The organism is Streptomyces durmitorensis (assembly GCF_023498005.1).
GTDB classification, from domain to species: Bacteria; Actinomycetota; Actinomycetes; order Streptomycetales; family Streptomycetaceae; genus Streptomyces; species Streptomyces durmitorensis.
The window spans coordinates 5,863,379-6,324,751 of sequence record NZ_CP097289.1 but is presented as its reverse complement, the minus strand read 5'-3'; the positions used below and the strand labels follow the sequence as shown (position 1 = coordinate 6,324,751).

Sequence of the window (461,373 nt, the reverse complement as noted above, 5' to 3'; positions counted from 1 at the left end):
CCGCGAGGACAACGGCCTGCTCGATCCGCTGCCGGTGCGCTACTTCGCCTTCGTAGGCGATCTGGTCCAGGGCGACATGGGCATCAGCGTGCTCACCCGCTCACCGGTGGTGGACCAGGTCACCACCGCGCTTCCCCTGACCATGCAGCTGACCTTCATGGGGCTCGGCATCGCGGTCGTCATCTCAGTTCTGCTCGGTGTGACCGCCGCGATCTACCGCGACCGGCTCCCCGACCAGCTCATCCGCGTCATCTCGCTGACCGGTGTGGCGGCGCCCGGCTTCTGGCTGGCACTGCTCATGATCCAGTACCTGGCGGTGGAGGCGGGCTGGTTCCCGACCGGCGGATACGTCAACCCCGCCGACTCCTTCACCGGCTGGCTCAAGTCGATGACGCTCCCCGCCCTCGCGCTCTCCCTGCCGGTGGCCGCCGGGCTCACCCGCATCATCCGCACGGCGGTGGTCGAGGAGCTCGACAAGGACTACGTACGGACGGCGATCGGCAGCGGCCTGCCACCGGTCGTGGTCGTCGGCCGCAACGTCCTGCGCAACGCCCTCATCAACCCGCTGACCGTGCTCGGCCTGCGCGTCGGCTATCTGCTGGGCGGCGCGGTCGTCATCGAGACGATCTTCTCGCTGCCCGGCATGGGCAAGCTGATGATCGACGCCGTGAAGAACGGCGACCCGGCCGTCGTGCAGGGGGTCGTCATCACGACGGCCGTCGGGTTCGTGGTCGTGAACCTGGTCCTCGACATCCTCCATCTGCTGGTCAATCCGCGCCTGAGGGGGACCGCCTGATGATCACGTCGCGCAAGGCTCTGACCGAGCGGCTCTCGCGGCCCGGGATCCGCCTGCGCTCGCTGCGCAGGCTGCCGGTCCTCTCCCGGATCGCGGTGGGCGTCGTCGGCGTGGTCGTCCTCGTGGCGCTCTTCGCGCCGCTGATCGCCCCGCACGACCCGCTCGACCAGCAGCCGCAGGTCGACGGCACGGGTCACCCCTCGGCCGACCACTGGATGGGGCAGGACAGCCTCGGCAGGGACATCCTCAGCAGGCTCATGTACGGGGCTCGCTGGTCGCTCGCGATCGGGCTCGGGGCCACACTGCTCGCCCTGATCGTCGGCGCGGTGCTCGGCGCGATCGCGGCGACCTCGCGCAAGGCGGTCGACGAGACCCTGATGCGGTGCCTGGACGTCGTCATGGCGTTCCCCGGGATCGCGCTCGCGGCGGTGCTCGTGGCGGTCTTCGGAGGCGGCATCCTCGTACTGATCTGCGCGATCGCGTTCCTGTTCACACCGCCGATCGCTCGGGTCGTGCGCGCGAACGTGATGGATCAGTACGGCGAGGACTATGTCGTCGCCGAACGCATCGTCGGCGCCCGCACCCCGCACATCCTCATCAAGCACGTGGCCATCAACTGCGCCGCGCCCATCCTGGTGTTCTGCACGGTGCAGGTCGCCGAGGCCATCGTCTTCGAGGCCTCGCTGTCCTTCATCGGCGCGGGCGTGCGGCCCCCGGACCCGTCCTGGGGCAGCGTCATCGCCGACGGCAAGAACATGGTGCTGCTCGGCGGCTGGTGGGCGACGGTCTTCCCCGGCCTCCTGATGCTGATCACGGTCCTGGCCCTGAACATCCTCTCCGAGGGCGTCTCCGACGCGTGGGCGGCGCCCGCGACGCGCGACGTGCCGGGCGCGGCCCGCAAGGAGGACGCCCTCGAAGCCCCCGAGCCGGGCAGCGGCAAGGTCCTTGAGCTGCCGGGCCTGACGGAGGCGGCCCAGCGCCTGCGCTCACGCGCACGCCCCCTGCCGGAGGGCGATCCGGTCCTGACCGTCTCCGATCTCGCGATCGGATTCGACGCGCGCCACGGCGGCGTGGACATCGTCGACGGCATCAGCTTCCACGTACGGCCCGGTGAAGTGCTCGGCCTGGTCGGCGAGTCGGGCTGCGGCAAGTCGCTCACCGCGCTGACCGTGATGGGCCTGGAGCCGAAGGGCGCCCGGGTCAGCGGCCAAGTCACCTTCAACGGCGAGCAGTTGCTCGGCATGCCGATGCGCACCCGCAGGCGGCTGCTCGGCCACGACATGGCGATGATCTACCAGGACGCGCTGTCGTCCCTGAACCCCGCGATGACGGTCCGCTCCCAGCTCAAACAGGTCGTACGAAGAGGTGGGCGCCGCACGGCGGTCGAGCTCCTCGAACTGGTCGGCCTCGACCCGGACCGCACCCTGCGCAGCTATCCGCACGAACTCTCCGGCGGCCAGCGCCAGCGCGTCCTGATCGCGATGGCGCTCTCCCGCGACCCGAAGCTGATCGTGGCGGACGAACCGACGACGGCCCTGGACGTGACGGTGCAGGCCCAGGTGATCCAGCTCCTTCTGCGCCTGCGCGAGGAGCTGGGCTTCGCCCTGATCCTCGTCTCACACGATCTGGCCCTGGTCGCGGACGTCACCGACCGGGTGGTGGTGATGTACGGCGGCCAGATCGTCGAGACGGGCGTGACGGCGGACCTCGTCGAGGCACCGTCGCACCACTACACCCGCGGCCTGCTCGGCTCGGTGCTCTCGCTCGAATCGGCGGCGGAACGCCTGACCCAGATCAAGGGCGTCGTGCCCTCGCCCGCCGACTTCCCCGCGGGCTGCCGGTTCGCGGACCGGTGCCCCCTGGCGAGCGAGGTGTGCCGCACGACGGCGCCCGAACTCGTGGGCGGGGCACGGCATTCCATCGCCTGCCACCACCCGGCGGGCCGTCCGCCGCAGGTACCGCAGCCCAGGGGAAGCGAGGCCCTCAAGTGACCGCCGAAGACCTGATCACCCTCTCCGACGCGCACGTCGTGCACCGCGCTCGCTCGGGCGGACTGTTCTCGCGTGATCGCGTGTACGCCCTGACCGGCGCCGACCTGACCATCGCGCCCGGCGAGACGGTGGGCGTCGTGGGCGAGTCGGGGTGCGGCAAGTCGACGCTCGCGAAGGTCCTCGTGGGGGTGCAGCCGCCCACGGCGGGCACGGTGTCGTTCCGCGGCCGGGACCTGTGGACGATGAAACCCGCCGAGCGACGGGCCGCGATCGGCAGGAACACCGCCATGATCTTCCAGGACCCGTCGACCGCCCTGAACCGCAGGCTGACGGTGCGGCAGATCCTCAGGGACCCACTGGACGTACACAGGATGGGGACGACCACCCAACGCGACGCCCGCGTACGTAAGTTGATGTCCCTGGCCGGCCTCCCCACGGTCCTGGCGGACGGTCTTCCCGGACAGCTCTCCGGCGGGCAGCGGCAGCGCGTGGCGATCGCCCGTGCGCTGGCGCTGGAACCGGAGCTCGTGGTGGCGGACGAGCCGACGAGCGCCCTGGACGTCTCCGTGCGCGCCCAGATCCTCAACCTCCTCCTGGACCTGAAGGAACGCCTCGGCCTCGCCCTGGTCTTCGTCTCGCACGACATCCAGACGGTGCGGCGGATGAGCGACCGGGTCATCACGATGTATCTGGGCAGAATCGTGGAGGAGTCGCCGGCACAGGAGATCCTGGACCGAGCCCGCCACCCGTACACACGGGCCCTGTTCTCGGCGACGCCCGGCCTTCTGGACCCCATCGACCCGATCCCGCTCGTCGGCCCGGTGCCGTCGGCCACGCGCCCGCCGAGCGGATGCCCGTTCCGCACGCGGTGCTGGAAGGCGGACGACGCCTGCGCCTCCACCATGCCGGACTTCGCGTCGACGGAGGGGTCCGGGCACCGCTACCGCTGCCACCACCCCGTACGGGACGGCCAGTCCACGCACGAGCTAGTGATCCAGTCCGCCGCCACGGACGCGAGCCCCAGGGAGACTCCATGACCATGCCCACCCCGCTGACCGGTGTCGTTCCGCCCGTCTGCACGCCTCTGACACCGGACCACGAGGTGGACACGTCGTCGCTGACGAGACTGATCGACCATCTGGTCGAGGGGGGCGTGGACGGCCTCTTCGTCCTCGGCTCGTCGTCGGAGGCGGCGTATCTGACGGATGCGCAGCGGAGGGTCGTGATCGAGACGGTGGCGGGGCATGTCGGGGGCCAACTCCCGGTCCTCGCAGGGGCGATCGACATGGCGACGCCAAGGGTCCTGGACCACGTCCGTTCGGTGACGGAGGCGGGGGCGGACGGGGTGGTCGTGACGGCCCCCTTCTACACGCGCACGCATCCGGCGGAGGTGGCACGCCACTTCCGCCTGGTGGCGGGCAGGTCGCCGGTGCCGGTCTTCGCGTACGACCTCCCGGTGGCCGTCCACTCCAAGCTGGACGCGGAGCTGGTCCTGGAACTGGCGTCGGAGGGGGTGCTTGCCGGGTTGAAGGACTCCAGCGGGGAGGAGGGGAACTTCCGGGAGGTGGTGCTCGGGGCGCGGGGCCGGGCGGATGTGTCCGGCTTCAGTGTCCTGACGGGCTCGGAGACGACGGTGGACGCGGCGCTTGCGATGGGGGCGGACGGGGTGGTGCCGGGGCTCGGGAACGTGGACCCGGAGGGGTATGCGCGGCTCTACCGCTACTGCCGGGAGGGGGACTGGGTGCGGGCGCGGGTGGAGCAGGAGCGGTTGTGCGGGCTCTTCGGGATGGTGCGGGTGGGGGATGCGGGGCGGATGGGGGGCAGCTCTTCGGCGCTGGGCGCCTTTAAGGCGGCGCTGTATCTGCGGGGGGTGATTTCCTGTCCGGTTACTGCGGAGCCGCAGGTTCCGTTGTCTTCCGGAGAGGTTGAGCGGGTGGGGAAGTTTTTGGCGGGGGCTGGGTTGTTGTAACGGTCTTTCTAGTCCCCAACCCCGCCCCTTCCCGAAAACCCGCTCTGGCGCGGGGGCCTTGCGTGCCGTCATCACCGGCTTCGCCGAGTTCGTCCTCAAACGCCGGACGGGCTGAGATTCTCCGCCGGTCCGGGGAAATCTTTCAGCCGTCCGGCGTTTGAGGACCGGGGGTCTGGGGGCGGAGCCCCCTGCGCGGCGAAGCCGCCAATAGATGCAGCCGGGAAGGGGTGGGATTGGGGAAAGCCCCGCAGGGTACGCCCTACGCCGACCCCTCCACCCCCGGCCGAACCAACCCCGACTCATACGCCACAATCACCAGCTGCGCCCGGTCCCGAACCCCCAACTTCCCCATGATCCGGCTGACATGAGTCTTCGCGGTCAGCGGACTCAGCCCCAACGCCTCCGCGATCTCCGAGTTGTTCAGCCCCCGCGCCACCAACGCGAGCACCTGACACTCCCGCTCGCTCAACTGCCCTGCCAGCGCCTCCGGCAAGGCGACCTCGGCCGGCGCCCGCAGAACCCTGGCAATCAACCGCGAAGTCGGGCCCGGCGAAAGCAGGGACTCCCCCGCCGCCACCGTACGGATCGCCTCCAGCAACTCCCCCGGCTTCGTGTCCTTGACCAAGAACCCGGACGCCCCGGCCCGCAACGCCTCCACGACATGCTCATCCGTGTCGTACGTCGTCAGCATCAACACCTTCACCCCGGCCAGATCCTCGTCCTCCGCGAGCAGCCGCGTCGCCTCGATCCCGTCCAGATCCGGCATCCGGATGTCCATCACGATCAGGTCAGCCCGCTCCGACCTGGCCAGGTCGACCGCCGCACGCCCCGTCCCGGCCTGCCCCACCACCTCCATGTCCGGCGCGGACTCGACCAGCATCGCGAACGCCGCCCGTACCAGCGTCTGATCGTCGGCGAGCAGCACACGAATCGTCATCCAAGCCCTCCCAGGCCGACAGGAACCAGCGGCAGCACGGCCGACACCCCGAATCCCCCGCCCTCGCGAGGCCCCGCCTCCAACGTGCCGCCCACGCTCCGGGCCCGCTCCCGCATCCCCACCAGGCCGAAGCCAGGAGTGTGCGAGGGGTCGTCGGCGACCCGGCCGTCCCCGTCGTCCGTGACCGTCACCCGCAGCGCCGCGTCCGCCGTGCGGATCTCCACCCGGATGGTGAGCCCCGGACCGCCGTGCCGCACCGCGTTCGTCAGCGCCTCCTGCACGATCCGGTAGGCCGCCGCGCCCACGGCGGGCGGCGCATCGGCCTCCGCCACCGCAAGATCGACCTCGGCCCCAGACGTCCGCGCCGCCTGCGCCAGATCCGCGAGGCCGTCAAGACCCGGCAGCGGGCCCCGCGACTCCTCGGAGGACCCAGCCCTCAACACCTCCAGCGTGGCCCGGAGTTCACCCCGTGCCGAACGGCAGGTGTCCGCGATGTCGTCGAGCGCCTTCGCCACCGCCGCCCGGTCCAGCCGCTCCGGGTCGGCGGCGAGGACATGCGCCGCCACGGACGTCTGGACGCCGACCAGAGTGATGCTGTGCGCGAGCAGGTCGTGCAGGTCGCGGGCGACCCGCAGCCTCTCCTCGGCGACCCGCCGCCGCGCCTCCTCCTCGCGCGTACGCTCCGCCCGCTCGGCACGCTCCAGTACGGAGGTGACGTACTGGCGGTGGATGCGCACGTACACGCCGAGCAGCAGTACCGACACGATCCAGCCCGAGATCCTGAGCACCTCGCCCACCTGGTGCGGTTCCACGCTCGCGTTGACGGTCAGCGTGATGCCCACGACGAGGAGGCCGGTGATCAGGGCGCGGCGCGGGCGCCCGGAGGCGGCCACCGTGTAGAGCGCGACCATGCCGACCGGGACGGCGGCCATGTGTGTGTAGTCGACGGCGTGGTACGGAGCTATGAAGGCGATCACCCCGAGCAGGGCAAGCAGCGGACGGCCGCGTCGCCACGCCAGCGGCACGTGCGCGCACAGGAGCAGGGTCCACCCGAGGAGATCGGGCCGCACCCCGTCCTCGACGAACACGGCGAGAGCGGCGGACAGCACCGCGAGCGCCGCCGCGAACAGCGCGTCGGTGCGCAGCGCACGCCGAGTGCCGGGCACGGCCCCCGTGAAGGCGAGCACGCCACGCGGCGCCGGCGCCCTCCCCTGGAACTGCGGTATGTCCCCCACAGCTGCATCCTCCCGTACGAGGGCGCCCCTCCGGCAGGGAAGGGGCGCCCCGATGCGGTCAACGGTCAAGGGGCGGGGACCCGTTGGGGCTCGGGGTCGAGGGCCGGGCCCGCGGACTGCACGGGACGCGACAGGCTCCCCGGCCACCACACCTTCCGGCCGAGCGCCACGCTCGCACTCGTCACCAGATACGTCCGCACCAGGAACGTGTCGAGCAGCACCCCGACCGCGATCACGAAGCCCAGCTCGACCAGCTGCACCAGCGGCATGTTGGTGAGCACGGCGAACGTCGCCGCGAGCACGAGGCCCGCCGACGCGATGACGCCGCCCGTCGTCCGCAGCGCGGTCAGCGCGGCGGCCCCCGGCTCGGCACCGGCGAGGGACTCCTCCCGCATGCGGTGCATCAGGAAGATGCCGTAGTCGACGCCCAGCGCGACGAGGAACACGAAGGAGAGCAGCCCCAGCCCCGGGTCCGTGCCCTCGAAGCCGAACAGCGGCTCGAAGACCAGGCCCGCGATGCCGAGCGAGGCCCCCCACACCGCGACCACGGCGACAAGGAGCAGCAACGGCGCGACGAGGGAGCGCAGCAGGGCCACCAGGATCAGCAGCACCGCCGCGAGGACCAGCGGCACGATGATCAGGCGGTCACGGTCGTTCGTGTCCTTCAGGTCGAGCTGCTGGGCGCTGGAGCCGCCTACGTACGAGCCGTCGAGGTCGGCCCGCAGCGCCTTGATCGTCTCCGTCTCGCCCGCCGACTCGGGCGCGGCCGTCGCGATGACGGAGATCTCCGTCCAGCCCTTGGCCGTACGTCCCTTCTCCGCGCTGTCCACGCCCTTCGTGCCCTTGATGTCGGCGAGGGCCGCGGTGGCGCGGTCCTCGGGCGTCATCACGGTGATGGGCTGGGTGCCGCGCTCGGGGTAGGCCTTGGCGAGGGTCTCCATCGCGGTGACGGAGTCGGGCGTCTTGGTGAAGGAGTCCTCCTGCTTCAGCGCGCCCGGCAGGTTCAGCGCCCCCAGGGCGAGCGCGCCGAGCAGCACGGCGCCGCCCGCGAGTACGGTGAGGGGCCTGCGCCCCGCGGAGCTGCCCATCATGGAGAAGAGGCTGCGCCGCTGCTTGGGCTCGCTGCCGAAGGCCGGTACGAGCGGCCAGAACACGCGCCGTCCGAGCAGGACGAGGAGCGCGGGCAGCAGCGTCAGCATCGCGAGGAGCGCGCACAGCACGCCGACCGCGCCCAGCGGGCCCATGCCCCGGCTGCTGTTGAGGTCGGCGGCGAGCAGGCAGAAGAGCCCGGCCGCGACCGTCCCCGACGAGGCGAGCACGGCAGGGCCGCATCCCTTCAGGGCGGCGACCATCGCGTCGTAGGGGCGCTCGATCCTGCGCAGTTCCTCGCGGTAGCGGGAGACGATGAGCAGCGCGTAGTCCGTTCCCGCGCCGAACACGAGGATCGTCATCACGCCGCTGCTCTGGCCGGTGACGGACGTCCCGAAGCCTTCGTGCAGTCCGTAGGCGACGCCCATCGCCAGGTAGTCCGCGATGCCCGCGACGGCGAGCGGCACGAGCCACAGGAACGGGCTGCGGTAGATGAGGATCAGGAGCAGCGCGACCACTCCGGCGGTGGTGTAGAGCAGGGGTCCGCCGAGGGAGTCGTAGACCTTGCCCGCGTCGGTGTCGAGCGCCCCCGAGCCGCCCACGTCGACGTTCAACCCGCCTTCGCTGTGGGCGACTTCGCGTACGTCGTCGACGAGCGCGTCCCTGAGCTTCTCGTCCTGGCCCGGCTCGGTGCTCGCCACGGGGTACATGAGCGTGGTGCCGTCCTTGGACGGTACGGCGTGCGGGGCGGCCGTCAGCTCGTGGGCCTGGCCGATCTCGGCGACCTGGGCGGCGGCCGCCTCGCGGTCGGCGGCGGTCAGGCCTCCGTCACGGTGGTAGACGAGCACCAGCTCGGTGGCCTCGCCGCCGGGCAACTGCGCCTGGATCTTGGCCACTTCGGTGGAGTCGGCGCTGGCGGGGAGGTAGTCGACGACTTGGTCCTGCTGGGCGTCGGCCAGTTTCGACGCGAAGGGCCCGGCGAGCGCCATGACGGCTATCCACAGCCCGAGGAACACCCAGGGCACGGCTCGTCGCCGTCGTGCGGTGGTCTGTTCGGCCCGCATGACGGGCCTCCTTCCGGCAGGTTGGCAGGTTCAGTGCCAACCCTTCCGGAGGGTGCCGCGCGATCCGTCGGGCGCGAGGGCGAGTTGGGGCGTACGGCGCAGGGAGGCGGAGGGGCGGCACTACTCCCGCGGGAGTACGGGCCCGGCCCGCCAGGAAACCGGCGGAGCTCAGAAGTGCGTCGTCCGCGCCGCCACCATCAGCCGTGTCACCTCGTCCGCGCCGATGGTCAGCGCGCCGCCCGCCGTGGCGAGCACCTCGCGCTCGGCGGGGGTGTACGGGCCGTCGGCGAGTGCGATGCGCGCGCCCTGAATAAGGAGCGCCTCACGCCCGGCGGGGGCGAGGTGCGGGGCCAACGGGCCGAGCGCCTCGTGGAGTTCTATGGCCAGTCCGGGCCCGCAGTCGGGCACGGTCGCGCGGCCGGTGTCGGCGGCGAGCGCCTCGACGAGCGCGACGAGCTGTTCCTCGCAGCAGTCGTCGTACCCCGCGCCGCGCAGTGCGCCGACGGCCGCGTCGAGCGTCGTGCGCGACGAGGTGCCGCCCGCGGCGAGGATCGCGAGGACGACGGTGTGCACGGCGTCGCGGACCATGGCCGACAGGCGTGTGGTGGTGGGGTGGTCGAGGACGTCCGTGCCGAAGTGGTCGCCGCAGGCGGCGCACTCGACGACGGGGCCCGCGGTGCCGCGCGGCAGGACCGGGACGCCGAGCAGGACGAAGCGGCGACGGCCGGTGCGGCGCTGGTAGTTGCGGTCACCGCCGCAGCCCGGACAGAAGAACTCGCCGTCACCGACGGTGGTCCAGGCCGTATGCACGCCGATCACGCGCCTGCGCAGGACCCGCCCGCGTGAAACGGGCGTGGCGAAGATGCGGGAGTCCCGGCCGTTTCGTCCCCGATCTGGCAGCACCACGCACCTCCGTAACGCCCCGGCAACATTGCCGCGTTGGGCGTGATGTTAGCCACATTGTTGATGTGGCGTCAGCACCCTGCACGAGAGATGGCCGGTAGACGACCTGGACACGGCCCCACGCAAAAGCGCCGAACGGGCCCATTCGAGCCCGTCCGGCGCTTGCGCGGTGCGTTGAGGAGGCGTGCGGCGCTGGTCAGCGAGCCGCGCGGTTCACCGCGGAAACGGCGGCCTTCAGGGAGGCGCGTGTCGTATTCGCGTCGATGCCGATACCCCACAGGACCTTGTCGCCGATCGCGCACTCGATGTACGACGCGGCCTGCGCGGAGGCTCCCTCGCTCATCGTGTGCTCCTGGTAGTCCAGGAGGCGTACGTCGATGCCGATGCCCTGCAATGCGTGGAAGAAGGCCGAGATCGGGCCGTTGCCGGTGCCGGTCAGGACCGTGTCCTCGCCGTCGACGGTCGCCTCGACGGTCAGCGTGTCCGTGCCGTCCTTGTCCGTGGTGGTCTGGCCGTTCTTGACCTGGATGCGGCCCCACGGGTTGGCGGGGTTGGGCAGGTACTCGTCCTGGAAGATGCCCCAGATCGCGTCCGGCGTGACCTCGCCGCCCTCGGTGTCGGTCTTCGTCTGGATGATCTTGGAGAACTCGACCTGCATGCGGCGCGGCAGGTCCAGCTTGTGGTCGTTCTGCAGGACGTAGGCGATGCCGCCCTTGCCGGACTGCGAGTTGACGCGGATCACGGCCTCGTACGAACGGCCGACGTCCTTGGGGTCGATGGGCAGGTACGGGACGGCCCACTCGATGTCGTCGACCGTCTTGCCCTGCTGCTCGGCCCGGACGCCCATCGCCTCGAAGCCCTTCTTGATGGCGTCCTGGTGGGAGCCGGAGAAGGCGGTGTAGACGAGGTCACCTGCGTACGGGTGGCGCGGGTGGACCTCCATCTGGTTGCAGTACTCGGCGGTGCGGCGGATCTCATCGATGTCGGAGAAGTCGATCTGCGGGTCGACGCCCTGCGAGAAGAGGTTCATGCCCAGCGTGACCAGGTCGACGTTGCCGGTGCGCTCGCCCTGCCCGAACAGGCAGCCCTCGATGCGGTCGGCGCCGGCCATGATGGCCAGTTCGGCGGCGGCGACGGCGGTGCCGCGGTCGTTGTGCGGGTGGACGGACAGGCAGACGTGCTCGCGGCGGGTCAGGTTGCGGGACATCCACTCGAAGCGGTCCGCGTGGGTGGAGGGCGTCGAACGCTCCACCGTGGCGGGCAGGTTGAGGATGATCTCGCGGCCCTCCGCGGGCTGCCACACGTCACAGACGGCCTCGCAGACCTCCAGGGCGAAGTCCAGCTCGGTGTCCGTGAAGATCTCGGGGCTGTACTGGTAGCCGAAGACCGTCTCGGGGCCCAGCAGTTTCTCGGCGTACTCCATGACCAGGCGCGTGCCGTCGACGGCGATCTGCTTGACCGCGTCCTTCGAGCCACGGAAGACGACCTCGCGCCAGACGGGCGCGGTCGCGTTGTACAGGTGGACGGTGGCGCGCTTGGCGCCGACCAGCGACTCGACGGTGCGGGCGATCAGCTCTTCGCGGGCCTGCGTCAGGACGGAGATCGTGACGTCGTCCGGGATCGCGCCGTCCTCGATGATCGACCGTACGAAGTCGAAGTCGGTCTGGCCCGACGAGGGGAAGCCGACCTCGATCTCCTTGTAGCCCATGCGGACCAGCAGGTCGAACATCTCGCGCTTACGGGCGGGGGACATCGGGTCGATCAGCGCTTGGTTGCCGTCACGCAGGTCCGTGGAGAGCCAGCGGGGAGCGACCGTGATCCGGTTGTCGGGCCACGTGCGGTCGGGGATGTCGACCTGCTCGTACTGCCCGTACTTGTGGATCGGCATGGACGTGGCGCGCTGCAGATTCGGCTTGATGGCCATGATGCGGGGGCTCCTCGGGAGTGTCCTTAAGGACGGCCGACGGTCGCTTCGCGAGCAACACCGAACTCCGCGGGGAGGGGGTCGGCCTCGACTACAGGCCCTCGCCGCGGCAGCTAAGGAGAAGCAGCCCGTAACGCATGATGCTCCGCAGCCTAGCCGAGCCGCGCTGTGTGCGCGGGTGCGTATCAGTATGCGGGATCGCTGTCAGGTTACGGGTAAGAGGTGATCAATACCTCTATTTCACTAATCATGGTTGCAGGTAGTGACAGCGGCATGACCCAGTGCCACATTGCCGCCATGGCCACCAATCCAGGCTTCGAGCCTGTCTTCTGCACCATCATTCCGCCCCACCTGCTCGACACTCTGGCCCAGAGTGACGACGCCGCGCTCGCGGGTCCCGCCCGCCGCACCCTGGAACGGGACTCCATCGAGCGCACCCACCGCCGCCTGACCACGGTCATCGGCGCCCCCTCCGTCACGCCCCCCAAGGAAGCGGCGGACGGCAAGCCCCACCGCACGATCTACGACGCCAAGCGCAAGACCGAGCTGCCGGGCCGCAAGGTCCGCGGCGAGGGCGAGAAGCCCGGCAAGGACGCGACCGTCAACCGCGCGTACGCGGGACTCGGCGCGACCTTCGAGCTGTTCCACAAGACGTACGCGCGCAACTCCATCGACGGCAGCGGCCTGCCGCTGAACGCGACCGTCCACTACGGCGAGGACTACGGAAACGCCTTCTGGAACGGCGAGCAGATGGTGTTCGGCGACGGTGACGGCGAGATCTTCCTCGACTTCACCATCCCCGTGGACGTCATCGGCCACGAGCTCACCCACGGTGTCGTGCAGTACACGGCGAACCTCACGTACTTCGGCCAGCCGGGCGCCCTGAACGAGTCGATGGCGGACGTCTTCGGCTCGATGATCAAGCAGTACACACTCGGCCAGACCTCCGCCGACGCCGACTGGCTGATCGGCGCGGGCCTGCTCGCCCCGCGCGTCACCGGCAAGGCACTGCGCTCCATGAAGGAGCCCGGCTCGGCGTACGACGACGACGTGCTCGGCAAGGACCCGCAGCCCGCCGACATGGACCACTACGTCCGCACGGGCCGCGACAACGGCGGCGTCCACATCAACTCCGGCATCCCCAACCGCGCCTTCTACTTGGTCTCCGACGCGCTCGGCGGGCACTCCTGGGAGCGGGCGGGACAGATCTGGTACGCCGTCCTGACCGGCGGCGAGCTCGCGCAGGACGCGTCCTTCCAGGACTTCGCAAGGCTGACGGTCGCCGCCGCGCGCGAGAAGTACGGCGACGGCGACGAGCTCAAGGCCGTCATCGACGCCTGGTCCACGGTCAAGGTCCCGGCCACCGACTGACGGATGCGCTACCGACCGCCCACCCAGTGGAGTAGACAGGACCCATGCGTATCCAGGTGAAGCGCACGGGAGGATTCGCGGGCATCGAGCGGCACGCCGAGGTCGACACCTCGGGTCTGCCCGATGCCCACGAGTGGCAGGCCCTGGCCGATGAGGCCATGGCCGAGGGCCGGGGCACACCGCCCATAGGGGTGCCGGACGGCTTCAACTACCAGCTCACCGTCGACGGGCACACGGTGTACTGCTCGGATCCACGCCTGACCGATCCGCAGCGGAAGCTCATCACGCGTGTGCTCAAGGAGGGCGCGTAAGAAGGGCCGCGAGAAGGGCTCGTGAGAAGGGCTCGTAAAACTTGAGCGGTGTTCACCTTTTCTGAGGCACGCCCATTGACTTCGGTACTCGGGCGTACGGAAGATCGCGCCCATGGCAGCGAGCGATGCGCGCGAACCACTACCTCAGTTCCCCCGCGACTTCCTGTGGGGGGTGTCCACATCGGCTCACCAGATCGAGGGCGCCGTCGACGAGCGCGGCCCCTCGGTCTGGGACGCGTTCACCGCGGTGCCGGGCCGGGTGAAGGACGGCACCACGGCCGCCGTGGCCTGCGACCACTACCACCGCTACCGCGAAGACGTCGCGCTCATCCGGGAGTTGGGGGTGGGGGCGTACCGCTTCTCGGTGTCGTGGCCGCGCGTGCTGCCGGGCGGGGCGGGCGAGGTGAGCGCCGCGGGCCTGGACTTCTACGACCGCCTGGTCGACGAGCTGTGCGCGGCAGGGGTCAGCCCCGTCCCCACGCTCTTCCACTGGGACACCCCGCTCGCACTCGCCGACGAGGGCGGCTGGCTGCGTCGTGACACGGCCGAGCGGTTCGCCGAGTACGCGGCCGTGGTGGCGGGGCGCATCGGCGACCGCGCCAAGAAGTGGATCACCCTCAACGAACCCGCAGAGCACACCCTCCTCGGCCACGCGCTCGGCCAGCACGCCCCCGGCGAGCAGCTCATGTTCGACGCGCTGCCGGTGGCGCACCACCAGCTCCTCGCGCACGGTCTCGCCGTACGGGCGCTGCGCGCGGCCGGTGCCACGGACATCGGCATCGCCAACTCGCACGGCCCCACCTGGCCGGCGTCCGCCTCGCCCGAGGACACGGAGGCGGCGGACTTCTACGACGTACTCCTCAACCGCCTGTTCGCGGACCCGCTGATCCTGGGCCGATACCCCGAAGGCATCGCGGAGTTGATGCCGGCCGACGACATCGATGCGGACCTGAAGGTCATCGCGGAGCCGGTCGACTGGTACGGGATCAACTTCTACCAGCCGACGAAAGTGGGCGCGCCGCTCCCGGCGGCGACGGCGGCACCGACGGAATTCTCCGGGCTCACGCTGCCGCCCGAACTCCCCTTCACGCCAAGGGAGATCGAGGGCCGTCCGGTGACGGACTTCGGCTGGCCGGTGGTCCCGGAGTCGCTCACCGAGCTCCTGACCGGCTTCCGCGACCGGTACGGCGACCGGCTTCCGCCGCTGGTGATCACTGAGAACGGCTGCTCGTACGAGGGAATCGACGACCAGCGGCGGATCGACTACCTCGACGGCCATCTCCGGGCGCTGCACCGGGCGTTGGAGGAGGGCGTGGACGTGCGCGGCTACTTCGTCTGGTCCCTGATGGACAACTTCGAGTGGGCGGAGGGCTACCGGCAGCGCTTCGGTCTCGTGCACGTCGACTTCGAGGACACGGCCACGCTGGAGCGCACCCCGAAGGCGTCGTACGCGTGGCTGCGTGCGGCCCTGCGGGCGCAGCGCGCATGACCGCCACCGCCCTGCGGGAGCCGGTCGAGCGGGTCGGCCGGGGCTGGACGACCTCCCTCTCGGTCGCCAACGGCGCGATCTGGGTGGGCTGGTACGGCCCGCTGCAGATCCTGCTCGCCGTGCAGGCCGAGGACCTGGCCCCGGCCGGTACGTCGAAGGAGACGGTCCTCGCGTGGGTCACGGGGGTCGGCGCGGTCGTGTCGCTGGCCGCGAACCCGCTCTTCGGAGCGCTCTCGGACCGCACGACGGCCCGCTGGGGCAGGCGCACCCCGTGGATCGTGGCGGGCACGGCGGGCGGCGCCGCCTCGCTCATGCTGCTCTCGGCGGCGGGCTCCGTGTGGTGGATGGCGGCGGGCTGGTGCCTGGTCCAGCTCACCCTGAACGCGGCGTTCGCCGCGGTCACGGCGGCCGTCCCCGACCGGGTGCCGCGGCTCCAGCGCGGCTCGGTGGGCGGCTGGCTCGGGGCGGCGCAGCTGCTCGGCGTGGTCGTCGGGACGGGCCTCGCGACGGTGACGGGCGGGACGGTCGCGGGGTACGCGGCGTGTGCGGTGTTCACGGTGGCGGGCGTGCTGCCCTATGTCGTACGCCATCGGGACCTGCGCCTCGACGCCGCCGACCGGCCGCCGTTCGTGTGGCGGTCGTTCGCGGGCTCCTTCTGGCTGAGCCCGCGCCGCTACCCGGACCTGGCCTGGGCGTGGCTGACCCGCTTCCTGATCAACGTCAGCAACTCGGTGGTGCTGCTCTACCTTCTGTACTTCCTGCGGGACCGCCTGCACCGCTCCGACCCCGAAGGGGGCGTCCTGATCCTGACGGCCGTGAACGGCGTGACGATGCTCGCCACGGTCGTGGTGGGCGGCGCCTGGTCGGACCGGGTCGGGCGCCGCAAGCCGTTCGTGATCTGGGCGGGGACGCTGATGGCGGTGGCCACGGGCCTGCTCGCCCTGTGGCAGACCTGGCCGGGTGCGATCGTCGCGGCGGCGTTGCTCGGCGTCGGCTTCGGGGTCTTCACGTCGGTGGACTTCGCCCTGATGACGGACGTACTGCCGAAGGCGATGGACCGCGGCAAGGACCTGGGCGTCATCAACATCGCCAACTCCCTGCCCCAGGTGGCGGCCCCCGCCATCGCTGCCCCGATCGTGACGTATCTGGGGGGCTATCGGGTGCTGTATCTGGTGGCGGCGGTGATCGGTCTTGCGGGGGCGGTGCTGGTGACGCGGATCAGGGGCGTCGAGTGAGACAGATTGAGCCCGTCGTGGGGGTACCCCCTGCTCCTTAAGAGCTTGGGGGAGATTGAGGACGAACTCGGCGGAGCCGGTGATTTACCGAGCCCCGTACACCCCGCTCAAAAGCCCAGCTTGCGCAACTGCTTGGGATCGCGCTGCCAGTCCTTGGCGACCTTCACGTGCAGGTCCAGGCTGTATCAATGTGCGGCTACCGCCGCGCGGCCGACGTACACACTGCTCGCACGCCGACAACCACGCCAACCCCAGCACCCACAACGGGCCCAGCCCCTCAGAAACCCAGCTTGCGCAACTGCTTCGGGTCGCGCTGCCAATCCTTGGCAACCTTCACGTGCAGGTCCAGGCTGTATCAATCTGCGGCTACCGCCGCGCGGCCGCCATACACACTGCTCGCACGCCGACAACCACGCCAACCCCAGCACCCACAACGGGCCCAGCCCTCAGAAACCCAGCTTGCGCAACTGCTTCGGGTCGCGCTGCCAGTCCTTGGCTACCTTCACGTGCAGGTCCAGGAAGACCGGCGTCCCCAGGAGCGCCTCGATCTGCTGGCGGGACTTGATCCCGACCTCCTTGAGCCGCTTGCCCTTCGGGCCGATGATGATGCCCTTCTGGCTGGGGCGCTCGATGTAGACGTTCGCGTGGATGTCGAGCATCGGCTTGTCCGCGGGCCGGTCCTCGCGCGGCAGCATCTCCTCCACCACGACGGCGATCGAGTGCGGCAGCTCGTCCCGTACGCCCTCCAGGGCCGCCTCGCGGATCAGCTCGGCGACCATGACCTGCTCGGGCTCGTCCGTGAGGTCGCCCTCGGGGTAGAGCGGCGGGCTCTTCGGGAGCATCGGGACGATCAGGTCGGCGAGCAGCTGGACCTGCTTGTCGCCGACCGCCGACACCGGCACGATCTGCGCCCACTCGAAGCCGAGCTCCTTGCCGAGCTGGTCGATGGCGATGAGCTGCTCGGCGAGCGTCTTGCTGTCGACGAGGTCGGTCTTCGTGACGACCGCGATCTTCGGCGTCTTCTTGATCGTGGCCAGTTCCTTGGCGATGAACCGGTCACCGGGGCCGAGCTTCTCGTTCGCGGGCAGGCAGAACCCGATGACGTCGACCTCGGCCCACGTCGTACGGACGACGTCGTTGAGCCGCTCGCCGAGCAGCGTGCGCGGCTTGTGGAGCCCGGGGGTGTCCACCAGGATCAGCTGGGCGTCCGGCCGGTGCACGATGCCGCGCACCGTGTGCCGCGTGGTCTGCGGCTGGTTGGCCGTGATCGCCACCTTCTGGCCGACCAGAGCATTCGTGAGGGTGGACTTGCCCGCGTTGGGGCGGCCCACGAAGCAGGCGAAGCCGGCGCGGTGGGGTGCCTCGGACGGCTCGGATGACTCGGTACGAACGCTCATGGCGCCCATTCTCCCTGATCGACGGAGGGCCGCAGCACGCCGAGGCGCCGATTCCCCGCCGGTGAGCCCCCGGAAACTCATCGGCAACACGAAACACGGCGGAAACGCTCGGGTGTCCGTTCCGAAACCCGGGGCGGTGACGCTCTCCCTCTGCCCCCACCCGGAGGAGAGATTCCCCGTGCAGACCGTGTACGCGTCGTACCCGCCGCACTCGCTCACGAACACCCTGGCCGCGGCCCAGGGCCCCGACACCGGTGACACCGCCTGGCTGCTCGCGGCCACCGCCCTGGTCCTGCTGATGACACCGGGCCTCGCGCTCTTCTACGGCGGCATGGTCCGCACGAAGAGCGTCCTCAACATGCTCCTCATGAGTTTCGTGTCGATCGCCCTGGTCACCGTGGTGTGGCTGCTCGCCGGCTACTCGCTCGCGTTCGGCGACGACACGTTCGCCGGACTGATCGGCGGCCTCGACCACCTGGGCATGGCGGGCATCGGCCCGAGCACGCTCACGGGCACGGTCCCGACCCTCCTCTTCACCACTTTCCAGCTGACCTTCGCGATCCTCACCACGGCGCTGATCAGCGGCGCGATCGCGGACCGGACGAAGTTCGCGGCGTGGCTCGTCTTCGTGCCGCTGTGGGCGCTGCTCGTATACGTTCCCGTGGCGCACTGGGTCTGGGGCCCGGACGGCTGGATCTCCTCGTCCCTCGGCGCCCTGGACTTCGCGGGCGGCCTGGTCGTCGAGATCGCCTCCGGTGCGTCCGGCCTCGCGCTCGTCCTGGTCATCGGCCCGCGCATCGGCTTCAAGAAGGACGCGATGCGCCCGCACAACCTGCCGATGGTCCTGATGGGCGCGGGTCTGCTCTGGTTCGGCTGGCTCGGCTTCAACGGCGGCTCGGCCCTCGGCGCGAACGGCCTCGCGGCGGCCTCCCTCCTGAACACGCTGCTCGCCGGGTGCACGGGCCTGCTCGGCTGGCTCTTCGTGGAGCAGCAGCGCGACGGCCACCCCACCACCTTCGGCGCGGCATCGGGCGCGGTGGCGGGCCTGGTGGCGATCACTCCCGCGTGCGGGGTCGTCGGGGTGCTCGGCGCCGCGGTGGTCGGTCTCGCGGCGGGCGTCGTCTGCTCGTACGCCGTGGCCTGGAAGTTCCGCTTCGACTACGACGACTCGCTGGACGTCGTGGGCGTCCACCTGGTCGGCGGCGTGGTCGGCACGCTCCTGATCGGCCTGTTCGCGACGGCCACGATGACGGACGGCGCGGAGGGCCTCTTCTACGGTGGCGGGCTCGCCCAGCTGGGCAAGCAGACGGTGGCGGTGCTGGTCGTGGCGGCGTACACGTTCGCCGTGACGTACGGCATCGGCAAGGCGATCGACAAGCTGATGGGCTTCCGCGCGTCCGCCGACGACGAGATGACGGGCCTCGACCAGACGCACCACGCGGAGACGGCCTACGATCACGGCGTCCTGGTCGGCCCGATGAAGGGGAGCCACGTCGCATGAAGCTCATTACCGCGGTCATCAAGCCGTTCCGCCTCGACGAGGTGAAGACGGCGCTCCAGGAACTGGGCGTACAGGGCCTGACCGTCACCGAGGCGAGCGGCTACGGACGCCAGCGGGGGCACACGGAGGTGTACCGGGGCGCGGAGTACCAGGTGGACCTGGTGCCGAAGGTGCGGATCGAGGTCGTCGTCGACGATGCGGACGCCGACCCGGCGATCGACGCGATCGTCCGCGCGGCGGCCACGGGAAAGATCGGCGACGGGAAGGTGTGGGCGGTCCCGGTGGAGACGGTGGTGCGGGTGCGGACGGGGGAACGGGGCCCGGACGCGGTGTGACTGGCGCGGGGGCCTTGGTTGCCGTCAATCACCGGCTTCGCCGAGTTCGTCCTCAATCGCCGGACGGGCTGGATTTCCAGCCCGTCCGGCGATTGAGGACATCTTGTACGGGGTCTGGGGCGGAGCCCCAGCCAGGCCCCCGCGCCGAGCGGGTTTTCGGGAAGGGGCGGGGTTGGGGAAAGGTCAGTTCGCTTGAACCTGCGCCCGAATCTCCCCATCGGTCCCCGCAAGGAAAACCGGCGTCCCGGCCCCGCCAAGGTCCGCCACAGCGGAAAGGTCCTCCGCGGGAAGCGCCTCCGCGGAGGAGACAACCGCAGCCGCTTCAAGCGACTCCGCCCCGGACGCGACGGCCATCGCCACGGCGGTACGCAGGGCGGAAAGCTTCAGGGAGTCGAGGGAAACGGTCCCGGCGACATAGGTCCGCCCCGTCTCGTCCCGCACAGCGGCCCCCTCGGCCACCCCGTTCCGCGCCCGCGCCGAACGAGCCAGCGTCACGATCTTCCGGTCCTCAGCATCAAGCGCGCCAAGCGCAGCACTCTCGGTCATAAACCGAGCATACGGAGCCGAAACCGCCGCACGGCCACCGGGTACATCGACCCCGCCAGCGGACCGGCCGACGGCTCAGGGCCGGTCGAGCCGAAGCCGCACAGCCTTCGGGAGACCGGCCACCACCAGGTCGTACGAGTCCTCGATCAGCTCCCGGACCATCGTGTCCGGGAGCTTCGCGTCCACCGTCACGGTGTTCCAGTGCCGCTTGTTCATGTGCCACCCCGGCACGATCTCCGGGTGCGCGGCCCGCAGCTGGACCGCCATGTCCGGATCGCACTTCAGGTTCACGGACAGCGGCGCCGCGTCCATCGAGCTCAGCGCGAACATCTTCCCCGCGACCTTGAACACCGAGAACTCGGGCCCGAACGGAAACTCCTCCGCCGCGTCGTTGAACGACAGGCAGAACGTACGCAGTTCCTGCGGGGTCACCCCGAAGTCCCCTCCCCCTCGTCCTTGGACACGACCGGCTCCACGAGCACCGTCACGATCTTGTTCCGCCGCCCTGCGGCGGACTCCGCGGTCAGCCGCAGCTCGCGCCCGTCCGGCAGCGGCACGAGGGCCGAAGCCCCGGCGATCGGCACCCGGCCGAGCGCCTTGGCCAGCAGGCCGCCGACCGTCTCGACGTCCTCGTCGTCGAACTCGTCGAGCCCGAAGAGCTCGCCGAGGTCTCCGATGTCCAGGCGCGCGGTGACGCGGTAGCAGCCGTCCGCGAGCTCCTCGACGGGCGGCAGTTCTCGGTCGTACTCGTCGGTGATCTCGCCGACGATCTCTTCCAGGATGTCCTCGATGGTGACGATCCCGGCCGTACCGCCGTACTCGTCGATGACGACGGCGACGTGGTTGCGCTCCTGCTGCATCTCGCGCAGCAGGTCGCCCGCGTTCTTCGTGTCGGGCACGAACGTCGCCGGGCGCATGGCCGTCGACACCAGGTCCGACTCGCTGTCGCGGTTGATGTGCGTCTTGCGGGCGAGGTCCTTGAGATAGACCATGCCGACGACGTCGTCCTCGCTCTCGCCCGTCACCGGGATGCGCGAGAAGCCGGACCGCAGCGCGAGGGTGAGCGCCTGCCGGATGGTCTTGAAACGCTCGATGGCGACCAAGTCCGTCCGGGGCACCATGACTTCGCGTACGAGGGTGTCGCCGAGCTCGAAGACGGAGTGCACCATGCGGCGCTCGTCGTCCTCGATGAGGGATTCCTTCTCGGCGAGGTCGACCATCGCCCGCAGCTCGGCCTCGGAGGCGAACGGGCCGCGCCTGAAGCCCTTGCCGGGCGTGAGCGCGTTGCCGATGAGGATCAGGAGCGGCGGGATCGGGCCCATGATGCGGGCCAGCGGCAGCAGGACGTACGCCGCGGCCGTCGCCGTGTTGAGCGGGTGCTGGCGGCCGATGGTGCGGGGCGAGACGCCCACGGCCACGTACGACACGAGGACCATCACCGCGATGGCGACGGCGAGCGCCTCCCAGGTCTCGGCGAATTCGTTCAGGCAGGCGTACGTCACCAGGGACGCCGCGGCCATCTCGCACGCGACGCGCACGAGCAGCGCCACGTTGAGATAGCGGGTGGGGTCGGCGGCGACCTGCGCGAGCTTCGCGCTGCCGCGCCGCCCGGAGCGGACCGCCTCCTCCGCACGGAAGCTGGAGGTGCGGGCGATGCCCGCCTCGGCGCAGGCCGCGAGCCAGGCGACGACGACCAGGGCGACGGCACCCGCGATCAGCTGGAAGCTCATGGCGCTACGAGACGGTGGGCGCCGGAGACGGCCCGGTCAGGCCGTTCTCGGCGCGCCAGCCGTCGACGATGGCCGCCTGGAGGCCGAACATCTCGGCCTTCTCGTCCGGCTCCTCGTGGTCGTACCCGAGCAGGTGAAGGACTCCATGGACGGTGAGCAGCTGGAGCTCCTCGTCCATGGAGTGCTCCGTCTCCGCTTCCTTGCCCTGCTTGAGCGCGACCTCGGGGCAGAGCACGATGTCGCCGAGGAGACCCTGCGGGGTCTCCTCCTCGTCCTTGGCGGGCGGGCGCAGCTCGTCCATCGGGAAGGACATGACGTCCGTCGGTCCCGGCAGGTCCATCCACTGGATGTGCAGCTGCTCCATGGCGTCGGCGTCCAGCACGATCACCGAGAGCTCGGAGAGCGGGTGGATGCGCATCCGCGCGAGGGCGTAGCGGGCGATGTCGAGGATCGCCTGCTCGTCGACCTCGGTTCCGGATTCGTTGTTGACGTCGATCGACATGGTGCGGCTTCCGCTACTTCCCGTTTTTCTTGTTCTGCTGACTGTCGTCGTACTTCTCGTACGCGTCGACGATACGGCCGACCAGCTTGTGCCGTACGACATCGCTGGACGTGAGCCGCGAGAAGTGCACGTCGTCGATGCCCTCCAGGATGTCCTGGACCTGGCGCAGACCCGACTTGGTGCCGTTCGGCAGGTCGACCTGCGTGACGTCGCCCGTGATCACGATCTTCGACTCGAAGCCGAGGCGGGTGAGGAACATCTTCATCTGCTCGACGCTGGTGTTCTGCGCCTCGTCCAGGATGATGAACGCGTCGTTCAGCGTGCGGCCTCGCATGTACGCGAGCGGGGCGACCTCGATGGTCCCCGCGGCCATCAGACGCGGGATCGAGTCCGGGTCGAGCATGTCGTGCAGCGCGTCGTACAACGGCCGCAGGTACGGGTCGATCTTTTCGTAGAGCGTGCCCGGCAGGAAGCCGAGCCGCTCGCCGGCCTCGACGGCGGGGCGGGTCAGGATGATGCGGTTGACCTGCTTGGCCTGGAGCGCCTGCACGGCCTTGGCCATGGCGAGGTACGTCTTGCCGGTGCCCGCCGGGCCGATGCCGAAGACGATGGTGTTCTTGTCGATGGCGTCGACGTAACGCTTCTGGTTGAGCGTCTTGGGGCGGATCGTGCGGCCCCGGGACGAGAGGATGTTCTGCGTGAGGACCTCGGCCGGGGTCTCCGGTCCGTCGCCCTCTCCTGCCTCGTCCGCCCTGAGCATGGCGATCGAGCGTTCCACGGCGTCCTCCGTCATCGGCTGACCGGTGCGGAGCACCAGCATCATCTGGTCGAACAGGCGCTGGATGAGGGTGACTTCATGGGCGTCACCGACAGCGCTGATCTCATTGCCCCGGACATGGATGTCGGCCGCCGGGAAGGCCTTCTCGATCACGCGCAACAGGGCGTCTCCGGAGCCGAGCACCGTCACCATCGGATGGTTCGCCGGAACGGTGAAGTGGGCTCGGGCCTGACCCTGGGCAGGGGTATGAGCTGTGGGTGTCTGAGTCATGGGCCGGCGCTGAAGGCCTGCTCATCCTCCTCATGCGGGGCTTGGTGGCCGCTCGACAGCCTTGCACTGCCAAGAGTACGACGCACCACCGACACTGCCGTAGGGCTTTTCCACTCCGGTCACGTACGGCTGTGCGAACTCCGGCGCCTGGCTACGCCGACCTGAACCCGATCGTGGGCACCGCACGCCGCAGCGGCCACGGACGCGTGGCCTCCGGAAGCAGGCCCTCCAGGAACCCGTAGCGCCGCAGCGCGACGGGATCCTGGTCGTCGACCTCCCGCACGGTCCGCCACCACGTGGCGACCTCCGCCCAGCCCGGCGCCGACAGGGACCCGCCGAACTCCTGCACCGAGAGCGCCGCCGTGAGCCCCGCGAAGGCGAGCCGGTCCGCCAGGGGCCAGCCGGCCAGGGTTCCGGTCACGAAGCCCGCCACGAACACATCACCGGCCCCCGTGGGATCGAGCGCCTCGACCGCGATGGCCGGAACCTCGGCGGTCTCGCCGGTCCTCCCGTCCACCGCGTACGCCCCTTCCGCACCCAGCGTCACCACGGCGAGCGGAACGTGCTCGGTCAGCGCCCGCGCGGCGGCCCGGGGGCACTCGGTCCGCGTGTACCGCATGGCCTCCTCCGCGTTCGGCAGGAACGCCTCGCAGTGCTCCAGGTCGGCGAGGCCCGCCAGATCCCACCGCCCGGTGTCGTCCCAGCCCACGTCGGCGAAGATCCGGGTGCCCGTGCGCGCGGCCTCGGCGATCCACGGCGCGCGGGTGCCGGGCGTCAGGGAGGCGACGGCGGCCCGCGCGCGGGGCGGGCACGTCGGGGCGCCGCCGTCCGGGGACGCGGCGTCGGGCGGCGGCTCGTGCCCGTGGCTGACCATGGTCCGCTCGCCCTCGTACGCCATGGAGACGGTCACCGGGGAGTGCCAGCCGGGCACCGTGCGCGACGTCGCGAGGTCGATGTTCTCGCCCTGTTCGAGCGCGTCCCAGCAGTACTCCCCGTAGTGGTCGTCCCCGAACGCCGCCGCGAGCGAGGTGCGCAGGCCGAGCCGGGCGAGCGCGGTCGCCATGTTGGCGACGCCACCGGGGCTCGACCCCATCCCGCGCGCCCAGGACTCCGTGCCGCGTACGGGCGCCGAGTCGAGTCCGGTGAAGATGATGTCGAGGAAGACCGTGCCGGTGAGGAAGACGTCGCAGGGCGGATCGCCTGCTCTGCGGGCTCCCTTGAGCGGGTCGATGCTGGGTTTGAGGGGTACGACCATGCAGGGACCGTAACGGACGGACGCCGGACGGGCTGGTTTCAGCCCGTCCGGCGTTTGGCCGAAGAGGCTGCTAGCCCCCGAGCTCCGCCTCCATGAGATCGGCCGCCCGAGCCGTGCCGCCCTCGGCGCGCGCCTCGGCCTTGAGGCGCGCGGCCCGAGCCGCGACGTCGGGATCGGACGTCAGCTCCAGGAGAGCGGAACGCAGCGTGTCGGCGGTCGCGTCGGCGGTGTCGATCCGCCGGGCCACCCCCAGCTCCACGAGCCGGTCCGCGTTCATCGGCTGCTCGGCCCCCTGGGGCACCGCGATCATCGGCACACCGGTGAAGAGGCCTTCACTGCTGCTGCCCATGCCCGCGTGCGTGACGAACGCGTCGGCCTGCTCCAGGATCGCCAACTGGGGTACCCACGAGCGCACTTCCACGTTCCCCGGCACCTCACCGAGCTCCGCGGGATCCACGTGCTTGCCGATCTGCAGCACCACGTGCCACCCCGCGAGCCCGCCGAACGCGGCCACGCAGGTGCGGTAGAACGCGGGCTGCTGGGTGTACGAGGAGCCCAGCGACACCAGCAGCACCTTCTCGGCACCCTCGGGCCGCTGCCAACTCCCCTGCGCCGACCGGTCCCCGAAGCAGGGCCCCACGAAGTCGACCCGCTTCGGATCGACCCGGTCGGCGGAGATCTGCATGGCCCGGGGGATCATCGCGACGGCGCGGTCGGGGGTCCCCGAGAAGGCGCTGACGTCCAGGGTCGTGGCCCCGGTCCCCGCGAGCCACTCCCCGAACCGCGCCTCAAGCTCGGCGGCCCCGGGCAGCTGCTGAAGGTGCGCCCCGACCTCCTCCTGATAGCCCTCCCAGGCCACGAAGGTGGGCGACAGCTGCATGAAAGGACGCCCCTGCTCCTCGGCCAGCGCACGGGCGACGTACGCGCCGATGTCGTACAGATACAGATCGGCGGGGTCGTCGCCGTAGAACGAGCGCAATTGCGGAAGCACCGCCATCGCGTCGTCGAGGAAGAGAGCGCTCGCGGCGATCGGGTCCTCCGGCCAGATGTTGTCCTTGAAGGGCAACCGCGAGGTGCAGGGGACGAGTTCGGCGCCGGTGGGCTCGATCAGCTCGCGGGTCGCCGGGTCGTTCGCGTACGTCACCCGGTGCCCGCGCGCCACCAGTTCGCGGATGATCTCCAGGCTGGGCAGCACATGGCTGACCATCGGGACACCGACCATGGCGATGTGGGCACGGCGACGGGGCGTTCGACGATTCATGGATGAGATTCCTTCGCGTGATTCAGCTTTCTACGGACGAGGACACGACGGCCCGGCGCCTGCCGCTGATCAGCGGGGCGCGCGGGCCTGTCAGGTCGGTGTCAGCCGTAGAGCTGAATGAAGGAGTCCATGGGCGGACCGTAGCCCGCCCCCGACGATCAGTCGAACGAATATTCCGCGACCTCGGCGATGTACCGCGCCCGAAGCGCCTCGTCCTCGGGGCTCCCGTCGAGGAAGGACGCCTCGAACGAGTTCCGCGCGAGCTCGCGCAGCCGCTCCTGGTCGAGACCCAGCGCCTCCCGCACCGCGTGGAAGGTGTCGTCGACGTATCCGCCGAAGTACGCCGGGTCGTCGGAGTTGACCGTGCACAGCAGCCCGGCGTCCATCATCCGCGCCAGGGGGTGCTCCTCGAGTACGTCGATGGCGCGCAGCCGCACGTTGGAGAGCGGGCAGAGCGTGAGCGGCGTCCGCTCCCGCACGAGCCGCTCCACGAGCTCCGGGTCCTCCATGCAGCGCAGCCCGTGGTCGATGCGCTCGACGCCCAGGACGTCCAGGGCCTCCGTGATGTACGCGGGCGGCCCCTCCTCGCCCGCGTGGGCGACGCGGCGCAGACCGAGCGCGGCCGCCGCCTCGTACACCTCGCGGAACTTGGCGGGCGGATGCCCGACCTCGGCGGAGTCGAGCCCGACGCCCACGATCCGGTGGAGATGGGGCCTGGCGGCCTCCAAGGTCTCCAGGGCCGACTCGGCGGACTGGTCCCTCAGGAAGCACATGATGAGCCGGGTCGAGATCCCGTGCCGCTCCTCGCTCCGCTCCAGCGCGCGCCCGAGCCCTTCGATCACGGTGCCGATGCCGACGCCGCGCACCATGTGCGCCTGCGGGTCGAAGAAGATCTCGGCGTGCCGCACGCCCTGCTGGGCGGCCCGCGCCAGATAGGCGTCGGCAAGCTCCTCGAAGTCTTCCTCGGTGAGCAGAACGGCCATCAACCCGTAGTACAGGTCAAGAAAGGACTGCAGATCGTCGAAGAGATAGGCCTTGCGCAGCGCTTCGGTGTCCGCGTACGGGAGGGTGATGCCGTTGCGGGCGGCGAGGGCGAAGGCCAGCTCGGGTTCGAGCGTCCCCTCGATGTGGAGATGGAGTTCGGCTTTGGGAAGGGGCATGGGGGCGGCTCACTCAGGTGGTTCGTTTGGGCAGAGGTACACGCAACAGGTCTTGCGCGACGGTGAGTTCACCGTCGAATCCCGCGTCCCGGGCCTGCTGCTCGAATGCGCCGGGGTCGGGGTAGCGCTGGCTGAAATGGGTGAGTACGAGATGCCGTACGCCGCGGTCCACGGCAACGCGGGCGGCCTGACCGGCAGTCAGGTGCCCGTGATCCAGCGCCAATTGCTCGTCCTGATCGAGAAAGGTGGACTCGATGACGAGCATGTCGCAGCCGTCGGCGAGGGCGTGGACGCCGTCGCACAGCCGGGTGTCCATCACGAAGGCGAACCGCTGACCGCGCCGCACCACGCTCACGTCGTCGAGCGTGACGCCCCGCAGTTCACCCTCCCGCTGGAGGCGGCCCACGTCGGGCCCTGCGATGCCGTGCTCGGCGAGCAGCTCCGGGAGTATCCGCCGCCCGTCGGGCTCGGTGACGCGATAGCCGAAGGACTCGACGGGGTGCGAGAGCTTGGCGGCGTCAAGCGTGAACGAGGGAGTGACGGCCAACGGCCCATCCTCCACCACGGGTTCCTCGACGAGCGAGACGGTCTCCCTGTAGGCGGTGGCATACCGCAGCCGGTCGAGGAAGTGCTGCCCGGAGCGGGGGAAGTGCACGGTCACGTCGTGCGGGACCCGGTCCAGGTTGATGCGCTGGATGACACCCGGGAGCCCGAGCGAGTGATCACCGTGAAAGTGGGTGACACAGATGCGGTGCAGGTCGTGCGCGGCGACCCCGGCACGCAGCATCTGCCGCTGCGTGCCCTCGCCGGGGTCGAAGAGGATGCCCTGCCCGTCCCAGAGCAGGACGTAACCGTTGTGGTTGCGGTGCCGGGTGGGGACCTGGCTGGCGGTGCCGAGAACCACCAATTCACGTACGGACAAGGCGAGTCATCCCGGAGGCCACTGCAGGCCGCGTCCGCCGAGGACGTGGGCGTGCGCGTGGAAGACGGTCTGGCCCGCGCCGGAGCCGGTGTTGAAGACGACGCGATAACTCTCCGCCTTCTCCTCGGCGGCGACCTCGCCGGCCTCGCGGAGGACGTCGGCGGCGATGGCCGGTTCGGCGGCGGCGAGGGAGGCGGCGTCCGGGTAGTGCGCCTTGGGGATGACCAGGACGTGGGTGGGGGCCTGCGGGTTGATGTCCCGGAAGGCCACGGTCGTGTCCGTCTCCCTGACCAGGGTCGCGGGCACGTCCCCCGCGACGATTTTGCAGAACAGGCAGTCGGCCTGCGGTTCTCCCGCCATGAGGCGCCTCCGGTCGTCGCGGTTTTCCTGTGCCCCCGCATGCTATCCGGGCTGCGCCCCAGCCTGGCCCCTCCCCTCAGCCCCCGGCGGCGCCGACGCTCCGAACGAACCTCTCCCACCCACCCACCCGATCACCCCGCATCCACCCCTGAACGAACAAGTTTTCCCACCCACCCACCCGATTGCCCCGCGGTGACAGGGGTGGGTGGGTTGTCCGTACAGCGGGTGCAGGGTGGGTGGGGAACGCGTACAGCCGCGCGCGGTTGGGGCGGGGGGTGGGGACCCTCAGCCGCGGGTGGGTCGGCGGGGGTGCGGTGCACCCCACGTACCTGCAGTCGGCAGCGCACGCGAGGGGACGTGCCGGTATGTCCGCCCGGAGCACGGTTCCCTGCGCTCCAGCAGCGCAGCAGCCCCGCGGCCACCGGACGATAGCGAGGACGGACATACCGGCACGGCCCCGACGCCCCCACCCGGCAACTCCGCATCCGCACCCCCCACCCAACCCCAGCATGCGCCGCAGGCCTCCCACACCCACCCCACCAACGGCGAAGACGAACACACCGGCACGGCCCCGACGCCCCCACCCGGCAACTCCGCATCCGCCAACCCCAGCATGCGCCGCAGGCCTCCCCCACCCACCCCACCAACGGCGAAGACGAACACACCGGCACGGGCCCCGCACCCACAGACGGACCAGCCCCGCAGCAAGCGCCCCGCACCCACCCCGCCCTCACAGCCCCGGCAACTCTGGCGCCCTCCTCGGCGGCGTAGCCTCCAGGGACGTCAGCGCCAGGCGGATCGCCTCGTCCAGCTGCGGGTCCCGCCCCGCCGCGTAGTCCTCCGGCGTCGTCACCACCTCCACGTCCGGGTCGACCCCGTAGTTCTCGACGCCCCAGCCGTACCCCTCCAGCCAGAACGCGTACTTCGGCTGCGTCACCAGCGTCCCGTCCACCAACCGGTACCGGCTGTCGATCCCGATCACCCCGCCCCACGTCCGCGTCCCCACCACGGGCCCGATCCCGAGCGCCTTGATCGCCGCGTTCACGATGTCCCCGTCGGAACCCGAGAACTCGTTGGCGACGGCGACCACAGGACCCCGCGGCGCGTCCGCCGGATAGCTGTACGGCTGCGAACCCCGCGGCAGGTCCCAGCCCACGATCTTCCGGGCCAGCTTCTCCACCACCAGCTGGGACGTGTGTCCGCCCCTGTTCTCGCGGACATCCACCACCAGACCGTCCCGCGCCACCTCCACCCGCAGGTCCCGGTGGATCTGCGCCCAGCCGGGAGCCTGCATGTCCGGCACGTGGAGGTATCCGAGCCGCCCGCCCGACCGCTCGTGGACGTACGCACGCCGGTCCACGACCCAGGCGTGGTACCGCAACGGCTCCTCGTCGTCGACGGGGATCACCACCGCGTGCCGCGGATCGCCCCCGCCCGCGGGCGACACCGTCAGCTCCACCGGCTTCCCCGCCGTACCCACGAGGAGCGGCCCCGGACCCGCCACCGGATCCACCGGCCGCCCCGCGACGGCGAGCAACGCGTCCCCGGCCCGCACCGCCACCCCCGGCGCGGCGAGCGGCGACCTGGCGGCGGGGTCCGACGTCTCGGAGGGGAGGATCCGGTCGATCCGCCACGCCCCGTCCGCGCCCCGCGAGACATCCGCCCCGAGCAGCCCCTGCCGCACCGCCGAACTCCCCCAGGCCCCGCCGCCCATGACGTACGCGTGCGACGTACCGAGCTCCCCGGCGACCTCCCACAGCAGGTCCACGAGGTCGTCGTGGGTGGCCACCCGGCCGAGGACCGGGCGGTAGCGGTCGAGCACGCCGTCCCAGTCGACGCCGCCCAGGTCGGGCCGCCAGAAGTTGTCCCGCATGAGGCGTCCGGCCTCGTCGTACATCTGCCGCCACTCCGCAGCCGGATCGACCGTCTGCCTGACCCGCGTGAGGTCGACGGTGATGTTCGATTCGGATTTCTCGTCGCCGGAGGCCCGCCGGTCGCTCGGCACGACCTTCAGCTTCCCGTCGGACCACAGCAGCACCCGCTTGCCGTCCCCGCTGACGGCGAAGTGGTCGGCGTCCGAGGCCAGTTCCTCGATGCGCTGCTGGACGAGGTCGTACCGCTCCAGCTCGGTCTGCGGGTCAGGGTCCGACGGGGTGGCGCGGGACGCGCCAAGGACACCCCGCACGGGGTGGCGCAGCCACAGGACGCCGTCCTTGGCGGCCCGCAGCGTCGAGTAGCGGGCGGCCTCGACCGGGAACGGCACGATGCGGTCCGCGAGCCCGTCGAGGTCGATGCGGGTGACGGGCGAGCCCTCGCTGTCCGGGGTCTCGTCCTTGTCGGGGGCCTCGAAGGGCCGCCCGTGCCGCTGCGGCCCGAAGGGCGAGGGCGTCGTGGCGGCCAGCGTGATCAGATGCGGCCGCGATCCGCCGACGAAGGCCAGGTCGAAGACGTGCTCGTCGTAGACGGGGTCGAAGGCCCGCGCGGACAGGAACGCCAGATGCTTGCCGTCAAGGGTGAACGCGGGCGCATAGTCACGGAACCGCAGCGGAGTCGCCTCGGACACCGAGAGGTCGGCCGTGTTCGCCAGCTTCAGCTGCCGCAGCGGACTCGGCCCCGGATGCGACCACGCGAGCCAGGCCGAGTCGGGCGAGAAGACGAGCCCACTGGCGTCCCCGTGCTCCCCGCGGTCGACCTCCCGCACCTCCCCGCTCTCCCGCTCCACGAGGAGCACCCGCCCGTCGTGCGAGGCGACGGCGGCCTTGCTGCCGTCGGGTGCGATGGCGAGGGCGAGCACCCGCCCCAGCTGCCCGACGGCGATCCTGCGCGGCGTCGCCCCGGGCGCGAGCCCCGTGGCCGGCGCGAACTGGAGCGCGTCGTCGCCCTCCGCGTCCGTCACCCAGACCACGTGTTCCTCGCCGTCGACGCGGAACGTCCGCGGCAGCCGTGCGCGCACCCCGTGCTCGGCGGCGAGCGCGCGGGCCGGCCCCTCCCGGTGGGTCACCCAGTGCACCCCGCCGCGCACGGAGACGGCGCTGCCACGGCCCGTGTGATCGGGAGCGGCGGCACCGAACCAGCGCGCCGCGGTCACCGGGAACGGCTGGAGGTCGGTGCGCTGACCGCCGAGGCGGACGTCGACGCGGCGCGGCTCGGCGTCCAACAGGTCGTCAAGGAACAAGAGTTCACCCGCGGACGCGTAGACGACGCGCGTGCCGTCGGTCGCGGCGTGCCGGGCGTAGAAGCCGTCGACTCCCGTGTGCCTGCGCAGATCCGAGCCATCCGGCAGCGAGGAGTAGACGGCCCCGACGCCTTCGTGGTCGGAGAGGAAGGCGATGCGCTCCCCCACCCACAGCGGATATTCGATGTTCCCGTCGAGCTCTTCATGGACCCGCACGAAGCGGGGCTCGCCGCCCTCCTCGTCCGGACCACCCGCGCCGTCCCCGCTCCGGATCCAGAGCTTGCCCGCCGTGCCGCCTCGGTACCGCTTCCACCAGGCGGCCTCGCGCCCCATCGGCGCGGAGAGCAGCAGGACCTGGCCGTCCTGCGGGCCGTGCGCGACATCGCCCACGATGCCGTACGGCAGGGTCTCCGCGGGCCCGCCGTCCAGCGGAACGGCCCGCGCCCAGCTGCGGCGCAGCGAGGCCTGGCCTGCCGTGCTGACCGCGAGGACCTGCCCGTCCGGGGTCCAGCCCCGCACCGAGGTGCGTGAACTGCCCCAGTACGTCAGGCGCTTGGAGGAACCGCCGTCGACCGGCGCGACATGCACCTCGGGGGCGCCGTCACGCGTGGACGTCCAGGCGACGGCTCTCCCGTCCGGAGAGATACGGGGATGGTTCACCGGCATGTTGTCGGCGCTGACGCGCCATGCCCGGCCGCCGTCGAGAGGTGCGACCCAGACGTCGTCCTCAGCGGTGAAGGCGACCAACTCGCCGCGCAGATGCGGAAACCGAAGATACGCAGGGTGCCCAGTCAGTGTCACAGAGCCAGCCTAAGCAGCCACGGCGGAGCCGGTCAGCGTTTTGGATCACTTGCCCTTGAAGCACGAGCACGTCGGATCGGGCGCCTGCGGTGGCGGATCGGCCGTGACGGTCACCGTGGCCGTAGCTCCGGGCGGCTGCTCCGGCGGCTGGGTCGGCTTGTCACCGTCGTGGTCGTCACCGCCGTTGCCTCCGCCGTTGCCGCTCCCGTCGTCACCGCCGGAGCAGTCACCGAGCACGTCCACCCGGAACCACTCCTTGCCGTCGACCTTGGCGGTCAGGTTCCCGCGTACGCAGTGTCCGTCGACGACCGACCACACCGTCCCCTTGACGGTGATGTTGCTGGTGTCGTCGGCCCCCTTCCCGTTCCTGGCCTGCCCCTGGCAATCCACGGTGGCGACGGTTTCGGGCGTCGGGTCGCCGCTGGACGGGGTGACCTTGTCCTTGAAGCGGGCGGTGCAGCTGATCCACAGCACGTCGAGGTGCTGCCGCTCCAGCTCCTTAGTCGCCATCTCGTCGGTGGTGATCGCGATGGCCGCGGTGTTCATGTCCCCGTCGACCGGATCGCACGCGGCGACCCCGATCACCGCCGCCCCCGCGAACCCGACGGCGTACAGCACCCGTCCGCGTCGGCCACGTACGTCCCCTGCACGATCACGTAAGCGCCTCAATGCCCCCATAGGCGGCAGAGTGCCACTGCGAGCCGCCTGACGATAGTCCCCTTTGCGTCCACTCCGGCCGGACCGGTCCGCCCGGCCGTCGACGCGGCAGCGGCCCTAGCCGCGCAGCAGCAGCCACTCCTGCAACTCCACCAAGTTCCCCTCCGGGTCCTTGAGATGGGCCACCCGCATGCGGTCCGTCAGCGGCGCGGGCCCCTGGGCGATGGTCCCGCCGCGCTCGACGATCTTCCCGCAGTACGCGTCGAGGTCGTCGACCCGCAGCACCACGAGCGAGCGGTGCCCGGTCGCCGGCTCCTCCAGCTCGCCGAGGAGCCGCGCCATCATCGAGCGGCCCTGGAGCGCGATCCCCGCGGAGCCGGTCGCGGGGCTGAATTTCTCGTACGGCCCGTCCACCGCCCCCGACTGCGGCTTGAGGCCGAGGATGTCGGCGTAGAAGTGGTAGCAGGCGCTGAAGTCCGATACGAGCAGCCGTACTTGGGCCAGTTCCACGGCATCCCCCTTGCTCGGCGCGGGGGTTCAGGACCAGCGGCCCGTGCGTCCCAGGAGCAGTGCGGCTGCCGCCGTCCCCGCGGTCGACGTACGCAACACGCTACGCCCCAGGCGGTACGGCTTGGCTCCCGCGTCGGCGAACGCCGCGAGCTCGTCCGGGGACACGCCGCCCTCGGGGCCGACGACCAGGACGATGTGCCCGGCGGCCGGGAGCTCCGCGGTGGCCAGCGGTTCGCTGCCCTCCTCGTGCAGGACCGCGGCGAAGTCGGCCGCGGCGAGCAGCGCGGCCACCTGCTTGGTCGACGCGGCCTCCGCGACCTCGGGGAAGCGCACCCTGCGGGACTGCTTGCCCGCCTCGCGCGCCGTGGCGCGCCACTTGCCGAGCGCCTTGAGCCCGCGCTCGCCCTTCCACTGCGTGATGCAGCGCGAAGCGGACCAGGGCACGATCGCGTCGACGCCGGTCTCCGTCATGGTCTCGACGGCGAGTTCACCGCGGTCGCCCTTGGGCAGCGCCTGCACGACGGTGATCCGGGGCTCCTGCGCCGCCTCTTCCGCCACGGAGTCCATCCGCAGGATCAGCCGGTCCTTGCCCTCGGTGTCCAGGACGACGCACTCGGCCCAGCGCCCGGCGCCGTCGGTCAGGACGACGTCCTCACCGGCGTGCAGCCGCTTCACGGAGACGGCGTGACGCCCTTCGGGACCATCGAGTACGTAGCGTCCGTCGCCGCCCGCGGCAGTCTTCTCGAAGGTCTCGAAGGTCTCGACGACGAAGACGGGCGCGGTCACGCCTGGCTCCCGGGCTCGGTCCCCTGCTGCCCTTCGGCCGCCAACGCGGCCTTCGCCTCGGCCAGTTCGGCCGCCAGGACCTCCACGAGCTGCCCGGCCTCGAGCTCCCGCGCCATGCGGTGTCCCTGCCCGGCCCACAGCGCCATGCCCTGCGCGTCACCGGCCTTGGCAGCGGCCTTGCGCAGGCCGCTGGTGAGGTGGTGGATCTGGGGGTAGGCGGCGGGGGCGTAGGGACCGTGCTCGCGCATGAAGCGGTTGACCAGGCCCCGCGCGGGGCGGCCGGAGAAGGCGCGGGTCAGTTCGGTGCGGGTGAACAGCGGATTGGTCATGGCCTGCTTGTGCAGGACGTTCGCGCCGGACTCCGGACAGACCAGGAAGGCCGTGCCGAGCTGCGCGGCGTCGGCGCCCGCGGCGAGTACCGCGGCGATCTGCGAGCCGCGCATCAGGCCGCCGGCCGCGACGATCGGGATCTGCACGGTGTCGCGCACCTGCGCGATGAGCGAGAGCAGGCCGAGCCCGGCGCCGTCCGTCTCGGGGTTGTCGCGGTGCGTGCCCTGGTGACCGCCTGCCTCGATGCCCTGCACGCACACGGCGTCGGCGCCGGACCACTGGGCGGTCTGCGCCTCTTCGGGCGTGGTGACGGTCGCGACGGTGATCGTGCCGACCCGCGCGAAGGCGTCGAAGACGTCGCGGGTGGGGCACCCGAAGGTGAACGACACCAGCGGCACCGGGTCCTCGACGAGGATCGCGAGCTTGGCGTCGTAGTTGTCGTCGCGGCCACTGTCCGGATCGCCGAGCTGCGTCTCGTACCAGGCGGCCTCACCGGCGAGCTGGTTGCGGTAGACGTCGACGGCGGCGGCATCGGCGTACTCGGGCTGCGGCATGAAGAGATTCACGCCGAACGGTCGGCTCGTGAGCCCCCGCAACTGTTTGATCTCCTGGTACATCCCGTCGGCGGTTTTGTACCCGGCGGCGAGATATCCGAGCCCCCCGGCCTCAGAAACGGCCGCGGCGAGCTGGGGGCACGAAGCGCCGCCCGCCATGGGGGCCTGCACGATCGGGAGGCGGCAAAGATCGGTCAGTGCGGAGGACATAACCGCATCGTGCCACGACCTTTGCGACCGACCGAATCGCGCCCCACGAGGGCCCCGTAAGGGGCGCGGGGAACGGCGCGAGCAACCAGAGACAGCCCGCGGACGAAGACGGCAAAGTGCCCCCGGCAGCGCGTATCCGCTGCCGGGGGCACCAAGCCACTGCTCAAGGCGCTACCGCCCGTTGAACGCATCCTTGAGGCGCGAGAACAGACCCTGCTGCCCCGGCTGGAACTGCCCCGTGGGCCGCTCCTCGCCGCGCAGCTGCGCCAGCTCCCGCAGGACCCGCTCCTGCTCCGCGTCCAGCTTGCTCGGCGTGAGGACCTCGACGTGCACGATGAGGTCGCCTCGCCCGCCGCCCCGCAGGTGCGTGATGCCCCTGCCGTGCAGCGGCACCGACTGTCCCGACTGCGTGCCGGGCCGGATGTCGACCTCCTCCAGGCCGTCCAGCGTCTCAAGGGGCACCTTGGTGCCCAGCGCCGCGGCCGTCATCGGGATGGTGACCGTGCAGTGCAGATCGTCCCCGCGCCGCTGGAACACGGCGTGCGGCAGCTCGTGGATCTCCACGTACAGGTCGCCGGCGGGGCCGCCGCCGGGGCCGACCTCGCCCTCGCCCGCGAGCTGGATCCGCGTGCCGTTGTCGACACCGGCGGGGATCTTCACGGTGAGCGTCCGCCGCGACCGGATGCGGCCGTCGCCGGCGCACTCGGGGCACGGGGTGGGCACGACCGTGCCGAAGCCCTGGCACTGCGGGCACGGCCGGGAGGTCATGACCTGGCCGAGGAAGGACCGCGTGACCTGCGACACCTCGCCGCGACCGCGGCACATGTCACACGTTTGAGCGGATGTCCCCGGGGCGGCACCTTCACCGCTGCAGGTCGTACAGACGACCGCCGTGTCGACCTGGATGTCCTTGGTGGTCCCGAAGGCCGCCTCGTCCAGGTCGATCTCGAGCCGGATCATGGCGTCCTGGCCACGGCGCGTGCGCGACCGGGGGCCACGCTGCGACGCCGTCCCGAAGAACGCGTCCATGATGTCCGAGAAGTTGCCGAAGCCACCGGCCCCGAAACCGCCCGCACCGCCGCCGCCCGCCTGGGACAGCGGGTCGCCGCCGAGGTCGTAGACCTGCTTCTTCTGCGGGTCGGACAACACCTCGTACGCGGCGTTGATCTCCTTGAAGCGCTCCTGAGTCTTCGGGTCCGGATTCACGTCCGGGTGAAGCTCACGGGCCAGCCTTCGGAAGGCCTTCTTGATTTCGTCCTGGGAAGCGTCGCGGCGCACGCCTAGTACGGCGTAGTAGTCCGTGGCCACTTACGACTCCGCCAGGATCTGTCCGACGTAACGTGCCACTGCGCGTACTGCTCCCATCGTTCCCGGATAGTCCATGCGGGTCGGGCCGACCACGCCGAGTTTGGCTACTGCCTCGCTGCCCGAACCGTAGCCGACGGAGACCACGGACGTGGAGCTGAGTCCCTCATGGGCGTTCTCGTGACCGATCCGTACGGTCATGCCCGAATCTGTGGCCTCGCCAAGCAACTTGAGCAGGACGACCTGCTCCTCAAGAGCCTCCAGGACGGGCCTGATGGTGAGGGGAAAGTCATGTCCGAAGCGGGTGAGATTGGCCGTTCCGCCGATCATCAGCCGCTCTTCGGTCTCCTCGACGAGGGTTTCGAGGAGGGTGGAGAGCACCGTCGCCACCGTGCCCCGGTCCTCCGCGTCGAAGGACTCCGTCATGTCCTGCACCAGCTGCGGCACGTCCGCGAAGCGGCGGCCCGCGACCCGGCTGTTGAGCCGCGCCCGCAGGTCCGCCAGCGAGGTCTCGCCGAACGGGGCGGGGCAGTCGATCATGCGCTGCTCGACCCGGCCCGTGTCCGTGATCAGGACGAGCATCAGGCGGGCCGGAGCAAGGGAGAGCAGCTCCACGTGCCGCACCGTCGACCGCGTGAGGGACGGATACTGCACGACCGCGACCTGCCGGGTCAGCTGCGCGAGCAGCCGCACCGTGCGCGCCACGACGTCGTCGAGGTCCACGGCGCCGTCGAGGAAGTTCTGGATGGCCCTGCGCTCCGGCGCCGCCATCGGCTTGACGCCCGCGAGCCGGTCGACGAAGAGGCGGTACCCCTTGTCCGTCGGGATGCGCCCCGCACTCGTATGAGGCTGGGCGATGAACCCTTCCTCCTCCAGTGCCGCCATGTCGTTGCGGACCGTGGCCGGTGAGACCCCGAGGCTGTGCCGCTCGGTGAGCGCCTTGGAGCCGACGGGCTCCTCGGTGCCGACATAGTCGTGGACGATGGCGCGCAGCACCTCGAGCCTGCGTTCATTGAGCATCCGCGCACACCTCCACCTTTTGCTTCACCTTTTGCCCTGAATCCTGCCTGCCCTGATGTCTCGCCTGGCACTCACCTGGGGCGAGTGCCAGCCTTCACCGGGCCCAGTGTACGGCCGCGAGGTACGACCCCGGCAAGGGCCGGACCACCTGTGTCGGTCCGAGGGGTGGGGCAGCGGCTGCCAAGCCGCCCGTGCGGGGCTAGCGTCGGCGTATGGACGTGGCACTGGCTTGGGACGAGGCGGGGTGGGAGCGGCTCGCGCCGCATGTGGGGCGGCGGCGGCTGCCGGTGTGGGACTGCACGGCGGGCCTCGTCGTCGGCGGCGATTCGGCGCTGATGATCGAGGCGGGGGCGACCCTGCGCGAGGGGGCCCAGCTGCGCACCCAGGCGCGCGGCATCCTCGGCGGTGCCCGCCGGGTCACCCACCTCGCCCTGACGCACCCGCACTTCGACCACGTCCTGGGCGCCGCGGCGTTCGCGGGCGTGGAGGTGTACGGCGCGGTCGGCATCGACACGCTCCTCACGAAGGGCCGCGACGAGCTGCGCGCATCGGCCGTCCGGCACGGGGTCGCCGCGGACGCCGCGGCGGAGGCCGCCGACCTGCTCGTCCGCCCGCACCACCTGGTGTGCGGGGAGTGGACGCTCGACCTGGGCGGCGGGGTGCAGGTCCTGCTCGCCAACGTCGGTCCCGGCCACTCGGGCCACGACCTGGCGGTCCTGGTCCCCGGCACGGACGGCTCTCCGGAGATCGTGTTCTGCGGCGACCTGGTCGAGGAGTCGGACGAACCGCAGGCGGGGGCGGACGCGGTCCCGAAGCGCTGGCCGGCGGCGCTCGACCGGCTCCTCTCCCTGGGCGGGGAGGACGCGTTGTACGTGCCGGGGCACGGAGCGGTGGTCGACGCGGCATTTGTCCGTGCGCAACGCGCCACACTGGCGGCCCGCTTCGGCGTGTCGTAGCCGGTCGTACGCCGTTTCTCCTATCGTCGTGCGAATGCGCCAGTACTCCGCAGACCTCACCCCGCCGTGGAAGAAGCCGAAGTCCGTGCCGGAGGTCGCCGCGGAGGCCGACCTCGTGGTGGAGGAGCTCGGCACCGGCTTCTGCGGGGCGGTGATCCGCTGCGAGAAGACGGCGGAGGGTCCGACGGTGACCCTGGAGGACCGCTTCGGCAAGCACCGCGTCTTCCCGATGACTCCCGGGGGCTTCGCCCTGGAGGGCCGGACGGTCACACTGGTCCGCCCGTCGGCAGCGTCTCCTCTTGTACGTCCCACACGAACCGCCTCTGGTTCGGTGGCCGTGCCGGGGGCGCGGGCCCGGGTCGCCCGTGCGGGGCGGATCTACGTCGAGGGGCGGCACGACGCGGAGCTCGTCGAGCGGGTGTGGGGCGACGACCTGCGGATCGAGGGCGTGGTCGTCGAGTATCTGGAGGGCATCGACGACCTCCCGGCGATCGTCGCTGACTTCTCCCCCGGCCCCGACGCGCGGCTCGGCGTCCTGGTGGACCACTTGGTGCCCGGCTCCAAGGAGTCGAGGATCGCGGCGCAGGTGAGTTCGCCGTCGGCGCTGGTGGTGGGGCACCCCTACATCGACGTGTGGGAGGCGGTGAAGCCGTCGTCGGTGGGCATCGAGGCGTGGCCCCGCGTCCCACGGGGCCAGGACTGGAAGACGGGCGTCTGCGAGGCGCTGGGCTGGCCCCTGAACACGGGCGCCGCGTGGCAACGGATCCTGGGCTCGGTGCGGAGCTACCGGGATCTTGAGCCGGCGCTGCTGGGCCGCGTGGAGGAACTGATCGACTTCGTCACGGCACCCGAGTCCTAGCCCGCCGTAACTGGCCGTGGGCCCTGATCCCGTGCTACACCGCCGCTGCGCGGCGGATCTTTCCCGCCCACCCACCCGATTGCCCCGCGGTTGCTCGTCGCCCGTCCGGCGCGCCCGAGTCCTAGACCGCCCACCCGATTGCCCCGCGGCTGCCCACCCAGGCCTGCCGGGGATATCCAGCCCGTCCGGCGATTGAGGACGAACTCGGCGGAGCCGGTGATGACGGTGCGCCCGAGCCCGGCGAAGCCGGAAGTTTCGGGAAGGGGCGGGGTTGGGGAAAGTCCCGCAGGGCCCGCCCGAACCTCAGTCCACCAGGTCCCGCACGACCGCATCCGCCAGCAACCGCCCCCGCAGTGTCAACACCGCTCGCCCCTCCTCGTAGGGCCCACCCTCAAGCAGCCCCTCCTCCAACGCCCGGCGCGAAGCCGCGAGCCCCGCGGGCCGGAGCAAGCTCAACGGACACCCCTCAAGCAGCCGCAGCTCAAGCAGGATCCGCTCCACCCGCCGATCCTCCGCGGCCAGCACCTCCCGCCCGGCCCCAGGCGAGCGCCCAGCACCCAGCGCCCCCGCGTACGCCCCGGGATGCTTGACGTTCCACCACCGCACGCCCCCCACATGGCTGTGGGCCCCCGGCCCGGCCCCCCACCAGTCGGCCCCCCGCCAGTACAGCTCGTTGTGCAGGCACCGCCCGGCCTCGGACGTGGCCCAGTTGGACACCTCGTACCAGGAGAATCCCGCCCCCCCGAGCACCTCGTCCGCGATCAGATACCGGTCCGCGTGCACGTCGTCGTCCGTCATCGGCACCTCGCCGCGCCGGATCCGCCGCGCCAGCTGCGTGCCCTCCTCGACGATCAGCGCGTAGGCGCTGACGTGGTCGGGCCCGGCGCCGATCGCCGCGTCCAGGGTGGCCCGCCAGTCGTCGTCGCTCTCGCCCGGCGTGCCGTAGATGAGGTCCAGGTTGACGTGGTCGAAGCCCGCGGCCCGCGCCTCCGCGACGCACGCCTCGGGCCGCCCGGGTGTGTGCGTACGGTCGAGCACCTTCAGTACGTGCTGCTTGGCGCTCTGCATCCCGAAGGAGACGCGGTTGAAGCCCCCGGCCCGCAGCTCGCTCAGGTACGCCGGATCGACGGAGTCGGGGTTCGCCTCGGTGGTGATCTCGGCGTCGTCCGCGAGCCCGAACTCCTCCCGCACGGCCCCCAGCATGCGGACGAGGTCGGCAGCGGCGAGGAGCGTCGGCGTACCGCCGCCGACGAAGACGGTCCGGACCGGGCGCGGGTCGTCGCCCAGGGTCTTGCGCGCGAGCCGCACCTCGTCGATCAGGGTGTCCGCGTAGTTGTCGCGTGAGGCGAGAACGCCGCCGGAGCCGCGCAGCTCGGTCGCGGTGTACGTGTTGAAGTCGCAGTAGCCGCAGCGCGTGGCGCAGTACGGGACGTGGAGGTAGAAGCCGAGCGGACGCGTCCCCGCACCCGCGAGGGCGGACGCGGGCAGGGCCCCGTCCTCGGGCATGGGCTCACCATCGGGCAGTGCGGAAGGCATACCTTCGATTGTCCCGCACCGCGGAGGAACCCGACGCCGCGCACGAGACCCCTACTGCGCCTGCAGCACGAGCACCGCCAGATCGTCGTCCGGCGGCCTCTCCGAGAACGCGTGCACCATCCTCTTGATCCGTTCCGCCACCAGGTTCGCGTCAAGACCCGCACAGCTCGCGAGCGCCGTCGCCAGACCGTCGCCGTCGTCGAACATGTTCCGTCCGGCACGGCGCTCCGTCACCCCGTCCGTGACGCAGAGCAGGGTGTCACCCGTCCGAAGCTCGAAGGTCTCGCTCGTGTACGTCGCGTAGTCGACGACCCCGAGCAGCAGCTGGGGCGTGGCCGCCGCCTTGACCGTCCCGTCCGGGGAGAGCAGCAGCGGCAGGGGGTGTCCGGCGCTCGCCACCGTGCAGCGGACGCCGCCGTCGTCCATGGGCACCAGCTCTCCGTAGAGGAGGGAGAGGAAGCGGGAGGTGGCGCCGTCGGGCGGCAGGCCCTGGCCGCCCGCAACCGCGACCACCGCCGCTGCCGCGTCCGCCGCCTCCGTCGCGTCGTCCAGGAGGAGCTGGTTGAGGCGGTCGAGGACTTCCGCGACCTCGTACCCCTCGCGGGCGAGCAGCCGCAGCCACGGCCGGGCGAGGCCGATCACGACGGCCGCCTCGACCCCCTTGCCCTGGACGTCGCCGAGCGCGAAGCACCAGCGGCCCTTGCCCGCCTGGAACACGTCGTAGAAGTCGCCGCCGGGGCCGCCCTTGTCCCGCGGCTCGTACACGACACCGCTGTTCATTCCGGGGATCTCCGCGACGGAGCTCGGCAGGAGGCCGCGCTGGAGGACCTGGCTGATGGTGGCCTGCCGCTGATAGCGCCGCGCCGTGCTGATGGCGAGCGCGACGCGGCGGCTGAAGTCCTCGATGAGGCCGGTGACTTCGTCAGCGAAGCGCATCATCCCGGCCCGCCCGATGACGAGCGTGCCCAGTGCGCGGCCGCCCGCCATGAGGCGGTAGGCCAGGGCCGTGCCCGTCGCCTCGCCTGCCGGACCCTCGCCGGGCCACGGCACGGGGACGGCACCGGAGCCGACCGCCTCGGGCAGCAGGGGCGGGTCCTTCTCCAGGCTGCGGCGCAGTTCCTCTATCCGCTGCTCGCTGGTGTGCCAGACACGGGCGAGCCGGGTTCCCGGGGCTCCACTCGCGGCGCCGCGCGGCGCGACCTCCGGTTCGTCGTCGAGCCACACCGCGCACCAGTCCGCGAGCCGCGGTACGAGCAACTGCCCGGCGAGGGCGGCCACCAGGTCCTCGTCGAACTGTCCGGCGAGCAGGTCGGAGGCCTCGGCGAGGAAGGTGAGCGCGCCGCGGTTGACCCACTCCGTGTCGTGCGTGATCCGCTTGGGCAGCGGCGCGAGGATCTCGCTGGCGCGCAGCCCTCGGTGCATCGCCTGTTCGCTCGCGTACGACTCGATCTCCTGGACGGCCTGCACGCCGCCGACGGGGAGGCGGGCCCAGACGGCCTTGGTGCCGGTGCGGTAGGTGATGCCCCAGGAGTCGGAGAGGGTCGCGACGAGTTGCAGGCCCCTGCCGTACTCGGGTGTGCCGGGCGGCTGGGGCGCGGGCTCGCTGCGGACCGCGCGGGCGGGGTGGTGGTCGGAGACCTCGATGACGAGGGTGTCGCAGCTCTCCCCCAGGCCCGCCTCGTCGAGCCTGCACAGCAGTTCCACCGTCGTGCCCGCGTGCACGACGGCGTTCGTGACGAGTTCGCTGACCAGCAGCACGGCGTCGTCCGCCAGACGGTCGGTGATGCCCGCCGCGGCGGGCACCTCGAGCTCGGCCCAGTCGGCGAGCGCCGCGCGCACAAACCTTCGTGCGGCAGCGGGCGCCATCGGGTTCCCGGGCAGCGATGTGCACACCACCGCCGGCGGGCCGGGCTGGTGCCCCGGCTGGGCGGACGCACGGAAAGTGGTCTCCCGTTGCATCGGAATGGACCCCACGTTTCGGCTCCTGAGCAGTTCGGTCGAATACGCCTCAGGCGACACGAACAGAGTGACAGACTGGCCACGCCCATAAGCACCGAGTTACTGAAGTGGGCCGTTATGAGTGAGAACAGTGCTATGCCCGCGCTCGGTCACGGTCGGATTCCGGCCCCGAAACGAGCTCCGATACCCGCGTCGCCGTCCGGACCTGCTCCGGACACGACGCCTGAGATCACCCCGGAGACCGTTCCGGAAGCAATCTCCGACCTGCGCCCGCTCCTGTCCGCCATGCGGGCCGCGCGGGACGGGGACTTCACGAAGGTCCCGGTGACCGGCCACGGCATGACTGCCGAGCTGCACTCGGTGTTCAACGAAATGCTGGACCGCTCCCTGCACTTCGACGGCGAACTCGCCCGCGTACGACGGGAGATCATCCGGCACGGCCATCTCAACGAACGGTTCTCGGCGAGCCCGGGGCACGGCAGCTGGGCCACGCGCGTCCACGACGTCAACTCCCTGCTCGACTCCCTGGTCGCCCCCGCGGCCAACGCCACCCGCGTCCTGAACGCCGTCGCGGGCGGCGACCTCACCCAGCGCGTGGACCTGCACGACGGCACCCGCGAGCTGCGGGGCGACCTGCGGCGCCTGGGCCGCGCGGTGAACACGATGGTCGACCAGCTCTCGCTCTTCACGGGCGAGGTCACCCGCGTCGCCCGTGAGGTCGGCACGGAGGGGCGGCTCGGCGGTCGCGCCAAGGTGCGTGGGCTTTCGGGCAGTTGGCGTGACGTGACGGAGGCCGTGAACACGATGGCCGCCCGGCTCACCGCCCAGGTGCGCGACATCGCCCTGGTGACGACGGCGGTGGCGCAGGGCGACCTGACACGGACGGTCACGGTCGAGGCGACGGGCGAGCTGCTCGAACTGAAGCTGACCGTCAACACGATGGTCGAACAGCTCTCCGCGTTCGCCGCCGAGGTGACGCGTGTGGCCCGCGAGGTGGGCACCGAGGGCCAGTTGGGCGGCCGGGCGCAGGCACGGGGCGTGTCGGGGGTCTGGAAGGACCTCACGGACAACGTCAACTTCATGGCGTCGAACCTCACCTCTCAGGTGCGGAACATCGCTCAGGTCACCACGGCCGTCGCCAACGGCGATCTGAGCCAGAAGATCACCGTCGACGCCCGGGGCGAGATCCTGGAGCTGAAGTCGACGGTGAACACGATGGTGGACCAGCTCTCCGCCTTCGCGGACGAGGTCACCCGCGTGGCCCGCGAGGTCGGCACGGAGGGCAATCTGGGCGGCCGGGCTCAGGTGCGCGGTGTGTCCGGCGTATGGAAGGACCTCACCGACAACGTCAACTTCATGGCGGACAACCTCACCTCACAGGTGCGCAACATCGCCCTCGTGTCGACGGCCGTCGCCCAGGGCGACCTCGGCAAGAAGATCACCGTCGAGGCGAAGGGCGAGATCCTCGAACTGAAGTCGACCATCAACACGATGGTGGACCAGCTCTCCGCCTTCGCGGACGAGGTCACCCGCGTGGCCCGCGAGGTCGGCACGGAAGGCAACCTGGGCGGTCAGGCGCAGGTGCGCGGCGTGTCCGGCGTATGGAAGGACCTCACCGACAACGTCAACTTCATGGCCCTGAACCTCACCTCACAGGTGCGGAACATCGCCCAGGTCACCACGGCCGTCGCCAACGGCGACCTGTCGAAGATGATCACGGTGACGGCGCGCGGCGAGATCCTGGAGCTGAAGGACACCGTCAACACGATGGTGGAGCAGCTGCGCGCCTTCGCGGACGAGGTGACCCGCGTGGCCCGCGAGGTGGGCACGGACGGCCGGCTCGGCGGCCGGGCCCAGGTGCTCGGTGTGTCGGGCGTCTGGAAGGACCTCACCGACAACGTCAACTACATGGCCGACAACCTCACAGGCCAGGTCCGCAACATCGCGCAGGTCGCGACGGCGGTGGCCCAGGGCGACCTCTCCAAGAAGATCGACGTGGACGCGCGCGGCGAGATCCTGGAGCTGAAGACCACCATCAACACCATGGTGGACACGCTGTCCTCCTTCTCGTCCGAGGTCACCCGCGTGGCCCGCGAGGTCGGCTCCGAGGGCCAACTGGGCGGCCAGGCAAGGGTCGAGGGCGTCTACGGCACGTGGAAGCGCCTGACGACGAACGTGAACGAGCTCGCCCTGAACCTCACCACGCAGGTCCGCGCGATCGCGGAGGTCGCGTCGGCCGTGGCGCAGGGCGACATGACCCGGTCCATCACCGTCGAGACCCGCGGCGAGGTCTCCGAGCTCAAGAACAACATCAACGTCATGGTCTCCAACCTCCGCGAGACCACCCGCGCGAAGGACTGGCTGGAGTCGAACCTCGCTCGTCTGGCGGGTCTGATGCAGGGCCACCGTGACCTGATGGAGGTCGCCGACCTGATCCTGCGCGAGCTGACCCCGCTGGTGAACGCCCAGTACGGCGCCTTCTTCCTGGCCGACCCGGAGGCCGGGGACGCCACGACGCTACAGACGCCCCCGGTCAAGGGGCTCGCCTTCATCGCCGGGTACGGCTCCGCGCAGGGCTCGGTCGTCGACACGGGCGCGATGCCCGCGCACGGCCTGGTGCGGCAGGCGGCCCTGGAGAAGAAGCGGATCCTCGTCGACGAAGTGCCGCCCGACTACATCAAGATCACCTCGGGCCTCGGGGACGCCGCACCGGCCAGCCTGGTGATCATCCCCATCCTCTTCGAGGACAAGCTGCTCGGCGTGATCGAGCTGGCCACGTTCTCCCGCTTCTCGGACGTGCACCTGGCGTTCTTCGACCAGTTCGTCAGCACCATCGGCGTCGCGATCAACACCATCATCGCCAACTCCCGTACGGAATCACTGCTCAGCGAGTCCCAGCGGCTCGCCACCCAGCTCCAGGACCGCTCGGACGAACTCCAGCTCCAGCAGGCGGAGTTGCAGCGCTCGAACGCCGAACTGGAGGAGAAGGCGGCCCTCCTCGCCACCTCCTCGCAGTACAAGTCGGAGTTCCTCGCGAACATGTCGCACGAGCTGCGCACGCCGCTGAACTCCCTGCTCATCCTCGCCCGGCTGCTCTCCGACAACCCCGACAGCCATCTCTCCGACCAGGAAGTGCAGTTCGCGACCACGATCCACCGCTCGGGCTCCGACCTCCTCCAGCTCATCAACGACATCCTCGACCTGTCGAAGATCGAGGCGGGCCGGATGGACGTACGCCCCAAGAAGCTCCCCCTGATCAAGGTCCTCGACTACGTCCACGCGACGTTCCGCCCGCTCACCCTCGACCGCGGGCTCGCCTTCGAGGTGTCGGTCGGCGAGGACGTGCCGCGCGAGATGTTCTCGGACGAGCAGCGGCTCCAGCAGATCCTGCGCAACCTCCTGTCGAACGCGGTCAAGTTCACCGCGAGCGGCGGCGTCGAGCTGCGCGTGAGCCGCGTCAAGAAGACCGGCGACCGGCTGCACGACGGCGGCGACCGGCTCTGTTTCGCCGTCAAGGACACGGGCATCGGCATCCCCGCCGACCAGCTCCCCGCCATCTTCGAGGCGTTCCAGCAGGCTGACGGCACCACCAACCGCAAGTACGGCGGCACCGGCCTCGGCCTCTCCATCAGCCGCGAGATCGCCGGTCTCCTCGGCGGCCGCATCACCGCGCAGAGCACCCCGGGCCAGGGCTCCACCTTCACGCTCTACGTCCCCGTGGTGCACCCCGGACACGGCCCGGCCGCCGCCGCGTACGCGGCGACCAGGTCACTCACGACCCCGGAGCCGCACGACGACCGGGTCGCCATGAACCCGCACACCTTCCACGAACAGAACGACAGCTGGCCCACCCCCACCAAGCTGGAGGAGTACAGGGAGGGCCCGGCCGGCCGCATACTGCGCGGGCGCCGCGTCCTGATCGTCGACGACGACATCCGCAACGTCTTCGCGCTCACTCACGTCCTGAGCCGTGTCGGCATGCCCGTCCTGTACGCGGAGAACGGCCGCGAAGGAATCGAGACCCTGGAGCGCAACCCCGACACCGACCTGATCCTGATGGACATCATGATGCCGGAGATGGACGGCTACGAAACCATCACCGCGATCCGCCGAACCCCTCGCTGGACAGGCCTTCCCATCATCGCGCTGACGGCCAAGGCGATGCCCGGCGACCGCGAGAAGGCCATCGAGCAGGGTGCCAGCGACTACGTACCCAAGCCTGTGGACGTGGACCAGCTGCTCTCGGTCGCCTGCGCGCTCCTGGCCCCAGAAGGCGACGGCGCGACCGAGCCGGACACGCCCACCACAGCAGAGAAACCCGTTGCAGCGGAACCGGCGGAGGCTCCCGGGGAGCCCGCCGCTCCGCCGACGACCGAGTGAGGCATGGTCACCATGAGCACCGAGGTCATGACCGACAACCGCGCGAGCATCCTCCTTGTCGATGACATGGAGGACAATCTGATGGCGCTGGAAGCCGTCCTGGGGTCACTCAACGAACCACTGGTACGCGCCCGTTCGGGCGAGGAGGCGATGAAGGCACTTCTGCGGCAACGATTCGCCGTGATCCTCCTGGACGTGCGCATGCCGGGGATGGACGGCTTCGAGACCGCGTCGAACATCAAGCGACTCGACCAGACCAAAGACGTGCCCATCATCTTCCTGACGGGCACCGACAACGACGCGGGCTACGCCTTCCGGGGCTATGCGACGGGCGCCGCGGACTATCTCACCAAGCCGTTCGACCCGTGGGTGCTGCGCGCCAAGGTCACCGTCTTCCTTGAACTGCACCGAAAGAACCAGCAGTTGGAGAAGATCCTGGCGCGCGAGCAGCAGCAGTTCGACGAACTGGCGGCCCGCCTCTCGGCGATCGAGGCGCACATGGCCGCCAGCAGCCTGAACGACGTACTCGAACTGCGCCACCACGTGACGCACATGGAGGAGCTGGTGAAGGAGATGCGGCGCGGGCGGGGCGCCTGACGTGTTACGTCCGACACCCCGCCCGCACAAGGAAGCGAAGGCTCAGGCCTCGCGCGATCCCGCGTACATCTCGTCGATCAGGTGCTGGTACTCGCGCTCGACGACCGGGCGCTTCAGCTTGAGGCTGGGCGTCAGTTCGCCGTGCTCGATGTCCAGGTCGCGGGGCAGCAGCTTGAACTTCTTGACGGTCTGCCAGCGCTGGAGACCTTCGTTGAGCTGCTTCACATACCCGTCGATGAGCTCGACGGTCGCCGGGGCCGCGACCACGTCGGCGTAGCTCTTGCCCTCCAGGCCGTTGTCCTTGGCCCAGGCCAGGATCGCCGGCTCGTCGAGCGCGATCAGGGCGGCGCAGAAGTTCCGGTCGGCGCCGTGCACCAGGATGTTGGAGACGTACGGGCAGACGGCCTTGAACTGGCCCTCGACCTCGGCGGGCGCGATGTACTTGCCGCCGGAGGTCTTGATCAGGTCCTTCTTGCGGTCGGTGATCCGCAGATAGCCGTCAGCGGACAGCTCGCCGATGTCGCCGGTGTGGAACCAGCCGTCGGACTCCAGGACCTCGGCGGTCTTCTCCGGAAGGCCGTGGTAGCCCTCCATGATGCCGGGGCCGCGCAGCAGGATCTCGCCGTCGTCGGCGATGCGGACCTCGGTGCCGGGCAGCGGCTTGCCGACGGTGCCGGTGCGGTAGGCCTCGCCGGGGTTGACGAAGGAAGCCGCCGAGGACTCCGTCAGGCCGTAGCCCTCCAGGATGTGGATGCCCGCTCCGGCGAAGAAGTAGCCGATGTCGGGCGCGAGCGCGGCCGAGCCGGAGACGGCGGCGCGCAGCCGGCCGCCGAAGGCCTCCCGCAGCTTGGAGTAGACGAGCGCGTCGGCGACCTTGTGCTTGGCGCCGAGCCCGAAGGGCACCGAGGCGGAGCCGGTCCTGCGGAAGTTGTCCTGGCTGACCTTCGCGTACTCGCGGGCGACCTCGGCCGCCCACAGGAAGATCTTGTACTTGGCACCGCCGCCCGCGCGTGCCTTGGCCGCGACCCCGTTGTAGACCTTCTCGAAGATGCGCGGCACGGCGGCCATGTACGTCGGCTGCACCACCGGCAGGTTCTCGATGATCTTGTCGACGCGGCCGTCGACCGCGGTGACGTGCCCGAGCTCGATCTGCCCCGAGGTCAGCACCTTGCCGAAGACGTGGGCGAGCGGCAGCCACAGGTACTGCACGTCGTCCGGGCCGAGCAGACCGGTCGACGCGATGGCCTTGGCCATGTACGACCAGTTGTCCTGCGGCAGGCGCACGCCCTTGGGCTTACCCGTGGTGCCCGAGGTGTAGATGATCGTGGCGAGCTGATCCTTGGTGATCGCCGCGATGCGCTCCTTGACCGCCTCCGGGTTCTTCTCCAGATGGGCGGCGCCGCGTGCCTCCAGGTCGGCGAGGGTGAGCACCCAGCCTTCGGGGTCGCCCTCCGCAGGGCCCGCGCCCTCGGTGTCGATCACCACGACATGCCGGAGCTCGGGCAGCTCGGCGCGCTTCTCGCGCGCCTTGGCGAGCTGCTCGGCGTTCTCGGCGATCAGGACCCGGCTGTCGGAGTCGGCCAGGATGTAGGTGGACTCCTCGGCGTTGGTCTGCGGATACACCGTGGTGGTGGCCGCGCCCGCGCAGAGGATGCCGAGGTCGGCGAGGATCCACTCGACGCGCGTGGACGAGGCGAGCGCCACGCGGTCCTCGGGGGCGAGGCCGAGCTCGATGAGGCCCGCGGCGATGGCGTAGACACGCTCGGCGGCCTGCCCCCAGCTCAGCGACTTCCACTCGTCGGGCCCTTCACCCGAGGCGGCTGGCACGGGATAGCGGTAGGCCTCGGCGTCGGGCGTGGCCGCCACGCGTTCCAGGAAGAGGTGCGCCACGGACGGCGGACGGTTCTCGATCAAGGTCTGTGTGTCGCTCACGACATCCTCCGGACCCGCGACATGCGGCGACTGGCTGGCGGCTGCTGGGCTTGTTGAACTTGCGAGGGTCTTGTTTAACTTGCGAGTAACCTACGAGCAGTGATCAGAGTAGAGCGCCGAGGCCCGGTGCGTAAGGGGCTTCTGCCTGTCACTTCATACAAGAACGGGTCCGCCGCGCAAGAGCGCGACGGACCCGCTGAGATGCCTGTGTGACGCCCGTGTCGGACGGGACGGCGGCTGAGGCGTGGGCTACTTCTTGGCCTTGCCCGGACCGCTGTCGTCACTGGAGAGCACCGCGATGAAGGCTTCCTGCGGCACCTCGACGGAGCCGACCATCTTCATGCGCTTCTTGCCCTCCTTCTGCTTCTCGAGCAGCTTGCGCTTACGCGAGATGTCACCGCCGTAGCACTTGGCGAGGACGTCCTTGCGGATGGCGCGGATGGTCTCGCGGGAGATGACCCGGGATCCGATGGCCGCCTGGACAGGGATCTCGAAGGCCTGGCGCGGGATGAGCTCCCGCAGCTTGGCCACGAGTCGCACGCCGTACGCGTACGCGGCGTCCTTGTGGGTGACGGCGGAGAACGCGTCGACCCGGTCGCCGTGCAGCAGGATGTCGACCTTCACGAGATCGGCGGCCTGCTCTCCGGTGGGCTCGTAGTCCAGGGACGCGTAACCACGGGTCTTGGACTTCAGCTGGTCGAAGAAGTCGAAGACGATCTCGGCGAGGGGGAGGGTGTAGCGGATCTCCACCCGGTCCTCGGAGAGGTAGTCCATGCCGAGGAGGGTGCCGCGGCGGGTCTGGCAGAGCTCCATGATCGCGCCGATGAACTCGCTGGGCGCGAGGAGCGTGGCACGTACGACGGGCTCGAAGACCTTGTCGATCTTGCCCTCGGGGAACTCGCTCGGGTTCGTGACCGTGTGCTCGGTGCCGTCCTCCATGTCCACGCGGTAGACCACGTTCGGAGCGGTGGCGATGAGGTCGAGCCCGAACTCGCGCTCAAGTCGCTCACGGATCACGTCGAGGTGCAGCAGACCGAGGAAGCCCACGCGGAAACCGAAGCCGAGAGCGGCCGACGTCTCCGGCTCGTAGACCAGCGCGGCGTCGTTGAGCTGCAGCTTGTCGAGGGCCTCGCGCAGGTCCGGGTACTCCGAGCCGTCCAGCGGATACAGACCCGAGAACACCATCGGCTTCGGGTCCTTGTAGCCGCCGAGGGCCTCGGTCGCGCCCTTGTGCAGGGAGGTGATCGTGTCACCGACCTTGGACTGACGGACGTCCTTCACGCCGGTGATGATGTAGCCCACCTCGCCGACGCCGATGCCGTCTGCCGGGGTCATCTCGGGGGACGACACCCCGATCTCAAGCAGCTCGTGCGTGGCACCGGTGGACATCATCCGGATCCGCTCACGCTTGTTGAGCTGACCGTCGACGACACGGACGTACGTCACGACGCCCCGGTAGGAGTCGTACACCGAGTCGAAGATCATCGCGCGGGCGGGCGCGTCCGCGACGCCGACCGGCGGCGGGACCTCGGCGACGACCTTGTCGAGCAGCGCCTCGACGCCCATGCCGGTCTTCGCGGAGACCTTCAGGACGTCGGCCGGGTCGCAGCCGATGAGGTTGGCGAGCTCCTCGGAGAACTTCTCCGGCTGGGCGGCCGGCAGGTCGATCTTGTTGAGGACCGGGACGATCTTGAGGTCGTTCTCCATCGCCAGGTAGAGGTTGGCGAGAGTCTGCGCCTCGATGCCCTGCGCGGCGTCGACGAGGAGGACCGTGCCCTCACAGGCCGCGAGAGAGCGGGACACCTCGTACGTGAAGTCCACGTGCCCCGGGGTGTCGATCATGTTGAGGATGTGGGTCTTGCTCTGCTCGGGGCCCTCCGTGGGGGCCCAGGGCAGACGCACCGCCTGGGACTTGATCGTGATGCCGCGCTCGCGCTCGATGTCCATGCGGTCGAGGTACTGAGCACGCATCTGCCGCTGCTCGACCACACCGGTCAGCTGGAGCATGCGGTCGGCGAGCGTGGACTTGCCGTGGTCGATGTGCGCGATGATGCAGAAATTACGGATCAGAGCCGGGTCGGTACGGCTCGGCTCGGGCACATTTTTAGGGGTCGCGGGCACGCAGGGTCCTGTCTCTTGAGGCGCCTGTCGCCTCGGGTCGGATCTATACGTAGGTTCCATGGTCCCACGGGTGGGGCACTGGACCCGGTCTGGGCCGGTCCGAGCGGGGATCGGCCCCATGAGGGCGGGGAGCACCGCCCGGATTGGGCCGGTCGGAGGGCTGCTGGTAATCTGGGCAGCTGTGTCTCCTGACCCTCTCGGTCCCTCGCGGTTCTGATGGCCCTGAGGCACGTGTCAAAGAAATTCATCTGCAGTACCTCTGCAGTACCTGAACCTGAAAAGGCTCTTTCGTGGCGAACATCAAGTCCCAGATCAAGCGGATCAAGACCAACGAGAAGGCGCGTCAGCGCAACAAGGCGGTCAAGTCTTCCCTGAAGACCGCGATCCGCAAGGCCCGCGAGGCCGTTGCCGCTGGTGACTCCCAGAAGGCCATCGAGGCGACGCGTGAGGCTTCGCGTCAGCTCGACAAGGCTGTCTCCAAGGGTGTCATCCACAAGAACCAGGCCGCCAACAAGAAGTCGGCGCTTGCTTCGAAGGTCGCGACCCTCCAGGGCTGAAACCCTTGCCCCGGCTCGCCGGGGCGCTGATCAATCCTCCCGCGAGGGTAATTCGAGCCCTCTACCTCGAATCGCGGACAGACCACGCAGTACGCCACGCTGCGACAATGCCCCCGGCCCACTCCGGGGGCATTGCTGTGTCCGGGGGCGCCCCGTTAGGGGCGCGGGGCTGCCGGGGAGGAGTGCCCCTTTAGGGGCGCGGGGAACTGCGCGACCAGCCAGGGACTACCCGCGGATTGAGAACCGGCAGGCGTTGGCTCCGCGCAGTCTCAGCGACGCGACCTCGCCGCGCGGGCGACGGCGACCACGGCCTTCTCCAGGGCGTACTCGGGATCATCGCCCCCGCCCTTGACGCCCGCGTCAGCCTCCGCACAGGCCCGCAGAGCCACCGCCACCCCGTCGGGAGACCACCCCCGCATCTGCTGCCGGACCCGGTCGATCTTCCAGGGCGGCATGCCCAGCTCACGGGCGAGGTCAGCGGGCCGCCCGCCCCGCGCGGAGGAGAGCTTGCCGATGGCCCGCACGGCCTGGGCAAGGGCGCTGGTGATCAGGACGGGGGCGACGCCGGTCGACAGGGACCAGCGCAACGCTTCGAGCGCCTCGGCGGCCCGCCCCTCCACGGCTCGGTCGGCCACGGTGAAGCTGGAGGCCTCGGCACGGCCCGTGTAATAGCGGCCGACGACCGCCTCGTCGATCGTGCCCTCGACGTCCGCCACCAGCTGGGACACCGCCGAGGCGAGCTCCCGCAGATCGCTGCCGATCGAGTCGACCAGGGCCTGGCACGCCTCGGGCGTGGCCGAACGGCCCAGGGTGCGGAACTCGCTCCGCACGAACGACAGCCGGTCCGCGGCCTTGGTCATCTTCGGGCAGGCGACCTCACGGGCCCCCGCCTTGCGGGCGGCGTCGAGCAGACCCTTGCCCTTGGCCCCGCCCGCGTGCAGCAGGACAAGGGTGATCTCCTCGGCCGGCGACCCGAGATACGCCTTCACGTCCTTGATCGTGTCGGCCGACAGATCCTGCGCGTTGCGGACGATCACGACCTTGCGCTCGGCGAAGAGCGAGGGGCTTGTCAGCTCGGCGAGCGTGCCGGGCTGCAGCTGATCGGACGTGAGGTCGCGCACGTCCGTGTCCGAGTCGGCTGCACGGGCGGCCGCGACCACCTGCTGCACGGCGCGGTCGAGGAGGAGGTCCTCCTGGCCCACGGCGAGCGTGAGAGGAGCGAGCGGGTCGGCGGTATCTGTCTTCCTGGCCATCGCGGTCAAGCATCCCACGCGGCACTGACAGCCCGTCCCGTACGGCCGGGCCGGTTCCCGAGCGGCTCGCCGCGTACCGGAGAATGGGCAGGTGACCGACGTACGACATGTCCTGGTGCTGCCCGACCGCGATGCCGCGGAGGAAGTGGCCGAAGAACTCCCCGACCGTTTCGGCGTGCGCGAGCAGCCTCAACTCGTCCGTGACGCGCTGGCGGGCGAGGACGACGCCGAGGACGCCCAGTGGCTGGTCGTGGTCGAGGACCCCGATCGACGCCTCGACCGCACGGCGCTGGACGACCTGGCAGCGGAGCACGAGGGCTGGCTCGAGGCTCCCTAGGCGGGGCCGGTGGGCGTGGTGAGGTCTGGTGGGTCAGCTCTTGGGCAGGACCTGGATGTCGAGGTCGATCGTGATGCTGGGTCCGACGGCCGCGATGCCGCGGGCCAGCATCGTCTGCCAGTTGATCGTGAAGTCGTCGCGGTGCAGCTCGGTGGAGGCGCGGCATGCGACGCGGGTCTCGCCCTCAAGGCCCTGGCCCACCCCGAGATACTCCGTCTCCAGCGTGACCGTGCGCGTCACGCCGTGCAGCGTCAGACCGCCCGTGATCGCCCAGCGGCTGCCGCCCTTGTGCACGAAGCGGTCGCTGTAGAACTCCATCGTCGGGAAACGCCCCACGTCGAGGAAGTCGCCGGACCTCAGGTGGTCGTCGCGCATCTGCACCGCGGTGTCGATGGAGGCGGCGTCGATGACGACATGCATCGCGGAGTCCTCCATCCGCTCCCCCAGCCGTATGGCACCTGCGAAGCTGTTGAACCGGCCGTGAATCCGGGCAAGACCGATGTGCCGCGCGGTGAAGGCGACCGAGGAGTGCAGGGGGTCGATCTCCCAGTCACCCGGCTCCGGCAGCGCCGGGGGCGGGGCGATCTGGAGCATGACGTCACCGAGCGAGGCGTGCGCGCTCTCCCCGACCGTGGCGTTCGCCCGGTACGGAGTGAACCCTTCCGCCGAGACCGCCAGGCGGTAATCCCCGGCCGGAACCGTCGCGACGAACGAACCGAACGGATCAAGGCCCCCACCGACGACCTTGCGCCCCATGGCATCGCTGACCGCGAACTCCGCGTGCCGCACGGGCTCATTGACCGGGTCGAGCACCCGGCAGCTGAGCACTCCCGCACTGGGCGGAACCGCCACGGCGGACAAGGGCCCCCCGGCCCGACCGGCCCGCCCCGCCCTGACGGCCGGCCCGCCACGGCCTGCCCCGCCCGCTCTTCCTGCCCCACCGGCTCGATTCGTCCGACCGGCTCGGTTCGTACGGTCTCCCAGCCAACGGCCGAACATCTGCGACACACCCCCGCGCACCTTGACAACTCCTGTCCCGAAGAGGCATTCGATCACCGTTGCGGCATTCGATGCAACACGAACCCACTTCGCTGGAATGCGGCGCTAGCACTTGAAGTGTCACGAGTAGCCCCAATTAATCACCGCCGGGGGCGAGGGAGGGAAGAGAAGGGGGAGCAGGAGGGGGAGCAGGAGGAGAGATCAGAGATCTGAGAGGGGCTTGTACGAGCCCGCTCGCTAGGGCGGCCGCGTGGCCACCTCCAGGACCGGAGCCGCCCCGTCCGCCGACCCGGCCGCCGATCCGCCGCTCGGCCCGCCTGTCGGTCCGCCTGTCGGTCCGATGACCGCGATCGAGCCGTCCGTGTCCGTCCGGAACACCTCCGCTCCCCCGGCCCGCAGCGCCGCGACCGTACGGGGTGCCGGGTGTCCGTACGAGTTGTCTCTTCCCGCACTGATGAGGGCAAGGCGCGGCGCGGTCCGCCGCAGGAGCCCGGGGTCCTGATAGGCCGAGCCGTGATGGGCGACCTTGAGGACGTCCACGGGTGGCAGCGCCGCCACGGCCGGTGTGCGCAACAGGGCTCGCTGGGCGGGCGGTTCGAGATCGCCGAGCAGGAGCAGGGTCACTCCCCGGGCGCGTGCGAGCAGGGTGACGCTGGCGTCGTTCGGACCATCGGGGGCCGGCATCCGGCCCGAGCCCTCCGCCGTCGGCCACAGCACCTGCCAGTCAAGGGCGCCACCACCCGCACGGCGCCGCTCCCCCGCCACGGCTCGGCTCACCGGAATCCGGTGGGCGGCCGCCTGTTCGCGTACGAACCGCGCCTGCGCGGGGGGATCTTGATACCCCGTCGTCTGGATCGCCCCGACCGAACGCCCCCGCAGCACACCCGGCAGCCCCGCCACATGATCGGCGTGGAAGTGGGTCAGCAGCACGAGCGGTACCCGGGTCACGCCGAGCGAGCGCAGACAGCGGTCCACGAGCACCGGGTCGGGCCCCGCGTCGACGACCACTCCCGCCCCGTCCCCCGCGGCGAGCACGGTGGCATCCCCCTGGCCCACATCACACATCGCGAACCGCCAGCCGGCCGGCGGCCAACCGGCGATCACCCTGGTGAGGGGCGGGGGCTGCACGATCGCCAGGAGGAGCAGCAGGGCACAGGCCGCGCTGAGCCAGGGGTGCCTGAGGAGCTTGCGGCCGACCAGGACCACGCCGACCGTGGCGAGGGCGAGCAGCAGACCGCCACGCCAGCCGCCGGGCCAGTCGACGCCACTGCCGGGCAGCGCCGCACCCGTGCGGGCGATGTCCGCGATCCATGAAGTGGGCCAGCTCGCGCACCAGGCAAGGCACTTGGCGACCGGCATCACCAACGGCGCCGTCGCCAGCGTGGCGAAGCCGAGCACCGTGGCGGGCACGACGGCCACCTCCGCGAGGAGGTTGCAGGGCACCGCCACCAGGCTCACCCGTGCCGCGATGACGGCGACGACGGGCGCGCACACCGCCTGCGCGGCAGCCGCGGCGGCCAGCGCCTCGGCCAGGCGCGGGGGAACCCGGCGTCTTTGAAAGGCGGCGCTCCATCTGGGCGCGAGGGTCAGAAGGGCGCCGGTGGCGAGCACAGAGAGCAGAAACCCAGGACTGCGGGCCAGCCATGGGTCGTACAGGACGAGCAGCAGTACGGCGGCGGCCAGGGCCGGGATCAGCGAACGGCGCCGTCCGGTGCCGATGGCGAGCAGCGCGATCAGTCCGCAGGCCGCGGCCCGCAGCACGCTCGGGTCCGGTCGGCAGACGATGACGAAGCCGAGGGTGAGAGCACCCCCGATCAGCGCGGTCGCCCGCAGCGGAATCCCCAACCGTGGCGCGAGACCGCGCCGTTCGGCACGCTGGGCAAGGCCGGGCGGGCCGATGAGCAGGGCGAGGACGATGGTGAGATTGGCGCCGCTGACGGCGAGGAGGTGCGTCAGATCGGTCGCCCTGAATGCCTCCTCCAGCTCGGGCGGCACGCGGGAGGTGTCCCCGACCACAAGGCCGGGCAACAGGGCCCTGGCATCGGGCGGCAACCCGTCCGTGGCCTCCCGCAACCCGCCCCGCAACCGTCCCGCCAGGCGCTGCGGCCCTGACGGCGTCTCGATCACCCGCGGCGCCTGCCCTCCTTCCACTCGGAGCACCGCCGCTACGCGGTCGCTCTCCGGCAAGGGAGGCGCGAGGGCTGTCCGGACGCGAAGCCTGGTCGAGGGCAGGAGCGCGAGCCAGCGCGCCCTGGACCAGGGGCCTGCGGAATCCTCGCCGCCTGCCCCGCCCTCACGTCCGCGCCCGCCGTCGGCCCTCTCCCCCTCCTCCCCCTCCCCGGCGAAGACCAGGACCGGGGTGCGGGTCACGGAGGTCTTGCCGTCCGCCGGCGTGACACGGATGATCTCCGCTTCCAGCATGACGGAGGGTGGCACGGCATGGGCTCCCGTGACGCGGGGCCGGGTGAGCCGGGGGTCGGAGGTGACCTCCAACTCGATCTCCGCTTCGGCATAGTGACGAGCCAGGGCAGGGACCGGCCCTCGGTACAGGTCGGCCCCGTGCAGCGCCGCGGAGCCTGCGCCCGCCGCGGCGCAGAGGAGAACGGCTGCCACCGAGACCCGGCGCCAGGGCTGCCGCCAGCCCGGCACCTGAGCCCCCTCAGACGCATCCTGCCGCGCTCCACCAGCAGCGTCAGCCCGCACTGTACGTACCGGGTGCGCCCGCACCGTCCACGTCACCAACATGACAGCTGCCACCACGACACAGACGACCACGGCTGCGATCACCCACCGGGGCGGGGCATCCAGCGCCAGGGCCGCCGTCCCCCAGGCCGCGAGGGCGGGCGGCACAAGGCGCAGGTCCAGTGGGCCTTCCTGGCAGGGATGGGCGTCACCGAGCCGACGCCCGGACGGGGCGCGAACGGCGGCGTCGGGTGGGCCCGTTGAGGCTCCGGACACCACGGCCGTCTGCCTCCGCGATCTCATGGCCGCACCAGATTCTGCAGGTCTGCATAGCGCCTGTCGCCGATTCCATTGACCTCGCGCAGCTCATCCACCGAGCGGAAGCCGCCGTGTTCCGTGCGGTAGTCGATGATGTGCTGGGCCAGCACGGGGCCCACACCCGGCAGTTCGTCGAGCTGCTCGGCAGTGGCCGTGTTGAGGCCGACCGGGGCGGCAGGACTCGCTCCCGTCGGCCCTGCGGCCGCCCCGGCACCAGGCGTCGCCGGAGCCGATGGAGCAGATACAGCCGCCGGTGCGCCGACCACCACCTGTTCGCCGTCGATGAGCAGGCGGGCACGGTTGAGGCCGTCCGTGTCCGCGCCGGGGCGAACCCCGCCCGCGGCCTTCAGCGCGTCGGCGACCCGGGAACCCGCGGGCAGCCGCAGGATTCCGGGGCTGCGGACCTTCCCACTGACGTCCACGACGACCCCACCGCCACTGGCACCGGGCGCACCGCCCGCGCCGACCGCCGGTCGGCCGCCACCCTCGGGAGGAGGCGGGGCTCCGGGGGACGGAGACGGCTCCGCGCCCCGATCGGGTGCCGCCCCGACCACGTCCGGCGCCCGCACCGGCTGCGTCCGCCCTGCCCAGAAGTGCTGGGCGGCGAACACCGCGGCAAGGACGAGAACCACCCCGAGCGCGACCAGGCTCCGCCACTCAAGACCACACCGCAGCTGCAGCCACAACGGCAACCGCTCCCGCACAGCAAGCCCCACCCGCCCCCGCAGGGGCGCCCCCAACGCACCTCCGTCCGCTCCGTCTGCGGACGCCCCCGACTGCGGGGACTGCGCTTGAGGCAGGGGCTGGGGCTGGGGCCGCGCTGAGGTCTGCGTCCGGGGCTGGTGCTGGGCTCGAATCTGGGGCTGGGGCTGGGGCTGGACCTGTGCCTGCGCCCGCGCTTGAGGCTGAGCGTGGGCTCGGGTCTGGGGCTGGGCCTGGGCGGCTTGGGGCCAAGCCTGCGCCGGGGGCCGAGGGCGCGACTGAGCCCGAGGCTGCAACACGGCCTGAGTTCCCAGCCCGGCCTGCGGCTGCGGCTGCGGCACTGGAACGGTGCTCGCCTCCGACACCGACCGAGGTCCCAGCCCCGACCCCACCCCGGACTGCCGCACAACCCACGGTTGCCGCACGGCCTGCGACTGCGGCTGCGGCTGCGGCTGCGGCTGCGGCTGCGGCTGCGGCACTGGAACGGCCCTCGCCTCCGACACCGACCGAGGTCCCAGCCCCGACCCCACCCCGGACTGCCGCACAACCCGCGGTTGCCGCACGGCCTGCGGCTGCGAAGCGACAAGGGGCTTCGGCTCCAGCCCTGGAACGGCAGGCGGCTCCGGCTCCGGCTCCGGCTCCGACGCTGGAGCAACCTCCGCCCGCGACACCGGCGTAGACCCCAGCCCAGACCCCCGCATGGCCTGCGGCTGTGGCTGCGGCCCCAGCCCGGCCCGCCGCCGCACAGCCTCCGATTGCCCCACGGCCTCCGACTGTCGCGAAACCGACCAAGGTGGCTGCGCATTCTGCTGTTCCTCCTGCCACAGCGCCTCCAGCACAGCTTGCGCACGCCCCACGGCCTCCGGCTGCCCCACGCCCTCCGGCGGCGGCGCTCCCGACCTCAACCCGCTCTCGCCACCCGCCCGTTCAGGCTCGGCGAACAGTGTCTCCGCGCGCTGCCGCAACGCCTGCGCCCTGGCCCGCGCCTCCGCCGAAGCGTGTCCGCGCCGGAGCGCCCGCCTGCGGGCATGGCCGTATCGCTCACGACCGTCAGAAGCAGGGCCGCCGACAGCGCGGCCGGCAGAAACGCGAGAGCCGGAGGGAGTGCCTGAGCGAGTGCCAGAAGCACGGCCATCGGACCCGGGGCCTCGTCCAGGTCCACTCGTCGCGGCAGGGGTCCGTGAAAGTGATCGAAGTTCCATGCCGACGACGCTAGAGACCTCGGCCGAACTATGTTGATCTTGGTCAATTCCCGTGGATTACCCAGCAGTTGTGGATAACTCCGTCACCCAAAAGCTCACCGCGCACGACCCACCGCGCACCCTTCACCACGCCCCCCACACCCCACGCCCCTCGCCCCTCGCCCCTCACCAGGGCGAAACCACAGCCCCCAACAACCCCGGCCCCGTATGCGCCCCGATCACCGCACCGACCTCGCTGACATGCAGCTCCGCAAGGCCCGGCACCCTGTCCCTGAGCCGGTCCGCCAGGGTCGATGCGCGTTCCGGCGCCGCCAGGTGATGCACCGCGATGTCGACGCGGTTGCTCCCGGCTCGCTCGATCACGATCTCCTCGAGCCTCGCGATCGCCTTGGACGCCGTCCGCACCTTCTCCAGCATCTCGATCCGCCCGCCGTCCAGCTGGAGCAGCGGCTTCACCGCAAGCGCCGAGCCCAACAGCGCCTGCGCGGCGCCGATGCGGCCACCCCGGCGCAGATAGTCCAGCGTGTCGACGTAGAAGTACGCGGACGTGTTCGCGGCCCGCTTCTCCGCCGCGGTCACCGCCTCGTCCACCGAACCGCCGGACTCGGCGGCCTCCGCCGCCGCGAGCGCGCAGAAGCCGAGGGCCATCGCGACCATTCCGGTGTCCACCACCCGCACCGGCACCGGCGCGTCCTTCGCCGCGAGGACGGCTGCGTCGTACGTGCCCGAGAACTCGGCGGACAGATGCAGCGAGACGATGGCCGTCGCGCCCGACTCCGCGACCTTGCGATAGGTCTCCGCGAAGAGTTCCGGACTCGGCCGCGAGGTGGTCACGGAGCGCCGCTTCTGCAGCGCCAGGGCCAGGGAGCGCGCGGAGATCTCCGTGCCCTCTTCGAGCGCCTGGTCACCGAGGACCACGGTCAGGGGTACCGACGTGATGCCGTGCCGCTCCATCGTCCGCTGCGGCAGATAGGCCGTTGAATCCGTGACGATCGCGACATGACGGGACATGCGGTGGAGATTACCTGCCTGGGCCCGACGACGGCAGCCCGACCCCATGCGGGTCAGTCTGCCAGCCGTGCTCCCGGCCGTGCCAGGTCACCCGCCCGCTCACGTCGTGCTCTCGGGCCTGGCCTGCTTCTCCCAGGGGTACGAGGGCCGCGGCGTCGGCGGCGTGATGGCGGGCCGCTCCGGCTCGTCCGCCGACGCGGACGGCTTCGGCCGCTCCGGCCTCCCCGGCTGCTCGGACGGCTCTGTCCACGTCTGTTCCGCACCCTTGCCCGCGTCCGCCGCCGGCTCGGGCTCGGGCCACGCGGCGGGTGTCTGCGTGGGCGCAGGCTCCTTCGTCCAGTGCCGCAGCGCGCCCGCCTCCAGGTCGATCTGCGTGCTCAGCGAGTCCAGGTCGTCGTCCGCGAACCGGTGGGCGCGGTCGCGCGCGGACCACCGCAGCGAGTCCGCCGACTTGGTGATCTGCTCCGTCCGCTCCCGCAGCGCGGGGAGCCGCTGGGCGAGGGCCGCCTTGTCCGGGTCCCGCTCGAGGCGCCGCAGCTCGTCGTCCAGCTCGTGGCCGTGTGCGCTGAGCCGCTCGAAGAGCCCCAGGGACTCCTTCAGGGAGGCGTCCTCGGCCACGCCCGCCTGGAGGGCGTCCTGGGTGGCCCGCATCGACGTGCGCAACCTGATGCGCAGCTGGGCCAGTTCGGCGGCCGTGCCCACCTGCGCGAAGCTCCTCGCGCGCAGCGTCGTGTCCTCGACCGACCGGCGTGCCTGCGAGATCGTGCGGTCCACGCCGCGCTTGGCGGCACCGATCGCCTTCACCGTCATGTACGCACCAAAGATCACGAACAGCAACACGAGCAGCGCCACGATCACGCCCACGGCTTCCATGACGCTCCCCTCAGGTCCTGCGGCGGGTTCCGCACCGACTCTTCAACGGTAAACGCAAAGGGCAGGCGGAGGGTTCCAGCGGAACCCCCAACCTGCCCGTAGGGGACTACCCTCATGCCCCCTCGCGCGACTCTTTCGCGGTCAGGCCGGGACGATGTTCACCAGCTTCGGCGCCCGCACGATGACCTTGCGGATCCCGGCACCGTCCAGCGCGGCCAGCACCCTCTCGTCACCCAGGGCCACCTTCTCCAGCTCCTCGTCCGAGATCGACGGGGAGACCTCCAGGCGCGCCCTGACCTTGCCCTTGATCTGCACGACGCAGGTCACGGTCTCGTCCACCACGTACGCCGGGTCGGCCACGGGGAAGTCCTGGTGGACGACCGAGTCGCCGTGGCCCAGCTTGCGCCACAGCTCCTCGCCGACGTGCGGGGCCAGCGGAGCGATCAGCAGCACCAGGCGCTCGGCGACCGAGCGCGGCAGTGTGCCGCCCTCCTTGGTCAGGTAGTTGTTCAGCTCGGTGATCTTGGCGATGGCGGTGTTGAACCGCATGCCGTCCAGGTCCTGGCGCACGCCGTCGATCGCCTTGTGCAGGGCGCGCAGCGTGCCCTCGGCAATGTCGGACTCCGCGACGTCAGCGACCGTGACCTCACCCGTCGACTCGTCGACGATCAGACGCCACATGCGCTGCAGCAGGCGGTACTGGCCGACGACCGCGCGCGTGTCCCACGGGCGCGAGACGTCCAGCGGGCCCATCGCCATCTCGTACAGGCGCAGGGTGTCCGCGCCGTACTCCTCGCAGATCTCGTCCGGAGTGACCGCGTTCTTCAGGGACTTGCCCATCTTGCCCAGCTCGCGCTTGACCGGCTCGCCCTCGAAGAAGTACTGGCCGTCGCGCTCCTCGACCTCGGTGGCCTGCACCGGGAAGCCACGGCTGTCGCGGTACACGTAGGCCTGGATCATGCCCTGGTTGAACAGCTTGTGGAACGGCTCGGCGGACGAGATGTGCCCCAGGTCGAACAGCATCTTCGACCAGAAGCGGGCGTACAGCAGGTGCAGCACCGCGTGCTCGGCGCCGCCCACGTACAGGTCGACGCCGCCCGTCGGCTGACCCTCGCGCGGACCCATCCAGTACTGCTCGACGGCCGGGTCGACCAGCTTCTGGTCGTTGTGCGGGTCCAGGTAGCGCAGCTCGTACCAGCAGGAACCGGCCCAGTTGGGCATGGTGTTGGTCTCGCGGCGGTACTTCTTGGGTCCGTCGCCCAGGTCCAGGGTGACGTTGACCCAGTCCTCGTTGCGGGACAGCGGCGTCTCCGGAGAGGTGTCCGCGTCGTCCGGGTCGAAGGTGCGCGGGGAGTAGTCGTCGACCTCCGGCAGCTCCAGGGGCAGCATCGACTCGGGCAGCGAGTGGGCGATGCCGTCCTCGTCGTAGACGATCGGGAAGGGCTCGCCCCAGTAGCGCTGGCGGCTGAACAGCCAGTCGCGCAGGCGGAAGTTGACGGTGCCCTCGCCGATGCCCTTGCGGGCCATCCACTCCGTGATGCGCGCCTTGGCGTCGACGACGCCCAGGCCGTCCAGGGAGATGCCCTCTCCGGAGGAGTTGACCAGCTTCGCGTCGTACGAACCGAACGCGTCGTCCCACGTGGAGGCGTCGGTCCCGCGGTCGTCGGAGGGCTCGACCACGCACCGCATGGGCAGCTCGAAGGCGCGCGCGAAGGCGAAGTCACGGCTGTCGTGCGCCGGGACGGCCATGATCGCGCCGGTGCCGTAGCCCATCAGTACGTAGTCGGCGATGAAGACCGGGACCTGCTCGCCGCTGACCGGGTTGGTGGCGTAGACACCGGTGAAGACACCGGTCTTCTCCTTGGCGTCGGCCTGGCGCTCCACGTCGGACTTGGAGGCGGCGAACGCGCGGTACTTGGCGACGGCCTCGGCCGGCGTCGCGTGCCCGCCGGTCCACACGTCGTGGGTGCCCTCGGGCCAGGCGGCCGGGGTCATCTTGTCGACCAGCTCGTGCTCGGGCGCCAGGACCATGTAGGTCGCGCCGAACAGGGTGTCCTGACGGGTGGTGAAGACGGTGATGGCCTCGTCGCCGGAGCCGACCGGGAAGTCGACGCGGGCGCCTTCGGAGCGGCCGATCCAGTTGCGCTGCTGCAGCTTGATGGCCTCGGGCCAGTCCAGGCCGTCCAGGTCGTCCAGCAGGCGGTCCGCGTACGCCGTGATGCGCATGTTCCACTGGCGCAGCTTGGCCTTGAAGACGGGGAAGTTGCCGCGCTCGGAGCGGCCGTCGGCCGTGACCTCCTCGTTCGCCAGGACGGTGCCCAGGCCGGGACACCAGTTGACGGGGGCGTCGGAGGCGTACGCCAGGCGGTACTCGCTCAGCAGGTCGGCGCGCTCCTGGGTGGTCAGCTGGTGCCACGCGCGCGTGGAGTTCGGTACGGCACGCTCACCGCTCTCGAACTGGGCGACCAGGGCGGCGATCGGACGCGCCTTCTGCGCGTCCTCGTCGTACCAGGAGTTGAAGATCTGGACGAAGATCCACTGGGTCCACTTGTAGTAGTCCGGGTCGATCGTCGCGAAGGAGCGGCGCTTGTCGTGGCCCAGGCCCAGACCGCGCAGCTGCGACTTCATGTTCTCGATGTTGGCCTCGGTGGAGACCCGGGGGTGCGTGCCCGTCTGTACGGCGTACTGCTCGGCGGGCAGGCCGAAGGCGTCGAAGCCCAGGGTGTGCAGGACGTTGTGGCCCGTCATGCGCTGGAAGCGCGCGTAGACGTCCGTGGCGATGTACCCCAGGGGGTGGCCGACGTGCAGGCCCGCGCCGGAGGGGTACGGGAACATGTCCATGATGAACTGCTTGGGCTTGGCGACCAGCGCGGCCTGCGCCTCCCCGTCCGCGGCCAGGTCACCGCTCGGGTTCGGCGCCTCGTACGTGCCGTTCGCGTCCCAGAAGTCCTGCCAGCGTGCCTCGATGTCGGCGGCCAGGGCGGCCGTGTAGCGGTGCGGTGCGGCCACCTCGGAGGCGGCAGCAGAATTCGTCTCGCTCATGATCCTCAAAGCTCCATCGATCGTCTCTGCCTGCGGAAATGACCGTCCCGGCCAAATGAAAAATCCCCTCACACAGGAGGGGACGCCGCGCCGATGCCGACCGCGATTTTCCGGCGGTCGGGACTGATCAGCGCGGCCCGCTAAGCAGAAGGCGTACGGCACGCATGGCGTCAGGGTACCGCAGCGCTCATGCGGCTCGCGACGAGGTTCCACCGCGCCGCCCCGTGCCGCTCCGCGCTCCGCCGGAGGCTCGGAACCCGACCTTTGGCCAAGGGTTACTCCGCGTACCGACCGCTATCGGGGCAACACCAAGATCGCATCGCGTTTAGATAACAACGCAATAACTCAAACCTCGTACTCACTGGTATGCGGCCACTTAGCATGCGGCGATCGAGCCATTTCGGAGTCGCCCCCATGAACCCTCTGAATCCGCATCGCAAGAGCCGCACCAACCGCGCCAACCGCCAGAGCCGTTCGTTCGCAGCCTTCCCCGAACCGAGCAGAACCACGCGCGGAGTCCTGACAACCGCCGCGCTGCTGCTGATACCCCTGCTCGTCGTCCTCGGGAGCGACGCGTTCCGCGCCGCCCTCGACTTCACCACCGGCGTCCTGTCCCTGGTCTCCCTGACCGCCGCCGTCGTCTGGGGCCTGGTCGCTTCGGACCGGCTCTTCCTGCACTCCCGCCAGCGACTGCTCGCCCAGGCCGTGCACCGGGCCACAGCCGTCGCGTCCATCGGCTTCCTTCTGCTGCACGTCAGCGTCAAACTCGCGCTCGACCACGTGTCGCCGGTCGGGGCCCTGATCCCCTTCGGGCTCGGCTTCTCCGGCAGCGACGGGCTCATCGGCCTCGGCTCGCTCGCCGGGCTCCTCATGGTGGTCACAGGCGTCACCGGGGCCCTGCGCAGCGCCTTCGCGTCCCCGGTCCAGGTCGCGTCGCGCTGGCGCGCGCTGCACATGCTCGCCTACCCCGCCTGGTGTTCGGCCCTGATCCACGGCCTGTACGCGGGACGCGAGCCCAAGCCATGGGTGATCGCCCTGTACTGCCTCTGCCTGGTCGCCGTCGCGGGTGCGGTCGCGTTGCGCGCGGCCCCGCTCCCGATCAAGCGGAAGGCGGCCGCCCGGATCCTGGCCCTGCTCGAACCGGAGGGCAGGGCCCGCAACCGGGAGCCCGTCCGCCGGGACACCGCCGAGTCCCCGCTCCCCGGCACGGCCGCCGCTCCTGGCCGCGCCCCCGAAGCCGCCTCCGACCCGCCCCCGGTGGTGGGCATCGCCGCGGCCTACCGCGTCCTCGCCTCCACCAACCAGCCCACGGAGGTCGTGCCGAGCACCGACCCCCCGCCGCCCCGCTGGCCGGCCCCGTCCCCGCCTCCCCCGGCCGAGGCCCCGCACATCCCGTACGACCCGCCGTACGACACCCACTCCACGGCGTACGGCTTCGAGGACACCTCCTACCGCTCCCACGACACCGCGTACGACCCGCCGCCGTACGACCCCCCGTACGACGCGGCCCACGACCCTCCGTACGAGGCGCCGTACCAAGCCCCGTACGACAGCGGCCCCGCCACCGAACCGCTGCCCAACACCTTCCAGGCGCCGAGCTCGGGCGAGCCCTGGAACGCCGCCACCGGAGGCAACAAGTGAACGCGTCGCTGCCCGACGTCCCCGAAGTCCGCGTCGTCGGGCTTCCGCTCCTGACCTCGGGCTTCGACCTGGTCGAGCGCCTGGACCTGGCGATGCACCTGAAGGTGCACGGCCCGCTCGAACCCATCGCGGGCGAGTCCCTCGCCGGCCTCTCCGAGGCCATCTCGCTGCGCGGCAGGGGCGGCGCGGGCTTCCCCTTCGCCAAGAAGCTGCGCGCGGTCGCCGACGCGGCGATACGCCGGGGTGTGCGCCCCGTGGTCGTCGTCAACGGCAGCGAGGACGAACCCGCCTGCCGCAAGGACACCGTCCTGATCAACCGCGCACCGCACCTCATTCTCGACGGCGCTCTCCTTGCCGCCGAGGCCCTGGGGGCCCGCACCCTCGTCGTGGGCGTGACCCGGGACTCCACCGAGTCCTCGATGCTCGCGGCGCTCGCCGAGCGCGGCCTGACCAACCGGCGCGGATCGAGCATCCGCGCGCGCGTGCAGCGCAATCCGGTGCGCATGGTGACCGGCGAGTCATCGGCCCTGGTGCGCTCGGCGGACGGCGGCCCTCCGATGCCGCCGGGCCGCAAGGTGCGCACGTCCGACTCCGGAGTGGGCGGAGCGCCCACGCTGCTGTCCAACGCGGAGACCTTCGCCCAGCTCGCGGTCGCCGCCCGGATCGGCGCCGACCGCTACTGCCGCACCGGCCTGCGGGAGGAGCCCGGCACGGTGCTGCTCACCGTCTCCGGAGCCGTCGCCCGGCCCATGGTGGTCGAGGTCCCCACCGGAGTGCCCCTGCGGTACGTCCTGCAGCTGGCCGGTGCGCCGCCGCTCCCCCAGGGCGTCCTGACAGGCGGCTATCACGGCAAGTGGCTCGACGCGATCACCGCTCATGACGCGGTCGTCTCACGCGCCTCCCTGGAGGCCTGCGGCGGCGCGCTCGGCGCGGGCGCGATCCTGCCGATCGGCCCCGGCACCTGCCCGCTGGGGGAGGCGCTGCACGTGGCGAACTGGCTGGCCTCCGAGAGCGCGGGACAGTGCGGCCCCTGCTATCTGGGCCTTCCGGCGGCGGCCCGCGGTCTCGCCGACGTCCTGGACGGCGGTGGCCCCACAGCCCTGGAGGCGCTGCGCGAGGTGACACGGGCCGTGAAGCGGCGCGGCGCCTGCAAGCACCCCGACGGCACGGCGGCCTTCATCGAGTCCACGATCACGGCGTTCACGGACGACCTCGCCGCGCACGTCCTGGGCGGCGGCTGCGGCCGCCCCGTGGAGGGCGTCCTGCCGCTCCAGCAGGAGGTCTCGCAGGCCGAGGCCCCCAGTGGCCGCAGGCTTGCCGTCGACTGGACGCTCTGCCAGGGCCACGGGCTGTGCGCGGACATCATCCCCGAGCTGATCCAGCTGGGCCCCGACGGCTTCCCCGGCGTCGCGGAGGCGTCCGTACCGCGGTACTCCGAAGCGCGCGCCACACGTGCCGTACGCCGCTGCCCCGCGCTCGCGCTGCGCATCGAGGAGGACCCGTCCGCACCCTCACCGCGCACGGCGCTGCCGCTCGCGCTCCCGCCGGGCCGCGGCCGGGGCCGCAGGGCGCTCGGCAGCGGACGGTCATGACCCGCCGACCGACCGACTAGGAGACACACGAAAGCGGGCCACCCGATCCGAGTGGCCCGCTCTCATCTTCTGTGGAGCTAAGGAGAATTGAACTCCTGACCTCCTGCATGCCATGCAGGCGCTCTACCAACTGAGCTATAGCCCCTTGCCTGTCCGCCCGGTTCCGCCGGCGGCTCCGCCAACATTACACGCTCCTCCCCGTGCTCCACCAAATCGTTTCCGGTCTGTACGGATACGGCCGGTACTGTCAGCCTTCGTGACCGTGATCGCGCTTGTCGGCGCCCGCCGCCGCGTGCCCCTCGCCGCCGGGGCGTGCCTGCTCTCCTTCACGGCCTTCTGGCTCGCGCAGCGCGCCGCGGACGTCTCGATGATCGACCTGATGGTCTACCGCGCCGAGGGCGAGACCGTGCGCGCGGGCGGCGACCTCTACGCGCTGCGCACCACCGAGGCCCATCTGCCCACCACCTACCCGCCGTTCGCCGCCCTGCTGTTCACGCCGCTGACGCTCCTGGACACGGCGGACATGCGCACGCTGGCGACGCTGGGGAACCTGCTCCTCCTGGTGGCCTTCACGCACCTCGCCCTCCGCCTCGTCGGGCCCGTACCGACCGCCCGGGGCGTCGGCCACGCGCGCGTGGAGACCGCCCTGTGGGTCTCGGCCCTCGCGGTCTGGGCCGAGCCGGTGTGGACGACGCTTCGGTACGGCCAGATCAATCTGCTGCTCGCCGTCCTGGTCCTGTGGGACCTGTCACGGCGGCCCGGCCACCGCTGGGCGGGCCTGGGCATCGGCGTCGCGGCGGCGATCAAGCTCACGCCCGCGCTCTTCGCGGTGTTCCTGCTGCTCACCGGCGCCGCCGAGGCCGTACGGCGCGGGCCCTGGCGCGCGCCGACGCGGCACGCGTGCGTGGCGGCCGTCTCGTTCGCCGGCGCGACACTGCTCGCGGCCGCCGTGCTGCCCTACGACTCCCGGCGCTTCTGGACCCGCATGGTCTTCGAGGCGGGCCGGGTCGGGCTCGCCGAGGACACCGCGAACCAGTCGCTGCGCGGGGTCCTCGCGCGGCTCCTGCACACCGAGGAGCCCGGCATCTGGTGGGCACTGGCCGCGGCGGCGGTCGGCGCGCTCGGTCTCGCGGTCGCGGTGCGCGCCGCGCTGCGCGGGGAGCGGGCCCGCGCGGCGGTGTCCTGCGCGGCGACGGCGCTCCTGGTCAGCCCGGTGTCGTGGTCGCACCACTGGGTGTGGTGCGTGCCGATGGCGCTGCTCGTGTGGACGGACGCGCCGCGCCGGGGCGGCCGGGCCCGGTGGGCGGCTACCGGCGCAGTGGTCCTCGTCTTCTGTTCGTACGCCCTGTGGTGGGTTCCGCACGGCGTGGGACGGCTTGAACTCGGCCAGAATTATGGCGAGATGACGTTGTCCGCCCTCTACGTAGGGACCGCTTTCGCGTTCCTGCTGCAAGGAGCCGGACAAAATCGGACGTCGGACCCGCTGGTGGATCAGGCCGTGGCGAAGGAATAGAAGCGCTTGAGCGTGCAGTGTTCGTCGAGCAGCCGGCCATAGATCGGCTCCCCTTCGAGCTCGCGGTACGTCTCGATGGGGTCGCCCTTTATGATCAGCGCCCGCGCGCACTCCTCGCACCAGTACTGATAGTCCGGGTTGACCGGTTCCATGTCGCGGACGATCGGCGTACCACTGCCGCACCAGTCGCACTTCCGCCTGTGTGCACCCATCAATCAGCTCCAGCTGCGGCCGCAGGCCGTGCACACGTACGAGACACCGCCGTTGTCGCCGAGCACTTGGGCGACATGGGACGAACCGCAGGACGGACAGGTCAGGAGGGCGATCGCCGCGAAGGGAGCGGCAGCGCGACACGGCGCGGCCGCTGCGACGGGGCGGTCGGCCCCATCGAGGATGCTCGCAGGCATCGCTCTCCCTCCCGTCGGGTCACAATCGGTGGTCTGGTGCGGTCCCCTTCCGGCTGTCCGATTCTGCCACGGCCTGAGCGACCCGGTCAGCGACGCAGTCGTACCAGTCCGGACACGGCGCCCAGTGCGGCCGCCGCTGCCAGTGCGTACGCACACACCAGGAGCGCGTCCGCGGATGAATACGCCCCCGGAGCCCCTTGTGACTCAAGCCGGTTGAGGAAAAGTGCGCCATAACACGCGACACCGATCAGCTGGCCGAGCTGAGCGACCGTCGAGAGCAGTCCGCTGGCGTCCGCCGCGTCCTCGGGCCGCACCGTGGAGAGCGCCCGGGTGAGCGTCGGGCTGAACCCGAGGGAGAGACCGGCGCCGATGCCCACGAACGCCGCATACAGCCACGGTCCGCCCTCACCGCCGTCCCGCAGCAGCAACCCCACCGCCACCGCCGACACCGCGGTGAGCGCGAATCCACCGGGAATCAGTGCGCGTTGGGCCGCCGCAGGCCAGTGGCGCCAGGTCAGGCCGACCGCGCCGAAGACCACCGCGGTCGGCGCGAACGTCAGACCCGCGCGCAGCGCGCTGTAGCCGAGGCCGCCCTGGATGTGCAGCGTGAGCACGAACAGGAAGCCCGCGTTGACCGCCATCACCGCGGTGATCCGGAAGACCGCGAGGCCCATGCCGGGGATGCGCAGGACCCGCGGCGCGATCAGCGGCGCCCCGCCGCCGCGGGCGAGCCGGGACTCGTACGCGCAGAAGAGCGCGAAGAGCACCACGGCCGAGCCCATCGAGAGCCAGGACCACAGCGGCCAGCCCTCCTGCTGGCCGAGCACGAGCGGCACGGTGAGCAACGACACGGCCCCGCCGAGCAGCACGAGCCCCGGCAGGTCGAGCCCACGCTCCCGCCGCCCCTGCCCCGGCCTCCTGGCAGCGTCACGCGGCAGCACCCGCCGTGCCATGACCAGCAGAACCACGCCGACCGGCACGTTCACCAGGAACACCGGACGCCAGCCGGTGCCGAACAGATCGGCGCTGACGAGGACTCCGCCGAGCACCTGCCCCGCGGCCGCCCCGACGGCGAGCACGGCCGAGTACGCGCCGAGCGCCTTCGTCCGCGCCTCGCCGGTGAAGTTGCGCTGGATCAGGCTGAGCACCTGCGGGATGAGAAGCGCCGATCCCGCGCCCTGAAGCAGCCGGAAGGCGATCAACTCGCCCGTGCCCTGGCTGAGTCCGCAGGCGAGCGAGGCGACGGTGAAGATCGCGAGGCCCATGAGGTAGACGCGACGGTGGCCGAGGCGGTCGCCGAGCCGCGCGCCGGTGATCAGGAGCACGGCGTACGTGATGGTGTATCCGGCGATGACCAGCTGCAACCCGGCGCCGGAAGCGCCCAGTTCGGTGCGGATGGTGGGCGCGGCGACATTGACGATGAAGACGTCGAGCAGCGCCATGAACTGCGCGGCGATGACGACCGCGAGAAGCCGCCCGGGGCGGTTGTCAGTGCCGGGGGCTTTACTGGATGCGGGACGTGAACCAGCGGGATCCGCTGCGGTGGACGGGGTGGTCGTTGTCATGGCACCGAGCCTGACGGCGAGTTGGTACGGGTAACGAGAGCCCGCTGATGCTGGTACTGACAGCACCTGGCAAGGCCGGGGGCGTGGACCGACGATGGGGGACGTGACGACGATGGGGACGACGACTCAGCGACGCAGGCCGGAGCTCGCCGCCTTCCTGCGCGGCCGCAGGGCCAGGGTGACACCCGCCGACGTGGGCATGCCCCCGGGCCTGCGCCGCCGCACGCCGGGCCTGCGCCGCGAGGAGGTCGCCCAGCTCTCCGGAGTCGGCGTCACCTGGTACACGTGGCTGGAGCAGGGCCGCCCGATCAACGCGTCGGCCCAGGTCCTGGACGCCGTGGCGCGCACGCTCCGTCTCGACAGGGCGGAGCGCGAGCATCTGTACCACCTGGCCGACGTGCCGTATGCCCCGGACTGCACGGCCCCCTCCCCCGAGGCCGTCGGCCCGGAGATCCAGGGCATCATCGACGCCCTCGATCCCCGCCCGGCGGTGGTCTACAACGCGCGGTACGACATCCTCGCCACCAACCCCGCCTATCGCGACCTCTTCTTCGTCCCACAGATAGAGGCCTTCGGCGTCCCGAACGTGCTGTGGACCCTGTTCATCGCGCCCGATCCCGTCTGCCCGCTGGTCTTCCGCGACGAGGAGCTGCCGGTGATGGTGGCGACGCTGCGCAGTTCGTACGGACGGCATGTGGGCGAGCCCGCCTGGGAGGGGTTCATACGCCGCCTGTCCGCCGCGAGCGCGCACTTCGCCGCGCTGTGGGAGAGCGGCGACGTGGCGCCGCCGGGGCCGCGCGTGAAGACGTTCCGGCACGAGGCGGTCGGTGAGCTGCGCATGACGTCGGTCTCGCTGTCCATCAACGGCATGCCGGAGTGCCGGATCGTGGCGTACACACCGGACGACGACGAGAGCCGCCGGCGGTCGGCCGTGCTGCGTGAGCTCAGGCCCCCGGAAGCGGAAGGGTCTGCGGAAGCGGGAGGGGCTGGGGAAGCGGGACGGGCTGGGGCTGGGGAAACGAGAGGATCCCGCCCTCTGATGAGGACGGGATCCTGATTGTGGAGCTAAGGAGAATTGAACTCCTGACCTCCTGCATGCCATGCAGGCGCTCTACCAACTGAGCTATAGCCCCGTGTGTTCTTCCCGCTCGGCGGGCGAACAAGAAGAACTTTAGCCTGCGACGAGCCGGAATGTGAAATCCGGGTGACGGGCCCTCTCAGGCCCTCCGACCAGCGGCTCTCGCACCCGCCCGGTCCAGGGCTAATCGTCGTCGCCGAGCACCGGCTCCGGCAGCGTGCCGGCGTTGTGCTCCAGCAGGCGCCAGCCCCGCGCGCCCTGGCCGAGCACGGACCAGCAGCAGTTGGAGAGCCCGCCGAGGCCCTCCCAGTGGTGGGACTCCAGGCCGAGGAGGCGGCCGATGGTCGTACGGATCGTGCCGCCGTGGCTGACCACCACGAGCGTGCCGTTCTCCGGCAGCTTCTCGGCATGGCGCAGCACGACAGGCGCGGCCCGGTCGGCGACCTCGGTCTCCAGCTCGCCGCCGCCCCGGCGCACCGATTCGCCGCGCTTCCACGCGGAGTACTGGTCGCCGAAGCGCGCGATGATCTCGTCGTGCGTCAGGCCCTGCCACTCACCGGCGTACGTCTCCTGGAGTGCCTGCTCGTACGTGACCTCCAGGCCGGTGAGACCGGCGAGCTCACTCGCGGTGGCCGCCGCCCGCTTGAGGTCGGACGCCACGATGGCGTCCGGCTTCAGCGAGGCGAGCAGCCGGGCGGCGCGCCTGGCCTGCGAGACACCGGTGTCGGTCAGCTCGATGTCCGTGGAGCCCTGGAAGCGGCGCTCCAGGTTCCAGGACGTCTGGCCGTGCCGCCACAGGATGATCCGGCAGCCGCGGTTGGTCACCGAAGCTCACCGTCCAGATCGGCTGCCTCCTCCGCGGCGCGCTGCTCGGCGTGCTCGGCGGCCTTGCCACGAGTCGCGACGGCATCCGCGGGGAGCTCGATCTCGGGGCAGTCCTTCCACAGGCGCTCGAGGGCGTAGAAGACACGCTCCTCGCTGTGCTGGACGTGCACCACGATGTCCACGTAGTCCAGGAGGACCCAGCGGGCTTCGCGGTCGCCCTCACGGCGCACCGGCTTGACGCCGAGCTCCTTGCTGAGCCGCTCCTCGATCTCGTCGACGATCGACTTGACCTGGCGGTCGTTGGGCGCGGACGCGAGCAGGAAGGCGTCGGTGATCGACAGCACGTCACTGACGTCGTACGCGATGATGTCGTGCGCGAGCTTGTCGGCGGCCGACTGTGCGGCTGCCTTGATGAGCTCGATGGAGCGGTCCGTGGCGGTCACTAGTGAGCTTTCCTTCAGGTGGTCAAGACACACCAAGGGTCTCACGGACCGCCGACAGCACTCCCGGCCATCGTTCGATCACCGTGTCTGCTGCGTCACCCCGCCGAAAACCCCGGCCGGGAGGCTCCCGGCCGGGGGTCCGTGCCGTCAATGCCGTCGTGCCGTCATCCCGCCCGGTAGTCCTGGCCGAGGACGACCGACACATCCGCGTTAGGTGCGGTCTTGCCCTTGCGGACCGCGCTGTCCGGCAGGCCGAGGGTCTTGGCGACCTCGGTGGCCTGCGTCTTCTTGTCCGCTTCGGCGTACGTGACCTGCGATGCCGCCTGGGCCGTCGAGCCCGCGCCGCTGTCGACGAAGGTGTAGCCGCCGTTGACCAGCGAGATCCGTGCGTCCTGGCCCGCTCCCTTGCTCCCGGAGGCGTTCTTGACGCCGACCCGGACGGCCGCGCCCTTCTCCGGGCTCTTGACCGCGCCGCCGAGTACCTCCTTGACCACGTTCGCGCCGGCCTGCTCCGAGAGCGTCCCGTCCTGCTGCACCGGGAGCCGCTCCGTGGAGTAGTCGCCGCCCTTCGCACGGTCGGCGAGCTTGGCGAGGAAGGCGCCGAGGTCCTTCTCCTTGAGCGACGGGTCCAGGATCTGGGCGAGCGACTGGACGGTGGTCGTCGCGGCCTGCGGGTCGGACGACAGCTTCCGCAGGACACCCTGCATGACCTGGCCGAACCGGCCGAGCTGCGCGGTCTCGGACTCGCCGGACGCGCGGTAGGTGGCGTACGCGACGGCCATCGGGCCGCTCAGGGTCTGCTGCTCGCCCTTCTTCACGAGAGGCGCCTGACCGTTCTTGGCCTTGGGGTCCGGCACATTCGCGTTCGTGTCGACGTCGATGTTGCCGACGAGCTCGACGAGGTTGTTCAGGTACGGGGTGTCGAGCCGCCAGGTGCCCTCGACCTGGGTGCCGAGCAGGCTGTCGATCGACTCCCGGGTGCCGGTCGAGCCGTCCTCGTCGACCGACTTGCCGAGTGTCGTCCCCGCGCCGTCGTCGTCGGTCACGGCGAGGGAGTTGGGCAGCAGGACGGTGGTGCCGCGCTTGGTCGTGGTGTTGTTCACCAGGAGCGCCGTGGAGGTGCCGCCCCCCTTGGTGTTGTGCAGGTGGACGACGATCACGTCGCGGTTCTGCGGTCCGGCCGCCGCGGCGGCGTCGCCGGACGCGTCGTCCGAGAGGCCGGGCAGCTTGCCCGCGTACCAGAGATAGCCGACGCCGCCCGCGATCACGAGTGCGAGCACCACGACGAGCGCGACGACCCGGGAGCGCCCGCGCCGCTTGGCCTCCTCGCGCCGCTCGGTGCGGCTCTCGGTGAACTTCAGCCAGTCGATGACGTCTTCGGACTCTTCGTCCGGCTCCTCGATGAAGGAGAACTGCTGGGTCTCGTACGCGGGATCGCGCTCCGCACCGCGCCGGGGCTCGGGTTCGAGATCCAGTTCCGGCTCAGGCTCTCGCTCCGGCTGCCGCGACTGCTGCGGGATCCAGCCGGTCTGCGTCTGCTGGGCGGCCTGCTGCTGGGGCTGGTGCTGGTGCTGAGCCTGCTGCTGGTCGTACGTCCCGTAGGAACCGGAGTCGTACGAGGCGTCGTACGAGGCGTCGTACTGCGGGACAGGAGGCTGCTGCCCCGTCGCGTACGGGTCGTATCCGTAGCCCTGCGGCTGCTGTTGCTGCTGATGTTGTTGCTGTTGCTGCGACTGCTGCTGGGCCTGGGCCCCGTACTGGTCGTACGAGGCCGAGGGCTGCACCTGCTGGTACACCGGCTGGCCGTACTCGTCGTACCCGACGACCTGGTACTGGTCAGCCGCGTACTCGCCCGCATACGGGTCGCCGCCCGCATACGGGTCGTACTGTCGGTCGTTCACCGGTGCCCCTCTCGGCTCAATCGCCGCGGTACAGCTCGCGCTTGTCGATATAACGCACCACACCGTCCGGCACCAGATACCAGACGGGATCCCCCTTGGCGACCCGCTCACGGCAGTCCGTGGACGAGATGGCGAGGGCCGGGACCTCCACGAGGGAGACGCCGCCCTCCGGCAGGCCCGGGTCGGCCAGCGTATGGCCGGGCCGGGTGACCCCGATGAAGTGCGCCAGGGAGAACAGCTCTTCGGTGTAGCGCCAGGTGAGAATCTGGCCGAGGGCGTCGGCGCCCGTGATGAAGAAGAGGTCCGTGTCGGGATTGAGCGTGCGCAGATCGCGCAGCGTGTCCGTCGTGTAGGTCGGTCCGCCGCGGTCGATGTCGATGCGGCTCACCGAGAACTGTGGGTTCTCGGCCGTCGCGATGACCGTCATCAGATAACGGTCCTCGGCCGGGGACACCACCTTGTCGCTCTTCTGCCACGGCTGCCCGGTCGGCACGAACACCACCTCGTCGAGGTGGAACTGCGCGGCGACCTCCTGGGCCGCCACCAGGTGTCCGTGGTGGATCGGGTCAAACGTTCCGCCCATGACTCCGAGGCGGCGCTTGCCCTTGCTGGCCGGGCCGGTACCGGGACCGGTAGGCATGTCCTGCTCTCCCATGCGTGCAGACCCTACCGGCCCGGTCGACGGGCGCTGTTTCAGCCGTCCGTTCCGTGAGACCGCTCAGCGGTCCCGGTTGAAGCGCGTGGTGATCCACAGGAGCAGCATCAGCGCGACGAACGCGCCACCGCCGGTGACCAGAGGACTGATGCTTGCGTGCTCGTCGACGTGCTTGCCCTCGGAGGCGAGAGTGACCAGCTGGGAGGCGGTGCTGTGGAGGCTCATCGTCGGCAGGACCTATCCGGAGGTGGGCGGGACAAAGACTTCGGGGCCATCGTATGCGGGGGCACCGGCCGAGCTCACGCCGACTCAGCCGTTGTGGTCCGCGCGGTCGCCCTTGTCTCCCCCGCCGGGACGGTCCTCGCCGCGCTCCGCGTCCCCGCCCTCGGGACCGGTGTCCCCGCCCTCGCGACCGGTGTCCCCGTCTACGCGCTCCGCGTCCCCGCCCCCCGGCGCCGCGTCAGCACCCTGCTTGTAGCCCCGCAGCAGGAACCACGCCATGAGCACGCAGCCGACGACCATGACGATCAGCACGATGCGGAGCAGATTGCCCGCTCCCTGCTCCTTGGCGGCCAGGGCGGCCGCCTCCGTGACCCAGTGGTGGGCTGCGGCGCTGTGCTCCATGACGGCCATGACGGGCGACTCCATTCGCTGTGCTGCCCTGTCACGGTATCTCCGCCTAGGCTGGGTCCCACCTCGGGGGCATGACTGGACGAGCATGGGGGATGGGGCATGACCGACGACAACGACCACGGCCTGCAGGACGGTGGCCACGAGAACGTGCCGAGCAGGCAGCGCAGGCGCTTTCCCGGCATCTCGTCACGGGCGTACGAACACCCGGCGGACCGATCGGCCCTGGTGGCCCTGCGCAAGCTGACCGGCTTCGACACCGTCTTCAAGGCGCTCAGCGGGCTGCTCCCCGAGCGGAGCCTGCGGCTCCTGTTCCTCTCCGACTCCGTGCGGGTCTCCGACGCGCAGTTCGCGCACCTCAACACCATGCTGCGGGACGCCTGTTACATCCTGGACCTGGAGAAGGTCCCACCGATGTACGTGAACATGGACCCGAACCCGAACGCGATGTGCATCGGCCTCGACGAGCCGATCATCGTGGTGACCACGGGGCTCGTCGAGCTGCTGGACGAGGAGGAGATGCGCGCGGTCGTCGGCCACGAGGTGGGCCACGCCCTGTCCGGCCACTCGGTGTACCGGACGATACTGCTCTTCCTCACGAACCTCGCGCTCAAGGTCGCCTGGATCCCGCTCGGCAACATGGCGATCATGGCGATCGTGACCGCCCTGCGCGAGTGGTTCCGCAAGTCCGAGCTGTCGGCGGACCGCGCCGGGCTCCTGGTGGGCCAGGACCTCAAGGCGTCGATGCGTGGCCTGATGAAGATCGCGGGCGGCAACCACCTGCACGAGATGAACGTGGACGCGTTCCTGGAGCAGGCCAAGGAGTACGAGGCCGGGGGCGACCTGCGCGACTCCGTCCTGAAGATCCTGAACATGCTGCCGCGCACGCACCCCTTCACCACCGTGCGCGCCGCCGAGCTGAAGAAGTGGGCCGAGACCCGCGACTACCAGCGGATCATGGACGGCCACTACCCCCGCCGCGACGAGGACAGGGACACCTCGGTGTCGGACTCCTTCCGCCAGTCGGCGTCCAGCTACGCCGACGACATGCGTAGCAGCAAGGACCCGCTGATGAAGCTGGTCAACGACATCGCGGGCGGCGCGGGCGACCTGGGCGGCAAGCTGCGCGGGAAGTTCACCGGGCAAGGCGGACAGGGCGGCCAGGACAGCAGCGGCCCCACCGAGGACAAGTAACCCCCGGGCAGCCCCCGGGCAGCACCTCAGAGCGAAGGCTGGGCGGTGGCCGCGAGCGAGCCGCACAGCGCCGTGGCGTCACCCGTCGCGTACGGGTCGGTGCCCGCGGGGCCGCCCGCCTTCGCCTTCTGCCCGGCGAGCAGCGGCCGCAGCTGGTTGGCCGCGTCGGCGGAGCAGGCGAGCGGGCCTGCCTGCATGTACGACACGAGCAGCTCGGCCTGGCGCATCCGCAGGTCGTCGCGGTCGAAGCGGAACTGCAGCTCGCGGCGGACGGTGAACAGCGAGGCCTTGGCGTGCTCGCCCTTGCCGGCCGGACGCAGCGCGTAGACGAAGGTGTGGTCCGAGGTCACCTCAAGGGTGTTCTTGTCCGTCTCCGTGGCGTGCAGCGTGCCGTGGACCCGGATGCCGGGCGTGGCGAGGGCCGTCTTCGTCGGGTCGAAGCGCACCAGCCAGCCCGTGGGCGCGTGGCGTCCGTCGGCCGCCGGGTGCGCGAAGCTCTCGTCGAACTGGTCGAGCTGCTGCGGGTCGAGCAGGATGCGGGCGGAGCGCACGGCGCCGCCGGTGAGGACGTCCGGGTCGAGCGAGGACTCGACCAGATAGTCCTTGGCGGTGGTCAGCGCGGCCATCACCTGGCCGTCCGAGAAGTGCGAAGTGCGGCGCGCCGAGGGCAGGTTGATGCCCGAGGCGCCCACCCGGAACTGCGCGGCCTGGCTGTGCGCGAACAGGTCGGCCGGCTTCTCGGCGCCCGGCACCGGGCCCGGCGGGGCGAGCGGTATGACCGTCATCCGCAGCGGCTCGGGGCGCTGTGCGGCCGGGGTCTGGTACGGATGGCGTACGCCCATGTAGATCGCGGTGCCGAAGGCGACGGCGATCAACAGGACGAGGATCACGGCCTGTTTGGACAGGCGTCGATGACGCGCGGGACGGCGGCGCACCGCGTGCGTGTGATCGTCCAGGCGCTCCTGCGCGGAGTACTCCTGGAGCCGTGCGGCGCGGACGAACGACTCGTCGAAGACGACGGATCGGTACTCGTCCTCACCACCGGCGGGAGCGCCCTCGGGCGTCCCCTCGGGTGGTTCTCCTGGCCCGCCCATACCTTCAGGGTAGGTCTCAGCGCGGTCAGGTAAACGCCCTGGTACACGACAAGTTCTGACAACTTCTCACGGGATGCGGGGTGCCGCGGACACGGGGGGTGGGTCGTACTCCGCGGAGGCCGAGGGCTCTGTGGACACCGGCGGCGGGGACGGGTCCTGGCGGCCCGTGGACGCGCCGCGGTAGACCGCGGTGAAGGCGAGCGCGACCATGCCGATGCCCATCAGGAGGGCGAGCATCCAGGCGACGGGGCGGTGCCAGCGGTTGCGGCTCCCATAGCCGCTCTGCCGGCCGTACCCGTCCTCGGTGAACTCGCGGTCGTACACGTCGTCGAGGTCCGGGTCGTGGCCGAACTCGCCGCCGTCGTCGGGGCCGAAGCCCTCGTCGTAGAGGTCGTCCTCCGGCGAATCGCGGCCCGAACCCCGGGTGCGGGCCCGGCGGTTCTCGGCCTCGGTGGCCTCGGCGCGCGCCTGGGCGGCGGCCAACAGCCGCTCCACCGCGGTGGGTTCATGGACCTCGGCGGCCTTGATGAAGTCCTCGTCGAAGACCACGGAGGCGAACTCTTCGTCCGCACCCCCGCGGTCGTGGTCGTCGTCGGGCTCCCAGCCGTCAGGAAACGACGGCGTGCCCCCCACGTCCTCCGGCACCCTTCCAGCGTAGACCCGGAAGGGGCAATCTGGGCAGACGGTACGAGAATTGGGCCCGAGCGGGAATTCAGCGGATGTGGCCGTCGCCGGTGACGATGTACTTCGTGGACGTCAGCTCGGGCAGCCCCATCGGGCCCCGGGCGTGCAGCTTCTGCGTGGAGATGCCGATCTCGGCGCCGAAGCCGAACTGACCGCCGTCCGTGAAGCGCGTGGAGGCGTTCACGGCGACCGTCGTGGAGTCCACCAGCTGGGTGAAGCGGCGCGCGGCCTGCTGCGAGGTGGTGACGATCGCCTCGGTGTGCCCGGAGGTCCACAGGCGGATGTGCTCGACGGCCTGCTCCAGGGAGTCGACGATGCCCGCCGCGATGTCGTACGAGAGGTACTCGGTCTCCCAGTCCTCCGTGGTCGCGGGCACGACGGTGGCCTTCGAGCCGTCGGCGTAGGTGATGACCCGCTCGTCGGCGTGCACGGTGACCCCGGCCTCGGCCAGGGCGTCCAGGGCGCGCGGCAGGAAGGCGTCGGCGATGTCCGCGTGCACCAGGAGGGTCTCGGCGGCGTTGCAGACGCTGGGGCGCTGGGCCTTGGAGTTGATGAGGATGTCGACGGCCATGTCCAGGTCGGCGTCGGCGTCCACGTAGACGTGGCAGTTGCCGGTGCCGGTCTCGATGACCGGGACGGTGGACTCCTCGACGACGGTCTTGATCAGCGAGGCGCCGCCGCGCGGGATGAGGACGTCGACGAGGCCGCGGGCGCGCATCAGCTCGCGCACGGATTCGCGGTTCTCGCCGGGCACGAGCTGGACGGCGTCGGCGGGCAGGCCCGCTCCGTGGACGGCGTCGCGAAGGACCCGGACGAGCGCCGTGTTCGATTCGTACGCCGATGACGAGCCCCGCAGGAGCACCGCGTTGCCGGACTTCAGGCAGAGGGCGGCGGCGTCCACGGTGACGTTCGGACGGGCTTCGTAGATGATGCCGACGACACCGAGCGGGACGCGGACCTGGCGCAGGTCGATGCCGTTGGGCAGGGTCGAGCCGCGGACGACCTCGCCGACGGGGTCAGGCAGCGCTGCCACGTCGCGCACGTCGGCGGCGATGGCGCGGACCCGCTCCGGGGTGAGGGTGAGGCGGTCGACGATGGACTCGCTGGTCCCGGCCTCGCGGGCGCGGGCGGTGTCCTTGCCGTTGGCCTCGATGATCTCGGCGGTGCGCACCTCGAGGGCGTCGGCGATCGCCAGGAGCGCGTCGTCCTTGACGGACCTCGGCAGTGGCGCGAGCGTCGCGGCGGCGCCGCGGGCGCGGTACGCGGCCTGGGCGACCGGCGAGAGGTTGTCGTAGGGCAGGCCCGAGAACGAAGGGGAGAGGGACGTCATGCCCGCAGCGTAATGCGGAGCGGCCGGGGTCCACCCGCTGTTTCAGCAGCCGAGACCGCCGTGCTCACGACGGCTCAAAAAGGGTGCACGCCCACCGGGGTCGCCGGCAGCGGACCGTACCCCTCCGCGATGCGCTGGTGGTACGTGTCGCGGTCGATGACTTCGAGCCCCACGATCTCCCACGGCGGGAGCTTCGCGCTCTGCCGGTGCTCGCCCCAGAGCCGGAGCGCCACCGCGGCCGCGTCGTGCAGGTCGCGGGCCTCTTCCCAGTACCGGATCTCCGCGTGGTCGGGTGCATACCTGCTGGTCAGCAGAAAGGGGTGGTCGTGGGCGAGCTGTTCGAGGCCTCGCCTGACCTCCTTCAGGGGGGCTTCGGTCCCCGAGACGCTCAGGGTGACGTGCCACAGACGGGGCGCCTCCACCGTCTCGCCCTCCTGTCTCTCGTCCGTCTCGCCCGCCGCTTGCGTGTCGGTGTACGTCGCCCCGGCGGCGACGCTGGTCAGGGACCGCTCAGCCGACGCGCGGGACGACGCTCCCGGGCGCACTCGTCTCACGACGGCCTCCTCTACGCAATGGTGGTGCGGATACGCAATGGTCGTGCGGAAGTGTCTGGAACAAAGTTGAGCAGGCCAAGCGCCCCCGCGGGGCGGTTTTGGGGAGTTTCACCTCGCAGGGGCCGGTCGGAACGCGGCGTTCGCGCCTGTTTTCGGCCGGGGACCACTGGGGCGGCTGTGACTCCTGGGACGACGGAACCGTGGGGCGCGGGGGCCGCGAAGGGCGGGAAGGGCTAGCCGTGCAGGAGGGCCAGGTCGTCGCGGTGCACCACTTCCCGCTCGTACGCCGGTCCGAGCTCCCGCGCGAGCTCCCGCGTGGAACGGCCGAGGAGCTGCGGAAGCTCCTTGGCGTCGAAGTTCACCAGACCGCGCGCGACGGCACGCCCCGAGGCGTCCCGCAGCTCGACCGGGTCCCCCGCGGAGAAGTCGCCCTCGACCGCCGCGATCCCGGCGGGCAGCAGCGATTTGCGCCCCTCGACGACCGCGCGCACGGCCCCGTCGTCGAGCGTCAGCGCGCCCTGCGGCTCGGAGGCGTGCTGGAGCCACAGGAGCCGGTCGCCGGTGCGGCGGCCCGTGCGGTGGAAGTACGTCCCGGTGTCGCGGCCCGCGAGGGCGTCGGCGGCGTGGATCGCTGAGGTCAGGACGACCGGGATCCCGGCGGCCGCCGCGATCCGCGCGGCCTCGACCTTGGTGACCATGCCGCCGGTGCCGACGCCCGCCTTGCCCGCGCTGCCGATCTGGACGTGCGCGATGTCGGCGGGGTTCGCCACCTCGGAGATCCGGGAGGTGCCGGGCTTGGCCGGGTCGCCGTCGTACAGGCCGTCCACGTCCGAGAGCAGGACGAGGAGGTCGGCGTGGACGAGGTGGGCGACGAGGGCGGCGAGCCGGTCGTTGTCGCCGAAGCGGATCTCGTCCGTCGCCACGGTGTCGTTCTCGTTCACGACGGGCAGCGCGCCCATCGCCAGGAGCTGGTCGAGGGTGCGGGACGCGTTGCGGTGGTGGGCGCGGCGGGCCATGTCGTCGGAGGTGAGGAGCACCTGCCCGACGCGTACGCCGTAACGCGCGAAGGAAGCGGTGTAGCGGGCCACCAGGAGGCCCTGGCCGACGCTGGCGGCCGCCTGCTGCCTCGCGAGGTCCTTGGGGCGCCTGCGCAGGCCCAGCGGCGAGAGCCCGGCGGCGATGGCACCGGACGAGACGAGCACGATCTCGCGCTCGCCGCCGCTGCGGCTCTTGGCGAGCACGTCAACGAGTGCGTCAACGCGGTCGGCGTCCAGACCTCCCGACGCGGTGGTCAGGGACGAGGACCCGACCTTGACGACAACCCTGTGGGCCTCTGCGATGCCCTGCCTTGCCCCAGCCACGTGCTTCCCCAATGATCCCGAAGATCCCATTCCCTGCCGGACCAGCCAATCTACGCGAGTGCCCAGGTGGGATGCCCCCGCATTTCGAGGGGCGGACGGGGCAGGGGCCGAAGACTCCCCCGAGGCGAAACCCGCCTTCGAGGTTCAGTACCTTTGCCCCTTTATCCGGTGATTGTCGTCACGGAAGATTGCTACGGAGCCACCGCACGTCATACGGTCAGTGGTCGACTTCCCGCGTTCCCCCCATCCGATCCCCCCGATCCCCCGCCAGGAGCCCAAGCCCGTGCCCTCTGCCGGACTCGCACCCCGCCGCATCGTGCAGCTCTCCGCGCTGTTCGCGATGTTCGCGCTCTTCACGGCCCAGCTCGTCAGCGCGCTGGTCCCGTATGTACCGGTGTTCATCGCCGCGTCGGCGGCGAACCTCGCACTGGACGTCTATCTGCAGTACAAGCAGCCGGGCCTCCTCTCCCTCCTTGGCAAGATCCGCTTCGATGTCACCGTCAGGCAGCTCCTGCGCGACATGCTGATCCTGGTCGGCCTGCTGCGCATCGACGGCATCGAACCGCTGGCCGAGCAGTCGCCGCTGACCATCTCGCTGCTCGCCTTCTACTTCCTGCACTTCGGCTGCCAGGCCACCGCCATACTGGTGCGCCGCCGCCGTCAGCTGCCGATCGTCACGCGCAACATCGACACGTCCGCGCTGCACCTGACCGCGGCCCCGCCGCGGATCCTCTCGCGCCGCCAGGCCCACCGCCTCCTGACGTTCTCGATCCCCGCCACGGCCGGCCTGATGGTCACCGCGGCCACCACGGACGCGTACTGGGGCGGCATCGGCCTCGGCATCTCCATCGCCCTGATGGGCCTCGGCGCGATCTACCTCGCCACGTGGCTGCTCCCCAAGAAGCGCGCGAAGAACGACGAGAAGGTCATGGAGTGGCTGGACAACTGGCTGGCCGACTACCAGCCGTCCGTCGCGATGTACTTCTCGGGCGGCGCCACGTCCGCGTACCAGGCGAACATGTGGCTCTCCACGCTCTCCAAGCTCGACGGCAAGCCGCTGATCGTGCTGCGTGAGCGGTTCATGGTGCAGAAGATCGACGCGACCGACGTCCCGATCATCTGCTTCCCGAAGGTCGCGACGATGTTCTCCCTGGAGACCTCGACGCTGAAGATGATGCTGCACCCGGCGAACGCCGCGAAGACCTCGCAGGTCCTGCGCATCCCGACGATCAAGCACGCCTTCATCAACCACGGCGAGAGCGACAAGCTGTCCTCCTGCAACCCGTACGCGAAGGCGTACGACGAGGTGTGGGTGGCGGGCCCCGCCGCGCGCGACCGCTACCAGGCGGCCGACGTCGGCGTCGAGGACAAGGACGTGGTCGAGGTCGGCCGCCCCCAGCTGTCCCCGATCCTGCGCTCGACGGGCGCCCCCACGGGCCCCTTCACGACCGTTCTGTACGCCCCCACCTGGGAGGGCTGGGACGGCAACCCCGGCAACACGTCGGTGACCCTCGCGGGCGAGAACATCGTCCGGCACCTCCTGGCCGACCCCGGCGTGCGGCTCATCTACAAGCCGCACCCGATGACCGGTTCGCAGGACCCCCGCGCCGGCGCGGCCAACGAGCGCATGAAGGCGATGATCCGCGAGGCCGCCGCCAAGCGTTCGGGCGAGCGTCCGGGACCGGAGGCCGCCGCCGAACTGGCGCGCTGCACCGCCGAGTTGGACCGCCTGACCTCGACCGCGTTCCGCAAGAGCGTGGACGAGATGGAGCGGATGATGCTCCAGGGCACGCCGGACGGCGACCAGCAGGCGGCCGTCGCCGAGGCGACGGCGGCGTGGGAGGCGGCGTACTGGGCGTCGTTCCCCGAGTGGGAGCACCAGATCATCACCACCGCGCGCCCCGCGATCTTCTCCTGCTTCAACCAGGCGGACCTGCTGATCAGCGATGTCTCCTCGGTCGTCTCCGACTGGCTGACGAGCGAGAAGCCGTACGCGGTCGCCAACACGTCCGGCATGTCCGAGACGGACTTCCGCTCGGGCTTCCCGACGGTGAGCGCGGCGACGATCCTCTCCCCGACCGCCGAGGGCGTCCCGGCCCTCCTGGAGGCCGTCCGCTCCCCGGAGAAGGACACGCACGCCGAGGCGCGCGCCGCCCTCAAGGAGCACCTCCTGGGCCCCTCGGACCCGCCCTCCCTGGTCCGCTTCAACGAAGCGGCCCTCGCCCTTTCGGCCAAGGCCGACGAGCGCCGCTTCCGCATGGCAACGCGCATCGACGCGGAGATCCCCGGCCAGCGCGCGGCGCAGGACGCGGCGGAGGAGATGGAGTCCGACCCCACGGAACAGAACGGCGCGGAGGACGCGGTCACGGCGTAGCAGCCCCGTCAGGGAGCGCCCCGTAAGGGGCGCGGGGAACTGCGCGATCAGCCCCGACGCACCAGCACGGTGCACGAACAACAGAAAGGCCCCCCGGAGCCCATGCTCCGGGGGGCCTTTCCAATCTGCCCGAGGCGATCCCGCCTAGAAGGGTTCGAAGTCGTCGTACGCCTTCTCCGCCTCGTCCCGCTCCGCGTCACGGTCCCGGCGGCGCTGGGCCGCGGGACGGGGCTCCTCGAGGCGGTGGTCCTCGCCACGGCGGCCGAGCATCTCCGCACCGGCCATCACCGAGGGCTCCCAGTCGAAGACGACCGCGTTCTCCTCCGGGCCGATGGCGACGCCGTCGCCGGAGCGCGCACCGGCCTTCATCAGCGCTTCCTCGACCCCGAGACGGTTCAGCCGGTCGGCGAGGTAGCCGACGGCCTCGTCGTTGTTGAAGTCGGTCTGGCGCACCCAGCGCTCCGGCTTCTCGCCGCGCACGCGGTAGATGCCGTCGTCGCCGAGCTTGACGGTGAAGCCCGTGTCGTCCACGGCCTTGGGCCGGATGACGATGCGGGTCGCCTCCTCCTTCGGCTTCGCGGCACGTGCCGCGCCCACCACCTCGGCGAGCGCGAAGGAGAGCTCCTTGAGCCCCTTGTGCGCCACGGCCGACACCTCGAAGACGCGGTAGCCGCGTGCCTCCAGGTCGGGGCGGACGAGGTCCGCGAGGTCCTGGCCGTCCGGTACGTCGATCTTGTTCAGGACGACGACCCGCGGCCGCTTCTCCAGGCCCGCGCCGTACTCCCGCAGCTCCGCCTCGATGATGTCGAGGTCGGAGACGGGGTCACGGTCGGACTCGAGGGTCGCCGTGTCCAGGACGTGCACCAGGACGCTGCACCGCTCGACGTGCCGCAGGAACTCCAGGCCGAGGCCCTTGCCCTGGCTGGCGCCCGGGATCAGACCGGGCACGTCGGCGATGGTGTAGACGGTCGAACCGGCCGTCACCACACCGAGGTTGGGGACGAGCGTCGTGAAGGGGTAGTCCGCGATCTTCGGCTTGGCGGCGCTCAGGACCGAGATCAGCGAGGACTTGCCCGCGCTCGGGTACCCCACGAGCGCGACGTCCGCGACCGTCTTGAGCTCCAGGACGATGTCTCCCGCGTCACCCGGCTCGCCGAGGAGGGCGAAGCCGGGCGCCTTGCGGCGGGCCGAGGCGAGTGCCCTGTTGCCCAGGCCGCCGCGGCCGCCCTGCGAGGCGACGTACGTCGTGCCCTGGCCGACCAGGTCGGCGAGGACGTTGCCCTCCTTGTCGAGGATGACGGTGCCGTCCGGCACGGGCAGGATCAGGTCCTGGCCGTCCTTGCCGGAGCAGTTGTCACCGGCGCCGGGGGCGCCGTTGGTCGCCTTGCGGTGCGGGGAGTGGTGGTAGTCGAGCAGGGTCGTGACCGACTGGTCGACGACCAGGATCACGTCACCGCCACGGCCGCCGTTGCCACCGTCAGGGCCGCCGAGCGGCTTGAACTTCTCACGGTGGACGGAGGCACAGCCGTGGCCCCCGCTACCCGCGGCGACGTGCAGCTCGACGCGGTCCACGAAGGTGGTCATGGGATGTGCCTCCAGAAACATACGGATGTCAGGGACGAAATGCCCCTAGATGTAACACGCGAAGGGCGGACCCGCTTCCCGACAGGGAAGTGAGGTCCGCCCTCGCGAAGAACCTGTTCTACGGAAGCCTGATTCAGGCGACCGGAACGATGTTCACGACCTTGCGGCCACGGTGGGTGCCGAACTCCACCGCACCGGCGTCCAGCGCGAACAAGGTGTCGTCCTTGCCGCGGCCGACGCCCGAGCCCGGGTGGAAGTGGGTGCCACGCTGGCGGACCAGGATCTCACCGGCGTTGACGGTCTGACCGCCGAAGCGCTTCACGCCGAGCCGCTGAGCATTGGAATCGCGCCCGTTCCGAGTGGACGATGCGCCCTTCTTGTGTGCCATGTGTTCTCAGTCCCTTACTTCGCAGCCGTGGGGATACCGGTGACCTTGATCGCCGTGTACTGCTGGCGGTGACCCTGGCGACGGCGGTAGCCGGTCTTGTTCTTGTAGCGAAGGATGTCGATCTTGGCACCCTTGTGGTGGTCCACGACCTCGGCCGTGACCTTGATACCGGCAAGCACCCACGGGTCGCTCGTCACGGCGTCGCCGTCGACAACGAGCAGCGTAGAGAGCTCTACGGTGTCGCCAACCTTGGCGGTGGGAAGCTTGTCAACCTCAACGATGTCGTCGACAGCAACCTTGTGCTGGCGACCACCGCTGCGCACGATGGCGTACACGGATCTCTCTCTCGCTCGGAACGGGACCCCCGCAGTCCAGCCGCCCGCATGACACGGTCGGCCTCTCCCGGACGCCAGGCTCCGGAAGGAAATCAGGTTTACAGGGGTAGGACGTGCCTAGTAACACGCCGACGGTCAAGATTACGGGGCTTGGCCGGAAGGGTCAAACCGGCTTCTCACCGTCCGGCGGCAGCGGCTTGACGCCCTTGCACAAGTCGGTGCTGTCGGCCTTGCCGGGCCAGGCGATCGTCCGTACGCGGTCGAAGTGTCCGCGGTACGCGTCGTGCACGGAGTCGTCGTCGATCTTCACGATCGCCTCGTCGTTCTCGCGCAGCGCGGGCGCCGTGTAGTTCTGCGAGCCGGTGAAGGAGAGCTTGTTCTGCTTGCCGTCGTACTTGCCGTCGATGAGCAGGTACTTCGAGTGGATGATGTAGGGCGTCACCAGCTTGGTGCCGGGGTGCAGCGGGTCCCGGTCGTCGTTGAAGCAGCGCATGGTCGGCCCGCCGGACTTGTGCAGCGCCTCCCAGGTGCCGGGAGTGCCGCCCTGGCTCTTGGCGCTGTCGGTCTCGGCGTACAGGATGCTGACCGTGCAGCCCGCCTTCTTGAGCGAGACGAGCTTGTCGGCGATCTGCTTGCGGGTGATCTTGAAGATCGAGGCGCGGACGTTCGTGTGCCGGGCCACCCCTGCCGCGTCCCTGTAGTTGCACTGGACGTTGTTCAGGACCGAGTACATCGTGTCGGTCTCGTTGACCGTGCCGGAGCGCGGGAAGAAGTACGCCTTGTAGAGGCCGTCGCTGACCGTGCGGTAGTCCCAGTTCCGCCAGTCCTTGCGGATCATGTCGGCGAAGTAGTCGGCGTACGCGTCGTACATCGTCGGGTTGTTCGGCAGCTGCAGCGCGTCGTTGAAGAACTTCGTGTGCGCGGAGGGCGTCGAGTTCGACGTGGTCTGCACGACGACGTCCTTGGCGCCCTCGACCTCCGAGAACAGCCAGAACTTGTTGTGCATGATCGACTTGCCGTACGCCGGGTCGCCCAGGCAGGACTTGCCCGTCGGGCAGAGCGCCACGAAGGACGGCTTGCTCTTGTCGGTGCCGAGCGCCGTCGCCAGCGTGCTGTACGAGGTGTTCGTGGGGCGGTCGCTCCTGCTGGACTCGTCGAGCAGTATCTGGACGTTCACACCGCGGTTCCTGGCCGCCACGAGCGCGTCCACGACCGAGGCCTCCCACACGTGGTAGACCGCGACCTTGATGGTCGATCCCGGCACCGCGGCGTTCGTCAGCTCGATCAGGCGGGTGCGTATCGCGTACTGCTGCTCGGTGGTGCCCAGCGGGTTGTTGAAGATCGGCGCCTCGACCAGTGGCGGCTCCCCGTCCGCCGCCGCCGTCCCCATCGCGCTGACCGTCTGGATCCCCGCCGCCGACAGGACCGTGGCCAGTGCGACGGCCTGGCGTCCGCCCTTGACCTGCTTCACGGCTCGGTGACGTCCCGTGCCTCTCAGGCGACCGTGCGCCATCGTCCATCCCCTCCCCTGCCACGAGCGGAGCGTTTCCCCAAACGCCACGCTCGCGTGCTTCTTCATCAACCGCATGAGTTTTACAGGTACTTCACTGCGTTCCAACAGCCAGATGCCCCCGGCGTGGCCAATTCACCACGCCGGGGGCACCCGGTCATACGTACGGACTACGAAGGACGAGGTCAGCCCTCGTCGGCCGCGGAGGCCTTGACGCCGGCCGGCGCCTGCTCCGCCGCGGCGGTCTTCTTCGTCGTCTTCGACGCCTTCTTGGCCGTCGTCTTCTTGGCGGCCGTCTTCTTGGCCGCGGTCTTCTTGGTGGCGGCCTTCTTGGCGGGCGCCTTCTTGGCGGCGGTCTTACGCGCCGTCTTCTTGGCCGGAGCGGCTTCCTCGGCGTCCGCCTCGGGCTTCTCCGTGGCCTTCTCCGGGGCCTGAGCGGCCTTCTCCGCCGACGGGACGACCAGGACGGCCGCATCCTCGGACGCGGTCGGCGCGGTGGCCTTGCGGACCGCACGGCGGCGCGGACGGGCCGGGGCGGCGTCGGCCGAGGCCTCGGCCACCGGCTCGGCCACGACGGGCTCGGCGACGGGCTCCGCCTTGGGCGCCTCGGTGACGATCACCTCGGCGGCTTCCGGCTCGGTGCTCTCTGCGGCCTTCGGCGAACCGGCGGGCGCCGTCGCCTTGCGGGTCGCACGACGGCGCGTACGCCCCTTGGGAGCGGCGTCGTCCACGGGCGCCTCGGGGGCGGCCTCGACGGCGGCGGGCTGCGGAGCAGCCTCCTCCTTGGCCGGCGCGGCCGGAGCCTCGACGACCGGAGCCTCGACGACCGGGTCCTCGGCGGCCGGAGCCTCGGCCGTGGCGGCCTGCCGGGACTTGGAGCGCTTCTCCGCCTTGGGGGCGCTCTCCGCCTTGGGTGCGCCGGCCGGAGCCGATGCCCGACGGGTCGCCCTGCGGCGCGAGCGGCCACCGCGGGACGCCGCGGCCTCGGCCTCGGACGCGCTGCTGTAGAGCTCCTCGTCCGGCACGAACTCCGGCTCGGGAAGCGCCACCGGGGCAGCGGCCTCCGCGGCGACCTCGGCCTCGGACTCGGTCTCGACCTCGTCCGCGCCCTCGGGGGCCTCGTGCTCGTGCTCGTGCGTGTGCTCCTGACCCTGCTCGGAGCCACCGCGGCCGCGCTTCTTGCGCTTGCCGCCGCCACCGGCGGAGGTCGGCTGCTCCATGTGCACGATCACGCCGCGGCCGTTGCAGTGGACGCAGGTCTCGGAGAAGGACTCCAGGAGGCCCTGGCCGACCCGCTTACGGGTCATCTGCACGAGACCGAGCGAGGTGACCTCGGCCACCTGGTGCTTCGTACGGTCACGGCCCAGGCATTCGAGCAGCCGGCGCAGGACCAGGTCGCGGTTGGACTCCAGGACCATGTCGATGAAGTCGATGACGACGATGCCACCGAGGTCACGCAGGCGCAGCTGGCGCACGATCTCCTCGGCCGCTTCGAGGTTGTTCCTCGTCACGGTCTCTTCGAGGTTGCCGCCCTGCCCGGTGAACTTGCCGGTGTTGACGTCGACGACGATCATCGCCTCGGTCTTGTCGATCACCAGCGAACCGCCGCTGGGCAGCCAGACCTTGCGGTCGAGCGCCTTCATCAGCTGCTCGTCGATGCGGTACGTCGCGAAGACGTCGACCTCGGAGGTCCAGCGCTGCAGGCGGTCGGCCAGGTCGGGGGCGACGTGGGAGACGTACCCGTGGATGGTGTCCCAGGCCTCCTCTCCGCTGACGATGACCTTCGAGAAGTCCTCGTTGAAGATGTCGCGGACGACACGGACGGTCATGTCCGGCTCGCCGTACAGCAGGCCCGGCGCGCTCGTCGAGGCCGCCTTCGACTTCTTCTGGATGTCCTCCCACTGCTGCTGCAGACGCTCGACGTCACGGCGCAGCTCGTCCTCGCTCGCGCCCTCGGCGGCGGTGCGCACGATGACGCCCGCGTCCTCGGGGACGATCTTCTTGAGGATGGTCTTCAGACGCGCGCGCTCGGTGTCGGGCAGCTTGCGGCTGATGCCGGTCATCGAGCCCTCGGGCACGTAGACCAGGTAGCGGCCGGGCAGCGAGACCTGGCTGGTGAGGCGGGCGCCCTTGTGGCCGATCGGGTCCTTCGTGACCTGCACGAGGACCGACTGGCCCGACTTGAGGGCCGACTCGATGCGACGGGGGCCGTTGGCCATCCCGAGCGCCTCGAAGTTGACCTCACCGGCGTACAGGACCGCGTTGCGGCCCTTGCCGATGTCGATGAAGGCGGCCTCCATGGACGGCAGCACGTTCTGGACCTTGCCCAGGTAGACGTTGCCGACGTACGAGGTGGCCTGCTCCTTGTTGACGTAGTGCTCGACGAGCACGTTGTCCTCAAGGACGCCGATCTGGGTGCGCTCGCCGTTCTGGCGGACGACCATCACGCGCTCGACGGCCTCGCGGCGCGCCAGGAACTCGGCCTCGGTGATGATCGGGACGCGGCGGCGGCCCTGCTCGCGGCCTTCGCGGCGGCGCTGCTTCTTGGCCTCAAGGCGGGTCGAGCCCTTGATGGACGTGACCTCGTCGGCGCCGGTGCCCAGCTCGCGCTCTTCCTTCTTGCGCGGCTCACGGACCTTGACGACCGTACGCTCCGGGTCGCCGTCCGCGGTGTTCTCGGCCTCACCGGAGTCACCGGCGCGACGGCGACGGCGACGGCGACGACGGCTGCTGCTGGAACCGGCACCCGAGCCGTTGTCGTCCGAGTCGTCCTCGGCCTGCTCGGCCGAGTCCGCGGCGTCTTCGGTGGACTGCTCCGCCTGCTCGGCGGCTGCGGAGTCCGTGTCGGAGTCGGCGTCCGAGTCCTGCTGGTCGCCGGAGTCGTCGGCGGACTCGCCGCGGCGGCGGCGACGGCCACCACGACGGCGACGGCGGCCGTGACGCTCACCGGAGTCGTCGGACTCGTCGTTGTCGTTGTCGTTGTCGCTGCCGTTGTCCGCGGCGGTGTCCTCGGCCTCTTCGGGCTCGGGGGCCTCGGCCTCGGCGGGCTGCGGAGCGGCCTTGGCGGGCTCGCGCTCGGCGGCGGGCTGCTCGTCCTGGGCCCGACGGCGGCGGCGACGGCGCGGGCCGGTCTCCTCCTCCACCACGGGTGCGGCGGCCACGGGCTGCTCGGCCTCGGCCTCTTCGGCGGGCTCGTCGGCCGCTTCGGCGGCGGCAGCGGCAGCGGCGCGCTCGGGGGTCTGGAACATCGGCTCGGCGAACACCGGCGCCTGGAAGACGGCGACGGCGGGGCGCGCGGGCTTGCTCCCGGAGTCGTCGTCGGCGTCACCGCCACGCGCCTTGCGGGCACGGGCCGGGGCGGGCGCGGAGAATCCGGCGGCGGCCTTGCGGGTGGCACGGCGGGGCCGGCGTCCACGGGGCGCGTCGTCCTCGGCGGCTTCCGCCTCGGGGGTCTGCGCGGGCTCCGCGGCGGCCTTCGGCTCAGCGGCCTTGGGCGCCTCGGTGGGCTCGGGTGCGGCGGCGGCCTCGGCGGCGGGCGCGGACGAGCCGCGGGTCGCACGGCGGCGGGCACGGCGCGGGGCGGCGTCACCGGACTCCGGCTGCGCCTCGGGCGCGGCCTCGGCGGCGGGCTCCTCGACGGCGGGCTCGGCGGCCACAGAGGTCTCGGCGGCCGTCTGCGCACCCTGCGGCGCACCGGCAGGGGCGGAGGCGCGGCGGGTGGCACGGCGGCGGCGCGGAGCGGGAGCGGCTTCCTCGGCGGGCTCGGCCTCGACCGGGGCCTCTGCGGCCACGGGCTCGGCGACCGGCGTCTCGGCGGCCACAGGCGTCTCGGCGGGCGTCTGCGCACCCTGCGGCGCACCGGCGGGAGCCGAGGCGCGGCGCGTGGCACGGCGGCGACGCGGAGCGGGAGCGGCCTCCTCGGCCTGTTCCTCGGCCTGTACGGGCTCAGGAGCAACGGCCACGGCGGGCTCTTCGGCAACGGGGGTGGCCGGTATGGCCGGGGCTGTGCCCTCGGCGCCCTTGGTGCCCTCGGTGGCTCCCACGGGCGGACCCGCGGGCCGCGACGCCGCACGGCGCCTGCGGCGCGGCGGCAGGGTGTCGCTGGGTGTGTTGTTGTCCGAGCCCTCAGTGGGTTCGTTCGGCTCAAGCATGCGGGCGGTTCTCCCGTCACGCTCCCGGGCGCCGCGCCTGGTCCGGTGATGTCCGCGGCCCTCGCTCAGCTACGCGGGGCCGCCATCCGGGGGCGTGGGCGCCGCACGGGAGCTCTATGTGTCTGTCTCGCCGGTTCCGTACGCCCAAATGCGGACGGCCTGGCGAAAGTCTCGGTCAGTGCGCTGCCCGACCCAGGTGGCTCCCGAGTACAAGGGCGGCGCTTCGACATCCGTCCCTACGCGGGACCTTCCGTCGCCGGCACCTTCGCGGCGGCTGCGGCGGCCCCTTGGTTCTCAAGTGGGGCCGTGGCTGCCTCGCGGTCGGGCGCGAGCGGGTCGGTCACCGTGCCGGTCTCGTCGTCAAGAAGCCCCTGCGCCAGCCTGGTCACCGCTGCGGCGACCGGCGGCGCCAGGTCGGCCACAGCTCGAAGACCGGACAGGACGTCGTCGGGTCGTACGGCAGGTGTCACGTGCCGAACAACCAGCCGCAGTATCGCACAGGGCTGGTCGGTCGGCCTATCAGCATCGTGGCTGATCGCCTCGTCAGAGGCGATTGCCTCAAGGCTCACGACGGCCGCACGGGCATCGAAGGTCCGCATGCCGTTCTTCGCCCGGCGCTGGACCTCGACGACCTCCGCGGCCCGGAAGGCCTCGGCGGCACGCTCCGCGTCCGCGGGCTCCACGCCGTCCAGGCGCAGCTCCCAGACGGATCCGGTGAGCCGGTCGGCGAGCCCCGAGGTGCGGGACTCGACGGCGTCCACGATGTCGAGCCCGCTGGGCATCGATTCGTTGAGCAGCTCGCGCAGTGTGTCGGGGTCACGCGTCGCGGTGAGCGCGATCTCCAGGTACTCGGCCTCACTGCCCGTGCCGGTGGGTGCGGCATTGGCGTACGACACCTTCGGGTGCGGGGTGAAGCCCGCCGAGTACGCCATGGGCACCTCGGCGCGGCGCAGCGCCCGCTCGAAGGCGCGCTGGAAGTCACGGTGGCTGGTGAACCGGAGGCGGCCGCGCTTGGTGTAGCGCAGTCGGATGCGCTGCACCGCGGGAGCGGGCGGCGGGCCTTCGGGCTGTCGCTTGCCCAGTGTTCTAGTCCTTCGTGAGTGCGGTCGTACTGCTACCTAGAGTACGTGCCGCGGCCGTGTCCGGTTCCCGCCGGGCCACCGGCACCGGTGCGGGCTCCATCGGGGCGGCCCCCACCGGGACCTGTTCCTTCGGCGCACCGAACAGCATCCGGCGTACGTCGGCACGCGCGTCCCGCACGCTCTGGCGGGCGGCGGACAGGGCCTGCCGGGTGGCGCGGCCCGCGTCCTTCACCGCCCGGGCGGCCGGCCGCCAGACCCCGTCGCGCACGGCGTGACCGACGGGAGTGAGGACCGCGCGGTAGACCCAGCGCACCGGGTCGACGAAGAGCCACCGCAGGATCCTGCCGAGGAAGCGGCCCACGGCGAGGGACACATACCCGGCGATGCGCCAGGCGTGTCCGAGCGCGGCACCGATCTCGCGCACGACGACCGCGATCCCGCGCCCGATCGGCGCGAGCACCCAGCGCCACAGGGCGACGGCGGGCACGACGAAGATCCAGCGGCCCAGGGCGCCGAGCACCGTCCCGATCCCCCGGACCAGCCAGGCGATGCCGTGCCCGATCGGGGTGAGCACGGACGCGTACAGCCACCCGGCCGGGATCACGACCAGCACGCGTCCGAGCCAGGCCAGGCCCTTGCCGACGGGCACGACCACGTACCGCCACAGCCCCACCCACGGCCACACGAACACCGCCTTGAACAGCCACACCAGAGCGGCGCCGATGCCGCGCCCGGCCACCGCGGCACCCGCCGCGATGCCCCGCGCGAGCCAGGCGATCGCGTGCCCGATCGGTGTCAGTACGGAGGTGTAGAGCCACACGGCGGGGATCACGACGAGCGTCCGCACCAGCCATGCGACGCCGTGCCCGACTGCCACGCACAGCCACGCGGCACCGTGCCCAACTCCCCCGCACAGCCAGGCGATGCCACGACCGATCGGGGTGAGGACGGCCGCGTACAGCCACTCGAGGGGCACCACGACCAGCACGCGACCGAGCCACGCCAGGCCCCTGCCCACGGGCGCGAGCACGTACTGCCACAGCGCCACCCACGGCCACACGAACACCGCCTTGAGCAGCCATGTCACGCCCGCGCCGAGAGCGCGTCCCACGGGGCGCAGCGCCCGGAAGTAGAGAAAGCGGCCGCACACGGCGAGCGCGTCCCACACCAGGCGTACCGGCACGACGAGTACGAGCACCACGATCCGCACCGGGATACGGATCGCGACGGCGAGGCAGCCGTCGGCCTGCGGCTGTGGTTGCGGCTGTTGTGGTGCGGGGAGTTGTGGTGCGGGTGGTGCGGTGAGCGGCTGCTCCGGCTCGCGCTCATGCAGCGGGGGCCGCTTTTCCAGGTCCATGCCGTCCTAGACGCGTCAGTGGTGGGTGCCGGTTCGGTCAGGCGCCGGTCGGGATCCAGTAGCGCAGCTTTCCGCCGCGTTCGTCCTCGAAGGCGCCGCCCGCGGCCTCGATCACCTTGCGCGAACCGGTGTTGTCGGTGTCGCAGGTGACAAGGACCGACCCAAGGCCAAGATCACGAGCATAGGGCAGGGAGGCGATCAGCATCGCCGTGGCGTGGCCGCGGCGGCGGGCCGTGGGGCGTACGTCGTAGCCGATGTGGCCGCCGTACTCGCGCAGGAAGCGCGTGCCGACGCTGTGCCGGATGGCGAGGCGGCCGAAGTAGTCGGCGCCGTCCGCGTACCAGAGGGTCGTCACGGGGACGGAGAACGGCTCGGCGGGGTAGGTGGCGGCGCGGACCTCGGTGACGTAGCGCTCGAAGACCACCGGGTCGTGCCACTTGTCGCCGTAGTCGCGCAGGGTGCGGCCGAGCGTCGTGTCGTCGTCATCGCCGCCGCGCCCCTCGGCGCGGAACTCCTCCATCGCGGCGATGAAGGAGAGATGTACGAGGCCGGAGGGCGGGGCGAGTTGAGGAACACCCGTCTCGCCCTCCGGCTCGTGCTGCGTCACTTACTTCACTACCGACAGCGGCAGGAGCTTCTTGCCGGTCGGGCCGATCTGGATCTCGGTCTGCATCTGCGGGCACACGCCGCAGTCGAAGCACGGGGTCCAGCGGCAGTCCTCGACCTCGGTCTCGTCGAGCGAGTCCTGCCAGTCGTCCCAGAGCCAGTCCTTGTCGAGACCGGAGTCCAGGTGGTCCCAGGGCAGGACCTCCTCGTACGTGCGCTCACGCGTGGTGTACCAGTCGACGTCCACACCGAAGTCGGGCAGCGTCTTCTCGGCGCAGGCCATCCAGCGGTCGTAGCTGAAGTGCTCGCGCCAGCCGTCGAAGCGGCCGCCGTCCTCGTACACGGCGCGGATGACGGAGCCGATGCGGCGGTCACCGCGCGAGAGCAGGCCCTCGACGATGCCGGGCTTGCCGTCGTGGTAGCGGAAGCCGATCGAGCGGCCGTACTTCTTGTCGCCGCGGATCTTGTCGCGCAGCTTCGCGAGGCGGGCGTCCGTCTCCTGCGCCGACAGCTGCGGGGCCCACTGGAAGGGCGTGTGCGGCTTGGGCACGAAGCCGCCGATGGAGACAGTGCAGCGGATGTCGTTGCCCGCGACCTCGCGGCCCTTGGCGATGACGTTCGCCGCCATGTCCGCGATCTGCAGGACGTCCTCGTCGGTCTCGGTGGGCAGGCCGAGCATGAAGTACAGCTTGACCTGGCGCCAGCCGTTGCCGTACGCGGTCGCGACGGTGCGGATCAGATCCTCTTCGGAGACCATCTTGTTGATGACCTTCCGCATCCGCTCGCTGCCGCCCTCGGGGGCGAACGTCAGACCCGACCTGCGGCCGTTCCTGGTCAGCTCGTTCGCGAGGTCGATGTTGAAGGCGTCGACGCGGGTCGAGGGCAGGGAGAGGCCGATCTTGTCTTCCTCGTACCGGTCCGCGAGGCCCTTGGCGACGTCCGCGATCTCCGTGTGGTCCGCGGAGGACAGGGAGAGCAGGCCGACCTCTTCGAAGCCGGTCGCCTTGAGGCCCTTCTCCACCATGTCGCCGATGCCGGTGATGCTTCGCTCCCGCACGGGGCGCGTGATCATGCCGGCCTGGCAGAAGCGGCAGCCGCGGGTGCAGCCGCGGAAGATCTCCACGGACATGCGCTCGTGGACGGTCTCCGCGAGCGGCACCAGGGGCTGCTTGGGGTAGGGCCACTCGTCCAGGTCCATGACGGTGTGCTTGGACACGCGCCACGGGACACCGGACTTGTTCGGTACGACGCGGCCGATCCGCCCGTCCGGGAGGTACTCGACGTCGTAGAACCCGGGGACGTAGACGTTGCCGGTCCTGGCGAGGCGGAACAGGACCTCCTCGCGGCCGCCGGGGCGGCCCTCGGCCTTCCACTCGCGGATGATCGCCGTCATGTCGAGCACGGCCTGCTCGCCGTCGCCGATGACCGCGCAGTCGATGAACTGCGCGATCGGCTCGGGGTTGAAGGCCGCGTGGCCTCCGGCGAGGACGATCGGGTCGTCGACCGTGCGGTCCTTGGACTCCAGCGGGATGCCCGCGAGGTCCAGGGCCGTGAGCATGTTCGTGTAGCCGAGCTCGGTGGAGAAGCTGAGCCCGAACACGTCGAAGGCGCCGACGGGGCGGTGGCTGTCCACGGTGAACTGCGGGACCTTGTGCTCCCGCATCAGCTCTTCGAGGTCCGGCCAGACGCTGTACGTGCGCTCCGCGAGGACGCCCTCGCGCTCGTTCAGTACTTCGTAGAGGATCATGACGCCCTGGTTGGGCAGCCCGACCTCGTAGGCGTCGGGGTACATGAGTGCCCAGCGGACATCACACGCGTCCCAGTCCTTGACGGTGGAGTTGAGCTCTCCGCCGACGTACTGGATGGGCTTCTGGACGTGCGGGAGAAGCGCTTCCAGGCGTGGGAAGACGGACTCGACAGGCATCACAGCGTCTTTCGGCAGGGTTCTCATGATCTGGCAGGGGTGACCATCCAGCGTACCCCGGCGGTCAGCTGCTCAATGCCGCCCTCAGTTTGGGCCGGGACGCCCGGTGCCACACCCCCGGCAGTTCGTTCTCGCGCTCGGCGGCCGTGGCCTCCTCCTGCCCGTACAGAAGTCCCCAGGTGAAGGAGGTCTCGCCCGCCGCATGGGCCTGGACCGCCAGGTTCCGCAGCGCCTCACGGGCCACGACGCTGTCCTGGTGATCGCCGAGAACCTTCTGGACGGCCTTCATCCGCTTCGCGAACCGCTTGGCGGGCTTGCCGAGCGCCGGCCTGGCCGCCTCGCCCGCGTACCGGGCACGCTTGGCGGCCTTGCGGGCACCGTGCATCGCCACATCCCTCTCCTCCCCCGGCTCCAGCGCGAGGGCGTGCTCGATGCGGGCCTCCAGGCGGGCGTAGTCCTTCCGTACGGCCTTGGGGAGGGCCTTGTCGGGGGACGCGGCGGCGGCCTTGCGCAGCGGGGGGTCGGCGAGCAGTGCGTCGACGGAGTTCAGGAGCTGCACATACCGCTGCCCTTCGAGCGCGGCGACGGTCCGGCTCCGGGCGTCACCGGCGCCCGCGACACCCCAGATCTGCAGGCGGGCCCGTACCGGACCCAGGAGCAGGGTCCCCGGCACGGCGTCGACGCGGTGCGTGAGCCGCTCGGCGAGGACCTCCTGGTCGCGGTCGACCCCGAGCTCGCCCGCGAGCCACTTCAGCTCCTCGCCGATCGGGTCGGTGACGGCACGGTCGAGGAGCTTCCTGTACGAGCGGAACGCGCTGCGCATCCGCCGGGTGGCGACCCGCATCTGGTGCACGGAGTCCGGCACGTCGCGGCGGACGTCGGGGTCGAGGGCGACGAGGGCGTCCCGCTGGGTGCGGACGTAGGCGAGGACGTGGTCGGCAGCGGTGACGGGGTCAGGTTGCACGGCGGAGTCCTTCAGCTGGATGACGATGTACTGCTCATCCGCCTTCCCCTTCTTGGCCTTGGCAGGCTTCGGCGTGCTCTCCGCGAGCCGCTGCCGGGTCTCGCTCAGCGCCGTGTCCGCCTGCGCCCTGGCCAGTTTCGACGCGGAGGAGGACCGCTGGACGCCCAGCTTCTTCAGCTTCTTCTCGATCCGGTCGAGCAGCGCGGGGTCCGCGCCGTCCGCCAGCTCCACTTCGATCTCGGCCCACTCGGAGGTGCCGCCGCCCTCCGTGAGCCGCTCGGCCCTGACCCGGTCGATGCTCAGCTCGGCAAGGAGCGCGCCCTTGGCGTCGAGGAGGTGGCGCAGGTCCCGAGCGGTCAACAGGCGCATGACGGGCACGAGTGCGGCATCGCGCACGCGGGACCGCACGAGCCCGGAAAGCTCGGGCGGCACCGCGTCCGAGAGCGGGGCCCGGATCTCGTCCCGCACGCCCTGCGCGAGGGACACCGGCAGCTTCAGGTGCCAGCCCTCGTCGTCGCCGCCCGTGCGGCGGCGCAGCGTGATCGAGTCGGAGAGCAGGAGTTGGTCGGTCGTGTCGTGATAGACGGCGTCCAGTTCGACGACGCCCTTGTCGACGACGTCGGCCACCCCGGCGACCCCGGTCAGGTCAGGCAGCGCCGCGTCCGCCTCGACGTCGTACTTACGCTCGATCTCGCGCTGTGTCTCCGCCATGAACCGAATCTAGACGCGATCCCAGGCCAAGGGCAGACCTGCAACCGGCCTATGCCGACATCGGCCGTTGCACCTTGATCGACTGGAGCAGGCCGACGGCCACCCAGACAGCGAACATCGATGACCCTCCGTACGAGACGAAGGGCAGCGGCAGACCGGCCACCGGCATGATGCCGAGCGTCATGCCGATGTTCTCGAAGGACTGGAAGGCGAACCAGGCGATGATCCCGGCCGCGACGATCGTGCCGTACAGCTCGGTCGTCTCGCGCGCGATGCGGCAGGCCCGCCAGAGCAGGATGCCGAGCAGGACAAGGATCAGGCCCGCGCCCGCGAAGCCGAGCTCCTCGCCCGCGACGGTGAACACGAAGTCCGTCTGCTGCTCGGGCACGAACTGCCCCGTGGTCTGCGAGCCCTTGAAGAGTCCGGTGCCCGACAGACCGCCGGAGCCGATCGCGATGCGCGCCTGGTTGGTGTTGTAGCCGACGCCCGCCGGGTCGAGCGCGGGGTTGGCGAAGGCCGCGAAGCGGGCAATCTGGTAGTCGTCGAGGATGCCGAGCTGCCAGACGGCGACCGCGCCTGCCGCGCCCGTGCCGAGGAGTCCGAAGACCCAGCGGTTGGAGGCGCCCGAGGCGAGGAGCACGCCGAGCACGATCATCGCCATCACCATGACCGACCCGAGGTCGGGCATGAGGAGCACGATCAGTATCGGTACGGCGGCCAGGCCGAGGGCCTGCAGGACCGTGCGCTGGTCGGGGTGGACCCGGTCGCCCGCGTCCACCCGTGCCGCGAGCAGCATCGCCATGCCCAGGATGATCGTGATCTTCACGAACTCGGAGGGCTGCAGCGAGAAGCCGCCGCCGATCACGATCCACGCGTGCGCGCCGTTGATCGTCGCGCCGAGCGGCGTGAGGACGAGCAGGACGAGGAAGACGGAGATGCCGTAGAGGATCGGCACGGCCGTGCGCAGCGTGCGGTGGCCGAGCCAGATCGTGCCCGCCATCAGGGCGATGCCGATGCCGGTGTTCAGGAGGTGCTTGAGCAGGAAGGCGTACGGATCGTCGCCGACCAGCTCGGTGCGGTTGCGCGTCGCGGAGTAGACGAGCGCGGAGCCGATCGCGGAGAGGGCGAGCGCCGCGAGCAGTATCGGCCAGTCCAGCCTGCGCACCAGCGAGTCGCGGGCGAGCAGGCGGGCGGACATCGACGAGCGCTCTGGCCCGTAGCCGGAGACGGAGAAGCCATTGTTGCCGGCCACTAGTCGCGCCTCCCGTTCGCGGGCGCGCCCGCGAGTTCCTGCTGCTCCTGCGGCGGCTTGGGGGCCTCGGGCTTGAACGGCTTGATCTTCGGGGAGTCGATCGAACCGTCGGTCTCGATCTTCGGCAGGTCCTTCTGCGGCTGGGGCAGCAGGGCCTTCTTGAGGTTCTGCTTGCCGCTGTCGTCCAGGCCGTAGATGCCGTCGTAGATCTTGCGGACGGCGGGTCCCGAAGCGCCGGAACCCGTACCGCCCTGGGAGATCGTCATCACGATCGAGTAGTCCTTGGTGTACGTCGCGAACCACGAGGTGGTCTGCTTGCCGTAGACCTCCGCCGTACCCGTCTTGGCGTGCATCGGGATCTTGTCCTGCGGCCAGCCGCCGAACCGCCAGGCGGCGGTTCCCTGGGTCGCCACGTCGGCGAGGGCACCGTCTATGTCGGTGCGCGTCTTCTCGTTCATCGGCAGCTTGCCGTGCGACTTGGGCTTGAGCTCCTGGACCTGCTTGCCGTCGGCGCTGATGATCGCCTTGCCGACGGTGGGGTCGTAGAGGGTGCCGCCGTTGGCGATCGCGGAGTAGATCGTCGCCATCTGGATCGGGGTGACGAGGGTGTCGCCCTGGCCGATGGAGTAGTTGACGGAGTCACCGGCGCGCATCTTCATGCCTTCGAGGCAGTTCTCGTACGCGATCTGCTCGACGTAGTCCCCGCCCTTCTTGCCCTGCTTGCACCAGCCGTCCTTGTTGGCCTTCCAGTAGTCCTTCTTCCACTGGCGGTCCGGGACACGTCCGGTGACCTCGTTCGGCAGGTCGATGCCGGTCTCCTTGCCGAGGCCGAACTGGTGGGCGGTCTTGTAGAACCAGTCCTTGGCGTCCTTCTTCGGCTTGTTGCCGCCGTCCTTGGCCCACTGGTCGTGCGAGAGCTTGTAGAAGACGGTGTCGCAAGAGACCTCGAGTGCCTGGCCGAGGGTGATGCTGCCGTGGCCCTGGGACTCGAAGTTCTTGAAGGTCTGGCCGCCGATGGAGTACGAGCTGGGGCAGGGGTAGCGCCCGTTGAACTCGTAGCCCGCGTTGACCGCCGCGGTCGTGGGGATGACCTTGAAGATCGAGCCGGGGGCCGCCTGGCCCTGGATGGCGCGGTTCAGGAGCGGGTAGTTGGACTTCTTGCCGGTGAGCTTCGTGTAGTCCTTGCCGGAGATGCCGCCGACCCAGGCGTTCGGGTCGTAGTTCGGGTTGGACGCCATGGAGACGATGCGTCCGGTCTTGTTCTCCATGACGACGACGGCGCCCGCGTCGGCCTTGTAGTTCTCGTTGGTGTTCTTGTCGAACTCCTGGCGGGCCTTCTTCATGGCGTCGTTCAGCCAGTACTCGGACAGGGCCTGCACGCGGGCGTCGATGCTGGTGACGACGTTCGCGCCGGGCTGGGCCGGGTCGTCCTTGGCCTTGCCGATGACGCGGCCGAGGTTGTCGACCTCGTAGCGGGTGACGCCCGCCTTGCCGCGCAGCTGCGCGTCGTAGGTCCGCTCAAGGCCGGAGCGGCCGACCATGTCGGAGCGCAGGAAGGGCGAGTCGGTGTGCTCGGCCTTGGTGATCTCCTCGTCGGTGACCGGCGAGAGGTAGCCGAGCACCTGGGCGGTGTTGGACTTGCCGGGCGCGGGATAGCGGCGTACGGCGGTGGGCTCGGCGGTGATGCCGGGGAAGTCCTCGGCGCGCTCGCGGATCTGGAGGGCCTGCTTGGGCGAGGCCTCGTCCGTGATCGGGATCGGCTGGTAGGGCGAGCCGTTCCAGCAGGGCTGCGGGGTCTTGGAGTCGCAGAGACGGACCTTGTCGGAGACGTCCTTGGCGCTCATGCCGAGGACGTCGGCGAGCTTGGCGAGGGCCGCCTTGCCGTCGTCCTTCATCTTCATCAGCTCCGTGCGGGACGCGGAGACGACGAGACGGGTCTGGTTGTCGGCGATCGGCACGCCGCGGGCGTCGAGGATCGAGCCGCGCACGGCCGGATCGACGACCTGCTGGACGTGGTTGCCCGAGGCTTCCTCGGCGTACTCCTCACCGTTGCGGATCTGGAGGTACCAGAGCCGCCCGCCGAGGGTGAGGAGGAGGGAGAGCACGAGGATCTGGATGACGATGAGACGGATCTGGACCCGTGGGGTCCGTCCGGTCTCGGGGATGTTGGTCACTGCTGTTCCTCCCCCTCTCAGAGTGTGTACGAGTGGTACGTGTACACGACCGACCTGTGTGCGCGGCCGGTCGGGTACGAGGTCAACGGCACCGCGATCACAGGCGCTTGACCCCCTTGATGCGTCCGGCGCGCGCGACGCGGGCCTTGGCCGCCTTCATCCGCAGGCCGCCGCGCTGGTTGCCGATGCGCAGCCCTGTGCCCGAGGAGAGCCAGCCGGACGAGACGTCCGTGGTCTTGTTGGCCGGAGAGTTCTCCCCCAGCGGGTCGTTCTCGGCTCTGCGGGCGAGCGCGATGATCAGCGGCACCGTGAACGGCGCGAGCAGCAGGTCGTACAGGGCGGCCGTGAAGAGGAGCCCACCCAGGCCCACGTGGCGGGCGGCGGTGTCCCCGACGAGGGCGCCCACGCCCGCGTACAGGAGGGTCGACCCGATGGCGGCGCCGACGACCACGACGAGCGGCCCGGTGGCGGACCTGAGGCGTCCGGTCTCCGGCTTGGCCAGGCCCGCGAGGTAGCCGACGACGCACAGGACCAGGGCGTACCGCCCGGCGGCGTGGTCGGCCGGCGGTGCCAGGTCCGCGAGGAGTCCGGCGCCGAAGCCGACGAGGGCGCCGCCCACGTGGCCGTAGACCAGGGCGAGGCCGAGCACCGTGAGCAGCACCAGGTCCGGGACCGCGCCCGGCAGTTGGAGCCGGGCGAGGACGCTGACCTGGATGACCAGGGCGACGACGACCAGGGTGGTGGAGAGCAGGATTCGGTTGAAGCGCATGGGTCCGGGGCTCCTACTGCTCGTTGCCGTTGTCGACGCCGTCGGCCGGGGGCTGTCCTGACGGGGTGGCCGTGACGGTCACCGTCGGGGTCGGCTTCGGCTTGGCGGGCTTCTTCGGCAGGACCGTGTCGCGCGGGTCCTCGCGGGGCGCCTCGACGACGACGCCGACGATGTCCAGCTTGGTGAAGCCGACGTACGGCTTGATGTAGATGTTGCGCGTCAGGTCGCCGCCCGAGGGGTCGACGCGGACGACCTCGCCGACGGGCACGCCCGGCACGAACGGCTTGTCGGCCTGCGAGCCGAAGGTGACCAGGCGGTCGCCCTTCTTGACCTTGGCCTTGCCGTTGAGCATCTGCACCGAGAGCGGGCGGTCGCCCTGTCCGGTGGCGAAGCCGAGCTCGTCGGTCTTCTCCATGCGGGTGCCGACGGTGAAGTCGGGGTCGTTGGCGAGCAGAACGGTCGCGGTGCCGGGGCCGACCGTGGTGACGCGGCCGACCAGACCGTCGCCGTTCAGGACGGTCATGTCGCGCTTGAGTCCGTCGTTGGCGCCGGCGTCGATGGTGACGGTCCAGGAGAAGCCCTGGGCCGCTCCTATGCCGATGACCTCGGCGCCCTTGATGCCGTACTGACCGGCACCGGCGCTCTTGAGCATGCTGTCCAGCTGTCTGATCCGACTGCGATTGCGGTCGTCGCTGCCGAGCTTCGCCTTCAACGCGGCGTTCTGCCGCGTGAGTTCGGCGATCCGGTCATGCCGGTCGCCGGAGTCCCGTACCGCGCCGATGGCGTTGCCGACCGGGTCTACGGCGGACGACACTCCGTCCTCGACCGGACCGAAGACCGTGGCGGCGGCCTGGCGGGCACCGTCGACCGGCGAGTCCTCGCCACCACGGATGTCCACCGTGATCAAAGCGAACGCGATGGCGATCAGCAGCACCAGGAGCAGCCGGCTCTCTCGTGTGTCCCTCACGTGCGGCGGCCGTGCCTTCCTCAGTTGGAAATCCTTGGAATTCTGAGCAACTGTGCGTATGTCCGAGCAAATCTACGCAATCCAATTCCACGGCGTCTGCGGGCGCCGCGGAATTGTTATGCCATGCCCGTCTTATGTGTTCTCTTCTGAGCTCTCTATATCAACGATCCGCCGCACGAGGTGACAGGCACTCGTACGGCGGACACCCTTGTCGCGGGTTCGCGCCACTCTCAGCGGCGCGGTGATGCGTCGAGCACTTGCTGGAGCGCCTCGAACTCCTCGACACACTTGCCGGAGCCGAGCGCCACGCTGTCCAGCGGGTCCTCGGCGATGTGGATCGGCATGCCCGTCTCGCGACGGAGGCGCTCGTCGAGGCCGCGCAGCAGGGCGCCGCCTCCTGTGAGAACGATGCCGCGGTCCATCACGTCACCGGAGAGTTCCGGCGGGCACTTGTCGAGGGTCGTCTTCACCGCGTCCACGATCGCGTTGACCGGCTCCTCGATGGCCTTGCGGACCTCGGCGGCGGAGATGACGACGGTCTTGGGCAGCCCGGAGACCAGGTCCCGGCCGCGGATCTCGGTGTGCTCGTCGGCGTCCATGTCGTACGCCGAACCGATGGTGATCTTGATCTGCTCGGCCGTGCGCTCGCCGAGGAGGAGGGAGTACTCCTTCTTGATGTGCTGGATGATCGCGTTGTCCAGCTCGTCGCCCGCGACACGGATCGACTGTGCCGTGACGATTCCGCCGAGCGAGATGACGGCGACCTCGGTGGTGCCACCGCCGATGTCGACCACCATGTTGCCCGTGGCCTCGTGGACCGGCAGGCCGGAACCGATGGCGGCGGCCATGGGCTCCTCGATGATGTGCACCTGGCGGGCGCCGGCCTGCGAGGAGGCCTCGATGACGGCGCGGCGCTCGACTCCGGTGATGCCGGAAGGCACACAGACGACCACGCGCGGGCGGGCGAGATAGCGCCGCTTGTGGATCTTCAGGATGAAGTAGCGGAGCATCCGCTCGGTGATCTCGAAGTCGGCGATGACGCCGTCCTTCAGCGGTCGCACGGCAACGATGTTGCCCGGCGTGCGACCGATCATCTTCTTGGCTTCGGCGCCGACAGCGAGGATGCCACCGGTGTTGGTGTTGATCGCGACGACGGACGGTTCGTTGAGAACGATCCCCCGACCCCTGACGTACACCAGCGTGTTGGCGGTCCCGAGGTCGACAGCCATGTCACGGCCGATGAACGACATGTTGTTCCCCATGAGGATGCGTCTGGCCTTCCCTGGAGCGTTTGATGGCTTTTTAGGTAGGCGAGGTGGGTGCTGTGTGGCGTGGAGGCTTCCATCGTAGTCTCGCCTGCACGAACACGGCGCTAGGGTCTTCGCCATTGTCAGCAGATGATGCGCCGCCTCGCTCTTGGAGACGTGCCATCGGAGGCACGGGTTCCCCCAATTGGGGCGCATATGCCAAGGGGCGGCCGGTTTTCTCGGCCACCCCTGGTCAGGGCGGTGCCCTGCTGACTAGGCGTCAGAAGTCTTTACGGAACTCTTTACGCGCGTCTCTGCATATGGACGTCAGACGACACCCGGGAAGAAGATCTTCAGCTCGCGCTCGGCGGACTCCTCGGAGTCCGAGGCGTGGATCAGGTTCTCCCGGACGATGGAGCCGAAGTCGCCCCGGATGGAGCCGGGCGCCGCGGCGATCGGGTCGGTCGGACCCGCGAGGGCGCGCACGCCCTCGATGACACGCTCGCCCTCGACGACGAGCGCGACGACCGGACCGGAGGACATGAAGGCGACCAGCGGCTCGTAGAAGGGCTTGCCCTTGTGCTCGCCGTAGTGCTGCTCCAGCGTCTCCTGGTCGAGCGAACGCAGCTCGAGCGCGGAGATCGTCCAGCCCGCCTTGCGCTCGATACGGCCGATGATCTCGCCGATCAGGCCACGACGGACGGTGTCGGGCTTGAGCAGGACGAGAGTGCGCTGGGTCATGTGCGGCTCCAAGCAGTTTTTCTACGAGCGTGTGGGTTGACCGGCACGATACCGGCACCCACTACACCGCGTTACCTCCGGTCCCGGGAGCCCGCCCGGCTAGGCCCCTGCCTCGGCCCCGGCCCCGGCCCCGGACTCGGCACCGGACTCGGCCTGCGCCGCGAACCTGGCCTTCGCTTCGTCGATCTTCTGGCCGAAGTGCAGCGAGGCCCACCACAGCGCGGCGAACACCGCGCCCATGAAGAACATGATCGGCACGACGAACCCGCTCGCGATGAGCGCGATCTGCAGCGCCCAGCCCAGCTGCACCCCGCCGGGCCGGGTGATCATTCCGCACAGCAGGACGCAGAACAGCATCGCGATGCCGCTGACCGTCCAGACCGTGCCCATCGACAGGTCCGGGTCCTTCATGGCGACCAGACCGGCGAAGCCGATGACGAAGAACTCGCCGATCAGCGTCGAAGCACAGAGCGTACGCACAGGAGTCAGCCCCTCCCCAGGAGCAGTCGGGCCTCGCCGACGGTGATGACGGAGCCGGTGACAAGGACGCCGCCGCCCGCGTACTCGCCCTCTTCCTCGGCGAGGGTGATCGCGGCCTCCAGCGCGTCCGGCAGGCGCGGCTCGACCTGGACGCGCTCGTCGCCGAAGACCTCGACGGCGAGCCCGGCCAGCGTGTCCGCGTCCATCGCGCGGTGGCTGGAGTTCTGCGTGATGACGACCTCGGCGAAGATCGGCTCGAAGGCTTCGAGCAGCCCCTTCATGTCCTTGCCGTCGCTCGCCGCGACCACGCCGATCAGGTTGCTGAAGTCGAAGACCTCGCTGACCGCCTCGGCGGTGGCGCGGGCACCCGCCGGATTGTGCGCGGCGTCCAGGACGACGGTCGGCGAGGTGCGCACGACCTCCAGGCGGCCCGGCGACGAGACCGAGGCGAAGGCCTTGCGGATGGTGTCGATGTCGAGCGGGCGCGCGTGCTGCGAGCCGATGCCGAAGAACGCCTCCACCGCGGCGAGCGCGACGGCGGCGTTGTGCGCTTGGTACGCGCCGTGGAGCGGCAGGAAGACTTCTTCGTACTCCCCGCCGAGACCGCGCAGGGTCAGGAGCTGGCCGCCGACCGCCACCGTGCGGGAGACGATGCCGAACTCCAGGCCCTCGCGGGCCACCGTCGCGTCGACCTCGACGGCCTTCTTCAGGAGCACCTGCGCCGCGTCCACCGGCTGCTGGGCCAGGATCACCGTGGCGTCCGGCTTGATGATGCCGGCCTTCTCGGCGGCGATCTCGCCCGGCGTATTGCCCAGGCGGTCGGTGTGGTCCAGGTCGATGGGCGTGACGACGGCGACCGAGCCGTCGATCACGTTCGTCGCGTCCCAGCTGCCGCCCATGCCGACCTCGACGACGGCGACGTCCACGGGGGCGTCCGCGAAGGCGGCGTACGCCATGCCCGTGAGCACCTCGAAGAAGGAGAGCCTGTACTCCTCCTTGGCGTCGACCATCTCCACGTACGGCTTGATGTCGTTGTACGTCTCCACGAAGCGCTCGGCCTCGATGGGGGCGCCGTCCAGGCTGATCCGCTCGGTGATCGACTGGACGTGCGGCGAGGTGTAACGCCCGGTGCGCAGCTCGAAGGCGCTGAACAGGGCCTCGATCATGCGGGCCGTGGACGTCTTGCCGTTCGTGCCGGTGATGTGGATCGAGGGGTACGCGCGCTGGGGCTCGCCCAGGATGTCCATAAGCGCGGAGATGCGGCTGACGGAGGGCTCGAGCTTCGTCTCGCCCCAGCGGCTCGCGAGCTCTGTCTCGACCTCGCGCAGCGCCTTGTCCACCTCCGGGTCGGTGGGGCGGGAGGGGATGTCGCCCTGGGGCGGGCCCGCCTGGGTACGCAGGGTGCGGCTGCCCGCCTCGATCACGGCGAGGTCGGGGTCACGGTCGGTCTCGGCTTCGACGATCTCGGCGAAACGGTCGTCGCTGTCGTCACGGCCGTCGCGGTCGTCGCGGTCGGGGTGCTCGCTGTCAGGCGGGGGGAGGTCACTCACGCACGCCAGTCTACGGACGGGGTATGACAGCCGCCGTCGGGACCTGCTCAGCCCTGGTCGGGACTTTGGTCCCGGGCGATTCGGGACCTTGGTCCCGACGATCCGGGAATTCGCCGGGCAAACTTGGCGATCATGGACATAGGCATCGACCTCGGCACAGCGAACACCCTTCTCTACGTCCGCGGTCAGGGGATCGTGCTCAACGAACCGTCCGTGGTCGCCGTCAAGGAGGGCGCGCGGACGGCTCTCGCCGTCGGCACGGAGGCCAAGGAGACGATCGGCCGTACGCCGGGCTCCATCACCGCGATCCGCCCGCTGCGGGACGGCGTGATCAGCGACTACGAAGCCGCCGAGGAGATGATCAGGCACTTCGTGCGCAAGGCGGTGCCGGGGCGCCGTCCTCGTACGCGGATGGTGGTGTGCGTGCCGAGCGGCGTCACGCCGGTCGAGCGGCGGGCCATCGTGCACGCGGCGCAGCGGGCGGGGGCCCGTGCCGTGCACCTGGTGGAGGAACCGATGGCGGCGGCGATCGGCGCGGGACTCCCGGTGGCGGAGCCGCGGGGCTCCATGGTGGTCGACATCGGCGGCGGCACGACGGAGGTGGCCGTCATCTCTCTGGGCGGTATCGTCACGGCGCAGTCGCTGCGGGTGGGCGGGGACCGCCTGGACGAGGCGATCACGAACTTCGTGCGCAAGGAGCACGGACTGCTGATCGGCGAACGGACGGCGGAGGACATCAAGGTCGCGATCGGCTCGGCGTGGCCCGTGCCGGGGGACGAGGCGCTGGAGTCCCGGACGTTCACCGTGCGGGGGCGGGAGAAGGTGCGGGGGCTTCCGAAGACGGTGGAGCTGACGGTGCCGGAGGTGCGGGCCGCTCTCGACGAGCCGGTGGAGGCGGTGATCGCCGCGGTGCGGACGACGCTGGAGGAGTGCCCGCCGGAGCTTTCGGGGGACGTCATGGAGCACGGCATCGTGCTGACGGGCGGGGGCGCGCTCCTGCCGGCCCTGGACCTGCGGATGGCTTCGGCTACCGGGATTCCGGTGTTCGTGGCCGATGATCCGCTGGACAGTGTGGCGATGGGGTGCGGGAAGTGCGTGGAGGACTTCGACGGGTTGGAGCGGGTGATGTCCGCGGCGTAGGCCTGCGGCGGGCGGTGCGGTGCCTGTCTGTCTGTCTGTCTGTCTGTCTGTCTGTCTGTCTGTCTGTCTGTCTGTCTGTCTGTCTGTCTGGGGGCGGGGCCGCGCCGGTATGTCCGTCCTCGCTATCGTCCGGTGACCGCGGGGCTGCTTCGCTGCCGGAGCGCCGCGAACCGTGCTCCGGGCAGACATACCGGCACGTCCCCTCACGAGCACTCCCGACTGCGGCGAATCGCTGGCCGCTGCGGGGCAATCGGGTGGGTGGGCGGGAAAGGCTTGTTCGGTCGGGTGCTGCCGGGGGCAGTAGACGCAGCGCACGCCCCGCCGCAGGCGGCCCTCAGGCCACGTCCCCCGCCGGAAGCGTCGCAAGGACCTCGTAAGCCCCGCGCAGCGGCCCCGCCGAGAAGCTCCCGCCCACCGTGTGAACCCGCTCAGCCATACCGGCGGTACCCGTGCCCGCGGAGACGGGCGACGAGGCCGGAGCAGCGGCGGACAGGGCGTTGCGTACGGTCACGCGCAGGTGGCCGGCGACGACCTCCACCCGCACATCCACCCGCTCCCCCGGCGCATGCTTCGCCGCATTCGTCAGACACTCCTGCACCACCCGGTGCACCGCCGCCTGCCGGATGGGCGACAGGCGGTAGGCCGACCCGTCGATCAGGAGGTCGACCGGAGTGCCTGCCCGCTCGCTGCGCTCCGCGAGTTCGGGGAGCGCGTCCAGGCCCGGCGTCGGGGCGCCGTCCACGCCCCGCCGCACGATGATCTCGTTCAGCATCCGGTGCGCCGACCGCGCCGTCTCGGAGAGCTCCTCGAAACCCTCCTCGAAGGCCCCGCCCGTCGCCCGGCGCGCAAGCACCTGCGAGCGCACGCTCAACAGCGTCAGCTCACGGCCGACGAAGTCGTGCACGTCCCGTGCGATACGGGACCGCTCCTGCTGCACCGCGTGCAACGCGTCCGTCTCCGCCCGCTGCGCCTGCAGCGCACGGACCAGGTCCTGCCGGTTGGCCGCGACCCCGACCCCCGCCGCCAGCACCCCGATCGGCACGACCAGGCTGAGGAAGGAGCTCAAGGTGTCCCCGCGGTGCACCGGCCAGCCGGGCAGGGTGAACATCACGTACGCGAAAGCCACGTAGCCGATCACGCCGACCGTGCCGGCGAGACGGCCGCGATACCTGCCGAGGGAGTACAGCGCGAACTGGGCCAGGGTCAGCTCGTGCAGCCAGCCGATGAGCGCGAGGGCCACCGCGTACGTCACCCAGGGCGCGGTCCTGCGCAGCAGCAGGGACGCCGCGCCGCAGGCCAGGACCAGGGCCGCGAGCGGGCCGTTGAGGGAGTTGTCGGCCTCGGCCAGGCCGGGGATGTCCAGGCTCATCAGGGCCAGGCAGCTCAGTGCCGTGAGAGCGTCCTGCACCCGGGGCGCGCGTACCCAGCGCCCGGCGAGGCGACGGCCCGCAGCCGTCGCCTGGCGGAACGCCTCGGCGGCGGGCAGGTCGTGCATGCCTTCCATCATCCAAGGTCTTTCTGCCCGAATCATCAGACTTATGACCTTTATTTCGTGAAGTGTGACACGTCGGCGTGGCGGTCCCCCAAAGGCCGTCTCCGGGGGTCAAATCAGACCATGTGGTATGCCCAGAACCCCGGCCGACGGACCCGCCAGCTCCTCGGCGACGGCGCGGTCCTGCTCTGGACCGCGCTGTGGACCGCCGCGGCCGTCGTCGCCTACCGGCTGGCCTGTCTGCTCACCCGCCCCGCACCGGAAGCCCCCGCCCCGTCGTCCCTCGGCGCCCCCTCCCGCCTGCCCCTGGTCGGTGATCGCGTCGACTCCGCGCTGCGGGCCGCCGCGGACGCCGCCGGAGCCGGGGACCCGGTGACCGTCCGCGCGGCGGTGATCGTGGGCGCCGTCGTCGTCTTCCTCGTACCCGTGGGCCTCGTCCTCAGCAGCTGGCTCCCCCGGCGCCTGCGCTGGATCCGGCAGGCAGCCGCCGCCCAGGAGCTCGCCGCGAGCGACGACGGCCGCGAACTGCTCGCCCTGCGCGCCCTGCTGAGGCCGCTGGACGAGGTCGCACGGACCGCGTACGAACTCCCCGACGCCACCGCGGGCAGCCTCGCCGAGGGCTGGCGCGGCGGCGACCCCGACATCCTCGACGCGCTCGCCGAGGCGGAGCTGGTGCGCCTCGGGCTGCACATCCCCGAGCGGGTCCTGCTCATCCCCGGGCAGGAGACGGGACCCGAACACGGGACAGGGCCCATGGAACCGGCTGGTTCCATGGGCCCCGTCACCACCGCCTGACTAGGCCTGCGGCAGGCCGTCCAGCTGGGCCTGCAGCCGGCTGATGTCGGCGTCCGCCTTGGTGAGGCGGCCGCGGATCTTGTCGACCACGTTGTCCGGCGCCTTGGCCAGGAACGCTTCGTTGCCGAGCTTCGCCGTGGCCTGCGCCTTCTCCTTCTCGGCCGCCGCGAGGTCCTTGGCGAGGCGCTTGCGCTCCGCCGCGACGTCGATCGTGCCGGACAGGTCGAGCGCGACCGTGGCGCCCGAGACCGGCAGCGTGGCGGTGGCCGCGAAGCCCTCGCCCTCCGGCTGGAGGCGCAGGAGCTGACGGATGGCGCCCTCGTGCTTGGCCAGCGTCGTGCCGTCGAGGGACAGCCGGGCCGGGACCTTCTGGCCCGGCTGCAGGCCCTGGTCGGCGCGGAAGCGGCGGACCTCGGTGATGACCTGCTGGAGGGTCTCGATCTCCTGCTCGGCCGCGGCGTCACGGAAGCCGCTGTCGGAGGGCCACTCGGCGATCACGAGGGACTCGCGGCCGGTGAGGGTCGTCCAGAGCGTCTCCGTCACGAACGGGACGATCGGGTGCAGCAGGCGCAGCGTCACGTCGAGGACCTCGCCCAGGACGCGGCCCGAGACCTTCGCCGCGTCGCCGCCGCCCATGAAGGTCGTCTTGGACAGCTCGACGTACCAGTCGAAGACCTCGTCCCACGCGAAGTGGAAGAGGGCGTCCGACAGCTTGGCGAACTGGTAGTCGTCGTAGAGCGCGTCGACCTCGGCGACCGTCGCGTTCAGCCGGGACAGGATCCAGCGGTCCGTCGCCGACAGCTGCTCGGCGGGCGGCAGTTCGCCCTCGATCGTGGCGCCGTTCATCAGCGCGAAGCGCGTGGCGTTCCAGATCTTGTTGGCGAAGTTCCGCGAGCCCTGGACCCAGTCCTCGCCGATCGGCACGTCGACGCCGGGGTTGGCGCCGCGGGCCAGCGTGAAGCGGACGGCGTCCGAGCCGTACTTGTCCATCCAGTCGAGCGGGTTGACCGCGTTGCCGAAGGACTTCGACATCTTCTTGCCGAACTGGTCGCGGACCATGCCGTGCAGCACGATCGTGTGGAACGGCGGGGTGCCGTCCATCGCGTACAGGCCGAACATCATCATCCGGGCGACCCAGAAGAAGAGGATGTCGTAGCCGGTGACCAGGACGGAGTTCGGATAGAACTTCGCGAGGCTGTCGGTCTCCTCGGGCCAGCCGAGCGTGGAGAACGGCCACAGGCCGGACGAGAACCACGTGTCGAGGACGTCGCTGTCCTGGGTCCAGCCCTCACCGGTGGGCGCCTCGTCGTCGGGCCCGACGCAGACGACCTCGCCGCTCGGGCCGTACCAGACCGGAATCCGGTGGCCCCACCACAGCTGACGCGAGATGCACCAGTCGTGGAGGTTGTCGACCCAGTCGAAGTAGCGCTTCTCCATCTCCTGCGGGTGGATCGCGACCTTGCCGTCGCGGACCGCGTCACCGGCGGCCTTCGCGAGCGGGGCGACCTTGACCCACCACTGCATCGACAGGCGCGGCTCGATGGTGGTCTTGCAGCGCGAGCAGTGGCCGACCGAGTGCGAGTACGGGCGCTTCTCGGCGACGATGCGGCCCTCGGCGCGCAGGGCGCCGACGATGGCGGAGCGGGCCTCCAGGCGGTCGAGGCCCTGGAAGGGACCAGGGACCGTGATGACCGCGTGCTCGTCCATGACCGCGATGTTCGGCAGGTCGTGACGCTGGCCGATCTCGAAGTCGTTCGGGTCGTGCGCCGGGGTCACCTTGACGCAGCCCGTGCCGAACTCGGGGTCGACGTGCTCGTCCGCGACGACCGGGATCGAGCGGTCGGTCAGCGGCAGCTTGATCAGCTTGCCGACGAGGTGCTTGTACCGCTCGTCGTCCGGGTGGACGGCGATGGCGGTGTCACCGAGCATCGTCTCGGCGCGGGTGGTCGCGACGACGACGGTCTCGTCACCGTCGCCGTACTTCAGGGAGACGAGCTCGCCGTCGTCGTCCTGGTACTCGACCTCGATGTCCGAGATGGCCGTCAGACAGCGCGGGCACCAGTTGATGATGCGCTCGGCGCGGTAGATCAGCTCGTCGTCGTAGAGCCTCTTGAAGATGGTCTGGACGGACTGGGAGAGGCCCTCGTCCATGGTGAACCGCTCACGGTCCCAGTCGACGCCGTCACCGAGGCGGCGCATCTGCCCGGAGATCTGCCCGCCGGACTCGCCCTTCCACTTCCAGACGCGCTCGATGAACTCCTCGCGCCCCAGGTCGTGGCGGGACTTGCCCTCCTTGGCGAGCTCACGCTCCACGACGTTCTGCGTGGCGATGCCGGCGTGGTCCATGCCCGGCTGCCACAGCGTCTCGAAGCCCTGCATGCGCTTGCGGCGGGTGAGGGCGTCGATGAGCGTGTGCTCGAAGGCGTGGCCCAGGTGCAGGGATCCCGTGACGTTCGGCGGCGGGATGACGACGGTGTACGGGGGCTTCTCGCTCGCCGCGTCGGCGGAGAAGTAGCCGCGTTCTACCCAGCGCTCGTACAGCGTCCCCTCTACCTCGGCCGGCGCGTACTGGGTCGGCAGTTCGGTGGTGGGCGCTGGATTCTGCTGCTGAGTGTTCTCGGTCACCGGGCCAGTTTAGAGGTGTCACAGACCCGTCCCGAAACCGGATTCTTGAGTAACGGTTGCGGCCTGCAGCCACACGGGGCCTCTGCCTTCGTACAGGATGTCGGGAACACATAAGCGTTCGGAGGGGAACCCACGCAATGAGCTACAACCAGCCTGGCCCGTACGGCGGGCAGCAGCCCCAGCAGCCCGGTCCTTACGGGCAGCAGCCTGGCCAGCCTGGACCCTACGGCCAGCAGCCGCAGGCACCCCAGCCCGGCTACGGCTACCCCCAGCAGGCCCCGCAGGGAGTTCCCCCGCAGCAGGGCGGCTACAGCCAGCCGCAGCAGCCGGGTCCCTACGACCAGAACCAGCAGGGCCCGTACGGGCAGGTCCCGCCGCCCCCGCCCGCGGGTGGCGGCAGCGGCAAGAAGACCGGCCTCATCATCGGCGCCGTCGTCGCGCTCGTCGCGATCGGCGGCGGCATCTGGTGGTTCACGGCGGGCAAGGACGACAGCTCGTCGGCGGGCAACTCCGCGGTGGCGGACGACGGCCCGCACAAGCTGGTGACGCCCGAGACGGTCCTCTCCGAGTACAAGAAGCAGGCCTCGACCGGCGACGGCTTCAACGACGACGACATGGAGAGGGCCGAGAAGGACGGCGTCAAGAACGGCAAGCCCGTCGACGCCGAGTACCAGTCCGGCGACAAGAGCAACCCGCTGGCCCAGAAGATGATCAAGTTCATGGGTGTCTACGGCGAGATCGACAACCCGTCCAAGGTCGTCGACGGGATGTTCGACAAGATGAAGGAGGAGTCGAAGAAGGAGGACGCCTCCACCTCCACCGGCAAGCTGATCGGCAGCCCGAAGAGCTTCGACGCCGATGGCGCGGTGCTCAAGTGCCAGGAGACGGAGATCAAGGGTGGCGGCTCCGGACCCAAGTCGATCCGCATGCCCGTCTGCATCTGGGGCGACAACAGCACGCTCGGCATCGTGATCCCGGTCGACATGGCGAGCGCCATGACCGGCAAGGGCGCCTCGCTCGAGGACGCCGCGGACACAACGACGAAGCTCCGCAAGGAAGTCCGCGTCAAGGCCTGATTTCTCGCCTGATGTCCTGAAGGCGTCACCTCGCGCACAGCAGCCCCGGTCGATTCGGCCGGGGCTGCTTCCGTCAGGATGTCGACATCACATAAGCGCACTCACGGGGGAACCCACGTCATGAGTTACAACCAGCCAGGCCCGTACGGCGGCCAGCAGCCCCAGCAGCCCGGCCCGTACGGCCAGCAGCCGGGCCCCTACGGCCAGCAGCCGCAGGCACCCCAGCCCGGCTACGGCTACCCCCAGCAGGCGCCGCAGGGAGTCCCGCCGCAGCAGCCGTACGGCCAGCCCCAGCAGCCGGGCCCGTACGGCCAGCAGCCGCAGGCCCCCTACGGGCAGGTCCCGCCGCCGCCCCCGCAGGGCGGCGGCAAGAAGACCGGCATCATCATCGCCACCGTGGTCGCGGTCGCCGCGGTCGCCGTCGGCGGGTACTTCGTCTTCGCGGGCGGTGACGACAAGGACGGCGGCAAGAAGGGCGGCTCCTCGTCCGTTGCCGGTGGCGACACCGGGATCGAGGACGACGGCCCGCACAAGCTGATCACGCCGGCCACGGTCCTCACCGAGTACAAGAAGGGCGAGGAGGGGGCCGCCGAGAGCGGCATGACCTCCAGTGACGTCAGGGAAGCCGAGAAGCACGGCGTCAAGAACGCCAAGGATGTCACGGCGCAGTACCAGGCGGGCGACGAGGACAACCCGCTGTCGCAGAAGATCCTGCAGTTCAACGGCGTCTACGGCGACATCGCGGACCCGGAGAAGGTCGTCGACGCGATGTTCGGCGAGGCGGAGAAGAACGCCCAGGAAGGCAGCGGAAGCGGCGGCCAGAAGATGACGCTGGTCGGCAGCCCCAAGTCGTACAGCCCCGCGGGGCTCGAAGGCGCGCTCCTGAAGTGCCAGGAGATGAAGGTCGACCTCGGCACGTCGTCGGCCGGCAGCAGCCAGGGCCCCAGCGAGATGTCGATGGCCACCTGCATCTGGGGTGACAAGAGCACGCTCGGCATCGTGATCACCACGGACGTGGCGAACGCGATGTCCGGCAAGAGCGCCGACCTCGACGAGGCCGCCGAGAAGACGGCCAAGTTCCGCAAGGAAGTCCGCGTCAAGCTCTGACACCGAGGGGAGCCACGTAATGAGCTACCACCAGCCGGGCCCGTACGGCGGCCAGCCGCAGCAGCAGCCGGGGCCCTACGGCCAGCAGGGGCCCTACGGCGGCCCCCAGCAGCCTCCGGTGCCGCAGCCCGGCTACGGCTACCCCCAGCAGCCCCAGGGCCCTTACGGGCAGGTTCCGCCGCCTCCGCCTCCGCAGGGCGGCGGCGGGAAGAAGGCCGGCATCGTCGTCGGCGCCGTGGTCGCGGTCGCCGCGGTCGGTGCCGGCGTCTGGTGGTTCACCGCGGGGAAGGACGGCGGGTCCATCGCCGACGACGGCAAGACGTACAAGCTGACGGCGCCCGCGTCCGTCCTCGGCGGCGAGTACAAGAAGGACGACTCGTCCGCCGGCGGCGGTGGCGGCATGTCGTCGAGCGACCTCAAGGACCTGGAGAAGCAGGGCGTCAGCAACCCTCAGGACGTCTTCGCCGCCTACAACCGCGGCGAGGGCTCGACCATGAGGTCCCTCAACTACTCCGGTGTGTACGGGGAGATCGACGACCCGGAGAAGGTCGTCGACGCCATGTTCGCCGAGATGAAGAAGAACTCGAAGACGCCCGGCGGCATGAAACTCATCGGCAGCCCCGAGGAGTTCACTCCGGACGGCTTCGAGAACGGCGTCATGAAGTGCCAGGCGGCCGAGTTCAGGATGGGCGCGGTCGGTCCGGACGACGAAGGTGTCCCGAACAGCTTCAAGACGCCGATGTGCGTCTGGGGCGACCACAGCACGGTCGCGTACGCCGCGTACTCCGACGTCGCCGCCACCGCGAGCGGCGACGACATCGCGCTTGAGGACGTCGCAAGCCTGGTGACCAACCTGCGCGACGACGTCCGCGTCGAGGTCAAGTAGGCCAAGTAGGCCAAGTAGGCGACGGGACAAGGTCGTTCAACGCGAAGGGGCGCCCGGCGATCACTCGCCGGGCGCCCCTTTCACGTAGACCTGGAGACGGCTACGCCGACTTCATCTCCCCGGACCCCGGACCCCGCGCGTCGCGCGGCACCAGCGTCGGGTTCACATTCGAGTGGACGACGTCCGCCGTGATGACGACCCGGGCCACGTCCTTGCGGGACGGAACCTCGTACATCACCGACTGGAGGACCTCCTCCATGATGGCCCGCAGACCACGCGCGCCGGTCTGGCGCAGGATCGCCTGGTCGGCGATGGCCTCCAGGGCCTCGCGCTCGAAGTCCAGCTCCACGCCGTCCAGTTCGAACAGGCGCTGGTACTGCTTCACGAGTGCGTTGCGCGGCTCCACCAGGATCTGGAGCAGTGCCTCGCGGTCCAGGTTGTGGACCGAGGTGATCACGGGGAGGCGGCCGATGAACTCCGGGATCATCCCGAACTTCACCAGGTCCTCCGGCATGATGTCCTCGAACCGGTCCTTCTCCTGCAGCTCGCGCTTGGAGTGGATCGTGGCGCCGAAGCCGATGCCCTTCGCGCCCGCCCGCGACTCGATGATCTTCTCGAGGCCGGCAAAGGCGCCACCCACGATGAAGAGCACGTTCGTCGTGTCGATCTGGATGAACTCCTGGTGCGGATGCTTGCGGCCGCCCTGCGGGGGGACCGAGGCCGTCGTGCCTTCCAGGATCTTGAGCAGGGCCTGCTGGACACCCTCGCCCGAGACATCGCGCGTGATCGACGGGTTCTCGCTCTTGCGGGCGACCTTGTCGATCTCGTCGATGTAGATGATGCCCGTCTCGGCCTTCTTGACGTCGTAGTCAGCGGCCTGGATGAGCTTCAGGAGGATGTTCTCGACGTCCTCGCCGACATAGCCCGCCTCCGTGAGCGCCGTCGCGTCCGCGATGGCGAACGGGACGTTCAGCATGCGCGCGAGCGTCTGCGCGAGCAGCGTCTTGCCGGAGCCGGTCGGGCCGAGCAGCAGGATGTTGGACTTGGCGAGTTCGATCGCGTCGTCACGGCCCTGCGCGCCGCCGGTCTCACCGGCCTGGACCCGCTTGTAGTGGTTGTAGACCGCTACCGAGAGGGCTTTCTTCGCGGGCTCCTGGCCCACGACATACCCCTCGAGGAATTCGTAGATCTCGCGAGGCTTGGGGAGTTCCTCCCACCGCACCTCGCTCGTCTCCGCGAGCTCTTCCTCGATGATCTCGTTGCAGAGGTCGATGCACTCATCGCAGATGTACACACCGGGACCTGCGATGAGCTTCTTGACCTGCTTCTGACTCTTCCCGCAGAACGAGCACTTGAGCAGATCGCCGCCGTCACCGATGCGTGCCACGAGGTGCTTCCCCTTCGCCTGGGAGACGCCACGTTCAGCGACTCCTGGTGCCTCATATCCGACGGTACCTTGCCTGGCCCCCCGTTCGGGCCCCCCTTGGCACGGTTCACTTTGACGTGAACCGTGCCAAGGAACGGCAGATGCTACAGCGCTGCGTCAGACGACCGAGGCGTTGTTCATCTTCCGAGTGGAGATGATCTGGTCGACCAGGCCGTACGCCAGCGCGTCCTCGGCAGTGAGGATCTTGTCGCGCTCGATGTCGTCGCGGATCTTCTCGATCGGCGTCGTGGAGTGCTTGGCCAGCATCTCCTCCAGCTGCGCACGCATCCGGAGGATCTCGTTCGCGGCGATCTCCAGGTCGGAGACCTGACCGCGGCCCGTCTCGCTGTAGGGCTGGTGGATCAGGACGCGCGCGTTCGGGAGCGCCATGCGCTTGCCCGGCGTACCGGCCGCGAGGAGCACGGCTGCGGCGGACGCGGCCTGCCCCATGCAGACGGTCGAGACGTCCGGCTTCACGAACTGCATCGTGTCGTAGATGGCCGTGAGCGCCGTGAAGGAGCCGCCGGGGCTGTTGATGTAGATCGAGATGTCACGGTCCGGGTCCATCGACTCCAGGCACAGGAGCTGCGCCATGACGTCGTTGGCGGACGCGTCGTCGATCTGCACGCCGAGGAAGATCACGCGCTCCTCGAACAGCTTCGCGTACGGGTCGTACTCGCGCACGCCCTGCGAGGTGCGCTCGACGAAGCGCGGGATGACGTAGCGGGATTCGGCCGTGGGGCCGGTGTACTCGGCCTGAGCGCGCTCGTAGAGGCCGCTGCCGGGGTAGTTCTTCATCTCTGTAGGTCTCCTGAGGAGCGTGGGCTGAGGTCGGCTTCGGGAGGGCTGAGCGGTGAGGCTCAGGCTCCGGTGCCGCCGCCGCCCGGCATGCTGGCCGCGTTGGGCATGATGTCGTCGATGAGGCCGTACTCCTTGGCCTCCAGCGGGTCGAACCAGCGGTCGCGGTCCGAGTCGCGGGTGACCTGCTCGACGGTCTGGCCCGTGTGGAACGCGGTGAGGTCCGCCATCTTCTTCTTCGTGAGGAGAAGGCGCTCGGCGTGGATCTTGATGTCCGACGCGGAGCCCGCGAGTCCGGCAGAAGGCTGGTGGATCAGGATCTCGGCGTTCGGCAGCGCGAAGCGCTTGCCGGGCGTACCGGCGCTGAGCAGGAACTGGCCCATCGAGGCCGCCATGCCCATCGCGATCGTCACCACGTCGTTCTGGATGTACTGCATGGTGTCGTAGATCGCCATGCCGGCCGTGATGGATCCACCAGGGCTGTTGATGTAAAGGAAAATGTCCTTGTCCGGCTCAGCGGCAAGGAGCAGCAGCTGCGCCGTGATCTTGTTGGCGATGTCGTCGTCCACGGCCTGGCCGAGGAAGATGATCCGCTCGCCGAGCAGCCGGTTGTAGACCTGGTCGCCGAGGCCACCACCGATGGAGGGGTCGCCGGCGGCGGAGGGCATCAGATTCGTCACGTATCCACCTGCTCGTCTTACGACGGCGCCGGGCCGTCTCACGTCTTCTTCTGAGGCTTGGGACCCCGCGTGCTCGCCGCTCCGGGACGGCTTCGGGGACTCCCCTGCCCTCGTATTCATGGACCCTAACGCGCGGACCCCTTCGGGGAATCCCGCAGAGTTCACTGTTCGCTGTGAGCGCAGGTTCTGGCGGGGGCGCCTTACAGGGCTGCCGGGGCGCCCCGTCAGGGGCGCGGGGAACTGCGCGGCCCGCCCCCGACAGGCCGCACCCGCCGTGGGAGCGCCCGTGGCAGCCGCGCCTGCGGCTTGTGGGGGTTGCTCACGCAGTTCCCCGCGCCCCTAAAGCAGTGGGCCCCAGGGACGTCACGTCCCTGGGGCCCACTGTGCGTTCAGTGAAGCGAGGCTGCTCAGGCCTCGGTCTTCTCCTCGGCGGGCTCCGAGGCCTCGACCTCGACCTCGGCCTGCTCACCCTCGGCGGCAGCCTCGTCCTCGTCGTCGAGGTCCACGACCTCGCCGTTCGTGTCCTTGACCGTCGCGGCCTCCACGACGACCGCGAGGGCCTTGCCGCGGGCGACCTCGCCGACCAGCATCGGGACCTGGCCGCCTTCGACGACGGCCTGGGCGAACTGGTCGGGGGACATGCCGGAGGACTGCGCGCGACGCATGAGGTGCTCGGTGAGCTCCTCCTGGTTCACGTTCAGCTTCTCCTTGTTGACGAGCTCGTCCAGGACGAACTGCGTCTTGATGCCCTTCTCGGCCTGCTCCTTGGTCTCGGCGTCGAACTCTTCCTCGGTCTTGCCCTGGATCTCCAGGTACTTCGCGAGGTCGAGGCCCATCTGGCCGAGCTGGTGGTTCACCAGGTTGTGCTTGCGGGTCTCGATCTCGTCCGCGAGGAGCTTCTCGGGGACGGGGACCTCGACCAGCTCGAGCAGCTTCTCCAGGACACGCTCCTGGGCCTGCGTCGCCTGGTCGTACTGCTTCATGTTCTCGAGGCGCTTGCGGCTGTCCGCCTTGACCTCGTCCAGGGTGTCGAACTCCGACGCGAGCTGCGCGAAGTCGTCGTCCAGGGCGGGCAGTTCACGGGCGGCGACCTGGGTGACCTTGACGGTCACCTCGGACTCCTTGCCCGCGGCGGAGCCGCCCTTGAGCTCGGAGGTGAAGGTGGCCTCGCCACCGGCCTCCAGGCCCTTGACGGCCTCGTCGATGCCCTCGAGGAGCTCGCCGGAGCCGATCGTGTAGGAGACGCCGGACGCGACGCCGTCCTCCAGGACCTCGCCGTCGACCTTGGCCTCCAGGTCGATCGTCACGACGTCGCCGTCCTCGGCGGCACGCTCGACCGGCGAGGTGGACGCGAAGCGCTCACGGAGCTCCTCGACGGCCTTCTCGACGTCCTCATCGCTGACCTCGACCGCGTCCACCTCGACCTCGATGCCGGAGTAGTCCGGGATCTCGATCGCGGGACGGATGTCGACCTCAGCGGTGAAGTTGAGGGTCTCGTTGTCCTTCAGCTCGGTGATGTCCACCTCGGGCTGGCCCAGGACGTTGAGCTCGGCCTCGTTCACGGCCTCGGTGTAGAACTTCGGGAGCGCGTCGTTGACGGCCTCTTCGAGGACGGCGCCGCGGCCGAACCGCTGGTCGATGACTCGGGCCGGGATCTTGCCCTTGCGGAAGCCCTTCACCGTGACCTGCTGGTTGATCTTCTTGTAGGCCGCGTCGAGGCTGTCCTTGAGCTCCTCGAAGGGCACCTCAACAGTGAGCCGAACCCGGGTCGGGTTCAGGGTCTCCACGGCGCTCTTCACGGTTCGGTCTCCTTGGGGCTGACTTCTTGGGATTGAGCCCGGCTCAGAGACACACGGGCACACAGCTTGCATAGTAACGGCAAGCGGGAGCCGACCCACAATGCGATCTTGTGAAGGAGATCCTGGAAGAGATCCTGCTGGTCGGGGTGGCGGGATTTGAACCCACGGCCTTCCGCTCCCAAAGCGGACGCGCTACCAAGCTGCGCCACACCCCGTCGGTGCGAGACGTAGGGTACATGCCCGCAGGCAGTGCGACGCCCGCTTAATCGCGAGTACGTACGGGGTGTGCGGCGAGGGGCTCCGACCCGCTACGATGCTTGCCGTGCCGCAGTCGCTGACCAGCGATGTCCTGTGGTGCGAAGCATGCGGGTGTAGCTCAATGGTAGAGCCCTAGTCTTCCAAACTAGCTACGCGGGTTCGATTCCCGTCACCCGCTCGGTGGCCTCCGGCCCGGTTCCTCGGAACCGGGCCGGAGGCTTTTCTGCGTTCGGGTCTCCGGGGGTCGGACCGCCGGGCGGAGCGGACCGCGGACGCCGGGTCCGGGCCTCGGCCGAGCGGACCGCGTACGCCGGTCAGAAGCTGATCGAGTTGATCGTCTCGGCCACTTCATTGAGGAAGCGGTTTATGGAGGGTGCCATTCCGGTTGAGGCGAGGAAGAACCCGAAGAGCACCGCGACGACCGCGGGCCCCGCTTTGATCGATCCCCCGCGGATCAGCACGATGAGGATGATCGCCAACAGCAACACCACTGACAGCGAAATGGCCACACTGATCACACCCTAGGTCGGTCTCTCCCCGGCCCGGGGGGTACGACCCCGCACACCCCCGCCAGGACCATCGTGCCACCAACGCGCCTTCTGTATGCGGCCGGTGACACATCGTCGGCCACCGCCGCACGCGTCCGGCACGGGTCCGGCACACGGGGTCGCCCTTGGGGCACATGAACACCGCGCTCCCGCACGGCAATTCGAAGCCCGCGCACGGCCACTAATTCGGCTTGATCGTTTCCATCGCCACACAACTCGTTCGCCAGAAATTCGAATTGTTGCCGGACACACATCACCGGCGCCACAAAGGGCCGATCAATCGGACATTTCACCAGAGTCGCCCGCAGGCGTTATGCGCCGTTTAAGGGGGATGAGTTGTGACGTAAAGGACATCCAACCCCCTGTAATACGAGGTGACAGGAGGTGAATCTCCATGTCGACTTCCGTGATTCCTGGGTACTCGGACCCCAATAGCCACGAACCGTCTGTGATTGAGCTGACAGCCGAGTTGAGGGTTTTACGAATACACGCAAGCGACGCTAGGGTGCCTCAGATGTTCCACGCTGCCACCATCCCCGCAAGCGCAGTGCGGTCCCGGATCGTCTCACCGAGCTCTTGGTGGGAGGGCCTGTGACGAACTCGGTTCACCCGCACGGCCGCCACCGGGCGCCGCTCCCCCCGGCACATGTGCCGGCGGACGGAGTACCTGGCCCCCGCGCCCCCCAGTCCACCATGGCCGCGACCGTTCCCCACGCCCCGGCCGGCACCACCGCTCGACCCGGCTCGACGGGCCACTCAGGCTCCACGGGCCACACCGGTTCCTCGGACAGACCCGTCTCCACGGGTCAACCCACCAAGCAGCGCGACTCCTTCTTCGACAACGCCAAGTACCTGGCGATCGTCCTGGTCGCGATGGCGCACGCCTGGGAGCCGTTGACCGACGGCAGTCGCGCCGCAGAGGCGCTGTACATGACCGTCTACACCTTCCACATGCCGGCGTTCATCCTCATCTCCGGCTATTTCTCACGCAGCTTCGACATGCGGTCAGACCGGCTCAAGCGCCTGGTGACCGGCGTCGCCGTGCCGTACGTCATCTTCGAAGTCGCGTACACCATCTTCAAGCGCTACGCGGACGACGACCCGACGCAGCCGATCAGTCTGCTCGACCCCTGGTACCTCACCTGGTTCCTGGTCGCGCTCTTCGTCTGGCGTCTGACGACCCCGCTGTGGAAGCTGGTGCGCTGGCCGCTGCCGCTCGCGCTCGCCATCGCCGTGCTCGCCACGATCTCTCCGGACATCGGTGACGATCTCGATCTGCAGCGGGTGCTGCAGTTCCTGCCCTTCTTCGTGCTCGGCCTGATCATGAAGCCCGAGTACTTCCAGCTGGTGCGGCGCCGCGAGGTGCGGCTGCTCTCCATCCCGATCTTCGCGAGCGCACTGCTCCTCGCGTACTGGGCGGGACCGCGGATGACCTCGGCATGGTTCTACCGCCGGGACAGCGCCCAGGAGTTGGGTGCGCCGTGGTGGGCCGGTGTCGTGATGACGCTGGCGCTGTTCGGCTGCTCGGCGATCCTGACCGCGTGCTTCTTCGCGTGGGTTCCGCGCCGGAAGATGTGGTTCACGGTGCTCGGCGCGGGCACGCTGTACGGCTACCTGCTGCACGGCTTCCTCGCCAAGGGCTCGCGTTTCTGGGGCTGGTTCGACGACTACGCGTGGATGCACACGCCTTCCGGCGAGGTGCTCGTGTCACTGGTGGCCGCGGCTGTGGTGACGCTCCTCTGTACGCCTCCGGTGCAGCGGATGTTCCGCTTCGCCATGGAGCCGAAGATGGAGTGGGCGTTCAAGCGGGATGCCGCGGCGTTGGCTCGGGAGCGGGCCAAGTCCTCGGCTTGACCGCTCGGTTCACAGGCCCAACAGGGCGCGCATGTTGGTGTACTTCGCCGTGAGGCGAGTGCGGGTCGGCCCGTCTAGCTCTGCTAGGCGGGCCGGATTCGCGTTGTGGGCCAGGTCCGCCTCCTTCACCAGGCGGGCGCCGGGGGTTTCGAGGATGCGCCGGGCGTACGCCTGAGGGGGCTCGCCCGGGTGCTTGGTGAGGGCGCGGACGATGTCCTTCGTACGTGGGGTGAGTGCGGCGTCCCGCAGCCACTCCTCGGTGAGGGCGTTGTCCTCTATCGCGTCGTGGAGCCAGGCCGCGGCGATCTGTTCCGCCGAGCCGTTTCTGGCGCGGACGCCCTCGGCCACGGCTTGCAGGTGCTCCGCGTAGGGGCGGCCCGCTTTGTCCTGCTGGGTGGCGTGGGCCTGGCGGGCTATTGCCTCTACCTCGGCGAGGGACAGGGTGGGGCTGGAGTTCATGCGGGGATTCTTCCTCAGGCGCCGGACGGGCTGGATTCCCTCAGCGCCGCCCTCGCCGGCAAGGCCGTTGCCGCCAGGCCCAGGGCCAGGGCTGCGGCCGCGAAGGAGCCGTACAGGAGTGGCGGGATGTACGGGGACTCCCCCGTCAGGCCGTTCATCATGGGGACCAGCGTCGCCAGCGCGATCGCCGAGCCGATCACGATGCCCGCGCCGGCGACCAGGAGCGCCTCCCACCGCACCATCCGCATCACCTGACGCCGGGTGGAGCCGATCAGGCGCAGTGTGCCGAGCTCCCGGCGGCGGTCCAGGACCGTCATCACCAGGGTGTTGGCCGCGGCGATCGCCGCGAATCCTCCGAGTACCGCCGCCATCACCGCGTTCGCCCAGGCGTTGACCTGGCGGTCCGTGGACTGGGCGGTGGCGTAGCCCTCGCGGTCCTGGAGCGTGCCCAGGGAGGTGAGGGCCGCCGGGGCCGCTCCCTTCGTCCAGATCTCCGAGGAGAAGGACGACGTCACGTGGTGCTTCAAGTCCGTTGAGGGGAGCGTGACCTGGGAGAGGCCAAGGCCCCTGCCGTACGTCGCCACCACCTTCGGTGACGCCTTCGTGCCGTCGGGCATGCGCAGCGTCATGCGCTCGCCCGTCCTCACGTGCGCGGAGTCCGCGAGCTTCGCGTCGACGGCGATCTCGCCCTTGCCGAGCGAGGCCATCGTGCCCGCCTTGACGTCCAGGTCCTGGACCTTGGCCAGGTCACGGGACGAGCCCGTCAGGCCCTGCGTCGACGCCGACTCCAGCCAGCGGTCGCCGCCCGAGCCCACCGGCACCAGGACGGAGGTCTTGAGGAGGCCGACGGCCGAGGTGACTCCCGGGGCCCGCGCCGCCTTCGTCACCCCGTCGGAGGTCACTCCGGCCCCTGAGGCGGAGACGATGTGGTCCGCCGTGATGCCCTCGCGCTGCTGGTCGGCCGCCACCCGGTCCTCGCTGGTGTGCATGAAGACGAGGGTCGACGAGAACGCCATGGCGAGGACGATCGGGGTGATCGCCGAGGCCAGACGGCGCGCGTTCGTACGGGAGTTGGCCGCCGCGAGCGAGGCCGAAGCGCCCGCCCCGCGCAGCGGAAGTCCGAACAGGGCCGCGCAGCCGCGGGCGACCAGTGGGCCGAGCAGGGCCACGGCGAGCATGAACAGCATGACGATGCCGAGCGCCGCGTTGGCCGCGTCGTCGCCCGTCAGGGAGGAGGCGACCCCGGCGAAGACGCAGCCGCCGACGGCCGCCGCGATGCCCAGCGGCGTACGGATCCAGCCGAAGCGCAGGCGTTCCACCGAGGACTCGCTCAGCGCCTGGCCCGGCCTGATGCGGGAGGGGCGGCGGGCCGCCGCGTAGCCGGCGAGCAGCGCGGTGAGCACCGCGGCGCCGACGGCCGAGACGAGGGGGATGAAGGAGACCGAGAGGTCGAGGCCCCCGGGGATCGCGCCCTTCTCCTTCAGCTGCCCGAACCACCAGCCGGCCAGGGCGATTCCGGGCAGTACGCCGACCGCTCCCGCGAGGGGTGCCACGAGCAGGGCCTCGGTGGCGATGGTGCGGCGGATCTGGCGGGGCGTGGTGCCGATGGCCCGCAGCAGCGCGTACTCACGGGCCCGCTGTCCGACGGAGAGCGCCACCGTGCCCGCCGCGGTGAACATGGCGACCATGGTGGCGATGCCTCCGAAGGAGCCGCCGATGCCGGTGAGCATCTCCTGGGCGTAGGCGACCTCGGAGCCCTCGGCCTCGCTGCGGTCGTCGCCGGTGTGGACGTCGGCCTTGGTGCCGAGGGCGCGGGCCACCTGGGACTTGAGGGCGTCGTCCGTGACGCCGTCCTTGGGCAGGACGGCGATGGCGTCGATGCGGCCGGGGTGGCCGGAGAGGCGTACGGCGTCGGAGTCGGCGAGCCAGGCCGTGGGGGCGCCGTCGGCGGCCCGGACGGTTCCGGAGACCCGGAAGTCGCGCGGTCCGTCCGCCGTGGTCAGCGTGGTGCGCTCGCCCACGGAGGCGCCGGGCGCGGCCAGGACGACCTCGCCGGGCTGCGGGGCGCGGCCCGCGGTCAGCTTCTCGCCGGTGAAGGACGTGGAGCCCCAGCCGTGCGCGGTGACGCTCCTGCCGCCGGACTGCACGGGGAAGGTGACGTCCGCGACGGCGGTGCGCGCGCCGGGCACCGAACCCGCCTTCTTCACCAGGGAGTTGTCGATGCGGGCCCGGTCGGGCAGTGGCGTGGCCGACTCGGAACGGCTGTCTCCGCTGCCCGCGACGAAGTGGGCCCGCTGGTCGGCGGCGGCCACCACGGGGGCGTCGGCGTAGCGGGTGGGCGGCACCGATGCGCGCGCCCCCGTCTCCAGGAGGATGCCGCACGCGGACACGATCATCGCGGCCATCATCAGCGCGACGAACGTACCCACGAAGGCGGAGGGTTTGAAGCGGATGGCGGCGCGGGCGAGGCCGTTGGGCATGAACTTCTCCGGAGTTTGGGGCGCCCCCGAAGGGGCGCGGGGAACTGCGCGACCAGCCACATCCGGCCCGCAGGTGTACTCAAGCCGCGGCAGCCACGCGCGCAGGAGCCGTCAGCGTCGTCATACGCCTCGCGATCTGCTCGGCAGAGGCACGCTCAAGGCGGTCCACGATCGCGCCGTCCGCGAGGAAGAGGACCCGGTCGGCGTAGGCCGCGGCCGCCGGGTCGTGGGTGACCATGACGACTGTGGCGCCCATGCCGTCGACGGCCGAGCGGAGCAGGCCGAGGATCTCGGAGGCCGTGGTGGTGTCCAGGGCGCCGGTCGGCTCGTCGGCGAAGATCACGTCCGGGTTCGTGACCAGGGCGCGGGCGATCGCGACGCGCTGCTGCTGGCCGCCGGAGAGCTCGCCGGGGCGGCGCTTGTGCTTGTCGGCGCCGAGGCCGACGCGGCTGAGGATGTCGGCGGCCCTGCGGCGGTCGGGGCGGTGGCCCGCGAGGCGCATCGGCAGGACCACGTTCTGCTCGACGGTCAGCGAGGGCAGCAGGTTGAAGGCCTGGAAGACGAAGCCGAGGCGGGTGCGGCGCAGGGCGGTCAGCTTGTTCTCGCTCATGGAGGTGATCTCCGTGCCGCCCAGGTGCACCGTGCCCTGGCTCGGCCGGTCGAGTCCGGCGGCGCACTGCAGGAAGGTGGACTTGCCGGAGCCCGAGGGACCCATGACCGCGGTGAAGCTGCCGCGTTCGAGGGCGAGGTCGATGCCGCTGAGCGCGTGCACCGCGCCGGAGCCCTTGCCGTACTTGCGGCGTACGCCGTGCAGTTCGACGGCCCAGTCGGCGCCGCGGGGCGCCCCGCCGGGCATGGGGGGCAGGGGAGGCATCGCGGCCCCGCTCCGCTCGCCCTGCGCGTCCGCCTCGGATCGCTTCTTGCGCCGCAGCCCCATGGCTCTCTCCGCCTTCCGTAGGTGATGCCTCGAACGTACGGATTCCGGGGGTCTGCGAACCATGAGGTCCCCTGGCGAATCGGGGGTGGGGATAGCCCCCGCAGGGAGCGGATGTACGCCCTACACAGTTGCCGCGTAAATCCTTTGGTAAGCTAACTATTGACGCGTTCTTGACGCTCCCTTTGCCAATAACGTGCGGAGTGTGCGTCTCGGATCACCAGGAGGAACGGCATCGGACACGCAGACACCCTGATAGCCATGGGCGGCGCCTTTCTCGCCGCCGCCGTGCTCGCCCGCGTGGGCGGCCGCATCGGACTCCCCACCATTCCGCTCTTCATCCTGGCCGGGATCCTCCTCGGCCCGCACACTCCCGGCGTGGTCCTGCTCTCCGACCCCCACGACCTGGAGATGCTCTCGGCGCTCGGCCTGGTGCTCCTGCTCTTCTACCTCGGCCTCGAGTTCCACATGGACGACCTCAAGACGGGCGGCCGCAAGATGGCCCTCGCCGGAGGGACGTATCTCGCGCTGAACGTCGGCGCGGGCCTGGGCTTCGGATTCGCCCTCGGCTGGGGCACCTCCGAGGCGCTGGTCCTCGCCGGGGTGCTCGGCATCTCCTCGTCGGCGATCGTCACGAAGGTGCTCGTCGACACCGGACGCCTGGGCAATCCCGAGACGAAACCGATCCTCGGCATCATCGTCGTCGAGGACATCTTCCTGGCGCTCTATCTGGCGGCGCTGCAACCCGTCCTGTCCGGCGCCGACAGCCTCGCGGCGGCCGTCATGGACGGCGGCAAGGCCTTCGGCTTCCTGCTGCTGCTCGCCCTCGTGGCGCGCTTCGGCACCAAGGTCGTCGGGCGGCTCATGGACACCCGGGACGACGAGCTGCTCGTCATCTCCTTCCTCGGGGCGGCGGTCTTCGTGGCCGGGGTCTCCGAGTGGTTCGGGGTCGCGGACGCGATCGGCGCGTTCATGGTCGGCCTGATGGTCGGCAGCACGGCGTCCGGCGAGCGCGTCCGCAAGCTCGTGCACCCCCTGCGGGACGCGTTCGGGGCGATCTTCTTCTTCGCGTTCGGGCTCTCGATCGACCCCGGCGACCTGCCCGTCGTCCTCTGGCCTGTGCTCGCGGCCGTGGCCGTGACGCTGCTCATGAACGTCCTCGCGGGACTCGGTGCGGCGCGCATCTACGGCTTCGGGGCAGGACCCGCGGCGAACATCTCCACCACCCTGCTCGCGCGCGGCGAGTTCGCCCTGATCCTGGCGACGATGGCGGCCACCGCGGGCCTCGACGAACGTCTGTCCCCCTTCATCGCGGGGTACGTGCTGCTGCTCGCGGTGCTCGGACCGCTCGCGGCGGGACGGTCCCAGTGGCTGGCCCGGATCCTGCCGGGCAAGCGCGATCCCGTGCCGGAGCCGGAGCCCGAGATGTCAGGCGCCCGCTGACGGCTCCCGGCAGATCAGCAGCAGCGCCCGGTCGTCGTTGACGTCCTTCGCGACCGCCTCGATCAGGTGCCACGCCGCGCCGTGGAAGCCGCCCGCCACATAGCGGTCGGCTTCCCCGGTGAGGCGGTCGATGCCCTCGCTGATGTCGCGGTCGGAGGTCTCCACGAGGCCGTCGGTGAACAGCATCAGTACGTCGCCGGGGCGCAGGGAGCCCTTCACCGGGTCGAACTGCGCCCCGTCGTACACACCCAGGAGCGGTCCCTCCGCGGCCTTCTCCTCCCAGTGGCCGCTGCCCGCGCTGAGCTGGAGGCCCGGCGGGTGGCCCGCCGTGAAGAGTTCGTAGTCACCGGTCTCCAGGTCCAGGACCAGGTGGATGGAGGTCGCGAAGCCCTCGTCCCAGTCCTGGCGCAGGAGGTAGCCGTTGGCGGCGGTCAGGAACGCGTGCGGCGGGAGCGAGCCCAGCAGGCCGCCGAAGGCGCCCGACAGGAGCAGGGCGCGGGAGCCCGCGTCCATGCCCTTGCCCGAGACGTCCGTGAGGACGACCTCCAGGGTGCGGCCGCCGTTCGTGCGGGCCGCGACCACGAAGTCGCCCGAGAAGGACTGGCCGCCCGCGGGCCGCAGGGCCATCTCGCGGTGCCAGCCCCGGGGCAGCTTCGGCAGCTTGCTCTGCACGCGGATACGTTCGCGCAGGTCGAAGAGCATCGTCCCGCCACCGCGCCACGGCACGCCGACCCGGCTGCGGAACTGCGCGATGACGAGACCGAAGAAGCCGCAGGCCGCGACGACGAGGACCACGCCGGGCGTGACCCGCGAGGTCCCTTGCGTGTACGGGCCGAGCTGGACGGACTCCACGATGAGCGCGGCGGCGGCCGTCGCGTACAGGCCGAGCAGGCTGGAGGGCCGAAGGAGCAGGCCGCCGGCCACGATGGGCAGGACGAGCGCGGAGGGCGCGAACCACACGTTGTTGACGATGGTGCAGAAGGTGATCACCGGGATGGTGACGAGCAGGCCCGCGAGCGCGATCCAGTCCGAACCGTCGCCTCTGAAGTAGTCCACCCCGGATTTGCGCAGCCCTATGCGAGCCCGGTGGATCCGCTTCTTCATCCGGGCTGTAAACGTCTCGGCTTCCGCTCGCCTGCCTGCCATTGCTCCCGGACCCTATCCACCGTGCCAGGCACTTCGCACGGGAGGTGCCCGTTGTCCCCCATCAGAGGCATGCCGTCAGCGCGCGTAAATCCTGTCGCTCCGTCCGCTTCACCCTGGTAGGCATGGCATATGACGACGGAATTGCGGGAGTTGCGCCAGGAAGACTGGGACGAGTACTACGGAACCCTTGAGCTCGCCTTCGGTGGCGTCGCCGAGGCCGAGGAGGAGAGCGAGCTCTGGAACGCGCTGACCGAGTTCGACCGCTTCTTCGGCACCTGGGAGGGCGGGACCTGCGTCGGCACGACGGGAGCCTTCAGCTTCCGCCTCTGCGTGCCGGGCGGCTCCCTGGTGGACGCGGCCGGTGTGACGATGGTCAGCGTCGCGGCGACGCACCGGCGGCGGGGCATCCTGACGTCGATGATGCGGCGCCAGCTGGACGACGTACGCGCGAAGGGCGAGTCTCTGGCCGTGCTCACGGCCTCCGAGCCCGCCATCTACGGACGGTTCGGGTACGGCGCGGCCACGCAGCAGCTGAAGGCCGAGATCGACACGACACGCGTACGCCTGTCGGTCCCGGCCGGCACCGATGACGTACGTCTTCGGTACGCCAAGCCCGCCGACGTCCACGCGGCGTGCGAGGCGCTGTACGCACGGCGGGTGATCGAGCGCCCGGGGATGCTGGCCAGGCAGCCCGGCTGGGAGCGGCTCGGCCTGCTCGACCCGGAGAGCGAGCGGCACGGCGCGTCACCGCTGCAGTGCGTGGTCGCCGAGCGCGACGGGGAGCTCGTCGGGTACGCGCGCTACAGCGTGAAGCCGGACTGGGACGCGGCCGGCCCCAAGGGCACGGTCAAGCTGCGCGACCTGGAGGCCCTCGACCCGGCGGCGAACGCGGCGCTGTGGCAGTTCCTCTTCGGCATCGACCTGACGTCGGTGATCGACGCGCACAGCCGTCCGATGGACGACGCGATCCTCCAGCTCGTCTCGGACGTGCGGCGCTGCCGGGTCCAGGTGAAGGACGCGCTGCACGTACGTCTGGTGGAGGTGGGCGCCGCGCTGGAGGCACGCACCTACCGGGCCCCGGTGAACCTGGTGCTGGAGGTCGAGGACGCCTTCTGCCCCTGGAACGCGGGCCGTTGGCGGCTCAAGGGCGACCTGAAGGGCGCGACCTGCGAGCGCACCGAGGACGACGCCGATCTCGCCCTGTCCGTACGGGACTTGGGCTCGGCCTACCTCGGCGGTGTGTCCCTGACGTCACTGGCGGCCGCGGGCCGAGTACGGGAACTGCGTCCCGGCGCGCTGGCCGAGGCGACGCTGGCCTTCGGCTCTGACGTCGCGCCGTGGCTGCCGCACGGGTTCTAGCCGGGGGCTTCAGGCGGGTCGGGGCAGCGGGGCCTCGGCCTTGCGGCGGGAACGGGCGGGGCGCTGGCACTTCGGGCACCAGAAGAGATTGCGGGCGGCGAGATCGGCGGTGCGGATCTCGCCGCCACAGATGTGGCAGGGCATGGTGGCCCTGCGGTACACGTACACCTCGCCCCCGTGGTCGTCCACGCGCGGCGGGCGGCCCATCGCCTCCGGCGTGTGCTCGGGCCTGACGGTGTCGATGCGGTTGAGGCGCACGCCCTCGCGCATCAGGGCGACCAGGTCGTCCCAGATCGCCGTCCACTGGGCGGGGCGGATGTCCTTGCCCGGGGTGTACGGGTCGATGCGGTGCCGGAAGAGGACCTCGGCGCGGTAGACGTTGCCGACGCCCGCGATGACCTTCTGGTCCATGAGGAGGGCGGCGATGGTGGTGCGGCTGCGGGTGATGCGGGCGTAGGCGGGGGCAGGGTCGTCCTGCGGGCGCAGGGGATCCGGGCCGAGCCGCTCGTGTATCGCCTGCTTCTCCTCGTCCGTGATGAGGGCGCAGGTCGTGGGGCCCCGCAGGTCCACGTACGCGTCCTTGGTGGCCAGGCGGAGGCGGACGGTGTCCGTGGGCGGGTTCGCGGCGGCCGCGGTGCCGAAGTTGACCTTGCCGAAGAGGCCCAGGTGGATGTGGATCCAGCCGGTGTCGGCGAAGCCCAGGAAGAGGTGCTTGCCGTGGGCCTCGGCGGTGTCCATCTCCTGGCCGTCGAGCAGGGCCGCGCTGTCGGAGAACTTGCCCTGGGGGCTGGTGACCCTCAGGGGGCCGCAGTCCTGGAACCGCTCCCGGTGGTCGGCTGCCAGCCGGTGAATGGTGTGCCCCTCCGGCACGGGTCCCTCCGGGGGTGGGTGCGGGCAAATCGCTTTGAGGGCTCGTCCTCAAGCGCCGGACGGGCTGGAAATCAGCCCGTCCGGCGCTTGAAGGAGCGGGGTCCGGGGCGGAGCCCCAGGAAGCTACTGCTGCGGGTGGCCGGCCGGGATGGGCGGGAGATCGCCCGTCGTCTCGTACGCGGACAGCATCTCGATGCGGCGAGTGTGGCGCTCCTCACCCGAGTACGGCGTCGACAGGAAGATCTCGACGAACTTCGTCGCCTCCTCCTGCGTGTGCATCCGGCCGCCGATCGACACCACGTTCGCGTCGTTGTGCTCACGGCCGAGCGCGGCCGTCTGCTCGCTCCAGGCGAGGGCCGCACGGACCCCCTTCACCTTGTTCGCGGCGATCTGCTCTCCGTTGCCGGAGCCCCCGATCACGATGCCGAGCGACTGGGGGTCCGCCGCCGTCTTCTCCGCGGCGCGGAGGCAGAAGGGGGGGTAGTCGTCCTGGGCGTCATAGATGTGGGGCCCGCAGTCGACGGGCTCGTGGCCGTGGCTCTTGAGCCACTCGACCAGGTGGTTCTTCAGTTCGTAGCCGGCATGATCCGAGCCGAGGTACACGCGCATGCGACTGAGTGTGGCACGTCGCGGGGCGGGTAGCGGCGACCGGGGCCGGGACCTTGGTCACCCAGGTCTGGGCCATCGGGCCGGAATATCACGATCCGGAGTCAGGACTTCCGTCACGTACACCCCTGAGTTTGAATGCGGGGGCTCGTGACCCGAGAACTTAAGGATTCGTCCATGACCTCGCAACCCTCCCTTGCGAAGGCAGACCGCAGCCCCAACGAACCTGGGGATCCGCAGTCTGGAGACACCGGTGACGGCCTCAAGGCCGGGCTGAAGAACCGCCACCTCTCCATGATCGCCATCGGTGGCGTCATCGGAGCGGGACTCTTCGTCGGCTCCAGCTCCGGAATCGCCGCCGCAGGACCCGCCATCCTCGTCTCGTACGCCCTCGTCGGCACGATGGTCGTCCTCGTGATGCGGATGCTCGGCGAGATGGCCGCCGCACGGCCCACGTCGGGTTCCTTCTCCACCTACGCGGACCAGGCGCTCGGCCGCTGGGCCGGTTTCTCCATCGGCTGGCTCTACTGGTTCTTCTGGGTCGTGGTACTCGCGGTGGAGGCCACCGCCGGTGCCGTCATCCTCAACGGGTGGATACCGGCCGTCCCGCAGTGGGGCTGGGCGCTCATCGTGATGGTGGTGCTCACCGCGACGAACCTCGTCTCGGTCGGCTCCTACGGTGAGTTCGAGTTCTGGTTCGCCGGCATCAAGGTCGTCGCCATCGGCGGGTTCGTGATCATCGGTCTGCTCGCCGTCTTCGGCGTGCTGCCCGGCTCCGACAACCCCGGCGCCGGATTCGCGCACCTCACCGACGCGGGCGGATTCATGCCCAACGGCGCGGGCGCCATCCTCACCGGCGTACTGATGGTCGTCTTCTCCTTCATGGGCTCCGAGATCGTCACGCTCGCCGCCGGTGAGTCCGAGGACCCGCAGCGCGCCGTCACCAAGGCGACCAACAGCGTCATCTGGCGTATCGGCGTCTTCTACCTGGGCTCGATCTTCGTCGTCATCACGCTGCTTCCGTGGGACGACAAGTCGATCGTCAAGGACGGTTCGTACGTCGCCGCACTGAACTCGATCGGCATTCCGCACGCCGGTCAGGTCATGAACGTCATCGTCCTCACCGCCGTCCTCTCCTGTCTCAACTCCGGCCTCTACACCGCTTCCCGCATGGCCTTCTCGCTCGGCCAGCGCGGTGACGCGCCCAAGGCCTTCGCGCGCACCAACGCGCGCGGTGTGCCGCAGGCCGCGATCCTCGGGTCCGTCGTCTTCGGCTTCATCGCCGTCTGGTTCAACTACCAGTGGCAGGACACCGTCTTCGACTTCCTCCTGAACTCGTCGGGCGCGGTGGCCCTCTTCGTCTGGCTGATGATCGCGTTCACGCAGCTGCGGATGCGCGGCATCATCCTGCGCGAGCAGCCGGAGAAGCTGGTCGTGAAGATGTGGCTCTTCCCGTACCTGACCTGGGTCACGATCGCGATGATCTCGTTCGTGCTCGTCTACATGCTGACCGACGAGACCGGGCGCAAGCAGGTGCTGCTCTCGCTGCTCGCCGCGGCGTTCGTGGTCGTGTTCTCCCTCGTACGGGACAAGGTGCGGCCCCGCGTCGACACCGACAACGACACCGACACCGATCTTGACGTCGACTCGGACACCGTCGACGCCTAGCCGGTGCCGTCCGGCGGTGGCGTGGTCGACGTACCCGCCACCGTCGGCGGAGGCGTGCCCGGTCCCGGTGGCTCACTGCCGCCGGGATCGCGCGCGGTGAAGAACATGACGGCCGCCACGGCGGCCGCCACCAGCAGGACCAGGGCGGTCAGGACACGGGAGCGCCAGTCGGTGTCCCCTTGCTGGTTCCCTGGCCCCTCCGGCGGCCTCGGTGGTGCCGCGAGCACCGCCCGCAGAGCCGCCTCCGTCTCGTCGAGACCCGGCCGCCGCTGCGGCTCCTTGGCCAGGAGCGCGGCCAGCACCGGATACAACGCGCTTGATTCCGGCGGCAGTTCAGGCGCCTCGTGCAGGACCGCGACCAGCGTGTTCAGCGCCGACTCGCGGGCGAACGGCGAGCTGCCGCGCAGCGCCGTGCAGAGCGTCGCCCCCAGGGACCAGAGATCGGACGGCGGTCCCTGCTCCGCCCCCGAGACCCGCTCGGGCGCCATGTACTCGGGCGAACCCACCAGTTGGCCCGTCTGCGTGAGGCGGCCCGTGTCCTGGAGCGCGGCGATGCCGAAGTCGGTGAGGACGACCCGGTCGGCAGGCCCTCCGTGGCCGAGCAGGACGTTCTCCGGCTTGATGTCACGGTGCAGGACGCCCGCCCCGTGCACCCGGCGCAGCGCCGCCACCAGGGCGAGGCCGACGCGCGCCGCGTCGCGCTCGTCCAGGGGCCCCTCGTCGTCGACGTACCGGGCGAGCGACCGGGCGTCGACCAGCTCCATGACGATCCAGAGGCGGCCGTCCTCCTCGGCGACGTCATAGACGCGTACGACACCGGGGTGGTCGATCCGCGCGCTGGCCCGCGCCTCGCGCAGCGCGCGTTCTCTGCGGACGCGGGCGTCCTGAGTCTCGGGGCCCTCGAAGGCTCCGTCGATCCGCATCTCCTTGACCGCGACATCGCGGTCGAGCAGCTCGTCGACCGCGCGCCACACGCGGCCCATGCCGCCCTGGCCGATGACGTCGAGCAGGCGATAGCGGCCCGCGACCACGCGAAGCTCCGGCATGGGTGCACCCCCAACCTCCTTTCATGACAGCACAGTTCACGCGGATTCCCGAAGGCCCGGGACGACCGGGAAAACTTGACGGCCGATGTCAGGTTTTCCGGGGAAGCTCTGAGGCGTCAGCCAGCACTTCTTGGAGGATCACCGTGGACTTCACCGATCAGCGACTCGTGTTCCGGCCCGGCGACGACGGCTACGAAGAGGAGATCGCCGGATTCCAGACCGGTTTCGCGCAGCGGCCCGCGATCGTCTTCGCGGCCGGGAGCGCCGATGACGTCGTCGCCGCCGTGTCGTACGCCGCCGACGCGGGGCTGCCCATCGGCGTACAGGCCACCGGGCACGGGCTGCCGGGGCCGTCGGAGGGCGGCGTACTGATCAGCACCCGGCGGATGGACTCCGTCCGGATCGATGCCGACGCGCGCACGGTGACCGTGGGCGCGGGGGTCCGCTGGGGCCAGGTCGTCGAGGCGGCGGCGGCGCACGGGCTCGCGCCGCTGAACGGCTCGGCGCCGGGCGTGGGAGCCGTCTCGTACACGCTGGGCGGCGGTCTCGGGATCCTGGCGCGGGAGTTCGGATACGCCGCTGACCACGTGCGCCGGCTCGACGTCGTCACGGCGGACGGCATCCTGCGGCACGTCACGGCCGAGAGCGAGCCCGAGCTCTTCTGGGGGCTGCTCGGCGGTGGCGCGAACCTCGGGGTGGTGACGGCCCTGGAGATCGGCCTGGTGCCGGTGGCGCGGCTGTACGGCGGGGCGATCGAGTTCGACGGGCGCGAGGTCGATCCAGGCCGGGTGCTCCGGGCCTACGAGGCGTGGACGCGGACGGTGCCGGACGAGCTGACCTCGTCGGTGGCCGCGCTCGTCTATCCGGACATGCCGCAGCTGCCGCCCCATCTGCGGGGCCGCTATCTCGTGACGGTCCGGGTCGCCTACACCGGCTCCGAGGCGGCGGGCGAGCGGCTCGTGGCGCCGCTGCGGGAGATCGGGCCCGTGGTGTCGGACTCGCTTCGGGAGATGCCGTACACCGACAGCCACACGATCCACAGCGACCCGGACTTCCCGCACTCCTACTACGGGGACAGTGTGGTCGTGCGGGAGCTGGACCTGGCGGCGGCGGAGGAGCTGTTCGCGCTGACCGGTCCGGCCGCCGAGAAGATGCACGTCGTGCAGATCAACCAGTTGGGCGGGGCCCTCGCGAAGCCGGTGGGCAACGCGGTGCCGTACCGGGACGCGGGGTGGCTTGTGCGGGTGCTCTCGCCGCTGGAGGGCACGGACCTCGACGCGGTGCGGGCGGTGCAGGCGCGGGCGTTCGGGCTGTTCGCGGGTGAGGGGCGGTTGCTCAACTTCGCCTTCGCCGCCGCGGACCGGGCGGGTGGCCTGTACGACGCGGAAACCCGGAAGAGGCTCGCCGGACTCAAGGCCACGTACGACCCGGCGAACCTCTTCAGGCGCAACTACGGTGTCGCCGCTAGCGGTTGAGGAACTTCCACGCCGTGGGCAGCGCGCCCATCGCGAGCGCGGCCTTCAGGGCGTCGCCGATCAGGAAGGGCGTGAGCCCGGCGGCGACGGCCTGGGTCAGCGACATGCCGGTCGCGGCGGCGAGGTACGGGACGCCGACCGCGTAGATGATCGCGGAGCCGAGCACCATCGTGCCCGCGGTGCGCAGGACGGAGCGGTCGCCGCCGCGGCGGGCGAGGGCGCCGACCACGGTGGCGGCGAGCAGCATGCCAAGGACGTACCCGAGGGACGGCGCGGCGACGCCGGAGCCCGCCTCGGCGAACCACGGCATGCCGGCCATGCCGACGAGGGCGTACACGGCGAGGGAGAGGAAGCCGCGGCGGGCGCCGAGGGCGGTGCCGACGAGGAGGGCGGCGAAGGTCTGTCCCGTCACCGGCACGGGCGAGCCCGGGACGGGCACGGCGATCTGGGCCGCTATGCCGGTCAGGGCGGCGCCGCCGAGGACGAAGGCCGCGTCCTTCACGCGGGACGCGGGCAGCAGGTCCGCGAGGACCTGGCCGGGACGGGAAGAGACGGCGGCGATGCTCATCGGGACTCCGCGGGTTCTGGGACGGGCAGATGGGACCCCAGGACGCTATCTCAGGCGGGGGGCGCGTTTCACCGGTGGCGGGTGACAAGGTGCCGGGTGCCCCGGTGGTGGGCTCTGCACAAAGCGTGGGGGGTACCCCTGCGGGGGGCGTGATGCTCGTCACTGAGGTCGGCGGTGCGTGGGCCCCGTTTTGCGTACAGGGATGCCGCCCGGCGAGACTGTAGGTTCCCGCCAAGTTTTTTGTGATCCCGAGAGCAGCTTGAGCACGCATGCACGACGCACCCCCCGATGAATCGGCACCCAGCAGGGTGGGCACGACGGCGGCGGAACCCGAGCCGCTCGGCGGTGGGCTCAAGCAGCGGCATCTGACCATGCTCGGGCTCGGCGGTGTCATCGGGGCCGGACTCTTCGTCGGGTCGGGGGCCGGAATCGCCGTGGCCGGGCCCGGCATCGTCGTCTCGTACCTCATCGCCGGTGCGCTCGCGATGTGCGTGATGCGGATGCTGGGCGAGATGTCGGCCGCGATGCCCGCCTCCGGGTCCTTCTCCGTGCACGCCGAGCGCGCCCTGGGCCGCTGGGCGGGGTTCAGCGTGGGCTGGCTCTACTGGTTCCTGCTCGTCGTCGTGCTCGCCGTGGAGGCGACCGGTGCCGCGCAGATCGCCAACAGCTGGGCGCCGGGCGTTCCGCAGTGGGCCTGGGTGCTGATCTTCATGCTGGTGTTCACGGCGGCCAACCTCGCCGCCGTGAAGAACTTCGGCGAGTTCGAGTTCTGGTTCGCCGCCCTGAAGGTCTTCGCGATCGTCGCGTTCCTGGTCCTCGGGCTGCTCGCGATCTTCGGGGTGCTCCCCGACACCGATCCCGTAGGCCTCACCAACCTCACCGGGCACGGCGGTTTCCTGCCCCACGGCTGGGAGGGCGTCACCTCCGGCGTGCTCGCCGTCGTCTTCGCCTTCGGCGGCCTTGAGGTCGTGACGATCGCGGCCGCCGAGTCCGACGACCCGGTGCGCTCGGTCGCCCGCGCCGTGCGCAGTGCCGTCTACCGCATCCTCTTCTTCTACGTCGGCTCGATGCTGGTCATCGTGACGGTCCTGCCGTGGACGGCGGAGAAGGCCGGCGTCAGCCCCTATGTGACGGTCCTCGACTCGATCGGGGTGCCGTCCGCCGGCACGATCATGAACATCGTGGTGTTCGTGGCGCTGCTCTCGGCGCTGAACGCCAATCTCTACGGCTCGTCCCGGATGGTCTTCTCGCTTGCCGAGCGCGGCGAGGCCCCCAAGGCCCTGCTCAAGGTGTCGGGCGGCGGGGTCCCGCGCCGGGCGGTCCTCGCGTCGGTGGCCTTCGGCTTCGTGTCCGTCGTACTCAATCTGAAGTGGCCGGACTCGGTCTTCCTCTACATGCTCAACTCGGTCGGCGCGGTGCTCCTCTTCGTGTGGGCGCTGATCGCGGTCTCGCAGCTGCGCCTGCGCCGCCGCATCGAGCGCGAGGCGCCGGAGCGGCTCGTCCTGCGGATGTGGGCGTTCCCCTACCTGACGTGGGCCGCGCTCGCGGCGATGGCGGCCGTGCTCGGGCTGATGCTGACCGATGACGGGGCACGGCCGCAGCTGCTGTGGTCGGCGGGTGCGACAGGGCTCGTCCTGGCGGTCGCGGGGCTGCGGGAGTGGCGCGAGGCGCGGATGAAACGCGTGTGAACAACTCGTGCCCACTTCTTCACAACGTGTGAGCGTCGTGTCCGTATAGCGGTCAGGTGTTCCCTGTCAGCGGTACCGGACTTCAGACTGTGGGCCGCTCGCTCCCCCGTCTCAGCTACTGAACAGGGCACGCCCATGTCTCGGACGTCCACTCCCCAGGACGCATCACCCGACGAGGCCCCCGAGGCCCCCAAGGTCGATTCACCGCTCGTCCACGGCCTCAAGCAGCGGCATCTCTCGATGATCGCCCTCGGCGGCGTCATCGGCGCCGGTCTCTTCGTGGGCTCCGGAGCGGGCATCGCCGCGGCAGGACCCTCGATCGTCCTCGCCTACGCGATATCCGGCGCGCTCGTCATGCTCGTGATGCGCATGCTCGGTGAGATGTCCGCGGCCAACCCGGCGTCCGGCTCCTTCTCGGTCCACGCCGAGCGCGCGATCGGCCCCTGGGCGGGCTTCACGGCGGGCTGGGGCTTCTGGTTCCTGCTCTGCGTCGCCGTCGGCCTCGAAGGCATCGGCGCCGCGAAGATCATGGTGGGTTGGTTCCCCGACAGCCCCGAGTGGGCCTGGGTCGCGCTGTTCATGCTGGTGTTCTGCGGGGCCAACCTGACGGCCGTGAAGAACTTCGGCGAGTTCGAGTTCTGGTTCGCCGCCCTGAAGGTCGGCGCGATTGCGCTCTTCCTGGGCATCGGCGTGCTCGCGATCCTGGGCATCCTGCCCGGCTCGGACGTCTCCGCCCCCGGCACGGCCAACCTCACCGGTGAGGGCGGGTTCATGCCGAACGGCACGGACGGCCTGATCATCGGCCTCCTCGCGTCCGTCTTCGCGTACGGCGGTCTGGAGACCGTCACGATCGCGGCCGCGGAGTCCGAGAACCCGGTCCAGTCCGTCGCCAAGGCCGTGCGCACGGCGATGTGGCGCATCGCCCTCTTCTACGTCGGCTCGATGCTCGTCGTCGTCACGCTGCTCCCGTGGGACAACAAGGAGGTCGTCGCGAAGGGCCCGTACGTCGCCACGCTCGACCACCTGGGCATCCCCGGCGCCGGCCAGATCATGAACGTCATCGTCCTGATCGCCCTGCTCTCCGCGATGAACGCCAACATCTACGGCGCATCGCGCATGTCGTACTCCCTGATCGCGCGCGGCCAGGGCCCCAAGGTGCTCGGCCGCGTCCACAGCGGCGTCCCGCGCCTCGCGGTCCTCGCCTCCTCGGTCTTCGGCTTCGTCTGCGTCCTGCTCAGCTACTGGCGCCCGGACGACGTCTTCCCCTGGCTCCTGAACATGATCGGCGCGATGATCCTGGTCGTCTGGATCTTCATCGCCGCCTCGCAGCTGATCCTGCGCCGCAGGACGGAGCGCGAGGAGCCGCAGAAGCTGGTCGTGAAGATGTGGGCCTACCCGTTCCTGACGTGGGTGGCGCTCGCCGCGATGGCGTACATCTTCTACCTGATGACCGAACAGCCGGACACGCGCAAGCAGCTCCTGGCCACGGGCACGCTGACGCTGGTGCTCGCCGTGATCGGTTTCGTCCGCCAGAAGACGGCGGAGAAGCGTGCGGCGATCGCCGCCGAGTAGGACACCTGCGCGTTCGCGCGAGAGGGCCCCGAGTCGATCGACTCGGGGCCCTCTCGCGTTTCCCGGGCCCCGGCCACCGTCCCCGGCCCGCGGACCTAGGACGAAGGGCTGATCAACTCCGACCCACTCCTGCTGCTAGCCTGCACTTGCATATAGGTTGCAATAAGCGTTGCACTACAGCAGAGCAGCAGTCGGAGGGCTCGGACATGGCCATTTACACGCTTCCTGAACTTCCGTACGACTACGCGGCGCTCGAACCGGTCATCAATCCCCAGATCGTCGAGCTGCACCACGACAAGCACCACGCGGCGTACGTGAAGGGCGCGAACGACACCCTTGAGCAGCTGGAGGAGGCGCGCGACAAGGAGACGTGGGGCGCCATCAACGGCCTGGAGAAGAACCTGGCCTTCCACCTCTCCGGCCACATCCTGCACAGCATTTACTGGCACAACATGAACAGCCCGAAGGACGGCGGCGGCGGTGAGCCGCTGGCCGCGGACGGTGTCGGTGACCTCGCGGACGCCATCACCGAGTCCTTCGGCTCCTTCGCCAAGTTCAAGGCCCAGCTGACCAAGGCCTCGGCGACCACGCAGGGATCGGGCTGGGGCGTGCTCGCCTACGAGCCGCTCAGCAACCGCCTCATCGTCGAGCAGGTCTACGACCACCAGGGCAACGTCGGCCAGGGCTCGACGCCGATCCTGGTCTTCGACGCCTGGGAGCACGCCTTCTACCTTCAGTACAAGAACCAGAAGGTGGACTTCATCGAGGCCATGTGGCAGGTCGTCAACTGGCAGGACGTGGCCAAGCGTTACGACGCCGCGAAGCAGCGGGTGAACAGCCTGCTGCTGACCCCCTGATCCGATGCCCTGAGACGTCCTGCCTCGTGATCGTCTTCTCAACTTTCGCCGAGGCAGGCGGATGGACGAAAGACCCCCGTGAGGACATGACTCACGGGGGTCTTTCGGTAGGCCGGGTTCCGGAGGACGGTGTGGTCCATGGCGACTGCTTCCAGGCACTGCCCGCCATGCGGCGGCAAACCGCAGGACTTCCGGCCGGTCAATCAGGCCGAAGAGGACTATCTGGCCACGCTGATGCCCCGGACCGAGGCACAGGGCCACTGGCGCTGTCAGGGTGCGGGGTGCCGTTGGGTACAGCCGCACCTCAACCAGGGCAAGGGCCGTCAGCTCCCCGTGTCCTTCGGCTAGGTCAGTCGAAGATCGGCCCCTGCGTCCGGGTCCGCTTGATCTCGTAGAAGCCCGGCGTCGACGCCACGAGCAGCGTGCCGTCCCACAGCTTCGCCGCCGCCTCGCCCTTCGGGGCGGGCGTCACTACGGGGCCGAAGAAGGCGACCTGCTCGCCGTCCGCGCCGGGGACCGCGATGACGGGCGTGCCCACGTCCTGGCCGACCTTGTCGATGCCCTCCTGGTGGGAGGCGCGCAGCTGGGTGTCGTACTCGTCCGAGTCCGCGTAGTCGGCGAGCTCCTCGGGCAGGCCGACATCCTTGAGCGCGGAGACGACCGCCTCGCGGGTCGGGCCCTCGCCGAGGTTGTGGAAGCGGGTGCCAAGGGCGGTGTAGAGCTTGCCGGTGTATTCGTCGCCGTGCTTCTGCTGGGCGGCGATGACCACGCGGACCGGGCCCCAGGCCTTCGTCGCCAGCATCTCGCGGTACTCCTCGGGCAGCTCGTCGAGCCTGTCCTCGTTCAGCACGGCGAGGCTCATGACGTGCCAGCGGACCTCGACATCGCGGACCTTCTCCACCTCGAGCATCCAGCGCGAGGTCATCCAGGCCCACGGGCACAGCGGGTCGAACCAGAAGTCAACAGGGGTCTTGCCGTTCTCGGACATGTCTCTCCCTAGGGAATGCGTGCGCGCTTGGCCAGGGGAACGTCAGTGATCTACCCGGGCATTCCCGGATACCGCGTGCTGGGGGCACATGCGAGGATCGTAGACATTCGTACAGGTCGTGCGATCCACGACTTCCCCCTGCGAGTACAAGGGAGTACCGCCCGTGCCCGGTGAGAATCTTTCCCGCGACGAGGCCCAGGAGAGGGCCGCGCTGTTGTCCGTCGACGGGTACGAGGTCTTTCTCGACCTGCGCTCCGCGATCGGCGAGAGCGTCCAGGAGCCGCGCACGTTCCGCTCCGTCACCACGATCCGCTTCCGCTCCGCCGAACCCGGCGCCGCGAGCTTCGCCGATCTGATCGCCCCGAGCGTCACGGCACTCTCCCTCAACGGCAAGGACCTGGACCCCTCCGAGGTCTTCGACGGCACCCGGATCACGCTTGAGGACCTGGCCGCGGAGAACGAACTGGTGGTGGACGCCCAGTGCGCCTACAGCCGCACCGGCGAGGGCATGCACCGCTTCGTCGACCCGGAGGACGGCGAGGTCTATCTCTACACGCAGTACGAACCGGCGGACTCACGGCGCGTCTTCGCCAACTTCGAGCAGCCCGACCTGAAGGCGCCTTTCCGGTTCTCGGTGCAGGCCCCCGACGGCTGGACCGCCTGGTCGAACGGCTCCGGTGAACTGGTCGACGGCGTATGGAAGTTCGCCGAGACGAAGCCGATCTCGACGTACATCACGGCTGTCGTCGCGGGTCCGTACCACTACGTGACGGATTCCTACAGCCGCACGTTCGACGACGGCACGACGCTGGACATCCCGCTCGGCGCGATGTGCAGGAAGGGCCTGGCCAAGCACTTCGACGCGGACGACGTCTTCCTGGTCACCAAGCAGGGGCTCGACTTCTTCCACGACCACTTCGACTACCCCTACCCCTTCGGGAAGTACGACCAGGCCTTCGTCCCCGAGTACAACCTGGGCGCGATGGAGAACCCCGGCTGCGTGACCTTCCGCGAGGAGTTCATCTTCCGCGGCAAGGTCACCCAGGCGTCGTACGAGCGCCGGGCCAACGTCATCCTGCACGAGATGGCGCACATGTGGTTCGGCGACCTGGTCACGATGCGCTGGTGGGACGACCTGTGGCTCAAGGAGTCCTTCGCCGACTTCATGGGCTCCTTCTCGATGGTCGAGGCGACGCGCTTCACCAACGGCTGGATCACCTTCGCCAACAACCGCAAGGCGTGGGCCTACCGCGCCGACCAGCTGCCCTCCACGCACCCGGTCACGGCCGACATCCGCGACCTGGAGGACGCCAAGCTCAACTTCGACGGGATCACGTACGCGAAGGGCGCATCAGTACTGAAGCAGCTCGTCGCCTACGTGGGCCGTGACGCGTTCCTCGAAGGCGCCCGGCGCTACTTCAAGCGCCACGCGTACGGGAACACCCGGCTCGGCGACCTCCTCTCGGTCCTTGAGGAGACCTCCGGGCGCGACATGGCGTCCTGGTCGCAGGCCTGGCTGCAGACGGCGGGCGTCAACTCCCTTACTCCGCAGGTCATTCTGAACGCGGAGGGCCGGATCACCGAGCTCTCCGTGGTGCAGGAGGCCGCCGAGTCCCACCCCGAACTGCGGCCGCACCGCGTGGCGGTGGGTCTGTACCGCCGCTCCCCCGAGGGCGAGCTGACGCGGTACGCACGCGCGGAGGTGGACGTCGACGGGCCGCGCACGGTCGTGTCCGAGCTGGCCGGCGAGGAGGCTCCCGACCTGGTCCTGGTCAACGACGACGACCTGACCTACTGCAAGATCCGCTTCGATGAGACCTCCCTCGACACGCTGCGGGCGCACCTCGGCGACATCACCGACCCGCTGGCCCGCGCGCTGTGCTGGTCCGCGCTGTGGAGCCTCACCCGGGACGGGCTCATGCCCGCGCGGGACTTCATCGGGCTCGTGCTGCGGTTCGCGGGGCGCGAGAGCGACATCGGGGTCCTGCAGATGCTGCACTCGTGGGCGGACTCGGCCCTCACGTTCTACGCGGCCCCCGAGTGGCGCGAGGAGGGCGGGCGCGCGCTCGCCGAGGGCGCGCTGCGGGAGCTGCGGATCGCGGAGCCCGGCAGCCAGAACCAGCTGACGTGGGCGAGGTTCTTCGCCGCGGTGGCCTCATCCGAGGCCGATCTTCAGCTGCTGCGGACCCTCCTTGAGGGGACGGCGAAGATCGACGGCCTGGACGTCGACCAGGAGCTGCGCTGGGCCTTCCTCGGCCCGCTGGCCGCGCACGGCGTCGCCGACGAGCAGATGCTCGCCGCCGAGCTGGTCCGGGACGACACGGCATCGGGCAAGCGGCACCAGGTGCGGTGCCTGGCCGCGCGGCCTTCCGAGGCGGTCAAGGCGCAGGCGTGGGCCTCCGTGGTGGAGTCCGACTCCCTGTCCAACGCGCTGGTGGGGGCGACGATCTCCGGCTTCGCCCAGTCCTCGCAGCGGGAGCTGACCGCTCCTTACGCGGAGCGGTACTTCGCCGCCATCGAGCGGGTGTGGGCCGAGCGGTCCATCCAGATCGGGATGGACGTGGTGAAGGGGCTGTTCCCGCACCTCCAGGACAGCCGGTCCACGGTGGACGCCGCCGACGCGTGGCTCGCCTCGCACGAGTCGGCCGCGCCCGCGCTGCGGCGGCTCGTGCTGGAAGCCAGGGACGACCTCGCGCGGTCGCTGCGGGCGCAGGCCTGCGACGCGGCCGCCGTTTCCTAGGCGAACCGGGGCGGGGTGCCCGCCGATCGCTGCTCGGCAGCTTCGGCGTGGCGCCCGCCCCGGAACGTACCGCGCACAAACGGACCTTTTCGGCAGTCGAACGTCTGCACTTTAGTGCGGGGTTGTCCGGTTATGTCGACGGGCGTGTAACAGCGGTTAGGGGGCGGATCGGCAGCGGGAATGGCCCGGTCATGAACCACAACACCCCGCTCTCCCCCCGCCCCCTCCGTCACCTCGCCGACGTCCAGCGGCGCGTCATGAGCACCGCCCAGCTCCGCGCCCACGGCGTCTCCCCTGCCGACGTCTCCGCCCACTGCCGCCCGGAAGGGCCCTGGCAGCAGCTGCTGCCAGGGGTCTGCCTGCTGCACCCGGGGCCGCCGACCAGTGAAGAGCGCCTGCACGGCGCCCTGTTGTTCGCGGGGCGGCCGCCGGCCAGGGCGGCGAAGACCGTGCCCGCGCAGCCCGGAGCGGGCGAGCCCCACGCCCCGTACGCCGACGCCCTGATCACCGGACTCGCGGCGCTCGCCCTGCACCGCTTCTCGTCGGCTCCCCCGCTGCTCTCCCTGGACCGCATCGACGTCCTCGTCCCGCGCACCCGGCGGCTGCGCTCCACCGGGTTCGTCCGGCTCGTGCGGCCCCCGGCGCTGCCGACCGCCGTACAGATCGGCGGAGTTCCCGTGGCCCCGGTGCCGCGCGCGCTCGCCGACGCCGTGGCGGGGCTCACCGACGCGGGCGCGGTGCGCAGACTGCTCACCGAGGCGGTGCGCGGCGGGCACTGCGAACCGGCCGCCGTCGTCCGGGAGTTGAACCACGCGCGGCTGCTGACCCGCCCCCATGTCGTGGACGCGGTGGACTCGCTGCTCGCCGAGGGGCGGGCCATCGCCGAGGACCGGCTCTACCAGATGGTCGCCGAGCACGGCCTGCCCGACCCCCTGTGGAACGTCGACCTGCGATTGCCCGGTGGGCCGCACCTGGGGGGCGTCGACGCCTACTGGCCGGATCTGGCCGTCGCGGTCGAGCTGGACACGCGGGCGCCCCGGCAGGGATTCCGGCAGGACGACGACGCGCTGTGGTCCGAATACGCCCGCAAGCGCGAGCACTTGGAGCGGCTCGGCATCACCGTCGTCCATCTGACGCCCAAGAAGCTGCGCGAGTCGCTCGAACAGCAGGCGACCGTCGTACGCACCGCCCTGATGGCATCGGCCGACCGCGATCCGGCCGCGTATGTGGTGGTGCTGCCGCGATAACCACCGGGCGGGAGGGGGGCGGGACCCGCACGTCGGGCCCCGCCGGCCACGGGTCACTTCCCGCAGAACTCCGCGTCCCGGATCGCGAACAAGTCGCCGTCCAGACTGTTGAAGTTCGCGGAGAGCGCATGGCCGCCGCGCTCGGTCACCAGGGTCATGGACGTCGAGCCCTGGATGTCGCCACCGTTGCCCCAGACGACTGTGCCGCAGGAGGTCTCGCGGCTCACCAGGCCGAGTCCGTAACCGTCGTGGGGCTTGTCCGGGTCCAGCACGACGGTCTTCTTCATCTCGGCGAGCTGCTTCTTGGGCAGGAGCTTGCCGCGCAGCAGGGCCGTGTAGAAGCGGTTCAGGTCGGCCGTGTCGGAGATCATCCCGCCCGACGAGCCTGCCATGGACGGATTGAGCTCCGTGACGTCGTGAAACGTGGCGTCCGGGGCCTTGGACAGCTTCATGTACGCCCGTGAACTCGGCTGAGGCATCGAGGAGTCCGTCTCCGGCACGCTGGTGGCGTCCAGGCCGAGCGGCTCGATGATGCGGCGCTTGATCTCGTCCGCGTACGACTCCCCCGTCACCTTCTTGATGATCATGCCTGCGAGGAGGTAGTTGGTGTTGGAGTAGTTCCAGCCCTCACCGGGTTCGAAGTCCGGCTCGTGGCGCATGGCGATGGCGACCTGCTGCTCGGGGGTCCAGGTGTCGTAGCGGTGCGCGAGGAACTTCTCGGTGAACATCTTCTCCTGGTAGCCGGGGTCGGACAGTACGTCGTAGATGCCGCTCGTGTGGTTGAGGAGCCGGCGCACCGTGACGCGGTCGCCGTCGTGGCCGTTGCCCTCGACCACGCCCGGCAGCCACCGGCCCACCTTGTCGTCGAGGCTCAGCTCGCCCTCGGCCACCAGCTGGAGCATCACCGTCGAGACGAAGGTCTTGGTGATACTGCCGACGCGGTAGCGGTCGTGGGCGCCGCGCGGGGTCCGCCGTTCGAGGTCGCCGATGCCCGCCGCGGAGTTCCAGGTTCCGTGCTTGTCCCTGACCTGGGCGGTGACGCCGGGGGCGTTCTCGCCGACGGCGGCCTCCATCGCCTTCTGTGTCGCCCGGTGCCGGTCGCCGTGCCCGCCACCACCGGACTCCCCTGCGAGCGCGAACGCGGGCGCCCCGAACGCCCCCGCCGCCACCGCCATGGCCACCACCGCGGCCACCCCCACCAGCCCTCTTCCGCGCACTGCCATATTTCCCCCTCTGCTCACCACGTGCTGTCGGCGGGAGGGACTCGTGGGACTGGTGCGGAGGTTGACCACCGCGGGCGGGTTGGGCGGTTTTCAGCCCTTCTTGAGGATCAGTTCCGTGTTCCGGTCGCCCGGCTCGCCGCCCAGCGCGGGCTTGGCGCCGGGGGCGTTGAAGGACAGTTCGCGGTAGAGCGCGGCGAGGCCGGTCTGGGAGAGGTCCGCGTAGTCCGTGCGGTGCGGGGCCGACGACTCGATGAGGGTGGTGAAGAGGGAGATCGTGCCGTCGTGGTTGTCGCTCAGCTCCACCACGCGGGCCAGCTGCGGGAAGTCGATGTGCGAGGCCGTGGAGACCTCCCAGAACGAACCGCGCGGGGTCTGGTGCGCGGTGATGGCGTTCTTGTGGCTGTGCCCGTTGACCCAGGCGAGGACGGCGGAGTGGCGGCCCAGCAGGGAGACGATCTCGTCGCCGCCGTGCCTGCCCTCGCGCGGACGGTCCGGGTCCTGGCGCAGATTGCGCATGGTCCTGCTGGTGTGGTGGCTGAAGACGACGACGTACGAACCGCCGCCGTCCTTCTCCTCGTTGGCCTTCAACTCCCGCTCCAGCCACTCCATCTGGGCCGTGCCGAGCGAGCCCTCGTAGTGGCCGCCGGGGTCCGTCGAGTCCAGGCTGATGCCCAGTACGTCGTCGCTGATGCGGAAGGAGTAGTACTGGGTGCCGGATTCGAGGTTCTCCTGCGTGTAGCCGTGGCCCGCGGGGCCGTGGCCCTTGTACGCGGGGTCGAGGTGGGCCTTGACGTACTCGGCGGGGGTGAAGGGCGCGCGGCTCTCGTCCGGGGTCACCGAGCGCATCCGCCGCGCCTCGCTCTTCAGGAGCTCCTTGAACTGTGCGCCCTTGGGGTCGCGGCCCTTCTTGACGGCCTTCCACAGGGCGGCGCCGCGCGACTCGTCGAGGGACATCAACTTCCGGCCGCCGACGGCGAATTCGGAGAAGTACGAGTCGCCGGGTCCCCAGCAGCCGCCGGGCAGCGCGTCGTGGTTGCCGACGGTCGAGTACCAGGGAAGGCCGAGCCCGGGGCTGTTGACCTCGCGGAGCGCGGCCTCCAGGAAGCCGTCGATCTGCGGGAAGCCGAGGGCCTTGTCGGAGTCGCGGCGGCGGTCGTCCGGGTGCCAGTACAGCTTCAGGCCGCTGTCCTGGACGCCTTCGTAGCGGCGCGGGTCACCGGTGTTGGGATTGATGCGCCCGCCGCTCATGGCCTTGAGGAACCAGTCGAGCTCGGAGCGTGAGTTGTTGTCCGTGTTGTCGCCCGTCGTCACCACGCAGTGCAGCGGCGATCCGGTGGCGGGCGCGCCGCGCAGCGCGTTGACCCGCTCGACGAGCGCGACCGCGCCGGCCACCGAGAGGGCTTCCTGCGGGCGCCAGGCGCTCGCGGTCTGGGCGCGCAGGTACTCGTACCGCAGCGGATGCTGCACGTCGACCAGGTGCAGGTCGGTGAACTGGACGAACGCGGCGAGCGGGGTGCGCCGCCCCTCGCGGCCGCTCTTGGCCGCGGCGAGGTCACCGCGGACCACCCGGTCCCAGGCGGGCCCGTCCCCAAGACGCCGGTAGCCGGATGCGCCGCGCGGGGCGGCGACGGTGCCCAGCGTGGTGCCGCCCCGGTAGGGCATCAGGGGCGCGGCGGGCGCCTGCCGGGAGAGCGCGACGGGGGCGGGTCCGCTGGCGGCGGCGTGGCTGGTGGCGGGCCGCAGGGCGTAGCCGATGCCCGCGGAGAGGGAGACGGCTCCGGTGGTCGCGAGGAAGGCCCGGCGGTCCACGGAGGAAGCGGCACGGGATGCGGCACGAGAGGCCGCGTGGGTGGCGGTCTGGGCGGCGGTGGCGACAGAGCGTGTGCGCGACATGGCGCGGTCTCCCCGATTGCAAACGCGTCGGCAGTGGTCGCGGGCAGCTCCGCAGTGGGCGAAATTCCCGCTCGTACTGGATCGTTGACATCCGGGATGACCTGCACGTTAACGAGACCGCAACGGGCAACGCCGATCACCGTACGTGGATCATCAGGCACCCTGTGCAGTCATGAACCCCTCTCCGGCCGGAGAGGAGGCGGTCACTCCACGTTCATCTTCCGGGGAAGGGAAGGTCCTGGACAGGCTCAGGAGGGGACCGCCAGGTGACCGTCGCCGGGGCGGGTCCGCCACAGGTCGAGCCCGATGTCGACGAGTCCGACCCGGTCGAGGTCGGCGACCGCGTCCAGCGCGTGCCAGGCCGCGAGATCGGTCGAACCGTCCCGCTCGTGACGCAGCTCGCCGCCGGTGATGCGCGCCTCGTAGACGATGCGCAGGCCGTGGAAGTCGGCGACGGCGCCGAGCTTGCGCGGATAGCGGCGCCGCAGGGAGTCGACACCGAGCAGCCCGACGGGCTCGATGACATACCCCGTCTCCTCGTCGGCCTCACGGATCACCGTGTCGTACGGGTCCTCGCCGTGGTCCATCCCGCCGCCGGGCAGCGTCCAGCGCTTGCTGCCGTCGCCCGCCACCCAGCGGGCGAGCAGCAGCTGCCCGTCCTGCACGCATACGGCGTAGGCCGCCACCCGAAGCTCTTTGTTCACAGAGTGACGCTAGTCCTCCTGGCCCGGATTGGCAGGGGAGTACTCCGGAGCGGTCCAGCTCCAGGGGCTCGCGCCGAAGGTCTCCACCGCCTCGGTGAGGGTGAAGCGGACCGTGCGGGAGCCGTCGTCCGCGTACTCGGTGCGGGCCGTGCCGGTGAGCTGGAGGGTCATGCCGGTCACCCAGTCGAGGAAGAGGAGGCCGGCGCGGGGGTCGGTGGTGAGGTTGCCGAGGGACAGGAACATGGAGTTGCCGGGGTAGTCCCGCCACACGAGTTCATAGGGGGAAGGGACGTGGACGAAGCCGGGGTTGCCGCCCCGGTGGCTTGCGTCGGCGCCTTCCGCGTGGACGGTGGCGAGGAAGAAGGTGTCCGCCTCGGCCAGGAACGCACGCTGGTCGCCGGTGAGCTTCACTCCATGGCGGGGCGCGGACGGGCGGCCCGGCATGGCGCCCGGCGGCAGCTCCCGCTTCTGGATGTACTTGGGGCAGTTCGAGAAGACCTGGTCGGCCTCGATCGCCAGGCCGCGGGGGGTCGGCCGGGCCCGTCCGTTCAGGCGCATGCGGCGCCTGGTGCGGGGGTCCAGGGCGATGGTGCCCACGGGGGTGCCCTCCTGGGCGAGGGCCCCCGCGAGGGGGTCGGCTCGGCGCGGGCCGCCCGCGACCGATATCTGGTGCGGCCCCGTGGCCCGCACGAACCCGGGTTCACCGGTGAGCAGCGAGGCCCAGACGGCGCCCGCCGGGTCCGCGCCGCCGATCACCAGCATGGGCTGGATCTCCAGGAAGGCTGCGGCGACGGGGCGGATGCCGTCGCCGATGGACCGGCCCACGTGATCGGCCGCCTCCCGCACGCCGACGAGGTCCTGAACGGCGCGGGAACCGTGGTGGTACGGGACGTGCGGGACCATGTCGCTCCTGAGTGACGGGTGGGTGGGCGGGAGAACTCCGCCGCGAAGCGGCGGGTCAGGCGGGTCTAGGGGGCAGGGGGCTCAGAAGAACCCACAGGTCGGCGCGGCAACCACCGGGGCACGATCCGAGGCGCCCACGCCAGATGCCGCGTAGATTTCGAGGCGCGTGCCGTCCGGGTCATGGAAGAAGATCCCGCCTGACGCGGCACCCTCGCCGTGCGAGACGACTCCCTCGTAGGCGAACTCCACCCCGTACGCGCGCAGAGCACTCTCGTACGCCCGCACCTCCTCGATGGTGTCCACCTCCAGCGCCAGGTGGTGCAGGCCCGCGTTCGAAGCCGCGTATGCCGCGTCCGCCTGCTGCCAGAGCGTGAGCGCGGGGCTCCCGCCCTCGCCCAGGAAGGCGAACCTGCGGCCCTCTTCCTTGCCCTCGCTGATCACGCCGTAGCCGATGACGTCGCGGTAGAAGGCGAGCGAGCGCTCGATGTCCGTGACGTTCAGGCCGATGTGGCCGGTGCGGAGTGTGCCGGTCGCGGTCATGACTCTCCTTTTGCCCGAAGAAAACTAACCTGTGAAAGTGACTTTAGAGGTTAGAAGGAGAGGGCGTCAACCAGTCACGTACTCTTTGCTGGTTAGCCCTGAAGGGAGCCTCCATGTCCGCCGCACCCCGCGATCCGCGCCCTCTCGTCGGCGAGCCGCTCTCCCTGGACCTGCTCAACACCCGGTGGATGGCGGACGGCGCGCGCCAGGATCTGCTGACCGATGTCGACGGGCTCACCGTCTGGCTCGCCGCCAACGGACTCGACGACCGGTTCGGCGCGGACGAGGCGACGCTGGAGCACGTGCTGCGGGCGCGCGACGCGATCTCCACCGTCGTGGACGGCCCGGACACCGCCGCCGGGATCGCCCGTGTCAACAAGATCCTCGGGCACGGGCGGATCCGGGCGACCCTGACCGCGCAAGGGCCGGGCGAGGAGCCCGAGTTCAGGGACGCGACCTGGGGCGCGGCCTGGCTTGCGGCCCGGGACTATCTGACGCTGCTCGCCACCGCACCGGACCGGATCAGGCCCTGCGCCCACGAGGCGTGCGTCCTGCACTTCTTCGACACCTCGCGCAACGGCACGCGGCGGTGGTGCTCCATGGCCGCCTGCGGCAATCGGGCGAAGGCCTCACGCCATTACGCACGGGGCCGCGAGGCCTAGGCCTAGCGGGGCCCGAGGGTAATCACCCGCTATGTCGTCGATGGCGTATGGCGGGATTGCGTCACGCCGCGATCGTAACCTGACAACTCTCCCCAATCAGCGGTCACTTACGTAAGGCTGAGCGGTCATCCGGTTCCGGATTCCGGACCTTTTCGACCTTTACGTACAGGGATGCTGATGCACAGATCCAGTGCTAGACGCACGACCCGTCTCGCGATAGCCGTCGGCCTGACCGCCGCGCTCTCCGCCGCCGGGCCCATACCCATGGCCTTCGCGGCCGACGGGGACCCCGGGGGCCCTGGAGGCCAGAGCACCCCCAAGTCCGCGGAGAAGAAGCTCGGCTCGGCCGACGCCGATCTCCTCGCGGACGCGAAGGCGGACGGCGAGAAGACCGTCACGATGATGGTCGCCACCGCTCCCGGCGCCACCGAGCAGGTCGCCGGCCAGCTCGACGCCGTCAAGGGCGGTTCGGTCGGGCAGACGTACGACAAGCTCGGCTACGTACGCGCCACCGTGCCCACCGCGAAGGCCGAGGCCGCCATCGAGGCCGCCGGGAAGCTGTCGTCCGTGCACGGCATCGACCTGCGGCACGAGATCGAGCTCGACGACCCGACGCCCGCCGCCGACCGCGCCAAGGGCGCGAAGACTGCGGCCGAGGGGACGTACGCCGGGCCCGGCAAGGACACCCCGGCGAAGAACCCGTACAACCCGTCCTTCGAGACGGGCGCCGTCGACTTCGTGAAGAAGCACCCGAAGGCGGACGGCCGCGGCACCACCATCGGCATCCTCGACTCCGGCGTCGACCTGGGGCACCCCGCGCTCCAGAAGACCACCACGGGCGAGCGGAAGATCACCGACTGGGTGACCGCGACCGACCCGATCGTGGACGCGGACGCCACCTGGCGGCGCATGACCAACCCCGTCACAGGACCCGTCTTCACCTGGGACAGCGAGACGTGGAAGGCCCCGGCGGGCTCCTTCCAGGTCAACCGCTTCCGCGAGTCGGCCACCACCGGCGGCGACGCCAAGGGCGACATCAACCGCGACGGCGACACCACCGACAGCTGGGGCGTGCTCTACGACCCGGCCGCGGGCACGGTCCGCGTCGACCTGAACGACAACAACGACTTCACCGACGACGAGACGATGAAGCCGTACAAGGACGGCCATCAGGTCGCCTACTTCGGCAAGGACGACCCGGCGACCGACGTCGTCGAGCGCGTCCCCTTCGTCGTCGAGATCCGCAAGGACGTGCCGACCGACCCGTACGGCGGCGACTGGGTCGGCAAGAAGGCCGACTTCGTCAACATCGGCGTCATCGAGTCCGAGCACGGCACGCACGTCGCGGGCATCACCGCGGCCAACGGCCTGTTCGGCGGCAAGATGAACGGCGCGGCGCCCGGCGCCAAGCTCGTCTCGTCGCGCGCCTGCACCTGGACCGGCGGCTGCACGAACGTCGCGCTCACCGAGGGCATGATCGACCTCGTCACGAAGCGCGGCGTCGACATCGTGAACATGTCGATCGGCGGCCTCCCGGCCCTGAACGACGGCAACAACGCGCGCGCCGAGCTCTACAAGCGCCTCATCGACGAGTACGGCGTCCAGCTGGTGATCTCCGCGGGCAACTCGGGCCCCGGCGCGAACACCATCGGCGACCCGAGCCTGGCCGACAAGGTCATCTCGGTCGGCGCCTCCATCTCCAAGGAGACCTGGGCCGCCAACTACGGCTCCGCCGTGGAGAAGTCGTACGCGATGATGAACTTCTCCTCGCGCGGCCCGCGCGAGGACGGCGGCTTCGCGCCGATCATCTCCGCGCCCGGCTCGGCCATCAACACCACGCAGACCTGGCTGCCGGGCTCCCCGGTCGCCGAGGCGGGCTACCAACTGCCCGCCGGTTACTCGATGTTGCAGGGTACGTCGATGGCGTCCCCGCAGGCCGCGGGCGCCTCGGCGCTGCTGCTCTCCGCCGCGAAGCGCGAGGGCGTCGACCTGACCCCGGCGAAGCTGCGCACGGCGCTGACCTCGACGGCGGACCGCATCCGCGGCGAGCAGGCGTACGCGCAGGGCACCGGCCTGATCAACGTGGTCGACGCCTGGAACGCCATCGAGGACGACGCGAAGGCGCACACGTACACGGTGAAGGCCCCGGTCGACACCGCCCTGGAGCAGGAGCTGAAGAAGCCCGGCACCGGCATCTACGACCGTGAGGGCGGTCTGAAGACCGGCGAGAAGCGGACGTACGACGTCACGATCACCCGCACCTCGGGCCCGGACCGCGGCATCCGCCACGAGCTGGACCTGGTCAACAACCACGAGCGCACCTTCGAGCTGCTCGGCAAGGGCGCGGTGACGCTGCCCCTGAACAAGCCGGTCACGGTCAAGGTGCAGGCGAAGGCCAAGTCGGCGGGCGTGCACAGCGCGATCCTGACGGTCGACGACGAGCGCTCCGAGGGCATCGACCAGCAGATCATGTCGACGGTCGTCGTCTCGAAGCCGCTGGCCAAGCCCGCGTACACGTTCTCGGCGTCCGACTCCGTGCAGCGCAACAGCACCAAGTCGTACTTCGTGACGGTCCCCAAGGGCGCCAAGTCCCTGGAGGTGGCGCTCGGCGGCCTGAAGGACAAGAGCCAGACGCGGTTCATCGCGGTGCACCCCTACGGTGTCCCGGTCGACTCGACGTCGTCGCTGACCTGCTACGCGAACTACGACAACCCGGCCAACACCTGCCGCCCCGACCTGCGTTCGTACCCCGAGCCGCAGGCGGGCGTGTGGGAGATCGAGGTCGAGTCGCGCAGGACGTCGCCGCTCCTGGACAACCCCTACAAGCTGGACGTCTCCGCGCTGGGTGTCGCCTTCGACCCCGCCGTGCAGACGGTGCCGGAGGCGAAGGTCGGTACTCCGGCGCCCGTCTCCTGGAAGGTCACCAACAACTTCGCCGCGGTGGACGGCAAGTTGAAGGGCGGCCCGCTCGGCTCCGCGAAGGCAGCGAAGCCGTCGATCAAGCAGGGTGAGACGCAGACGACGACCGTGGTCGTGCCCGAGGGCGCGGAGCGGCTCGACGTCGCCATCGGTTCGACGGCGGACACCGCCGCGGACCTCGACCTGTCGGTCTCGAAGGACGGCGCTGTCGTGGGTTCGTCGGCGGACGGCGACTCGGAGGAGTCGGTCAGCCTCACGAAGCCCGCGGCGGGTACGTACGAGATCGAGGTGGCGGGCTACTCGATCCCGTCCGGCACCACGGCGTACGACTACCGTGACGTCTTCTTCTCGGGCGCGCTCGGCTCGGTGAAGGTCGACGAGTCGGCGCCGGTGAAGCTGGCGAACGGGGCTTCCGCGGAGGTCTCCGCCCAGGTCGCGGCGGATGCGCCGGCGGCCGAGGGGCGTCAGCTGTTCGGCGAGGTGTCTCTGCTGAACGGCCGGGGCACGGTTGCCGGGACCGGCAGCGTGATCATCGAGAAGGTCGCCTCGTAGGGGCCTCTCCTGTGACAAGACTCCGGCCGGGCTGGTTCTCCAGCCCGGCCGGTGCGTTACTCCCGGCGCGTGTCCGCGCCGCTCAGCACCGCATCCCCTCCGCCCGCGGCAGCGCCCGCTCGATCCACTCCCGGTCCTTGGCGATGTCCTTCGCGCCGGTGGACCAGATGTCCGGCGTCGCCTCGCCCTTCGCGATGCCGATCAGGGTCCGGTCGCCCGGGCGGAGCCGCGGGTCCACGTCCACGTTCATCACGAACGTGATCTGTTTCTCCCCCTTGCTCGGCTTGTAGTAGCGGGATACGTCCAGGACGATCCGGTCCTGGACGCCGCCGGGGATCGGTTCGACCCGCCTCACCGAGCCCTCCACGATGAGCCGCGCGCACGCCACGTACCCCTCGGGCGAGAGATCCTCGGCGGCCCCGCCCCCGTTCTCCTTCTCATCCCCCGGAGCCACCCCCTTCGCCGCGTCGGAGTCGGAGCTCTCGGTCATCCCGCCCCCGCTCTCCATCGCGAGCCAGGCGAGCCCGCCCACCAGCGAGGCCGCCGCGGTGGCCGCGGCCACTCCGAGCGCCGCCGTGAAGCGCCGACGCCGGAGACCGGCGGGGCGTACGGCGACGACCGGCCTCGGGGCCGCCCTCTCCGGAGCCGCCAGCGCCCGCCCGACCAGCCCGATGTGCTCCCGGAGCAGTGCGACATCCGCCAGGGCCTCGGCATGCTCCGTCACGAGCTCCGGATCCCGGCCGGAGTCCTCGGGCAGCGGCTCGTCCGTGAGGGCGAGCATCAGCGCGTCGTGGTCGTAGGAGGGGTCGTACTCGTACTCGTCCTTGGCCACCGTCACACCACCTCGCCCTCGTGCAGCCGCGTCCGCAGCACCCGTACCGCCGTATGCAGCCTGCTCTTGACCGTGCCCTCCGGAATGCCCAGCTCGTCGGCTATCGCCCGTACCGGCAGATCGGCGTAGAAGCGCAGGACGACGACCTGCCGCTGTGTGTCGGGCAGCGCGTCCAGGCCCTGCGTCACGGCCATCGACAGTGCCCGCGACTCCGCCCCGTCCTCGTCCGTCGCCTCCCGCCACAGCACGGCGAGCCGCTCCCCGAGCCGCTCCTGCCTGCGGCGCGCCCGGTGCCAGTCCATGGCCAGGTTGGAGGCGACGACCGCCGCCCACGCGGACACGTCACGCGGCGCCTCGCGCCCGTCCGCCGCCCTCTCCAGGAGCTTGAGCCTGACCTGCTGGACGCCGTCGGGCAGATCGGCGTGCGGCACCCCGCCGAGCGCGAGCACCGCCCGCACCCGGTCCTCCTGGGCCGCGTCGAGCGGATCCGCCCTCTCCCGCCGGTCCCGTCGCATTCTTCCGCGCAGCAAGACACCCCTCCCGTCCCCGCGTTTCCCCTAGGACGCCGGGAGCGCCCGAAACGTTCGGTCCAGGTCCAGGTGCGGTCCAGGGGAATGTGACATCCCGAACTTCGGACAATGGATTGGACAAGGCGCCCGTGGACAGACGCATCATGGAACGGCGCAGGCCAAAGCCTGTGCCCATGCACATACGGAGGATGTCCCTGTGAAGGTCGGAATCGTCGGAGCCACCGGTCAGGTCGGCACGGTCATGCGCAAGATCCTCGTCGAGCGGGACTTCCCGGTGGACGAGCTGCGTCTGTTCGCCTCGGCCCGCTCGGCCGGCTCGGTCCTCGACGGTGTGACGGTCGAGGACGCCTCGACGGCCGACTACAGCGGCCTCGACATCGTCCTGTTCTCGGCGGGCGGCGCCACCTCGAAGGCGCTGGCCGAGAAGGTCGCGTCGCAGGGCCCCGTCGTGATCGACAACTCCTCGGCCTGGCGGATGGACCCCCAGGTCCCCCTCGTCGTCTCCGAGGTCAACCCGCACGCGATCGCGGACCGCCCCAAGGGCATCATCGCCAACCCGAACTGCACGACGATGGCCGCCATGCCGGTCCTGAAGCCGCTGCACAAGGAGGCCGGGCTCACCGCGCTCGTCGTGGCGACGTACCAGGCCGTGTCCGGCTCGGGTCTCGCCGGTGTCGACGAGCTCTTCGAGCAGGTCAAGAAGGTCGGCGACGACGGCCCCAAGCTCACGCACGACGGCTCGGCCGCGGAGTTCCCCGCGCCGAACAAGTACGTCGCGCCGATCGCGTACAACGTCCTGCCGATGGCGGGCTCCATCGTCGACGACGGTCTGAACGAGACCGACGAGGAGCAGAAGCTCCGCAACGAATCCCGCAAGATCCTGGAGATCCCGGCCCTCAAGGTCTCCGGCACCTGCGTCCGCGTGCCGGTCTTCACCGGTCACTCGCTCCAGGTCAACGCCCGTTTCGAGCGTCCGCTGAGCGCCGAGCGCGCCACCGAGATCCTCTCGTCGGCCGAGGGCGTCGTCCTCACTGACGTCCCGACCCCGCTGGTCGCTGCGGGCAAGGACGACGCCTTCGTGGGCCGCATCCGCACCGACGAGACGGCGGAGAACGGCCTGGCCTTCTTCATCTCCGACGACAACCTCCGCAAGGGTGCCGCGCTGAACGCGGTGCAGATCGCGGAGCTGGTGGCGGCCGAGCTCAAGGGCTAGGTCCCACCTCGTCTCACGTACGCCGACAGGGGCGGACACCGGTCTTCATCCGGTGGCCGCCCCCTTCGCATGCCCGGCGTCCGCCCCCTTCGCGTACGCCACGACAAGCAAGGCCAGCGCCGCGAGGCCGCCCCCGAGCCACAGCACGTCCGTCGTCCCGAAGCCGTCCGCGACCAGGCCGCCGGTCAGCGCGCCCAGGGCTATCGCCGCGTTGAACACCCCGGCGAAGAGCGCCGACGCCGCCTCACGGGCGCGGGGGGCCGCGGCGAGCACCCACTGCTGGGTGGAGACCGAGACCCCGCCGTAGGCCAGGCCCCACGCGACCAGGAGCGCCACCGACGCGAGGAGCGAGCCGCCCGCGGGGCCCAGGAGCAGGACCACGGCGGCGAGGCCCGCGCTGATGGCGAGCAGCGCCCGGCGCGGGTCGCGGGCAGCGAGCGCGCCGCCCGCGAAGTTGCCGACGATGCCCGCGATCCCGTACGCGAGGAGCAGCCCGCTGATCAGCCCGGCGCCCAGGTCGGGCACCCGTTCAAGGACGGGGCGTACGTAGGTGTACGCGGCGAAGTGCCCGGTCACCAGGAGCAGCACCACCAGGAGCCCGGCCCGCAGCCGCGCGCCCCGCAGCAGCCCGGGGAACGCGCCGAGCCGTATCGCCGCCGAGGACGGCAGTGGCGGAAGCGTCGCCGCGAGCAGCCCGGCCACGGCGAGCGCGAACGCCCCCATCACGGCGAACGCCCAGCGCCAGCCCGCGAGTTCACCGAGGAACGTACCGGCGGGGACGCCGAGCACGGACGCCACCGCGATCCCGCTGAAGATCACCGTGGTGGCCCGCCCCGCTGACTCCTCACGCACGAGCCGTACGCCGAGCCCGGCCGCGATCGCCCACACGCCCCCGATGCAGACCCCCACAAGAACCCGCGCGGCGAGCAGCACGCCGAAGGCGGGCGCGAGGGCGGAGAGAACGTTGGCGGCGGCGAGCAGGACCATCAGCGCGCACAGCACCGTCCGCCGGTCGGCGCGCCGCACGGCGACGGGAAGGAGCAGGGCGGCGAGCGCCGCGACCACGCCGGGCAGCGTGACGGTCAGGCCCGCGCTCCCGTCGGACACGCCGAGCCCGGAGGAGAGGGAGGTGAGGAGGCCGACCGGCAGCATTTCCGTGGTGACGACGGAGAAGGTGGTGGCGGCGACGGTGAGGACGGACAGGGGCAGGGAGCGCTGCGGCTCGGGGAGTTCGGCGACTTCGGGGAGTTCGGGGGATGTGTCCGGGGTGGCGTTCATGGGTCAAGCCTTCGTCGGACGCCTGCCGGGAACAACGGCGAAGATCTCATCCTTGAATGAGCGGGGCTCATGGATGAGAAGGGGGTGTGCCGCTTGAGCGGGCTTGAGATACGCGAGCTGGAGTGCTTCATGGCACTCGCCGACGAGCTGCACTTCGGCCGCGCGGGCGAGCGGCTCTACGTCTCGCAGAGCCGCGTCAGCCAGCTGCTGCGGAACCTGGAGCGGCGGATCGGCACCCAGCTCGTGGAGCGGTCGAGCCGACGGGTGCGGCTGACTCCGGCGGGCGAGCGCTTCTTGGCCGAACTGCGCCCTGCGTACGAGGTGTTGAGCGCCACGGTGGACGCGGCGCGGGAGTCTGCGCGGGGAGTCACCGGGCGGCTGCGGATCGGCTTCCAGGGGACGGCGGACGCGCGTCTGATGGGGGCGATCACCGGTTTCCAGGAGCGGCATCCGGGCTGCGTGACGGAGATCGTGGAGGTGCCGTTCGCGGATCCCTTCGGGGCGGTGCGGCACGGGGACGTGGACACGGCGATCGTGCTCCTTCCCGTCGAGGAGCCCGACCTGGTGCTCGGCCCGCTCTTCTCGCGCCAGCAGCAGACGGTCGCGGTGTCGGTACGCCATCCCTTCGCGGGCCGTGCGTCGCTGCGCGCGGACGAGCTGACGGGGACGCCGCTGATCTCCGCGACGGCGCCGGCACCGGCCTACTGGCGCGCGGCGCAGGCGCCCTCTCCCGCCCCCGCGCCTCAGGTGCGCACCCTCCAGGAGGGGCTGACGCTGGTCGCGGCCGGGCGTGGGGCGATGCTGCTGTGCCGCCCCACGGCGGAGTACCACGGGCGGAGTGACGTCACGTTCGTGCCGGTGGAGGGGGTGCCGGATTCGGTGCTCGGGATGGTGTGGCGCCGGGACGGGGAGACGGAGCGGGTGCGGGAGTTCGCGCGGGCGGTGGGGGCAGTCGTCTAGGGGCGGCGTACCTCGAAGTGGAAGCAGCCGTACTCCACGGCCCTGACGTGCACGAGGGCGACCTGCGGGTCGGCGAAGGCCTCCGCGAAGGCGGCGTCGAAGCCTTCCGTCGCGGGGTCCGGGATCTCCATGAGGCGGCCGCCGACGATGTGGCCTTCGGCGTTGTAGCGGCGGAGGGTGCGGAGGGCTCCGGGGCGGGCGAAGGGGTACGCGCCGTCGCCGCCGGGAGCCGGGCCCTCGCAGTCCTGTGCGTGGATGAAGACGGGGCCCTGTTCGTCGTAGGCGCCGGGGGTGGCGCCGGTCTCCTCGGCCCAGCGGCGGAGGGGGGCGTACGAGACGAGGGCGACGTGTTCGCCGGGGGCGGTGGGGCGGAGGCAGCAGCGGAGGGGGGCGCCGCCTTCCGTGTCCACGTAGGGGTTGCAGGGGCGGCCTGCGTCGTCGGTTACGCGGAGTTGCTTGAGGGCGAGGGGGGTTATGGGGCGAGGGATGTACGTCATGGGTTGAGGGTCGCGCGTGGGGATGGGTGGGGCTGGCGGATTTCAGACGTCGTTTTCCCCAACCCCGCCCCTTCCCGGCTGCATCTATTGGCGGCTCCGCCGCGGGCCGCCGGCGCGGGGGCCTTGGTCGCCGCCATCACCGGCTCCGCCGAGTTCGTCCTCAAACGCCGGACGGGCTGAGATTCTCAGCCCGTCCGGCGTTTGAGGCCATCTCTTGGAGGTCCAGGGGGGGCGGACGACCGCTACCAACACCCCCGCATCCGCCGATACCCCTCCCCCAACCCCGCCAGCTCCTCCCCCGTCAACACGTCCTCCACCCGCACGAACCCCTCCGGCGCCCTCTCCGCCACGGCGCGCAGCACCGCGTCCACCGGCATCGACCGATTGGCCAGGGCCACGGCATTGGCGGGGCCCCACCGCTGTGCCTCGTAGGCCCGCAGCCCGTTCACCCGGTCCACCCCGGCAAGGGCCACGCACTGCGCGAGCACCCGCGCGTCAAGTACCGCCTCCGAGCCCCCGCTCGACCCCACGGGGTACATCGGATGGGCCGCGTCGCCCAGGAGTGTCACGGGGCCGCGGCCCCACCACGGCAGGGGGTCCCTGTCCACCATCGGGTACTCCAGGATCCGGCTCGTCGCCCCGGTCGCGGCGAGGAGCGCGGGCACGTCCAAGTCGCCGATCCGCCAGCCCGAGAAGTGCGGAAGGACATCGGAGAGGCGGCCCGAGCGGTTCCAGTCCACCGGGCCCGGCGCCCCGTGGTGATGCCTCGGAAAGCGCACCTCCGCCACCCAGTTGAGCAGCGCACGCCCCCGCGTCTCCGCCTCCCGCGAGATCGGGTAGACGACGAGCTTCGCGGTCGCGTTGCTGCCCGCGAACGCCATCGTCCGGCCGCCGAGCACCGGATCCCACTCGGTGACGCCCCGCCACATCCGGATGCCGTTCCACAGCGGCGGGCCCTCCCCGGGGTGCAGCCGGGCCCGCACCGCCGAGTACAGCCCGTCGGCCCCGATCAGGGCCCGCACCGGCACCGCGAACTCCCGCCCGCGCCGTACATCCCGCAGGGTCACCCGCAGCGCCCCGGACCCCTCAGGCTCCGCGTACCGCACGAAGGCCGTACCGGTCTGGACAGCGTTGTCACCGAGGCGGTCGCGCACCGCGGCAAGGAGGATCAGCTGCAGGGCGCCGCGGTGCAGGGAGTACTGCGGCCAGGGGTGGCCGCGCGCGAGGCCGAGCGGCTCGCCCCAGATGTGGTTGCCGTGCCGGTCGAAGTGGACGGTCTCGGCGGTCGGCACGGCCGTGGCGGCCAGTTCGGCGCCGAGGCCGAGCTCCGTCAACACCTGGACGGCGTGCGGGAGAAGGTTGATGCCGACCCCGACGGGCCGCAGCTCGTCCACCGCGTCGACGACCCGTACCCCGATGCCCGCCGCATGCAGGCTGAGCGCGGTGGTGAGCCCGCCGATCCCGGCTCCCACGACGAGTACGTCGATCATGGGGCGCACCTCGCGCCAGGCAGGCGCGGCAGGCTCGGTAATCGCGGTTGACGCGGTAATCGCAGTGACCGTCGGAGTCCCATGAACGCTCCCCCCGGGGCGTGAGTCGACGCGCGGATGCTAGCGGCACCGCAGCCTGCGAACAATGCCGCACGGCGGCCGCCGGACAATGGCCGGGCACTCCCGCCGACCCACGTGGAAGGATGGCCGGAAACGCCACAAGTCGTACCTGACGTTCCTGAGGAGATGACCGCGTGCCCGGCACCAATCTGACCCGCGAAGAGGCGCAGCAGCGGGCGAAGCTGCTCACCGTTGACTCGTACGAGATCGATCTCGACCTCTCCGGCGCGCAAGAGGGCGGCACCTACCGGTCGGTGACCACGGTGCGCTTCGACTCCGCGGAGGCGGGCGCCGAGACGTTCATCGACCTGGTGGCCCCCGCGGTCCACGAGGTCGTCCTGAACGGCCACTCGCTGGACGTCGCCGCCGTCTTCCGTGACGCGCGCATCGCGCTGAAGCACCTGGAGGCGGGACCCAACGAGCTCAAGGTGGTCGCCGACTGCGACTACACCAACACGGGTGAGGGTCTGCACCGGTTCGTCGACCCGGTCGACCAACAGGCCTATCTCTACACGCAGTTCGAGGTCCCGGACGCGCGCCGCGTCTTCGCGTCGTTCGAGCAGCCCGATCTCAAGGCGACGTTCCAGTTCACCGTGAAGGCGCCGTCCGGCTGGACGGTCGTCTCGAATTCGCCGACGCCCGAGCCCAGCGGTGACGTCTGGGTCTTCGAGCCCACGCCGCGCATGTCGACGTACATCACGGCGCTCATCGTCGGTCCGTATCACTCGGTCCACAGCTCGTACGAGGGTCCTGGCGGCCAGTCGGTTCCGCTCGGCATCTACTGCCGTCCCTCGCTGGCCGAGTTCCTCGACTCGGACGCGATCTTCGAGGTCACCCGGCAGGGCTTCGACTGGTTCCAGGAGAAGTTCGACTACGCGTACCCCTTCGCGAAGTACGACCAGCTCTTCGTGCCGGAGTTCAACGCGGGCGCGATGGAGAACGCGGGCGCGGTGACCATCCGCGACCAGTACGTGTTCCGTTCGAAGGTGACGGACGCGGCGTACGAGACGCGCGCGGAGACCATCCTCCACGAGCTGGCCCACATGTGGTTCGGCGACCTGGTGACGATGGAGTGGTGGAACGACCTCTGGCTGAACGAGTCGTTCGCCACGTACACGTCCATCGCCTGCCAGGCGTACGCGGAGAACTCGCGCTGGCCGCACTCCTGGACGACGTTCGCCAACTCCATGAAGACGTGGGCGTACCGCCAGGACCAGCTTCCCTCCACGCACCCGATCATGGCGGACATCCGCGACCTCGACGACGTGCTCGTCAACTTCGACGGCATCACGTACGCCAAGGGCGCGAGCGTGCTCAAGCAGCTCGTCGCGTACGTCGGCATGGACGAGTTCTTCCGGGGCGTGCAGGCGTACTTCAAGGCGCACGCGTTCGGCAACACGCGCCTGTCCGACCTGCTCGGCGCGCTTGAGGAGACCAGCGGGCGCGACCTGAAGACGTGGTCGAAGAAGTGGCTGGAGACGGCGGGCATCAACGTCCTGCGTCCGGTGGTGGACGTCGACACGACGGGCAAGATCACGTCGTTCGCGGTCAAGCAGGAGGCACCGGCGCTCCCGGCGGGCGCGAAGGGTGAGCCGACACTGCGCCCCCATCGGATCGCGATCGGCTTCTACGACCTCGACGACGCGAGCGGCAAGCTGCTGCGCACGGACCGCGTGGAGCTGGACGTGGACGGCGAACTGACGGCCGTGGACGAGCTGGTGGGCCGCAGGCGCCCCGCGGTGATCCTCCTGAACGACGACGACCTGTCGTACGCGAAGGTCCGCATGGACACGGAGTCGCTCGCCTTCGTGACGGAGCACATCGGCGACTTCGAGGCCTCGCTGCCGCGTGCGCTGTCGTGGGCTTCGGCGTGGGACATGACGCGGGACGCGGAACTGCCCACGCGGGAGTACCTGTCGCTGGTCCTCTCCGGCATCGCCAAGGAGTCGGACATCGGGGTCGTGCAGTCGCTGCACCGCCAGGTGAAGATGGCCCTTGAGCTGTACGCGGCTCCGGCGGGGCGGGACGAGGCGCTGGCCCGTTGGACGGAGGCGACGCTCGCGCACCTCCGCTCGGCGGAGCCGGGCAGTGACCACCAGCTGGCGTGGGCACGGGCGTTCGCGGCGACGGCGCGTACGGAAGAGCAGCTGACGCTGATCGAGGAGCTGGTGTCGGGCAAGCAGGCCATCGAGGGCCTCGCGGTGGACACGGAGCTGCGCTGGGCCTTCGTGCACCGGCTCGCGGCGACGGGGCGGCTCGACGAGGCCGGGATCACGGCGGAGCTCGACCGCGACAAGACGGCCGCGGGCGAGCGGCACGCCGCTTCGGCGCGGGCGGCGCGGCCCACGCCGGAGGCGAAGGCGGAGGCGTGGGCCTCGGTCGTCGAGTCCGACAAGCTGCCGAACGCGATCCAGGAGTCCGTGATCGGCGGCTTCGTCCAGACGGACCAGCGCGAACTCCTCGCCCCGTACACGGAGAAGTTCTTCGCCGCGGTCAAGGGGGCGTGGGACTCGCGCTCGCACGAGATGGCGCAGCAGATCGCGGTGGGCCTGTACCCGTCGCTCCAGGTGTCCCAGGCCACGCTGGACTCGACGGACGCGTGGCTGGCCTCGGCCTCCCCGTCGGCGGCCCTGCGCCGCCTGATCACGGAGTCCCGCGCGGGCGTGGAAAGGGCCCTGCGGGCCCAGTCGGCGGACGCCTGACCCACCGCCGAGGCCGGCGGCTCCCGCCACCCCCGCCGGCCTCGGCCACCAGCCCCCGCCTACCGGCCATCTGCCCCTTCCCGCGCTCCGCGCGGATGCGCCCACCCACCCGCCCGATCACCCCACGGCCACAGGGTGATCGGGACCACCGCCTGAGCGCCACAGCCCACCTTCCCGCGCTGCGCGCGGATCTCTCCCACCCACCCACCCGACTGCCCCGCAGCCACAGGGTGATCGGGACTACTGCCTGAGCGCCGCCCCCCGACTTCCCAACTTCCCGCGCTGCGCGCGGATCCTTCCCACCCACCCACCCGATTGCCCCGGGGTGATCGGGTGGGCGGGCGGGAGAATCCGCGCGCAGCGCGGAAAGGCAGGCGTCAGCCACGGAGTATCGGGTGGGCGGGTGGGGAAGATCCGCGCGAAGCGCGGGAGTCGGAAGGCGGCCCGCAGACGCAGAACCCGACCACCCATCCACTGCGGAGTATCGGGCGGGCGGGCGGGAAAGATCCGCGCGAAGCGCGGGAAGTCGGGGGCGGCCCGCAGACGCAGGATCCGGCCACGCTGGCACTGCGGAGTATCGGGCGGGTGGGTGGGAGAGATCCGCGCGGGAGTCGGAAGGCGGCCCGCAGGCGAGGGGCCCGGACCGCCCCCGAGCCGCGGCGCACCCCCGCCGCGGAGTTACTCCGCCTCCGCCCCCCGCAGGGGAACCGCCCGGAGCGCCGACAAGACCCTGCTGACCGCCGCGCCCCCCGCGGCCCCGCGGCGAACCGCCGCCACCACATGGCGGCGGGGCCGGTCCGCGGACAGGGACCGCATCACCACGCCGTCACGGCGGACCGCCGCCATCCGTGGGACCAGAGCGACCCCCATCCCCGCCTCCACCATCGCCAGGATCGCCGTCCAGCCGGAGGCGGAATGCGCCTGCTCGGGCGTGAACCCGGCCCCCTCGCACGCCGCCCGCGTGATCTCCGACCAGGGACCGCTCCCCCCGAAGATCCACGGCTCCGCCGCCAAATCCGCGAGCCTCAGACCCTCCACCTCCGCCAGCGCGTGATCCACCGGAAGTGCCACGTCCAGCGGGTCCGCGAGCAGCGACTCCCGCGTGAAGCGCGTGTCCGCGTCCGCCGCGGCCGGCGCCGTCACCGCCAAGGAGAGGGCCACGTCCACCTCCCCCGCGGCCAGCAACTCGTACGCCTCCGCCGCCTCCACCTCACGAACCCGCACCGAGATCCCCGGCGCCGCGGCCCTCAGCTCCCGCACCGCGGGTACGACCAGCGCGGGCACCGCGGTCGAGAACGCCCCGACCCGCACCTCCCCCGCCTCACCCTGCGCGTACGCGGCCAACTCCGCGTCAGCCAGCTCAAGTTGGGCGAAGACCGCCTCCGCGTGACGCAGCACGAGGTGCGCCGCGTCCGTCAGGCGGACCCGCCGCCCGTGCGCCTCAAGGAGCGGCACCCCCAGCTGCTTCGCGAGGTTGGACAGCTGCTGCGACACCGCCGACGGCGTCATCCGCAGCGCCTGCGCCGTCGCCGTGACCGTGCCCCGCTCACTCAACGTACGCAGGATCTGCAGCTTCTTGATGTCCCACTCACTCATGGAGTCAACGTACCGACTGGTCAGGAGAGGTGATCCCACGGGACGCGCCCCCTACTCCGAGCGCGGCTTCGCGCGTGCCGCGCCCAGCACGACCCCGCCCAGGATCAGCGCCATGCACATCACCTGCAACCACCCCATCGCCTCGCCGAGCACCGCGAAGGAGAGCAGGGCGACGCACACCGGCTGGAGGTAGTAGATGACCCCGGCACGCGCGGCGCCGATGATCGAGATCGCCTTGTTCCAGGCGAAGAAGGCGATCGCGGAGGAGACGACACCGACGTACAGGAGTAGGGAGATGGTGCCGACGGTCGGCTCGAAGCCGCCCTGGAGTACATAGCTGGCCACGAACACCGGAAGCAGCATCAGCGCGCCGAGCGTGAACGTCGCGAACAGGAACGGCAGTCCGCCGATCTCCGCCGGCTTGCGCTTGAGCAGCGCGCTGTACGAGCCGAAGGAGACGGCCCCCGCGATCACCCACAGGTCACCCACCGCGAAGTCCATGGAGAGCGATCCCCCGGAGACCAGGACCAGGACGCCCGCGCAGGCGATCAGCATGCCGGTCACGCGGCGCGCGCCGAGCCTCGCGCCGCCGAGACGCTCGTACACCGCCATCAGGACCGGTGACGCCGCCATGATCATGCCCATGTTGCCCGCGGTGGTGGTGACGCCCGCCTGGTTGACCAGGGTGTTGTAGATGGTGACGCCGAGGAGCGAGGCGGCGAGCAGGAAGCCGATGTGCTTGCGGAGCAGGGCCCGCTGCCGCCACGTCTGGCGCGCCGCGAACGGCGCCACCGCCACGATCGCGATGATCCAGCGCCAGAACGCGTGCTGGATGGGCGGCACGCTGTCGGCCAGGGCGCGCGAAGTGACGAAGCTGCCCGACCAGACGACCGTGGCGAGCGCCGCGAGGGCGAGGCCGATACCGATGGGGCCTGCGGCCCGCTGCGCCGCGCCCACCGCCGTCGACGCGGGTGACGCGGGTGACGCGGGTGACGCGGGTGACGCGGTGCGGATGGGGGGCGTCCGGTCCAGGACAGTCACTGATATCCCTTGTCTCTCTCCCGGTCGGCCCGGGAAACACGAACCCCGCCTGGGTGGGCACCACCCGGCGGGGATCTCTTGGCTGATCTCTTGGTTGGTTGCGGGACTACCGTTGCACTCCCACACCCATCAGGTCCATCGAATCTTTTCGAGGATTCTTTGAAGCTGGACTGAACGGTTCCGGACTGAACGGTTCCAGACCGAACGGTTCCGGACCGAACGGTTCCTGCTCTACGCCGCGCCCCACTCCCCCAGCGCCGCCCGCACCGCCCCCGCATCCGCCCCGTCCGCCGCCCACGCCACATACCCGTCGGGCCGGACCAGGACAGTCGTACCCCGCCCAATCGCCCAGTGCGTCACGACCGCACGCCCCGCGTCGTACTCCGCCCCCTCCGGAGCGATCAGCACGAACTCGCCCTCGCGCAGAACCTCGTACAGCCGCCCCTCCTTGAGCGCGACGTCCGGAGCGCGGCGCCCGGCCATGCGGTGGGCGCCCTTCGGGGCCGGGTAGGCGTAACCGATGCCGGTGATCTGGCCGATCGCCTTGTCCCGGATCGGGGACACGGCGTTGATGAAGGACGCGAGCACGGCGCGGGCCGCGATCGACCACGGGCGCTTGGCCATCGCGAGCCGCACGATCCCGCCGCTGCTGCGCAGGACCGCCTTGCCGATGGGGTGCCGCTCCGACTGGTAGGTGTCGAGGAGGCCTTCCGGCGCACGGCCCTCGACCGCCGCCACCAGCTTCCAGCTCAGGTTCACGGCGTCCTGGAGGCCGGTGTTCATGCCCTGCGCGCCCGCCGGGGTGTGGACGTGCGCGGCGTCACCGGCGAGGAAGACCCGGCCGACCCGGTACTCGGGCGCCTGGCGCTCGTCGCTGTGGAAGCGGGACATCCAGCGGGCGTCGTGCATGCCGTAGTCGCGGCCGAGCGCGAGGCGGGTGATCTCCTTGACCTCTTCGAGGTCAAGGGGCTCGCTGTCGGGGACGTTGTGGGCGCGGTTCCAGCCGATGACGCGGTAATAGCCGTCGGCGAAGGGCGCGATGAAGGCGAAGGCGTCACCTGCGGCGTTCACCGTGAGGACCGACTCGGGCTTCTCGGCGAGCTTCACGTCGGCGAGGACAAGGGAGCGGATCGCGGACTTCCCGGGGAAGGGCAGGCCGATGGCCTTGCGGACCGGGCTGTGCAGTCCGTCCGCGCCGACGACGTACGCGGCCCTTCGCGTGCCCGACTCCCCACCGGGGCCCCGGACTTCGAGCGTCACGCCGTCCGCGTCCTGGGTGAGCCCGGTGACCTCGTTCTCGTACCGGAAGTCGACGCCGGCCGCGATCGCCCGACGCTCCAGGACCCGCTCCACCTCGTACTGCGGAAGGACCAGGAGGTGGTTGTAGCGCGAGGGCAGTTTGTCGAGGCCCACTTCGAGGCGGGCGAAGAGGCGCAGGCGGTCGAGCGTCCTGCCCTTGGCCTCCAGCTCGTCGGCGAGACCGCGCGCGTCGAGCTGTTCGAGGGTGCGGGCATGCAGCACGAGGGCGCGCGAGAGGTTGCTGATCTCGTGCGGCCGCTTCTCCAGCAGGGTGACGGGGACGCCCGCGGCGGCCAGGTCCCCGGCGAGCAGCAGCCCGGTGGGACCGGAGCCGACGACGATCACGGCAGGGTTCGCGGTGCCGGTCGTGTCCTGGGTTCCGTTCATGGCGGCCTCCTCGTGGCTTGTGCCAACAACTGTTGGTCAACGCTTGTTGGCTAACGTAGGGCCGGCGTCCTGGACTGTCAACACATGTTGGCCTACGCTTGTTGGCATGACTGAAAGTGCACCCGCTCCAGCGACTCGGACGGCCGTCGAAGCGCCCGCGGCACCCACAGCACCCGCGGCACCACCCCGCCGCTCCGATGCGACCCGCGGCGCGATCCTGGCCGCCGCCCGTGAGCGGTTCGCCGCCGACGGCTATGAACGGGCCACCATCCGCGCCATCGCCAAGGACGCGCGGATCGATCCGTCGATGGTGATGCGCTATTACGGCAACAAGGAGGGCCTGTTCGCCGCGGCCTGCGCCATCGATCTGCGGCTGCCCGATCTCGGCGCGGTGCCGCGCGAGGACGTCGGACGGGCCCTGGTGAGGCACTTCCTCGACGTCTGGGAGACCGACGAGGTGCTGACCGCGATGCTCCGCGTCGGCATCACGAACGAGGCGGGTGCCGAGCGCATGCAGGGCATCTTCAAGGACCAGCTGCTGCCGGTCGCGCGCCACGTCTGCCCCGACCCCGCCGACGCCCCCGCGCGGGCCGGGCTCTGTGCCTCACAGATCCTCGGCATGGCGCTGACCCGCTATGTGCTGCGGTTTCCGCCGGTGGTCGCGCTGTCCGGCGAGGAGGTCGTGGACTGGGCCGGACCGACGGTCCAGCGCTACCTCACGGCCGAGCGGCCCTGAGACGAGACGTACGCGGCCTGAGACGTACGCGGCCTTACGCGCACGCCCGCGTGACACACACGTAGGGGCTCTTCGTCGATGTGTGCACGCGTGCGTACGTCGGCGAAGAGCCCCTACGGAGAACTGCGGGAACTCTGGAAGCGAAGTGGCGTCAGCCCTGCTTCTCCTGCTTGCGGGACTTGTCACCGACCATGACCAGGCCCGCGATCACCAGGAACAGCACGATGGGTGCCACGACATAGAGGCCGAGCGTGTCGATCACACTCAGACCGGGACCCGGGTCGTCACCGTCGTCGCGCGTGAGCGCGAGCGCGGGGGACGACATGAGCAGCATCATCAGCGTCGTACCGGAAGCCAGGGCGCCGGCGCGCAGGGCGTTCTTCTTGTCCACGGTGCCAACGTAGCGAACTGCTAAACGGGCCGCGCGCCCGGGGGTGCCGTACGGGGCTCCCCGCGGGTGCGGAACACGTCCATGAACGCGTGCACGCGGGGTGAGGCGGCGAGTTCCTCCAGGGTGACGGGGCGGCCTTCGGCGTCGGCGACCGGCAGCCGCCAGTTGGGGTACTGGTCCCAGGTGCCGGGGAGGTTCTGCGGGCGGCGGTCGCCGACCGCGTCCGGCAGCCATACGCCGATCATGCGGGCCGGGGTGGCGAGCAGGAAGCGGTGGACGGCGCGGATCTCCTCCTGCTCGTTGCCACCGCCGCCGGGCAGCATCCCGAGGCGGGAGAGCAGCGCGAGCCACTCCGCCACATCGGCCGCCGCCTCGGCCCGCTCGAAGGCCGCGGGGCGGGCGAGCAGGCCGAGCCTGTCCCGGAGTTGGACGTGCTCACCGGTGATGCGGGCCGCGGTGGACGGCAGGTCGTGGGTGGTGGCGGTGGCCAGGCAGTCCGCGCGCCACCGCTCGGGCGGCAGCGGCCGTCCCGTGCCGGTCCAGTCCCGCTCGAACCAGAGCACGGAGGTGCCGAGCACGCCGTGCCGCTGGAGGGTCTCGCGGACGCCCGGCTCCACGGTGCCGAGGTCCTCGCCGATGACGAGGGCGCCCGCGCGGTGCGCCTCCAGGGCGAGGACGGCGAGCATCGCATCGGCGTCGTACCGGACATACGTTCCCTCGGTGGGCGCGCGGCCCTCCGGGACCCACCAGAGCCGGAAGAGCCCCATCACGTGGTCGATGCGGATCGCGCCCGCGTTGCGCAGCAGTGCGCGCAGGAGGGCGCGGTAGGGGGCGTACCCGGACTCGGCCAGGCGGTCGGGGCGCCAGGGCGGCAGGCCCCAGTCCTGGCCGCGCGCGTTGAACGCGTCCGGCGGGGCGCCCGCCGACATGCCCGCGGCGAAGTGCCGCTGCTGCGCCCAGGCGTCGGCTCCCGCCGGGTGCACGCCGACCGCGAGGTCGTGCACGAGGCCGATGCCCATGCCGGCGTCGCGCGCGGAGCGCTGCGCGGCGGCGAGTTGGGCGTCGGTGAGCCAGGCGAGACGGCAGTGGAAGTCCACGCGATCCATCAACTCGCGGCGGGCGCGGGCGGTCCGGGGCGATGCGGGGTCGCGCAGGGGCGCGGGCCAGGTGTGCCAGTCGGGGCCGTACCGCTCGGCGAGCGCGTACCAAGTGGCGTGGTCCTCAAGGGCTTCGCCGTGCTCGGCGAGGAAGTCGTTGTAGGCGGCGCGCCGTCCGGGTCCGAGCGGGACCTCGCGGATCAGCTCCAGGGCCTTGAGCTTGAGCGCCCAGACCGTGTCGCGGTCGATCAACTGGCCCTGCTGGAGGACGGATTCGCGCAGCGCGGCGGCTCGGCGCGTGAGATGCGCGGCCAGATCGCGGGCCTCGCCCTCCAGGTGGGCGTACTCGGGAATGTCCTCGACCCGCAGGTGGACGGGGTCGGGGAAGCGGCGCGACGACGGGCGGTACGGAGAGGGGTCGGACGCTCCGTCCTGGGGCTTCGGGACCGCTGCGTGCAAAGGGTTGACCTGCACGAATCCCGCGCCAAGAGCCCGCCCTGACCAGGCGGCGAGCTCGGCGAGGTCCCCGAGGTCGCCCATGCCCCAGGAGCGGCGGGAGAGGAGGGAGTAGAGCTGGACGAGAATTCCGTACGATTTCTCGCGCGGGGGCGGTAAGCGGTGCGGGGCGACTATTAAGTGGGCGGTGGCTGTTTGGGCGTCCGGGGTCGTGGCTCGGAGCCGGTGTACGCCCAGTGGCAGGGGCGGCGCCTCTCGTGGCTCTGCCTGTGCGCCGCTTCGCGGCGATGTCTCCCTCCCACCCACCCGATTGCCCCGCGGCGCGATCTCCGGGAACTCCACCCGCTCCCCCCACTCCGTCTCCACCCACACCCGCGTCCCCGGCGGCAGCCCGGCCCAGGGCGGGGGTGCCTCAGGGGTCCCCTGCCACACCACGACCGTCGGCGGCAGCAGGCGGGCGGCCAGCTCGGCCTCGCGGGACGTGAGGGCACGCCGCACCGCATCGGGGGTGCTCGCGTCCACGTCGAGGGCGGCCAGGGCCGCGATCACCGCGGCGTCGGCGGCCGGAACCGTTCGGTCCGGGGACGGGGAGTAAGAAGTCGCCACGCCATGCAGGTCGGCAAGGCGGGAAAGTCCGGTGGGGCCGGTGGGGCCGGTGGGCCCGGCGGTGGAGCCGGTCGTGGGTCCGGTCGCTCCGGGTGGGGCCACTTAGACCCCCATGTAGGCCAGACCCGACGCGGTGCCGGTGGAGGTGGGCTCGCTGGTCAGCGGGGCGGCGTCGGCGAGCGGAGGCTCACTGGTCAGGGGTGCGGCGTCGGCCAGCGGGGGCTCGCTGGTCAGGGGCGGCTCCAGGCAGCCGCAGGCGCAGGATCCGTCGAGTCCCGAGTCGGGACCGGACACCTGTTTGGAGAGGGCGTCGAGGAGGAGATTCGCGGAAGCGGGCACGTAGGGCTCCAATGTCAGGGGGCAGGTCTTCGGCAGACCTACCCAGTACGCGGGATCGCAGACATATCCGTTGTATGAACGTGCGCGTACTCACATTCGTTTCTCTGAGTGGGGGCCCGGACGCAAGATCTTCCTTTTCCCCGCTCCCGTCCCTGCCCCGATCCGGGGCAGTCATTCCAAGCCCCTCCAGCACTTTTGAGCGAACCGGGCCATGACACCGGACATGACACCGGCCATGACCACGGCCCTGGCCCGCCAATGTCACAGGGAAGAAAACCCCCACAACACCCACGCCCGTTGACACTCCCACCACGCGAGTGGTGGGCTCAGTGACACCCTGAGACAACCGACGCACCACACGTGATCACCAGGACGAGGGACAACGAGGAGAGGGCCGTGCAACTGCGGCGCAGGAAGGGCGCGGCGGCCATCGCCGTCGCCGTCATCGCAGGCGCCCTCACCGGTGCCCCCGGCGCCATCGCCGCCCCCGGCCTCCCCGGAAAGCCCGGCACCCCGGCCACGTCCCCGGACGACGACCGGGAGAGCGACGGCACCCTCCCGCCGGTCTGGCCCCGCCCCCAGTCGATGACCACGGCCGGGACGCAGGTCACCGTCACCGACGAGGTCGTCCTGGCCACCGGCCGGGACCCGGACCCGTACGCCATGGACGCCCTGCGTGCCCTCCTGCGTGACGCGGGGGCCCGCGAGATCACCGAGGTCAAGGACGGCGACCCGCTGCCCGCGGGCGGCGGGAGGCTCGTCGTCCGCGCCGACGGCACGGGAGCCGACCAGGCCCTGCGCACCCTCGGCGCCCGTGCCCGCGGCGACCTGCCCTCCGGCGGCTACCGCCTCGCGGTGGGCCGGATCGGCGGCCAGGACACCATCGCCCTCGCGGGCGCGGGAGAGGACGGTCTCTTCCACGGCGTGCAGACCCTGCGCCAGCTGGTCACGAAGGGCAGCGCCAGGAGCACCGTCCCCGGCGTGCAGATCCGCGACTGGCCCGGCACCGCGGTCCGCGGCATGACAGAGGGCTTCTACGGGACCCCGTGGACCCGTGAGCAGCGCCTGGACCAGCTGGACTTCATGGGCCGCACGAAGCAGAACCGCTATCTCTACGCCCCCGGCGACGACCTCTACCGCCAGGCACGCTGGCGCGAGCCGTACCCCGCGGAGCAGCGCGCCGACTTCCGCGCCCTAGCCGAGCGGGCCAAGCAGAACCACGTGACGCTCGCCTGGGCCGTCGCCCCCGGCCAGGCCATGTGCATGTCGTCCGACAAGGACATCAAGGCCCTGAACCGCAAGATCGACGCGATGTGGGCCCTGGGCGTGCGCGCCTTCCAGCTGCAGTTCCAGGACGTCAGCTACAGCGAGTGGCACTGCGACGCGGACGCCGACGCCTTCGGTTCGGGGCCCGACGCCGCCGCGAAGGCGCAGTCCCGCGTCGCCAACGCCGTATCGGCGCACCTGGCCGAGCGCCACCCCGGCGCGAAGCCGCTCTCGCTGATGCCCACGGAGTACTACCAGGACGGCTCCACCGAGTACCGCGACGCCATCGCGGACCGCCTCGACGAGGGCATCGAGGTGGCGTGGACCGGCGTGGGCGTGGTCCCCAAGACCATCACCGGGCGTGAACTGGCGGGCGCCCGCAAGGCGTTCGGCTCGCATCCGCTGGTGACGATGGACAACTACCCCGTCAACGACTTCGCGCAGGACCGTATCTTCCTCGGCCCCTACACCGGCCGTGAGCCCGCCGTGGCCACCGGCTCGGCGGCGCTGCTCGGCAACGCCATGGAGCAGCCATCGGCCTCCCGCATCCCCCTGTTCACGGCCGCCGACTACGCCTGGAACCCCCGCGCCTACCGCCCGCACGAGTCCTGGCTCGCCGCGATCGACGACCTCTCGAGCGGCGACGCGAAGGCGCGCGGCGCCCTGCGTGCCCTCGCGGGCAATGACGCGTCCTCCGTGCTCGGCGCCGACGAATCGGCGTACCTGCGCCCGCTCATGGACGACTTCTGGCGCGCGCGCACGACGACGGACGGCGCCCGCATCGAGAAGTCCGCACAGGCCCTGCGGGATGCCTTCACCGTCATGAAGGAGGCGCCGCGGCGGCTCGCCGACAGCGACCTCGACACCGAGGTGCGTCCCTGGGTGCAGCAGTTGGCGCGCTATGGGGAGGCCGGCGAGACGGCGGTCGACATGCTGCGCGCGCAGTCCACCGGCGACGGCGCGGCCGCCTGGCGCGCGTCGCGCACCCTGACCGGGCTCCAGAAGGACCTGAAGGCGAGCAGGGTGACCGTCGGCAAGGGCGTCCTCGCGCCCTTCCTGACGCGGTCGCAGAAGGCGTACGGCACGTGGGCGGGGCTCGACAGCGAGCAGGCGTCGGACCGCGCGACGGTCCGCGTCCCCCGCGCCCGCCCCCTCACGGCGGTGACGGCCCTGACCGACCCCGGCACGAAGGGCAGCATCGAGGCCCACGTCCCGGGCGAGGGCTGGCGCCGCATCGCCGCCCTGTCCGGCACGGGCTTCACCGAGGCCAAGCCCGCCGAGTCCGCCGAGTCCAAGGACACCGCCCCGCGCGCCGACGCCGTCCGCGTCACGGTCATCGAGGGCACCGTCCGCCACGTCGTCCCCTGGTACGCCGACTCCCCCGACGCCCGCTTCTCGCTGGGCCGCACCGAGGCCGACGTGGAGATCGGCGGCGGCCCGCAGCGGGTCACGGCGAAGCTGACGTCCCTGCGCCCCGGCGACGTGGAGGGCAAGGTCACGGCGAAGGCCCCCAAGGGCATCGAGGTACGCACCCCTCAGAAGTCCACGCTGCCGCGCGGCACGCAGGTGGACGTCCCGGTCGACGTCACGGTCCCGGCGGGCACGCGCTCGGGGACGTACGAGATCCCGGTCACCTTCGACGGCCAGACCCGGACGGTCTCGGTGCGCGCCTACCCGCGCACCGAAGGGCGCGACCTGGCACGCGGCGCGAAGGCCTCCTCGTCGGGCGACGAGACGAAGGACTTCCCGGCGTCCGGCGCCAATGACGGCGACCCCACGACCCGCTGGTCCTCACCGGCCGAGGACGGCGCCTGGTGGCAGCTGGAGCTCGACGAGCCGGTCAGGCTCGGCCAGGTGGTCCTGCGCTGGCAGGACGCGTACGCGGCGGGCTACCGCGTGCAGACCTCCGCCGACGGGAAGACCTGGCGCACGGCGGCCACCGTGAAGGACGGCAAGGGCGGCCGCGAGGCGGTGCGCATGGACGCCCGTGACACTCGTTACATCCGGGTGCAGGGCGACAAGCGGGCCACGCGGTTCGGCTACTCGCTGTGGTCGGTCGAGGCGTACGCCGTGGCCGCGGCCGCCGAGGAGTGACGGCGGCCGACGGCCACGTACAGGCCCCGCGCAGGCGGCCGCGTACAACAGAGCCCGGATCGATTTCTAGGCTGAAATGCCATCGATCCGGGCCATCGCGTCATCCGCGCCGAACGGCTGCAAGTACGGCAGCCAGCGCGGATCCCTGTGCCCGGTCCCGATGATGCGCCACGCGAGCCCCGAGGGCGGCGCGGGCTTGTGACGCAGGCGCCACCCCAGCTCCAGGAGATGGCGGTCCGCCTTGGTGTGGTTGCAGCGGCGGCATGAAGCCACCACGTTCTCCCAGGCGTGCTGACCGCCACGGCTCTTCGGAATGACGTGGTCGACGCTGGTTGCGACGCCACCGCAGTACGCACACCGACCGCCGTCGCGGGCGAAGAGCGCCCGCCTGGTCAGAGGAACGGGCCCCCTGTAAGGGACCCGGACGAACCGCTTGAGGCGGACCACGCTGGGTGCGGGGACAGTGCGCGTTGCGCTGTGCATGAAGGCGCCGGATTCCTCGAGGCAGAGAGCCTTGTTCTCCAGGACGAGGACGAGCGCGCGGCGGAGCGGTACGACACCCAATGGCTCGTACGACGCATTGAGGACCAGGACGTGCGGCACGGATGCCTCCTATTACGCCGGCGGCGCGTGGCTCGCGCCGGGACGATCTGTAGCCAGTCTCCCCTCATGCCTGGTCCAAGCGCCACCATCCGCTGGTAACGGGCTCGGAGTGTTTTCGACCACACCAGTGCGACACCCTCATCTTCCCCAGGTGAGCACCGTCTCTCCCTCGAACATGACAACGATCCACACACAATGCCCCGTTAGTGTGGTGACTCTGCCCGGTGCATCTCCTGGGCAGGCCGCTATGCCTGGAGGTACCTGCCGTGTTCCTGTCCGTCCTGACAGCAGCCGGAACGGACCCGGACGACAAGACGACGCCGAAGTCCCCGACCTTGGAAGACGCCCAGGAGAGCGCGACGAACGCCGCGAGCTGGGTCGAGCAGAACTGGTCGGCGTGGCTGGGCATCGGGCTCCGCATCCTGCTGATCGTCGCCGTCGCCGTCGTCCTTCGCGTGGTCATCCGGCGTTCCATCACCAAGCTCATAGATCGCATGAACCGCACGGCGCAGTCCGTGAACGGCACGGCGCTCGGCGGTCTCCTCGTGAACGTGGAGCGCCGCCGCCAGCGCTCGCAGGCCATCGGCTCCGTGCTGCGCTCGGTGGCGTCGTTCCTGATCCTGGGCACGGCCGCGCTGATGATCCTGGGCACATTCCAGATCAACCTCGCCCCGCTGCTCGCCTCGGCGGGTGTCGCGGGTGTGGCGATCGGTTTCGGCGCCCGCAACCTCGTCACGGACTTCCTCTCCGGCGTCTTCATGATCCTGGAGGACCAGTACGGCGTGGGCGACTCCATCGACGCGGGCGTGGCGTCCGGCGAGGTCATCGAGGTCGGTCTGCGCGTCACCAAGCTGCGCGGCGACAACGGCGAGATCTGGTACGTCCGCAACGGCGAGGTCAAGCGCATCGGCAACCTCAGCCAGGGCTGGTCCACGGCGGGCGTCGACGTCACCGTGCGCCCGGACGAGGACCTGGAGAAGGTCCAGGCGAAGCTGCTCGAGGTCGGCGAGTCCATGGCCAAGGACGAGCCGTGGAACGAGCGCCTCTGGGGCCCGGTCGAGGTACTCGGCCTGGACAGCGTGCTGCTGGAGTCGATGGTCGTGCGGGTCTCCGCGAAGACGATGCCGGGCAACGCCCTCGGCGTGGAGCGCGAGCTGCGCTGGCGCATCAAGCGGGCCTTCGACGAGGCGGGCATCCGCATCGTGGGCGGCCTGCCGCTCCAGGCGACGGAGGAGGCGCCCGCCGACCCGTCCGCGGGTGTCGCGGCGCCGTCGGCGTACGCCTCCGCGACCTCGCCGCAGTCGCTGGCGGCCTCCCCGATAGCGCCGCCGCCGAACCTGGCGAAGTAGCGGCGGCGCGGGGGCTCAGGCCCGCTTGTAGTAGTACCCCTCGCCGTGGGAGGGGCCCACGTTGTGCTGGACGCCGCTGCCGTTGATGGTGAAGTACGAGGGGTCCAGGGTCGGGTGGCAGTAGGCGGGCCTGCTCCCGACGAAGCTGGCCGTCCCGACGTTGATGCGGCTGCCCTGGCTCGTCGTCGACGTCACCTTCGCGGCGTACGTGCAGGCGGTCTGCTGGTCGAGGACCAGGCGGACGGAGCCGCTCGCGGAGATGGTCACCTTGTCCGGCTGACCGATGTTGTAGTCGCCGCCGAACCTCCAGGTGTCGGCGAAGAACGACGGGACCCCGCCCGTGCCGTCCGAGCCGTCCCCGCCGGAGCCGGAGCCGGGGTCGCCCGAGCCGTCGCCGGAGCCCGCGCCGCTGGACGAGCCCGCATCGGAGTCGCTGCCGGACGAGCCGCCGGGTGACGTGCCGTCGCCCCCGTCGGAGCCCGCGGCACCGTCCGAGGAGCCCGCGGAGCCCTTGGAGTCCTCCCCGCCCTGGCCGTCGGCCGCGCTCTCGCCGTCCTTGCCGTCCGCCCCGTCCTTGCCGTTCTCGTCCTTCTCCCCCTTCTCGTCCCCCTTGCCCTTGTCGTCCTTGTCCCCCTTGCCGTCATCGGCCGGTGAGCCGCTGGGCGAGGCGTCCTGGCCCGGCGCCGCCGGGGAGCTGCTGGACGGCGGCGACGCCTGGTCTCCGCTGTCGCCGCCGAACGGCTGCATCACCACGAACGTGCCGCCTCCCACGGAGAGCACGGCGACCACCGGGAGCCCGATCACCAGCGGGCGGCGCCGGCGGGCCCGCTTCCGCTCCTGGTCGGAGGTGACCGCCGGGGTGTCACCGGACGCGGCCACCGCCACGACCTCGGGGATGCCCGGCTCCGCGCGCAGCCGCGCCGTCTCCCGGTCGGGGACCCCGGCGGCGGGCGGCGCCTCCTCGCGCACGGGCTCCGCCGCCTCCGCGTCCAGGAGCCTTGCCGCCTGCTGGGCGAGGCGCGTCACGACCTCGGCGGGCAGCCACGCGGCCGCCGAGGGCTGGGGGCGGGTCCGCTCCGGGTCCGCCAACAGCTCGTCCACGGTGGGACGTTCGTCGGGATTCTTGGCCAGGCAGCGGGCGATGAGCGTACGCAGTCCGTCGTCGCGCACCTTGTCGAGGTCGGGTTCGGCCTCGACGATCTGGTACATCACGGCGTGCTGGTTGGTGACCCCGTGCCCGAAGGGCAGGACGCCCGTGGCCGCGTACGTGAGCACGCAGCCCAGCGTGAACACGTCGCTCCCCGGGCCCGCGCTCTGGCCGCGGATCTGCTCGGGGGCCATGAAGCCGGGCGAGCCGATGACCATGCCGGTGCTGGTGAGGAGCGACTCGACGGACGAGGTCCGCATGGCGCGGGCGATGCCGAAGTCGATGACGCGGGGGCCGTCCACGGTGAGCATCACGTTGGACGGCTTGAGGTCGCGGTGGACGATCCCGGCCGTGTGGATGTCCTGGAGCGCGTGCAGCAGGCCGTCGGCGAGCGCGTGCACGGACTTCGCCGGGAGCGGGCCGTGGCCGCGTACGACCTGTTCGAGGGAGAGGCCGGGGACGTACCCCGTGGCCACCCAGGGGTGCTCGGCGTCCGGGTCCGAGTCGAGCACGGGCGCGGTGTAGCGCTCGCCGACGCGCCGCGCGGCGTCGATCTCCCGGCGGAAGCGGGCCCTGAACTGAGCGTTCGTGACGTGCTCTTCGTGGACGACCTTCACCGCGACGGTGCGGCCGCTCTCGGAACGGGCGAGGTAGACCCGGCCCATGCCGCCCGCCCCCAGCCTCCCGAGCAGGAGATAGGGCCCTATCCGGGGCGGATCGCCCGCCGTGAGCGGCTTGATGCCTCCCCCGGTGTCTTCGGCACCCTCGTCGGCGTGGCCCCCGCCGGTCGCACTGGTCATGGTGGTCTTGTCCCCCGGTCGTCCTGCCTGGTCGGTCGAACAGACGTGAGGATATGCGCCGGGGATCTCCGCGGTGAAGCGTGGTGGTGGCCAACTGGGCGGTGGCCGAGTGGAGTTCCCGGCCCGCGGCGGGCCCCCTGGCCGAACGCCTCGCGTGCACCCTGTGCAACACCGGCTCCACCAGGTAACGACTTGGTTGCCGCAGGAGCATCCGCTATTGACGCCTCATTCACGCCAGCCGTACGGTCCTCACGAATTGGAAAGTTTCCTAACAGTTGCACAAGAGGCAAGAGGCAGGTGTCGTGATGGCAGCAGCAGGCAGCACTCCGGGGACCCCGGGCACGCCGAGCGTCCTGCGCGCCATGAACGACCGGGCGGTGCTCGACCTGCTCGTCGCGCACGGCCCGCTCACCCGCACCCGCATCGGCGAGCTGACCGGGCTCTCCAAGCCCACCACCTCGCAGCTGCTCGGGCGCCTGGAGGCAGCAGGTCTCGTGCACACCACGGGCAGCCTCAGCGGACGTCCGGGGCCCAACGCCCTGCTGTACGAGATCGACCCGGGCGCCGGCCATGTCGCCGCGCTGTCCGCGAACCCCACCGGGATCACCGCGCTCGTCGCCGACATCACCGGCACCGTTCTCGGCCAGGCACGCGTCGAGGCCGTCGCCGTCGCCGAGGACGTGCGCCACCGCACCGCCCAGCTGGTCACCGAGGCCGTCGACGAGGCGCTGCGCCAGGCGGGCCTCGGCCACGAGGACCTGCGGGCCGCGGTGATCGGCACCCCCGGCGCCATCGACCCCCACACCGGTGCGCTGCGGTACGCCCCGCACCTGCCGGGCTGGCACTCCCGCACCCTGCGCGACGACCTCGCCGCGGTGCTCGGCACGCCGGTCGACATCGAGAACGACGTGAATCTGGCCGCTGTCGCCGAGCAGTACGAGGGCGCGGCGCAGGACAACGACAACTACGTGCTGACCTGGCTCGACGAGGGCGTCGGCGCCGCCATCGTGCTCGGCGGCACCCTGCTGCGGGGCGCGACCGGCGGCGCGGGCGAGATCGGCTACATGCCGCTGCCGGGCGCTCCCCTGGTGCGCACCGGCCCTCAGGACGGCGGCGGGGGCGGGGGCGGCTTCGAGAGCCTCGTCTCCGCGTACGTCGTGCGCGAACTCACCGGCGGCGGGGCGACGTTGGCGCAGGTCATGGCCGACGACGCCGCGCTCGGCGAGGTCGCACGGCGCATCGCCACCGGCATCGCCGCGGTCGTCGCCGTCGTGGACCCCGAACTCGTCGTGCTCTCCGGCTCGGTGGCCCAGGCGGGCGGCGACAAGCTGCGCGCCAGGGTCGAGGAGGAGCTGACCGGGCTCGCCCTGCCTCGCCCGCAGATCCGGATCAGCGAACTCGACGGCGACCCGATCCTCACCGGCGCCCTGCGCTCGGCGCTCACCCAGGCCCGCGACCAGGTCTTCGACACGGCCTGAGCACGACGGCCTGCCCCTCCCTGCCCCTCCCCGCACCTCAACTCCCCTCCCCCGTAAAGGAAGTCCGCCATGCCGCGATGGCGCATGCCCACCTGCGCGTCCGCGGCGCTCGCCGCAGCCGGCCTCTTGCTCTCCGGCTGCGCCAACCCGAGCGTCGGCAGCGCGAACGACGACCCGACCAAGCCGGTCACCCTGAAGTTCTGGCACGGCTGGTCGACGCCCGGCGAGGTCAAGGCCGTCAACGACAGCATCGACCGCTTCGAGAAGCTGCACCCGAACATCAAGGTGAAGGCCACCGGGAACGTCTCCGACGAGACCGTCAACCAGGCCCTGCGGGCGGGCGGCGACAAGGCCCCGGACGTGGTGTCGTCCTTCACCACCAACAACGTGGGCCAGTACTGCGACTCCGGGATGTGGGCGGACCTCGATCCGTTCATGAAGAAGACCGGCCTCGACAAGCGCAAGGTGTTCCCCAAGACCCTGCTCGACTACACGAGTTACCGCGGCAACCAGTGCGCCCTGCCCCTGCTCGCCGACGCCTACGGGATGTACTACAACAAGGACGCCTACAAGAAGGCGGGGATCGAGCGCCCGCCGCGCACGATGTCCGAGTTCAAGAAGGTCGCCAAGAAGCTGACCGTGCGCAGCGGCAGGAACTCGTACAAGCAGGTCGGGTATCTCCCCAACTTCCGCTTCTACCAGAACAGCCCTGACCGCCTCTTCGCGCAGTGGGGCCCCCAGTACTTCGACTCCGAAGGAAATTCGCGCCTCGCCGAGGAGCCGAAGACGTACCAGTTCTTCAAGACCGCCCGGCAACTCGCCGCGGCCCAGGGCGGATTCGACGACCTGGAGCGGTTCCGGCTGACCTTCGGCGACGAGATGTCCACCCAGAACGCCTTCCTGACCGGCAAGGTCGCCATGCACCTGGACGGTGAGTGGCGCGGCCTGATGCTGGACGAGGCGAAGGCGAAGTTCGACTGGGGCGTGGCGCCGCTGCCCGTCCCCGACGACCAGGCCGACACCTACGGACGCGGCTTCATCACCGGCACCGTCGCCGGGATCGCGCACAGCAGCAAGCACCAGAACGCCGCGTGGGAGCTGGTGCGGTTCCTGACCGCCGACACCAAGCAGGTCGTGAACTTCGCGAACGCCATCCACAACGTGCCCTCCACGTTCGCGGCGCTCAAGTCGCCGGACCTGGACGCCGATCCGACCTTCCGGACCTTCTTCGACATCCTGCGGAACAAGCACAGCAAGGCCCTGCCGCCCTCCGTCAACGGCGGCGCCTACGTCGTCTCGCTCGGGGACTTCTCGTACGCCGTCGAGGCCGGACGCGTGGGTGATCTGCGAGGGCGCCTGAAGAAGCTCGACGAGCAGATCGACGCCGACACCCTCCAGTCGAAGAGCTGAGCTGAGGACCCCGCCATGGCACTTTCCCTCTCCAACCCGGCGCGCCGCAGACTGCGCACGCTCGGATTCCTCTCCCCCTGGCTGGTCGGCTTCAGCGTCTTCTTCGCGTATCCGCTGATCGCCACCGTCTACTTCTCGTTCATGCACTACAACCAGATCAAGGAGCCCACCTTCGTGGGCCTGCGGAACTGGAAGTACGTGTTCGACCAGATGCCCCTGTTCGGCCCGGCCCTGTGGAACACCCTCTGGCTGGTCGTGATCATGGTGGCCGTGCGGGTGGTCTTCGGGCTCTCACTCGGGCTGCTCATCACGAAGATCAAGACGGGCGCCGGGTTCTTCCGCACCGCCTTCTACCTCCCCTACCTCGCCCCGCCGGTGGCCGCCACCGTCGCCTTCGTCTTCCTGCTCAACCCCGGCACGGGTCCGGTGAACGAGATCCTCGACGCGGTCGGGATATCGGGGCCCAACTGGTTCAACGACCCGGACACCGCCAAGCCCTCGCTGGTGCTGCTCTCCCTGTGGGGCATCGGCGACCTGATGGTGATCTTCATGGCGTCGCTGCTCGACGTGCCCAAGGAGCAGTACGAGGCGGCCGACCTCGACGGCGCCGGGGCATGGGCCAAGTTCCGCTACGTCACCTGGCCCGCGATCACCCCGATCGTGATGTTCGCGGTGGTCACGGGCGTCGTGCAGACCATGCAGTACTACACGCAGGCCCTCGTCGCGGGGAAGGTCGCGTCCGGCGTCAACATCGGTCCCGGATCGGTGATCCAGCCCGGCTACCCGGACCACTCGACCCTCACGGTCCCCCAGCTCGTCTACCAGATGGGCTTCCAGAACTTCAACACCGGTGCCGCGTGCGTGCTCTCGCTCGTGCTCTTCGCCATCGCCATGGCCGTCACGCTGCTCCTGATGCGCAAGCGCTCCGGGCTGCTCTCGGCGGAGGACTGAGGAATCATGACAACCACGACGCTCACCGCGCCCACCGCGCCCGAACGCACCGCCCCGGCTCGGGGCCCCGCCGCCGCCCGCGCCCGCCGCAAGCGCGTCCTGCACTGGATCGCCGTGCACAGCGTGGCGATAGGCGTCGCGCTGCTCTTCGTCCTGCCGTTCGTCTTCGTCTTCCTGACGTCGGTGATGAGCGACTCGCAGGCCATGAGCGGCGACCTGTGGCCCGACTCCTGGCACTGGTCGAACTACAGGGAAGTCTTCGAGACGCCGGGCTTCCTGGACTGGTGGCGCAACTCGCTGATGTACGCGGGCCTGGGCACCCTGTTCACCGTCTGCTCGGCGATCCCCGTCGCGTACGCGCTCGCCAAGTTCCGCTTCCGCGGCCGGCGCACCGCCATGCTGCTCGTCATCTCGACGATGATGCTGCCGCCGCAGGTCATCGTGATCCCGATGTATTTGGTGTGGGCCCAGCAGTTCCACCTGTCGGGCACCCTGTGGCCGCTGATCATCCCGATGGCGTTCGGCGACGCGTACTCGATCTTCCTGCTCCGTCAGTTCCTCCTGACGATCCCCAAGGAGTACATCGAGTCGGCGAAGGTCGACGGCTGCGGCGAGTTCCGCACCATGATCAAGATCGTCGTGCCGATGGCCAAGCCCGGCATCACCGCGATCGCGCTCTTCCAGTTCTTCTACTGCTGGAACGACTACTTCGGCCCGCAGATCTACGCCGCCCAGAACCCCGGCGCCTGGACACTGAGTTACGGCCTCGAATCCTTCAAGAGCGCCCACGCCGTCAACTGGAACATGACCATGGCCGCGACGCTGCTCGTCATGGCGCCCGTCATCCTCGTTTTCTTCTTCGCACAGAAGGCCTTCGTCGAAGGCGTCACCCTCACCGGAGTAAAGGGCTGAGAACCGATATGAAGCTCGCAGTGGTCGGCGGAGGGTCGACCTACACACCCGAACTCATCGACGGATTGGCACGGTTGAGGGACAGCCTGCCGATCGAGGAACTCGTCCTCGTCGACCCGGCCGCCGACCGTCTCGAACTCGTCGGCGGGCTCGCACGGCGCATCTTCGCCAAGCAGGGGCACCCCGGCCGCATCGTCACCACGTCCGACGTGGACGCGGGCGTCGCGGACGCCGACGCGGTCCTGCTCCAGCTGCGCGTCGGCGGGCAGGCGGCCAGGCAGCAGGACGAGACATGGCCCCTGGAGTGCGGCTGCGTCGGCCAGGAGACCACCGGCGCGGGCGGCCTGGCGAAGGCACTGCGCACCGTGCCCGTCGTCCTGGACATCGCCGAGCGCGTACGGCGCACGAACCCGAACGCCTGGATCATCGACTTCACCAACCCGGTGGGCATCGTCACCCGGGCGCTGCTCCAGGCCGGGCACAAGGCCGTCGGCCTGTGCAACGTGGCGATCGGCTTCCAGCGGAAGTTCGCCAAGCTGCTCGACGTCGCGCCGGGCGAGGTGCACCTCGACCACGTGGGGCTCAATCACCTGACGTGGGAGACGGGCGTACGTCTCGGAGGGCCCGGCGGCGACGACATCCTGCCCAAGCTGCTCGCCGAGCACGGGGACGCGGTCGCCGCGGACCTGCGCATGCCGCGCGGGATCGTCGACCGGCTCGGCGTCGTGCCCTCGTACTACCTGCGCTACTTCTACCAGCACGACGCCGTGGTCGAGGAGCTGCGGACCAAGCCGTCGCGCGCCGCCGAAGTGGCCCAGATGGAGCGCGAGTTGCTGGAGATGTACGGCGACCCGACGCTGGACGAGAAGCCGGAGCTGCTCGCCAAGCGCGGCGGCGCCTTCTACTCGGAGGCGGCCGTGGACCTGGCGGCATCGCTGCTCGGCAACGGCGGCAGCCCCTACCAGGTGGTGAACACCGTCAACAACGGCACGCTGCCGTTCCTGCCGGACGACGCCGTCATCGAGGTGCAGGCCACGGTCGACGGCAAGGGCGCCAAGCCCCTTGCCGTGCCGAAGCTGGACCCGCTGTACGCCGGGCTGATCGCGAACGTCACCGGGTACGAGGACCTGGCCCTCCAGGCGGCCCTGCACGGCGGCCGGGAGCGGGTCTTCAAGGCGCTGCTCGCCCACCCGCTGGTCGGCCAGTACGCGTACGCGGAAGCGCTCACCGACCGGCTGATCGCGCACAACCGGGAGCACCTGGCGTGGGCGTAGGCATGAGCGTGCTCGCGATCGACGCGGGCAACAGCAAGACCGACGTCGCGGTGGTCGCGGCCGACGGCGAGGTCGTCGGCTCGGCACGCGGCGGCGGGTTCCAGCCGCCCCAGGTCGGCGTCGAGACCGCGGTGGACATCCTGGAGGAGGCGGTGACGCGGGCCCTGGCCGAGGCGGGCGTCGACTCCGTGGGCCATGTGTCCGCGTGCCTCGCCAACGCCGATCTGCCCGTCGAGGAGCGGGAGTTGGCCGCCGCCCTGCGCAGGCGCGCGTGGGGGCCTTCGGTCGACGTGCGCAACGACACCTTCGCCATACTGCGGGCCGGACTCCTGGAGGACGCCGAGCCGCGGGGCGTCGCCGTGGTGTGCGGCGCGGGCATCAACTGTGTGGGCATGCTGCCCGACGGGCGTACCGCGCGCTTCCCCGCCATCGGCCGGATCTCCGGCGACTGGGGCGGCGGGGGCGGCCTCGCCGAGGAGGCGCTCTGGCACGCGGCGCGGGCCGAGGACGGCCGCGGCGACGCGACCGCACTGCGCGAGGCGCTGCCCGCGCACTTCGGCCTGCCCTCCATGTACGCGCTGATCGAGGCGCTGCACCTGGGCGCCATCGCCCCCGTGCGGCGGCACGAGCTGACGCCGGTGCTCTTCGCCACGGCGGCGGCGGGCGACGCGGTGGCGCGCTCCCTGGTGGACCGGATGGCCGACGAGGTCGTCGCCATGTCGACCGTGGCCCTGGACCGCCTGGACCTGCTCGGCGAGGAGACGCCCGTACTGCTCGGCGGCAGCGTCCTGGCCGCGCGCCATCCGCAACTGGACGACCGCATCCGGGCGTTGCTCGCCGACCGGGCGCCCAAGGCGGTGGCCCGCGTGGTCGTCGCCCGTCCCGTGCTCGGCGCCGCGCTGCTCGGCCTCGACCAGGTGGGGGCGCCCACCGAGGTGCACGCGCGCGTGCGGGGGCAGTACGAGGGTGGCGTGGGGGTCTGAAGCAGCTCGGTTCATCGGCCCGGCAGGGAACCGAACCGCACTGAATCGCGTATTGAAGGGAAGGGGTGGTGTGCGATCTTCGCGTGTCCGGACAGGGGGTCCGGACACGATGATCAGAACAAGATCCAGTCAATGCCTGTGCGGATGTCACTCCCTGCGGCGATACTTGCGCCCGTGCACTTCTTCCCGCACCGCGCACGCCGGGCGGAAGTGAACGTCCGATGACCAAGGGGGAGGTCGAGGTCGAGGTGACATACCCGCCAAGCGGCAGCGCCGCGCCGCCGGGACAGGCAGCGCCGACGATGCCCACCGTCCCGCCTCAGGCAGGACACGGCTCCGCGGCACCCGCGCAGACCGTGCAGAGCGCACCGCCCCGCCGCCCCGCCTGGGTCGAGGGCCGCGACCGGCTGCGCGCTGCGGCGACCACGGAGCCCGGCAAGCTGCGGATCATCGGCGCCGTCCTCGCGCTGCTCGTCATCGCGTTCGGCGCGGTCACCACCTGGCAGATGTCGGAGCGTTCGGACGCCGCGAACAGCGTCCTGAACCGCAGCCAGCCGCTGAGCGACGACGCGGCGGCCATCTACCGCTCCCTCGCCGACGCCAACACCGCCGCGTCCAGCGGCTTCCTCGCGGGCGGCCAGGAACCGGCCGACGTGCGCAAGCGGTACAAGGACGACATCGAGCGGGCCTCCGAGAAGCTGGCGAACGCCGCGTCGAACGCGGGCTCGGGCTCATCGGCCGCCGACTCGGTCAGCAAGCTGAACAAGCTGCTCCCGGAGTACACCGGCCTGATCGAGCGGGCCCGCGCGAGCAACCGCCAGGGCCTCCCGCTGGGCGGCGCCTATCTGCGGTACGCGAACGACAAGATGCAGACCCAGATGCTCCCGGCCGCCGAGCAGCTCTACACCGTGGAGAAGCAGCGGCTGAACGCGGACTACGAGGACGCGAAGCCGTATCCCTGGTTCGCCATCGCCCTCGGCCTGCTCACGCTCGGCGCCCTGTTCTGGGCCCAGCGCCGCAACTACCGCCGGACGAACCGCGTGTTGAACCACGGCCTGGTCGCCGCCACCGCCGCGTCCGCGATCGTGCTGCTCTGGCTGGTCGGCGGGCACAGCTTCGCGCGCTCGGGCCTCGGCGACTCGTACGACCACGGCGTGAAGTCCCTGAACGTCCTGAACGACGCCCGCATCAGCTCGCTGAAGGCCCGCAGCAACGAGAACCTCACGCTGGTCAGCCGCGGCGCCGAGACCGTCGAGGTCGGCGCGAAGAAGGACATCAAGGACAAGTTCGACGTCGCCTACCAGGCGCAGATGAAGCAGCTCGGCAGCGCGGACAGCGGGCTGCTCGGCGAGGCCGTGGACGTGGCCGACAACGCCGCGGGCAAGAACCCCGTCGAGGAGGCCGCGAAGAACGTGGGGGTCTGGAAGGACCGCCACAAGACCGCGCGGGACAGCGACGACGCGGGCGACTACAAGGGAGCGCTCGCCAAGGTCGTCGGCGACAAGGACGACGAACCCACCGGCGAGTGCTTCGACAACGTGGACAAGGCGCTCGAAGTCGCGCTGACGCACGAGCGGAACGAATTCGAGCAGGCGGCCAAGGACGGCAAGGGAGCGATGTCCGGGCTCCCGGTGGGCGCCGCCGTGCTCGCGGTGCTCGCCGCCGCCGGTGCCGTGCTCGGCGTCGGGCGCAGGCTGTCGGAGTACAGGTGAGAGGGGGCGAGCGGACGATGCGTACGCAAGGACTGGCGAGGCTGCGCGGCTGGGGCGGAGCTGCCGCCATGGCGGTGGCCTGCGCGCTCACAGGCTCCCTCATGCTGGTGCTGCCGGAGGCCGGCAGCGCGGTCAGGTCCGACAAGGGCGCGGACCAGGCGTCCCCGGCTTCCGCCAAGGGCGCTCCCGCGCGCGCCGAGGAGTGCGAGAGCCCGGAGGAGAGCCTCTCCCCCGACGACAAGGACGGCCCGACGATCGAGGCCATCCGCGACCGCAAGGTCAAGAAGCTCATCGTCGGCGTCGACCAGAACAGCTACCGCTGGGGATATCGCGACCCGAACAAGGCGACGGCGACGCTCGAAGGCTTCGACATCGACCTCGCGCACAAGATCGCCGAGGAGCTCCTCGGCGACCGCGACGCCGTGCTCTTCCGCGCCATCCCCACCAACCAGCGCGTCAAGGCGATACAGACCGGCCAGGTCGACATGGTCGTACGGACCATGACGATCACCTGCGAGCGCGAGAAGGACGTCTCCTTCTCCACCGCCTACTTCAAGACGGGCCAGCAGGTCCTCGCCCCCAAGTCGTCGAAGATCACCGGGTTCGACGACACACTGGACGGCAAGAAGGTCTGCTCCGCGAAGGGTTCCACCGCGCTCACCAAGCTGGGCGAGCTCAAGAAGAAGGGCCTCGATGCCGACATCGGGACCACGGTCCCCAACCAACTCGACTGCCTGGTAAGGCTCCAGCTCGGCGAGGTGGACGCCGTCGTGACCGACAGCGCGCTCGCCGCGAGCCAGGCCGCGCAGGACCCGACGGTCGAACTCAAGGGCGACGCGCCGCTCAACACCGAGTACTACGGCGTGGCGATGAAGAAGCCGGAGAAGGGCGAGGACGACCTGGTGCGCCGGGTCAACCAAGTCCTTGAGGACTACCGCAAGAGCGGCTGGCAGAAGAGTTACGACAAGTGGCTGAAGCCGGCACTCGGCGAATCGGCGGGACCGCCCGCACCGAAGTACAGCGACTGAGCCGGACGTGCACAGCAACGCAGAGCGGAGAGGTGATCGATGAGCGTCGCGGGACCCCCCGGTCCTGTGATGGACCGGGACGAGGTGGACCGTGCGCTGGCGCGGCTCGACGCCGAGCACGAGGCGATCGAGACCTCGCTCCTCGCCCTTCAGGATCATGCGGGCCGCCGACTCCTCGAAGGCGCCGGTCTCACCGGCACCACACAGGAGCGCTGGCAGTCCACCGAGCAGCAGATCACCCTCCTGTGGGCGTACTTCGACGCGTACGCCGCCGCCCTGCGCACGGCGCACGAGACACGGGCCCGCAGACGCTGGCCGGGCAGGGACGACCTGGTGGAGCTGACCGAGCTGCTTCGCGGTGAGAGCGTCACTGTCGCCGGCGGCGCCGCCCCCGCACCGTCGGCCTCGATCACCGGCCCGGCCAAGCTCACCGAACGCTTCACGCTCATCGAACTCGTCGCACGGATGAACGACCTGTACGCGCACTCGCTCGACATGGTCGTGGCCGCCGACGCGGTCTGGTCCGCGCTGCCCGCCCGCATAGACCTCCTGGCCGCCGAACTGCACCGCACCCGCCAGCTCGCGCACTCCGTGGGCGTACGCCCCGGCGAGCACCCCGCGGGCGACGACCTGGAGCGGATCACGGCGGAGCTGACGCGCCTTCGCGAGCAGGTGATCTCCGATCCGCTGGCCTTCTGGCAGCCCGCACCGGGCAGTTCGGCCCCCGGCGGCGGCCGTCCGCACACCGAGCGGTACGACCGCGAGGCCCGCGCCCTGGAGGACGTACGCCGTGAGATCGACGCGGTGCTCACCGTCCGGCAGGACGCGGAGCTGCGCCTGGGCAGGCTGCGTGACGTGCTCTCGCGCGCCGACCGCACCCTCGCCGAGGCACGCTCCGCGCGCGGCGAGGTCCTCGCCAAGATCGCCGCTTCCGAAGTGCCCGCCGTCAGCGGTCCTTCGACCGCGTTGCAGGAACAGCTGGCCATGGCCTCCGACTACCGCAGGCACGCCCAGTGGCACCGGCTCTCCCCGCTCCTTGAGTCCCTGGAGGAGAAGGCCGAGGACGAACTGATGCGCGCCCGCGAGTCGTTGACCGCGGTCACCCAGCCCCTGGCGATACGCGCGGAGCTGCGCGGCCGTCTGGACGCGTACAAGGCGAAGGTCGCCCGGCTCGGCCACGCGGAGGACCCGCTCCTGGTCGAGAAGTACGACGCGGCGCGACGGATGCTGTGGAGCGCTCCCTGCGATCTGCGCGTCGCCGAACAGGCGGTGCTTCGTTATCAGCAGGCGGCCGCAGAAGTCCTTGCGCCGCGGGTGCCGCAACAGGGCGGTCCCACCGACCGGAGGGGGGAAGCATGAGCGAGCAGCGGAAGTGCCAGCGACCCGGATGCACAGGGTCGTACGAGGACGTGGGCGGCGGCGAGCTGTACTGCGACACCTGCGGCCTTGCCCCGGTCGTCTCGCCGACCGGCATGGTGTCCTCGCCCCCGACCGGCATCACCGGCGGCGGCAAGGGGTCGGGCAGCAGCAGCTCCCGGTCCAGCTCGCGCGCCTCGTCGCGCTCGTCGTCCAGGTCCCAGTCCTCGCGCCGTTCGGTGTCGGGGCGGCTCTCGCGCTCGCTGTCCGGCAGCACGACGTCCCGCTCGGTCTCGGTGCGCAGCTCGGGCTCGGGGGCCGGTTCGTCGGCGCGCAGCAGGCTGGGCGTGGGCCTGGTGCTTGTGCCCGAGGTGCCGCGCCCCGATCCCCGCCAGGCCGTGCAGGAGAACCCCGAGGTCCCCGAGCGCAAGCGCTTCTGCTCGCGCTCCGACTGCGGGGCGCCGGTGGGCCGAGCGCGCGGTGAACGGCCAGGGCGCACCGAGGGGTTCTGCACCAAGTGCGGCCACCCGTACTCGTTCGTGCCGAAGCTGAACACGGGCGACATCGTGCACGGCCAGTACGAGGTCGTGGGCTGTCTGGCGCACGGCGGGCTCGGCTGGGTCTATCTCGCCGTCGACCGCGCGGTCTCCGACCGCTGGGTGGTCCTCAAGGGCCTGCTCGACACGGGCGACCAGGACGCGATGGCCGCCGCGATCTCCGAGCGCCGCTTCCTCGCCGAGATCGAGCACAGCAACATCGTGCGCATCTACAACTTCGTCGAGCACCTCGACCAGCGCACGGGCTCCATGGACGGCTACATCGTCATGGAGTACGTCGGCGGCAAGTCCCTCAAGGAGATCGCCAACGAACGCCGCACGGCGCAGGGCAAGCGCGACCCGCTGCCCGTCGAGCAGGCCTGCGCGTTCGGCATCGAGGCGCTTGAGGCGCTCGGCCATCTGCACAGCCGCAATCTCCTGTACTGCGACTTCAAGGTCGACAACGCCATCCAGACCGAGGACCAGCTCAAGCTGATCGACATGGGCGCGGTCCGCCGCATGGACGACGACGAGTCGGCCATCTATGGAACGGTCGGCTATCAGGGCCCCGAAGTCGCCGAGTTGGGCCCGTCGGTGGCCTCCGACCTGTACACGGTGGCGCGCACCCTCGCGGTGCTCACCTTCGACTTCCAGGGCTACACGAACGTCTTCGTGGACTCCCTTCCGGACCCCGACAACATCGAGGTCTTCCGCACGTACGAGTCCTTCTACCGCCTCCTCGTGCGCGCCACCGACCCGGACCCGGCCCGCAGGTTCGCATCGGCGCAGGAGATGGCGGAGCAGCTCACGGGCGTCCTGAGGGAGGTCGTGGCCCTCCAGACGGGCCGGCCGCGCCCCGCGCTCTCCACCCTGTTCGGGCCCGAGGTGAAGGTCACGGACACGGAGCTGTTCGCCGAACTGACCGGCGACGTATCGCAGTTCGGGGTACGCGTACTGCCCCAGGGGCGGCGCAAGGGCCGACCCGCGCTGACGGCGGGCGAGAGCAACGGCCAGGCAGGCGGCACTCCGGCGATCGCGTCGCCGCCCGTGCCCCCGGCCGCCCCGCCGGCCCGGATCGTCCGCGCGCTCGACGCCCCCGCGACGGCGCTGGCCCTGCCGGTGCCGCGCGTCGACCCTAACGACCCGAACGCCGGGTTCCTCGCCGGCCTGATGGCTTCCGCGCCCGCCGAGCTGATCACCGCCCTGCGGGCCGCGCCCTCCGACTCCGTGGAGCTGCGGCTTCGCGGGCTGCGGGCCCGCCTCGCCATGGGTGAACTGGATTCGGCCGCACAGGCGTTGACCGATCTTGAGATACAGCATCCGGACGACTGGCGGGTGGTCTGGTACCGCGGTGTCGCCTCGCTCGCGACCGGTGACCACGAGAACGCGGCGCTGTCCTTCGACGCCGTGTACGACGCGTTCCCCGGCGAGCCCGCGCCCAAGCTGGCCCTGGGCGTCTGCGCGGAGGTCCTGGAGCAGCTGGACAACGCGGCCGAGTACTACCGCCTCGTATGGGCCACCGACCCGAGCTATGTCAGCGCGGCGTTCGGCCTGGCGCGCGTGCAGCTCGCCGCGGACGACCGGCGCGGTGCCGTGCAGACCCTGGAGTCGGTCCCCGAGGCCTCGATCCACTACACCGCGGCCCGCGTGGCAGCGGTGCGGGCGAGGCTGCGCCACCGTATGACGTTGGCCACCACGCCGTCACCCGGCGCCCTTTTCCTCGACGACCTGACGGCGGCGGCGGGGCAGGTGGACGCCCTCGCGGGCTTCGGCCTGGACGCCGTGCGCCGTGAGCGGCTCTCCACCGAGGTCCTCGGCACCGCGTTGGACTGGGTACTCTCCGGTAGGCACTCAGGTCACGCCGCCGCTCCACCGGCAGCACCCGCTGCACCGGCGGGCGGCTCGCGGACCGTGCTGCTCGGCAGCGAGCTGGACGAGCGCGGCCTCCGGTTCGGCCTGGAGCGCTCGTACCGCACGCTTGCCCGGCTCGCACAGGGTGGCGAGGAAAGGATCGAACTGGTGGAACGGGCCAACCGTTTCCGCCCTCGGACGTGGGTGTGAAGATGTCGCAGATGCACCAGCAGACTGCCGGGGCGGGTTCCACGTGCCCCGGCTGCGAAGAGCCGCTGGAAGCGGGTGACCTGTTCTGCGGCGCGTGCGGGTACGACCTGTCGGCGCAGCCGGTGGGGTCGGACGACCGCCCCACCGTCGCGATGAACGGCTCGTCGTCCGCGCCGCCGCCCGACGCGTCGTCGCAGTGGCCCATCGCCCCGGACGTGGACAGCTCCGACATGCCGGTGCCCGCGCACCTGCCCACCGACCTGCCGGTCACGGAGTCGTCGGGCGGTGAGCTCTCCCCGAACGCGGGCGAGGCCCGGGACGCGGGAGACATTCGTACGGACGCTCCCGTCCCCCGGCCCGCCGAGCCGGACGAGTACCCCCTGCCCGCGCCCGCCGCCCCGCCGGAGCCCGAGCCCGCCGATCCCCGTGCGGTCCTGGCCGACCCCACGCCGCCCGCGGGCACCAAGCTCTGCGTGGCGTGCCGTTCGGGCCGCGTGGACCCGGACGGCTACTGCGAGAACTGCGGGCACGCCCAGCCGCGTGAGCGCGACCACATGGAGCAGGAGCTCGACGCGGTCGCCGCGGTCAGCGACCGGGGCCTGCGCCACCACCGCAACGAGGACGCGTTCGCGATCTCGTCGGCCGCACTGCCGGACGGTTCCCCCGCCGTCGTCGCGATCGTCTGCGACGGTGTCTCGTCCGCGACCCGCCCCGACGAGGCCTCCCTCGCCGCGTCACGCGCGGCCAACGAATCGCTGCTCGCCGCCCTGCCGCGCGGCACGCACCCGCAGCAGGCGATGCACGACGCGATCCTGTCGGCGGCCGACGCCGTCAACGCCCTTGCCGCGGAGCCCACTCAGGCCAGGGAGCACTCCCCGCACCAGAACGCGCCCGCGTGCACGCTCGTCGGCTCGATCATCGCCGGTGGCCTCCTGGTCGTCGGCTGGGTCGGCGACAGCCGCGCGTACTGGGTCCCCGACGACCGCAGCGGCCCGACCGTCCGGCTCACGGAGGACGACTCGTGGGCCGCTCAGATGGTGGCGGCGGGTCTGATGAACGAGGCGGAGGCGTACGCGGACGAGCGCGCCCACGCCATCACGGGCTGGCTCGGCGCCGACGCGTACGAACTGGAGCCGCACACCGCTTCCTTCAAGCCGGACCGTGCGGGTGTAGTGGTCGTATGCACGGACGGACTGTGGAACTACGCGGAAGCGGTGGAGGAAATGGCACGCGCCGTGCCCGTCGATTCCGCCCTGCGCCCGCTGCACAGCGCCCAGGTCCTGGTCGGCCACGCCCTGGACGGCGGGGGCCACGACAACGTAACAGTGGCGATTCTGCCGTTCCGTGTCGTGCCGCAAGGGGCAGGATCGGCCTAGGTCCTGTCGTCGGACTCCCGTCGTCCGCCCGGAGGGCGGGCCCCGCGGCGTCAGGTGCGTGCTCTCGGCGTGCCGGGCGTAGACCCTCGTACTGGACCGTACTTGGGTCTGCGCCCGGTGCGGCGAGAGTGCGTGCATGGCGTCGCGGGGCAGACGGGAGTCCGACGACAGGGCCTAGAGGCGGCCCCCGCAACGGGCGGCCTGCCACGCGCACTTATCACCCTCCGGCTTGGGGAAGCCGGAGGGAACGTATAGGGGGAGCAGGGATCCATGGCCAACTTCTCGAAGTCGAACGTGCCGCAGTTCTCGGTCGACGTGTACCAGAACGAGTACATGGCGGAGGGCGCACGCGAGGTCAACGCGATCGCCACGGTCACCTCGACCGGCGGCGGCACGGTGGGGTCCGCGGTGAGCGCCCCGCACCTCTACTCGGTGGGGCAGACCCCGGACGCGGCCGTGGCGATCATGGTCGACTGCTCCGGCTCGATGGACTACCCGCCGACGAAGATGCGCGGCGCCCGCGACGCCACGTCCGCCGCGATCGACGCCGTACGTGACGGAGTCCACTTCGCGGTGATCGGCGGCACCCACGTCGCCAAGGAGGTCTATCCGGGCAACGGCCGCCTGGCGGTCGCGGACGCGCAGACCCGGGGGCAGGCCAAGCAGGCCCTGCGCAAGCTCAGCGCGGGCGGCGGCACGGCGATCGGCACCTGGCTGCGCCTGGCCGACCGGCTCCTGTCGTCGGCCGACGTCTCGATACGGCACGGAATCGTGCTGACGGACGGCCGCAATGAACACGAGTCACCCGAGGACCTCCAGGCCTCGCTCGACGCCTGCGCGGGCCGCTTCACCTGCGACGCCCGCGGTGTCGGCACCGACTGGGAGGTCAAGGAGGTCACCGGCATCGCCTCCGCGCTGCTCGGCACCGCCGACATCGTCGCCGACCCCGCGGGCCTGTCCGCCGACTTCACGCAGATGATGGAGGCGGCGATGGGCAAGGAGGTCGCCGACGTCAGTCTGCGGCTGTGGACGCCGATGGGCGCGGAGATCAAGTTCGTCAAGCAAGTGGCGCCCACGGTCGTGGAGTTGACCGACCGCCGCACGGAGGCGGGACCGCGCGCCGGGGACTATCCCACCGGGTCCTGGGGCGACGAGTCCCGCGACTACCACATCTGTGTCGAGGTGCCGAACGCCGAGCTCGGCCAGGAGATGCTCGCGGCCCGCGTCTCGCTGATCGTGCCGCAGCCGGACGGCAGCGCCCAGACGCTCTCGCAGGGCCTGGTGCGGGCCGTGTGGACGGACGACATGGCCGCTTCGACGTCGATCAATCCGCAGGTGGCGCACTACACGGGCCAGGCGGAACTGGCCCAGGTGATCCAGCAGGGCCTCGATGCGCGCAAGTCGGGCGATATGGATGGAGCAACGGCCAAACTGGGCCGTGCGGTTCAGCTCGCCAGCGCCTCGGGCAACGAGGACACCGCGAAGCTGCTTTCGAAGGTGGTCGACGTGGTCGATGCCGTGGCAGGTACTGTTCGATTGAAGGCGAGGGTTGCCGAGGCCGACGAGATGACTCTCGAGACGCGGTCCACGAAGACTGTTCGCGTGAAGAAGTAGCTCCACCCGTACTCATCAGTAGCCCCACAAGCAGCACGTACGGCCCCACAGGGCCGGAGAAGGAGAGGGGGAAGCGCCGACATGCCGACCTGCCCGAACGGACACCAGTCGGGTTCCGACGACTGGTGCGAGGTCTGCGGTCACCGCATGGCCGGTGCCGTACCGCCGCCTCCGCCGCCGCCCCCGGCCGCTCCCGGTTACGGCTACCCGCCGCCGGGCCCCGGCCAGGACCAGGGATATCCGCAGGCCCCCGGCCAGAACGGCGGATACGGATACCCCCAGCAGGCCCCCGGCCGCCCGCACCTGTCGGCCGTGCCGGACCAGGCCGCCGAGGCCGAGCTCTGCCCGCAGTGCCGCACGCCCCGCGAGGCGAACGCGCCGTTCTGCGAGGAGTGCCGCTGGAACTTCCTGACGAACACGGCGACCTCGTACACCCCGGCCGCCCCGCACCCGCCGAACCCGGCGCAGCAGTTCCAGCAGCCTCCCCCCGGCCAGCAGCCCCCGCCGGGCCACCAGCCCCCCGGCACCCAGCCGGGCCAGGACCCGTTCGGGTACCAGGGCTCGCGGCCCTCGCAGATGAACCGGCCCGCCGAGCCGATCCCGCCGTTCGGCAACGGCAACCCGTCCGGCCAGGTGCCCCCGCCGCCCTACGGCGGCGGTGACCAGTCGGGCCCGCCCCCGCAGGCGTTCCAGCAGCAGGGTCCGCCGGCGCCGCCCGCGTTCCCGCAGGAGACCGGGACCCCGCCGCCTCCGCAGCCGCAGCAGCCCGGTCCCGGCGGTCCGTCCTTCGGCGGCGACGACGACTGGATGCTCCCGCCGCCCTCGCAGTCCGCTCCGGCTCCCGGCGCTCCGCAGGCTCCCCAGCAGGGCGAGTGGGGCCAGCAGCAGCCGCAGCAGACCCAGGCTCCGCAGGGCCCTCCGGGCTACCAGGCGGTGCCCGGTCCCAGCACCGGCACGGTCACCTGGTCGGCGACGATCGGTCCCGACCGTGAGTACTTCATGGCGATGATGCACCGCAGCGGTCCCGAGGCGTCGGGCCTGAACCTGCCCGCGTACTCGCCCGAGCAGCAGCGCCCGCTGGCCGGCAACCAGATCACCATCGGCCGCCGCAGGCACTCCACCGGAGACACCCCGGACATCGACCTGTCGGTGCCGCCGGAGGACCCCGGGGTCTCGCACCAGCACGCGGTCCTGGTCCAGCAGCCGGACGGCAGCTGGGCGGTCGTCGACCAGAACTCGACCAACGGCACCACGGTCAACAACGGCGAGGAGCCCATCCAGCCGTTCGTCCCCGTGCCGCTGCAGGACGGCGACCGGGTGCACGTGGGCGCCTGGACGACGATCACCATCCGGCACAGCTGAGGGCCACGTCTCCCGGGCTCACGCGAGTGGCCAGGCGTACGGCCCTTCGGGGTCGTCGAGCCAGGCCCACTCGTGCGGCCCGCGGACAGTGACACCGAACCGCTCGCGCACCGGCCGGCCCTCGCGCTGCCACAGGGCGAGCGCCTCGTAAGGATCGAGGCTCCCGGCCGTCAGTTCGAGCAAAAAACGGAAGAGTTCGTGTCGCAGGGCCCCGCGCGGCAGCCCCCCGAGGTGCTGCTCGTGCGGGGCCCTTGTGCTGCCGCCCCGCAGCGGCACGAAGTACGCGGGGGTGTGCAGGAAGCGGCCCTCGGCGTGCTCGGCGTCCTGGACCGTGAGCGCGATCAGGCCGGTGGCCAGCGGGGCCAGGATGCGGGCGCCGGGGCGGCACTGGGCCAGCCAGGGGCGCGGCACGGAGGTCAGGGTGCAGGTCACGATGATCCGGTCGTACGGAGCGCGCTCGGGGCACCCCGCGGTGCCGTCGCCGGTGACGACGGCCGGGTGGTACCCCGCGGCCGTGAGATGGCGCCGCGCGGACTCGGTGATCTCCGGGTCCAGGTCGACGGTGGTCACGTGCTCCTCGCCGAGCCGGTGGGCGAGCAGGGCCGCGTTGTAGCCGGTGCCCGCGCCGATCTCCAGGACGTCGCAGTCGCCGTCGTGCAGATCCAGCTCCTGGAGCATCTTCGCCATCAGGGACGGCTGGCTGCTGGACGAGAGCAGCTCTCCGTCGCGTACGCGGGTGGCGAGCGGGGCGTCCGCGTAGGCGCCGTGCAGCCAGCGTGCCCGGCGTGCGGGGTCGGGGTCCTCACCCCAGAGGCGCTCGTGGCCGCCGCCCGACGAGGTGACGTAGTAGTAGGGCACGAACAGGTGCCGCGGGACCTGTTCGAACGCCGCACGCAGCTCGGGGTCCCGCGTCCAGGCACCGCTGGCCTCGATCTCGCGGACCAGGGCGGATCCGGCCTCCGCGGCGAGAAGGGGGTCGACTGTGGGTCCCATATAGCCACTGTGCTGCGGTATGGCCCGCGATGCGAGCGGCAGGACGTACCGATCCGGAGGAGATCGGTCCCTCTCCGGAGGGCGTGAGCGCCGGTCCGCGGGGCGTGAGCGCCGGTCCAAAGGCCGAGGGTCCTAAGCCTTCCGTCCTCGGCCGCCCCGTCTGAGACCATGGACGGTGTGAAAGAGATCCCGCGCGGCACGCTTCAGGAGCAGACGTTCTACGAACAGGTCGGCGGCGAGGAGACCTTCAGGCGCCTGGTGCACTTCTTCTACCAGGGGGTCGCGGAGGACCCGCTGCTGCGGCCGATGTACCCGGAGGAGGACCTGGGTCCTGCCGAGGAGCGCCTCGCGCTCTTCCTCATGCAGTACTGGGGCGGCCCCCGCACGTACAGCGACAACCGCGGCCACCCCCGGCTGCGGATGCGCCATGCCCCGTTCACCGTCGACAGGGCCGCGCACGACGCCTGGCTGAAGCACATGCGGGCCGCGGTCGAGGAGCTGAAGCTCTCCGAGGAGCATGAGCGGACGCTGTGGAACTACCTGACGTACGCGGCGGCGTCCATGGTCAACTCCGAGGGCTGACGGCTCTCCCCGCTCTCCCCACCCCCCTTCCCGAACTGCCTGCACTCTGAAAGCATCCGTACAGACTTTCGGGGGCGAAAGCGTACGGCACGGGCACGGGGGGTCGCGGGGGCTGTGACGGGGTTCCTCTTTCTGCGCGTGCGCGCGCATCGGCTGCTCCTCGCCGCCGCGCTCCTCGCCGTCCTGCTCACCACGGCGGTCCTGGCCACGCTCACGGCGTTCTCCGGTTCCATCGGGGACGTGGCGCTGCGGCACAGCCTGCGTACGCGCTCGGCGGCACCGGCCTCGCTCGTCGTGCGGGCCCAAGTGCCGCCCGGTGCGCGGGAGTCGGCGGACCGTGCGGTGCGCGAGGCCGCGCGGCGCACGTTCGACGGGCTGCCGGTGGGGCTGCGGTCGCTGTCCCGTTCAGGGCCCTACGCGCTGCCGGGCGTACGTGCGGGCGCCGAACCGGACCTCACCCATTTCGCCTCGCTCGACCGGTCCAGGATCCGTCTGACCAAGGGCAGTTGGCCTTCTCCGTACGACACGAACGAGACGAACGAGACGCACGAGACGCACGAGCCGTCGCGGGGCAAGGGCAAAGAGGTCGAGGTCGCCCTCCCCGAGGCGGCCGCCGCCCGTCTGAAGCTCCGCCCCGGCTCCGCCCCGATCACCCTCACCGACCGGCTCACCGGGCCGAAGGTCACCGTCCGGGTGACGGGCGTGTACCGCCCCGCCGACCCCACCGAGCCCTACTGGCAGCTGGACGATCTCGGTGGCCGCGGCGTGCGCGAGAGCGTCTTCCTGACGTACGGGCCGCTGCTCGCCGACCCGTCGGCCCTGGGGCACGTCTCGGCGGACCGTACGCAGTGGCTGGCCACGGCGGACTTCTCCGCCATGACCACGGACCGCGTCGACGCACTGCGCGCGGCGGCGAAGAGCGGTCCGGCCGCGCTGGTGAAGTCCCGTTCCCTGGGCGGCAGTCCGAGCGCGAGCACCGCACTGCCCGACGTCCTGGACCGGGCCGAGCGCGCGCTCCTGGTGTCCCGTTCGACGCTGCTGATCGTCGCCCTTCAGCTGATCATGCTCGCCGGGTACGCCCTGCTGCTCGTGGCCCGGCTGCTCAGCAGGGAGCGCGGCGGCGAGACGGGCCTGCTCCTGGCGCGCGGCGGCTCGCGCGGCCGGGTGGTCTGGCTCGCCACGGTCGAGGCCCTGCTGCTCGCGCTGCCCGCCGCACTGCTCGCGCCGCTGCTCGCGGGCCCGCTGACCCGGCTGCTCGCGGGGCAGGGGGCGCTGGCCCGGACGGGGGTGCGGCTGGAGGGGACGGCGGGCGTGGACGTGTGGCTGATCGGCGTGGTCGCGGCCCTCGGCTGCGCGCTCGCCGTGGTCGCGCCCGCGCTCTCGGCGGACACCGGGTCGCTGCGGCGGACACGGGCGGCCGCGCTGCCCGCACCGCTGCGGGCGGGCGCCGACGTGGGTCTCCTGGTGATCGCGGCGGTGGCGTACTGGCAGCTGGACGGCAGGACGTCCGGCTCGGGTGCGCTGAGCGACGACGGCACGGGCACGCTCGGCATCGACCCGCTGCTGGTGGCCGCGCCCGCCCTCGCGCTCCTCGCGGGCACGGTCGTGACGCTGCGCCTGCTGCCGCCCGCCGCGCGTCTCGCCGAGCGGCAGGCCGCGCGGGGGCGCGGTCTCCCCGGTGCGCTCGCGGGCTGGCAGCTGAGCCGCCGCCCGCTGCAAGGTGCGGGGCCCGTCCTGCTGCTCGTCCTCGCCGTGGCGATGGGCATGCTGGCGATCGGGCAGAGCGCGTCCTGGGACCGCTCGCAGGAGGACCAGGCCGACTTCAGGGCCGGTACGCAGATCAGGGTGGTCGGCAGCCGGGTCCCCGAGCAGCGGCAGCCCGAGGTCTACGCGTCCCTGCCGGGCGTGCGGGAGGCCGCACCCGTCGCGCGCTCCACGATGGACCTCTCGGGCAACCACCAGGCGACGGTGCTCGCCCTGGACGCCGCGCGGGCGGTGCCGGGGCTGCTGATCCGCGAGGACCGCGGGGAACGGGCGGCGATGGCCGATGCCTTGAAGTCGCCGAAGCCCGGGGCGGTCGTCACCGAGCGGTTCCTGCGGTCGAGTGGGGCGGATGTGGGCTCCCGGATCGATGTGCCGCTGGGCGGCGGCTCGTTGCGGGTGACCGTCGTCAAGGCGGTTGCGGAGCTGCCGACCACGGGGGCGGCCGACGGGGGCGAGGGCGTGGACGCGTCGGACGGCGGGGGCGAGGGCACGGACGCGTCGGACGGCGGGGCTCTGCTGCTCGACCTGCCGGGCGTGAACACGCTGCTCAAAAGGGACGGCGAGCGGCCCCTGTCCCCCACGGAATGGTGGCTCACCACCCGCCCCGGCGCCTCCGCCCAGGCAGCCGACGCCCTGCGGGCCCGCCCCGACATCGACCCCGAACAGGTCCTGGTCCGGGACGAGATCGCCGCCGAGCTGCGCGACGACCCGCTGGGCGCGGGACCGCAGTCCGCGCTGCTCGCCGTGGCGGTGGCGGCCGCCGCGCTCGCCGCCGTGGGCTTCGCCGTGAGCGCGGCGGGTTCGCTGCGGGAGCGCTCGGCGGAGTTCGCGGTGCTGCGCGCGCTGGGTGCCCCGCGCCGTCAACTGGCCCGCCTGATCGCGGCGGAGCAGGGCTTCCTGCTCGGCCTCGCCCTGCTGGTGGGCATGGCTCTGGGCGCGGTCCTGACCCGCGCGGTCGTCCCCTTGATCGTCCTCACCGGCGAGGCCACCCAGCCGGTCCCGCCGGTCCTGGTGGAGCTGCCGCTCCCCCACGTGGCCACGCTCCTCGCGGCGACGGCGGCCGTCCCCCTCCTGATCATCGCGGCCCTCGCCCTGCGCCGGGGAGACCCGACGGTGTCCCTGCGGCACGAGGGAGGCAACTGACGTGCGCCCCAGCTCTGTTGCGCCCTGGACCCGCACCCGCCTGCGCGCCGCGCCGCTGCCCGCGCTCGCGCTCGCCCTGCTGGTCCTGGCCACCGCCTTCCTCGCCGCCGTCTTTCCGCGCGCGGTCGACGCGTACGAGGGCGAGGGGGTGCGCGGCGCGGTCTCCGGAGCCGGGACCGCACGCACCGGGATCGAACTCGGCGCACCCGCCCCCGGGCTCGACGCGGACCAGCGGGAGCGGGAGGACGCGCTGCGGGGCACGGCCCTGCGCGACCGGTACCGCCAGGTCGTCGCGGCCATGCCCCGGCCCCTGCGCGTCGACCGCGCGCAGTCCGCGTACGGCGCGCAGACCCTCGAACCGCCCGCCGGGCTCGACCGCTGGCTCCCCAGCCCCGACTTGATCGCCCCGCAGTTCACCCTGGCCGCGCAGGCCGGTGTCGACGCCCACGCGCGCGTGCGCGAAGGGCGGCTCCCCAAGGGCGAGGGGCTGACCTCGGACAGCCGCCGAGTCGAGGCCTCGGTGACCGAGGAAACCGCCCGCGCCATGAAGCTCCGGGTCGGCTCCGCAGTCCATGTGGACACCGTGCTCGGCGAGCGCGTCACCGTGCGGATCACCGGGATCGTCGAACCGCTGCGCCCCAAAGGGGCCTACTGGTCGTACGACCCGATCCTGCGCACCCCTTCGCTGATCGACGTGCCGGGCAACAACGCCCAGGAGCCGAAGAAGCGTTGGCACGCCGCGCTGCTGCTCGCGCCCGACGCGGGGTCGTTCCTGCCCGCCGTCGACCAGAACCCGCAGCGGTACTGGCGTCTCGCCCCCGACCCGGGCGCCCTGACCGCCGGCGACGTCCCCGCCCTGAAGCGGCACATCGCCTCGCTCGAAGGCGGGCCGCTGCGCACCGAGTTGCGCGGCTTCACGCATGACGACGCGATGGTCTCCACCGAGCTCGACAAGGTCCTCGCCGGGTACGAAGGGCTGCGCGACGCCGTGACACCGATCGTCGCGGTGGCCGCGTACGGCATCGGCGGGGTCGCCGTCGTCGTCCTGATGATGACCTGCTCGCTCACCGCCGTACGACGGCGGAGCGAACTGGCGCTGCTCCGGGCGCGCGGTGCGTCGGTACGCGGTGTGGCGCTGCGGCTGCTCGCCGAGACGTCGGTGGTGGCGGTGCCCACCGCCGCGCTCGGGCTGCTGCTCGCGTTCCTGGTCGTGCCGCACGCGCGCGCGTGGCCCCCGATCCTGGCGGCGGCCGGGGTGTGCGTACTCGCCTGCGCCGCGCTCCCGGTCCGTGCCGCGTTCTCCCACCGCAGGCAGCGGGCGCACGAGGGCCGCGACGATCTGGTGACGGCGCGCCCTTCGCGGCGCCGGACGGTGGCCGAACTGGTGCTGCTGGTCCTGGCGGTGGGGGCGGTGGCGACCCTGCGGCGAGGCGGGCTCGGGGACTCCGGCGAGCCAGGCAGCGGGGGCGGCTCGGCGGGGTGGCTGGTCAGTGCCGCGCCTCTTCTCGTCGGCGGTATCGCGGCGCTCCTTCTCGTACGGCTCTATCCGCTGCCCCTGCGCCTCTTCGCTCGCCCGCTCGCCCGCCGCCGCGGCGCCCTCGGGTTCCTGTCGACGGCGAGCGCGGGCCGGGCGTCCGCCGCCCAGGCGCTGCCCCTGCTCGGCCTGCTGCTCGCCCTGACGACGGCGGCGTTCGGCGGCTCCGTGCTGACCGGCATCGCCGACGCCCGCGACCGCACGGCACTCCTCGCGGTGGGCGCGGACGTCCGCGTGGACCGCGCCAACGGCACCCTGCCCGCCGCGCTCGCCGCCGAGATCCGCAGGACGCCGGGCGTGGGCGAGGTGGCGGCCGTCCACATCGACTGGTATCTGCGGCTGCCCGATCAGACGACCGTCCCCTTGGTCGCGGTCGACCCGGCGGTGTACGCGCGGCTCACCCGCGCGACCGGCCTCGGCCCCTTCGGGGACGACGAGTTGGCGGCGGGCGACGGCCGCCGGGCCACCCTTCCCGCCGTGGCGTCGCCGGACGTGGCCCGGCAGCTCGGCAAGGGCGCGCACAGCTTCCGTACGCCCACCGGGTCCTTCAAGGCAGCGGTCCGCGCCGTCCGGGACAGCACCCCCGCCCTCCCCACGGGCAGCGCGTTCCTCCTGATCGACCGCGACCGGCTCGACCACCCCGCGGACACCGCGCTCCTGGCCACCGGCGCCGCGGGGGAACGGATCGACGCGGCGGCCCTGAAGCGGTCGGTGCGGGCCGCGGGCTCCGACGTCGAAGCGACGTTCCGCGCCACCGAACGCGCCTCGCTCACCGACTCCGCGCTCCAGTCGGGCGCCGAGCGCATCTACGTGGCGGCGGTCGCGGCGGGCGCCGGATACGCCGTACTGGCCGTTCTGCTGGCCCTCCTGCACTCGGCACCGCAGCGGGCCGCGCTCCTGGCCAGGCTGCGCGCCCTGGGCCTGAGCAGGAGCCAGGGCCGTCGCCTGCTGGTCCTGGAGTCGCTGCCGCAGGCGCTGCTCGCGGCGTGCGGCGGGGCGTTGGCGGGCTGGGCGGCCATCGCGCTGCTCGCCCCCGGCGTCGACCTGGCCCAGGTCGCCCTCGCGGCACGCGGCGCCCTCGCGGGGCTCGGCGACGTGACGCTGCGGGCCGATCCCTGGTCCTTGCTGCTGCCCGCCGCGGGCGTGGTGGTCCTCACGGCCGGGGTCGCCTTCGTACAGGCGTGGTGGACCGCGCGGCGCACGGCCGCGATCGAGCTGGAGCGTTGACGTGTTTGTGCGCTGACGCGTTTGCGCGCTGACGCGTCTGTCCGTTGACGCGGTGAAGACAGGAGACAGGAGAACCAGATGACGCCCGACACGACCCGCACCGCCACCATGTCCTCACTCGCGGACCTCGAAGCACGGGCCGCCGCCCACCGCGACCGCCCCGTCTACGGCCACGACGCGCTGATCACCTGCGACCGCCTGGTCCGCATCTTCTCCACGGACGGCGTCGAGGTGCAGGCGCTCCAGGGGCTCGATCTCCTGGTCCGCGAGGGCGAGTTGATGGCTCTGGTCGGCGCGTCGGGCAGCGGCAAGTCGACGCTGATGAACATCCTCGCCGGGCTTGACGAGCCGACCGCGGGCTCGGCCCGGGTCGCGGGCCGCGATCTCCTGGCGATGGGCTCGAAGGAGCGGCTGCGCTACCGCAGGGAGGTCGTCGGCTTCGTCTGGCAGCAGACGGCACGCAATCTGCTGCCGTATCTGACGGCCGCACAGAACGTGGCGCTGCCCATGCAGTTGAAGGGAGGCCGCCGTACGACCCGCGCGCGCAAGGCCGAACGCGCCGCTGAACTCCTGGAGTTGATGGCGGTGTCCGACATCCGCGACCGCCGTCCGCAGCAGCTCTCCGGCGGTCAGCAGCAGCGCGTCGCCATCGCGGTGGCCCTCGCCAACAACCCGTCGGTCCTGCTGGCGGACGAACCCACCGGCGAGCTGGACTCGCACACCGCCGAGCAGATCTTCGCCGCCTTCCGCACCGCGAACGAGGAGCTCGGCACCACCATCGTCATCGTCACCCACGACCAGGCGGTCGCCTCGGAGGTCCGCCGCACGGTCGCCATCCGCGACGGCCGCACCTCGACGGAGGTCCTGCGCCGCACGGAGGTGGACGCGTCGACGGGCCAGGAGTCCGTGACTTCGCGCGAGTACGCGATGCTGGACCGCGCGGGACGCCTCCAGCTGCCCGCCGAGTACACGGCGGCGCTGGAGATGCGGGACAGGGTGGCGCTCGAACTCGAACGGGATCACATCGGGGTGTGGCCGGACGACGAGAACTGAGGCGTGCATGTCGCTCACGCAGACGTATCGCTCAAGCAGGCATATCGCTCACGCAGGCGTGACGGTGAGCCCTCCGACGCCGGCCCGGCGCACGGCGATCGACCCGTAGTTCGTGCGCAGCCGCAGCCACGGCCCGGACGACAGCAGGTCGAGCGAGTCCCCCCGCAGGAATCCCAGGGCCTGCGCGGCATGCGCGGCCCGCACGGGCAGGCCCGTGTCCCCGATGGTGCGGGACCAGATCTCCCGGCCCAGCTGGTCGAGCTCCGCCCGGACCCGCCGCTCCTGCGGCAACTCCTCGACCCGGGACTTGAATTCGGCGACCGCGGCCGCCACGAGCCTCCGCACGGCGTCCGCCGGCGGCAGCCCCTGCTCCGGCTGCCAGCCGCCCCGAGGAGGAAGAACCCCGGCCCACGGCGGCCCGGTGACGGCCTGCGGCACCAGGGCCACCCCGGCCGACTCGACGGACTGGGCCGACTCCCCCACAAATTCGAGGAGTTCACCGGCGGAGACGGTGACATCGAGCGAGGACTCGATCCCGTGCTCGTACGGCTTCGCGAGCCGCGCCGTACGGATGGCGAGCACTTCGAACGACGGCGGCCTGCCGAACACGGCGAGCGTGTCGCCCGCCGCCTGCAGACGGACCGCGGCGGCCTTGTCGTAGTGGATGAGCCGGGCCAGGAAGGCGGCGAGATCCCCCGCCTCCCCGGCATCCGCGAAGTGCAGCTGCGCCGTCATGCGACGAGCGCCTCCGAGCCTCCGGCGACATCGCCGTCGTCGTCCATGAAGGTCAGGAGCACGGCCTTCTCCTCGGCGGTGATCCGCCGCGGCCGCTGCGCCTCCAGGTTGAACGGCACGACGATCGTCGTGGCCCGCACGTACACCTGCTCGGGGTCCTTGACCTCGTACGAGATCGTGAGCGAGGCAGCGCCTATCTTCGTCACCCACGACTCGATGGTCACCGGCGAGTGCCGGTGGACCAACGGCCGTACGTAGTCGATCTCATGGCGGGCCACGACGGACCCGCCCGAGAACGACGGGCTGCCGTCCCCCGGTGCGAGCCGGAACATGAAGTCGATCCGCGCCTCTTCCAAGTACCGCAGGAAGACGGCGTTGTTGACGTGCCCGAAGGCATCCATGTCCGACCACCGGAGGGGGCAGCTGTAGATATGCCGACTCATGTCAGTCTCAGCCTCAGTCTCAGCAGTCTCAGCCCCGAGTGAGCTTCTTGTAGGTGGCGCGGTGCGGACGGGTCGCGTCGGCGCCGAGCCGCTCAACCTTGTTCTTCTCGTAGGACTCGAAGTTGCCCTCGAACCAGTACCAGTTGGAGTCACCCTCGTAAGCGAGGATGTGAGTGGCGACCCGGTCGAGGAACCACCGGTCGTGGGAGATCACGACTGCGGCACCCGGGAACTCAAGGAGCGCGTTCTCGAGCGACGACAGGGTCTCGACGTCGAGGTCGTTCGTCGGCTCGTCGAGGAGGAGCAGATTGCCGCCCTCCTTGAGGGTCAGCGCCAGGTTGAGGCGGTTGCGCTCACCACCGGAGAGCACGCCGGCCGGCTTCTGCTGGTCCGGGCCCTTGAAGCCGAAGGCGGAGACGTACGCCCGCGAGGGCATCTCGACCTGGCCGACGTTGATGTAGTCGAGCTCGTCGGAGACGACGGCCCACAGCGTCTTCTTGGGGTCGATGTTGGCGCGACCCTGGTCGACGTAGCTGACCTTGACCGTGTCACCGATCTTGATGCTGCCGGAGTCCGGCTGCTCCAGACCCTGGATCATCTTGAACAGCGTGGTCTTGCCCGCGCCGTTCGGACCGATGATGCCGACGATGCCGTTGCGAGGCAGCGAGAAGCTCAAATCATCGACGAGCACCTTGTCGCCGAAGGCCTTCGACAGATTCTCGACCTCGACGACAATCGACCCGAGCCGCGGGCCCGGCGGAATCTGGATCTCCTCGAAGTCCAGCTTCCGCATCTTGTCCGCCTCGGCGGCCATCTCCTCGTAGCGAGCCAGACGCGCCTTGGACTTGGCCTGACGCCCCTTGGCGTTGGACCGCACCCACTCCAGCTCTTCCTTGAGCCGCTTGGCGCGCTTCTCGTCCTTGCGGCCCTCGACCTTGAGGCGGGTGGCCTTCTTCTCCAGGTACGTGGAGTAGTTGCCCTCGTACGGGTGGGCGCGACCGCGGTCGAGCTCCAGGATCCACTGGGCGACGTTGTCGAGGAAGTACCGGTCGTGGGTGACCGCGACGACAGCGCCGGCGTACTGGGAGAGGTGCTGCTCCAGCCAGTTCACCGACTCGGCGTCGAGATGGTTGGTGGGCTCGTCGAGGAGCAGCAGGTCGGGCGCCTCGATGAGGAGCTTGCAGAGCGCGACGCGGCGCTTCTCACCACCGGAAAGGGTGGTGACGGGCCAGTCGCCGGGCGGGCAGCCGAGCGCGTCCATGGCCTGCTCGAGCTGGGCGTCGAGGTCCCACGCGTTGGCGTGGTCCAGGTCCTCCTGGAGCTTGCCCATCTCGTCCATGAGCGCGTCGGAGTAGTCGGTCGCCATGAGCTCGGCGACCTCGTTGAAGCGCTTGAGCTTGCCCATGACCTCGGCGGCGCCGTCCTGGACGTTCTCCAGAACGGTCTTCGTCTCGTCGAGCTGGGGCTCCTGCATGAGGATGCCGACGCTGAACCCGGGAGCGAGGAACGCGTCACCGTTGGACGGCTGCTCGAGCCCGGCCATGATCTTCAGCACCGTGGACTTACCGGCGCCGTTGGGACCCACGACACCGATCTTGGCGCCAGGAAGGAAGCTCAGGGTGACGTCATCAAGAATCACCTTGTCGCCGTGCGCCTTGCGCGTCTTGCGCATGGTGTAGATGTACTCAGCCAAGAGAAACCGTCCGGCAATCAGTGAGTGGGCAGATACACCCCATCTTGCCTGACAGCCACCTACCGGGGGAAACCAGTATGGCCCGGGGGCCATGACCTGGACGTTCATCGCCTGGTTGGGTAGCTGACCTGCCACTGACTGTCATCATTGGTCGCTGCTGAGCAACTTCGGACGGCCCAGGTATATCCGCACTGGGGAAGCAACTGCTGCAATCGCATGATGGACCAGACTGTTGCGGTCGCCGTCATCACGGCCGGAGCTGCAGTGAGCGCATCCGGTCTGACGTCATGGATCGCCATGCGTAACGCGCGACAGCAAGTCGAGCAACAGCTTCTTCTCGCCCGGGAAGAGCGTACCGATCGACGGGCTGCCGAGCACCGAGCGGCCCGAAGAGATGCCTACGCGCACTTCCTGTCCGAAGCCATCTCCACAGCGGCGACGATCCGCCAGGCGCGCGAGCAGGACATCTCAGAGGAACTGTTCCAGAGTCACTATGCAGCGGCCTCAGAGTCTTTGACACTGCTTCTTCAAGCAGGGGTGCCTGCACTTATCGAGGGTCCTGCGGAGGTTGCCAAAGCCGTGCGGGAGGTTCGATCCGCCCTTAGAACCGAACTGGAGGCCGTGCTTGCAGCTCACGAGCAGACCGGAACCATGGATGCAGCGCTAGAGGCGGCGGATCAACGGCGGAGCGCGGTGGGAGCCATGAGCACAGTCGCGCGAGCAGCCTTGGGCGCCAGCATCGACTCGCATTGACTTCTCCGAAGGCACACACCTCCGCGGCTATCGCTGCGAATGCTTAAGCTCACGCCGCTCACGCTGGGGCCACCAGGTAGGCACTGCCCCGCTAGCGATTGATCGGCACCTCGTAGACGATCTCGCACAGAGCAGCGGGCACCACGATGTCCGCCGTTTCCACGGGCTGGCCCTCGTCGCTGTAGTAGGTCCGGCGGATGTGGGTGACCAGCGCCGCCTTCTGGATACCCAGGAGCGATGCTTCCTCGGCGGTCGCCTGTCGCGGCTCCGGCTGCTCCACCGCGTGGCTGACGGTGATGCCGATCTCGGCCATGCGGTTCACGACGCCCGCCCCGGCGTGCGGGCCCCCCTCGGGAAGGACGACGAGAGTGCCGCCGGTGATCTCGTACGGCTCCCAACTCGTCGACAGCTGAACCGGCTTACCGTCGGCGAGGAACTCGTAGGCAGTACGGACGCACAGATCACCCTCGGCAATCCCGAGACGCATGGCGACCTCGGCCGGCGCCGGGACTTTGGCATCGGTCCGACTCTCCCAGTCCCCTTGCCTACCCACGGCCTTCATGTCCGCACGGAACGGGGAGCTCTGGGGCTGCTCGCGCGCCGCCGAACGGACAACCCGCACACGCTTCCGGGGCTCGGCAACGTAGGTGCCAGAACCGGCACGCCCCTCCAGCACCCCCTGGGAGATCAGCAGCTCCTGGGCCCGGCGCACCACGTTCTCGCCCACGCCGCACTCCTGGGCGATCTGAGCGCGGGAAGGGAGCCGATCTCCGGGCGTCCACACGTGCTCCGCGACCCGCCGCCGGAGCTCGTCGGCGATGCGGAGATAAGGAGGCTGCTCAGGCATATGGAAAATCTAGTCCACTAGCCCTAATCTAGTTAACTAGCTTAACTCAAAGTGATCGCCGGTGGCGGAGGCTGCCCTGTGCCTGCTTCAGAAGTGAGCGCGGAGGCCATCGCAGCTCGGTTATCGACCCTCGGGCTCCCCACGCGCCTGGAGGAGCACGACCAAGAGACGTCGATCGAAGCGGAGGTACCGGAATCGCTCTCCGCCGAGTCATGGCGGGAGGCCCTGGAAGTGGTGGCGACGGCCGACCGATTCGGACTACTCGCCACCAGCTTGAACAGCCGCACCCTCTGGGCGGTCGTACGCAAGGCGGACCCGACGACGGCCGATGCCGACGGCCCAAGCCATCAGCGATAGGAGCTGAAGAGCGTTTTCATCCGTACCGAACGTGCCCCCTTACTGATCTCCAAGGAGCGCGCACAACAACACTCGACAGACGAACTCCGCCACGCGGCTAGCTGGAACACCCTGGTGGGTGCCCGCTGATGCCACTCAACCCACAGCCCCGCATCAAGCACACTCAGGCCGCCCCCTATCGGTCGAGCGCGTGCCGGATCGGTACGCACCACGCGTGCGCGGAGCCCTCCCCCGCGACAGCACCGGTTGACGTCCCCGTGGTCTACGAGGCATGCGATTGCCCCTGCCACGCGACGGCCAACCAACCAGCCCCTGCGGAGGCATCGCAGTGAGGACATGGACACCCAGCGGCGCGCTGGCCTCCACGGTCGAGATCACCGCAGCCAGCGTGTTGCGCGGCGACGTCATCCAGGTTGGCGGCCAGCCATGCCGTGTGATCGACCTCGTTCAACTGCCGGGCGGCGCTAAGCAACTCGTATTTGAATCAGGCGAGCTGCTGACCATGCACCCGCGAAGCCGACTCGCCGCCCTTCGGATGACGAGAAGAAGGTGATCCAACCAGTGCCTTCTCGCCGCCACAGCATCGCCGACGACCTCCGCAACCAGATCACGACGGGCTGCCTCAAACCCGGCGAACGCCTCCCCTCCGAGACCCAACTAGCCGCCCGGTGCAACGTCAGCACGGCAACGCTGCGGAGCGCTCTGGCGGTAGTCCATGGAGAGGGCCTGATCGAGAAGATCCACGGCAAGGGGAACTTCGTTCGTCGCTCCCTCCGCAGAATCACCTACGTCGGAGGCTGGGGCACGCAGGAGCAGCCACAGACCGCTCCTGACCCAACTCTGCGCATCACAGTCCGCGCCACCAAGATTCGAGCACGCGGACAACTGACGGACCTATTGCGGGTGCCGACCGGAAGCCCCCTGACGGAGTTCCTCTGCCTCAGCTACGAGGCAGAGTCGCCGCACAGCTTGGCCCGCGTCTACATCCCTCGCGACCTGGCGCCGGCCGCCGTACTCAACGACCCGCGCCCGTACGAGGGAGCAGCGGAGAGATTCGCAGCACTGCACCCGGCATCAGCGGAGATCCGGGAGACAGTCAGCGCCCGCCTCCCGACGCCAGAAGAAGCCTCAGCCCTTCGAATCAGCTCCGCCCTAGCGGTTCTCGCAATCACACGCGTGACAGCCGACGACATCACTGGGCGCGTAGTCGAGGCCGCGCTCTTGATTCTCCCAGGGGACCGCGCAGATGCGGTCTTCACCACCAACCACGTGATCGACGAGGGACTGACGGAAAGATGACAACCCGAAACGAGCTGCGCCTCCTCCCCTGGTCGGGACCTGAGGGCAAGCCCTGCTACCTCAGCACCGACGACAGCGATGGCCACATGTCCCGCTTGGCAGACAACATCGAGGCGGTACAGATCGGCATGGCAGCCGAACTGCTGCAGCAGGCACGGGAAATACTGGACAACGAGGATGCGGAGCTGGAGGCGCTGCGACTTCTAGCGACGGCCCTGACTGCAGCCCTACGGGACGCGCTTCGTGTAGCGACCAGCCGCGGTCACCTCTTGGCGGCGAGGGAGCCTCCCCGCTCCTGAGGGGGTAGCCGGAAGGCGCCACCCCCTCGCCGAGAACTTCAGTGATGAGTAGCGCAAGAGAGGGAATCCCGTAGAGGGCCCGGGCTTGTCGCAGTCAAGCCAAGTTGGTCGAATACGCCATCAGTGTCCCCAGTTTGGGAAGCTGCGATCATTTGCAACCGCTCTTCGGGCATTGGCCTAGACGAACGACCGTGCCGTGGCCGCGTCGGGCTCGGCTGGTTTCGCCGTGATTCCCGCTGTTCTATGCTCCACGTGGTGGGCTCGTGATGCGACAACAGTGCGGGTGTTCGCGCACGGGGCATCCAGCTGCAACGCCTCGTTGGGTAGCAGGGAATCGCCTGGGCCAGGTGCATGAGCAATTACCAAGCGCCAGAGCGTAGACATGTCCCGTTTCTCCGCCTGCTGTGCATCTGCCGATCGTTCCACGGACATGATGCGCGGCATGAAGTTGCCGGCGAAACGGCTCGCAAGCATGGTGATTCTGGCTCTTTCTGTTGCTGGATACGCCTTGCTGCTCTGGCGCGGGCCGTGGTGGGTCGATGGTTCACATCTGCGTGACCAGAACCTTGAACCCGCCGACGGAATCGTGATCACCGGATTTCGCACTGCGCTTGTCGCGCTCGGTGCTGGAATCTTCGCAGGCGGGTCTTTATTACACACATCGAACCTTGCAACACACACGCGAAACTTTGGATCACACGCGCGCCAAGGACCGTGAGGAATCCGAACTAACGCGGGAGGGTCAGGTAACGGGACGCTATGTTGAGGCCATCAAACTCCTTGGCTCGGGTAACCCTACGCAGCGTCTCGGAGGGATCTATTCTCTGGAGCGGATCATGCGTGATTCGCAGAGAGATCGGTCGACCATCGTGGAGGTACTCGCGGCCTTCATTCGCACATCGGCTCGAAATGCCAGTGACGCGACTGATACGGAGAGGGCAGAGACAGAAGAGCCGACTTCGATTGCAGAAGATGTTCATGCGGCATTGGCGGTCATCGGCAGGCGACCAACTGACTGGGAAACCGCTTCACCTGATCTTGCACACACTCAACTCCAGAGCGCAGAGCTCGCGCGGGCTCACCTCCCGGGCGCTAACTTTCGGGGAGTCAATCTCCAGGGAGCAGACCTCACAGAAGCGAACCTCCGGGGTGCGGACCTTCGGGAAGCGAACTTGCGGAAGGCGCGCTTACAGGATGCGCAACTACAGGGTGCTCAACTACAAGAGGCCGATTTTCGGGACGCGCACCTTGTAGGTGTGAACCTCTGGAGAGCGAACCTCTGGAAGGCGAACTTGCAAGGTGCAAACCTACAGGAAGCCAACCTCGTGCGTGCCAACCTCCGGGGAACGGTACTTCGCGGTGCTTATCTTCAGGGGGCGAGCCTTCGGCAAGCAGACCTATGGCTTGCTAATCTCCAAGGGGCACACCTTCAGGATGCAAATCTTTACGGAGCAGACCTACAGGAGGCAATTCTTCGGGGTGCAAATTTATGGAGCGCGAATCTCCAGGATGCCAACCTTCAGGGCGCTCGCCTGCAAGGCACAGACCTAATGGATGCAGTCCTCCGGAGAACGGACCTTCGCAGAGCAAGAGAGTTAGATATGACCAAGAGACTAACTGCAGCTCAGGCTGCCGAAGCACTACTTGACGTAACGACCGTCCTTCCGGCAGAAGTTGCTGGAGACCCACTGATCAAAGCACGCATCCGCGAGAGCAAACAGATCTCCCCGGAGTGACCGCATGTGCCAAACTAGGGTTCGTGAGAATTGGGACACTACGTAAGGCGCTCTCAAAGTTTGTCGATGAATGCAAGGTAGACGCCGTGCTGAAACCGGGAACGAGAGGGAAGGGATACAACACCGAGCAGGGGACGGCCCGGACCGATTCGCCGACCAACACGCTTTCCAACTGTGGTGGTGGGGCTTGAGGCTCCGAACGGGGCCGTTCACCTGCGTTCATGTGCGACCGGCCGTGAGAGTGGCTACCGACTTTCGTCCCGTCTGAACGGCCGTGAACGGCGCTGAATGAGACGGAAGCGGGCCTCCTCCTTCAGGGCCTGAGCCGGTTCTGCTGAGGGTCGAAGCAGACCAGCCCCATTGAGTCCGCGAGGGTCGCCGCGTAACCGGAGGCCTCCTCAGCCATGCTCCAGCGCATCGGGAAGTAGACGAGTGGGCCGCGTGCCTCCCCGATCAACGGCCCCGTTGACCAGGGGGAGGTGTCCTCCTCATCCTCGGTCACGTCACACCACCGCTCCAGGAGGGCAGCAACGTAAGCCGCTATGCGTTCGGTCGGTGGATGCTCCGCATCTGTATCGACGTAGCACTCATAGAGGCCGGTGAACGCTCGCGCGGCTGCCTTGCCGTCCGCAGGGCGCTCGCCCTCCCACACAGCCAAGTCGTAGCTCATGCCCGGAGGCTCTCACGCAGCACTGACAGGCCGACCTTGTTGGTGACCTAGGGCTAGTTGTGCTTCTGAGACCGTGCGACTGCTTCGTCCCGAAGCAACTTGGGTGGGTGTTCGGCCTTTGGGCGGTGCGCTTCTCACCAGCTGCGACTGTCCGAAGACGTTCGCGGTTGTCCGCCGCTGCGCGTCGGCGTTGTCACGCAGTTAGACGCTCCGGAAGTTCGAATGGCTAGACCCGAGGTGCCATACCACCGGGAAGCGGACGTAGGGCACGGACGATCGTCGAAGCATGCTTGATGGCCAGGTCAGCCTCTGCTTTTGAGGGGGTGCTCCCTCCGTGTGCAGCCATGTTCCTGACACCGGCGATCTGGCTCTTCACGACGCTCAGCTTGACGCCCGGCATGCCGCCCAGTTTCTCGCACAGGCCGTGGAGGTTGATGATCCCGTTGACATCTTTGATCACTTTCTCGACGAACACGGCTGGGAGCCTTCTCCGTGTGAGCTGATCACGCACGTAGGAGGCCAGGGCCACTTCGGCGGCCGTTGCCGCATCAATGACTGCTTTGCGGTAATCGCCCCCTATGAGCGCATCCTTGGCGTACAGCAGCGTCCGGTGCTCGATGGGAGGGTGTTCTCCCTTCGAGGCGCAGCGCAGTGCTCCGCGTAGTTGCTCCCGGGTCAGGGGCCCCAGCCCAACGTAGAGGGTCCTGAACCGCGCGGGGTTTCCGACGAGGTGTCCACGCTGGATGTGCAGGTGGATGGCTGACGACCTGAGTTGGTTGTCCCAGTCCCGCAGGGGCTCGCCGGTACGCAGTGCGGCCCATTCTTGGACGATCCGGGACCAGGTGAAGAATCCCGCACTCAGCGTCTCGAACTCAGGGGAATCCCACATCTCATCCGACGGCGTGAGCAGTACGGAGCCTCCCGCAGTATGGACGGGACACAGCCGGTCCGAACTCTGGTACCCCCAGCGGCCCTTGAAAGCTTCCAGGACAGCGTCGGGGAGTGGGGTGCCGGCGTAGCTCAGGGGCGCTGAGAGGCTGCCTTGACTGCTTCCGTCATCAGGCACCCGAGGCAGGGTCATGGTGACCTTGTGTTCGCCGATCATGACGGTCTCCATGAGGCCGAGATCATTCACGTCGACAGGAAGTCCCCAAGGGAAGTGCAGGCTCATTGTGTACCTGCGGCGGCGCGGTGGCATGCAGACAAGTATGGAAGGCCGCGGAGTCTGATGGCCCTAGTTTCGGGATACGAATCCACATGTTGGGTCGTAGCGCTGTTGGAGTGCACACGACTCCGGAGGCCCTTTTCGCAGAGTGCAATAGGGGCTGGTCACGGGGGTGTCTACGACGGAATCCGGGGTTGTCGTCCACACATAGTCCACGGGCGACTGCCAGTGGTGCTAAGGCGCAGGAACATGTACTGCTGGGCGTCCTGGTCAGCGCAGTGGCGTTGCCCTGCTGTCACGCGGGCCTCTCGACGTTCAAGCCCAAGCTATGGCCTGGCTCCGGTCGCGGTTCAGGTCAGGCTTCGCTGGGACTCAGACTCGGTTTGTCGCTGGTCGTCGCTGGGCACCGACTTGGGCGAGTGCTGGGTGCTGCCGCGCTACGAAGCCGGACGTTCCTAATCTCCGCAGGAAGCAGCTGGCTTGACGACGGGAGTAGCCAGGTAAGAGCTCCACGCCCCGGGCCTTTTGAGTTCGGGTTGTCTGAGCTCCGCTGTCTTGTACAGCCCACCATTAGTGCGGAGCCAGGACTGGCCGTCACGGTCGATGAGCTCAAGTGCCATATAACTGATGAGCCCGCGTGCCTTCTTCATGTCTAGCCGTTCACCGTCACTCGTCATCACGACCCACCGGTTCGGCCTCAGGATTACCTCAGTGCACGGCGCCATGTTGAACAGATCCACGTACAACTGAGCCGTGAGTGGCTTGGTCAGGTTCGGGGGCTCAACGAAGTCGACTTCGCCGAAGAGACGTGTAGCCGTAAGAGGATCTTGAGACCTGTTCAACACGTGGACTTCCGTGTGCTGGAAGCCCACTGCCCACAGGCTGACTCGTGACGCCTGATCACGTGCTTCCTTCTCCGCCACCTCGCGAGACTGCTGGAGCTGATCCTCGGCGACAGCCGCACTGTAGTACGTGGCCACTGCCGTGAAAACGAGGCCCCCGATTGCCGCGAGGGCGCCGACAACAGCACCCAAGTGCGCCCAGGCGATCCGACGCCGCCCCGAAACCCTGGGTTCCGGCTCGGGCGCTTCCTCTACTTCCTCCCGTACCCGTGCCCTGACCCGGTCTGGCCCTGTTCGCCGCCGAGCAAGCCTCAACCGAACGTGCCGTGGCGAGTTGTCGACCATGAGCCCCCCCCCCGGGCATCAAGTACGGGCATCCCGACCATAGAGCTTGGCTCGCCCTTCTGCTTGCCGATCCTCCTGCCAGCTGCCAGGGGGCGAATGGCGCTTAGAAGGCGCCTGGTGCTTGTGGTGGAACAGGCTTCTGACCTGCGTTGCTGGCCAGGTGGCTCCTACTGTCAGCCAACTTCGACACGCATTCGGCAGTGGCAGTCAGACAGGCCCGCTTCGATGGCAGCCGTCACCCGCTGTTGGTTGAGGCGCTTCCGGGAACTGTGGTCGTGCCAGACGATGCAACGATGGCCGACAACACGTGGACGGTTCTCATCACGGCAAGTGCGACGCTGACAGGCGTGCGGACCGGCAGTCTCCTCACGGCTCTTACTCAAAGGCGTCAGTGGGAGCGAGAAGAGAGCAGTCGCAAGCGACAGGCGCGACGCGATCGGCACGCGGAGCTTCTCGCCGTGGCGGAGGAACTGAGCCGACTGTTCACCAGTGAGAGTGCCACCCAGGACCAAGTCCGTGAACTCGGCAGGTTAGCGGCGTACTCACGCCTTCACGACCACAGAGAAGTACACACAACTGCCACACAAGTTCATACGCGTGCCATTGAAGTTCAGAGCGCCATCGCTACGCATGACGGCGTGCCAACAGATCTCGTGGAAGACTACGAGTCAGGCGTCACCGCGTTCCGAGAGTCTGTACGCCGGTACGCAAGAGAGTGACCACGGTCTCGCCCTCAGTGTGATGCCCGAACCAGCGCACACGACTGACGTCAGTACCTTAAAAGTGCAGCTTAGGTGGATTAGCTCTTGAGCTTCTTCGAGAGAACCAACGTCAGTTGCTGAGAGCGAACTCTGCGTGATCCCAGGTCAGACGAATTCCGGATGCCCGACGTATACTCTTCGACGATATTCTCGATTTCGCCATCGGTCATGTCGACCATAGTTGCAAGAGATGTCAAGAGGGCAGCAGTTTCTCCGTTATCGCCATTGCGCTTCCTGGCCGAGACTGCGCGCTGGAACAGGTCGAGAAGGTCCCGAACCTGCATTCTCTGATCCGATTGTGCGTTGAATAGCTCTTTGCGTAGCCCCCAGGAGGTATGTAGCAGCGTGAACATGTCGACGATATTCGACCACCTGGTTCGGCCAGCCCACTTGCTAGTTTCACTGAGGAACGTCAGGAGTGCGAGAAATTCTGTAGAACGGTCCCGGTAGTCCTCGAAATCTTCCGAGATCTTGTCATAGCGTTCGTTGAGTTCGGTCTTTTTATTGGATAGTCCGAAGATGCAGGTGCCGAAGACCTCTGCGTAGAACTCCAGATCGCCGCCTCGTTTACGTCGTTCACCGCTGAAGACGCCGGATACTGTGCTTAGCTGGTGAGCTGCGCAGTCTTTAAGGAATTCATTGAATGGGCCGGGCAGCAAAGCGTTTCGGAGCTCTTGCTCCGTCAGTACCATGTTGACCCTGTTGACGCGAGCGAAAACTGCGCGTACAAACTCATCGGCAAGGTTGGAAAGACGCCGAATCGGGAAGCGGTATTGGAAGAATTCTTGGCGTACATCGGCGGGCAGATCCTTGAAGAACTTCCCCTCGAACTTCTCGCTTAGCTTCTCGTCCTCCAGCCCGTCCAACGGAAACTTGTTGTTCAGAAACGCAAGCAAGGAGGTGAGACGCTGCTGACCGTCGACGACGGACGCGGTCTGCTCCCCTTCCGGTGATGTCTCATACGAGAGGTAGATCTCCGGGATCGGATACCCAAGGAGAATGGTCTCCATCAAGGACACCTTGGCGCGTTCGGGCCAAACGGCCTTTCGCTGGTACTCAGGCTGGAGGGTCAGCTCGCCGGACTTGTCTAGCGACCGGAACTCCGCCACCGTTTTCGACTCGATCTCGAACTTGAGCCCGTGATCAGCCATGGTGCACGCCCTCCTCAATCGCGCGATCGCGCGCGATTCTCACACTTTTCACCTGATAGTTTCTAAGTGACCTATGGTTGCGATATAGACGGTAATTGATCTCGCAGCTCCTGAAGGCTCCGCCGATGTCCTGGATGAAGAGATCCCTGGAACGTGACCAGTGCTCGCCGAAGGACAGTCGTGGTAGCACGAGGTCAAGGGCGATGCACTCCTCGAAAACCAGCTTGCGCAGGTAGTTCTTCTTCTGGGCGAAGAGCTCGTCCTCAATTATCTCTCGGAGTTCACCCCATGCCTTGTCGAACAGCTCTGGTGAGATCACCGCGATGTCCAAGTCCGAGCCTTCGTGGAATTTCCTGAAGTTCTTATACGGGTTCATGGAGTAACCCAGACGTGCGCTTCCGACCAGTTGCACAGCCATCGGGTCCACGTCTAGCTCGGTTGCAACCAAATGCCGCCATTTGATGTAGTTGAGTTCTTGTGGCCACACCGCAGGTGTTCCGTCGAACAGCCGGGCAGTCACAAAGTAATCAACTTCTTGCCCCAGAGAACTGAACTCCTTCCAGAATTCAGGTAGCCCTGAAACATCGTCCATCATGTCCCCTCAGCGAGCGTCGGGCTGAGCATGTACGCGCTGCAGTCGTTACATCTGCGCCGCACTGACCTGAACATGATGGGTCCGGGCCCTCGGTTGCGCGGTCGCCGTGCGATCTCCGAGGAAATCGTGCGAGGATCCTAGCGCGCTCCATCACGCCGCAGGTCGGATTGATTCGAACTGATCCCGTCGCCCACTACCCCGTAGATGGAGTGGCGACCTGCCCGAGCTCCGACAGCGCAGCTCCCTTGCTGAGATGCCATTTCAGTTGGCGGCATCTTGCGGCGGTCTCAAGTGATGACTGCTGCGCAGGCCGAGCAGTCGGCGTTGGAGCAACCACCGACGTTGTCCCAGCGGGTGGTTCCGCCGCCTCCGCCCTCATGCGCCACTGCAGACTCACCAACGGAAATGACGTCTAGCAGGCCTCGCACTTCAGGGATGCACTCGGGGAGCAGACTACGGGCGATGGCGGACGGGCATCAGAGAGGAGCGTGAGGCCCCTGGTTAGCGGATAACCCGCTGGTCAGGGGCCGTTGGCATGATCAGGCTCGGCAAAAACACCCCATCTTGCCTGACGGCCACCTACCAGGGGAAACCAGTATGGCCGGGGGGCCATGACCTGGACATTCGCCGGCCACTTGGGTAGTTGACCCGCTACCGGCTGTCAGCATGGGGCGCTGCCGAGCAACCTCGCACGGCCCGCGGACGGCCCAAAACCCCCACCAGCTGTCTGCCTGCTGGGCATCATGAGAGCGAGGTCCGAAGTGCGTCCGGGCGACCTGTGGGGGCAGGTATGGGGGATGGTCTGACCGCGTTGATCGCTGCGCTCGCCGGTGTCACGGGCACCTTGCTGGCCCCCGTCTTCTCCCAGCGCATCGTGAGTCGTGTGCAGGAGGGCCAGTTCGAGCGCCAGCAGGAAGCCATGCGGGCCCAATGGGCCAGGGACCAGGCAGAGGCTCGGCTCTCGGAGCGGCGAGCCTGCTATGTCGCGACCAACGCCGCCTATCGGCGCTACCGCATCCAACTCATGAACTACCTCTGGGACGTCCGTCTGGGCAACGTCACGGACGCCTCCCGGGATGAGCTGGAGGCAGCCCGGCACGCCCATCATGCTGCGTTCGCAGAAGCCCAGCTCACCGCCTCGACACCCGTACTCGCGCAGTTGGACGGCATGGCGAAGGAGCTCGCCGGCGCCTATCGACGGATCAAGCGCTTGGAGGAGGGCACCCCGATGGCGAACGGCTCCTTCGAGGACATCGAGAAAGATCTTCAACGTCTCTGGGACCGCGCACCTGCCTCGGCGTCGAAGAAGCAGCACGGACGCCACGGGTGGAGCCATGAACGGGTGACGGCCCCGCAAGGGGGCCGCCGGTCAGTCCTCCGACGGTGCGTCCGTGGCCGTCGGGTCCTTCTTCTTGCGCAGCAGGAACATCGCCACCGCGCCGAGCACCACCATGAGGACCGCGATGGCCGCGATCATCGGCGTCGCGCTGGATCCGCCCGTCTCCGCGAGGTCGCCGCCGCCCGTGCCGGTGCCGGTGCCGCCCGCCGATGCGGGGCTCGGGTCGGCTACGGGCTCCGTCTTGTTGCCGATCGTGCTGCCCTCGGTCTGGCAGTCGAGCACGCCCTTGAACCGCTTCTCGAAGCCGTTCGGTCCCTTGATCGTGAAGTCGTAGGGCTGGTCCTCCTGCAGCGGGATCGTCACCGTGCGCGACGTGCCGGCCTCGATGGTGTGCTTGAGGCCCATGAGGCGGAAGGTGAACGGCCGGTCGCCCGGGTTGCTCGCCGTGATGTCCACGCCGCTCTTGGCGCAGTTCTTCTCCGCGGACAGCGCCGGTATCGCGCCCTTCTTGGCCCAGGTGGCGCTCGCCGTCGCGGAGACCGTGGACTCGCTGGAGCCCGCGAGGATCTGCGTCTGGCTCCGGGTCTCGGAGGCGAAGGCCCTGCCCACCGGCACCGTGGTCGTCGCCTGGACGGCCAGTGCCGCGGAGCCGTCCGCGGAGTCCTTGGGGACGTCGAAGAACAGCTGGCTGCCGTTGACCGCCGAGGTGATGGCCTTGCCGTCCTTGCCGACCACCTTCACCCCGCTCGCCACCGAGTCCGCGGGCGGCGTCACGGACACAGTGTCCGCGTCCGTCCGCACGGTGACCGGACCGAGCCGCTCCCCCACGCGTCCGGAGACCGCGGGCGGGTCGAGGGTCAGCGAGGCCCTGGGCTCCGCCGAGGCGCGCGCGTTCTTGTAGAGGTAGTCCGCGAGCTTCTCCGCCTGCGGGTTGGCCGCCTCGACGTCGGCGCCGTCCGAGTAGCGCCAGATCGCCACCTGCGTGCCGGCCGCGGCTTCCTGCTCGGTCAGCGCCCGCGCGCCCGCCTTGCCGGCCAGCGCGGCGAGGTCGTTCACCTGGGGGTAGGAGTGCTGGAGGATCCAGCGGATCTTCCCCGCGTTCCTGTTGCCGTTCAGCGAAGTGCCGCTCCAGGGGGTCTCCTGGTACTTCGCATCCTTCTGCGTGGGGTTCTGGATGTCGATGCAGTACGTCTGCAGGGTGCCGCCGCCGTCCACGGACATCTCGAAGAGTCCGGCGGGCACCTGCTGGCTCGCCCCGTTGTCACGGATGACGGCCTGGTCGTACGTCTGGAGCCCGCCCAGCGTCGCGACGGCTCCGCCCCGGTGCTGCGGAACCTCTTCCGCCACGGCAGGACCCGCGGTGGCTATCGCCCCCGCGGCGACGGCCCCGGTCGCCAGCGTCACCGCGGCGAGGCGCGCGGCGCCCCGTCTCCGCCGGGACGGCGCAGAGCACGCGCGGCCCCCGGAGAGAGCAGAGAACGCATCGAACACAGAACGCGCAAAAGACACAGAATTCCCCTCCGGACGGGACCCGTTCACATCGAGGGGGGTGATCCCGCCAGCAGATCGAAAGGGGCAGAATCACCTGCCACCTGCGTGGCATCCACTACCAACTGCCCCGTTAGCTACGTTCGGCATCCTAGGGACGCGGCAGACCACGGTCCCCAGTCCTGCCGTTCGATAACCGATCCGACTCGGAATCGTTATCGCCAACAACCTTTCCGAGCTGGGCTTATCGACAAATCAACGGAACCCATTCGGGCATCCACTCACCCACTCCCCGATAAGCCGCACTTCGGTCGCCGAGGCCCGCCGCCGCCCTCAGCCCGCCCGCGGCCGCCCACCGTCCGCCTGACGGACCATCACCCCACCGGCTCTGGCTCCGGCTCGCGCGCCGCCGCCGGTTCCGTCAGTGCCGCGTTCGCCTTGAGTACGCGCCGGAACGCCGCCGTCCCGCGCGAGAGGTCGTGGCCGATGGTGATCGCGTCGATGTCCGCCGACGTCCAGTGCTGGCCGCCCCGCTCCTCGTCGCGCACCTTCAACTTCCCCTGCACGATGACGGGTTCACCGATCGTCAGCGACCCCTGCACATTCGAGCCGAGCGCCCGCCTCGCCCACACCGTGAAGAAGTTGGTGTGCCCGTCCGCCCAGACGTTCTGCACCGCGTCGTAGTACCGCGCCGTCACCGCGAGCCGGAACCGCGCCACCGGCCCCGAGGGCAGCTCCCGGAACACCGGCGTCGTCGCCACGTTCCCCACCACCGTCACCAAGGTCTCGTTCATGCCGAACCCCTCCCTCGTCCACTCCGATTCCGCCGCCGCGGCGGTCGGTCCCGCGGCGTCGATCTCAGAGTGGACCGGCCGGAAGAATCCCGCTGAGTCCTGTGGCCTACCGGGCAGTTGTGGAAAACTTCCTCACCCGAACGGGCGCCGCCCCATGCGAACGGGGCCCCGGCGCAACGCCCCGTTCAGCCCACCGCCGCCCCCGTCACCCGCACGTACTGCTCCCGAACCTCCCGGTACCGCAGCAACTCCGCCGCCACCGGATCAAGCACCCTCGCCCGCCCGCACCCGGCAGCCGCCTCCCGCAGCCGCCGTTCCGCGTCCAGGCCGTAGCGCCGCGCAGGCCCCCGTGCCGCCATCCGGCTCCCCCACTCCACGCAGGGACCGCCCACGATGCCCGCCAGCATCAGCAGCACCGGCACGCCGAGGTTCGGCACCGCGATGCCGATGATCTGCGCCACCAGCCAGAGCCCGCCCACGACTTGGAGCATCGTCATCGCCGCCTGGGCGAGGACCGCGACCGGCCACCACCCGGGACGCGGCGGCCTGCCCTCCGGCACCCCGGCCCGCACCGTCAGCTGGTCGAGCGCCTCGGGCAGCCCCTCCGCACCGCGCACCGCCGCCTCCCGCACGGCCTGCCCCCAGGGCTGGGGCAGCCCCGAAGCGGCCTCGTCGGCCACCGTGCGCACCGCGTGCTCGACGCGCTGCCGGGCCGTGGCCTCCTCGTCCGCCGGGGCCTGCGGCACGGGCCAGCCGAAGTTCTGCGGTCCGCGCTGGGCCTCGTACCACCGCCACAGCCGTAGCCAAGGAGTCCCGCACGCCTTGCCCGCGTGGCGCCGCCAGGCCCGCTCGGCGGCCTGACCCGCGGCCGCCGCGCCCACCGCGTCCGCGAGCCGGTCGGCGAACTCCTCGCGCGCCTCTTCGCTGAGCCCGATCCGCGTCCCGCCCCGGCCCCCGCCCGCCCCGGCCCCGGCGGCGTACACGGGCCACAGCCGGTCGGCGGCGGCGTCCAGGTCGGCCGCGATCCGCCGGGCCGCGGCGCCCCGCTCCTTGGTGAACTGGCCCAAGGAGTCGCGGAGTTCACCGACCCCGTCGCCGGTCAGCGCGGAGAGGGCGAGCACGGTGGCACCGGGTTCGCCGTGCTCGCCGAGGGCGATGCCGTCCTCGTCGAGCAGTCGGCGCAGATCGTCCAGCACCTGGTCGGCGGCGTCGCCGGGGAGCCGGTCCACCTGGTTGAGCACGACGAACGTGACCTCGGCGTGGCCCGCCATGGGTCGCAGATAGCGCTCGTGCAGCATCGCGTCGGCGTACTTCTCGGGGTCGACGACCCAGATGACCGCGTCGACGAGTTCGAGGATCCGGTCCACGTGCGCGCGGTGCTCACCGACCGCCGAGTCGTGGTCGGGCAGGTCGATCAGGACGAGCCCCTCCAGGGTGGCCGCGTCCGGCCCCTGCAGCGGGCGCCTGCGCAGCCGTCCGGGGATGCCGAGCCGGTCGAGGAGCCCGGCGGCGCCGTCGGTCCAGCTGCAGCCGATGGGGGCCGCCGTGGTCGGCCTGCGCACGCCTGTCTCCGAGATCGTCACCCCGGCCAGGGCGTTGAACAGCGTCGACTTGCCGCTCCCCGTGGCGCCCGCGATGGCGACGACGGTGTGCCTGCCGGAGAGCCTGCGCCGGGCCGCGGCCTCGTCGAGGACCCGCCCCGCCTCGGCGAGCGTGGCGCTGTCGAGCCGGGTGCGGGAGAGCCCGACGAGCTCGCGCAGGGCGTCGAGACGGGCGCGCAAGGGCCCTTCGTACGCGGTGGAGACACCGGACGAGGTACCGGAGGGAGCACCGGATGGCGTACTGGACGGCGCCTCGGACGGAGTCCCCGCCGGGGCATACGCGTCAGCGCCGCCCCCCGGCCCCTCAGTGGCCCCACCGCGCCCGGCAGCCGCACCGCCGCGACGCGCGATCAGCCCGTCGTCCCAGACGCCTTCGGAGCCGCTACGGGCGCTGTCGTCTCCGGCAGCGCTCTCGGGCGCCTTCGGCGGCCCGTCGGAGAGCTCGTCGCGCTCACGCCCATGTTCGCGCTCACGCCCGTGTTCGCGCTCACGCCCGTGTTCGCGCTCACGCTCGTGTTCGCGCTCACGCTCGTGCTCGGTGTGATCAGTGACGGCAGTCACCGCGGTCACCTCTCCTTCTGCAGTACGGACAGCGCGGCGATCAGATCGGCCTGGGGTTCGGGGTTCACGTCGAGGGTGTCGAGGGGGGCGAGGCGTCGCTCGCGCTCGGCGCCCAGGACGTTGTCCAGGTAGGTGGTGAGCAGGCGTCCGCCCCGGTCCCGCAGCCGGAGCGCGCCCTGGGCGCCGATCCGCTCGGCGAGCGTCTCGCCCGCCGAGCGGCCGCGGGCTCCGCCGAGCAGGGCCGTGGCGAGCAGGGCGGAGACGACCTCGGGGTCGGGCACGAAGTTCTTGTCGATCTTGTCGAGCCCGCGGACCTCGTCCTCGGCGTACTCCTCCAGGACGCGCCGCCAGCGCCGTACCGCCATCCCGATGCGGTGCTCGGCGCTCTCGGCGTCCCGGTCGCGGTCGCCGAGGCCGGGAGCGGCCGCCGCGGGCTCGCGCCGCCACGCCTCGTCGATCCGCTCGTCGGCGGCGGTCACCGCGCACAGCAGCAGCGCCTCCAGGCTCTCGGAGACGGCGTCGAGGAGTTCGCCCGCGCCGCAGTCCAGCGGGTAGCTGCGCCACCGCTTCAGCGCGTCACCCGCGAGGACGGCCCCGTCCTGCAATCGCTCCCGCACGCGCGCGTGCTCGTGTTCGTACGCCTCGTCGACGGCGAAGGTGAGCCGCAGCGCGGCCGCGTACTGGGTGGCGACGGCGCCCGCGAGCTCCGGGACCCGCACGTTGAGGGACTGGATGACGCCGAGTGCCGTCCGTGCGATGGCCTGCGCGCGGGCGTGGGGCTCCTGGGACCGGTGGGTGAGCCAGGCCCGCAGCGGCGCGACGGCGGTGGACGGAAGCAGCCCGCCGCCGCCCGCGGACTCGGGCAGCTCGGGCACCGTGAAGCGCGGCACATCGCCGAGGCCCGCCTTGGCGAGCAGCGCTCCGTACTGCCGCGACACCTCGGCCACCAGCTGGTGCGGCACCCGGTCGAGGACGGTGACGAGGGTGGCGTCGTGCTCCTTGGCGGTACGCAGCAGATGCCAGGGCACGGCGTCCGCGTACCGGGACGCGGTGGTCACCATGACCCAGACGTCGGCGGCGGAGATCAGCTCGGCGGCGAGGATCCGGTTGTCGGAGACGAGCGAGTCGACGTCGGGGGCGTCCAGGAGCGCGAGCCCCTGCGGCAGGGTCTCCGCGGTCTCGATGCGCAGCGCACGCTCGCCGTCGGGCCCGATGGCCAGCAGATCCTCGCACCCGTCGCCCTCGTCGTCCTCGCCGTCCAGGGGCTCGGGACGAGGCACCCACACGCGCGTGAGGTCGGGCAGTACGCGCATTCCGGCGAACCAGTGATGATCCTCCGGATGGCATACGAGGACCGGCGTCCGGGTCGTCGGCCGCAGCACCCCCGCCTCGCTGACCTGCCGCCCCACGAGGGAGTTCACCAGGGTGGACTTGCCCGCCCCGGTCGATCCCCCGATCACGGCGAGCAGGGGCGCTTCGGGGGCGCGCAGGCGGGGCACCAAGTAGTCGTCGAGCTGGGCGAGGAGCTCGTCCCGGTTGGCACGCGCGCGTGGCGCCCCCGCCAGGGGGAGCGGAAAGCGTGCGGCGGCGACACGCTCGCGCAGGGCGGAGAGTGCGTCGAGCAGTTGAGGCCGTACGTCCAAGGTCACCACATGCGAAGAATGCCCAATTTTGACGGCTTTCTGAAGCATATGGGCACCCCTGCGCGCCGATCGGACACTCGGGACGGAAGGGGCGACTGGGGCGCAGGCATAACGAGTGCACAACACCCGGGGCGTGAGACGCCAAAAGCGATGCGGGATTCGTACCTGCCTGCGATTATCAGGACCGCTTCACTGAACCTCCACATAGCGCCTCGGAGGCGAAGCACCAGGGACAAGGACCCGGGAGCCCTATCCTTGTCCCCGGCAAGGTCACGGCTCGTCCCCACCCGGGCTCCAGGCCACCGGCCACCATCCGGCCCCCGTAGCTCAGTGGATAGAGCAGGCGCCTTCTAAGCGCTTGGCCGCAGGTTCGAGTCCTGCCGGGGGCGCTTCATACGATCCCTGTTCGGCCCTCCCTCCGGGAGGGCCTTTTTGCTTCGTGCGGGGAACCTAGCGGGCGGCGGGTAGCGGGCGCATAAGCGCCGGGCCGCACCCAGGTCCGGGGTCAGCCCAGTTGCTGGGCCAGGCCGACGATGATGCCCTCCGGGCCGCGGACGTAGCAGAGGAGATAGCTGTCCTCGAACCGGGCGATCTCGCCGAGGACTTCGGCGCCGTGAGGGCGCAGGCGGGCAACCGTGTCCTCTAGGTCGTCGACGGCGAACATGACGCGGTGCGTGCCCAGGATGTTGTGCGGCTTGTTGCGCGGGCCCTCGCTGGTCGCCGCGGGGCTGCGGTACTTCGCCAGCTCAAGACGGCTGTGGCCGTCCGGGGTCCGGACCATCGCGATGTCACAGTGGACGCCGTCGAGCCCGGTGCACTGGTCGGCGACGGGGCCCTTGACCTCCGCCCTGCCCTCCAGCTCCATCCCGAGTTCCACGAAGAACGCGATGGCGGCATCCATGTCCTCGACGACGATGCCGACGTTGTCCATCCGCTGAATCGCCATGATGGTCTCTCCTTCTTCCTCGCCCGGCCGGTGGTGGCCGCTGATGTCCCTGGGACGGAGCCGGTGACACGTTCTCGACATCCCCGGAGCGCCGATCTCCGAAAAATCTGGATCGGGCCTCAGCTGAGATTCATTCGGATGCATCAACCCGCCGACAGGTTCGCCCACCCGAGCGGGAAGGCACTCTTGCGCACCTCAGCGAAGGGATCCGGCCTCGGAGAGATCGCCGGCGAGGGTCTTGGGGAGGTTGGCGGCGGCCCCCCTCACTCTCCGTAGAGCGCCTCGATCTCGGCCTCGTACGCCGCCGCCACCGCATGCCGCTTGATCTTCAGCGACGGAGTGAGGAGGCCGTTGTCCTCGGTGAACTCGCCCTCGATCAGGGAGAATTTACGGATGGACTCGGCCCGCGAGACCGCCGCGTTGGCGTAGTCCACGGCCTTCTGGATCTCCGCGATCATCTTCGGGTCGCGGCACAGCTCGGCGAGCGGGGTGTCCTTCGGGCGCTTGCGCACGGCCAGCCAGTGTTCGACGGCCTCCGGGTCCAGGGTGATGAGCGCCCCGACGTACGAACGGTTGTCGCCGACGACGATGCACTGCCCGACCGGCGCACGGCTGCGCAGCCGGTCCTCCAGGATCGCCGGGGAGACGTTCTTGCCCCCGGACGTGACGATGATGTCCTTCTTGCGTCCGGTGATCGCGAGATAGCCGTCGGCGTCGAGCGCCCCCAGGTCACCGGTAGCGAACCACTCGTCCCGCAGCACGGCGTCCGTCGCGGCCGGGTTGTTCCAGTACGAGCCGAAGACGATGCCGCCCTTGATGAGCACCTCGCCGTCCTCCGCGATGCGCACGGCGGTGCCCGGCACCGGGAGACCCACCGTGCCGGGGCGGGGCTTCAGCGGCGGCGTGATGGTCGCCGCGGCCGTGGTCTCCGTCAGGCCGTACCCCTCGTAGATGATGATCCCGGCGGCGTAGAAGAAGAGGTTGAGGCGCCGGTCGAGGGGCGAGCCTCCGCTGATCGCGTACCGCAGCCTGCCGCCGACCTCCTTGCGGATGCGGCGGTAGACCAGCAGTTCGTACAGCGCCCAGCCGAGGTGGAGGCCGATCGAGGGGCCGGGGCTGCTCTTGTCCAGGAACTTGTTCAGATACGCCTCCCCGAAGCGCACCGCGATGCCCTCGGCCCGGTCGAAGGACGCGCCGCGCCCGATCTTCTCCGCGGTCGCGCGCCCCGTGTCGTGGATCTTCTCGAAGAGGTACGGGACACCGACCACGAACGTCGGCCTGAACGAACGCAGTTCGGGCCGCAGTTCGTCCGGCTTGATGCTCGGGCAGTGGCCGAGTTCGATCCGGGCGAGCATGCAGGCGATCTGGATGGTGCGGCCCAGGATGTGGGCCAGCGGCAGGAAGAGCAGCGTGGAGGCGACCTGGCCCGTGATCTCCTTGAAGATCGGGTGCAGCAGGTCGACCGTGTTCGCGGCCTCGGCGTGCAGATTGCCGTGGGTGAGGACGCAGCCCTTGGGCTTGCCGGTCGTGCCCGACGTGTAACAGATGGTGGCGATGGATTCCGGGGTGAGGGCGGACCTCCGCTTGGTCACCTCATCGTCGGACAACTCGGCGCCCAGGGCGGCAAGTTCGGCCAGTGCGCCGTCGTCCACGCAGAGGATGCGCGGGGGCGGGGCGAGCTCCCCGACCGCCGTCCCGGCCGTCGTGACATTCTCCGCCGTCTCCGCGATCAGCAGCGTCGCCCCGGAGTCCCGCACGATCCACTCGATCTGTTCCGCCGCCGACGTCGCGTACACGGGCACGGTCTGCCCGCCCGCCGCCCAGATCGCGAAGTCCAGTACGGCCCACTCGTACCGCGTACGGGACATCAGCGCGACCCGGCCGCCCGGTTCGAGCCCGGCGGCGATCAACCCCTTCGCGGTGGCGGTGACTTCACGCGCGAAGGCCGCCGCGGTGACCGGACGCCACTGGCCGCCCTGCTTGCGGCGCAGGACCACCGCGTCGGGCGCCTCGGCGGCATTGGTGAAGGGGATGTCTGCGGTGCTGCCCGCGGTGGCCTTCGCCGCGAGCCGGGGCGTACGCGCCTCGCGCACGGTGCCGTGCTCGTCCCGGACGAGCTCCACGGCGGCGCGGTCCGCCAGCTCGCTGTGGCGCTGCGCCCGTTTCAGATCCTTGCGTACGCCCATGACGGCTCCCGGCTCCCGGCTACCAGCTGACGTGCAGAGGTCGTGCAGAGGTCGTGCAGTGGTGATGCGGTGCATGCGTACTTACTGGGAGGTCAACTTACTCAAGCGTAGGGAAAGTTCAATGGGGCGTGCAGCGAAGAGAGGCGAAGAGAAGCGAAGAAATCAGAGGGGTGGGCTCATCCTGATGACAACGGGGCACTCACTCGGGCGACGGCACCCAGACCTCCCCCTCAAGAACCCGCCCCATCCCCACCCACACCATGTTCATCAGCCGCAGCGTGACCCCCTCCGGGGACTGGCCCGGATGGCCGCTCATCCAGTCCGTGAGCGAGTCCGCGGCCCCGACCAGCGCGTGCGCGACGAAGTCGGCGTCCTCGTCGTCCAGTTGGGTGCCGCCCTCGCTCTCCGCGATGCCGTCCCAGACCAGGCCCGCGACCTGCGCCATCACCGCGCGCCGCGCGTCGGCGACGGCGGACGCGATCGCCTCGCTCAGCTCCGACGCCTGGCGGTGCAGGACGATCCAGCTGTCGCGGTGCTCGGCGACGAAGGCGAAGAACGCCGAGAGGCCCGCGTGCAGGCGCAGTTCGGGCGCACCGCCCCCGGCCCGCGCGGCGCCCTGGAAGGCGGCGACCAGGCGGTCGGCCTCGCGCCGCAGGCAGGCGAGGAAGAGCCCTTCCTTGGAGTCCAGGTAGAGATAGACCATCGGCTTGGAGATCCCGGCGAGTTCGGCGATCTCGTCCACGGACGCGGCGTGGTAGCCGCGCTTGGCGAAGACCGTCACCGCCACATCGATGATCTGCTGCTCGCGCTCCTGGCGCGGAACGCGCCGGCGCCGTCCCTGCCGTCCCTCAGTTCTCCCGTTGACCGTCACCCTTGCAGCCTCCCAGACTCGGGGCTACCTTACCCCTTAGTAAGTTTACTGTTGAGTAAGGAGATTGCCATGGCGGACGGTGTCGGCGGCGTCGAAGGTGTGGCCGGTCTGGACTTCGCGAGCGTCACTCCCGAGGAGTTCGCGAAGATCGTGAAGGGTCTGTCCGGCAAGGAGATCACCGAGATCGCCCAGGACGGCGAGCTGCGCGCCCGCGTCCTGGGAGAGGTGTTCGGCCGCATGGGCCGCCAGTTCAAGCCGGAGTCCGCGGGCACGGTCAAGGCCCTGATCCGCTGGAAGATCACGGGCATCGACGAGGCGGTCTACGAGACGGACATCCAGGAGGGCACCTGCGCCGTCCGCGAGGGCCGCTCGGACGCCGAGCCGCGCGTCACGCTCGTCATGGCCGACGCCGAGTTCCTCAAGCTGGTGTCCGGCAACGCGAGCCCCGTGACGATGTTCATGATGCGCAAGATCAAGATCGTGGGCGACGTAGCGTTCGCCGCCGGTCTCACCCGCTACTTCGACATCCCGAAGGCCTGACCCGACACGGACCCGGTCCAACGACTTCAGAAAGCTTCAGAAAGCTTCAGAAAGGGAACACACCGTGGCCTTCTCTCTCGAACTGACCGAGGAACAGCGGGACCTGCGCGGCTGGGTGCACGGCTTCGCCGCCGACGTGGTGCGGCCCGCCGCCGCCGAGTGGGACGAGCGCGAGGAGACTCCCTGGCCCGTCATCCAGGAGGCCGCGAAGATCGGCCTGTACGGATTCGAGTCCCTGGCCGACCTGTTCGGCGACCCGACAGGACTCTCGCTCCAGATCGCCAACGAAGAGCTGTTCTGGGGCGACGCGGGCATCGGGATGGCCCTGTTCGGCACGTCGCTCGCGGTGGCCGGGATCTTCTCCGCGGGCACGCCCGACCAGCTCGCCGAGTGGGTGCCGCAGTGCTTCGGCGACGAGGACGAGCCCAAGGTCGCGGCGTTCTGCGTCTCCGAGCCCGAGGCGGGCTCGGACGTGTCGGCGATGCGGACGCGCGCGACGTACGACGAGGCGCGCGACGAGTGGACCCTGTCCGGCCAGAAGGCATGGATCACGAACGGCGGCATCGCCAACGTCCACGTGGTCGTCGCGTCCGTCGACCCGGCGCTCGGCTCGCGGGGGCAGGCGGCGTTCATCGTGCCGCCCGGCACGCGAGGCCTCGAAGGAGCCAAGAAGATAAGGAAGTTGGGGCTGCGGGCCTCGCACACGGCGGATGTGTTCCTGGACGACGTACGCGTGCCGGGGCACTGCCTGCTCGGCGGCAAGGAGCGGCTCGACGCCCGGCTCGCGCGGGCCCGCGAGGGGACGAAGGCCGGTTCCGGGGGCCGCGGACAGGCGGCGATGGCGACCTTCGAGGTGAGCAGGCCGACCGTGGGGGCGCAGGCCCTCGGCATCGCGCGGGCCGCGTACGAGTACGCGCTCGACTACGCGGGCTCCCGGGTCGCCTTCGGCCGCCCCATCATCGAGAACCAGTCCATCGCCTTCGCCCTTGCCGATCTGCGGACCGAGATCGAGGCGGTGCGACTGCTGATCTGGCAGGCGTCGTGGATGGCACGGAACGACAAGGCGTTCGACGCGGGGCAGGGCTCGATGTCGAAGCTGCGGGCCGGAGAGCTGGCCGTTTCGGCGACCGAGAAGGCGGTGCAGGTGCTCGGGGGCGCGGGATACAGCAGGGAGCATCCGGTGGAGCGGATGTACCGGGACGCGAAGATCTACACGATCTTCGAGGGGACGAGTGAGATCCAGCGGCTTGTGATCGCCAGGGCCATCTCGGGGCGGCAGATTCGCTGAGGGGGGGGTAAGCCCGTCCGGCGTTTGAGGACGAACTCGGCGAAGCCGGTGATGAACGGCGCCCAAGGCCCCGGGCCAGGAATGGCACCGCTCTCAAGCCACGCCTGACCCGCGCCGATGAAAAGATCATGACGTCGACGCACCTCTCCCTCCGCGAGCCCGACGCCGTCCTCGGGCTGCTCAACAGCCGACGCAGCGCCGGACGAAGTCTTCGGCGCGGCGTCCTCTGTCTGCTCCCGGCCCTCGCCATCGCCTTCGCCGGGTTCCACCGCCGCTGGATGTCCGACGACGGGCACATCTACGTCCGCACGGTCCGGCAGATCCTGGCCGGCAACGGCCCCGTCTTCAACGCGGGCGAGCGCGCCGAGTCCTCCACCGGCACCCTCTGGCAGTGGCTGCTGGTGCTCGCGGGGCTGCCGGGCCTCGACATCGCGAGGGCGGCGATGTACGGCGGGCTGCTGCTCACCGCCGCCGGGTTCGCCCTCGCCTCGCTCGGGGCGCTGCGGCTGTACGCGGACAGGGCCGTCCTGCCCCTCGGCTGTCTCGTGCTGCTCGCGCTGCCGCCCGTCTGGGACTTCGCCACCTCCGGCCTGGAGACCGGCCTCGCCACGTGCTGGATCGCGGGGGCCTGGCTGCTGCTCGTTACGCGGGCGCCCTCGCTCGCCACGTGTGTGGTCATCGGGCTCGGCCCTCTCGTCCGGCCCGACCTGGCGCTCGTGTCCGCCGTCTTCCTCGGCGCCCAGTGGCTGATGGTGCGGCCCTCGCGGCGGGCCGCTCTCGGTGGACTCGGAGCCGCCCTCGCGCTGCCGGTGGCGTACGAGATCTTCCGGGTCGGGTACTACGGGCAGCTGATGCCGCTGCCCGGTGTGACCAAGGAGGCCTCGCAGAGCCTGTGGGGGCGCGGCTTCGACTACCTCGCGGACTTCGCCGGGCCCTATTTCCTGTGGGTGCCCGCGCTGTTCCTGCTCACGGCCCTGCTGCCGTCGGCGGCGGGGCGACGGGCCGCCGCTCCCCTGGTCCCGGCGCTCGCGCCCGTCGTCGCGGGGCTCCTCTGCTGGGTCTACGTCATCAAGGTGGGCGGCGACTTCATGCACGGCCGGATGTTCCTGCCGGGTCTCCTTCTCATGCTCCTGCCGGTCTTCCTGGTGCCGCTCACGCGCGCGTGGACCATCGCGGCGGTCGGCGTCGGGATCTGGGCCGTGGCCTGCGCGAGCTTGCTGCGGATTCCCTACGAGGGGCGGATCGGGCCCGGCGGCGTCGCGGACGAGCGCGGGGTGTACGTCCGGCAGAACGCGGCCCCCCACCCCCTCCACCACGACTTCGCGGGCTACCCGAGCAACGTCACCTACGCCCGTCTCGTACGCGAAGCCGACCGCGCGGGCACACCGAGCCTGTTCCTCGCGAGGACCCCGGCCGGCGCCAACTCCCCCACCGTCACCGGTGTCTTCAGCACCCTCGGCTTCAGCGGCACGGTGGTCCCCCTGGACGGAGCCGCCCTGGACCCGATCGGCCTCGCCTACCCGCTGGCCGCCCACTCCGAGCGCATCGCCGACGGCCGTGTGGGCCACGACAAGCGGCTGCCCGACACCTGGATCTTCGCCGACCGGGGCCACGGCCCCCTCCCCGATGGCCTCGACCCGGCGGGCGTCGCCGCCGCACGCCGGGCGCTCGGCTGCGGGCCGCTCGCCGAGCTGCGGGCGGCGACGCGGGATCCGATGACGCCGGGCAGGTTCCTGCGCAACGTCACCGGGGTGTGGGAGCGGACGTCGTTCCGCTTCCCGAACGATCCGGTGCGGGCCGAGCGGGAGCTGTGCGGCGCCCGGCAGCCGAACCGGCAGCCGAAGGCGCTCAGCCCGTCCTGATCTCGCCCTCGTCCTCTCCCCCGCCTCCGCCGTCCCCGTATCCGCCGGTCAGGCGGTCCGCCTGCCGGACGGCGGTCGCGAGGTCGCGCAGGGACGTGTCATCGCCCGACGACAACTCCTCGGCGCTCCTTGCCAGATCGGCCAGCGAGGGCGCGCCGGGGAGGGGCTGCCAGCCGGTGGACCCGCTGGAGGTGGTGGAGGTGGACATCGGATCGGGGGCGTTGCCCGTCGTGCCCGTGCCGGGCCGCACCGCCGGGTCGCCGGGCTCGCTCTGCGCGTAGGTCCCCTGCCGCAGCGCGTCCGCGAAGTACGCCGCGACCGCCGCGGTCCGCAGCCCGCGGCCCGCGTCCCACAGGCCGCCGTCCAGGTCGCCCGACTCGATCTCGTTCGACTCCTCGTGCGGGTCGCGGCTGTCGGGGTCGAGCCAGCGGACGCCGGCGGTCGCCACGTGCCCGCTGGCGCCGGGCCTCATCCGTACGGCATACAGCGCGGTCACGGTGTGTCCCGGCCCGACCTCGCCGCCGTCCACGCTGTCGTCGCGGAAGTCGTCGTCGGCGACCTCGCGGTTCTCGTACCCGATGAGCCGGAACTGCTTGACGGTCTGCGGGTCGAAGGCGACCTGCGCCTTGGCGTCGCGGGCGCGCAGCTCGATGTTGGCCGGAAGCTGCTCGCAGAAGACCTTCCGCGCCTCCTCGCTGTCCGACACGTACGTGGTGTGGCCGTCGCCCTTGTCGGCGAGGCGCTCCATCAGCGCGTCCCCGTAGTCGCTGCCTACGCCCACCCCGAAGAGGGTGATGCCGTGCTCGCGGCGGGCGTCGGAGATGCGCTCCAGGATGCCGTCGGCGCTGGTCTCGCCGGTGTTGGCGAGCGCGTCGGAGAGGAGCACGACGCGGTTGGTCGAGCCGTCGCGCCGGCTGCTCACCGCCGTGTCGTACCCCGTGCGGATGCCCGCCTCAAGGTTGGTGGACTGGGTCGGCTCCATGGCGTCGATGGCCGAGTGCACCGTGCCGCGGTGGTCACCGAGGCGGGTCATGGGAAGGACCGTCTCGGCGCTGTCGCTGAAGGTGACGAGCGCGATGGAGTCGTCGTCGCGCAGCTTGTCGGTCATGATCCCGAGCGACTCCTTGACCAGGTCGAGGCGGCCGGGCTCCGCCATCGAACCGGAGACGTCGATCACGAAGGTGAGGGCGGCGGGCGGGCGTTCGCCGTCGGAGCCGTCCGCGCGGGTCGCGAGCCCCACCCGCATCAGGGACCAGCCGTCCTCGTCGGTGCGGGCACCGTCCACGTTCACCGAGAAGCCGTCGCCCTCGGGGCGCGGGTAGTCCTGGCGGAAGCTGTTGACGAACTCCTCGGGCCGTACGGTCGCCGGGTCCGGCAGCCTGCCCTCCGCGAGGGTGCGGCGGGCGAAGCCGTAGGAGGCGGTGTCCACGTCCAGGGCGAAGGTGGAGAGGTAGTCCGCGGGCGGCGCGAAGTCGCGCTCCTTGCCGTCCTGTTGACTGCCCTCCCGCCGCCCGTCGGGGGCGGGCGGCGCGGGCATCGGCGCGGTGCCGCGCCGTTCCTTGCCGCTGCCGTCGACGGCCCGGTCCGTGTTCTGACCGGCACCGGAGCTGCACCCGGTGAGCAGCACCCCGCCCGCCATGACCACGGCCAGCAACCCCTGCCGTATCTTCCGGGTCCCCATGTGTGTCCCCCTCGGCTCGTCGGCTTTCCTGACTGTGACGCGCGAGGTGGCCCGATCGCTCGCTCGGGGACGTTGCGGAAGAGTCTCGATGCGGCTACGGCGAAACGCCGCGCGCACTCCCGCTGGGCGGGTCCTGCGGGAAGAGGCTCAGGGGTCGCAGCGGCGGCGCGTCGTGCGCGGGCAGCACTCCCGCGGCTGCCGGGTCGAATCCGCGGGGCCAGACCGTCGTGTCGTCGGCCACGGCTCCGGTGAGCGTGGCCTCGGCCAGGTCGGTGTCCGTCAGAACGGCACCGCGCAGATCGGCCAACTCAAATCGCGCGCCCTCGACGAACGCCGCCGTCAGGTCGGCGTTGCTGAGGTCCGTCGCGCGCAGGTCGGCGCCGTCGAGCCGGGCGTAGCACAGCAGTACGGACCGCAGGGAGGCCTGCCGCAGGTCGGCGTCCATGAGTACGGCTCTGACCAGCCACGTCCCGGACAGGTCGACCCGCTTCAGATTGGCACCCCGTAGGTGCACGTTCGTCAGATCGGCATAGTGCAGGTCCGCGTCCTCGAGATTCGCGAAATCGAGCATCGTGCGCCGTAGGTCCACTCGCTGAAGACGCAGTTCAAGACCTTTGGGTCGCGGCGCGCGTCCGAGCACGGTGACCGCCGCGTGCACGTCCGGGGAGCGTATGACCAGCAGGGTCTCTCCCGCGTGTGCCAGGGCGACTTCTTGGCTGTGCGCGATGGCGCGGGGGGACGGACGGGCGTCGAGCGTCAGGGCGAGCGCGTTGCGCTGCGCGAAGAGGCAGAGCACCTCGACGACGGCGCCGCGGTCGTCCCGGGAGTCGACCGCGATTCGCTCCAGCGCGAAGATCGCGCCGATGCGCACGCCCACGCTCGAATGGCCCAACTGCTCGACCGCGGCGGTGAATCGGCCGGTGAGCTGCCCATGGCGGCTCACCTGCAGCTGCCGCCAGGTGAAGAACGCGCCCACCAGCAGGGCCAGCCCGGCCAGCCCCTGAAGCAGCGTGGCCCGTATGTCGTTGATCGCCTTCGCCCGGTCCGGGACACGGGCTCCGGAAGTGTCCCAGTCCAGCAGATGGCGCGGCGCCACGACGACGAGCAGCACGACGAGCGTCACGCTCACGACGGCCACGCCGACGCCCAGCAGCCACGACCGGTCCGAGTCGTGCTCGGCGGGGCGCGGCACCTCCCGCACCCGATGTCCGGGCAGGGCCTGGGGCCTTCTCCTCGTACCCGCCATCCCATGAGGTTGCGTCACCGCGATAGGCCTCAAACCCCGCAGCCGCGCAACGGACGCCGCAGCAGGAACCTCGGCCGGTGCCGCGCCAAGAACCTCAGCTGACCACGTCCTTGCGCGCGAACCCCCTGAACGCCAACGCGAACAGCACGAGCGCGTACGTCACCGAGACCGCCGAGCCCTGGATCATTCCGCCCCACTCCATCCTCGGCTGGATCGCGTCCGCCCACGCGAACTGCCAGTGCGCCGGCAGGAAGTCGCGCCAGCTGCCCAGTGCCGTCACCGCGTCCAGGACGTTGCCGACGATGGTCAGGCCCACCGCGCCGCCCACCGCTCCCAGCGGTGCGTCCGTCTTGGTCGAGAGCCAGAACGCGAGCGCCGCCGTGACCAGTTGGGAGACGAAGATGTACGCCACGACGATCACCAGGCGCTGCGCCGCCGTCCCCGCGGGCAGCGCGCCGCCGGTCGGGATCTGGAGCGGGCCCCAGCCGTACGCCACGGTCCCGACCGCCAGGGCGATCAGCGGGAGCAGCACCATGGCCGCCGCGCTGAGGCCGAGCGCCACGGCCAGCTTCGACCACAGGAGGCGGGCCCGCGGGACCGGAGCCGCCAGGAGATAGCGCAGGGACGACCAGCTCGCCTCCGATGCGACCGTGTCCCCGCAGAACAGTGCGACGGGGATGACCAGGAGGAAGCCCGCCGACACGAACAGGCACGTCGCCGCGAAGTTGCCGCCCGACGCCGTGGCCGTGTCCATCAGTGTCACCCGGCCGCTGCGGCTCTCCGGAGACCCGGCGATGGTGAACGCGAGGACCAGGACGAAGGGCAGCAGGCCCATCACCCCGGCCATGACAAGGGTCCGGCGCCGCTTCAGCTGGCGGACGGCCTCGACGCGCAGCGGCAGCGTGCGGCCGGGGCGGTATCCGGGGGCCGTGGCGCGTTCCGTGCCCGGCTCCGTGCCCGGCCGCTCCGTGGCTGTGGCGCTCATGCGGTGCCTCCGTCGATCAGGGTCAAGAACGCGTCCTCAAGGCGGCGGTGCGGGCCCATGGACTCCACGGGCAGCTCCAGGCGCACCAGTTCGGGAAGGAGCCGTGCGGCGCTCGCGCCGTCCGTGCCGTCGAGGCGCACCAGGAGGCCGCCGTCCGCGCGGACCGCCGACGCGACGCCGGGCAGCGCGGCCACCTTGTCGACCATGGGGTCGGCGATGTCGTCCGCGAGACCCACCAGGAGCGTGTCGCCGGAGCCGACGATCTCGGAGACCGGGCCCGCCTGGATCAGCCGGCCGCGGTCCATGACCACCAGGTGCGTGCAGGACTGCTCGACCTCGGCCAGGAGATGGCTGGAGACGATGACCGTGCGGCCGCCCTCGGCATACCGGATCATCACCTCGCGCATCTCGCGGATCTGTGGCGGGTCCAGGCCGTTCGTCGGTTCGTCGAGGATCAGCAGGTCCGGCATGCCGAGCATCGCCTGGGCGATCGCGAGCCGCTGCCGCATGCCCTGCGAGTACGTCCGCACCGCGCGGGCCAGCGCGTCGCCGAGCCCGGCGATCTCCAACGCCTCGTCCATGCGGGCGTCCTCGGCGGGGCGGCCGGTGGCCTTCCAGTACAGCTCCAGGTTCTCGCGGCCCGAGAGGTGCGGCAGGAAGCCCGCGCCCTCGACGAACGCGCCGACCCGGGAGAGGACCGGGGCGCCGGGCCTGATCGCCTGCCCGAAGACGCGGATCTCGCCCTCGTCGGGGCGGATGAGGCCCATGAGCATGCGCAGGGTCGTCGTCTTGCCCGCGCCGTTCGGGCCCAGGAGACCGAGCACCTGCCCCTTCTCGACGCTGAAGGAGACGTCACGCACCGCGTAACGGTCCACCGACTTGGCGTACCGCTTGCTCAAGTCCGTGATCGTCAGCGGCACTTCCGCGAGCTCCGGGTCCGGCGCGGGGGCCGCCGTCCGCCGCCGCGCGGTGAGCAGGAGGAGCACGGCGATCACCGCTCCGGACGCCGGGAGCCACCACACCCAGGCGGGCAGCGGCGTCGCCGCCGTCGTCACGCCGGGCGCCGTGGGGACCGACAGGTCGCTCTTCACGGACACCGTGTACGTGGCGGGCTGCGCCGGAGAGGCGTAGCCCAGGTCCGTCGAGGCGAGGACGAGGCGAAGGCGGTGGCCCTTCTGAAGGTCGTGGTCGACGGCGGGCAGGGTGAGGGTGACGTCCTTGCCCGCCTTCGCGCCCTCCACCCGGATCGGCGAGACGAGCTGCGAGGGCAGCACCTTCTGGCCGCCGCCGGGCCCCACGTCGTACACCTTCCCGAAGAGCACGGCGTCCTCGCTGTCGGACTTGACGTGCACCCGCACCTTCGGCGATCCGGTGATCCGCAGGTCGTCCTTGAGCGGCGCCGACTGGAACGCGGCGTGCTGGCCGGGGAAGTCGAGGGAGACGCCGACGCCCAGTGAGGAGAGCTGGTTGAGCCCGCCGCCGCCCGCGCCCGGGAGCGCGGAGATGGCGGGCGGCGCGGCGCCCGCGGGGTTCTCGACGCGCTGCGGCTCGCGCCCGCTGAGCGCGATGTCCCGCTGCCCGCTCTCCAGGCCGGGGTACGTGTTGCCGCTCGCGCCCCGCAGCTGCGCCGCGCCATCGGTGGAGTCGATGCCTCCGGTGCGCGTGACGCGGAAGGCGGGGCCGGTGTCCGCGCTCTTGTCGTCCTTCAAGTAGCGGTCGAACCATGACCCGACGCGGGCGTTGACCCGCCCGACCTCGCGGTCGCCGCCGTCGTGGCCGCCGGAGATCCAGTCGACGGACACGGGCGCGTGGTTGGCGCGGATCGCCTTGGCCGTGGCGTCGGCCTGGCCGAGCGGGAAGAGGGAGTCGGTCTGGCCCTGCATGAGCAGGGCAGGCACCTTGATGCGGTCGCCGACGGCCTGAGGGCTGCGCTCGGCGAGGAGCTTGCGGGCCTCGGCGTCCGGCTTGCCGTTCACCGCGACGCGGTTGTACATCTCACAGAGCCGCTTCTCGAACCGCTCGCAGCCGCCGCCGGTGTTGATGAACAGGCCGGCCCAGAGCTTCTTGAACACGCCGTTCGGGAAGAGGGCGTCGCTGAGGTTCCAGTACGTGATCTGGGTGGCGACGGAGTCCACGCGCTGGTCGTACCCGGCGGTGAGGAGGGAGATCGCCCCGCCGTACGAGGCTCCGGTCATGCCGACGCGGGGGTCGCCCTTCTTGTCCAGCTGCACCTCGGGGCGCTTGGCCAGCCAGTCGATCAGGTGCGTGGCGTCGTTGACCTCGCCCTTGGGGTCGTTGAGCCCGATCTTGCCGGTGGACTTGCCGAAGCCGCGGGCGGACCAGGTCAGGACCGCGTACCCCTTCTCGGCCAGGCCCTCGGCCTGGGCGGTCAGGTCGTCCTTGCTGCCGCCGAAGCCGTGGCCGATGAGGACGGCGGGGCGCTTCGCCGTCGGGTCGCCCGCGGTGAAGTACGAAGTGTCGATCTTCGCGCCGCCCGCGCCCGGCATCCGCATCATGCGGTCCTCGCGGTGCACGGCGGGCCCGTCGTCCGAGGCCACCGCCGTCCAGGTGCCCGCGCCCGCGAGCAGCGCGACGGCGGCCACCGCGGCGAGCAGTCTGCGCTTGGGCAGCTTGGGCAGTCGTAGATCCATGCGTCAACCGTACGGGCGAGGGCTGACAACCGGGGCAGCCGGTGGGTTGAACCCGCTTACATCCCTGGGGAGTAGGAGAAGGGGCCTGCGTACGACGGCTGCGGTACGGCCGGGAATTCTCCCCGACCCCGCCCCTTCCCGAAAACCCGCTCCGGCGCGGGGCCTGCCTGGGGCACTGCCCCAGGCAGGCCCCGAACAAGATGTCCTCAAACGCCGGACGGGCTGGATTTCCAGCCCGCCCGGCGTGCAGCCGCTCTCAGTGATTGCGCGGGAACCCGAGGTCCACACCCTCGGGGGCGTCCGACGGGTCGGGCCAGCGGGTGGTGACCACCTTGCCCCGGGTGTAGAAGTGCGTCCCGTCATTTCCGTAGATGTGGTGATCCCCGAAGAGCGAGTCCTTCCAGCCACCGAAGGAGTGGTAGCCGACCGGCACCGGGATCGGGACGTTCACACCGACCATGCCCGCCTCGATCTCCAGCTGGAAGCGCCGCGCGGCGCCGCCGTCACGCGTGAAGATCGCGGTGCCGTTGCCGAAGGGCGAGGCGTTCATCAGCGCCACGCCCTCCTCGTAGGTGTCGACCCGCAGCACGCACAGCACGGGGCCGAAGATCTCGTCCTTGTACGCGTTCGCCGTCACCGGTACGCGGTCCAGGAGCGAGAGGCCGATCCAGTGGCCGTCCTCGAAGCCCTCGACCGTGTGGCCGGTGCCGTCCAGGACGACCTCGCAGCCCTCGGCCGCGGCGCCGGTGACGTACGAGGCGACCTTGTCGCGGTGCGCCGCCGTGATGAGCGGGCCCATCTCCGACGTGGGGTCGTTGCCGGGGCCGATCTTGATCTTCTCGGCCCGCTCCTTGATCTTCGCGACCAGCTCGTCGCCGATCGAGCCGACCGCGACCACGGCCGAGATCGCCATGCAGCGCTCGCCCGCGGAGCCGTAAGCCGCCGACACGGCCGCGTCCGCCGCCGCGTCGAGGTCCGCGTCCGGCAGGACCAGCATGTGGTTCTTGGCGCCGCCGAGGGCCTGGACGCGCTTGCCGTTGGCGGTCGCGGTGGTGTGGATGTGGCGGGCGATCGGCGTGGAGCCGACGAAGGAGACGGCCGCCACGTCCGGGTGCTCCAGGAGGCGGTCGACAGCGACCTTGTCGCCGTGCAGGACGTTGAAGACGCCGTCGGGGAGCCCGGCCTCGGAGAGCAGCTCCGCGATCTTCATCGCGGCCGAGGGGTCCTTCTCCGACGGCTTCAGGACGAAGGTGTTGCCGCACGCGATGGCCAGCGGGAACATCCACATCGGCACCATGGCCGGGAAGTTGAACGGCGTGATGCCCGCGACGACGCCGAGGGGCTGGCGGATGGAGGAGACGTCCACGCGCGACGCCACCTCCGTCGACAGCTCGCCCTTCAGCTGGACCGTGATCCCGCAGGCGAGGTCCACGATCTCCAGGCCGCGGGCGACCTCGCCGAGCGCGTCCGAGTGCACCTTGCCGTGCTCGGCGGTGATCAGCTCGGCGATCGCGTCACGGTTGGCGTCGAGCAGCGCGCGGAAGGCGAAGAGGACCGAGGTGCGCTTGGCCAGGGACGACTTGCCCCACGTGGCGTACGCCTCACGCGCGGAGGCGACTGCGGCGTCCACCTCGTCCACGTTCGCGAAGGCGACCTGCGTGGTGACGGCGCCGGTCGCCGGGTCGGTCACCGAACCGTACGCACCTGACGCACCCTCGACGGTCTTCCCGCCGATCCAGTGATTGACGGTCTTCGTCATGACAAGCATCCCTACTCTCACAGGTGGCGGCGTCGGGCTGAGACGTGCCGGTCGTACTCTTTCCTGGCCTTGATCGCCGACGGTCGGTCCGCGGTCTCGGCCACGGGCACATCCCACCACGCCTGCGCCGGGGGCGGGGGCGACACTGTGTCTGCCGTTTCCGTCTCCACGTAGACACATGTGGGGCGGTCGGCCGCCCGCGCCTCGGCGAGGGCATCGCGCAGGTCAACGACTGTTTTGGCGCGGATCACGTGCATCCCCAGGGAGGCCGCGTTGGCCGCGAGATCGACGGGCAGCGGGGCGCCCGTGTACGTCCCGTCCGGCTCCCGGAAGCGGTAGGCGGTGCCGAACCGCTCGCCGCCCACGGACTCGGAGAGCCCGCCGATGGACGCGTACCCGTGGTTCTGCAGGATCACGACCTTGACCGGGATGTTCTCCTGGACCGCCGTGACGATCTCGGTGGGCATCATCAGATACGTCCCGTCGCCCACCAGCGCCCAGACGGGCCGGTCCGGTGCCGCCAGCGCGACGCCGATCGAGGCGGGGATCTCGTATCCCATGCAGGAGTAGCCGTACTCGACGTGGTACTGCCGGGGCGAGCGGGCCCTCCACAGCTTGTGGAGATCTCCGGGGAGCGATCCGGCCGCGTTGATGACCACGTCCTCGTCGGTGACCAACTCATCGAGCAGGCCGAGGACTTGGAGCTGCGTGGGCCGTACGTCGGGCTCGTCGGCCGCGTACGCCGCGTCGACGCGCTGCTCCCAGCGCACCTTGTCCTCGGTGTACTCGGCGACGTACGCGGGCGGCACGCGCCACCCCTCCAGGGCGCCGGTCAGGGCTTCGAGGCCCGCCCGCGCGTCCGCGACCAGGGGCGCGCCCGCCATCTTGTGGCCGTCGAACGCGGTGATGTTGAGGTTCAGGAAGCGGACGTCCGGCGCCGCGAAGAGCGTGCCGGACGCGGTGGTGAAGTCGCTGTAGCGGGTGCCGACACCGATCACCAGGTCGGCGGTGCAGGCGAGTTCGTCGGCGGTGGCCGTGCCCGTGTGCCCGATGCCGCCGACGTCAGCCGGGTGGTCGAACCGCAGGGACCCCTTGCCGGCCTGGGTGGAGGCGACGGGGATCCCGGTCGCGTCCGCGAGGTCCCGCAGCGCGTCCTCGGCCGCGCTGTGGTGGACCCCGCCGCCCGCGACGATCAGCGGGCGCCGCGCCTCGCGCACGGCCCGCGCGGCGGCGGCCAGTTCGCGCGGATCGGGCGCCTGACGGCGTACGCCCCACACCCTCTCCGCGAAGAACTCCTCCGGCCAGTCGAAGGCCTCCGCCTGCACGTCCTGCGGAAGCGCGAGCGTGACGGCGCCGGTGTCCGCCGGGTCGGTGAGCACGCGCATCGCGGCGAGCGCGGCCGGGATCAGGGCCTCGGGCCGGGTGATCCGGTCGAAGTACTTCGACACCGGGCGCAGACAGTCGTTGACCGACACGTCGCCTGCGTAGGGGACTTCGAGCTGCTGGAGCACCGGGTCGGCGGGGCGGGTCGCGAAGGTGTCGCCGGGCAGCAGGAGCACCGGCAGGTGGTTGATCGTCGCGAGCGCGGCGCCGGTGACGAGGTTGGTCGCGCCGGGGCCGATGGAGGTGGTGACGGCGTGCGTGGACAGGCGGCCCGACTGGCGGGCGTACCCGACGGCGGCGTGCACCATGGCCTGTTCGTTGCGGCCCTGGTGGAAGGGCATGGCGTCGCCGTACTCGACGAGTGCCTGGCCGATGCCCGCCACATTTCCGTGCCCGAAGATGCCCCAGGTCGCGCCGATGAGCCGCTGCCGCTCGCCGTCGCGCTCGGTGAACTGCCGGGACAGGAAGCGGACGAGGGCCTGTGCGGTGGTCAGCCTGATCGAGGTCATCGAATTCCCTCCGCCTTCATCGGTATCCCTCCGCCGTCATCGGTATCCCTCCGTGTGATCGGGGTGGAAGCAGATCTTCCACTCCCGCTCGTCGCCGGGTCCTGCCATCACGTTCAGGTAGTACATGCTGTGCCCCGGCTGGGCGATCGACGGGCCGTGCCAGCCGTCGGGCACGAGCACGGCGTCGCCCGTCCGGACCTCGGCCAGGACGTCGGTGCCGCCGGGGCGTGAGGGGAAGACCCGCTGGTAGCCGAAGCCTTCCTGGCCTCCCTCACCGGCCTCGATCTCGAAGTAGTAGATCTCTTCGAGCTCGGCCTCGACGCCCGGACGGTGCTCGTCGTGCTTGTGCGGCGGGTACGAGGACCAGTTGCCGCCGGGCGTGATCACCTCGACCGCGATGAGGCGGTCGCAGTCGAAGGCGTCGGCGGACGCGAAGTTGCGGACCTCGCGGGCGCAGGTGCCGCTGCCGCGGTGCTCGACGGAAACCTCCGGCGCGGAGCCGTAGCGGGCGGGGAGTCGACGCTCGCACTTCGCTCCTGCCAGGGCGAAGCGGCCTCCCGCGCCGGAGGCGATCTGGATGTGGGCGTCACGGGGCACGTAGGCGAAGTCGCTCACTCCGCTGAACACGCTGTCCCGGCCCAGCAGTTCGATGATCTCGTCTTCCGCGTGCACCGTACAGCCGCCGGTCAGCGGGAGCACGATCCATTCACTCTCCCCGGTGGCGAAGGAGTGCGTGGCGCCCGGTTCGATGTCGACCACGCGCAGCGCGGAATAGACCAGACCGGACCGCTTGGGGTCGATTTCGAGAGCGTACGGCCCCTCGGCCGCGCTGCCCTTCGGTACGTACGTCATGAGGCCCTCCTACAGCAGTCCGACAGCGGTGTCGACGGCGCCCGCCACGTCGCCGTCGGCCGGGTACAGCAGCGTGCGCCCGGCCACGAGCCCGTGCACGGTCGGCAGTTGGAGCGCGCCGCGCCACTTCTCGTACGCGGCGTCGCTGTCGTCACCGAGGTCGCCTCCGAGGAGGACGGCGGGCAGGGTCGAGGCCTCCATGACCCGCGCCATGTCGTCCGGATTCTCGGTCACGGGGACCTTCAGCCAGGTGTACGCCGATGTCCCGGCGAGCCCCGACGCGATGGCGATGGACGTGGTGACGGCCTCGGCGCTCAGGTCGTTCCGCGGCGGACCGCCGTCGGGGGCGCGGCGGCAGAGGAACGGCTCGACGAAGACCGGCAGCTTCCGGGCGGCCATGGCGTCGATCGCGCGGGCGCTGGAGTACAGGGTGGCCAGCGAGCCGGGGTCTTCGTAGTCGACGCGCAGCAGGAGCTTGCCCGCGTCGAACCCGAGCCGGTCGATGTCCTCGGCGCGGTGGCCGGTGAACCGGTCGTCCAGCTCGAACGAGGCGCCCGCGAGCCCGCCCCTGTTCATCGACCCCATGACGACCTTGCCGTCGAGCGCGCCGAGCAGCAGGAGGTCTTCGAGGATGTCGGCGGTGGCCAGCACGCCGTCCACGCGGGGGCGCGAGAGCGCGAGGCAGAGCCGCTCAAGGAGGTCACCGCGGTTGGCCATGGCCAGCTTGTCCCCGCCGACGGACAGGGCGCCCCGTGCGGGGTGGTCGGCAGCGATGATCATCAGTCGCCCGCTGTCACCGAGGAGCGGACGCCGGGGGCGCCGGGCTGCGGCCTCCGCGATGGCCTCGGGGTGCTGGGCCCGGGTCCTGACGAGTTCGGCGAGGTCAATCATGCGCCACGGCTCCCGCGGCGAGCGCCGCCTCGACCTCGTCCGGGAACGGCATCGCGGACGAACACTCCAGGCGGGAGGCGACGATCGCCCCCGCCGCGTTGGCGTACCGCATGATCCGCTCCAACTCCCAGCCGGCGAGCAGCCCGTGGCACAGCGCCCCGCCGAAGGCGTCCCCGGCCCCGAGGCCGTTGAGCACCGTCACGGGCAGCGGCGGCACCTCCACGGCATCGCCCGCGCTGTTCATGGCGAGCACCCCCTTGGGGCCCTGCTTGACCACGGCGAGTTCGACGCCGGACTCCAGCAACGCACAGGCGGCGGCGAGCGGTTCGCGCACTCCGGTGGCGATCTCGACCTCGTCGATGTTGCCCACCGCGACGGTGGCCTGCGCGAGCGCCTGTGCGTAGAAGCCCCGGGCCTCGTCCGCCCGCTCCCAGAACATCGGCCGCCAGTCGAGGTCGAAGACCGTGAGCCCGGCCTTCGCGCGGTGGCGGAGCGCGGCCAGCGTCGCCGATCTGCTGGGCTCCGCGCAGAGCCCCGTACCCGTCATCCAGAACACCCGCGCGGAGGCGATCGCGCCGAGGTCGAGCTCCTTCTCGTGGATCTCCAGGTCGGGTGCCTTCGGCTGCCGGTAGAAGTAGAGCGGGAAGTCGTCCGGCGGGAAGACCTCGCAGAAGGTCACCGGGGTCGGCAGGCCCGCGACCCCGCTCACCCACCGGTCGTCGACCCCGAACTGCCGCAGCTCCCGGTGGAGATAGTCCCCGAAGGGGTCCTCGCCGGTGCGGGTGACGACGGCGACCCGGCGGCCGAGCCGCGCGGCGGCGACGGCGACGTTCGACGCCGAACCGCCCAGGAACTTGCCGAACGTGCTGACATCGGCGAGCGGCACCCCGGCCTGCAGGGGATAGAGATCCACCCCGATCCGGCCCATCGTGATGACGTCGTACGGATCGGTCACCCTGCACTCCCTTTCGGCATCGCCCCCTTGAGCCCTCCCCTAGGTCTATTCCGCCCCACGAGCCCTGTCAACACATTGTCCTTACATTCGGACCACTCCTTGACACCGTTCCGCGCCGCCCTGAAAGCTGGCGGACATGACGACGCTGTCACGCATCCGGATCGGATCGGCACCCGACTCGTGGGGGGTGTGGTTCCCCGAGGATCCGGGCCAGGTGCCCTGGAGCCGTTTCCTCGACGAGGTGGCGGACTCCGGATACGAGTGGATCGAGCTCGGCCCGTACGGCTATCTGCCCACGGATCCGGCCGTACTGACCGCCGAGACCCAAAAGCGCGGCCTGAAGGTGTCGGCGGGAACGGTCTTCACGGGCCTGCACCACGGACCCTCCGTATGGGACAGGACATGGGCCCATGTGGCCGACAACGCCGCGCTCGCGCAGGCGATGGGCGCCGAGCACCTCGTGGTGATCCCGTCCTTCTGGCGCGACGACAAGACCGGCGAGGTCCTGGAGGACCGCACGCTCACCCCCGAGCAGTGGCGTCAGCTCACGCTCCAGACCGAGCGATTGGCGTACGAGGTGCGCGAGCGCTACGGCCTGCGCGTGGTCGTCCATCCGCACGCCGACACGCACATCGACGACGAGAAGAACGTCACCCGTTTTCTCGACGCGACGGACCCCGACCTCGTCTCGCTCTGCCTGGACACGGGCCACTACGCCTACTGCGGCGGCGACAACGTCAAGCTGATCGAGACGTACGGCGAACGCATCGGCTATCTGCACCTCAAGCAGGTCGACCCGGCCGTCCTGGCCGAAGTGCGCGCGCAGGAGATGCCGTTCGGGCCCGCCGTGGCCCGCGGTGTGATGTGCGAGCCGCCGACCGGGGTGCCCGCCATCGAGCCGGTCCTCGCGGCGGCCCAGAAGCTGGGCGTCGACCTGTTCGCCATCGTCGAGCAGGACATGTACCCGTGCCCGCCGGACAAGCCGCTGCCCATCGCCCGCCGCACCCGCTCGTATCTGCGCTCCTGCGGCGCCTAGTCCGGTGGACGGCTGGGAGGTCGCGCTCGCGTCACCCCACCCCCGCCTGCGTCCGGGGATCATCGTCTACCGCGGCTTCCGGCTCGCGCTCGGGCGGCCGCGGCGCAGGCTCGAAGTCCCGATCGGCGCGGTGACGCTGATGCTCGGCTTCGAGCATCCGGTGCGGATATCGGGCCTCGCGAGTTCGGGGCAGTCGCAGCATGCGCGACAGTCGGGGCAGTCGCGGCAGGGGCCGGTGACGCTGGTCTCGGTGCTGTCGGGGCTGGGCACGACGCCGGTGGTGGGCGAGCACGACGGCCGGCTCGCGGGCATCGAGGTGCTGCTCGCCCCCTGGGCCGCGTTCACCCTCTTCGGCACCGCCCTGCACGAGGTGGCGGACCGGAACCTCGACCCGGACGCGCTCGGCGTCCGGCCCGGCCCCGGCCGCTGGGGCAGCGTGGCGGAACTCGCCGCGGCGCTGGGCACACTGCCCTCGTGGCGCGAGCGCTTCGCCCTCCTTGACGACGTCTTCGCCCGCTGGTCGAAGGCAGGGCCGCCGTCCTGCGAACGCACGGTGCGGGCCTGGAGCGAGCTGGTGCGCACCCGGGGCGCCGCTCCCGTGGGGCACATCGCCGAGGAGGTCGGCTGGAGCGTACGCCAGCTGGAGAACCGCTTCCGGGAGCAGATCGGCATCGGCCCCAAGGCCGCGGGGCGGGTCCTGCGGCTCCAGCGGGCGCGGCGGATGCTGGTGGCGGGGCGCACCCAGGCGGAGACGGCCGCGCTCTGCGGCTTCTACGACCAGGCGCATCTGAGCGGCGAGTTCAGGGCCATGACGGGCTGCACGCCGCGCGAGTTCGCCGCGATGCGGCGTGCGCTCCGGGCGCCGGGCGGCGGCCCGCAGTCGGCCGACCGGCTCACGGACGAGCCGACGAGCCTGATCCTCGCCTGAGGCCGCGCGCCGCCGACTGCCGTGCGGTGCCGTGCGGTGCGGTTTTTTCCAATACGCCGGGCCCCACCGGAGGCAGTCTGTTGCCTTCGAGCCATCTGGCGCGGGGGAACCTTCGTTGCCGTCACGGCACGGGGGATGCAGGAAAGCCGGTGGACCGGGCCCGGCGCAGCGGGCCCGGTCCACCTCGCTTGCGCACCCTGCCTCACGCTCCGCATCCGTGCGCCTGCCGTGCGCCGCGCCACCGCGCCCCCTGGATGCATCACAAGCGTCACAAACAACCTCTTCCTGTCACACATGTCCCGCCTACGCGGGTCTTCCGTCACAGCCAGTCGACAGCCGCCCTCCTGCCTCAACTCCGCGTCGTTCACCGGGCACAGGCTGAGTGATCGCCAGCGTCGCGCCGCAGCTCCCCCGACGGCTCCCCCCGAGCCGCCCCTGCGGCGCCCGCAGGGAGGTGCCACTGATGACTGACCGAAGGCTCTGGTCGTACAAGGACATCGCCGCACACATCCGGGTGCAGCCGGACACCGTGCGCTCCTATCGCAAGCACGGCCTGCTTCCCGAACCCGACCACGTGGAGTCCGGGAAGCCCTACTGGTACGCGGACACCATCCGCGCCTGGGTCGCCGCGCGGCCGCGCAACCGCGGGCGCAGAGAGTGAACGCCCCGATGGGACACCACCCTCGTCCTCCGCGGTGGCCACCCCGTTGAGGTGTACCCCCTAGGGGTATAGTGTGGTGAGTGTCAGGGGGTCCCCGGGAACACCGGGACCACTCCTGCACATTACGACGCATACGCACGCACACACGCCGCACCCTCACCGATCACCGAGGAGAACGACATGAGCGCCCAGACCGAGCTCCCGCAGGCCGAGACCTCCGGCTCCTGCTGCTCCCCCAGCGGTTCCTGCCACTCCGACGGCGCCGCCGAGGCGTCGCAGGGTGCCGTGACGACCGTGTACGAGGTGACCGGCATGACCTGTGGCCACTGCGAGGGTGCGGTCTCCAGCGAGATCTCCGAGATCGCCGGCGTCAGCTCGGTCAAGGCGGTGGCCGCCACCGGCCAGGTGACCGTGATCTCCGAGGCTCCGCTCGACGAGGCCGCGGTCCGCGCCGCGGTCGACGAGGCGGGCTACGAACTCGCCGGTGTCAGCAAGGCCTGACCCTCCCCTTGCCGGGTACCCCGGGCCCTGTGACACCGTCACAGGGCCCGCAGCCGCTTCACCCCAGACGTACGAGAGAGCCATGAACGAAGTCGAACTCGCCGTCGGCGGAATGACCTGCGCCTCCTGCTCCGCCCGCATCGAGAAGAAGCTGAACCGCGTGGAGGGCGTGACCGCGTCGGTCAACCTCGCCACGGAGAAGGCGAAGATCTCGTACGCGGAAGGGGTCGAGGTCGGGCAGCTGATCGCGACGGTCGAGAAGCTCGGCTACACCGCGCAGGAGCTGGTCCCGGCCGCTCCCGAGCCCGAGGCGCCGACCACGACCGCGGACATCACCGAGCCCGACACTCTTCGCCAGCGGCTCATCGGCTCGGCGCTCCTCTCCCTGCCCGTCGTCCTCCTGGCGATGGTCCCCTCGCTGCAGTTCGACAACTGGCAGTGGCTCTCGCTGACCCTGGCCGCGCCCGTCGTCGTCTGGGGCGGGTTCCCCTTCCACAGGGCGGCGTTCACGAACCTGCGGCACTGCGCCGCGACCATGGACACGCTGGTGTCGGTGGGCACGCTCGCCGCGTTCGGCTGGTCGCTGTGGGCGCTGTTCCTCGGGGACGCGGGGATGCCGGGGATGCGGCACGGCTTCGAGTTCACCGTCTCGCGCGCCGACGCCTCCTCCACGCTCTACCTCGAAGTCGCCGCGGGCGTCATCACGTTCATCCTGCTCGGCCGCTGGCTGGAGGCCCGCGCGAAGCGGAAGGCGGGCTCGGCGCTGCGGGCCCTGCTCGAACTGGGCGCCAAGGACGCGGCCGTGCTGCGGGACGGCGCCGAGGTCCGGGTCCCGGTCGCGCGGCTCGTGGTCGGCGACCGTTTCGTCGTACGTCCCGGGGAGACCGTCGCGACCGACGGCACCGTCGTGGACGGCGCCTCCGCGGTCGACGTCTCGATGCTGACCGGTGAGTCCGTCCCGCTGGACGTGGCCGCGGGCGACGCGGTGACCGGGGCGACCACGAACGTCTCGGGGCGGCTCGTCGTCGAGGCCACGCGCGTCGGCTCCGACACCCAACTGGCCAGGATGGCCCGGCTCGTCGAGGACGCGCAGACCGGCAAGGCCCAGGTGCAGCGCCTCGCCGACCGGATAGCCGGGGTCTTCGTGCCGGTCGTCCTGATGATCGCCACCGCCACGCTCGGCGGCTGGCTCGGCGCCACCGGCGACGCGACCGCCGCCTTCACTGCGGCCGTCGCCGTCCTGATCATCGCCTGCCCGTGCGCGCTCGGCCTGGCGACGCCGACCGCCCTGATGGTCGGCACGGGGCGCGGTGCGCAGCTCGGCATCCTCATCAAGGGCCCCGAAGTCCTCGAATCCACCCGCCGGGTGGACACCGTCGTCCTGGACAAGACCGGGACGGTGACGACGGGGCGGATGACGCTGCGGGACGTGTACGCGGCCGATGAGACCGAGGAGAAGCAGCTGCTGCGGCTCGCGGGGGCCCTGGAGCACGCCTCCGAGCACCCGGTGGCGCGGGCGGTCGCGGCGGGCGCCGCCGCGGAGTTGGGGCTTCAGGCGGGCGCTCTGCCCGCCGTGGAGGGGTTCGAGAACGTCGCGGGGTCCGGCGTGCGCGGCACGGTGGAAGGCCACTTGGTGCTCGTGGGGCGTGAGCGGCTGCTCGCGGACGCGGGGGTCGAGGGGCTCGCCTCGGTGGCCGCGTTCAAGGCCGGGGCCGAGGCTGCGGGACGTACGGCCGTCCTGGTCGCCTGGGACGGCGTGGCACGCGGGGTCCTCACCGTCGCCGACGCGGTCAAGGACACCAGCGCCGAGGCGGTGCGCGAGCTGCGCGCCCTGGGTCTGACGCCGGTGCTGCTCACCGGGGACAACCGGGCCGTCGCCCAGGCGGTGGCGAAGGCGGTCGGTATCGGGGCGGACGCCGTGTACGCCGAGGTCCTGCCCGAGGACAAGGTCGATGTCGTACGGCGGCTGCGGGACGAGGGCAAGGTCGTCGCGATGGTCGGGGACGGGGTCAACGACGCCGCCGCGCTCGCCACCGCCGACCTGGGCCTCGCGATGGGCACGGGCACGGACGCGGCCATCGAGGCGAGCGATCTGACGCTGGTGCGCGGGGACTTGCGCGGGGCGGCCGACGCGATCAGGCTCTCCCGTAAGACCCTCGCCACGATCAAGGGCAATCTCTTCTGGGCCTTCGGCTACAACGTGGCCGCGCTGCCGCTGGCCGCGGCCGGACTCCTGAACCCGATGATCGCGGGGGCGGCGATGGCTTTTTCTTCAGTCTTTGTCGTCACCAACAGCCTCCGTCTCAGGACTTTCACATAGTCTCTTCACATACTGGTTGCAGCATTCTCACGTCCGAGTCTTGATCGGCATATCGGAACTCTTGCGCATGTACAGGACATATGCAGGAGACGCAGATCACAGCGATCCCAACGTAACCATTCGGGGGGCTCGTGAGTCTAAGAGGCGATGCTGGGGACGTCTTGGGGGACGTCTCTAGACATCGGGGACATCTTGGGGGATGTTCCTAGGAATGCGTTGGCCGGGACACGTGCACCGGGGAGCTTGAGCGGCCCTCCTGGTACGTACGCGTCCCGGCAGATCGCAGGACGACAGCACAACTGGCGCGCTGCCACCACAGACGCCCGGCCGGATCCCGTGGGGGGAATCCGCACCGGGAAACAGGAAAGCGCCCCGACCGCCGACCCGTGGGGGGATCGGCGGCGGGGCGCTTTTCGCTTGGCGCGCGCTCTGTCGCGCCTACGGCGTGCGGGTCAGCGACCCTCGACCGGGACGAAGTCCCGGAGAACCTCACCGGTGTAGATCTGGCGCGGGCGCCCGATGCGGGATCCCGGCTCCTTGATCATCTCGTGCCACTGCGCGATCCAGCCCGGAAGACGGCCGAGCGCGAACAGCACGGTGAACATCTCGGTCGGGAAGCCCATCGCGCGGTAGATGAGGCCCGTGTAGAAGTCCACGTTGGGGTAGAGCTTGCGCTCGACGAAGTAGTCGTCGGCCAGCGCGTGCTCTTCGAGCTTCAGCGCGATGTCAAGCAGCTCGTCGTCCTTGCCGAGAGCCGAGAGGACGTCGTGCGCCGCCGCCTTGATGATCTTCGCCCGGGGGTCGAAGTTCTTGTAGACGCGGTGCCCGAAGCCCATGAGCTTCACGCCGTCTTCCTTGTTCTTCACCTTGCGGATGAAGTTGTCGACGTCGCCGCCGTCCTGCTTGATGCCCTCGAGCATCTCCAGGACGGACTGGTTGGCGCCACCGTGCAGCGGGCCCCAGAGGGCCGAGATGCCGGCGGAGATCGAGGCGAACATGTTCGCCTGCGACGAGCCCACCAGACGCACGGTGGAGGTCGAACAGTTCTGCTCGTGGTCCGCGTGCAGGATCAGGAGCTTGTCGAGCGCGGAGACGACGACCGGGTCCAGGTCGTACTCGGCGGCCGGCACCGAGAAGGTCATGCGCAGGAAGTTCTCGACGTAGCCGAGGTCGTTGCGCGGGTAGACGACCGGGTGGCCCACGGACTTCTTGTAGGCGTACGCCGCGATCGTCGGAAGCTTGGCGAGCAGGCGGATCGTCGAGAGGTCGCGCTGCTCCTCGTCGAACGGGTTGTGGCTGTCCTGGTAGAACGTCGACAGCGCGCTGACCACGGACGACAGCATCGCCATCGGGTGGGCGTCGCGCGGGAAGCCGTCGTAGAACCGCTTGACGTCCTCGTGCAGCAGCGTGTGCTGCGTGATCTCGTTCTTGAAGCTGGCGAGCTCGTCGACCTTCGGCAGTTCGCCGTTGATCAGCAGGTACGCCACCTCGGTGAAGGTGGAGCGCTCGGCCAGCTGCTCGATCGGATAGCCGCGGTACCGCAGGATGCCCTGCTCGCCGTCGAGGTAGGTGATGGCGGATTTATAGGCGGCGGTGTTGCCATAGCCGCTGTCCAGGGTCACCAGACCGGTTTGGGCGCGGAGCTTCCCGATGTCGAAGCCCTTGTCGCCGACAGTCGAATCGATCACCGGGTAGGTGTACTCGCCATCGCCGTACCGCAGTACTACAGAGTTGTCGCTCACGTCATCCCTCACCGACGTTGTGCCTCTTCTTCGAGGTGCCCTGACTGTCTCTACCATCCCCCATTTGGCCCTGGAGAGTGCACTCGGGGTCGACCATTGGGCCTATTGGCGGCACTGAGTGCCGCCAACTTACTCATCCTGCCCCCCTGTGCCCGGTTGCGGAAGTGGTGTGTGACCTTTCCTACTCGTTTGATCGATCAAAATTTCGGGGGGTGGATCCGGGGGTCGATCCGGGGGTGGATCCAGGGGTCGATCCGGGGGTTGCTCTTGGTGTGGAACCACGGCCTCCGGCGAGCCGGAAATCCAGGGCCGTACAGCGTCTGCCCGCGGAGACCGTGCGCACCGCTTGTCCCAGAGCCTTGCGCGAACCGACGAGGACGACCAGCTTCTTGGCGCGCGTGACCGCCGTATAGAGCAGATTTCGTTGCAGCATCATCCATGCCCCCGTGGTCACGGGGATCACCACCGCCGGATACTCGCTGCCCTGGGAGCGGTGGATGGTGACCGCGTACGCATGGGCCAGTTCGTCCAGTTCGTCGAAGTCGTACGGAATCTCCTCGTCCTCGTCCGTAAGGACCGTGAGCCGCTGCTCGTCGGAGTCGAGCGAGGTGACTACTCCGACGGTGCCATTGAAGACGCCGTTCTGCCCCTTCTCGTAGTTGTTGCGGATCTGGGTGACCTTGTCGCCTACGCGGAACACCCGGCCGCCGAAGCGCTTCTCCGGTACGTCCGGCCTGCTGGGGGTGATGGCCTGCTGGAGCAGGCCGTTCAGGTTCCCCGCGCCTGCGGGCCCGCGGTGCATGGGGGCGAGCACCTGGACGTCGCGGCGCGGGTCGAGGCCGAACTTCGCCGGGATGCGGTGCGCGGCCACGTCCACCGTGACCCGCCCCGCGTCCTCGGTCTCGTCCTCCACGAAGAGGAAGAAGTCGCTGAGGCCCTGGGTGATGGGCGGCACCCCGGAGTTGATGCGGTGGGCGTTCGTGACGACGCCGGACTGCTTGGCCTGGCGGAAGATGTGGGTGAGCCGGACGGCGGGGACGGGGCTCTGCTCGCTGAGCATGTCGCGCAGGACCTCGCCCGCGCCGACGCTCGGCAGCTGGTCCACGTCTCCGACGAACAGGAGGTGGGCGCCGGGGGCGACGGCCTTCACCAGCTTGTTGGCCAGGAGCAGGTCCAGCATGGACGCCTCGTCGACCACGACGAGGTCGGCGTCGAGCGGGCGGTCCTTGTCGTACGCGGCGTCTCCTCCCGGCTTCAGCTCCAGGAGGCGGTGGACGGTGGAGGCCTCGGCTCCGGTGAGCTCGGCGAGGCGTTTGGCTGCGCGGCCCGTGGGGGCGGCCAGGACGACCTTGGCCTTCTTGGCGCGGGCCAGCTCCACGATGGAACGGACCGTGAAGGACTTGCCGCAGCCGGGGCCTCCGGTGAGGACGGCGACCTTCTGCGTCAGGGCGAGCCTGACCGCTGCCTCCTGCTCGGGGGCGAGGTCGGCGCCGGTGCGGGTGGCCAGCCAGGCCAGGGCCTTGTCCCAGGCGACGTCCTGGAAGGCGGGCATGCGGTCTTCCGGGGTTCTGAGGAGGCGCAGGAGCTGGGCGGAGAGGGAGAGTTCCGCGCGGTGGAAGGGGACGAGGTAGACGGCGGTGACGTCCTCTTCGCCGGTGGGGCCGGCGTCGGGGGCTGCGTTGGGGCCGCTGGTGGGGCCCGGGACTCGCTCGCGTACGACGCCTTCGTCCTCCGTCGCGAGTTCGGCGAGGCAGTCGATGACCAGGCCCGTGTCCACCTGGAGCAGCTTCACCGCGTCCGCGATGAGGCGCTCCTCCGGGAGGTAGCAGTTGCCCTGGTCGGTGGACTGGGAGAGTGCGTACTGCAGGCCGGCCTTGACGCGTTCGGGGCTGTCGTGGGGGATGCCGACGGACTGGGCGATGCGGTCCGCGGTGAGGAAGCCGATGCCCCAGACGTCGGCCGCCAGGCGGTAGGGCTCGTTCTTCACTATGGAGATGGAGGCGTCCGCGTACTTCTTGTAGATGCGGACGGCGATGGAGGTGGAGACGCCGACGCCCTGCAGGAAGACCATCACCTCCTTGATGGCCTTCTGTTCCTCCCAGGCCGCGGCGATCATCTTGGTGCGCTTGGGGCCCAGGCCGGGGACCTCGACGAGGCGCTTGGGCTCCTGCTCGATGATGTCGAGGGTGTCCACGCCGAAGTGGGTGGTGATGCGGTCGGCCATGACGGGGCCGATGCCCTTGATGAGGCCCGAGCCCAGGTAGCGGCGGATGCCTTGGATGGTGGCGGGGAGGATGGTGGTGTAGTTCTCCACCGTGAACTGCTTGCCGTACTGGGCGTGGGAGCCCCAGCGGCCCTCCATGCGGAGGGACTCTCCCACTTGGGCGCCCAGCAGCGCGCCGACGACGGTGAGGAGGTCGCCGCCGCCTCGGCCGGTGTCCACTCGGGCGACGGTGTACCCGTTCTCCTCGTTGGCGTACGTGATCCGTTCCAGGACCCCCTCGACCACTGCGGCTGTCGCCGCCGTCTTTGCTGTCGCTGCCGTCTTCGCTGTCGCTGCTGCTGGACTCGACATGGGCCGACGCTATCGCTCGGCGCTGACAGTGCGGGAAGCCTGTGGACAACTCGGGGGTGGGGGGAGGTGAGTGGAGGCGGGTGGAGACAGCTTCGAGGGGCCCGGTCTTGCGACCGGGCCCCTCGGGTCTCCCCTCCCCTGTCGGTACTCCGCGATCCCCCCAGATCTCCCCCCAGAAGTCCCGACGCACAGTACGACCCGCGTCGGGCGGGAAGGGTTGCACGGGCAAGGCGACGAGTTTTCGGGGTGCCGACGAAGTGGGGCAGAAGTAGCTTTTAACCCATGAGCGAAGAATCTTCCGAAACTGCGCCCGGAACCTCGCTGGAGAAGGACGTACTCGACGAACTCGGCGACGACAAGCTTCAGGAGATCGCGGGGCTTCTGGGCACGGATGCCGCGGGGGCGCAGGACGTGGTCGGCACCACGGTGACCGCGCTTTCGGGGAACCTGCAGGAGAAGGCGGAGGACCCGGCGGAGGCGGAGGAGGTCCAACAGGCCTTCGCAGAGGCGGCGCCTCCGCAGGGGATCGCCGGGTTCGGAGGGTTCGGGGGGCTGGCGGCGGGCGGGATGCTGTCCGGGGTGCTGGCGAAGATGAGCAGGCCGGTGGCGAACGCGGTGGCAAAGAAAACGGGCCTGCCGGCGGCTTCCGTGACCCGGGTGATCGAGCTGCTGATCCCGGTGCTCCTGACGGTACTGACGAAGCGTGCGTCGGCGTCGAAGCCGACGGGGGGCGGGGGCGGGGGCCTTGGGGACCTGCTGGGCCAGATCCTGGGCGGCAAGAGGAAGTAACCCGTCTTGAGGGCGGGGCCGCGCCGGTATGTCCGTCCTCGCCATCGTCCAGTGACCGCGCAGCTACTTCGCCACCGGAACGCCGCGAACCGTGCTCCGGGCAGACATACCGCCACGCCCCCTCACGAGCACTGCCGACAGCAGGCGCATGCGTGCTGCGGCACCACTCAGCCTTCAGGGCGGGGCCGCGCCGGTATGTCCGTCCTCGCCATCGTCCAGTGACCGCGGGGCTACTGCGGTGCCGGAGCGCAGGGAACCGTGCTCCGGGCAGACATACCGCCACGCCCCCTCGTGTGCACTGCCGACTGCAGGCGCATGCGTGCTGCGGCACCACTCAGCCTTCGGGACGGGGCCGCGCCGGTATGTCCGTCCTCGCCATCGTCCGGTGACCGCGCAGCTACTTCGGCACGGGAGTCCTGCGAACCGTGCTCCGGGCAGACATACCGCCACGTCCCCTCGTGTGCACCGCCGACAGCAGGCGCATTCGTGCTGCGGCGCCACTTGGCCTTCGGGGCGGGGCCGCGCCGGTATGTCCGTCCTCGCTATCGTCCGGTGACCGCGGAGCTACTGCGCTGCCGGAACGCCGCGAACCGTGCTCCGGGCGGACATACCGGCCCGTCCCCTCACGAGCGCTGCCGACTGCGAGTGCGTGAGGGCCGACCTACCCGGCCGGGGCCTGGCCCGTCCTTGACGACGCTCCCCCACCCCCACCTGTGCGAACCACCCACGCCAGTAACCCGGGTTGCAACACATCCACACCCAGCCCCACAGCACAGATCCTCCCGCCGCAATCCACTGCACCACCCACCCACGCAGATCACCCGCTCCTGTCACTTCAACGCGCTCCCCCTGCCACCACGGGGCAATCGGGCGGGTGGGTGGGAAAGGCCTGTTCGGCGATGGGCGGATGCGGGGTTACGGGCGGGTGGGTGGGGAAGGGCTGTTCGGGCAAGAGGGGGCGGGTAGCCGCCCGTGCCGGGGGAGAAGAGTTAGGTCACGCGTGGCGTACGTAGTTTTGGGCCGTGGCTGATAGGAGTTCTCTGCCGTCCCCTGACCACAGGGCCTCGTTGAAGAGTTCTACCTCTATCGGGCCCCCGTAGCCCGCCTCCTCCACCAAGGCGCGCCACGACCGCAGGTCGATCGAGCCCTCCCCCAGCTGGCCCCTCCCGTTCAGGACGCCCTCCGGCAACGGAGTGATCCAGTCCGCCAGTTGGAAGGCGTGCAGGCGTCCGCCCCGGCCCGCGCGGGCGATCTGCGCGGGCGCCTGGTCGTCCCACCACACGTGGTACGTGTCCACGCAGACCCCGACCTCGGAAGAGGGGAAGCGCTCTGCCAGGTCCAGGGCCTGGGCCAGCGTGGAGACCACACAGCGGTCCGACGCGAACATGGGGTGGAGGGGTTCGATGGCCAGGCGGATACCCCGGGAAGCCGCGTAGGGGGCGAGCTCCGCGAGCGCTTCGGCGATCCGGGAGCGTGCGCCCTGCAAGTCCTTGCTGCCGGGCGGCAGGCCGCCGGACACCAGGACCAGCGTGTCCGTGCCCAGCGCCGCCGCCTCGTCGATCGCCGCCTTGTTGTCGTCGATGGCCCGCACGCGCGCGTGCGGGTCGATCGCCGTGAGGAAGCCGCCCCGGCAGAGCGTGGTGACCGTCAGGCCCGCGTCGCGCATCAGCTTGGCGGTCCGCTCCAGGCCGTAGGACTGGACCGGCTCCCGCCACAGGCCGACCCCCGGGATGCCCAACTTCACGCATTCCGAGGTTAGTTCGGGAAGTGACAGCTGCTTCACCGTCATCTGATTGATGGAGAAGCGCGCCAGGGCCTCGCTCCCGCTCTCGCTCATTGCTGGACTCCGTACGTGGTGAGCAGGGACTTCATGCGGGTCTCCGCCAGGAGCGGGTCCGGGAACAGGCCGAGGCCGTCCGCCAGTTCGTAGGCGCGGGCCAAGTGCGGCAGCGAACGTGCCGACTGGAGGCCGCCCACCATGGTGAAGTGGGTCTGGTGGCCTGCCAGCCATGCCAGGAGGACCACACCCGTCTTGTAGAAGCGGGTGGGGGGCTGGAACAGGTGGCGGGAGAGTTCGACCGTCGGGTCGAGGCAGGCGCGGAACGCCTCGGTGTCGCCGGTGTCCAGCGCGCGCACCGCCTGGGCCGCCAGCGGAGCCAGCGGGTCGAAGATGCCCAGGAGTGCGTGGCTGAAGCCCTGGTCGTCGCCCGCGATCAGCTCGGGGTAGTTGAAGTCGTCGCCCGTGTAGCAGCGGACGCCGTCCGGGAGGCGGCGGCGCAGTGCGATCTCGCGCCCCGGGTCGAGGAGGGAGATCTTGATGCCGTCGACCTTGTCCGGGTGCGCGGTGATGACCTCCAGGAAGGTCTCGGTCGCCGCGTCCAGGTCATCGCTCCCCCAGTAGCCGGTGAGCGCCGGGTCGAACATCGGGCCGAGCCAGTGCAGGATCACCGGCTCGCTCGCCTGGCGCAGGAGGTGTCCGTACGTCTCCAGGTAGTCGTCCGGCGACTTCGCCGCCGAGGCGAGCGCCCTGGACGCCATCAGGATCACCTGTGCGCCGCTCGACTCGACCAGGGTCAGCTGCTCCTCGTACGCGGAGCGGACCGTCGGCAGGTCGGCGGGTTCCGTCAGCTGGTCCGTGCCCGCGCCGCAGGCGATCGTGCCGCCCACCGACCTCGCCTCCGCGGCGGAGCGCGTGATCAGTTCCGCCGCGCCCTTCCAGTCCAGGCCCATTCCGCGCTGCGCCGTGTCCATCGCCTCGGCCACGCCAAGGCCCTGCGCCCACAGGTGGCGGCGGAAGGCCAGGGTCGCATCCCAGTCGACGGCCGCCGGGGAGTCCGGGGAGACGTCGGCGTAAGGGTCGGCCACCACGTGTGCCGCCGAGAAGACCGTGCGGGAGGTGAGGGGGGAGCTGCCCGCGGGTGCCACTCGCGAGGGCGCCCGGCGGGGCTCGTATGCGCGCGTGGTGCCGTCCGCGCGCGGCAGCAGGAGCGTCACTGGGCGATCTCCGGCACCTCGATGCGGCGGCCCTCGGCCGATGACTTCAGGCCCAGTTCCGCGAGCTGCACGCCGCGTGCGCCCGCGTGCAGGTCCCAGTGGTAAGGCGCGTCCGCGTACACGTGCCGCAGGAACAGCTCCCACTGGGCCTTGAAGCCGTTGTCGAACTCCTGGTTGTCGGGGATCTCCTGCCACTGCTCACGGAAGGAGTGGGTGACGGGCAGGTCCGGGTTCCAGACCGGCTTGGGGGTGGAACTGCGGTGCTGGACCCGGCAGTTGCGCAGGCCCGCGACCGCGGAGCCCTCCGTGCCGTCCACCTGGAACTCGACCAGCTCGTCGCGGTTCACGCGGACCGTCCAGGAGGAGTTGATCTGCGCGATCGCACCGCCTTCGAGCTCGAAGATGCCGTACGCGGCGTCGTCCGCCGTCGCGTCGTAGGGCTTGCTCTGCTCGTCCCAGCGCTGCGGTACGTGCGTCGCGGCCAGCGCCTGGACGCTGCGTACGCGGCCGAACAGCTCGTGCAGGACATACTCCCAGTGCGGGAACATGTCGACCACGATGCCGCCGCCGTCCTCCGCGCGGTAGTTCCAGGAGGGGCGCTGGGCGTCCTGCCAGTCGCCCTCGAAGACCCAGTAGCCGAACTCGCCCCTGATGGAGAGGATCTTGCCGAAGAAGCCGCCTTCGATCAGGCGCTTCAGCTTCAGGAGCCCCGGCAGAAAGAGCTTGTCCTGGACCACGCCGTGCTTGATGCCGGCCGCCTTGGCCAGGCTCGCCAGTTCCAGGGCTCCCGCGAGGCCTGTCGCGGACGGCTTCTCCGTGTAAATGTGCTTGCCCGCCGCGATGGCCCGCTTGATGGCCTCCTCGCGCGCGGACGTGACCTGGGCGTCGAAGTAGATGTCGATCGTGGGGTCGGCGAGGACCGCGTCCAGGTCGGTCGAGACGCTCTTCTCGGCGTCAAGTCCGTGGCGCTCCGCGATCTCACGCAGGGCGTTCTCTCTGCGGCCCACCAGGACCGGCTCGGGCCACAGCACCGTGCCTTCGGCGTCGCCCAGGGCCAGTCCGCCCTGCTCGCGCAGGGCCAGCAGTGAGCGGACGAGGTGCTGTCGGTAGCCCATCCGTCCCGTCACACCGTTCATGGCGATGCGCACCGTCTTGCGAGTCACAGGGGTCCCTCCGTACGCAGGTAAGCGTATAGCAAGCGCTTTCTATCCAAGAAGAAGCTAGCCTGCCGCACAAGGTTCGGACAAGAGCTTCGGACCAGAGCCGTGACCGGAGGACGACGAGATGACCGTGACCCTGTCGGACGTGGCGGCACGCGCCCAGGTCTCCCCCGCCACCGTCTCCCGCGTACTGAACGGCAACTACCCCGTCGCCGCCGCCACCCGGGAGCGTGTCCTGCGGGCCGTGGACGACCTCGACTACGTACTCAACGGGCCCGCGAGCTCGCTAGCCGCAGCCACGTCCGACCTGGTCGGCATCCTCGTGAACGACATCGCCGACCCGTTCTTCGGGATCATGGCGGGCGCAGTCCAGTCCGAGATCGGCGGCCCCGGCGGGCGCGCCGGCGGCGAGCGGATGGCCGTGGTCTGCAACACGGGCGGCTCCCCGGAGCGCGAGCTCACCTATCTGACCCTGCTCCAGCGGCAGCGCGCCGCCGCGGTCGTCCTGACCGGCGGCGCCCTGGAGGACCCCGCCCACGCCGCCGCGATGTCCGCGAAGCTGGCACGCCTGGCGGACGCGGGCACCCGGATCGTGCTCTGCGGGCGGCCGCCCCTCGACGACTCGGACGCGGCGGTGGCCACGCTCACCTTCGACAACCGCAACGGCGGGCGGCGGCTCACGGAGCATCTGCTGACGCTGGGGCACCGCAGGATCGGGTACGTGGCGGGGCCGATGGAGCGGACGACCACCCGGCACCGCCTGGAGGGCCACCGTGACGCACTCGCGGCGTCCGGCACGGGGACCGCCGGGGGCAACGGGAACGCCGACCAGGACGAACTGACCGTCCACGGCCCCTACACCCGCCGGTCCGGCTACGAGGCCACGCTCGAACTCCTGCGCCGCGCCCCGGACTTGACGGCGATCGTGGCCGCCAACGACACGGTCGCCCTGGGCGCGTCCGCCGCCCTGCGCGAGCGCGGCCTGCGCATCCCCGAGGACATCTCGGTGGCGGGCTTCGACGACCTGCCGTTCTCGGTGGACGCCGTCCCCGCCCTGACGACCGTACGACTGCCGCTGTACGAGGCGGGCGCCCGCGCGGGCCGCCTCGCCACGGGCGCGGAGGAGGCACCGCCCGGGGGCGTGGCGACGATCGGGGCGGAGCTGATGGTGCGGGGGTCCACGGCGCCGCCGTGTCGCTGAGCCCTCGATGTCGTTGACATCACCGGGAAAAGGAGGCTCATATGTCAGTCATGGTCATGGATGCACCCAGCGCCTGGGACGTACTGGACGGCGTCAACCTTCCCCGCGGCTACCGCGTCGAGATCACGGAGGGGAAGATCATCATGACGCCGCAAGGTGAGTACCAATGGGAGGTCATCGTCGAGGCCGCCCCTCAAATCAGGCGGCAGCTCGCCTCGCGCGGCAAAGCCCTCTCCGACGTCATGATCGACTTCCCGTCCAGCCTTTACGGCTATGCACCCGACCTGGCCATCATCGCCCCCGGCGCCGAGCGCAACAGCCGTGGCCGCTTCGAGTGGCACAGTCTGGAAGCGGTGATCGAGGTCGTCTCGAAGAGCAGCCGGGACAACGACTTCGCCAAGAAGTTCCACCTCTACGCCGAATGCAGCATCCCCATCTACGTAGTCATCGACCCCGAGGACGGCATCTGCACCGTCCACCGCCACCCGACCGGGGTCGGGAGCTACGAGGACGCGACAGAGATCCCCTTTGGTCAGGATCTGGTTCTGCCTCTCGAAGGGCGCGACATCACCATCGCGACGGACACCTTCCCGAAGGCCGGGGACCTGGACTGAGCCGGCAGGGCATGGCGGTCATGGACGGCCCGGCGTACCCTTGACTCAGTCAACGGTAAATCGGGCCCGGCCCGATGCCCGCCGAAGTGAGTGATCCGCGATGCCGCACTCTCCCGATACGCCCATCCAAGAGATCCGCGCCTTCAACCGCTTCTACACGAACCTCATCGGCGCCCTCGACTACAGCCGCCAGCTCTACGTCCCGTACACCCTCACCGAGGCCCGCGTCCTGTACGAGCTCGCGCATGCCTCGCATCTCGACGCCGCCGATCTGCGCGCCGAACTCTCCCTCGATGCGGGGTACTTGAGTCGTCTGCTCGGCAAGTTCGAGAAGGGCGGGATCGTCGAGCGCGCGCCGTCCGAGCGTGATCCGCGGCGTCAGCGCATCACGCTCACCGCGCGGGGGCGCGAGACCGCCGGGCTGCTGGACGAGCGGTCCAGCGAGGCCGTCGGCTCGCTGCTCTCGGCCGTTCCGGCCGCCGAGCGGTCACGCCTCGCGACCGCGATGCGCACCGTGCGGGAGATCCTGAGCGGCGGCAGGGAAGGGGCTGCCGCCTCGCGGCCCGTCCTCCGTGAGCCCGGTCCTGGCGATCTCGGGTGGATCGTGCAGCGCAACGCCGCCTTGTACGCGGCCGAGTACGGGTTCAACACCGACTACGAAGGCCTGGTCGCCCGGATCGTCGCCGACTTCGCGGAGGATCACGATCCGCACCTGGAGCGGGTGTGGATCGCCGAGCTCGACGGGCGGCCCGTGGGGTGCGTGATGTGCGTGCGCGACGACGCGCCCGGGACCGCCCGGCTGCGGCTGCTGCTCGTCGAGCCCGACGCCCGGGGAATGGGTATCGGCGACCAACTCGTCTCCGCCTGCGTCGAGTTCGCCCGGGACGTGGGCTACCGCGAGATGGCCCTGTGGACCAACGACATCCTCGGCGCCGCCCGCGCCATCTACCTCCGGCACGGATTCGTCCTGGTCGACGAGAAGCCGCACCGCTCGTTCGGCGTCGACCTGCTGGGGCAGGACTGGCAACTGCACCTAGGGTCTGCGTCATGAAACTCGCCTTCTCCACCCTCGGCGTCCCCGGACTCCCCATCGCCGACGTGCTGAACCTGGCCACCACCCACGGCTTTCACGGCATCGAACTGCGCGCGCACCCCGAGGAGCCGGTCCACCCGGGGATCGACCTCGCCGAACGGGCCGATGTGGCAGCCCAGTTCAAGACCGCGGGCATCGAGATCCTCGGAATCTCCGGGTACGCGCGCGTGGCCGCACCCGGCGACGACGAGCCCGTGCTCGACGACATACGGTCCCTGCTCACGCTCGCCCGCGACCTGGGCGCCCCCTTCATCCGCGTCTTCCCCGGCGGCGGCACCGAACAGAGCGCACAGGAGGCCGACGCGACGGCCGCACGACGGCTCGGCACCGCGGCCGAGTACGCCGCGGACTTCGGCGTACGCATCCTCCTGGAGACCCACGACTCGCACCGCACGGGCGCCGCGGCGACCCGCGTGCTCGGCGCGGTCGGCCACCGTCACGCGGGCGCCCTGTGGGACGTGATGCACACCTGGCTCGGCGGCGAGTCCCCCGCCGAGAGCCTCGCGGCGCTCTCCCCGTACCTCGGCTACGTACAGGTGAAGGACATCGCGTCGACCGAGGACACGACACCGCTGGGCCTCGGCGAGGGCGTCCTGCCGCTGGCCGAGACCGTGGACGCGCTGCTCAGCGGGGAGCACCGGGACGGCTGGCTGTGCTGGGAGTACGAGAAGCGGTGGTACGAGGGCGCGGCGCCGCTGCCCGAACTCCTGGGCCCGGGGCGGGACTTCCTGTCCCGGCTCCTGAACCGCCACGCCTGACCCCGGCCAGGGAGGTCAGCGCCACCCCGCCGACCAGGAGCGCCGCCGCGCACCAGCCGAGGGCGCTCACCGACTCGTCAAGGACGAGCCCGGCCGCGGACATCCCGAACACCGGGACCAGGAGCGAGAAGGGCGCCACGGTCGACGCGGGGTGGCGGCGCAGGAGATAGCCCCAGGCGCCGAAGCCGAAGACCGTCGTGATCCACGCGACGTAGACGATGACGCCCGCGCCCTGCCAGTCCAGTGAGGCCAGGGCGGCGCGGTCCGCCGACGGGCCCTCGAAGAGGAGCGAGAGCGCCAGGAGCGGCAGGACCGGGACCGTGCTCACCCACACCATGAAGTTCAGCGAGTCGGGCGGGGACGCCTTGCGGGTCAGGACGTTCGACGCGCCCCAGCAGGCGGCGGCGCCGATCAGCAGCGCGAAGGCCGTGAGCGGCCCCGCCTCTCCCTCGTCCACCGCCGCGACGCCGATGCCCGCGAGGGCGATCAGCATGCCCAACAGGCGTACGCGGCCGGGGCGTTCACCGAGCGCCACGAAGGCGAAGAGCGCCGTGAACACGGCCTGGATCTGGAGGACGAGGGAGGACGTCCCGGCCGGCATCCCCGCGTCCATGCCGATGAAGAGCAAGCCGAACTTGGCGACCCCCAGGACTAGTCCGACCCCCACGATCCACTTCCAGGCGACCTTGGGCGGCCCCACGAAGAAGACCGCGGGGAGCGCCGCCACCAGGAAGCGCAGGGCCGAGAAGAGCAGCGGCGGGAAGTGGTCGAGACCCACCTCGATGACGACGAAATTGACGCCCCATACGGCGGTGACGAGGACGGCCAGAAGGACATGTGCGGGTCGCATGCGTCGAGGATCACCCGCCGCGACCATGTAGGACCAGCGCGGATCTCTGCATGATGGGATGAAGCAACGCTTACGGATCGGGCGGCGCCGACCGGTGTCGCCGCCCCATGCCGCCCCATGAGGAGGGCTCTTCGTGCTCGATCTCGCTCGGCTCCGCGCCCTGCACGCCGTCTCCGTGCACGGCACCGTCGGCGCAGCCGCCACCGCGCTCGGCTACACCCCGTCCGCCGTGTCCCAGCAGATAGCCAAGCTGGAGCGCGAGACCCGCACCACCCTCCTCGAACGGCAGGGCAGGGGCGTCGCGCTCACCGAGGAGGCCCGTCATCTCGCTTCCACCGCCCAGGAGTTGATGGCGATCGTGGAGCGCGCGGAGACCGAGCTGGAGGAGCGGCGCGGACTGCCCGCGGGGCGCCTGACCATCGCCGCGTTCGCCTCGGCGGCGCGCGGCCTGCTGCCCGCCGCCCTCGCGGACCTCGCCCTGCGGCACCCCGCGCTCGACGCCCGGATGTCCGAGATCGACCCGCATCTCTCCGTGGGCCTGGTGGCCAAGGGCGCGGTGGACATGGCGGTCGTGCACGACTGGGACATCGCGCCGCTGCCGACACCGCCCGGCGTCGAGCAGGCCGTCATCGGCGACGACTACTGCGACCTCGTCGTGCCCGCGGGCCACCGGCTCGCGGGCCGCGGCTCCGTGCGCCGCGAGGACCTGAAGGGCGAGCGCTGGATCACCCAGCCGCCGGGGCTCGTCTGCCACGAGTGGCTGGTGCGCACCCTGCGCGAGGCGGGCTGCGAGCCGGACATCGCGCACACCGCGGAGGAGAACCCCACCCTGGTCGCGCTGGTCGCGGCGGGGCTCGGCATCGCCCTGATCCCTCGCCTGGGCCGCGGCCCCGTCCCGGACGGCGCGGTCACGGTGCGGCTCGATCCGCTGCCGGTGCGGCGGCTGTACGCGCTGTGGCGGGAGGGGGCTTCGCGGCGCCCCGCGATCGCGGAGACGGTGCGCACCTTGCAGGGCCACTGGCCCGGGGTGGCGCCGGACACCGCTCCCGGGACCGTCGCCGAAGCCGTCTCTGTGGCCGTCCCCGAGGCCGCCGCCGAGGCCGCCGCCGAGACCGCCGCCGAGACCGCCCCCGAGACCGCCCCCGAGACCGCCCCCGAGACCGCCGCCGAGACCGCCGCCGAGGCCGTACCGGATACCACCCCCGAGGCCGTCGGAGTGCCGGAATGACCGCCCCCTGAAGCTCATTGCTCCCGCCCGCACCACTTTCCGGAAAACGCCCTCTGCCGGGAACCCACGCGAAGGCGCCACCGTCCAATTGCCGTGCTGCCGGATGAGTCTCCGCGCGGCGGTGTCGGCATCGCTGCTGGCTGCGAACGCTGACCACCCTCTCTGCCGCCCGCGGCCGGCAGCATGCCGTCACCGGTGCGCCCCCCTCCAACAGCGCCGGTGACGGCCCCTCTCCCGCACAGTGACTGCCGACTTCGGCTGCCGACGCCCTTGACCGGCAGAAATCTTCGGGATATCCGTGACTCTCGGAAAGTTTCCTTCAGCCGGTTTCCCCAGCCCGGCTCCCGGTCCGGCATCCGTCCCCCGAAGGACGTCCCCGAAGGAGCGCACATGTCCCACCGCAACGCCTCCAGACGCACCCTGCTCACCGCCACGGCCGTCGCCGCGACGGCCCTCGCCGCGCCCTCCGCCGCCCACGCGGCGGGCAGCGGCGACCGAGGTCGCGACCGGAAGCTGCGGGAGCTCATCTCCCGCATGAGCCTCGAGGAGAAGGTCGGCCAGCTCTTCGTGATGCATGTGTACGGCCACTCCGCCACCGAGCCCGACCAGGCGGACATCGACTCCAACCTCAAGGAGCTCGGCGTCCGCACCGCCGCTGAGGCGGTCGCCAAGTACCACCTCGGCGGCATCATCTACTTCGGCTGGGCCCACAACACCCGTGCCCCGCACCAGATCGCCGACCTCTCGAACGGCCTCCAGCGCGCGGCCCTCACCCCCGACGCCCCGGAGCAGTCCCCCACCGCCCGCATCCCGCTGCTCATCTCCACCGACCAGGAGCACGGCGCCGTGGCCCGCGTCGGCGTCCCCGCCACGCTCCTGCCCGGCGCGATGGCCCTGGGCGCGGCGGGCTCGCGCTCCACCGCGCGCAAGGCGGCCCGCATCGCGGGCACCGAGCTCCGCGCGCTCGGCATCCGCCAGAACTACGCGCCGGTCGCCGACGTGAACGTCAATCCCGCCAACCCCGTCATCGCCGTACGCTCCTTCGGCTCGGACCCCGAAGCGGTCGCCGGTCTGGTCGCGGCCCAGGTCAAGGGCTACCAGGGCGCGGACATCGCGTCGACGTCCAAGCACTTCCCCGGGCACGGCGACACCAAGGACGACAGCCACTCGAAGCTGCCGTACATCCACCACACCCGTGAGCAGTGGGAGACCCTGGACGCCCCGCCCTTCCGGGCGGCGGTGGAGGCGGGCATCGACTCGATCATGACCGCGCACATCGTCGTCCCCGCCCTGGACCCGGCGGAGGACCCGGCCACGCTCTCGCGCCCCATCCTCACCGGCATCCTGCGCGAGGAACTGGGCTACGACGGCGTCGTGGTGACGGACTCGCTCGGCATGCAGGGCGTCCGCACGAAGTACGGCGACGACCGCGTGCCGGTGCTCGCCCTGAAGGCGGGCGTCGATCAGCTCCTGAACCCGCCGAAGCCGGAGATCGCCTGGAACGCGGTGCTCCAGGCGGTGCGGGAGGGCGAGTTGACGGAGGAACGCCTCGACGAGTCGATCCTTCGCGTCCTACGCCTCAAGGCGAAGCTCGACCTGTTCTCCGACCCGTACGTCTCCTCGCGCGGCGTCGACCGCGCGGTCGGCACGCGCGCGCATCTCGCCGCCGCCGACCGGATCGCCGACGAGACGACGACGCTGCTGCTCAACAAGGACGGACTGCTCCCGCTGTCGCGGCGCACGCGGCGGAAGGTGCTCGTGGTGGGCGCGGACCCGGCGTCGCCTTCGGGGACGACGGGTCCGCCGACGACCGTGCTCGGGCGCGAGCTGACGGACCTCGGCTTCTCGCCGACGGTCCTGCCGACGGGCACGGCCCCCTCCGCCGCGAAGATCGCCGAGGCGGTGGCGGCGGCAGCGGGCCAGGACGCGGTGCTCGTGGGCACGTACAACGTAGGGGCCGGGAGCGCGCAGATCGCGCTGGTGGAGGCGTTGGTGGCGACGGGCGTCCCGGTCGTCGCCGTGGCGATCCGCAATCCGTACGACGTGGCGCGGCTGCCGTCCGTGGGCGCGTCCCTGGCCGCGTACTGCTGGACGGACGTCGAACTGCGCGCCGCGGCACGGGTGGTGGCGGGGCGCGTCGAGCCGCGGGGGAAGCTGCCCGTGCCGGTGCAGCGGGCGGATGACCCGGGGCAGGTGCTGTATCCGGTCGGGTACGGCCTGACGTACTGATCCGTACGCCGCTCCACCGGCGCACCACCTCCACCTGACCCAAAGCACCCCACGCATCTGGCGTGCGCCCGCCCGCGCGGGTCACGCTGGGTGCACATATCGGGGGGATTGCCATGTTTGCCTTGCTTGGCTGGAGGTGCGCGGGGGCGCTGCTGGTGGTGTTCGTCGGCGTGAGTGGCTGTCAGAAGTCCTCGGACCCGGGATCGGAGCCGTCGGGGCGGCAGCCGTCCTCGCCGGTGTCGTCCGGGCACGGGGCCGTCTTCCTCGCCGTGGACGAGTGCAGTTCGAGGGGGCGCGAGACCTTCACGGAGGTGCCGTGCACGAGTGAGCGGGCGGCGGCGCGGGTCGTCGCCCGCTACGACGGCAAGGTCGCACAGGGCCGTTCGTGCCCCGCCCGCACGGACTTCGTGCTCCACATCAGCGAGGACCGGCCGTCGGTGGACGAGGACGGGAACGGGGAGGTTCCGCGGGGCTACGCCTGCATGCGGAACCTCGAGGAGCCGCACCCCGGGGATCCCGGGGGCGGGGGCGGACCTCGGACCGTGGTGGGCGACTGCGTCTACAGCGCCCGGGAGGGGGAGGTCAGGGAGACGGCGTGCGACGGGGCCGGGCCGAAGGCCCCGGAGTACCGGGTGACCGTGGCCGTCTCGCAGCGGTCCCTGTGCCCCGCCGCGACGGAGCTCTATGTGTCGCTGGGGGGCGGGAAGCCGGTGGGGTGTGCGGTGCGGGTGTGAGCGGTTCCGGACGCCGGACGGGCTGAGCAGTCAGCCCGTCCGGCGTTCGAGGACGAACTCGGCGGAGCCGGTGATCGACGGTGCGATCACTACGGGCGCAGAGTCAGCTCCTTCTGCTGGTCCTTGCGGTCCAGCTTCGCGTCATACGGGGCCAGCGGCTTCGCTGCGGACGGTGTGGAGACCCCGGCCCACGCCTGGATCCGCTCCGTCGCCTTCGCCTTGTCCGCAGGGACGAGGCCGGCCACGTTCGCGCCGTGGTTCGCGCCCGGCGCGGTGAAGACGTGGGAGTCGTGCTTCGCGCCCTTGGCGGGGCGGAACGGCTCCGCGCCCCACGGGTCGTTCTCGCCGTAGACGTACATCATCCGCGTCGCGTTGTGCCGCACCCAGCGGTCCACGTCCTTCATGGCGCCCGACTGGAACTTCATCGGGATGTCACGCGGCACGAAGTTCCGCGGCGGCTGGTAGCCGTAGCGGCTCAGGTCGCCGAGCCAGGGCTGGGAGATGTCGGGCGAGCCCAGCTGCGTACCGGCCTGGTAGTAGTACGGCGTGTACGGGGTCAGGCCCTGGTCCGTGTAGGAGGTCCAGCCGCCCACCGCGTCGACGTAGTCGAAGATCACCTGGTCCGAAGCGGTCGACGCGTCGGGGACGTCGGCGCACGCGGACTCCGGCTGGTACTGCCAGAAGCCCCACACCAGGTCGAGGACGACGGCCTCGTACGCCTTGTCCAGGTTCCCGACCGTCTTGAAGGTGTAGTTGCCGGCCTCGGCGAACTCGGCGTACTTCTTCTCCAGCGGCTCGCGGCGCACGAGCGCCTCGCGCTGCACGGCCTCCAGCTTGGCGCGGCACTCCTTGGTGCCGACCGTCTCGAAGAACTCGTCGTAGCGCGAGTCCTCCTTGTTCACCACGTCGTTCGGGGCGACGTACGCGACGACGCCGTCCATGTCACGCGGGTAGAAGCGCTCGTAGTACGTGGCGGTCATGCCGCCCTTCGAGCCGCCGGTCGCCACCCACTTCTTGTCGTAGACCGGCTTGAGCGCCTTGAAGATGCGGTGCTGGTCGCTCGCGGCCTGCCAGATGTCGAGCTTGGACCAGTCGGCGGGCTCGGGGCGGGACGGCGTGAAGAAGCGGTACTCCATGGAGACCTGGTTGCCGTCGATGATCCGCGTCGGCTCGCTGCGGCTGGGGTTCGTCGAGACGCCGTAGCCGCTGGTGAAGAAGGCCGTGGGGCGGGCGGTGTCCTTGTGCAGGACCGTCAGGCGCTGCTTGAAGGTGCCCTTGGAGGGGTGCCGGTGGTCAATCGGCTGGGTGTAGTTGAGGACGAAGTACCGGTAGCCGGTGTACGGCTTCTCCTCGATCAGGCTCATGCCCGGTATCGCGAGGAGCCGGTCCTTTATGTCCGTGGCCTGTGTGTCGATGGCCCGCGGCTCGGCGGCGGTGGCCGCCCCTGCCGTGCCCAGTGTCCCCGCGGTGCCTATCAGCACCACAAGCGACAGCAGCCATCTGAGCGCCTTGCGCATGCACTCTCCCCTAAGTTCGCGGTTGCGTCCGCCGGAACTTATCGGAGCAACTCGCTCACTACTAGGGGCTCTTGCGTCACACCAGGACGCAGTACGTCACAAAGGCGACATCACTCTCGGGGCAGGGTTCAGATCACCCTCAGCACAGGATCCAGCCCGAGCTGACGCTCCCCCCGCCCACCTTCCCCTTCACCCACACACACCGATGCCCCGCGTGGACCGTCACCGGGCCCGCGTGATGCGTGTAGCTGCCCTTGTCCCTGGCCGGGCGGTTGCCGCGGGCCTGGACGCTCACCAGCATCGTCTTGCGGGCGCCGGGGCGCTTGGCGATGGTGACGGCGCAGACGAAGCCGCGCTTCTTGTAGACGACGACCTTGCCCGTGCTGAAGGAGAGGGTGCGCACCTTGTGCCCGGCGCAACGTCCGGCCGACGCCTGCGCCTGCGCCGCACCGGCGCCCGCGACACCGAGCAGGACGGCTGCCGCGAGGACGACGGCGCCGAGCGCAAGGCTCCGCCGTATTCGACCACTGCTCACCAGTTTCCCCTCCCGACACTTCCGTATCAGCGTACTGATGTACGGACGCGGACCGCGGGGCCCACGGTTGCGCCGCCGCCCCGATTCGTTCGGCGGGCTACGCGGCCGACGGCTCGGCCTCCCCCACGAACGTCCGCCACAGCGTCGCGTACCGCCCGTCAAGGGCGAGCAGCTCCTCGTGCGTGCCGTCCTCCGCGACCCGGCCGTGGTCCATCAGGATCACGCGGTCCGCGCGGGCCGCCGTGGTCAGGCGGTGGGCGACGACCAGGGTGGTGCGCTTGCCCGCGATGCGGTCGGTGGCCTGGTTGACCTGCGCTTCCGTGGCGAGGTCGAGGGCGGCGGTCGCCTCGTCGAGGAGCAGGATGTCCGGGTCGACGAGCTCCGCGCGGGCCAGGGCGATCAGCTGGCGCTGCCCGGCGGAGAGGTTGCGGCCGCGCTCGGAGACCTCGTGGAGGTAGCCGCCGTCCAGGGTGGCGATCATGTCGTGCGCGCCGACCGCGCGGGCCGCGGCCTCCACCTGGGCGTCGGTGGCGTCGGGCCGCCCGTAGGCGATCGCGTCGCGCACGGTGCCCGCGAAGAGGTAGGCCTCCTGCGGGACGACGCCGAGGCGGTGGCGGTACGAGGTGAGGTCCAGGGACCGCAGGTCCGTGCCGTCCACCGTGACGCGGCCGCCGGTCGGGTCGTAGAACCGGGCGACGAGCTTGACCAGGGTCGACTTGCCCGCGCCGGTCTCGCCGACGAAGGCGACCGTCTGGCCCTCGGGGATGCGCAGGCGCACACCGCTGAGGGCTTCCTCCGGTTCGTCCTCGGAGCCGTACGCGAAGTCCACGTCCTCGAAGGCGATCTCCCCGCGCAGGGACAGGACGTCGAGCGGCTCGTCCGCGGCCTTGGTCGAGGTCGGCTCCTGGAGCAGTTCCTGGATACGGCCCAGCGAGACGGTGGCCTGCTGGTAGCCGTCGAAGACCTGGGAGAGCTGCTGGACGGGCGCGAAGAACAGGTCGATGTAGAGGAGGTAGGCGACCAGGGCGCCGGTCGTCAGCGTCCCCGCCTCCACGCGTCCCGCGCCGACCATCAGGACCGCGGCCGCCGCGACCGCCGAGAGCAGCTGCACGAACGGGAAGTAGATGGAGATCAGCCACTGCCCGCGGATGCGGGCGCTGCGGTAGTCGGCGCTGGCCTGCGCGAACTTCTTTCCGCCGGAGCGCTCGCGCCGGAAGGCCTGCACGATGCGGAGCCCGGCGACGGACTCCTGGAGGTCGGCGTTGACCACCGAGACGCGCTCACGCGCCAGCTCGTACGCCTTGACGCTGGAGCGGCGGAAGAAGAACGTGCCGATGATCAGCGGCGGCAGCGTCGCGAAGACGACGAGTGCGAGCTGCACGTCGATGACGAGGAGCGCGCCCATGATGCCGAAGAAGGTGACGACGGAGACGAAGGCGGTGACCAGACCCGTCTGGAGGAAGGTGGAGAGCGCGTCCACGTCCGTGGTCATCCGGGTCATGATGCGCCCGGTCAACTCCCGTTCGTAGTAGTCGAGTCCGAGCCGCTGGAGCTGGGCGAAGATCTTCAGACGCAGCGAGTAGAGCACCCGCTCGCCCGTCCGTCCCGTCATCCGCGTCTCGCCGATCTGCGCCGTCCACTGCACGAGCACGGTGAGCAGGGCGAGCCCGGAGGCCACCCACACGGCGCCGAGCGCGAGCTGCGAGACGCCCTCGTCGATGCCGTGCCGGATCAGCACGGGAAGTAGCAACCCCATGCCCGCGTCGATGGCGACGAGGAGCAGGGCGAGCAGCAGGGGTTTGCCGAACCCGGCGAGGAGGCGGCGCAGCCCGTACGACTCCTCCGTGCTGACCGCGCGCGCCTCGTCGATGCCGGGGGTGTCGGTGGCCGGGGGCAACGCGTCGACCTGCGCGAGGAGTTCGGGCGTGGCGGGCATCCCGGACATCGCGGTGTCCTTGGGCTCGCGGTCGCCGACCCAGAGCTGCGGGGTGATGCCGCGCTCGGCGTCGAACTCGGCGTCGAGCTCCTCGCGCAGGGAGGTGTCCTCGGGGAACTCGACCGGGACCGCGTGGCCGGGCGAGACGCCGCCGAGCTCGTCGGGGTCGGTCAACAGGCGCCTGTAGAGCGCCGATTGCTCGGTCAGCTCCTGGTGCGTGCCGATCGCGGCGAGCTTTCCGCCGTCGAGCACGGCGATGCGGTCGGCGAGGTTCAGGGTGGAGCGGCGGTGCGCGATGAGGAGGGTCGTGCGACCCGCCATGACGCCGCGCAGGGCCTCGTGGATCTCGTGCTCGACGCGCGCGTCCACCGCCGACGTCGCGTCGTCGAGGACGAGCAGGCGGGGGTCGGTGAGGATGGCGCGGGCGAGGGCCACGCGCTGGCGCTGACCTCCGGAGAGGGTGAGTCCGTGCTCGCCGACGGTGGTGTCGTACCCGTCGGGCAGCTCGGATATGAAGCGGTCGGCCTGGGCGGCGCGGGCCGCGGTCTCGATCTCCTCCTGGGTGGCGTCCGGCTTTCCGTACGCGATGTTGGCGCGGATGGTGTCGGAGAAGAGGAAGGAGTCCTCGGGCACGAGGCCGATGGCGGCCCGCAGCGAGTCGGTGGTCAGCTCGCGCACGTCGTGCCCGCCGATGAGGACGGCGCCGTGCGTCACGTCGTAGAAGCGGGGCATGAGCAGCGAGACGGTGGACTTGCCGCTGCCGGATGTGCCGACGACGGCGAGGGTCTCGCCGGGCCTGATCTCGAAGGAGAGTCCGTCGAGGACGGGGCGGCTGTCCTCGTAGGCGAAGGAGACGTCGTCGAACTCGACGGTGGCCGGGGCGTCGGCGGGCAGCTCCTTCGTGCCGTCCTTCAGGGTCGGCTCGGTGTCGATGAGCTCCAGGACGCGCTCGGCGCCCGCGCGGGCCTGCTGGCCGACGGTGAGGACCATGGCGAGCATGCGCACGGGGCCGACGAGCTGGGCGAGGTAGCTGGAGAAGGCGACGAACGTGCCGAGCGTGATCTGTCCGCGCACCGCGAGCCAGCCGCCGAGCGCGAGCATCGCGACCTGCCCGAGCGCGGGCACGGCTTGCAGGGCGGGCGTGTACTTGGAGTTGAGCCGGATGGTGCGAAGGCGCCCCGCGAAGAGCTTGCGGCTGACCTCCCTGATCTTCCCGGTCTCCTGCTCCTCCTGGCCGAACCCCTTCACGACGCGTACGCCGGAGACGGAGCCGTCCACGACTCCGGCGACGGCGGCGGCCTGGGCCTGCGCGTACCAGGTGGAGGGGTGCAGGCGGCCCCGGCTGCGCTTGGCGATGAACCAGAGGGCGGGGGCGACGGCGAGCGCGACGAGGGTCAGCGGGACGGAGAGCCACGCCATGATCACGAGGGACATGACGAAGAGCAGGATGTTGCCGATGGTCATCGGCAGCATGAAGAGCAAGCCCTGGATGAGCTGGAGGTCGCTGGTGGCGCGTCCGACGACCTGACCGGTGGACAGCTCGTCCTGCCGCCGGCCGTCGAGCTTCGTGATCGTGCCGTACATCTCGGTCCGCAGGTCGTGCTGGACGTCGAGGGCGAGGCGGCCGCCGTAGTAGCGGCGGATGTAGGTGAAGGCGTAGACGAGGACGGCGGCGCCGATGAGGGCACCGACCCAGGGCCCCATGGACCGGGTCTTGTCCCCGATGACGTCGTCGATGATCACCTTGGTGATGAGCGGGACGAGCGCCATGACGGCCATGCCGCCGAGCGAGGCCCCGAGCGCGAGCAGGACGTCCTTCGGGTACCGCCACGCGTACCCGCTCAGCCGCTTCGCCCAGCCGGATTTCTCCTGCTCGACCCCGCCCCGTTGCTCCACCACGTGCTGCCTCATCCCGTCGACCCGTCGACCTGACCTGCCGAGAGGCCCAACGCGGCGGGATGCGGATTTCATCCCGCCGCAACAAAGAGGGGTCTGAGGTCCTAGGACCCCGTCAGCTGCCGGGGACCGCCACGAACGCCTCCCGTGGCGTGTCCGTCGGGGTGTAGCGCTGGGACGCGGCGGTCCTGGGCGTCAGGTCCTTGTGGATGGCCTTGGCCACGCCCTGGATGGTGGCGACGCCGTAGTTCATGGTGCTGTTGCCGTGGGTGAGCACGGAGATCGTGTAGTCGTGGCCGCCGCCCTTGAACGCGCCGATGCTGTGCACCCGCCAGCCGTGCGTGGACCGCTGCAGCCAGCCGTTCTTGACGTGGATCGCGACGCCGGACGGCGCGCCCGCCGGGGTGCCCCAGCGCTGCGAGGAGACGACCTTGCCCATGAGCTTGAGGATGTAGGCGCGCGCGTTGTCGCTCAGGACGGAGTTCTTGGCGGTGATCAGGGCGAGGAGCTTCTGCTCGTCGGCCGCGTTGATCCGGGTCAGGCCCCAGTAGCCGCCGGATCCCGGGACCGTCTTGGTCATCTTGGCGGCCCTGAGGAACCCGTTGATCTTTCCCGTGCCGAGCTGGCTCCAGAGCTTGCTGGTCGCCGCGTTGTCCGACTTGGTGATCATGGCGTACGCGAGGTCCGACTCACGGGCCGACAGCTTCCGGTCGGTCTTCTTCGCGTCCCACAGCAGCGTCGCGAGGACGGTCGTCTTGACGACGCTCGCCGAGTCGAACGACGTGGTCGGGCGCAGGGTGCAGGTGGTCTTGGTGGTGCGGTCGTGCAGGCCGACCGCGACCGTGCCCTTGCGGTTCTTCAGCGCCGCCGTGATGTCCTTCGTCAGCTTGGCGGCCAGGCCGGCCTGCGCGGAGGTGCAGGTCACCTGCGGTGCCGCCGCGGCGACGGCCGGCGTGGCGGTCGCGGTCACGCCGAGCGGCACGAGCACTCCGGCGGCGAGGCCCGCCGAGAGCACGCGGGCACGCCTGGATATCCCGGATACCGGGTGCGTCATGGAATTTCCCCATCCCCTTGGGTCCGTACAAACCCCTCGGGGCCCGTACGAGCGCGCCCCCCGGCGCACTCACCCCGCATGACTCGCCGGTACCGGTCGAGGTTGTGCGACTTTGGAACAGATGACCGATCCGTGACACGCCCGTGTCCAAACGATCACCCTGCGCCCGGGTACGGCCTCAGGAACGACAGAGTCCCGGCGTCACCCGCTCTTCGCGGTGTGACGCCGGGACTCCGCTGCGATCAGCGTCGGCTCAGATGTACGTCGTCTCAGATGTGCGTCGGCTCGAACATCCGCAGGACTGCCGGGAGCACGACCACCGAGGGGCCGGGCGCCGCGAGCGCCTTCGCCAGGTCGTCCTTCAGGGTCTCCGGGGTCGTCCGGACGCCCGGCACCCCGAAGGACTCCGCGAGCGCGACGAAGTCGGGCCGGGAGAGCTCCGTCGCCGTGGGCTCGCCGAAGGCGTCGGACATGTACTCCCGGAGGATTCCGTAGCCCCCGTCGTCCACGATCAGCCAGGTGACCGGCAGGTCGTGCTGCTTGGCCGACGCCAGTTCCGCGATGGAGTACATCGCGCCGCCGTCGCCCGAGACCGCAAGGACCGGCTTCGAGGGATCGGCGGCAGCGGCGCCGAGCGCGGCCGGGAAGCCGTACCCGAGGCCGCCCGCGCCCTGGGCGGAGTGCATCGTGTTCGGGCGCCGCGCGTCGAAGGCGGACCAGGCCCAGTACGCCAGGATCGTCATGTCCCAGAAGGACGGCGCAGCGTCCGGCAGGGCCTCGCGCACCGACGCGAGGACCTGCTGCTCCAGGGTGAGCTCCTGGGCGGCGATGCGGTCCTTGACCTTGGTGAGGACCGTCCGCACCCGCTCGGGGGCCGAGGGGTCCTCGCGCGGGGCGTCGATCGTCTCCAGGAGCGCGGAGAGCGCGAGGCGCGCGTCCGCGTGGATGCCGAGCGCCGGGTGGTTGGACTCCAGCTTCCCGGCGTCCGCCTCGATCTGGATGACCCGGCCGCGCGGCTTGAATGTGTGGTAGTTCGACGAGAGCTCGCCGAGGCCGGAGCCGACCACCAGGAGGACGTCCGCGTCCTCCAGGAAGTCCGTGGTGTACCGGTCCTCCAGCCAGGACTGGAGCGACAGCGGGTGCTCCCAGGGGAACGCCCCCTTGCCGCCGAAGGTCGTGACGACCGGGGCGTTCACCAGCTCGGCGAGAGCGAGCAGCTTGCCGGAGGCATCGGAGCGTACGACTCCGCCGCCCGCGATGATCGCCGGGCGCTCGGCGCGGGACAGCAGGTCGGCCGCCACGGCGGTCAGCTCGGGGCGCGGGACGACGTCGTCCGGGGTCGCGTCCATGGCCGTGACGACGGGCAGGGTCGTCTCCGCCAGCAGCACGTCCTGCGGGATCTCCACCCACACCGGGCCGTGCGGGGCGGTGAGCGCCGACTCCCAGGCCGCCGCGATGGCGGAGGGGATCTGCGAGGCCGTGCGCACCGTGTGCACGGACTTCACGATGTCGCGGAAGGAGGCCTGCTGGTCGCGCAGCTCGTGGAGGTAGCCGTGCCGGCCGCCGCCGAGCCCCGCCACCGGGATCTGGCTGCCGATCGCGAGCACGGGCGAGGAACCGGCCGCCGCCTCCTGGAGCGCGGCGAGCGAGGTCAGCGCGCCGGGTCCGGTGGACAGGAGCAGCGGGGCCACCTCGCCGGTGATGCGGCCGTACGCGTCCGCCGCGAAGCCCGTGTTGTTCTCGACGCGCAGCCCGACGTACGACAGGGACGAGCGCCGCAGGGCGTCGAACATGCCGAGCGCGTGCTGGCCGGGGAGGCCGAAGACCGTCGTCGCGCCGAGGCCCTGGAGGGTCTCGACGACGAGGTCGCCGCCGTTGCGCCCGGCGGGCGGGTTCAGGGCCGCTTCCTGCTGCGCGTCCGTGGGCCGCAGGACTACGTCGTGGTCGTGCGTCACTTGGCCGCGCTCCCCTCGGTGGTCCGGCGGGCCTCCGCGATCTGGCGGGACATGATCGTCGTCAGCTCGTACGCGGTGTGCGAGGCGGCGACCGCCGTGATCTCCGCGTGGTCGTAGGCGGGGGCGACCTCGACGACGTCCGCCGAGACGAGGTTGCAGGAGGAGAGCCCCCGCAGGATCTCCAGGAGCTCGCGCGACGTCATGCCGCCCGCCTCCGGGGTGCCGGTGCCGGGCGCGTGGGCCGGGTCCAGGCAGTCGATGTCGATGGATATGTACAGCGGGCGGTCGCCGATGCGCTGGCGCAGCTGGTCGGCGACCTCGTCGGCGCCGCGGCGGTAGATGTCCGCCGAGGTGACGATGCCGAAGCCCATCTTCTCGTCGTCGGTGAGGTCCTGCTTGCCGTACAGCGGACCGCGCGTGCCGACGTGGGAGAGCGCCTCGGTGTCGAGGATGCCCTCCTCGACGGCGCGGCGGAACGGCGTGCCGTGGGTGTACTCCGCGCCGAAGTACGTGTCCCAGGTGTCCAGGTGCGCGTCGAAGTGCAGCAGGGCGACCGGGCCGTGCTTCTTGGCGACCGAACGGAGCAGCGGCAGGGCGATGGTGTGGTCGCCGCCGAGCGTCATCATGCGGGCGCCCGAGCCGAGGAGGTCGTCCGCGGCGGCCTCGATCGTCTCCACCGCTTCGTTGATGTTGAACGGGTTGGCGGCTATGTCACCGGCGTCCGCGACCTGCGCGAGCGCGAAGGGCGACGCGTCCTGCGCGGGGTTGTACGGACGGAGCAGCCGCGAGGCCTCACGGATCGCGTTGCCGCCGAAGCGGGCGCCGGGGCGGTACGAGACACCGGTGTCGAAGGGCACGCCGACCACGGCGATGTCCGTCTTGCCGCCCACCTCGTCGAGGCGGGGCAGCCGGGCGTACGTCGCCGGGCCCGCGTACCGGGGAACGCGGGAGGAATCGACCGGGCCGCGGGGGGTCGGGGTCTCGGCGCTGCTCATGGTCGGTTTCCTCCTGCTGGTACGAGTGGTGCTGTGCTGCTGGGACAAGTGTCGCGCGGCCCGCTGACAGTGGGCCGCGCGGAGAAACTAGACGGTCACCGGAGCCTGCGGCTCCGCCTCCTCGGACCCCCGGCCCGCGAGCCGCTCGCGCCAGGCCGCGAGGACCTTCGCGTCGGTGGGCTTCGTGGCGAGGGAGACGACGACGTACACGCCGAGCGAGATCAGCAGGCCGTAGTAGATGGGCTCGTTGGCGAGGATTCCGTACCCCCACATGAGCCCGATGACGGAGAGACCACCGGCGACGATGGCCGCGAGCGCGCCCTCGGCGGTGCCCCGCTTCCACAGGAGCCCGCCGAGGATCGGCACGAGGAGCCCGGCGACGAGGAGGTTGTAGGCGACGGTGAGCGCCTGGACCACGTCGTTGAGGGCGATGGCGATGCAGACGACCCCGATGCCCATGATCAGGATGAAGAGGCGGTTGCCCTTCACCTCGTCGTGCGCCTCGCCCTCCGCCTTCGGGGCGACGGCGCCGCGAAGCCGCGACCAGATGTCGTTGTTGGCGACGGTCGCGCACGCGATGAGCGCCCCGGAGGACGTGGACATCACGGCGGCGAGCGCCGCGGCGAGCACCAACCCTCGTACGCCCATGGGCAGTTCGTCCTTGACCATGGTCGCGAAGGCCGCGTCGGCGCTCGGCAGCTTCGGGTACATGACCTTGGCTGCCGTACCGATGACGGCGCCCGCGAGCGCGTAGACCAGGCAGTACGTACCGGCGACGGTGCCGCCGTAGCGGGCGACCTTGTCGCTGCGCGCGGTGAAGACGCGCTGCCAGATGTCCTGCCCGATGAGCATGCCGAACGTATAGATCAGGACGTACGTGAAGATCGTCTCGCCGCCGATGCCCAGCGGGTCGAAGTACTCGGTGGGCAGCTTGGCCTTCATCTCGCTGAAGCCGCCGGCCTTGACGACCGCGATGGGCAGCAGCAGGAGCAGCACTCCGATGGTCTTCACCACGAACTGCACCATGTCGGTGAGCGTGATGGACCACATGCCGCCGAGCGTCGAGTACGCGACGACGATCGAGCCGCCGAGGATGATCGCCAGGGTGCGGTTCATGTCGAAGATGACGTCGAAGATCGTGGCGTACGCGATGGTCGACGTGACCGCGAGCATCAGCGTGTACGCCCACATGACGACTCCGGAGATGACGCCCGCGCGCCCGCCGTAGCGGAGGTCGAGCATCTCGGAGACGGTGTAGACCTTCAGGCGGGCGATGCGCGCCGAGAAGAAGACGCTCAGCGCGAGCAGGCCGAGGCCGATCGTGAAGACCATCCAGGCACCGGAGAGCCCGTACTGGTAGCCGAGGCCGACGCCGCCGATGGTGGACGCGCCGCCGAGGACGATGGCGGCCATGGTCCCGGAGTACATCCACGGTCCGAGGCGGCGTCCCGCGACCAGGAACTCAGCTTTGGACTTGGCGCGGCGCATGCCCCACCAGCCCATGGCGAGCATGCCGGCGAGATAGACGACGATCACTGTGTAGTCGACGGCCATAGGGCCCTCCTTCGCGCACCTCGGTGGCGTGTCGTGCAGATGGGGGTGAGGGGGTGGCAACCAGCCGCGGGGACATCCGCCCGTACCCGCGGCCTGGGGTCGGCACGACCTTAGGTGGCCGGAAAGCAACGCTGAAGTGTACGTTTCATCCACTCCCCGTGATCGATATGGATGGAACATCCACCGTGCCGGACCCACTCGCCCCGTCAGCCCCCTCCCCGGCTCCCCCGACCCCGCCCGTTCCCCTGACCGCGCTCCTGGCCAGGGAGGATCTGGGCCTGCGCCAGATCGCGGGCCCCGACGCCGGGGAGAGCGGGGCCGCCGTCCAGTGGGTGCACACCTCGGAGATGGCGGACCCCTATCCGTACCTCCTGGGCGGCGAGCTGCTGCTGACGGCGGGCGTGCACATCACGGATCCGGTGGGCGCGGGCGTCTACCTCGACGACTACGTGGCGCGCATCGTCGAGGCGGGCGGCGCGGCCCTCGGCTTCGGTGTCGCGCCCGTGCACGACACGGTGCCGCGCGCCCTGGTGACGGCCTGCGACCGCTACGGGCTTCCGCTCCTGGAGGTGCCGCCGCGCACGACGTTCAGCGGGGTCGCCCGCGCGGTGTGGCAGCTGGTGGCGGAGGCCAGGCACGCGGAGCTGCGCCGCGTGACGGAGGCCCAGCAGGGCCTCGCCACGGCCGCCGCGCGCCCGGACCCGGTGCCCGCGGTGCTCCGCCAGCTCGCGGCGCGCCTGAGCGGCTGGGCGGCGCTCTACGCACCGGACGGCGCGGTGCTCCACACGGCGGGGACGGCTCCGGGGGCGGGGGTGCGGCAAGCGGTGCACGACCTCTCCGAAGTCGTACGCCCGTCGGCCCGGCCCGGCCCCGCCCCCGCGTCGGCCACCGACTCCGTGGGCGGCGCCCACCTCGCCACGTACGCGCTCGGCGGCGGACAGGGGTTCGCGCTCGGACTCGCCGCCGAGCAGCGCGAACCGGGGGACCACACCATCACCGGGGTCGCGGTCGTCCTCCTCTCGCTCCTGACCGGCAAGCACCAGGGCGCCGCCGACTCCGTGCGGTCGGCGGCGCTCGTACGGCTGCTCCTGGGCTCGGCGGTGGACGATGTCGCGCCTCTCCTGGGGGCCGACGAGTGGACCGTGGTGCACGCGCGCGGGGATGCCGGTGACGACCCGGTGGCCCATGCGGTCGCCGCCTCCGCGCTGGCCGCAGCCCTGGGCAGCGGCATGGTGGACACAGATCCCGGCCAGGACCTCGTACGCCTCCTGCTCCCGGCCGACCGCGAGCTCGCCGGGCAGCCCGGCTGGACCCTCGGCGTCTCCGCCCCCGCGTCCCCCGGCGACCTGCCGGCCGCCGACGCCCAGGCGGACCGCGCCCTGCGCCGCGCCGAGGCGACCCGGGCGCCGCTCGTCCGGCACCGCGAGGCGGGCATCGCCGCGCTGGTCGCGCCCGCCGAGGCCGCCGCCCACGCGCGCGTGCTGCTCGCCCCGCTCGGCGGCAGCGAGGCGCTCACCACGACCCTGCGTACCTGGCTCTCCCTGCACGGCAGTTGGGACCGCACGGCAACGGCGCTGGGGGTGCACCGCAACACGGTCCGGCAGCGGATCACCCGGTGCGCGACGCTCCTGGGCGCGGACCTGGACGACCCGGACGTACGAATGGAACTGTGGTTCGCGCTGAACCGGGCCCCGTAAGGGGCGCGGGGAACGGCGCGCCCAGCCACATGCGGCCCGCAGACGAAGAGACAACCCACCCCCGCTCAAGCCAAACGCAGCGCACCTCACAGGCCCATGCTTCGAAACGCCCCGGCCCCGCGGCCCGAGCGACGGCACAATGGGAGCCATGCCGATACCCAGTCGTCCCGCCCTTGTCGACCACCTCGTACGCTCCCGCATCGCCGGCGACGTCGCTACGCCCCGCGAGAACAACCTCAGCCACTACAGGAAGCTCGCGAACGGCGACCGCCACTACTGGCTCGGCCTGGAGCTCGGCGACCGCTGGACCGACGAGCAGGACGTCCTCGCGGTGATGGCCGAGCGGTGCGGCGTGATCGACGACGCCGAGTTCCGGCACGGGCAGGACACCATCGACCCGGAGCTGACGGTCGACGCCCTTGAGCGGATGGCGGCGCGGCTCCGCAAGGCTGCGGCCGGCAAGGAGAGGGTCCTTTTCGCCACCGGCCACCCCGGAGGCCTGCTCGACGTGCACCGCGCGACGGCGGCCGCCCTGCGCTCCGCGGGCTGCGAGATCGTCGTGATCCCGGAGGGCCTCACCGCCGACGAGGGCATGGTCTTCCAGTTCGCGGACGTGGCGATGCTGGAGCGCGGCGCGACCCTGTGGCACACGCACTCCCCCGAGCCGATGAACGCGATCCTGGACGGCCTGGAGCGCGAGGGCCGTCCGCTGCCCGACCTGGTCGTCGCGGACCACGGCTGGGCCGGACGGGCGGGCCAGCGCGGCATCGACTCCATCGGGTACGCGGACTGCAACGACCCGGCGCTGTTCATCGGCGAGGCCGAGGGGACCCTCCAGGTGACGATCCCGCTGGACGACCACGTCACGAGCCCGCGCTTCTACGACCCGATGACGGCCTACCTCCTGGACGCCGCGGGCCTCACGCCGGAGGCCTGAGTCACGGCCACGGGTTGAGGCCTTCCGCGCGCCGCTGGGAGAACCCCGGCGTGGGGTCCAGATAGACCCGTCGTACGCCGGGGAACCGCTCCCGAAGGCGCCGCTCGGCCTGTTCGCAGGCCCACTCGATCTGCGCCGCCGTGGAGGCGTCACGGAAGTCGACCTTGGCGGCGACCAGCGCCTCGCGCGGCCCCTGGAGCAGCGTCGTCAGTTCGAGCACGGCCTCGATGTGCTCGGAGGCCAGGAGTTCTTCCCGGATCTCCTGGCGCATCGGCTTCGGCAGCGGCCGGCCGATGAGGAGCTGGGCGTTGCTGCGGCCGAGCACCCAGGCGACGTACAGAAGAAGCGCGCCGATGCAGAGCGAGGCCACGCCGTCCCACACGCCCGACCCGGTGAGCTGCCCGCCGAGCAGTCCGCCGGCGGCGAGCACGAGGCCGGCGAGCGCTGCGGAGTCCTCCAGGACGACGGCCTTCACGGCGGTGTCGGGCGTGTAGCGCAGATAGCGCCCGAACGACGCCCCGAAGCGCGCCGCCTCACCACGCGCCTGCTTGACGCCGGTGCGCAGCGAATAGCCCTCCAGGAGGAAGGCGATGGCGAGCACGATGTACGAGATGAGCGGGTCGCCCAGCTCCTCGCCCGCCACCAGCGTGTGGATGCCGTCGTAGATCGAGAAGACGGCGCCGCCGACGAAGGTGGCGACGGCCGCGAGCATCGCCCAGATGTAGCGCTCGGGGCCGTAGCCAAGCGGGTGGTCCTCGTCCGCGGGCTTCTCGCTCCGCTTCAGAGCGGTGAGGAGCAGTACCTCGGTGACGGTGTCGGCCAAGGAGTGGGCCGCTTCGGAGAGCATCGCGCTCGACCCGCTGATGACACCGGCGACGGCCTTGGCGACGGCGATCCCGAGGTTGGCGACGGCGGCGACGATGACGGTGAAGGTGCTCTCGCCGCCACCTTCTGACGGTTGCTCACTCATGTATGGGACGGTATGTCCGATCAGCGGGGAACGCGAACGACGCCTTCCTGAATCACCGTCACCGCGAGCTGCCCGTCCTGCGTCCAGATCCGGGCCTGGCCGAGGCCGCGCCCGCCGGACGCGGACGGCGACTCCTGGTCGTACAGGAGCCATTCGTCGGCCCTGAAGGGGCGGTGGAACCACATCGCGTGGTCGAGCGAGGCGCCGACGACGTCACCGACCGCCCAGCCGCCCCGGCCGTGCGCGAGCAGCACCGAGTCGAGCAGCGTCATGTCGGAGACGTACGTGGCGAGGCAGACGTGCAGCAAGGACGCGTCGATGCCGCCGTCGAGCTTGCCGTTCGTGCGGAACCACACCTGCGAGCGCGGCTCGCGGGGCTGTCCGACGGAGGCCCAGGGCGGTGCGTCCACGTAGCGCAGATCGACGGCCGCGCGGGCCTCGATCAGCCGCTCGGCGACGTGCGAGGGCAGGTGCTGCGGCAGCATCTCGGCGGCCGTCGGCAGCGTCTCAGGGTCCGGCGCGGACGGCATCCCCGTCTGGTGCTCCAGGCCCTCCTCGTCCGTCTGGAAGGACGCGGAGAGGTGGAATATCGGCTGCCCGTGCTGGACGGCGACGACCCGGCGCGTGGTGAAGGAGCGGCCGTCGCGGATCCGGTCGACGGTGTAGACGATGGGCGCGCCCGGGTCCCCCGCCCGCAGGAAGTACGCGTGCAGGGAGTGGGCGGGACGGTCGGCGGGGACCGTGCGTCCCGCCGCCACCAGCGCCTGGGCGGCCACCTGGCCGCCGAAGACGCGCGGGACGAGCGCCGAGCGGCTCACGCCCCGGAATATGTCCTCCTCGATCTGCTCCAGGTCGAGCAGATCGAGGAGTGACTCAAGTGCCTTGTTCATGAATCCAGTTCTACAGGGCGGTCTTTACGGGACCATGTCCTTACAGGACAGGACCACGTCCTTACAGGCCCATGTTCTTGGCGATGATCATCTTCATGACCTCGCTGGTGCCGCCGTAGATGCGGTTGACGCGGTTGTCCGCGTACAGGCGGGCGATGGGGTACTCGTTCATGAAGCCGTAGCCGCCGTGCAGCTGGAGGCACTTGTCGATGACGCGGTGCGCGACCTCGGTGTTGAACAGCTTCGCGGACGCGGCCTCTGCGGCGGTCAGCTCGCCCGCGTCCAGGGCCTCAAGGGCGCGGTCGGCGACGGCCTCCGCGGCGTCCACCTCGGCCTGGCAGGCGGCCAGCTCGAACTTCGTGTTCTGGAAGGAGGCGACCGTCTTGCCGAAGACCGTGCGGTCCTGGACGTACTCCTTGGCGAACCGGACGGCGGCCTTGGCCTGCGCGTACGCGCCGTAGGCGATGCCCCAGCGCTCGGAGGGGAGGTTGCTCCCGAGGTAGTAGAAGCCCTTGTTCTCCTCGCCGAGGAGGTCCTCGACGGGGACCTTGACGTCGACGAACGCCAGCTCGGCGGTGTCGGAGGTCTTCAGGCCGAGCTTGTCGAGCTTGCGGCCGATGGAGTAGCCCTCGGACTTGGTGTCGACCGCGAAGAGGGAGATGCCGAAGCGGCGGTCCTCGGCGGTGGGCGCGGAGGTGCGGGCGCAGACGATCACGCGGTCGGCGTGCACACCGCCGGTGATGAAGGTCTTGGAGCCGTTGAGGACGTAGTGCGTGCCGTCCTCGGAGAGCTTGGCCGTGGTCTTCATGCCCGCGAGGTCGGAGCCGGTGCCCGGCTCGGTCATCGCCAGGGCCCACATCTCCTCGGCGGAGACGAACTTCTCGAGGTAGCGCTTCTTCTGCTCGTCGGTGCCGAGCGCCTTGATGTACGGCAGGGCGAGCAGCACGTGCACCCCGGAACCGCCGAAGCTGACGCCCGCGCGGGCCGTCTCCTCGTACTGGATGGCCTCGAACTTGTGCGAGTCGATGCCCGCGCCGCCGAACTCCTCGGGGACGCTGATGCCGAAGAGACCGAGCTCGGCGAGCTTGTAGTAGAACTCGCGCGGCACCTGGCCCGCGGCGAACCACTCCTCGTGGACCGGGACGACCTCGGCCTCGATGAAGGCGCGCAGGGTCTCCCGGAACGCCTCGTGGTCCTCATTGAAAACGGTACGGCGCACGGAGAACTCCTTCGATACGACACCAGGCTCGACCAAGTGCACACGACTAAGCGCTTGCTCAGAGAGACGTTACCCGCCGGTCACCGGACCGTCCAGAGAGAAGCCCTGTCGCTCCCGTCACGCCGCTGTCGCCGCGAACGCCCCGCGCGCCAGGCTGTGCAGCAGCTGGGCCATCGCGCTACGGCTCGGCAGGGCGTCGCGGCGGCTGAGGTGCGGCGTGGAGTTGAGCAGCCCGAAGACCGCGTGCACACAGACGCGCGCGGCGTTCTCGGCGAGGTCCGGATAGACCTTGCGCACGACGTCCACCCAGATCTCCACGTACTGCCGCTGGAGCTGGCGGACCAGCTTGCGGTCGGTGTCCCGCAGCCGGTCGAGCTCGCGGTCGTGCAGCGTGATCAGGGAACGGTCGTCCAGGGCGAAGTCGATGTGCCCCTCGATGAGCGCGTCGAGCGTCTGCTCCGGTGACCCGTCCGCCTCGGCCACACACCGCTTGCCACCGGTCAGGAGCTGCCCGCTGATGCCGACGAGCAGCTCGGCGAGCATCGCGTCCTTGCCCGGGAAGTGGCGGTAGAGGCCGGGCCCGCTGATGCCGACGGCCGCTCCTATCTCGTCCACTCCTACGCCGTGGAAGCCGCGCTCGGCGAAGAGCCGGGCGGCTTCCTTGAGGATCTGCTCGCGACGGGTGGGGGCGTCGGTTCTGGTGGCCATGGAATCAATTCTAGACAGGGCGGTTAGCGCTCGTTAACCTGATGGAAACGCGTTAACGCTCATTAACCGAGCAAGGGGGCTCGACTGATGCTGCAGGCACCAGTGCTGGCGACCGCGGCTGATCCCGCGTCCGAGGCATGGCGGACGAACGAGGAGGCGCACCACGCCCTCGTCGACGAGCTGCGGGCCAAGCTCGCGGCCGCCAGGCTCGGCGGCGGTGAGCGGTCCCGGGCCCGCCATGTCGCGCGCGGCAAGCTGCTGCCCCGCGACCGCGTGGACGCCCTGCTCGACCCCGGCTCGCCCTTCCTGGAGCTGGCACCGCTCGCGGCCGACGGGCTGTACGGAGGGGACGCCCCCGCGGCCGGAGTCATCGCGGGCATCGGCCGGGTCTCCGGGCGCACCTGCGTGATCGTCGCCAATGACGCCACCGTCAAGGGCGGCACGTATTACCCCATGACGGTGAAGAAGCACCTGCGCGCCCAGGAGGTCGCGCTGGAGAACCGCCTCCCCTGTCTGTATCTGGTGGACTCGGGCGGCGCCTTCCTGCCCATGCAGGACGACGTCTTCCCGGACCGCGAGCACTTCGGGCGGATCTTCTACAACCAGGCGCGGATGTCCGGTGCGGGCGTCCCGCAGATCGCGGCCGTCCTCGGCTCGTGCACGGCGGGCGGTGCGTACGTCCCCGCGATGAGCGACGAGGCGGTGATCGTCCGCAATCAGGGGACGATCTTCCTCGGCGGCCCGCCCCTGGTGAAGGCCGCCACCGGCGAGGTCGTGACGGCCGAGGAGCTGGGCGGCGGCGAGGTCCACTCCCGGGTCTCCGGAGTGACGGACCACCTCGCCGAGGACGACGCGCACGCGCTGCGGATCGTCCGGACGATCGTCTCCACCCTCCCCGACCGCGCCGAACTCCCCTGGTCCGTGCGCCCGGTCGAGGAGCCGAAGGTCGACCCGGCCGGGCTCTATGGAGCGGTGCCGACAGACTCCCGCACCCCCTATGACGTCCGCGAGGTCATCGCGCGCGTGGTCGACGGCTCACGCTTCGCCGAGTTCAAGGCGGAATACGGCCAGACGCTGATCACCGGCTTCGCCCACCTCCACGGCCACCCGGTCGGCATCATCGCGAACAACGGCATCCTGTTCTCCGAGTCCGCCCAGAAGGGCGCCCACTTCATCGAACTGTGCGACCAGCGCGGCATCCCCCTCGTCTTCCTGCAGAACATCTCCGGCTTCATGGTCGGCCGGGACTACGAGGCGGGCGGCATCGCCAAGCACGGCGCCAAGATGGTCACGGCGGTGGCCTGCACGCGCGTGCCGAAGCTGACGGTCGTGATCGGCGGTTCGTACGGCGCGGGGAACTACTCGATGTGCGGCCGTGCCTACTCCCCCCGCTTCCTGTGGATGTGGCCGAACGCCAAGATCTCCGTGATGGGCGGCGAGCAGGCCGCTTCGGTCCTCGCGACCGTCAAGCGCGACCAGTTGGAGGCGCGCGGCGAACAGTGGTCGGAGGCGGACGAGCAGGCCTTCAAGGACCCGGTCCGCGCCCAGTACGAAGCGCAGGGCAACGCCTATTACGCCACCGCGCGGCTGTGGGACGACGGCGTGATCGACCCCATGGAGACCCGGCAGGTCCTCGGCCTCGCCCTGACCGCGTGCGCCGAGGCCCCGCTGGGCGAGCCCGGCTTCGGCGTCTTCCGGATGTGAGGGGCGGACGATGAGCGACTTCCAGCAAGAGACCACCCCGGGAAGAGGGACGATGTTCGACACGGTGCTGGTCGCCAACAGGGGCGAGATCGCGGTCCGCGTCATCCGGACGCTGCGGGCGCTCGGCGTGCGCTCGGTCGCCGTGTTCAGCGACGCGGACGCGGACGCCCGGCACGTGCGGGAGGCGGACACGGCCGTGCGCCTGGGCCCCGCACCGGCCTCCGAGAGCTACCTCTCGGCCGAGCGGCTGCTCGACGCGGCGGCCCGCAGCGGCGCCCAGGCCGTCCACCCGGGGTATGGCTTCCTCGCGGAGAACGCCGAGTTCGCGCGGGCCTGCGCGGAGGCCGGCCTGGTCTTCATCGGGCCGCCCGCATCGGCGATCGACCTGATGGGCGACAAGATCCGCGCCAAGGAGACGGTCCAGGCGGCCGGGGTCCCGGTGGTCCCCGGCTCTTCGGGCAGCGGCCTGACCGACGCCCAACTGGCCGACTCCGCCCGCGAGATCGGCATGCCGGTGCTGCTCAAGCCCTCCGCGGGCGGCGGCGGCAAGGGCATGCGTCTGGTGCGGGACGCGGCGCTGCTCGCGGACGAGATCGCCGCCGCGCGGCGCGAGGCGCGCTCCTCCTTCGGGGACGACACGCTGCTCGTGGAGCGGTGGATCGACCGCCCCCGGCACATCGAGATCCAGGTCCTCGCGGACGGCCACGGGAACGTGATCCACCTCGGCGAGCGCGAGTGCTCGCTCCAGCGCCGCCACCAGAAGATCATCGAGGAGGCCCCGAGCGTCCTGCTCGACGAGGCCACGCGCGCGTCGATGGGCGAGGCCGCGGTCCAGGCCGCGCGCTCCTGCGGGTATGCGGGCGCGGGCACGGTGGAGTTCATCGTGCCGGGCAAGGACCCGGCTTCGTACTACTTCATGGAGATGAACACCCGCCTCCAGGTGGAGCACCCGGTCACGGAGCTCATCACCGGCATCGACCTGGTGGAGTGGCAGCTGCGGGTCGCCGCCGGCGAGGAACTGCCGTACGGCCAGCAGGACATCACGCTCACGGGCCACGCGATCGAGGCCCGCGTCTGCGCCGAGGACCCGTCCCGCGGGTTCCTGCCGTCCGGCGGGACCGTCCTCGCCCTGCACGAGCCGCAGGGCGACGGCGTGCGGACCGACTCCGGCCTGAGCGAGGGCACGGAGGTCGGCAGCCTGTACGACCCGATGCTGTCCAAGGTCATCGCGTACGGCCCGGACCGCCCCACCGCACTGCGCAAGCTGCGGGCCGCCCTCGCGGAGACGGTCACGCTGGGCGTGCCGACGAACGCGGGGTTCCTGCGGCGGCTGCTCGCCCACCCGGCGGTGGTCTCCGGGGAGTTGGACACGGGCCTCGTGGAGCGCGAGGCACAGGACCTGGTCCCGCAGGGCGTGCCCGCCGAGGTGTACGAAGCCGCGGCGGCCCTGCGCGCCGCCGCCCTGGAACCCACCGGTGACGGCTGGCGGGACCCGTTCTCGGTGCCGAGGGGCTGGCGCCTGGGCGGCACCCCGGCCCCGCTGACGCACCATCTGCGCGTGCCGGGACACGACCCTGTCGCGCACGTCGCGGGCGAGGGCCCGCGCACCGTGGAGCCCGGCCGCGTCACGGTCCACGTGGACGGCCTCACCCACACCTTCCACCGCGCGGCCGACTGGCTCGGCAGGGACGGCGACGCCTGGCACGTCCAGGACTTCGACCCCGTGGCGGCGAGCCTCACCGGCGCCGCCCACAGCGGTGCCGACGCCCTCACCGCCCCCATGCCCGGCACCGTCACGGTCGTCAAGGTGTCCACCGGCGACCGCGTGGCCCAGGGGCAGAGCCTCCTCGTGGTGGAGGCCATGAAGATGGAGCACGTCATCTCCGCCCCGCACGCGGGCACCGTCAGCGAACTGGACGTCACGGCGGGCTCGACCGTCGCCATGGACCAGGTCCTGGCCGTAGTGATCCCCGACGAGACCCCGCAGGAGGAGGAGAAGTGACGCCCCCCAAGGCGCTCCCGATGGCGCTCCCGATGGTCGTCCCCACCCAGGACCTCCCGCCCCGCGTCCGTATCCACGAGGTGGGCGCACGGGACGGCCTGCAGAACGAAAAGGCGGTCGTCCCCACGCAGATCAAGGCGGAGTTCATCCACCGCCTGGCCGCCGCGGGCCTCACGACCGTCGAGGCGACCAGCTTCGTGCACCCCAAGTGGGTGCCCCAACTGGCCGACTCCGAGCAGCTGTTCCCTCTCGTGCGCGACCTCGCACAGGACGGGAGGGCCAAGCTCCCCGTCCTGGTGCCGAACGACCGGGGCCTGGACCGCGCCCTGGCGCTCGGCGCCCGCGGCATCGCCGTCTTCGTCAGCGCCACGGAGTCCTTCGCCAAGGCCAACCTCAACCGCACGATGGACGAGGCCCTCGCGATGTCGGAGCCGGTCGTGGCCCGCGCCCGCGAGCAGAAGGTGCACGTGCGGGGCTATCTCTCCATGTGCTTCGGCGACCCGTGGGAGGGCCCCGTGCCCATCGCCCAGGTCGTCCGCACCGCCAAGGCCCTCCTGGACATGGGCTGCGACGAGCTGAGCCTGGGCGACACCATCGGCGTGGCCACGCCGGGCCATGTCCTGGCCCTGCTTGCCGAGTTGAACGAAGAGGGCGTGCCGACGGACCGCATCGGCGTGCACTTCCACGACACGTACGGCCAGGCGCTCGCCAACACCCTCGCCGCCCTTCAGCACGGAGTCAGCACGGTCGACGCGTCGGCGGGCGGCCTCGGCGGCTGTCCGTACGCGAAGAGCGCCACCGGCAACCTCGCCACCGAAGACCTCGTATGGATGCTCGACGGCCTCGGCATCGAGACCGGCGTCGACCTCGGCCGCCTCACCGCCACCAGCGCGTGGATGGCCGAACAACTGGGCCGACCCAGCCCCTCCCGCACCGTCCGTGCCCTGACGGGCACCTCCCACCAGGAGCAGTGAAGAACGATGGACCACCGTCTGTCCCCCGAGCACGAAGAACTCCGCCGCACGGTCGAGGAGTTCGCGCACGACGTCGTCGCCCCCAAGATCGGCGACCTGTACGAACGGCACGAGTTCCCGTACGAGATCGTGCGCGAGATGGGCCGCATGGGCCTGTTCGGCCTGCCCTTCCCCGAGGAGCACGGCGGCATGGGCGGCGACTATCTCGCCCTCGGCATCGCGCTCGAAGAGCTGGCGCGGGTCGACTCCTCGGTGGCGATCACCCTGGAGGCGGGCGTCTCGCTCGGCGCGATGCCGATCCACCTCTTCGGCACGGACGAGCAGAAGCGCGAGTGGCTGCCCCGGCTCTGCTCCGGTGAACTCCTGGGTGCCTTCGGCCTGACCGAGCCGGACGGCGGCTCGGACGCGGGCGGCACCCGCACGACCGCGGTGCGGGACGGCGACGAGTGGGTGATCAACGGCTCCAAGTGCTTCATCACCAACTCCGGCACGGACATCACGGGCCTGGTCACGGTCACCGCCGTCACCGGCCGCAAGGAGGACGGCCGTCCGCTGATCTCCTCGATCATCGTGCCGTCGGGGACACCGGGCTTCACGGTCGCGGCTCCGTACTCGAAGGTCGGCTGGAACGCATCGGACACCCGTGAGCTGGCCTTCTCGGACGTGCGGGTCCCGGTGGCCAACCTCCTGGGCGAAGAGGGCCGCGGCTATGCCCAGTTCCTGCGGATCCTGGACGAGGGCCGGGTCGCGATCTCCGCGCTCGCCACGGGCCTCGCGCAGGGCTGCGTCGACGAGTCCGTGAAGTACGCCAAGGAGCGGCACGCCTTCGGCAAGCCCATCGGGGCGAATCAGGCGATCCAGTTCAAGATCGCCGACATGGAGATGCGGGCGCACATGGCCCGGGTCGGCTGGCGGGACGCGGCGTCGCGCCTCGTCGGCGGGGAGCCCTTCAAGAAGGAGGCGGCGATCGCGAAGCTCTACTCCTCCACGGTCGCCGTCGACAACGCCCGCGAGGCCACCCAGATCCACGGCGGGTACGGCTTCATGAACGAATACCCCGTGGCACGGATGTGGCGGGACTCCAAGATCCTGGAGATCGGCGAGGGCACCAGCGAGGTGCAGCGCATGCTGATCGCCAGGGAGCTGGGATTCGTGGGATAACCACCCGCACCCCGGGGAAGGCGACCGCGGGAGCCGCTGGACATCAGCTTAGGTTAGGTTAACCTAAGCGCTAGTTCCGGCCAGTGGCCCCGCCGCCGTCCTCACGAAAGCAGAGACCCTCATATGTCCCACGCCCGCTTCCCTCAGCCTTCCCGCCGCGGCATTCTCGCCGCCGGCGGCGCTCTCGGTCTCACGGCCCTGCTGGCAGCCTGCGGTGACGAGAAGAAGAGCGGCTCGGGCAAGGCGGACGCCGGCGACTCCGGCCCTTGGAGCTTCAAGGACGACCGCGGCAAGACCGCGAAGCAGGACTCGACCCCGAAGAACATCGTCGCCTTCACCGGCGTCGCCGCCGCCCTCTTCGACTACGGCATCGAGGTCAAGGGCGTCTTCGGCCCGACCAAGGCCAAGGGCGGCAAGGCCGACGTCCAGGCCGGTGACATGGACATCAGCAAGCTGACGATCCTGGGCAACGAATGGGGGAAGTTCAACATCGAGAAGTACGCGAGTCTCGCCCCCGACCTCCTCGTCTCCACGATGTTCGACGACGCGGGCACCCTGTGGTCCGTCCCCGAGGACAGCAAGGACAAGATCCTCAAGCTCGCCCCGAGCGTGGGCGTCAGCGTCTACGACCGCCAGATGACCGAGCCCCTCCAGCGCCTCCTCGCGCTCGCCGAGTCGCTCGGCGCGGACGTGAAGGCCGACAAGGTCGTCAAGGCGAAGAAGCGCTTCGAGGCCGCCGCCGAGCGGCTGCGCAAGGTCGCCAAGGCGAACAAGGACATCAAGGTCCTCGTCGGCTCGGCCAGCCAGGACATCTTCTACGTCTCCGGCACGAACCTCTCCGCCGACCTGGAGTACTTCAAGTCCCTCGGCGTGAACTTCGTCGAGCCGTCCGAGAGCGCCAAGAAGGCGAGCGGCGGCTGGTTCGAGAACCTGAGCTGGGAGAACGTCAACAAGCACGCCGCGGACGTCATCATGATGGACAACCGCACCGCCACGATCCAGCCCGCCGACATCGAGAAGCCGACCTGGGCGAAGCTGCCCGCGGTCAAGGCCGGGCAGGTCATCCCCCGCGTCACCGAGCCCATTTACTCGTACGACAAGTGCGCCCCGATCCTCGAGGACCTCGCCGACGCGATCGAGAAGGCCAAGAAGGTCAGCTGAACCCCGCGCCGCACACAGGACAGCCCTCTCCGCATTCCGGAGAGGGCTGTTCCGTTTTTGTGCCTCCTGGTGACCACAGAGACCCCCTGGGTTTAACCCGAGAGGGAGTTAGGTTAGGCTTACCTCACTTCCCCCAAGTCCCCTCACCCAGAGGAAGTTCATGCGCTCGCACCTGCTCAACGACACCACCGCGGAGCGTTACCGCAGTTCCGTGACCGAAGGAGTCGAGCGGGTGGCGGCCAGGATCGCCACCACCTCACGCCCCTTTACCGGCGTCTCCGTCGACGACCTCGCGCCCCGCATCGAGGCCGTCGACCTGGACGAGCCCCTGCACGACACCATCGCCGCCCTGGACGAGCTCGACGAGCTCTACCTGCGCGACGCCGTGTACTTCCACCATCCCCGCTACCTCGCCCACCTCAACTGCCCGGTCGTCATACCGGCCGTGCTCGGCGAGGCGGTGCTCTCCGCGGTCAACTCTTCCCTCGACACCTGGGATCAATCCGCCGGCGGCACACTGATCGAGCGCCGTCTCATCGACTGGACGGCCGAACGCATCGGGCTCGGCCCGGCCGCCGACGGCGTGTTCACGAGCGGCGGTTCGCAGTCCAACCTCCAGGCCATGCTGCTCGCCCGCGAGGAGGCCGCCAAGGCGGGAAAGCCGGCCACGCAGCTGCGCATCTTCGCCTCCGAGGTCGGCCACTTCAGCATCCAGAAGGCCGCGACGCTGCTCGGCCTCGGCGAGGACGCCGTGATCGTCATCCCCACCGATCACAACAAGCGCATGCAGACCGTGGCCCTCGCCCGCGAGCTGGAGCGCTGCCTGGCCGACGACCTCACCCCCATGGCGGTCGTCGCCACAGCGGGCACCACCGACTTCGGCTCCATCGACCCGCTGCCCGAGATCGCCGAACTGTGCGAGCAGTACGGCACCTGGATGCACGTCGACGCGGCGTACGGCTGCGGCCTGCTCGCCTCGCTCAAGAACCGGCACCTCATCGACGGCATCGAGCGCGCCGACTCCGTCACGGTCGACTACCACAAGTCCTTCTTCCAGCCGGTGAGTTCCTCCGCCGTCCTGGTCCGTGACCGCTCGACGCTGAGCCACGCGACGTACCACGCGGAGTACCTCAACCCGCGCCGCATGGTGCAGGAGCGCATCCCCAACCAGGTCGACAAGTCCCTCCAGACGACGCGGCGCTTCGACGCCCTCAAGCTGTGGATGACCCTGCGCGTGATGGGCGCCGACGCCATCGGCGAGCTCTTCGACTCCGTCTGCGACATGGCGGACGACGGCTGGCGGCTGCTCGCCGCCGACCCCCGCTACGACGTCGTCGTCGAGCCGCAGCTCTCGACGCTCGTCTTCCGCTACATCCCGGAGTCGATCTGCGACCCGACCGCGATCGACCGCGCCAACCTGTACGCCCGCAAGGCCCTGTTCGCCTCCGGTGACGCCGTCGTCGCGGGCACCAAGGTCGGCGAGCGCCAGTACCTCAAGTTCACCCTGCTCAATCCCGAGACCACGGTCGCCGACATCACGGCCGTCCTCGATCTGATCGCCGGCCACGCCGAGCAGTACCTGGGAGAGACCCTTGACCGCGCTTCCTGATCACCGAGAACCACTGGACTTCATCGGTGTCGGCCTTGGCCCCTTCAACCTCGGTCTCGCCTGCCTGACCGAACCCATCGACGAGCTCAGCGGCCTCTTCCTGGAGTCCAAGCCGGACTTCGAGTGGCACTCGGGCATGTTCCTGGAGGGCGCTCACCTCCAGACCCCGTTCATGTCGGACCTCGTCACCCTCGCGGACCCGACGTCCCCCTACTCCTTCCTCAACTACCTGAAGGAAGCAGGGCGGCTCTACTCGTTCTACATCCGCGAGAACTTCTATCCGCTGCGCACGGAGTACAACGACTACTGCCGCTGGGCCGCCGCGAAGCTCTCCTCCATCCGCTTCAGCACGACGGTGACCGAGGTGACGTACGCGGATGATCTGTACGTCGTCCACACCACCTCCGGCGACACCTTCCGCGCCCGTCACCTCGTCCTGGGGACCGGCACTCCGCCGCACATCCCCGAGTCGTGCGCGGACCTCGGCGGGGACTTCATCCACAACTCCCGCTATCTGCAGTCCAAGCAGGAGCTCCAGAAGAAGGAGTCGATCACGCTCGTCGGCAGCGGCCAGTCCGCCGCCGAGATCTACTACGACCTCCTGAGCGAGATCGACGTCCACGGCTACCAGCTCAACTGGGTCACGCGCTCCCCGCGCTTCTTCCCTCTTGAGTACACCAAGCTGACGCTTGAGATGACCTCCCCGGAGTACGTCGACTACTTCCACGCCCTGCCGGAGGCCACCCGCTACCGCCTCCAGGATCAGCAGAAGACGCTCTTCAAGGGCATCGACGGCGACCTGATCAACGAGATCTTCGACCTGCTCTACCAGAAGAACCTCGGCGGCCCGGTCCCGACGCGTCTGCTCACCAACTCCTCGCTGCAGAGCGCCCGTCACGAGAACGGCACCTACACCCTCGGCCTGCGCCAGGACGAGCAGGGCAAGGACTTCGAGCTGGAATCCGAGGGCCTGATCCTGGCCACCGGCTACCAGTACGTCACGCCCGACTTCCTGGAGCCGGTCCGCGACCGGATCCGCTGGGACGGCCGCGGCCGCTTCGAGGTCGCCCGCAACTACTCGATCGACACCACGGGCCGCGGCATCTTCCTCCAGAACGGCGCCGTGCACACCCACTCCCTGACCAGCCCCGACCTGGGCATGGGCCCGTACCGCAACGCGTACATCATCGGTGAGCTGCTCGGCTCCGAGTACTACCCCGTCGAGAAGTCCATCGCGTTCCAGGAGTTCGCCGTATGAGCAACACCGCAGACCTGACCCTGCGCCCCCTCGACCCCCTGAAGGACTCCGAGCTCCTGCACGGCTGGGTCACCCACCCCAAGGCCTCGTTCTGGATGATGCAGGACGCGACGCTGCCGGACGTCGAGCGCGAGTACATGGCGATCGCCGCCCACGAGCACCACGACGCGTTCATCGGCCTGCACCAAGGCGTCCCCGCCTTCCTGATGGAGCGCTACGACCCCCGGTACGTCGAGCTCGTCGGCCTCTACGAGCCGCAGCCCGGCGACGTCGGCATGCACTTCCTCACCGCGCCGTCCGACGTCCGCATCCCCGGCTTCACCCGTGACGTGATCACCAAGGTCATGGAGACGCTCTTCGCCGACCCCGCGACCGAGCGCGTGGTGGTCGAACCCGACATCGACAACACGGCCGTGCACGCCCTCAACGAAGCCGTCGGCTTCCGGGCGTCCGAGGTCATCCAGAAGCCGGAGAAGAAGGCTCTGCTGAGCTTCTGCACCCGCGAACAGTTCGAAACAGCAGTACGCGAAAGGGAATCGGCGATATGACCCTGTCCGACGCCACGGCGCACCTCTCCCCCGAGCGCTGGGAGCAGGCCAACCGCCTCCTCATCCGCAAGGCCATCGCCGAGTTCGCCCACGAGCGGCTCTTCACCCCGGAGCCACTGGGCGACGCCACATACGTCATCCGCAGCGACGACGCCCTGACCCGCTACCGCTTCACCGCCAAGCGGCTGCGCCTCGACCACTGGCAGGTCGACGCCGACTCGATCTCCCGGCACCGCGACGGCACCGAACTCCCGCTCAACGCGCTCGACTTCTTCATCGAGCTGCGCACCGCCCTCGGCCTGAGCGACGAGATCCTGCCGGTCTACCTGGAGGAGATCTCCTCCACCCTCTCGGGCACCTGCTACAAACTCACCAAGCCCGCGATCCCCTCCGCCGAGCTCTCCCGCTCCGGCTTCCAGGAGATCGAGACGGGCATGACCGAGGGCCACCCCTGCTTCGTCGCCAACAACGGCCGGCTCGGCTTCGGTGTGCACGAGTACCTCTCGTACGCTCCCGAGACCGCGAGCCCCGTACGGCTCGTGTGGCTGGCGGCCAGCAAGGAGCGCGCCGCGTTCACCGCGGGCGCCGGGATCGACTACGAGTCGTTCTTCCGGGCCGAGCTGGGCCAGGAGACCCTGGACCGCTTCGACCGCACACTCCGCGACCAGGGCCTGGACCCGGACGACTACCTTTTGATCCCGGCCCACCCCTGGCAGTGGTGGAACAAACTGTCCGTGACGTTCGCGGCCGAGGTCGCCCAGCGGCACCTGGTCTGCCTGGGCGAGGGCGACGACGAGTACCTGGCCCAGCAGTCGATCCGTACGTTCTTCAACACGAGCGACCCGGCCAAGCACTACGTCAAAACGGCCCTCTCGGTCATCAACATGGGCTTCATGCGCGGGCTTTCGGCCGCGTACATGGAGGCGACCCCGGCGATCAACGACTGGCTCGCGAACCTCATCGACACCGACGAGACCCTGAAGTCGACCGGCCTGACGATCATCCGCGAGCGCGCGGCCGTCGGCTATCGCCACCTGGAGTACGAGGCCGCCACCGACCGCTACTCCCCGTACCGCAAAATGCTCGCGGCCCTGTGGCGCGAGAGCCCCGTCCCGTCCCTGGCCGAGGGCGAGCAGCTGGCCACGATGGCCTCGCTCCTGCACACCGACCTCGACGGCGCGTCCTTCGCGGGCGCCCTCATCGAGCGCTCGGGGCTCACCCCCGCCGAGTGGCTGCGCGGCTACCTGCACGCCTATCTGACGCCGCTGCTGCACAGCTTCTACATGTACGACCTCGTCTTCATGCCGCACGGCGAGAACGTCATCCTGGTGCTCAAGGACGGCGTCGTACAGCGGGCGATCTTCAAGGACATCGCCGAGGAGATCGCGGTCATGGACCCGGACGCGGTGCTTCCGCCGGCGGTGGAGCGGCTGCGGGTCGAGGTCCCCGACGACCAGAAGCTCCTGTCCATCTTCACGGACGTCTTCGACTGCTTCTTCCGCTTCCTGTCCGCGAACCTCGTCACCGAGGGCCTGGTGGACGAGGAGACGTTCTGGGGCGCCGTCGCCGAGTGCGTGAGCGCCTACCAGGAGGCCACGCCCCAACTGGCCGACAAGTTCAAGCAGTTCGACATGTTCGCCCCCGAGTTCGCGCGCTCCTGCCTGAACAGGCTCCAGCTGCGGGACAACGAGCAGATGGTGGACCTCGCCGATCCGGCGGGCGCGCTGCAGCTGGTCGGGACGCTGAAGAACCCGATCGCGTAACCCCATGAAGCCAGGTGGGGCTCGGGAGACGGTCCTCCCGAGCCCCACCTTCGTACGTGCCGCTCCTGAACGCTGTGCCTACTTACCGGGCCACGGCACCTCGGGCGACTTGTAGTAGCCGATGCCCAACGCGTCCCAGCGCGGCCCCTGTTCGGCGAGCCGCGTCTTGTACGTGTCCCAGTCGTGCGTCGACGCGGGCGACCAGCCGAGCTCGGCGATGCCAGGCAGGCGCGGGAACGCCATGTACTCGATGTGCGCGGAGGTCGAGAGCGTCTCCGACCACAGCTCCGCCTCGACACCCTGGACCGAGTCCGCGGGCGCGCCCGCCAGGTACGTCCCCGGGTCCCAGTCGTAGCTGCGCTGCACCGAGACGTAGCCCGCCCAGGACAGGCCGAGCGGGGTGTCCTTGTCGTACTTCATGTCGAGGTAGGAGCGGTCCGCGGGTGAGAGGACCAGCTTGGTGCCCTTCTTCGCCGCGTTCACGACCTGCTCGCGCTCGGCGGCGCCGGTGGCGTCGTAGCCCCAGTACTGCGCGAGAGCGCCCTTGGCGGGCGTGGCGCCGGTCAGCTGGTGCCAGCCGATCACGGTCTTGCCGTACTTGGCGACGACCGGCTGCACCTTGTTCATGAACGCCACATAGTCCTCGTGGCTGGTGGAGTGCGCCTCGTCGCCGCCGATGTGGATGTACTTGCCGGGCGTCATGGCGGCGATCTCGCGGATGACGTCGTCCACGAAGTCGTACGTGATGTCCTTCTTCACGCACAGCGAGCTGAAGCCGACCTCGGTGCCGGTGTAGAGCGGGGGCGCGACGCCGTCGCAGTTCAGGTCGGCGTACGAGGCGAGCGCGGCGTTCGTGTGGCCCGGCATGTCGATCTCGGGAATGACTTCGAGCTGCCGCGATGCCGCGTACTGGACGATGTCCTTGTACTGGGCCTTCGTGTAATAGCCGCCCTTGCCGCCGCCGACCTGCGTGGATCCGCCGTACGTGGCGAGCTTGGGCCAGGAGTCGATGGCGATGCGCCAGCCCTGGTCGTCGCTCAGGTGCAGGTGCAGCTTGTTGACCTTGTAGAGCGACATCTGGTCGATGTAGCGCTTGACCTTGTCGACCGAGAAGAAGTGCCGCGACACGTCGAGCATGGCGCCGCGGTGTTCGTAGCGGGGAGAGTCCTTGATGGTGCCGCCCGCGACCAGCCAGGGGCCCTTCTGCTTGCTCGTCTTCTCGGCGGCCGCGGGCAGTTGCTGCCGCAGCGTCTGGACGCCGTAGAAGAGCCCTGCGGCCTTGCGGGCCGTGATGGTGACGGAACCGCGCTTGGACTCCAGGCGGTAGCCCTCGCTCCCCAGGGACTTGTCCTTGGCGTCGAGACGCAGCCGGATGCCGTCGCGGCCCTCGTCGTCGGTGACCTTCAGGGCGTAGCCGGTGGAGGGGCGCAGGACGCCCGCCAGATAGCTGCCGATCCGGTGCGCGTCGCGCGAGTCGTCGACCCGGATGCGGGTCTTGGAGTTGATCTCGTACGGGGATCCGCCCGGGACGGCGGACGCGGGGGCCGGGATCACCCGGCCGAGCGGGGTCGGGGTGGTGGCCGTGGCTGCCTCCTCGGCTTGGCCGGCGCCGCCCGGCACAGCGGCCACGGACGAGAATCCGGCCGCGGCCACGAGCAGCAACGAGCCGAACAGGCGGGTCGATCTGTGGTGCTGTCTCACGAGCGGGTCCCTTCGACGGGCCATCACTGTGGTGCATCTCAATCGAACGCTCACCATGGGACCCTCGCACCCCGTGGCGGGTCAAGGGTGTAGACCACTTCGGCCGCCCGCCGATGGAAGAATCGTCCCCATGGCGGAAATCATCCAGCGCGACGGAACCTGGACCTTCGACGGAGAGACGCTGCGCCTTGTGCCGGGACGCGACAAGAACGTGTCTCTGCTGCGCAAGTCGCTGGGTGAACTGGCCGTGCCGCTCGGCGCGTTGGCCGGGATCGCCTTCGAACAGGGCAAGAAGTCGGGGCGGCTGAGGCTGCGGCTGCGGGACGGCGCGGATCCGTTGCTCCAGGCCGCCGGGGGCAAGCTCGGGGACGCGGCGGATCCCTACCAACTGACGGTGGAGTCGGACCGCTACGGGGTGGCGGAGTACGTCGTGGACGAGGTCCGCAACGCGCTGCTCATCGAGCAGGTGCCGGCCGCTTCCTGCGACAGCTATCTGCTGCCGGGTCCCTCGGTGCCGCTCTCGGTGTCGGCGGGGGACGGCACGGCGAGCTTCGACGGCGAGCACATCCGCCTGGAGTGGAACTGGAAGACGGAGGAGGCGAAGTCGGCGGCCGGTACGCGGTCGCTGGCGCTCGCGGATGTGGCCGGAGTGGAGTGGCAGCCCGCCGTGGGCCTGGAGAACGGCTACCTCCGCTTCACCGTGCGGCACTCCCCCACCAAGGCCCCTCCGAAGTACGACCCGAACTCGGTCGAGCTGTGGGGCTTCAAGAAGGATCCGCTGATGGCGCTGGTCGCTGCCGCTGTGCAGGTGCGGTTGCCTCATCCGGCGGGGGTGCCGGGCCTCGCGGAGTCCGCGCGGGCTCCGGGCCCCCTGCCTGCGGCTGTCGCGCCCGCCCCGGCGGAGGACGATCATGACGCCTTGCTGCGGCGGCTGCGGGAGCTCGGGGAGCTTCACCAGTCCGGGATACTCACCGATGAGGAGTTCGCCGCCGCCAAGCAGGCCGTACTGAAGCGGCTCTAGGCTCATCGGGGCCGGTTTTCGCCACGCTCCTGCCCGATTCCGGGCAGGATTGTTGCACCCAGAGGGCTATTCCTCCAGGATCAACGAATGCACGACGACCTGGTGGACCACCTGACCCGCAGCACCCCGCTCCAGCGGGGCGAAGCTCTGCGGGTCATCCAGGACGTGCTCGCCTACTTCGACGAGACGACCGAAGAATTCGTCCGTCGCCGCCACCGCGAACTGCAAGGTCAGGGCCTGCTGAACGCGGCGATCTTCGAACAGATCTCGGCGGATCTCCATTACCGCGCGGTCGCGCCGCCCGAACTCACCCTCCGGCAGCTGCGCCGCATCATCTACGGCTAGGACACCCTCTATGTGTGGAATCGTCGGTTATATCGGCAAGCGTGACGTCGCCCCGCTGCTCCTCGAAGGCCTCCAGCGCCTGGAGTACCGCGGCTACGACTCCGCGGGCGTCGTCATCACCAGCCCCAAGGCCAACGGCCTGAAGATGGTCAAGGCGAAGGGCCGCGTCCGCGACCTGGAGGCCAAGGTGCCCGCCCGCTTCAAGGGCACCACCGGCATCGCCCACACCCGCTGGGCCACCCACGGCGCCCCGTCCGACGAGAACGCGCACCCGCACATGTCGGGCGACGACAAGGTCGCCGTCGTCCACAACGGCATCATCGACAACGCGTCCGAGCTGCGCGCCAAGCTCACCGCCGACGGCGTCGAGTTCCTCTCCGAGACGGACACCGAGGTCCTCACCCACCTCATCGCCCGCGCCCAGGCGGACAAGCTGGAGGACAAGGTCCGCGAGGCCCTGCGCCACGTCGAGGGCACGTACGGCATCGCCGTCCTGCACGCCGACTTCAACGACCGCATCGTCGTCGCCCGCAACGGCTCGCCCGTCGTCCTCGGCATCGGCGAGAAGGAGATGTTCGTCGCCTCGGACGTCGCCGCGCTCGTCTCGCACACCCGCCAGGTCGTCACCCTCGACGACGGCGAGATGGCCACCATCAAGGCCGACGACTACCGCACGTACACGACCGAGGGCTCGCGCACGACCGCCTCGCCGACCACCGTGGAGTGGGAGGCCGAGTCGTACGACATGGGCGGCCACGACACGTACATGCACAAGGAGATCTTCGAGCAGCCCGACGCGGTGGACCGCGTCCTGCGCGGCCGCATCGACGACCGCTTCTCCACCGTGCACCTCGGCGGCCTGAACCTCGACGCGCACGACGCCCGCAAGGTGCGCCGCGTCAAGATCCTCGGCTGCGGCACCTCGTACCACGCGGGCATGATCGGCGCCCAGATGATCGAGGAGCTGGCCCGCATCCCCGCGGACGCGGAGCCGGCGTCCGAGTTCCGCTACCGCAACGCGGTCGTGGACCCCGACACCCTCTACATCGCCGTCTCCCAGTCCGGCGAGACCTACGACGTCCTGGCCGCCGTCCAGGAGCTGAAGCGCAAGGGCGCCCGCGTCCTGGGCGTCGTGAACGTCGTCGGCTCCGCCATCGCCCGTGAGGCCGACGCGGGCGTGTACGTCCACGCGGGCCCCGAGGTCTGCGTCGTCTCGACCAAGTGCTTCACCAACACCACGGTCGCCTTCGGCCTGCTCGCCCTGCACCTGGGCCGCATCCGTGACCTGTCGGTCTCCGACGGCAAGCGGATCATCGAGGGCCTGCGCAAGCTGCCCGGCCAGATCTCGGAGATCCTCAAGCAGGAGGACGAGATCAAGAAGATCGCCAAGGAGTACGCGGAGGCCCGCTCGATGCTCTTCATCGGGCGCGTGCGCGGCTACCCCGTGGCCCGTGAGGCCTCCCTGAAGCTCAAGGAGGTCTCGTACATCCACGCCGAGGCCTACCCGGCCTCCGAGCTGAAGCACGGCCCGCTCGCCCTCATCGAGCCCGCGCTCCCCACGGTCGCGATCGTCCCGAACGATGACCTCCTGGAGAAGAACCGCGCCGCCCTGGAGGAGATCAAGGCCCGCAGCGGCAAGATCCTCGCGGTCGCGCACCAGGAGCAGGAGAAGGCCGACCAGACCATCCTGGTCCCGAAGAACGAGAACGAGCTGGACCCGATCCTGATGGGCATCCCGCTCCAACTCCTCGCCTACCACACGGCGTTGGCCCTGGGCCGCGACATCGACAAGCCGCGCAACCTGGCCAAGTCGGTGACCGTGGAGTAGAGGCGGAACGGAACGGGCCCCATGCGTGCCACCAAACGCAAGGGGCCCGTTCCCAGAGGGGCCGGGGGCGCCCATTCCCCCGACCCGCGCCTGCCTCAGCCGGTGGCCGTCACTCCCCGGCCGGCAGGGCGCCCGGGGAGGGCCGTGGGCCAGTGGGCCAGGGCTGCCGTGGCTCCGTACCAGGCGAGCAGGCCCGCGACCGCGGCGAACCAGCCGCCCGCCTTCGCGAGACCCGCGCTGTCACCGAACAGCGCGACGGCGATCAGGACGAGGGACACGAAGAGCAGTCCGTACGTCCCCCGCGCGAGCGCACTGGCGCCGGACGCCCCCAGGGCGAGGCTGAGCGTGACGAGCGCGCACAGGAGCAGGAAGAGACCCGCCGCGTTGGCCGAGACCTGCGCATCGGCCGAGACGCCCCAGGTGAACCAGAGCGCGCCGAGCGCGGTGAACGCCGTGCCGGTGAACGCGTCGCTGTCGCGGAACGCGAAGAGACCGGCGACGAACAGTGCGACGCCTCCCAGATACGTCGCGAGGGTGACGGCATCCGCCGCCGTCACTCCGTCGATCACTTCGGTGTGACCGATCCCGAAGGCCAACAGCGTGAGCCCCAGGGCGAGATGGCCGAGGGTCGAGGTGGTGCTTCCCGCAGAGACTTCTTTGTCCACGGCGGGCTCCCTTCATGTGCGGTGTGCAGTTGTTGCGCCACCAGTACGTACCCTTCACAAGGGCACAAACCACCTCTACGCACGAGTAGATTTATCTACACGGGAAGGAAGTTGACTCCGGAACACCCTCATCCCACCTGGGACGAAGGGGCGTTACGGAATGACGACGACGGGTCGTTGCGCACGGCGCGCGAGCCGGCCCGCGACCGAGCCGAAGATGCGCCCCACGATCCCGTGCGTCGACCCGACGACGATCGCGTCCGCCGAGTACTCCCGGCCGACCTCTTCGAGTTCGTGGCAGATGTCGCCGCCGCGCTCGACGAGGATCCAGGGCACTTCGGCCAGATAGTCCGCACAGGCGAGCTCCAGGCCGAGCACTTCCGTGCGGTGGTCCGGCACGTCGACGAAGACCGGCGGCTCGCAGCCCGCCCACACCGTGGTGGGGAGTCTGTTGGCGACATGCACGATGATCAGGCCGGAGCCCGAGCGGTGGGCCATCCCGATCGCGTACGAGAGAGCGCGCTCACTGGAGGTCGAGCCGTCGAAACCGACGACGACCCCGTGCCGGAAGGCCGGATCGCAGGAATGACGTGGTTCTTCCGCCGCCTGGGGGGTCGCTGTGGGATCGGCGACCTGCCGCTTGCGGTCCGCTGGTTCGGAGAATTCGTGACCGGCCATGGGTGTCTCGGCGAAGGAGTCCTCTGTGGGAGGGTCGGCTCTGTTCGGGTCGTACGGCGCAGTATGGAGCAGAACGGACAAGATCGGGCAGGGACGAGGAGGAGCGGCGACCACCGGAGCTGTGTCCGGGAATCATCTTCCCAACCCCATACCCCCAAGGGTACGGCGACACTCCTCTCCTGCCCAGAGCTTGTTTCCGGCCCTGCGGGAGCCTCACGGCGTTCACCGGAGCATGCATGAGCAGCGCCCGTATGGCAATGGTTGCTGCCCCGTACAGGCGGTTTGGGCACCCACCCGCGTGGGCCGCGATCGGCCACAAGGTTCACGCCAGTGACCGGCCGAGCGACCACGCGTTGAACTCCGGTACGCCACCGCCACAGGGAGCCCGCCGTGCCTGGACCGCCGTCCGTGTCCTCACAAGTCACGACGTCCTCACGAGTCACGACGCAGAGCCGCCGACGCCTACCGGAGGGGGCGCATGAGCGCCCGCGCGGCGGTGTCCCCGCACCGCGCGCCGAGGAGACGCCGCCCGCCCCCGCCCAGGACTCGGCGAGCGATGTCGTCCGCTGGGCCGCGTTCAGCTGCGTCCTGGTTCCCGTCGTCCTCGTGGGGTACGGGACATCGCTGGCCGGAGCCGCGGGATCGGCCCTCGGGCTCGTGGCCGTGACCGGGGTCTGCCGGCTGCTGCTTCGGCAGTCCGAGCGGGGCGCGGCGCGGCTGGTCGAGGAGCGGAGCCGCGAGCCCCGCGGGCGGCACGGAAGGACGGGCGCGGGGGCGCACCGGGGCGGTCGGCATGCTGGTGGGTCAGCACCGGAGGACTGACCGATTCGCGCGCACTCCCCCGTAGCTTTTCAGCCAACTTCCTATGGCCATGCATTCCTTGGCCGAAGGGGTACTCAACCCCGGTCCCACCAGGGCTGAAAGGCATGCGAAGGCCGCCTGAACCCTACGGGGACCGGCCACGGAGCCGAGGCGCACTTCCCAGCAACGCCCGTGAGTGCAACGCTTCGTGATCGACTGCTTCACGCCAAGTTGCCATGTCGACATAGTGCCGGGTCCTTAACTGGTCACCCCGGCAGCACGGGACGCAGTAGATTCGATCATGACTGTATTACGGCGGGGGACTGGTGGAGGACCGAGGGGAAACGTGCAGGAGCGACAGGTCCGACAGGAACGCCAAGAGCGCCGGGAACGCAGGGACCGCAGAAAACACAGAGAAGACAGAGCTGGCCAAGCACAGGGAGCCGCGACGACCGAGGGGGGCTTAGCACCATGAGCCACGACTCCACTGCCGTGCAAGAAGCCGTGTCGCGGAAGCTTTCCGGACGCCGCCGCAGGGAGATTGTCGCGGTGCTGCTGTTCAGCGGTGGCCCCATCTTCGAGAGTTCCATACCGCTCTCCGTGTTCGGGATCGATCGGCAGGACGCCGGGGTCCCCCGCTACCGGTTGCTGGTGTGCGCCGGTGAAGAGGGTCCGCTGCGTACGACCGGGGGGCTCGAACTCACCGCGCCACATGGCCTGGAGGCCATAGGGCGTGCGGGCACCGTCGTGGTGCCGGCCTGGCGGTCGATCACATCGCCGCCACCGCCGGAGGCACTCGACGCGCTGCGCCGCGCGCACGAAGAAGGTGCCCGCATCGTGGGCCTGTGCACCGGGGCATTCGTGCTCGCGGCGGCCGGCCTGCTGGACGGCAGGCCCGCGACCACGCACTGGATGTACGCACCGACGCTGGCCAAGCGGTATCCGTCCGTCCATGTGGACCCACGTGAGCTGTTCGTGGACGACGGGGACGTGCTCACGAGCGCGGGGACCGCGGCCGGAATCGATCTGTGCCTGCACATCGTGCGCACCGACCACGGCAACGAGGCGGCGGGCGCTCTCGCCCGCAGGCTCGTCGTGCCTCCGCGCAGGGCCGGCGGCCAGGAGCGCTATCTCGACAGGTCTTTACCAGAGGAGATCGGCGCCGACCCGCTCGCCGAGGTCGTCGCCTGGGCCCTGGAACATCTCCACGAGCAGTTCGACGTGGAGACCCTGGCCGCGCGCGCGTACATGAGCAGGCGGACCTTCGACCGCAGGTTCCGCTCACTCACCGGGAGCGCTCCCCTGCAGTGGCTGATCACTCAGCGCGTACTGCAGGCGCAGCGGCTGCTCGAGACCTCCGACTACTCCGTCGACGAGGTCGCGGGCCGTTGCGGCTTCCGCTCGCCCGTGGCCCTGCGCGGCCACTTCCGCCGCCAGCTGGGCTCCTCGCCCGCTGCCTACCGGGCCGCTTACCGCGCCCGCAGGCCGCAGGGGGGTGAGCGGGCCATGCTGGAATCCGCGCCGCCCGTTCCCAGCACGCCGACGGTGAACGCGGAGAGCGGCCCTGTTCCGTCCCAGACACGGCGTACGGCTGCCGCGAGCGCCTTCGGCCCGTCGGCGTCGCTGTCCGCGGATCCGGGAAAGCCGAGCTCGGATGTGTACGCGCCAGGCCGTCCGCCACTGCCCGGCCAGAGGAGCGCGCCGTAGGGTAAGACGCATGAACGATCGCATGGTGTGGATCGACTGCGAGATGACCGGGCTCTCGCTGACGGATGACGCACTTATCGAGGTGGCCGCACTGGTCACCGACTCGGAACTGAACGTGCTCGGCGAAGGTGTGGACATCGTGATCCGCCCGCCGGACGCGGCGCTGGAGACCATGCCCGAGGTGGTGCGCAAAATGCACACCACCTCGGGGCTCCTCGACGAACTGGCCTCTGGCACGACGCTGGCCGACGCCGAGGAGCAGGTCCTGGCGTACGTACGTGAGCACGTCAAGGAGCCGCGCAAGGCTCCGCTCTGCGGGAACTCGGTCGGCACCGACCGCGGCTTCCTGCTGCGCGACATGCGGACACTGGAGGAGTTTCTCCACTACCGCATCGTCGACGTCTCCTCCATCAAGGAACTCGCCCGGCGGTGGTACCCCCGGGCGTACTTCAACAGCCCGGACAAGAACGGCAACCACCGGGCGCTTGCCGACATCCGCGAGTCCATCGCCGAGCTGCGCTACTACCGCGAGGCGGTCTTCGTGCCGCAGCCCGGACCGGACTCGGACACCGCGAAAACCATCGCGGCGAAGTACGTGCTGCCTGCGGAGTAGCCTCCGCGGAACCCTTCTGTACGGGGTCCGGAAAACGCGTGCGCGAGCACCCCTTCGGACCCTGTACACTTTTTCTCGGCCGGTCGGAAGAAAGAAAAACGACCGGACATGGTGGGTGTAGCTCAGTTGGTAGAGCACCTGGTTGTGGTCCAGGTGGCCGCGGGTTCAAGTCCCGTCACTCACCCTGAATGAAGAAGGCCCGGTCCGTGAAAACGGACCGGGCCTTCTTCGTGTCTGCGACTCTGCGACGGTTCGGCTCTCGCGCCTCTCACACAGGGCGCGCTCTCACACGGGGCGCGAAAGCCGCCCCCATGGTCTGCCCGCGCACACCCTTCCCCCTCGCGCGGGGCAGGTGCACAGTGCGTGTGGCGCTTCGTGCGGCCCGTGTCGGTACGGGACGCCGGGGCGCAAGGGCCGTCGGTTGCCTCCCGCGTCGGCGGCCCGCAGAAGCCTCAGGACGACTGCCGCTCCACCAGTTCCGTCGGCAGCACCAGTTGGCGGTGTTCGAGGCGCCGGGCGGATGCCGGGCGGTCGTCCGCGATCTCGGCGAGCAGCAGGTCGATCATCGCCCGGCCCATCTCCTCGATCGGCTGGCGCACGCTCGTCAGCGGCGGGTCCATGTGCCGGGCGATGGCCGAGTCGTCGAAGCCGACGAGGGCCACGTCGTCGGGTATCCGGCGCCCGGCCTCCCGAAGGACCTGGCGCGCGCCCGCGGCCATCACGTCCGAGCCCGCGAACACCGCGTCGATGCCGGGGCAGGCCTCCAGAAGCTCCGCCATCGCCCGGCGGCCGCCCTCCTCCGTGAAGTCGCCGGGCGCGATCAGGCGCTCGTCCACGGAGTGGCCCGCGTCCGACAGTGCGGCGCGGTAGCCGTCCAGGCGGCGCTGGGCGCCGTAGACGTCCAGGCGGCCGGTGATGGTGGCTATGGACGTGCGGCCGCGGGCCAGGAGGTGCTCCACCGCCGAGTGCGCGCCCGCGAAGTTGTCGGAGTCCACCGAGGGCAGCGCCTCGTCGGCCGAGCGGCGGCCGCTGATCACCGCGGGGATCTCCAGCTGGGCGAGGAGGTCCGGCAGCGGGTCGTCGGCGTGGACGGAGACAAGCAGGACGCCGTCGACGCGGTGGGCCGCCAGATACTGCGCCAGGCGCTGACGCCTGCGGTCGTTCCCGGCGAAGATCAGCAGGAGCTGCATCTCCGTCTCGCCGAGCTCCGCTCCGACACCGCGCAGGACGTCGGAGAAGTACGGCTCGGCGAAGAAGCGGGTCTCGGGCTCGGGCACGACCAGGGCGATGGCGTCCGTGCGGTTGGCGGCCAGGGCACGGGCCGCCGTGTTCGGGACGTAACCGAGCTCCGCGACGGCGGCCTCGACGGCCGTCCTGGTCGCCTCGCTCACCCGCGGCGAGCCGTTGATCACCCGGGAGACCGTCCCGCGGCCCACCCCTGCCCTCGCGGCGACCTCCTCCAGGGTCGGTCGCCCGCCACTGCGGCTGCGCGCACCGTGAGCTGCCATTGTCCGCCTCCCGTCGCACTTCCCCCGGCGAGGAATGTAGAGGAATGTAACAGCCTGATCATCACCGGGCGGCTGGGCCGAACGCGCGAGCACCCTCACCGCGACCCGAGTGTCGGCCCGAGTAACAGCCCGATAACTGAAGACATATCTCTATGTCCGGTCCCTTGACACCCCCGCCCCCAGCCACGACTCTTCAACTCATCACTTGTGGGAGCGCTCCCACACTACCTGACACGTACACAACCCGCACGTTCCCCGCCCGAGCCGAAGAGTCAAACAACGGGGCAAGAAGCGCAGTTGGCCGGGGGGTCGGCACGTCAGGCAACAGGAGGACGCAATGAGCACGAGTTCCCGCCGACCACACCGTCTGGTGGCTTTCGCGGCCGTGTCCGCGCTGGCCACGAGCCTGCTGGCCGGGTGTTCCAGCGACGACGACAGCGGCTCGGAGGGCGGTGACGGCAAGGTCACGCTCAATGTGGGCACGTTCGGTGTGCTTGGCCTGAAGCAGGCAGGTCTCTACGCCGAGTACGAGAAGTCGCACCCGAACATCAAGATCAAAGAGAACGTCATCGAGCGGAACGACGCCTACTACCCGAAGCTTCTGACCCAGCTCCAGTCCGGCGCCGGCGTGAACGACGTGGCGGCCATAGAGGTCAGCAACATCACCGAGGTCGTGCAGACCCAGGGCGCCAAGTTCGAGGACCTGAGCAAGGCGGAGGGCGTGGACAAGGCCACGTACCTCGACTGGAAGTGGAAGCAGGCCACGACCGAGGACGGCAAGACGGTCGGCCTCGGCGTCGACATCGGCCCGACGGCGCTCTGTTACCGCAAGGACCTCTTCAAGAAGGCCGGTCTGCCCACCGACCGCGAGGAGCTCGCCAAGGAGTGGGCGGGCGACTGGGACAAGTACGTCGCGCTCGGCGAGAAGTACATGAAGAAGGCCCCCGGCGAGACCAAGTTCGTCGACTCCGCCTCCAGTGTCTACAACGCCGTCTTCGCCGGTGCGAAAGAGCGGTACTACGACAAGGGCGGCAAGGAGATCTACGAGGACAGCAAGGGCCGCAAGGACGCCTGGGACGCGGCGATGAAGGTCGCGAAGGGCGACATGTCGTCCAAGCTCAAGCAGTTCGACCCGACGTGGGACCAGGGCTTCGCCAACGCCAAGTTCGCCACCGTGGCCTGCCCCGCGTGGATGGCCGGCTACATCCAGGAGAAGACCGGCCCGGAGGGCAAGGGCCAGTGGGACATGGCCAAGGCGCCCACGGACGGCAACTGGGGAGGAACGTTCCTCGGCGTGCCGAGCGCGGGCAAGCACAAGAAGGAGGCGACCGAGCTCGCCGTCTGGCTGACCCAGCCCGAGCAGCTCGCGAAGGTCTTCGCCAAGCAGGCCAGCTTCCCGTCCACCCCGTCGGCGTACGACACGCTGAAGCCGTCGCCCGCCACCAAGGCGTACTTCAATGACGCGCCCATCACGCAGATCTTCGCCGACATCGCGAAGAACACCCCGGCGGCCGTCTACGGCCTCAAGGACGCCCAGATCGGCCAGTCCATCACGGACATCGGTGTCCTCCAGGTGGAGCAACAGGGCAAGTCTCCCGCAGAGGGCTGGGAAGCCGCTCAGAAGGAGATCAAGGATGTTCTGGGACAGTGACGCGCATGTCCGAGACCGCTGAGTACGCCGAGACCGCGTCCCCCGGTGAGGGGGACGCGGCCCCGGCCGCGTCCGGGAGCCGTAAAGGCTCCCCCACGTCCTCGTGGCGCAGTCGCCTGTACCGCTGGGACATAAAGGCGTCGCCGTACGTCTTCGTCGCCCCGTTCTTCCTCTTCTTCGGCGCCTTCGGCCTGTTCCCGCTGCTCTACACCGGCTGGGCATCGCTGCATCGCCTGGAGCTGACCAACCTCGACGACAGCACCTGGCTCGGCCTGGAGAACTACACCAACCTGCTGCAGAGCGACTACTTCTGGAACGCGCTCGGCAACACCTTCACCATCGGCATCATCTCCACCGTCCCCCAGCTCGCCGTCGCACTCGGCATCGCGCATCTGCTCAACTACAAGCTGCGCGGCTCCACCCTGTGGCGCGTGGCGATGCTCGCTCCGTACGCCACGTCGGTGGCGAGCGCATCGCTGGTCTTCACGCTGCTGTTCGCCTGGGACGGCGGCATGGTCAACTGGGTGATCGGTTCCGTCGGCATCGACCCCGTCAACTGGCGTGAATCGTCCTGGGGTTCACAGTTCGCGGTGTCGTCGATCGTCATCTGGCGGTGGACCGGCTACAACGCGCTGATCTATCTGGCGGCGATGCAGGCCGTGCCGCACGACCTGTACGAGTCGGCCTCGCTCGACGGCGCATCGCGCTGGCAGCAGTTCCGGCACGTGACGATCCCGATGCTGCGTCCGACGATCCTGTTCACGGTGGTCGTCTCGACCATCGGGGCGACCCAACTCTTCGGTGAGCCCCTGCTGTTCGGCGGCACGGCCGGGTCCAAGGGCGGCGCGGACCACCAGTTCCAGACGCTGGGTCTCTATCTGTACGACCAGGGCTGGATCAACGGCCATCTGGGGCGCGCCTCGGCCGTCGCCTGGCTGATGCTCGTGATCCTGCTGCTCATCGCCGCGGTCAATCTGCTGATCGCCCGACGTCTGAGGAAGGCCCAATGAAGTCCGGCACCATGGCCCCCGAGGACCGGCGTCCCGTGGCCCCCAAGGCCGGGCGTCCCCTGGGTCTGAAGGCCGGCCGCACGATGCACGCGGGGCCCGTGACCTACCTCGTCCTCGCGCTGTTCACGGCCGTCTCGCTCGCGCCGCTGATCTGGACGGCGATCGCGGCCTCGCGCACGAGCGGGCGGCTCGCCCAGACCCCGCCGCCGCTGTGGTTCGGCGGCAATCTGTTCAAGAACCTCGAACGGGCGTGGACCGAGGCGAGCCTGGGCGACGCGATGCTCAACACCACGATCGTGGCGGGCAGCATCACGATCGGCACCGTCCTGTTCTCCACGATCGCCGGATTCGCCTTCGCCAAGCTGAAGTTCAAGTTCAGCGGGCTGCTGCTCCTGCTGACCATCGGCACGATGATGGTGCCGCCGCAGCTCAGCGTCGTACCGCTCTATCTGTGGATCGCGGACCTGCAGTGGACCAACCAGCTCCAGGCGGTGATCCTGCCGACGTTCGTGAGCGCCTTCGGGGTGTTCTTCATGCGGCAGTACCTCCTTCAGGCGCTGCCGAGCGAGCTCATCGAGGCGGCCCGGATGGACGGGGCCAGCAGCCTGCGGATCATCTGGCACGTGGTGTTCCCGGCGGCACGGCCCGCGATGGCGGTCCTCGGTCTGCTTACGTTCGTCATGGCCTGGAACGACTTCCTCTGGCCGATCATCGCGCTGAACCAGTCGAACCCCACCGTGCAGGTGGCGCTCAACTCGCTCGGCACGGGCTACATCCCGGACCGGGCGGTGATCATGGCGGGCGCCCTGCTCGGCACGCTGCCGCTGCTCCTGGCGTTCGTCATCTTCGGCAAGCAGATCGTGAGCGGCATCATGCAGGGCGCGGTCAAGGGCTGAGCCCTCTCCGCCTGCCGCAGCTCGTATCTCTCTCCCGCCAGGGTCGAGTCGCCGCCACCTCGGCCCTGGCCACCAGCCCGCTCTTCCTTGTCCTTCTTCCCCCCTCCCATGGGAGCGCTTCCATGCCTGAATCCCTCACCTTTCCGGCCGACTTCCTCTGGGGCGCGGCCACGTCCGCGTACCAGATCGAGGGCGCCGTACGCGAAGACGGCCGCACCCCCTCCATCTGGGACACCTTCAGCCACACGCCCGGCAGGACGGCCGACGGCGACACCGGTGACGTGGCCGTCGAGCACTACCACCGCTACCGCGACGACGTGGCGCTCATGGCGGACCTCGGTCTGAACGCCTACCGGTTCTCCGTCTCCTGGTCGCGGGTGCAGCCCACCGGGCGCGGCCCCGCCGTCCAGCGCGGCCTCGACTTCTACCGGCGGCTCGTCGACGAGCTGCTCGGCAAGGGCATCAAGCCCGCCCTGACGCTCTACCACTGGGATCTGCCACAGGAGTTGGAGGACGCGGGCGGCTGGCCGGCGCGGGAGACCGCCTACCGGTTCGCCGAGTACGCGGGCTTCGTCGCCGAGGCGCTCGGTGACCGCGTCGAGTCGTGGATCACGCTCAACGAGCCGTGGTGCAGCGCCTTTCTGGGCTACGGCTCCGGTGTGCACGCCCCCGGCCGCACCGACCCGGCGGCCGCGCTCCAGGCCGCGCACCACCTCAACCTCGCGCACGGCCTGGGCACGCAGGCGCTGCGCGCGGCCCTGCCCGCCCGCGCCCGGGTCGCGGTGAGCCTCAACTCCTCGGTGGTCAGGGCGGTTTCGGAGAGCCCCGCGGACCTGGACGCCCGCCGCCGCATCGACAACCTCGCCAACGGTGTCTTCCACGGCCCGATGCTGCACGGCGCCTACCCCGCGGACCTGCTCACCGACACGGCCCGGGTCACCGACTGGTCCTTCGTGCAGGACGGCGACCTGGCCGCCGCCCACCAGCCGCTGGACGCGCTCGGCCTGAACTACTACACGCCCGCGCTGGTCTCGGCCGCGCACGACGAGCCGGGCAGCCCGCGCGCCGACGGGCACGGCGCGAGCGAGCACTCGCCGTGGCCGGGCTCCGACGACGTGGCCTTCCACCAGACGCCGGGCGACCGCACCGAGATGGGCTGGACCATCGACCCGACGGGGCTGCACGAGCTGATCATGCGCTACTCACGGGAGGCGCCGGGCCTTCCGCTGTACGTCACCGAGAACGGCGCGGCCTACGACGACAAGCCGGACGCGGAAGGCCGCGTCCACGACCCGGAGCGCATCGCCTACCTCCACGGCCACCTGGCCGCCGTGCGCCGGGCCATCACGGACGGGGCCGACGTCCGCGGCTACTACCTCTGGTCCCTGATGGACAACTTCGAATGGTCGTACGGCTACGGAAAGCGCTTCGGCGCGGTGTACGTCGACTACGAGACGCAGGCCCGCGTCCCGAAGTCCAGCGCCCACTGGTACGCGGCGGTCGCGGCCGCCGGTGAGCTGCCGCTGGAGGGCGCCGTGGGCTGACCCCGCGGGAAACGGACCAGGAGCCGAGTGGCACGCCGCCACTCGGCTCCTTAGGTTTCCCGTATGCCACATATCGTCATAGATCAGGCACGGTGAGCGTCGATGGGCGTACTCCGTGATCACCCCGAGTTCGCGCTGTTCATCTGCCTCGCCCTGGGCTACCTGGTGGGCAAGGTGCGCGTCGGTCCCATCACCCTGGGCGGCATCTGCGGCACGCTGATCGTCTCGCTGCTGCTCGGCGCCTGGGCCAAGGTCGTCGTCTCCGACGACGTCAAGACGATCTTCTTCGCGCTCTTCATCTTCGCCCTCGGCTATCTCGCGGGCCCCCAGTTCTTCTCCAACCTCAACCGCGAGAGCCTGCGCTTCTTCGCGCTCTGCGGGATCGAGCTCGTCTGTGTCCTCGGCATCGCGTTCGGCCTCGCCAAGGCCTTCGACCTGGACGTCGGCACCGCGTCCGGCATCCTGGCGGGCGCGGCCACCGAGTCGGCCGTCGTCGGTACGGCGACCGAGGCCATCGGCAAGCTCGACGGGCTCACCCCGGACCAGATCACCCAGTACCAGGGGCACGTCGCCACCGCGTACACGGTCTGCTACCTCTTCGGCCTGATCACCATCGTGCTCTACACCAGCCAGATCATGCCGATGATGCTGCGCATCAACCTGCGGGACGCCTCGCGCGAGCTGTGGGAGAAGATGCGCGGCGCGGGCGGCGGCCTGGAGTCCGACGAGCGCCAGGCGCTGCCCGGCATGGTCGGCCGCACCTATCTGGTGACCACGGGCGACGGCAGGACCGTCGGCGATCTGGAGGCGGAGCTCGACGGCCGGGTCACCGTCGAGGCCGTCAAGCGCGGCAGCAAGCAGCTCACGCCCGCGCCCGGCCTCGCGCTCACCCTCTCCGACCTGGTCCTCGTGGTCGGCCGCCGCGCCAACGTCATCGAGTCGGGGCACCTCATCGGCCCCGAGACCCCCGGCATCCCCGGCGTCGACACCCCCCTCGCCACCGCCCAGGTCGCCGTCACCGAGAAGGCGTCGGACGGCCTGAGCGTGGACGACCTCCAGCGCGCCCATCCCGAGTTCATCAAGGACGGCGTGTACGTCACCGACGTACTGCGCGGTGATCAGCATCTGCCCGCGGCCGGCTCCACCACCGTGCGCCGCGGTGACGTGCTCACCCTGGTGGGCGCGCGCTCCGGCCTGAACAAGCTGGTCGCCAGGATCGGCGCGGTCGTCAAGAACGACGCCACCGACTTCATCTATCTGGGCCTCGGCATCGCGGCGGGATCCCTGCTCGGCCAGGTCGTCGTGCACTTCGGCGACGTGCCGATGTCGCTCGGCACGGGCGGCGGCTGTCTGATCTCCGGGCTGCTCTTCGGCTGGTTCCGCTCCCGCAAGCAGACCTTCGGGGCGTTCCCGCCGCAGGCCGCCAACACCCTGAAGGACATGGGCCTGGCGATCTTCATCGCCTGTACGGGGCTCGTCTCGGGGCCTCAGGCCTGGCCGCTGCTCAAGGAGTACGGGGCGCTGCTCCCGTTCGCCGGGATCGCGATGGTCCTCGTGCCCGCGACGATCTCGCTCGTCGTCGGCCGCAAGCTCCTGAAGATCGAGAAACCGCTCCTGATCGGAGCCATCGCGGGACAGCAGTGCTCGACCCCGGCCATCACCTCCGTCACCCAGGTGGCCCAGAGCTCGGTCCCGCTGCTCGGCTACACGATCACCTACGCGCTCTCGAACTTCCTGCTCCCCCTGACCGGGCCGATCCTCGTCGGCGTACTCGGCGCCTGAGACGGCGCACCCGGAGGGTAGAAAATGATCGACTTCCTCAACCGGAACATCTTCCAGCCCCATCCCGAGCTGCTCGTCTTCATCACCGTGGCCATCGGATTCCTCTTCGGGAAGCTGCGCTACAAGGCCATCGGACTCGGCGCGGTCACCGGCTGTCTCATCGCGGGGCTGCTGCTCGGGGCGCAGTTCAAGGTCGAGATCGACGGGACGGTGAAGAACCTCTTCTTCACGATGTTCCTCTTCGCCCTCGGCTACAAGGTCGGCCCGCAGTTCTTCCGGGGCCTGAAGAAGGACGGCCTTCCGCAGGTCCTCAACGCGGTCGTGGTCTGTGTGACGGGCCTGCTCGTCTGCTGGGGCTTCGCCGCGATGCTCGGCTACGGCCCGGGGCTCTCGGCGGGACTGCTCGGCGGGGCGCTCACGCAGTCCGCCGTCATCGGTGTCGCGGGCGACGCGATCTCCAATCTGCCGGGGCTCAGCTCCGCGCAGGTCAAGAGCGAGTCGAACCTGGTCGCCATCGGGTACGCGGTGACGTATCCCCTCGGCACGATCCTCTGCGCGATGCTGCTCGCCAACGTCCTGCCCAAGCTCTACCGGCGCGACCTGGCCGCCGAATCGGCCGCTCTGGCGGCGGAGTTGGACGCTCCCGGCGACAACCCCGACCTGGCAGAGGGCTACTACGAGGTCGTCCTGCGGGCCTACACCCTCCAGCGCCCCGACCTCGCGGGGCGCACCATCGAGGACTTCGAGAACCAGCAGCGCGAGCTGGGCCGCCGGGTCTACATCACGCGCGTACGCAGGGAAGGGAACATCCTCGACCACGACCAGCAGACGGCGCTGCGCGAAGGGGACGTCGTCGCGCTGAGCGCGCTGCGCGGCTCGCTCGTCGAGTTCGACCCCCGCACGCACATCGGCTCCGAGACCGACGACGTCGAACTCCTCGGCTACCAGACCGAGTCACTGCACGTCGTCGCCTCCGAGAAGGCGCAACTGGGCAAGACCATCGGCGACTTGCGCCGTGAGCCGTTCATGGTCGGTGTGTACGTGTCCAAGCTGTACCGCTCGGGCGCGGAGTTCCCCTACCGCCTCTCCACGAAGCTGGAGCGCGGCGACACCCTGATCCTCACCGGACCCAAGCGCCTGGTGGACCCGGCGGGCAAGGAGCTCGGCAAGCCCGTGCCGACGTCCTTCGCCACCGACATGCTCTGGGTGGGCCTCGGCATCTTCCTCGGCGGCTGCATCGGCATCCCCGCGCTGACCGCGGGCGGCGTGCCGATCTCGCTCTCCACGTCCGGCGGCGCGCTCATCATGGGCCTGGTCTTCGGGTGGATCCGCGGCAAGTACCCGACGTACGGGAACGTGCCGCCGGGCGCCCAGTGGTTCATGGACACCCTCGGGCTCTGCCTCTTCGTCGCGGTCGTCGGCATCAACGCCGGGCCGAGCTTCACCTCGGGCCTGTCGACGGCGGGCTGGGGCCTGCTCCTGTTCGGCGCGATCGCCACGCTGATCCCGCTGATCGTCGGCTTCCTCTTCGGGCACTACGTCCAGAAGATCCGCTTCCCGATCCTGATGGGAGTGCTCGCGGGCGGCCAGACCACCACCGCGGCGATCGGCGCGATCAACGAGACGTCCAGGTCCCAGATCCCGACGCTCGGTTACACGATCCCCTACGCCGTCGGAAACGTGCTCCTGACCATCTGGGGCGCGGTCATCGTCCTGCTCCACCACTGATGCCCCCTGCCCCTGCCCCTGTTCCCGTACGTCCGTACGCATGTGAGGAATGAGCCGTGCCCAAGACCACCTTCACCCGCGAGGAAATCCAGTCCTTCGCCCAGCTCAGCCCCTTCGAGCTGAAGGACAAGTTCATCCAGATCGCCCAGGCGGTACAGGCAGACAAGCCGGGCCAGAAGGAGAAGTCCATCCCGCAGATGCTCAACGCGGGACGCGGCAACCCGAACTGGATCGCCACGGGCCCCCGCGAGGCGTTCTACGCGCTCGGCTACTTCGCCCTCTCCGAGTCCCGCCGCGTCTGGACCGCCGACGACCTCGGCGGCATGCCGGAGAAGGAGGGATCGGGCGCCCGCTTCGACACGTTCGTGCGCCAGCACCCGGACCTGCCCGGCATCGAGCTGCTCCAGAAGTGCGTCGAGTACGCCGTCGAGCGCTTCGGCTTCGACAGGGACGACTTCGTCCACGAGCTGACGGACAGCTCGGTGGGCGACAACTACCCGGTCCCGGACCGGATGTTGAAGCACGCGGAACAGATCGTGCGCGGCTACGTCGCCGACGAGATGTTCGACAAGAAGCCGCCGGCGGACAATCTGTCGCTCTTCGCCACCGAGGGCGGCACGGCCGCGATGTGCTACATCTTCGACTCGCTCATGAAGAACGGCATCCTGCACAAGGGCGACAAGATCGCCCTGATGGTGCCGGTGTTCACGCCGTACATCGAGATTCCCGAGCTCGACACGTACGAGTTCGACGTGACGTACGTCCAGGCCAGCAAGTTCGCCGAGGCGGGCGTGCGGGAGTGGCGCTACCCGGAGGAGGAGGTGGCCAAGCTCGCGGACCCCGCCATCAAGATGGTCTGCCTGGTCAACCCCTCCAACCCGCCCTCCCTCGCGCTGAGTCAGCGCGTGGCGGACCAGATCAAGGACATCGTCGCCACGTCGAACCCGAACCTCCTGATCGTCACGGACGACGTGTACGGGACGTTCGTCGAGGGCTTCCGCTCCATCGCCGCAGACCTGCCGCGCAACACGCTGCTCGTCTACTCGTACTCCAAGCACTACGGCGCCACCGGCTGGCGGCTCGGCGTCATCGGGCTGCACGACGACAACGTCATCGACGAGCTGATCGCGGCGCTTCCGCAGGCCGAGAAGGACCGGCTCGCCAAGCGGTACGGGACGCTGACGCTGGAGCCGGAGAAGATCAGGTTCATCGACCGCCTGGTCGCGGACTCCCGCCAGGTCGCCCTGAACCACACCTCGGGGCTCTCGCTCCCCCAGCAGATGGTCATGGTCCTCTTCTCCCTCTTCGACATGCTGGAGGAGGGCCAGGCGTACAAGCGGCGGATCCGCGCGATCGTGCAGCAGCGGCTCGAACTCCTCCTGGAGGGCGCCGAGATGAAGATCTCGGACGACCCCAAGCGGGCGGGCTACTACATCGAGCTCGATCTGCTAGCCGAGGCGGAACGCGTCCACGGCAAGGACTTCGCCGACTTCCTGGAGAAGAACTACGAGCCGGTCGACCCGCTGTTCCGCCTCGCCGAGCAGACGCACGTGGTGCTTCTGAACGGGGGCGGGTTCGAGGGGCCCGAGTGGTCGGTGCGGGTGTCCCTTGCCAACCTGGACGACCTCGACTACCTGAAGATCGGGCATCACCTGCGGGCGATCTTCAACGACTACGCGTCGGAGTGGCAGGCGAGCAAGGCCTGAGCATGAGTGGCGCCCCGACCGGGTGGGGGGATGCCGGTCGAGGCGCCGTGGGGGGCGGTGGTTCCGGTGGTTCCGGTGGTTCTGGGTGGGGCTACTTGTAGGCGCCGAACGCCTTCGTGAAGGCGAGCGGCTCCTGCTCGATGGACGAACAGGTGGGCTGCGCACCGTTGTTGGCGCCGCCCTCACAGGCCTTGTCGCGGGTCGAGGACCACATGGCCAGCCAGCCGAGACCCTTCTCCTCGGCGAACTTCACCAGCTGCGTGGCGTCGTCGACCTTGAAGACCTCGGTGGTGACGTCGTTCACGCCGATCATCGGGGTGACCGCGACGGCCTTCCAGGCGGCCTCGTCGGAGAGGTCGAGTGCGCCCTTGATCTGCTTCTGCGTGGCGGTCGCGGCGTCGATGGCGTACTGACCCATGTCGCCGCTGTAGGAGGGCCCGTAGTCCATCGCCATGATGTTGACGGCGGAGACCTGCACGCCGTTCTTCTTGGCGTCGGCGACGAGGTCGACGCCCGGCTGGGTCAGCCCCTCGGGCATGACGGGCAGCGTGAACGAGACGTCCAGGCCCTCGTGGTCCTTCTGGAGCTGCGCGATGGCCTGCGCGCGGCGGGTGTTGGCGGCGGTCTCGGGGAGCGCGGCGCCCTCGATGTCGAAGTCGACCTTCGTGAGCTTGTACTTGTCGATGACCTTGCCGTACGCCTTGGCCAGCTCGTCGGCGCTGTCGCACTTGAGGCCCAGCTCGGATCCTGCCGCGCCGCCGAAGGAGACGCGTACGTCGCCGCCCTTGGCCCGCAGGGCCTCGATCTGCGAGGCGACCTTGTCGTCGTCGAGGCCGGTGACGCCGCCCCACAGGGGCTCGCAGCTGCCGCCGGAGGTGATGAAGGCGAGGGTGAACTCCTTGACGCCGGTCTTGTCGGCGGTGTCGACGAGGTCGTACGCGGGGGCGAGCGAAGTGTCCACGAACGGGGCGAACTTGGCGCTGCCCTCGGCCTTCGCGGTGGGCTCGGCGGGCGCCTTGCTGGCGAGCGCCGTCCCGGAGAAGGCGAAGGCGCCGCCACCGACGAGGGCGGCGGCCGCGATGCCGCCCATGACCTTGGACTTGGTGCTCACCGTGCGCCGATGCGTGCTGCTCATCGCGTGCCTGCCTTTAGCTGTGCGGGGGTGGGGTGCGTGCAGAACGCTAGCCCCGTGCGATCCGGCTTATCGGGCCAATCGGACCCCAGGTCCGGATCTTAGGGCGGGCTTAAGGGAGCGATCGGGGACGGTTAACTTCCCGCGCTCCGCGCGGATCTTTCCCACCTCGCCCACCCACGGCCCCGCGGTGGACATCTCGGGCGCGGGGAGCCTCCGGTCGGGGCATGGTTGGATGCGGGGTGAACGGGTGGGTGGGAGGGAGAGATCCGCCGCGAAGCGGCGGTTCAGGGCGTCAGCGGAGGCTCGGGGCGCGCTTCCGGCGACGTACGGCAGCACCCCGATGCCCACGGCCCCCGGGTACGGGCCTGCGTCCGTCCAGCTGGATCCAGATCCGGACCTCCGTCCCGCCAAGCACGGACCGCCCGATGCGCACATCGCCCCCCGTGGACTCCGCGAGCTGCCGCACGATGTCCAGGCCGAGCCCCGTCGACCCGTCGGCCCCCGAGCCCGCGCCCCGCGCCAACGCCGCCTCGGGATCGGCGATCCCCGCCCCCGCGTCCGACACCAGGACGATCACCGCGTCCTCGCCACTGTGCACGTCGACCGCGAACGCCGACCCCTCCCGCGTGTGCCGGAAGACGTTGCCCAGCAACGCGTCGAGGGAGGCGACCAGTTCGGGGCGCGCCACCGGTATCCACACCGGCCGCTCCACCCCCGCGACCCGCACCTCACGCCCCTCGTCCTCCGCGAGCGCCGACCAGAAGGCCATGCGCTCCTGGATCACCTCGGAGGCGTCGCAGCCCGCGCCGGGACCGACCGCGGCGGTCTGCGGCTTGGCGTCACGTGCCGTGCGGATGATCGTGTCGACCTCGCGCTCCAGCTTCTCCACCGCGATACGCGTCTGCTCGGCCGCGGGACCGTCCCCAAGGGAGGCCGCGTTGAGCCGAAGGACCGTCAGCGGAGTGCGCAGACGGTGCGACAGGTCAGCCGCCAACTCCCGCTCGTTCGCCAGGAGTTGCACCACCTGGTCCGCCATCGAGTTGAACGCCACCGCGGCAAGGCGCAGTTCCGTCGGCCCTTCCTCCGGCACCCGCGCCCCCAGCTTCCCCTCCCCCAGGGACTGCGCCGCGCCCACGAGCCGCTTGGCGGGCTGCACCATGCGTACGCCAAGACGGTCCGCGACCGCCACGGAGCCGATGATCAGCGCGACGCCGACACCGGCGAGCACGAGCCACGCCGTGGTCACGCCGTTGCTGACCGCACCCTCGGGCACGAAGATCTCGACCACGGCGATCTGGGTGGAGCTCAGGGCCATCGGCTGGAGCAGCGCGAAGCCGCCGTCGACCGTGGCCGTCCGGGCCCGGCCCTCCTTGCGCGTGGTCTCCACCGCGTGCGCGTCCGCCCGCCGGTCGCCGATCTCCAGGGCGGGCGCCTTGTCGACGGCCGGTACGTAGACGGCCATCCGTCCCTCGCCGCCCGCCTCGGACGTGGCGACGGCCCGCGTCAGCTGGTCGCGGTCGGTGGTGATGGAGAGCGTGGGGCCCATGCCGGCCGCGTGCCGCTCGGCGTTCGAGAAGGCCCGATCCCGCGCCATCTCCTGGATGACGAGCCCGAGCGGCACCGCGAAGGCCACCACGACCATCGTCGTGACGGCCAGGCACACCTTGACGAGTGCCCACCTCACAGCGGTGGCTCCAGCTTGACGCCGACACCCCGCAGCGTGTGCAGATAGCGCGGCCGCGCGGCCGTCTCGCCCAGCTTCCTGCGCAGCCACGACAGATGTACGTCGATGGTCTGGTCGTCCCCGTAGCTCTGCTGCCACACCTCGGCGAGCAGCTCCTTGCGGGGTACGACGACGCCGGGACGCCCGGCGAGAAAGGCAAGGAGGTCGAACTCGCGCCGCGTCAGATCGAGCCGCGCACCGTCCAGCTCCGCCTGGCGGCGCAGCGGGTCGATGGCGAGCCCTCCGACCCGTATCTCCCGGCTCGGCGGCGCCTCGCCCGCCGTGACGCGCGAGCGGCGCAGCACGGCGGCCATCCGGGCCGACAGGTGCTCGACGGAGAACGGCTTGGTCAGGTAGTCGTCGGCGCCGTCGTTCAGGAGCCTGACGATCTCGGTCTCGTCGTCGCGCGCGGTGGCGATGATCACGGGGACGTCGGTGATCCCGCGCAGCATCTTCAGCGCCTCGGAACCGTCCAGATCGGGCAGGCCGAGGTCCAGGATCACCACGTCGAAACGGAAATGGGCCACCTCGCGCAGCGCCTCAAGGGCGGTGCCGACGCTGCGCACGGTGTGCGATGCCTCGGTCAGATGCCGGATGAGAGCGGAGCGTACGAACTGGTCATCCTCGACGACGAGCACACTTGCCATGGGCGGCACCGTACGCCATATGAGTGACCACGGTCCTCCTGGGACACCGGCGGGCCGGGTGGTGCAGTATGGCTCGCGATGCGCAGAGGACTCATACACGCAATGGCTTGGTCGCTCGCCACGGGCGCGGCGGTCACGCTCTCCTGGTGGGGTGTCCACACGGTCATGGCGGGCACCGCCTACGACCCGCCGCGCGCCGTGCCGCTGGCCGCCGACGGCGACCGCGCGGAGCCGCTCTCGTCCTCCACGCACCGCCCCGATCCGACGCCGACCCCCTCGCCGTCGAAGTCGAAGAAGCCCTCGAAGACGGCCGAGCCCCCCGAGAACGAACCTTCGAAGACGAAGACGAGCAAACCGGGCACTCCCTCCACGCCCGCCTCCACACCCGGCAACGTGAAGAGCTACTCCTCCGACGGCGGCCGGGTCGTCTTCGACCTCGGCAAGGACTCCGCGACGCTGGTCTCCGCGACCCCGGCGGCGGGCTGGTCGGTGCAGGTGTGGAAGCAGGACACCTGGATCCGGGTGGAGTTCACGGCGGGCGCCGAGAAGGTCTCGGTCTTCTGCACCTGGCACGACCACGCCCCGGCGGTCGAGATCAACGAGTACTGACCGTGCCGTGGAAGTGCGCCGTGGAAGTGCGCCTTCAGCGGAACACCGAAGGCGGCGGCGCGGGCGACGCCACCGCGCTCGCGTCCGTGACCGCCGCCGCTCCCCCGCTGAAGTCGATGAGCGCCCGGCCGTGCTCGACCCGCGCCGGATGCGAGTCCCCCGCGCTGCGCCGGGTCAGCTCCGCGATCGGCAGCGCCTTGTCCGAGCCGACCAGCACCGCGTTGCCGAAGCGCTTGCCGCGCAGGACGGCCGGGTCGGCGATGAGCGCGAGCTCGGGGAAGAGCGTGGCGGCGGTGGCGAGCTGGCCGCGCAGATGCGCGAGCGGCGGCCCGTCGGCGAGGTTCGCGGCGTAGAGGCCGCCGGGCTTCAGGACCCTGCGTACGTCACCGAGGAACTCGGCGCTGGTGAGGTGGGCGGGGGTGCGCGCGCCGCTGAAGACGTCGGCGATGACGAGATCCGCCCAGCCGTCCGGGATCTTCGCGAGCCCTTCGCGGGCATCCGTGCCGCGCACGCGCACCCGCGCCTGCGGATCCAACGGCAGCTCGCGTCGGACGAGTTGGATGAGCGCGGTGTCGCGCTCGATGACCTGCTGGGTGGAGCGGGGCCGTGTCGCGGCTATGTAGCGGGCGAGGGTGAAGGCGCCGCCGCCGAGGTGCAGGGCCTGGATCGGCTTGCCGGCCGGCGCGACCAGATCGGCGACGTGGCCGAGCCTGCGCTGGTACTCGAAGTCGAGATACGCCGGGTCGTCGAGGTCGACATGGGACTGCGGGGCGCCGTCCACGAGCAGCGTCCACGCGCGCGCCCTGTCCCGGTCGGGCATCAGCTCGGCGAGCCCGCCGTCCACCTTCTCGACGACGGCCTGTGCCTCTTCCCGGGATCGCCTGTTCCTTGCCATCGGACCATTATCGGCGTACGCGGACGGCCCGGCCCGATGACCTTGGAGCACCGCCCCGCCTCGGGCTCAGCGGCAGTTGTCGGCGGCCTCGATCGTGCGGGCCGCCTGGCCGAGCGCCGCGCGCAGGACGGCGGGGTCGGTGACCGGATCGGTCTCGTCGGGGGGCAGCAGCCAGCCGGTCCCGGCGACCGGGGGCGGCGGCGGGACCGGCTCCGGCTCGGCGTGCAGTCGCGTGCCGCGGCCGAAGGTCTGCGTACACGCGCTGCCCGGCAGGTCCCAGGCGTCGGCGGTGCCGGGCGGCACCAGGAAGCCGAGGGTGTCGCAGCTCCCGTCGTGCAGGACGGGGCCGACTCCGTCGCCCGCCCCGCGGCGCAGGATGTCGACCGCCTCCAGGCCCTGGCGGGCCGGGACCGTGACGAGATCGCAGAAGCCGGGGGGCTCGGAGGGCTCGACGGGCCGGACGCCGTGCTGTGGTGGTGCGCTACGGTCCTGGGTCGGCAGGTGCCGTGCCGTAGTCAGCGACGCCCGCGATTCGCCGTTCTCCACGCCGATCTCCAACAAAGGGGACCCCTCCTCGCAAGAGCGGAAGCCGCGTCGCTCCCTCTCCTCATGGTTCAACGCGGGACGGCGTCAACAGCTACGGCGTAATGCCGCCGCAAAGGATGGCACTTCATGGCAGATCATGGGTGAGATATCCCGTTTGTAGCCAAACTCCGCGTGCCGTCCCCATCACAGCGGGTACGTTCGTGCTCCGCCGGAACAGGGGCAGCATCGCCGGATCCACAGGATGCGGCGCACTCCGGCACGATCCGTACGAGAGGGTCAGGCCATGGCGTCGTCACCGATGGCATCGTCAACTCCGTCCCCACGACCGAATCTTGACTTCCGACACCTGCGAGGACAGCGCTCGCCGAGCGAGTTCGCCGCCGTGATCCGCCGGGCCGCTCGCGAGATCGGTGAGCGCGTCAGCTGCGACGCCCGTTACATCGGACGCGTCGAGGCGGGCGAGATCCGCTGTCCCAACTACGCGTACGAGCGGGTGTTCCTGCACATGTTCCCCGGCCGGACGCTGACGGATCTGGGGTTCGCACCCCGCTCGGCAGTGCGCGGGCGAGGGGCGCGCGCCCTGTCCGGAGCGCCCGCGTCACACACCACGATCCCGCTGTATGAGTCTTCTCCGTCCGGGCCATCGGGCCCCGAAACGCACGAGTGCGACCCGTACGAGATCCAGAGCCACGAGGAGAGCGACGTGCTACGTCGCGCATTCATGAGCGGCACGGCCACCGTGGCCGCCGCCTCTCTGGGGCCTTTCGGGCTCGCCGCCCAGAGCCCGGCCGCGGCCACCGCTCAGCGCGGCGGCCGGGCGGGCGAGGCCGAGGTGAGCGCGGTCGAGGAGGCCGTACGGAAGATCAGGCTGCTCGACGACCGGCACGGCGCCGACGGCCTCTACCGCCGCGCAGGCGCCCCGCTGCGGACCGCGTACGCCCTGCTCGACGCGGGCACCACCCGTCAGTCGACGGCGGACCGGCTGCACGCGGGCGCCGGTGAACTGGCGATCTCCGTGGGCTGGTTGGCGCACGACTCCGGCCGCTTCGACGACGCGCGCTCGCATTACGCGGAGGCTCTCGCGACGGCCCGGATGGCCTCCGACCCGGCCCTTGAGGCACACGCCTTCTGCAATACGGCCTTCCTGGCGCGCGACTCCGGACGGCCCCGGGAGGCGGTGCGGGCGTCCCAGGCGGCCACGCGGGCCGCCCGGCATCTCTCGTCGCCGCGGCTGCTCTCGCTCCTCGCGCTGCGCGAGGCCGGGGGCTGGGCGGGGCTCGGCGACAAGGCGGGCTGCGAGCAGGCGCTGACCCGCGCGCACGCCCTCTTCGACCGTGGCCCTTCGGACGCCGACCCGGAGTGGATGACCTTCTACGGCCTCGCCGAGCTGGAAGGCCTCGAGGCGCAGTGCTGGTCGGCGCTCGGCGACTGGGAGCGCGCGGCCCGGCACGCACGGCGCGCGGCGGGCGTGGCATCGGCCCAGACCCCGCAGTTCACCCGGAACATCGCCCTCTACACCGCGGAGCTCGCCGACGACTTGGCCCGCGCCGGCCGCCCCGACGAGGCGGCGACGGCGGGGCTCCGGGTGCTCGGGCTCCTGGACGAGGTGCAGTCGTCGCGCATCCAGTCGATGCTCGCCACGACCGCCCGGGTGCTGCTTCCGCACCGGCGGGCTTCGGGGGTGTGCGGCTTCCTGGAGCGGCATGCTTCGCTGCCGCGGGCCGTGTAGTCAGCCGGCCGTACGCTCCCTGATCCGTAGCCCCTCTATGCCAGGTGCCCGGTGTCGTTCCACGACTCGATGGCCGGTTCTCCGTAGGCCCAGCCGAGGGTGGAGACCGAGGTCGGGTTGAGGCGGATGCGGGCGGCGAAGTCGATGCCGAGGCCGAGCCAGCGTGCGCCGATGGACCGCAGGATGTGGCCGTGCGCGAAGACCAGGACGTCGCGGTCCGCGCTGCGGGCCCAGGCCACCACCTCGTCCGCGCGGGCCGTGATCTGCTCCAGGGTCTCGCCCCGGGGGACGCCGTCGCGCCAGATGAACCAGCCAGGGCGTACGCCCTGGATGTCGGCCGGGGTCATCCCCTCGTAGGAGCCGTAGTCCCACTCCATGAGCGCGTCCCAGGTGGTCGCACGGTCCCCGAAGCCGGCGATCTCGCAGGTCTCCCGCGCACGCGCGAGAGGGCTGGTGCGCACCTCGGCGTCCGGGAGGCCGTCGAAGGGGGCCCGGTGCAGGCGCTCGCCCAGGAGCTTCGCGCCGTTGCGGCCCTCTTCGAGGAGCGGGACGTCCGTCCTGCCGGTGTGCTTGCCGGACAGGGACCACTCCGTCTGTCCGTGTCGGGCCAGCAGGATGCGCGGTGCCATGTCGAGCCTTTCCGGGCCGATGGCCGTCGTCATCGGTCGAGACCATCAGCTGTCATAGAGCGAATTCTGTGGACAGACAGCTGTCCGTGCCCTCCATCATCACTCACCCGCCATGTCGCGATCACTCCCGCCCGCAAGGAGCAACCCGGTCGTCGATCTCTGCGTCTAAGACCACCGGGGACCGCCTCAGCGCGCTCTCGCGTACGCCGTAAAGTGATGCGGCGGCGAACACCACATGACCAAAACGGATGGGGGACCGACCGGATGCAGCAGACCGAAGCTCCGGGCACCGGGGGCATCAACGGGCTTCGGCTTCGCTGGTGGACGGAGCTGCCGCTGATCGTGCTGGTGTACGCCGCGTATTCGGCGGGGCGGCTGCTGGCGCGCGGCGACGTGGCCGCTGCCGTCGACCACGGGATCGGCATACTCCGCGTCGAGCAGTTCCTGAGCATCAACGCCGAGCACCCGCTGAACCGTCTCTTCACCGACCACTCCTGGATAGGTGTCCCCGCGGACTTCTGGTACGCGTCGCTGCACTATGTGGTGACACCCTTGATTCTCGTCTGGCTCTTCCGCAGCCGCGCGGTCCACTACCGCGCCGCACGCGCGTGGCTGATGATCTCCACCCTGATCGGTCTGGTCGGCTTCACGCTCCTGCCGACCTGCCCGCCCCGCCTGCTGAGCGAGGGGTACGGCTTCGTCGACACCATGGCGCAGTACAGCGACTACGGCTGGTGGGGCGGCGAGGCGAGCGCGCCGCGCGGGCTCGGCGGCATGACCAACCAGTACGCGGCGATGCCGAGCCTGCACGTGGGGTGGGCGCTGTGGTGCGGAGTGATGCTGTGGCGTCACGGCCGTTCGCCGCTGACCAGGGTCGCGGCGGTGGGCTATCCGCTGATCACCACGATCGTCGTGATGGGCACCGCGAACCACTACTTCCTCGACGCCGTCGCGGGCGCCGCGGTGATGGGCCTCGGGCTGCTTCTCGTACGGCCGGTGCTGCGGCTCGCCGACCGGGTGAAGGCGAGGGTGGGACTGCCGCTCGCCGCCGCGCGGCCGTCGACCGGGGTGGTGGCCGGGGCGCACGCGCCGGTCGCCGGGGCGCACGCGACGTCCGTGGCGGGCGCGCCGTCGGCCTCGTCCGCCCCAGAGTCCTCAATTGTCAGTGGCGGGTGCCAGACTTCGGCGGGTGAGCGAATTCCCCGGCCGCGCGAGCGGCCTGCCGAGCCAGGCGCCGAGCCGAGTGCCCGACCCGCCGAAGCGGGGGACAGCACTCCGACAGCGGCTCGCTGAGCTGCGCGGCCCTGACGTCCCGGCGCAGCCGCTGGACGCCCGCGCGCTCGCGGCCCTCGCCGCGAATCCGGGGTGCCAGAGGCGGGCGCTGCTCGACGGCGCGGGCGTGGACAAGGCGACGCTCGCGCAGTCGCTCGGCTCGCCCGCCTCCTTCGGGCAGTCGCAGTTCGCGTTCATGCGGGGCAACGCCTTCGAGGCGAAGGTCAAGGCGGACGGCGGCGCGGAGCTGCTGCGTCTGGTGCACGGCCGGCTCGGGGGCGGCCCTGAGCCGGTGCCGGGCGAGTCGTCCGTCCCGGACCTCTCCGCGGTGGGCCCGGAGGGCCGCGCGGCCCGCACCTCGCTCGCCCTGCGCGAGGCGACGTCGACGGAGGGCTGGACCCTCCTGGACCACCCCATGCTGGCGCTCGACGTCGCCGGGACCCCCGCCTTCCTCGAACCGGACGCGGTGGTGGTCCACCCCGACGGCACCTGGACGGTCGTCGAGATCAAGTCCTTCCCGATGATCGACGGCTCGGCGGACGCGGCGAAGGTGGGCGCGGCGGCGCGCCAGGCCGCGGTGTACGCCCTCGCGCTCGAGCGGGTCGCGGCGCACATGGACCCGGCACCCCGGGTCCGCCACCACGTGCTCCTGGTCTGCCCCAAGGACTTCTCGAACCTCCCCACGGCGTCGGCGATCGACGTCCGCAAACAGCTCTCGGTGACGAGGCGCCAGTTGGGCCGCCTGACCCGCATCGAGGACATCGCGGCAGCGCTGCCGGAGGGCACGACGTTCGACGTGTCCCGCCCCGCCGCCGACCTGACGGCAGCGGTCGAATCGGTCCCTGCGACGTACGCCCCCGAGTGCCTGGCCGCCTGCGAACTGGCCTTCCACTGCCGCGAACGCTCCCGCGAGGAGGGCGCGGTGACCTCCCTGGGCCGTTCGGTGCGGGGCGAACTGGGTGGCCTGACGACGGTCGCCGGGGTCCTGTCGGCGGCGAACGGCACATCGGGCGATCCTGCGGACCCGGCGGTGGCGGCACTGAGGAGGGCGGCGGCGCTGAGGCAGGAGGCGCTGTCCGGCGGGGCCTCGACGGGAGGCAGGGGATGCTGAGGCACGGGGTGGTCTTGAGCATTTCGGCGCTGGCTCGATGCCGGGCAATCGGGTGGGTGGGCGGGAAAAATCCGCCGCGAAGCGGCGGGACAACCTGCGACGGCCCGCAGGGGAGGACGACCCAATGTCACTGATCGACAACCTCGCCCGCCTGGAGGCGGTAGCCACCGGCCGCGCCCAGCCGAGAGCAACGACCCGGCACCGCCACCTCTCCCAGCGGCCCCTCGTCCTCGTCCCCCTCACCACCGCCGGTGAGGCAGGCGCGCCGCTCGGTGCCCTCGTCGGGACCGAGCGGACCTCGCCCCGCGTCCTCTTCGTCCCCCAGCCCCGCGACCGCGACCTCCGCTTCACCTTCCTCGCCCAACTCGCGGACACCGTCCTGGAGTACGTCGACTCGTACACGCAAGACGTCGAGGCGGCGGAGCGCAACGAGACCGACCCGGAGACCGGGAAGCGCGTCAAGGTGGAGGTCGAACTCTGCTCGGACGCCCCGCAGTTGATCGTCCCGAGCAGCGCCGGCATCGACTTCGTACGGCTCATCGGACGCTCCACCCGCTTCCGCCGCACGGCCGAGCAGGACCCGGAGACGCCGTATCCCGCCCCGCCCCGCGTCCCCCTCCTCGGCCGCTGGCTGACCCACTTCGGGGAGCGGGCCCGCGTCCCCGGATCCTCCCTCCTCGTCGCCATGACCGAGCTGCTCTCCCGGCACTGGGCCACCGGCCAGAGCAGCCTGGAGGACCAGCACCTGGGCGCGCTGCTCGCCTGGATCGAGGCCCCGGAAGGCACCTCCGGAGCCGACGCCGCGCTCCACGCCGAGCTGGCGCGGGACAAGGACGGCCAACTGCTCTGCCCGCCCGCAGGCCCCGCCACCGACCCGGCGTTCGACAACCGCCTCCTCGCCCCGGCCATCGAGCGCTACGACCGCGCGCGCGGCACCCTCGCCACCGCCGAGGACGGCATCCAGGCGGACGCCCGCCTCGCCGAACTGGCCGCGGCCGAGCGGGAGATCCGCTCCCTGATCGAGAGCAGGACCCGCCCCACCTGGGACGCGGTGTGGCGCGGCCTCGACGCGCTGTGCACGCTCCCCGAGGCCCCGCACGCCGCCGACCGCTGGACCCGGGACCGCTGGTCGTTCACCGGCCACCGGGACCGCGTGACGGCGGGCGAACCCCCGCAGCCCCGCCTCGACGACGCGGTGACGGCAGCGAACAAGCTCGCCACGCGCGAGCGCGAGCAGGCCCGGCTGGAGGCCCAGGAGGCGCTCGACGACCCCCTGGTGATGGCCGGGCGCCGGCTCGCGGGCGAGGCCTTCGCCGGCGAGGTGACCGAGGTGGTCATGGCGTACAGCGAGGGCAAGAGCCCGCGGCCGCGCCCCCTGGTCACGGTCCGCACGGACGACCACCCGCACCTGGCCGAGCGCGCGAAGGTCTACCGCTCACTCCAAGGCAAGCCGCAGACAGCCGAGTTCGTGACGTACGAGGGCGAAGGCAGCGGCGCTTCCGTCGTCCTGCGCATCACCGACAAGATGGGCCGCGGCAAGGAGCCGGAGCCCGGCTCCCTGCCGGAGAAGGGCGACCGGATCTGCTGGACGCTCTTCGAGCACGAGCAGCGCGGCGGCCCCAAACTGCCCGAACCCGAGGCGACTCCCTGGACCCACGGCGGCCCGCCGGGCGAGGCAGCCGAGCGCCCTGACCCCGTGACGCCGGAGGACACCCTGTGAGTCCGACCGCCCCCTTCGACCGCGCCTCCTTCGACCCCGGCGCGGCGGCAGACCGCGCCACGGACGCGATCCTGCACGACACGCTGCACGGCGCGCACCGCGGCGTCGTCGTCGACTCGCCGCCCGGCGCGGGCAAGTCGACCCTGGTCGTCCGCGCGGCCCGCGAACTGGCCGCCGCGGGGCGCCCGTTGATGGTGATCGCGCAGACGAACGCGCAGGTCGACGACCTGGTCCTGCGCCTCGCCGAGAAGGACCCCGAGCTGCCGGTGGGGCGTCTGCACAGCAGCGACCCGGACGCGTACGACAAGGCCCTGGACGACCTGCCCTTCGTCCGTACGTCCACGAAGGCGGCCGACCTCGCCGGGCTCGACGTCGTCGTGTCGACCGCGGCGAAGTGGGCGCACGTCGAGGCCTCCAAGCTCGACGCGCCCTGGCAGCACGCCATCGTGGACGAGGCGTATCAAATGCGCTCGGACGCGCTGCTCGCGGTGGCCGGGCTCTTCGAGCGGGCCCTGTTCGTGGGCGACCCCGGCCAGCTCGACCCGTTCTCGATCGTGGGCGCCGAGCAGTGGGCCGGTCTCGCGTACGACCCTTCGGCGAGCGCGGTGACGACGCTGCTCGCGCACAACCCCGAACTGCCGCAGCACCGCCTGCCGGTGTCCTGGCGGCTCCCGGCGTCGGCGGCACCGCTGGTCTCGGCCGCGTTCTATCCGTACACGCCCTTCCGCAGCGGCACGGACCACGGCGACCGGAAGCTCAACTTCGGTGTTCCTTCGGACGGTTCGGGTCCCGACCGGGTGATCGACGAGGCGGCGGAGTCGGGCTGGGGCCTGCTGGAACTGCCCGCGCGGAACACGCCACGGACCGACCCCGAGGCCGTACGCGCGGTGGCGCAGGTCGTCCGGCGGCTCCTGGACCGCGGCGGCGCGGCCACCTCGGAGCGCGGTCCTGATCCCACGCCCCTGACGGCCGATCGCATCGCCGTCGGCACCGCCCACCGCGACCAGGCGGCGGCGGTGCGGGCGATCCTCGCGGACATGGGCGTCAGGGACGTCACGGTGGACACCGCGAACCGTCTCCAGGGCCGCGAGTTCGACGTGACGGTGGTCCTGCACCCGCTCTCCGGCCGCCCGGACGCCACCGCGTTCCACCTGGAGACGGGGCGCCTGTGCGTGCTGGCGTCCCGCCACCGCCACGCCTGCATCGTGATCTGCCGCGCGGGCGTCAGCGAGCTGCTCGACGACCATCCGTCGACGGAACCGGTCCAACTGGGCGTCACGGTGAAGTTCCCGGATGGCTGGGAAGCGAACCACGCGGTGCTTGCCCGCCTCGCGGAGCACCGCGTGGCATGGCGGCCCTAGGCCGGGCGCGGGCACACGGAAATCCAGGAACCCCCACAGCCCAAGGCCCACGGCCCCCTTGCGGAGCAAGGGAGAATGGAAGACGGCCCCACGGCCGGAAACCGTACGAGGAGGAAGAACCATGGCGGAGCCCGAGCGGCCCCGGACCGAGCAGCGTCTGCGACCCGCGCCCCTGCTCTTCGAGCCCGCGGAAGCAGTCGCCGACCCGGAGCACTTCTTCGACCTGGAGTCGATGGAGGACCCTCGGGAGCTCCTGGCCCGCGCCACCGAGCTGACCCACGCCTTCCGTGCCGCGACGGACCGGGCGGTCGAGTTCCAGGCCATCGCGGCCGCCCAGCTGGCCGACCCCCGGCGCTTCGACCGGCTGACGCCCGCGGCGATCGCCGAGCGCGCGCAGTGGACCGAGGACTACGCGAAGAAGATGGTCGAGTTCGGCCGGGATCTGCTGCGCGGGGCCGGTGCGGGCGGCGGCGGTCCGGAGGCCTGAGATCTGAGGCCTGAGATCTGAGGCCTCAAGCCTGAGACCCGAGGTCCGAGGGGCATCGGGGGCAAGGCTTTTCCCGCCCCGCAAAAGATCACGGGGCATATGCCGCGAGGGCAAGGTACTCCCTCCCACCCCCTGTTGTCCCCATTTCTGGCAACTCTCAGAAATGGAACCTTCACTACCGGTAGATGTAGTTGCCATGAGCAGCACGCGTCTCCACCCGCATCCCGCCCTCGCCGACGTCCAGGACATCTCCGACGTCACCACCGAGGGAGCCGCCTGGCTCGCCTCTGCGGAAACGTATCCGCGCAGCGCCCTCGCCCACTGGCGCAGTCGGCCCAGCGCCCCGGCCGTACTCCCCTGCGGCTCCGTGTTCGACGTGGTGAGCGTCCCTGCTGTCTTCGGCCGGCGGATGCTCGACCGGTTATGGGACGAGGGCCCCGGCTCGGGCCCCGTCGCGGCGCACCGCGGCCGCATGCTGCTCTTCACCGCCCCCGGAACCGCCCAGCGGCTTCCCTCGCTCCTCGAATGGGAGGAGTGGGGCAGTGCCGTGCCGAGCGTGCTCTGCCACGGCACGGGGGACGCCGTGACCGTGCCGCCGATCACCCCGGAACACCGGGACACCCCGCAGCCCAGCCGCCTCGAAGGGCACCTCGAATCGCGCTGGCTGGTCGCCCCCGACGCCCGGCATCCGTGGCTTCCGGGACCCGAGGTGGCGCTCTGGGCCTGCGTCCGCGCGGCCCGTGCGGCGGCGGGCTCCGCGGTCCGTATATCGATTTTTCCTGGCGGCGATCAGAGTGCTAAGGTCTACGACGTCAGCAGGCGCCGCTAGCTCAGTTGGTTAGAGCAGCTGACTCTTAATCAGCGGGTCCGGGGTTCGAGTCCCTGGCGGCGCACAGACAGAAAGAAGCCCCTCGCGGAAGCGAGGGGCTTCTTTCATGTCCGGCACCACCCCGCACCGTGCGCCACCGCACGATGCGCCACCGCACAGGGCGCCGCGCTCACCCCACCGACACCTTCACCGTCCACGCCCCGGTCGCCGTACGCCCCTCCACCTCGATGCGTACATCGTCGTCCGGCACCGTGAAGCTCTCCCCCGCCCCCACCGGCGCGTCCGCGAGCGCCGGATACACCGATTCGCCCCAGCACGCCTCCGAGTCCGGGTGGGCGTCGATGACCTCCACCGGGCCGCCGCCGGACGGCGCCTCGTTGCGTACGCGATAGGCGAGCACCCCCTCGCTGCAGGTCGCGTGGTCGTTGCCCGCCGCGCTGCGCGCCTCGATGGCGATGGCGCTGCCGCGGCCCGTGCGGACGACCGCCAGCTTGGTGCCGCCGACGCCCCCGCGCGCGGGCCGCACCGCCAGCGGCTCCAGGGTCAGCCGCCGGGCCTCGCCCTCCACACACACCACCTGCCGCTCGTCCAGCCAGCCGAGCTTCCACTTGTGCCAGCCGAAGAGGTCGGGAGAGAGCCCGAACTGGCTGCCCATGACGTCCCAGTCGCCGACGTGCGTGTCCCAGTCGCCCTTGCCCTCCGTCGGCCGGTGGTAGAGGTCGGGCAGGTCGAAGACGTGGCCGGTCTCGTGGGCGAGGACGTTGCGGTCCGGCGGATGGCGCTCGAAGACCGTGACGATGCGCTTGATGTCCGCTCCGTCGGCCCGCATCGGCCGGTCGAAGTTGACGACCTTCGTCGCGTCCGAGTCGACGCCGGGCGCGTCGGGGTCGGCGACGAAGTAGACGACGTCGTACCGCGAGAAGTCGACGTGCGGATCGGCCGCGGCCACCGCGTCCCGCAGATAGGCGCTGCGCCGGGCCGGGTTCCAGTCGCGCTGTATGGCGTACGAGGTGGAGTAGTCCGGCATCTCGACCCACTTGCGCTGCGGGTGCGGGCGCAGCGCGAACTTGCCGTAGGAGGCGCGGTCGAAGAACTGGCTGGTGGCGGGGAAGTAGTCGGCCGCCAGCTCCTCGGGGGCGCTCCGGGGCGGGGAGTCGGGGAAGGAGAGGAAGACCATCACCGCGTCGAGGGTCCGCTCCGGGCGCGGGTAGGCGCCGTTCCAGGTGTCCAGGCCCTCCGAGTGATGCGCCGGTGTGCGCTGGAGCGCGCAGGGCACCCCTGAGCTCTGGGCGATCGCGGGGCCCGCGACGAGCCCCGTGGCGGCGAGTGCGGTCAGGGACGTGAGGGCGGCGGCCGCGCTGCGCAACCGGGGTCTCTCCCCTCCACGGGTGAGTCCCCAGGGGGGTAGCTGACGCGGCACGTCGACCTCCGGGTGCGGATTACGGGGCATCCCACCCACCCTGTGTTGATTTATTCAAATATGCCCTGTTCGCCTGACCCAGCCGGGTGACGGGCGGCTCCCCGAGCGCTCACGGAACGTCACAAGTGGTCGCCGGGGAGGTTGAGGGGCAAAGGAAGCGGTACTGGCATGAGCAGAAACGATCTGCCGTCGGCCGGCTGCCAAACCCATGCCGGGCATGCACTTGTCCTATGCCGGAAACGGCCGCCACGCGACACCGCGCTGTGGCTGGATGCGCCGTCGGGCCAGCCCCTATGATCGGCACACTTTCCTGCGCGGGCCCGGCCTCGCCGAACAACTGCACTGCGGGAGCAAGTGGTGAACGGAACGTCTGAAGGCCAAGCGCCCACAGCGGTCACAGCACCCGACCTCGCCAGGGCGCCCACTACGGAGCGTCGCAATCCGGGGCAGCTGCCCGATCACCGGGCCGCTTTCGCCGCCGCCCCCCTCGCCCTCGGCGTCGTGGACGGCGAAGGCCTCGTCGTCGACGCCAACGACGCGCTCGCCGAGCTGCTCGGCGCGGCGCCCGACGAGCTGACGGGGCGCCTCGCCTCCGATCTGGTGGACCTGGCGTCGGACGCCCGCACCTGGCACGCGTACCGCGAGGTGCTGCGCGGGCGCCAGGCGAAGCTGCGCTGCACCCGGCGCCTGAAACACCCCGACGGGCACTCCCTGTGGGTGCAGATCACCGTCTCGCCGATGCCCGGCGCCCACGACCGCACGGTGCTGCTCGCCGCCACCGACATCAGCGCGCGCCGCGAGCTCCAGGCCCGGCTCCGGCACCTGCAGATGCACGACCCGGTGACGCGGCTCCCCAACCGCAGCCTGTTCTTCGAACGCCTTGCCGCCGCGCTCGAAGCGGGTGCGTACGACGACACGGGCACCGGCCGGATCGGCCTCTGCTACCTGGACCTCGACGGATTCAAGGCGGTCAACGACACCCTGGGCCACCGGGTCGGCGACCGGCTGCTGACCGCCGTGGCGGAGCGGCTCACGCGGTGCGCCGACGAGGCCGGTCACGGCAGGGCGGCCGCGCCGCTGGTCGCGCGGCTCGGCGGCGACGAGTTCGCACTGCTCGTGGAGGACTCGACGGGCACGGACCAGCTGGCCGACCTCGCCGACGCGGCGCTCAAGGCGCTGCAGGAGCCCTTCGACCTCTCCGGCCAGCGGCTCGCCGTCTCGGCGTCGATCGGCGTCGTGGAACGACGCGCGGCCGGGACCACCACGACCTGCCTCATGCAGGCCGCCGACACGACGCTCTACTGGGCGAAGTCGGACGGCAAGGCCCGCTGGACGCTCTTCGACCCCGAGCGCAACGCCCACCGCATGACCCGTCAGTCGCTGTCGAGTTCTCTGCGTCCGGCCGTCGAACGCGGTGAATTCGTCCTGGACTACCAGCCGTTGGTGCGCCTTGAGGACGGCGGCGTGCGCGGGGTCGAGGCGCTGGTGCGGTGGCAGCATCCGCACTTCGGCCTGCTGACGCCGAATCGGTTCATCGGACTGGCGGAGGAGGACGGTTCGATCGTGCAGCTCGGCCGCTGGGTGCTGCGGACGGCGTGCCGCCAGGCCCGGCAGTGGCAGCTGGAGAACCCCGGGCGGCCGCCGGTCTTCGTGAGCGTCAACGTCGCGGTGCGCCAGGTCTGGGACTCGGACCTGGTGGCCGACGTCGCGGACATCCTCGCCGAGACCGAACTCGCCCCCGAACTGCTCCAGTTGGAGCTCACGGAGTCGGCGGTGATGGGCTCGGCGGGCCGCCCGCTCCAAGCGCTCCAGTCGCTCAGCGACATGGGGGTGCGGATCGCCATCGACGACTTCGGCACGGGCTACTCGAACCTGGCGTACCTGAGCAGGCTGCCGGTCTCCGTCCTGAAGCTGGACGGATCCTTCGTCCGCGGCTTCCAGTACGACGCGGAGGCGGGCGAGGCGCACATCAACCCCGCCGACGAGGTCATCGTCGAGGCCCTGGTGCAACTCGCCCACCGGCTCGGCCTGACCGTCACCGCGGAGTGCGTGGAGACCACGTCCCAGGCCGCGCGGCTGCGGCGGATCGGGTGCGACACCGGGCAGGGGTGGCTGTACTCCCGCCCGGTGACGCCGGATCGCATCTCCGCGCTGCTCGCGGCCGGTTGACGGCTACGCGCGCGGCAATCCGTAAGCGTCGGCGATCAACTCATAGGACCTCAGGCGCACTTCACCGCTGTGCGCGTTGGCCGTGATCATCAGCTCGTCGGCGCCGGTGCGCTTGGCGAGGTCGTCGAGGCCGGTGCGGACCTGGTCGGCGGTGCCGTAAATGACGTTGGAGTTCCAGCTGTTGACGAACTCCCGCTCCATGTCACTGAATTCGTACGCCTCGGCCTCTTCGGGAGTCGGGACGAGCCCGGGCTTCCCGGTGCGCAGCCGGACCATGTTCAGGGCGGCGGCAAGAACCTGCCGCCGGGCTTCCTTCTCGTCTTCGGTCGCCAGGGCCGACACGCCGATGAGGGCGTACGGGGCGTCGAGGACGGCGGAGGGCTTGAACGACTCGCGGTAGAGGTCGAGCGCCGGGATCGTGTTCTGCGCGGAGAAGTGGTGCGCGAAGGCGAAGGGCAGACCGAGGACTCCGGCGAGGCGGGCGCTGAACCCGGAGGAGCCGAGCAGCCACAGGGGCGGGCGGTGCGGGGACTGGACGCCGCCGGGTGAGGTGGCCTGGACCGGGCCGGGGACGGCGTGGATACGGCTGTACGGGTGCCCGTCGGGAAAGTCGTCGTCCAGGAATCGCGTCAGCTCGGCGAGCTGCTGGGGGAAGTCGTCGGCGCCTTCGTTGAGGCGGTCCGTCCTGCGCAGGGCGGCGGCGGTGGCGCCGTCGGTGCCCGGGGCGCGCCCGAGTCCCAGATCGACACGGCCGGGGGCCATCGCTTCCAAGGTCCCGAACTGCTCCGCAATGACGAGAGGAGCATGGTTCGGCAGCATGACGCCGCCGGAGCCGAGCCGGATGCGGTCGGTGTGGGCGGCGAGGTGGGCGAGGATGACCGCGGGTGAGGAGGAGGCCACTCCCGGCATGGAGTGGTGCTCGGCCACCCAGTAGCGGTGGTATCCGCGTCCTTCGGCCAGCTTGGCGATGTCCACGCTCTTCTTCAGGGCGTCGGTGGCGGTGCGCCCCGCGCCCACGGTCACCAGGTCCAGTACGGAGAGCGGGACCGGCGCGCTGCCGTGCCGCTCGCCGCGGATGTCGTCGCTCGGGTCCACTGTCACGGGGGCCTGCCTCCTGCTGCGCGGTGCTTGTGCGGTTTCTTGCTCCGCAGGGCCAACAGGAGGGGGGCTCCGCTTTATTCCCCGGCAGCGCCGGACCCTTGCCCCGCGGGCCCCGCTGGACGAACAGACCTCTCCCACCCACCCGCCCGTTCACCCCGCATCCACCCCTGCCCGAACAAGCCTTTCCCACCCACCCGCCCGATTGCCCCGGGGTGTCCTGCCTGGCAGGGGGTGGGCGGGATCGGAGTAGATACGGGGTGGGCGGGGGCACGTACAACAGCGGAAGTGGGAGGGGTGGGGTGGGGGGGCAGTTGCGACCTGGGTATCCCAGTCAAGAGCGGCCCGCCCGCACGCACCCGCAGTCGGCCACGCTCGTGAGGGGACGTGCCGGTATGTCTGCCCGGAGCACGGTTCGCAGGACTCCCGTGCCGAAGTAGCTACGCGGCCACCGGACGATAGCGAGGACGGACATACCGGCGCGGCCCCGCCCCCAAGGCCAAGTGGCGCCGCAGCACGAATGCACCTGCTGTCGGCAGCGCTCGCGAGGGGACATGCTGGTATGTCCGCCCGGAGCACGGTTCCCCGCACTCCCCCCGCCGCAGCAGCCCCACGGCCACCGGACGATAGCGAGGACGGACATACCGGCACGGCCCCGCCCCACAGACGAACCAGCCCCGCAGCCCGCACGCACCCACAGACGGAGCAGCACCGCACCCGCACGCCGCCCCCACCCGCGCCTACCGGACCTGTACCACCGGCTCCTTCGTGAACAGTGCGCCCAGTGAGGGGGCGTTCACTCGGCGGGCTGCCAGGCGCAGGCCCTCCCAGACCGTTACCTGGTTCGCTGTCAGGATCGGCTTGCCCAGGTCGCGCTCCAGGTCCTGGACGTACGCCGCCGTGTGCAGGGCCGTGTCGGGGAGCAGGATCGCCTCCGCGTCGGGGTGGTCGCCCGCGTGGGCCATGGCCCTGACCTCCTCCCAGCCCCACGTACCCACCTCCGCCGCCGTGATGATGCCGCTCCCCTGCGTCGACACGACCTCCGTGCCGGACGCCTTGAGGAACGAGGCGAAGAGGGCGGCGACGTCCTCCGGGTACGTCGCCGCGACAGCGACCCGCCCCGCGCCCACCTCACGTACCGCGTGAGCGAACGCGAAGGACGTACTGGACGCCGGCAGGCCCGCCGTCCGGGCCAGGGTGCGGACCTGGTCGTGCGCGCCCTCCCAGCCGAAGACGAAGCTCGCGCTGGTGCAGGCCCACACCACCGCCTCCGCCCCGGCCAGGCGCAACTCCTCGACCCCGGCGGCGAGCCGATCCGCCGATCCCATCTCCAGGAGCGCGTCGACCCGGTGCGCGTCCTCGCCGATGTCGGTGTGGACGACCTGCAGCCGGACGTCACTCCCCAGCATCTGCTCCATGCGGGGGTAGTCGTCCTCAGCCGAGTGACCCGGATAGAGGAAACCAAGTGCGGTCACTTCCAGCCTCCTTCAAGGCAGCGGTGGTGGTCCTTCGGGCAGGCCCTGGGGCGGATCGAGCGGTACCACACCGGGCAGCTCGCCCGGCCCGGCGACCGGACCCGCGCCCGGCCTGGCACTCGGATTGATCAGCGCCTGGTAGGGCCCTACGGCATGGGTACCCAGACGGCGCAGGGCGGACCACATCGTCACCTGGTTCGCGGAGATCACCGGAATCCGCAGCTCGGCCTCCAGCTGCGGAATGACGTCGTACGTCGCGAGGTTGGTGCAGCTGATGAAGAGCGCGTCGGCCCCGCCGAGCACCGCCCGCCGCGCCATGTCCGCCACGTCCTTGTACGGCACCTTCCAGATGTGCCGCGTCAGGCCCAGATAGGCGCGACCGGTGACGGACACACCGGATTCGGCCAGATACTCCTCGAGTGATTGCGTCACCGACCAGGTGTAGGGCGTGACGAGCGCGATGCGCCGCGCGCCCAGATCGTCGAGCGCCTCGAGCAGCGCGCCCGACGTGGTGACGGCGGAGACCGCGCCTTCGCGGCGCATGGCCTCGCACATCGCGCGCTCGCCCGCGATGCCGCCGACGAAGCTGCCCGACGTACAGGCGTACGCCAGAACTTCCGGCTCGGCGGCGCTCAGCGCGCGCACCGCCTCGGCCAGCGTTTCGTGCTCGCTGACGAGTCGTGCCAGGTCAAGGCTTACCTCGACGGGCACGTACGGAGTGCGTGTCAGATGGAGGGAGACCTCGTCCGGCACCCAGCGCCAGAGCTCTCGGTCGAGGGCGAAGTCGAAAGGGGCGACGACACCTACACCGCGTTGAGGGTGTGGTCCGCCGAGGAAAGAGACGTCCATGAGCAGGCCCCAAGTTCGTGCGTGCGTGCAATGGAGGGACCGGCCGGGGGCCGGGAGATGCGTAGCCGGCGACGCGCCGGGACGTCGGGATGGGGCAGAAGGCGCCAAGAAAGCGCTACAGAGAGTGCTACGGCCTCGTACGGAGCGTACTCAGTCGTGGGGTGCTTGTGATAGAGCACCTCTGTTGACGAAGGTAGTTTCAGGTGCGAGCGTGGTCAATCCGCGCATCTCAGACGGCTCTGGCCGACACAAATCTCAGGGAAGCGGACTCTCATTGCGAAACGGTTTCTCCTCGATGTCCGAATCAATGTCTGATCCCACGCCTGATCGGATGTCTGATCCGATGCCCGATACAACCGTTCTGGTCCTCGACGCCCCGTCCCCCGCCCCGCCGCCCCGCCTCGGCAGCCTCACGGGCCGCGCCCGGATCCTGCACGCGGACGCGGACACCCTGGCGGCCCAACTCCCCCAGGCCGATGTGCTCCTGGTGTGGGACTTCCTCTCGGACGCGGTGCGCCTGGCGTGGCCCGGCGAGGGGCGAAGGCCCCGCTGGGTGCACACCGCGAGCGCGGGCGTCGACCGCCTCATGTGCCCCGAGCTGGCCGCCTCCGACACGCTGGTCACGAACGCCCGCGGCGTCTTCGACCAGCCCATCGCCGAGTACGTGGCCGCCCTCGTCCTCGCCATGGCCAAGGACCTGCCGCGCACCCTGGAGTTCCAGGGCGAGCGCACCTGGCAGCACCGCGAGACCCAGCGGGTCGCCCGCACGCGCGCGTGTGTCGTGGGTTCGGGGCCGATCGGGCACGCCATCGTGCGCATGCTGAAGGGGCTCGGGATCATCACCGCCCTGGTGGGGCGCAGCGCCCGCCAAGGCGTCCACGGTCCCGACGAACTCGACCGGCTCATGGCCCGCGCCGACTGGGTGGTGTGCGCGGCGCCGCTCACTGACGACACGCGCGGCATGTTCGACGAGCGGCGCTTCGGGATGATGCAGCCGTCCGCGCGCTTCATCAACATCGGGCGCGGCGCGCTCGTCGTGGAGGACGATCTCGCGGCCGCCCTGTCGAAGCGGTGGATCGCGGGCGCGGCGCTCGACGTCTTCGAGCACGAGCCGCTGCCCGCGGACAGCCCGCTGTGGACGGCGCCGGGGCTGATCGTGTCCCCGCACATGAGCGGCGACACCGTCGGCTGGCGCGATGAACTGGGCACACAGTTCGTCGAGTTGTACGAGGAGTGGGCGGCCGGGCGGCCTCTTTCCAACGTGGTCGACAAGAAACGTGGGTATGTACCCGGGAATTGATCTACCCGGGCAGCGCTGATCACTCCCCGAGTCAGAGCGTCACTTCCCTCCCCTGAGGAGCGTGCATGACCGAGCTCACGGATCTCACCGCGGTACAACTCGTCGACGCCTATCGCAAGGGCGAATTCAGTCCGGTCGACGCGACACGGGCGGCCCTGCGCAGGGCCGAGGAAGTGCAGCCCGCGGTGAACGCCTTCGTGCGCATCGATGCCGAGGAGGCCCTCGCGCAGGCCGAGTCGAGCGCCGAGCGGTGGCGGAGCGGTGAGCCGCGAGGGCTCCTCGAAGGTGTCCCCGTCTCGGTCAAGGACATCCTGCTGCAGCGCGGCGGGCCGACGCTGCGGGGATCGAGGACCGTGCGTACGGAGGGGAGTTGGGAGGAGGACGCGCCGTCGGTGGCGCGCCTTCGCGAGCACGGCGCGGTGTTCATCGGCAAGACGACGACGCCCGAGTTCGGCTGGAAGGGCGTCACGGACAGCCCGCAGAGCGGCATCACGCGCAATCCGTACGACCCTTCGCGTACAGCGGGCGGCTCCAGCGGCGGCAGCGCGGCCGCCGTGGCGCTCGGCGCGGCGCCGGTGTCGCTCGGCACGGACGGCGGCGGCTCGGTGCGGATCCCGGGCTCCTTCTGCGGGATCTTCGCGCTGAAGCCGACGTACGGACGGGTGCCGATCTACCCCGCGTCCGCGTTCGGCACGCTGGCGCACGTCGGCCCGATGACACGGGACGCGGCGGACGCGGCGCTCCTGATGGACGTCATCAGCGGCCCCGACTGGCGCGACTGGTCACAGCTCGGTCCGGTGGCGGGCAGCTTCCGCGCGGGTATCGAAGGCGGCGTACGCGGTCTGCGCATCGCCTACTCACCCTCGCTCGGCGGTCAGGTCGCGGTGCGGCCCGCGGTCGCCGCCGCGGTGCGGCAGGCGGTGGAGTCCCTTGCCGCGCAGGGTGCGTACGTGGAGGAGACCGACCCGGACTTCACGGATCCGGTGGAGGCGTTCCACACGCTGTGGTTCAGCGGCGCGGCCCGGGTGATCGAGCATCTGCCGCCCGACCGGCGGGAGTTGCTCGACCCGGGGCTGCGGGAGATCTGTGCGCAGGGCGCCCGGTCAAGCGCGCTCGACTACCTTGCCGCAGTTGACGTACGCATGGAGCTCGGCCGTCGCATGGGCCGCTTCCACCAGACGTACGACCTCCTGGTCACACCGACGTTGCCGATCACCGCGTTCGAGGCTGGAGCGGAGGTACCGAAAGGTTCCGGCCATCGCCGGTGGACGGGGTGGACGCCGTTCACGTACCCCTTCAACATGACGCAGCAGCCGGCCGCGACCGTCCCCTGCGGGGTGGACCGGGAGGGGCTGCCCATCGGCGTGCAGATCGTGGCGGCGCGACACGCCGACGCGCTCGTCCTGCGGGCCGCGCACGCGCTGTACGAAGCGGGCGGCGCGAGGATCGCGCCGCCCGCCACTGACTGAACCCGCGGGAACCCGCGGGCGGGACCTGCGGACCTGCGGACCTACGCTCTGCGGAAATTCAGCGTCTCGCCCTGCGCGCCCGCGCGCCACAGGTCGTTGCAGGCCTCGGCCATCTGGTCGAGGCCTTCGACCACCTGGCCCCAGACGATGCCGGGAACCCAGCCGACGTCTCCGTTGAGCAGCAGGTTGTTGCGCTCGTAGAAGAGGGCGAGGTCCACGACCGTGGCGCCCGCCTTGACGTCCGCGGCCGGTTCGTAGCCGTAGGCCTGCGTGCCCAGCTGTGTCCCGTTGAAGGAGAAATAGCAGAGGTCGCCGGGAATGGGGGTGACTGTCGGATTCTCCAGGGGCGGCTCGCGGTCCGCGAAAGCCGGAAAGAGGGCGTAGATCTCATTGCGGGCGTACTTCGCGTGATAGACGTCCTCGCTGAGCGGAAGCGCCTCCCACACCGCCGCGCAGGTCAACGGGGCCCGGTCGTCGAGCAGCTTTGCCGTGCACTGAACTCCCCGCTTGGCGAGGGAGACTTCGATGAATCGGTCTGCCATGTGTCCCATGCTCCTCCCTGGGTCAAGACCACAACGATTGCATCAGGGGCTGAAATTGGCCCGCATATCTTGCGTCGAGTCGGGTAGCCGCGCGCCCATGGCTCCACCACTTTGGAACGACCCAGAGAGCAATGAGACTGAGAGCGCCCGTGCCCACGGCACGGGACCGAGTGCGGTGCCCCGGAATTCGGGGGTCCGCCGACGATCACTCCTGTTCGGCGCGGCCGCGGTAGGTGCGGTGGGCGCGCTCGGCGCCGCGGGCTGCAGCAAGGTCCCCACGGGGGACACGCTGGCGCGCCTGAAGTCGCAGGGGACCGTACGGCTCGGGATCGCGGGAGAGGCGCCGTACGGGTACATCGACGAGGACGGGGCGTTCACCGGCGAGGCGGTGAAGCTCGCCAAAACGATCTTCGAGCGCCTGGGTGTCCCCAAGGTGCAGCCGGTGGCGACCGAGTTCGGCTCGCTCATCCCTGGCCTGAACACGCAGCAGTTCGATGTGGTCTCGGCCGGGATGTACATCAACAAGGACCGCTGTCAGCAGGTCATCTTCTCCGACCCCGAATACCAGATGCTGGACTCCTTCATCGTCCGCAAGGGCAACCCGAAGAAGCTCTTCAACTACCAGGACGCCTTCAAGGCGAAGGCGAAGATGGGCACGGGACCCGCCTACGCGGAGATCGACTACGGAATCGCCGCGGGCTACAAGCGGGGGGACATCTCGATCTTCCCCGACCCGGTCGCGGGCATGAACGCCGTGGAGTCCGGTCGCATCGACTTCTTCGCGGGCACCGCCCTGACCGGCCGCGAAGTGGTCCGCAAGAGCACGAAGGCGGAGGCCACCGAGGCCTTCGCGCCCATCGTCGACGGCGAGAAGCAGATCGACGGCGGCGGCTTCACCTTCCGGCCCACCGACACGAAGCTGCGCGACGCCTTCAACGTGGAGATCCACAAGATGAAGAAGAGCGGCGAGCTCTTCCGCATCCTGAAGCCCTTCGGCTTCACCAAGGACGAGATGACCACGCTGACCGCAGAGGAGCTGTGCAAATGACAGCGGGACTGTGGGAACACTGGGTTCTGCCCGGTATCTGGATCACCATCCAGCTGACGATCTACAGCGCGGCCCTCGCGACCGCCGTCGCCTTCGGCATCGGCATGGCCCGCACCCACCGGCTGCGCACCGTGCGCTTCCTCGCCGGGTTCTACACCGAGGTCTTCCGCGGCACCTCTTCGCTGGTGCTGATGTTCTGGATCTTCTTCGTCCTGCCGCAACTGGTCGGCTGGGCGCTGGTCCCGATGTGGGCGGCCGTGCTCGCACTCGGACTCTCCTACGGTGCGTACGGCGCCGAGATCGTGCGTGGCTCGCTCAACTCGGTGACACCGGCACAGCGCGAGGCGGGGGTCGCGTTGAGCTTCAGCCCGTGGCAGCGGATGCGTCTCATCCTGCTGCCGCAGGCCATCCCGGAGATGATCCCGCCGTTCTCGAACCTGCTGGTCGAGCTCCTCAAGGGCACCGCCCTGGTCTCGCTGCTGGGCATCGGCGACGTGTCCTTCGCCGCGAACCTGGTGCGCCTCGCGACCACGGAGAGCGCCGAGATCTACACGATCACCCTGGTCATCTACTTCGTGATCGCGTTCCTGCTGACCCGCGGGATGCGTTCGCTGGAGCGTAAGACCAAGGCGGGGATCGGACAGAGCCCCGAGCCGCGAGGCGGCCTGATGGGCAAGCTCAACTTCCGCCAGCAGCTGGCGACTTCTCAGATCCCGAAGAGCTCAGGGGGCGGTGGCGCGTGAACAACGGAACTGACAAGTGGGACTGGGGTGCGGTCTCCGACTTCATGCCGCACTTCTGGGACGGCGTCCTGGTCACCCTGCAGGTCCTGGCACTCGGCTCGCTGATCTCGTTCTCGCTCGGCCTGGTGTGGGCGCTCCTGTTCCGCGCGCCGAGCCGCTTCGTGCGCTGGCCGGTCGGCATCGTCACCGAGTTCATCCGCAACACTCCGCTGCTCGTGCAGCTCTTCTTTTTCTTCTTCGTGCTGCCGGACTGGGGCATCCAGTTCTCCGCGCTGACGACCGGCACCATCGCGATCGGCCTGCACTACTCGACGTACACCGCGCAGGTCTACCGCGCGGGCATCGAGGCCGTGCCCGAGGGACAGTGGGAGGCGGCCACGGCGCTGAGCCTGCCCTACCGCCACACGTGGACCGCGGTGATCCTGCCGCAGGCCATCCGGCGCGTGATCCCCGCGCTGGGCAACTACGTCATCGCGATGCTGAAGGACACCCCGCTGCTCGCCAGCATCGGCGTCCTCGAACTGCTGCAGCGCTCCCGCCTCCAGGCGGCGGAGACCTTCCAGTACACCGAGGCCCTGACCGTCGTCGGCATCGCCTTCATCGTCATCGCCTACCCGTCCTCCCTCCTCCTCCGAGCTCTGGAGCGTCGTCTTGTCGTCTGAAAGCACCCCCAAGGAAACGACCAATCCGGCGGTGGACGGCAGCGAGCTGATCCGCTTCGACAAGGTCACCAAGAGGTTCGGCTCGAACACCGTCCTGGACGAGCTCGACTTCTCCGTGGACTCGGGCAAGCACGTCACGCTGATCGGCCCCTCCGGATCGGGCAAGACCACGATCCTGCGGCTGCTCATGACCCTGATGAAGCCCGAGGAGGGCACCATCAAGGTCGGCGGGCGTTATCTCACGCACGAGGAGAAGAACGGCAAGCTCGTGCCGGCCGGCGAGAAGTACATCCGCGAGGTCCGCAAGAACATCGGGATGGTCTTCCAGCAGTTCAACCTCTTCCCGAACATGAAGGTCCTGCGGAACATCACCGAGGCGCCGGTCCAGGTGCTCGGCCTGTCCAAGGACGAGGCCGAGGAGCGCGCCCGCGGCCTGCTCGAACTGGTCGGGCTCACCGAGCACATCGACAAGTACCCCAACCAGCTCTCCGGCGGCCAGCAGCAGCGCGTCGCCATCGCGCGCGCCCTGGCGATGCGCCCGCAGGTGCTGCTCCTGGACGAGGTCACGTCCGCGCTCGACCCCGAGCTGGTGGCGGGTGTCCTCGACGTCCTGCGGGACATCGCGCACACGACGGACATCACGATGCTCTGTGTGACCCACGAGATGAACTTCGCCCGTGACATCTCGGACCAGGTCCTGATGTTCGACTCGGGCCGGGTCATCGAGTCCGGGACCCCGGAGAAGATCTTCACCGAGCCGGAGCACGAGCGGACCCGGGAGTTCCTCAGCGCGGTCCTGTGACCGTGCACCGCAATCAGCCAGGCCATGGCCTTGGGTGGTGACACTGGCATATGCCAGGGTGGCGCGTTCCTGCTGACAGGGCCGGGGCGCGCCACCAATCTCGTCAACAGCCGCTCCATATGGGGCCCTTGGCGGCTATCGTGGGACGAGCCCAGCTGTCCGGAACCGTTCCACGCAGGGGGAAGCCGTGGCGCTGAAGCATGAGCCGACCACGCCGCAGCACTCGGTACAGAGCGCCCTGCGGGTGCTCGAAATCGTCTCCAAGCACGACACCGGCGTGACCGAAGCCGAGCTCGCCCGGCAGATCGACCTTCCCGCCCCCCAGCTGGCCGCCCTGCTGCGCATGCTGCGCCGCGAGGCCTACATCGAGCAGATCGCCGACGGCGCGTACGTCACCGGTGAATCCCTCGCCCGCCTCGGCTCGGCCCAGCGCCGCGACCAGACGCTGCGGGACAAGCTCCAGGTGACGCTCGACGGTCTTCGCGACTCGATCGGCGCGGCCGTCTACTTCAGCCGGTACGAGGACGGCGAAATCAAGATCACCGACTGCGCGGACGGCCCCCGCACCCCGAAGGTCAACGAGTGGGTGGACTTCCGCTCCTCCGCGCACGCCAGCGCGGTCGGCAAGAGCCTGCTGACCCAGCTCGACCTGAACGGCCGCAGGGACCACCTCTCCCGCCACAAGATGGCCCGCCTCACCTCGCGGACGATCACGAACGAGCGGGTCCTCCTGAGCCACCTCGCGGCCCAGCCCGCCACCGTCCCGGTCCTGGACCTCCAGGAGTACGCGGTCGGCACGGTCTGCGCCGCCGTCCCCATCACCGCGGGCTCCGCGGTCGGCTGCCTCGCGCTGTCCCTGCCGGTGGAGCACGCACACCGGCTGCGGGAAGCGGCCGAGACGCTCAATCGCGGGGCGGCGCCGGTGCTGCTGTCTCTGGCGATCTAGGGGCGGTCCTGAGCACCCTGCGGGAGCAGGTATTATTTTTGAGTCAGCAGGCGCCGCTAGCTCAGTTGGTTAGAGCAGCTGACTCTTAATCAGCGGGTCCGGGGTTCGAGTCCCTGGCGGCGCACTAGCGATTAGGTCGCTGACCTGGGGCTTCTCGGATTTCCGAGAAGCCCTTTCGCGTTTCCCGGAAACCTTCGGACGCCTTCGGAAGCCTTGGGAAACCTGCGGAAAACCCCACCCTGATCGACGGCAACCCGCATACCGCCGCCGGCCCACGGTTTCTAGCGTTGCTGATGAAGCCCGGCGGCTGTGCCACAGCCGCCGCCCCGCCAGCTTGGAGAAACCGCATGGATCTCGTGACCCTCGCCCTCCCCCAGGAACCCGCGGGCGGCATAGCGGGCTGGGCGGCCGACCTCGTGGACACCATGGGCGGCCCGGGAGCCGGTCTCGCCATCGCCCTGGAGAACCTCTTCCCGCCGCTGCCCAGCGAGGTGATCCTGCCGCTGACCGGCTTCGCCGCGGGGCAGGGCGTGATCAGCCTGGCGTCCGCGCTGTTCTGGACCACGCTCGGCTCCGTGGTCGGCGCCGCCGTCCTGTACTGGATCGGCGTGCTGTTCGGCCGTGAGCGCATGCACGCCATCTGGGCCAGGCTGCCGCTGGTCAAGGGCTCCGACCTGGAGCGCACCGAGCGGTGGTTCGCCAAGCACGGCACCAAGGCCGTCCTCCTGGGCCGCATGGTGCCGATCTTCCGCAGCCTCATCTCCGTACCGGCCGGTGTCGAGCGCATGCCGCTGCCGGTCTTCCTGTCCCTGACCACCCTCGGCAGCCTGGTCTGGAACTCGGTCCTCGTGATGGCGGGGTACTGGCTGGGCGACCAGTGGGACGCCGTGGAGACCTACGTCGGATTCCTGTCCAAGGCCGTCCTCGTCCTGGTCCTCGCCGCCGTCGCCCTCTACGTGATCAGGCGCGTCCGGTCCAGGAAGCAGTCGGGCGATCTTGCCGCCTCTGGGCGGCGTCACTAGTGTCGGCAGGCGTGAAGGGGGATCTGGCAGGTACGGACACCCATCGTCTCTTGCCGCCGCTCGGTCCACGGCCGATGGACGGTGCCCCGCCCCCGTCGAAGCCGACGGCGCGCCTCCTGAGGGCCACCGGTGTCCTGCTCAGCTGCTTCACCGCCCTCCTCGGCCTGCTGTACTTCATCCTGGCCGGCGCCCTGCTCGGCGCCTTCCTGCTGTGGCCGCGCACCCGAGGCCGGGCCCACGCCCTGCTCGCCTCGGGGGCCCGCAGGCTCACCGCCATCGAGCGCGCGAGGCGCTCGGTCTTCTTCCGTGACAGGTTCCCGGAGCACCACGCCTCCGACCAGCGGGTGCTGCGCTACCTCGCGGCCCGTACGTACGCCGGGCTGCTGTGCGGCGTCGTGGTCGGACTGCTCGTCTTCGGGGTCGTCCTGGCCGGGCTGCTCGCCGCGGGCGTCGCCCGGTCCACGCTGACCTGGCAGGAGCTGCTTACCCAGGTGGTGCTCGGCGGCGTCCTGCTCTTCCTCGACGTCCAGGGCCTGAACTCGCTGGCCGCCCTGGACGCACGCCTGGCCCGCGAGTGCTTCGGGCCCTCCGAGCGCGAGCTCCTGGAGCGGCGCATCCAGGAACTGGCCGCGAGCCGCGCCGCGGTGGTGCGGGCGGTGGACGCGGAGCGGCGGCGCGTCGAGCGCGATCTGCACGACGGCGTCCAGCAGCGCCTCGTGGCCCTTGCCATGCTGCTCGGCCGTGCCCGCCGCGGCAAGACGCCGGAGCAGTCTGACGCCCTCCTGGAGCAGGCGCACAGGGAGTCGCGGGAAGTGCTCACCGAACTGCGCGAAGTGGCCTGGCGCGTCTATCCGTCGGCCCTGGACAACCTCGGTCTGCAGGAGGCGCTCGGCGGGGTCCGTGAGCGGTGCGGCATCCCGATGAGGATCGAGTACGACGTTCCCGAGCCGCTGCCCGCGGCCATCGAGACGGCCGCCTACTTCGTCGTGTCCGAGGCCGTGACCAACGCGGCCAAGCACGCGTCCGCAGCGGACATCTTCGTCAGCGTCAAGGGACACGGCACCTACCTGGCCGTCCTGGTCCGCGACAGCGGCGTCGGCGGCGCCGACCCGGCGGGCAGCGGTCTGACCGGGCTGCACAGCCGGGTGGCCGCGCTCGACGGCAGACTGGACGTCCACAGCCCCTCCGGGGGGCCCACCACCATCACCGCGGAGCTGCCGTGCGCGTAATGCTCGCCGAGGACTCGACCCTGCTGCGCGAAGGGCTGATCCGGCTGCTCGCCGAGGAGGGGCACGAGGTGCTCGCCGGGGTGGGTGACGCCGTGTCGCTGCTGCGTGAGGTGGAGGCGCGGACGCCGGACGTCGTGGTCACCGACATCCGGATGCCGCCGACCCACACGGACGAGGGGCTGCGCGCCGCGGTGGAGATCCGCGAGCGCTGGCCCGGGGTCGGCGTGCTCGTGCTCTCCCAGCACGTGGAGCGCAACTACGCGGCGCAGCTGCTCACTCCGAACGCCGAGCGGGTCGGCTATCTCCTCAAGGACCGTGTCGCGCAGGTCGACGAGTTCCTCGACTCGCTGGAGCGGATCCACGCGGGCGGCGCCGCCATCGACCCGGAAATCGTACGGCAGTTGGTCATCCGCACCACGCACACCGACCCCCTCTCCCGCCTCACGCCCCGCGAGCGCACCGTCATCGAGGCGCTCGCGCAGGGCCACACCAACGCGGCCATCGCGCAGAAGCTGCACATCTCGCTGAGCGCGGTCGAGAAGAACCTCAACACGATCTTCGACAAGCTCGACCTCTCGCGCACCACCGGCTACAGCCGCCGGGTGCTCGCGGTGCTGCGGTACCTGGAGTCCTGAGGACCCTGCGGAGAACCGCAGACGCCTTCGCCCCGCACATATCCCCCGCACCGGTGAGGACAGCGCCGCCGGGCCGCCGCGATACTGGCACGGCCTCCTGCCCCGAGGAGCCCGCCGATGCAACGTCCCTTCCCCGCCCTGTCCCGGCTGCGCACCACCCACACCGCCCACCCCTACGTCGTGGACACCGCGCTCGCCGCCCTGGTGCTCTTCGCCGTCTCGCTCCAGTTCCTCTTCCCCGACGAGGGCGGCGACCCGCTGAGCGCGGCCGGGTTCGCCCTCGGTGCCGGGACCGCGGCGCCGCTGATCTGGCGGCGCCGCGCGCCCTTCGCCTGTGCCTCCGTGATCGCCGTCTTCACGCCCGTCATGGCGCTCTACCACCGGCCGCCGCCCGACGTCTGCTTCGGCGGCATGGTCGCCCTCTACACCGTGGCCGCCCTGAGCACGCCGCTGAAACGGCGCGTCATGCTCGCCGGTTGGCTGACGGGGGCCGCCGTCACCATGGCCTTCAAGGAGCACGCCGAGCCGTACGAGTACCCCTTCCACCTGCTCAGCCTCGTCAGCGCGTACGCCCTGGGTGCCTTCGCCCGCGTGCAGCGCGCGTACACCGCGGCCCTGGAGGACCGGGCCCGGCGCCTGGAGCGGGAGCGCGCCACCGAGACGGCGCGTGCGGTCGGCCAGGAGCGGTCCAGGATCGCCCGCGACATGCACGACATCCTCGCCCACGCGGTGAGCCTGATGGTGGTCCAGGCAGAGGCGGGACCCGTGGTCGTCCGCAGCGATCCGGACCGTGCGGTGGGGGCGTTCGAAGCGATCGCCGGCGCGGGGCGCGACGCGATGGTGCAGTTGCGGCGGATCCTGGGCGTCCTGAGGGAGTCGACGGCGCCGGACGCCGGACGGGACCCGCAGCCGACGCTCGCGGCGCTCCCTGAGCTGGCCGCACTGGTCGAACAGGCGGGCCTGCGCGTGGAGTTGACGGAAGAGGGAGAGCCCCGTCCGCTCCCGCCCGACGTCGAGGTGGCCGCGTACCGCATCGTCCAGGAGGCGCTGACCAACTGCGTCAAGCACGCGGGAGCGGCGACGGTGACCATTCAACTGACCTGGTACGCGGCCGAGTTGAGGCTGCGGATCCAGGACGACGGAGCCGGGCTCTCCGGCGCGCAGGGCGCGGGGCACGGCCTGGTCGGCATCCGGGAACGCGCCGCCGCCTGCGGTGGCACCACCGAGGCCGGGAACGGACCCGATGGTGGATTCCGTGTCGCCGTCACGCTGCCCACGGCATCCTTGGGGGATGAGCATCCGGGTGGCGGTCGCCGACGATCAGGAGCTGGTGCGCAGCGGCTTCTCCATGATCCTTGAGGCACAGCCCGACATCGAGGTGGTGGCGGAGGCGGGTGACGGCGCCGAGGCGGTGGCGGCGGTGCGCCTGCACGCCCCCGACGTCATCCTCCTGGACATCCGCATGCCGGGGATGGACGGCATCGAGGCGGCCCGCCAGGTGTGCGCGCAGTCCAGCTGCCGGGTCGTCATGCTGACCACGTTCGACCTCGACGAGTACGTGTACGAGGCGCTGTACGCAGGGGCGAGCGGCTTCCTGCTCAAGGACGTCCGCAGGGACGACCTGGTGCACGCGGTGCGGGTCGTGGCGGCCGGGGACTCCCTGCTCGCTCCCTCGGTGACGCGGCGCCTGGTGGCGGACGTGGTCCGGCGCCGCCGCACGGAGTCCGACGCACCTGCCGTGTCGCCCGCCGAACGCCTCTCGGTGCTCACCGCCCGCGAGGAGGAGACGCTGCGGCTGCTTGCCCGGGGGCTCTCGAACGCGGAGATCGCGGCGTCGTTCGTGGTCAGCGACCACACGGTGAAGACCCACGTCAGCAACGTCCTGTCGAAGCTGGGGCTGCGGGACCGGGTGCAGGCGGTGATCTGCGCGTACGAGACGGGGCTCGTGGTTCCGGGGAGCTAGGGCCACTCACCGACCTGCCGCCGCCTCCCCCGCCCGACGGAGGTCTACCCCGCTCGGGGGAGAACGCAAGACCGCCCGCCACGGCGATCCGCCACGCGCGGCGGAGGGCGACGCTGAGGGGCGACCCGGACCCCGTCCATGGAGGAGGCAGAGCCCATGTTGGCCGCCCTCGCCCGCTCAGCGACCCGACGCCCCCGAACCGTCGTCCTCATCTGGCTCCTTCTCCTCGTCCTGGGTCTCGGCTTCGGCACCCGGGTCTTCGGCGACCTGACCTCGTCGGTCGAGGACGTCCCCGGCAGCGAGTCCGTCGTCACCGAGGAACGCCTGGCCGAACTCACCCCGGACGGCGAGGACTTCAGCGCCATGGTGTCGGGCCCGGACGTCGAATCCCCACGGGTCCGCGCGCAGGTGGACGACGCCGTGGCCGACGTACGGAGGCAGCCGGGCATCGCCCAGGTGCCGGATCCGTACACCACCCGAGGCCTTGTCGCCCAGGACGGCAAGGCCCTGCTCGTCCCCGTCGTCCTCAAGGGCGGCCTCGACGACGACGCCGAGGAGGAGGCCGTCGGCGACGCGGCCGACCGCCTGCGTGAGATCACCGCCGGTGACGTGGCGGTGAGCGGCGGGCCGCTGCTCGGCGAGCAGATGGGCGGCAGGGCTCAAGAGGACGTCGCACAGGCCGAGTTGATCACCCTGCCCGCCGTACTGGTCGTCCTCCTGCTCATCTTCGGCGGGCTGCGGGCCGCCGGTCTCCCCCTCCTGGTCACCGTGAGCGGCGTGGCCGGTGCGTTCCTGACCCTCTACGGCTTCAGCCAGTTCACCGAGATCTCCGTCTACGCCGTGCAGATCGTCACCATGCTCGGCCTCGGTCTCGCCGTCGACTACGCGCTCCTGATGGTGATCCGCTTCCGCGAGGAGCGGGGGAAGACAGAGGAGACGGGGAGGACAGAGGAGCGGGGAAAGACGCAGGACGTGGCGCAGGCCGTGCACGCGACCGTCGCCCACGCCGGACGCACCGTCCTCTTCTCCGGCCTGACGGTGGCCATCAGCCTCTCGGGGCTCGTCTGGTTCCCCAGCCCCTTCCTGCGCAGCATGGGCCTGGCGGCCGGTGCGGTGGTCGTCGTCGACATGCTGGCGGCGCTGACGCTCCTTCCGGCGCTGCTCGCCCTGTTCGGCGGCAAGATCACGCCGTCAGGGACGAAGTCCCGTACGAAGAAAGCAATTTGGCGTCGAGGAAGGGCGGCCAGTGGCGCACCCGCCCCCGAACCCGGCGCCTTCTTCGCCCGCCTCGCCCTCTTCTCCGCCCGGCGCCCCCTGGCCGTGGCCGGCACCGCCGTCGCCGTGCTCACCTTCCTCGCGCTGCCCGCCTTCGGGATGCGGATCAACATCGGGGACGCCCGGCAGCTCCCGCACGACACCGAGGCGCGGCAGCTGTACGACACCGTGCGCGAGCACTATCCGGCGGGGACGGACACCGACCCGGTCCAGGTGCTCATCGGGCCCGGCGCCGAACCCGACTGCGAGGACAAGATCCGGGCCCTGCCCGGGATCAGGTCGGCCGACAGCGAGCGGCTCTCCGACGGCACGGTCCTGCTCGAACTCACGCCGACCGGATCCGTCGACGGTCCGGCCGCCACCCGGCTCGTGGAGCAGGTGCGCGACCTGCGCGGCGACGAGCCGGTCCGGGTCACCGGCAACGCCGCGAGCCTCGTCGACTTCCGTTCGATGCTCGCCGAGCGCGCGCCCTGGGCCGTACTCACCGTCCTGGTCGCCCTGTTCGCCCTGCTCTTCGCCTTCACCGGCTCGCTGCTGCTCCCGCTGCGTACGCTCGCCACCACCCTGCTCAGCCTGGGCGCCGCGCTCGGCGTCGTGGTGTGGGTGTTCCAGGACGGGCACGCCGCGGGGCTGCTCGGCGGTGAGGGGCTCGGGGCGCTGAGCCTGACCGCGCCGCCGCTGATCATCGCCATCGCGTTCGGACTCGCCATGGACTACGAGCTGTTCATCCTGTCCCGGATGCGGGAGGCGTGGCTGGAGACCGGCGACCACCGTGCCGCCACCGTCGAGGGGCTGCGCCGCTCGGGCCGCGTCGTCAGCTGTGCGGCGCTGCTGCTCGCGATCGTCTTCGGCGGCTTCATGACCGGCGGCTTCTCACCGATCCTGCAGATCGGGCTCGGCCTGACGCTCGCGGTGCTCATCGACGCGACCGTGGTCCGGATGTTCCTCGTCCCGGCGACGATGACGCTGCTCGGCCGCCGCGCCTGGTGGGCACCGGCGCCGCTGCGGAGGATCCATCAGCGGTACGGGCTGCGCGAGGCGCCGACGGCCGCCCCCGTGCCGGTCAGGCAAGCACCACCCAGTCCATGAGCAGCGCGGCCACCAGGCCGACGGCGAGGAGGTAGCTGCCGAGCCGGGTCCGTCCGCGCCTGCTGAGTTCGATCACCAGGCCGCAGAGGACGAGCAGCAGCCCGTACACCCCCACCACCAGGACGGACGACCGGCTCGCCAGGCGCACGGCGAGCACCACGGCCGCCGCGGCCATCAGCACCGAGGCCGCGGCGATCCGTATGCGCCGTGCCTGGCGCGGCGTGAGGCCTGCCCGTACTGCCGGTATCTGGTCTGACGTGCTCATGGTTCAGGATCGTAATGGACCAGACCGGTGGCCAGTGCATGATGCACGCTTTCCGGGCTGTCCTGGCTGTCCGAGCTGTGCTGGCTGTCCTGGCCGTGCTGGCTGTGCTGGCTCAGGCCCTCAGATACGCGAGGACGGCGAGCACCCTGCGGTGGGTGCCGTCCGCGGGCGGCAGGTCGAGCTTTCCCAGGATGTTGCCGATGTGTTTGCCCACCGCGGCCTCGCTGACGACGAGTTCGGCGGCGATCGACGCGTTCGACCTGCCCTCGGCCACCAGGCCGAGCACCTCGCGCTCGCGCGGCGTGAGCTGTTCGAGGGGGTCGCGGCGGCGCCTGATCAACTGCCGTACGACTTCCGGGTCCACGACCGTGCCGCCCGCCGCCACCTGCGTCACCGCGTCGGCGAACTGCTCGACCTGGCCCACCCGGTCCTTGAGCAGATAGCCGACGCCGGTGCCTTCGCCGGTGTCCAGGAGCTCGGCGGCGTACGAACGCTGCACGTACTGGCTGAGCACGAGGACCGGGAGCTTCGGCCGTTCGGCACGCAGGGCGAGTGCGGCGCGCAGGCCTTCGTCCTGGAAGGTGGGCGGCATGCGTACGTCGGTGAGGACGAGGTCCGGTGCGTGCTCCTCGACGGCGGCGCGCAGCCCCTCCGCGTCGCCGAGCGCGGCGGGCACCTCGTGGCCGAAGCGGGTGAGCAGGCCGACGAGCCCTTCGCGGAGCAGCACGCTGTCCTCGGCGACGACGATCCTCAGTCGGTGGTGAGGGCTCGGGGTTGCTGGGCTCGGCACGGGATCTCCACGGACAGTACGGTCGGGCCGCCGGGCGGGCTGGTGACGGTCAGTGTGCCATCGAGCACCGCGATGCGGTCCGCCAGGCCGGTGAGGCCGGTGCCGCGGCCGGGATCGGCACCGCCCTTGCCGTTGTCGCGCACGTCGATGCGGAGGGTTTCGTGCTCATGGCGGGCGGTGATGTGCGCGCGGGGGGCTTCACTGTGGCGGGCGATGTTGGTGAGGGCCTCGCGGGTGGTGAAGTACCCGGCGGATTCGACGGGTTCGGGCAGGCGGGGCAGGCCGTCCAGGTCGGTGTCGACGGGGATCGGGGAGCGTTCGGCCGCGTCCTCGATGGCGGCGGCGAGACCGTAGTCGACGAGGACCTGGGGGTGGATGCCCCGGATGAGCTCGCGCAGTTCGGTCAGTACGTTCCCCGCCTCGTCGTGGGCGGTGGCGAGCTGGGCGGCGAGGGGGCTGCCGGGGGTGACGTCGAGCCGGGCGAGGCCCAGGGTCATGGTCAGCGCGACCAGGCGCTGCTGGGCCCCGTCGTGCAGGTCCCGCTCGATCCGCCGCCGTTCGGCTTCGAAGGCGTCGACCAGGCGGGCCCTGGAGCGGGTCACTTCTGCCAGCTGGTGGGTCAACTCGGCCTCGCGCGGGGCGAGGAGGAGACGGGCGAGGGCGGCGCGGGCGGTGGCGTAGGCGCCGAGGGGATAGAGGAGTGGGGCGAGCAGGGCAAGGCCGAGGAGGGCGATGGCGAAGGCGTGCGGATAGTCACTGACGAGCCAGAGCTTGGCGGCGCGGATCTCGCCGCCGTCCAGGGCGAGTTGGGCCGGGGCGCCGATGAGGAGGGCGGGGGCGCCGAGGGTGCAGGCGAGCACGAGGAGGTCGAGGGGCCACAGGACCAGGGCGAGAAGCGCGGTGTACGCGAGCTCGCGCCAGGTGGCCTGCTCCTTGACGCGCAGCTTGAACCAGGCGGGGATGCCGGGGGCTTCGGGGGTTCGGTGGGGGGTGGGGGCGGGGGGTGCGGGGTCGACGAGGGTGAGGCGGCGGCGTTCGAGGGCGGCGACGGGGATGCCGGCGAAGGCGAGAAGGCCGAGGAGGGGAATCCCGACGAGTACGACGACCAGCACCCCGCCGAGGAGGGCCAGCGCCAGCCCGCCCACGAGAACGAGCGCGCCCAGCAGCACGCCCCCGACGAGGTACGCCACAGCCCTGCCGGGCGCGCTGCTCCCCAGATAGCCGCGCCGCCCCAACGCCACTCTTACGCTCTCCCTGGCCATGGGGCCCACGGTATGCCGGGGGGGGGCGGGCGGGGCCGCGCCGGTATGTCCGTCCTCGCTATCGTCCGGTGGCCGCGACTGCTGCTTCGCTGCTGGAGTGCCGCGAACCGTGCTCCGGGCGGACATACCGGCACGTCCCCTCACGTGCGTGGCCGACTACCGGGTAACGGGTGGGTGGGCGGGAAAGGCCTGTTCGTGCAGGGGCGGATGCGGGGTTACGGGCGGATGGGCGGGAGAGGTCCATGCGGCCCCGGCAGCAGCCCCTCCCGCCCCTGGGCGCGATACTGCCCCAGCAGCGCGGACTCGTCCGCCGGGGTGAACCGGCGGTAGGCCCCCGCCCCGGGGTCAGGACGCCACCACACAGGATCCCCGCAGCGAAACCCCTCCCTGCGCAAGGCGCCCCGCGCCACCTTGTTCGTGGCGGTCACCGGCATCTCCCGAGCAACCCGCACAAAGCGGGGCGCCATCTTCGTACCCAGGTCCGGCTGCGACAGCAGGAATTCGGCGAAGGCGAGCGGAGAGAACGCCACCCCCGCCCGCGGACACACCGCGGCCATCACCTGATCCCCCGCCACAGGATCCGGCACCGCGTACACCGCGACCGCCGCCACCCCCTCCCACCGCGCGAGAATGCCCTCGATCATCGCCGCCGCCAGGTTCTCGCTGTCCACCCGCAGCCGGTCGTCCGTGCGGCCCGCGAAGTAGAGGAACCCCTGCCCGTCCCGGTAGAAGAGATCCCCTGTCCAGTACCACCCGTCCCGTAGCCGCGCCGCATCCGCCTCCGCGTTGCGCCAGTACCCCTCGAAGGGCGTCCGGCCCTTGTTCACCAACTCCCCTATCGCCTCATCCCCGTTCAGGAGCCGTCCGTCCGCCGCGAAGACGGCGGGCGGGCACTCCTCCCTCGTGGCGGGGTCCACCACCGCCAGCTCGTCCCCCGGCGCCCCGCGCCCGATCGCCCCCTCCGGCGTCCCCGGCGTCCGCTGGATCGCCGCGCCGCCCTCCGATGAGCCGTACCCCTCCACGAGCCGCACACCGAACCGCTTCTCGAAGCGCGCCGCGTCCACCGCCCCGGCCTCCGTGCCGAAGCCCATCCGCAGGGGGTTCTCCGTGTCGTCGGGACCATCGGGCGTCGCGAGGATGTACTGCACCGCCCTGCCCACGTACGTGAAGTACGTGGCCCCATAGGCCCGTACGTCGTCCAGGAACGCCGAGGCCGAGAACCGGCGCCGCAGCGCCACCCCCGCCCCGCCCGCCAGCGCGGGCGCCCAGTCCGCGATCACCGCGTTGCCGTGGAACATGGGCATGCAGATGTAGTGGACGCCCTCCGGGCCGAGCCGGAAGTGGCTCACCAGGGACTGGCCCGCCGCCGCGAGACGGCCCTGGCTGCAGATCGCGGCCTTGGGCGCCCCCGTCGAACCGGAGGTGAAGTAGAGGAGCATGCGGCTCGCCGGTGTCGCCGCCCGCGATGTCTCCGGGCGCGCTTGTGCGTAGGGCGCGAGCAGTTCGGCGTAGGCGTCCGTATCCGTCACCAGGATGCGTATGCCGGGGAGTTGGAGTCCGTCGAGGAGCGGGAGGTGTGCCCGCTCCGTGATCAGGATCCGGCAGTCCGTGTGCACGATGTCGCGGGCCAGTTCCGCACCCCTGCGCGTGGGGTTGATGCCCGCCACCGCCGCACCCGCGAGCGCCGCCGCACTCAGCCACAGCGGGTACTCGGGGGTGTTGTCGAGCAGGACGCCGACGTGCGGCTCGGCCCCTCTCGGCAGCAGGTCGGCGAGGAGCGCCGCCCTGGCCGCCGCGCCCGCCGCGACCTGGTGGTGGGTGAGTTCCTGGTGCTCGAAGCGCAGCCCGGGGCGGTGGTCGCCCCAGCGGGCCTGCACGAGTTCCGCGACGGTACTCCCGGTGGACTCCATGGCCGCGCACCATAATTGATGGTGCGTCAGATTTGGAGGGCGACTACGGAAGGTCTGACCCGAACAGGTCGTTCGCCGACACGGTGAAGTAGACGCAGAAGGCGAGCATGGCGGCGAGGAAGCAGAGCTGACCGATCGCGCTCGCCGCGTTCTTGACGGGGCTCGGCGCGTGCGCCGTCGCCTTCTCGGGGCGGCCCGCCGCGTAGTGCACGGTGACGAAGTCGCCCTCGATGGTCGTCGCGGGGCCGTTCTCCTCCTCGAACCTGACGGGGCGGCCCGTGGACGGCGTGAACTCGTAGACGTGGCGCAGCGTCGTGGTGGTGTGGCTGCTGTCGCTGTGGCGCCTCGTCGTGGTGTACGTGCGCAGGCAGCGCGCCTCAGCCGTCAGGCCGCTCGCCCACGCCTGCCTCAGCTCCAGGGCGCGCCTGGCCACCTTGACCGCCATCACGATCGCCACCGCGGCGATGAACACGGGCACCGCGACGAACATGAACTCCATGACTGTCCCCCGATAGTCGGTATTGCTGGGCGTTGCTGGGTATGGCCGTTCTGCGCACGCCGTCCCGGTCGTGGACGGCGTGCGCAGAACCTACCCGCGGGGAGTGCCGTGGAGCCTCAAGCCCTGCTCAGAACTTGACGTGTTCAGAACTGGACGTACTCAGAACTTGACGTCGGAGCAGGCGTAGAACGCGTTCGCCGTGTCGTGGACCGTCCACACCGCGACGATCACGTGGTGTCCGCTCCTGCCGCCGGGAATCGTCCCGGAGTGCGAGAGCGTGGCGGGCGGCTGCTGCCCGTTGTAGGGGACGTTGAGGAACGGGGCCGTTTCGAGGGCGGCCCGGGTCACCGGCTTGCTCTCGTCCCAACCCTGCTTGGTTATGTAGTACTTGAAGTCGGTGGTGCGGTGACGCGCCGTGAACTGCCAGCGGAAGCTGTAGTTCTGACCAGCACTCACACTGGTCGTCGGCCAGGCACCGCCGCCCGGCGCCTTCGGCTGGTTGAGCGCGTCGAAGCCGCTGACGCCCGCCGAGCAGATCTTGCCGTCGGCCGGACCGGAGGCGGGGAAGCCCTTCGGGCCTTCGACGCTCTGGGGTTCGTACTGGATGGAACCGCAGCCGCTCACCGTGCCGTTGGCACAGTTGATCTGGCGGCTTGCAGGCAGATCGGTGTAGCCGTGACTGCTCGCTCCACCGGACGAGAGCGCGAGGGCCCCGAACGTGGTGGCGCCGAGCATGGCCGCGTACATCTTCTTGTTTCGCATGCTGCCGCTCCAGGGGAAACGTGGGGGTTCCGTGAACCGTGCGCGCGCCTGCGGCACTGCGGATGCAGTGAGAGCAGTGGGTGCAGTGAGTACTGCGGTCTAGACCAAGCCCAGATTATGGGCGGTAGTTGAACATGTCCATACCAATAGTGGAGACGATCCGATCGCAGCGCCCACGCGACTTCTCCACGAGGTCACCGTTGGGACCGTCATTAGTCGCCACCCACTCGGCCGCCCCCTCGGCCGTCCGCCCGCCCGCCAACTGGCGCTCGACAAGGCGCAGTTGGCGTACCTCCGCAGGTGCCTGCACGTACCAGCACTCCCCCATGAGCCGCCGCGCGTCGCGCCAGCCGGGCAGATCGCAGGCCAGGTAGTTCCCCTCGGTGACGACGAGACGGGCACTCGGCGGCACACGGTGACGGGCGGCCACGGGCTCGTGGAGCGTGCGGTCGTAATCGGGTACGTAGATGTCGTGCCCGGTGTCCTGGAGCACACGGGTGAGCAGCGCGACGTATCCGCGGACGTCGAAGCTCGGCTCCGAACCCTTGCGGGAGGTGAGGGAGAGGCGCTCCAGCTGGTCGTTCGAGAGGTGGAAACCGTCGAGCGGGAGATACGCGGCGCCCTCGCCGATCTCCGCCACCAGCGCCCGCGCCAACGTCGACTTGCCCGCGCCGGGCGGCCCCGCGATCCCGAGGAGGGTGCGGGGCCGGTCCGCGGTCAGCCTCCGGGCGTCCCGGGCGAGGGCCGCGAGGTCGGGGGCGAAGTGGTCGGCCGTGTGGTCAGCGGTGTGGTCAGCGGTCTCCATGCCCCGTATAGAACGCCACCGTCAGGTCCTTGACCAAGGCCTTGCGCTCGTAGTCGTCGAGCTCGACCAGGCCGCGGGTGGTCAGCCGGGTCACCGTGTCCTCGACGGAGTCCACCACCGAGGTGAGCACGCTGTCGCGGTGCCGTGCGTCCAGGGCGGCGACCCGGCGCAGGCGCATGGTGTCGGCGATCTCGGGGGCGTACTCGATCCGGGTCGGCTGGGCCGAGAAGATCTCGATGCCGACCGGCTCGGCCTCCACCGCGAGCATCCGGGTCAGCGCGTCGCCGACGGCATCCGCGTCGCGCAGGGTCGCGGTGTCGTCGTGGAAGGCGTCGGCGGGAAGGCGGGACAGGACGCGGGCCGTCGCCGCCTCGACGCACTCGCGCAAGTACTCCTGGTGGTCGGCGACGCCGAGCGTCGCACGCGCCGCGTCCTTGACCCGCCAGACGACGAGGACGACGACCCGCAGCGCGACCCCGCCCCGGTCCACCGCGGGCATCGGCTCGCTGCGCCAGTGCCTCAGGCGTACGTCGACGCGGCGGCGCAGGAGGAGCGGGTTGACCCACATCAGCCCGGTGCGGCGGACGCTGCCGCGGTACCTGCCGAAGAGCGTGAGCACCCACGCCGTGCCGACCCGGCCACGGGCGAGGCCCCCGAACCCGAACAGCGCGAGCGCACCCGACCCGGCGAGCGAGGCCCACTGCGCGAGGCCGAGCCCGGCGTACGCGTCGTACTCGTCGGACCAGGGCAGCCCCGCCGCCTGCGCCACCGGCTCGGGCAGCACCCCCGCCCAGCACAGCGCGGCCGCGCACCCGGCGACGCCCGCGGCCCCGCCGATCACCCCGACCGCACCGGGCAGCACGGACGCGGGGCGCTCGCCGAGGGACGGGTCGACCTCGGGCAGCGGGCGGGCCACCGGAGGCGCGGGCCGCCGGGCGGTGCGCGGCTGCTCCCCCGTCCCCTGCCTGCGCCGCACCACGGCGGGCGGCAGCGACACCCCGGGCTCACCGGGGTCGTCACGGAAGAGCAGGTGGATGGGGATCTCGGTGGTGGCCTCGCTGTGGATCAGGCGCGGCGGGCGGGCAGGCGTCGAGTCGGGGGCGCCGGCGACCTGCGGTTCCTCGGGCTGGGGGGTCTGTGACCGTGATGCCGCTGTCGCACTCATCCTTGCCTCCGCCTCATACGTGCCTCGATCTCGTACGCAACCCGGTCACATCCGTGCCCCGGCCTCACTCGCGCCCCGGCTTGATCCGTCATCCGGTCACTTCCGTGCCCCGGCCCGACTCGCACCCCAGCCACACCCGCCATCCGGCCACCTCCGCGCCCCGACCCGACCCGCGCCCCAGCCACACCAGCAACCCGGTCACATCCGTGCCCCGGCCCAACTCGCGCCCCGGCCACACCCGCCATCCGGTCACATCCGTGCCCCGTCCCGACCCGCGCCCCAGCCACACCAGCAACCCGGTCACGTCCGTGCCCTGGCCTCACTCGCACCCCAGCCTCATCCACCATCCGGCCACCTCCGCGCCCCGTCCCGACCCGCACCCCAGCCTCATCCACCATCCAGCCACCTCCACGCCCCGACCCAACCCGCACCCCAGCCACACCAGCAGCCCGGTCGCATCTGCGCCCCGACCACACGCGTGCCCCGGTCGCACCCGCGACCCGGTCAGCTCCGTGCCCGCGTCTCATGTGCGCCGCCGATCCACTCATGCCGCTCCACTCACCAGGCTCATGCGAACAACCGCCGCCAGGTCTCCGGCCCCGGATACCCGTCCGCCGCCGCCCCTCGCCAGCCCTGCGCCCGCTGGAACGCCTCGACGTTGCGGCGGTCGCTCTCGCTCCAGCGCGGGCCGGGGCCCTGGGCGTAGTGCTTGCCGAAGCCCTTCTTCACCAGTTGCCTGCCGAGCTGCTCGACCGAGGGGCTGGACTGGCCGGGGCGGAACACCCCACGGCCCGGGTACGCGGGCGCCTTGCCCTGCGTGCCGCTCGCGCCCGCCCCCGCCCGGGGGATGTCGCGGCCCTTGCCCGTCATCAGGTACGACCAGGTCGCGGGCCCCGGCAGACCGTCCGCGTCCCCGCCGGTCCAGCCCTGCGCCCGCTGGAACGCCTGCGTGGCCCTGCGGTCCGCGTCGCTCCAGCGCGGGCCCGGACCGGACGTGTAGAAGCGGGCGCCGCCCCTGGCGACCAGGGCCTTGCCGAGCTGGGTGACGTACTTGTTGTCGGCGCCGGGACCGAACGAGCCCGCGCCGGGGTAGCGCGTCCCCGTGCTCGGCCCCGAGCCACCGGGAGCTCCCCCCTTCACCCCCTTGTAGCGGTACGCCAGATAGCGGCTCCCATTGCTCCAATAGGCATAGGGAGTCGTCCGCTTGCGGGCGCTCGGGCGGGCCTGTTCGTACGCGACGTATTGCGTGTGCGCCGCGTTCGCCCAGCCGCCGAAAATCGTCACGTGCGAACCCTTCTCGGGGTTCGCCGGATTGTGGAAGAGAAGGATGTCGCCGGGTTGCAGCTGGCTCTTCGTAATGCGCACCGCGAACGCGGAGAGGCTGCCCGTCCATTCATTGCCGCCGAGATTCCAGGCCATGGAGACAAAGCCCGAGCAGTCCTGCCGGTATCCGTCGGACCAGTACGTGCCCATGCTGTACGGCACCTTCGCCGCGACCCACTTCTTGGCGCGGGCCAGGATCGCGGCCCGCGTCGTGCTCCGCGCCGCCGACGTCGCGGGGCCCGGGGCGCCCGGCGTCCCCGGCGCTCCGTGCAGCGCGCTCGTGTCGCCCTGCGGACTCCCGGGACCCGGGTCCTCGTCCAGCGGAGCCCCCTGGATGCCCGGGGTCCCGGGGGCCGCCGCCGCGGAAAGCACCTGGCCGCCGCCGAGCACGGTGCCCGCGGCCGCGGCGATGACGAGGGCGCGCCGCGCTCCGTGCGCCGCCGGGTGGCCGCCTTCTCGTACGGGAAGTGCGTGGGTCATGGCTCGTCGCCGGTGAATACATCCGGGGCAGTCGCAGTCGCTCTCGGGATTGAATTCCTCGAATACCGGAGCAACCTCCATGCGATTCCCCTCACACTCCAGGAAAGAATGCCTGCGTCGCATCTGCACAGTCGTCAGCTTCTCAACTGTCGGGCGATATCGCATGTTGACGGTCCGAATGATGGATCCGCCCCGCATTCGCCTCCCCCGCCGCCCCCGGGCCCGCTCCCGGCAATGCGGCTCAGCGCCCCCCGCGCGGGCCGGGATGGTCCGGAGCACCCGTCGGAGTCCGGTAGAGTTCTCCAGGTCAGCGCGCGCCGTTAGCTCAGTTGGTTAGAGCAGCTGACTCTTAATCAGCGGGTCCGGGGTTCGAGTCCCTGACGGCGCACAGACAGCGAAGGCCCCCCGTTAACGCGGGGGGCCTTCGTCGTGCCGCCACCGGCGCACGTACCGCTACCGTTGCGCCATGGCGCGCGACATACAGGAGCGGATCAAGAAGCTCATCATCGACCAGCGGCTGCCCTCCGGCGCCTCTCTGCCCACCGAGCCCGAACTGATGGAACGCCTCGGCGTCAGTCGGAACTCCGTGCGAGAGGCCCTCAAGGCACTCCAGGCGATGGGCATCGTGGAAATCCGGCACGGTTTCGGCACATATGTCGGGCCCATGTCGATGGCTCCCATGATCGAGGGCCTCACCTTCCGGACGGTCGCGGGCCACTACCGCGGCGAGGACAGCCTGCTCCAGCTCCTGGAGCTGCGGGAGGCCGTGGAGACCGGACTCATCGCGCGCCTCGCCGGCCGTATCCCGGACGCGGATCTGGCCGAACTGGACGCCCTCGTCGACCGGATGGACAGCGAGACGGCGGCGGACGACGGCCACAACGGCCGGCCGGGCGCGGTTCACACCGAAACCGACCGCGCATTTCACGCCACTCTCTACCGCTGTCTGCGCAATCCGCTGCTCGGCGAGGTCCTCGAAGCGTTCTGGGACGCCTTCCACAACGTACGCACCGACCTGGTGGACGTCCCGCACGACCCCAAGGTCACCTGCCGCCAGCACCGGGAGATCCTCGACGCGGTCAGATCCGGCGATGTGCTGCGGGCCGAGCGGGCGATACGGGAACACTTCGGTAATATTCGAACGCGATTGACCGCTCCTGCCTCAACAGGCAACTCAAATCGCTCGTATGACCGGTAAACACCTTGTTTCGCTCTTGCGATCATGGCAACGGGCGTAGAACCTTGTGCTGGAGCCACTGGCTCTCATGAGGCAGACGGTGCGGGGCAGTTGGGGGCCCTGCCGACCGGCGCCCACGGGGGAAGGGACGGGGGGTCCCTTTCGTGAATGGATGCCGAGGGGGGCATCATGCAACCGGAAGGTAGCTGTTCCATGTCTAAGGGGACGGTGGCCTGCCACTGATGCGTCCGCGAGGGTCGAGGGGGATCCGACCGGGCGGAAGGACCAACGAACACGCGGGGGACCGCGTGCGGGGGGATGACTCATGACGTCGACGCCGACGGGCGCCCGGCCGAACGACCCGTCAGAGACGACCCAGCTGCGGGTGCCATCGCACCGTACGGGCGGGTTCCGGCGTATCAAGAAGGCCCTGCCGAAGTACGACTACGAGCACTACAGCCGTCTCGCGGGCCCGCTGACGCAGCCTGATCCCACCAAGCCGTACAAGGTGCAGTACCGCTCCCTGCTCTCGCAGGAGCCGCACCGGATCAGAGCCGCGCTGATGCTGGGGGCCGCGCCGCTGCTCTCCCTCGTGCTGCTCGCCTGGCTGCTCCAGCCGACGCACTGGACGAAGCGCGACTACGTCGCCAACGACTGGCTGCCCACGCTCGACATCGTCATGCTCGTCTCGATCGGTCTGATCGAGTTCTTCCGCTGTATGAACGTGCTCTCGAACGCGCACGCCACGCTCGTCGCCCGTGACCCGATACCCGTGGTGCCCGAGACCGGCACCCGCGTCGCCTTCCTCACCTCCTTCGTGCCCGGCAAGGAACCCCTTGAGATGGTGACGAAGACGCTGGAGGCGGCCGTCAAGATCCGCCACCGCGGCCTCATGCACGTCTGGCTCCTCGACGAGGGCGACGACCCCGCCGTCAAGGAGGTCTGCCAGCGGCTCGGCGTGCACCACTTCTCCCGCAAGGGCGTCGCGAAGTGGAACATGAGCAAGGGCCCGCACCGCGCCAAGACCAAGCACGGCAACTACAACGCCTGGCTGGACGCGCACGGCGACGACTACGACTTCTTCGCATCGGTCGACACCGACCACGTCCCGATGCCCAACTACCTCGAGCGGATGCTCGGCTTCTTCCGCGACGAGAACGTCGGCTTCGTCATCGGCCCGCAGGTCTACGGCAACTACGACAACTTCATCACCAAGGCCGCCGAGTCCCAGCAGTTCCTCTTCCACGCCCTGATCCAGCGCGCGGGCAACGCATACGGCTCCCCGATGTTCGTCGGCACGAGCAACGCCGTACGCATCAGCGCCCTGAAGCAGATCGGCGGTCTGTACGACTCGATCACCGAGGACATGGCGACCGGCTTCGAGATCCACCGGGCCACGAACCCGGGGACCGGCAAGAAGTGGAAGTCGGTCTACACCCCCGACGTGCTCGCGGTCGGTGAGGGCCCCAACGCCTGGACGGACTTCTTCACGCAGCAACTGCGGTGGTCGCGCGGAACGTACGAGACCATCCTCAAGCAGTTCTGGAAGGCGCCGTTCTCGCTGCCGCCCGGCCGGCTCTTCAACTACACGATGATGGTCATCTTCTACCCGATGTCCGCCATGAACTGGATCCTGGCCGCGCTCTCCTGCGCGCTGTTCCTGGGCATGGGCGCATCGGGCGTGAACATCGACCCGACGATCTGGCTGATGCTGTACGGCAACGCGTCGGCGCTGCAGATCGGCCTCTACATCTGGAACCGCCGCCACAACGTCTCGCCGCACGAGCCCGAGGGCTCCGGCGGTATCGCGGGCATGGTGATGTCGGCGCTTTCTGCACCTGTCTACGCACGCTCCCTCCTGGACGCCGTGCTGCGCCGCAAGAGCAAGTTCGTGGTGACACCCAAGGGCGATTCGGCGAGCCCGGACACCCTGTTCGGCACCTTCCGGATCCACCTGTTCTTCATCCTGGTCTTCGCCGGTTCGATGGCCGCCGCGTTCGTGTTCGACCACGTCCACCCGGCGATGATCATCTGGGCCACGTTCGCCCTCCTGATCACTGCCGCGCCGATCTTCGCGTGGCGCTGGGGCATGCGGCAGGACAAGAAGAAGAGCAAGTCGCGGCACGGTGCCGGGCCTTCGGGGCCGCCGCCGGGCGGGGGCCCGACGGTGCCGCAGCAGCGCGACGGCGAGGACGCCACGGCACAGCTGCCGCAGGCGCACCAGCCTCCGCAGGCACCGCACGCGCCGCAGCAGAAGCCCAGCTGGGCGGCGACCGACCAGACCATGCAGATTTCCCTTGGGGGACGTAAGAAATGAAAGACCGTTCCAGCCGCCGCCGCGCCCGCCGCATCGCGATAGGCGCGGCGGTGGTCATAGCGCTGGCCGGGATGAACGGCCCGTGGCTGTGGCGCGTGGGTTCGGAGAAGTACCACGACTACAAGATCAACAAGCCGGAGTACAAGGCCGACAACGGCCACTGGCAGGTCGTGAACTTCCCCGAGGAGTACCGCCAGAACACCATCCACGCGGCGCTCCTGCACACCGGCAAGATCCTCCTGGTCGCCGGCTCCGGCAACAACCAGAAGAACTTCGACGCCAAGAAGTTCGACACCCGCCTGTGGGACCCGGTCAAGAACACGATCAAGAAGATCAAGACGCCCGTCGACCTCTTCTGCACCGGCCACACCCAGCTCGCCAACGGCAACCTCCTGATAGCCGGCGGCACCCAGCGCTACGAGAAGCTCAAGGGCGACATCACCAAGGCGGGCGGCCTGATGGTGGTGCACAACGAGGACCCGGACAAGCCGATCACGCTGCCGGCGGGCACGAAGTTCACCGGCAAGAAGAACGGCAAGACGTTCGTCTCCAAGGACCCGGTCGTCGTCGAGCGCGCGAAGAAGGTCTTCGACAAGGCGACCGGTGCGTTCGTGCGCAACGAACCGGGCCTCGGCCGGGTGTACGTGGAGGCGCAGCAGAGCGGCACGAAGCACGAGACCGGCACGCAGGACAACTACCGCGTGCAGGGCCTCAAGGGCGCCGCCACCCGCAACACGTACGGCATCGCGCAGAAGCTCGCCCTGGACAAGAAGGACTTCCAGGGGATCAAGGACGCCTTCGAGTTCGACCCGGTCGCCGAGAAGTACATCAAGGTCGACCCGATGAACGAGGCCCGCTGGTACCCCACGCTGACCACGCTCTCGGACGGCAAGGTGCTCAGCCTCTCCGGCCTCGACGAGATCGGCCAGCTGGTCCCGGGCAAGAACGAGCTGTACGACCCCAAGACCAAGAAGTGGACCTACACCAAGCAGGTCCGCCAGTTCCCGACCTACCCGGCCGTCTTCCAGCTGCAGAGCGGCAGGCTCTTCTACTCGGGCTCGAACGCGGGGTACGGCCCTGACGACGTCGGCCGCAAGCCCGGCACCTGGGACCTGGAGACCAAGGGCAGCTGGAAGGGGATTCCGGGGATGAGCGACCCGAACCTCCTGGAGACCTCCAACACGGTGGAGCTGCCGCCCGCGCAGGACCAGAAGTACATGGTCATCGGCGGCGGCGGTGTCGGCGAGTCCAAGAAGTCCAGCAAGAAGACCCGCATCGTCGACCTCCTGGAGGACGACCCGAAGTTCGAGGACGGCCCCGAGCTGGAGAAGGGCACCCGTTACCCGCAGGCCTCGACCCTGCCCGACGACACGGTGCTCATATCCGGCGGCTCCGAGGACTACCGCGGCCGCGGTGACTCGAACATCAAGCAGGCGCGGATCTACGACGCCAAGACCGGCAACATGCGGCGGGTCGCGGACCCGGAGGTCGGCCGCAACTACCACTCGGGCTCGATCCTGCTGCCCGACGGCCGCGTGATGTTCTTCGGCTCCGACTCGCTCTACTCCGACAAGGCCAACACCAAGCCCGGAGAGTTCGAGCAGCGCATCGAGATCTACACCCCGCCGTATCTGTACCAGGGCTCGCAGCCCACGCTGACCGGCGGCCCGAAGGAGATCAAGCGCGGCGGGTCGGGCACCTACAAGACCCAGCACGCCTCGTCCATCAAGACGGCCCGCTTGATCAGGCCGAGCGCCTCGACGCACGTCACCGACATCGACCAGACGTCCGTCGCCCTCGACCTGAAGAAGTCGGCGAACGGCGTCACGGTGACGATCCCCAAGGAGCGGAGCCTGGTGGAGTCCGGCTGGTACATGCTGTTCGTGACGGATGATCAGGGCACCCCGAGCAAGGCTCAGTGGGTCCACATTCCGTAGCCCCGTAAGGGGCGCGGGGCTGTGTCTATATGCGGCTCCGCCGCGGGGCGCGAGCAACCACGAAGAAAGCCGCAGTCGCATCAGCCGAGATCCCGGCAGACGCGACTGCGGCTTTTAAGTGACTCGCGCTATTACTTGGCGCCCTCCGCCAGCTTCAGCGCGTACTCGGGCCACCAGGCCCCCGCCTTGGGCCCACCGCGACAGGTGCCGTCGGACTCACCGGGTCGCTTGACCCACAGATACGCGTCGACCAGCGGGTCATCGGTCTTGGTGGTGGGCGCCTCGCCGAGCGCGCGGCCCGGCGGGTTGCACCAGGTGTCCTTGCCCTTGGTGTACGCGCCGTTGCCGTTGCGCGCGGTGTCGATGACGAACGGCTTGTTGCCGATCTTCGCCGACAGCTTCTTGCCGAACTCCGTGCTGGCCTCGGTCGTCTGGAAGTTCGAGACGTTCACCGAGAAGCCGTCGGCCTGCTCGACGCCCGACCACTTCAGGGGCTCCCAGAGCGAGTCGGGGTTCTTCCAGCCCGCGTTGCCCGCGTCCAGGTACACCTTGGTGTTCTTCAGGGACTTGAGCTTCTCGATGGCACCCTTGAGGAGGTCGTACCGCTCCTCGTGAAACTCCTCCGGCGTGCAGTTGTCGACCATGTGGAGCACCGCGTCCGGCTCCAGGATGACCGTGGCGTTGCGGTCACCGATGCCCTTCGCCACCTGGTCGATGAAGGTGCGGTAGGCGTTGCCGTCGGCCGCGCCGCCGCCCGAGTACTGGCCGCAGTCGCGGTGCGGGATGTTGTAGAGGACCAACAGGGCGTCACGGTCGGCCTTCTGGGCGGCCTCGGTGAAACCGCGCGCCTGGTCCTCCGCGTTCTCCGGGATGATCCACTCCGCGACGGGCTGCTCGGCGATCTTGCGGATCAGCTCGGCGTCGTCCTTCTTGCCGTCCTTCTCGTACGTGGCGACCTGCTTGGCCGCGTTGCCGTCCGGGTTGACCCAGTACGGGTCGGTGCCCTTCGGCTGTTGCTCGACCGGGTTCCCCGACGACTCCTCGTTGCCCGAACCGTCATCGGAGGAGCACCCCGACAGCAGCAGCGCAGCCCCCGCAAACGCCGCCGCAGCCTTCACCCCCCGGGCCGCGATCCGATGACCGCGGCCGGTGCCTTTGTGGTACATCCACTCCCCCTTGGGTGCACTGTCCGATTCTCAATCCTGACATACGCACTCCCGGCCCACGAGGCCCGCCCGTCCGCTGCGGAGAGCTGTTGGATACCTGTTACAGCCCGGCGCCCGGGGGTAGGCGCAGTGCGCGGGGTGGCGCTCTTGGGGAGGAGATCATGCGGGATCACACCTCTGAACTACGGCTGGCCGAAGTCCTGGTGGAGACCACCAACACTCTGGACGACGACTTCGACCCGGAGCGCTACCTGAGCCGGGTCGCGGGCCACTGCGTGGAGCTGCTCGACGCCACTGCCGCCGGCGTCATCTTCGACGGCACCGGCACGCCGGGGGTGGCCGCCGGGGGCCACCCCCGGGACCTGGCGCTCGACCTGCTAGGGGCCCAGCAGAGCGGTGGGCCCTGCGTGGAGAGCCTCGGCACGGGCCTCGCGGTGCCGCCCGTGCGGCTCGCGGCGGACGAACCCGCCGACCGCTGGCCGGAGTTCACGGCGCTGGCCCGCCGCCGCGGCATCGGGATGACGTACGCGGTCCCGCTGCGGCAGCGCGAGACACTGCTCGGCGCGCTGAACGTCTTCGTGCCCGAGAACTCCCGGACCCGCCACACCGACGGGGAGTTGCGTCTGGCGCAGGCGATCGCCGACGCCGCAGCGGTAGGCCTGCACAACCACCGTGCCTACACGGAGTATCGGGTTCTCGCGATACAGCTCCAGGGCGCTCTGACCAGCCGTATACGCATCGAACAGGCCAAGGGCATACTCGCCGAACGCTGGCACACCGGTGTCGACGAGGCCTTTGACGCGCTGCGGCGGTACGCGCGCAGAGAACGGCTGGTCATGGAGGTGGTCGCCACCGAAGTGATCAAGGGATCGCTCGACGACGCCGCACTGCGCGGCAGTTGGTCCGAACCTTCCTGACGGCCGCTCCGAGGACCATCATCACCTGCGATGATCACAGAGAGGAATCGGATCACGACTTGGCGTCAATCCACCCCTAGGCTCCAGCGCTCATCCGTTCTAGAGTCGTCACAACGGCCCAAGCCCCCGGCCTGATCGTCCATCCCGCACTGCGGGGTTGGTCACCGAACCTCCCGCGCCGGCGCCGGGTTACTCCCGCAGCTCGTGCGCGCGCGGTCGAGGACCAGCCCGGTCGACGGCTCCGGGGGGAGCGGGCCGCCGACCGGGCCGGGTTGTCCTGATACAGGTTCCATTGACAGTGTCCATGACCAACTGGGACTCTCCGGGCGACAAGTCCACACATCGAGGCGATGGTTGACAGGAACCCGGTGCGATTCCGGGGCGGGCCCGCCACTGTGACCGCACGCCAGCCTGGGGTGCGGAAGTCAGGAACTGAGCCGTCGTACTCCTGCTTCGGGGCGTGGAAACCCCAGAGGAGGCCCTTCGACATGTCACTGCACACCGCAGCATCGGGCACCGACAGGACGGCGGTCCAGGCCGCCACGGTCCACACCCGCGACTGGCTCATCGCCTCGGCCGCGGTCATCGTCGCGCTGATCGCGCTCTACGCGGTCTTCTTCGACAACGGCTCGCTGATCTCCGCGACCGGCAGCTATCTGCACGAGTTCGCCCACGACGGCAGGCACCTCTTCGGTGCCCCGTGCCACTGACCGGGGACGGACACGGCGCCATGCCATCCCCTGCGTCCTCTCCCCCGCCTCCCCCGTCCTCACCTGTCCTGCCCCTGCTCGGCCGCGGTCTCGTGGCGGGAGGAGCGGCGGGCCTCGCGGCCGGTCTCTTCTCCCTGCTCCTCACCGAGCCGCTGATGGACCGGGCGATCCGCGCCGAGGAGAAGCGCGCGGCGGCCGAGGAGCACGCGCACGGCGCCGCTCAGGCGGCACAGCACCACGAGGAGCTGTTCACGCGCTCCACCCAGCACGCGGGGCTCGTGGTCTCCGCGGTCGTCGCCGGTCTGGCCATCGGCGTCCTCTTCGCCGTGGCGTACGCCCTGGTGCACCGCCGCGACCCGCACGCGAGCCCATGGCCGCGGGCCCTCGCCTTCGCGGGAGCCGCGTTCCTCGCCGTCTCCCTGCTGCCCGGTCTGCGCTACCCGGCGAACCCGCCGGGCGTCGGCGACTCGGGCACGGTCGGCGAGCGGCAGGCGCTGTGGCTCGCCTCCGTCGCGATCGGCGTCCTCGGCATGTTCCTGGCCCGGCAGGTGTACGTACGCCTGACGGCCAGATCCGTACCGGCGAGGCAGATCGCGGCGGCCCTCACGACGGTCGCCGTCCTCACCGCGCTCTTCCTCCTCCCGGACAACCCCGACCCGGTCCCGGTGGACGCGACGCTCCTGTGGGACTTCCGCGTCCTCTCGGTCGCCTCGCACGCCCTGTTGTGGGCCGTGTTCGCGGCGGTCTTCGGAGGCCTTGGCCTGCGGTCCTTCCGGGAAGGGGCCGCCAGGGGTGCCACCGTGGGCGCGAGGACGGCGGGAGTGCCCTCGCGCCCCGGCGCCACCCCTACCGCCCCACCCCGGTGAGGTAGGCGGACACCACCACGTTCGCCGAGTACGTCTTGCTCGCCCGGTCGAACGTGCCGCCGCACGTGATCAGGCGCAGCTCGGCGCGGCCCTCCTCGTGGGGGCCGTACGCCTTCTTCGCGTCGAAGCGGTCCCGGCTGAGGACCTGGACGTCGTCCACGGTGAACTCCGCGACCGAGCCGTCGTCGCGGGCCACCCGGACCTTCTCGCCGGGCCGCATGGCGCTGAGGTCGTAGAAGACCGCGGGGCGCGTCTCGGTGTCGACGTGGCCGACGAACAGGGAGGTGCCCGCGGCGCCGGGGCGCGTACCGCCGCCGTACCAGCCGACGGAGCCCGCCTCCTCGAACGGCGGCGGATCGATGGCGCCGTCCTGATCGAGCCCGCGGACGACCACGGGTGCCCGCACCTTCAGCGAGGGGACATCCACGCGCTGCGGCTTGGCGGCGCCCAACGGCTTGTGCGCGTCCGGGAGTTCGACACCGAACGGCCGCCCCACCGCGGCGACGTCACCGGTCGTGGGCTCCGAGACACCGCCGCGTACGTCCGTGATCTCGCTGCCCCACAGCCAGAGCCCCACGAGCAGCAGCGCCCAGGCGACCCCGGTGAGGAATCGCCCGTGCCCGGCCGGCTGCCCCGCCGGCTTCTCATGGCCCGACACGTCGGCCGCCACCCGTCACTCGGAGCGGCGCCGGCGGACGCTGCGGAACGCCACGGCCACGGCCGCCACCCCGGCGAGCACCAGGCCGATCACCGCGTGCCGGGTGCCGGGCCCCGCCTCCTGGCTGTGCGCGGCGAGCTGCGCGGTGCCGCCGCCGCCCGCGCGGACCGGCGATACGGGCTCCTGCTGATGCCGGCCGACCTGCACGGTGCCCACGCCCTGGTGGGGGTGGCCGTCGCAGATGACGGTCACGTCGTACGAACCCTCGACGCCGTCCCTGATCTTGGCGGAGCCGTTCAGCGAGTACTTGTCGCCGTCCCTGCCGGTGAGCTTCGCGTCCCCCGTGAACGCGCCGGACCCGGCCGACCCGGTCGTCCCGTCACAGCCCGTGACGCTGATCTCGACCTTGGCCCCGGGATCCGCACTGGACGGGGTGACCGTGGCATGCACTTTGCCCTCGTCATGGGCGTGCGCGGGAGTGGCGGCGACGACGGGGAGCGCGGCGAGGACAGCCGCCCCGGCTATGCCACGCAGGGTGAGTGTTCCTCTACGCATCGTGAACCTCCTGTTTCGAGGTTCACGCGCGTCGCCGTGCCACGCCTCCCGTGTGCGGCAAACGGGTGGTGCGCGCGTCAGACCCGGTCGACGAGATCAGCGATGGAGTCCACGACGTTCGAGGGCCGGAACGGGTGCTGATCGATGTCCTTCCGGGAGGTCAGACCGGTGAGCACCAGGAAGGTCTCCATCCCGGCCTCAAGACCGGCGAGGACATCGGTGTCCATGCGGTCGCCGATCATGGCGCTGGTCTCCGAGTGCGCCCCGATGGCGTTCAGGCCCGTGCGCATCATCAAGGGGTTCGGCTTGCCCGCGAAGTACGGGTTGCGACCTGTGGCCTTGGTGATCAGCGCGGCGACGGCCCCGGTCGCGGGCAGGGGTCCCTCCGTGGAGGGCCCGGTCTCGTCCGGGTTCGTGCAGATGAAGCGGGCCCCGCCGTTGATCAGCCGTACGGCCTTGGTCATGGCCTCGAAGGAGTACGTACGGGTCTCGCCGAGGACCACGTAGTCCGGGTCGTGGTCCGTCAGGACGTACCCGATGTCGTGCAGGGCGGTGGTGAGCCCCGCCTCGCCGATGACGTACGCCGTGCCGCCGGGCCGCTGGTCGTCCAGGAACTTCGCGGTGGCGAGCGCCGAGGTCCAGATGTTCTCCACGGGAACTTCGAGACCCATGCGGTTCAGGCGGGCCTGGAGGTCGCGCGCGGTGTAGATCGAGTTGTTCGTCAGGACCAGGAAGGGCTTCCCGGACTCCCGGAGCCTCTTGATGAAGGCGTCGGCGCCGGGGATCGGAACGCCCTCGTGGATGAGCACGCCGTCCATGTCGGTGAGCCACGATTCGATGGGCTTGCGCTCTGCCATGGGGTGCACTCCTGCGGTCTGCGTTGAGCGAGTTCACTGTGGGGCGCCGGGACGACTGTGTGCCGACGCCCCACAGCCTAATCAGGAAGCGGTGATCGTGACCCCGTCGATCACCCAGTACCAGTTGTTGCCGCCGGTGTACCGGAAGCGGACCTGGGCTTTCGTGACCCCCGCGGGCACCTGGAGGGCGATGTTCTCGACGACGGAGGGGGTGTCCGCGGTGTACGTCTTCACCGTGACCGGGGCCCCGCCGTCGTACGAGACGAGCACCTCGCCCTTCTGCGGGGCCTCCTGGCGGTAGTACGTCGTGTACGTGAGGGTGGCCCGCGCGCCGCCCCGCACCTCGTACGCGGGGCTGACCAGCGTCGAGTCGAACGTCCCGGAGAAGGACTTGTCGGTCCACTCGTCGCCGTCGGCGACCGCGAAGACGTTGCGGGCGCGGATGTTGAGCTCGCGCCGCTGGTCGCGCTCGGCCTTGGTCCAGAACTCGTCCGTGGTGAAGGACCAGCCGCGCCACTCGGTGATGCCGCCCGTGCCCATCTTCGCGTTGTCGACGCTCCAGCCGCTCGGCGCGGTGTGCGTGAAGCCGATGACGCCGGAGCCGATGCCGGTCTCGTCGACGGGCCCGGTCAGCCGCGGGCGCAGGGCGTCGAACGCGTCCGGCTTCGGCTGCTGGATCGGGCGGCCGTCCAGGCCCCAGGCCGGGTCGATCGCGATGCCGAGGTGGGCGAGGGCGCTCGCGGCGATGTCGGGCATGCGGACGTCGTGGCGGACCGAACCCGCCGTGACCGTGCCGCCGGTGGCGATCATGAACGTCTGGCGCTCGGGCCAGCTGGAGCCGCCGTGGCCGCCGGGGTCGGTGTGCCCGTGGTCGGCGGTGATCATGATGAGCCAGTCCTCGGAGCCGTACGTGGGGCGGGACTTGACCGCGGCGACGATCTGCCCGACCTGGGCGTCGGCGCCGTGGATCGCGTCGAGATAGGCCTGGCTCGCGGCGCCGCTGTCGTGGCCCGCGTGGTCGATGTTGTCGAGCTGGACGAAGACGGCGTCGGGGTTGCCGCTCTTGACCTCGGCGACGGCGCGGGTGGTGGTTCCGGTGTCGTACTCGGTGCCGGGCGTGGAGACCCGGGTGTCAACCTTCGCGGAGAAGATGATGTCGGTGATCGGCGCCCAGGACGAGACGGCGTACGTCCGCAGGCTGGGCTTCGCGGCCTCGATCCGGGTCATGAAGTCCGGGTACGCGGCGAGGTTGTGGCCGGTGAACTCGTTGTTCACGACCTTGTGCTTGTCGGGCCAGACGCCCGTGATGAGCGTCGACCAGCCGGGGCCCGACGAGGTGGGCGCGAGCGGGTTGGCGTAGATGCTGCTCGGCGCGGTCAGGCCGGCGCTCATCAGACCCTTGAGCGCGGGCGCGTCCGCGTCCTTGACTCTGCTGAGCAGCGCGCCGTCCAGGCCGATCACCAGGACCTTCGGGGTCTTGGCCGCGGCCTTGGCGACGGCGGCGAGAGGCCCTGCGGACACCGCGAGGGCTGCGGTGGAGACGAGGAGCGAGCGGCGGGATATGCCGTGCGACGACACGTGGTCCTCCGAGGTTCGTAGGGGGATGGCCGAGGTTCGTAGGGGGTTGGCGCACCTTGGTGCACGCCAACGCCCCTGGAGAACCAGGGGCATTGGGTCCATACCCGTTATCTTTTCGCTACCGGACACCCTGGGCCAAGGGTGCGACGGTGAACTCTCAGCTACCGGTCGCCGACTTCCAGTCCTCGACGTACGTCTGGAGGTTCTCGGAGATGTCGGACCAGTCCGGCTCGAAGACCTCGACCCCGTCGACGATCTTGTCGAGCGCGACGGCGTTGGCATCGGTGGCCTTGATGTCCTTGCGCGCCGCGAAGCCGCCGCCGATCTCGCTGACCTGCTGCTGGGCCTTCTGGCTGAGCAGGTAGTCGAGGAACTTCTTGGCGTTGGCGGAGTGCGGGGCCTTGTTGACCAGGCCGGCGGCGTAGGGCAGCGCGAAGGTGGTGGGCTTCTTGCCCTCCTTCGCCGGGAACCAGATGCCGAGGTTCGGCATGTCCTTGGACTGGGCGTAGTTCATCTGCACGTCGCCGTTGGCGGCGAGGAGTTCGCCCTTGTCGACCTTGGGCGCGAGCTTGCCGGTGGAGGCGGAGGGACCGACGTTGTTCGTCTGGAGCTTCTTCAGATAGTCCATGGCGGGCTTCTTGCCGCCGAAGTCGTGCATGGCCTTGATGAGCACGGCGGTGCCGTCGCCCGCGACGCCTGGCGTGGAGTACTGGACCTTGTCCTTGTACGAGGAGTCGGTGAGGTCCTCCCAGGTCTTGGGCGCCTTGCCCCCCGCCAGCTCCTTCTTGTTGTAGATGAAGCCGAAGTAGTTGTTCACGACGGAGGTCCACTTGCCGTCGGTGGCCTTGTCGGCGCCGTCGACCTGGTCGGAACCCTCGGGCTTGTAGGCCTGAAGCAGGCCCTTCTCGTCGGCCTGCTGGATGAACGGCGGCAGGGTGATGATGACGTCGGCCTGTGTGTTGGACTTCTCGCGGACGGCGCGCTGCACCATCTCGCCGGAACCGCCCTCGACGTAGTTCACCTTGATGCCGGTCTTCTTCTCGAAGTCCTTGAAGACCTGGTCGTACCAGCCGTCGCCGTTCTCGCCCTTGAGGCCGTCGGCGCTGTAGACGGTGACCTCCTTCGCGTCGGACGCGGAGGAGTCGCCGCCGCAGGCGGTGAGGGATCCGGCGAGGACGAGGCTGCCGGAGACGGCGGCGAGCGTGCGGGTACGGGTACGGGTACGGGTGTGACGGGACATGACGTTTCGTGCTCCTTCGGGGAGGTTCGGGCTCAGCGGTAGGAGGCGCGCGTGCGGATGCGGGAGACGCCGAAGAGGACCAGCAGCGTCGCCGCCATCAGGACCACCGCGACGGCGGCACCGGTGAACAGGGAGCCGCGGTCGGTGGCCGCGTAGATCTGCACGGGAAGCGGCATCCAGTCCGGCGGGTAGAGCATCATCGTGGCGCTCAACTCGCCCATGGAGAGCGCGAAGCAGAGGCCCGCTGCCGCGGTGAGCGACGGCAGCAGAAGCGGGAGCTTCACCCTCCACAGGACGTACGAGGGCCGGGCACCGAGCGATGCGGCGGCCTGTTCGTACGCCGGGTCGAGTCGGACGATGGCAGCCGAAACCGACTGGTAGGCGAACGCCGTGACAAGAATGGTGTGCGCGAGGATCACGATCCAGCGGGTGCCGTTGAGGATCATCGGCGGCTTGCTGAACGCCACGAGGATCGCGAGCCCGACGACCACGGAGGGCACGGCGACGGGCAGCATGAAGAGGGTGTCGAGGACACGCTTGCCCCCCTTCTTCAGCGAGGCCGCGGCGAGCGCGGCCCAGGACCCGACGGCAAGCGCGAGCAGGCTGGCGCTGACGGCGGTGACCAGGCTGGTGGTGAGCGCCTTGAGCGAGTCCCCGCGGGTGGCGGACTCGTAGTGCCCCGCGGTGAATCCGGAGGGAAAGGCGCCGGACCAGTGCGAGGAGAACGAGGCGGCCAGAATCACGAGGAGAGGCAGCGCGAAAAGAGGCAGAAAGAAGACGAAGAAGAGAACCCAGGTGGCCCACTTCCCCTTGCGGCTATGCACCAACACGACGGCTCACCACCCGGTAGAGGCTGTAAAGACCCACGGAGATCGCGATGTTGACGACGGCGACGACACAGGCCGCCGGATAGTCCGACTCGAGAATGGCCTTGCTGTACACGAGCATGGGAAGGGTCGTGACCCCCTTCGCTCCGGTGAAGAGAACGATCCCGAATTCGTTCAGACACATGACGAGTACGAGGCTGCCGCCCGCCGCGAGGGCGGGCAGCGCCTCGGGCAGGATGACCCGCCGGATGATGCGCCCCGGCTTGGCGCCGAGACTCGACGCGACCTCCAGCTGCGCGGTGTCGATCTGCGAGAACGCGGCGAGCAGGGGGCGCATCACGAAGGGCGTGAAGTACGTGATCTCGGCGAGGAGAACGCCCCACGGAGTGGTCAGGAACTGGAACGGCCCCTCGGCGGCGCCCGTCGCGTCCGTCCACATTCCGTTGGCCATGCCCTTGGTGCCGTAGATGAACAGCAGGGCGAGGGTGATGAGGAAGGAAGGAAAGGAGAGAAAGACGTCGATGAACCGGGCGACGGCTTTCCCTCCCGGGAACGGCACAAAGGCGATGATCAGCGCGAGCGCGAACCCGAGCACGAGACACCCGAAGGTGGACCCGACGGCCAGCCACACGGTGGTCCCGAGCGCCTCCCGAAACGCCTCGGACCCGAAGACGTCGGAGTAGGGCTGAAGGGAGGTCCCACCGGTGTCGGGCTGAACGGACTGCTGGACGACGAGGGCCAGGGGGTAGAGAAAGAAGAGGGAGAGGAGGGCGATGGGGGGAAGCGCCCAGACGAAGCGGGGTATCTGTCGCCGCGTACCTTCTGGCCGTCCTGGCTGTGGGCAGGCGTTCCGCACGGCGGAACGGGTGGGCACAGCCCCCGATGCAGGGCCACTTTTCACCAGGCGCTCACCAGAGCTAGCCATCGGTCACCCCACCAGACAGCAGCACCGCGTCTTCCGGCGCAAAGTGCAGCGTGACGGAGTCACCGATACCCGGCGGAGTCCGAAGCTCCCGCAGGTCCGCCTTGACCCGCTGCCCGCCCACATCCACGTACAACCGATGGGTGGCCCCCCGCCACTGCACCTCGGCAACGCTGCCCGTCAGAGCGTTGGGCCCATCCCCAAGCCCGACCAGATGCGGCCGCACACACAGCGTGGCGGTAGCGCCCCGCGCCACCTCCCCCGTGTCGACCTTCAGCTCGGTCCCGCCGAAGGCGACGTCCCCCGAGCCGACGGTAACCGGCAGCAAATTCGCGTTCCCCACAAAAGAAGCCGTGAACTCGGTCCGCGGAGCCCGATAAAGCTCCTGCGGAGTCCCGCAGTCCCGCAGCCGCGCCTTGTCCATGACGGCGATCCGATCCGCCAGGGTCAAGGCCTCCACCTGGTCATGGGTGACGTACAGAATGGAGACGTCGGGCAACTCCCGGTGCAACCGGGCCAGTTCACCCAGCATCCCCGACCGCAACTGCGCGTCGAGCGCGGAAAGCGGCTCGTCCAGCAACAGCACCCCCGGCCGAATGGCCAACGCCCGCGCGATGGCGACCCGCTGCTGCTGCCCCCCGGAAAGCTCCCGGGGAAACCGCTTGGCGTACGAGGCCATGCCCGTCATGTCCAGCGCCTCGGCGACCCGCCCCGGAATCTCGGACTTGGCCACCTTCTGCGCCTTCATGCCGAAGGCGACGTTGTCCTCGACCCGCATGTGCGGGAAGAGCGCGTACTGCTGGACGACCATCCCGATCCCCCGCTGATGCGGAGGAAGGCCGGTGACATCGCGCTCCCCGATGTACACCCGCCCCGACGCCGGCCGCACGAACCCGGCGACGGCCCGCAGCGCGGTCGTCTTGCCCGAGCCCGAGGGGCCGAGCAGGGCCATGACCTCGCCGGGCTCGACGGTCAGGTCGAGCGAGTCCAGGACGGTGTGCTTGCCGTAGGCGACCGAGACGCTCTCGAAGCGAATGCCGCTGCGCACGCGCGTGGGGACGCCATCAGTCATCGGTCAACACCCCTGAGGAGAGCCGGCAGTTCGGCGACCGACCCGAGAACATCCGTGGCCCCCGCACCCCGCAACGCCTCGGCGTCATGCGCCCCGGTGAGCACCCCGGCGACCACACCGGCCCCGGCCCGCACCCCGCTCTTCATGTCGTACGCCGTGTCGCCCACGACGGCGACCTGCTGGACGCCGTCCACCGCGCCCGTCCGCAGGAAGGCGCTCAGGACCATGTCCGGGTAGGGCCGCCCGCGACCGCCCGCGTCGGCGGGGCACAGGGTCAGTTCGGCCAGGTCCCGCCAGCCCAGCGCGTCCAGGATCGCGTCCTGCGTGACCCGGGCGAACCCGGTGGTCAACACCACGGTCAGACCGGCCGACTTGAGCTCCTCGACGGCTTCGCGCGCGCCGGGGATCGGGGCGATCAGACCCCCGTCGACCAGCTCCCCGTACGCCTTCTCGAAGGCCACGTTGCCCCGCTGGGCAAGGACCTCGTCGCCGAAGAGATGCCGGAAGACGGAGATCTTGGACTCGCCCATGGTGGCGCGTACGTAGTCCAGCTTCTCGGCGTGGTCGGCCGAGCCCGGCTCGACTCCAAGCTCCCGCGCGGCGGCGGCGAAGGCCTGCTCGACGAGGCCCCCGTCGGCGACGGTGGTCCCGGCCATGTCCAGAACCACGAGGCCGATGCTGCTGTGTGCGGTCGGCTCTGCTGCCAACTTCGCGGTCAACTCCCTCACCATCCCAACTCGTCGGCGGTCTTCTCCGCGATCGCGGGCGAGCACGTCATGCCGCGCCCGCCGGGCCCGGTGACCAGCCACACGCCCTCGCGCACCTGCTGCCGGTGCACGACGCGGGTCGTGTCGACGCACTGCGCGTACACCCCGGCCCAGCGCCGTTTGATCTTCGGCAGCGGGCGGCCGAGGAAGCCCTCGACGACCTCGGTGAGGTGGTCGTAGGGGTCTTCGAGGGTGTCGAAGGCGAAGGGGTGCTCGTACTCGTGGGTGTCGCCGATGGTCAGGCCGCCGTCCTTGCGCTGCACCATCAGGAGCTGCATCTTGTGCGCGGCGGCGGTCGGTGTCTGCGCCTGTCCGGCGTTGAGCGCGTCGAGGGCGTCCGACTTGTAGGCCGGGTAGTAGCGGAAGCTGTCCGCGTCGGCGACGGAGGTGGTGAGCGCCTCACCGAGGGGCTCCGTCTGCATCATCTGCAGCCGCACGCGCCGCACCGGCAGGTCGGGCCCGGCCAGTTCCCGCACGAGCCCGCCGAGCCAGGCGCCGGTGGCGAGCACGACGACGTCACCGGTGTGTACGTCACCGTGGTCGTCCCGCACCGCGTTCTCGCCGACGACTTCGCGGACCTCACGGCCGGGCAGGAAGGTGTAGCGGGGCGAGGCCAACAAGGCTTCCCGCAGCCGCAGTTGAGCGACGCGCGGCTCCACCGCCGCGTCGCGCTCGCACCACAGCCCCGCGATGAAGTCACCCCGCAGGGCCGGGTTGAGGGCGCGGGCCTCGTCGGCGTCGAGCAGCTTGTAGCCGCGGGCCGCCGCGTCGGGGCGGGTCAGGGCGGCCTCGGCGACCGCGCGCTCGCGTTCGTTGCGCACGAGGGTGAGGGAGCCGTTGGCCCGGAAGCCGATGCCCTGCACCCTCGCGCCTATCTCCTCCCACAGCTCGCGGGCCCGCAGGGCGGTGTCCAGCTCCTCGCCCCCGGCGCGGCCGCTCACCCATATCTGCCCGAAGTTGCGCAGCGAGGCCCCGCGGGCCTCGGTCTCGCGCTCGATCTGTACGACCTCGTGGCCGCGTTCCACTGCGTGCCAGGCGTGCATGGTTCCCACCACGCCGGCTCCTACGACGATGACTCTCACGACGGCAACGCTCCTGGGGACGAGTGACCCGCTGTCGTCCTGTCGGCAACGGGACGGTGAACTGCCACCCAAGGTTGGCCTAGACCCGTTACGTTCTCGTTATCATCCTGGGTCCTTCTGCCCCGATTGCCGCACGAGGGAGGGGAGTTCAGGTTCCGCCGTTGCCCAGGTGGGTGGTGAAGGAGAACCGGTCGCCGCGGTAGAGGGTGCGGACGCGCTCCAGCGGGTGGCCGGAGGTGTCCCGTGAGACGCGGTGGATCAGGAGCATGGGCAGCGCGGGAGGGGTGCCGATCAGGAGGGCCTCGCGAGGGGTGGCGAGGACGGTCTCGATGCGTTCGTCGGCGTCGCCGAAGGAGATGCCGAGCCGGTCGCGGAGGTAGGCGTAGAAGGAGGAGTCGGGCTCGAACTCCCGGTCGAGCGCGGGCACTCGGGCCACGGAGACGTACGTACTCTCAAGACCCACCCGCTCGTCGTCGGCGAGCAGCACACGCTCCATGTGCCAGACGGGCTCCCCTTGCTTGACCCCGATCTCGGCGGCGAGGGCCTCGGGGGCGGGGAACCGGTCGAGGGAGATGAGATGTCGCCCGGGGGTACGCCCTTGCCGCCGTACGCCCTCCGTGTAGCTCGCGAGGGACAGCGGCTGCTCCAGCTTGGGGCCCGCGACGACGGTGCCGCGCCCCTGCCTGCGCAGCCGCCCTTCGAGCAGCAGCTCACGCAGCGCCTGGCGCACGGTCTCCCGCGCGACCTCGTACCGCACGGCGAGATCCCGCTCGGTCGGCAGCGTCTGCCCGTCCCCCAACTCCTCTATCAGGTCGGCGATCCTGGCCTTCACCGCGTAGTACTTCGGGATGCGGCCGTGCTCGGGGATGCCGGAGCGGATGGGGGCGCCGGGGGCCTGGTCGAGCAGGTGCGCGGGAGGGTGCGGGGAGTTCGGGTTGTCCACGCAGGGATGTTCGCAGACGTACGTGAACAGATAGGTGAACGGAGCGTGCCGTGCGGGCGGGCCGGTGGCCGAGGGGCGCGCGCCCGGCTCAACGCCGCCGCGAGGCCCGCAGTCTCCTGGTCCCTACGACGAGAGCCCACCCCCCGGCGAACAACGCAGCGGCGACGGCACTGACGCCGAGCAGGGCGCGGGGGCCGGTGGCGGCGAGTTCATCGGCTTCGTCGCTGTACGAAGACCCTCCGGCATCGTGACGCTCACGCCCGCCGTCGCTGCCGCCGTCCCGCCCGCTGTCACCGGTTCCGTCGGACTCAATGTCGGTGCCGCTGTCCGCGCCGGTATCGCCACCGCCACCGCCACCGCCACCACCATCGCCACCTCTATCAATGCCGAACGGATAGTCGTCCGACTCGCCCACCCAGTCGCCGTCGTCGTCGCGGCGCTGGACGACGGCGGCGGAGATGACGGCGTGCTCGGAGCGGGCCTCGGAGGTGAAGGAGAGGCGCACCTTGACGGCGCGGGTCCGCCCCGCCTTGACCGTGAACCCGGGGAATCCGTCGTCGAAGACGCCGACGTTCTCGTCCCGGTCGGTCCGCTCGAACTCCACGGGGCGCCAGCGCGAGCCGGCGCGGAACTCCAGCTGGATCTGCCGGGGCCGCAGCTCGCGCTCCTTGTCGACGAGGACGACGACCGGGTGGATGTTGCCGCAGGTGCCACGGGTGGTGTTGGCCAACTCGACGGACCAGCTCCGGTAGCCGCCCCCGGCCTCGTAGGTGGGGGGCCCGCCCTTGATCCGCGTCCCGATGGGGAAGCCGCCGCCGTTGGGGGCGGAGCAGGTGGGGGGCTGGGCCGAGTGCGGCCGCTGCACGATTGCTGCCGCGCCGCTCACGGGCACCCCTCCCGCGGCGGCCGCCGGAACCACTCCGGTCGCGAGGGCGGCGGCGGTGACGCCGAAGACGAGAGAGCGGCGAAGTCGCATGGCGGGCCTTTGCTGAGCGCGGAGGGGCGGGAGCTTGAGCGGGGGCCGTAAGACAGTGGGCACGGGCCGCGACCATGCCACGCACCCCTGCCTTCACCACCCCCGCCACAACCCCGTACACCCGACTGGACCGCGCAAGTCCCCCCTATCAGCCGACTTTCCGTTAATTGCGGTTGGCGGGGGCCGGTGCTTGACCCGGGGGGGCTGCCGCTTGCCCCGGAGGGCCGGAGGCGAGGGCTGCCGCTTGCCCCGGGGGCCGGGGGCGAAGGCCGCCGCTTAACCCGGAGGGCCAGGGGCGAGGGCTGGTGCTTGACCCGGAGGGCCGGAGGCGAGAGCTGCCGATTAACCCGGAGGGCCGGAGGCGAGAGCTGCCGATTAACCCGGAGCGCCGGAGGCGAGAGCTGCCGCCTGCCCCGGGGGCCGGAGGCGAAGGCTGCCGCTTAACCCGGAGGGCCAAGGGCGAAGGCTGCCGCTTAACCCGGAGGGCCGGAGGCGAAGGCCGCCGCTGGTTCCTGTTCCCAGGCGACGGCTGGTTCCGCCCAGCCCGAGACACCCCCGGATCCGCCAGGCCTGGCGCGCCGCCAACTCCGCCCCGGTCGCGAACACCCCGCGCCCCCGCCGGTCGGGAGCCGCGCCCGCCAACCAGTCGGCCCCTAACCCCGCCCAGCCACCGGAAACGCCACGTCCGCCCGCCCGAACAGCGGTGCCAGCACCAGTTGTGCGGCGCCCTCCGCGACGCCCCGTTCGCCGCCGGACGCGACGGCGACCGGGACCTCCGTGTTCCCGCCGCCCCGCCGGGCGCGTGCGGTGACGACGGCTCCCACTCCTCGTACGAAGCGCTCCTCGTCCGCGAGGACCGCCCGCCCTCCCAGGAGTACCAGATCGATGTCGAGCAGGCTGACCAGGTTGCCCGCCCCCGCGCCCAGGACCCGCGCCGCCTCCTCCAGATCCCCCCGCGCGACCGCCGCCAGGCACAGCGCCTCGATGCAGCCGCGGTCTCCGCACCCGCACTCCGGGCCGTCCAGTTGGATCACCTGGTGGCCGAACTCGCCCGCTCCGGTGCGCTCCCCGCGGTAGAGGCCCCCGCCCAGGACCAGGCCTGCGCCCAGACCCGTCCCCAGGTGCAGATACGCGAAGGAATCCGCCACCCCGCCGAGCGCGAGCCCAAGGGCGGCGGCGTTCGTGTCCTTGTCCACCACGACCGGCAGCCCGAGCCGCCCGGCGAACGCGTCCCGCAGCGGAAAGCCGTCCCACGCGGGGAACCCGGTCACGCGGTGCAGGACCCCGTCGGAGTGATCGAGCGGGCCGGGCAGCGCGACCCCGACGCCCAGCAGCCCCGAGGCCGTAGCCGCAGCCCCGGCCAGCTCCCGCACCACCCCCACCGCCACGTCGACCACCGCCTCCGCGCCCTCCCCGAACTCCAGCGGCGCCCGGCGTTCCGCCACCACATGACCCGTCAGGTCGGCCAGGACCGCCGTCAGTTCGTCGCGGTCCAGGTGGAGGCCGACCGCGTGACCGGCGTCCGGGACGAGCCGCAGGAGCGTGCGCGGCTTGCCTCCCGTGGACGCGCGGCGGCCCGCCTCCGCCGCGAGTCCCTCCGTACGCAGCCGCGCGGTGATCTTGCTGACGGCCTGCGGCGTGAGCCCGGTGCGCTCGGCCAGTTCGAGGCGGCTTATGCCGGCCTCGCCCGCCGTGCGCAGCAGGTCGAGCACGAGGGCGGCGTTGTGCCCGCGCAGCGCCGGCAGGTTCACTCCGGCGCCCGGCCTGCTGCTCCCCTTGCCGCTGCCGCCGCCCGCTGCCCTCGCCGTATCAGTGCTGTTCACACCCCCATTGTCGCTCGCGCTTGCGCTTTGGCAACAGCGTTGCTTAAGTGGAACGCATGACTGGTACAGGCTCCACAGGCTCCCCTCTGCGCGTGGCCCTCATCGGGTACGGCCTCGCGGGCTCCGTCTTCCACGCCCCGCTGATCGCCGCCACCGAGGGCCTCGTCCTCGACACGGTCGTCACGTCGAACCCCGAGCGGCAGGCGCAGGCCCGCGCCGAGTTCGGCGCCGGGCTGCGTTTCGCCGCGTCGGCCGACGACCTCTGGGCCCGCGCGGACGAGCTCGACCTGGTGGTGATCGCGTCCCCGAACAAGACGCACGTCTCGCTCGCGACCGCCGCCCTCAAGGCGGGCCTCCCGGTCGTCGTGGACAAGCCGATCGCGGGCACCGCAGCCGAGGCCCGCGAGCTCGCCGCGCTCGCCGACGACCGCGGGCTCCTCCTCTCCGTCTTCCAGAACCGCCGCTGGGACAACGACTTCCTCACACTCCAGAAGCTCGTCGCCGACGGCGAACTCGGCGACGTATGGCGCTTCGAGTCCCGCTTCGAGCGGTGGCGTCCACAGCCCAAGGGCGGCTGGCGCGAGTCCGGGAACCCCGAAGAGATCGGAGGTCTCCTCTACGACCTCGGGTCCCACGTCGTCGACCAGGCCCTCGTGCTCTTCGGCCCCGCGCAGTCCGTGTACGCCGAGTCCGACGTCCGCCGCCCCGGCGCCGAGGCCGACGACGACACCTTCATCGCGATCACGCACCGGGGCGGCGTCCGCTCGCACCTGTACGTCAGCGCCACCACCGCCCAGCTCGGCCCGCGCTTCCGCGCGCTCGGCTCGACGGCGGGCTACGTGAAGTACGGCCTCGACCCGCAGGAAGCAGCCCTGCGCGACGGCAAGCGCCCTACGGACGAGGGAAGTTGGGGCGAGGAGCTGGAGTGCATGTGGGGCCACGTCGGCTCCGGCGAGTCCCCGCTGACCGGCGGCGGCACCCCGGTCCGGACGCTGCCGGGCGCCTACCCCGCGTATTACGCGGCGATCGCCGACGCCCTGCGCGGCACCGGCGAGAACCCCGTCTCCGCGTACGAGGCCGCATCGGCCCTCGACGTCCTGGAGGCGGCACGCCGCTCGGCCCGCGACGGTGTGACGGTGGTCGTATGACGACGCCCACCGCACCGACGGTGGAGGAGCTGGAGAGCCAGGAACTGCGCCTGGTACTCCCCCACTTCACGTACGAGGACGCCTGGGCACTCGGCACCCTCCTGGTCGACCTGGCCCGCGAGCGCCAGGCCCCGGTGGCCATCGACATCACCCGCGGCAGCCAGCAGCTCTTCCACGCGGCCCTGCCGGGATCGACCCCGGACAACGACGCCTGGATCGCCCGCAAGCGCCGCGTCGTGGAACGCTACGGCTGCTCGTCGTTCCTGGTCGGCACGCGCTTCCGCGCCAAGGGAACGACGTTCGAGGAGTCCTCGCGCCTGGACCCGGACGTGTACGCGGCGCACGGCGGCGCGTTCCCGATCGCGGTGCGCGGCGCGGGCGTGATCGGCACGGTGGTGGTCTCGGGCCTCCCCCAGGCGGCGGACCATGCGCTGGTGGTCGAGGCGCTGGAGCGCTTCACGTAAGCCGCGGGGGCGCCCCGCCAGGGGCGCGGGGAACTGCGCGCCCAGCCACGACACACCCGCGGACGGCGTCGGTGGAGTGGTCCTCCATCGACGCCGCTCCGGGGCGCCACGAATCCGCCGCGCCCCCGCCTCGGAGGGCTACGCGTCCTTCAACTCCTGGCGCTGCCTGCCGAGCCCCTCGATCTCCAGCTCCACCACATCACCGGCCCGCAGGTACGGCTTCGGCTCGGGGTGCCCCATGGCCACGCCCGCCGGCGTACCGGTGTTGATGACGTCACCGGGGTACAGCGTCATGAACTGGCTTACGTAGCGCACCACTTCGGCCACCGGGAAGATCTGCTGGGCCGTGGTCCCGTCCTGCTTCAGCTCGCCGTTGACCCAGAGCTTCAGGGACAGCGCCTGCGGGTCAGGCACCTCGTCCGTCGTCACCAGCCACGGGCCGAGCGGGTTGAACGTCTCGCAGTTCTTGCCCTTGTCCCAGGTGCCGCCGCGCTCGATCTGGAACTCGCGCTCCGAGACGTCGTGCGACACCGCGTACCCGGCGATGTGCGCGAGCGCCTCCTCGTCGGACTCCAGGTAGCGCGCGGTGCGTCCGATGACGATCGCGAGCTCGACCTCCCAGTCGGTCTTGACCGACTTGCGCGGCACGAGCACGGTGTCGTCGGGACCGACCACCGTGTCCGCCGCCTTGAAGAAGATGACGGGCTCGGCGGGCGGCGTGGCCCCGGTCTCCTTCGCGTGGTCGTGGTAGTTGAGCCCGATGCACACGACCTTGCCGATCCGGCCCACCGGCGGCCCGACCCGCAGCCCCGCCGCGTCGAGCGCGGGCAGCTCACCCGACCCTGCGGCGGACCGGATCCGGTCGAGGGCGTCCGTGTCGGCGAGCAGCGCGCCGTCGATGTCGGTGACGGTCCCTGACAGGTCCCGCAACGTGCCTTCGGCATCGAGCAGCGCCGGGCGCTCGGCCCCCGCCGTACCGACTCGCAGCAGCTTCATCGTCAATCTCCCTTGGTCGAGCGCGCCCGGTCCGTCCCGACCGCTCGCGTGGCCCAGGCCGATGGGTTGCGGCCATCGGAGGTTTGGCCGATCCTCCAATCTCACGGTCCATCCCGCAAGACCCTGTTCACGGACCGGACCGTTACCCAGCGGTAGCCAGTGCGCTCGCCCCGGCGGCCCCGTACGGCATGTCGCGGTAGAGCACGGCACGCTCGACCGCGCTCCAGGTCGTGCTGGTGACGACGTAGAGCGCGGCGGCCAGCGGCACGAAGGCGACGGTGAACAGCGTCATGAACGACATGAACGGCATGACCTTGGTGATCGCACCCATGCCGGGCACCTGCTGGGCGTCGCTGCCACCGGTCACGGGCGCCGCCATGGCCATCTGCTTCTTCGTACGCCCGAAATTGAAGGTCGCGACGGCGGCCACGATCGCGAAGAGGCCGAGGTAGACGAGCCCCTGCGCCCCGAAGACCCCGCCGTCGGCGAGCGCGTCGGCCCACCGCCCGCCGAGGGGCGCCTCGAACAGCTTGTGGCCGAGCAGCGCGTTGGCTTCCCCGCCGATCCTTGAGTTCGAGAAGAGGTGGTAGAGCAGGAAGAACGCCGGGAGCTGGAAGAGGCTGGGCAGGCACCCGGAGAGCGGGGAGACCTTCTCCGCGCGGTGCAGCTCAAGCACGGCCTTCTGCAGCTTCTCGGGGTTCTTGGAGTGCTTCTTGCGCAACTCGGCGATCTGCGGCGACAGCTTGGCGCGCGCCTTCTGGCCACGGGCCGAGGCCCGCGACAAGGGGTGGACGAGGAGTCGTACGCACGCGGTGAACAGGACGATGGCGGCGGCCATCGCGGAACCCTGGAAAACGGGTTCGAGCAGGTCGGCGAGAGAACCGACCAGATCGGCGAACAGGGACATGAAGTCGGACAGGAAGCCGAACATGGGGAAACCCTCCGGGGTCTCGTCGTGCCGAGGAAAAGGGGCTGGTGCTCTTTTCGGCGTGACGGCCCGCGGAGGGTGCCAAGGTGTCGCTGGAGGGAGGGAGCTGGTGAAGCTGGTGGAGCTGTCCCCTACGCGGCCGTCATGACGGGACGGCCCGGTGCTCGGGGTCGCCTGCGCCCGGCGGCGTCGGGATCGCGCTGTGGCAGGAATGCCGTGCGCTTCTCGCGGTCGCGCATGGCCGTACGCACCCGGGTGCGGGGCACGGCGGGGGCGCAGCGCGCGGCGATCAGGGAGCAGACGGCGAGCGCGGAGCTCGCGGCGGCGGTCGCGGCGAGCGCGACGGCCGCGGTGAGGCTGCTCGCGTCGAGCAGGACGACCTCGACGAGGAGGAAGAGGAGAAGGCCGGTGGGACGGAGGGCGGCTTTCCAGCTGCGGATCATGTCCTGCATTTCCCGGCCCCCCTTCACCACTCGCTGAGTCATGGATACGACGTATCGCGTACTGCCGCTATATCGCGTACTGCCGTTATACAGGATCGGCCTCGACAGTCGTAGAGGTCGCCCTACCGGGGCCGCCTACCGGGGCCGCATGGACCGCAGCTTGCCCCACACGATGAGCCGGTACTTGGAGGTGTACTCGGGGGTGCAGGTGGTGAGGGTGATGTAGTACCCGGGAGAGCTGTAGCCGTGCCCGGCCTTCACGAGGCTGCGGGGGACGGCGCGGATGACGCCGCTGTCGCGGGCGGAGGTCTGGGCCAGGGTCTTGTCGACGACGTACGTATAGACGGCACTCTTGGTCTCGACGACCAGCTCGTCCCCGTCGCCCAGGCGATTGATGCGGCGGAAGGGCTCACCGTGGGTGTTGCGGTGCCCGGCGAGCGCGAAGTTCCCACCTTCCCCGGGCTGGGCGGTGCGCGGGTAGTGCCCGACGTACCCCTTGTTCAGTACGGCGCTCTTGCTGATGCCTTCGGCGACGGGCACCCGTATCCCGATGCGCGGGATGCGGAGGACGGCGTAGGCCTGGTCCCAGTCGGGCGTGGGGGCGGGGCGCTGCCGCTGGGCCTGCCCGGAGGCTTCACCGGCGCCACCGTCGTCTGAGTCACCCGGGTCGGGTCGGGACTCGGGGGCGGGGACGGGGCTCGGGCCGGGGGCGGGCTCGTCGGTGTCGGACGAGGTGGAGGACGGGCTCCCCCACTCCCGCTCAAGGGCCTGGACCTTGCGCTCGGCGCCTTCGCGGGCCTGCCGGTTGGTCCACCAGAGCTGATGGGCGACGAGAAGCAGAAGGACAAGCCCGCAGGTGACGGCAGCTTCGGCGCCGCCCCACAGAAGCCGAGCGCCGCGCCCCCGCCGCTCACGCCGCCCCTGCACAACAACAGGAACCCTCCCCACCCTCTCCACCCGATCCCGCACGCCGGCACCTCCCGTCCCAAGAGGGCGGCAGGCTAAGCCCAAGCCCGCCAACAAGCCATGGCGCCCGCACGACGACAGCGCAACGACAGCGCGACGACAGCACGAAAGTGGGGCCACGCTGATCTGCCCTGATCTGCACGGCAACCCTGCTGCAACGCCCCCACTCGGCAGTACGGTGTCCCGTATGCGCCCCGACACGCCTGCCGACCACATCGCCGAAGCCGAGCGCCTGGAGCGGACCGCCGGCTTGTACCCCGAGGACACCGAGCACCTGCTGCTCCAGGCCGCGGCCCACCTGGAACTGGCGGGCGAACGCGACCGCGCGACCACGCTCTACGACCGCCTACTGACTCCCGACGCCCCGCACCCGGCATCGGCCCCGACCCTCATCCGAGCCCTCAAGGCCTCGAACCTCTGGGAGTACGGCCACGAGGCGGAGGCAAGGGCGATCATCGACGGCGTACGGGCGGCCGCGCCGCGCGACCCGGCCCCGTGGGTGATCGTGGCCGAGTCACTGGAATCGCACGACGAACTGACCCAAGCGCAGGAAACCTTCACCCAGGCCCTGGACCTCCTGCTCCCGCCCGGCGGCTCGGGCGGCGCCCCGTCATACGAGCAACGCCCACTCCTGTTCGGCCGCCACAGGGTGCGCCGCCTGCTGGGCGCGGAGCACGACGCGTGGGACGCGATGGCGGACGAGGTCTCGACGTCCCCCGTCCCCCTGGACGAACTGCACGACCCGAAGCGAATCTGGTCCCTCGGCTCGGACAACCCCGCGGAACTCCGCGCGGAAATCTCCCGTATCCAGGCGGAGTTGGGCTCATACAGGGAGGCACTGTCCCGCCCCTTCCCGGTGGCGGTACTGCACTGGCCGTCGACGGAACTGGAAGAACTCCTGACGGCGTACCCGTCCCTGGAATCCGAATACCCGTCCCACGAGGCGCACTTGTCGACGATAGAGGCATCACTGAGGGAACTCTCGGCCTCCGGCACCCCGAACCTCGGCATCGTGACGGGAACGGTCCCGTCGTACGAGGCTTTCGCGGCGTCGGAGGGCGCACAGCCGACGGAGGTCTCCTTGCTCCCGCAGTACGCGACAACGCTGGCCGCGCGGGGGCGGGCCGTGGGGTGGCCGCCGGAGGCGGGGGCGGGTTGTTGGTGTGGGTCGGGGGCCGCCTACAGCAGGTGCCACGGCGAGGAGAACTGAACGAGCCCTCAGGGTTCTTCCCTACCCCGCTCGGGATACGGACAAGGCAGACTGCCAGATCGCTGAGCGCCAGGACGCCCGGATGCGAGAGACGAGAGAGACGTGAGCAAGGCGAAGCCGTCCTCGCCGGCCATCTCCGCCAGAATGAGCCGCCAGGCCAGGCGGGACACCGCGCCCGAGCTGGCCGTGCGACGCCTCCTCCATGCTGCCGGACATCGCTACAGCCTCAACGTGCGCGTGCCGGACATGCCCCGCCGGACCATCGACATCGCTTTCCCCCGCGCCAAGGTGGCCGTCTTCCTCGACGGCTGCTTCTGGCACGGCTGCCCGGAGCACGCGACGCAACCCAAGGCGAATGCGGAGTGGTGGCGGACGAAGCTCGACCGCAACATCGCGCGCGATCTGGAAACAAGCGAACATCTGGCCGAATCTGGGTGGATCGTCCTACGGTTCTGGGAACATGAGGCGCCCGACAGGGTGGCGAGACGGGTGGCAGCGACCGTCGAGCGGCAGCGCCGGGGAAGACAACAACGGAGCGACGGGGGCAAGTAGTGAGCGGCATGAGGTTCGTGGATGTCTGTTCCGGCGGCGGAGGGCTGGCCCTGGGCCTGTCACAGGCAGGCTTCGAACCGGTACTGCTCCTGGACGACAAGCCGGTGGCCTGCGAAACCCTCCGGATGAACAGGCAGACGTGGAACGTACTGCGATCGGATCTCGTGGACTTCGACCCTGTCGATTTCCAGGAGACCTATGACGTGGACCTCCTGTCCGCCGGCCTTCCCCGGGTGAAGTCCTCAGCGACTGCGAAGCGCGTGGAAACCGGTCTCGAACTGCGTCTCCTCAAGGCTGCGGTCTACCTGGCCCACGCTGTACAACCTCGCGCTCTGCTGATCGAGAACGTACCGGGCCTCGTCGACGACGAGGCGTTCGACGAGGTGCGGGCCTTTATTCAAGGGGAGCTCAAGCACCTCGGCTACGGATTTCACTGGTTCATCCTCAATGCTGCGGATTTCGGTGTCCCGCAGGACCGAAAGCAAGGCGTGCTCATCGCGTTGAAGCAGGAGTTCTTCGACAGCTTCCGGCAGCCGGTTCCCACTGTGGCCGATCATGTATCGGCAGGTCAGGCACTTCTCGCGTCGATGTCGGCACGAGGTTGGGCGGAGGCCGAAGCATGGGCTCATCAGGCGGACCAGGTCGCGCCGACGTTGGTGGGCGGCTCGGAGAATCGTGGCGGCGCCGATCTCGGACTGACCGGGACCAAGAAGGCGTGGGCCCGTATGGGGATCAATGGAGGCGCACTCGCCGACGAAGTGCCCGGACCGGATGGTGTCCAGGAGTCGGACACCTCTGGTTCCCCGCTGAAGAAGATCACGGTGGAACAGGCCGCCATCCTCCAGTCCTTTCCCGCCGACTGGCGCTTCGCGGGGAAGAAGACAGCCCGCTACCGTCAGATCGGCCATGCCTCGCCGCCGCCCGTCGGCAGGGCCTTGGGTCTGGCCGTCGCCGAAGCTCTGCAGGCCTGAGCCACGGCCGCATCCATTCCTCCCGGCACAGCCGTACTGGCATGACCATCGTCCACCGCCGGCTACACTTCGATCCCATGACCCCCGCACCTCATCGACCACTCCTACCTGCGGATTTCCACATCGTGGATCTGTTCGCCGGGCCTGGCGGCCTCGATATCGCCGCCACGATCCTGGGAGTGGAGAGCATCGGGGTCGAATGGGACGACCCGACCCGCGCGACGCGTACGGCAGCCGGTCTGCGAACCACCAGCGAGAAGGATGTCGCCGAGCTGGGCCCCTGTGATCCCGAGGTCGTGGACGCCAACGTGCTCACCGGTGGCCCGCCGTGCCAGACCTTCTCGGTGGCGGGGAATCGTGAGGGGCACGAGGCGCTGGAGGATGTGAAGCGTCTGGCCACACGCTTGGGCGGGCACGAGGACGCTGCCGCCTTCGAGGCAGCGTGGAAAGAGGTCAAGGCCGAGACCGACGACATGTCCGACGAGCGCACCGGGCTCGTACTCCAACCGCTGCGCTGGATCATGGAGGCCAAGCTCAAGCGCGAGCGACCCTATGACGTCATCGTCCTGGAGCAGGTACCGACCGTTCTGCCGGTGTGGAAGCATTACGTCGGCATTCTCAGGGCTGCTGGTTACGCTGCTGACGCTCAAGTCCTGAACGCCGAGGAATTCGGTGTCCCGCAAACCCGTCGGCGCGCTGTACTGATCGCCAGGTACGACCCGACGGACAAGAAGCAAACCGTCGAGTTCCCCCAGCGGACTCATCAGCGATACCGCCCAGGGGTCGATCGGCTTCCGGAAACACGGGAAGCCGAACATGACCGAGCCGAACATGACCGACAAGAGGCCCTGTTCACCAACGCCGACACCCTCCCGATCAAGCGTTGGACAGCGATGCAGGATGTCCTTCTCGACAGACCTGCCGACTTCGAGGTCGTCTCCAACTACGGTTCGGGCGGCAACCCCAAGAACCGCGGCCGCCGCACTTCCGAGGAACCGGCGGCAACGGTCACCGGCAAAATTCGGCGCAACCGCGTCTATCACCTGAAAGCCACCAAGTCCGGGGAGAAGGTCGTCGGCAAGGAGCTGGATCGGCTCAGCTTCGAGGAAGCAGGCCTTCTCCAGTCCTTCCCGGGGGCATACCCCTGGCGATCCACCGATGTGGCTCAGCAGATCGGCAACGCCATTCCACCCCGTCTGTCGCTTCACATCTTGAGCTGCGCGCTCGGATTCGGGCGGCCGGAGAAGGAACAGCTGAAGAGACTCGCGGAGTGGAAGCCCCCGGCCGTCGATGAACCTGCCGAGGGCGCCTGAGGAATCGGGGCGGGCAGGGTCCGATCAGGCGCTGTCCTCCCCGACCGGCTCCTTCCCCCGTACTGGCGCGTCGGCGAAGAGCTCCGCAAAGTAACCGGCCAATGTCTCCACCGAGTTGTCGGGGGTCTGTTCCTCATCCGGACCCTCCGGAAGTTGCTTGCGGGGTACTGCCGTGGCCGACTCGGAGGCCTCGATCCAGTCACGCAATGGCGCGGCGTCACGCTCGACGTCCGGGGCAATGACGTCGTACATCAAGGTGGCCGCGGACGTATTCACCACACGAGCCAGGGCGTTGACGTCACGGCCGGTACTCACGGTGCCGCGCTCGATCAGACGCACCATGGCCTGGGCCGTCGGCCGATGGTCGATGGCGTCGAGGCGCAGCGTGGTGTTGAGCATGTCCTGATTGGCACAAGCGGTCACCACCGGACCGTAGTCGGGACCGTTCCTGAAGAGCTCGGCCGCCCACCACAGCCGGGCGAAGGCCTGCGTGTAGTGCGCCCCGCGGAACCGAAGCGGCGCGACCTTCGGTGCGCCCTCCTTGGGTTCCGACATATGACGCCAGACGACATAGTCAGGAGCAACCCCAAGTGCCAGGTAGTTCCACAGTCTCCGGTCCGCGGCCTCACGGCGGTCGAGTCTCAAGGCGGCATGGAGCCGAGGGGCCAGCCACGCATCGGCCTGGGTCGGCTTGGCATCCCGATACTTGTGCATCGCGTCGTCGACGAGATCGCGCACCGGGTGCAGCGCTGCCCGGGCTCCCGCATCGGACACGGGTTCAGCCACCTTGTTGAGCGCTATGGCAGGCACGTCCTCCTTGCCGGTGAGCAACCCCTCGGTGAGGTACTGGGCAGCGTTGAGGTCGGACAGCAGTGCCAGGCGTTCGGGAAGGTTGGACGGCTTGTGGGTCATGCGTCGTTCCCCTGGTGGTGGCGGTCCAGACCGCGGATGGTGGTGGACAGGGCCTTGGGTACGTCAGCCCTGCGAGTGGCTGCGAAGTGGATGCGGGGTTGAAGATCGATCCAACCCGACGTTCCCGTGCGCCGGCGATGAACCTCACGCAACCCCTCTTCGAGGGGGCGGTTGGGCACGACGTCCGGGAGCATCTCGCGCAGCACCTCACCACGCCAGTCCTGGGGAAACAGTGGCGTACCGTCGTCCTCGATCTCGAGGTCCCCGATGGCCGTGTGGAAGACCGCGGTCCACACATCCGTGCACATCTGTGCAATCAGCAGGTCACGGACCAGACCCTCCACTGAGGCCCCGGTGCCACCGAGGAGTTCCGTGATGCCTTCGAAGTCGACGTTGACATGCACGACGGGCACGTCACCGGACGTGTCCACAACCCACGGCACGTCCTTGAAGGGGCGCAGCCACTCGGGCCCCTCGCGGAAGCCGACCTCAATGACGTCGAGTTCACGCTGCCGGAGCGGGGACTCGGACGCCAGGTCGACGATCCACTCCTTCGCCGACGTGGCGATCACGCGGCCCGGCACACCATCGACCGTGGCGATCACGTGGACGGACAGAGCGGCACGGTCGAGGTGGTCCGCTCTCCACAGGTCCAGCGAGCCCGACCACTCCCGCCCGCCTTCCGTCCTGGACTCCAAGCGGACAACGGTCCGTGCGTTGGTGGCTTTCTCCGTCAGTACCGCCACGACGGACACATCGCGCCAAGGGCTGTCGGGTTCGGTGGCCCTGGCCGGAATGGTCGCCGACAGCTTCAGCCGAGCGCTCTCCCAGTCGTCCTGATCCACCCGCCCCAACGCGACCACCTGCTCGACGACAGAGAACGCGCTGGTTTCGAGTGGCTCCCGGCTCTCGCCGGGCACCTTCACTTCGACCGCCGTAACACGCAAGGACACGGCACCGCTGAGGCGCTTGTACGGGTAGGCCTTCACGCCTTGTCCCCCTTGCCCGTCTGGAGTTCGACGACAAGGCTGGTGAGTTCGGCTTGTACCGGGTGGGTCGACACGTTGGTGACCCCCCTGAAGGTGGCTCGCCTTGCGCCGGGAGTGAAGTGCAGCATGCCGTCCACGAATTCACAGTTGTGCACGGCTACGAGCTCCGACCAGGTCACCACGGGGCGAGGCCCGGATCTCACGTCCAGCTTGGCAACCGGGGCGAGATGCCAGGCCTCGCCCCCACGGGGAACCTTCACCTCGGCGGTGATCCGCCAAGCGCCGTCGGTCCCGACGTGGGCGTCCAGTTCGTCCAGTACGGGAAGGTCGCCGGTAACGGCGGGCCGAGCCGACCGCTTGCCCCCCACAACAAGGCGCTTACGCAGACGATCAGTGCTCGCGCGCCGCTTCTCCTTGGGTGCCGCGACGAGTTCACGTACGGCGTTGTTCGCATCGCGGGTCAGCGTGGCGATCCTCCGGTACGCGGAGGGCGAGTACCGCATACGCAGTTCCTCCGTCTGACCCCACTTGTCGTGCTCGGGGGGCTCGGAAACACGCAGGAACGCCTCGGCCTCCTCGGCGAAGGGGGCATCGTCCCCGGCCGCGCACCCGGCGAGAAGCACCGCCTGGAAGGGGTCGGTACCCAGCTCCAAGGCGGGGACGGAGTTCGCTCTGACCGTCATGCGGTTACCCCGCATCATGGCCACGGTGTTGTGGGGCTTCGGGTCGTCGTCGTCCTCCACCCTGGTCACCAGGAGGACCGCCCGATGCTCCCCACCGCTCCTTCGGCCCTCGCGGCCGGGCACATTCAGCGGAACCGTCGTCATGGCCACCTGGCCCGACTCGGTCAGACGATCCACGGTCGTACCTTCCAAGAAGGCTTGCAGCGCCCGGGCACGCGAGGGTTGGGCATCATGCGGGTCGATCCGCTGCTCCGGGATCAGCTCCATGCCATTACGCAGCGTCCGAACCGATGCCTCGAGCAGGGGCTGACCGGCGCCGCCCGTAGTCATGGCGGCCCAGAAGTCTCTCCCAATGGCCTCGACGAGCCGCTCATGCATGCGATGCACGCTGTCGTCGTCCTCGCTCCCCACAGCCTCGGCGGTCGAGGAGGGGTCAGCGAGGCTTGCCACGTCATGGGCGCCCACGATCAGGAAGGAAGTGCCGGGTTCGCTGCTCTCCCGGGTGAGGTGCAGCCGTTCGACCATCTCCTCATCGCCCCACCACGAACGGGCGACGTCCTCGCCCTCCACGTCCGGGTCCGGTTGGCCGAACCAAGCGGGCCCGGCATAGGACTTGTCGCCGACCTCGCGCCATGGCAGGTCGAGCCGCCCGATGAGACGTCGCTCGGTCCGTCCTTCATGCGGCTCGGACAGCGTGGAGTTGATGAGCACGAGGCCGAGCCGACTGGTCGCCCAGAGCGTCGCCTTGCCGAGTCCGTACGAACCACCGGCGCTGCTCATCGACTTGTGACTGTCCAGCTGCCGTCGGACGACCGCCGCGAACCGGCCGGTCTCGTAGTCGTCCCCGGTCAGGCCGGACGCGTTGTAGTCGTCGACCCGCAGCAGCACCAAACGGTCCCGTGTGTACATCTCATGCAGCCCGGCAGCAATGACCCTGCCGACCTTCTGGTCCTGAGCCGCCGCCGACTCGAAGTGCGGGAAGAGGGCGTCCCAACCGATCGCCTCACGGAATCGGGCGAGACTCTCACCCGTCAGCTCCTCGAGCGTGTACCGAACGCGGACCGGTTGATTGTTCCCGGTCAGCCGCTCGTCGAGGCTGTTCTGGGTGGCCTCACGAGCCAGGACCCCGACGTCTGCCTCGAAGGCGAAGGCAGCCGCGTTGCCGAACTCTCGACCGCCATCGGCGTACGCGGGGCGGTGGCACCAGGTGACGGGCCGACCGACCAAGGTGTCGGTGGTGCGGCTGTGGATCGTCCCCAGGTCCGTGCCGAGAGCATCCGCGATCTTCCTGATGGTCTCGTCCCGAGGTGTGGCACGCCCGGTGATCCAGGCCGATACGGCAGCTCGGGTCACACCCACGGCGTCCGCCAGCTCCGTCTGCGTCTTCCTGGCCCTCTTCAACTGGCGGGCCAGCCAAGGCCCGAAGTCTTCCCCACCGTCCACGGCGCCCACTCCTCAGGTACTGCCAGCGTTGCGGAGCCCACTCTACCAGGGCCATTTGACATGGGAGGGATTTGTACAACACTGATTGACAGCCCGGCGGGCAGCGGCGGACAGTACCTCCGGAGGGATGGATGTCACCTTTACCCCCTTGGTGCATCCATGCCCGCTTCGACCGATAGGCGCCCCGCTCGCCAAAGGCTCGCACCATCGAGGAGCGCGCCGGGCGCACCGATTTCGTCTTTCACTGCAAAAGCCTTGAAGCGAAGGGGAGTTCGGCCCTAGGGTTCGAATTCTCGACCGAGAATCAACCACCCCACGGGAATCAGTTGTCGATGGGCTGGTTCGTCATGCCCTCCCCGTTGGAGCTCTGCAATGCGCGCCACCCGCCCCTTAGCGATCATCAGCCCAACGGATCGAGGATCCCGTGCCCGACAGCTTTGAAACCGATGATTCTTCCCTGGAAGAAATGCGGAGGATCATCGCCGAGTACGACGCCTGCGAGGGCCAGGAGAGCAAGTCCGAGTATTTGATCCAGCAGCGAATCACTCTCGGAATCATCGGGGCGTACCGCAAGACGATCGAAATCATCGATCGCAGGAAGGTTTCTCCCCCGACCGCATCCAGCACCCGCGGAACCTCGCACCGCCGCAGCCACCGCCGCCGCGCCCGCCGTATTCCGACGAGCCCTCCCGGGCATCCGGGCACCTATGACCGTTCGCACCGGAACCGGCGTGGCCGCACACGCGTCACCGTCATCATCATCAGGTTCGATCTGCCGTAACCAGCACGCCTGTCAGGCCCGGGGTCTATCGTCGTCAAGACTGCCGGTCGCGCCATCCCTGACGGCTCGACCGGCCCCGCTCCGCACCCCGCGTTCCGCCCTCAGCCAAGAGAAAAGGGAAACCGTGAGTCAGCGCAATACGGCGGACGCTTCGGAGTCCTCGCCCGTGATCAAGAAGATCGTCGAGCAATCCGCGCGAGTACTGGAGACCTATCGCGTCGATCCTGGACTGATCCAGGAGCATGCGAATGGCGAACGCCGTATCACGCAGGGAGGGTACGGGGATCGGCAGCTCTTCGAACTGGTTCAGAACGCTGCCGATGAAATCGCGAACGACCCCGGCGGTACGATTCATTCCGTCCTCACCGAAACTCATCTCTACTGCGCGAATGAAGGAACACCCGTCACGCCCGAAGGCGCCGAGACGATCCTTCGTATGAGCGTTTCGAGAAAGAGGGGCGGTCAGATCGGGCGTTTCGGCGTCGGCGTGAAGTCTGTTCTCGCCATCACGGACACACCTCAGTTCTTCAGTACCGACACGGAGCACTCCTCCGGCAGTTCAACAATCTTCGGGTTCGGCTTCGATCGTGAATGGGCCTTCTCGAAGATCAGCGAGGCACGTGGGGCAGCCCCCTGTGCAGAGTTCGAAGCCCCTGTCCTCCGCATGGCCCGGTCTCTCGATGTGGAGAAGGAGCGAGGGGGCGACCCCGTCCTCGACGAACTCCTCGGCTGGGCGACCACGGTGGTACGCCTTCCTCTGACCGCCGGGGCGGCGAGGCGGCTCGCCGGCGATCTGCACCAAGGCGACAAGGCGGGCGTGCAGAAGGAGTTCCCCTCCCGCTTCCTCCTCTTCTCGCACCACGTCGGAACGGTCGTACTCGAGGATCGCCGCGCCATGCCCCCCATACGTCGCGTCATCAAGGTCGAACACGAGGGCTTCCGGCACACGATCCACGAGCGGCGCACCGGACAACAGGCCTCGCGGACGGACTGGAAGGTGTTCACCCACGCACACCGCCCCACCGAGGCTGCCCGGCGAAGCGCCGGCGAGATGCACGACCGGGGAACCATCGACATCGCTTGGGCCGTGCCCGAGTACTCCGGCGACAAGCTGTTGACCGCCCCGCGTGGGCGGGGCGAGTTCTGGTCCTTCTTCCCGACCAAGTACCCCATGACATTGAGCGGCGCTCTCAACGGCGCGTGGAAGACGAACGAGGACAGACAGAACCTGCTGGATGCCAGTCCGTTCAATGAAGAGATCATCCAGGTCGCGGCCCGCCTGGTCGTGGACTCGCTGCCCCACCTCACGCCTCCGCAGGACCCCGGCGCCTACCTCCCCCTGCTCCCCGGGCGGACGAAGGAATCGGAGACGCTCAACTGGGCCGACCAGCAACTGACCGAGCAAATCTGGGAGATGGCGGCGCAGCGCCCCTCCCTTCCCGACCAGGACGGCGTTCTGCGTATCCCCCGGGACCTCCACCTCCACCCGGACATGGGTAAGCGGGGGAAACTGAAGGCCCAGTGGCTGGACCTGTGGAACGCCTACCCGGGCAGGCCGGCCGACTGGATCCATCCCTCGGTCGAGGCTGCCGAGATCCGCTCCGGCAAGGTCGAGCACATCATCGCCGCGGCAAAGCAGGAGCGGGCCACGGTCCGCGAGTGGCTGGAGGCACTGGTGGCCGACGGCTCGGCCGACGCGTCGGCCGTGGCGATCCACATCCTCGCCGAGATGATCAACGATGCCTCACCGTTCGCGGACGAGGCACGTACCGCCCGCATCGTGCTGACCGAAGAGCACGGCCTGGTCGCACCAGTCGCAGGCAAAGTGTTCCGGCGGACCGTGCAGGACGGCCTCAAGGACGATCTCGTCTACGCCGATGCCAAGCTCTCGGCGGATGTGTCCCTCCTCTCCGCCCTCAACGTGATCGGCATCCGTGAGGCAGATGCCCGCGGGCGCTTCGTCGGCGTGCTCGAGCAAGGGTTCGCCCGCTACTCGGACCAGGACTGGACCCGGTTCTGGGAGCTCTTCCACAGCGCCGGAGGCAGCCACGTCACCACCGAGGTGCGAGCCCGGGTTCCGCATCCGCTGGAGACCTTGTACGTCCGGACCAAGGACGGCCGCTACCACCGCATGCGGGACTGCATGATCCCGGGCCGGGTGGTGCCGGGCGACGGGTCACGTGACGTCTCAGTGGCCGTCGACATGGGTTTCCACTCCGACGACATGGCCGTCTTCCGCGAGTTCGGCCTGCTCGATCGCCCGACCGGCGGCTACCGCCCGGAGGACGAGCCCTGGTTCGACGAATACCGGACGGCGGTCTTCGACGCATACTGCCGAACGCTCGACAGCAACGCCAGCCGCCCGCAGATCTCCCGCCTCAAGCTGGAGGGCGCTGCGATCGGCGGCCCTCTGCATCTCCTCCCCCTGCTTTCCGACGAAGGAAAGGCAGCCTTCGTCAAGGCTCTCCCGGACGAATCCGTGATCGACGTCTGGACCCGCCAGTTCGGGGCGCAGGCCGCCACGCGGAAGCCTGTTGCGTCCCCGTTGCGATGGATGGTGCGCCGACACGGCCTTGTGGAGACCTCGAAGGGTGTCATGCGTCTCGCGAACGCGGCGGGCCCACAGCTGAAGGCCTACAGCGACGTGCTGCCGGTCGCCGACATCAGCCCGGAGAAGGCTCGCAAGCTGCATCTTCCGGTCGTCGTCGACGATGTCCCGGAATCCCAGTGGGAGCAGCTGATGGAGGAGCTGCTCAGGAGCGAGGACGACACCTTCGTCGGACGCACCTACGTGATGCTGACCCGCCTGCAAGTGGGTTTCCCCGAGGACTCCTTGACCCGCTGCCGCGTCGGGATGGAGTGGGACACGCGAGAGGACGGCGAGATCGCCGTAGCCGCGACGTCCGACGAGTACCGGGCTCTGCGGGCCGAACAGCTCCCGGCCCTCCTCGCAGGCACTCCGGAGGACGCCGAGCTGATGATCGGCCAGTGGGGCATGCTGCGCTACTCCGACGTCATCAGCAAGGAGACCCAGCGCGTCACCTCCGGCGAGCCCATTTTGCTGCGGGATGAATTCCCCGCGCTCCGCCAGCGGTTGGGCAACTCCGTCAACAACTTCGACCTGCAGTACTGCTCAGAGCTGGAAGAGGTCGTGCGCACTCCCAACGGGATGCGTGCCACACCGCTGAAGAGCGCCCTGGAGGGCACCACCGTGCTCGTCCTCACCCCCGCGGACCGACTGACGACCCTGACCGCGGCGGACCGTGAACTCCGTTGGCGACTCGGCGAGTCCGGGTGCCGGGCGGTTCTCGAAGCACAGGATCGGCAGGAGCAGGATCAGCAGCTTCAGGATTCGCTCCGCGCCGTGCGGGAGGCCGCATCCGTCGTGGACAAGCTGGAGCTTCTGATCGGCGCAGACGCACTGCGCGCGGGACTACCAGCAGGGCTGTTCGCCAGCGAGCAGGCGGACATCGGCGGTGCGACGCCTTCGACTCAGCGCATCGCGCAGATGGCGTACAACGCGCATGGGGACGGAGTGCTCCAGGTGCACGCCAAGGACCTGGCCGCCGCATACCCCAGCCATGCGCCCTCCTCCTTCACCGGCGCGACCCGCGCCGTGACGTTCGTCTCCGATCTGGGCTTTCCTGACTCGTTCGCCGGTGTTCGCGCCCCCTCGTTGGCGCCACGTGTCGACGTCGACGGCCCGACGGAGTTCCCTCGTCTCCACGACTACCAAGAGCGCCTTGCCACCAATGTCTTCACCATGCTGGACCGGATCTCTCCCCAGCGCGGCATGTTGTCCCTTCCCACCGGCGCGGGAAAGACCCGAGTGGCTTCCGAAGCAGTCATCCGCTGGATCAAGCAGGACGGGCAGCTCGACGGCCCGATCCTGTGGATCGCACAGTCCGAGGAGCTGTGCGAGCAGGCAGTGCAGAGCTGGCAGTTCGTATGGTCGAAAGTCGGGGCCGACAGCCCTCTGGCGATCAGCAGGCTCTGGGCGTCGAACGAAGCCGGTCCCATCGGCGATCGCCCGCACCTCGTCGTGGCCACGGATGCCAAGCTGCGCGTGTCTCTCGACACCCACGCGTACGCCTGGCTACGGAAGGCGTCCTTGGTCATCGTGGACGAGGCCCACATGGCGATCGCCCCGCAGTACACGGAAATCCTGGCGCTGCTCGGCCTCACGCACTCGCGCACCGACCGCCATCTGCTGGGTCTCACCGCGACCCCCTTCCGCAACACCAACGTCGACGAGACGAAGCGACTGATCCAACGTTTCGGTGGCCGCCGGCTGGACGACGGCATCTTCAATTCGGACGACCCCTACTCCGAACTGCAGGAACTCGGCATGTTGGCCCGAGTCACACACAAGGAACTGACCGGTGGTTCGATCGAGTTGACGCGTGACGAGCAGGATCGCGCCGATCAGCTGAGCGTGCTCTCCAAAGCCGCGGAACAGCGGCTGGCAGACGACAACGATCGCAACAGGCGCATCATCGACGAGATCCTCGCCATGCCCGAGCGCTGGCCGGTCCTGGTGTTCGCCACGTCCGTCGGCCATGCCAAGTTCCTCGCGGCCAAGCTCAACGACAAGGCCATCACCGCAGCGGCCGTCGACTCCACGACCTCCCCCACCGAACGCCGACGGCGCATCGACTCGTTCCGGAGGCGACAGACCCGCGTCCTCACCAACTACGGGGTCCTCACTCAGGGATTCGACGCTCCCGCCACCCGAGCTGTCGTCGTGGCACGCCCCACGTACAGCCCGAACATGTACCAGCAGATGATCGGACGTGGCCTCCGTGGACCGCGCAACGGTGGTGAGGACACCTGCCTGATCCTCAATGTCAGGGACAACATCAAGAATTACGACAAGGCCCTGGCCTTCACCCGGTTCGAGCACCTGTGGAGTGCCAAGTGACGAGCATGTACGCGGACAGTCCCGCTCTCACCCCGGAGCAGCAAGCAGTCGTCGATCAGCCCTGGGACGCACGGGTCCTGGTGACGGCCGGGGCAGGCGCGGGCAAGACCCACACCCTCGTAAGACGTCTGGACGTCCTGGTGAGCCGCGAGGAGGACGCCCTGGAGGCGGGCGAGATCCTCGTACTCAGCTTCTCGCGTGCCGCTGTGCGCGAGCTGCGTGTGCGGATCTCCGCCCACGGCCGACAAGCCCGGCGGGTCCGAGCCCAGACCTTCGACTCCTGGGCCTACGCACTGTTGGCCAACGCTTACCCGGACGAGGAGTGGAGCCGCTACAGCTTCGACGAACGCATTCGCGAGGCCGAAAGAGCGATCACCAAGGGTGCAGTGGAGGCCGGAGAGCTCGGCGCGCCGGCACATGTGGTCATCGACGAGGTCCAGGACCTGGTCGGCGACCGTCGGAACATGGTGGAGACCTTGCTCGACCGGTTCCAGGACAGCTGCGGCTTCACGGTGGTCGGCGACAGTGCGCAGGCCGTATACGGGTTCCAGGTAACCGATCCGGATGCTCGGGCCGCCGAGACCAACTACTTCTTCGACTGGTTGCGCGTCTCGTACTCCGATGATCTCGTCGAACTGCGTCTGTCGGCCAATTTCCGTGCGCGAAGCGAGGAGGCCCGTACGGCACTGTCCGTGGGCCCCACCCTTCACGGGTTGCCGTCCGACCCCGCCGAGGCGGCAACGGTGGGCGAGTCCGCGTACCGGCAGTTGCGGGAGCGGCTTCTGGCCTGCCCCGATTTCGGCGATCTCTCCGACCCTTTCGTCGTCGAATCGCTCAAGGACTATCCGGGTACGTGCGCGATCCTCTGCCGGGACAACCGGCAGGCGCTGGTCCTGACGGAGACCCTGTCCGGGCAGGATGTCCCCCATCGCCTCCAACGCTCGCTCCAGGACCGCCCGGTACCGGCTTGGGTCGCCGGCCTGCTGAGGCGGACCGGATCCGCCACCCTGAACGAGGATCGCTTCCGGGAGATTCTGTCCGAGGTCGGGACATCGTCCGAAGTCGATCCCGTGCCCCTTTGGCGATCTCTGCGTGGTGCCGCACGCGCGTCGCGCGGCCTGATGGACATCGCCGGTGTACGCAGGCTCATGGTGGAAGGCCGTTTTCCCGATGACCTGGCCGCCGCCGAACCCTCTCGTCTCGTGGTCTCCACGATTCATCGCGCGAAGGGCCTCGAATTCGATCGAGTGATCGTCATGGAGCCCGCCGCCATATTCGAGTTGAGCAAGCAACACACGCACCTCGACCCGGCAGCCGAGGCGCGGGCCCTCTACGTCGCAATGACACGCCCTCGGGAGGACCTCTACCGGCTTGCCGCGCCGAACACCGCGGCGATCCGCCGCGACCGGGCCATCAACCGCTGGTACGTGGGCGGTTGGAAGTCGTACGCACGCCACGGCATCGAGGCGACCGGAGGCGATGTCTGCCGTGAACATCCCCCTGGCACGGACAGTTTCGACTTCGACCCACAGGCGGTACAGGAGCACCTCACCGGCTCTGTGCACACCGGTGATCCGCTCGTCCTGCGGCGTCTGCACGATCTACAGTCCGATGCCGACCAGAGTCCCCCCTATGCCGTGTACCACGCGGGGATCCCGGTCGGCTCGGTCTCGAAGAAGTTCCGTATGGATCTGTACTCGTCCCTCAAGGTCAGCCGTAACTGGAAGGTTCGCTGGCCATCGGCGATCACTGGATTCCGCGTCGACACCGTCGAGGCCGTGGCCGGAAGCGTGGCCTCCGGAGTCCGCGCCGGGCTCGGGGAACACGGCGTATGGCTGTTGCCGCGCATGACCGGGCTGGGGCGCTACACATCGGGCGGCCACGCCCAGGAAGGTCACGACCGATGAGGCACGACAGTAAGGGCCACGCAGCGCACTACGCGGTCCGGGACGGTTTGGTCGCCCAGCTGCGCCGGGACCTGCTGGGTCCCGGCGCCGAGGACGAAGTGCTGGCCCACGATCCTCCGATCACCGCTTATCCGATCGGCGTGCTGTTCCCACGGGCGGCAGGCGGGGCCGCCGAGGAGGAACTCGTCTCCGACAGGGCCGAGAACGACGGCGTCGACGACGCCGCCGTGCTGAGGAGCAGGGACATCGAGGATCCCACCCCCGACATCGGGATTTCGCTGGCCAACGACCGCCGACCGTCGTCGATGGGGCTGACCTTCGCGGTCGACCCCCGGGTGTCCCGGACCATCGTCGTCACGACCGAGGCCGCCGCGTACGACCCTGTCGACGCCGAGGGACGTCCCGTGACCGCCAAGCGCGCCGAGGCACGCAGCACCGCCGACCAGAGCGAGCGCTGGCGCCGCCGCCCCTTGAAGTTCCCTCCCGTCACAGTTGACGTGACCGACTCCCTTCCACGACCTTCGGAAACCGTGGCAGACGGGGTGAGCGTCCGCGCCCTGGTCCGCGCTCCATCACCCGACGGCACCGTCACCGTCACGATCTCGTTGGTCAACGAGCGGCGTGTCAGTGAACGTGAACTGCAGGACGCTTTCAGCCTGTTCCAACCTCGCCTCACCGTGAGCACCCCTGCCGGGGAGCGCGCCTTCGTGGAGAGACAACCCACTTCCAAGGCCGTCGATCCCGAGCAGGCCACCAGCAGACTGCTACATCGGCACGCGCCCACGTTCGCGACCGGACACGGATGCGCAGCCGACTGGGACTGGACGCCTCCCCCCATCGGCTCCCCGCTCCTCGACCGTGCCGCGATCGACCACGTCCGGACCGAGTTCGTTCCCGCCCATGAGGTCCTGCTGACCGACTCCAACCCGGAGATCGACGCCTCGGCCCTCACCATGCTCGGACTTGCGTCCCGCACGGACGCAGAGATCCTCTCGGCCCTCGAAGGCCTCCTCGTGGGTTATGCGGAGTGGATCGACCGGAAGGTGGCCGAGGCGGAGGAACTGGTCGGCACGCCGTTCGAGACACCCGCCCGGGAGCAGATCGAACTGTGCGGTGTGGCCCTCGATCGGATGCGACGAGGTATCCGTCTCCTGGCAGACCCGGAGAGACCGGAGATCATGCGAGCGTTCAAGCTCGCCAACGAGGCCATGGCCCAGCAGCGGGCCCGTAGCTCCTGGGTGAAGGACGGCCGCGCAGGCACGCCCGACCTGTCGTCGGGCCGCTGGCGCCCCTTCCAGATCTCCTTCGTGCTGCTCTGCCTCGAAGGGATCGTCGACCCCGAGCACGAGGACCGGGGGACCGCTGATCTGCTCTGGTTCCCCACCGGTGGTGGCAAGACCGAGGCGTACCTGGGCTTGATCGCCTTCACCACCTTCCTACGTCGCATGCGACTGCGGACGCATGGAGCCGGTGTCACCGTGCTGATGCGATACACGCTGCGGCTGCTGACCCTGCAGCAGTTCGAGCGCGCTGCCATCCTCATCTGTGCCATGGAGCAAATGCGGATTGCTGACCAGGAGTTGCTCGGAGACGAGCCGATCTCCATCGGAATGTGGGTCGGCCAGTCCTCGACCCCCAACAAACTGGACGTAGCAGCGGAAAGCCTGGTGGAACTCCGGAAGGGCAAGTCCCTCCAGGAGAAGAATCCGGTCCAACTCCACGCCTGCCCCTGGTGCGGCACCCGCCTCGACGCCCACCAGTACGAGGTGGAAGAGGAAGCGCGCCGCATGCACGTGCGCTGCCCCGACCTCGCCTGCGACTTTCATGACGGGCTCCCGGTCCACCTGGTCGACGACGCCGTCTACGACGCCCGCCCCACTCTTGTGATCGCCACCGTGGACAAATTCGCGTCCATGCCCTGGCGAGAGGAGACGGCGGCGCTCTTCAATCGGGACCGGGCGGACGGCACGCCTCCTCCCGAACTGATCGTCCAGGACGAGCTCCACCTCATCTCCGGCCCGTTGGGCACTCTCACCGGACTGTACGAAACCGCGGTGGACGCCCTCGCGGACCGACCAAAGGTGATCGCCTCGACCGCGACCATCCGGCGGGCGAGCGATCAGGGCAATGCGCTGTTCGCCCGCTCGGTCTCACAGTTCCCTCCGGCCGGACTGGACTCCAGGGACTCCTGGTTCGCCGTGGAGACACCCCGCGAGAGCAAGGCGAGCCGACAGTACGTCGGTCTGCTCACCCCGAGCACGAGTCAGTCGACCCTGCTCATCCGGACCTACGCCACGCTGCTGCACCACGCGATGAACACCGACACTCCGGAAGAGGTGCGTGACGCCTATTGGACCCTGGTCGGCTACTTCAACAGCCTCCGGCTGCTGGCGGCCGCCGATCTGCAGGTCAGGGACGATGTCGAGGCGTATCTGGAGTATCTGGCCGAGCGGGACGGCACCGGCAAGCGGCTCATCCAGGAGATGACCGAGCTCACCAGCCGGGCCACCTCCAGTGAGATCCCCGCCCGCCTCAAGCAGATCGAGAGGCGGTATCCGGACGATGAGGCGGTCGATGTGCTGCTGGCAACGAACATGATCTCCGTCGGTGTCGACGTGGACCGTCTCGGACTGATGGCCGTCATGGGTCAGCCTCAGACCACCGCGGAGTACATCCAGGCGACCAGTCGAGTCGGTCGGAGCCACCCCGGCCTCGTTGCGGTCATGCTCAATTCAGCACGGTCCAGGGACCGTTCGCACTACGAGAGCTTCCTGCACTATCACTCGGCGCTCTACCGCGAGGTGGAGTCGACCTCGGTGACTCCTTTCTCCGCCCGCTCCCGCGATCGCGGACTCCACGCCGTAGTCGTCGCTCTCGCCCGCATCCTGATCCCTATCGCCCGCCCCAACGATGGAGCGGGGCGCATCGACGAGTTCCAAGGCGAACTCCGACGGGTGATCAGACCCATCCTGTTGGAACGCGTGCGGGGAGTCGACGACGAGGAGTACGAAGCGACCGCCCGCGCCTTCGACGCGTTCGTCGACTGGTGGGTCGGGGAGGCAGAGGCGCACGGTGGCCTCTACTACGCACCGATCCGCGGGAAGAGGATCCCTTCCCTTCTCTGCAATTTCGACGACGAGTCGAGTGGCAACGGCTGGCAGACCTTGTGGAGCCTGCGCGATGTGGACGCAGAGACCGCACTGTTCATGGAGGCATCCCGATGACCCCGCCCCCCGCCCGACGCCGCCGTGGCTCAAGCGCTCCCGAACGCAGCTACCCGCGACGCGGCTCCGTCCGTCGAGCACAGATGATCACGACGTACGGCGTCGGCTCACTGATCGCCGTCGAGAACGAGTCCTTCATCGTGGCAGGCACCGACTCCTGGAACATCGAAGAAGCCCCCGTGATCCAGGAGCCCCGGCTCGCGCGAGTACTCGGCGTGCGGTCCTTCCGCCTGCCCCCCGCTTCGGACGACACCAGTAAGGACGGCGTTCGAGTACGCCGTTTCCCTCTCTGGCATTCCTGCCCGAGCTGCGGCTCCCTCCAGCATGTCCGGGGTTTCAACTCTCCCCCGGGCAAGAACGAATGCGGCGACTGCCAGGAAGATCTGGTTCCCTCGCGCTTCGTCATGGCCTGCGCCCACGGGCACATCGACGACTTCCCGTATTGGAGGTGGGCGCACCGTGGAAACCGCGAGGAGGGAGCGACGGGCCACTGCGGGGGAGAGATGCGCCTGCGGACCAGCGGCCGGACCGCTTCGTTGCGCTCCATTGTCATCTCGTGCACCTGCGGCATTCCCGAGGTCTCGATGGAAGGGGCATTCCGACGCACCGCGTTGGCCGGCCTCGCAGTGCGGTGCGCGGGCAAGCGACCGTGGCTCAAGGAAGCACCTACTGAATTCTGTTCCGAGCAGCCCCGTACCCTCCAACGCGGTTCATCCGCGGCCTGGCTACCGATCGTCAAGTCCGCGCTCTCCATCCCCGTCCCACCAGGGAACGATGGTTTGGCGGACCGCCTCGCGCCCTACCGGGACGACCTCCGCAGTCTCGATCGCTCCGAGATCCCCCTCTATCTGAAGATCCAGACGATGCGGGATGGTGTCGAGCTCCCTGCGGATGCGGTACTGGCCCTTCTCGACGCCGAGCAGAACGATGGCGTGGAAGGTGGGCAGGGAGCCGACAGCGAAGAGGCGTATCGCGCACTGCGCAACCAGGAGTACGCCCACCTGCGCAGCGGTAACACCGAGGGGGAGGGAAACCAGCAGGAGCAATTCGTCTGTGAGCCGCCGGCCACCCAGTCGGCAGACCTGGCGCACCTCGGTCTGACCGGTCCGATGCTGGTCAAGCGGCTGCGTGAGGTCCGGGCCCTCAAGGCGTTCTCCCGGGTGGAGGCCCCGGACACCAACGCAGAGGTCCACGAGGCTCGGCTGTCCCTCGCCGATCTCGACTGGCTTCCCGCCATGGAGGTCCAAGGCGAGGGGGTGTTCCTCCGCGTCGATGCGGAACGAATCGACTCCTGGGCACGGAACACAGCCGTCGCCGCCCGGGTGGAACGCATGCGGAGCAACCATCAGCGACAGCTCCGCGAGCGGGCCTCGGATCCTGCGGCCGCGCCGGAGTCTCCTGCCACCCCTCGCTTTGTGCTGCTCCATACGCTGGCGCATGCGCTGATCAACGAGTGGAGCCTGGACGGCGGTTATCCGGCCGCAGCGCTTCGGGAACGCCTCTACTCGGGCGAGACTATGGCCGGGTTGCTCATCTACACCGCGACAAGCGACTCGGCAGGGAGCCTCGGTGGCGTTGTCGCCCAAGGCGAACCCGAGCGCCTGGCCACTACCCTGCGATCCGCCCTGCACCGCGCGGGGTGGTGCTCCGCCGACCCGCTCTGCATCGAGTCCGAGGCCGGCGGAGCAGGCAGTGTCAACCTCGGCGCCTGCCACGCCTGTGTCCTGCTGCCCGAGACGAGTTGCGAGCTGAACAATGGGCTGCTCGATCGGGCCCTGCTCGTGGGCACTCCGGAAGACCCGTCCATAGGATTCTTCCGGGATGCACTGGCTCACTGACCGATTGCCCATTCGGCCTCCTCCACCTCGGCCTCGAGGTGGAGCTGTGCTCGATCCAAGGCTTCGTCCGGATCGCAGCCGTGAGCCCGCAGCCAGTGGAGGAGATCCGCGATGACATCGATCGCGGCCTCCTCCGCGACGGCGACCGTCAAGCATGAGCCTGCTGCACTCCTCGACACCTCTCTCTCGCCGTACAGGGCGATCAGACCCTCGGCACGATCGACCCGCAGACCGCCCGTGTGACCGTTCGGCGATCCGAGACCCGTGGCCAATTCGCACCAGGTGACCTTGGAATCGCTCCGAAGGATCACGCCCCACCTGTCGGCGACGGCGTCAAGAAGAGCCATGCCACGCCCACTCTCGGCATCTGTCCCAGCCGCGAGCAGGGTCGGGAGAGCACGAGTATCGGGGTCGCTGACCTCGATACGGACACGCGTGTCTCTCATCGTGAGTCCGAGCGTCGTGGGCGTGTGCGGCCCCACATGCGTGATGACGTTGGCCACGAGTTCCGAGACGCAGAGCTGCGCCGCATCGATCACTTCAGGGAGACCCCACAGGTTCAGATGCAATCTCATGATGCGGCGAAGTGCCGCCACTTCCTCCGGCTCGGCGAGGAACGGGATCTCCCACGGCTTCCTCGTCATGCACTCATGAACGCTCACGTCTCCACCTCTCAGAGGCCCACGAGATCAACGACTACTTGTCACGACCCGTGGACCCTCCGTAGCGATGCATGTGAGCATGGCAGCGCGCATCCCGCCGTGCAATGTGCACGAAGGGATTCCCCCCATAGAGTGATTGGCCTTTCTCGGGGCTTCCGGTGAGATGGAACCTCCGCTAGATGACAGGGAGTTGGAATGACCGGCTCGCCCACCGCCCGACGCCGCCGACTGGCGATCGAGCTCAAGAAGCTCCGCGAAGAGCACAACCTCACGTGCAACCAGGTGGGCAAGGAACTCGACTGGAGCGGGTCCAAGGTCAACCGCATGGAGACAGGCACCGGGCGCGTCCAACCATCGGACATCGAAGCGCTGTGCCGCCTTTACGAGACCACCTCTGAGCTGCGCGAGTTCCTCAAAGCCCTCGCCAAGGAATCGAAGCTACGCGGGTGGTGGCATGCCCACGCGACGGCGATCCCGTCTTGGTTCTCCGTCTACGTCGGCCTTGAGCAGGAGGCAGCCAACCTGCGCCAGTACCAGTGCGAGTTCGCCCCGGGACTACTACAGACAGCTGCGTACGCCACGGAACTACACCGCGCCACCGGCCACATCAGTGATGAGCAGTTGGAGCGCGCCATCCACGTACGCATGGAGCGGCAACAGATCCTCACCCGAAAGAACCCGACGGAACTCTGGGCAGTCATCCACGAGACCGTCCTTCGTCACGTCATCGGCGACCGTGACGTCATGAAGCGCCAGCTCGAACATATGCTGGCCGTAGGGAAGTTGCCGAACGTAACCCTTCAAGTCCTGCCCTTCGACGCGGGTACATATCCCGCGACCGGCGCGTACACCATCCTGGGTTTCCCCGAGCGGGGAGACCCAGATGTGGTGTACCGGGATGGGATCACTGATGCGGTCTACCTGGAAGCTCCCTCGGATGTGGACCAGTACACGAAGGCCTTCGACACTCTTCGGGCCTCTGCTTCGAGCCCGGCCCGCTCCGCCTTGTTGATTGAGAAGGTGCTTGAGGAGTACTCCAGATGACCCCAGCTACAGGTTCCAGAGCTACAGGTTCCAGCAGCCCCTTCTTGACCGTTCGGTGGCGTAAGAGCAGCTACAGCAACGGCTCCGGAGGCGAATGCGTGGAGGTGGCTGCCGCTGAACACGCAGTCCTCGTACGCGATTCAAAGCGCCCTGACGGCTCACTGATCGCTGTCCGGCCGCACACCTGGAGCGAGTTCCTCGCCACCCTGAATCGAGCCTCGTCTCGCTGAGGCGGACGACTCGATCCGCCACGCACCCGACGCTCAGCCGATGCAGGGAGACGAAAAGGGGGCCCGCTCCAGGCGGGCCCCTTCAGCGTGGTGCTCGGTGGTCAGTGGTTGCCGTTGAACTGACCGTCGAAGCCGCCCGCGTGGTAGCCCGCACCCTTGGTGATGCCCGCGGGGCCGCCCAGGTTCTCGAAGGCGAAGCCGCCGGCCTGCATGCCCTTGTCGTAGCCGCCTTCGCCGTGACCGGCTCCCTCGGTGATGCCGGCCGCGCCGCCGAGGTTCTCGAAGGCGAAGCCGCCCTGCATGCCGCCTTCCTCGTTGGCGAGGGCGGTGCCGCCGGCACCCAGGACAGCGGCGGCGGCGAGGGCGGTGGCGGCCAGAACCGTACGAATACGCATGGGGGTCCCTTTCGGGTTGGTGATCTTGGGGTGTGTCGAGGTCCTCCCCTCTTCCCCGACCGCACAGACGTGCCCCGCCGCATTTCACCCGGACAGCCGTGACTATGAGTGACTGTTGCTGACCGTCCGTGATTGGTGTGTCCTGGCCCTGCCCGGCCTACCCGACCTGCTCGTCCCAGTTGATCCGGTGGTCGAACTGCCAGGCCCCCCACACCGCTCCCCCCGCCCCGCCCACCTTCGTGGCGACCGGCAGGAGTGCGTCCCGCAGGGCGCGGCTCAAGGGGCCCGCCGGCTTCGGTGTTGCCGTGCGGGCCGCGGCCGATGTGGCCGTCGCCGTGGCCGTCGTGTGTTTCAGGATGCGGTCCACTCGGGGGTGGCGTAGGGACTCGTACGCCTTGAAGGCCTTCCCTACCGGCAAGTCCCTTAGGCAGCGGGCCAGTTGTACCGCGCCCTCCGAGGCCAGCGACGCGCCCTGGCCCGACGTCGGGGACATCGCGTGTGCCGCGTCTCCGATCACGATCATGCGGCCTCTGCTCCAGGTCTGGACGGGAGGCATCGTTTCTGTGGGGCCCGTGATCAGTACGTCCTCCGGGGACGTGTCCGCCAGGAGGTCGGGGGCCGGGGTGCGGTCGTCCGTGAAGGCCTCCCTCAGGCGTTTCAGCCACTCCCCCGCGCCCACCGCCTGCGCCTCCGCCTGCGTCAGCGGCTCGCGGTGCGGCAGGTTCACGGACCAGGCCGCCGACGCGTCGTCGAAGATCTGGTACGCGAAGTACGCCTTCTTGCCGTAGCACATGTACAACACCCCCTCCGTGGAGGGGAGTTCCGTCTTCGGGACTCGTGCCGTGAAGGTGAGTGTTCCCGCGTAGTGCGGCTTCGGGAAGGACGGGTCGATCAGTGCTCGTACCGTCGAGCGCAGGCCGTCCGCGCCGATCAGGACGTCCGCCCTCGCCTGCGAGCCGTCCGAGAAGCGCGCCGTCACGCCCGTGCCCGTGTCCGTCGCGTCCAGGAGCCGCTTGCCCTTGTGGACGGGGATCCCGCGGCTCGAAGCCTCCGCCTCGATCGCCTCGTGCAGCTCCGTGCGCCAGACGAAGCGCGTGGCGGGAAGGTCGGCGGGCGGGGCGAGTTGGGCCAGGTGCCTGCCCGTCCAGCTGCGCAGGGCCAGGGCCGTCACCGGGGTGCCGATGGTGCGCACCGTCTCCGCCGCGTCGATCGCCTCCAGCGCCTGCTGGCCGTTCGGGGCGATCGTCATCGCGCCGCCCCGGCCGCCGCCCCGGCCACCACCGTCGCCACCGCCCCGGGCACCCGAATGGGCGTCGTACGCCTCGTACACCCGTGCCTCGATGCCCGCCTTGTGCAACGCCATCGCCGCCACCAGGCCTGCGACTCCACCCCCGATGACCAGGGCGGTTCGAGTGGTGGGGGCAGGAGTTCGTGCGGTCATCTCTACTATCGGTCCCTCGTCGGCTGCGCCTTCGAGCGCGCCGCGGATGCGCAGCGCACACCCTCACCAACCTACGTGGCGCAGACCCCCTCGCCGCAAGGCTTTCCAGGCGCGTTAGCCTCGGGCCGCAGGCGCATTGAGGACGTATCGGCTGGAAGCCGTGGAAGCGAGGCAGGCATGGCGCAGGTACCGACAGCAGCAGTGGCCGTCACGGGGATCGTCGGGGGCTACGCCGTCGCCCGGTGGAGCAAGAAGCGGGCCCTTGGTGGCGTCGTCCTCGCCGCCGCGGGAGCCGCTGCCGCTCAGCAGTGGCGGCAGAGCGCGGGCGCGAAGACCGCCGCCGCGCTCAGCGCCACGTACGTCGCCGCCTTCGCCGGGTCTCATCCGCTCGCCAAGAAGGTCGGGGCCTGGCCCGCGGTCTTCGGTGTCGCGGGTGGCGTGGGGGTCGCGTCCTGGGCGCTCGCCGATCGCCACCGGCAGACCACGACGGTCTGACCCCGCTCAGGTCACGGGCTGACCCCGCTCAGGCCTCAGCGTCCCTGAACAAGCGCGCGAAACCCGCCACCGCGAGCACCCCCGCCCCCATCACAAGGACGAAGAACCCCCACGCCAGCGGCCACACCGCCGCGTCCGGCGCCGGGTGGCTGTCGAAGGAGGCGTACATCAGCGTCGCCGGCGGGCCCGCCACGAGCAGCAGTGCCAGGCCCAGGCGGTCACGGAAGCCGAAGTAGGCCGCCAGGGACAGCATCGAGACGGCCAGGGCGGTGATGCCAAGGGCCGTCACCGGTGACGTCTCGTTGATCGCGCCGGGTGTCTCGGGGCGGTTGCGCAGGTCCCAGGGGAGGCAGAGGAGGTACGCCGCCGCCGCGAGGGCGGCGCCCAGGGCGCGCGTCAGCCAGCGTCGCAGGGGTGGGCTGCCGGGCAGGTCCGTCAGCAAGGGCCTCAGTAGGTTCCGCAGGTTCCGCGCGCTTATGGGGCTCGGTTCGTGGCGCGCGCTCATGCGCCGACCTATGTGGCGCGGGCTCATGTTCATCGACTTTGCCGTCATGGGGACGAGCCTGCCGACCTCGCCATGGGGCGCGACAGAGTACGCGTACTCAGACCGAGCTCCTCAAAGGGCAAGGCGGTCAGCCTCGCGTCCCCCTGGACGTCCCCCCGGACGTCCCCCTGAACGTAATCCGGTACGCCCCCGGCGACACCCCGAGCCCCGCCTGGAAGTGCTGCCTCAGCGACGCGCCCGTGCCGAAGCCCGCCTCCGCCGCGATGCGGTCGACCGTGCGGTCCGTCTCCTCCAGGAGCTCGCGGGCCCGGTCCACGCGGCGCTGCGTCAGCCACTGCATCGGCGTCAGGCCCGTCTCCTCGCGGAAGCGGCGGCTGAAGGTGCGGACGCTCATGGACTCCTGCTCGGCCATCTCGGCCAGCGTCAGGGGCTCCGACAGGCGCGTCTGGGCCCACTCCCTGGCCCGGCTCGTCGACGTCACGCGCGGCTCCGCCACCGGGCGCCGGATGTACTGGGCCTGGCCGCCCTCGCGGTGCGGGGGTACGACGGTGCGGCGGGCCACCTCCGCCGCCACCGCCGCGCCGTGGTCGCGGCGGATCATGTGCAGGCAGAGGTCGATGCCCGCGGCCTCGCCCGCCGATGTGAGGACCGCGCCCTCGTCCACGTACAGGACGTCCGGGTCGACGCTCACGCCCGGGAACGTGCGAGCGAAGAGGTCTGTCGAGAGCCAGTGGGTCGTTGCTCTGCGGCCGTCCAGGAGGCCTGCCGCCGCCAGGACGAAGGCACCTGTGCAGATGGAGGCGATACGGGCGCCGGCGCCTGTGGCGGACTTGAGCGTCTTCGCCAGGGTGGGCGGGAGGCCGCCCGGCGTCAGCGACTCGTCCTCCTCGTGCGAGGCAGGGACGATGACCGTGTCCGCGGCCGCCACCGCCTCGGGGCCGTGTTCCGCGTAGACCGGGAAGTCGGCGTCCGTGCGGATCCTGCCGGGGGTCAGGGCGCAGGTCGTCAGCTCGTAGAGGCGCGCGCCCTGTGGTGAGCGTGCGCTGCCGAACAGCTGGTGGACCAGGCCCAGCTCCATGGGCAGTACGCCGTCGCGGATCAGGACCGCGACGCTGTGAGGCCTGGTCACTGCGCTTTTCCTTTCCCCGACCCCGCCCCTTCCCGAAAACCCGCTGGCGCAGGGGCCTTGGTTGCCGTCATCACCGGCTCCGCCGAGTTCGTCCTCAAACGCCGGACGGGCTGAAACCCCCTCGCCCGCCGGACGGCTAAAAGACCACGTGCGACACCGTATAGATCGCGAGCCCCGCCAACGCCCCCACCACCGTGCCGTTGATCCGGATGAACTGAAGGTCGCGGCCGATGTGGGCCTCGATCTTCTTCGACGTGTGCTCGGCGTCCCAGCCCGCGACCGTGTCGGTGATCAGGGAGGTGATCTCGTCCCGATACGTCGTCACCACGTACACCGCGGCGCCCTCGACCCAGCCGTCGACCTTCTGCTGCAAGCGGCCGTCCGTCGCCATCCGCGAGCCGAGCGAGAGCAGCGCGGCCCGCACCCGCAGCCGCAGTTCGCTGCGCTCGTCCTCGGCGGCGGCCACGATCATCTGGCGCACCGCCGACCAGGCGGAGGCGATCAGGTCCTGCACCTCGCCGCGGCCGAGCACCTCCCGCTTGAGGCGTTCCACGCGCTCGCGGGTGTCGGAGTCGGACTGCAGGTCGGCGGCGAAGTCGGCGAGGAAGCGGTCGACGGCGCCGCGCGCGGGGTGCTCGGGCATGTCCCGCATCTCGGCGAGGAAGCGGAGCAGCTCCTTGTAGACGCGCTCGCCGACCTTCTTGTCGACGAACCGCGGGGTCCAGCCGGGGGCGCCGCCCTGGACGGCGTCCATGACCGACTCGTCGTGCTCGACCAGCCAGTCGTGGGCGCGGACGCAGACCAGGTCCACGACCCGCTTGTGGCCGCCGTCCGCGACGACCTTCTCCAGCATCTTGCCGATGCCTGGCGCGATCTCCTGGGCGTCCGCGCGGCGCGTGATGGCCTCGCCGACGACCGCCTGGACGTCCGAGTCGCGCAGGACCGTCAGGGCGCCGCGCAGGGCCGTGGCCAGTTCGGCCGTCACCCGGTCGGCGTGCTCAGGGTCCGCCAGCCAGGTGCCGAGGCGGCTGCCGATGCCCACCGCGCGCAGTCTGCCTCGTACGACATCGGAGGAGAGGAAGTTCTCGCCCACGAAGTCGCCGAGGGATGCGCCCAGTTGGTCCTTCTTGTTCGGGATGATCGCCGTGTGCGGGATGGGCAGGCCGAGCGGGTGGCGGAAGAGCGCCGTCACCGCGAACCAGTCGGCGAGCGCGCCGACCATGCCGGCCTCGGCCGCCGCGGCGACATAGCCCGCCCAGGCTCCGGCGCCGGAGTTCTGCGCCCATTTGGCCAGGACGTAGACGACTGCGACGAAGACGAGCAGGCCCGTCGCGGTGATCTTCATCCGGCGGACGCCGCGCCGCTTCTCCTCGTCGGCGGGGCTGTACGTGAAACCGCCGCCGCCCGGAGCGGAGCCGCCTCCCCTCGCGCCGGAGCCGCCAGCGCCGGAGCCGGGTGTGACGCCGCCCGCACCGGAGCCGGGTGTGACGCCGCTTGAAGGGCGGGGCTCACGGGCATGCTGTCCCGCAGCGCCCGCTTCCGCCGTATCCTCCGGAATTGATCGATTCGTGCGTTCCACTCACTCCACCTGACCCGTTCGCGTGGTTCGCGGCGTTCTCCGCCGTATTGTCCCCGTCTCTCTGCGTCCCTTCCTGACCGACTCCTGGAACGGACCACAAGTTCCCGGCGTCTGAATGGTCGGAGGGGGGCAGTGTCGGCCGCCTCACGGCCCATGACGCATCATGGGGTGATCACATCGGAGCCTCGATCAGGCTCCCCCTGCTCGAGGAGACACAGCCCGCATGACCAAGCGTCACGGTTATGCCCTGCTTGCCGCGGTCCTCGCGGTAATAGTGGTGATTTCCGCCGCCATATACCTCGGTGTATCCACCGACGACGGATCTCAGGACACCATCAGCGCGGGGCCCCGCGGCCCGCGCAACTCCGCGGCGCCCGCCTCCGCGGGCACCTGGGTCGGTACGTGGGCCGCATCCCCCGCGGCAGCCGAACCAAACACGCACCGCAACGGCTTCGCGGGCCGCTCCATCCGCAACGTCGTGCACACCAGCGTCGGCGGCGACAGCGCCCGCATCACCCTGTCGAACCTGTACGGGCAGCAGCCGCTGAGCATCACCCACGCCTCCATCGCCGTGGCCGCCGGGGCGAACAACCCGGCCGCGGCGCCGGGCACCCTGCGCCGCCTCGCCTTCAACGGCAACACGTCCGTGGTGATCCCCGCGGGCCAGCAGGTGATGAGCGACGCGGTCAGGCTGCGCGTGCCGCACGACGTCGACCTCCTGGTCACGACGTTCTCGCCGACCCCGTCGGGCCCGGCCACCTTCCACCCGCACGCGCGCCAGGTCAGCTACATCGCCGAGGGCGACCGTACGGAGGACCCGAACGGCGCCGCGTACACCCAGCAGAGCACCTCCTGGCGCTACCTCTCGGCCGTGGACGTCCTGAGCAACGAGTCGAACGGCACCGTCGTCGTCTTCGGTGACTCGCTCACCGACGGCATCTCCTCCACCATGGGCGCCAACGCCCGCTGGACCGACACCCTCGCCGACCGCCTGCGCGAAGAGTCGGGCGCCCCGCGCTACGGCGTCGTGAACGAGGGCATCAGCGGCAACCGCATCCTCTCGGACGGCAACGGAACCCCCGCGGACAACCCGAGCGGCCTCACACGCTTCGACCGCGACGTCCTCGACCGGTCGGGCATCAAGGCCGTCGTCGTCGCACTCGGCGTCAACGACATCCTGCGCAACCCGCACCAGAACGACCCCGACCGCATCGTCGAGGGCCTGCGGGAGCTGACGCGGCAGGCGCACACACGCGGTCTTCGGGTCGTCGGGGCGACCCTGATGCCGTTCGGCGGCCACCGGGGGTACGAGCCGGGTCTTGAGAACGTGCGCCAGGCCGTGAACGAGCAGATCCGTGACGGCAAGGTGTTCGACGAGTTCGTCGACTTCGACCGGGCGCTGCGCGATCCGTACGACCCCCGCAAGCTGCGCGGCCAGTACGACTCGGGCGACCACCTGCACCCGAGCGACCTGGGCTACCGCAAGATGGCGGAGACGTTCAACCTGACGCACCTGCGGGGATCCGCGGCCGCCGAGCTGTAGCCGGCCGCCGAGCCGGGGCGCACCCCCGGCTCATCTCCCTCCCCGGGTCATCTCCCCGGCTCATCTCCCTGGGTCATCTCCCCGGCTCAGTCCCGCTCCTCGCGCTTGCGCGCGTGCAGCTCGTGCCGCGCCTCGCGCCGCTCCAGGCGCTCGCGGCGGCGCTCCTCCTTCAGGCGCAGCTTCTCGGCCCTGCGGATCTTGCGGTCCACGCCGACGCCGCCCATCAGGGCGAAGCCCTTGACGACGACGCGGGGCGAACCGGGGGTGCCCTCGCCGGTCGCCTTGTCGTCGAAGCCGCCCATGAAGCCGAAGCCCTTGACCAGGACGTTCATCTCCGGCGGCACGATGACCTGCATGCCGCCCATGACGGTCCAGCAGCGGATCTCCACGTCGCGCTCCGTGAACCGCGCCTCGCGCAGGTCGATCTCGCCGCCGCCCCACACCGCGATCCCGTCGAACTGCCGGCCGACCACCCAGCCGCCCTTGCGGCTGAAACCGCCCCAGAAGGCGAAGCCGAGCTTCGACGTCGGTTCGCCGCTCACCATCCGCTCGGACCAGTCGATGGCGTCGGGATCGCGGCTCGCCGGGCCCTTCACCATGGAGATCTTGGCGCCCACGTCCGGCAGATCCCGGGTGATCGGCTCGAGCTCGCCGTACGTACGTGCCTTGTACGTCGCGTCCAGGCGCTCCTCGAACTCCTCCATGTCGAGGCGGCCCTCGGCCACGGCGTCACGGAGTCGTTCGGCGACGCGTTCACGGTCGGCGTCGGCGGCCCGAAGGTCCGGGAGATGAGGCTGCTCGTCGGTCATGCGAGCAGCCTACGAGGTCGCCTTCTCCGCGTACATCTTGGCGATGACCGCCTCGATGTCGGGTTCCCTGACCGAGAGGTCGACCATCGGATACCGCTCCGCGACCCGGGCGACAAGCGGAGCTGCCGACTCCGCAGCCGGGAAGGCCAGCCACTGCCGCGGGCCCTCCACCTTCACCACCCGCGCCGACTCCACCTCGATGGGCGGAAGTTCGCGTTCCAGGTCCACGACCAGGGTCCGCTCGCTCTCGCCCACCTCGTGCAGACCGGCAAGCGCGCCGTCGTACATCAGGCGGCCGTGGTCGATCACCATCACGCGCTTGCAGAGCTGCTCGATGTCGGTGAGGTCGTGCGTGGTGAGCAGGACCGTCGTGCCCGCCTCCGCGTTCAAGTCCCGCAGGAACTGGCGCACTTTGGCCTTGCTGATCACGTCGAGGCCGATCGTCGGCTCGTCCAGGTAAAGCACCTCGGGATCGTGGAGCAGCGCCGCCGCGATGTCGCCGCGCATCCGCTGGCCGAGCGAGAGCTGGCGCACGGGGACGTCCAACAGGGCGCCCAGCTCCAGGAGTTCGACGCAGCGGTCGAGGTTCTCCTTGAAGCGGGCGTCCGGGATCCGGTACATGCGGTGCATCAGGCGGTACGAGTCGATCAGCGGCAGGTCCCACCACAGGGTGGTGCGCTGGCCGAAGACCACGCCGATGCGCCGCGCCAGGCGGGTGCGCTCGCGGGACGGGTCGATGCCCGCCACGCGCAGCCGCCCTCCGCTGGGCGTCAGGATGCCGGTCAGCATCTTGATCGTCGTCGACTTGCCCGCGCCGTTCGGCCCGATGTAGCCGACCATCTCGCCGCGCGGCACGGTGAAGCTGATGCCGTCGACGGCACGCACCTCGTGCTTCTCGCGCCGCAGGAAGCCGGTCTTCTTGGCGACGTCGAAGACCTTCTCGACGCCGTCGAGCTCAATGAGGTCTGGTTCCACGGCAGTTCAGCTCCCTGTGCTGCGGTACGAACGAAGGCCCGTGCGCCAGGCGAGGCCCGCGAGCGCGAGAAGGACGGCGGCCACCAGCGGCGGCGTGAACGCCACCCACGTCGGCAGGTCCAGCGGATAGGGGCGCCCGAGGACGTACAGCGCGGGGATCCAATTCACGAAGGCGAGCGGCAGCACGAAGGTCACCCCGCGCACCATGTCCTTGGTGAAGACGGTCGGCGGATACTGGAGCAGCGTGTTGCCGCCGTAGGTGAAGGCGCTCTGCACCTCGGCCGCGTCCTGCGCGAGGAACTGGAAGGCCGCGCCCGCCACCCACACGGCCGCGAAGATCCCCGATCCGCAGAGCAGCATCAACGGGATCATCAGGACCTTCAGCGGGGTCCAGTCGATGTCCAGGACCACGAGCGCGTACGTGAGGACGAGCACCCCCTGGACGACGCGCCCGATGCGGTGCAGGCCGAACCGGTCGGCGGCGACCTGCGCGATCACCGGGACGGGCCGCACCAGGAGCGTGTCGAGCGTGCCGTCACGCACCCGCCTCCCCAGCCGGTCCATGGACCCCATGGCGAGGTCCGTGAGCCCGAACGCGGTGCCCGAAGCGCCGTACAGGAAGGCGATCTCGGGCAGCGAGTAGCCGCCGAGCCGGTCCACCTGGGAGAACATCAGCAGGATCGCGGCGAAGTCGAACGCCGTCACCGCGAGGTTGCCCAGCGCGGTCATCGCGAAGGACAGCCGGTAGGCCATCAGGGAGCGGATCCACATGCCGGAGATCAGCCGGTAGGCGCGCAGCCCCTCCCGCGCCTGTGCCAGGTCAGCCACCCTGGACCACCACCCGTCGCGTGGCGACCGCCTGCAACAGCCGCCCGGCCGTGAGGAGCGCCGCCGCCCAGCCGATCTGGAAGGCGTACGTCTGGAGCAGGTCCACGCCCGTGTGCTTGCCGAGGAACACATCGGCGGGCACCTGGAGCAGAGCCGACCAGGGCAGGGCGCGGGCGATCTCGCCCAGGGCGCCCGGGAAGACGTTCAGCGGGAGCAGCATCCCGGAGAAGAAGGTGCCCGCGAGCATCGCGATCTGGGTCACGCCCGCGCCGTCCATCAGCCAGAACGCGCAGAGCGCCACCAGGAAGCGGATCGAGAAGCTGACCACCACGCCGAGCAACACGGCGAGCAGGAACGCGAGCCATTGCAGCGGATCGGTGGGCAGGGCCAGGTCGAAGACGAGGGAGCCGACCACCATCGGCGCGACACCGCGCCCGAGCAGCTGGAACAGGGCCCGGCCCAGGTCGGTCGCGAGCCACCAGGCCTGCAGGTCGACGGGCCGGTACAGATCGACCGCGATGTCTCCCGAGCGGATCCGCTCGATCAGCTCGCCCTCGAAGCCACCGCCCATCAACGACATCACCGTGAGCAGCCCCTGCCCCAGCCATACGAACGTCAGTGCCTGCGCCTGGTCGTAGCCGCCGAGCCCCGGCCGCTCGTCCCAGAGTGCGATGTACGTGTACGCCAGGATCAGCCCGAAGACGGTGTTGGTGAACACGCCCGCCAGGGTGGCGATCCGATAGGTGGCGTACCGCCTGAAGCCCGCTCCGGCGACGGCCGCGTACAAGCGGAACCGTCCTGTACGCACACGCATCCCCTTTAACGAGAGTCTTGACGACAGCCTTGACGAAAGCCGTGCCCGTTCCGGGCCAAAGAGACGGAGCCTAGTGCGGTCGTCATCGCTCGTGCCAGGCATTTTCGGCGCACGGCGCGTGCCTGGCAGGGAACGCATGAAGCGACAGTGTGCAATGGGTCGTACGAGGCGTACGTGACGTACGACGCGAAACGGGAGTTCCACGAGACATGAGCAGCGACGAGCCGCAGCAGCAGGGCGCCAAGGGACCAGAGGGCTGGGCGCCCCGCGAACCCGTGGACACCCCCGATGAGACCCCTGAGGAGTCGTCAGAGGCACCCGCAGGCAAGAAGGGCAAGAAGAAACGCCCCAAGCGCAAGGGCTGGCGGCGGATCTTCCCCACCTGGCGCATGGTGCTCGGCGGGTTCATCCTGCTGATCCTGCTCTGCGTCGGTGGCTTCGTCGCGGGCTACATGATCGTCGACATCCCGCCGGCCAACGCGGCCGCCACCGCGCAGAGCAACGTCTACCTCTACGCCGACGGCAGCCAACTGGCCCGCGACGGCGAGGTCAACCGCGAGAACGTACCGCTGAGCCAGATCCCCAAGAAGGTCCAGCACGCCGCGCTCGCCGCCGAGGACCGGGACTTCTACAGCGAGTCCGCGGTCGACCCCAAGGCGATGGTCCGCGCCGCCTGGAACACCGTCACCGGCAAGGGCAAGCAGTCCGGCTCGACGATCACCCAGCAGTTCGTGAAGAACTACTACCTGGGCCAGGAGCAGACGATCACCCGCAAGGCGAAGGAGTTCTTCATCTCCATCAAGCTGGACCGCGAGGTGAGCAAGAACGACATCCTCGCCGGGTATCTCAACACCAGCTACTTCGGACGCAACGCGTACGGCGTGCAGGCCGCGGCCCAGGCCTACTTCGGCGAGGACGTCAAGGACCTGGACACCGCGCAGGGCGCCTATCTGGCGACGCTCCTCAACTCCCCCAACGCGTACGACGTGGCGACCCACCCGGAGAACAAGCAGCGCGCCGTGGGCCGCTGGAACTACGTCCTGGACGGCATGGTCAAGGAGGGGTGGCTCAGCGCCGCCGAACGCGCGAAGACCAAGTTCCCGACGCCGAAGGAGGCCAAGGGCGCCTCCGGCCTCTCCGGGCAGCGCGGTTACCTCGTGCAGGCCGTCGAGGACTACCTGACGTCCAACGACATCGTCGACGAGGACACCCTGGCCAAGGGCGGCTACCGCATCACCACCACCCTCCAGAAGAACCGCCAGGACGCCTTCAAGGAGGCCGTCGACGACCAGGTGATGTCCAAGGTCGACAAGGACGCCCGCAAGGTCGACCGCAACGTGCGCGCGGGCGGCGCCTCGATCGACCCGGACACCGGCAAGGTCGTCGCGATGTACGGCGGCATCGACTACACCAAGCAGTACGTCAACAACGCCACGCGCCGCGACTACCAAGTGGGCTCCACCTTCAAGCCGTTCGTCTTCACCTCGGCCGTGGAGAACGGCTCGGTCACCCAGGACGGCCGCACGATCACCCCGAACACGATCTACGACGGCACCAACAAGCGCCCGGTGCAGGGCTGGGACGGCGGGACGTACGCCCCCGAGAACGAGGACGACGTCAACTACGGCAACATCACCGTCCGCGCCGCCACCGACAAGTCCGTCAACTCCGTCTACGCGCAGATGGCCGTCGACGTCGGCTCGGACAAGGTCAAGGACACGGCGATCGCCCTCGGCGTCCCGGAGTCCACCCCCGACCTGACCGCGTCACCCTCCATCGCGCTCGGCCCGTCCACGGCCTCCGTCCTGGACATGACGGAGGCGTACGCGACGCTCGCCAACCACGGCAAGCACGGCACGTACACGATGGTCGAGAGGGTCACCAAGGACGGCCAGGAGATCGAACTGCCGGAGAAGAAGACCGCGCAGGCCGTCAGCCGCGAGGCCGCCGACACCACCACGTCCATCCTGCAGAGCGTCGTCGACGGCGGCACGGGCACGGCGGCGCAGGCCGCGGGCCGCCCGGCGGCCGGCAAGACCGGCACCGCGGAGGAGGACCAGGCCGCCTGGTTCGCGGGCTACACCCCCGAACTCGCCACGGTGGTCTCCGTGATGGGCCAGGATCCGGACACCGGCGCGCACACGCCGCTGTACGGGGCGCTCGGCCAGCCGCGTATCAACGGCGGCGCCTACCCCGCCCAGATCTGGGCGCAGTTCACCAGGGACGCCCTGGAGGGCGAGCCGGTGCGGGACTTCGACCTGGAGCTGGAGGAGGGCGCCGACGTGCCGGAGATCCCCGACCCCACGGACGTCGAGCCGGACCCGGCGACCGGCGGCGCGGCCACCGGCGGCGACGACGACACGCAGGGCCAGGACCAGGGCCAGACCCAAGGTCAGGACCAGGGCCAGACGCAGGGCCAGGACCAAGGGCAGACCCAGGGCCAGGACCAGGGGCAGACCCAGGGGCAGGATCAGGGGCAGACGCAGGGCCAGACGGACGGCGGTGCCACCGTCGACGGCGGAACGGCCGACGGCGGCACCACCGCCGATCCGGGCGCCGCCCAGGGGCAGACCGACGGCTCCACCGCCGACGGCGGTACGGGTGCCGACGCCGGAGCCCTGGGCGGCCTGACGGACGGCTCGACCACCAGAAGGCGGGGCGAACCCGCCCAGTAGCCGGTGGGGGGCTAGTGCCCCGAGGTCGCCTTCAGACCCACGACGGCCACGAGCAGCAGCACGACGAAGAAGATCCGGGCGGCGGTGGCGGGCTCACCGAGCACCATCATCCCGACCACCGCCGCACCGGCAGCACCGATGCCGACCCACACGCCGTACGCCGTACCGATGGGCAGCGTCTTGGCGGCATGGGAGAGCAGCAGCATGCTCGCGACGATCCCGAGGCCGGTGAACACGCTCGGCCACAGCCGGGTGAACCCCTCGGTGAACTTCATCCCGATCGACCAGCCCACTTCGAGCAGACCGGCGACGATCAACAGAACCCAGGCCACGACGGCACCTCCGACACGTAGAGACGCGAGATCGCGTCACTTGAATGGGGGTGCGTCGTCTTTGCGGAAACCCGGTACGGCGCGTCTCGTCGGGGTCCTTAAAAGGTAGCAAAGAACGCGCAAAAGGGGCTGGTGACGATGGTCACCAGCCCCTCGCAATGCTTGCGCGGCCTACAGATACAGCCCGGTCGAGTCCTCGGAGCCCTCGAACCGGTCGGCGGCCACGGCATGCAGATCGCGCTCGCGCATCAGCACGTACGCCACGCCCCGCACCTCCACCTCGGCCCGGTCCTCGGGGTCGTACAGGACCCGGTCACCCGGCTCCACCGCGCGCACGTTCTGCCCGACGGCGACGACCTCGGCCCAGGCCAGACGCCTGCCGACCGCGGCGGTCGCGGGGATCAGGATGCCGCCGCCCGACCTGCGCTCGCCCTCACCTGTGTCCTGCCGCACCAGCACGCGGTCGTGCAGCATGCGGATGGGCAGCTTGTCGTCGTGGGTGCTGTGTCCCTGGCTCTTGGCGCTCACGCCCCGAACCTACCTGCCAACGGCACGCCCGTACGATGCCGGGTCAGTGCTTGTGCGATGCGGGGTCAGTGCTTGTGCGATGCCGGGTCAGCGCTTGCGGCGGCGCGAACTCACCGTGAGCAGCCCCACGAGCCCCACGACCACCAGCGCCACCGGCACGACGCGCTCCAGACGCGGCGCACCGTCCTCGGTCACCAGCTGGCCCCGCACGTCCGAGATGACGCGATTGGCACCGACGTACACCCGGCCGAGGGAGTTGTCGAAGCCCGCGACGACCTTGGCCTTCGCGTCACCGACGATCGTCTTCGGGTGGACCCGCACCCCGATCTCGTCGAGCGTCTCGGCGAGCGTCTCGCGACGGCGCTTGATGTCCGCCTCGATCTGCGCCGGGGTCCTGATATCCGACGTGTCCGACACCGCGCTGCCTCCGTGGTCGTGTCCGGCTGTCTGTTCTTCTGTACGTATCGCCGACAGTCTGTCAGCTCCGGGCGCACCGCACCCCACGGCACCCCTATTACCCTCGACTCCGTCACCACACGTTTTACGAGCACCCTGTGCGAGGAGACCGAAGATGAGCGAGCGACTCACCCCCGGCGAGACGGCCCCGGCCTTCACCCTGCCGGACGCGGACGGCAAGGACGTCTCCCTGGCCGACCACAAGGGCCGCAAGGTCATCGTGTACTTCTACCCGGCCGCCCTCACCCCCGGCTGCACCAAGCAGGCCTGCGACTTCACCGACAACCTCGACGCGCTCGCGACCGCGGGCTACGACGTCATCGGCGTGTCCCCGGACAAGCCGGAGAAGCTGGCGAAGTTCCGCGAGCAGGAGAACCTCAAGGTCACGCTGGTCGGCGACCCCTCCAAGGAGACCCTGGAGGCGTACGGCGCCTTCGGCGAGAAGAAGCTGTACGGCAAGACCGTGACCGGCGTCATCCGCTCCACGATCGTGGTCGACGAGGCGGGCAAGGTCGAGCACGCGTTCTACAACGTCAAGGCGACCGGCCACGTAGCCAAGATCATCAAGGACCTTGGCATCTGACCCGCGCCTCCCCGCCCCGCTCACACTGTGACGAACGCCCCCTTCATGGGGGCGTTCGTTTGCGTCGGAGATGTTCGAGCAAGTGATCCCAGGAGGATTGTTCGCAGAACGGAAGGACTACCCATGGCGGCCCACGACGAGGCAGAGGCCGATACAGAGGCTGTGAAGCGCCACCGCACCCTCTTCCGAGCCGCCAAACGGCGCGCGAATCCACCACTGCGCCGCACGGACATCACGGTCACGGACGATGCCGCGGTCAAGCGGGCGGTCAAAGCGGCCTCGCTCGGAAATGCCATGGAGTGGTTCGACTTCGGCATCTACAGCTACCTGGCCGTCACCATCGGCCACGTCTTCTTCCCTTCCGGGAACGACACGGTCCAGCTGATCTCCTCCTTCGCGACCTTCGCGGTGTCCTTCCTCGTGCGGCCCATCGGCGGCATGGTCTTCGGCCCGATGGGCGACAAGATCGGCCGCAAGAAGGTCCTCGCGCTGACGATGATCATGATGGCGATCGGCACCCTCGCCATCGGCCTGATCCCGTCCTACGCCACGATCGGCTTCTGGGCCCCGGTCCTGCTGATCTTCTTCCGCCTCGTGCAGGGCTTCTCGACGGGCGGTGAGTACGGCGGCGCGTCCACCTTCATCGCCGAGTACGCCCCCGACAAGCGCCGCGGCTACTTCGGCAGCTTCCTGGAGATGGGCACCCTCGCCGGCTACACGGGCGCGGCCGGCCTGGTCCTCATCCTCAACACGGCACTCGGCTCCGCGGCCATGGAGTCGTGGGGCTGGCGCGTCCCGTTCCTCGTCGCGGGCCCGCTCGGCCTCGTCGGCCTCTACCTGCGGCTGAAGCTCGACGAGACGCCCGCGTTCCAGAAGATGGAGGACGCCACCTTCCACGCGGCGTCCGAGGGCGCCTCCACCGTGGAGACCACCGCCAAGGGCGACCTGGCGAAGATCTTCACCAACTACTGGCCCACGCTGATCCTGTGCATCGCCCTGGTCGGCGCGTACAACGTCACCGACTACATGCTCCTGTCGTACATGCCGACGTACCTCTCGGACGAACTCGGCTACGACGACTCGCACGGCCTGCTGATCCTCATCGGCACGATGGTGATCCTGATGCTGATCATCAGCCAGGTCGGCAAGCTCTCCGACCGCTTCGGCCGCAAGCCGCTCCTGATGACGGGAATGGTCAGCTTCTTCGTCCTCTCGATCCCGGCGTTCCTCCTGATCAAGCAGGGCAGCCTTCTGGCAGTCTCGGGCGGCATGCTCATGCTCGGCCTCTCCCTGGTCTGCCTGCTCGGCACAATGTCGGCAACGCTCCCGGCCCTGTTCCCCACGTCGGTCCGCTACGGCTCCCTGTCGGTCGGCTACAACATCTCCGCCTCCCTCTTCGGCGGCACGGCCCCCCTGGTCATCACATCGCTGATCAGCATCACGGGGACGGACATGATCCCGGCGTACTACTCGATGGCGGCGGCACTGGTCGGCATAGTGGCGGTGGCCTGCCTGAAGGAAACAGCCCAGAAGCCACTGTCGGGCTCGCCCCCGTCGGTGGAGACGAAGCAGGAGGCGGCAGAACTGGTGGAGGCCGCCGCACCTACGCCGAGGTTCTGAACCCTCCCTCTCCCCGCCCCGCCCCGAACGGCCCGCCCCACACGCGAAGTGAGGCGGGCTGTTCCGCATTCCAGGGGTGACTGTCCGATTGTCGGTTCGTTAGTCCGTACGAGGCTGCGAACAGGCGGCCCTTGCGCCTGCTGTGCCCCAACTGTCACGCGATTACGAGCACGTGGTGCCGGGGAGGCCGACGCCGAACCGGTTTGCGGCCCTCTCCACCGACAGACGACTTCGCCCAGTAAAGTAGGAGGCGCTTCGGCGCCTGTACTCCAACTGGCAGAGAGACTGGTCCTAGGAACCAGCTGTTGTCGGTTCGAATCCGACCGGGCGCACCAAGCCGAAGGCCCGGCTCGCGTACCCCGCGAGCCGGGCCTTCGTCATACGTACGCGCACCCTCAGCCCAGCAGCTCCCGCACCACCGGCACAAGCGCCCGAAACGCCTTCCCCCGGTGGCTGATCGCGTTCTTCTCGGCGGCTGAGAGTTCCGCGCATGTGCGTGTCTCGCCCTCCGGCTGGAGGATCGGGTCGTAGCCGAAGCCGCCCGCGCCCGCGGGGGCGTGGCGCAGGACTCCTCTCAGCTGGCCCTCCACCACCCGTTCCGTGCCGTCCGGCAGGGCCAAGGCCGCCGCGCACGCGAAGTGGGCGCCCCGGTGGGTGTCCGCGTCGATGTCGCCGAGTTGGGCCAGGAGGAGGTTCAGGTTCGCGGTGTCGTCGCCGTGGCGGCCTGCCCAGCGGGCGGAGAAGATGCCGGGGGCGCCGCCGAGGACGTCCACGCAGAGGCCGGAGTCGTCGGCGACCGCGGGGAGGCCGGTGGCCTGGGCGAGGGCGTGGGCCTTGAGGAGGGCGTTCTCTGCGAAGGTGACGCCGGTTTCCCTGACGTCGGGGATCTCGGGGTAGGCGTCCGCGCCGACGAGGTCATGGGTGAGGCCTGCGTCGGCGAGGATCGCCTTGAGTTCCGTGATCTTGCCGTTGTTGCGGGTGGCGAGGATGAGGCGGGTCATGCCCACCAGTATCCGGCCTGCCCCGGGTGCTGCGTCCTTGCCCCGGGTGCTGTGGCCCTGCCCCGGGTGCTACGGCGTGCAGACCTTCGTCAGTTCGCCTGCCGCGTCCGTGATCCCACTGAGGTCGGGGGTCGCGTCGCCGTTGTCGATGGACGTGCGGACGTTGGCGACGGCCTTGTCGAGGTCGTCGACCGCCTTGTTCACGTCGGTGTTGTCGGTCTTGTCGCCGATCTCGTCGATGTTCTTGTCGATCTTGTCGAGTGCCTCGTCCGCCTGCGTGGGGTCGTCCCCCGCCTTCTCGACGGCCTGCTGGAGGTCGGTGACGCTGTCGGCGATGGCGTCGGCGGTCTGGACGCAGTCGAGCGCCTTGTTGACGGCGTCGCAACCGACAAGGCCGATGCCCGCCGGCACGGCGAGCAGGACGGCGGTTACTGCGGTGGCGATACGGCGGTGGCGCGCGGCCATGGTTCGGTCCCTCCCCAGGGGTACGGACGGGCACACGGCTTGGCCCGCGCGCCCGTACTCGTTAGAACGCCCTCAAGGGGGCTGATGGTTGCTTGTCGGGTGGCTCGGCTTGGTCGAGGAGAAGCGGGGCAGAGCGGGGCGAGCCTCCGGAATCGGGCCCGCGTGCGCCGGTGTCCTTACGGGGTGCAGGCCTTGGTGACGTTGCCGCCCGCGTCCAGGACGGGGCGCAGGTCGGGTGTCTTGTCGCCGCCGTCGACCGCTGCCTCGACGTTGTCGACGGCTTCCTTCATCTTGTCGACGGCCTCGCGCACGTCCTCGTCGTCGTTCTTGTCGCGGATCTCGTCGAGGTCGGACTCGATGTTGTCGAAGGAGTCGTCGGCCTTGTCGGGGTAGAGGGCCGCCTCCTGGGCGGCCTTGCGCATCGCGTCGGCGCTGTCGGAGACCGCGTCGGCCGCGCGTACGCAGTCCACGGCGTCCTTCGGGTCGCAGGCGGCGAGGCCGAGCACTCCTGGGACGACGAGCAGGGTGATGGCGGTGGCGGTGACGAGACGGTGGTGACGCGCGGCCATGGATGAAGCCCTCCCCGGCGAGCGGCCGGGCGCGCGGCCTGTCCGCGCGCCCGTCGTATTCGTAACAACGCCCTTGGGGTGGCTGGTGGTTGATCGGCCGCCTGTTCAACTGGCGGCGCAGACGGCGTAATTCAGCCGTTCTGGACCGTGGATTCCAAGGCCTGGCGCTGGAACGCGGCCAGGTCCTCGCAGCCGCCGACCGCGAGGTCGAGCAGGGCATTGAGCTCCTTGCGGTCGAAGGGCTCGGCCTCGGCGGTGCCCTGGACCTCGACGAAGCGGCCGTCGCCGGTGCAGACGACGTTCATGTCGGTGTCGGCCTTCACGTCCTCCTCGTAGCGCAGGTCGAGGAGCGGGACGCCGCCGACGATGCCGACGGAGACGGCGGAGACGGTGTCGGTCAGGGGCTTGCGGCCGGCCTTGATGAGCTTCTTGCCCTGGGCCCAGGCGACGGCGTCGGCGAGGGCCACGTACGCGCCGGTGATGGCGGCGGTGCGGGTGCCGCCGTCGGCCTGGAGGACGTCGCAGTCGAGGACGATGGTGTTCTCGCCGAGCGCCTTGTAGTCGATGACGGCGCGCAGGCTGCGGCCGATGAGGCGGGAGATCTCGTGTGTGCGGCCGCCGATCTTGCCGCGTACGGATTCGCGGTCGCCGCGGGTGTTGGTGGAGCGCGGCAGCATCGAGTACTCGGCGGTGACCCAGCCTTCGCCGCTGCCCTTGCGCCAGCGCGGGACGCCCTCGGTGACGGAGGCGGTGCAGAAGACCTTGGTGTCTCCGAAGGAGATGAGGACCGAACCCTCGGCGTGCTTGCTCCAGCCGCGTTCGATGGTGATCGGGCGGAGCTGTTCGGGGGTGCGGCCGTCGATGCGGGGCTGTGAGGACATGCGGCTGAGCCTATCGGCACCTGGGTGAGTGGCCCGTCCCCGCCGCATGGGTGAGGGACCCTTCCCCGTTGCCGGGCAGGGTCCCTCACCGGTGCGTTCAGCGGCTCACATCATGTCTTCGATGTCCGCGGCGATCGGGTCGGCGTCGGTGCCGATGACGACCTGGATCGCGGTGCCCATCTTGACGACGCCGTGGGCGCCTGCGGCCTTCAGCGCGGCGTCGTCGACCTTGCTCGGGTCGTGAACCTCGGTGCGGAGGCGGGTGATGCAGCCCTCGACCTCTTCGATGTTGTCGATGCCGCCGAGCCCGGCAACGATCTTCTCAGCCTTGCTGGCCATGGTGTTCTCCCTGTTCCTAAAGGACGCGGCCTCACCACACCGTAGGTCCGCTTTGTCACGGTAACGCACGGTTGGAGCATCTTCGCGGGCGGTTACGTCACTCGTACCCAATGATGACGATCAAGGCGCCATCTCTGTGGGGACGGCACCGCACCCGTTCCGCAACTGGTCTACACCAGTTTTCAACGACCGCCAAACCTGGCTTGTTCCGGAGGGGACGCCGATGAGTTCCGAAGCAGCAGCGGTGCCGCAGAAGAAGTGGTGGAGCGGTCTCTTCCAGGGCCTGCAGAAGATGGGCCGCAGCCTCCAGCTCCCCATCGCCGTCCTGCCTGCCGCCGGTATCCTCAACCGCCTCGGCCAGCCGGACGTCTTCGGCGCCGACGGCCTCGGCTGGGACAACGTAGCCAAGGTCTTCGCTGCGGCGGGCGGTTCGCTCCTGGACTCCACCCTCGGCCTGCCCCTGCTGTTCTGCATCGGTGTCGCGATCGGCATGGCCAAGAAGTCGGACGGCTCCACCGCCCTCGCGGCGGTCGCCGGTTTCCTCGTCTACTACGCGGTCCTGCGCGCCTTCCCCGACGACTGCCCCACGGACACCACCTTCGGCGGCGCGGGGATGTGGGGCGGCGTCTGCGTGGCGGAGGACGGAACGGTCGCACAGGCCCCGTACCAGAACCCAGGGGTCTTCGGCGGCATCGTGATGGGCCTGCTCTCCGCCTGGTTCTGGCAGCGCTACCACCGCGTGAAGCTGGTCGACTGGCTCGGCTTCTTCAACGGCCGCCGCCTCGTGCCGATCATCATGGCCTTCGTCGGCCTGGTCTTCGCGGGTCTGTGCGTGTGGATCTGGCCGCCCGTCGGTGACGCCCTGACCAGCTTCTCCAAGTGGCTCGTGGACCTCGGCTGGCTGGGCTCCGGAATCTTCGGCGTGGCCAACCGCGCACTGCTCACGATCGGCCTGCACCAGTTCCTGAACACGTTCGTCTGGTTCCAGTTCGGCGACTTCACCAAGCCGGACGGCACGATCGTCCACGGTGACATCAACCGCTTCCTCGCGGGCGACCCGACGGCGGGTCAGTTCACGTCGGGCTTCTTCCCGATCATGATGTTCGCGCTCCCGGCGGCGGCCCTGGCGATCACGCACGCGGCCCGCCCCGAGCGCCGCAAGGTGGTCGGCGGGCTGATGCTGTCGGTCGGCCTGACGTCGTTCGTCACCGGCATCACCGAACCGATCGAGTACTCGTTCCTGTTCATCGCCCCGGCCCTGTACGCGATCCACGCGGTCCTCACCGGCGTCTCGATGGCGGTGACGTGGGGCCTGGGGGTCAAGGACGGCTTCAGCTTCTCGGCGGGTCTGATCGACTACGTCATCAACTGGAGCCTGGCGACCAAACCCTGGCTGATCATCCCGATCGGGCTCGTCTTCGCGGCGGTGTACTACGTCCTGTTCAGCTTCGTGATCCGCAAGTTCGACCTGCATACGCCGGGACGAGAACCGGAAGAGGAAGCGGAAGCACTGGACGCGGAGCAGACCAAGGCATAGCTCCAGCAGGGGCTGAGTCTGCGCCCCCGCACACAGCCGCATACGGAAGGCCCTCGGACCTCGGGTCCGGGGGTCTTTTGCCGTTCATTTCGCGTTATGGCCGACCCCACAAAACTCGTGGGTTCCTTACGTCACCTTCACCGTGCTACAACAGGTCTACACCACTAATTGGTGTAGACCACGCGGCTCTCGCCGCGGGACCCCCGGAGACGCCGCCGTCCCCCTCTTCCATGTCCTTGGCGGCGCCTTGCCCACTGGAGGAAGTTGTGTCCACGGCCAGTGCCGCCCCCGCGGCCGACAAGAAGAAGGGCGCAGGCGCGATGGCTGTCATGCAGCGCATCGGCCGCAGCCTCATGCTGCCGGTCGCCGTGCTGCCGGCAGGCGCCCTGCTCATCCGCCTCGGCCAGCCCGACATGCTGGGCCGCGAGTCCTTCCCCGAGTTCATCACCAAGATCGCCACCTTCATGGCGGCCGGCGGCAGCGCGATCATCGACAACATGGCGCTCCTGTTCGCCGTCGGCATCGCGATCGGCTTCGCCAAGAAGTCGGACGGCTCGACCGCTCTCGCGGCCGTCACCGGCTACCTGGTCTTCCAGAAGGTGCTCGGCACCTTCACGGACAAGAACCTGCCGAAGGTCGCCACCGCCGTCGACGGCAAGGTCGTCATGGTGGACGCGCCCGTGGACGCCAAGGTCCTCGGCGGCGTGGTCATGGGCATAGTCGTGGCCCTGCTCTACCAGAAGTTCTACCGGACGAAGCTGCCCGACTGGGCGGGCTTCTTCGGTGGCCGCCGCCTGGTCCCGATCCTCTCCGCCTTCGCGGGTCTGTTCATCGGCATCATCTTCGGCTACATCTGGCCGGTCCTCGGCACGGGTCTGCACAACTTCGGTGAGTGGCTTGTCGGTTCGGGCGCGGTCGGCGCGGGCATCTTCGGTGTCGTCAACCGTGCACTGATCCCCGTCGGCATGCACCACCTCCTGAACTCCTTCCCGTGGTTCCAGGCCGGTTCGTACGAGGGCAAGAGCGGCGACATCGCCCGCTTCCTCCAGGGCGACCCGTCCGCCGGACAGTTCATGACCGGCTTCTTCCCGATCATGATGTTCGCCCTCCCCGCGGCCTGCCTCGCGATCGTCCACTGCGCGCGCCCCGAGCGCCGCAAGGTCGTCGGCGGCATGATGTTCTCCCTCGCGCTCACCGCGTTCGTCACCGGCGTGACCGAGCCGATCGAGTTCACGTTCATGTTCATCGCCCCGGTCCTGTACGCGATCCACGCGGTCCTCACCGGTGTCTCCATGGCGCTGACCTGGGCGCTCGGCATGAAGGACGGCTTCGGCTTCTCGGCCGGTGCGATCGACTTCTTCCTCAACCTGGGCATCGCGACCAAGCCCTGGATGCTCGTGCTCGTCGGCCTCTGCTTCGCGGTGGTCTACTACGCGATCTTCCGCTTCGCGATCCTCAAGTGGAACATCCCGACGCCGGGCCGCGAGTCCGACGAGGAGCTCGCCGAGCTCCAGAAGGCCGAGGCGAAGTAGCACTCAGCCTCACTCCAGGACCAAAGCCCCGCACCGTTGAGACCAACGGTGCGGGGCTTTATCCGTCTCGTCCGCATACCGTCGGAGATATGACGACCCCCCGCATCCTCGACCTCGACCGCGACCACCTCTCCGCCCTCCGCGGCCGCGCCCTGACCGCGTCGGTCGCCGCCGCCGAGGGCCGCACCATGGTCGGCGAGGTGTTCGCCGACCGGGCGGCCCTCGTGCCGATGCCCGGCATGCCCGGTGTGCACAACGCCGAGCTCGTCGCGGCCTTCGGCGCCGACATCGTCGTACTGAACCTGATCGAGCGGGCCTGGGACGGCGAGCGGCTCGACCTGCCGGGCCTTGGCACGTTCACGTCCATCGCCGAGCTCGCCGCCTTCATCGGACGGCCGGTCGGCATCAATCTGGAGCCCGGCGACGTCCCCGAGATCCGCCGTGCCAAGCCCGAGTACGCGCGACGGCTGATCGACATGGGTGCGGCGATGCTCTGTCTGACGGCGAATCCGGGGACGGGCGGTTCGTACGAGGGTCTTGCGCGGGTCACGGAGGAGCTGCGGCAGGGCCTCGGTGACGATGTCGCGCTCTGGAGCGGCAAGATGCACCACGCGGGTCACCCGGAGCGGGTCACAGCCGCCCGGCTCACCTCGCTCGTGGACGCGGGCGCGGACGGAGTCGTCATGCCGCTGCCCGGGACGCTGCCGGGCGTCACCAAGGAGCTGGCTGCCGAGGCCGTGGCCGCGGTGCAGGACGCGGGGGCGGTCGTGATGGGGGCGATCGGCACCAGCCAGGAGGGCAGCCACGCGAACGTCGTGCCGCAGCTGGCCCTGAACGCGAAGGAAGTGGGCGTCGACGCGCACCACTTCGGGGACTCCTACCTGCCGGGCATGTGCGACCCGGAGGTCATGTACGCCTACTCGGTCGCGATCCGCGGCCGCCGCCACACCTGGAACAGGATGGCGCTCGGCGGCCGCGGGACCAGGCGCTAGACCGCTGGATCGTCAGATCTCGTAGCTCCGGCCGGGCGCCGCGAGTTCGACCGGTCCTTCGTACGCCGTCCGTGCGTCCGCCAGGTTCACCTGGGGGTCGGTCCACGGCGGGATGTGGGTGAGGACAAGGCGCGCCGCCTTGGCGCGCCGGGCGGACTCGCCCGCCTCACGGCCGTTGAGGTGCAGGTCGGGGATGTTCTCCTTGCCGGCGGTGAAAGCCGCCTCGCAGAGGAACAGGTCGGTGTCGGCGGCCAGTTCGTCGAGCGCGCCGCTCACGCCGGTGTCTCCCGAGTACGTGAGGGACTTGCCCCCGTGCTCGACGCGGATGGCGTACGCCTCGACGGGGTGGCGCATCTTCTCCGTGCGGACCGAGAAGGGGCCGATGTCGAACGAGGCCGGCTTGACGGTGTGGAAGTCGAAGACCTCGCTCATCGAGGAGGCCGACGGGGTGTCGGCGTATGCGGTCGTGAGGCGCTGTTCGGTGCCCTCGGGTCCGTAGACCGGGATGGGGGCGCAGCGGCCGCCGTCGTGCCGGTAGTAGCGCGCCACGAAATAGGCGCACATGTCGATGCAGTGATCGGCGTGGAGATGGCTGAGGAAAATCGCGTCGATGTCGTAGAGACCGACATGGCGCTGCAGCTCGCCGAGGGCACCATTGCCCATGTCGAGAAGCAGCCGGAAGCCGTCGGCCTCGACGAGGTAGCTCGAACAGGCCGAGTCCGCGGACGGAAACGACCCCGAGCAGCCGACGACGGTGAGCTTCATGGAGCGGAAACCTCCGGGGGCGAAACGGGGGTTGTGCGGGGGCCTTGCGGGGGCTCGCGAAGAGGCCTGCGTCAGGCTCTTCGAGGAGTTCTGCGATCCGTCGAGCGTAAGGCGCAAAAGGTCCGGTCGCTCCTCCGTCGTGGGCCGTTGTGGGAGAACTCACCTGCGGTGTCACCGGTTCGGGGGGCGCGCGGGGCGGGGTGCGCGCCGGTACCGTCTGCGGTATGGATACGTCGTGGTGGCTCGCCCTGGCCGCTGTGGTGGTGCTCGCGTTGGTCGCCGCGGTGGTGGACGGCCGGGGGCGCGGCGACCGCGGACCCCGCGGTCGGACCACCCGGCCGCCGGGCCGTCCGCGCGGGCCTCGGCGCAGGCTCCCCGCGCCCAAACCGGCGGAGATCTGGTGGGCGAAAGTGCCCTACGAGGACGGTCCCGGCGAGAAGGACCGGCCCTGTCTCGTGCTTTCGGTGCGGGGCGAGAGCGCGGTCGTCGCGAAGATCACCAGCAAGTACCACGACGAGCGGGCCGGGGTGATCCCGTTGCCGCCCGGTTCCGTGGGCGACGCGCGGGGGCGGCCCAGCTTCCTGGAGACGGACGAGCTGCGGGACGTTCCGGTGTGGGAGTTCCGCAGGCGGGCGGGGATCGTGGATCCGGCGCTGTGGGACCAGGTCAGGTACTTGGCGGGGTAACGGAACGGACCTCCAACCCGTCCGGCGGCGGATCTCCGGCCGCCCGGCATGGGATTTTCAGCCCGTCCGGCGTGTGAGGACGAACGCGGCGGAACCGGTGACTTGCGGTGCCGTCGAGCCAGGCGTCGCCCGACTCCGCGGCGGGGCAGGACGCGAAAACGCCGGGCAGGCCGAAGAATCTCAGCCCGTCCGGCGTTTGAGGACGAACGCGGCGGAGCCGGTGATGAACCCGCTCCGCAGGGCGCCTAAGCCCAGAGCTGGCCCTGCAGTGTCTCGATGGCCGCCTCGGTCGTCTCGGCGGTGTAGACGCCCGTCGAGAGGTACTTCCACCCGCCGTCGGCCACCACGAACACGATGTCGGCGGACTCCCCCGCCGCCACCGCCTTCTTGCCGACGCCGATCGCCGCGTGCAGCGCGGCGCCGGTGGAGACCCCGGCGAAGATGCCCTCCTGCTGGAGGAGCTCGCGGGTGCGCGTCACCGCGTCCGCCGAGCCGACGGAGAAGCGGGTGGTCAGGACGGACGCGTCGTACAGCTCGGGGACGAAGCCCTCGTCGAGGTTCCGCAGGCCGTACACGAGGTCGTCGTAGCGGGGCTCCGCGGCGACGATCTTGATGTCCGGCTTCTGCTCGCGCAGGAAGCGGCCCACGCCCATGAGCGTGCCCGTGGTGCCGAGGCCCGCCACGAAGTGGGTGACCGAGGGGAGGTCCGCGAGGATCTCCGGGCCGGTCGTCGCGTAGTGCGCGCCCGCGTTGTCCGGGTTGCCGTACTGGTAGAGCATCACCCAGTCCGGGTGCTCGGCAGCCAGCTCCTTGGCCACGCGTACGGCCGTGTTGGAGCCGCCCGCCGCCGGGGACGGAATGATCTCCGCGCCCCACATGGCGAGGAGCTCACGCCGCTCCTGCGAGGTGTTCTCCGGCATGACGCACACGATGCGGTAGCCCTTGAGCTTGGCCGCCATCGCGAGCGAGATGCCCGTGTTGCCGGACGTCGGCTCCAGGATCGTGCAGCCGGGCGTCAACCGCCCGTCCTTCTCCGCCTGTTCGACCATGTGCAGCGCCGGGCGGTCCTTGATGGAACCGGTCGGGTTGCGGTCCTCCAGCTTCGCCCAGATGCGGACGTCGTCGGAGGGCGAGAGGCGCGGCAGGCGGACGAGGGGCGTGTTGCCCACGGCCGCCAGCGGGGAGTCGTAGCGAGGCATCCGCGATCAGACCATGCCGCCGGCCACGGCCGGGAGGATCGTCACGTTGTCGCCGTCCGTGAGCTTGGTGGTGATGCCGTCCAGGAAGCGGACGTCCTCGTCGTTCAGGTACACGTTCACGAAGCGGCGCAGCTTGTCGCCGTCCACGATGCGCTCGGCGATGCCCGCGTGCCGCGAGTCGAGGTCGGTGAAGAGCTCGGCGAGGGTGTCCCCGCTGCCCTCGACGGCCTTGGCGCCGTCGGTGTAGGTGCGGAGGATGGTCGGGATGCGGACCTCGATGGCCATGGCTGGGGGCTCCTGTCGGGAGAAGTCACGTGGGTGGGCGCGCGGCGGCCCGGTCGTGCGGGTGCGTCAGTTCGAGTGCGTAGGCGTCAGGCGTTACGCGCAGGTGGCGCCGCGGCTCACGGCCGTACGGCGGCGGCTGTCAGCGCGAACAGATCGCGCTGGAGAGCCTGCACAAATCGACGTGCAGACGCGCAACGAGCAGCATGCCCGGCATCTTGTCGCTCACGTCGTGGGGAACCATGCGGTCATCGTATCGATTCCCGGTCCGGGTTCTGGAATGTGATCTCACATGGTGGATGGAATGCGTCCATCACGTGGATGGCGCGATGCGGCGCCCCGCTGTGGGCAGGTAGGTGACCGTCGGAGCGCCCGTGGCCGGGTGCACCGCGACCTCCGCTGTGACGCCGTACACATCGGCGAGGAGCTCGCTGGTCAGAACCTCCTTCGGCGGTCCCGACGCGACCAGGCGGCCGGCGTCGAGCACGTACAGACGGTCGCAGTAGTAGGCCGCCAGGTTGAGGTCGTGCAGGGCCAGGAGATTCGTCGTGCCGAGGTCGCGGACCAGGGAGAGGATCTCCAGCTGGTAGCGGATGTCCAGGTGGTTGGTCGGTTCGTCGAGGACGAGGACCCCGGGCTCCTGCACCAGCGCCCTCGCCACGAGCGCGCGCTGGCGCTCGCCGCCGGAGAGCCCGGCGAAGGTGCGGTGGGCGAGGTCCGCCGCGCCGACCCGCTCAAGGGCCTCGCCGACCAGGACGGCGTCCCGCGCGCTGTCCGCCTCCCAGAAGCGCTTGTGCGGGGAGCGGCCCATGGCGACGATCTGCCGGACGGTGAGCTCGAAGCCGGTGTGCCCGTCCTGCGGGACCGTGGCGATGCGGCGGGCGCGGTCCTTGGCCGAGCGGGCCGCGAGGTCGTCGCCGTCCAGGAGGACGCGGCCGCCGGTGGGCGTGAGGGTGCCGTAGACGCAGCGCAGGAGGGTGGTCTTGCCGCTGCCGTTGGGGCCGACGAGGCCGACGGTCTCGCCTCGGTCGGCGTGCAGGGTGACGTCGTCGACGAGGGTCTTCTCGCCTGTGCGGTAGGAGAGGGATTCGGTGCGCAGGACAGCCGGGTTGCTCATGCGGTCGCTCATGCGGTGGCCTCCGTACGGTTCCTTCGCAGCATCCACAGGAAGAACGGACCGCCCGTCAGCGCCGTCAGGACGCCGACCGGGATGTCCTGCGGCGCCGCGACCGTGCGCGCGGCGAGGTCGGCGGCCACCAGGAACACCGCGCCCATCAGGGCCACCACCGGCAGGAGCGCCCGGTGCGCGGCGCCGACCAGCATCCGGGCCGCGTGCGGCACCATCAGGCCGACGAAGCCGATGGCTCCGCTGTACGCGACGAGTACGCCGGTCAGGAGCGAGGCGAGGACGAAGACGGCGGCGCGGAAGCGTGCCGTGTCGAGGCCGAGCACAGTGGCGCCCTCCTCCCCGACCAGGAGCAGGTCGAGCGGGCGGGCCAGGGCGACGAGCAGCGCCGTGCCCGCGATCAGGGCGGCGCCCGGCAGGGCGAGCATGTCCCAGCGGGCGCTGCCGAGGCCGCCGAGCGTCCAGTACAGGACTTCCTTCAGGTGGTCCGCGCTGTCGGCCATGATCAGGATCAGGCTGGTCAGGGCGGAGAGGATGTACGAGACGGCCACTCCGGCGAGGATCAGGCGCCCGGTGGCGAACCCTCCCCCACCCGACCTGGCCAGGGTGTAGACGACGAGCAGGGAGAGCAGGGCGCCGGCGAAGGCCGCGGCCGGGATGGTGACGGTGGTGGCCAGGCCCGCGCCGATGCCGAAGGCACTGCCGAGGACGATGACGGCGACGGCTCCCGCGGATGCTCCGGAGGAGACGCCGAGGAGGAACGGGTCGGCCAGGGGGTTGCGCACCAGGGCCTGGAGGACGGTGCCGATGACGGCTAGCCCGGCGCCGACGGCTGCGCCGAGCAGGACCCGGGGCAGGCGGACGTCCAGGACGATCGTGCGGAACGGGGAAGGTTCCGCGCCTCCGGTGAGGATCTCCAGGACGTCAGACGCGGGGATGCGGACCGACCCCAGGGCCAGGCCCGCAACGACCGCCGCCGCGAGGGCCACCAGCAGCCCGGCGACAACGGTGCCGTAACGGAGCCTTCCCCTCACGCCCGACGGGCTGCCGTCGATCACCGGCTCCGCCGAGTTCGTCCTCAAACGCCGGACGGGCTGAACCCCCTGCCCCTTCACAGCTGGCCCGCCAGCTTGCTCACCGCCGCCGGTGCCCGTACCCCCACCACCGCGTCCGACAGCGGAAGCACCGCGAAGCGCTTGTGCTTGATGGCGGGGACGTCCGCGAGGACCGGGTCGTCGAGGAGGCGCTTCTTCTTCTGGGCGACCGTCGTGCCGCCGTAGTCGAGGATCACGATCACCTCGGGCTTGCGGTCGACCACCGACTCCCAGGACGCGTCGCCGAAGGACTTGTCCAGGTCGGCGAAGACGTTGCGGCCGCCCGCCCGCTCGATGATGTCGTTGCCGATGCCACGGCCGCCCGCCGTGAACGCGGACTTGTCGCCGCTGTCGTAGACGAAGACCGGGAGGGGCTTCTTGGACTTCAGCTTCTTCGCGGTGGCGGACAGTTCGCTCTTCGCCGCGTCCACCCACTTGTCCGCCCGCGGCCGCACACCGAACGTGCTGCCGACCTCGCGGACCTCCTTGTAGACGTCGTCCATCGACACCGCCCGCTTCGCGCAGCCCTCGACGTTGAGGCGGCTCTCGATGCCGGACTTCGCCAGGGCCCCGCGGCTGCGGCCCTCGCCCGCCAGGAAGGCGCTCGCGTAGCCGCCGTAGACGTAGTCGGGGTTGGCGGCCAGGAGCTTCTCGTAGGAGGGGTATTCCTTGGCCAGGACGGGGGTGTCCGCGTACGCCTTCGCGTACTTCGGCAGGACCTTGTCGTCCAGGTACGCCGTCCCCGCGAGGCGGTCCTTCAGGCCGAGCTCAAGCATCACTTCCGTCGCGTGCTGGTTCATCGTCACGGCGCGCTTCGGGGGCGCTTCGTACGTCGTCTTCACGCCGCAGTTCGTGACCGTGTACGGGAAGCCGGGTGTCTTGGGCCCCGGCTTCGCGTCCGGGTCGCCGGAGGAGGAAGGGGAAGAAGAGGACGAACACGCGGCCAGCGGGGCCAGCAGGGCCGCGGCGATGAGCACGCGCAGGTGCATGTGCGTGCGTATGGGGCGTGACATGGCTGAGCTGCCTCCTCCAGGGGATTCCGCGTCCCCTGCGTCGTGGGAGAAGAAGGCGGCAGGTCAGTTCCTGACTGCCCCGCCCGCGAGGGGAGGGGTCACAGTGGCGGGACCGTGCCGGATTCGCACCGGCTTCCTGGGTCCTGCCGCCTCAAGGTGAAGCTCAGTATGCCTGGACGATCTCGACCTCTTCCTCGGTGACCTCGCCATCGACGATCCGGAAGGAGCGGAACTGGAACTCGCCCGCGTCGTCGGTGTCGGCCGTGGAGACCAGGACGTAGTGGGCGCCGGGCTCGTTCGCGTACGTGATGTCCGTGCGCGAGGGGTATGCCTCGGTCGCCGTGTGCGAGTGGTAGACGATCACCGGCTCCTCGTCCCGGTCGTCCATCTCGCGGTAGAGCTTGAGGAGGTCGCCCGAGTCGAACTCGTAGAACGTGGGCGAGCGGGCCGCGTTCAGCATCGGGATGAAGCGTTCCGGGCGGCCGGTGCCCTCCGGGCCCGCGACCACACCGCAGGCCTCGTCGGGGTGGTCCTGGCGCGCGTGCGCGACGATCTGGTCGTGGAGGGCCTGGGTGAGGGTCAGCATGGCAGCCAGGATAAGCAGAAGGGCCGGTCCGTACCGAAGAGTGGTACGGACCGGCCCACATGCTGGGATCAGACGTTACGGCGCTACTTCACCGCGTCCTGCGGCTCGGCCTCGCCGCCGCCCGACGGCTGCGCGTTGCCGCGCTTCTGCATGACCAGGTAGCCGACGCCGAGGATCAGGGCCCAGACCGGAGCCGCGTAGAGCGAGATCCGCGCGTCCTTGTCGACGCCCATCATCACGATGACCATCGCGATGAAGGCGAGCGCGAACCAGCTCGTGTACGGGGCGCCCGGCGCCCGGAAGGTGGACTGCGGCAGCTCGCCTCGGTCGGCCTTGCGGCGGTACTTGATCTGGCAGACCAGGATCATGATCCAGGCCCACATGCCGGAGATGGTCGCAAAGGAGACGACGTAGTTGAACGCCTCGCCCGGCCACTGGTAGTTGATCCAGACGCCGACCAGCATCAGTGCGGCGGAGAAGGTGGTGCCGACGAGCGGCAGGCCGTTCTTCGTGAGCTTGGTGAAGAACTTCGGGCCCTGGCCGTTCAGCGCCAGGTCGCGCAGCATGCGGCCGGTGGAGTACATGCCGGAGTTGCAGGAGGAGAGCGCGGCCGTCAGGACGACGAAGTTGACGATCGCGGCGCCGACGCCGAGGCCCATCTTGTCGAAGGCGGCGACGAACGGCGAGACGCCCGGCACGAACTCCGTCCACGGCACGACCGAGAGGATCATGATGAGCGCGCCGACGTAGAAGACGGCGATGCGCCACGGCACGGTGTTGATGGCCTTGGGCAGGACGGTCTTCGGGTCCTTGGACTCGCCCGCGGTGACGCCGACGAGCTCGACGGCCAGGAAGGCGAACATCACGATCTGGAGCGTCATCAGCGTGGAGCCGATGCCGTTCGGGAAGAAGCCGCCCTGGTCCCACAGGTGGGTCACGGAAGCGGTGTCACCGGCGTCGGAGAAGCCGATGGTGAGGATGCCGAGGCAGATCAGGATCATGCCGATGATCGCGGTGACCTTGACCATCGAGAACCAGAACTCGAGCTCGCCGAAGAGCTTCACGGAGATCAGGTTGGCGCCGTACAGGATGACCGTGAAGATCAGCGCGTAGGCCCATTGTGGAATGGAGTCGTGCGTCCAGTACTGCATGTACTGGGCCGCCGCCGTGACTTCCGTGATGCCGGTGACGACCCAGAAGAGCCAGTACGTCCAGCCGGTCACGTACCCGAAGAACGGGCCGATGAATTCACGTGCGTACTCCGAGAAGGAGCCCGACACGGCGCGGTACATGAGCAGCTCGCCCAGGGCCCGCATGATGAAGAAGATGACGAGGCCGGCGATGGCGTACGCCAGGATGAGGCTCGGGCCGGCCTTGTGAATGGCCTTGCCCGCGCCGAGGAACAGGCCGGTGCCGATGGCACCGCCGATCGCGATCATCTGGATCTGCCGGGCACCGAGCCCGCGCTGATAACCCTCGCCTGACGAACCGGACGAACCGCCCGCTCCGTCGGCCTCATTGCCGTCGTGGTGCTCTTCGACCTGCACTGAGGTCATGGTGACGCCTTTCTCCACGCTAGATCCGTGCCCGCAGTCTGCGTAATGGCCACGGATCAGGTCCTGATCCCCCCGGATATGGATGGAGTGCTACCGGCGGTCTGCCGGCCCGAGCGCCACCGGTGACATGGGTGGCGTCACCGAGTGGTCGTGAAGATTTATCACGGCCGCAACAGTGATCGGCTGAGCCGCGTGTGGCCCATGCCACGAGAAGAACCGGACAAAATTCCCTCGCCGCATCAAAGACGGGCAGCCGAGTAACACGATCGTTATCCGGATTTGAGCGTCCGATGAGCGAACGGAGGGTAACCGCTGCTACATACAACGACTTTGCGCGGCCCGGGTGTGACTTCTAACCGATGAGCGTGCCGACCAGCGTCTCCTGCAGACCGCCCAGCCAGAGGTAGGCCATCACCATCGGCTTGCGGGGGTCGGAGTCCGGCAGCTGGAAGAGCACGTCCGTGTCGTCCTCGTCGGTCACTTCGAGGCGCGCGCCGATCGCCAGGCGCAGGTCGTTGAGCGCGCCGAGCCAGTGCCGCGACTCGTCGGCCGACAGCTTCAGGACGGCGCCGCCCTCGCCCTTCGACGTCAGGGCGTCGAGACAGCGGATCACCACCAGGGCGTCGTCGCGCTTCTTGGCCCGCAGGTCGTTCTCGGTGAAGCGCCTGAACTCCGATGAGTACGCGCGCAGTTCGTCCTCGTCGGCCTTCTCGCTGCCGGGGCCCCCGTACGCGTCAGGAAGCAGCCGCTTGAGGACCGGGTCGGCGGGCGGCTCGCTCGGCCCCTCCGCGAACAGCTCCGCGAGGGGGTCGTCGGACGCGTCCTCGGCCGGGCCGGGCCCGATCAGCTCCAGGAGCTGCACGGCGAGGGAGCGGATGATCGAGATCTCGACCTCGTCGAGCGCGACGGCGGCGCCGCCCCCGGGAATGGCTTCGAATTGTCCTGGCATCAGATGCGTCGCTACTTCCGGTCCTGCTGGAGGGTGGCCCAAAGACCGTATCCGTGCATGGCCTGTACGTCGCGCTCCATCTCCTCGCGGGAGCCGGTGGAGACGACGGCCCGGCCCTTGTGATGCACGTCCATCATCAGCTTCGTGGCCTTCTCCTTCGAGTACCCGAAGTAGGACTGGAACACATAGGTCACGTAACTCATCAAATTGACCGGGTCGTTGTGGACGAGCGTGATCCAGGGGACGTCGGGCTCCGGGACGGCGAACGTCTCTTCGTCCGATTCCGGGCGGGTGATCTCTGCGGGAGCCGTACTCACTTGTCCCATGCTGCCACCCGCAGGGGGCCCTCGCACAAATGGGCTCACGAAATCGTCAGAGTGACGAGATGCGGGGTAGCATCCTTCGTATGAACACAGCGGACCTTGGGCTGCCGGTGGATGTTCCGTCGACAGCGCTCTTCACGGATCACTACGAGCTCACGATGCTGCAGGCCGCGCTGAAGGCCGGCACCGCCGATCGGCGCTCCGTCTTCGAGGTCTTCACGCGCAGACTGCCCGAGGGGCGCCGCTATGGAGTGGTGGCCGGGACCGGCCGGGTCCTGGACGCCGTCGAGAACTTCCGCTTCGACGCCGACGTCATCGGATTCCTGCGCGAGCGCCGTGTCGTCGACGAGGCGACCTTGGAGTGGCTCTCCTCGTACCGCTTCAGCGGTGACGTCTGGGGCTATCCGGAGGGCGAGGTCTACTTCCCCGGATCGCCGATCCTGCGCGTCGAGGGATCTTTCGCGGAGTGCGTGCTCCTGGAGACGGTGATCCTCTCCATCCTCAACCACGACTCGGCGATCGCGGCCGCCGCGTCCCGGATGGCCTCGGCCGCCGGTGAGCGCCCGCTGATCGAGATGGGCGCACGGCGCACGCACGAGCTGGCGGCCGTCGCCGCCTCGCGCGCCGCGTACGTCGGCGGCTTCACCACCACGTCCGACCTCGCGGCCGGGTTCCGCTACGACATCCCCACGGTCGGCACGTCGGCCCACGCCTTCACCCTTCTGCACGACAACGAGCGCGACGCGTTCCAGGCCCAGGTGGACTCCCTGGGCCCCGGCACCACGCTGCTCGTCGACACGTACGACGTGACCGAGGCCGTCCGCACCGCCGTCGACATCGCGGGGCCCGAGCTCGGCGCCGTGCGCATCGACTCCGGGGACCTGCTCCTGGTCGCGCACCGGGTGCGCGACCAGCTCGACGAGCTCGGCGCCACGAAGACGAAGATCGTCGTGACCTCCGACCTCGACGAGTACGCCATCGCCTCGCTCGCCGCGGCGCCCGTGGACGCGTACGGCGTGGGCACGCAGCTCGTCACCGGGTCGGGGCACCCGACCTGCTCGATGGTCTACAAGCTGGTGGCCCGCGCCCACTCGGCGGACGTGAAGGCTCCGCTGGAGCCGGTGGCCAAGAAGTCGCTCGGCGCCAAGTCGTCCGTGGGCGGCCGCAAGTGGGCCGCGCGGCGGCCCGACGAGCACGGGGTGGCCGAGGCCGAGGTGATCGGAACGGGCGCCGTGCCGGTGGAGCTCGCCGACCACCAGCTCCTCGTCGAGCTGATCAAGGGCGGTGAGGTGGTGGCGCGCGAGCCGCTCGACACCGTGCGCGACCGGCACGCTGCGGCACGGGAGCGGCTCCCGCTCTCGGCGACGCAGCTTTCGAAGGGTGAAGCCGTCATTCCGACGGAATACGTCTGAGGTGCGCCGGAGTGAAGGAGGGGGCGTTCGAACGCCCTCTCCCGCAACTCGGTCGAAGTCTCTACGCTCGGTTCATCCGGCCGAGTCCCCCTCCCTCTCCCCAACGCCTACGAGTCTTGCCTAGCCGAAGGACACCCGATGCGCCGCGCTCTGATCGTCGTCGATGTGCAGAACGACTTCTGCGAGGGCGGCAGCCTCGCGGTGGCCGGAGGGTCGGACGTGGCCGCCGCGATCACCGAGCTCATCGGGCAGGCACCCGCGGGCTACCGGCACGTGGTGGCCACCCGCGATCACCACATCGACCCGGGCGACCACTTCTCGGACCACCCGGACTTCGCCCACTCCTGGCCCCCGCACTGCGTGGCGGGCACGGAGGGGACCGGGTTCCACCCGAACTTCGCGCCGGTCGTCGCGTCCGGTGCCATCGACACGGTCTTCGACAAGGGTGCCTACTCGGCCGCCTACAGCGGCTTCGAGGGGACCGACGAGAACGGCGTCCCGCTGGCGGAGTGGCTGCGGGCCCGGAAGATCACCGACGTGGACGTGGTGGGCATCGCCACGGACCACTGCGTGCGCGCCACCGCCCTGGACGCGGTGCGGGAAGGATTCGGCACGGTGGTCCTGCTCGACCTGACCGCGGGTGTCTCCAAGGAGACGACCGAGCGGACCCTTGAGGAGCTGCGGGCGGCCGGGGTGGAGCTGACGGGCAAGCCGGTCGTCTAGCCGCTCCAGGGGCGCGGGGCTGTGCCCCGTAAGGGGCGCGGGGCTGTGCCACATGCGGCTCCGCCGCGTGGGCGCGACCAGCCCCCACCGGCCCGCAGGGGCAGATCACACGCCCGAGGTGCTCGCTTCCGGCCGCCCGGGTCTCTGGCCCTGGAGTGCCTGCCGCTTCAGGGCTCGGATGGGATGCCAGAGCTCAGCCGCAGCGTCCGGCGCTGTACGCCATATCAGCCCGTCCGGGTGATGCAGGACCGCCGTGATCTCGTCCGGCGTCGGAGGCTCCGCGTTGCCCCGCAGATAGACGGCGCGCATGCCGAGGTTCCGCAGGCGTGTCAGCGCCCTCGCGCGGTTCACCGCGTGGACGATCATCCGGACATTGCCGCCGCCCATGGCCGGGCTCGGCAGGGTCAAGGCCACCACCACACTGCCGTTCGGCAGCTTGCTGAAACCTCCTGCGGACATGGCTGGTCACACCCCCGTGAGACGGCGCACAGAGCCCCTGGCCGGACCCCGTGTCAATAAGAAATCCACAGGACGCACCTAAACACGATCGGCCGCCGCCCGCTAGAGGGCGACGGCCGATCATGGCTTGACCTGCGAAAACGCTAGTTACTTCGTGGAGGGGCCGACCTGGACCGTGATCGAGGAGCCATCCTTCGGCTGCTTGACGATCTTGATCTGGGTGTTGGTGTCAGTGACCTTGACACTTCCCGTGCCGTTCTCCTTGTACCAGTAGGTGCCCTTGCGGTCGTCGAAGACCGGGACGCCCTTCTGGGACTTGATCTTCAGCGCGACGTCCGCGTTGTGAAGCGTGAACTTGTCGGTCGCGAACTTGCTGAAGGGCGCGTCGAACGGCTGGATCTTGTTCCGCAGCAGGGTGCCGTCCGCCCACTTGAGCGGCTTGGCGTGCGCGTCCACCGGCAGGATCAGGCCCTGGCCGGGGTGCGCGCTGGTGTTGTTGTCCTTCTGCGAGGTGTCCCACTGCCAAACCATGAGGCCGGTCTGGTACGCGTAGTGCTCCACCCAGTCCGGACGGGACTTGGAGAAGCCGAAGTTGTACGGGCCGACCTTCAGGGTCTTGTCGTACGACACGTACTGCCGGTTCTCGGCGAGGTAGTACTGGTCGTAGTTCTTGGTGAAGGACTCGCCGATGCGCGAAAAGCCCTTCGCCGTCCAGCCGTTGTCGTCGCCCTCGGCGCCGTCCTCGAAGAGCTTGGCGCCGTCCGCGGTGACCACGAGGGCGTCGGCCGCGAAGCCCTTGCCGCCCGCGCCGCCGTCCGTGGAGTACCGGAAGCGGACGTCGATCTTCTTGCCCGCGTAGGCGTCGAGCGGGAACGCGAGCTTCTTGTACGCGCCCGAGGCACCGGTCAACGCGGGCTTGTCACCGGCGTCGCGCGGGATGGGCTTGCCGTCCGCGGTGCCGTCCACCGGAGTCCAGTTGGCGCCGCCGTCCGTCGACACCTCGGTGTAGAGGTAGTCGTAGTTGGCCTCGATGTCCCACCAACCGTCAAGGGAGAGCGCGGCCTTGGACTTGCCGGTCAGGTCGACCGAGCGCGTCAGGGTGTTCTTGAGGTCGTCGCCCTGGTCGCTCCACCACTGCTTGGAGCCCTCGGTCGGCTTGGTCACCGTGGTGGTGACGGCCTTCTTCGGCAGGTCGACGACGAGCGCCTGGCGATGGCGGGTGTTGTACTCCGAGACGCCCAGCTTGTGCTCGGAGGTCGTCGCGGCCTTGGCCTTGGCGTAGTCGAGCCAGCCCAGCTGGAACTTGTCCCAGGCGGTCATGTCGCCGGGCAGGTCGCCGATGGCGTCCTTGCCGGTGCCGAGCCAGGAACCGGCCGACATCAGCGACCAGAAGCCGACCGAGTTCTCGCCCTTGCCCGTGGTGTCGTACAGGTCGGGCAGACCGAGGTCGTGGCCGTACTCGTGGGCGAAGACGCCGAGGCCGCCGTTCTCCGGCTGCATCGTGTAGTCGCCGACCCAGATGCCCGAGTCGCCGATCTGCGTGCCACCGGCCTTGTTCTCGCCGGGGCCGGTCTTGCCCGCGTCGCTGCCGTACGCGTACCAGCGGTGGGCCCACAGGGCGTTCTCGCCCTCGGCGCCGCCGCCGGCCGACTCGTCCTCGCCCGCGTGGACGATCTGGAAGTGGTCGATGTACCCGTCGGGCTCGTTGAAGTTGCCGTCGCCGTCGAAGTCGTAGCGGTCCCAGAGGTCGTACTTGGCGAGGTCCGCCTTGATCTGGGCGTCCGTGCGGCCCTGGGCCTTCTGGTCCTTGGTCCAGGCGGTGACGCCGTCCTTCACCGCGTCCCAGACGTTGGCGCAGTTGGTGTCGCCGCAGTAGTTGGAGCCGTACCGCGCTTCGTTGTAGTCGACCTTGACCCAGTCGGAGACCTCGCCGTCGACCGAGTAGCGGCCGGAAGAGGTCTTCTCGTAGTAGGTCTTCAGGGAGTGCTTGGTCTTGCCCTTGGCGTCCTTGCCCTCACCGAAGTAGAGGTCCTGGAAGTGCTTCTGGTTGTAGTCCTTCTGCCAGGCCGTGCTGTTGTCCTTCGCACGGTCCGGCTTCGCTATCTTGTTGTGCGCGGGGCCGGGTGCGCCACCGTACTTCTTGACCGGCGCCTCGGGGCCTTCCGGACCGTCCGGGTCGAACATGGTGGTGTCGTCCACCTTGTCCCCGAACTCCACCAGGATCGTGAAGATCTTGTCGGTCTTCTCCCGGCCCAGCTCGACGTACTTCTTGTCGTCGAGCTTCACGACCTGGGAGCCGCCGCGCTTCTGCACCTTGGCATCGCCCGCGACGACCTGCTGAAGGGCCGCCTTGCGCTGCTGGGCCTGCTGCTTGCTGAAGGGCCCGTCGAGGTCGTGGTCGACCTGCGCCTTGGCCCTGCTCGGGTCCTGCCGGTCGATGGCGGGTGCCCCGCTCGGCTCGCTCTCGTCGGCCGATGCGGTGGCTGCCGAGAACGTGGCGGCTGCCGCGGCCATCGCCACGGCAGCCGCGGTGGCTCTGAACGTCCGTCTTCTGACTGTCACTTGATGCTGTCCTCCCCCGCGTCCGCGCGAAGGCGGGCCGAGGTCCCGGTCGGAGGAGGTCCGCGCGCGATACGCGTCACAAGTGACGACATTGGACCGGAGATACGGAAGAAAAGACAGACCTTGACTTGAACAGGCCAAGTACACTATGCAGGCCCGCGGATCCGCTATCCGGACGTGCGCGCCCGCCCGCCCGCATGGTCAACAGGCGCGTTGCACCGTCCACTTGATGGACGTCATGAACCCGTGCGCCCCCCTGTGCTGCGGCACCGTGGGTTAGGTCACGCTTACCGCCCGTTCCCGTCGGGCATGCAGCGGAATAGAGTCAATCGACGGTGCGCTACAGGGCGCGGCGACACTTCTCAAGTCGGCGCCACCGAGCACCCTTTGATTCGTATACAGCTTCACATTGGGCTCGACCACCCCCGCATCCGCTGTCCCGAGGACGGATTACGCCATGCCTCGTCCCATGCCGCTGCCTCGTCCGACCCCCGCCCAGATCACCTACGGCTCGCTGACGGTCGTCTGCTCGACGCTCGCCATGCTGCTGCTCTCCCAGACGAGTTCGGGGATCGGTGTCGCGGTGATAGCCGCCGCCGCGCTCGGCCTCGGCTTACTCGTCGCGATGACGATCCCCCAGCCAGATCCCGCGGCCTCACCGGCCGCTCGCGTCACCCCCGCCGCCCGCACCGCCGACGGCCGCGTCCCGGCCCAGC

Annotated in this window: 380 protein-coding genes, 10 tRNA genes, 2 pseudogenes and 3 riboswitches (2 of these 395 only partly in view); of the genes and pseudogenes, 170 read left to right on the top strand and 222 right to left on the bottom strand. The window is 70.2% G+C overall.

Annotated features, from left to right (window positions below; translation table 11 throughout):
- The 4 genes in view from M4V62_RS28180 to M4V62_RS28165 are tightly spaced (each overlapping or abutting the next) and all read left to right on the top strand, a layout consistent with a single transcriptional unit that may run on beyond the window.
- Positions 1–796: the 3' portion of an ABC transporter permease gene (locus tag M4V62_RS28180; protein WP_249590001.1), read on the top strand. It extends 164 nt beyond the left edge of the window; the window shows 796 of its 960 coding nt (coding positions 165–960); its start codon lies beyond the left edge, outside the window; the stop codon is at positions 794–796.
- Complete coding sequence (locus M4V62_RS28175; protein ID WP_249590000.1) at positions 796–2,787, top strand: dipeptide/oligopeptide/nickel ABC transporter permease/ATP-binding protein; 1,992 nt, start codon at positions 796–798, stop codon at positions 2,785–2,787. Before M4V62_RS28180 ends, M4V62_RS28175 begins: the two co-directional genes overlap by 1 nt.
- Positions 2,784–3,824 (top strand): oligopeptide/dipeptide ABC transporter ATP-binding protein, encoded by a 1,041-nt coding sequence (locus M4V62_RS28170; RefSeq protein WP_249589999.1) that lies wholly within the window; start codon positions 2,784–2,786, stop codon positions 3,822–3,824. Before M4V62_RS28175 ends, M4V62_RS28170 begins: the two co-directional genes overlap by 4 nt.
- Positions 3,821–4,756: a dihydrodipicolinate synthase family protein gene (locus M4V62_RS28165; RefSeq protein WP_249589998.1), complete on the top strand. Its 936-nt coding sequence runs from the start codon at positions 3,821–3,823 to the stop codon at positions 4,754–4,756. The genes M4V62_RS28170 and M4V62_RS28165 overlap by 4 nt, the downstream gene beginning before the upstream one ends.
- 259 nt (positions 4,757–5,015) lie before the next feature.
- On the opposite strand, the gene M4V62_RS28160 is transcribed toward M4V62_RS28165, so the two are convergent.
- From M4V62_RS28160 to leuA, 5 genes are all read right to left on the bottom strand, one after another.
- Positions 5,016–5,693 (bottom strand): response regulator, encoded by a 678-nt coding sequence (locus M4V62_RS28160; protein WP_249589997.1) that lies wholly within the window; start codon positions 5,691–5,693, stop codon positions 5,016–5,018.
- The gene (locus M4V62_RS28155; protein WP_425575068.1) at positions 5,690–6,928 is read right to left on the bottom strand and encodes a sensor histidine kinase; all 1,239 of its coding nucleotides are present in this window, start codon (positions 6,926–6,928) and stop codon (positions 5,690–5,692) included. The genes M4V62_RS28160 and M4V62_RS28155 overlap by 4 nt, the downstream gene beginning before the upstream one ends.
- Positions 6,929–6,993: 65 nt before the next feature.
- A complete protein-coding gene (locus M4V62_RS28150) occupies positions 6,994–9,081 on the bottom strand; it encodes an MMPL family transporter (RefSeq protein WP_249589996.1) in 2,088 nt (695 codons plus the stop codon).
- A 168-nt stretch (positions 9,082–9,249) separates the two neighbouring features.
- Complete coding sequence (locus M4V62_RS28145) at positions 9,250–9,984, bottom strand: TerB family tellurite resistance protein (RefSeq protein ID WP_425575067.1); 735 nt, start codon at positions 9,982–9,984, stop codon at positions 9,250–9,252.
- A 196-nt stretch (positions 9,985–10,180) separates the two neighbouring features.
- Entirely contained in the window at positions 10,181–11,908 is a 1,728-nt protein-coding gene (leuA, locus tag M4V62_RS28140) for a 2-isopropylmalate synthase (protein WP_249589995.1), read from the bottom strand.
- A gap of 297 nt (positions 11,909–12,205) precedes the next feature.
- On the opposite strand from leuA, the gene M4V62_RS28135 reads away from it, so the two are divergent.
- The 4 genes from M4V62_RS28135 to M4V62_RS28120 all read left to right on the top strand — a co-directional run bounded on the left by M4V62_RS28135 (position 12,206) and on the right by M4V62_RS28120 (position 16,314).
- Positions 12,206–13,279: a M4 family metallopeptidase gene (locus M4V62_RS28135; protein WP_249589994.1), complete on the top strand. Its 1,074-nt coding sequence runs from the start codon at positions 12,206–12,208 to the stop codon at positions 13,277–13,279.
- A 44-nt stretch (positions 13,280–13,323) separates the two neighbouring features.
- Positions 13,324–13,590, top strand: coding sequence for a protealysin inhibitor emfourin (locus tag M4V62_RS28130; RefSeq protein WP_249589993.1), 267 nt, complete (start codon positions 13,324–13,326; stop codon positions 13,588–13,590).
- A 112-nt stretch (positions 13,591–13,702) separates the two neighbouring features.
- Positions 13,703–15,079, top strand: coding sequence for a GH1 family beta-glucosidase (locus M4V62_RS28125; RefSeq protein WP_249589992.1), 1,377 nt, complete (start codon positions 13,703–13,705; stop codon positions 15,077–15,079).
- Positions 15,076–16,314 (top strand): MFS transporter, encoded by a 1,239-nt coding sequence (locus tag M4V62_RS28120; RefSeq protein WP_249589991.1) that lies wholly within the window; start codon positions 15,076–15,078, stop codon positions 16,312–16,314. Before M4V62_RS28125 ends, M4V62_RS28120 begins: the two co-directional genes overlap by 4 nt.
- Positions 16,315–16,760: 446 nt before the next feature.
- Here the strand turns inward: M4V62_RS28120 and era are convergent, their stop codons facing one another.
- On the bottom strand, positions 16,761–17,720 hold the full coding sequence (gene era / locus M4V62_RS28115; RefSeq protein WP_425575203.1) for a GTPase Era: 960 nt from the start codon (positions 17,718–17,720) through the stop codon (positions 16,761–16,763).
- A gap of 169 nt (positions 17,721–17,889) precedes the next feature.
- On the opposite strand from era, the gene M4V62_RS28110 reads away from it, so the two are divergent.
- Positions 17,890–19,212, top strand: a complete 1,323-nt coding sequence (locus M4V62_RS28110) for an ammonium transporter (protein ID WP_425575202.1) — start codon at positions 17,890–17,892, stop codon at positions 19,210–19,212.
- Positions 19,209–19,547, top strand: a complete 339-nt coding sequence (locus M4V62_RS28105; RefSeq protein ID WP_249589989.1) for a P-II family nitrogen regulator — start codon at positions 19,209–19,211, stop codon at positions 19,545–19,547. The genes M4V62_RS28110 and M4V62_RS28105 overlap by 4 nt, the downstream gene beginning before the upstream one ends.
- 183 nt (positions 19,548–19,730) lie before the next feature.
- On the opposite strand, the gene M4V62_RS28100 is transcribed toward M4V62_RS28105, so the two are convergent.
- From M4V62_RS28100 to hrcA, 17 genes are all read right to left on the bottom strand, one after another.
- Positions 19,731–20,093: a cytidine deaminase gene (locus tag M4V62_RS28100; RefSeq protein ID WP_249589988.1), complete on the bottom strand. Its 363-nt coding sequence runs from the start codon at positions 20,091–20,093 to the stop codon at positions 19,731–19,733.
- A 75-nt stretch (positions 20,094–20,168) separates the two neighbouring features.
- Entirely contained in the window at positions 20,169–20,525 is a 357-nt protein-coding gene (locus tag M4V62_RS28095; RefSeq protein WP_249589987.1) for an MmcQ/YjbR family DNA-binding protein, read from the bottom strand.
- Entirely contained in the window at positions 20,522–21,823 is a 1,302-nt protein-coding gene (locus tag M4V62_RS28090; RefSeq protein WP_249589986.1) for a hemolysin family protein, read from the bottom strand. Before M4V62_RS28090 ends, M4V62_RS28095 begins: the two co-directional genes overlap by 4 nt.
- Positions 21,824–21,827: 4 nt before the next feature.
- A complete protein-coding gene (gene ybeY, locus M4V62_RS28085) occupies positions 21,828–22,325 on the bottom strand; it encodes an rRNA maturation RNase YbeY (RefSeq protein ID WP_249589985.1) in 498 nt (165 codons plus the stop codon).
- Positions 22,326–22,338: 13 nt separating this feature from the next.
- Positions 22,339–23,373: a PhoH family protein gene (locus M4V62_RS28080; protein ID WP_249589984.1), complete on the bottom strand. Its 1,035-nt coding sequence runs from the start codon at positions 23,371–23,373 to the stop codon at positions 22,339–22,341.
- 151 nt (positions 23,374–23,524) lie between these two features.
- A complete protein-coding gene (locus M4V62_RS28075) occupies positions 23,525–24,628 on the bottom strand; it encodes a carbohydrate kinase family protein (protein WP_249589983.1) in 1,104 nt (367 codons plus the stop codon).
- A 70-nt stretch (positions 24,629–24,698) separates the two neighbouring features.
- Complete coding sequence (locus M4V62_RS28070; protein ID WP_249589982.1) at positions 24,699–25,889, bottom strand: macrolide family glycosyltransferase; 1,191 nt, start codon at positions 25,887–25,889, stop codon at positions 24,699–24,701.
- A gap of 158 nt (positions 25,890–26,047) precedes the next feature.
- Positions 26,048–27,049 (bottom strand): adenosine deaminase, encoded by a 1,002-nt coding sequence (locus M4V62_RS28065; RefSeq protein ID WP_249589981.1) that lies wholly within the window; start codon positions 27,047–27,049, stop codon positions 26,048–26,050.
- A gap of 13 nt (positions 27,050–27,062) precedes the next feature.
- On the bottom strand, positions 27,063–27,971 hold the full coding sequence (locus M4V62_RS28060) for a ribonuclease Z (RefSeq protein WP_249589980.1): 909 nt from the start codon (positions 27,969–27,971) through the stop codon (positions 27,063–27,065).
- 6 nt (positions 27,972–27,977) lie between these two features.
- Positions 27,978–28,331, bottom strand: a complete 354-nt coding sequence (locus tag M4V62_RS28055) for a histidine triad nucleotide-binding protein (RefSeq protein ID WP_249589979.1) — start codon at positions 28,329–28,331, stop codon at positions 27,978–27,980.
- Between the two features lie 730 nt (positions 28,332–29,061).
- Complete coding sequence (locus tag M4V62_RS28050) at positions 29,062–32,307, bottom strand: S41 family peptidase (protein WP_425575214.1); 3,246 nt, start codon at positions 32,305–32,307, stop codon at positions 29,062–29,064.
- A gap of 45 nt (positions 32,308–32,352) precedes the next feature.
- Positions 32,353–32,925, bottom strand: coding sequence for a hypothetical protein (locus tag M4V62_RS28045; RefSeq protein ID WP_249589978.1), 573 nt, complete (start codon positions 32,923–32,925; stop codon positions 32,353–32,355).
- A 156-nt stretch (positions 32,926–33,081) separates the two neighbouring features.
- Positions 33,082–33,474, bottom strand: a complete 393-nt coding sequence (locus tag M4V62_RS28040; RefSeq protein ID WP_249589977.1) for a VOC family protein — start codon at positions 33,472–33,474, stop codon at positions 33,082–33,084.
- Between the two features lie 27 nt (positions 33,475–33,501).
- Complete coding sequence (locus M4V62_RS28035; RefSeq protein ID WP_249589976.1) at positions 33,502–34,260, bottom strand: 16S rRNA (uracil(1498)-N(3))-methyltransferase; 759 nt, start codon at positions 34,258–34,260, stop codon at positions 33,502–33,504.
- On the bottom strand, positions 34,257–35,354 hold the full coding sequence (locus tag M4V62_RS28030) for a nitronate monooxygenase (protein ID WP_249589975.1): 1,098 nt from the start codon (positions 35,352–35,354) through the stop codon (positions 34,257–34,259). The genes M4V62_RS28035 and M4V62_RS28030 overlap by 4 nt, the downstream gene beginning before the upstream one ends.
- Before the next feature lie 171 nt (positions 35,355–35,525).
- On the bottom strand, positions 35,526–36,662 hold the full coding sequence (dnaJ, locus tag M4V62_RS28025; RefSeq protein ID WP_249589974.1) for a molecular chaperone DnaJ: 1,137 nt from the start codon (positions 36,660–36,662) through the stop codon (positions 35,526–35,528).
- On the bottom strand, positions 36,663–37,679 hold the full coding sequence (gene hrcA / locus M4V62_RS28020; protein WP_249589973.1) for a heat-inducible transcriptional repressor HrcA: 1,017 nt from the start codon (positions 37,677–37,679) through the stop codon (positions 36,663–36,665). It lies immediately after the preceding gene.
- Between the two features lie 212 nt (positions 37,680–37,891).
- On the opposite strand from hrcA, the gene M4V62_RS28015 reads away from it, so the two are divergent.
- Positions 37,892–38,635 carry an MBL fold metallo-hydrolase gene (locus tag M4V62_RS28015; RefSeq protein WP_249589972.1) on the top strand — a complete coding sequence of 248 codons (744 nt, stop codon included), beginning with the start codon at positions 37,892–37,894 and terminating at the stop codon, positions 38,633–38,635.
- Positions 38,636–38,669: 34 nt separating this feature from the next.
- The gene (locus tag M4V62_RS28010) at positions 38,670–39,494 is read left to right on the top strand and encodes a DUF3097 domain-containing protein (protein WP_249589971.1); all 825 of its coding nucleotides are present in this window, start codon (positions 38,670–38,672) and stop codon (positions 39,492–39,494) included.
- A gap of 303 nt (positions 39,495–39,797) precedes the next feature.
- On the opposite strand, the gene hemW is transcribed toward M4V62_RS28010, so the two are convergent.
- Both hemW and M4V62_RS28000 read right to left on the bottom strand, forming a co-directional pair.
- The gene (hemW, locus tag M4V62_RS28005) at positions 39,798–41,030 is read right to left on the bottom strand and encodes a radical SAM family heme chaperone HemW (protein WP_249589970.1); all 1,233 of its coding nucleotides are present in this window, start codon (positions 41,028–41,030) and stop codon (positions 39,798–39,800) included.
- Between the two features lie 51 nt (positions 41,031–41,081).
- Entirely contained in the window at positions 41,082–43,004 is a 1,923-nt protein-coding gene (locus M4V62_RS28000; RefSeq protein ID WP_249589969.1) for a SpoIIE family protein phosphatase, read from the bottom strand.
- Between the two features lie 270 nt (positions 43,005–43,274).
- Here M4V62_RS28000 and M4V62_RS27995 point away from each other — a divergent pair, with 270 nt between their 5' ends.
- Positions 43,275–47,369: a HAMP domain-containing protein gene (locus tag M4V62_RS27995; RefSeq protein WP_249589968.1), complete on the top strand. Its 4,095-nt coding sequence runs from the start codon at positions 43,275–43,277 to the stop codon at positions 47,367–47,369.
- A gap of 12 nt (positions 47,370–47,381) precedes the next feature.
- Positions 47,382–47,966 carry a response regulator gene (locus M4V62_RS27990; RefSeq protein WP_249593029.1) on the top strand — a complete coding sequence of 195 codons (585 nt, stop codon included), beginning with the start codon at positions 47,382–47,384 and terminating at the stop codon, positions 47,964–47,966.
- A 42-nt stretch (positions 47,967–48,008) separates the two neighbouring features.
- Here the strand turns inward: M4V62_RS27990 and M4V62_RS27985 are convergent, their stop codons facing one another.
- Positions 48,009–49,898 carry an AMP-dependent synthetase/ligase gene (locus tag M4V62_RS27985; RefSeq protein WP_249589967.1) on the bottom strand — a complete coding sequence of 630 codons (1,890 nt, stop codon included), beginning with the start codon at positions 49,896–49,898 and terminating at the stop codon, positions 48,009–48,011.
- Positions 49,899–50,147: 249 nt separating this feature from the next.
- Complete coding sequence (gene lepA, locus M4V62_RS27980; RefSeq protein ID WP_249589966.1) at positions 50,148–52,019, bottom strand: translation elongation factor 4; 1,872 nt, start codon at positions 52,017–52,019, stop codon at positions 50,148–50,150.
- 290 nt (positions 52,020–52,309) lie between these two features.
- Between lepA and rpsT the strand changes: the two genes are divergently transcribed.
- A complete protein-coding gene (gene rpsT / locus M4V62_RS27975; RefSeq protein WP_249589965.1) occupies positions 52,310–52,576 on the top strand; it encodes a 30S ribosomal protein S20 in 267 nt (88 codons plus the stop codon).
- Positions 52,577–52,845: 269 nt separating this feature from the next.
- Here rpsT and holA read toward each other — a convergent pair whose 3' ends face one another.
- Entirely contained in the window at positions 52,846–53,829 is a 984-nt protein-coding gene (gene holA, locus M4V62_RS27970) for a DNA polymerase III subunit delta (RefSeq protein ID WP_249589964.1), read from the bottom strand.
- 91 nt (positions 53,830–53,920) lie between these two features.
- Between holA and M4V62_RS27965 the strand changes: the two genes are divergently transcribed.
- Positions 53,921–54,166 carry a hypothetical protein gene (locus M4V62_RS27965; RefSeq protein WP_249589963.1) on the top strand — a complete coding sequence of 82 codons (246 nt, stop codon included), beginning with the start codon at positions 53,921–53,923 and terminating at the stop codon, positions 54,164–54,166.
- Between the two features lie 33 nt (positions 54,167–54,199).
- On the opposite strand, the gene M4V62_RS27960 is transcribed toward M4V62_RS27965, so the two are convergent.
- The 6 genes from M4V62_RS27960 to leuS form a co-directional block, all read right to left on the bottom strand.
- A complete protein-coding gene (locus M4V62_RS27960; RefSeq protein WP_425575221.1) occupies positions 54,200–55,165 on the bottom strand; it encodes a YceI family protein in 966 nt (321 codons plus the stop codon).
- A gap of 237 nt (positions 55,166–55,402) precedes the next feature.
- Positions 55,403–58,150 carry a ComEC/Rec2 family competence protein gene (locus M4V62_RS27955; protein ID WP_249589961.1) on the bottom strand — a complete coding sequence of 916 codons (2,748 nt, stop codon included), beginning with the start codon at positions 58,148–58,150 and terminating at the stop codon, positions 55,403–55,405.
- Positions 58,147–58,905, bottom strand: coding sequence for a helix-hairpin-helix domain-containing protein (locus tag M4V62_RS27950; protein ID WP_344646380.1), 759 nt, complete (start codon positions 58,903–58,905; stop codon positions 58,147–58,149). Before M4V62_RS27950 ends, M4V62_RS27955 begins: the two co-directional genes overlap by 4 nt.
- Before the next feature lie 1,329 nt (positions 58,906–60,234).
- Positions 60,235–61,080 carry a DegV family protein gene (locus M4V62_RS27945; protein ID WP_249589960.1) on the bottom strand — a complete coding sequence of 282 codons (846 nt, stop codon included), beginning with the start codon at positions 61,078–61,080 and terminating at the stop codon, positions 60,235–60,237.
- Positions 61,081–61,179: 99 nt separating this feature from the next.
- Complete coding sequence (locus M4V62_RS27940) at positions 61,180–61,953, bottom strand: hypothetical protein (protein WP_249589959.1); 774 nt, start codon at positions 61,951–61,953, stop codon at positions 61,180–61,182.
- Positions 61,954–62,094: 141 nt separating this feature from the next.
- Positions 62,095–64,995, bottom strand: coding sequence for a leucine--tRNA ligase (gene leuS / locus M4V62_RS27935; protein ID WP_249589958.1), 2,901 nt, complete (start codon positions 64,993–64,995; stop codon positions 62,095–62,097).
- A gap of 414 nt (positions 64,996–65,409) precedes the next feature.
- Between leuS and M4V62_RS27930 the strand changes: the two genes are divergently transcribed.
- The gene (locus tag M4V62_RS27930) at positions 65,410–66,636 is read left to right on the top strand and encodes a ferric reductase-like transmembrane domain-containing protein (protein WP_249589957.1); all 1,227 of its coding nucleotides are present in this window, start codon (positions 65,410–65,412) and stop codon (positions 66,634–66,636) included.
- Entirely contained in the window at positions 66,633–68,228 is a 1,596-nt protein-coding gene (locus M4V62_RS27925) for an NADH-quinone oxidoreductase subunit NuoF family protein (RefSeq protein ID WP_249589956.1), read from the top strand. The genes M4V62_RS27930 and M4V62_RS27925 overlap by 4 nt, the downstream gene beginning before the upstream one ends.
- A 72-nt stretch (positions 68,229–68,300) precedes the next feature.
- On the opposite strand, the gene M4V62_RS27920 is transcribed toward M4V62_RS27925, so the two are convergent.
- A tRNA-Ala gene (locus M4V62_RS27920) sits at positions 68,301–68,373 on the bottom strand.
- Positions 68,374–68,484: 111 nt separating this feature from the next.
- Between M4V62_RS27920 and M4V62_RS27915 the strand changes: the two genes are divergently transcribed.
- A complete protein-coding gene (locus M4V62_RS27915; RefSeq protein WP_249589955.1) occupies positions 68,485–69,741 on the top strand; it encodes a glycosyltransferase 87 family protein in 1,257 nt (418 codons plus the stop codon).
- Here M4V62_RS27915 and M4V62_RS27910 read toward each other — a convergent pair.
- The 3 genes from M4V62_RS27910 to M4V62_RS27900 form a co-directional block, all read right to left on the bottom strand.
- The gene (locus tag M4V62_RS27910) at positions 69,720–69,953 is read right to left on the bottom strand and encodes a hypothetical protein (protein ID WP_016643127.1); all 234 of its coding nucleotides are present in this window, start codon (positions 69,951–69,953) and stop codon (positions 69,720–69,722) included. The two genes, M4V62_RS27915 and M4V62_RS27910, sit on opposite strands and share 22 nt — an antisense overlap.
- Positions 69,954–69,956: 3 nt before the next feature.
- On the bottom strand, positions 69,957–70,148 hold the full coding sequence (locus tag M4V62_RS27905; RefSeq protein WP_249589954.1) for a hypothetical protein: 192 nt from the start codon (positions 70,146–70,148) through the stop codon (positions 69,957–69,959).
- A gap of 86 nt (positions 70,149–70,234) precedes the next feature.
- The gene (locus M4V62_RS27900; protein WP_249589953.1) at positions 70,235–71,713 is read right to left on the bottom strand and encodes an MFS transporter; all 1,479 of its coding nucleotides are present in this window, start codon (positions 71,711–71,713) and stop codon (positions 70,235–70,237) included.
- Positions 71,714–71,807: 94 nt separating this feature from the next.
- On the opposite strand from M4V62_RS27900, the gene M4V62_RS27895 reads away from it, so the two are divergent.
- Entirely contained in the window at positions 71,808–72,770 is a 963-nt protein-coding gene (locus tag M4V62_RS27895; protein WP_425575215.1) for a helix-turn-helix transcriptional regulator, read from the top strand.
- A 3-nt stretch (positions 72,771–72,773) separates the two neighbouring features.
- Here M4V62_RS27895 and M4V62_RS27890 read toward each other — a convergent pair.
- The 7 genes from M4V62_RS27890 to M4V62_RS27860 form a co-directional block, all read right to left on the bottom strand.
- Positions 72,774–72,846 (bottom strand) — tRNA-Ala (locus tag M4V62_RS27890).
- 128 nt (positions 72,847–72,974) lie between these two features.
- On the bottom strand, positions 72,975–73,616 hold the full coding sequence (locus tag M4V62_RS27885; RefSeq protein ID WP_249589952.1) for a histidine phosphatase family protein: 642 nt from the start codon (positions 73,614–73,616) through the stop codon (positions 72,975–72,977).
- Positions 73,613–74,059: a ribosome silencing factor gene (gene rsfS / locus M4V62_RS27880; RefSeq protein ID WP_249589951.1), complete on the bottom strand. Its 447-nt coding sequence runs from the start codon at positions 74,057–74,059 to the stop codon at positions 73,613–73,615. The genes M4V62_RS27885 and rsfS overlap by 4 nt, the downstream gene beginning before the upstream one ends.
- A gap of 164 nt (positions 74,060–74,223) precedes the next feature.
- Positions 74,224–75,960, bottom strand: a complete 1,737-nt coding sequence (locus M4V62_RS27875) for a LytR C-terminal domain-containing protein (RefSeq protein ID WP_249589950.1) — start codon at positions 75,958–75,960, stop codon at positions 74,224–74,226.
- Positions 75,961–75,976: 16 nt separating this feature from the next.
- Positions 75,977–76,615 (bottom strand): nicotinate-nucleotide adenylyltransferase, encoded by a 639-nt coding sequence (gene nadD, locus M4V62_RS27870; protein ID WP_249589949.1) that lies wholly within the window; start codon positions 76,613–76,615, stop codon positions 75,977–75,979.
- Between the two features lie 63 nt (positions 76,616–76,678).
- Positions 76,679–76,840 (bottom strand): hypothetical protein, encoded by a 162-nt coding sequence (locus M4V62_RS27865; protein ID WP_202121161.1) that lies wholly within the window; start codon positions 76,838–76,840, stop codon positions 76,679–76,681.
- An 84-nt stretch (positions 76,841–76,924) separates the two neighbouring features.
- Positions 76,925–77,248, bottom strand: coding sequence for a hypothetical protein (locus M4V62_RS27860; RefSeq protein ID WP_249593236.1), 324 nt, complete (start codon positions 77,246–77,248; stop codon positions 76,925–76,927).
- Between the two features lie 123 nt (positions 77,249–77,371).
- Here M4V62_RS27860 and M4V62_RS27855 point away from each other — a divergent pair, with 123 nt between their 5' ends.
- Positions 77,372–78,439 (top strand): M48 family metallopeptidase, encoded by a 1,068-nt coding sequence (locus M4V62_RS27855; protein ID WP_249593026.1) that lies wholly within the window; start codon positions 77,372–77,374, stop codon positions 78,437–78,439.
- A gap of 26 nt (positions 78,440–78,465) precedes the next feature.
- Here M4V62_RS27855 and M4V62_RS27850 read toward each other — a convergent pair whose 3' ends face one another.
- The 5 genes from M4V62_RS27850 to proB all read right to left on the bottom strand — a co-directional run bounded on the left by M4V62_RS27850 (position 78,466) and on the right by proB (position 83,441).
- Positions 78,466–79,533, bottom strand: a complete 1,068-nt coding sequence (locus M4V62_RS27850) for an SCO2583 family membrane protein (RefSeq protein ID WP_249589948.1) — start codon at positions 79,531–79,533, stop codon at positions 78,466–78,468.
- 66 nt (positions 79,534–79,599) lie between these two features.
- Complete coding sequence (locus M4V62_RS27845; protein ID WP_249589947.1) at positions 79,600–80,178, bottom strand: SCO2584 family spore wall biosynthesis protein; 579 nt, start codon at positions 80,176–80,178, stop codon at positions 79,600–79,602.
- A gap of 67 nt (positions 80,179–80,245) precedes the next feature.
- Entirely contained in the window at positions 80,246–81,547 is a 1,302-nt protein-coding gene (locus M4V62_RS27840) for a glutamate-5-semialdehyde dehydrogenase (protein WP_249589946.1), read from the bottom strand.
- A 74-nt stretch (positions 81,548–81,621) separates the two neighbouring features.
- The gene (locus M4V62_RS27835) at positions 81,622–82,101 is read right to left on the bottom strand and encodes a hypothetical protein (RefSeq protein ID WP_249589945.1); all 480 of its coding nucleotides are present in this window, start codon (positions 82,099–82,101) and stop codon (positions 81,622–81,624) included.
- A gap of 233 nt (positions 82,102–82,334) precedes the next feature.
- Positions 82,335–83,441: a glutamate 5-kinase gene (gene proB, locus M4V62_RS27830; protein ID WP_249593025.1), complete on the bottom strand. Its 1,107-nt coding sequence runs from the start codon at positions 83,439–83,441 to the stop codon at positions 82,335–82,337.
- A gap of 304 nt (positions 83,442–83,745) precedes the next feature.
- Between proB and M4V62_RS27825 the strand changes: the two genes are divergently transcribed.
- A complete protein-coding gene (locus M4V62_RS27825) occupies positions 83,746–85,836 on the top strand; it encodes a hypothetical protein (protein ID WP_249589944.1) in 2,091 nt (696 codons plus the stop codon).
- Positions 85,837–85,980: 144 nt separating this feature from the next.
- Here the strand turns inward: M4V62_RS27825 and obgE are convergent, their stop codons facing one another.
- From obgE to folC, 18 genes are all read right to left on the bottom strand, one after another.
- Positions 85,981–87,420 (bottom strand): GTPase ObgE, encoded by a 1,440-nt coding sequence (gene obgE, locus M4V62_RS27820; protein ID WP_249589943.1) that lies wholly within the window; start codon positions 87,418–87,420, stop codon positions 85,981–85,983.
- 133 nt (positions 87,421–87,553) lie between these two features.
- Entirely contained in the window at positions 87,554–87,808 is a 255-nt protein-coding gene (gene rpmA, locus M4V62_RS27815; protein ID WP_030564037.1) for a 50S ribosomal protein L27, read from the bottom strand.
- Between the two features lie 14 nt (positions 87,809–87,822).
- Positions 87,823–88,143 carry a 50S ribosomal protein L21 gene (gene rplU, locus M4V62_RS27810; protein ID WP_160505004.1) on the bottom strand — a complete coding sequence of 107 codons (321 nt, stop codon included), beginning with the start codon at positions 88,141–88,143 and terminating at the stop codon, positions 87,823–87,825.
- A 163-nt stretch (positions 88,144–88,306) separates the two neighbouring features.
- The gene (locus M4V62_RS27805; RefSeq protein ID WP_425575217.1) at positions 88,307–89,656 is read right to left on the bottom strand and encodes a phospholipase D-like domain-containing protein; all 1,350 of its coding nucleotides are present in this window, start codon (positions 89,654–89,656) and stop codon (positions 88,307–88,309) included.
- 182 nt (positions 89,657–89,838) lie between these two features.
- Positions 89,839–93,804, bottom strand: a complete 3,966-nt coding sequence (locus tag M4V62_RS27800) for an Rne/Rng family ribonuclease (RefSeq protein ID WP_249589941.1) — start codon at positions 93,802–93,804, stop codon at positions 89,839–89,841.
- A 236-nt stretch (positions 93,805–94,040) separates the two neighbouring features.
- Positions 94,041–94,844: a TIGR03936 family radical SAM-associated protein gene (locus M4V62_RS27795; protein WP_249589940.1), complete on the bottom strand. Its 804-nt coding sequence runs from the start codon at positions 94,842–94,844 to the stop codon at positions 94,041–94,043.
- A 46-nt stretch (positions 94,845–94,890) separates the two neighbouring features.
- Complete coding sequence (locus tag M4V62_RS27790; RefSeq protein WP_249589939.1) at positions 94,891–96,243, bottom strand: hypothetical protein; 1,353 nt, start codon at positions 96,241–96,243, stop codon at positions 94,891–94,893.
- 37 nt (positions 96,244–96,280) lie between these two features.
- Entirely contained in the window at positions 96,281–96,850 is a 570-nt protein-coding gene (locus M4V62_RS27785) for a GNAT family N-acetyltransferase (RefSeq protein WP_425575218.1), read from the bottom strand.
- Positions 96,851–98,773, bottom strand: a complete 1,923-nt coding sequence (locus M4V62_RS27780) for a TIGR03960 family B12-binding radical SAM protein (protein ID WP_249589938.1) — start codon at positions 98,771–98,773, stop codon at positions 96,851–96,853.
- A 64-nt stretch (positions 98,774–98,837) separates the two neighbouring features.
- Complete coding sequence (locus M4V62_RS27775) at positions 98,838–100,448, bottom strand: CYTH and CHAD domain-containing protein (RefSeq protein WP_249589937.1); 1,611 nt, start codon at positions 100,446–100,448, stop codon at positions 98,838–98,840.
- Positions 100,449–100,497: 49 nt separating this feature from the next.
- Entirely contained in the window at positions 100,498–101,700 is a 1,203-nt protein-coding gene (rodA, locus tag M4V62_RS27770; RefSeq protein WP_249589936.1) for a rod shape-determining protein RodA, read from the bottom strand.
- Positions 101,700–103,874, bottom strand: a complete 2,175-nt coding sequence (mrdA, locus tag M4V62_RS27765) for a penicillin-binding protein 2 (RefSeq protein WP_249589935.1) — start codon at positions 103,872–103,874, stop codon at positions 101,700–101,702. Before mrdA ends, rodA begins: the two co-directional genes overlap by 1 nt.
- Before the next feature lie 97 nt (positions 103,875–103,971).
- On the bottom strand, positions 103,972–104,643 hold the full coding sequence (mreD, locus tag M4V62_RS27760) for a rod shape-determining protein MreD (protein WP_249589934.1): 672 nt from the start codon (positions 104,641–104,643) through the stop codon (positions 103,972–103,974).
- 13 nt (positions 104,644–104,656) lie between these two features.
- On the bottom strand, positions 104,657–105,610 hold the full coding sequence (gene mreC, locus M4V62_RS27755) for a rod shape-determining protein MreC (protein ID WP_249589933.1): 954 nt from the start codon (positions 105,608–105,610) through the stop codon (positions 104,657–104,659).
- 230 nt (positions 105,611–105,840) lie between these two features.
- Positions 105,841–106,860, bottom strand: a complete 1,020-nt coding sequence (locus M4V62_RS27750; RefSeq protein WP_160505014.1) for a rod shape-determining protein — start codon at positions 106,858–106,860, stop codon at positions 105,841–105,843.
- Between the two features lie 324 nt (positions 106,861–107,184).
- Positions 107,185–107,598 carry a nucleoside-diphosphate kinase gene (ndk, locus tag M4V62_RS27745; RefSeq protein ID WP_249589932.1) on the bottom strand — a complete coding sequence of 138 codons (414 nt, stop codon included), beginning with the start codon at positions 107,596–107,598 and terminating at the stop codon, positions 107,185–107,187.
- A gap of 99 nt (positions 107,599–107,697) precedes the next feature.
- Positions 107,698–108,078 (bottom strand): DUF4233 domain-containing protein, encoded by a 381-nt coding sequence (locus M4V62_RS27740; protein WP_249589931.1) that lies wholly within the window; start codon positions 108,076–108,078, stop codon positions 107,698–107,700.
- 5 nt (positions 108,079–108,083) lie between these two features.
- Complete coding sequence (gene folC / locus M4V62_RS27735) at positions 108,084–109,628, bottom strand: bifunctional tetrahydrofolate synthase/dihydrofolate synthase (RefSeq protein ID WP_249589930.1); 1,545 nt, start codon at positions 109,626–109,628, stop codon at positions 108,084–108,086.
- A gap of 132 nt (positions 109,629–109,760) precedes the next feature.
- On the opposite strand from folC, the gene M4V62_RS27730 reads away from it, so the two are divergent.
- A complete protein-coding gene (locus tag M4V62_RS27730; protein WP_249589929.1) occupies positions 109,761–110,768 on the top strand; it encodes a rod shape-determining protein in 1,008 nt (335 codons plus the stop codon).
- Between the two features lie 334 nt (positions 110,769–111,102).
- Here M4V62_RS27730 and M4V62_RS27725 read toward each other — a convergent pair whose 3' ends face one another.
- The gene (locus tag M4V62_RS27725; RefSeq protein WP_249589928.1) at positions 111,103–112,263 is read right to left on the bottom strand and encodes a sensor histidine kinase; all 1,161 of its coding nucleotides are present in this window, start codon (positions 112,261–112,263) and stop codon (positions 111,103–111,105) included.
- A gap of 120 nt (positions 112,264–112,383) precedes the next feature.
- Here M4V62_RS27725 and M4V62_RS27720 point away from each other — a divergent pair, with 120 nt between their 5' ends.
- Positions 112,384–113,055 carry a hypothetical protein gene (locus M4V62_RS27720; RefSeq protein ID WP_249589927.1) on the top strand — a complete coding sequence of 224 codons (672 nt, stop codon included), beginning with the start codon at positions 112,384–112,386 and terminating at the stop codon, positions 113,053–113,055.
- Here the strand turns inward: M4V62_RS27720 and M4V62_RS27715 are convergent, their stop codons facing one another.
- A complete protein-coding gene (locus tag M4V62_RS27715) occupies positions 113,056–115,680 on the bottom strand; it encodes a valine--tRNA ligase (RefSeq protein ID WP_249589926.1) in 2,625 nt (874 codons plus the stop codon).
- A gap of 137 nt (positions 115,681–115,817) precedes the next feature.
- Here M4V62_RS27715 and M4V62_RS27710 point away from each other — a divergent pair, with 137 nt between their 5' ends.
- The 3 genes from M4V62_RS27710 to M4V62_RS27700 all read left to right on the top strand — a co-directional run bounded on the left by M4V62_RS27710 (position 115,818) and on the right by M4V62_RS27700 (position 118,749).
- Positions 115,818–116,756 (top strand): hypothetical protein, encoded by a 939-nt coding sequence (locus M4V62_RS27710; protein ID WP_249589925.1) that lies wholly within the window; start codon positions 115,818–115,820, stop codon positions 116,754–116,756.
- A 120-nt stretch (positions 116,757–116,876) separates the two neighbouring features.
- Positions 116,877–117,863 carry a hypothetical protein gene (locus M4V62_RS27705; protein ID WP_249589924.1) on the top strand — a complete coding sequence of 329 codons (987 nt, stop codon included), beginning with the start codon at positions 116,877–116,879 and terminating at the stop codon, positions 117,861–117,863.
- A gap of 19 nt (positions 117,864–117,882) precedes the next feature.
- Positions 117,883–118,749 (top strand): hypothetical protein, encoded by an 867-nt coding sequence (locus M4V62_RS27700; RefSeq protein WP_249589923.1) that lies wholly within the window; start codon positions 117,883–117,885, stop codon positions 118,747–118,749.
- A gap of 100 nt (positions 118,750–118,849) precedes the next feature.
- Here M4V62_RS27700 and clpX read toward each other — a convergent pair whose 3' ends face one another.
- The 5 genes from clpX to M4V62_RS27675 form a co-directional block, all read right to left on the bottom strand.
- Positions 118,850–120,136: an ATP-dependent Clp protease ATP-binding subunit ClpX gene (clpX, locus tag M4V62_RS27695; protein ID WP_190080441.1), complete on the bottom strand. Its 1,287-nt coding sequence runs from the start codon at positions 120,134–120,136 to the stop codon at positions 118,850–118,852.
- Positions 120,137–120,292: 156 nt separating this feature from the next.
- Positions 120,293–120,973: an ATP-dependent Clp protease proteolytic subunit gene (locus tag M4V62_RS27690; protein ID WP_249589922.1), complete on the bottom strand. Its 681-nt coding sequence runs from the start codon at positions 120,971–120,973 to the stop codon at positions 120,293–120,295.
- A gap of 62 nt (positions 120,974–121,035) precedes the next feature.
- Positions 121,036–121,641 carry an ATP-dependent Clp protease proteolytic subunit gene (locus tag M4V62_RS27685; RefSeq protein WP_249593023.1) on the bottom strand — a complete coding sequence of 202 codons (606 nt, stop codon included), beginning with the start codon at positions 121,639–121,641 and terminating at the stop codon, positions 121,036–121,038.
- 419 nt (positions 121,642–122,060) lie between these two features.
- On the bottom strand, positions 122,061–123,452 hold the full coding sequence (gene tig / locus M4V62_RS27680; protein ID WP_249589921.1) for a trigger factor: 1,392 nt from the start codon (positions 123,450–123,452) through the stop codon (positions 122,061–122,063).
- Between the two features lie 138 nt (positions 123,453–123,590).
- A tRNA-Pro gene (locus M4V62_RS27675) sits at positions 123,591–123,667 on the bottom strand.
- Between the two features lie 150 nt (positions 123,668–123,817).
- Between M4V62_RS27675 and M4V62_RS27670 the strand changes: the two genes are divergently transcribed.
- A tRNA-Gly gene (locus M4V62_RS27670) sits at positions 123,818–123,888 on the top strand.
- A gap of 136 nt (positions 123,889–124,024) precedes the next feature.
- On the opposite strand, the gene M4V62_RS27665 is transcribed toward M4V62_RS27670, so the two are convergent.
- Positions 124,025–124,219: a hypothetical protein gene (locus M4V62_RS27665; protein WP_249589920.1), complete on the bottom strand. Its 195-nt coding sequence runs from the start codon at positions 124,217–124,219 to the stop codon at positions 124,025–124,027.
- 630 nt (positions 124,220–124,849) lie between these two features.
- Here M4V62_RS27665 and M4V62_RS27660 point away from each other — a divergent pair.
- On the top strand, positions 124,850–126,112 hold the full coding sequence (locus tag M4V62_RS27660) for an acyltransferase family protein (RefSeq protein ID WP_249589919.1): 1,263 nt from the start codon (positions 124,850–124,852) through the stop codon (positions 126,110–126,112).
- A gap of 9 nt (positions 126,113–126,121) precedes the next feature.
- Here the strand turns inward: M4V62_RS27660 and M4V62_RS27655 are convergent, their stop codons facing one another.
- The 3 genes from M4V62_RS27655 to M4V62_RS27645 form a co-directional block, all read right to left on the bottom strand.
- Positions 126,122–126,571: an HD domain-containing protein gene (locus M4V62_RS27655; RefSeq protein WP_249589918.1), complete on the bottom strand. Its 450-nt coding sequence runs from the start codon at positions 126,569–126,571 to the stop codon at positions 126,122–126,124.
- A gap of 14 nt (positions 126,572–126,585) precedes the next feature.
- Positions 126,586–129,051, bottom strand: coding sequence for an FtsX-like permease family protein (locus tag M4V62_RS27650; protein WP_249589917.1), 2,466 nt, complete (start codon positions 129,049–129,051; stop codon positions 126,586–126,588).
- 79 nt (positions 129,052–129,130) lie between these two features.
- Positions 129,131–129,988 carry an ABC transporter ATP-binding protein gene (locus M4V62_RS27645; protein WP_249589916.1) on the bottom strand — a complete coding sequence of 286 codons (858 nt, stop codon included), beginning with the start codon at positions 129,986–129,988 and terminating at the stop codon, positions 129,131–129,133.
- Positions 129,989–130,246: 258 nt separating this feature from the next.
- Here M4V62_RS27645 and M4V62_RS27640 point away from each other — a divergent pair, with 258 nt between their 5' ends.
- On the top strand, positions 130,247–131,428 hold the full coding sequence (locus M4V62_RS27640) for a cation:proton antiporter (RefSeq protein ID WP_249589915.1): 1,182 nt from the start codon (positions 130,247–130,249) through the stop codon (positions 131,426–131,428).
- Here the strand turns inward: M4V62_RS27640 and M4V62_RS27635 are convergent.
- Complete coding sequence (locus tag M4V62_RS27635) at positions 131,414–132,574, bottom strand: PP2C family protein-serine/threonine phosphatase (RefSeq protein WP_249589914.1); 1,161 nt, start codon at positions 132,572–132,574, stop codon at positions 131,414–131,416. The two genes, M4V62_RS27640 and M4V62_RS27635, sit on opposite strands and share 15 nt — an antisense overlap.
- Before the next feature lie 129 nt (positions 132,575–132,703).
- Here M4V62_RS27635 and M4V62_RS27630 point away from each other — a divergent pair, with 129 nt between their 5' ends.
- Positions 132,704–133,933 (top strand): GNAT family N-acetyltransferase, encoded by a 1,230-nt coding sequence (locus tag M4V62_RS27630; RefSeq protein WP_249589913.1) that lies wholly within the window; start codon positions 132,704–132,706, stop codon positions 133,931–133,933.
- Positions 133,934–133,942: 9 nt separating this feature from the next.
- Here M4V62_RS27630 and M4V62_RS27625 read toward each other — a convergent pair whose 3' ends face one another.
- Together M4V62_RS27625 and M4V62_RS27620 are read right to left on the bottom strand one after the other, a co-directional pair.
- A complete protein-coding gene (locus tag M4V62_RS27625; RefSeq protein WP_249589912.1) occupies positions 133,943–134,803 on the bottom strand; it encodes an Fpg/Nei family DNA glycosylase in 861 nt (286 codons plus the stop codon).
- Positions 134,804–134,926: 123 nt separating this feature from the next.
- On the bottom strand, positions 134,927–135,412 hold the full coding sequence (locus tag M4V62_RS27620) for a ribose-5-phosphate isomerase (protein WP_249589911.1): 486 nt from the start codon (positions 135,410–135,412) through the stop codon (positions 134,927–134,929).
- 174 nt (positions 135,413–135,586) lie between these two features.
- On the opposite strand from M4V62_RS27620, the gene M4V62_RS27615 reads away from it, so the two are divergent.
- A complete protein-coding gene (locus M4V62_RS27615) occupies positions 135,587–137,077 on the top strand; it encodes an amino acid permease (protein ID WP_249589910.1) in 1,491 nt (496 codons plus the stop codon).
- On the opposite strand, the gene M4V62_RS27610 is transcribed toward M4V62_RS27615, so the two are convergent.
- Positions 137,074–138,123 carry a serine/threonine-protein kinase gene (locus tag M4V62_RS27610; RefSeq protein WP_344646381.1) on the bottom strand — a complete coding sequence of 350 codons (1,050 nt, stop codon included), beginning with the start codon at positions 138,121–138,123 and terminating at the stop codon, positions 137,074–137,076. The genes M4V62_RS27615 and M4V62_RS27610 overlap by 4 nt on opposite strands.
- Before the next feature lie 143 nt (positions 138,124–138,266).
- Between M4V62_RS27610 and M4V62_RS27605 the strand changes: the two genes are divergently transcribed.
- A complete protein-coding gene (locus M4V62_RS27605) occupies positions 138,267–139,598 on the top strand; it encodes an FAD-binding oxidoreductase (RefSeq protein ID WP_249589909.1) in 1,332 nt (443 codons plus the stop codon).
- Here the strand turns inward: M4V62_RS27605 and M4V62_RS27600 are convergent.
- Entirely contained in the window at positions 139,588–140,166 is a 579-nt protein-coding gene (locus tag M4V62_RS27600) for a biotin transporter BioY (protein WP_249589908.1), read from the bottom strand. The genes M4V62_RS27605 and M4V62_RS27600 overlap by 11 nt on opposite strands.
- Positions 140,167–140,435: 269 nt before the next feature.
- Here M4V62_RS27600 and M4V62_RS27595 point away from each other — a divergent pair, with 269 nt between their 5' ends.
- The 4 genes from M4V62_RS27595 (at position 140,436) to M4V62_RS27580 (ending at position 144,631) form a co-directional block, all read left to right on the top strand.
- The gene (locus M4V62_RS27595; protein ID WP_249589907.1) at positions 140,436–141,854 is read left to right on the top strand and encodes an amino acid permease; all 1,419 of its coding nucleotides are present in this window, start codon (positions 140,436–140,438) and stop codon (positions 141,852–141,854) included.
- Between the two features lie 135 nt (positions 141,855–141,989).
- Positions 141,990–143,426, top strand: a complete 1,437-nt coding sequence (locus M4V62_RS27590) for an amino acid permease (protein WP_249589906.1) — start codon at positions 141,990–141,992, stop codon at positions 143,424–143,426.
- A gap of 206 nt (positions 143,427–143,632) precedes the next feature.
- Positions 143,633–144,283, top strand: coding sequence for a superoxide dismutase (locus M4V62_RS27585; protein WP_249589905.1), 651 nt, complete (start codon positions 143,633–143,635; stop codon positions 144,281–144,283).
- A 138-nt stretch (positions 144,284–144,421) separates the two neighbouring features.
- Complete coding sequence (locus M4V62_RS27580; protein WP_249589904.1) at positions 144,422–144,631, top strand: hypothetical protein; 210 nt, start codon at positions 144,422–144,424, stop codon at positions 144,629–144,631.
- A gap of 1 nt (position 144,632) precedes the next feature.
- Here the strand turns inward: M4V62_RS27580 and M4V62_RS27575 are convergent, their stop codons facing one another.
- Positions 144,633–145,271 (bottom strand): DsbA family oxidoreductase, encoded by a 639-nt coding sequence (locus tag M4V62_RS27575; RefSeq protein WP_249589903.1) that lies wholly within the window; start codon positions 145,269–145,271, stop codon positions 144,633–144,635.
- Positions 145,272–145,434: 163 nt separating this feature from the next.
- Between M4V62_RS27575 and pepN (M4V62_RS27570) the strand changes: the two genes are divergently transcribed.
- Positions 145,435–148,011 (top strand): aminopeptidase N, encoded by a 2,577-nt coding sequence (gene pepN / locus M4V62_RS27570; protein ID WP_249589902.1) that lies wholly within the window; start codon positions 145,435–145,437, stop codon positions 148,009–148,011.
- A gap of 191 nt (positions 148,012–148,202) precedes the next feature.
- On the top strand, positions 148,203–149,258 hold the full coding sequence (locus tag M4V62_RS27565; RefSeq protein WP_249589901.1) for a hypothetical protein: 1,056 nt from the start codon (positions 148,203–148,205) through the stop codon (positions 149,256–149,258).
- A 53-nt stretch (positions 149,259–149,311) separates the two neighbouring features.
- Here the strand turns inward: M4V62_RS27565 and M4V62_RS27560 are convergent, their stop codons facing one another.
- The 5 genes from M4V62_RS27560 to M4V62_RS27540 form a co-directional block, all read right to left on the bottom strand.
- Positions 149,312–150,481, bottom strand: coding sequence for a serine hydrolase domain-containing protein (locus tag M4V62_RS27560; RefSeq protein ID WP_249589900.1), 1,170 nt, complete (start codon positions 150,479–150,481; stop codon positions 149,312–149,314).
- Positions 150,482–150,571: 90 nt separating this feature from the next.
- Positions 150,572–152,374 (bottom strand): TIGR03767 family metallophosphoesterase, encoded by a 1,803-nt coding sequence (locus M4V62_RS27555; protein ID WP_249589899.1) that lies wholly within the window; start codon positions 152,372–152,374, stop codon positions 150,572–150,574.
- Between the two features lie 248 nt (positions 152,375–152,622).
- Positions 152,623–153,078 (bottom strand): NUDIX hydrolase, encoded by a 456-nt coding sequence (locus M4V62_RS27550; RefSeq protein ID WP_249589898.1) that lies wholly within the window; start codon positions 153,076–153,078, stop codon positions 152,623–152,625.
- A 9-nt stretch (positions 153,079–153,087) separates the two neighbouring features.
- Entirely contained in the window at positions 153,088–153,981 is an 894-nt protein-coding gene (locus tag M4V62_RS27545) for a pyridoxamine 5'-phosphate oxidase family protein (protein ID WP_249589897.1), read from the bottom strand.
- Positions 153,982–154,062: 81 nt separating this feature from the next.
- The gene (locus M4V62_RS27540; protein WP_249589896.1) at positions 154,063–154,521 is read right to left on the bottom strand and encodes a VOC family protein; all 459 of its coding nucleotides are present in this window, start codon (positions 154,519–154,521) and stop codon (positions 154,063–154,065) included.
- Between the two features lie 113 nt (positions 154,522–154,634).
- Between M4V62_RS27540 and M4V62_RS27535 the strand changes: the two genes are divergently transcribed.
- A complete protein-coding gene (locus M4V62_RS27535; protein ID WP_249589895.1) occupies positions 154,635–155,183 on the top strand; it encodes a CGNR zinc finger domain-containing protein in 549 nt (182 codons plus the stop codon).
- Positions 155,184–155,360: 177 nt separating this feature from the next.
- Positions 155,361–158,654 (top strand): S8 family serine peptidase, encoded by a 3,294-nt coding sequence (locus tag M4V62_RS27530; protein ID WP_249589894.1) that lies wholly within the window; start codon positions 155,361–155,363, stop codon positions 158,652–158,654.
- 82 nt (positions 158,655–158,736) lie between these two features.
- On the opposite strand, the gene M4V62_RS27525 is transcribed toward M4V62_RS27530, so the two are convergent.
- The gene (locus tag M4V62_RS27525; RefSeq protein WP_249589893.1) at positions 158,737–159,486 is read right to left on the bottom strand and encodes a hypothetical protein; all 750 of its coding nucleotides are present in this window, start codon (positions 159,484–159,486) and stop codon (positions 158,737–158,739) included.
- 2 nt (positions 159,487–159,488) lie between these two features.
- A complete protein-coding gene (locus M4V62_RS27520) occupies positions 159,489–160,016 on the bottom strand; it encodes a sigma-70 family RNA polymerase sigma factor (RefSeq protein ID WP_425575220.1) in 528 nt (175 codons plus the stop codon).
- 196 nt (positions 160,017–160,212) lie between these two features.
- Between M4V62_RS27520 and M4V62_RS27515 the strand changes: the two genes are divergently transcribed.
- Positions 160,213–161,229, top strand: a complete 1,017-nt coding sequence (locus tag M4V62_RS27515) for an aspartate-semialdehyde dehydrogenase (RefSeq protein ID WP_249589892.1) — start codon at positions 160,213–160,215, stop codon at positions 161,227–161,229.
- 45 nt (positions 161,230–161,274) lie between these two features.
- Here M4V62_RS27515 and M4V62_RS27510 read toward each other — a convergent pair whose 3' ends face one another.
- Positions 161,275–162,507, bottom strand: coding sequence for an MFS transporter (locus M4V62_RS27510; RefSeq protein WP_249589891.1), 1,233 nt, complete (start codon positions 162,505–162,507; stop codon positions 161,275–161,277).
- Between the two features lie 69 nt (positions 162,508–162,576).
- Between M4V62_RS27510 and M4V62_RS27505 the strand changes: the two genes are divergently transcribed.
- Positions 162,577–163,467 (top strand): LysR family transcriptional regulator, encoded by an 891-nt coding sequence (locus M4V62_RS27505; RefSeq protein WP_249589890.1) that lies wholly within the window; start codon positions 162,577–162,579, stop codon positions 163,465–163,467.
- On the opposite strand, the gene M4V62_RS27500 is transcribed toward M4V62_RS27505, so the two are convergent.
- On the bottom strand, positions 163,464–163,964 hold the full coding sequence (locus M4V62_RS27500) for a DUF1203 domain-containing protein (protein WP_249589889.1): 501 nt from the start codon (positions 163,962–163,964) through the stop codon (positions 163,464–163,466). The two genes, M4V62_RS27505 and M4V62_RS27500, sit on opposite strands and share 4 nt — an antisense overlap.
- A 242-nt stretch (positions 163,965–164,206) precedes the next feature.
- Entirely contained in the window at positions 164,207–165,454 is a 1,248-nt protein-coding gene (locus M4V62_RS27495; RefSeq protein WP_249589888.1) for a flavin-dependent oxidoreductase, read from the bottom strand.
- Positions 165,455–165,708: 254 nt separating this feature from the next.
- Here M4V62_RS27495 and pepN (M4V62_RS27490) point away from each other — a divergent pair, with 254 nt between their 5' ends.
- Positions 165,709–168,276, top strand: a complete 2,568-nt coding sequence (gene pepN, locus M4V62_RS27490; RefSeq protein WP_249589887.1) for an aminopeptidase N — start codon at positions 165,709–165,711, stop codon at positions 168,274–168,276.
- Between the two features lie 678 nt (positions 168,277–168,954).
- On the opposite strand, the gene M4V62_RS27485 is transcribed toward pepN (M4V62_RS27490), so the two are convergent.
- The 3 genes from M4V62_RS27485 to M4V62_RS27475 form a co-directional block, all read right to left on the bottom strand.
- Positions 168,955–169,872: a LysR family transcriptional regulator gene (locus tag M4V62_RS27485; protein ID WP_249589886.1), complete on the bottom strand. Its 918-nt coding sequence runs from the start codon at positions 169,870–169,872 to the stop codon at positions 168,955–168,957.
- Between the two features lie 51 nt (positions 169,873–169,923).
- Positions 169,924–170,913, bottom strand: a complete 990-nt coding sequence (locus M4V62_RS27480; RefSeq protein ID WP_425574987.1) for a DMT family transporter — start codon at positions 170,911–170,913, stop codon at positions 169,924–169,926.
- Between the two features lie 231 nt (positions 170,914–171,144).
- On the bottom strand, positions 171,145–172,599 hold the full coding sequence (locus M4V62_RS27475) for an FAD-dependent monooxygenase (protein ID WP_249589885.1): 1,455 nt from the start codon (positions 172,597–172,599) through the stop codon (positions 171,145–171,147).
- A 106-nt stretch (positions 172,600–172,705) separates the two neighbouring features.
- Between M4V62_RS27475 and M4V62_RS27470 the strand changes: the two genes are divergently transcribed.
- Complete coding sequence (locus tag M4V62_RS27470; RefSeq protein ID WP_249589884.1) at positions 172,706–173,335, top strand: TetR/AcrR family transcriptional regulator; 630 nt, start codon at positions 172,706–172,708, stop codon at positions 173,333–173,335.
- A 151-nt stretch (positions 173,336–173,486) separates the two neighbouring features.
- On the opposite strand, the gene M4V62_RS27465 is transcribed toward M4V62_RS27470, so the two are convergent.
- The 3 genes from M4V62_RS27465 to M4V62_RS27455 form a co-directional block, all read right to left on the bottom strand.
- Complete coding sequence (locus M4V62_RS27465; RefSeq protein ID WP_160505069.1) at positions 173,487–173,726, bottom strand: hypothetical protein; 240 nt, start codon at positions 173,724–173,726, stop codon at positions 173,487–173,489.
- A 20-nt stretch (positions 173,727–173,746) separates the two neighbouring features.
- Positions 173,747–175,894, bottom strand: coding sequence for a 4-alpha-glucanotransferase (malQ, locus tag M4V62_RS27460; protein WP_249593020.1), 2,148 nt, complete (start codon positions 175,892–175,894; stop codon positions 173,747–173,749).
- Between the two features lie 93 nt (positions 175,895–175,987).
- Positions 175,988–176,224 carry a hypothetical protein gene (locus M4V62_RS27455; RefSeq protein ID WP_249589883.1) on the bottom strand — a complete coding sequence of 79 codons (237 nt, stop codon included), beginning with the start codon at positions 176,222–176,224 and terminating at the stop codon, positions 175,988–175,990.
- A 396-nt stretch (positions 176,225–176,620) separates the two neighbouring features.
- Between M4V62_RS27455 and M4V62_RS27450 the strand changes: the two genes are divergently transcribed.
- The gene (locus M4V62_RS27450) at positions 176,621–179,584 is read left to right on the top strand and encodes a glycoside hydrolase family 84 protein (protein ID WP_249593019.1); all 2,964 of its coding nucleotides are present in this window, start codon (positions 176,621–176,623) and stop codon (positions 179,582–179,584) included.
- A gap of 66 nt (positions 179,585–179,650) precedes the next feature.
- Here the strand turns inward: M4V62_RS27450 and M4V62_RS27445 are convergent, their stop codons facing one another.
- Positions 179,651–180,187 (bottom strand): HNH endonuclease, encoded by a 537-nt coding sequence (locus M4V62_RS27445; protein WP_249589882.1) that lies wholly within the window; start codon positions 180,185–180,187, stop codon positions 179,651–179,653.
- A 266-nt stretch (positions 180,188–180,453) separates the two neighbouring features.
- On the opposite strand from M4V62_RS27445, the gene M4V62_RS27440 reads away from it, so the two are divergent.
- Positions 180,454–181,536, top strand: a complete 1,083-nt coding sequence (locus M4V62_RS27440) for a mechanosensitive ion channel family protein (protein ID WP_249589881.1) — start codon at positions 180,454–180,456, stop codon at positions 181,534–181,536.
- A 15-nt stretch (positions 181,537–181,551) separates the two neighbouring features.
- Here M4V62_RS27440 and M4V62_RS27435 read toward each other — a convergent pair whose 3' ends face one another.
- Positions 181,552–183,483: a serine/threonine-protein kinase gene (locus M4V62_RS27435; RefSeq protein WP_249589880.1), complete on the bottom strand. Its 1,932-nt coding sequence runs from the start codon at positions 183,481–183,483 to the stop codon at positions 181,552–181,554.
- A gap of 305 nt (positions 183,484–183,788) precedes the next feature.
- On the opposite strand from M4V62_RS27435, the gene M4V62_RS27430 reads away from it, so the two are divergent.
- The 13 genes from M4V62_RS27430 to M4V62_RS27370 all read left to right on the top strand — a co-directional run bounded on the left by M4V62_RS27430 (position 183,789) and on the right by M4V62_RS27370 (position 201,536).
- Entirely contained in the window at positions 183,789–184,961 is a 1,173-nt protein-coding gene (locus M4V62_RS27430; protein WP_249589879.1) for an ROK family transcriptional regulator, read from the top strand.
- 69 nt (positions 184,962–185,030) lie between these two features.
- Positions 185,031–186,371, top strand: a complete 1,341-nt coding sequence (locus tag M4V62_RS27425; RefSeq protein ID WP_249589878.1) for an ABC transporter substrate-binding protein — start codon at positions 185,031–185,033, stop codon at positions 186,369–186,371.
- A gap of 15 nt (positions 186,372–186,386) precedes the next feature.
- The gene (locus tag M4V62_RS27420; protein ID WP_249589877.1) at positions 186,387–187,322 is read left to right on the top strand and encodes a carbohydrate ABC transporter permease; all 936 of its coding nucleotides are present in this window, start codon (positions 186,387–186,389) and stop codon (positions 187,320–187,322) included.
- 6 nt (positions 187,323–187,328) lie between these two features.
- On the top strand, positions 187,329–188,234 hold the full coding sequence (locus M4V62_RS27415; RefSeq protein WP_249589876.1) for a carbohydrate ABC transporter permease: 906 nt from the start codon (positions 187,329–187,331) through the stop codon (positions 188,232–188,234).
- Positions 188,235–188,242: 8 nt separating this feature from the next.
- Positions 188,243–189,508 (top strand): 6-phospho-beta-glucosidase, encoded by a 1,266-nt coding sequence (locus M4V62_RS27410; protein WP_249589875.1) that lies wholly within the window; start codon positions 188,243–188,245, stop codon positions 189,506–189,508.
- A 2-nt stretch (positions 189,509–189,510) separates the two neighbouring features.
- Complete coding sequence (locus M4V62_RS27405) at positions 189,511–190,491, top strand: N-acetylglucosamine kinase (protein ID WP_425574996.1); 981 nt, start codon at positions 189,511–189,513, stop codon at positions 190,489–190,491.
- 248 nt (positions 190,492–190,739) lie between these two features.
- Entirely contained in the window at positions 190,740–192,203 is a 1,464-nt protein-coding gene (locus M4V62_RS27400) for a hypothetical protein (RefSeq protein WP_425574997.1), read from the top strand.
- 17 nt (positions 192,204–192,220) lie between these two features.
- On the top strand, positions 192,221–193,231 hold the full coding sequence (locus M4V62_RS27395; protein ID WP_249589872.1) for a glutamate ABC transporter substrate-binding protein: 1,011 nt from the start codon (positions 192,221–192,223) through the stop codon (positions 193,229–193,231).
- A 39-nt stretch (positions 193,232–193,270) separates the two neighbouring features.
- A complete protein-coding gene (locus M4V62_RS27390; RefSeq protein WP_249589871.1) occupies positions 193,271–194,590 on the top strand; it encodes a coiled-coil domain-containing protein in 1,320 nt (439 codons plus the stop codon).
- Complete coding sequence (locus M4V62_RS27385) at positions 194,587–197,184, top strand: serine/threonine-protein kinase (protein WP_249589870.1); 2,598 nt, start codon at positions 194,587–194,589, stop codon at positions 197,182–197,184. Before M4V62_RS27390 ends, M4V62_RS27385 begins: the two co-directional genes overlap by 4 nt.
- A 2-nt stretch (positions 197,185–197,186) precedes the next feature.
- Positions 197,187–198,560 (top strand): PP2C family protein-serine/threonine phosphatase, encoded by a 1,374-nt coding sequence (locus M4V62_RS27380; RefSeq protein WP_249589869.1) that lies wholly within the window; start codon positions 197,187–197,189, stop codon positions 198,558–198,560.
- Between the two features lie 270 nt (positions 198,561–198,830).
- Complete coding sequence (locus M4V62_RS27375; protein ID WP_249589868.1) at positions 198,831–200,174, top strand: VWA domain-containing protein; 1,344 nt, start codon at positions 198,831–198,833, stop codon at positions 200,172–200,174.
- 81 nt (positions 200,175–200,255) lie between these two features.
- Positions 200,256–201,536, top strand: a complete 1,281-nt coding sequence (locus M4V62_RS27370; protein WP_249589867.1) for an FHA domain-containing protein — start codon at positions 200,256–200,258, stop codon at positions 201,534–201,536.
- An 18-nt stretch (positions 201,537–201,554) separates the two neighbouring features.
- Here M4V62_RS27370 and M4V62_RS27365 read toward each other — a convergent pair whose 3' ends face one another.
- Complete coding sequence (locus tag M4V62_RS27365; protein ID WP_249589866.1) at positions 201,555–202,529, bottom strand: methyltransferase domain-containing protein; 975 nt, start codon at positions 202,527–202,529, stop codon at positions 201,555–201,557.
- A gap of 168 nt (positions 202,530–202,697) precedes the next feature.
- On the opposite strand from M4V62_RS27365, the gene M4V62_RS27360 reads away from it, so the two are divergent.
- The 4 genes from M4V62_RS27360 to M4V62_RS27345 all read left to right on the top strand — a co-directional run bounded on the left by M4V62_RS27360 (position 202,698) and on the right by M4V62_RS27345 (position 209,832).
- Positions 202,698–203,111 carry a globin gene (locus tag M4V62_RS27360; RefSeq protein WP_249589865.1) on the top strand — a complete coding sequence of 138 codons (414 nt, stop codon included), beginning with the start codon at positions 202,698–202,700 and terminating at the stop codon, positions 203,109–203,111.
- 114 nt (positions 203,112–203,225) lie between these two features.
- Positions 203,226–206,018: an FtsX-like permease family protein gene (locus tag M4V62_RS27355; protein WP_249589864.1), complete on the top strand. Its 2,793-nt coding sequence runs from the start codon at positions 203,226–203,228 to the stop codon at positions 206,016–206,018.
- A 1-nt stretch (position 206,019) separates the two neighbouring features.
- Positions 206,020–208,779 (top strand): FtsX-like permease family protein, encoded by a 2,760-nt coding sequence (locus tag M4V62_RS27350; RefSeq protein ID WP_249589863.1) that lies wholly within the window; start codon positions 206,020–206,022, stop codon positions 208,777–208,779.
- 78 nt (positions 208,780–208,857) lie between these two features.
- Positions 208,858–209,832, top strand: coding sequence for an ABC transporter ATP-binding protein (locus tag M4V62_RS27345; protein ID WP_249589862.1), 975 nt, complete (start codon positions 208,858–208,860; stop codon positions 209,830–209,832).
- A 48-nt stretch (positions 209,833–209,880) separates the two neighbouring features.
- Here the strand turns inward: M4V62_RS27345 and M4V62_RS27340 are convergent, their stop codons facing one another.
- From M4V62_RS27340 to ettA, 3 genes are read right to left on the bottom strand one after another with little or no spacing between them, the layout of a single operon-like run.
- Entirely contained in the window at positions 209,881–210,567 is a 687-nt protein-coding gene (locus tag M4V62_RS27340) for a DUF8185 domain-containing protein (protein WP_249589861.1), read from the bottom strand.
- A complete protein-coding gene (locus tag M4V62_RS27335) occupies positions 210,564–211,010 on the bottom strand; it encodes an acyl-CoA thioesterase (protein ID WP_249589860.1) in 447 nt (148 codons plus the stop codon). Before M4V62_RS27335 ends, M4V62_RS27340 begins: the two co-directional genes overlap by 4 nt.
- Positions 211,011–211,038: 28 nt before the next feature.
- Positions 211,039–212,703, bottom strand: coding sequence for an energy-dependent translational throttle protein EttA (gene ettA, locus M4V62_RS27330; RefSeq protein WP_249589859.1), 1,665 nt, complete (start codon positions 212,701–212,703; stop codon positions 211,039–211,041).
- Positions 212,704–212,922: 219 nt separating this feature from the next.
- On the opposite strand from ettA, the gene M4V62_RS27325 reads away from it, so the two are divergent.
- Positions 212,923–213,456, top strand: a complete 534-nt coding sequence (locus M4V62_RS27325; protein ID WP_249589858.1) for a hypothetical protein — start codon at positions 212,923–212,925, stop codon at positions 213,454–213,456.
- A gap of 91 nt (positions 213,457–213,547) precedes the next feature.
- Here the strand turns inward: M4V62_RS27325 and M4V62_RS27320 are convergent, their stop codons facing one another.
- Positions 213,548–214,303 carry a GntR family transcriptional regulator gene (locus M4V62_RS27320; RefSeq protein ID WP_249589857.1) on the bottom strand — a complete coding sequence of 252 codons (756 nt, stop codon included), beginning with the start codon at positions 214,301–214,303 and terminating at the stop codon, positions 213,548–213,550.
- Between the two features lie 78 nt (positions 214,304–214,381).
- On the opposite strand from M4V62_RS27320, the gene M4V62_RS27315 reads away from it, so the two are divergent.
- The 6 genes from M4V62_RS27315 (at position 214,382) to M4V62_RS43940 (ending at position 217,994) form a co-directional block, all read left to right on the top strand.
- Positions 214,382–214,660 carry a hypothetical protein gene (locus M4V62_RS27315; protein WP_249589856.1) on the top strand — a complete coding sequence of 93 codons (279 nt, stop codon included), beginning with the start codon at positions 214,382–214,384 and terminating at the stop codon, positions 214,658–214,660.
- A gap of 328 nt (positions 214,661–214,988) precedes the next feature.
- Positions 214,989–215,213 carry a hypothetical protein gene (locus M4V62_RS27310; protein ID WP_249589855.1) on the top strand — a complete coding sequence of 75 codons (225 nt, stop codon included), beginning with the start codon at positions 214,989–214,991 and terminating at the stop codon, positions 215,211–215,213.
- Between the two features lie 8 nt (positions 215,214–215,221).
- Positions 215,222–215,959, top strand: a complete 738-nt coding sequence (locus M4V62_RS27305) for a GntR family transcriptional regulator (protein ID WP_249589854.1) — start codon at positions 215,222–215,224, stop codon at positions 215,957–215,959.
- Positions 215,956–216,258, top strand: a complete 303-nt coding sequence (locus M4V62_RS27300; protein ID WP_249589853.1) for a hypothetical protein — start codon at positions 215,956–215,958, stop codon at positions 216,256–216,258. The genes M4V62_RS27305 and M4V62_RS27300 overlap by 4 nt, the downstream gene beginning before the upstream one ends.
- A 382-nt stretch (positions 216,259–216,640) precedes the next feature.
- On the top strand, positions 216,641–216,976 hold the full coding sequence (locus M4V62_RS27295; protein ID WP_249589852.1) for a hypothetical protein: 336 nt from the start codon (positions 216,641–216,643) through the stop codon (positions 216,974–216,976).
- Between the two features lie 118 nt (positions 216,977–217,094).
- Positions 217,095–217,994, top strand: a complete 900-nt coding sequence (locus M4V62_RS43940) for a pentapeptide repeat-containing protein (RefSeq protein WP_425574988.1) — start codon at positions 217,095–217,097, stop codon at positions 217,992–217,994.
- A 313-nt stretch (positions 217,995–218,307) separates the two neighbouring features.
- On the opposite strand, the gene M4V62_RS27290 is transcribed toward M4V62_RS43940, so the two are convergent.
- From M4V62_RS27290 to M4V62_RS27250, 9 genes are all read right to left on the bottom strand, one after another.
- Positions 218,308–218,664 carry a M14 family metallopeptidase gene (locus M4V62_RS27290; protein WP_249589851.1) on the bottom strand — a complete coding sequence of 119 codons (357 nt, stop codon included), beginning with the start codon at positions 218,662–218,664 and terminating at the stop codon, positions 218,308–218,310.
- A gap of 226 nt (positions 218,665–218,890) precedes the next feature.
- A complete protein-coding gene (locus tag M4V62_RS27285; RefSeq protein ID WP_249589850.1) occupies positions 218,891–219,835 on the bottom strand; it encodes a hypothetical protein in 945 nt (314 codons plus the stop codon).
- 449 nt (positions 219,836–220,284) lie between these two features.
- Positions 220,285–221,016, bottom strand: coding sequence for a hypothetical protein (locus tag M4V62_RS27280; protein ID WP_249589849.1), 732 nt, complete (start codon positions 221,014–221,016; stop codon positions 220,285–220,287).
- A gap of 799 nt (positions 221,017–221,815) precedes the next feature.
- Positions 221,816–222,928 (bottom strand): DUF262 domain-containing protein, encoded by a 1,113-nt coding sequence (locus tag M4V62_RS27275; protein ID WP_249589848.1) that lies wholly within the window; start codon positions 222,926–222,928, stop codon positions 221,816–221,818.
- A complete protein-coding gene (locus M4V62_RS27270) occupies positions 222,921–223,523 on the bottom strand; it encodes a hypothetical protein (RefSeq protein WP_249589847.1) in 603 nt (200 codons plus the stop codon). Before M4V62_RS27270 ends, M4V62_RS27275 begins: the two co-directional genes overlap by 8 nt.
- 1,369 nt (positions 223,524–224,892) lie before the next feature.
- On the bottom strand, positions 224,893–226,353 hold the full coding sequence (locus M4V62_RS27265) for a Cys-Gln thioester bond-forming surface protein (protein ID WP_425574989.1): 1,461 nt from the start codon (positions 226,351–226,353) through the stop codon (positions 224,893–224,895).
- A gap of 371 nt (positions 226,354–226,724) precedes the next feature.
- Positions 226,725–227,144, bottom strand: a complete 420-nt coding sequence (locus M4V62_RS27260; protein WP_249589845.1) for a single-stranded DNA-binding protein — start codon at positions 227,142–227,144, stop codon at positions 226,725–226,727.
- Between the two features lie 185 nt (positions 227,145–227,329).
- Positions 227,330–229,306 (bottom strand): YfjP family GTPase, encoded by a 1,977-nt coding sequence (locus tag M4V62_RS27255; protein ID WP_425574990.1) that lies wholly within the window; start codon positions 229,304–229,306, stop codon positions 227,330–227,332.
- A gap of 5 nt (positions 229,307–229,311) precedes the next feature.
- Complete coding sequence (locus M4V62_RS27250) at positions 229,312–230,997, bottom strand: dynamin family protein (RefSeq protein ID WP_249589843.1); 1,686 nt, start codon at positions 230,995–230,997, stop codon at positions 229,312–229,314.
- 268 nt (positions 230,998–231,265) lie between these two features.
- Here M4V62_RS27250 and M4V62_RS27245 point away from each other — a divergent pair.
- Positions 231,266–231,338, top strand: a tRNA-Arg gene (locus M4V62_RS27245).
- A 116-nt stretch (positions 231,339–231,454) separates the two neighbouring features.
- Here M4V62_RS27245 and M4V62_RS27240 read toward each other — a convergent pair.
- The 3 genes from M4V62_RS27240 to M4V62_RS27230 form a co-directional block, all read right to left on the bottom strand.
- Positions 231,455–231,895, bottom strand: coding sequence for a VOC family protein (locus M4V62_RS27240; RefSeq protein WP_249589842.1), 441 nt, complete (start codon positions 231,893–231,895; stop codon positions 231,455–231,457).
- A gap of 263 nt (positions 231,896–232,158) precedes the next feature.
- Positions 232,159–234,081: an AMP-dependent synthetase/ligase gene (locus M4V62_RS27235; protein ID WP_249589841.1), complete on the bottom strand. Its 1,923-nt coding sequence runs from the start codon at positions 234,079–234,081 to the stop codon at positions 232,159–232,161.
- A 199-nt stretch (positions 234,082–234,280) separates the two neighbouring features.
- Complete coding sequence (locus tag M4V62_RS27230) at positions 234,281–234,952, bottom strand: TetR/AcrR family transcriptional regulator (protein ID WP_249589840.1); 672 nt, start codon at positions 234,950–234,952, stop codon at positions 234,281–234,283.
- A gap of 69 nt (positions 234,953–235,021) precedes the next feature.
- On the opposite strand from M4V62_RS27230, the gene M4V62_RS27225 reads away from it, so the two are divergent.
- From M4V62_RS27225 to M4V62_RS27215, 3 genes are all read left to right on the top strand, one after another.
- Complete coding sequence (locus M4V62_RS27225; protein ID WP_249589839.1) at positions 235,022–235,492, top strand: SCP2 sterol-binding domain-containing protein; 471 nt, start codon at positions 235,022–235,024, stop codon at positions 235,490–235,492.
- Positions 235,493–235,556: 64 nt separating this feature from the next.
- A complete protein-coding gene (locus M4V62_RS27220) occupies positions 235,557–236,780 on the top strand; it encodes an acyl-CoA dehydrogenase family protein (protein WP_249589838.1) in 1,224 nt (407 codons plus the stop codon).
- Positions 236,781–236,908: 128 nt separating this feature from the next.
- Complete coding sequence (locus M4V62_RS27215; protein WP_249589837.1) at positions 236,909–238,642, top strand: arabinofuranosyltransferase AftB family protein; 1,734 nt, start codon at positions 236,909–236,911, stop codon at positions 238,640–238,642.
- Here the strand turns inward: M4V62_RS27215 and M4V62_RS27210 are convergent.
- From M4V62_RS27210 to iolC, 9 genes are all read right to left on the bottom strand, one after another.
- On the bottom strand, positions 238,629–240,323 hold the full coding sequence (locus M4V62_RS27210) for a vWA domain-containing protein (RefSeq protein ID WP_249589836.1): 1,695 nt from the start codon (positions 240,321–240,323) through the stop codon (positions 238,629–238,631). The two genes, M4V62_RS27215 and M4V62_RS27210, sit on opposite strands and share 14 nt — an antisense overlap.
- A 94-nt stretch (positions 240,324–240,417) precedes the next feature.
- Complete coding sequence (locus M4V62_RS27205; protein WP_249589835.1) at positions 240,418–241,569, bottom strand: pentapeptide repeat-containing protein; 1,152 nt, start codon at positions 241,567–241,569, stop codon at positions 240,418–240,420.
- Between the two features lie 94 nt (positions 241,570–241,663).
- Entirely contained in the window at positions 241,664–242,554 is an 891-nt protein-coding gene (locus M4V62_RS27200; RefSeq protein WP_249589834.1) for an ABC transporter permease, read from the bottom strand.
- Positions 242,551–245,205 carry an alpha/beta fold hydrolase gene (locus tag M4V62_RS27195; protein WP_249589833.1) on the bottom strand — a complete coding sequence of 885 codons (2,655 nt, stop codon included), beginning with the start codon at positions 245,203–245,205 and terminating at the stop codon, positions 242,551–242,553. The genes M4V62_RS27200 and M4V62_RS27195 overlap by 4 nt, the downstream gene beginning before the upstream one ends.
- A gap of 256 nt (positions 245,206–245,461) precedes the next feature.
- Positions 245,462–246,964: a CoA-acylating methylmalonate-semialdehyde dehydrogenase gene (gene mmsA, locus M4V62_RS27190; RefSeq protein WP_249589832.1), complete on the bottom strand. Its 1,503-nt coding sequence runs from the start codon at positions 246,962–246,964 to the stop codon at positions 245,462–245,464.
- 17 nt (positions 246,965–246,981) lie between these two features.
- Positions 246,982–248,856 carry a 3D-(3,5/4)-trihydroxycyclohexane-1,2-dione acylhydrolase (decyclizing) gene (gene iolD / locus M4V62_RS27185; protein ID WP_249589831.1) on the bottom strand — a complete coding sequence of 625 codons (1,875 nt, stop codon included), beginning with the start codon at positions 248,854–248,856 and terminating at the stop codon, positions 246,982–246,984.
- Positions 248,857–248,892: 36 nt separating this feature from the next.
- Positions 248,893–249,708, bottom strand: a complete 816-nt coding sequence (gene iolB, locus M4V62_RS27180; protein WP_249589830.1) for a 5-deoxy-glucuronate isomerase — start codon at positions 249,706–249,708, stop codon at positions 248,893–248,895.
- Positions 249,709–249,717: 9 nt separating this feature from the next.
- Complete coding sequence (locus tag M4V62_RS27175; RefSeq protein WP_249589829.1) at positions 249,718–250,599, bottom strand: Cgl0159 family (beta/alpha)8-fold protein; 882 nt, start codon at positions 250,597–250,599, stop codon at positions 249,718–249,720.
- A complete protein-coding gene (gene iolC / locus M4V62_RS27170; protein WP_425574991.1) occupies positions 250,592–251,554 on the bottom strand; it encodes a 5-dehydro-2-deoxygluconokinase in 963 nt (320 codons plus the stop codon). The genes M4V62_RS27175 and iolC overlap by 8 nt, the downstream gene beginning before the upstream one ends.
- 136 nt (positions 251,555–251,690) lie before the next feature.
- On the opposite strand from iolC, the gene M4V62_RS27165 reads away from it, so the two are divergent.
- The 5 genes from M4V62_RS27165 to M4V62_RS27145 all read left to right on the top strand — a co-directional run bounded on the left by M4V62_RS27165 (position 251,691) and on the right by M4V62_RS27145 (position 257,000).
- Positions 251,691–252,590 (top strand): sugar phosphate isomerase/epimerase family protein, encoded by a 900-nt coding sequence (locus tag M4V62_RS27165; protein ID WP_249589828.1) that lies wholly within the window; start codon positions 251,691–251,693, stop codon positions 252,588–252,590.
- Positions 252,591–252,594: 4 nt separating this feature from the next.
- Positions 252,595–253,518 (top strand): helix-turn-helix domain-containing protein, encoded by a 924-nt coding sequence (locus M4V62_RS27160; RefSeq protein WP_249589827.1) that lies wholly within the window; start codon positions 252,595–252,597, stop codon positions 253,516–253,518.
- A gap of 463 nt (positions 253,519–253,981) precedes the next feature.
- Complete coding sequence (locus M4V62_RS27155; RefSeq protein WP_249589826.1) at positions 253,982–254,179, top strand: helix-turn-helix transcriptional regulator; 198 nt, start codon at positions 253,982–253,984, stop codon at positions 254,177–254,179.
- Between the two features lie 180 nt (positions 254,180–254,359).
- The gene (locus tag M4V62_RS27150; protein ID WP_249589825.1) at positions 254,360–254,680 is read left to right on the top strand and encodes a heavy-metal-associated domain-containing protein; all 321 of its coding nucleotides are present in this window, start codon (positions 254,360–254,362) and stop codon (positions 254,678–254,680) included.
- A gap of 82 nt (positions 254,681–254,762) precedes the next feature.
- Positions 254,763–257,000 (top strand): heavy metal translocating P-type ATPase, encoded by a 2,238-nt coding sequence (locus M4V62_RS27145; RefSeq protein ID WP_249589824.1) that lies wholly within the window; start codon positions 254,763–254,765, stop codon positions 256,998–257,000.
- Between the two features lie 452 nt (positions 257,001–257,452).
- Here the strand turns inward: M4V62_RS27145 and M4V62_RS27140 are convergent, their stop codons facing one another.
- Together M4V62_RS27140 and recD2 are read right to left on the bottom strand one after the other, a co-directional pair.
- The gene (locus M4V62_RS27140; RefSeq protein ID WP_249589823.1) at positions 257,453–258,799 is read right to left on the bottom strand and encodes a citrate synthase; all 1,347 of its coding nucleotides are present in this window, start codon (positions 258,797–258,799) and stop codon (positions 257,453–257,455) included.
- 124 nt (positions 258,800–258,923) lie between these two features.
- Positions 258,924–261,317, bottom strand: a complete 2,394-nt coding sequence (recD2, locus tag M4V62_RS27135; protein WP_249589822.1) for an SF1B family DNA helicase RecD2 — start codon at positions 261,315–261,317, stop codon at positions 258,924–258,926.
- 282 nt (positions 261,318–261,599) lie between these two features.
- On the opposite strand from recD2, the gene M4V62_RS27130 reads away from it, so the two are divergent.
- Positions 261,600–262,106, top strand: coding sequence for a DUF937 domain-containing protein (locus M4V62_RS27130; RefSeq protein ID WP_249589821.1), 507 nt, complete (start codon positions 261,600–261,602; stop codon positions 262,104–262,106).
- A 994-nt stretch (positions 262,107–263,100) separates the two neighbouring features.
- Here the strand turns inward: M4V62_RS27130 and M4V62_RS27125 are convergent.
- From M4V62_RS27125 to M4V62_RS27115, 3 genes are read right to left on the bottom strand one after another with little or no spacing between them, the layout of a single operon-like run.
- Positions 263,101–263,943: a sugar phosphate isomerase/epimerase family protein gene (locus M4V62_RS27125; RefSeq protein WP_249589820.1), complete on the bottom strand. Its 843-nt coding sequence runs from the start codon at positions 263,941–263,943 to the stop codon at positions 263,101–263,103.
- Positions 263,940–265,100 carry a dihydrodipicolinate synthase family protein gene (locus tag M4V62_RS27120; RefSeq protein WP_249589819.1) on the bottom strand — a complete coding sequence of 387 codons (1,161 nt, stop codon included), beginning with the start codon at positions 265,098–265,100 and terminating at the stop codon, positions 263,940–263,942. The genes M4V62_RS27125 and M4V62_RS27120 overlap by 4 nt, the downstream gene beginning before the upstream one ends.
- Positions 265,097–266,263, bottom strand: coding sequence for a Gfo/Idh/MocA family protein (locus tag M4V62_RS27115; RefSeq protein WP_249589818.1), 1,167 nt, complete (start codon positions 266,261–266,263; stop codon positions 265,097–265,099). The genes M4V62_RS27120 and M4V62_RS27115 overlap by 4 nt, the downstream gene beginning before the upstream one ends.
- 121 nt (positions 266,264–266,384) lie before the next feature.
- Here M4V62_RS27115 and M4V62_RS27110 point away from each other — a divergent pair, with 121 nt between their 5' ends.
- The 4 genes and pseudogenes from M4V62_RS27110 to M4V62_RS27095 all read left to right on the top strand — a co-directional run.
- The gene (locus tag M4V62_RS27110) at positions 266,385–267,461 is read left to right on the top strand and encodes a LacI family DNA-binding transcriptional regulator (protein WP_249589817.1); all 1,077 of its coding nucleotides are present in this window, start codon (positions 266,385–266,387) and stop codon (positions 267,459–267,461) included.
- Between the two features lie 41 nt (positions 267,462–267,502).
- Positions 267,503–268,075 carry a Uma2 family endonuclease gene (locus M4V62_RS27105; protein WP_249589816.1) on the top strand — a complete coding sequence of 191 codons (573 nt, stop codon included), beginning with the start codon at positions 267,503–267,505 and terminating at the stop codon, positions 268,073–268,075.
- Positions 268,076–268,175: 100 nt separating this feature from the next.
- Positions 268,176–269,126, top strand: a complete 951-nt coding sequence (locus tag M4V62_RS27100) for a bifunctional helix-turn-helix transcriptional regulator/GNAT family N-acetyltransferase (RefSeq protein WP_249589815.1) — start codon at positions 268,176–268,178, stop codon at positions 269,124–269,126.
- Positions 269,123–269,839 (top strand): annotated as a pseudogene (locus M4V62_RS27095) (sugar phosphate isomerase/epimerase family protein); the annotation flags it as partial. The gene M4V62_RS27100 and the pseudogene M4V62_RS27095, both read left to right, overlap by 4 nt.
- Here M4V62_RS27095 and M4V62_RS27090 read toward each other — a convergent pair.
- Positions 269,793–270,776 carry an EamA family transporter gene (locus M4V62_RS27090; protein WP_249589814.1) on the bottom strand — a complete coding sequence of 328 codons (984 nt, stop codon included), beginning with the start codon at positions 270,774–270,776 and terminating at the stop codon, positions 269,793–269,795. The pseudogene M4V62_RS27095 and the gene M4V62_RS27090 sit on opposite strands and share 47 nt — an antisense overlap.
- Before the next feature lie 133 nt (positions 270,777–270,909).
- Here M4V62_RS27090 and M4V62_RS27085 point away from each other — a divergent pair.
- From M4V62_RS27085 to M4V62_RS27075, 3 genes and pseudogenes are all read left to right on the top strand, one after another.
- Positions 270,910–271,818: pseudogene (locus M4V62_RS27085) on the top strand (LysR family transcriptional regulator); the annotation flags it as partial.
- 576 nt (positions 271,819–272,394) lie between these two features.
- On the top strand, positions 272,395–274,233 hold the full coding sequence (locus M4V62_RS27080; RefSeq protein WP_249589813.1) for a glycoside hydrolase family 3 protein: 1,839 nt from the start codon (positions 272,395–272,397) through the stop codon (positions 274,231–274,233).
- 113 nt (positions 274,234–274,346) lie between these two features.
- Positions 274,347–274,967: a hypothetical protein gene (locus M4V62_RS27075; protein ID WP_249589812.1), complete on the top strand. Its 621-nt coding sequence runs from the start codon at positions 274,347–274,349 to the stop codon at positions 274,965–274,967.
- An 89-nt stretch (positions 274,968–275,056) separates the two neighbouring features.
- Here the strand turns inward: M4V62_RS27075 and M4V62_RS27070 are convergent, their stop codons facing one another.
- The 7 genes from M4V62_RS27070 to M4V62_RS27040 form a co-directional block, all read right to left on the bottom strand.
- Positions 275,057–276,484: a S28 family serine protease gene (locus M4V62_RS27070; protein ID WP_249589811.1), complete on the bottom strand. Its 1,428-nt coding sequence runs from the start codon at positions 276,482–276,484 to the stop codon at positions 275,057–275,059.
- A 139-nt stretch (positions 276,485–276,623) separates the two neighbouring features.
- Entirely contained in the window at positions 276,624–277,019 is a 396-nt protein-coding gene (locus M4V62_RS27065; RefSeq protein ID WP_249589810.1) for a hypothetical protein, read from the bottom strand.
- A 97-nt stretch (positions 277,020–277,116) separates the two neighbouring features.
- Positions 277,117–280,866, bottom strand: a complete 3,750-nt coding sequence (locus M4V62_RS27060; protein WP_425574992.1) for an ABC transporter ATP-binding protein — start codon at positions 280,864–280,866, stop codon at positions 277,117–277,119.
- A 100-nt stretch (positions 280,867–280,966) separates the two neighbouring features.
- Positions 280,967–281,905, bottom strand: a complete 939-nt coding sequence (locus M4V62_RS27055; protein WP_249589808.1) for a serine hydrolase — start codon at positions 281,903–281,905, stop codon at positions 280,967–280,969.
- A 269-nt stretch (positions 281,906–282,174) separates the two neighbouring features.
- Positions 282,175–283,860 (bottom strand): thiamine pyrophosphate-binding protein, encoded by a 1,686-nt coding sequence (locus M4V62_RS27050; RefSeq protein WP_249589807.1) that lies wholly within the window; start codon positions 283,858–283,860, stop codon positions 282,175–282,177.
- Entirely contained in the window at positions 283,857–284,855 is a 999-nt protein-coding gene (gene speB, locus M4V62_RS27045) for an agmatinase (protein WP_249589806.1), read from the bottom strand. The genes M4V62_RS27050 and speB overlap by 4 nt, the downstream gene beginning before the upstream one ends.
- Positions 284,856–284,942: 87 nt before the next feature.
- Positions 284,943–286,409 (bottom strand): sodium:solute symporter family protein, encoded by a 1,467-nt coding sequence (locus M4V62_RS27040; RefSeq protein ID WP_249589805.1) that lies wholly within the window; start codon positions 286,407–286,409, stop codon positions 284,943–284,945.
- Positions 286,410–286,576: 167 nt separating this feature from the next.
- Here M4V62_RS27040 and M4V62_RS27035 point away from each other — a divergent pair, with 167 nt between their 5' ends.
- A complete protein-coding gene (locus M4V62_RS27035) occupies positions 286,577–288,106 on the top strand; it encodes a PucR family transcriptional regulator (RefSeq protein WP_249589804.1) in 1,530 nt (509 codons plus the stop codon).
- Positions 288,107–288,245: 139 nt separating this feature from the next.
- The gene (locus M4V62_RS27030; RefSeq protein ID WP_249589803.1) at positions 288,246–289,043 is read left to right on the top strand and encodes a phosphatase; all 798 of its coding nucleotides are present in this window, start codon (positions 288,246–288,248) and stop codon (positions 289,041–289,043) included.
- 1 nt (position 289,044) lies between these two features.
- Here M4V62_RS27030 and M4V62_RS27025 read toward each other — a convergent pair whose 3' ends face one another.
- From M4V62_RS27025 to M4V62_RS27010, 4 genes are all read right to left on the bottom strand, one after another.
- Complete coding sequence (locus M4V62_RS27025) at positions 289,045–290,013, bottom strand: cation diffusion facilitator family transporter (RefSeq protein ID WP_249589802.1); 969 nt, start codon at positions 290,011–290,013, stop codon at positions 289,045–289,047.
- 20 nt (positions 290,014–290,033) lie between these two features.
- Positions 290,034–290,903: an acyl-CoA thioesterase gene (locus M4V62_RS27020; RefSeq protein ID WP_249589801.1), complete on the bottom strand. Its 870-nt coding sequence runs from the start codon at positions 290,901–290,903 to the stop codon at positions 290,034–290,036.
- A gap of 61 nt (positions 290,904–290,964) precedes the next feature.
- On the bottom strand, positions 290,965–292,122 hold the full coding sequence (locus M4V62_RS27015) for an acyl-CoA dehydrogenase family protein (protein ID WP_249589800.1): 1,158 nt from the start codon (positions 292,120–292,122) through the stop codon (positions 290,965–290,967).
- A gap of 117 nt (positions 292,123–292,239) precedes the next feature.
- Complete coding sequence (locus M4V62_RS27010; protein WP_249589799.1) at positions 292,240–292,830, bottom strand: SACE_7040 family transcriptional regulator; 591 nt, start codon at positions 292,828–292,830, stop codon at positions 292,240–292,242.
- Positions 292,831–292,917: 87 nt separating this feature from the next.
- Here M4V62_RS27010 and M4V62_RS27005 point away from each other — a divergent pair, with 87 nt between their 5' ends.
- The 9 genes from M4V62_RS27005 to M4V62_RS26965 all read left to right on the top strand — a co-directional run bounded on the left by M4V62_RS27005 (position 292,918) and on the right by M4V62_RS26965 (position 305,010).
- Positions 292,918–294,534, top strand: coding sequence for a carboxyl transferase domain-containing protein (locus tag M4V62_RS27005; RefSeq protein WP_249589798.1), 1,617 nt, complete (start codon positions 292,918–292,920; stop codon positions 294,532–294,534).
- A 52-nt stretch (positions 294,535–294,586) separates the two neighbouring features.
- Positions 294,587–296,536 (top strand): acetyl/propionyl/methylcrotonyl-CoA carboxylase subunit alpha, encoded by a 1,950-nt coding sequence (locus M4V62_RS27000; protein ID WP_249593017.1) that lies wholly within the window; start codon positions 294,587–294,589, stop codon positions 296,534–296,536.
- A 20-nt stretch (positions 296,537–296,556) separates the two neighbouring features.
- Positions 296,557–297,510: a hydroxymethylglutaryl-CoA lyase gene (locus M4V62_RS26995; RefSeq protein WP_249593016.1), complete on the top strand. Its 954-nt coding sequence runs from the start codon at positions 296,557–296,559 to the stop codon at positions 297,508–297,510.
- Between the two features lie 6 nt (positions 297,511–297,516).
- Positions 297,517–298,671 carry an acyl-CoA dehydrogenase family protein gene (locus tag M4V62_RS26990; protein WP_249589797.1) on the top strand — a complete coding sequence of 385 codons (1,155 nt, stop codon included), beginning with the start codon at positions 297,517–297,519 and terminating at the stop codon, positions 298,669–298,671.
- Positions 298,672–298,794: 123 nt separating this feature from the next.
- Positions 298,795–299,832 (top strand): ABC transporter substrate-binding protein, encoded by a 1,038-nt coding sequence (locus M4V62_RS26985; RefSeq protein WP_249589796.1) that lies wholly within the window; start codon positions 298,795–298,797, stop codon positions 299,830–299,832.
- Positions 299,833–299,992: 160 nt separating this feature from the next.
- The gene (locus tag M4V62_RS26980) at positions 299,993–301,441 is read left to right on the top strand and encodes a pyridoxal phosphate-dependent decarboxylase family protein (RefSeq protein ID WP_249589795.1); all 1,449 of its coding nucleotides are present in this window, start codon (positions 299,993–299,995) and stop codon (positions 301,439–301,441) included.
- On the top strand, positions 301,425–302,699 hold the full coding sequence (locus M4V62_RS26975; RefSeq protein WP_249589794.1) for a lysine N(6)-hydroxylase/L-ornithine N(5)-oxygenase family protein: 1,275 nt from the start codon (positions 301,425–301,427) through the stop codon (positions 302,697–302,699). Before M4V62_RS26980 ends, M4V62_RS26975 begins: the two co-directional genes overlap by 17 nt.
- A complete protein-coding gene (locus M4V62_RS26970; RefSeq protein WP_249589793.1) occupies positions 302,696–303,247 on the top strand; it encodes a GNAT family N-acetyltransferase in 552 nt (183 codons plus the stop codon). The genes M4V62_RS26975 and M4V62_RS26970 overlap by 4 nt, the downstream gene beginning before the upstream one ends.
- Entirely contained in the window at positions 303,244–305,010 is a 1,767-nt protein-coding gene (locus M4V62_RS26965; protein ID WP_249589792.1) for an IucA/IucC family protein, read from the top strand. The genes M4V62_RS26970 and M4V62_RS26965 overlap by 4 nt, the downstream gene beginning before the upstream one ends.
- A 78-nt stretch (positions 305,011–305,088) precedes the next feature.
- Here M4V62_RS26965 and M4V62_RS26960 read toward each other — a convergent pair whose 3' ends face one another.
- A complete protein-coding gene (locus tag M4V62_RS26960; RefSeq protein ID WP_283779113.1) occupies positions 305,089–306,711 on the bottom strand; it encodes a beta-N-acetylhexosaminidase in 1,623 nt (540 codons plus the stop codon).
- Positions 306,712–306,841: 130 nt separating this feature from the next.
- On the opposite strand from M4V62_RS26960, the gene M4V62_RS26955 reads away from it, so the two are divergent.
- From M4V62_RS26955 to glmS, 3 genes are all read left to right on the top strand, one after another.
- The gene (locus M4V62_RS26955) at positions 306,842–307,732 is read left to right on the top strand and encodes a DUF4429 domain-containing protein (protein ID WP_249589790.1); all 891 of its coding nucleotides are present in this window, start codon (positions 306,842–306,844) and stop codon (positions 307,730–307,732) included.
- An 87-nt stretch (positions 307,733–307,819) separates the two neighbouring features.
- Positions 307,820–308,077: a hypothetical protein gene (locus M4V62_RS26950; protein WP_249589789.1), complete on the top strand. Its 258-nt coding sequence runs from the start codon at positions 307,820–307,822 to the stop codon at positions 308,075–308,077.
- A gap of 10 nt (positions 308,078–308,087) precedes the next feature.
- The gene (glmS, locus tag M4V62_RS26945; RefSeq protein WP_249589788.1) at positions 308,088–309,905 is read left to right on the top strand and encodes a glutamine--fructose-6-phosphate transaminase (isomerizing); all 1,818 of its coding nucleotides are present in this window, start codon (positions 308,088–308,090) and stop codon (positions 309,903–309,905) included.
- A 95-nt stretch (positions 309,906–310,000) separates the two neighbouring features.
- Here the strand turns inward: glmS and M4V62_RS26940 are convergent, their stop codons facing one another.
- Positions 310,001–310,570, bottom strand: a complete 570-nt coding sequence (locus M4V62_RS26940) for a GPR1/FUN34/YaaH family transporter (RefSeq protein WP_249589787.1) — start codon at positions 310,568–310,570, stop codon at positions 310,001–310,003.
- Positions 310,571–310,723: 153 nt separating this feature from the next.
- Positions 310,724–311,248: a universal stress protein gene (locus M4V62_RS26935; RefSeq protein WP_135333169.1), complete on the bottom strand. Its 525-nt coding sequence runs from the start codon at positions 311,246–311,248 to the stop codon at positions 310,724–310,726.
- Between the two features lie 408 nt (positions 311,249–311,656).
- On the opposite strand from M4V62_RS26935, the gene M4V62_RS26930 reads away from it, so the two are divergent.
- The 4 genes from M4V62_RS26930 to M4V62_RS26915 all read left to right on the top strand — a co-directional run bounded on the left by M4V62_RS26930 (position 311,657) and on the right by M4V62_RS26915 (position 314,553).
- Positions 311,657–312,070: a hypothetical protein gene (locus M4V62_RS26930; RefSeq protein ID WP_249589786.1), complete on the top strand. Its 414-nt coding sequence runs from the start codon at positions 311,657–311,659 to the stop codon at positions 312,068–312,070.
- A gap of 450 nt (positions 312,071–312,520) precedes the next feature.
- Complete coding sequence (locus tag M4V62_RS26925; protein WP_249589785.1) at positions 312,521–313,756, top strand: GlxA family transcriptional regulator; 1,236 nt, start codon at positions 312,521–312,523, stop codon at positions 313,754–313,756.
- Positions 313,757–313,766: 10 nt separating this feature from the next.
- Complete coding sequence (gene orn / locus M4V62_RS26920) at positions 313,767–314,369, top strand: oligoribonuclease (RefSeq protein WP_249589784.1); 603 nt, start codon at positions 313,767–313,769, stop codon at positions 314,367–314,369.
- 111 nt (positions 314,370–314,480) lie between these two features.
- A tRNA-His gene (locus tag M4V62_RS26915) sits at positions 314,481–314,553 on the top strand.
- Positions 314,554–314,821: 268 nt separating this feature from the next.
- Here the strand turns inward: M4V62_RS26915 and M4V62_RS26910 are convergent.
- A complete protein-coding gene (locus M4V62_RS26910; protein WP_249589783.1) occupies positions 314,822–315,877 on the bottom strand; it encodes a LacI family DNA-binding transcriptional regulator in 1,056 nt (351 codons plus the stop codon).
- A gap of 337 nt (positions 315,878–316,214) precedes the next feature.
- Here M4V62_RS26910 and M4V62_RS26905 point away from each other — a divergent pair, with 337 nt between their 5' ends.
- The 7 genes from M4V62_RS26905 to M4V62_RS26875 all read left to right on the top strand — a co-directional run bounded on the left by M4V62_RS26905 (position 316,215) and on the right by M4V62_RS26875 (position 326,194).
- On the top strand, positions 316,215–317,528 hold the full coding sequence (locus tag M4V62_RS26905) for an ABC transporter substrate-binding protein (RefSeq protein WP_249589782.1): 1,314 nt from the start codon (positions 316,215–316,217) through the stop codon (positions 317,526–317,528).
- Between the two features lie 5 nt (positions 317,529–317,533).
- Positions 317,534–318,538, top strand: a complete 1,005-nt coding sequence (locus M4V62_RS26900) for a carbohydrate ABC transporter permease (RefSeq protein WP_249589781.1) — start codon at positions 317,534–317,536, stop codon at positions 318,536–318,538.
- 11 nt (positions 318,539–318,549) lie between these two features.
- Positions 318,550–319,434 (top strand): carbohydrate ABC transporter permease, encoded by an 885-nt coding sequence (locus M4V62_RS26895; protein ID WP_249593015.1) that lies wholly within the window; start codon positions 318,550–318,552, stop codon positions 319,432–319,434.
- A gap of 122 nt (positions 319,435–319,556) precedes the next feature.
- Positions 319,557–320,978 carry a GH1 family beta-glucosidase gene (locus tag M4V62_RS26890; protein ID WP_249589780.1) on the top strand — a complete coding sequence of 474 codons (1,422 nt, stop codon included), beginning with the start codon at positions 319,557–319,559 and terminating at the stop codon, positions 320,976–320,978.
- A 102-nt stretch (positions 320,979–321,080) separates the two neighbouring features.
- A complete protein-coding gene (gene aspT, locus M4V62_RS26885) occupies positions 321,081–322,760 on the top strand; it encodes an aspartate-alanine antiporter (RefSeq protein WP_249589779.1) in 1,680 nt (559 codons plus the stop codon).
- Between the two features lie 24 nt (positions 322,761–322,784).
- Positions 322,785–324,488 (top strand): aspartate-alanine antiporter, encoded by a 1,704-nt coding sequence (aspT, locus tag M4V62_RS26880; protein WP_249589778.1) that lies wholly within the window; start codon positions 322,785–322,787, stop codon positions 324,486–324,488.
- Positions 324,489–324,544: 56 nt separating this feature from the next.
- Entirely contained in the window at positions 324,545–326,194 is a 1,650-nt protein-coding gene (locus M4V62_RS26875; RefSeq protein ID WP_249589777.1) for a bifunctional aspartate transaminase/aspartate 4-decarboxylase, read from the top strand.
- Positions 326,195–326,285: 91 nt separating this feature from the next.
- Here the strand turns inward: M4V62_RS26875 and M4V62_RS26870 are convergent, their stop codons facing one another.
- The 3 genes from M4V62_RS26870 to M4V62_RS26860 form a co-directional block, all read right to left on the bottom strand.
- Positions 326,286–327,329: a chitinase gene (locus tag M4V62_RS26870; protein WP_249589776.1), complete on the bottom strand. Its 1,044-nt coding sequence runs from the start codon at positions 327,327–327,329 to the stop codon at positions 326,286–326,288.
- 292 nt (positions 327,330–327,621) lie between these two features.
- The gene (locus tag M4V62_RS26865) at positions 327,622–329,013 is read right to left on the bottom strand and encodes a sensor histidine kinase (RefSeq protein WP_249589775.1); all 1,392 of its coding nucleotides are present in this window, start codon (positions 329,011–329,013) and stop codon (positions 327,622–327,624) included.
- Complete coding sequence (locus M4V62_RS26860; RefSeq protein ID WP_249589774.1) at positions 329,010–329,699, bottom strand: response regulator transcription factor; 690 nt, start codon at positions 329,697–329,699, stop codon at positions 329,010–329,012. Before M4V62_RS26860 ends, M4V62_RS26865 begins: the two co-directional genes overlap by 4 nt.
- Before the next feature lie 78 nt (positions 329,700–329,777).
- On the opposite strand from M4V62_RS26860, the gene M4V62_RS26855 reads away from it, so the two are divergent.
- Positions 329,778–330,308 carry a hypothetical protein gene (locus M4V62_RS26855; protein ID WP_249589773.1) on the top strand — a complete coding sequence of 177 codons (531 nt, stop codon included), beginning with the start codon at positions 329,778–329,780 and terminating at the stop codon, positions 330,306–330,308.
- 34 nt (positions 330,309–330,342) lie between these two features.
- Here M4V62_RS26855 and M4V62_RS26850 read toward each other — a convergent pair whose 3' ends face one another.
- Together M4V62_RS26850 and M4V62_RS26845 are read right to left on the bottom strand one after the other, a co-directional pair.
- Positions 330,343–331,203 carry a spermidine synthase gene (locus M4V62_RS26850; protein ID WP_249589772.1) on the bottom strand — a complete coding sequence of 287 codons (861 nt, stop codon included), beginning with the start codon at positions 331,201–331,203 and terminating at the stop codon, positions 330,343–330,345.
- Positions 331,204–331,269: 66 nt separating this feature from the next.
- The gene (locus tag M4V62_RS26845) at positions 331,270–331,761 is read right to left on the bottom strand and encodes a hypothetical protein (RefSeq protein WP_425574998.1); all 492 of its coding nucleotides are present in this window, start codon (positions 331,759–331,761) and stop codon (positions 331,270–331,272) included.
- 271 nt (positions 331,762–332,032) lie between these two features.
- Between M4V62_RS26845 and M4V62_RS26840 the strand changes: the two genes are divergently transcribed.
- Positions 332,033–333,478 carry an NsdA family TPR-like regulatory protein gene (locus M4V62_RS26840; RefSeq protein ID WP_249589770.1) on the top strand — a complete coding sequence of 482 codons (1,446 nt, stop codon included), beginning with the start codon at positions 332,033–332,035 and terminating at the stop codon, positions 333,476–333,478.
- Positions 333,479–333,513: 35 nt separating this feature from the next.
- Here the strand turns inward: M4V62_RS26840 and M4V62_RS26835 are convergent, their stop codons facing one another.
- Entirely contained in the window at positions 333,514–334,107 is a 594-nt protein-coding gene (locus M4V62_RS26835) for a histidine phosphatase family protein (protein ID WP_249593014.1), read from the bottom strand.
- Between the two features lie 264 nt (positions 334,108–334,371).
- On the opposite strand from M4V62_RS26835, the gene M4V62_RS26830 reads away from it, so the two are divergent.
- From M4V62_RS26830 to M4V62_RS26800, 7 genes are all read left to right on the top strand, one after another.
- Complete coding sequence (locus tag M4V62_RS26830; protein ID WP_249589769.1) at positions 334,372–335,400, top strand: phosphatase PAP2 family protein; 1,029 nt, start codon at positions 334,372–334,374, stop codon at positions 335,398–335,400.
- Positions 335,351–336,490, top strand: coding sequence for a hypothetical protein (locus M4V62_RS26825; protein ID WP_249593013.1), 1,140 nt, complete (start codon positions 335,351–335,353; stop codon positions 336,488–336,490). The genes M4V62_RS26830 and M4V62_RS26825 overlap by 50 nt, the downstream gene beginning before the upstream one ends.
- Before the next feature lie 124 nt (positions 336,491–336,614).
- On the top strand, positions 336,615–338,210 hold the full coding sequence (locus M4V62_RS26820) for a hypothetical protein (RefSeq protein ID WP_249589768.1): 1,596 nt from the start codon (positions 336,615–336,617) through the stop codon (positions 338,208–338,210).
- Positions 338,207–339,571, top strand: coding sequence for an AAA domain-containing protein (locus tag M4V62_RS26815; protein WP_249589767.1), 1,365 nt, complete (start codon positions 338,207–338,209; stop codon positions 339,569–339,571). Before M4V62_RS26820 ends, M4V62_RS26815 begins: the two co-directional genes overlap by 4 nt.
- A 121-nt stretch (positions 339,572–339,692) precedes the next feature.
- Positions 339,693–340,058, top strand: coding sequence for a hypothetical protein (locus tag M4V62_RS26810; RefSeq protein WP_249589766.1), 366 nt, complete (start codon positions 339,693–339,695; stop codon positions 340,056–340,058).
- A gap of 196 nt (positions 340,059–340,254) precedes the next feature.
- Positions 340,255–340,887, top strand: a complete 633-nt coding sequence (locus M4V62_RS26805) for a bifunctional DNA primase/polymerase (RefSeq protein WP_249589765.1) — start codon at positions 340,255–340,257, stop codon at positions 340,885–340,887.
- Positions 340,878–340,951, top strand: a tRNA-Lys gene (locus M4V62_RS26800). Before M4V62_RS26805 ends, M4V62_RS26800 begins: the two co-directional genes overlap by 10 nt.
- 105 nt (positions 340,952–341,056) lie before the next feature.
- Here the strand turns inward: M4V62_RS26800 and M4V62_RS26795 are convergent.
- The gene (locus M4V62_RS26795; RefSeq protein ID WP_249589764.1) at positions 341,057–342,337 is read right to left on the bottom strand and encodes a M6 family metalloprotease domain-containing protein; all 1,281 of its coding nucleotides are present in this window, start codon (positions 342,335–342,337) and stop codon (positions 341,057–341,059) included.
- 327 nt (positions 342,338–342,664) lie between these two features.
- Here M4V62_RS26795 and M4V62_RS26790 point away from each other — a divergent pair, with 327 nt between their 5' ends.
- The gene (locus M4V62_RS26790) at positions 342,665–344,476 is read left to right on the top strand and encodes a putative bifunctional diguanylate cyclase/phosphodiesterase (RefSeq protein ID WP_249589763.1); all 1,812 of its coding nucleotides are present in this window, start codon (positions 342,665–342,667) and stop codon (positions 344,474–344,476) included.
- Positions 344,477–344,479: 3 nt separating this feature from the next.
- Here M4V62_RS26790 and M4V62_RS26785 read toward each other — a convergent pair whose 3' ends face one another.
- From M4V62_RS26785 to M4V62_RS26775, 3 genes are all read right to left on the bottom strand, one after another.
- Positions 344,480–345,577 carry an LLM class flavin-dependent oxidoreductase gene (locus tag M4V62_RS26785; RefSeq protein ID WP_249589762.1) on the bottom strand — a complete coding sequence of 366 codons (1,098 nt, stop codon included), beginning with the start codon at positions 345,575–345,577 and terminating at the stop codon, positions 344,480–344,482.
- Positions 345,578–346,314: 737 nt separating this feature from the next.
- Positions 346,315–347,049, bottom strand: coding sequence for a maleate cis-trans isomerase family protein (locus M4V62_RS26780; protein ID WP_249589761.1), 735 nt, complete (start codon positions 347,047–347,049; stop codon positions 346,315–346,317).
- Positions 347,050–347,061: 12 nt separating this feature from the next.
- Positions 347,062–347,898: a maleate cis-trans isomerase family protein gene (locus M4V62_RS26775; protein WP_249589760.1), complete on the bottom strand. Its 837-nt coding sequence runs from the start codon at positions 347,896–347,898 to the stop codon at positions 347,062–347,064.
- A gap of 343 nt (positions 347,899–348,241) precedes the next feature.
- Here M4V62_RS26775 and M4V62_RS26770 point away from each other — a divergent pair, with 343 nt between their 5' ends.
- Together M4V62_RS26770 and M4V62_RS26765 are read left to right on the top strand one after the other, a co-directional pair.
- Entirely contained in the window at positions 348,242–349,198 is a 957-nt protein-coding gene (locus M4V62_RS26770; protein ID WP_249589759.1) for a D-2-hydroxyacid dehydrogenase, read from the top strand.
- Positions 349,199–349,263: 65 nt separating this feature from the next.
- The gene (locus M4V62_RS26765; protein WP_249589758.1) at positions 349,264–350,667 is read left to right on the top strand and encodes an amidase; all 1,404 of its coding nucleotides are present in this window, start codon (positions 349,264–349,266) and stop codon (positions 350,665–350,667) included.
- Positions 350,668–350,708: 41 nt separating this feature from the next.
- Here the strand turns inward: M4V62_RS26765 and M4V62_RS26760 are convergent, their stop codons facing one another.
- Positions 350,709–351,209, bottom strand: coding sequence for a DUF3830 family protein (locus M4V62_RS26760; protein ID WP_249589757.1), 501 nt, complete (start codon positions 351,207–351,209; stop codon positions 350,709–350,711).
- A gap of 97 nt (positions 351,210–351,306) precedes the next feature.
- Between M4V62_RS26760 and ehuB the strand changes: the two genes are divergently transcribed.
- The 12 genes from ehuB (at position 351,307) to M4V62_RS26700 (ending at position 362,623) form a co-directional block, all read left to right on the top strand.
- On the top strand, positions 351,307–352,257 hold the full coding sequence (gene ehuB / locus M4V62_RS26755) for an ectoine/hydroxyectoine ABC transporter substrate-binding protein EhuB (RefSeq protein WP_425574993.1): 951 nt from the start codon (positions 351,307–351,309) through the stop codon (positions 352,255–352,257).
- The gene (gene ehuC / locus M4V62_RS26750) at positions 352,254–353,000 is read left to right on the top strand and encodes an ectoine/hydroxyectoine ABC transporter permease subunit EhuC (RefSeq protein ID WP_249589755.1); all 747 of its coding nucleotides are present in this window, start codon (positions 352,254–352,256) and stop codon (positions 352,998–353,000) included. Before ehuB ends, ehuC begins: the two co-directional genes overlap by 4 nt.
- 44 nt (positions 353,001–353,044) lie before the next feature.
- Positions 353,045–353,662 (top strand): ectoine/hydroxyectoine ABC transporter permease subunit EhuD, encoded by a 618-nt coding sequence (ehuD, locus tag M4V62_RS26745; protein WP_249593012.1) that lies wholly within the window; start codon positions 353,045–353,047, stop codon positions 353,660–353,662.
- A complete protein-coding gene (gene ehuA, locus M4V62_RS26740) occupies positions 353,652–354,464 on the top strand; it encodes an ectoine/hydroxyectoine ABC transporter ATP-binding protein EhuA (RefSeq protein WP_249589754.1) in 813 nt (270 codons plus the stop codon). Before ehuD ends, ehuA begins: the two co-directional genes overlap by 11 nt.
- Positions 354,465–354,651: 187 nt before the next feature.
- Positions 354,652–355,410: an IclR family transcriptional regulator gene (locus M4V62_RS26735; protein ID WP_249589753.1), complete on the top strand. Its 759-nt coding sequence runs from the start codon at positions 354,652–354,654 to the stop codon at positions 355,408–355,410.
- Between the two features lie 50 nt (positions 355,411–355,460).
- Positions 355,461–355,534: transfer RNA gene (locus M4V62_RS26730), tRNA-Lys, on the top strand.
- A gap of 223 nt (positions 355,535–355,757) precedes the next feature.
- Positions 355,758–356,432 (top strand): DedA family protein, encoded by a 675-nt coding sequence (locus tag M4V62_RS26725; protein ID WP_249589752.1) that lies wholly within the window; start codon positions 355,758–355,760, stop codon positions 356,430–356,432.
- A 74-nt stretch (positions 356,433–356,506) separates the two neighbouring features.
- Positions 356,507–357,661 carry a sensor histidine kinase gene (locus tag M4V62_RS26720; RefSeq protein ID WP_249589751.1) on the top strand — a complete coding sequence of 385 codons (1,155 nt, stop codon included), beginning with the start codon at positions 356,507–356,509 and terminating at the stop codon, positions 357,659–357,661.
- The gene (locus M4V62_RS26715) at positions 357,661–358,296 is read left to right on the top strand and encodes a response regulator transcription factor (protein WP_249593011.1); all 636 of its coding nucleotides are present in this window, start codon (positions 357,661–357,663) and stop codon (positions 358,294–358,296) included. Before M4V62_RS26720 ends, M4V62_RS26715 begins: the two co-directional genes overlap by 1 nt.
- Positions 358,297–358,413: 117 nt before the next feature.
- On the top strand, positions 358,414–359,655 hold the full coding sequence (locus M4V62_RS26710) for a sensor histidine kinase (RefSeq protein ID WP_249589750.1): 1,242 nt from the start codon (positions 358,414–358,416) through the stop codon (positions 359,653–359,655).
- Positions 359,588–360,259 (top strand): response regulator, encoded by a 672-nt coding sequence (locus M4V62_RS26705; RefSeq protein WP_249589749.1) that lies wholly within the window; start codon positions 359,588–359,590, stop codon positions 360,257–360,259. The genes M4V62_RS26710 and M4V62_RS26705 overlap by 68 nt, the downstream gene beginning before the upstream one ends.
- Positions 360,260–360,415: 156 nt before the next feature.
- Positions 360,416–362,623 carry an MMPL family transporter gene (locus M4V62_RS26700; RefSeq protein WP_249589748.1) on the top strand — a complete coding sequence of 736 codons (2,208 nt, stop codon included), beginning with the start codon at positions 360,416–360,418 and terminating at the stop codon, positions 362,621–362,623.
- Here M4V62_RS26700 and M4V62_RS26695 read toward each other — a convergent pair.
- The 9 genes from M4V62_RS26695 to M4V62_RS26655 all read right to left on the bottom strand — a co-directional run bounded on the left by M4V62_RS26695 (position 362,598) and on the right by M4V62_RS26655 (position 371,965).
- A complete protein-coding gene (locus tag M4V62_RS26695; protein ID WP_249589747.1) occupies positions 362,598–362,888 on the bottom strand; it encodes a hypothetical protein in 291 nt (96 codons plus the stop codon). The two genes, M4V62_RS26700 and M4V62_RS26695, sit on opposite strands and share 26 nt — an antisense overlap.
- Before the next feature lie 112 nt (positions 362,889–363,000).
- On the bottom strand, positions 363,001–363,678 hold the full coding sequence (locus M4V62_RS26690) for a response regulator (protein WP_249589746.1): 678 nt from the start codon (positions 363,676–363,678) through the stop codon (positions 363,001–363,003).
- A complete protein-coding gene (locus M4V62_RS26685) occupies positions 363,639–364,940 on the bottom strand; it encodes a sensor histidine kinase (protein ID WP_249589745.1) in 1,302 nt (433 codons plus the stop codon). The genes M4V62_RS26690 and M4V62_RS26685 overlap by 40 nt, the downstream gene beginning before the upstream one ends.
- Positions 364,941–365,155: 215 nt before the next feature.
- Positions 365,156–366,850, bottom strand: coding sequence for a long-chain-fatty-acid--CoA ligase (locus M4V62_RS26680; protein ID WP_249589744.1), 1,695 nt, complete (start codon positions 366,848–366,850; stop codon positions 365,156–365,158).
- Between the two features lie 43 nt (positions 366,851–366,893).
- Positions 366,894–367,349 carry a DUF3592 domain-containing protein gene (locus tag M4V62_RS26675; RefSeq protein WP_249589743.1) on the bottom strand — a complete coding sequence of 152 codons (456 nt, stop codon included), beginning with the start codon at positions 367,347–367,349 and terminating at the stop codon, positions 366,894–366,896.
- A gap of 159 nt (positions 367,350–367,508) precedes the next feature.
- On the bottom strand, positions 367,509–368,111 hold the full coding sequence (locus tag M4V62_RS26670) for a lytic polysaccharide monooxygenase auxiliary activity family 9 protein (protein WP_249589742.1): 603 nt from the start codon (positions 368,109–368,111) through the stop codon (positions 367,509–367,511).
- Between the two features lie 115 nt (positions 368,112–368,226).
- The gene (locus tag M4V62_RS26665; protein ID WP_249589741.1) at positions 368,227–368,916 is read right to left on the bottom strand and encodes a nucleoside/nucleotide kinase family protein; all 690 of its coding nucleotides are present in this window, start codon (positions 368,914–368,916) and stop codon (positions 368,227–368,229) included.
- On the bottom strand, positions 368,903–370,081 hold the full coding sequence (locus tag M4V62_RS26660) for an SPFH domain-containing protein (protein ID WP_249589740.1): 1,179 nt from the start codon (positions 370,079–370,081) through the stop codon (positions 368,903–368,905). Before M4V62_RS26660 ends, M4V62_RS26665 begins: the two co-directional genes overlap by 14 nt.
- Positions 370,082–370,648: 567 nt before the next feature.
- Entirely contained in the window at positions 370,649–371,965 is a 1,317-nt protein-coding gene (locus tag M4V62_RS26655) for a peptidoglycan-binding protein (RefSeq protein ID WP_249589739.1), read from the bottom strand.
- A 233-nt stretch (positions 371,966–372,198) separates the two neighbouring features.
- Here M4V62_RS26655 and M4V62_RS26650 point away from each other — a divergent pair.
- The 4 genes from M4V62_RS26650 to glxA all read left to right on the top strand — a co-directional run bounded on the left by M4V62_RS26650 (position 372,199) and on the right by glxA (position 377,315).
- A tRNA-Lys gene (locus M4V62_RS26650) sits at positions 372,199–372,272 on the top strand.
- Positions 372,273–372,350: 78 nt separating this feature from the next.
- On the top strand, positions 372,351–373,082 hold the full coding sequence (locus M4V62_RS26645; protein ID WP_249589738.1) for a FadR/GntR family transcriptional regulator: 732 nt from the start codon (positions 372,351–372,353) through the stop codon (positions 373,080–373,082).
- Between the two features lie 304 nt (positions 373,083–373,386).
- Entirely contained in the window at positions 373,387–375,378 is a 1,992-nt protein-coding gene (locus M4V62_RS26640; protein WP_249589737.1) for a glycosyltransferase family 2 protein, read from the top strand.
- Positions 375,375–377,315, top strand: coding sequence for a radical copper oxidase GlxA (gene glxA / locus M4V62_RS26635; RefSeq protein ID WP_249589736.1), 1,941 nt, complete (start codon positions 375,375–375,377; stop codon positions 377,313–377,315). The genes M4V62_RS26640 and glxA overlap by 4 nt, the downstream gene beginning before the upstream one ends.
- A 131-nt stretch (positions 377,316–377,446) precedes the next feature.
- Here the strand turns inward: glxA and M4V62_RS26630 are convergent, their stop codons facing one another.
- A complete protein-coding gene (locus tag M4V62_RS26630; protein ID WP_249589735.1) occupies positions 377,447–378,481 on the bottom strand; it encodes a glycoside hydrolase family 6 protein in 1,035 nt (344 codons plus the stop codon).
- A 161-nt stretch (positions 378,482–378,642) separates the two neighbouring features.
- On the opposite strand from M4V62_RS26630, the gene M4V62_RS26625 reads away from it, so the two are divergent.
- From M4V62_RS26625 to M4V62_RS26615, 3 genes are all read left to right on the top strand, one after another.
- The gene (locus M4V62_RS26625; RefSeq protein WP_249589734.1) at positions 378,643–379,398 is read left to right on the top strand and encodes an ANTAR domain-containing protein; all 756 of its coding nucleotides are present in this window, start codon (positions 378,643–378,645) and stop codon (positions 379,396–379,398) included.
- 334 nt (positions 379,399–379,732) lie between these two features.
- Positions 379,733–379,854: riboswitch (cobalamin riboswitch) on the top strand.
- A 32-nt stretch (positions 379,855–379,886) separates the two neighbouring features.
- Positions 379,887–380,108: a CbtB domain-containing protein gene (locus M4V62_RS26620; protein WP_249589733.1), complete on the top strand. Its 222-nt coding sequence runs from the start codon at positions 379,887–379,889 to the stop codon at positions 380,106–380,108.
- Between the two features lie 20 nt (positions 380,109–380,128).
- A complete protein-coding gene (locus M4V62_RS26615; protein ID WP_249589732.1) occupies positions 380,129–380,974 on the top strand; it encodes a CbtA family protein in 846 nt (281 codons plus the stop codon).
- Here the strand turns inward: M4V62_RS26615 and M4V62_RS26610 are convergent.
- The 13 genes from M4V62_RS26610 to M4V62_RS26550 form a co-directional block, all read right to left on the bottom strand.
- A complete protein-coding gene (locus M4V62_RS26610) occupies positions 380,955–381,632 on the bottom strand; it encodes a class F sortase (RefSeq protein ID WP_249589731.1) in 678 nt (225 codons plus the stop codon). The genes M4V62_RS26615 and M4V62_RS26610 overlap by 20 nt on opposite strands.
- A 15-nt stretch (positions 381,633–381,647) precedes the next feature.
- Positions 381,648–382,187 (bottom strand): hypothetical protein, encoded by a 540-nt coding sequence (locus tag M4V62_RS26605; RefSeq protein ID WP_249589730.1) that lies wholly within the window; start codon positions 382,185–382,187, stop codon positions 381,648–381,650.
- 77 nt (positions 382,188–382,264) lie between these two features.
- Entirely contained in the window at positions 382,265–383,044 is a 780-nt protein-coding gene (locus M4V62_RS26600) for an HAD-IIA family hydrolase (RefSeq protein WP_249589729.1), read from the bottom strand.
- Positions 383,045–383,125: 81 nt separating this feature from the next.
- Positions 383,126–384,622, bottom strand: coding sequence for an alkaline phosphatase family protein (locus M4V62_RS26595; protein ID WP_249589728.1), 1,497 nt, complete (start codon positions 384,620–384,622; stop codon positions 383,126–383,128).
- A gap of 157 nt (positions 384,623–384,779) precedes the next feature.
- Entirely contained in the window at positions 384,780–385,862 is a 1,083-nt protein-coding gene (locus M4V62_RS26590; protein ID WP_249589727.1) for a 2-aminoethylphosphonate ABC transporter substrate-binding protein, read from the bottom strand.
- Positions 385,863–385,894: 32 nt separating this feature from the next.
- On the bottom strand, positions 385,895–386,692 hold the full coding sequence (locus tag M4V62_RS26585; protein WP_249589726.1) for an ABC transporter permease: 798 nt from the start codon (positions 386,690–386,692) through the stop codon (positions 385,895–385,897).
- Entirely contained in the window at positions 386,679–387,614 is a 936-nt protein-coding gene (locus tag M4V62_RS26580; protein ID WP_249589725.1) for a 2-aminoethylphosphonate ABC transporter permease subunit, read from the bottom strand. The genes M4V62_RS26585 and M4V62_RS26580 overlap by 14 nt, the downstream gene beginning before the upstream one ends.
- Positions 387,607–388,683 (bottom strand): ABC transporter ATP-binding protein, encoded by a 1,077-nt coding sequence (locus M4V62_RS26575; RefSeq protein WP_249589724.1) that lies wholly within the window; start codon positions 388,681–388,683, stop codon positions 387,607–387,609. Before M4V62_RS26575 ends, M4V62_RS26580 begins: the two co-directional genes overlap by 8 nt.
- On the bottom strand, positions 388,680–389,402 hold the full coding sequence (locus M4V62_RS26570) for a phosphonatase-like hydrolase (protein WP_283779112.1): 723 nt from the start codon (positions 389,400–389,402) through the stop codon (positions 388,680–388,682). Before M4V62_RS26570 ends, M4V62_RS26575 begins: the two co-directional genes overlap by 4 nt.
- A 5-nt stretch (positions 389,403–389,407) precedes the next feature.
- A complete protein-coding gene (locus tag M4V62_RS26565) occupies positions 389,408–390,532 on the bottom strand; it encodes a TIGR03364 family FAD-dependent oxidoreductase (protein ID WP_249589723.1) in 1,125 nt (374 codons plus the stop codon).
- A gap of 148 nt (positions 390,533–390,680) precedes the next feature.
- On the bottom strand, positions 390,681–391,475 hold the full coding sequence (locus M4V62_RS26560; RefSeq protein WP_249589722.1) for a GntR family transcriptional regulator: 795 nt from the start codon (positions 391,473–391,475) through the stop codon (positions 390,681–390,683).
- Positions 391,476–391,563: 88 nt separating this feature from the next.
- On the bottom strand, positions 391,564–392,451 hold the full coding sequence (locus M4V62_RS26555) for a cell wall protein (RefSeq protein ID WP_249589721.1): 888 nt from the start codon (positions 392,449–392,451) through the stop codon (positions 391,564–391,566).
- A gap of 653 nt (positions 392,452–393,104) precedes the next feature.
- On the bottom strand, positions 393,105–394,274 hold the full coding sequence (locus tag M4V62_RS26550) for an ROK family transcriptional regulator (protein WP_425574994.1): 1,170 nt from the start codon (positions 394,272–394,274) through the stop codon (positions 393,105–393,107).
- Positions 394,275–394,330: 56 nt separating this feature from the next.
- On the opposite strand from M4V62_RS26550, the gene M4V62_RS26545 reads away from it, so the two are divergent.
- Positions 394,331–395,422: a Gfo/Idh/MocA family protein gene (locus M4V62_RS26545; RefSeq protein ID WP_249589720.1), complete on the top strand. Its 1,092-nt coding sequence runs from the start codon at positions 394,331–394,333 to the stop codon at positions 395,420–395,422.
- Complete coding sequence (locus M4V62_RS26540) at positions 395,419–395,886, top strand: heme-degrading domain-containing protein (RefSeq protein ID WP_249589719.1); 468 nt, start codon at positions 395,419–395,421, stop codon at positions 395,884–395,886. The genes M4V62_RS26545 and M4V62_RS26540 overlap by 4 nt, the downstream gene beginning before the upstream one ends.
- Before the next feature lie 138 nt (positions 395,887–396,024).
- On the opposite strand, the gene M4V62_RS26535 is transcribed toward M4V62_RS26540, so the two are convergent.
- The 4 genes from M4V62_RS26535 to M4V62_RS26520 all read right to left on the bottom strand — a co-directional run bounded on the left by M4V62_RS26535 (position 396,025) and on the right by M4V62_RS26520 (position 399,222).
- Positions 396,025–396,882 (bottom strand): fumarylacetoacetate hydrolase family protein, encoded by an 858-nt coding sequence (locus M4V62_RS26535; RefSeq protein WP_249589718.1) that lies wholly within the window; start codon positions 396,880–396,882, stop codon positions 396,025–396,027.
- Between the two features lie 142 nt (positions 396,883–397,024).
- Positions 397,025–397,801 carry a YidC/Oxa1 family membrane protein insertase gene (locus tag M4V62_RS26530; RefSeq protein WP_249593008.1) on the bottom strand — a complete coding sequence of 259 codons (777 nt, stop codon included), beginning with the start codon at positions 397,799–397,801 and terminating at the stop codon, positions 397,025–397,027.
- Positions 397,802–397,941: 140 nt separating this feature from the next.
- On the bottom strand, positions 397,942–398,262 hold the full coding sequence (locus M4V62_RS26525) for a DUF6412 domain-containing protein (protein ID WP_249589717.1): 321 nt from the start codon (positions 398,260–398,262) through the stop codon (positions 397,942–397,944).
- 126 nt (positions 398,263–398,388) lie between these two features.
- The gene (locus M4V62_RS26520) at positions 398,389–399,222 is read right to left on the bottom strand and encodes a class E sortase (protein WP_249589716.1); all 834 of its coding nucleotides are present in this window, start codon (positions 399,220–399,222) and stop codon (positions 398,389–398,391) included.
- Between the two features lie 184 nt (positions 399,223–399,406).
- On the opposite strand from M4V62_RS26520, the gene M4V62_RS26515 reads away from it, so the two are divergent.
- From M4V62_RS26515 to M4V62_RS26500, 4 genes are all read left to right on the top strand, one after another.
- Positions 399,407–400,429: an SEC-C metal-binding domain-containing protein gene (locus tag M4V62_RS26515; RefSeq protein WP_249589715.1), complete on the top strand. Its 1,023-nt coding sequence runs from the start codon at positions 399,407–399,409 to the stop codon at positions 400,427–400,429.
- Between the two features lie 144 nt (positions 400,430–400,573).
- Positions 400,574–400,981: a very short patch repair endonuclease gene (locus tag M4V62_RS26510; protein ID WP_249593007.1), complete on the top strand. Its 408-nt coding sequence runs from the start codon at positions 400,574–400,576 to the stop codon at positions 400,979–400,981.
- Between the two features lie 8 nt (positions 400,982–400,989).
- Positions 400,990–401,952 carry a DNA cytosine methyltransferase gene (locus M4V62_RS26505; RefSeq protein ID WP_249589714.1) on the top strand — a complete coding sequence of 321 codons (963 nt, stop codon included), beginning with the start codon at positions 400,990–400,992 and terminating at the stop codon, positions 401,950–401,952.
- Between the two features lie 41 nt (positions 401,953–401,993).
- Entirely contained in the window at positions 401,994–403,265 is a 1,272-nt protein-coding gene (locus M4V62_RS26500; RefSeq protein ID WP_249589713.1) for a DNA cytosine methyltransferase, read from the top strand.
- Between the two features lie 24 nt (positions 403,266–403,289).
- Here M4V62_RS26500 and M4V62_RS26495 read toward each other — a convergent pair whose 3' ends face one another.
- Genes M4V62_RS26495 through M4V62_RS26485 form a run of 3 tightly spaced genes read right to left on the bottom strand, consistent with a single transcriptional unit; the run spans position 403,290 to position 407,292 of the window.
- Positions 403,290–404,177: a DUF6339 family protein gene (locus M4V62_RS26495; RefSeq protein WP_249589712.1), complete on the bottom strand. Its 888-nt coding sequence runs from the start codon at positions 404,175–404,177 to the stop codon at positions 403,290–403,292.
- Complete coding sequence (locus M4V62_RS26490; protein ID WP_249589711.1) at positions 404,174–405,166, bottom strand: hypothetical protein; 993 nt, start codon at positions 405,164–405,166, stop codon at positions 404,174–404,176. Before M4V62_RS26490 ends, M4V62_RS26495 begins: the two co-directional genes overlap by 4 nt.
- Positions 405,163–407,292, bottom strand: a complete 2,130-nt coding sequence (locus M4V62_RS26485) for a helix-turn-helix transcriptional regulator (RefSeq protein WP_249589710.1) — start codon at positions 407,290–407,292, stop codon at positions 405,163–405,165. Before M4V62_RS26485 ends, M4V62_RS26490 begins: the two co-directional genes overlap by 4 nt.
- A 424-nt stretch (positions 407,293–407,716) precedes the next feature.
- On the opposite strand from M4V62_RS26485, the gene M4V62_RS26480 reads away from it, so the two are divergent.
- The 5 genes from M4V62_RS26480 to drmB are packed head-to-tail and all read left to right on the top strand — an operon-like array spanning position 407,717 to position 419,963.
- Positions 407,717–408,073 carry a hypothetical protein gene (locus tag M4V62_RS26480; protein WP_249589709.1) on the top strand — a complete coding sequence of 119 codons (357 nt, stop codon included), beginning with the start codon at positions 407,717–407,719 and terminating at the stop codon, positions 408,071–408,073.
- Positions 408,000–412,994: a DEAD/DEAH box helicase gene (locus tag M4V62_RS26475; RefSeq protein ID WP_249589708.1), complete on the top strand. Its 4,995-nt coding sequence runs from the start codon at positions 408,000–408,002 to the stop codon at positions 412,992–412,994. The genes M4V62_RS26480 and M4V62_RS26475 overlap by 74 nt, the downstream gene beginning before the upstream one ends.
- Before the next feature lie 5 nt (positions 412,995–412,999).
- Positions 413,000–414,901 carry a UvrD-helicase domain-containing protein gene (locus tag M4V62_RS26470; RefSeq protein ID WP_249593006.1) on the top strand — a complete coding sequence of 634 codons (1,902 nt, stop codon included), beginning with the start codon at positions 413,000–413,002 and terminating at the stop codon, positions 414,899–414,901.
- Positions 414,898–418,125 (top strand): helicase-related protein, encoded by a 3,228-nt coding sequence (locus tag M4V62_RS26465; protein WP_249589707.1) that lies wholly within the window; start codon positions 414,898–414,900, stop codon positions 418,123–418,125. The genes M4V62_RS26470 and M4V62_RS26465 overlap by 4 nt, the downstream gene beginning before the upstream one ends.
- On the top strand, positions 418,122–419,963 hold the full coding sequence (drmB, locus tag M4V62_RS26460) for a DUF1998 domain-containing protein (protein WP_249589706.1): 1,842 nt from the start codon (positions 418,122–418,124) through the stop codon (positions 419,961–419,963). The genes M4V62_RS26465 and drmB overlap by 4 nt, the downstream gene beginning before the upstream one ends.
- Here the strand turns inward: drmB and M4V62_RS26455 are convergent.
- Positions 419,957–420,607 carry an ATP-binding protein gene (locus M4V62_RS26455; RefSeq protein ID WP_249593005.1) on the bottom strand — a complete coding sequence of 217 codons (651 nt, stop codon included), beginning with the start codon at positions 420,605–420,607 and terminating at the stop codon, positions 419,957–419,959. The genes drmB and M4V62_RS26455 overlap by 7 nt on opposite strands.
- Before the next feature lie 213 nt (positions 420,608–420,820).
- On the opposite strand from M4V62_RS26455, the gene M4V62_RS26450 reads away from it, so the two are divergent.
- Together M4V62_RS26450 and M4V62_RS26445 are read left to right on the top strand one after the other, a co-directional pair.
- On the top strand, positions 420,821–421,669 hold the full coding sequence (locus tag M4V62_RS26450; RefSeq protein ID WP_249589705.1) for a helix-turn-helix domain-containing protein: 849 nt from the start codon (positions 420,821–420,823) through the stop codon (positions 421,667–421,669).
- A complete protein-coding gene (locus M4V62_RS26445; RefSeq protein WP_249589704.1) occupies positions 421,666–421,899 on the top strand; it encodes a DUF397 domain-containing protein in 234 nt (77 codons plus the stop codon). Before M4V62_RS26450 ends, M4V62_RS26445 begins: the two co-directional genes overlap by 4 nt.
- Positions 421,900–422,000: 101 nt before the next feature.
- Here M4V62_RS26445 and M4V62_RS26440 read toward each other — a convergent pair whose 3' ends face one another.
- Together M4V62_RS26440 and M4V62_RS26435 are read right to left on the bottom strand one after the other, a co-directional pair.
- Complete coding sequence (locus tag M4V62_RS26440; protein WP_249589703.1) at positions 422,001–422,294, bottom strand: hypothetical protein; 294 nt, start codon at positions 422,292–422,294, stop codon at positions 422,001–422,003.
- Between the two features lie 157 nt (positions 422,295–422,451).
- A complete protein-coding gene (locus tag M4V62_RS26435) occupies positions 422,452–423,735 on the bottom strand; it encodes an FAD-dependent oxidoreductase (protein ID WP_249589702.1) in 1,284 nt (427 codons plus the stop codon).
- 177 nt (positions 423,736–423,912) lie between these two features.
- Here M4V62_RS26435 and M4V62_RS26430 point away from each other — a divergent pair, with 177 nt between their 5' ends.
- Positions 423,913–424,230 (top strand): hypothetical protein, encoded by a 318-nt coding sequence (locus tag M4V62_RS26430; RefSeq protein ID WP_249589701.1) that lies wholly within the window; start codon positions 423,913–423,915, stop codon positions 424,228–424,230.
- 28 nt (positions 424,231–424,258) lie between these two features.
- On the opposite strand, the gene M4V62_RS26425 is transcribed toward M4V62_RS26430, so the two are convergent.
- From M4V62_RS26425 to M4V62_RS26415, 3 genes are all read right to left on the bottom strand, one after another.
- The gene (locus M4V62_RS26425) at positions 424,259–424,672 is read right to left on the bottom strand and encodes a hypothetical protein (protein WP_249589700.1); all 414 of its coding nucleotides are present in this window, start codon (positions 424,670–424,672) and stop codon (positions 424,259–424,261) included.
- Positions 424,673–424,862: 190 nt separating this feature from the next.
- A complete protein-coding gene (locus M4V62_RS26420) occupies positions 424,863–425,864 on the bottom strand; it encodes a GlxA family transcriptional regulator (protein ID WP_249589699.1) in 1,002 nt (333 codons plus the stop codon).
- 136 nt (positions 425,865–426,000) lie between these two features.
- Complete coding sequence (locus M4V62_RS26415; protein WP_425574995.1) at positions 426,001–427,443, bottom strand: DUF445 domain-containing protein; 1,443 nt, start codon at positions 427,441–427,443, stop codon at positions 426,001–426,003.
- A gap of 223 nt (positions 427,444–427,666) precedes the next feature.
- On the opposite strand from M4V62_RS26415, the gene M4V62_RS26410 reads away from it, so the two are divergent.
- Entirely contained in the window at positions 427,667–428,986 is a 1,320-nt protein-coding gene (locus M4V62_RS26410) for an SGNH/GDSL hydrolase family protein (RefSeq protein WP_249589698.1), read from the top strand.
- Between the two features lie 86 nt (positions 428,987–429,072).
- On the opposite strand, the gene M4V62_RS26405 is transcribed toward M4V62_RS26410, so the two are convergent.
- From M4V62_RS26405 to M4V62_RS26390, 4 genes are read right to left on the bottom strand one after another with little or no spacing between them, the layout of a single operon-like run.
- Positions 429,073–429,795 carry a DUF1707 SHOCT-like domain-containing protein gene (locus M4V62_RS26405; RefSeq protein WP_249589697.1) on the bottom strand — a complete coding sequence of 241 codons (723 nt, stop codon included), beginning with the start codon at positions 429,793–429,795 and terminating at the stop codon, positions 429,073–429,075.
- 9 nt (positions 429,796–429,804) lie between these two features.
- Positions 429,805–430,770, bottom strand: a complete 966-nt coding sequence (locus M4V62_RS26400; protein ID WP_249589696.1) for an ABC transporter ATP-binding protein — start codon at positions 430,768–430,770, stop codon at positions 429,805–429,807.
- A gap of 6 nt (positions 430,771–430,776) precedes the next feature.
- On the bottom strand, positions 430,777–431,541 hold the full coding sequence (locus M4V62_RS26395; RefSeq protein WP_249593003.1) for an ABC transporter permease: 765 nt from the start codon (positions 431,539–431,541) through the stop codon (positions 430,777–430,779).
- A gap of 49 nt (positions 431,542–431,590) precedes the next feature.
- The gene (locus M4V62_RS26390) at positions 431,591–432,412 is read right to left on the bottom strand and encodes an ABC transporter permease (protein ID WP_249589695.1); all 822 of its coding nucleotides are present in this window, start codon (positions 432,410–432,412) and stop codon (positions 431,591–431,593) included.
- A 209-nt stretch (positions 432,413–432,621) separates the two neighbouring features.
- On the opposite strand from M4V62_RS26390, the gene M4V62_RS26385 reads away from it, so the two are divergent.
- The gene (locus tag M4V62_RS26385) at positions 432,622–435,087 is read left to right on the top strand and encodes a transglycosylase domain-containing protein (RefSeq protein WP_249589694.1); all 2,466 of its coding nucleotides are present in this window, start codon (positions 432,622–432,624) and stop codon (positions 435,085–435,087) included.
- A gap of 11 nt (positions 435,088–435,098) precedes the next feature.
- Here the strand turns inward: M4V62_RS26385 and M4V62_RS26380 are convergent, their stop codons facing one another.
- The 3 genes from M4V62_RS26380 to M4V62_RS26370 all read right to left on the bottom strand — a co-directional run bounded on the left by M4V62_RS26380 (position 435,099) and on the right by M4V62_RS26370 (position 436,364).
- Positions 435,099–435,419 carry a DMT family transporter gene (locus tag M4V62_RS26380; RefSeq protein ID WP_249589693.1) on the bottom strand — a complete coding sequence of 107 codons (321 nt, stop codon included), beginning with the start codon at positions 435,417–435,419 and terminating at the stop codon, positions 435,099–435,101.
- Positions 435,420–435,468: 49 nt separating this feature from the next.
- Positions 435,469–435,538, bottom strand: a riboswitch (guanidine-III (ykkC-III) riboswitch).
- 52 nt (positions 435,539–435,590) lie between these two features.
- Positions 435,591–435,893 (bottom strand): GroES family chaperonin, encoded by a 303-nt coding sequence (locus M4V62_RS26375; RefSeq protein WP_107101836.1) that lies wholly within the window; start codon positions 435,891–435,893, stop codon positions 435,591–435,593.
- Positions 435,894–436,034: 141 nt separating this feature from the next.
- Positions 436,035–436,364 carry a DUF3618 domain-containing protein gene (locus M4V62_RS26370; RefSeq protein WP_249589692.1) on the bottom strand — a complete coding sequence of 110 codons (330 nt, stop codon included), beginning with the start codon at positions 436,362–436,364 and terminating at the stop codon, positions 436,035–436,037.
- Between the two features lie 154 nt (positions 436,365–436,518).
- On the opposite strand from M4V62_RS26370, the gene bcp reads away from it, so the two are divergent.
- The 3 genes from bcp to M4V62_RS26355 all read left to right on the top strand — a co-directional run bounded on the left by bcp (position 436,519) and on the right by M4V62_RS26355 (position 438,941).
- Positions 436,519–436,986 (top strand): thioredoxin-dependent thiol peroxidase, encoded by a 468-nt coding sequence (gene bcp, locus M4V62_RS26365; protein ID WP_249589691.1) that lies wholly within the window; start codon positions 436,519–436,521, stop codon positions 436,984–436,986.
- 123 nt (positions 436,987–437,109) lie between these two features.
- Positions 437,110–438,606: a glycine betaine/L-proline transporter ProP gene (proP, locus tag M4V62_RS26360; protein ID WP_249589690.1), complete on the top strand. Its 1,497-nt coding sequence runs from the start codon at positions 437,110–437,112 to the stop codon at positions 438,604–438,606.
- A 258-nt stretch (positions 438,607–438,864) separates the two neighbouring features.
- A tRNA-Leu gene (locus tag M4V62_RS26355) sits at positions 438,865–438,941 on the top strand.
- A gap of 60 nt (positions 438,942–439,001) precedes the next feature.
- Here the strand turns inward: M4V62_RS26355 and rdgB are convergent.
- The 5 genes from rdgB to M4V62_RS26330 form a co-directional block, all read right to left on the bottom strand.
- A complete protein-coding gene (gene rdgB, locus M4V62_RS26350) occupies positions 439,002–439,607 on the bottom strand; it encodes an RdgB/HAM1 family non-canonical purine NTP pyrophosphatase (protein WP_249589689.1) in 606 nt (201 codons plus the stop codon).
- A gap of 69 nt (positions 439,608–439,676) precedes the next feature.
- Positions 439,677–440,072: a hypothetical protein gene (locus tag M4V62_RS26345; RefSeq protein WP_249589688.1), complete on the bottom strand. Its 396-nt coding sequence runs from the start codon at positions 440,070–440,072 to the stop codon at positions 439,677–439,679.
- A 176-nt stretch (positions 440,073–440,248) separates the two neighbouring features.
- Positions 440,249–440,641 carry a hypothetical protein gene (locus M4V62_RS26340; RefSeq protein WP_249589687.1) on the bottom strand — a complete coding sequence of 131 codons (393 nt, stop codon included), beginning with the start codon at positions 440,639–440,641 and terminating at the stop codon, positions 440,249–440,251.
- 131 nt (positions 440,642–440,772) lie between these two features.
- Positions 440,773–441,522: a ribonuclease PH gene (gene rph, locus M4V62_RS26335; protein ID WP_249589686.1), complete on the bottom strand. Its 750-nt coding sequence runs from the start codon at positions 441,520–441,522 to the stop codon at positions 440,773–440,775.
- A gap of 105 nt (positions 441,523–441,627) precedes the next feature.
- Complete coding sequence (locus M4V62_RS26330) at positions 441,628–441,861, bottom strand: PTS sugar transporter subunit IIB (RefSeq protein ID WP_249589685.1); 234 nt, start codon at positions 441,859–441,861, stop codon at positions 441,628–441,630.
- Between the two features lie 223 nt (positions 441,862–442,084).
- Between M4V62_RS26330 and M4V62_RS26325 the strand changes: the two genes are divergently transcribed.
- The 3 genes from M4V62_RS26325 to M4V62_RS26315 all read left to right on the top strand — a co-directional run bounded on the left by M4V62_RS26325 (position 442,085) and on the right by M4V62_RS26315 (position 445,922).
- Complete coding sequence (locus M4V62_RS26325) at positions 442,085–443,398, top strand: PTS transporter subunit EIIC (protein ID WP_249589684.1); 1,314 nt, start codon at positions 442,085–442,087, stop codon at positions 443,396–443,398.
- A 266-nt stretch (positions 443,399–443,664) separates the two neighbouring features.
- Positions 443,665–444,930 carry a PTS transporter subunit EIIC gene (locus M4V62_RS26320; RefSeq protein WP_249589683.1) on the top strand — a complete coding sequence of 422 codons (1,266 nt, stop codon included), beginning with the start codon at positions 443,665–443,667 and terminating at the stop codon, positions 444,928–444,930.
- 89 nt (positions 444,931–445,019) lie between these two features.
- Positions 445,020–445,922, top strand: a complete 903-nt coding sequence (locus M4V62_RS26315) for a DUF7916 family protein (protein WP_249589682.1) — start codon at positions 445,020–445,022, stop codon at positions 445,920–445,922.
- A 12-nt stretch (positions 445,923–445,934) separates the two neighbouring features.
- Here the strand turns inward: M4V62_RS26315 and M4V62_RS26310 are convergent, their stop codons facing one another.
- Entirely contained in the window at positions 445,935–446,687 is a 753-nt protein-coding gene (locus tag M4V62_RS26310; RefSeq protein ID WP_249589681.1) for an MBL fold metallo-hydrolase, read from the bottom strand.
- A 224-nt stretch (positions 446,688–446,911) separates the two neighbouring features.
- On the opposite strand from M4V62_RS26310, the gene M4V62_RS26305 reads away from it, so the two are divergent.
- Complete coding sequence (locus M4V62_RS26305) at positions 446,912–447,373, top strand: type II toxin-antitoxin system PemK/MazF family toxin (RefSeq protein WP_249589680.1); 462 nt, start codon at positions 446,912–446,914, stop codon at positions 447,371–447,373.
- A 245-nt stretch (positions 447,374–447,618) separates the two neighbouring features.
- Here the strand turns inward: M4V62_RS26305 and M4V62_RS26300 are convergent, their stop codons facing one another.
- From M4V62_RS26300 to clpS, 10 genes are all read right to left on the bottom strand, one after another.
- Positions 447,619–448,572, bottom strand: coding sequence for a PLP-dependent cysteine synthase family protein (locus tag M4V62_RS26300; protein ID WP_249589679.1), 954 nt, complete (start codon positions 448,570–448,572; stop codon positions 447,619–447,621).
- A gap of 6 nt (positions 448,573–448,578) precedes the next feature.
- Positions 448,579–448,857, bottom strand: coding sequence for a MoaD/ThiS family protein (locus M4V62_RS26295; protein WP_249589678.1), 279 nt, complete (start codon positions 448,855–448,857; stop codon positions 448,579–448,581).
- A gap of 139 nt (positions 448,858–448,996) precedes the next feature.
- Complete coding sequence (locus M4V62_RS43755) at positions 448,997–449,098, bottom strand: putative leader peptide (RefSeq protein WP_336605789.1); 102 nt, start codon at positions 449,096–449,098, stop codon at positions 448,997–448,999.
- Positions 449,099–449,167: 69 nt separating this feature from the next.
- Positions 449,168–449,983: an ABC transporter ATP-binding protein gene (locus tag M4V62_RS26290; protein WP_249589677.1), complete on the bottom strand. Its 816-nt coding sequence runs from the start codon at positions 449,981–449,983 to the stop codon at positions 449,168–449,170.
- Positions 449,980–451,014, bottom strand: a complete 1,035-nt coding sequence (locus tag M4V62_RS26285; RefSeq protein ID WP_249589676.1) for a FecCD family ABC transporter permease — start codon at positions 451,012–451,014, stop codon at positions 449,980–449,982. Before M4V62_RS26285 ends, M4V62_RS26290 begins: the two co-directional genes overlap by 4 nt.
- Positions 451,015–451,091: 77 nt before the next feature.
- Positions 451,092–452,087: an ABC transporter substrate-binding protein gene (locus M4V62_RS26280; RefSeq protein ID WP_249589675.1), complete on the bottom strand. Its 996-nt coding sequence runs from the start codon at positions 452,085–452,087 to the stop codon at positions 451,092–451,094.
- A 44-nt stretch (positions 452,088–452,131) separates the two neighbouring features.
- Positions 452,132–452,249, bottom strand: a riboswitch (cobalamin riboswitch).
- A 1-nt stretch (position 452,250) separates the two neighbouring features.
- Positions 452,251–452,673 (bottom strand): M67 family metallopeptidase, encoded by a 423-nt coding sequence (locus tag M4V62_RS26275; RefSeq protein ID WP_249589674.1) that lies wholly within the window; start codon positions 452,671–452,673, stop codon positions 452,251–452,253.
- Between the two features lie 83 nt (positions 452,674–452,756).
- Entirely contained in the window at positions 452,757–454,229 is a 1,473-nt protein-coding gene (locus M4V62_RS26270) for an amino acid permease (protein ID WP_249589673.1), read from the bottom strand.
- Positions 454,230–454,581: 352 nt separating this feature from the next.
- On the bottom strand, positions 454,582–455,178 hold the full coding sequence (locus M4V62_RS26265) for a DUF2017 domain-containing protein (protein WP_249589672.1): 597 nt from the start codon (positions 455,176–455,178) through the stop codon (positions 454,582–454,584).
- An 11-nt stretch (positions 455,179–455,189) separates the two neighbouring features.
- Positions 455,190–455,504 carry an ATP-dependent Clp protease adapter ClpS gene (clpS, locus tag M4V62_RS26260; protein ID WP_160505277.1) on the bottom strand — a complete coding sequence of 105 codons (315 nt, stop codon included), beginning with the start codon at positions 455,502–455,504 and terminating at the stop codon, positions 455,190–455,192.
- 80 nt (positions 455,505–455,584) lie between these two features.
- Here clpS and M4V62_RS26255 point away from each other — a divergent pair, with 80 nt between their 5' ends.
- Together M4V62_RS26255 and M4V62_RS26250 are read left to right on the top strand one after the other, a co-directional pair.
- A complete protein-coding gene (locus M4V62_RS26255) occupies positions 455,585–456,913 on the top strand; it encodes a nicotinate phosphoribosyltransferase (protein WP_249589671.1) in 1,329 nt (442 codons plus the stop codon).
- Between the two features lie 138 nt (positions 456,914–457,051).
- On the top strand, positions 457,052–457,636 hold the full coding sequence (locus M4V62_RS26250) for a nicotinamidase (protein WP_249589670.1): 585 nt from the start codon (positions 457,052–457,054) through the stop codon (positions 457,634–457,636).
- Between the two features lie 105 nt (positions 457,637–457,741).
- Here M4V62_RS26250 and M4V62_RS26245 read toward each other — a convergent pair whose 3' ends face one another.
- Positions 457,742–458,095, bottom strand: coding sequence for a hypothetical protein (locus M4V62_RS26245; protein ID WP_249589669.1), 354 nt, complete (start codon positions 458,093–458,095; stop codon positions 457,742–457,744).
- 147 nt (positions 458,096–458,242) lie between these two features.
- Positions 458,243–460,657 (bottom strand): immune inhibitor A domain-containing protein, encoded by a 2,415-nt coding sequence (locus tag M4V62_RS26240; protein WP_249589668.1) that lies wholly within the window; start codon positions 460,655–460,657, stop codon positions 458,243–458,245.
- Between the two features lie 475 nt (positions 460,658–461,132).
- On the opposite strand from M4V62_RS26240, the gene M4V62_RS26235 reads away from it, so the two are divergent.
- On the top strand, positions 461,133–461,373 hold the 5' portion of the coding sequence (locus M4V62_RS26235; protein WP_249593002.1) for a hypothetical protein. Its footprint extends 53 nt past the window's final position; the window shows 241 of its 294 coding nt (coding positions 1–241); its start codon is at positions 461,133–461,135; the stop codon falls past the right edge of the window.

What these genes read in the sequence shown, in the direction of transcription:
- M4V62_RS28175 (WP_249590000.1), top strand. Translation starts at nt 796, where the DNA reads ATGATCACGTCGCGCAAGGCTCTGACCGAGCGGCTCTCGCGGCCCGGG.
- M4V62_RS28165 (WP_249589998.1), top strand. Translation starts at nt 3,821, where the DNA reads ATGACCATGCCCACCCCGCTGACCGGTGTCGTTCCGCCCGTCTGCACG.
- M4V62_RS28160 (WP_249589997.1), bottom strand. Translation starts at nt 5,693, where the DNA reads ATGACGATTCGTGTGCTGCTCGCCGACGATCAGACGCTGGTACGGGCG.
- M4V62_RS28150 (WP_249589996.1), bottom strand. Translation starts at nt 9,081, where the DNA reads ATGCGGGCCGAACAGACCACCGCACGACGGCGACGAGCCGTGCCCTGG.
- leuA (WP_249589995.1), bottom strand. Translation starts at nt 11,908, where the DNA reads ATGGCCATCAAGCCGAATCTGCAGCGCGCCACGTCCATGCCGATCCAC.
- M4V62_RS28135 (WP_249589994.1), top strand. Translation starts at nt 12,206, where the DNA reads ATGGCCACCAATCCAGGCTTCGAGCCTGTCTTCTGCACCATCATTCCG.
- M4V62_RS28130 (WP_249589993.1), top strand. Translation starts at nt 13,324, where the DNA reads ATGCGTATCCAGGTGAAGCGCACGGGAGGATTCGCGGGCATCGAGCGG.
- M4V62_RS28125 (WP_249589992.1), top strand. Translation starts at nt 13,703, where the DNA reads ATGGCAGCGAGCGATGCGCGCGAACCACTACCTCAGTTCCCCCGCGAC.
- M4V62_RS28120 (WP_249589991.1), top strand. Translation starts at nt 15,076, where the DNA reads ATGACCGCCACCGCCCTGCGGGAGCCGGTCGAGCGGGTCGGCCGGGGC.
- era (WP_425575203.1), bottom strand. Translation starts at nt 17,720, where the DNA reads ATGGGCGCCATGAGCGTTCGTACCGAGTCATCCGAGCCGTCCGAGGCA.
- M4V62_RS28105 (WP_249589989.1), top strand. Translation starts at nt 19,209, where the DNA reads ATGAAGCTCATTACCGCGGTCATCAAGCCGTTCCGCCTCGACGAGGTG.
- M4V62_RS28100 (WP_249589988.1), bottom strand. Translation starts at nt 20,093, where the DNA reads ATGACCGAGAGTGCTGCGCTTGGCGCGCTTGATGCTGAGGACCGGAAG.
- M4V62_RS28090 (WP_249589986.1), bottom strand. Translation starts at nt 21,823, where the DNA reads ATGAGCTTCCAGCTGATCGCGGGTGCCGTCGCCCTGGTCGTCGTCGCC.
- ybeY (WP_249589985.1), bottom strand. Translation starts at nt 22,325, where the DNA reads ATGTCGATCGACGTCAACAACGAATCCGGAACCGAGGTCGACGAGCAG.
- M4V62_RS28080 (WP_249589984.1), bottom strand. Translation starts at nt 23,373, where the DNA reads ATGACTCAGACACCCACAGCTCATACCCCTGCCCAGGGTCAGGCCCGA.
- M4V62_RS28075 (WP_249589983.1), bottom strand. Translation starts at nt 24,628, where the DNA reads ATGGTCGTACCCCTCAAACCCAGCATCGACCCGCTCAAGGGAGCCCGC.
- M4V62_RS28070 (WP_249589982.1), bottom strand. Translation starts at nt 25,889, where the DNA reads ATGAATCGTCGAACGCCCCGTCGCCGTGCCCACATCGCCATGGTCGGT.
- M4V62_RS28065 (WP_249589981.1), bottom strand. Translation starts at nt 27,049, where the DNA reads ATGCCCCTTCCCAAAGCCGAACTCCATCTCCACATCGAGGGGACGCTC.
- M4V62_RS28055 (WP_249589979.1), bottom strand. Translation starts at nt 28,331, where the DNA reads ATGGCGGGAGAACCGCAGGCCGACTGCCTGTTCTGCAAAATCGTCGCG.
- M4V62_RS28030 (WP_249589975.1), bottom strand. Translation starts at nt 35,354, where the DNA reads ATGTCCTCCGCACTGACCGATCTTTGCCGCCTCCCGATCGTGCAGGCC.
- hrcA (WP_249589973.1), bottom strand. Translation starts at nt 37,679, where the DNA reads ATGCTCAATGAACGCAGGCTCGAGGTGCTGCGCGCCATCGTCCACGAC.
- M4V62_RS28015 (WP_249589972.1), top strand. Translation starts at nt 37,892, where the DNA reads ATGGACGTGGCACTGGCTTGGGACGAGGCGGGGTGGGAGCGGCTCGCG.
- M4V62_RS28010 (WP_249589971.1), top strand. Translation starts at nt 38,670, where the DNA reads ATGCGCCAGTACTCCGCAGACCTCACCCCGCCGTGGAAGAAGCCGAAG.
- hemW (WP_249589970.1), bottom strand. Translation starts at nt 41,030, where the DNA reads ATGCCTTCCGCACTGCCCGATGGTGAGCCCATGCCCGAGGACGGGGCC.
- M4V62_RS27995 (WP_249589968.1), top strand. Translation starts at nt 43,275, where the DNA reads ATGCGGGCCGCGCGGGACGGGGACTTCACGAAGGTCCCGGTGACCGGC.
- M4V62_RS27990 (WP_249593029.1), top strand. Translation starts at nt 47,382, where the DNA reads ATGAGCACCGAGGTCATGACCGACAACCGCGCGAGCATCCTCCTTGTC.
- holA (WP_249589964.1), bottom strand. Translation starts at nt 53,829, where the DNA reads ATGGCCAGGAAGACAGATACCGCCGACCCGCTCGCTCCTCTCACGCTC.
- M4V62_RS27960 (WP_425575221.1), bottom strand. Translation starts at nt 55,165, where the DNA reads ATGTTCGGCCGTTGGCTGGGAGACCGTACGAACCGAGCCGGTCGGACG.
- M4V62_RS27955 (WP_249589961.1), bottom strand. Translation starts at nt 58,150, where the DNA reads ATGAGATCGCGGAGGCAGACGGCCGTGGTGTCCGGAGCCTCAACGGGC.
- M4V62_RS27945 (WP_249589960.1), bottom strand. Translation starts at nt 61,080, where the DNA reads ATGTCCCGTCATGTCGCGATCGTCACGGATTCAACGGCCTATCTGCCG.
- M4V62_RS27940 (WP_249589959.1), bottom strand. Translation starts at nt 61,953, where the DNA reads ATGGAAGCCGTGGGCGTGATCGTGGCGCTGCTCGTGTTGCTGTTCGTG.
- leuS (WP_249589958.1), bottom strand. Translation starts at nt 64,995, where the DNA reads ATGAGCGAGACGAATTCTGCTGCCGCCTCCGAGGTGGCCGCACCGCAC.
- M4V62_RS27930 (WP_249589957.1), top strand. Translation starts at nt 65,410, where the DNA reads ATGAACCCTCTGAATCCGCATCGCAAGAGCCGCACCAACCGCGCCAAC.
- M4V62_RS27910 (WP_016643127.1), bottom strand. Translation starts at nt 69,953, where the DNA reads ATGGGTGCACACAGGCGGAAGTGCGACTGGTGCGGCAGTGGTACGCCG.
- M4V62_RS27905 (WP_249589954.1), bottom strand. Translation starts at nt 70,148, where the DNA reads ATGCCTGCGAGCATCCTCGATGGGGCCGACCGCCCCGTCGCAGCGGCC.
- M4V62_RS27900 (WP_249589953.1), bottom strand. Translation starts at nt 71,713, where the DNA reads ATGACAACGACCACCCCGTCCACCGCAGCGGATCCCGCTGGTTCACGT.
- M4V62_RS27895 (WP_425575215.1), top strand. Translation starts at nt 71,808, where the DNA reads ATGGGGGACGTGACGACGATGGGGACGACGACTCAGCGACGCAGGCCG.
- nadD (WP_249589949.1), bottom strand. Translation starts at nt 76,615, where the DNA reads ATGGGAGAGCAGGACATGCCTACCGGTCCCGGTACCGGCCCGGCCAGC.
- M4V62_RS27865 (WP_202121161.1), bottom strand. Translation starts at nt 76,840, where the DNA reads ATGAGCCTCCACAGCACCGCCTCCCAGCTGGTCACTCTCGCCTCCGAG.
- M4V62_RS27860 (WP_249593236.1), bottom strand. Translation starts at nt 77,248, where the DNA reads ATGGCCGTCATGGAGCACAGCGCCGCAGCCCACCACTGGGTCACGGAG.
- M4V62_RS27850 (WP_249589948.1), bottom strand. Translation starts at nt 79,533, where the DNA reads ATGGGCGGGCCAGGAGAACCACCCGAGGGGACGCCCGAGGGCGCTCCC.
- M4V62_RS27840 (WP_249589946.1), bottom strand. Translation starts at nt 81,547, where the DNA reads ATGACGTCCCTCTCCCCTTCGTTCTCGGGCCTGCCCTACGACAACCTC.
- obgE (WP_249589943.1), bottom strand. Translation starts at nt 87,420, where the DNA reads ATGACCACCTTCGTGGACCGCGTCGAGCTGCACGTCGCCGCGGGTAGC.
- rpmA (WP_030564037.1), bottom strand. Translation starts at nt 87,808, where the DNA reads ATGGCACACAAGAAGGGCGCATCGTCCACTCGGAACGGGCGCGATTCC.
- M4V62_RS27805 (WP_425575217.1), bottom strand. Translation starts at nt 89,656, where the DNA reads ATGGCGCACGGTCGCCTGAGAGGCACGGGACGTCACCGAGCCGTGAAG.
- M4V62_RS27800 (WP_249589941.1), bottom strand. Translation starts at nt 93,804, where the DNA reads ATGCTTGAGCCGAACGAACCCACTGAGGGCTCGGACAACAACACACCC.
- M4V62_RS27790 (WP_249589939.1), bottom strand. Translation starts at nt 96,243, where the DNA reads ATGGACCTGGAAAAGCGGCCCCCGCTGCATGAGCGCGAGCCGGAGCAG.
- M4V62_RS27780 (WP_249589938.1), bottom strand. Translation starts at nt 98,773, where the DNA reads ATGCCTGTCGAGTCCGTCTTCCCACGCCTGGAAGCGCTTCTCCCGCAC.
- M4V62_RS27775 (WP_249589937.1), bottom strand. Translation starts at nt 100,448, where the DNA reads ATGGCGGAGACACAGCGCGAGATCGAGCGTAAGTACGACGTCGAGGCG.
- mreD (WP_249589934.1), bottom strand. Translation starts at nt 104,643, where the DNA reads ATGCGCTTCAACCGAATCCTGCTCTCCACCACCCTGGTCGTCGTCGCC.
- M4V62_RS27750 (WP_160505014.1), bottom strand. Translation starts at nt 106,860, where the DNA reads ATGTCGTTCATCGGCCGTGACATGGCTGTCGACCTCGGGACCGCCAAC.
- ndk (WP_249589932.1), bottom strand. Translation starts at nt 107,598, where the DNA reads ATGACCCAGCGCACTCTCGTCCTGCTCAAGCCCGACACCGTCCGTCGT.
- M4V62_RS27730 (WP_249589929.1), top strand. Translation starts at nt 109,761, where the DNA reads ATGGACATAGGCATCGACCTCGGCACAGCGAACACCCTTCTCTACGTC.
- M4V62_RS27725 (WP_249589928.1), bottom strand. Translation starts at nt 112,263, where the DNA reads ATGCACGACCTGCCCGCCGCCGAGGCGTTCCGCCAGGCGACGGCTGCG.
- M4V62_RS27720 (WP_249589927.1), top strand. Translation starts at nt 112,384, where the DNA reads ATGTGGTATGCCCAGAACCCCGGCCGACGGACCCGCCAGCTCCTCGGC.
- M4V62_RS27710 (WP_249589925.1), top strand. Translation starts at nt 115,818, where the DNA reads ATGAGCTACAACCAGCCTGGCCCGTACGGCGGGCAGCAGCCCCAGCAG.
- M4V62_RS27705 (WP_249589924.1), top strand. Translation starts at nt 116,877, where the DNA reads ATGAGTTACAACCAGCCAGGCCCGTACGGCGGCCAGCAGCCCCAGCAG.
- M4V62_RS27700 (WP_249589923.1), top strand. Translation starts at nt 117,883, where the DNA reads ATGAGCTACCACCAGCCGGGCCCGTACGGCGGCCAGCCGCAGCAGCAG.
- M4V62_RS27690 (WP_249589922.1), bottom strand. Translation starts at nt 120,973, where the DNA reads ATGAAGAACTACCCCGGCAGCGGCCTCTACGAGCGCGCTCAGGCCGAG.
- M4V62_RS27685 (WP_249593023.1), bottom strand. Translation starts at nt 121,641, where the DNA reads ATGCCCTCCGCCGCCGGCGACCCCTCCATCGGTGGTGGCCTCGGCGAC.
- M4V62_RS27655 (WP_249589918.1), bottom strand. Translation starts at nt 126,571, where the DNA reads ATGAACTCCAGCCCCACCCTGTCCCTCGCCGAGGTAGAGGCAATAGCC.
- M4V62_RS27650 (WP_249589917.1), bottom strand. Translation starts at nt 129,051, where the DNA reads ATGCCCAACGGCCTCGCCCGCGCCGCCATCCGCTTCAAACCCTCCGCC.
- M4V62_RS27645 (WP_249589916.1), bottom strand. Translation starts at nt 129,988, where the DNA reads ATGGGGCTGCGGCGCAAGAAGCGATCCGAGGCGGACGCGCAGGGCGAG.
- M4V62_RS27640 (WP_249589915.1), top strand. Translation starts at nt 130,247, where the DNA reads ATGGGCGGCGCCTTTCTCGCCGCCGCCGTGCTCGCCCGCGTGGGCGGC.
- M4V62_RS27635 (WP_249589914.1), bottom strand. Translation starts at nt 132,574, where the DNA reads ATGGCAGGCAGGCGAGCGGAAGCCGAGACGTTTACAGCCCGGATGAAG.
- M4V62_RS27630 (WP_249589913.1), top strand. Translation starts at nt 132,704, where the DNA reads ATGACGACGGAATTGCGGGAGTTGCGCCAGGAAGACTGGGACGAGTAC.
- M4V62_RS27620 (WP_249589911.1), bottom strand. Translation starts at nt 135,412, where the DNA reads ATGCGCGTGTACCTCGGCTCGGATCATGCCGGCTACGAACTGAAGAAC.
- M4V62_RS27615 (WP_249589910.1), top strand. Translation starts at nt 135,587, where the DNA reads ATGACCTCGCAACCCTCCCTTGCGAAGGCAGACCGCAGCCCCAACGAA.
- M4V62_RS27610 (WP_344646381.1), bottom strand. Translation starts at nt 138,123, where the DNA reads ATGCCGGAGCTTCGCGTGGTCGCGGGCCGCTATCGCCTGCTCGACGTC.
- M4V62_RS27600 (WP_249589908.1), bottom strand. Translation starts at nt 140,166, where the DNA reads ATGAGCATCGCCGCCGTCTCTTCCCGTCCCGGCCAGGTCCTCGCGGAC.
- M4V62_RS27595 (WP_249589907.1), top strand. Translation starts at nt 140,436, where the DNA reads ATGCACGACGCACCCCCCGATGAATCGGCACCCAGCAGGGTGGGCACG.
- M4V62_RS27590 (WP_249589906.1), top strand. Translation starts at nt 141,990, where the DNA reads ATGTCTCGGACGTCCACTCCCCAGGACGCATCACCCGACGAGGCCCCC.
- M4V62_RS27585 (WP_249589905.1), top strand. Translation starts at nt 143,633, where the DNA reads ATGGCCATTTACACGCTTCCTGAACTTCCGTACGACTACGCGGCGCTC.
- M4V62_RS27580 (WP_249589904.1), top strand. Translation starts at nt 144,422, where the DNA reads ATGGCGACTGCTTCCAGGCACTGCCCGCCATGCGGCGGCAAACCGCAG.
- M4V62_RS27575 (WP_249589903.1), bottom strand. Translation starts at nt 145,271, where the DNA reads ATGTCCGAGAACGGCAAGACCCCTGTTGACTTCTGGTTCGACCCGCTG.
- M4V62_RS27565 (WP_249589901.1), top strand. Translation starts at nt 148,203, where the DNA reads ATGAACCACAACACCCCGCTCTCCCCCCGCCCCCTCCGTCACCTCGCC.
- M4V62_RS27560 (WP_249589900.1), bottom strand. Translation starts at nt 150,481, where the DNA reads ATGGCAGTGCGCGGAAGAGGGCTGGTGGGGGTGGCCGCGGTGGTGGCC.
- M4V62_RS27555 (WP_249589899.1), bottom strand. Translation starts at nt 152,374, where the DNA reads ATGTCGCGCACACGCTCTGTCGCCACCGCCGCCCAGACCGCCACCCAC.
- M4V62_RS27545 (WP_249589897.1), bottom strand. Translation starts at nt 153,981, where the DNA reads ATGGTCCCGCACGTCCCGTACCACCACGGTTCCCGCGCCGTTCAGGAC.
- M4V62_RS27540 (WP_249589896.1), bottom strand. Translation starts at nt 154,521, where the DNA reads ATGACCGCGACCGGCACACTCCGCACCGGCCACATCGGCCTGAACGTC.
- M4V62_RS27535 (WP_249589895.1), top strand. Translation starts at nt 154,635, where the DNA reads ATGTCCGCCGCACCCCGCGATCCGCGCCCTCTCGTCGGCGAGCCGCTC.
- M4V62_RS27530 (WP_249589894.1), top strand. Translation starts at nt 155,361, where the DNA reads ATGCACAGATCCAGTGCTAGACGCACGACCCGTCTCGCGATAGCCGTC.
- M4V62_RS27510 (WP_249589891.1), bottom strand. Translation starts at nt 162,507, where the DNA reads ATGAACGCCACCCCGGACACATCCCCCGAACTCCCCGAAGTCGCCGAA.
- M4V62_RS27505 (WP_249589890.1), top strand. Translation starts at nt 162,577, where the DNA reads ATGGATGAGAAGGGGGTGTGCCGCTTGAGCGGGCTTGAGATACGCGAG.
- M4V62_RS27500 (WP_249589889.1), bottom strand. Translation starts at nt 163,964, where the DNA reads ATGACGTACATCCCTCGCCCCATAACCCCCCTCGCCCTCAAGCAACTC.
- M4V62_RS27495 (WP_249589888.1), bottom strand. Translation starts at nt 165,454, where the DNA reads ATGATCGACGTACTCGTCGTGGGAGCCGGGATCGGCGGGCTCACCACC.
- M4V62_RS27485 (WP_249589886.1), bottom strand. Translation starts at nt 169,872, where the DNA reads ATGAGTGAGTGGGACATCAAGAAGCTGCAGATCCTGCGTACGTTGAGT.
- M4V62_RS27475 (WP_249589885.1), bottom strand. Translation starts at nt 172,599, where the DNA reads ATGAACGGAACCCAGGACACGACCGGCACCGCGAACCCTGCCGTGATC.
- M4V62_RS27470 (WP_249589884.1), top strand. Translation starts at nt 172,706, where the DNA reads ATGACTGAAAGTGCACCCGCTCCAGCGACTCGGACGGCCGTCGAAGCG.
- M4V62_RS27435 (WP_249589880.1), bottom strand. Translation starts at nt 183,483, where the DNA reads ATGACCAGTGCGACCGGCGGGGGCCACGCCGACGAGGGTGCCGAAGAC.
- M4V62_RS27430 (WP_249589879.1), top strand. Translation starts at nt 183,789, where the DNA reads ATGGCAGCAGCAGGCAGCACTCCGGGGACCCCGGGCACGCCGAGCGTC.
- M4V62_RS27425 (WP_249589878.1), top strand. Translation starts at nt 185,031, where the DNA reads ATGCCGCGATGGCGCATGCCCACCTGCGCGTCCGCGGCGCTCGCCGCA.
- M4V62_RS27420 (WP_249589877.1), top strand. Translation starts at nt 186,387, where the DNA reads ATGGCACTTTCCCTCTCCAACCCGGCGCGCCGCAGACTGCGCACGCTC.
- M4V62_RS27415 (WP_249589876.1), top strand. Translation starts at nt 187,329, where the DNA reads ATGACAACCACGACGCTCACCGCGCCCACCGCGCCCGAACGCACCGCC.
- M4V62_RS27410 (WP_249589875.1), top strand. Translation starts at nt 188,243, where the DNA reads ATGAAGCTCGCAGTGGTCGGCGGAGGGTCGACCTACACACCCGAACTC.
- M4V62_RS27405 (WP_425574996.1), top strand. Translation starts at nt 189,511, where the DNA reads ATGAGCGTGCTCGCGATCGACGCGGGCAACAGCAAGACCGACGTCGCG.
- M4V62_RS27395 (WP_249589872.1), top strand. Translation starts at nt 192,221, where the DNA reads ATGCGTACGCAAGGACTGGCGAGGCTGCGCGGCTGGGGCGGAGCTGCC.
- M4V62_RS27390 (WP_249589871.1), top strand. Translation starts at nt 193,271, where the DNA reads ATGAGCGTCGCGGGACCCCCCGGTCCTGTGATGGACCGGGACGAGGTG.
- M4V62_RS27385 (WP_249589870.1), top strand. Translation starts at nt 194,587, where the DNA reads ATGAGCGAGCAGCGGAAGTGCCAGCGACCCGGATGCACAGGGTCGTAC.
- M4V62_RS27380 (WP_249589869.1), top strand. Translation starts at nt 197,187, where the DNA reads ATGTCGCAGATGCACCAGCAGACTGCCGGGGCGGGTTCCACGTGCCCC.
- M4V62_RS27375 (WP_249589868.1), top strand. Translation starts at nt 198,831, where the DNA reads ATGGCCAACTTCTCGAAGTCGAACGTGCCGCAGTTCTCGGTCGACGTG.
- M4V62_RS27370 (WP_249589867.1), top strand. Translation starts at nt 200,256, where the DNA reads ATGCCGACCTGCCCGAACGGACACCAGTCGGGTTCCGACGACTGGTGC.
- M4V62_RS27365 (WP_249589866.1), bottom strand. Translation starts at nt 202,529, where the DNA reads ATGGGACCCACAGTCGACCCCCTTCTCGCCGCGGAGGCCGGATCCGCC.
- M4V62_RS27360 (WP_249589865.1), top strand. Translation starts at nt 202,698, where the DNA reads ATGGACGGTGTGAAAGAGATCCCGCGCGGCACGCTTCAGGAGCAGACG.
- M4V62_RS27345 (WP_249589862.1), top strand. Translation starts at nt 208,858, where the DNA reads ATGACGCCCGACACGACCCGCACCGCCACCATGTCCTCACTCGCGGAC.
- M4V62_RS27340 (WP_249589861.1), bottom strand. Translation starts at nt 210,567, where the DNA reads ATGACGGCGCAGCTGCACTTCGCGGATGCCGGGGAGGCGGGGGATCTC.
- M4V62_RS27335 (WP_249589860.1), bottom strand. Translation starts at nt 211,010, where the DNA reads ATGAGTCGGCATATCTACAGCTGCCCCCTCCGGTGGTCGGACATGGAT.
- M4V62_RS27325 (WP_249589858.1), top strand. Translation starts at nt 212,923, where the DNA reads ATGGACCAGACTGTTGCGGTCGCCGTCATCACGGCCGGAGCTGCAGTG.
- M4V62_RS27320 (WP_249589857.1), bottom strand. Translation starts at nt 214,303, where the DNA reads ATGCCTGAGCAGCCTCCTTATCTCCGCATCGCCGACGAGCTCCGGCGG.
- M4V62_RS27300 (WP_249589853.1), top strand. Translation starts at nt 215,956, where the DNA reads ATGACAACCCGAAACGAGCTGCGCCTCCTCCCCTGGTCGGGACCTGAG.
- M4V62_RS27295 (WP_249589852.1), top strand. Translation starts at nt 216,641, where the DNA reads ATGTCCCGTTTCTCCGCCTGCTGTGCATCTGCCGATCGTTCCACGGAC.
- M4V62_RS43940 (WP_425574988.1), top strand. Translation starts at nt 217,095, where the DNA reads ATGCGTGATTCGCAGAGAGATCGGTCGACCATCGTGGAGGTACTCGCG.
- M4V62_RS27290 (WP_249589851.1), bottom strand. Translation starts at nt 218,664, where the DNA reads ATGAGCTACGACTTGGCTGTGTGGGAGGGCGAGCGCCCTGCGGACGGC.
- M4V62_RS27285 (WP_249589850.1), bottom strand. Translation starts at nt 219,835, where the DNA reads ATGAGCCTGCACTTCCCTTGGGGACTTCCTGTCGACGTGAATGATCTC.
- M4V62_RS27280 (WP_249589849.1), bottom strand. Translation starts at nt 221,016, where the DNA reads ATGGTCGACAACTCGCCACGGCACGTTCGGTTGAGGCTTGCTCGGCGG.
- M4V62_RS27275 (WP_249589848.1), bottom strand. Translation starts at nt 222,928, where the DNA reads ATGGCTGATCACGGGCTCAAGTTCGAGATCGAGTCGAAAACGGTGGCG.
- M4V62_RS27270 (WP_249589847.1), bottom strand. Translation starts at nt 223,523, where the DNA reads ATGATGGACGATGTTTCAGGGCTACCTGAATTCTGGAAGGAGTTCAGT.
- M4V62_RS27260 (WP_249589845.1), bottom strand. Translation starts at nt 227,144, where the DNA reads ATGAACGAGACCTTGGTGACGGTGGTGGGGAACGTGGCGACGACGCCG.
- M4V62_RS27250 (WP_249589843.1), bottom strand. Translation starts at nt 230,997, where the DNA reads ATGCTTCAGAAAGCCGTCAAAATTGGGCATTCTTCGCATGTGGTGACC.
- M4V62_RS27240 (WP_249589842.1), bottom strand. Translation starts at nt 231,895, where the DNA reads ATGGCGATTCAGCGGATGGACAACGTCGGCATCGTCGTCGAGGACATG.
- M4V62_RS27235 (WP_249589841.1), bottom strand. Translation starts at nt 234,081, where the DNA reads ATGGGCGTACGCAAGGATCTGAAACGGGCGCAGCGCCACAGCGAGCTG.
- M4V62_RS27225 (WP_249589839.1), top strand. Translation starts at nt 235,022, where the DNA reads ATGGCGGACGGTGTCGGCGGCGTCGAAGGTGTGGCCGGTCTGGACTTC.
- M4V62_RS27215 (WP_249589837.1), top strand. Translation starts at nt 236,909, where the DNA reads ATGACGTCGACGCACCTCTCCCTCCGCGAGCCCGACGCCGTCCTCGGG.
- M4V62_RS27210 (WP_249589836.1), bottom strand. Translation starts at nt 240,323, where the DNA reads ATGGGGACCCGGAAGATACGGCAGGGGTTGCTGGCCGTGGTCATGGCG.
- M4V62_RS27205 (WP_249589835.1), bottom strand. Translation starts at nt 241,569, where the DNA reads ATGGCGGGTACGAGGAGAAGGCCCCAGGCCCTGCCCGGACATCGGGTG.
- M4V62_RS27200 (WP_249589834.1), bottom strand. Translation starts at nt 242,554, where the DNA reads ATGAGCGCCACAGCCACGGAGCGGCCGGGCACGGAGCCGGGCACGGAA.
- M4V62_RS27195 (WP_249589833.1), bottom strand. Translation starts at nt 245,205, where the DNA reads ATGGATCTACGACTGCCCAAGCTGCCCAAGCGCAGACTGCTCGCCGCG.
- mmsA (WP_249589832.1), bottom strand. Translation starts at nt 246,964, where the DNA reads ATGACGAAGACCGTCAATCACTGGATCGGCGGGAAGACCGTCGAGGGT.
- iolD (WP_249589831.1), bottom strand. Translation starts at nt 248,856, where the DNA reads ATGACCTCGATCAGGCTGACCACCGCACAGGCCCTCGTCCGCTTCCTG.
- iolB (WP_249589830.1), bottom strand. Translation starts at nt 249,708, where the DNA reads ATGACGTACGTACCGAAGGGCAGCGCGGCCGAGGGGCCGTACGCTCTC.
- M4V62_RS27175 (WP_249589829.1), bottom strand. Translation starts at nt 250,599, where the DNA reads ATGATTGACCTCGCCGAACTCGTCAGGACCCGGGCCCAGCACCCCGAG.
- M4V62_RS27165 (WP_249589828.1), top strand. Translation starts at nt 251,691, where the DNA reads ATGACGACGCTGTCACGCATCCGGATCGGATCGGCACCCGACTCGTGG.
- M4V62_RS27155 (WP_249589826.1), top strand. Translation starts at nt 253,982, where the DNA reads ATGACTGACCGAAGGCTCTGGTCGTACAAGGACATCGCCGCACACATC.
- M4V62_RS27150 (WP_249589825.1), top strand. Translation starts at nt 254,360, where the DNA reads ATGAGCGCCCAGACCGAGCTCCCGCAGGCCGAGACCTCCGGCTCCTGC.
- M4V62_RS27145 (WP_249589824.1), top strand. Translation starts at nt 254,763, where the DNA reads ATGAACGAAGTCGAACTCGCCGTCGGCGGAATGACCTGCGCCTCCTGC.
- M4V62_RS27140 (WP_249589823.1), bottom strand. Translation starts at nt 258,799, where the DNA reads ATGGTAGAGACAGTCAGGGCACCTCGAAGAAGAGGCACAACGTCGGTG.
- recD2 (WP_249589822.1), bottom strand. Translation starts at nt 261,317, where the DNA reads ATGTCGAGTCCAGCAGCAGCGACAGCGAAGACGGCAGCGACAGCAAAG.
- M4V62_RS27130 (WP_249589821.1), top strand. Translation starts at nt 261,600, where the DNA reads ATGAGCGAAGAATCTTCCGAAACTGCGCCCGGAACCTCGCTGGAGAAG.
- M4V62_RS27125 (WP_249589820.1), bottom strand. Translation starts at nt 263,943, where the DNA reads ATGAGCGAGAGCGGGAGCGAGGCCCTGGCGCGCTTCTCCATCAATCAG.
- M4V62_RS27110 (WP_249589817.1), top strand. Translation starts at nt 266,385, where the DNA reads ATGACCGTGACCCTGTCGGACGTGGCGGCACGCGCCCAGGTCTCCCCC.
- M4V62_RS27105 (WP_249589816.1), top strand. Translation starts at nt 267,503, where the DNA reads ATGTCAGTCATGGTCATGGATGCACCCAGCGCCTGGGACGTACTGGAC.
- M4V62_RS27100 (WP_249589815.1), top strand. Translation starts at nt 268,176, where the DNA reads ATGCCGCACTCTCCCGATACGCCCATCCAAGAGATCCGCGCCTTCAAC.
- M4V62_RS27090 (WP_249589814.1), bottom strand. Translation starts at nt 270,776, where the DNA reads ATGCGACCCGCACATGTCCTTCTGGCCGTCCTCGTCACCGCCGTATGG.
- M4V62_RS27080 (WP_249589813.1), top strand. Translation starts at nt 272,395, where the DNA reads ATGTCCCACCGCAACGCCTCCAGACGCACCCTGCTCACCGCCACGGCC.
- M4V62_RS27075 (WP_249589812.1), top strand. Translation starts at nt 274,347, where the DNA reads ATGTTTGCCTTGCTTGGCTGGAGGTGCGCGGGGGCGCTGCTGGTGGTG.
- M4V62_RS27070 (WP_249589811.1), bottom strand. Translation starts at nt 276,484, where the DNA reads ATGCGCAAGGCGCTCAGATGGCTGCTGTCGCTTGTGGTGCTGATAGGC.
- M4V62_RS27060 (WP_425574992.1), bottom strand. Translation starts at nt 280,866, where the DNA reads ATGAGGCAGCACGTGGTGGAGCAACGGGGCGGGGTCGAGCAGGAGAAA.
- M4V62_RS27055 (WP_249589808.1), bottom strand. Translation starts at nt 281,905, where the DNA reads ATGACGCACCCGGTATCCGGGATATCCAGGCGTGCCCGCGTGCTCTCG.
- speB (WP_249589806.1), bottom strand. Translation starts at nt 284,855, where the DNA reads ATGAGCAGCGCCGAGACCCCGACCCCCCGCGGCCCGGTCGATTCCTCC.
- M4V62_RS27040 (WP_249589805.1), bottom strand. Translation starts at nt 286,409, where the DNA reads ATGGCCGTCGACTACACAGTGATCGTCGTCTATCTCGCCGGCATGCTC.
- M4V62_RS27035 (WP_249589804.1), top strand. Translation starts at nt 286,577, where the DNA reads ATGGATGGAACATCCACCGTGCCGGACCCACTCGCCCCGTCAGCCCCC.
- M4V62_RS27030 (WP_249589803.1), top strand. Translation starts at nt 288,246, where the DNA reads ATGGGAGCCATGCCGATACCCAGTCGTCCCGCCCTTGTCGACCACCTC.
- M4V62_RS27025 (WP_249589802.1), bottom strand. Translation starts at nt 290,013, where the DNA reads ATGAGTGAGCAACCGTCAGAAGGTGGCGGCGAGAGCACCTTCACCGTC.
- M4V62_RS27020 (WP_249589801.1), bottom strand. Translation starts at nt 290,903, where the DNA reads ATGAACAAGGCACTTGAGTCACTCCTCGATCTGCTCGACCTGGAGCAG.
- M4V62_RS27010 (WP_249589799.1), bottom strand. Translation starts at nt 292,830, where the DNA reads ATGGCCACCAGAACCGACGCCCCCACCCGTCGCGAGCAGATCCTCAAG.
- M4V62_RS27005 (WP_249589798.1), top strand. Translation starts at nt 292,918, where the DNA reads ATGCTGCAGGCACCAGTGCTGGCGACCGCGGCTGATCCCGCGTCCGAG.
- M4V62_RS27000 (WP_249593017.1), top strand. Translation starts at nt 294,587, where the DNA reads ATGTTCGACACGGTGCTGGTCGCCAACAGGGGCGAGATCGCGGTCCGC.
- M4V62_RS26995 (WP_249593016.1), top strand. Translation starts at nt 296,557, where the DNA reads ATGGCGCTCCCGATGGTCGTCCCCACCCAGGACCTCCCGCCCCGCGTC.
- M4V62_RS26990 (WP_249589797.1), top strand. Translation starts at nt 297,517, where the DNA reads ATGGACCACCGTCTGTCCCCCGAGCACGAAGAACTCCGCCGCACGGTC.
- M4V62_RS26985 (WP_249589796.1), top strand. Translation starts at nt 298,795, where the DNA reads ATGTCCCACGCCCGCTTCCCTCAGCCTTCCCGCCGCGGCATTCTCGCC.
- M4V62_RS26980 (WP_249589795.1), top strand. Translation starts at nt 299,993, where the DNA reads ATGCGCTCGCACCTGCTCAACGACACCACCGCGGAGCGTTACCGCAGT.
- M4V62_RS26970 (WP_249589793.1), top strand. Translation starts at nt 302,696, where the DNA reads ATGAGCAACACCGCAGACCTGACCCTGCGCCCCCTCGACCCCCTGAAG.
- M4V62_RS26965 (WP_249589792.1), top strand. Translation starts at nt 303,244, where the DNA reads ATGACCCTGTCCGACGCCACGGCGCACCTCTCCCCCGAGCGCTGGGAG.
- M4V62_RS26955 (WP_249589790.1), top strand. Translation starts at nt 306,842, where the DNA reads ATGGCGGAAATCATCCAGCGCGACGGAACCTGGACCTTCGACGGAGAG.
- M4V62_RS26950 (WP_249589789.1), top strand. Translation starts at nt 307,820, where the DNA reads ATGCACGACGACCTGGTGGACCACCTGACCCGCAGCACCCCGCTCCAG.
- glmS (WP_249589788.1), top strand. Translation starts at nt 308,088, where the DNA reads ATGTGTGGAATCGTCGGTTATATCGGCAAGCGTGACGTCGCCCCGCTG.
- M4V62_RS26935 (WP_135333169.1), bottom strand. Translation starts at nt 311,248, where the DNA reads ATGGCCGGTCACGAATTCTCCGAACCAGCGGACCGCAAGCGGCAGGTC.
- M4V62_RS26925 (WP_249589785.1), top strand. Translation starts at nt 312,521, where the DNA reads ATGAGCCACGACTCCACTGCCGTGCAAGAAGCCGTGTCGCGGAAGCTT.
- orn (WP_249589784.1), top strand. Translation starts at nt 313,767, where the DNA reads ATGAACGATCGCATGGTGTGGATCGACTGCGAGATGACCGGGCTCTCG.
- M4V62_RS26910 (WP_249589783.1), bottom strand. Translation starts at nt 315,877, where the DNA reads ATGGCAGCTCACGGTGCGCGCAGCCGCAGTGGCGGGCGACCGACCCTG.
- M4V62_RS26905 (WP_249589782.1), top strand. Translation starts at nt 316,215, where the DNA reads ATGAGCACGAGTTCCCGCCGACCACACCGTCTGGTGGCTTTCGCGGCC.
- M4V62_RS26900 (WP_249589781.1), top strand. Translation starts at nt 317,534, where the DNA reads ATGTCCGAGACCGCTGAGTACGCCGAGACCGCGTCCCCCGGTGAGGGG.
- M4V62_RS26895 (WP_249593015.1), top strand. Translation starts at nt 318,550, where the DNA reads ATGGCCCCCGAGGACCGGCGTCCCGTGGCCCCCAAGGCCGGGCGTCCC.
- M4V62_RS26890 (WP_249589780.1), top strand. Translation starts at nt 319,557, where the DNA reads ATGCCTGAATCCCTCACCTTTCCGGCCGACTTCCTCTGGGGCGCGGCC.
- aspT (WP_249589779.1), top strand. Translation starts at nt 321,081, where the DNA reads ATGGGCGTACTCCGTGATCACCCCGAGTTCGCGCTGTTCATCTGCCTC.
- aspT (WP_249589778.1), top strand. Translation starts at nt 322,785, where the DNA reads ATGATCGACTTCCTCAACCGGAACATCTTCCAGCCCCATCCCGAGCTG.
- M4V62_RS26870 (WP_249589776.1), bottom strand. Translation starts at nt 327,329, where the DNA reads ATGAGCAGCACGCATCGGCGCACGGTGAGCACCAAGTCCAAGGTCATG.
- M4V62_RS26860 (WP_249589774.1), bottom strand. Translation starts at nt 329,699, where the DNA reads ATGGCAAGTGTGCTCGTCGTCGAGGATGACCAGTTCGTACGCTCCGCT.
- M4V62_RS26855 (WP_249589773.1), top strand. Translation starts at nt 329,778, where the DNA reads ATGCGCAGAGGACTCATACACGCAATGGCTTGGTCGCTCGCCACGGGC.
- M4V62_RS26850 (WP_249589772.1), bottom strand. Translation starts at nt 331,203, where the DNA reads ATGGCAAGGAACAGGCGATCCCGGGAAGAGGCACAGGCCGTCGTCGAG.
- M4V62_RS26840 (WP_249589770.1), top strand. Translation starts at nt 332,033, where the DNA reads ATGGCGTCGTCACCGATGGCATCGTCAACTCCGTCCCCACGACCGAAT.
- M4V62_RS26835 (WP_249593014.1), bottom strand. Translation starts at nt 334,107, where the DNA reads ATGGCACCGCGCATCCTGCTGGCCCGACACGGACAGACGGAGTGGTCC.
- M4V62_RS26830 (WP_249589769.1), top strand. Translation starts at nt 334,372, where the DNA reads ATGCAGCAGACCGAAGCTCCGGGCACCGGGGGCATCAACGGGCTTCGG.
- M4V62_RS26820 (WP_249589768.1), top strand. Translation starts at nt 336,615, where the DNA reads ATGTCACTGATCGACAACCTCGCCCGCCTGGAGGCGGTAGCCACCGGC.
- M4V62_RS26810 (WP_249589766.1), top strand. Translation starts at nt 339,693, where the DNA reads ATGGCGGAGCCCGAGCGGCCCCGGACCGAGCAGCGTCTGCGACCCGCG.
- M4V62_RS26805 (WP_249589765.1), top strand. Translation starts at nt 340,255, where the DNA reads ATGAGCAGCACGCGTCTCCACCCGCATCCCGCCCTCGCCGACGTCCAG.
- M4V62_RS26795 (WP_249589764.1), bottom strand. Translation starts at nt 342,337, where the DNA reads ATGCCCCGTAATCCGCACCCGGAGGTCGACGTGCCGCGTCAGCTACCC.
- M4V62_RS26775 (WP_249589760.1), bottom strand. Translation starts at nt 347,898, where the DNA reads ATGGACGTCTCTTTCCTCGGCGGACCACACCCTCAACGCGGTGTAGGT.
- M4V62_RS26770 (WP_249589759.1), top strand. Translation starts at nt 348,242, where the DNA reads ATGCCCGATACAACCGTTCTGGTCCTCGACGCCCCGTCCCCCGCCCCG.
- M4V62_RS26765 (WP_249589758.1), top strand. Translation starts at nt 349,264, where the DNA reads ATGACCGAGCTCACGGATCTCACCGCGGTACAACTCGTCGACGCCTAT.
- M4V62_RS26760 (WP_249589757.1), bottom strand. Translation starts at nt 351,209, where the DNA reads ATGGCAGACCGATTCATCGAAGTCTCCCTCGCCAAGCGGGGAGTTCAG.
- ehuB (WP_425574993.1), top strand. Translation starts at nt 351,307, where the DNA reads ATGGCTCCACCACTTTGGAACGACCCAGAGAGCAATGAGACTGAGAGC.
- ehuC (WP_249589755.1), top strand. Translation starts at nt 352,254, where the DNA reads ATGACAGCGGGACTGTGGGAACACTGGGTTCTGCCCGGTATCTGGATC.
- ehuD (WP_249593012.1), top strand. Translation starts at nt 353,045, where the DNA reads ATGCCGCACTTCTGGGACGGCGTCCTGGTCACCCTGCAGGTCCTGGCA.
- M4V62_RS26725 (WP_249589752.1), top strand. Translation starts at nt 355,758, where the DNA reads ATGGATCTCGTGACCCTCGCCCTCCCCCAGGAACCCGCGGGCGGCATA.
- M4V62_RS26720 (WP_249589751.1), top strand. Translation starts at nt 356,507, where the DNA reads ATGGACGGTGCCCCGCCCCCGTCGAAGCCGACGGCGCGCCTCCTGAGG.
- M4V62_RS26715 (WP_249593011.1), top strand. Translation starts at nt 357,661, where the DNA reads ATGCTCGCCGAGGACTCGACCCTGCTGCGCGAAGGGCTGATCCGGCTG.
- M4V62_RS26710 (WP_249589750.1), top strand. Translation starts at nt 358,414, where the DNA reads ATGCAACGTCCCTTCCCCGCCCTGTCCCGGCTGCGCACCACCCACACC.
- M4V62_RS26705 (WP_249589749.1), top strand. Translation starts at nt 359,588, where the DNA reads ATGAGCATCCGGGTGGCGGTCGCCGACGATCAGGAGCTGGTGCGCAGC.
- M4V62_RS26700 (WP_249589748.1), top strand. Translation starts at nt 360,416, where the DNA reads ATGTTGGCCGCCCTCGCCCGCTCAGCGACCCGACGCCCCCGAACCGTC.
- M4V62_RS26695 (WP_249589747.1), bottom strand. Translation starts at nt 362,888, where the DNA reads ATGAGCACGTCAGACCAGATACCGGCAGTACGGGCAGGCCTCACGCCG.
- M4V62_RS26685 (WP_249589745.1), bottom strand. Translation starts at nt 364,940, where the DNA reads ATGGCCAGGGAGAGCGTAAGAGTGGCGTTGGGGCGGCGCGGCTATCTG.
- M4V62_RS26680 (WP_249589744.1), bottom strand. Translation starts at nt 366,850, where the DNA reads ATGGAGTCCACCGGGAGTACCGTCGCGGAACTCGTGCAGGCCCGCTGG.
- M4V62_RS26675 (WP_249589743.1), bottom strand. Translation starts at nt 367,349, where the DNA reads ATGGAGTTCATGTTCGTCGCGGTGCCCGTGTTCATCGCCGCGGTGGCG.
- M4V62_RS26670 (WP_249589742.1), bottom strand. Translation starts at nt 368,111, where the DNA reads ATGCGAAACAAGAAGATGTACGCGGCCATGCTCGGCGCCACCACGTTC.
- M4V62_RS26665 (WP_249589741.1), bottom strand. Translation starts at nt 368,916, where the DNA reads ATGGAGACCGCTGACCACACCGCTGACCACACGGCCGACCACTTCGCC.
- M4V62_RS26660 (WP_249589740.1), bottom strand. Translation starts at nt 370,081, where the DNA reads ATGAGTGCGACAGCGGCATCACGGTCACAGACCCCCCAGCCCGAGGAA.
- M4V62_RS26655 (WP_249589739.1), bottom strand. Translation starts at nt 371,965, where the DNA reads ATGGAGGTTGCTCCGGTATTCGAGGAATTCAATCCCGAGAGCGACTGC.
- M4V62_RS26645 (WP_249589738.1), top strand. Translation starts at nt 372,351, where the DNA reads ATGGCGCGCGACATACAGGAGCGGATCAAGAAGCTCATCATCGACCAG.
- M4V62_RS26640 (WP_249589737.1), top strand. Translation starts at nt 373,387, where the DNA reads ATGACGTCGACGCCGACGGGCGCCCGGCCGAACGACCCGTCAGAGACG.
- glxA (WP_249589736.1), top strand. Translation starts at nt 375,375, where the DNA reads ATGAAAGACCGTTCCAGCCGCCGCCGCGCCCGCCGCATCGCGATAGGC.
- M4V62_RS26630 (WP_249589735.1), bottom strand. Translation starts at nt 378,481, where the DNA reads ATGTACCACAAAGGCACCGGCCGCGGTCATCGGATCGCGGCCCGGGGG.
- M4V62_RS26625 (WP_249589734.1), top strand. Translation starts at nt 378,643, where the DNA reads ATGCGGGATCACACCTCTGAACTACGGCTGGCCGAAGTCCTGGTGGAG.
- M4V62_RS26620 (WP_249589733.1), top strand. Translation starts at nt 379,887, where the DNA reads ATGTCACTGCACACCGCAGCATCGGGCACCGACAGGACGGCGGTCCAG.
- M4V62_RS26615 (WP_249589732.1), top strand. Translation starts at nt 380,129, where the DNA reads ATGCCATCCCCTGCGTCCTCTCCCCCGCCTCCCCCGTCCTCACCTGTC.
- M4V62_RS26605 (WP_249589730.1), bottom strand. Translation starts at nt 382,187, where the DNA reads ATGCGTAGAGGAACACTCACCCTGCGTGGCATAGCCGGGGCGGCTGTC.
- M4V62_RS26600 (WP_249589729.1), bottom strand. Translation starts at nt 383,044, where the DNA reads ATGGCAGAGCGCAAGCCCATCGAATCGTGGCTCACCGACATGGACGGC.
- M4V62_RS26590 (WP_249589727.1), bottom strand. Translation starts at nt 385,862, where the DNA reads ATGTCCCGTCACACCCGTACCCGTACCCGTACCCGCACGCTCGCCGCC.
- M4V62_RS26580 (WP_249589725.1), bottom strand. Translation starts at nt 387,614, where the DNA reads ATGGCTAGCTCTGGTGAGCGCCTGGTGAAAAGTGGCCCTGCATCGGGG.
- M4V62_RS26575 (WP_249589724.1), bottom strand. Translation starts at nt 388,683, where the DNA reads ATGACTGATGGCGTCCCCACGCGCGTGCGCAGCGGCATTCGCTTCGAG.
- M4V62_RS26555 (WP_249589721.1), bottom strand. Translation starts at nt 392,451, where the DNA reads ATGCGACTTCGCCGCTCTCTCGTCTTCGGCGTCACCGCCGCCGCCCTC.
- M4V62_RS26545 (WP_249589720.1), top strand. Translation starts at nt 394,331, where the DNA reads ATGACTGGTACAGGCTCCACAGGCTCCCCTCTGCGCGTGGCCCTCATC.
- M4V62_RS26540 (WP_249589719.1), top strand. Translation starts at nt 395,419, where the DNA reads ATGACGACGCCCACCGCACCGACGGTGGAGGAGCTGGAGAGCCAGGAA.
- M4V62_RS26535 (WP_249589718.1), bottom strand. Translation starts at nt 396,882, where the DNA reads ATGAAGCTGCTGCGAGTCGGTACGGCGGGGGCCGAGCGCCCGGCGCTG.
- M4V62_RS26525 (WP_249589717.1), bottom strand. Translation starts at nt 398,262, where the DNA reads ATGCAGGACATGATCCGCAGCTGGAAAGCCGCCCTCCGTCCCACCGGC.
- M4V62_RS26515 (WP_249589715.1), top strand. Translation starts at nt 399,407, where the DNA reads ATGCGCCCCGACACGCCTGCCGACCACATCGCCGAAGCCGAGCGCCTG.
- M4V62_RS26510 (WP_249593007.1), top strand. Translation starts at nt 400,574, where the DNA reads ATGAGCCGCCAGGCCAGGCGGGACACCGCGCCCGAGCTGGCCGTGCGA.
- M4V62_RS26505 (WP_249589714.1), top strand. Translation starts at nt 400,990, where the DNA reads ATGAGGTTCGTGGATGTCTGTTCCGGCGGCGGAGGGCTGGCCCTGGGC.
- M4V62_RS26500 (WP_249589713.1), top strand. Translation starts at nt 401,994, where the DNA reads ATGACCATCGTCCACCGCCGGCTACACTTCGATCCCATGACCCCCGCA.
- M4V62_RS26495 (WP_249589712.1), bottom strand. Translation starts at nt 404,177, where the DNA reads ATGACCCACAAGCCGTCCAACCTTCCCGAACGCCTGGCACTGCTGTCC.
- M4V62_RS26475 (WP_249589708.1), top strand. Translation starts at nt 408,000, where the DNA reads ATGACCGTTCGCACCGGAACCGGCGTGGCCGCACACGCGTCACCGTCA.
- M4V62_RS26470 (WP_249593006.1), top strand. Translation starts at nt 413,000, where the DNA reads ATGTACGCGGACAGTCCCGCTCTCACCCCGGAGCAGCAAGCAGTCGTC.
- M4V62_RS26465 (WP_249589707.1), top strand. Translation starts at nt 414,898, where the DNA reads ATGAGGCACGACAGTAAGGGCCACGCAGCGCACTACGCGGTCCGGGAC.
- drmB (WP_249589706.1), top strand. Translation starts at nt 418,122, where the DNA reads ATGACCCCGCCCCCCGCCCGACGCCGCCGTGGCTCAAGCGCTCCCGAA.
- M4V62_RS26455 (WP_249593005.1), bottom strand. Translation starts at nt 420,607, where the DNA reads ATGACGAGGAAGCCGTGGGAGATCCCGTTCCTCGCCGAGCCGGAGGAA.
- M4V62_RS26450 (WP_249589705.1), top strand. Translation starts at nt 420,821, where the DNA reads ATGACCGGCTCGCCCACCGCCCGACGCCGCCGACTGGCGATCGAGCTC.
- M4V62_RS26445 (WP_249589704.1), top strand. Translation starts at nt 421,666, where the DNA reads ATGACCCCAGCTACAGGTTCCAGAGCTACAGGTTCCAGCAGCCCCTTC.
- M4V62_RS26440 (WP_249589703.1), bottom strand. Translation starts at nt 422,294, where the DNA reads ATGCGTATTCGTACGGTTCTGGCCGCCACCGCCCTCGCCGCCGCCGCT.
- M4V62_RS26435 (WP_249589702.1), bottom strand. Translation starts at nt 423,735, where the DNA reads ATGACCGCACGAACTCCTGCCCCCACCACTCGAACCGCCCTGGTCATC.
- M4V62_RS26430 (WP_249589701.1), top strand. Translation starts at nt 423,913, where the DNA reads ATGGCGCAGGTACCGACAGCAGCAGTGGCCGTCACGGGGATCGTCGGG.
- M4V62_RS26410 (WP_249589698.1), top strand. Translation starts at nt 427,667, where the DNA reads ATGACCAAGCGTCACGGTTATGCCCTGCTTGCCGCGGTCCTCGCGGTA.
- M4V62_RS26405 (WP_249589697.1), bottom strand. Translation starts at nt 429,795, where the DNA reads ATGACCGACGAGCAGCCTCATCTCCCGGACCTTCGGGCCGCCGACGCC.
- M4V62_RS26395 (WP_249593003.1), bottom strand. Translation starts at nt 431,541, where the DNA reads ATGTGGATCCGCTCCCTGATGGCCTACCGGCTGTCCTTCGCGATGACC.
- M4V62_RS26390 (WP_249589695.1), bottom strand. Translation starts at nt 432,412, where the DNA reads ATGCGTGTGCGTACAGGACGGTTCCGCTTGTACGCGGCCGTCGCCGGA.
- M4V62_RS26385 (WP_249589694.1), top strand. Translation starts at nt 432,622, where the DNA reads ATGAGCAGCGACGAGCCGCAGCAGCAGGGCGCCAAGGGACCAGAGGGC.
- M4V62_RS26375 (WP_107101836.1), bottom strand. Translation starts at nt 435,893, where the DNA reads ATGCTGCACGACCGCGTGCTGGTGCGGCAGGACACAGGTGAGGGCGAG.
- bcp (WP_249589691.1), top strand. Translation starts at nt 436,519, where the DNA reads ATGAGCGAGCGACTCACCCCCGGCGAGACGGCCCCGGCCTTCACCCTG.
- proP (WP_249589690.1), top strand. Translation starts at nt 437,110, where the DNA reads ATGGCGGCCCACGACGAGGCAGAGGCCGATACAGAGGCTGTGAAGCGC.
- rdgB (WP_249589689.1), bottom strand. Translation starts at nt 439,607, where the DNA reads ATGACCCGCCTCATCCTCGCCACCCGCAACAACGGCAAGATCACGGAA.
- M4V62_RS26345 (WP_249589688.1), bottom strand. Translation starts at nt 440,072, where the DNA reads ATGGCCGCGCGCCACCGCCGTATCGCCACCGCAGTAACCGCCGTCCTG.
- M4V62_RS26340 (WP_249589687.1), bottom strand. Translation starts at nt 440,641, where the DNA reads ATGGCCGCGCGTCACCACCGTCTCGTCACCGCCACCGCCATCACCCTG.
- rph (WP_249589686.1), bottom strand. Translation starts at nt 441,522, where the DNA reads ATGTCCTCACAGCCCCGCATCGACGGCCGCACCCCCGAACAGCTCCGC.
- M4V62_RS26330 (WP_249589685.1), bottom strand. Translation starts at nt 441,861, where the DNA reads ATGGCCAGCAAGGCTGAGAAGATCGTTGCCGGGCTCGGCGGCATCGAC.
- M4V62_RS26325 (WP_249589684.1), top strand. Translation starts at nt 442,085, where the DNA reads ATGAGTTCCGAAGCAGCAGCGGTGCCGCAGAAGAAGTGGTGGAGCGGT.
- M4V62_RS26315 (WP_249589682.1), top strand. Translation starts at nt 445,020, where the DNA reads ATGACGACCCCCCGCATCCTCGACCTCGACCGCGACCACCTCTCCGCC.
- M4V62_RS26310 (WP_249589681.1), bottom strand. Translation starts at nt 446,687, where the DNA reads ATGAAGCTCACCGTCGTCGGCTGCTCGGGGTCGTTTCCGTCCGCGGAC.
- M4V62_RS26305 (WP_249589680.1), top strand. Translation starts at nt 446,912, where the DNA reads ATGGATACGTCGTGGTGGCTCGCCCTGGCCGCTGTGGTGGTGCTCGCG.
- M4V62_RS26300 (WP_249589679.1), bottom strand. Translation starts at nt 448,572, where the DNA reads ATGCCTCGCTACGACTCCCCGCTGGCGGCCGTGGGCAACACGCCCCTC.
- M4V62_RS26295 (WP_249589678.1), bottom strand. Translation starts at nt 448,857, where the DNA reads ATGGCCATCGAGGTCCGCATCCCGACCATCCTCCGCACCTACACCGAC.
- M4V62_RS43755 (WP_336605789.1), bottom strand. Translation starts at nt 449,098, where the DNA reads ATGGTTCCCCACGACGTGAGCGACAAGATGCCGGGCATGCTGCTCGTT.
- M4V62_RS26290 (WP_249589677.1), bottom strand. Translation starts at nt 449,983, where the DNA reads ATGAGCGACCGCATGAGCAACCCGGCTGTCCTGCGCACCGAATCCCTC.
- M4V62_RS26280 (WP_249589675.1), bottom strand. Translation starts at nt 452,087, where the DNA reads ATGTCACGCCCCATACGCACGCACATGCACCTGCGCGTGCTCATCGCC.
- M4V62_RS26275 (WP_249589674.1), bottom strand. Translation starts at nt 452,673, where the DNA reads ATGCTGACCCTCACCCAGGCCCTCCACGACCAGATCGTCGCGCACGCG.
- M4V62_RS26270 (WP_249589673.1), bottom strand. Translation starts at nt 454,229, where the DNA reads ATGACCTCAGTGCAGGTCGAAGAGCACCACGACGGCAATGAGGCCGAC.
- M4V62_RS26265 (WP_249589672.1), bottom strand. Translation starts at nt 455,178, where the DNA reads ATGCCAGGACAATTCGAAGCCATTCCCGGGGGCGGCGCCGCCGTCGCG.
- clpS (WP_160505277.1), bottom strand. Translation starts at nt 455,504, where the DNA reads ATGGGACAAGTGAGTACGGCTCCCGCAGAGATCACCCGCCCGGAATCG.
- M4V62_RS26255 (WP_249589671.1), top strand. Translation starts at nt 455,585, where the DNA reads ATGAACACAGCGGACCTTGGGCTGCCGGTGGATGTTCCGTCGACAGCG.
- M4V62_RS26250 (WP_249589670.1), top strand. Translation starts at nt 457,052, where the DNA reads ATGCGCCGCGCTCTGATCGTCGTCGATGTGCAGAACGACTTCTGCGAG.
- M4V62_RS26245 (WP_249589669.1), bottom strand. Translation starts at nt 458,095, where the DNA reads ATGTCCGCAGGAGGTTTCAGCAAGCTGCCGAACGGCAGTGTGGTGGTG.